General features: G+C 65.8%; 406 protein-coding genes, 8 tRNA genes and 1 pseudogene (1 of these 415 running past the window's edge). 240 read left to right on the top strand and 175 right to left on the bottom strand.

The genetic code is table 11. The features are described from left to right. Positions 1–599, top strand: the 3' portion of a protein-coding gene (locus AC1DCF_RS05080; RefSeq protein ID WP_477210080.1) for a rhomboid family intramembrane serine protease. Its footprint begins 112 nt before the window's first position; the window shows 599 of its 711 coding nt (coding positions 113–711); the start codon falls outside the window, past its left edge; its stop codon occupies positions 597–599. Between the two features lie 163 nt (positions 600–762). Here the strand turns inward: AC1DCF_RS05080 and AC1DCF_RS05085 are convergent, their stop codons facing one another. Next, positions 763–1,008: a cell division protein CrgA gene (locus AC1DCF_RS05085; protein ID WP_441790707.1), complete on the bottom strand. Its 246-nt coding sequence runs from the start codon at positions 1,006–1,008 to the stop codon at positions 763–765. Between the two features lie 85 nt (positions 1,009–1,093). On the opposite strand from AC1DCF_RS05085, the gene AC1DCF_RS05090 reads away from it, so the two are divergent. From AC1DCF_RS05090 to AC1DCF_RS05100, 3 genes are read left to right on the top strand one after another with little or no spacing between them, the layout of a single operon-like run. Beyond that, entirely contained in the window at positions 1,094–1,903 is an 810-nt protein-coding gene (locus tag AC1DCF_RS05090) for a class E sortase (protein WP_477210081.1), read from the top strand. A gap of 9 nt (positions 1,904–1,912) precedes the next feature. Next, positions 1,913–2,074: a hypothetical protein gene (locus AC1DCF_RS05095; RefSeq protein WP_477210082.1), complete on the top strand. Its 162-nt coding sequence runs from the start codon at positions 1,913–1,915 to the stop codon at positions 2,072–2,074. After that, positions 2,071–2,709, top strand: coding sequence for an anthranilate synthase component II (locus AC1DCF_RS05100; protein ID WP_441790710.1), 639 nt, complete (start codon positions 2,071–2,073; stop codon positions 2,707–2,709). Before AC1DCF_RS05095 ends, AC1DCF_RS05100 begins: the two co-directional genes overlap by 4 nt. Before the next feature lie 82 nt (positions 2,710–2,791). On the opposite strand, the gene pknB is transcribed toward AC1DCF_RS05100, so the two are convergent. The 7 genes from pknB to AC1DCF_RS05135 are packed head-to-tail and all read right to left on the bottom strand — an operon-like array spanning position 2,792 to position 11,674. Next, positions 2,792–4,489, bottom strand: a complete 1,698-nt coding sequence (pknB, locus tag AC1DCF_RS05105) for a Stk1 family PASTA domain-containing Ser/Thr kinase (protein WP_477210083.1) — start codon at positions 4,487–4,489, stop codon at positions 2,792–2,794. 42 nt (positions 4,490–4,531) lie between these two features. Beyond that, the gene (locus AC1DCF_RS05110; RefSeq protein WP_477210084.1) at positions 4,532–6,244 is read right to left on the bottom strand and encodes a serine/threonine-protein kinase; all 1,713 of its coding nucleotides are present in this window, start codon (positions 6,242–6,244) and stop codon (positions 4,532–4,534) included. Continuing rightward, complete coding sequence (locus AC1DCF_RS05115; protein WP_477210085.1) at positions 6,241–7,692, bottom strand: peptidoglycan D,D-transpeptidase FtsI family protein; 1,452 nt, start codon at positions 7,690–7,692, stop codon at positions 6,241–6,243. Before AC1DCF_RS05115 ends, AC1DCF_RS05110 begins: the two co-directional genes overlap by 4 nt. Further along, positions 7,693–9,075, bottom strand: a complete 1,383-nt coding sequence (locus tag AC1DCF_RS05120; RefSeq protein WP_477210541.1) for an FtsW/RodA/SpoVE family cell cycle protein — start codon at positions 9,073–9,075, stop codon at positions 7,693–7,695. It lies immediately after the preceding gene. A 13-nt stretch (positions 9,076–9,088) separates the two neighbouring features. Then, on the bottom strand, positions 9,089–10,318 hold the full coding sequence (locus AC1DCF_RS05125; RefSeq protein ID WP_477210086.1) for a PP2C family protein-serine/threonine phosphatase: 1,230 nt from the start codon (positions 10,316–10,318) through the stop codon (positions 9,089–9,091). A 4-nt stretch (positions 10,319–10,322) separates the two neighbouring features. Further along, a complete protein-coding gene (locus AC1DCF_RS05130; RefSeq protein WP_477210087.1) occupies positions 10,323–10,922 on the bottom strand; it encodes an FHA domain-containing protein FhaB/FipA in 600 nt (199 codons plus the stop codon). Positions 10,923–10,924: 2 nt separating this feature from the next. Beyond that, positions 10,925–11,674 carry an FhaA domain-containing protein gene (locus tag AC1DCF_RS05135; RefSeq protein WP_477210088.1) on the bottom strand — a complete coding sequence of 250 codons (750 nt, stop codon included), beginning with the start codon at positions 11,672–11,674 and terminating at the stop codon, positions 10,925–10,927. Positions 11,675–12,014: 340 nt separating this feature from the next. On the opposite strand from AC1DCF_RS05135, the gene AC1DCF_RS05140 reads away from it, so the two are divergent. Continuing rightward, positions 12,015–12,098: transfer RNA gene (locus AC1DCF_RS05140), tRNA-Leu, on the top strand. Positions 12,099–12,170: 72 nt separating this feature from the next. Here AC1DCF_RS05140 and AC1DCF_RS05145 read toward each other — a convergent pair. From AC1DCF_RS05145 to AC1DCF_RS05165, 5 genes are all read right to left on the bottom strand, one after another. Further along, positions 12,171–12,872 carry a DUF4389 domain-containing protein gene (locus tag AC1DCF_RS05145; RefSeq protein ID WP_477210089.1) on the bottom strand — a complete coding sequence of 234 codons (702 nt, stop codon included), beginning with the start codon at positions 12,870–12,872 and terminating at the stop codon, positions 12,171–12,173. After that, positions 12,869–13,453 (bottom strand): hypothetical protein, encoded by a 585-nt coding sequence (locus AC1DCF_RS05150; RefSeq protein WP_477210090.1) that lies wholly within the window; start codon positions 13,451–13,453, stop codon positions 12,869–12,871. The genes AC1DCF_RS05145 and AC1DCF_RS05150 overlap by 4 nt, the downstream gene beginning before the upstream one ends. A 71-nt stretch (positions 13,454–13,524) precedes the next feature. Further along, positions 13,525–13,647 (bottom strand): hypothetical protein, encoded by a 123-nt coding sequence (locus tag AC1DCF_RS05155; RefSeq protein WP_477210091.1) that lies wholly within the window; start codon positions 13,645–13,647, stop codon positions 13,525–13,527. Between the two features lie 103 nt (positions 13,648–13,750). Further along, positions 13,751–14,077 (bottom strand): metal-sensitive transcriptional regulator, encoded by a 327-nt coding sequence (locus tag AC1DCF_RS05160; RefSeq protein WP_477210092.1) that lies wholly within the window; start codon positions 14,075–14,077, stop codon positions 13,751–13,753. Beyond that, positions 14,064–15,773: an FAD-dependent oxidoreductase gene (locus AC1DCF_RS05165; RefSeq protein WP_477210093.1), complete on the bottom strand. Its 1,710-nt coding sequence runs from the start codon at positions 15,771–15,773 to the stop codon at positions 14,064–14,066. The genes AC1DCF_RS05160 and AC1DCF_RS05165 overlap by 14 nt, the downstream gene beginning before the upstream one ends. A 338-nt stretch (positions 15,774–16,111) precedes the next feature. Here AC1DCF_RS05165 and AC1DCF_RS05170 point away from each other — a divergent pair, with 338 nt between their 5' ends. The 4 genes from AC1DCF_RS05170 (at position 16,112) to AC1DCF_RS05185 (ending at position 22,352) form a co-directional block, all read left to right on the top strand. Then, positions 16,112–18,487, top strand: coding sequence for a penicillin-binding protein (locus AC1DCF_RS05170; RefSeq protein WP_477210094.1), 2,376 nt, complete (start codon positions 16,112–16,114; stop codon positions 18,485–18,487). A gap of 115 nt (positions 18,488–18,602) precedes the next feature. Next, on the top strand, positions 18,603–19,652 hold the full coding sequence (locus tag AC1DCF_RS05175; protein ID WP_477210095.1) for an iron ABC transporter substrate-binding protein: 1,050 nt from the start codon (positions 18,603–18,605) through the stop codon (positions 19,650–19,652). Positions 19,653–19,731: 79 nt separating this feature from the next. Beyond that, positions 19,732–21,282 carry an ABC transporter permease gene (locus tag AC1DCF_RS05180; RefSeq protein WP_477210096.1) on the top strand — a complete coding sequence of 517 codons (1,551 nt, stop codon included), beginning with the start codon at positions 19,732–19,734 and terminating at the stop codon, positions 21,280–21,282. Then, positions 21,279–22,352, top strand: coding sequence for an ABC transporter ATP-binding protein (locus AC1DCF_RS05185; RefSeq protein WP_477210097.1), 1,074 nt, complete (start codon positions 21,279–21,281; stop codon positions 22,350–22,352). Before AC1DCF_RS05180 ends, AC1DCF_RS05185 begins: the two co-directional genes overlap by 4 nt. Positions 22,353–22,410: 58 nt before the next feature. On the opposite strand, the gene AC1DCF_RS05190 is transcribed toward AC1DCF_RS05185, so the two are convergent. Then, entirely contained in the window at positions 22,411–23,619 is a 1,209-nt protein-coding gene (locus AC1DCF_RS05190) for an APC family permease (protein ID WP_477210542.1), read from the bottom strand. A gap of 284 nt (positions 23,620–23,903) precedes the next feature. Here AC1DCF_RS05190 and AC1DCF_RS05195 point away from each other — a divergent pair, with 284 nt between their 5' ends. The 4 genes from AC1DCF_RS05195 (at position 23,904) to AC1DCF_RS05210 (ending at position 28,719) form a co-directional block, all read left to right on the top strand. Then, entirely contained in the window at positions 23,904–24,623 is a 720-nt protein-coding gene (locus AC1DCF_RS05195) for a VIT1/CCC1 transporter family protein (protein ID WP_477210098.1), read from the top strand. 353 nt (positions 24,624–24,976) lie between these two features. Next, positions 24,977–26,494 carry an HNH endonuclease signature motif containing protein gene (locus AC1DCF_RS05200; protein ID WP_477210099.1) on the top strand — a complete coding sequence of 506 codons (1,518 nt, stop codon included), beginning with the start codon at positions 24,977–24,979 and terminating at the stop codon, positions 26,492–26,494. Positions 26,495–26,829: 335 nt separating this feature from the next. Beyond that, complete coding sequence (locus tag AC1DCF_RS05205) at positions 26,830–28,275, top strand: LCP family protein (RefSeq protein WP_477210100.1); 1,446 nt, start codon at positions 26,830–26,832, stop codon at positions 28,273–28,275. Positions 28,276–28,320: 45 nt separating this feature from the next. Beyond that, positions 28,321–28,719, top strand: coding sequence for a PPOX class F420-dependent oxidoreductase (locus AC1DCF_RS05210; protein ID WP_441790727.1), 399 nt, complete (start codon positions 28,321–28,323; stop codon positions 28,717–28,719). Here the strand turns inward: AC1DCF_RS05210 and AC1DCF_RS05215 are convergent. Further along, positions 28,716–29,702, bottom strand: coding sequence for an EamA family transporter (locus tag AC1DCF_RS05215; protein WP_477210101.1), 987 nt, complete (start codon positions 29,700–29,702; stop codon positions 28,716–28,718). The two genes, AC1DCF_RS05210 and AC1DCF_RS05215, sit on opposite strands and share 4 nt — an antisense overlap. A 169-nt stretch (positions 29,703–29,871) precedes the next feature. Here AC1DCF_RS05215 and AC1DCF_RS05220 point away from each other — a divergent pair, with 169 nt between their 5' ends. Together AC1DCF_RS05220 and AC1DCF_RS05225 are read left to right on the top strand one after the other, a co-directional pair. Further along, positions 29,872–30,432: a CGNR zinc finger domain-containing protein gene (locus tag AC1DCF_RS05220; protein WP_477210102.1), complete on the top strand. Its 561-nt coding sequence runs from the start codon at positions 29,872–29,874 to the stop codon at positions 30,430–30,432. A gap of 73 nt (positions 30,433–30,505) precedes the next feature. After that, a complete protein-coding gene (locus AC1DCF_RS05225) occupies positions 30,506–31,897 on the top strand; it encodes a pyridoxal phosphate-dependent decarboxylase family protein (RefSeq protein ID WP_477210103.1) in 1,392 nt (463 codons plus the stop codon). Positions 31,898–31,900: 3 nt separating this feature from the next. On the opposite strand, the gene AC1DCF_RS05230 is transcribed toward AC1DCF_RS05225, so the two are convergent. Continuing rightward, positions 31,901–32,821 (bottom strand): LysR family transcriptional regulator, encoded by a 921-nt coding sequence (locus AC1DCF_RS05230; RefSeq protein WP_477210104.1) that lies wholly within the window; start codon positions 32,819–32,821, stop codon positions 31,901–31,903. Positions 32,822–32,891: 70 nt separating this feature from the next. Here AC1DCF_RS05230 and AC1DCF_RS05235 point away from each other — a divergent pair, with 70 nt between their 5' ends. Together AC1DCF_RS05235 and AC1DCF_RS05240 are read left to right on the top strand one after the other, a co-directional pair. Continuing rightward, complete coding sequence (locus AC1DCF_RS05235; protein ID WP_477210105.1) at positions 32,892–33,959, top strand: YeiH family protein; 1,068 nt, start codon at positions 32,892–32,894, stop codon at positions 33,957–33,959. A 34-nt stretch (positions 33,960–33,993) separates the two neighbouring features. Then, a complete protein-coding gene (locus tag AC1DCF_RS05240) occupies positions 33,994–34,680 on the top strand; it encodes a DNA alkylation repair protein (protein ID WP_477210106.1) in 687 nt (228 codons plus the stop codon). A gap of 107 nt (positions 34,681–34,787) precedes the next feature. Here AC1DCF_RS05240 and AC1DCF_RS05245 read toward each other — a convergent pair whose 3' ends face one another. The 7 genes from AC1DCF_RS05245 to AC1DCF_RS05275 form a co-directional block, all read right to left on the bottom strand. Further along, positions 34,788–36,503, bottom strand: coding sequence for a dipeptide ABC transporter ATP-binding protein (locus AC1DCF_RS05245; protein ID WP_477210107.1), 1,716 nt, complete (start codon positions 36,501–36,503; stop codon positions 34,788–34,790). Further along, positions 36,500–37,360 carry an ABC transporter permease gene (locus tag AC1DCF_RS05250; RefSeq protein ID WP_441790735.1) on the bottom strand — a complete coding sequence of 287 codons (861 nt, stop codon included), beginning with the start codon at positions 37,358–37,360 and terminating at the stop codon, positions 36,500–36,502. The genes AC1DCF_RS05245 and AC1DCF_RS05250 overlap by 4 nt, the downstream gene beginning before the upstream one ends. Then, positions 37,357–38,313 carry an ABC transporter permease gene (locus AC1DCF_RS05255; protein ID WP_441790736.1) on the bottom strand — a complete coding sequence of 319 codons (957 nt, stop codon included), beginning with the start codon at positions 38,311–38,313 and terminating at the stop codon, positions 37,357–37,359. The genes AC1DCF_RS05250 and AC1DCF_RS05255 overlap by 4 nt, the downstream gene beginning before the upstream one ends. Positions 38,314–38,358: 45 nt before the next feature. Next, complete coding sequence (locus AC1DCF_RS05260) at positions 38,359–40,023, bottom strand: ABC transporter substrate-binding protein (RefSeq protein ID WP_477210108.1); 1,665 nt, start codon at positions 40,021–40,023, stop codon at positions 38,359–38,361. A 25-nt stretch (positions 40,024–40,048) separates the two neighbouring features. Next, the gene (locus AC1DCF_RS05265; RefSeq protein WP_477210109.1) at positions 40,049–41,710 is read right to left on the bottom strand and encodes an amidohydrolase; all 1,662 of its coding nucleotides are present in this window, start codon (positions 41,708–41,710) and stop codon (positions 40,049–40,051) included. A gap of 173 nt (positions 41,711–41,883) precedes the next feature. Beyond that, positions 41,884–43,548, bottom strand: a complete 1,665-nt coding sequence (locus AC1DCF_RS05270; protein ID WP_477210110.1) for an ABC transporter substrate-binding protein — start codon at positions 43,546–43,548, stop codon at positions 41,884–41,886. A 28-nt stretch (positions 43,549–43,576) separates the two neighbouring features. Then, the gene (locus AC1DCF_RS05275; RefSeq protein WP_477210111.1) at positions 43,577–45,238 is read right to left on the bottom strand and encodes an amidohydrolase; all 1,662 of its coding nucleotides are present in this window, start codon (positions 45,236–45,238) and stop codon (positions 43,577–43,579) included. A gap of 321 nt (positions 45,239–45,559) precedes the next feature. Here AC1DCF_RS05275 and AC1DCF_RS05280 point away from each other — a divergent pair, with 321 nt between their 5' ends. After that, positions 45,560–46,276 carry a TetR/AcrR family transcriptional regulator gene (locus AC1DCF_RS05280; RefSeq protein WP_477210112.1) on the top strand — a complete coding sequence of 239 codons (717 nt, stop codon included), beginning with the start codon at positions 45,560–45,562 and terminating at the stop codon, positions 46,274–46,276. Positions 46,277–46,303: 27 nt separating this feature from the next. On the opposite strand, the gene AC1DCF_RS05285 is transcribed toward AC1DCF_RS05280, so the two are convergent. Both AC1DCF_RS05285 and AC1DCF_RS05290 read right to left on the bottom strand, forming a co-directional pair. Next, positions 46,304–47,335 carry a hypothetical protein gene (locus AC1DCF_RS05285; protein ID WP_477210113.1) on the bottom strand — a complete coding sequence of 344 codons (1,032 nt, stop codon included), beginning with the start codon at positions 47,333–47,335 and terminating at the stop codon, positions 46,304–46,306. Further along, positions 47,332–47,982, bottom strand: coding sequence for a ScbR family autoregulator-binding transcription factor (locus tag AC1DCF_RS05290; RefSeq protein ID WP_477210114.1), 651 nt, complete (start codon positions 47,980–47,982; stop codon positions 47,332–47,334). Before AC1DCF_RS05290 ends, AC1DCF_RS05285 begins: the two co-directional genes overlap by 4 nt. A 331-nt stretch (positions 47,983–48,313) precedes the next feature. Here AC1DCF_RS05290 and AC1DCF_RS05295 point away from each other — a divergent pair, with 331 nt between their 5' ends. The 6 genes from AC1DCF_RS05295 (at position 48,314) to AC1DCF_RS05320 (ending at position 55,107) form a co-directional block, all read left to right on the top strand. Further along, positions 48,314–49,525, top strand: coding sequence for an ROK family transcriptional regulator (locus AC1DCF_RS05295; RefSeq protein ID WP_477210115.1), 1,212 nt, complete (start codon positions 48,314–48,316; stop codon positions 49,523–49,525). Positions 49,526–49,619: 94 nt separating this feature from the next. Then, a complete protein-coding gene (locus AC1DCF_RS05300; RefSeq protein ID WP_477210116.1) occupies positions 49,620–50,963 on the top strand; it encodes an extracellular solute-binding protein in 1,344 nt (447 codons plus the stop codon). A 1-nt stretch (position 50,964) separates the two neighbouring features. Then, positions 50,965–51,960, top strand: a complete 996-nt coding sequence (locus AC1DCF_RS05305; protein WP_477210117.1) for a carbohydrate ABC transporter permease — start codon at positions 50,965–50,967, stop codon at positions 51,958–51,960. Next, positions 51,960–52,787: a carbohydrate ABC transporter permease gene (locus AC1DCF_RS05310; RefSeq protein ID WP_441790747.1), complete on the top strand. Its 828-nt coding sequence runs from the start codon at positions 51,960–51,962 to the stop codon at positions 52,785–52,787. The genes AC1DCF_RS05305 and AC1DCF_RS05310 overlap by 1 nt, the downstream gene beginning before the upstream one ends. A 2-nt stretch (positions 52,788–52,789) precedes the next feature. Beyond that, the gene (locus tag AC1DCF_RS05315; RefSeq protein WP_477210118.1) at positions 52,790–54,064 is read left to right on the top strand and encodes a 6-phospho-beta-glucosidase; all 1,275 of its coding nucleotides are present in this window, start codon (positions 52,790–52,792) and stop codon (positions 54,062–54,064) included. Beyond that, the gene (locus AC1DCF_RS05320) at positions 54,064–55,107 is read left to right on the top strand and encodes an N-acetylglucosamine kinase (RefSeq protein WP_477210119.1); all 1,044 of its coding nucleotides are present in this window, start codon (positions 54,064–54,066) and stop codon (positions 55,105–55,107) included. Before AC1DCF_RS05315 ends, AC1DCF_RS05320 begins: the two co-directional genes overlap by 1 nt. A 402-nt stretch (positions 55,108–55,509) precedes the next feature. On the opposite strand, the gene AC1DCF_RS05325 is transcribed toward AC1DCF_RS05320, so the two are convergent. Continuing rightward, positions 55,510–56,565: a DUF2804 domain-containing protein gene (locus AC1DCF_RS05325; RefSeq protein ID WP_477210120.1), complete on the bottom strand. Its 1,056-nt coding sequence runs from the start codon at positions 56,563–56,565 to the stop codon at positions 55,510–55,512. Positions 56,566–56,729: 164 nt separating this feature from the next. Between AC1DCF_RS05325 and AC1DCF_RS05330 the strand changes: the two genes are divergently transcribed. Continuing rightward, positions 56,730–59,705, top strand: coding sequence for an aminotransferase (locus tag AC1DCF_RS05330; RefSeq protein ID WP_477210121.1), 2,976 nt, complete (start codon positions 56,730–56,732; stop codon positions 59,703–59,705). 47 nt (positions 59,706–59,752) lie between these two features. Here the strand turns inward: AC1DCF_RS05330 and AC1DCF_RS05335 are convergent, their stop codons facing one another. The 5 genes from AC1DCF_RS05335 to AC1DCF_RS05355 all read right to left on the bottom strand — a co-directional run bounded on the left by AC1DCF_RS05335 (position 59,753) and on the right by AC1DCF_RS05355 (position 64,102). After that, a complete protein-coding gene (locus AC1DCF_RS05335) occupies positions 59,753–60,427 on the bottom strand; it encodes an HAD hydrolase-like protein (RefSeq protein WP_441790765.1) in 675 nt (224 codons plus the stop codon). Positions 60,428–60,566: 139 nt separating this feature from the next. Then, complete coding sequence (locus AC1DCF_RS05340) at positions 60,567–60,959, bottom strand: RidA family protein (protein WP_477210122.1); 393 nt, start codon at positions 60,957–60,959, stop codon at positions 60,567–60,569. Next, positions 60,956–61,795 carry an alpha/beta fold hydrolase gene (locus AC1DCF_RS05345; RefSeq protein WP_477210123.1) on the bottom strand — a complete coding sequence of 280 codons (840 nt, stop codon included), beginning with the start codon at positions 61,793–61,795 and terminating at the stop codon, positions 60,956–60,958. The genes AC1DCF_RS05340 and AC1DCF_RS05345 overlap by 4 nt, the downstream gene beginning before the upstream one ends. 179 nt (positions 61,796–61,974) lie before the next feature. Further along, complete coding sequence (gene nucS / locus AC1DCF_RS05350; protein ID WP_441789332.1) at positions 61,975–62,670, bottom strand: endonuclease NucS; 696 nt, start codon at positions 62,668–62,670, stop codon at positions 61,975–61,977. Positions 62,671–62,740: 70 nt separating this feature from the next. Then, positions 62,741–64,102, bottom strand: coding sequence for an MFS transporter (locus tag AC1DCF_RS05355; protein WP_477210124.1), 1,362 nt, complete (start codon positions 64,100–64,102; stop codon positions 62,741–62,743). A 199-nt stretch (positions 64,103–64,301) separates the two neighbouring features. Between AC1DCF_RS05355 and AC1DCF_RS05360 the strand changes: the two genes are divergently transcribed. Beyond that, the gene (locus AC1DCF_RS05360) at positions 64,302–65,363 is read left to right on the top strand and encodes a LacI family DNA-binding transcriptional regulator (protein ID WP_477210125.1); all 1,062 of its coding nucleotides are present in this window, start codon (positions 64,302–64,304) and stop codon (positions 65,361–65,363) included. Positions 65,364–65,481: 118 nt separating this feature from the next. Here AC1DCF_RS05360 and AC1DCF_RS05365 read toward each other — a convergent pair whose 3' ends face one another. From AC1DCF_RS05365 to AC1DCF_RS05380, 4 genes are all read right to left on the bottom strand, one after another. Then, positions 65,482–65,793, bottom strand: a complete 312-nt coding sequence (locus tag AC1DCF_RS05365) for a hypothetical protein (protein WP_477210126.1) — start codon at positions 65,791–65,793, stop codon at positions 65,482–65,484. A gap of 116 nt (positions 65,794–65,909) precedes the next feature. Then, positions 65,910–67,112 carry a serine/threonine-protein kinase gene (locus AC1DCF_RS05370; protein ID WP_477210127.1) on the bottom strand — a complete coding sequence of 401 codons (1,203 nt, stop codon included), beginning with the start codon at positions 67,110–67,112 and terminating at the stop codon, positions 65,910–65,912. Positions 67,113–67,349: 237 nt separating this feature from the next. Further along, complete coding sequence (locus AC1DCF_RS05375) at positions 67,350–68,660, bottom strand: MATE family efflux transporter (RefSeq protein ID WP_477210128.1); 1,311 nt, start codon at positions 68,658–68,660, stop codon at positions 67,350–67,352. Between the two features lie 83 nt (positions 68,661–68,743). Further along, positions 68,744–69,139, bottom strand: coding sequence for a YccF domain-containing protein (locus AC1DCF_RS05380; RefSeq protein WP_477210129.1), 396 nt, complete (start codon positions 69,137–69,139; stop codon positions 68,744–68,746). 144 nt (positions 69,140–69,283) lie between these two features. Between AC1DCF_RS05380 and AC1DCF_RS05385 the strand changes: the two genes are divergently transcribed. The 4 genes from AC1DCF_RS05385 to AC1DCF_RS05400 all read left to right on the top strand — a co-directional run bounded on the left by AC1DCF_RS05385 (position 69,284) and on the right by AC1DCF_RS05400 (position 74,460). Continuing rightward, positions 69,284–70,624, top strand: coding sequence for a TrkH family potassium uptake protein (locus tag AC1DCF_RS05385; RefSeq protein WP_477210543.1), 1,341 nt, complete (start codon positions 69,284–69,286; stop codon positions 70,622–70,624). Next, on the top strand, positions 70,617–71,315 hold the full coding sequence (locus AC1DCF_RS05390) for a potassium channel family protein (protein ID WP_477210130.1): 699 nt from the start codon (positions 70,617–70,619) through the stop codon (positions 71,313–71,315). Before AC1DCF_RS05385 ends, AC1DCF_RS05390 begins: the two co-directional genes overlap by 8 nt. A 166-nt stretch (positions 71,316–71,481) precedes the next feature. Further along, positions 71,482–73,446: a M13 family metallopeptidase gene (locus AC1DCF_RS05395; RefSeq protein ID WP_477210131.1), complete on the top strand. Its 1,965-nt coding sequence runs from the start codon at positions 71,482–71,484 to the stop codon at positions 73,444–73,446. Positions 73,447–73,551: 105 nt separating this feature from the next. Further along, the gene (locus tag AC1DCF_RS05400; protein ID WP_441789340.1) at positions 73,552–74,460 is read left to right on the top strand and encodes a serine hydrolase; all 909 of its coding nucleotides are present in this window, start codon (positions 73,552–73,554) and stop codon (positions 74,458–74,460) included. Positions 74,461–74,543: 83 nt separating this feature from the next. Here the strand turns inward: AC1DCF_RS05400 and AC1DCF_RS05405 are convergent, their stop codons facing one another. Continuing rightward, positions 74,544–74,972 (bottom strand): NUDIX hydrolase, encoded by a 429-nt coding sequence (locus AC1DCF_RS05405; protein ID WP_477210132.1) that lies wholly within the window; start codon positions 74,970–74,972, stop codon positions 74,544–74,546. A gap of 136 nt (positions 74,973–75,108) precedes the next feature. On the opposite strand from AC1DCF_RS05405, the gene AC1DCF_RS05410 reads away from it, so the two are divergent. Continuing rightward, positions 75,109–76,494: a glycine--tRNA ligase gene (locus tag AC1DCF_RS05410; RefSeq protein ID WP_441789342.1), complete on the top strand. Its 1,386-nt coding sequence runs from the start codon at positions 75,109–75,111 to the stop codon at positions 76,492–76,494. An 88-nt stretch (positions 76,495–76,582) separates the two neighbouring features. Here the strand turns inward: AC1DCF_RS05410 and AC1DCF_RS05415 are convergent, their stop codons facing one another. From AC1DCF_RS05415 to hisC, 4 genes are all read right to left on the bottom strand, one after another. Further along, positions 76,583–77,374 carry an ABC transporter ATP-binding protein gene (locus AC1DCF_RS05415; protein ID WP_477210133.1) on the bottom strand — a complete coding sequence of 264 codons (792 nt, stop codon included), beginning with the start codon at positions 77,372–77,374 and terminating at the stop codon, positions 76,583–76,585. A gap of 8 nt (positions 77,375–77,382) precedes the next feature. Next, positions 77,383–78,282: an ABC transporter permease gene (locus AC1DCF_RS05420; RefSeq protein WP_441789344.1), complete on the bottom strand. Its 900-nt coding sequence runs from the start codon at positions 78,280–78,282 to the stop codon at positions 77,383–77,385. Between the two features lie 30 nt (positions 78,283–78,312). Next, positions 78,313–79,323, bottom strand: coding sequence for an ABC transporter substrate-binding protein (locus AC1DCF_RS05425; RefSeq protein WP_441789345.1), 1,011 nt, complete (start codon positions 79,321–79,323; stop codon positions 78,313–78,315). Between the two features lie 125 nt (positions 79,324–79,448). Continuing rightward, entirely contained in the window at positions 79,449–80,501 is a 1,053-nt protein-coding gene (gene hisC / locus AC1DCF_RS05430; RefSeq protein WP_477210134.1) for a histidinol-phosphate transaminase, read from the bottom strand. A gap of 170 nt (positions 80,502–80,671) precedes the next feature. On the opposite strand from hisC, the gene AC1DCF_RS05435 reads away from it, so the two are divergent. After that, positions 80,672–81,190, top strand: a complete 519-nt coding sequence (locus tag AC1DCF_RS05435) for an Lrp/AsnC family transcriptional regulator (protein ID WP_441789347.1) — start codon at positions 80,672–80,674, stop codon at positions 81,188–81,190. 3 nt (positions 81,191–81,193) lie between these two features. On the opposite strand, the gene AC1DCF_RS05440 is transcribed toward AC1DCF_RS05435, so the two are convergent. Beyond that, on the bottom strand, positions 81,194–81,805 hold the full coding sequence (locus AC1DCF_RS05440) for a GNAT family N-acetyltransferase (protein ID WP_477210135.1): 612 nt from the start codon (positions 81,803–81,805) through the stop codon (positions 81,194–81,196). Positions 81,806–81,902: 97 nt separating this feature from the next. On the opposite strand from AC1DCF_RS05440, the gene AC1DCF_RS05445 reads away from it, so the two are divergent. Then, the gene (locus AC1DCF_RS05445; RefSeq protein WP_477210136.1) at positions 81,903–82,982 is read left to right on the top strand and encodes an alanine racemase; all 1,080 of its coding nucleotides are present in this window, start codon (positions 81,903–81,905) and stop codon (positions 82,980–82,982) included. Between the two features lie 39 nt (positions 82,983–83,021). Here AC1DCF_RS05445 and AC1DCF_RS05450 read toward each other — a convergent pair whose 3' ends face one another. Continuing rightward, a complete protein-coding gene (locus AC1DCF_RS05450) occupies positions 83,022–84,383 on the bottom strand; it encodes a glutamyl-tRNA reductase (RefSeq protein WP_477210137.1) in 1,362 nt (453 codons plus the stop codon). A gap of 142 nt (positions 84,384–84,525) precedes the next feature. Here AC1DCF_RS05450 and hemE point away from each other — a divergent pair, with 142 nt between their 5' ends. From hemE to AC1DCF_RS05465, 3 genes are all read left to right on the top strand, one after another. Beyond that, on the top strand, positions 84,526–85,710 hold the full coding sequence (hemE, locus tag AC1DCF_RS05455; protein WP_441789351.1) for a uroporphyrinogen decarboxylase: 1,185 nt from the start codon (positions 84,526–84,528) through the stop codon (positions 85,708–85,710). Positions 85,711–85,721: 11 nt separating this feature from the next. Next, positions 85,722–87,278 carry a protoporphyrinogen/coproporphyrinogen oxidase gene (locus tag AC1DCF_RS05460; RefSeq protein ID WP_477210138.1) on the top strand — a complete coding sequence of 519 codons (1,557 nt, stop codon included), beginning with the start codon at positions 85,722–85,724 and terminating at the stop codon, positions 87,276–87,278. 105 nt (positions 87,279–87,383) lie between these two features. Next, positions 87,384–88,454 (top strand): LacI family DNA-binding transcriptional regulator, encoded by a 1,071-nt coding sequence (locus tag AC1DCF_RS05465; protein WP_477210139.1) that lies wholly within the window; start codon positions 87,384–87,386, stop codon positions 88,452–88,454. A 9-nt stretch (positions 88,455–88,463) separates the two neighbouring features. Here AC1DCF_RS05465 and AC1DCF_RS05470 read toward each other — a convergent pair whose 3' ends face one another. After that, complete coding sequence (locus tag AC1DCF_RS05470; protein WP_477210140.1) at positions 88,464–89,915, bottom strand: hypothetical protein; 1,452 nt, start codon at positions 89,913–89,915, stop codon at positions 88,464–88,466. Further along, positions 89,912–92,059 carry an alpha-galactosidase gene (locus AC1DCF_RS05475; protein WP_477210141.1) on the bottom strand — a complete coding sequence of 716 codons (2,148 nt, stop codon included), beginning with the start codon at positions 92,057–92,059 and terminating at the stop codon, positions 89,912–89,914. The genes AC1DCF_RS05470 and AC1DCF_RS05475 overlap by 4 nt, the downstream gene beginning before the upstream one ends. A 112-nt stretch (positions 92,060–92,171) precedes the next feature. On the opposite strand from AC1DCF_RS05475, the gene AC1DCF_RS05480 reads away from it, so the two are divergent. The 16 genes from AC1DCF_RS05480 to AC1DCF_RS05555 all read left to right on the top strand — a co-directional run bounded on the left by AC1DCF_RS05480 (position 92,172) and on the right by AC1DCF_RS05555 (position 107,233). Next, on the top strand, positions 92,172–93,506 hold the full coding sequence (locus AC1DCF_RS05480) for an ABC transporter substrate-binding protein (protein ID WP_477210142.1): 1,335 nt from the start codon (positions 92,172–92,174) through the stop codon (positions 93,504–93,506). A 57-nt stretch (positions 93,507–93,563) separates the two neighbouring features. After that, positions 93,564–94,496 (top strand): carbohydrate ABC transporter permease, encoded by a 933-nt coding sequence (locus AC1DCF_RS05485; protein ID WP_441789357.1) that lies wholly within the window; start codon positions 93,564–93,566, stop codon positions 94,494–94,496. Further along, positions 94,496–95,341, top strand: a complete 846-nt coding sequence (locus AC1DCF_RS05490) for a carbohydrate ABC transporter permease (RefSeq protein WP_441789358.1) — start codon at positions 94,496–94,498, stop codon at positions 95,339–95,341. Before AC1DCF_RS05485 ends, AC1DCF_RS05490 begins: the two co-directional genes overlap by 1 nt. 9 nt (positions 95,342–95,350) lie before the next feature. Next, positions 95,351–97,084 (top strand): glycoside hydrolase family 36 protein, encoded by a 1,734-nt coding sequence (locus AC1DCF_RS05495; RefSeq protein ID WP_477210143.1) that lies wholly within the window; start codon positions 95,351–95,353, stop codon positions 97,082–97,084. 103 nt (positions 97,085–97,187) lie between these two features. Next, a complete protein-coding gene (locus tag AC1DCF_RS05500) occupies positions 97,188–97,583 on the top strand; it encodes a hypothetical protein (protein ID WP_477210144.1) in 396 nt (131 codons plus the stop codon). A 133-nt stretch (positions 97,584–97,716) separates the two neighbouring features. Continuing rightward, on the top strand, positions 97,717–98,109 hold the full coding sequence (locus AC1DCF_RS05505; protein WP_477210145.1) for a hypothetical protein: 393 nt from the start codon (positions 97,717–97,719) through the stop codon (positions 98,107–98,109). Between the two features lie 28 nt (positions 98,110–98,137). Next, complete coding sequence (locus AC1DCF_RS05510) at positions 98,138–98,644, top strand: phage holin family protein (RefSeq protein ID WP_477210146.1); 507 nt, start codon at positions 98,138–98,140, stop codon at positions 98,642–98,644. Further along, positions 98,634–98,954, top strand: coding sequence for a hypothetical protein (locus tag AC1DCF_RS05515; RefSeq protein WP_477210147.1), 321 nt, complete (start codon positions 98,634–98,636; stop codon positions 98,952–98,954). Before AC1DCF_RS05510 ends, AC1DCF_RS05515 begins: the two co-directional genes overlap by 11 nt. Before the next feature lie 125 nt (positions 98,955–99,079). Beyond that, complete coding sequence (locus AC1DCF_RS05520) at positions 99,080–100,300, top strand: metallophosphoesterase family protein (protein WP_477210148.1); 1,221 nt, start codon at positions 99,080–99,082, stop codon at positions 100,298–100,300. Positions 100,301–100,378: 78 nt separating this feature from the next. Next, complete coding sequence (gene hemQ, locus AC1DCF_RS05525) at positions 100,379–101,137, top strand: hydrogen peroxide-dependent heme synthase (protein WP_441789365.1); 759 nt, start codon at positions 100,379–100,381, stop codon at positions 101,135–101,137. Next, positions 101,137–102,279 carry a ferrochelatase gene (locus AC1DCF_RS05530; RefSeq protein ID WP_477210149.1) on the top strand — a complete coding sequence of 381 codons (1,143 nt, stop codon included), beginning with the start codon at positions 101,137–101,139 and terminating at the stop codon, positions 102,277–102,279. Before hemQ ends, AC1DCF_RS05530 begins: the two co-directional genes overlap by 1 nt. After that, a complete protein-coding gene (gene hemC, locus AC1DCF_RS05535) occupies positions 102,276–103,265 on the top strand; it encodes a hydroxymethylbilane synthase (RefSeq protein ID WP_477210150.1) in 990 nt (329 codons plus the stop codon). Before AC1DCF_RS05530 ends, hemC begins: the two co-directional genes overlap by 4 nt. Next, on the top strand, positions 103,262–104,038 hold the full coding sequence (locus AC1DCF_RS05540) for a uroporphyrinogen-III synthase (RefSeq protein WP_441789368.1): 777 nt from the start codon (positions 103,262–103,264) through the stop codon (positions 104,036–104,038). The genes hemC and AC1DCF_RS05540 overlap by 4 nt, the downstream gene beginning before the upstream one ends. Before the next feature lie 69 nt (positions 104,039–104,107). Continuing rightward, positions 104,108–105,094 (top strand): porphobilinogen synthase, encoded by a 987-nt coding sequence (hemB, locus tag AC1DCF_RS05545; protein ID WP_441789369.1) that lies wholly within the window; start codon positions 104,108–104,110, stop codon positions 105,092–105,094. Between the two features lie 23 nt (positions 105,095–105,117). Further along, positions 105,118–106,485, top strand: coding sequence for a glutamate-1-semialdehyde 2,1-aminomutase (hemL, locus tag AC1DCF_RS05550; RefSeq protein ID WP_477210544.1), 1,368 nt, complete (start codon positions 105,118–105,120; stop codon positions 106,483–106,485). A gap of 187 nt (positions 106,486–106,672) precedes the next feature. Continuing rightward, on the top strand, positions 106,673–107,233 hold the full coding sequence (locus tag AC1DCF_RS05555) for a hypothetical protein (protein ID WP_477210151.1): 561 nt from the start codon (positions 106,673–106,675) through the stop codon (positions 107,231–107,233). 23 nt (positions 107,234–107,256) lie between these two features. Here AC1DCF_RS05555 and AC1DCF_RS05560 read toward each other — a convergent pair whose 3' ends face one another. From AC1DCF_RS05560 to AC1DCF_RS05580, 5 genes are all read right to left on the bottom strand, one after another. Continuing rightward, on the bottom strand, positions 107,257–108,066 hold the full coding sequence (locus AC1DCF_RS05560) for a hypothetical protein (RefSeq protein WP_477210152.1): 810 nt from the start codon (positions 108,064–108,066) through the stop codon (positions 107,257–107,259). Between the two features lie 22 nt (positions 108,067–108,088). Further along, positions 108,089–110,641: a cell wall-binding repeat-containing protein gene (locus AC1DCF_RS05565; protein WP_477210153.1), complete on the bottom strand. Its 2,553-nt coding sequence runs from the start codon at positions 110,639–110,641 to the stop codon at positions 108,089–108,091. Between the two features lie 33 nt (positions 110,642–110,674). Further along, positions 110,675–112,459, bottom strand: a complete 1,785-nt coding sequence (gene glmS / locus AC1DCF_RS05570) for a glutamine--fructose-6-phosphate transaminase (isomerizing) (RefSeq protein ID WP_477210154.1) — start codon at positions 112,457–112,459, stop codon at positions 110,675–110,677. Continuing rightward, complete coding sequence (locus AC1DCF_RS05575; RefSeq protein WP_477210155.1) at positions 112,459–113,478, bottom strand: NAD-dependent epimerase/dehydratase family protein; 1,020 nt, start codon at positions 113,476–113,478, stop codon at positions 112,459–112,461. The genes glmS and AC1DCF_RS05575 overlap by 1 nt, the downstream gene beginning before the upstream one ends. A 64-nt stretch (positions 113,479–113,542) precedes the next feature. Further along, positions 113,543–114,904, bottom strand: a complete 1,362-nt coding sequence (locus AC1DCF_RS05580; protein ID WP_477210156.1) for a nucleotide sugar dehydrogenase — start codon at positions 114,902–114,904, stop codon at positions 113,543–113,545. Between the two features lie 238 nt (positions 114,905–115,142). Here AC1DCF_RS05580 and AC1DCF_RS05585 point away from each other — a divergent pair, with 238 nt between their 5' ends. Continuing rightward, positions 115,143–116,441, top strand: coding sequence for a glycosyltransferase family 2 protein (locus AC1DCF_RS05585; RefSeq protein WP_477210157.1), 1,299 nt, complete (start codon positions 115,143–115,145; stop codon positions 116,439–116,441). A 58-nt stretch (positions 116,442–116,499) separates the two neighbouring features. On the opposite strand, the gene AC1DCF_RS05590 is transcribed toward AC1DCF_RS05585, so the two are convergent. The 3 genes from AC1DCF_RS05590 to AC1DCF_RS05600 form a co-directional block, all read right to left on the bottom strand. Then, positions 116,500–119,181, bottom strand: a complete 2,682-nt coding sequence (locus tag AC1DCF_RS05590; protein WP_477210158.1) for a helix-turn-helix transcriptional regulator — start codon at positions 119,179–119,181, stop codon at positions 116,500–116,502. Positions 119,182–119,467: 286 nt separating this feature from the next. Next, a complete protein-coding gene (locus tag AC1DCF_RS05595) occupies positions 119,468–119,848 on the bottom strand; it encodes a DUF1304 domain-containing protein (protein ID WP_477210159.1) in 381 nt (126 codons plus the stop codon). Positions 119,849–119,902: 54 nt separating this feature from the next. Further along, the gene (locus tag AC1DCF_RS05600; protein ID WP_477210160.1) at positions 119,903–120,919 is read right to left on the bottom strand and encodes an MDR family oxidoreductase; all 1,017 of its coding nucleotides are present in this window, start codon (positions 120,917–120,919) and stop codon (positions 119,903–119,905) included. A gap of 130 nt (positions 120,920–121,049) precedes the next feature. Here AC1DCF_RS05600 and AC1DCF_RS05605 point away from each other — a divergent pair, with 130 nt between their 5' ends. From AC1DCF_RS05605 to AC1DCF_RS05630, 6 genes are all read left to right on the top strand, one after another. Further along, complete coding sequence (locus tag AC1DCF_RS05605) at positions 121,050–122,258, top strand: S1C family serine protease (RefSeq protein ID WP_477210161.1); 1,209 nt, start codon at positions 121,050–121,052, stop codon at positions 122,256–122,258. A gap of 102 nt (positions 122,259–122,360) precedes the next feature. Next, complete coding sequence (locus AC1DCF_RS05610) at positions 122,361–123,029, top strand: response regulator transcription factor (protein WP_477210162.1); 669 nt, start codon at positions 122,361–122,363, stop codon at positions 123,027–123,029. Next, positions 123,026–124,279 (top strand): sensor histidine kinase, encoded by a 1,254-nt coding sequence (locus AC1DCF_RS05615; RefSeq protein WP_477210163.1) that lies wholly within the window; start codon positions 123,026–123,028, stop codon positions 124,277–124,279. The genes AC1DCF_RS05610 and AC1DCF_RS05615 overlap by 4 nt, the downstream gene beginning before the upstream one ends. Before the next feature lie 202 nt (positions 124,280–124,481). Next, positions 124,482–125,891 carry a ferredoxin reductase family protein gene (locus AC1DCF_RS05620; protein WP_477210164.1) on the top strand — a complete coding sequence of 470 codons (1,410 nt, stop codon included), beginning with the start codon at positions 124,482–124,484 and terminating at the stop codon, positions 125,889–125,891. Beyond that, positions 125,888–126,409, top strand: a complete 522-nt coding sequence (locus AC1DCF_RS05625; protein WP_477210165.1) for an FMN-binding protein — start codon at positions 125,888–125,890, stop codon at positions 126,407–126,409. Before AC1DCF_RS05620 ends, AC1DCF_RS05625 begins: the two co-directional genes overlap by 4 nt. Positions 126,410–126,464: 55 nt before the next feature. Next, the gene (locus AC1DCF_RS05630; protein WP_477210166.1) at positions 126,465–127,313 is read left to right on the top strand and encodes an FAD:protein FMN transferase; all 849 of its coding nucleotides are present in this window, start codon (positions 126,465–126,467) and stop codon (positions 127,311–127,313) included. Here the strand turns inward: AC1DCF_RS05630 and AC1DCF_RS05635 are convergent. Then, complete coding sequence (locus tag AC1DCF_RS05635; RefSeq protein ID WP_477210167.1) at positions 127,215–128,051, bottom strand: ABC transporter permease; 837 nt, start codon at positions 128,049–128,051, stop codon at positions 127,215–127,217. The two genes, AC1DCF_RS05630 and AC1DCF_RS05635, sit on opposite strands and share 99 nt — an antisense overlap. Next, the gene (locus AC1DCF_RS05640; RefSeq protein WP_477210168.1) at positions 128,048–128,950 is read right to left on the bottom strand and encodes an ABC transporter ATP-binding protein; all 903 of its coding nucleotides are present in this window, start codon (positions 128,948–128,950) and stop codon (positions 128,048–128,050) included. The genes AC1DCF_RS05635 and AC1DCF_RS05640 overlap by 4 nt, the downstream gene beginning before the upstream one ends. 231 nt (positions 128,951–129,181) lie before the next feature. Here AC1DCF_RS05640 and AC1DCF_RS05645 point away from each other — a divergent pair, with 231 nt between their 5' ends. Then, entirely contained in the window at positions 129,182–130,609 is a 1,428-nt protein-coding gene (locus tag AC1DCF_RS05645) for an LssY C-terminal domain-containing protein (RefSeq protein ID WP_477210169.1), read from the top strand. A 75-nt stretch (positions 130,610–130,684) separates the two neighbouring features. Here AC1DCF_RS05645 and trhO read toward each other — a convergent pair whose 3' ends face one another. Beyond that, complete coding sequence (gene trhO, locus AC1DCF_RS05650) at positions 130,685–131,590, bottom strand: oxygen-dependent tRNA uridine(34) hydroxylase TrhO (protein ID WP_477210170.1); 906 nt, start codon at positions 131,588–131,590, stop codon at positions 130,685–130,687. A 183-nt stretch (positions 131,591–131,773) separates the two neighbouring features. On the opposite strand from trhO, the gene AC1DCF_RS05655 reads away from it, so the two are divergent. Both AC1DCF_RS05655 and AC1DCF_RS05660 read left to right on the top strand, forming a co-directional pair. Further along, a complete protein-coding gene (locus AC1DCF_RS05655; RefSeq protein ID WP_477210171.1) occupies positions 131,774–132,316 on the top strand; it encodes a YbhB/YbcL family Raf kinase inhibitor-like protein in 543 nt (180 codons plus the stop codon). Between the two features lie 93 nt (positions 132,317–132,409). Further along, positions 132,410–133,432 carry an alpha/beta hydrolase gene (locus AC1DCF_RS05660; RefSeq protein WP_477210172.1) on the top strand — a complete coding sequence of 341 codons (1,023 nt, stop codon included), beginning with the start codon at positions 132,410–132,412 and terminating at the stop codon, positions 133,430–133,432. Here the strand turns inward: AC1DCF_RS05660 and AC1DCF_RS05665 are convergent. Further along, on the bottom strand, positions 133,429–134,067 hold the full coding sequence (locus AC1DCF_RS05665) for a LysE family translocator (protein WP_441789391.1): 639 nt from the start codon (positions 134,065–134,067) through the stop codon (positions 133,429–133,431). The genes AC1DCF_RS05660 and AC1DCF_RS05665 overlap by 4 nt on opposite strands. 173 nt (positions 134,068–134,240) lie before the next feature. Here AC1DCF_RS05665 and AC1DCF_RS05670 point away from each other — a divergent pair, with 173 nt between their 5' ends. Beyond that, positions 134,241–135,395 (top strand): bifunctional 2-methylcitrate synthase/citrate synthase, encoded by a 1,155-nt coding sequence (locus tag AC1DCF_RS05670; protein WP_477210173.1) that lies wholly within the window; start codon positions 134,241–134,243, stop codon positions 135,393–135,395. A gap of 127 nt (positions 135,396–135,522) precedes the next feature. On the opposite strand, the gene AC1DCF_RS05675 is transcribed toward AC1DCF_RS05670, so the two are convergent. Then, a complete protein-coding gene (locus AC1DCF_RS05675; RefSeq protein ID WP_477210174.1) occupies positions 135,523–136,845 on the bottom strand; it encodes an HNH endonuclease signature motif containing protein in 1,323 nt (440 codons plus the stop codon). 483 nt (positions 136,846–137,328) lie between these two features. Between AC1DCF_RS05675 and AC1DCF_RS05680 the strand changes: the two genes are divergently transcribed. Continuing rightward, entirely contained in the window at positions 137,329–137,862 is a 534-nt protein-coding gene (locus AC1DCF_RS05680) for a thioesterase family protein (protein ID WP_477210175.1), read from the top strand. Positions 137,863–137,874: 12 nt separating this feature from the next. Here the strand turns inward: AC1DCF_RS05680 and AC1DCF_RS05685 are convergent, their stop codons facing one another. Further along, complete coding sequence (locus AC1DCF_RS05685; RefSeq protein ID WP_477210176.1) at positions 137,875–138,381, bottom strand: SRPBCC domain-containing protein; 507 nt, start codon at positions 138,379–138,381, stop codon at positions 137,875–137,877. A 333-nt stretch (positions 138,382–138,714) separates the two neighbouring features. Between AC1DCF_RS05685 and AC1DCF_RS05690 the strand changes: the two genes are divergently transcribed. Together AC1DCF_RS05690 and AC1DCF_RS05695 are read left to right on the top strand one after the other, a co-directional pair. After that, the gene (locus AC1DCF_RS05690; RefSeq protein ID WP_477210177.1) at positions 138,715–139,584 is read left to right on the top strand and encodes an NAD(P)H-binding protein; all 870 of its coding nucleotides are present in this window, start codon (positions 138,715–138,717) and stop codon (positions 139,582–139,584) included. Beyond that, the gene (locus AC1DCF_RS05695) at positions 139,581–140,441 is read left to right on the top strand and encodes an aminoglycoside phosphotransferase family protein (RefSeq protein ID WP_477210178.1); all 861 of its coding nucleotides are present in this window, start codon (positions 139,581–139,583) and stop codon (positions 140,439–140,441) included. Before AC1DCF_RS05690 ends, AC1DCF_RS05695 begins: the two co-directional genes overlap by 4 nt. A 112-nt stretch (positions 140,442–140,553) precedes the next feature. Here the strand turns inward: AC1DCF_RS05695 and AC1DCF_RS05700 are convergent, their stop codons facing one another. The 3 genes from AC1DCF_RS05700 to AC1DCF_RS05710 form a co-directional block, all read right to left on the bottom strand. Beyond that, complete coding sequence (locus AC1DCF_RS05700; RefSeq protein WP_477210545.1) at positions 140,554–140,847, bottom strand: GNAT family N-acetyltransferase; 294 nt, start codon at positions 140,845–140,847, stop codon at positions 140,554–140,556. Positions 140,848–141,218: 371 nt separating this feature from the next. Beyond that, complete coding sequence (locus tag AC1DCF_RS05705) at positions 141,219–141,605, bottom strand: META domain-containing protein (RefSeq protein ID WP_477210179.1); 387 nt, start codon at positions 141,603–141,605, stop codon at positions 141,219–141,221. 119 nt (positions 141,606–141,724) lie between these two features. Then, the gene (locus tag AC1DCF_RS05710; protein ID WP_477210180.1) at positions 141,725–142,666 is read right to left on the bottom strand and encodes a LysR family transcriptional regulator; all 942 of its coding nucleotides are present in this window, start codon (positions 142,664–142,666) and stop codon (positions 141,725–141,727) included. Positions 142,667–142,875: 209 nt separating this feature from the next. Between AC1DCF_RS05710 and AC1DCF_RS05715 the strand changes: the two genes are divergently transcribed. Further along, entirely contained in the window at positions 142,876–146,586 is a 3,711-nt protein-coding gene (locus tag AC1DCF_RS05715; protein ID WP_477210181.1) for a proline dehydrogenase family protein, read from the top strand. Positions 146,587–146,687: 101 nt separating this feature from the next. Here the strand turns inward: AC1DCF_RS05715 and AC1DCF_RS05720 are convergent, their stop codons facing one another. Both AC1DCF_RS05720 and AC1DCF_RS05725 read right to left on the bottom strand, forming a co-directional pair. After that, on the bottom strand, positions 146,688–147,068 hold the full coding sequence (locus tag AC1DCF_RS05720) for a GntR family transcriptional regulator (protein ID WP_477210182.1): 381 nt from the start codon (positions 147,066–147,068) through the stop codon (positions 146,688–146,690). After that, the gene (locus tag AC1DCF_RS05725; protein WP_477210183.1) at positions 147,065–147,919 is read right to left on the bottom strand and encodes a dienelactone hydrolase family protein; all 855 of its coding nucleotides are present in this window, start codon (positions 147,917–147,919) and stop codon (positions 147,065–147,067) included. Before AC1DCF_RS05725 ends, AC1DCF_RS05720 begins: the two co-directional genes overlap by 4 nt. Before the next feature lie 227 nt (positions 147,920–148,146). On the opposite strand from AC1DCF_RS05725, the gene AC1DCF_RS05730 reads away from it, so the two are divergent. After that, a complete protein-coding gene (locus tag AC1DCF_RS05730) occupies positions 148,147–148,920 on the top strand; it encodes an ABC transporter permease (protein WP_477210184.1) in 774 nt (257 codons plus the stop codon). Positions 148,921–149,149: 229 nt separating this feature from the next. Next, entirely contained in the window at positions 149,150–150,526 is a 1,377-nt protein-coding gene (locus AC1DCF_RS05735) for a purine-cytosine permease family protein (protein ID WP_477210185.1), read from the top strand. A gap of 93 nt (positions 150,527–150,619) precedes the next feature. Here the strand turns inward: AC1DCF_RS05735 and AC1DCF_RS05740 are convergent, their stop codons facing one another. The 6 genes from AC1DCF_RS05740 to AC1DCF_RS05765 all read right to left on the bottom strand — a co-directional run bounded on the left by AC1DCF_RS05740 (position 150,620) and on the right by AC1DCF_RS05765 (position 158,532). Continuing rightward, positions 150,620–151,105, bottom strand: a complete 486-nt coding sequence (locus AC1DCF_RS05740) for a VOC family protein (RefSeq protein WP_441789417.1) — start codon at positions 151,103–151,105, stop codon at positions 150,620–150,622. A gap of 59 nt (positions 151,106–151,164) precedes the next feature. Beyond that, positions 151,165–152,823 carry a thiamine pyrophosphate-binding protein gene (locus tag AC1DCF_RS05745; RefSeq protein WP_477210186.1) on the bottom strand — a complete coding sequence of 553 codons (1,659 nt, stop codon included), beginning with the start codon at positions 152,821–152,823 and terminating at the stop codon, positions 151,165–151,167. A 253-nt stretch (positions 152,824–153,076) separates the two neighbouring features. Then, complete coding sequence (locus tag AC1DCF_RS05750; protein ID WP_477210187.1) at positions 153,077–154,660, bottom strand: phytoene desaturase family protein; 1,584 nt, start codon at positions 154,658–154,660, stop codon at positions 153,077–153,079. Positions 154,661–154,706: 46 nt separating this feature from the next. Then, positions 154,707–156,431 carry a styrene monooxygenase/indole monooxygenase family protein gene (locus AC1DCF_RS05755; protein WP_477210188.1) on the bottom strand — a complete coding sequence of 575 codons (1,725 nt, stop codon included), beginning with the start codon at positions 156,429–156,431 and terminating at the stop codon, positions 154,707–154,709. 28 nt (positions 156,432–156,459) lie between these two features. Then, positions 156,460–157,713: a styrene monooxygenase/indole monooxygenase family protein gene (locus tag AC1DCF_RS05760; protein ID WP_477210189.1), complete on the bottom strand. Its 1,254-nt coding sequence runs from the start codon at positions 157,711–157,713 to the stop codon at positions 156,460–156,462. Between the two features lie 33 nt (positions 157,714–157,746). Beyond that, a complete protein-coding gene (locus AC1DCF_RS05765) occupies positions 157,747–158,532 on the bottom strand; it encodes an SDR family oxidoreductase (protein WP_441789422.1) in 786 nt (261 codons plus the stop codon). A gap of 171 nt (positions 158,533–158,703) precedes the next feature. On the opposite strand from AC1DCF_RS05765, the gene AC1DCF_RS05770 reads away from it, so the two are divergent. Continuing rightward, complete coding sequence (locus AC1DCF_RS05770; protein ID WP_477210190.1) at positions 158,704–159,702, top strand: AraC family transcriptional regulator; 999 nt, start codon at positions 158,704–158,706, stop codon at positions 159,700–159,702. Between the two features lie 23 nt (positions 159,703–159,725). Here AC1DCF_RS05770 and AC1DCF_RS05775 read toward each other — a convergent pair whose 3' ends face one another. Next, the gene (locus tag AC1DCF_RS05775; RefSeq protein WP_477210191.1) at positions 159,726–160,565 is read right to left on the bottom strand and encodes a PaaX family transcriptional regulator; all 840 of its coding nucleotides are present in this window, start codon (positions 160,563–160,565) and stop codon (positions 159,726–159,728) included. Positions 160,566–160,726: 161 nt separating this feature from the next. Here AC1DCF_RS05775 and AC1DCF_RS05780 point away from each other — a divergent pair, with 161 nt between their 5' ends. Continuing rightward, positions 160,727–161,533: a cyclase family protein gene (locus tag AC1DCF_RS05780; RefSeq protein ID WP_477210192.1), complete on the top strand. Its 807-nt coding sequence runs from the start codon at positions 160,727–160,729 to the stop codon at positions 161,531–161,533. Positions 161,534–161,547: 14 nt separating this feature from the next. Here the strand turns inward: AC1DCF_RS05780 and AC1DCF_RS05785 are convergent, their stop codons facing one another. Next, complete coding sequence (locus tag AC1DCF_RS05785; protein ID WP_477210193.1) at positions 161,548–161,985, bottom strand: Lrp/AsnC family transcriptional regulator; 438 nt, start codon at positions 161,983–161,985, stop codon at positions 161,548–161,550. Between the two features lie 216 nt (positions 161,986–162,201). On the opposite strand from AC1DCF_RS05785, the gene ddaH reads away from it, so the two are divergent. Further along, positions 162,202–163,059, top strand: coding sequence for a dimethylargininase (gene ddaH, locus AC1DCF_RS05790; RefSeq protein WP_477210194.1), 858 nt, complete (start codon positions 162,202–162,204; stop codon positions 163,057–163,059). Between the two features lie 220 nt (positions 163,060–163,279). Then, complete coding sequence (locus tag AC1DCF_RS05795) at positions 163,280–164,908, top strand: LLM class flavin-dependent oxidoreductase (protein ID WP_477210195.1); 1,629 nt, start codon at positions 163,280–163,282, stop codon at positions 164,906–164,908. Between the two features lie 167 nt (positions 164,909–165,075). On the opposite strand, the gene AC1DCF_RS05800 is transcribed toward AC1DCF_RS05795, so the two are convergent. The 5 genes and pseudogenes from AC1DCF_RS05800 to AC1DCF_RS05820 all read right to left on the bottom strand — a co-directional run bounded on the left by AC1DCF_RS05800 (position 165,076) and on the right by AC1DCF_RS05820 (position 171,859). Then, entirely contained in the window at positions 165,076–166,590 is a 1,515-nt protein-coding gene (locus AC1DCF_RS05800) for a carboxylesterase/lipase family protein (protein ID WP_477210196.1), read from the bottom strand. Positions 166,591–166,728: 138 nt separating this feature from the next. Beyond that, the gene (locus AC1DCF_RS05805; protein ID WP_477210197.1) at positions 166,729–168,048 is read right to left on the bottom strand and encodes an MFS transporter; all 1,320 of its coding nucleotides are present in this window, start codon (positions 168,046–168,048) and stop codon (positions 166,729–166,731) included. A 111-nt stretch (positions 168,049–168,159) separates the two neighbouring features. Beyond that, positions 168,160–169,410: an ROK family protein gene (locus tag AC1DCF_RS05810; protein ID WP_477210198.1), complete on the bottom strand. Its 1,251-nt coding sequence runs from the start codon at positions 169,408–169,410 to the stop codon at positions 168,160–168,162. A 456-nt stretch (positions 169,411–169,866) separates the two neighbouring features. Then, a pseudogene (locus AC1DCF_RS05815) lies at positions 169,867–171,093 on the bottom strand (alpha-hydroxy acid oxidase); the annotation flags it as partial. Between the two features lie 4 nt (positions 171,094–171,097). After that, positions 171,098–171,859: a FadR/GntR family transcriptional regulator gene (locus tag AC1DCF_RS05820; protein ID WP_477210199.1), complete on the bottom strand. Its 762-nt coding sequence runs from the start codon at positions 171,857–171,859 to the stop codon at positions 171,098–171,100. A gap of 195 nt (positions 171,860–172,054) precedes the next feature. Between AC1DCF_RS05820 and AC1DCF_RS05825 the strand changes: the two genes are divergently transcribed. After that, complete coding sequence (locus AC1DCF_RS05825) at positions 172,055–173,017, top strand: aldo/keto reductase (RefSeq protein ID WP_477210200.1); 963 nt, start codon at positions 172,055–172,057, stop codon at positions 173,015–173,017. Positions 173,018–173,034: 17 nt separating this feature from the next. On the opposite strand, the gene AC1DCF_RS05830 is transcribed toward AC1DCF_RS05825, so the two are convergent. From AC1DCF_RS05830 to AC1DCF_RS05870, 9 genes are all read right to left on the bottom strand, one after another. Further along, on the bottom strand, positions 173,035–173,961 hold the full coding sequence (locus AC1DCF_RS05830) for a 2-hydroxyacid dehydrogenase (RefSeq protein WP_477210201.1): 927 nt from the start codon (positions 173,959–173,961) through the stop codon (positions 173,035–173,037). A 192-nt stretch (positions 173,962–174,153) separates the two neighbouring features. Beyond that, complete coding sequence (locus tag AC1DCF_RS05835; protein WP_477210202.1) at positions 174,154–175,647, bottom strand: rhamnulokinase; 1,494 nt, start codon at positions 175,645–175,647, stop codon at positions 174,154–174,156. A 241-nt stretch (positions 175,648–175,888) separates the two neighbouring features. Beyond that, complete coding sequence (locus tag AC1DCF_RS05840; RefSeq protein ID WP_477210203.1) at positions 175,889–177,952, bottom strand: bifunctional aldolase/short-chain dehydrogenase; 2,064 nt, start codon at positions 177,950–177,952, stop codon at positions 175,889–175,891. A gap of 20 nt (positions 177,953–177,972) precedes the next feature. Next, the gene (gene rhaI, locus AC1DCF_RS05845) at positions 177,973–179,139 is read right to left on the bottom strand and encodes an L-rhamnose isomerase (protein WP_477210204.1); all 1,167 of its coding nucleotides are present in this window, start codon (positions 179,137–179,139) and stop codon (positions 177,973–177,975) included. A 67-nt stretch (positions 179,140–179,206) separates the two neighbouring features. Then, positions 179,207–179,557, bottom strand: a complete 351-nt coding sequence (locus AC1DCF_RS05850) for an L-rhamnose mutarotase (RefSeq protein WP_477210205.1) — start codon at positions 179,555–179,557, stop codon at positions 179,207–179,209. Between the two features lie 168 nt (positions 179,558–179,725). Beyond that, positions 179,726–180,775, bottom strand: a complete 1,050-nt coding sequence (gene rhaS / locus AC1DCF_RS05855; protein ID WP_477210206.1) for a rhamnose ABC transporter substrate-binding protein — start codon at positions 180,773–180,775, stop codon at positions 179,726–179,728. Between the two features lie 58 nt (positions 180,776–180,833). Beyond that, complete coding sequence (locus AC1DCF_RS05860) at positions 180,834–181,901, bottom strand: ABC transporter permease (protein ID WP_477210207.1); 1,068 nt, start codon at positions 181,899–181,901, stop codon at positions 180,834–180,836. Further along, positions 181,894–182,955, bottom strand: a complete 1,062-nt coding sequence (locus tag AC1DCF_RS05865) for an ABC transporter permease (RefSeq protein ID WP_477210208.1) — start codon at positions 182,953–182,955, stop codon at positions 181,894–181,896. Before AC1DCF_RS05865 ends, AC1DCF_RS05860 begins: the two co-directional genes overlap by 8 nt. Further along, positions 182,952–184,475 carry a sugar ABC transporter ATP-binding protein gene (locus AC1DCF_RS05870; protein WP_477210209.1) on the bottom strand — a complete coding sequence of 508 codons (1,524 nt, stop codon included), beginning with the start codon at positions 184,473–184,475 and terminating at the stop codon, positions 182,952–182,954. Before AC1DCF_RS05870 ends, AC1DCF_RS05865 begins: the two co-directional genes overlap by 4 nt. Positions 184,476–184,824: 349 nt before the next feature. Between AC1DCF_RS05870 and AC1DCF_RS05875 the strand changes: the two genes are divergently transcribed. From AC1DCF_RS05875 to AC1DCF_RS05895, 5 genes are all read left to right on the top strand, one after another. After that, positions 184,825–190,140, top strand: a complete 5,316-nt coding sequence (locus AC1DCF_RS05875; RefSeq protein WP_477210210.1) for a family 78 glycoside hydrolase catalytic domain — start codon at positions 184,825–184,827, stop codon at positions 190,138–190,140. A gap of 140 nt (positions 190,141–190,280) precedes the next feature. After that, positions 190,281–197,519 (top strand): family 78 glycoside hydrolase catalytic domain, encoded by a 7,239-nt coding sequence (locus tag AC1DCF_RS05880; RefSeq protein WP_477210211.1) that lies wholly within the window; start codon positions 190,281–190,283, stop codon positions 197,517–197,519. 447 nt (positions 197,520–197,966) lie between these two features. Next, positions 197,967–198,983: a LacI family DNA-binding transcriptional regulator gene (locus AC1DCF_RS05885; protein WP_477210212.1), complete on the top strand. Its 1,017-nt coding sequence runs from the start codon at positions 197,967–197,969 to the stop codon at positions 198,981–198,983. A 47-nt stretch (positions 198,984–199,030) separates the two neighbouring features. After that, a complete protein-coding gene (locus tag AC1DCF_RS05890) occupies positions 199,031–200,497 on the top strand; it encodes a peptide MFS transporter (protein ID WP_477210213.1) in 1,467 nt (488 codons plus the stop codon). A 123-nt stretch (positions 200,498–200,620) separates the two neighbouring features. Next, positions 200,621–201,292 (top strand): GAP family protein, encoded by a 672-nt coding sequence (locus tag AC1DCF_RS05895; RefSeq protein WP_477210214.1) that lies wholly within the window; start codon positions 200,621–200,623, stop codon positions 201,290–201,292. Between the two features lie 14 nt (positions 201,293–201,306). Here AC1DCF_RS05895 and AC1DCF_RS05900 read toward each other — a convergent pair whose 3' ends face one another. Next, a complete protein-coding gene (locus AC1DCF_RS05900; protein WP_477210215.1) occupies positions 201,307–202,722 on the bottom strand; it encodes an MFS transporter in 1,416 nt (471 codons plus the stop codon). Next, positions 202,719–203,177 (bottom strand): MarR family winged helix-turn-helix transcriptional regulator, encoded by a 459-nt coding sequence (locus tag AC1DCF_RS05905; RefSeq protein WP_477210216.1) that lies wholly within the window; start codon positions 203,175–203,177, stop codon positions 202,719–202,721. Before AC1DCF_RS05905 ends, AC1DCF_RS05900 begins: the two co-directional genes overlap by 4 nt. Positions 203,178–203,393: 216 nt before the next feature. Between AC1DCF_RS05905 and AC1DCF_RS05910 the strand changes: the two genes are divergently transcribed. Both AC1DCF_RS05910 and AC1DCF_RS05915 read left to right on the top strand, forming a co-directional pair. Next, entirely contained in the window at positions 203,394–204,425 is a 1,032-nt protein-coding gene (locus tag AC1DCF_RS05910; protein ID WP_477210217.1) for an alpha/beta fold hydrolase, read from the top strand. 129 nt (positions 204,426–204,554) lie between these two features. Then, on the top strand, positions 204,555–205,934 hold the full coding sequence (locus tag AC1DCF_RS05915) for an NAD(P)/FAD-dependent oxidoreductase (protein ID WP_477210218.1): 1,380 nt from the start codon (positions 204,555–204,557) through the stop codon (positions 205,932–205,934). 95 nt (positions 205,935–206,029) lie between these two features. On the opposite strand, the gene AC1DCF_RS05920 is transcribed toward AC1DCF_RS05915, so the two are convergent. After that, positions 206,030–206,614, bottom strand: a complete 585-nt coding sequence (locus AC1DCF_RS05920) for a TetR/AcrR family transcriptional regulator (protein WP_477210219.1) — start codon at positions 206,612–206,614, stop codon at positions 206,030–206,032. 116 nt (positions 206,615–206,730) lie between these two features. Between AC1DCF_RS05920 and AC1DCF_RS05925 the strand changes: the two genes are divergently transcribed. From AC1DCF_RS05925 to AC1DCF_RS05955, 7 genes are all read left to right on the top strand, one after another. Then, entirely contained in the window at positions 206,731–207,462 is a 732-nt protein-coding gene (locus tag AC1DCF_RS05925; protein ID WP_477210220.1) for a phosphatase PAP2 family protein, read from the top strand. Between the two features lie 75 nt (positions 207,463–207,537). Continuing rightward, the gene (locus AC1DCF_RS05930; RefSeq protein WP_477210221.1) at positions 207,538–209,340 is read left to right on the top strand and encodes a glycoside hydrolase family 3 protein; all 1,803 of its coding nucleotides are present in this window, start codon (positions 207,538–207,540) and stop codon (positions 209,338–209,340) included. Positions 209,341–209,662: 322 nt separating this feature from the next. Further along, positions 209,663–210,712, top strand: a complete 1,050-nt coding sequence (locus AC1DCF_RS05935) for a lipoate--protein ligase family protein (protein WP_477210222.1) — start codon at positions 209,663–209,665, stop codon at positions 210,710–210,712. A 97-nt stretch (positions 210,713–210,809) separates the two neighbouring features. Next, entirely contained in the window at positions 210,810–211,832 is a 1,023-nt protein-coding gene (locus AC1DCF_RS05940) for a 3-oxoacyl-ACP synthase III (protein ID WP_477210223.1), read from the top strand. Further along, positions 211,829–214,690, top strand: coding sequence for an alpha/beta fold hydrolase (locus AC1DCF_RS05945; protein WP_477210224.1), 2,862 nt, complete (start codon positions 211,829–211,831; stop codon positions 214,688–214,690). Before AC1DCF_RS05940 ends, AC1DCF_RS05945 begins: the two co-directional genes overlap by 4 nt. Further along, positions 214,687–215,697, top strand: a complete 1,011-nt coding sequence (locus AC1DCF_RS05950) for an NAD-dependent epimerase/dehydratase family protein (protein ID WP_477210225.1) — start codon at positions 214,687–214,689, stop codon at positions 215,695–215,697. The genes AC1DCF_RS05945 and AC1DCF_RS05950 overlap by 4 nt, the downstream gene beginning before the upstream one ends. 52 nt (positions 215,698–215,749) lie before the next feature. Then, on the top strand, positions 215,750–216,016 hold the full coding sequence (locus tag AC1DCF_RS05955; RefSeq protein ID WP_477210226.1) for a hypothetical protein: 267 nt from the start codon (positions 215,750–215,752) through the stop codon (positions 216,014–216,016). Positions 216,017–216,208: 192 nt separating this feature from the next. Here AC1DCF_RS05955 and AC1DCF_RS05960 read toward each other — a convergent pair whose 3' ends face one another. Continuing rightward, complete coding sequence (locus AC1DCF_RS05960) at positions 216,209–216,721, bottom strand: GNAT family N-acetyltransferase (protein WP_477210227.1); 513 nt, start codon at positions 216,719–216,721, stop codon at positions 216,209–216,211. 163 nt (positions 216,722–216,884) lie between these two features. After that, a complete protein-coding gene (locus tag AC1DCF_RS05965) occupies positions 216,885–217,829 on the bottom strand; it encodes a LysR family transcriptional regulator (protein WP_477210228.1) in 945 nt (314 codons plus the stop codon). Positions 217,830–218,002: 173 nt separating this feature from the next. Here AC1DCF_RS05965 and AC1DCF_RS05970 point away from each other — a divergent pair, with 173 nt between their 5' ends. The 4 genes from AC1DCF_RS05970 (at position 218,003) to AC1DCF_RS05985 (ending at position 222,431) form a co-directional block, all read left to right on the top strand. Further along, the gene (locus tag AC1DCF_RS05970) at positions 218,003–219,319 is read left to right on the top strand and encodes an MFS transporter (RefSeq protein ID WP_477210229.1); all 1,317 of its coding nucleotides are present in this window, start codon (positions 218,003–218,005) and stop codon (positions 219,317–219,319) included. 45 nt (positions 219,320–219,364) lie between these two features. Next, entirely contained in the window at positions 219,365–221,044 is a 1,680-nt protein-coding gene (locus AC1DCF_RS05975; RefSeq protein WP_477210230.1) for an amidohydrolase, read from the top strand. Beyond that, the gene (locus AC1DCF_RS05980; protein ID WP_477210231.1) at positions 221,041–221,988 is read left to right on the top strand and encodes a CobW family GTP-binding protein; all 948 of its coding nucleotides are present in this window, start codon (positions 221,041–221,043) and stop codon (positions 221,986–221,988) included. Before AC1DCF_RS05975 ends, AC1DCF_RS05980 begins: the two co-directional genes overlap by 4 nt. A gap of 89 nt (positions 221,989–222,077) precedes the next feature. Next, complete coding sequence (locus tag AC1DCF_RS05985) at positions 222,078–222,431, top strand: iron chaperone (RefSeq protein WP_477210232.1); 354 nt, start codon at positions 222,078–222,080, stop codon at positions 222,429–222,431. On the opposite strand, the gene AC1DCF_RS05990 is transcribed toward AC1DCF_RS05985, so the two are convergent. Both AC1DCF_RS05990 and AC1DCF_RS05995 read right to left on the bottom strand, forming a co-directional pair. Further along, complete coding sequence (locus tag AC1DCF_RS05990; protein WP_477210233.1) at positions 222,428–223,711, bottom strand: amidohydrolase family protein; 1,284 nt, start codon at positions 223,709–223,711, stop codon at positions 222,428–222,430. The genes AC1DCF_RS05985 and AC1DCF_RS05990 overlap by 4 nt on opposite strands. Positions 223,712–223,758: 47 nt before the next feature. Then, positions 223,759–224,088, bottom strand: coding sequence for a GNAT family N-acetyltransferase (locus tag AC1DCF_RS05995; RefSeq protein WP_477210234.1), 330 nt, complete (start codon positions 224,086–224,088; stop codon positions 223,759–223,761). Between the two features lie 130 nt (positions 224,089–224,218). Here AC1DCF_RS05995 and AC1DCF_RS06000 point away from each other — a divergent pair, with 130 nt between their 5' ends. From AC1DCF_RS06000 to AC1DCF_RS06020, 5 genes are all read left to right on the top strand, one after another. Then, positions 224,219–225,211, top strand: a complete 993-nt coding sequence (locus AC1DCF_RS06000; protein ID WP_477210235.1) for a DNA-methyltransferase — start codon at positions 224,219–224,221, stop codon at positions 225,209–225,211. Between the two features lie 128 nt (positions 225,212–225,339). After that, positions 225,340–226,320, top strand: coding sequence for a sugar ABC transporter substrate-binding protein (locus AC1DCF_RS06005; protein WP_477210236.1), 981 nt, complete (start codon positions 225,340–225,342; stop codon positions 226,318–226,320). After that, the gene (locus AC1DCF_RS06010) at positions 226,317–227,354 is read left to right on the top strand and encodes an ABC transporter permease (protein ID WP_477210237.1); all 1,038 of its coding nucleotides are present in this window, start codon (positions 226,317–226,319) and stop codon (positions 227,352–227,354) included. Before AC1DCF_RS06005 ends, AC1DCF_RS06010 begins: the two co-directional genes overlap by 4 nt. Next, entirely contained in the window at positions 227,354–228,205 is an 852-nt protein-coding gene (locus AC1DCF_RS06015) for an ATP-binding cassette domain-containing protein (protein ID WP_477210238.1), read from the top strand. Before AC1DCF_RS06010 ends, AC1DCF_RS06015 begins: the two co-directional genes overlap by 1 nt. Positions 228,206–228,321: 116 nt before the next feature. Then, positions 228,322–229,242: an LLM class F420-dependent oxidoreductase gene (locus AC1DCF_RS06020; protein ID WP_477210239.1), complete on the top strand. Its 921-nt coding sequence runs from the start codon at positions 228,322–228,324 to the stop codon at positions 229,240–229,242. 187 nt (positions 229,243–229,429) lie between these two features. Here AC1DCF_RS06020 and AC1DCF_RS06025 read toward each other — a convergent pair whose 3' ends face one another. The 6 genes from AC1DCF_RS06025 to AC1DCF_RS06050 form a co-directional block, all read right to left on the bottom strand. After that, positions 229,430–230,404, bottom strand: a complete 975-nt coding sequence (locus AC1DCF_RS06025) for a LacI family DNA-binding transcriptional regulator (RefSeq protein ID WP_477210546.1) — start codon at positions 230,402–230,404, stop codon at positions 229,430–229,432. Between the two features lie 98 nt (positions 230,405–230,502). Next, positions 230,503–231,948: a glycoside hydrolase family 1 protein gene (locus AC1DCF_RS06030; RefSeq protein ID WP_477210240.1), complete on the bottom strand. Its 1,446-nt coding sequence runs from the start codon at positions 231,946–231,948 to the stop codon at positions 230,503–230,505. Then, positions 231,948–232,814 (bottom strand): carbohydrate ABC transporter permease, encoded by an 867-nt coding sequence (locus AC1DCF_RS06035; RefSeq protein ID WP_477210241.1) that lies wholly within the window; start codon positions 232,812–232,814, stop codon positions 231,948–231,950. Before AC1DCF_RS06035 ends, AC1DCF_RS06030 begins: the two co-directional genes overlap by 1 nt. Continuing rightward, positions 232,811–233,932, bottom strand: a complete 1,122-nt coding sequence (locus AC1DCF_RS06040) for a carbohydrate ABC transporter permease (protein ID WP_477210242.1) — start codon at positions 233,930–233,932, stop codon at positions 232,811–232,813. The genes AC1DCF_RS06035 and AC1DCF_RS06040 overlap by 4 nt, the downstream gene beginning before the upstream one ends. A gap of 109 nt (positions 233,933–234,041) precedes the next feature. Then, on the bottom strand, positions 234,042–235,361 hold the full coding sequence (locus tag AC1DCF_RS06045; protein WP_477210243.1) for an ABC transporter substrate-binding protein: 1,320 nt from the start codon (positions 235,359–235,361) through the stop codon (positions 234,042–234,044). Between the two features lie 347 nt (positions 235,362–235,708). Further along, positions 235,709–237,484: an MDR family MFS transporter gene (locus AC1DCF_RS06050; RefSeq protein WP_477210547.1), complete on the bottom strand. Its 1,776-nt coding sequence runs from the start codon at positions 237,482–237,484 to the stop codon at positions 235,709–235,711. A gap of 262 nt (positions 237,485–237,746) precedes the next feature. Between AC1DCF_RS06050 and AC1DCF_RS06055 the strand changes: the two genes are divergently transcribed. The 4 genes from AC1DCF_RS06055 to AC1DCF_RS06070 all read left to right on the top strand — a co-directional run bounded on the left by AC1DCF_RS06055 (position 237,747) and on the right by AC1DCF_RS06070 (position 242,042). Beyond that, positions 237,747–238,613 carry a M15 family metallopeptidase gene (locus AC1DCF_RS06055; RefSeq protein WP_477210244.1) on the top strand — a complete coding sequence of 289 codons (867 nt, stop codon included), beginning with the start codon at positions 237,747–237,749 and terminating at the stop codon, positions 238,611–238,613. Next, the gene (locus AC1DCF_RS06060) at positions 238,606–239,865 is read left to right on the top strand and encodes an MFS transporter (RefSeq protein ID WP_477210245.1); all 1,260 of its coding nucleotides are present in this window, start codon (positions 238,606–238,608) and stop codon (positions 239,863–239,865) included. Before AC1DCF_RS06055 ends, AC1DCF_RS06060 begins: the two co-directional genes overlap by 8 nt. A gap of 194 nt (positions 239,866–240,059) precedes the next feature. After that, complete coding sequence (locus AC1DCF_RS06065) at positions 240,060–241,262, top strand: amidase domain-containing protein (RefSeq protein WP_477210246.1); 1,203 nt, start codon at positions 240,060–240,062, stop codon at positions 241,260–241,262. Positions 241,263–241,373: 111 nt separating this feature from the next. Further along, a complete protein-coding gene (locus AC1DCF_RS06070) occupies positions 241,374–242,042 on the top strand; it encodes an amidase domain-containing protein (RefSeq protein WP_477210247.1) in 669 nt (222 codons plus the stop codon). Positions 242,043–242,145: 103 nt separating this feature from the next. Here the strand turns inward: AC1DCF_RS06070 and pgm are convergent, their stop codons facing one another. Further along, positions 242,146–243,762: a phosphoglucomutase (alpha-D-glucose-1,6-bisphosphate-dependent) gene (gene pgm / locus AC1DCF_RS06075; RefSeq protein WP_441789469.1), complete on the bottom strand. Its 1,617-nt coding sequence runs from the start codon at positions 243,760–243,762 to the stop codon at positions 242,146–242,148. A gap of 191 nt (positions 243,763–243,953) precedes the next feature. Between pgm and pheA the strand changes: the two genes are divergently transcribed. Next, entirely contained in the window at positions 243,954–244,901 is a 948-nt protein-coding gene (pheA, locus tag AC1DCF_RS06080) for a prephenate dehydratase (protein WP_477210248.1), read from the top strand. Between the two features lie 341 nt (positions 244,902–245,242). Then, positions 245,243–245,524: a hypothetical protein gene (locus AC1DCF_RS06085; protein ID WP_477210249.1), complete on the top strand. Its 282-nt coding sequence runs from the start codon at positions 245,243–245,245 to the stop codon at positions 245,522–245,524. Between the two features lie 115 nt (positions 245,525–245,639). On the opposite strand, the gene AC1DCF_RS06090 is transcribed toward AC1DCF_RS06085, so the two are convergent. Continuing rightward, positions 245,640–246,659 carry a diacylglycerol/lipid kinase family protein gene (locus tag AC1DCF_RS06090; RefSeq protein WP_477210250.1) on the bottom strand — a complete coding sequence of 340 codons (1,020 nt, stop codon included), beginning with the start codon at positions 246,657–246,659 and terminating at the stop codon, positions 245,640–245,642. A gap of 49 nt (positions 246,660–246,708) precedes the next feature. Between AC1DCF_RS06090 and serS the strand changes: the two genes are divergently transcribed. From serS to AC1DCF_RS06125, 7 genes are all read left to right on the top strand, one after another. After that, positions 246,709–247,974, top strand: a complete 1,266-nt coding sequence (gene serS, locus AC1DCF_RS06095; RefSeq protein ID WP_477210251.1) for a serine--tRNA ligase — start codon at positions 246,709–246,711, stop codon at positions 247,972–247,974. Then, on the top strand, positions 247,971–248,819 hold the full coding sequence (locus AC1DCF_RS06100) for an HAD family hydrolase (RefSeq protein ID WP_477210252.1): 849 nt from the start codon (positions 247,971–247,973) through the stop codon (positions 248,817–248,819). Before serS ends, AC1DCF_RS06100 begins: the two co-directional genes overlap by 4 nt. 68 nt (positions 248,820–248,887) lie before the next feature. Beyond that, entirely contained in the window at positions 248,888–250,201 is a 1,314-nt protein-coding gene (locus AC1DCF_RS06105) for an LCP family protein (protein WP_477210253.1), read from the top strand. A 104-nt stretch (positions 250,202–250,305) separates the two neighbouring features. Further along, a tRNA-Ser gene (locus AC1DCF_RS06110) sits at positions 250,306–250,390 on the top strand. A 42-nt stretch (positions 250,391–250,432) separates the two neighbouring features. Beyond that, the gene (locus AC1DCF_RS06115) at positions 250,433–251,725 is read left to right on the top strand and encodes an LCP family protein (RefSeq protein ID WP_477210254.1); all 1,293 of its coding nucleotides are present in this window, start codon (positions 250,433–250,435) and stop codon (positions 251,723–251,725) included. Positions 251,726–251,828: 103 nt separating this feature from the next. Then, positions 251,829–251,919 (top strand) — tRNA-Ser (locus AC1DCF_RS06120). 828 nt (positions 251,920–252,747) lie between these two features. Continuing rightward, positions 252,748–253,116, top strand: a complete 369-nt coding sequence (locus AC1DCF_RS06125) for a VOC family protein (protein ID WP_477210255.1) — start codon at positions 252,748–252,750, stop codon at positions 253,114–253,116. A 13-nt stretch (positions 253,117–253,129) separates the two neighbouring features. Here AC1DCF_RS06125 and AC1DCF_RS06130 read toward each other — a convergent pair whose 3' ends face one another. Beyond that, positions 253,130–253,810, bottom strand: coding sequence for a TetR/AcrR family transcriptional regulator (locus tag AC1DCF_RS06130; RefSeq protein WP_477210256.1), 681 nt, complete (start codon positions 253,808–253,810; stop codon positions 253,130–253,132). Between the two features lie 101 nt (positions 253,811–253,911). Between AC1DCF_RS06130 and AC1DCF_RS06135 the strand changes: the two genes are divergently transcribed. After that, the gene (locus AC1DCF_RS06135; protein ID WP_477210257.1) at positions 253,912–255,426 is read left to right on the top strand and encodes an MFS transporter; all 1,515 of its coding nucleotides are present in this window, start codon (positions 253,912–253,914) and stop codon (positions 255,424–255,426) included. A gap of 36 nt (positions 255,427–255,462) precedes the next feature. Here the strand turns inward: AC1DCF_RS06135 and AC1DCF_RS06140 are convergent, their stop codons facing one another. Continuing rightward, positions 255,463–258,078, bottom strand: a complete 2,616-nt coding sequence (locus AC1DCF_RS06140; RefSeq protein WP_477210258.1) for a LuxR C-terminal-related transcriptional regulator — start codon at positions 258,076–258,078, stop codon at positions 255,463–255,465. Positions 258,079–258,342: 264 nt separating this feature from the next. Between AC1DCF_RS06140 and AC1DCF_RS06145 the strand changes: the two genes are divergently transcribed. From AC1DCF_RS06145 to AC1DCF_RS06165, 5 genes are all read left to right on the top strand, one after another. Beyond that, positions 258,343–265,224, top strand: coding sequence for a beta strand repeat-containing protein (locus tag AC1DCF_RS06145; RefSeq protein ID WP_477210259.1), 6,882 nt, complete (start codon positions 258,343–258,345; stop codon positions 265,222–265,224). A 180-nt stretch (positions 265,225–265,404) separates the two neighbouring features. Then, positions 265,405–265,734 (top strand): DUF1801 domain-containing protein, encoded by a 330-nt coding sequence (locus AC1DCF_RS06150; RefSeq protein ID WP_477210260.1) that lies wholly within the window; start codon positions 265,405–265,407, stop codon positions 265,732–265,734. Positions 265,735–265,785: 51 nt separating this feature from the next. Then, positions 265,786–266,334: a cysteine hydrolase family protein gene (locus AC1DCF_RS06155; protein WP_477210261.1), complete on the top strand. Its 549-nt coding sequence runs from the start codon at positions 265,786–265,788 to the stop codon at positions 266,332–266,334. Between the two features lie 82 nt (positions 266,335–266,416). After that, on the top strand, positions 266,417–267,046 hold the full coding sequence (locus AC1DCF_RS06160) for a TetR/AcrR family transcriptional regulator (protein ID WP_477210262.1): 630 nt from the start codon (positions 266,417–266,419) through the stop codon (positions 267,044–267,046). A gap of 220 nt (positions 267,047–267,266) precedes the next feature. After that, the gene (locus tag AC1DCF_RS06165; protein ID WP_441789485.1) at positions 267,267–267,662 is read left to right on the top strand and encodes a RidA family protein; all 396 of its coding nucleotides are present in this window, start codon (positions 267,267–267,269) and stop codon (positions 267,660–267,662) included. 148 nt (positions 267,663–267,810) lie between these two features. On the opposite strand, the gene AC1DCF_RS06170 is transcribed toward AC1DCF_RS06165, so the two are convergent. Both AC1DCF_RS06170 and AC1DCF_RS06175 read right to left on the bottom strand, forming a co-directional pair. After that, complete coding sequence (locus tag AC1DCF_RS06170) at positions 267,811–269,394, bottom strand: carboxylesterase/lipase family protein (protein ID WP_477210263.1); 1,584 nt, start codon at positions 269,392–269,394, stop codon at positions 267,811–267,813. 165 nt (positions 269,395–269,559) lie between these two features. Further along, positions 269,560–270,249, bottom strand: a complete 690-nt coding sequence (locus tag AC1DCF_RS06175) for a flavodoxin family protein (RefSeq protein WP_477210548.1) — start codon at positions 270,247–270,249, stop codon at positions 269,560–269,562. Between the two features lie 194 nt (positions 270,250–270,443). Here AC1DCF_RS06175 and AC1DCF_RS06180 point away from each other — a divergent pair, with 194 nt between their 5' ends. The 6 genes from AC1DCF_RS06180 to AC1DCF_RS06205 all read left to right on the top strand — a co-directional run bounded on the left by AC1DCF_RS06180 (position 270,444) and on the right by AC1DCF_RS06205 (position 276,744). Further along, positions 270,444–271,847: an MFS transporter gene (locus tag AC1DCF_RS06180; protein ID WP_477210264.1), complete on the top strand. Its 1,404-nt coding sequence runs from the start codon at positions 270,444–270,446 to the stop codon at positions 271,845–271,847. A gap of 9 nt (positions 271,848–271,856) precedes the next feature. Further along, a complete protein-coding gene (locus AC1DCF_RS06185; protein ID WP_477210265.1) occupies positions 271,857–272,240 on the top strand; it encodes an MmcQ/YjbR family DNA-binding protein in 384 nt (127 codons plus the stop codon). Positions 272,241–272,292: 52 nt separating this feature from the next. Continuing rightward, a tRNA-Arg gene (locus AC1DCF_RS06190) sits at positions 272,293–272,365 on the top strand. A gap of 186 nt (positions 272,366–272,551) precedes the next feature. Continuing rightward, a complete protein-coding gene (locus AC1DCF_RS06195) occupies positions 272,552–274,234 on the top strand; it encodes an MFS transporter (protein ID WP_477210266.1) in 1,683 nt (560 codons plus the stop codon). Positions 274,235–274,387: 153 nt separating this feature from the next. Next, the gene (locus tag AC1DCF_RS06200) at positions 274,388–275,038 is read left to right on the top strand and encodes a GNAT family N-acetyltransferase (RefSeq protein ID WP_477210267.1); all 651 of its coding nucleotides are present in this window, start codon (positions 274,388–274,390) and stop codon (positions 275,036–275,038) included. Positions 275,039–275,088: 50 nt separating this feature from the next. Then, positions 275,089–276,744: an MFS transporter gene (locus AC1DCF_RS06205; RefSeq protein ID WP_477210268.1), complete on the top strand. Its 1,656-nt coding sequence runs from the start codon at positions 275,089–275,091 to the stop codon at positions 276,742–276,744. Positions 276,745–276,788: 44 nt separating this feature from the next. Here AC1DCF_RS06205 and AC1DCF_RS06210 read toward each other — a convergent pair whose 3' ends face one another. Continuing rightward, positions 276,789–276,959 carry a hypothetical protein gene (locus tag AC1DCF_RS06210; RefSeq protein WP_441789493.1) on the bottom strand — a complete coding sequence of 57 codons (171 nt, stop codon included), beginning with the start codon at positions 276,957–276,959 and terminating at the stop codon, positions 276,789–276,791. Positions 276,960–277,117: 158 nt separating this feature from the next. Between AC1DCF_RS06210 and iolC the strand changes: the two genes are divergently transcribed. The 5 genes from iolC (at position 277,118) to AC1DCF_RS06235 (ending at position 282,693) form a co-directional block, all read left to right on the top strand. Beyond that, positions 277,118–278,092 carry a 5-dehydro-2-deoxygluconokinase gene (iolC, locus tag AC1DCF_RS06215; RefSeq protein WP_477210269.1) on the top strand — a complete coding sequence of 325 codons (975 nt, stop codon included), beginning with the start codon at positions 277,118–277,120 and terminating at the stop codon, positions 278,090–278,092. Further along, the gene (locus tag AC1DCF_RS06220) at positions 278,085–279,002 is read left to right on the top strand and encodes a Cgl0159 family (beta/alpha)8-fold protein (protein WP_477210270.1); all 918 of its coding nucleotides are present in this window, start codon (positions 278,085–278,087) and stop codon (positions 279,000–279,002) included. The genes iolC and AC1DCF_RS06220 overlap by 8 nt, the downstream gene beginning before the upstream one ends. Positions 279,003–279,046: 44 nt before the next feature. After that, complete coding sequence (gene iolB, locus AC1DCF_RS06225; protein ID WP_477210271.1) at positions 279,047–279,967, top strand: 5-deoxy-glucuronate isomerase; 921 nt, start codon at positions 279,047–279,049, stop codon at positions 279,965–279,967. Further along, the gene (iolD, locus tag AC1DCF_RS06230; RefSeq protein ID WP_477210272.1) at positions 279,964–281,862 is read left to right on the top strand and encodes a 3D-(3,5/4)-trihydroxycyclohexane-1,2-dione acylhydrolase (decyclizing); all 1,899 of its coding nucleotides are present in this window, start codon (positions 279,964–279,966) and stop codon (positions 281,860–281,862) included. The genes iolB and iolD overlap by 4 nt, the downstream gene beginning before the upstream one ends. 69 nt (positions 281,863–281,931) lie before the next feature. After that, positions 281,932–282,693 carry a GntR family transcriptional regulator gene (locus AC1DCF_RS06235; RefSeq protein ID WP_477210273.1) on the top strand — a complete coding sequence of 254 codons (762 nt, stop codon included), beginning with the start codon at positions 281,932–281,934 and terminating at the stop codon, positions 282,691–282,693. Here AC1DCF_RS06235 and AC1DCF_RS06240 read toward each other — a convergent pair. Genes AC1DCF_RS06240 through AC1DCF_RS06255 form a run of 4 tightly spaced genes read right to left on the bottom strand, consistent with a single transcriptional unit; the run spans position 282,690 to position 286,127 of the window. Further along, positions 282,690–283,532, bottom strand: a complete 843-nt coding sequence (locus tag AC1DCF_RS06240) for an EamA family transporter (protein ID WP_477210274.1) — start codon at positions 283,530–283,532, stop codon at positions 282,690–282,692. The two genes, AC1DCF_RS06235 and AC1DCF_RS06240, sit on opposite strands and share 4 nt — an antisense overlap. A 22-nt stretch (positions 283,533–283,554) precedes the next feature. After that, positions 283,555–284,463 (bottom strand): ROK family protein, encoded by a 909-nt coding sequence (locus AC1DCF_RS06245; RefSeq protein WP_477210275.1) that lies wholly within the window; start codon positions 284,461–284,463, stop codon positions 283,555–283,557. Then, positions 284,460–285,332, bottom strand: coding sequence for a cupin domain-containing protein (locus AC1DCF_RS06250; protein ID WP_477210276.1), 873 nt, complete (start codon positions 285,330–285,332; stop codon positions 284,460–284,462). Before AC1DCF_RS06250 ends, AC1DCF_RS06245 begins: the two co-directional genes overlap by 4 nt. Before the next feature lie 60 nt (positions 285,333–285,392). Next, positions 285,393–286,127, bottom strand: coding sequence for a GntR family transcriptional regulator (locus tag AC1DCF_RS06255; protein ID WP_477210277.1), 735 nt, complete (start codon positions 286,125–286,127; stop codon positions 285,393–285,395). Positions 286,128–286,283: 156 nt separating this feature from the next. Between AC1DCF_RS06255 and AC1DCF_RS06260 the strand changes: the two genes are divergently transcribed. The 7 genes from AC1DCF_RS06260 to AC1DCF_RS06290 all read left to right on the top strand — a co-directional run bounded on the left by AC1DCF_RS06260 (position 286,284) and on the right by AC1DCF_RS06290 (position 293,112). Continuing rightward, positions 286,284–287,645, top strand: coding sequence for an ABC transporter substrate-binding protein (locus AC1DCF_RS06260; protein WP_477210278.1), 1,362 nt, complete (start codon positions 286,284–286,286; stop codon positions 287,643–287,645). A gap of 73 nt (positions 287,646–287,718) precedes the next feature. Further along, positions 287,719–288,597 (top strand): carbohydrate ABC transporter permease, encoded by an 879-nt coding sequence (locus AC1DCF_RS06265; RefSeq protein ID WP_477210279.1) that lies wholly within the window; start codon positions 287,719–287,721, stop codon positions 288,595–288,597. 2 nt (positions 288,598–288,599) lie between these two features. Further along, positions 288,600–289,430 (top strand): carbohydrate ABC transporter permease, encoded by an 831-nt coding sequence (locus AC1DCF_RS06270; protein WP_477210280.1) that lies wholly within the window; start codon positions 288,600–288,602, stop codon positions 289,428–289,430. Positions 289,431–289,433: 3 nt separating this feature from the next. Then, on the top strand, positions 289,434–290,225 hold the full coding sequence (locus AC1DCF_RS06275; protein WP_477210281.1) for a 6-phosphogluconolactonase: 792 nt from the start codon (positions 289,434–289,436) through the stop codon (positions 290,223–290,225). Positions 290,226–290,253: 28 nt separating this feature from the next. After that, complete coding sequence (locus AC1DCF_RS06280) at positions 290,254–291,426, top strand: Gfo/Idh/MocA family protein (protein ID WP_477210282.1); 1,173 nt, start codon at positions 290,254–290,256, stop codon at positions 291,424–291,426. Then, positions 291,423–292,355, top strand: coding sequence for a TIM barrel protein (locus AC1DCF_RS06285; protein ID WP_477210283.1), 933 nt, complete (start codon positions 291,423–291,425; stop codon positions 292,353–292,355). Before AC1DCF_RS06280 ends, AC1DCF_RS06285 begins: the two co-directional genes overlap by 4 nt. Positions 292,356–292,455: 100 nt before the next feature. Then, positions 292,456–293,112, top strand: coding sequence for a histidine phosphatase family protein (locus tag AC1DCF_RS06290; protein WP_477210284.1), 657 nt, complete (start codon positions 292,456–292,458; stop codon positions 293,110–293,112). Positions 293,113–293,253: 141 nt separating this feature from the next. Here AC1DCF_RS06290 and AC1DCF_RS06295 read toward each other — a convergent pair whose 3' ends face one another. The 6 genes from AC1DCF_RS06295 to AC1DCF_RS06320 all read right to left on the bottom strand — a co-directional run bounded on the left by AC1DCF_RS06295 (position 293,254) and on the right by AC1DCF_RS06320 (position 298,639). Next, positions 293,254–294,042 carry a YidC/Oxa1 family membrane protein insertase gene (locus AC1DCF_RS06295; protein ID WP_477210285.1) on the bottom strand — a complete coding sequence of 263 codons (789 nt, stop codon included), beginning with the start codon at positions 294,040–294,042 and terminating at the stop codon, positions 293,254–293,256. Between the two features lie 125 nt (positions 294,043–294,167). Further along, entirely contained in the window at positions 294,168–294,464 is a 297-nt protein-coding gene (locus AC1DCF_RS06300) for a DUF6412 domain-containing protein (RefSeq protein WP_477210286.1), read from the bottom strand. A 166-nt stretch (positions 294,465–294,630) separates the two neighbouring features. Beyond that, positions 294,631–295,698, bottom strand: coding sequence for an ABC transporter ATP-binding protein (locus AC1DCF_RS06305; RefSeq protein ID WP_477210287.1), 1,068 nt, complete (start codon positions 295,696–295,698; stop codon positions 294,631–294,633). After that, complete coding sequence (locus AC1DCF_RS06310) at positions 295,695–296,561, bottom strand: ABC transporter permease (protein ID WP_441789498.1); 867 nt, start codon at positions 296,559–296,561, stop codon at positions 295,695–295,697. The genes AC1DCF_RS06305 and AC1DCF_RS06310 overlap by 4 nt, the downstream gene beginning before the upstream one ends. Continuing rightward, positions 296,558–297,499 (bottom strand): ABC transporter permease, encoded by a 942-nt coding sequence (locus tag AC1DCF_RS06315; RefSeq protein WP_477210288.1) that lies wholly within the window; start codon positions 297,497–297,499, stop codon positions 296,558–296,560. Before AC1DCF_RS06315 ends, AC1DCF_RS06310 begins: the two co-directional genes overlap by 4 nt. A 6-nt stretch (positions 297,500–297,505) precedes the next feature. Beyond that, positions 297,506–298,639, bottom strand: a complete 1,134-nt coding sequence (locus tag AC1DCF_RS06320) for an ABC transporter substrate-binding protein (RefSeq protein ID WP_477210289.1) — start codon at positions 298,637–298,639, stop codon at positions 297,506–297,508. Between the two features lie 243 nt (positions 298,640–298,882). Between AC1DCF_RS06320 and AC1DCF_RS06325 the strand changes: the two genes are divergently transcribed. Beyond that, entirely contained in the window at positions 298,883–299,593 is a 711-nt protein-coding gene (locus AC1DCF_RS06325) for an MgtC/SapB family protein (protein ID WP_477210290.1), read from the top strand. Between the two features lie 112 nt (positions 299,594–299,705). On the opposite strand, the gene AC1DCF_RS06330 is transcribed toward AC1DCF_RS06325, so the two are convergent. Further along, the gene (locus AC1DCF_RS06330; RefSeq protein ID WP_441789502.1) at positions 299,706–300,032 is read right to left on the bottom strand and encodes a DMT family transporter; all 327 of its coding nucleotides are present in this window, start codon (positions 300,030–300,032) and stop codon (positions 299,706–299,708) included. 254 nt (positions 300,033–300,286) lie between these two features. Here AC1DCF_RS06330 and AC1DCF_RS06335 point away from each other — a divergent pair, with 254 nt between their 5' ends. The 7 genes from AC1DCF_RS06335 (at position 300,287) to AC1DCF_RS06365 (ending at position 308,150) form a co-directional block, all read left to right on the top strand. Beyond that, positions 300,287–301,834 carry an amino acid permease gene (locus AC1DCF_RS06335; protein WP_477210291.1) on the top strand — a complete coding sequence of 516 codons (1,548 nt, stop codon included), beginning with the start codon at positions 300,287–300,289 and terminating at the stop codon, positions 301,832–301,834. Between the two features lie 4 nt (positions 301,835–301,838). Continuing rightward, positions 301,839–302,570 (top strand): FadR/GntR family transcriptional regulator, encoded by a 732-nt coding sequence (locus AC1DCF_RS06340; protein WP_477210292.1) that lies wholly within the window; start codon positions 301,839–301,841, stop codon positions 302,568–302,570. Between the two features lie 13 nt (positions 302,571–302,583). Further along, complete coding sequence (locus tag AC1DCF_RS06345; protein ID WP_477210293.1) at positions 302,584–303,963, top strand: glutamine synthetase family protein; 1,380 nt, start codon at positions 302,584–302,586, stop codon at positions 303,961–303,963. Between the two features lie 5 nt (positions 303,964–303,968). Beyond that, positions 303,969–305,378: an aldehyde dehydrogenase family protein gene (locus tag AC1DCF_RS06350; RefSeq protein WP_477210294.1), complete on the top strand. Its 1,410-nt coding sequence runs from the start codon at positions 303,969–303,971 to the stop codon at positions 305,376–305,378. A 67-nt stretch (positions 305,379–305,445) separates the two neighbouring features. After that, a complete protein-coding gene (locus AC1DCF_RS06355) occupies positions 305,446–306,228 on the top strand; it encodes a 3-oxoacyl-ACP reductase (protein WP_441789507.1) in 783 nt (260 codons plus the stop codon). Continuing rightward, positions 306,221–306,961 (top strand): gamma-glutamyl-gamma-aminobutyrate hydrolase family protein, encoded by a 741-nt coding sequence (locus AC1DCF_RS06360; RefSeq protein ID WP_477210295.1) that lies wholly within the window; start codon positions 306,221–306,223, stop codon positions 306,959–306,961. The genes AC1DCF_RS06355 and AC1DCF_RS06360 overlap by 8 nt, the downstream gene beginning before the upstream one ends. 178 nt (positions 306,962–307,139) lie before the next feature. Beyond that, positions 307,140–308,150: a hypothetical protein gene (locus AC1DCF_RS06365; protein ID WP_477210296.1), complete on the top strand. Its 1,011-nt coding sequence runs from the start codon at positions 307,140–307,142 to the stop codon at positions 308,148–308,150. Positions 308,151–308,249: 99 nt separating this feature from the next. On the opposite strand, the gene AC1DCF_RS06370 is transcribed toward AC1DCF_RS06365, so the two are convergent. From AC1DCF_RS06370 to upp, 3 genes are all read right to left on the bottom strand, one after another. Then, complete coding sequence (locus AC1DCF_RS06370) at positions 308,250–308,684, bottom strand: MarR family winged helix-turn-helix transcriptional regulator (protein WP_477210297.1); 435 nt, start codon at positions 308,682–308,684, stop codon at positions 308,250–308,252. Positions 308,685–309,137: 453 nt separating this feature from the next. Further along, entirely contained in the window at positions 309,138–309,866 is a 729-nt protein-coding gene (locus tag AC1DCF_RS06375) for a winged helix-turn-helix domain-containing protein (protein WP_477210298.1), read from the bottom strand. Between the two features lie 793 nt (positions 309,867–310,659). After that, entirely contained in the window at positions 310,660–311,292 is a 633-nt protein-coding gene (gene upp / locus AC1DCF_RS06380; RefSeq protein ID WP_441789512.1) for a uracil phosphoribosyltransferase, read from the bottom strand. A 42-nt stretch (positions 311,293–311,334) separates the two neighbouring features. On the opposite strand from upp, the gene tadA reads away from it, so the two are divergent. Next, a complete protein-coding gene (gene tadA, locus AC1DCF_RS06385; RefSeq protein ID WP_477210299.1) occupies positions 311,335–311,817 on the top strand; it encodes a tRNA adenosine(34) deaminase TadA in 483 nt (160 codons plus the stop codon). Between the two features lie 46 nt (positions 311,818–311,863). Here tadA and AC1DCF_RS06390 read toward each other — a convergent pair whose 3' ends face one another. After that, positions 311,864–312,826, bottom strand: a complete 963-nt coding sequence (locus AC1DCF_RS06390; protein ID WP_441789514.1) for a cation diffusion facilitator family transporter — start codon at positions 312,824–312,826, stop codon at positions 311,864–311,866. A gap of 225 nt (positions 312,827–313,051) precedes the next feature. Between AC1DCF_RS06390 and proC the strand changes: the two genes are divergently transcribed. After that, entirely contained in the window at positions 313,052–313,906 is an 855-nt protein-coding gene (gene proC, locus AC1DCF_RS06395; RefSeq protein ID WP_477210300.1) for a pyrroline-5-carboxylate reductase, read from the top strand. A gap of 35 nt (positions 313,907–313,941) precedes the next feature. After that, entirely contained in the window at positions 313,942–314,484 is a 543-nt protein-coding gene (locus AC1DCF_RS06400; RefSeq protein ID WP_477210301.1) for a hypothetical protein, read from the top strand. Positions 314,485–314,511: 27 nt separating this feature from the next. On the opposite strand, the gene AC1DCF_RS06405 is transcribed toward AC1DCF_RS06400, so the two are convergent. Both AC1DCF_RS06405 and AC1DCF_RS06410 read right to left on the bottom strand, forming a co-directional pair. Beyond that, positions 314,512–315,183 (bottom strand): potassium channel family protein, encoded by a 672-nt coding sequence (locus AC1DCF_RS06405; RefSeq protein ID WP_441789517.1) that lies wholly within the window; start codon positions 315,181–315,183, stop codon positions 314,512–314,514. Beyond that, on the bottom strand, positions 315,176–316,585 hold the full coding sequence (locus AC1DCF_RS06410; RefSeq protein WP_441789638.1) for a TrkH family potassium uptake protein: 1,410 nt from the start codon (positions 316,583–316,585) through the stop codon (positions 315,176–315,178). The genes AC1DCF_RS06405 and AC1DCF_RS06410 overlap by 8 nt, the downstream gene beginning before the upstream one ends. A gap of 108 nt (positions 316,586–316,693) precedes the next feature. Here AC1DCF_RS06410 and AC1DCF_RS06415 point away from each other — a divergent pair, with 108 nt between their 5' ends. The 3 genes from AC1DCF_RS06415 (at position 316,694) to AC1DCF_RS06425 (ending at position 317,594) form a co-directional block, all read left to right on the top strand. Continuing rightward, entirely contained in the window at positions 316,694–317,128 is a 435-nt protein-coding gene (locus tag AC1DCF_RS06415) for an ArsR/SmtB family transcription factor (protein WP_441789518.1), read from the top strand. A gap of 91 nt (positions 317,129–317,219) precedes the next feature. Further along, positions 317,220–317,414 carry a helix-turn-helix domain-containing protein gene (locus AC1DCF_RS06420; protein ID WP_441789639.1) on the top strand — a complete coding sequence of 65 codons (195 nt, stop codon included), beginning with the start codon at positions 317,220–317,222 and terminating at the stop codon, positions 317,412–317,414. A gap of 81 nt (positions 317,415–317,495) precedes the next feature. Then, positions 317,496–317,594, top strand: a complete 99-nt coding sequence (locus tag AC1DCF_RS06425; RefSeq protein WP_003792170.1) for a 30S ribosomal protein bS22 — start codon at positions 317,496–317,498, stop codon at positions 317,592–317,594. Between the two features lie 44 nt (positions 317,595–317,638). On the opposite strand, the gene AC1DCF_RS06430 is transcribed toward AC1DCF_RS06425, so the two are convergent. Further along, positions 317,639–318,457 carry an HAD family hydrolase gene (locus tag AC1DCF_RS06430; RefSeq protein ID WP_477210302.1) on the bottom strand — a complete coding sequence of 273 codons (819 nt, stop codon included), beginning with the start codon at positions 318,455–318,457 and terminating at the stop codon, positions 317,639–317,641. Between the two features lie 51 nt (positions 318,458–318,508). Between AC1DCF_RS06430 and AC1DCF_RS06435 the strand changes: the two genes are divergently transcribed. Next, on the top strand, positions 318,509–318,778 hold the full coding sequence (locus AC1DCF_RS06435; RefSeq protein ID WP_441789520.1) for a glutaredoxin family protein: 270 nt from the start codon (positions 318,509–318,511) through the stop codon (positions 318,776–318,778). Next, entirely contained in the window at positions 318,775–319,074 is a 300-nt protein-coding gene (locus AC1DCF_RS06440; RefSeq protein ID WP_441789521.1) for a Dabb family protein, read from the top strand. The genes AC1DCF_RS06435 and AC1DCF_RS06440 overlap by 4 nt, the downstream gene beginning before the upstream one ends. A gap of 232 nt (positions 319,075–319,306) precedes the next feature. On the opposite strand, the gene aspS is transcribed toward AC1DCF_RS06440, so the two are convergent. Beyond that, positions 319,307–320,635: an aspartate--tRNA(Asn) ligase gene (aspS, locus tag AC1DCF_RS06445; protein ID WP_441789522.1), complete on the bottom strand. Its 1,329-nt coding sequence runs from the start codon at positions 320,633–320,635 to the stop codon at positions 319,307–319,309. 80 nt (positions 320,636–320,715) lie between these two features. Between aspS and AC1DCF_RS06450 the strand changes: the two genes are divergently transcribed. From AC1DCF_RS06450 to ccsB, 5 genes are read left to right on the top strand one after another with little or no spacing between them, the layout of a single operon-like run. Then, on the top strand, positions 320,716–321,360 hold the full coding sequence (locus AC1DCF_RS06450) for a histidine phosphatase family protein (protein WP_477210303.1): 645 nt from the start codon (positions 320,716–320,718) through the stop codon (positions 321,358–321,360). Continuing rightward, positions 321,357–321,974: a TlpA family protein disulfide reductase gene (locus tag AC1DCF_RS06455; RefSeq protein ID WP_477210304.1), complete on the top strand. Its 618-nt coding sequence runs from the start codon at positions 321,357–321,359 to the stop codon at positions 321,972–321,974. The genes AC1DCF_RS06450 and AC1DCF_RS06455 overlap by 4 nt, the downstream gene beginning before the upstream one ends. 2 nt (positions 321,975–321,976) lie before the next feature. Further along, a complete protein-coding gene (locus AC1DCF_RS06460) occupies positions 321,977–322,738 on the top strand; it encodes a cytochrome c biogenesis CcdA family protein (RefSeq protein WP_477210305.1) in 762 nt (253 codons plus the stop codon). Continuing rightward, complete coding sequence (gene resB / locus AC1DCF_RS06465) at positions 322,722–324,395, top strand: cytochrome c biogenesis protein ResB (protein ID WP_477210306.1); 1,674 nt, start codon at positions 322,722–322,724, stop codon at positions 324,393–324,395. The genes AC1DCF_RS06460 and resB overlap by 17 nt, the downstream gene beginning before the upstream one ends. Before the next feature lie 51 nt (positions 324,396–324,446). Beyond that, the gene (gene ccsB / locus AC1DCF_RS06470) at positions 324,447–325,403 is read left to right on the top strand and encodes a c-type cytochrome biogenesis protein CcsB (RefSeq protein WP_441789640.1); all 957 of its coding nucleotides are present in this window, start codon (positions 324,447–324,449) and stop codon (positions 325,401–325,403) included. A 100-nt stretch (positions 325,404–325,503) separates the two neighbouring features. Here the strand turns inward: ccsB and AC1DCF_RS06475 are convergent, their stop codons facing one another. From AC1DCF_RS06475 to AC1DCF_RS06485, 3 genes are all read right to left on the bottom strand, one after another. Then, entirely contained in the window at positions 325,504–326,484 is a 981-nt protein-coding gene (locus tag AC1DCF_RS06475; protein WP_477210307.1) for an o-succinylbenzoate synthase, read from the bottom strand. Positions 326,485–326,589: 105 nt separating this feature from the next. Beyond that, positions 326,590–326,910, bottom strand: a complete 321-nt coding sequence (locus AC1DCF_RS06480) for a DUF7882 family protein (RefSeq protein WP_441789528.1) — start codon at positions 326,908–326,910, stop codon at positions 326,590–326,592. A gap of 70 nt (positions 326,911–326,980) precedes the next feature. After that, complete coding sequence (locus AC1DCF_RS06485) at positions 326,981–328,123, bottom strand: sigma-70 family RNA polymerase sigma factor (protein WP_477210308.1); 1,143 nt, start codon at positions 328,121–328,123, stop codon at positions 326,981–326,983. A 319-nt stretch (positions 328,124–328,442) separates the two neighbouring features. Here AC1DCF_RS06485 and AC1DCF_RS06490 point away from each other — a divergent pair, with 319 nt between their 5' ends. From AC1DCF_RS06490 to AC1DCF_RS06500, 3 genes are all read left to right on the top strand, one after another. Continuing rightward, positions 328,443–329,354: a 1,4-dihydroxy-2-naphthoyl-CoA synthase gene (locus AC1DCF_RS06490; RefSeq protein WP_441789530.1), complete on the top strand. Its 912-nt coding sequence runs from the start codon at positions 328,443–328,445 to the stop codon at positions 329,352–329,354. A gap of 105 nt (positions 329,355–329,459) precedes the next feature. Next, complete coding sequence (locus tag AC1DCF_RS06495) at positions 329,460–330,650, top strand: AMP-binding protein (RefSeq protein WP_477210309.1); 1,191 nt, start codon at positions 329,460–329,462, stop codon at positions 330,648–330,650. Positions 330,651–330,789: 139 nt separating this feature from the next. Then, entirely contained in the window at positions 330,790–331,794 is a 1,005-nt protein-coding gene (locus tag AC1DCF_RS06500; RefSeq protein WP_477210310.1) for a 1,4-dihydroxy-2-naphthoate polyprenyltransferase, read from the top strand. On the opposite strand, the gene AC1DCF_RS06505 is transcribed toward AC1DCF_RS06500, so the two are convergent. Then, complete coding sequence (locus AC1DCF_RS06505) at positions 331,768–332,091, bottom strand: DUF4229 domain-containing protein (protein WP_441789533.1); 324 nt, start codon at positions 332,089–332,091, stop codon at positions 331,768–331,770. The two genes, AC1DCF_RS06500 and AC1DCF_RS06505, sit on opposite strands and share 27 nt — an antisense overlap. Positions 332,092–332,163: 72 nt before the next feature. Between AC1DCF_RS06505 and AC1DCF_RS06510 the strand changes: the two genes are divergently transcribed. Continuing rightward, on the top strand, positions 332,164–332,622 hold the full coding sequence (locus tag AC1DCF_RS06510) for a PLD nuclease N-terminal domain-containing protein (RefSeq protein WP_477210311.1): 459 nt from the start codon (positions 332,164–332,166) through the stop codon (positions 332,620–332,622). Between the two features lie 6 nt (positions 332,623–332,628). Beyond that, complete coding sequence (gene menD / locus AC1DCF_RS06515) at positions 332,629–334,455, top strand: 2-succinyl-5-enolpyruvyl-6-hydroxy-3-cyclohexene-1-carboxylic-acid synthase (RefSeq protein ID WP_477210312.1); 1,827 nt, start codon at positions 332,629–332,631, stop codon at positions 334,453–334,455. A gap of 75 nt (positions 334,456–334,530) precedes the next feature. Here the strand turns inward: menD and AC1DCF_RS06520 are convergent, their stop codons facing one another. From AC1DCF_RS06520 to idi, 7 genes are read right to left on the bottom strand one after another with little or no spacing between them, the layout of a single operon-like run. Further along, positions 334,531–335,430 (bottom strand): prenyltransferase, encoded by a 900-nt coding sequence (locus AC1DCF_RS06520; RefSeq protein WP_477210313.1) that lies wholly within the window; start codon positions 335,428–335,430, stop codon positions 334,531–334,533. Next, positions 335,427–335,741 carry a lycopene cyclase domain-containing protein gene (locus tag AC1DCF_RS06525; protein ID WP_477210314.1) on the bottom strand — a complete coding sequence of 105 codons (315 nt, stop codon included), beginning with the start codon at positions 335,739–335,741 and terminating at the stop codon, positions 335,427–335,429. The genes AC1DCF_RS06520 and AC1DCF_RS06525 overlap by 4 nt, the downstream gene beginning before the upstream one ends. Then, positions 335,738–336,061 carry a lycopene cyclase domain-containing protein gene (locus tag AC1DCF_RS06530; RefSeq protein WP_477210315.1) on the bottom strand — a complete coding sequence of 108 codons (324 nt, stop codon included), beginning with the start codon at positions 336,059–336,061 and terminating at the stop codon, positions 335,738–335,740. The genes AC1DCF_RS06525 and AC1DCF_RS06530 overlap by 4 nt, the downstream gene beginning before the upstream one ends. Next, entirely contained in the window at positions 336,058–337,650 is a 1,593-nt protein-coding gene (gene crtI / locus AC1DCF_RS06535; RefSeq protein ID WP_477210316.1) for a phytoene desaturase family protein, read from the bottom strand. The genes AC1DCF_RS06530 and crtI overlap by 4 nt, the downstream gene beginning before the upstream one ends. Further along, positions 337,647–338,564, bottom strand: a complete 918-nt coding sequence (locus tag AC1DCF_RS06540) for a phytoene/squalene synthase family protein (RefSeq protein WP_477210317.1) — start codon at positions 338,562–338,564, stop codon at positions 337,647–337,649. The genes crtI and AC1DCF_RS06540 overlap by 4 nt, the downstream gene beginning before the upstream one ends. Then, positions 338,561–339,607, bottom strand: a complete 1,047-nt coding sequence (locus AC1DCF_RS06545; protein ID WP_477210318.1) for a polyprenyl synthetase family protein — start codon at positions 339,605–339,607, stop codon at positions 338,561–338,563. The genes AC1DCF_RS06540 and AC1DCF_RS06545 overlap by 4 nt, the downstream gene beginning before the upstream one ends. Further along, positions 339,600–340,139 carry an isopentenyl-diphosphate Delta-isomerase gene (gene idi, locus AC1DCF_RS06550; RefSeq protein WP_477210319.1) on the bottom strand — a complete coding sequence of 180 codons (540 nt, stop codon included), beginning with the start codon at positions 340,137–340,139 and terminating at the stop codon, positions 339,600–339,602. Before idi ends, AC1DCF_RS06545 begins: the two co-directional genes overlap by 8 nt. Before the next feature lie 59 nt (positions 340,140–340,198). Between idi and AC1DCF_RS06555 the strand changes: the two genes are divergently transcribed. The 4 genes from AC1DCF_RS06555 to AC1DCF_RS06570 all read left to right on the top strand — a co-directional run bounded on the left by AC1DCF_RS06555 (position 340,199) and on the right by AC1DCF_RS06570 (position 343,238). Beyond that, positions 340,199–340,756, top strand: a complete 558-nt coding sequence (locus AC1DCF_RS06555) for a MarR family winged helix-turn-helix transcriptional regulator (RefSeq protein WP_477210320.1) — start codon at positions 340,199–340,201, stop codon at positions 340,754–340,756. A gap of 19 nt (positions 340,757–340,775) precedes the next feature. Beyond that, positions 340,776–341,237 carry a pyrimidine dimer DNA glycosylase/endonuclease V gene (locus tag AC1DCF_RS06560; protein WP_477210321.1) on the top strand — a complete coding sequence of 154 codons (462 nt, stop codon included), beginning with the start codon at positions 340,776–340,778 and terminating at the stop codon, positions 341,235–341,237. A 247-nt stretch (positions 341,238–341,484) separates the two neighbouring features. Next, positions 341,485–342,276 carry a PPK2 family polyphosphate kinase gene (locus AC1DCF_RS06565; protein ID WP_477210549.1) on the top strand — a complete coding sequence of 264 codons (792 nt, stop codon included), beginning with the start codon at positions 341,485–341,487 and terminating at the stop codon, positions 342,274–342,276. Between the two features lie 44 nt (positions 342,277–342,320). Further along, positions 342,321–343,238: a hypothetical protein gene (locus AC1DCF_RS06570; RefSeq protein ID WP_477210322.1), complete on the top strand. Its 918-nt coding sequence runs from the start codon at positions 342,321–342,323 to the stop codon at positions 343,236–343,238. Positions 343,239–343,302: 64 nt separating this feature from the next. Here the strand turns inward: AC1DCF_RS06570 and AC1DCF_RS06575 are convergent, their stop codons facing one another. Further along, on the bottom strand, positions 343,303–344,535 hold the full coding sequence (locus tag AC1DCF_RS06575) for an isochorismate synthase (RefSeq protein WP_441789546.1): 1,233 nt from the start codon (positions 344,533–344,535) through the stop codon (positions 343,303–343,305). Positions 344,536–344,652: 117 nt separating this feature from the next. Here AC1DCF_RS06575 and AC1DCF_RS06580 point away from each other — a divergent pair, with 117 nt between their 5' ends. From AC1DCF_RS06580 to AC1DCF_RS06595, 4 genes are all read left to right on the top strand, one after another. Then, positions 344,653–345,342: a class I SAM-dependent methyltransferase gene (locus tag AC1DCF_RS06580; RefSeq protein ID WP_441789642.1), complete on the top strand. Its 690-nt coding sequence runs from the start codon at positions 344,653–344,655 to the stop codon at positions 345,340–345,342. Between the two features lie 30 nt (positions 345,343–345,372). Further along, complete coding sequence (locus AC1DCF_RS06585; RefSeq protein ID WP_441789547.1) at positions 345,373–346,455, top strand: polyprenyl synthetase family protein; 1,083 nt, start codon at positions 345,373–345,375, stop codon at positions 346,453–346,455. Positions 346,456–346,534: 79 nt separating this feature from the next. Then, positions 346,535–347,917, top strand: a complete 1,383-nt coding sequence (locus tag AC1DCF_RS06590) for an FAD-dependent oxidoreductase (RefSeq protein ID WP_477210550.1) — start codon at positions 346,535–346,537, stop codon at positions 347,915–347,917. 136 nt (positions 347,918–348,053) lie between these two features. Then, positions 348,054–349,046 (top strand): alpha/beta hydrolase, encoded by a 993-nt coding sequence (locus tag AC1DCF_RS06595; RefSeq protein WP_477210551.1) that lies wholly within the window; start codon positions 348,054–348,056, stop codon positions 349,044–349,046. A gap of 9 nt (positions 349,047–349,055) precedes the next feature. On the opposite strand, the gene AC1DCF_RS06600 is transcribed toward AC1DCF_RS06595, so the two are convergent. Further along, complete coding sequence (locus AC1DCF_RS06600) at positions 349,056–349,721, bottom strand: GntR family transcriptional regulator (protein ID WP_477210323.1); 666 nt, start codon at positions 349,719–349,721, stop codon at positions 349,056–349,058. Positions 349,722–349,929: 208 nt separating this feature from the next. Here AC1DCF_RS06600 and AC1DCF_RS06605 point away from each other — a divergent pair, with 208 nt between their 5' ends. The 10 genes from AC1DCF_RS06605 (at position 349,930) to AC1DCF_RS06650 (ending at position 359,110) form a co-directional block, all read left to right on the top strand. Continuing rightward, entirely contained in the window at positions 349,930–350,673 is a 744-nt protein-coding gene (locus AC1DCF_RS06605) for an MBL fold metallo-hydrolase (RefSeq protein WP_477210324.1), read from the top strand. Between the two features lie 22 nt (positions 350,674–350,695). Continuing rightward, positions 350,696–351,484, top strand: a complete 789-nt coding sequence (locus AC1DCF_RS06610) for an NAD-dependent epimerase/dehydratase family protein (protein ID WP_477210325.1) — start codon at positions 350,696–350,698, stop codon at positions 351,482–351,484. Then, entirely contained in the window at positions 351,481–352,476 is a 996-nt protein-coding gene (locus AC1DCF_RS06615) for a phosphoglycerate dehydrogenase (protein ID WP_477210326.1), read from the top strand. The genes AC1DCF_RS06610 and AC1DCF_RS06615 overlap by 4 nt, the downstream gene beginning before the upstream one ends. Then, on the top strand, positions 352,473–353,279 hold the full coding sequence (locus AC1DCF_RS06620) for a hydroxypyruvate isomerase family protein (protein ID WP_477210327.1): 807 nt from the start codon (positions 352,473–352,475) through the stop codon (positions 353,277–353,279). The genes AC1DCF_RS06615 and AC1DCF_RS06620 overlap by 4 nt, the downstream gene beginning before the upstream one ends. Then, positions 353,276–353,944, top strand: coding sequence for a hypothetical protein (locus AC1DCF_RS06625; protein WP_477210328.1), 669 nt, complete (start codon positions 353,276–353,278; stop codon positions 353,942–353,944). Before AC1DCF_RS06620 ends, AC1DCF_RS06625 begins: the two co-directional genes overlap by 4 nt. Continuing rightward, complete coding sequence (gene otnK / locus AC1DCF_RS06630) at positions 353,941–355,179, top strand: 3-oxo-tetronate kinase (RefSeq protein ID WP_477210329.1); 1,239 nt, start codon at positions 353,941–353,943, stop codon at positions 355,177–355,179. Before AC1DCF_RS06625 ends, otnK begins: the two co-directional genes overlap by 4 nt. After that, the gene (locus tag AC1DCF_RS06635; protein ID WP_477210330.1) at positions 355,176–355,826 is read left to right on the top strand and encodes a class II aldolase/adducin family protein; all 651 of its coding nucleotides are present in this window, start codon (positions 355,176–355,178) and stop codon (positions 355,824–355,826) included. Before otnK ends, AC1DCF_RS06635 begins: the two co-directional genes overlap by 4 nt. Further along, positions 355,823–356,500 carry a substrate-binding domain-containing protein gene (locus AC1DCF_RS06640; RefSeq protein ID WP_477210331.1) on the top strand — a complete coding sequence of 226 codons (678 nt, stop codon included), beginning with the start codon at positions 355,823–355,825 and terminating at the stop codon, positions 356,498–356,500. Before AC1DCF_RS06635 ends, AC1DCF_RS06640 begins: the two co-directional genes overlap by 4 nt. Before the next feature lie 124 nt (positions 356,501–356,624). Next, positions 356,625–357,614 carry a nucleoside hydrolase gene (locus AC1DCF_RS06645; protein ID WP_477210332.1) on the top strand — a complete coding sequence of 330 codons (990 nt, stop codon included), beginning with the start codon at positions 356,625–356,627 and terminating at the stop codon, positions 357,612–357,614. Positions 357,615–357,790: 176 nt separating this feature from the next. Then, positions 357,791–359,110 (top strand): MFS transporter, encoded by a 1,320-nt coding sequence (locus tag AC1DCF_RS06650; RefSeq protein WP_477210333.1) that lies wholly within the window; start codon positions 357,791–357,793, stop codon positions 359,108–359,110. Positions 359,111–359,197: 87 nt separating this feature from the next. Here AC1DCF_RS06650 and AC1DCF_RS06655 read toward each other — a convergent pair whose 3' ends face one another. Both AC1DCF_RS06655 and AC1DCF_RS06660 read right to left on the bottom strand, forming a co-directional pair. Beyond that, a complete protein-coding gene (locus tag AC1DCF_RS06655; RefSeq protein ID WP_477210334.1) occupies positions 359,198–359,938 on the bottom strand; it encodes a GntR family transcriptional regulator in 741 nt (246 codons plus the stop codon). 199 nt (positions 359,939–360,137) lie between these two features. Further along, positions 360,138–360,974 carry a BtpA/SgcQ family protein gene (locus tag AC1DCF_RS06660; RefSeq protein WP_477210335.1) on the bottom strand — a complete coding sequence of 279 codons (837 nt, stop codon included), beginning with the start codon at positions 360,972–360,974 and terminating at the stop codon, positions 360,138–360,140. A gap of 394 nt (positions 360,975–361,368) precedes the next feature. Here AC1DCF_RS06660 and AC1DCF_RS06665 point away from each other — a divergent pair, with 394 nt between their 5' ends. The 12 genes from AC1DCF_RS06665 to AC1DCF_RS06720 all read left to right on the top strand — a co-directional run bounded on the left by AC1DCF_RS06665 (position 361,369) and on the right by AC1DCF_RS06720 (position 377,072). Further along, positions 361,369–361,971, top strand: a complete 603-nt coding sequence (locus tag AC1DCF_RS06665; protein ID WP_477210336.1) for a hypothetical protein — start codon at positions 361,369–361,371, stop codon at positions 361,969–361,971. After that, positions 361,952–363,814, top strand: a complete 1,863-nt coding sequence (locus AC1DCF_RS06670) for a protein kinase domain-containing protein (protein WP_477210337.1) — start codon at positions 361,952–361,954, stop codon at positions 363,812–363,814. The genes AC1DCF_RS06665 and AC1DCF_RS06670 overlap by 20 nt, the downstream gene beginning before the upstream one ends. A gap of 184 nt (positions 363,815–363,998) precedes the next feature. Continuing rightward, positions 363,999–365,024, top strand: a complete 1,026-nt coding sequence (pstC, locus tag AC1DCF_RS06675) for a phosphate ABC transporter permease subunit PstC (protein WP_477210338.1) — start codon at positions 363,999–364,001, stop codon at positions 365,022–365,024. Continuing rightward, a complete protein-coding gene (gene pstA, locus AC1DCF_RS06680) occupies positions 365,024–366,400 on the top strand; it encodes a phosphate ABC transporter permease PstA (RefSeq protein WP_477210339.1) in 1,377 nt (458 codons plus the stop codon). The genes pstC and pstA overlap by 1 nt, the downstream gene beginning before the upstream one ends. Then, entirely contained in the window at positions 366,397–368,034 is a 1,638-nt protein-coding gene (gene pstS, locus AC1DCF_RS06685; protein ID WP_477210340.1) for a phosphate ABC transporter substrate-binding protein PstS, read from the top strand. The genes pstA and pstS overlap by 4 nt, the downstream gene beginning before the upstream one ends. A 156-nt stretch (positions 368,035–368,190) precedes the next feature. Then, complete coding sequence (locus tag AC1DCF_RS06690; RefSeq protein WP_477210341.1) at positions 368,191–370,725, top strand: hypothetical protein; 2,535 nt, start codon at positions 368,191–368,193, stop codon at positions 370,723–370,725. A gap of 109 nt (positions 370,726–370,834) precedes the next feature. Beyond that, positions 370,835–371,920, top strand: a complete 1,086-nt coding sequence (locus AC1DCF_RS06695) for a hypothetical protein (protein ID WP_477210342.1) — start codon at positions 370,835–370,837, stop codon at positions 371,918–371,920. 37 nt (positions 371,921–371,957) lie between these two features. Next, the gene (locus tag AC1DCF_RS06700; protein ID WP_477210343.1) at positions 371,958–372,986 is read left to right on the top strand and encodes a hypothetical protein; all 1,029 of its coding nucleotides are present in this window, start codon (positions 371,958–371,960) and stop codon (positions 372,984–372,986) included. A 160-nt stretch (positions 372,987–373,146) separates the two neighbouring features. Next, complete coding sequence (locus AC1DCF_RS06705; protein WP_477210344.1) at positions 373,147–374,226, top strand: COG1361 family protein; 1,080 nt, start codon at positions 373,147–373,149, stop codon at positions 374,224–374,226. Then, entirely contained in the window at positions 374,223–375,014 is a 792-nt protein-coding gene (locus AC1DCF_RS06710; RefSeq protein ID WP_477210345.1) for a hypothetical protein, read from the top strand. Before AC1DCF_RS06705 ends, AC1DCF_RS06710 begins: the two co-directional genes overlap by 4 nt. Before the next feature lie 5 nt (positions 375,015–375,019). Further along, entirely contained in the window at positions 375,020–376,114 is a 1,095-nt protein-coding gene (locus AC1DCF_RS06715; RefSeq protein ID WP_477210346.1) for a sortase, read from the top strand. Between the two features lie 25 nt (positions 376,115–376,139). After that, on the top strand, positions 376,140–377,072 hold the full coding sequence (locus AC1DCF_RS06720; RefSeq protein ID WP_477210347.1) for a phosphate ABC transporter ATP-binding protein: 933 nt from the start codon (positions 376,140–376,142) through the stop codon (positions 377,070–377,072). Between the two features lie 210 nt (positions 377,073–377,282). Here AC1DCF_RS06720 and AC1DCF_RS06725 read toward each other — a convergent pair whose 3' ends face one another. Next, on the bottom strand, positions 377,283–377,771 hold the full coding sequence (locus AC1DCF_RS06725) for a YajQ family cyclic di-GMP-binding protein (protein ID WP_345067734.1): 489 nt from the start codon (positions 377,769–377,771) through the stop codon (positions 377,283–377,285). Positions 377,772–377,842: 71 nt separating this feature from the next. Further along, entirely contained in the window at positions 377,843–378,859 is a 1,017-nt protein-coding gene (locus AC1DCF_RS06730; RefSeq protein ID WP_477210348.1) for a LacI family DNA-binding transcriptional regulator, read from the bottom strand. A gap of 181 nt (positions 378,860–379,040) precedes the next feature. Between AC1DCF_RS06730 and AC1DCF_RS06735 the strand changes: the two genes are divergently transcribed. From AC1DCF_RS06735 to AC1DCF_RS06755, 5 genes are all read left to right on the top strand, one after another. Further along, positions 379,041–379,125 (top strand) — tRNA-Tyr (locus AC1DCF_RS06735). A gap of 184 nt (positions 379,126–379,309) precedes the next feature. Beyond that, on the top strand, positions 379,310–380,362 hold the full coding sequence (locus tag AC1DCF_RS06740; protein WP_477210349.1) for a threonine synthase: 1,053 nt from the start codon (positions 379,310–379,312) through the stop codon (positions 380,360–380,362). A gap of 103 nt (positions 380,363–380,465) precedes the next feature. Next, positions 380,466–381,083 (top strand): TetR family transcriptional regulator, encoded by a 618-nt coding sequence (locus tag AC1DCF_RS06745; RefSeq protein WP_477210350.1) that lies wholly within the window; start codon positions 380,466–380,468, stop codon positions 381,081–381,083. A 208-nt stretch (positions 381,084–381,291) separates the two neighbouring features. Beyond that, positions 381,292–382,125, top strand: coding sequence for an inositol monophosphatase family protein (locus AC1DCF_RS06750; RefSeq protein ID WP_477210351.1), 834 nt, complete (start codon positions 381,292–381,294; stop codon positions 382,123–382,125). A gap of 233 nt (positions 382,126–382,358) precedes the next feature. Further along, the gene (locus AC1DCF_RS06755) at positions 382,359–383,597 is read left to right on the top strand and encodes a M23 family metallopeptidase (protein ID WP_477210352.1); all 1,239 of its coding nucleotides are present in this window, start codon (positions 382,359–382,361) and stop codon (positions 383,595–383,597) included. Positions 383,598–383,749: 152 nt separating this feature from the next. On the opposite strand, the gene AC1DCF_RS06760 is transcribed toward AC1DCF_RS06755, so the two are convergent. Beyond that, on the bottom strand, positions 383,750–385,423 hold the full coding sequence (locus AC1DCF_RS06760) for a glycoside hydrolase family 13 protein (RefSeq protein WP_477210353.1): 1,674 nt from the start codon (positions 385,421–385,423) through the stop codon (positions 383,750–383,752). A gap of 174 nt (positions 385,424–385,597) precedes the next feature. Here AC1DCF_RS06760 and AC1DCF_RS06765 point away from each other — a divergent pair, with 174 nt between their 5' ends. The 8 genes from AC1DCF_RS06765 to AC1DCF_RS06800 all read left to right on the top strand — a co-directional run bounded on the left by AC1DCF_RS06765 (position 385,598) and on the right by AC1DCF_RS06800 (position 394,236). Further along, on the top strand, positions 385,598–386,839 hold the full coding sequence (locus AC1DCF_RS06765; RefSeq protein ID WP_477210354.1) for a sugar ABC transporter substrate-binding protein: 1,242 nt from the start codon (positions 385,598–385,600) through the stop codon (positions 386,837–386,839). An 87-nt stretch (positions 386,840–386,926) separates the two neighbouring features. After that, positions 386,927–388,555 carry an ABC transporter permease subunit gene (locus tag AC1DCF_RS06770; RefSeq protein WP_477210355.1) on the top strand — a complete coding sequence of 543 codons (1,629 nt, stop codon included), beginning with the start codon at positions 386,927–386,929 and terminating at the stop codon, positions 388,553–388,555. After that, positions 388,555–389,460 (top strand): sugar ABC transporter permease, encoded by a 906-nt coding sequence (locus tag AC1DCF_RS06775; RefSeq protein ID WP_441789575.1) that lies wholly within the window; start codon positions 388,555–388,557, stop codon positions 389,458–389,460. Before AC1DCF_RS06770 ends, AC1DCF_RS06775 begins: the two co-directional genes overlap by 1 nt. A 10-nt stretch (positions 389,461–389,470) precedes the next feature. Beyond that, positions 389,471–391,372 (top strand): glycoside hydrolase family 13 protein, encoded by a 1,902-nt coding sequence (locus AC1DCF_RS06780; protein ID WP_477210356.1) that lies wholly within the window; start codon positions 389,471–389,473, stop codon positions 391,370–391,372. A gap of 110 nt (positions 391,373–391,482) precedes the next feature. Next, complete coding sequence (locus AC1DCF_RS06785; protein WP_477210357.1) at positions 391,483–393,060, top strand: carboxylesterase/lipase family protein; 1,578 nt, start codon at positions 391,483–391,485, stop codon at positions 393,058–393,060. 184 nt (positions 393,061–393,244) lie between these two features. Continuing rightward, a tRNA-Thr gene (locus AC1DCF_RS06790) sits at positions 393,245–393,316 on the top strand. A gap of 37 nt (positions 393,317–393,353) precedes the next feature. Beyond that, positions 393,354–393,427: transfer RNA gene (locus AC1DCF_RS06795), tRNA-Met, on the top strand. 206 nt (positions 393,428–393,633) lie between these two features. Continuing rightward, positions 393,634–394,236 (top strand): hypothetical protein, encoded by a 603-nt coding sequence (locus tag AC1DCF_RS06800; protein ID WP_477210358.1) that lies wholly within the window; start codon positions 393,634–393,636, stop codon positions 394,234–394,236. A gap of 176 nt (positions 394,237–394,412) precedes the next feature. Here the strand turns inward: AC1DCF_RS06800 and AC1DCF_RS06805 are convergent, their stop codons facing one another. The 4 genes from AC1DCF_RS06805 to AC1DCF_RS06820 all read right to left on the bottom strand — a co-directional run bounded on the left by AC1DCF_RS06805 (position 394,413) and on the right by AC1DCF_RS06820 (position 397,412). Continuing rightward, a complete protein-coding gene (locus AC1DCF_RS06805) occupies positions 394,413–394,799 on the bottom strand; it encodes a DUF2255 family protein (protein WP_477210359.1) in 387 nt (128 codons plus the stop codon). Between the two features lie 99 nt (positions 394,800–394,898). After that, entirely contained in the window at positions 394,899–396,347 is a 1,449-nt protein-coding gene (locus AC1DCF_RS06810) for an MFS transporter (RefSeq protein ID WP_477210360.1), read from the bottom strand. A gap of 154 nt (positions 396,348–396,501) precedes the next feature. Then, on the bottom strand, positions 396,502–397,116 hold the full coding sequence (locus AC1DCF_RS06815) for a hypothetical protein (protein WP_477210361.1): 615 nt from the start codon (positions 397,114–397,116) through the stop codon (positions 396,502–396,504). 110 nt (positions 397,117–397,226) lie between these two features. Next, positions 397,227–397,412 carry a DUF1918 domain-containing protein gene (locus tag AC1DCF_RS06820; protein ID WP_441789582.1) on the bottom strand — a complete coding sequence of 62 codons (186 nt, stop codon included), beginning with the start codon at positions 397,410–397,412 and terminating at the stop codon, positions 397,227–397,229. A 241-nt stretch (positions 397,413–397,653) separates the two neighbouring features. On the opposite strand from AC1DCF_RS06820, the gene AC1DCF_RS06825 reads away from it, so the two are divergent. The 6 genes from AC1DCF_RS06825 to AC1DCF_RS06850 are packed head-to-tail and all read left to right on the top strand — an operon-like array spanning position 397,654 to position 401,712. Then, positions 397,654–398,157: a methylated-DNA--[protein]-cysteine S-methyltransferase gene (locus tag AC1DCF_RS06825; RefSeq protein WP_477210362.1), complete on the top strand. Its 504-nt coding sequence runs from the start codon at positions 397,654–397,656 to the stop codon at positions 398,155–398,157. Between the two features lie 57 nt (positions 398,158–398,214). Continuing rightward, positions 398,215–398,838 (top strand): RNA polymerase sigma factor, encoded by a 624-nt coding sequence (locus tag AC1DCF_RS06830; protein ID WP_477210363.1) that lies wholly within the window; start codon positions 398,215–398,217, stop codon positions 398,836–398,838. A gap of 19 nt (positions 398,839–398,857) precedes the next feature. Beyond that, entirely contained in the window at positions 398,858–399,478 is a 621-nt protein-coding gene (locus tag AC1DCF_RS06835) for a methylated-DNA--[protein]-cysteine S-methyltransferase (protein WP_477210364.1), read from the top strand. Further along, positions 399,475–400,140 (top strand): alpha-ketoglutarate-dependent dioxygenase AlkB family protein, encoded by a 666-nt coding sequence (locus tag AC1DCF_RS06840; RefSeq protein WP_477210365.1) that lies wholly within the window; start codon positions 399,475–399,477, stop codon positions 400,138–400,140. Before AC1DCF_RS06835 ends, AC1DCF_RS06840 begins: the two co-directional genes overlap by 4 nt. Before the next feature lie 31 nt (positions 400,141–400,171). After that, positions 400,172–400,819 (top strand): DNA-3-methyladenine glycosylase I, encoded by a 648-nt coding sequence (locus AC1DCF_RS06845; protein WP_477210366.1) that lies wholly within the window; start codon positions 400,172–400,174, stop codon positions 400,817–400,819. Continuing rightward, a complete protein-coding gene (locus tag AC1DCF_RS06850) occupies positions 400,816–401,712 on the top strand; it encodes a DNA-3-methyladenine glycosylase family protein (RefSeq protein WP_477210367.1) in 897 nt (298 codons plus the stop codon). The genes AC1DCF_RS06845 and AC1DCF_RS06850 overlap by 4 nt, the downstream gene beginning before the upstream one ends. A gap of 68 nt (positions 401,713–401,780) precedes the next feature. On the opposite strand, the gene AC1DCF_RS06855 is transcribed toward AC1DCF_RS06850, so the two are convergent. Together AC1DCF_RS06855 and AC1DCF_RS06860 are read right to left on the bottom strand one after the other, a co-directional pair. Next, positions 401,781–402,734 carry an ornithine cyclodeaminase family protein gene (locus tag AC1DCF_RS06855; protein ID WP_477210368.1) on the bottom strand — a complete coding sequence of 318 codons (954 nt, stop codon included), beginning with the start codon at positions 402,732–402,734 and terminating at the stop codon, positions 401,781–401,783. Next, positions 402,731–403,762, bottom strand: a complete 1,032-nt coding sequence (locus AC1DCF_RS06860; RefSeq protein WP_477210369.1) for a proline racemase family protein — start codon at positions 403,760–403,762, stop codon at positions 402,731–402,733. The genes AC1DCF_RS06855 and AC1DCF_RS06860 overlap by 4 nt, the downstream gene beginning before the upstream one ends. An 81-nt stretch (positions 403,763–403,843) precedes the next feature. Between AC1DCF_RS06860 and AC1DCF_RS06865 the strand changes: the two genes are divergently transcribed. The 14 genes from AC1DCF_RS06865 to AC1DCF_RS06930 all read left to right on the top strand — a co-directional run bounded on the left by AC1DCF_RS06865 (position 403,844) and on the right by AC1DCF_RS06930 (position 420,780). Further along, complete coding sequence (locus AC1DCF_RS06865) at positions 403,844–404,512, top strand: GntR family transcriptional regulator (RefSeq protein ID WP_441789591.1); 669 nt, start codon at positions 403,844–403,846, stop codon at positions 404,510–404,512. 203 nt (positions 404,513–404,715) lie between these two features. Further along, positions 404,716–406,482, top strand: a complete 1,767-nt coding sequence (locus AC1DCF_RS06870; RefSeq protein WP_477210370.1) for an ABC transporter substrate-binding protein — start codon at positions 404,716–404,718, stop codon at positions 406,480–406,482. A gap of 90 nt (positions 406,483–406,572) precedes the next feature. Further along, a complete protein-coding gene (locus tag AC1DCF_RS06875) occupies positions 406,573–408,459 on the top strand; it encodes a dipeptide ABC transporter ATP-binding protein (RefSeq protein WP_477210371.1) in 1,887 nt (628 codons plus the stop codon). After that, on the top strand, positions 408,456–409,403 hold the full coding sequence (locus tag AC1DCF_RS06880; protein ID WP_441789594.1) for an ABC transporter permease: 948 nt from the start codon (positions 408,456–408,458) through the stop codon (positions 409,401–409,403). Before AC1DCF_RS06875 ends, AC1DCF_RS06880 begins: the two co-directional genes overlap by 4 nt. Before the next feature lie 2 nt (positions 409,404–409,405). Next, a complete protein-coding gene (locus AC1DCF_RS06885) occupies positions 409,406–410,368 on the top strand; it encodes an ABC transporter permease (RefSeq protein WP_441789595.1) in 963 nt (320 codons plus the stop codon). Positions 410,369–410,390: 22 nt separating this feature from the next. Continuing rightward, a complete protein-coding gene (locus tag AC1DCF_RS06890) occupies positions 410,391–411,695 on the top strand; it encodes an alpha/beta fold hydrolase (RefSeq protein WP_477210372.1) in 1,305 nt (434 codons plus the stop codon). After that, positions 411,692–413,155, top strand: coding sequence for an aminopeptidase P family protein (locus AC1DCF_RS06895; RefSeq protein ID WP_477210373.1), 1,464 nt, complete (start codon positions 411,692–411,694; stop codon positions 413,153–413,155). The genes AC1DCF_RS06890 and AC1DCF_RS06895 overlap by 4 nt, the downstream gene beginning before the upstream one ends. Before the next feature lie 165 nt (positions 413,156–413,320). Further along, positions 413,321–414,505, top strand: a complete 1,185-nt coding sequence (locus tag AC1DCF_RS06900) for an NAD(P)/FAD-dependent oxidoreductase (RefSeq protein ID WP_477210374.1) — start codon at positions 413,321–413,323, stop codon at positions 414,503–414,505. A gap of 1 nt (position 414,506) precedes the next feature. Continuing rightward, complete coding sequence (locus tag AC1DCF_RS06905) at positions 414,507–416,183, top strand: 2Fe-2S iron-sulfur cluster-binding protein (protein ID WP_477210375.1); 1,677 nt, start codon at positions 414,507–414,509, stop codon at positions 416,181–416,183. A gap of 65 nt (positions 416,184–416,248) precedes the next feature. Beyond that, positions 416,249–417,184: a dihydrodipicolinate synthase family protein gene (locus AC1DCF_RS06910; RefSeq protein WP_441789601.1), complete on the top strand. Its 936-nt coding sequence runs from the start codon at positions 416,249–416,251 to the stop codon at positions 417,182–417,184. Positions 417,185–417,342: 158 nt separating this feature from the next. Next, the gene (locus AC1DCF_RS06915; protein ID WP_477210376.1) at positions 417,343–418,344 is read left to right on the top strand and encodes a proline racemase family protein; all 1,002 of its coding nucleotides are present in this window, start codon (positions 417,343–417,345) and stop codon (positions 418,342–418,344) included. Between the two features lie 44 nt (positions 418,345–418,388). Beyond that, positions 418,389–419,915 carry an aldehyde dehydrogenase (NADP(+)) gene (locus tag AC1DCF_RS06920; RefSeq protein WP_477210377.1) on the top strand — a complete coding sequence of 509 codons (1,527 nt, stop codon included), beginning with the start codon at positions 418,389–418,391 and terminating at the stop codon, positions 419,913–419,915. Between the two features lie 256 nt (positions 419,916–420,171). Further along, the gene (locus AC1DCF_RS06925; protein ID WP_477210378.1) at positions 420,172–420,336 is read left to right on the top strand and encodes a hypothetical protein; all 165 of its coding nucleotides are present in this window, start codon (positions 420,172–420,174) and stop codon (positions 420,334–420,336) included. A 291-nt stretch (positions 420,337–420,627) separates the two neighbouring features. Further along, a complete protein-coding gene (locus tag AC1DCF_RS06930; RefSeq protein ID WP_477210559.1) occupies positions 420,628–420,780 on the top strand; it encodes a hypothetical protein in 153 nt (50 codons plus the stop codon). A gap of 3 nt (positions 420,781–420,783) precedes the next feature. Here AC1DCF_RS06930 and AC1DCF_RS06935 read toward each other — a convergent pair whose 3' ends face one another. Beyond that, the gene (locus AC1DCF_RS06935; protein WP_477210379.1) at positions 420,784–421,539 is read right to left on the bottom strand and encodes an SGNH/GDSL hydrolase family protein; all 756 of its coding nucleotides are present in this window, start codon (positions 421,537–421,539) and stop codon (positions 420,784–420,786) included. Between the two features lie 89 nt (positions 421,540–421,628). Next, a complete protein-coding gene (locus AC1DCF_RS06940; protein ID WP_477210380.1) occupies positions 421,629–422,264 on the bottom strand; it encodes a HEAT repeat domain-containing protein in 636 nt (211 codons plus the stop codon). 168 nt (positions 422,265–422,432) lie between these two features. Here AC1DCF_RS06940 and AC1DCF_RS06945 point away from each other — a divergent pair, with 168 nt between their 5' ends. From AC1DCF_RS06945 to AC1DCF_RS06960, 4 genes are all read left to right on the top strand, one after another. Next, positions 422,433–423,425 carry a methionine ABC transporter ATP-binding protein gene (locus tag AC1DCF_RS06945; protein ID WP_477210381.1) on the top strand — a complete coding sequence of 331 codons (993 nt, stop codon included), beginning with the start codon at positions 422,433–422,435 and terminating at the stop codon, positions 423,423–423,425. After that, positions 423,422–424,192 (top strand): methionine ABC transporter permease, encoded by a 771-nt coding sequence (locus AC1DCF_RS06950; protein ID WP_477210382.1) that lies wholly within the window; start codon positions 423,422–423,424, stop codon positions 424,190–424,192. The genes AC1DCF_RS06945 and AC1DCF_RS06950 overlap by 4 nt, the downstream gene beginning before the upstream one ends. Before the next feature lie 85 nt (positions 424,193–424,277). Continuing rightward, positions 424,278–425,126 carry a MetQ/NlpA family ABC transporter substrate-binding protein gene (locus tag AC1DCF_RS06955; RefSeq protein WP_477210383.1) on the top strand — a complete coding sequence of 283 codons (849 nt, stop codon included), beginning with the start codon at positions 424,278–424,280 and terminating at the stop codon, positions 425,124–425,126. Between the two features lie 23 nt (positions 425,127–425,149). Further along, the gene (locus AC1DCF_RS06960; RefSeq protein ID WP_477210384.1) at positions 425,150–425,281 is read left to right on the top strand and encodes a hypothetical protein; all 132 of its coding nucleotides are present in this window, start codon (positions 425,150–425,152) and stop codon (positions 425,279–425,281) included. On the opposite strand, the gene AC1DCF_RS06965 is transcribed toward AC1DCF_RS06960, so the two are convergent. Further along, the gene (locus AC1DCF_RS06965) at positions 425,278–425,730 is read right to left on the bottom strand and encodes a GNAT family N-acetyltransferase (RefSeq protein ID WP_477210385.1); all 453 of its coding nucleotides are present in this window, start codon (positions 425,728–425,730) and stop codon (positions 425,278–425,280) included. The two genes, AC1DCF_RS06960 and AC1DCF_RS06965, sit on opposite strands and share 4 nt — an antisense overlap. Positions 425,731–425,860: 130 nt before the next feature. On the opposite strand from AC1DCF_RS06965, the gene AC1DCF_RS06970 reads away from it, so the two are divergent. From AC1DCF_RS06970 to AC1DCF_RS06980, 3 genes are read left to right on the top strand one after another with little or no spacing between them, the layout of a single operon-like run. Beyond that, a complete protein-coding gene (locus AC1DCF_RS06970; protein WP_441789611.1) occupies positions 425,861–426,307 on the top strand; it encodes an FAS1-like dehydratase domain-containing protein in 447 nt (148 codons plus the stop codon). Continuing rightward, the gene (locus tag AC1DCF_RS06975; RefSeq protein WP_477210386.1) at positions 426,304–426,732 is read left to right on the top strand and encodes a MaoC family dehydratase; all 429 of its coding nucleotides are present in this window, start codon (positions 426,304–426,306) and stop codon (positions 426,730–426,732) included. The genes AC1DCF_RS06970 and AC1DCF_RS06975 overlap by 4 nt, the downstream gene beginning before the upstream one ends. A 13-nt stretch (positions 426,733–426,745) precedes the next feature. Continuing rightward, positions 426,746–428,014, top strand: coding sequence for a UDP-N-acetylmuramate dehydrogenase (locus tag AC1DCF_RS06980; protein ID WP_477210387.1), 1,269 nt, complete (start codon positions 426,746–426,748; stop codon positions 428,012–428,014). A gap of 140 nt (positions 428,015–428,154) precedes the next feature. On the opposite strand, the gene AC1DCF_RS06985 is transcribed toward AC1DCF_RS06980, so the two are convergent. Then, positions 428,155–428,706, bottom strand: coding sequence for a hypothetical protein (locus AC1DCF_RS06985; protein ID WP_477210388.1), 552 nt, complete (start codon positions 428,704–428,706; stop codon positions 428,155–428,157). Positions 428,707–428,714: 8 nt separating this feature from the next. Beyond that, positions 428,715–430,265: a PspC domain-containing protein gene (locus AC1DCF_RS06990; RefSeq protein ID WP_477210389.1), complete on the bottom strand. Its 1,551-nt coding sequence runs from the start codon at positions 430,263–430,265 to the stop codon at positions 428,715–428,717. A gap of 129 nt (positions 430,266–430,394) precedes the next feature. Between AC1DCF_RS06990 and AC1DCF_RS06995 the strand changes: the two genes are divergently transcribed. Next, on the top strand, positions 430,395–431,813 hold the full coding sequence (locus AC1DCF_RS06995; RefSeq protein ID WP_477210390.1) for an ATP-binding protein: 1,419 nt from the start codon (positions 430,395–430,397) through the stop codon (positions 431,811–431,813). Then, positions 431,810–432,496, top strand: coding sequence for a LuxR C-terminal-related transcriptional regulator (locus AC1DCF_RS07000; RefSeq protein WP_477210391.1), 687 nt, complete (start codon positions 431,810–431,812; stop codon positions 432,494–432,496). Before AC1DCF_RS06995 ends, AC1DCF_RS07000 begins: the two co-directional genes overlap by 4 nt. A gap of 58 nt (positions 432,497–432,554) precedes the next feature. On the opposite strand, the gene AC1DCF_RS07005 is transcribed toward AC1DCF_RS07000, so the two are convergent. The 17 genes from AC1DCF_RS07005 to AC1DCF_RS07085 form a co-directional block, all read right to left on the bottom strand. Next, complete coding sequence (locus AC1DCF_RS07005) at positions 432,555–433,415, bottom strand: HAD-IIB family hydrolase (RefSeq protein ID WP_477210392.1); 861 nt, start codon at positions 433,413–433,415, stop codon at positions 432,555–432,557. Continuing rightward, the gene (locus AC1DCF_RS07010; RefSeq protein WP_477210393.1) at positions 433,412–434,710 is read right to left on the bottom strand and encodes an MFS transporter; all 1,299 of its coding nucleotides are present in this window, start codon (positions 434,708–434,710) and stop codon (positions 433,412–433,414) included. Before AC1DCF_RS07010 ends, AC1DCF_RS07005 begins: the two co-directional genes overlap by 4 nt. Positions 434,711–434,808: 98 nt before the next feature. After that, positions 434,809–435,540: a M24 family metallopeptidase gene (locus tag AC1DCF_RS07015; protein WP_477210394.1), complete on the bottom strand. Its 732-nt coding sequence runs from the start codon at positions 435,538–435,540 to the stop codon at positions 434,809–434,811. A 32-nt stretch (positions 435,541–435,572) separates the two neighbouring features. Then, positions 435,573–436,331: a glutamine amidotransferase gene (locus AC1DCF_RS07020; protein WP_477210395.1), complete on the bottom strand. Its 759-nt coding sequence runs from the start codon at positions 436,329–436,331 to the stop codon at positions 435,573–435,575. Beyond that, positions 436,328–437,368, bottom strand: a complete 1,041-nt coding sequence (locus AC1DCF_RS07025; protein ID WP_477210396.1) for a nucleoside hydrolase — start codon at positions 437,366–437,368, stop codon at positions 436,328–436,330. Before AC1DCF_RS07025 ends, AC1DCF_RS07020 begins: the two co-directional genes overlap by 4 nt. A 54-nt stretch (positions 437,369–437,422) precedes the next feature. Continuing rightward, a complete protein-coding gene (locus tag AC1DCF_RS07030) occupies positions 437,423–438,358 on the bottom strand; it encodes a nucleoside hydrolase (RefSeq protein WP_477210397.1) in 936 nt (311 codons plus the stop codon). After that, entirely contained in the window at positions 438,355–439,155 is an 801-nt protein-coding gene (locus tag AC1DCF_RS07035) for a BtpA/SgcQ family protein (protein ID WP_477210398.1), read from the bottom strand. Before AC1DCF_RS07035 ends, AC1DCF_RS07030 begins: the two co-directional genes overlap by 4 nt. A gap of 55 nt (positions 439,156–439,210) precedes the next feature. After that, a complete protein-coding gene (locus tag AC1DCF_RS07040) occupies positions 439,211–440,005 on the bottom strand; it encodes an energy-coupling factor ABC transporter ATP-binding protein (protein WP_477210399.1) in 795 nt (264 codons plus the stop codon). Continuing rightward, positions 439,995–440,858 (bottom strand): energy-coupling factor ABC transporter ATP-binding protein, encoded by an 864-nt coding sequence (locus AC1DCF_RS07045; protein WP_441789626.1) that lies wholly within the window; start codon positions 440,856–440,858, stop codon positions 439,995–439,997. The genes AC1DCF_RS07040 and AC1DCF_RS07045 overlap by 11 nt, the downstream gene beginning before the upstream one ends. Further along, a complete protein-coding gene (locus tag AC1DCF_RS07050) occupies positions 440,849–441,673 on the bottom strand; it encodes an energy-coupling factor transporter transmembrane component T (RefSeq protein ID WP_477210552.1) in 825 nt (274 codons plus the stop codon). The genes AC1DCF_RS07045 and AC1DCF_RS07050 overlap by 10 nt, the downstream gene beginning before the upstream one ends. Positions 441,674–441,679: 6 nt before the next feature. Beyond that, positions 441,680–442,318, bottom strand: a complete 639-nt coding sequence (locus AC1DCF_RS07055) for an ECF transporter S component (protein ID WP_477210400.1) — start codon at positions 442,316–442,318, stop codon at positions 441,680–441,682. 13 nt (positions 442,319–442,331) lie between these two features. Next, entirely contained in the window at positions 442,332–443,339 is a 1,008-nt protein-coding gene (locus tag AC1DCF_RS07060; RefSeq protein WP_477210401.1) for a carbohydrate kinase family protein, read from the bottom strand. Further along, the gene (locus tag AC1DCF_RS07065; protein WP_477210402.1) at positions 443,336–444,358 is read right to left on the bottom strand and encodes a LacI family DNA-binding transcriptional regulator; all 1,023 of its coding nucleotides are present in this window, start codon (positions 444,356–444,358) and stop codon (positions 443,336–443,338) included. Before AC1DCF_RS07065 ends, AC1DCF_RS07060 begins: the two co-directional genes overlap by 4 nt. A 184-nt stretch (positions 444,359–444,542) precedes the next feature. Next, on the bottom strand, positions 444,543–445,355 hold the full coding sequence (locus AC1DCF_RS07070) for an ABC transporter permease (protein WP_441789630.1): 813 nt from the start codon (positions 445,353–445,355) through the stop codon (positions 444,543–444,545). Further along, positions 445,352–446,401 carry an ABC transporter ATP-binding protein gene (locus tag AC1DCF_RS07075; protein ID WP_477210403.1) on the bottom strand — a complete coding sequence of 350 codons (1,050 nt, stop codon included), beginning with the start codon at positions 446,399–446,401 and terminating at the stop codon, positions 445,352–445,354. Before AC1DCF_RS07075 ends, AC1DCF_RS07070 begins: the two co-directional genes overlap by 4 nt. 179 nt (positions 446,402–446,580) lie before the next feature. Further along, the gene (locus tag AC1DCF_RS07080; RefSeq protein ID WP_477210404.1) at positions 446,581–447,309 is read right to left on the bottom strand and encodes a hypothetical protein; all 729 of its coding nucleotides are present in this window, start codon (positions 447,307–447,309) and stop codon (positions 446,581–446,583) included. Between the two features lie 391 nt (positions 447,310–447,700). Further along, positions 447,701–448,903 (bottom strand): pyridoxal phosphate-dependent aminotransferase, encoded by a 1,203-nt coding sequence (locus AC1DCF_RS07085; RefSeq protein ID WP_441792526.1) that lies wholly within the window; start codon positions 448,901–448,903, stop codon positions 447,701–447,703. A gap of 290 nt (positions 448,904–449,193) precedes the next feature. Between AC1DCF_RS07085 and AC1DCF_RS07090 the strand changes: the two genes are divergently transcribed. The 5 genes from AC1DCF_RS07090 to rplA all read left to right on the top strand — a co-directional run bounded on the left by AC1DCF_RS07090 (position 449,194) and on the right by rplA (position 451,957). Next, a tRNA-Trp gene (locus tag AC1DCF_RS07090) sits at positions 449,194–449,266 on the top strand. A gap of 42 nt (positions 449,267–449,308) precedes the next feature. Continuing rightward, on the top strand, positions 449,309–449,584 hold the full coding sequence (gene secE, locus AC1DCF_RS07095; RefSeq protein WP_441792527.1) for a preprotein translocase subunit SecE: 276 nt from the start codon (positions 449,309–449,311) through the stop codon (positions 449,582–449,584). Positions 449,585–449,691: 107 nt separating this feature from the next. Next, positions 449,692–450,621, top strand: a complete 930-nt coding sequence (nusG, locus tag AC1DCF_RS07100) for a transcription termination/antitermination protein NusG (RefSeq protein ID WP_441792528.1) — start codon at positions 449,692–449,694, stop codon at positions 450,619–450,621. A 106-nt stretch (positions 450,622–450,727) separates the two neighbouring features. Continuing rightward, complete coding sequence (rplK, locus tag AC1DCF_RS07105; protein ID WP_441792529.1) at positions 450,728–451,159, top strand: 50S ribosomal protein L11; 432 nt, start codon at positions 450,728–450,730, stop codon at positions 451,157–451,159. A gap of 108 nt (positions 451,160–451,267) precedes the next feature. Then, entirely contained in the window at positions 451,268–451,957 is a 690-nt protein-coding gene (gene rplA, locus AC1DCF_RS07110; RefSeq protein WP_441792530.1) for a 50S ribosomal protein L1, read from the top strand. A gap of 160 nt (positions 451,958–452,117) precedes the next feature. Here the strand turns inward: rplA and AC1DCF_RS07115 are convergent, their stop codons facing one another. Next, positions 452,118–453,614, bottom strand: a complete 1,497-nt coding sequence (locus AC1DCF_RS07115; protein ID WP_477210405.1) for an APC family permease — start codon at positions 453,612–453,614, stop codon at positions 452,118–452,120. 209 nt (positions 453,615–453,823) lie between these two features. On the opposite strand from AC1DCF_RS07115, the gene AC1DCF_RS07120 reads away from it, so the two are divergent. Continuing rightward, positions 453,824–454,870 (top strand): LLM class F420-dependent oxidoreductase, encoded by a 1,047-nt coding sequence (locus tag AC1DCF_RS07120; protein WP_477210406.1) that lies wholly within the window; start codon positions 453,824–453,826, stop codon positions 454,868–454,870. Positions 454,871–454,918: 48 nt separating this feature from the next. Here AC1DCF_RS07120 and AC1DCF_RS07125 read toward each other — a convergent pair whose 3' ends face one another. From AC1DCF_RS07125 to AC1DCF_RS07140, 4 genes are all read right to left on the bottom strand, one after another. Next, complete coding sequence (locus tag AC1DCF_RS07125) at positions 454,919–455,296, bottom strand: VOC family protein (protein ID WP_477210407.1); 378 nt, start codon at positions 455,294–455,296, stop codon at positions 454,919–454,921. 299 nt (positions 455,297–455,595) lie between these two features. Further along, positions 455,596–456,963 carry an NAD-dependent succinate-semialdehyde dehydrogenase gene (locus AC1DCF_RS07130; protein ID WP_441792534.1) on the bottom strand — a complete coding sequence of 456 codons (1,368 nt, stop codon included), beginning with the start codon at positions 456,961–456,963 and terminating at the stop codon, positions 455,596–455,598. Between the two features lie 85 nt (positions 456,964–457,048). After that, complete coding sequence (locus AC1DCF_RS07135; protein WP_477210408.1) at positions 457,049–457,771, bottom strand: cache domain-containing protein; 723 nt, start codon at positions 457,769–457,771, stop codon at positions 457,049–457,051. Next, positions 457,746–458,522 (bottom strand): FadR/GntR family transcriptional regulator, encoded by a 777-nt coding sequence (locus AC1DCF_RS07140; RefSeq protein WP_477210409.1) that lies wholly within the window; start codon positions 458,520–458,522, stop codon positions 457,746–457,748. The genes AC1DCF_RS07135 and AC1DCF_RS07140 overlap by 26 nt, the downstream gene beginning before the upstream one ends. Positions 458,523–458,637: 115 nt before the next feature. Between AC1DCF_RS07140 and AC1DCF_RS07145 the strand changes: the two genes are divergently transcribed. Together AC1DCF_RS07145 and AC1DCF_RS07150 are read left to right on the top strand one after the other, a co-directional pair. Continuing rightward, positions 458,638–459,960, top strand: coding sequence for a CaiB/BaiF CoA transferase family protein (locus AC1DCF_RS07145; RefSeq protein WP_477210553.1), 1,323 nt, complete (start codon positions 458,638–458,640; stop codon positions 459,958–459,960). An 86-nt stretch (positions 459,961–460,046) separates the two neighbouring features. After that, positions 460,047–461,171 carry an acyl-CoA dehydrogenase family protein gene (locus AC1DCF_RS07150; RefSeq protein WP_477210554.1) on the top strand — a complete coding sequence of 375 codons (1,125 nt, stop codon included), beginning with the start codon at positions 460,047–460,049 and terminating at the stop codon, positions 461,169–461,171. The last annotated feature ends 202 nt before the right edge of the window (positions 461,172–461,373 follow it).

Genomic DNA, 461,373 nt, shown 5'->3' on the forward strand with positions numbered 1-461,373 from the left:
CGGTCTTCGTCTATCTGCTGCAGTTGATACCCGCTTTGGGGGTTACCAGCGCCCTGCAGTATGCCGGCCTGTATTCGTACCCCCAGTTCTTTGAACCGTGGCGCATGCTCACCAGCGTGTTCGTGCACGCGACGGGCGGGTTCCCGTTCCACATTCTGCTCAACATGTACACGCTGTGGATCTTCGGGTCGCTGCTCGAGCGGATGCTCGGACGCTGGCGTTTTCTCGTCGTCTACCTGCTCAGCGGGCTGGCCGGTTCGCTCGGTGTGCTGTTTCTCGCGGATCCGACGATCGCGGTGGTCGGCGCATCCGGAGCCATCTTCGGCGTGATGGGCGCATTCCTCGTCATTCACCAGCGCCTGGGCGCGAACATGACGCAGCTGGTCGTGCTCATCGGACTCAACCTGGTGATCGGGTTCTTCCCCGGATTCAGCATCGCGTGGCAGGCGCACCTCGGCGGACTGATCGGCGGCGCCCTGGTCGGCCTGATCTTTGTGCAGACCCGCAAGCGAAACCAGCAGACTCTTCAGATCGTGCTGTTGGTCGCCCTGACCCTGGTCATGATTCTGCTCAGCCTGAGCAAGTTCATCACAGCCTGAGCCTGTTCGTCTGAGCCTGTTCGTCTGAGCCCGTGCACGTACGTTGGGCCCCCGTGAGCCCTGCTCAGCGGTCTAACCGGCCAAGCAAGTTATCCACAGGACTTTCCACATGGGGATAATTACACCGTTGTAACTAACCGGTAGATGGCCTGTGACCGGGCAATTAACGCCAGCGCGTTGTCATCAGGAAGCCGATGAAGGCGATCCCGAAGCCGACCAGGATGTTCCAGGAGGCGAGGGCAGGAATCGGCAACTGGCCCTGGCTGACGTAGAAGACGATGATCCAGACCAGGCCAAGAAGCATGAACCCGAACATCACTGGCTTGAACCACACCGGGTTGGGTGCTTGTTCGCCGGAGCGGGTAGTTTCGTCGCGCGCGGGCTTGGTGCGGGGATTCGTACGGGCCATGCGAGAGATTCTACCGTCATCGACCTGATGACCCGGTGCTCCCGCCCGGCGAAAGCCCGGGCCTGCCCCGATTAGGATTGTCAGCATGACCGACGACGCCGAGTTCCGCGGAGAAATTCGCGTGCCCGACGCCCGGCACCGGGGAAGAAAGAAGCAAACGCGCCGTCCTGTGACGGTCGTCGGCGTTCTCGGCGAACTGCTGATCACCGCCGGTGCCATCGTTCTTATCTTTCTCGGTTGGCAGCTGTGGTGGAACGACATGATGATGTCGAACTCACAGTCACAGGCATCCACCGACATCAGCCGAGAGTGGATCGAGAAAGCCACGAAAGACCCGGCGGCGATCCCGCCGGTTCCCGCCGACTACGGCGACCCGATCGTTGCGAAAGCCCCGGCAGAAACCGAAGCGCTCGGGGTACTCTACGTGCCGCGCTTTGGCGCCGACTACCACCGCACGATTGCCGAAGGCATCAAGACCAATGTGCTGAACAGCCCGCGAACGGGGATCGGACACTACCCGGGTACGCAGATGCCGGGCGAGGTAGGAAATTTCGCGATTGCAGCGCACCGCAGCGCAAATGGCGGCGGAATGCATTTGATCAATGAGTTCCAGCTCGGCGACGCCATCTACGTGCAGACCGCCGACGGTTACTACACCTACCGATTCCGCGACCTTCAGTATGTTCCCCCGACGGCGGCAACCGTCATTGCCAGCGTTCCGGGCCGGCCCGAGCTGGCCCCAGTCGACCGGATCATCACGTTGACGAGTTGCAACCCGCTGCTGTCAACGGCTGAGCGCATCATTGCGTACGGCGTCTTTGAGTCGTGGCAGCCCTTGACCGCCGGACCGCCGGCCGAACTTGCTCCCCTCATCGACGCACAGGCACAGGGCTAGGAGGCCGACATGTACGCAACAATCTGGCGGGTTCTGCCCGGTCCCGTGTGGCTGCGCATCCTCTTCGTCCTGATCTTGATCGGTGCCGCACTCTTTGCCCTCGCCACTTGGGTATTCCCCTGGGTGGAAATGATCACCACGAATCAGGAAGTGACGGTCGGAGCCCCATGACACGCATCCTTGTCATCGACAACTACGACAGCTTTGTGTACACCCTCAACGGTTACCTGATGGAGCTCGGAGCCGAAACCGATGTCGTGCGCAACGACGACTTCGCTGACGCCGACGTGCCCGCACGCATCGCAGAGTACGACGGTGTTCTGGTTTCTCCCGGCCCGGGAAAGCCTGCCGACGCCGGGATGTCCATCGCCGCCGTGAAAGCGGCCTACGCCTCCGGCCTGCCGCTGTTCGGCGTGTGCCTGGGCCACCAGGCGATCGCCGAAGCATTCGGGGCCACCGTCACCAACGCCGAAGAACTCATGCACGGCAAGACCTCAGTGATCACCCACGACGACAGCCCGTTCTATGACGGGGTGCCGCAGCCGTTCACTGCCACGCGCTATCACTCGCTCGCCGTCGTTGATTCGACGGTTCCCGACGAACTCATCGTCACCTCCCGCACGCAGGGCGGAGTGATCATGGGCTTGCGTCATGCGACCGCACCGATTCTCGGCGTGCAGTTCCACCCTGAGTCTGTGTTGACCGAGGGCGGCTACCTGATGCTCGGCAACTGGCTGGCACTGGCCGGACTGCCCGAGGCACGCGAGACCGCGAAGGGCCTGAACCCGCTACTGCGGCTCGGCTAGCCAATGATCGGGCCTGTCGAGATCACACCGCCCGGTCTCGAGAACGGCCCATTGGGTTCGACAGGCTCGACCAACGGAAAAGCTAGCCGGCGCAGTAGGTGAGCGTGACCTCTGACTTCTGGGGAACCTGTCCGGGTGCCAGCGACTGCTGGGTGACTGGGGAGCCCGGCTTCTCCGAGCAGTCATAATCGGGTTCGGGAACCGGAACCAGGAGCAGGGTAGCGCCGCGCAGCAGGTCTGTCGCAGCGCTCAGGGACTGGCCCCGCAAATCATCTAGGGTGACCATGCCGTTGGAAACGAAGAAGTTCACGGTCGTGCCGAGGGGTTGCTCGCTCGCCCCGGCCGGATCGGTGCTCAGCACCAGATCCGCCGCGACGGTCGGGGAATCCTGCGATGTCACGGTGCCGGGCGTGAACTCGGCGGCGGTGATTGCGGCCTGCGCGGCCTCAATCGGTTGATTGAGAACATCCGGCACAGCGGCCATCTCCGCACCGGTTGAAACATAAACGGTGATGACTTCTTTGGGCACGACGATGGTGCCGGACGGCGGGTCGGTGCGAATGACCTGATCGACAGGGACCGTCGCACTCGATTCCTCAGCCTTCAGAGAGGTCAGATCCAAGTCGAGCAGAGCGCTTTGTGCCTGTTCGTAGGTCTGACCCGCCAGGCTCGGAACCTTGCGGGAGTTGTCGGGAATCTCGGTCGACGGCGACAAGCTGAACACCCAGAACATGACCGCGACGACGATGACGACGACGCTGACGATTCCGGCCCAGATCCAGATCACCGGCGGACGGCGCTGCGTGCGCACCATCGTCTGATCCTCGGATAGCTGCTTCAGGGCCAGTTCAGAGCTGGACACCGCACCGGTCGGGGTGCCGAACAAACCGGCTGCCGAGTCGTCGATCGGACGGTGAACCGGAATCTGGCCGGAACCGGCCACCTCGACGTCGTTGCGAAACTCAACCGCGCTTTGGTACCGGGAGAATCGATCCTTGGCGAGGGCATGAAGCACCACTGCGTCGAGAGCCGGCGACACCTTCGGGTTGATCGAACTGGGTTTGACCGGGGCTTCGCTGACGTGCTGGTAGGCCACGGCGACCGGGGTCTCGCCGCGAAACGGCGGTCGTCCGGCAAGCATCTCGAAGAGCACAACACCGGTGGAGTAGAGGTCGGTACGTGCGTCGACTGACTCGCCTTTTGCCTGCTCCGGTGAGAAATAGGAGGCGGTACCGAGAATTGCAGTGGTCTGCGCGACGGTCGTCGAGGAATCGGAGATGGCCCGGGCGATCCCGAAATCCATCACCTTCACCTGACCGGTGCGGGTGATCATGATGTTGCCGGGCTTGATGTCGCGGTGAACGACGCCCGCGCGGTGCGAATACTCGAGGGCAGTCAGAACACCGTCGATGATGCGCACTGCCTCAGCGCTGTCGAGCGCACCCTCGCTGATAATGTCTTTGAGAAGTCGGCCGTCGACGAACTCCATGATGATGAACGGCAGCTGGGTCTCGTGACCGTTTGCCTCTGTCACCGTCTCTTCGCCGGCGTCGAACACCCGCACAATCGTGGGGTGAGCCATTCGGGCAGCAGCCTGAGCCTCTTGCCGAAACCGGGTGCGAAAAGCGGGGTCGACTGCGAGTGAGGGCTTGAGCAGTTTGATTGCGACAGCGCGGCCGAGGCGTGAGTCTGTGCCAATGTGCACATCAGACATCCCGCCACGACCGATGAGCGCACCGACCCGGTATCGACCCGCCAGAAGACGGCCTTCCTCAATCAATACGCCACTCCCGGCTCGATCCCAACTGTGATCATGTCTGCTCTACCCATTGGGTGTTGTCGTGGGAACGGATGGAATGACGGTAACCGTCGTAGCCGGTGACCACTCTGTTGCAACCGGGCCACAGAAGTAGCGGTAGCTGACGTTGAAGTTCTCGGTTCCGGCGGTGACGCTCACATTGGTGTCCTGGGTCGGGTTCGTCGACGTGATTGTCGCTCCGCCGTCAACCCGGGCCTCATAGCCGGAGAGCGTCTGACCCGACGGGCAGGATGCTGCGCTCCAGGTCACGGACACGCTTGCACCGCCTGCGACTGTGCTGGGTGTCGCGCTGGGGCCGGACGTGGGATTATCCGGCGTGGCGACCGGGCCGTAGACCGTGACGGTGATCGTCTGCTTGAACGGGATCGGACCGGTCGGGTTCACCTTGTAGACAGTGTCAACCTTGTCGCTGCTGGGTGCGGCGTCGCCGGTGACCACATTCGCACCGAGATCCATGGCCACGAGCTTGGCACTTGCTTCGGCGCTCGTCAGACCGACGAATTCCGACTGCGTCACGTTGACCGTGGTCGGTGCCGGCGGCGTTGTCGCCGTTGGCGACGGCTTCGTGGTCTGCTTCGGCGTCGTGACCGGCGCCGAGCTCGAGGGCGGCGCAGTGGGGGTGTTCTGGCTGACCAACGAGATGACGATTCCACCGAGCACGAGCACGAGCAGGGCGATCAGCACGATCAGCGGCCAGGTCCAGGGGCTGCGCTTCTTCTTCTTCTTCTCTTCTTCCTCGGCTGCCGCCGCGGCAGCAGCCGCAGGGGTGCCGGGGATGGCGAGCGGAAGAACCGTGGTTGCGTCGTCGTTTCCGACACCCGGCATCAGCATGGTGGCAGCGTCGGTCGGGGCGTTGCCGCCGAGCACGGCCGGTACGGATGCGGCCGCCGCAGCGACGTCGCCGCGCCGAAGAGCCGTGGCAGCGCGCGCCAGGTGCGCGGCGGAGGCCGGACGTTCGGCAGGGTCTTTCGCGAGGCAGGCGAAGACCAGGTTGCGCACGGGCTCCGAAACGGTCACCGGGAGTTCGGGTGCAGTCTCGTTGATCTGCGCCATCGCGATCGCGACCTGTGATTCGCCGGTGAACGGGCGTCGCCCGGCCAGGCATTCGTAGGCGACGATTCCGAGTGAGTAGATGTCGGTGGTCGGTGAAGCGGGTCGCCCGCTGGCCTGCTCTGGCGAGAGGTACTGCACAGTACCCATTACCTGACCGGTTGCCGTCAGCGGCACCTGGTCGGCGATACGAGCAATGCCGAAGTCGGTGATCTTGACGCGGCCGTCTGGCGTGATCAGCAGGTTGCCTGGCTTGATGTCGCGGTGCACGAGACCTGCGGCGTGGGCAGCGTGAAGCGCGGCAGCCGTCTGGGCGACGATGTCGAGAACCTTGTCGGTGGGCAACACGTGTTCGCGCTCGAGCACAGTGGAGAGTGCCTCACCGGGCACGAGCTCCATCACCAAGAAGGCGCTGCCGTCTTCTTCTCCGTAGTCGAAGACGTTGGCGATGCCTTCGTGGTTGACCAATGCCGCATGGCGAGCCTCGGCGCGGAAACGCTCAAGGAACCCGGGGTCGCCGAGATACTCGTCCTTCAGGATCTTGATGGCGACGGAACGGCCGATGACGAGGTCAGTGGCCTTCCATACCTCGCCCATGCCGCCGATGGCAATCCGTGACGCCAGCTCGTAACGCCCCCCGAAGGTGAGCCCTGTTGTCGGTCTCATTTATTCAGCACCGCCTCTAGTACCTTCTGTGCAATTGGCGCGGCAACAAGATTGCCGTACCCCGTTTGGCCGAGCCCGCCGCCGTCCTCGACGAGAACGGTGATCGCGTACTTTGGATCGTTTGCGGGGGCAAAACCGGTGAACCACAACGTGTACGGATCAGTCTCACCGTTCTCCGCCGTTCCGGTCTTTCCCGCCACTTCAACCCCGTCTATTCTTGCATTGCTCGCCGCTCCGTCATTGACGCCATTGATCATCATTTGAGTCATGGTGGCGGCGGTCTCCGGGGTGATCGCTTGCCCCATGGATTCGGGGTTGAACGTCTCACGCGGGCTGAGGTCGGGGGAGAGGATCTCATCGACAAGATTGGGCTTCAGGAGCATCCCATTGTTGGCGATCGCCGACGAGACCATCGCCATCTGGAGCGCCGTCGACTGCACGTCGCCCTGTCCGAATGCGGACAAAGCGAGCTGCGCATCGTCGAGTCCGCGCGGGTACACGCTCTGGGAGACGGTCAGCGGGATCTCGTAGTCGGTGTTGAAGCCGAATTTCTCGGCCTGCTCCCGGATGGCGGTCTCGCCGAGTTCGAGTCCGAGCTCGGCCATCGGGATGTTGCAGGAGAGTCGCAGGGCCGTGGCGATGGTCGTGGTTTCGCCCGGGCCACAGGTGCCGCCGCCGGAGTTGATCACTACCGAGGTGGATCCGGGAAGTGTGAAGGTTCCCGGGTTGGGGAAGGTGCTCTCCGGGGTGTACTTGCCGGACTCGAGCGCCGCGGCAACGACGACAAGCTTGAACACCGATCCGGGCGGGTTCAGTTCGTTGATGGCACGGTTGATCAACGGCGCGGCGGGATCGTCGATCAGCGCCGCATAGCGCTCGTTGACAAGGTCGGTGTCGTGAACGGCCAATTCGTTTGGGTCAAAGCTCGGCTTGGAGACCATGGCCAGCACGCGGCCGGTCTTCGGCTCGGTGACGACGACTGAGCCCGTGTAATCCCCGAACGCGTCCCAGGCCGCCTGTTGCACGACCGGGTCGATCGTGGTTTCGACCGCGGCGCCCTTTGGCGTCGCTCCGGTCACGATCGCGCTGAGCTGGTCGAAGAATTGCGAGTTCGACGTGCCGCTGAGCTCACGATTGAGGGCGGCTTCCAGACCGGTCGGCGCACCGTTCACCGGGAAGAATCCGGTGACCGGCGCATAGAGCGGACCGTTGCTGTAGGTGCGCTGGAATTTGAAATCGTCGTCGACCGGCACGGACTGCGCGATGGGCTCGCCGTCGACGAGGATCGGACCTCGTTCGACGCCGTAGCTGTTCAGCAGGGTGCGGGTGTTGCGGGAATCCGCGGCCAGGTTCTCCGCCTGAACGGCCTGAATGATCGTCGTCGACGTGAGCAGTGTGAGAAACATCAGCAGCACGACGATGCTGACTCGCTTCAATTCGCGATTCATTTAGACCACCAGCCTGGGTTGATTGCGTACCGTGTCGGAGAGACGCAGCAGCAGCGCGGCGATGATCCAGTTGGCGACCAGCGAGGATCCGCCGGCCGCGAGAAAGGGTGTGGTGAGTCCGGTCAGCGGGATGACGCGCGTGACGCCGCCGATCACGATGAAGCACTGCAGCGCGATGGTGAAGGCGAGACCGACGCTGAGCAGTTTGCCGAAGTCATCCTGGCCGGCAAAGCCGATGCGGAATCCGCGGGCGACGAAGAGCATGTAGAGCGCGAGGATCGCGAAAAGTCCGGCGAGGCCGAGCTCCTCGCCGAGGCTGGCGATGATGTAGTCGCTCTGCGGCACCGGGGTGATGTCGGGGCGCCCCTGGCCGAGGCCGGTTCCGATCAGGCCGCCGTTGGCGAGCCCGAAGATGCCCTGCACCAACTGGTAGCTGCCGCCGTCTGCCGAGTAGACCCCGGGGTTGAACGCGTCGAGCCAGTTGGTGAACCGGCCGTTGACGTAGTCGAGGGTCTGGCTGGCGATCAGGGCGCCGCCGAGGAACAGGCTCATGCCGAGCACCACCCAGCTCAAACGCCCGGTGGCCACGTAGAGCATGACCAGGAACATACCGAAGTACAACAGTGCGGTTCCAAGGTCGCGCTGAAAGACGATGACCGACATCGAGAGCGCCCAGACGACGAGGATCGGACCGAGGTCGCGCAGGCGCGGGAACTGCATCCCGAGGAATCGTTTGCCGACCATGGCGAGACTGTCGCGGTTTTGCACGAGGTAGCCCGCGAAGAAGACGGCCAAGGCAATCTTGGCGATTTCACCGGGCTGGAAGGTGGCGAAGTCGCCGATCCCGATCCAGACTTTGGCTCCGTTCACCTCGTGCCCGAGACCGGGAACCAATGGCAGAAGAAGCAGAACCACGGCCACAAGACCGGCAATGTAGGTGTATCGGAACAAAACCCGGTGGTTGCGGATCACGAGCATCACGGCGATCGCGCAGAGGATGGCGAGGGCGCTCCAGACAATCTGGCGTACGGAGGCGCTCGCCCAGCCCTCTTCATTGTTTGCGATGTCGATGCGGTAGATCATCGCAATGCCGAGGCCGTTCAGAACCGTGACGATCGGCAAGATGAAGGGGTCGGCATCCCTGGCCGTGAATCGCATGACGACATGCAGGGTCAGCACCAGCACCGACAGGCCGGCGCCGAGCAGCACCAGCTGCGTGTCAATGTGGCCGAGGGCGCCGAGCTGAACCAGCACGATGGCGATGGCGTTGATCGCGCAGGCGATCAGCAGCAGAAACAGCTCAAGATTGCGCAGTTTCTGGGGCAGGTGCAGGCGTTTGATGGCACCGGTTTTCGGACCCGTCGCCCGCGGCGACGAATCCATGACGATCGGTTGCTTAGGGGGTGTTGGCATTGTGAAGCCGTTCGACGATGAGTTGCGCGTCCTCCAACGAGGGGGCGCTGATGGTCTGCTCGACCTGCTGCCTGTCGTACATGCGCAGGCTGGATACGGGAAGGTCGGTTTCTTCGTAGACGTGCGAGAGCTTGATCGGGCCGAGGTCTTGCTGCACGCCCTGGAAGATCGCGACGTTGCTGCCCTCCACACCGATGAAGAACCGGGTTTGCGTCCACTGGTAGCCGAGCACCGCTGCTCCGCTAATCGCCAGTACGAGCAGGATGACGCCGGTCAGCCAGGTGTAGCGGCGTCGGCGGGCACGGCGGGCATCTTCTTCGATGAGCTCGGAGAGGTAGTCCTGGGAGTCAGGCTCGAAGTGAGACTCGCGCACCGGGTGCAGGCGTAGGCCGGGCAGACGGAGCGGGCGGTTACGGGTGGGCTCTTCGCCGAAGGCGAGTGGGGCGGCGGCCGAACCGACGACGACGGGCTCTGCGGCGCGCAGCGTGCCCTCACCGATGTCGACAACGACAATTGTGACGTTGTCGGGAGCGCCGGCATCCAAGCTCTCTTTGACCAGGCGGGTCGCAACCGACAGGGGGCTCGCACCGCTGAGCAGGGCGTTGGCGATGGCGGCGGGGGAGACCACGCCGCTCAAGCCGTCGGAACAGATCAACCAACGGTCGCCGGGCAAGGTCGTGAGAATTGACGTGTCGATTTCCGGCGACGACTCGACGTCGCCGAGCACGCGCATGAGCACCGATCGGCGCGGGTGCACCATCGCTTCTTGTTCGGTGATGCGGCCGCTGTCGACGAGTCGCTGTACGAAGGTGTGGTCGATGGTGATCTGGCTGAGTTCACCGTCACGCAGCAGGTAGATGCGTGAGTCTCCGATATGCGCGATGGCGACCTGGTCGTCCAACACGACCATGGCGCTGACGGTGGTGCCCATGCCGGTGAGTTCGGCATGCTCGAAGACGGTCTCGGCCAGTTGTGAATTGGCGGCGATGAGCGCGGCCTGCAGCGCGAACTCGGCATCCTGAGCCGTCGCGTAGTCGATGTCGGCCTGCATGACACGCTTCGTGGCGATCGCCGAGGCGACATCACCGCCAGCGTGACCCCCCATGCCGTCGGCCACTACAAAGAGGGACCGGCCAGCGTAACCCGAGTCCTGGTTGTTGGATCGAACCTTGCCAACATGGGAGACGGCGGCGCTGTGACTCACTGTCGCCATGCACTTACCGCCGAAGCTCGAACGTTGTCGCGCCGATCTTGACGGGAGCGTTCAGTGGAACGGGCGTCGGAACGACGACCCGGGCGCCGGAGAGGAAGGTGCCGTTGGTGGAATCGAGATCTTGGATCATCCATTCCCCGTTCCACAGCATCAGGCGCGCATGGTGGGTCGAGGTGTAGTCGTCGCGAATCACCAGGCTGGAATCGGTGGAGCGACCAATCGTGATCGACTCAGCGGTGAGCGGAAACTCGGTGCCGACCTTCGGGCCGGAGGTGATGACCAGGCGGCTCGCGTTCTGGGTCGTGGCCTTGACCGAATGGCCTGACGACGACGGGGTCGGTGCGTACACCGGTTCGGTGAGCGCGGCGCCGGAGGGCGTCGGGGCCAGCAGCGGCGGCAGTGGGGCGGATGCCGCGACCGGGGCGGGCGAAAAGAGCGGTTCGACGGGCTGTGCGGCGGCCGGGGCCGCAACAGCATCCGGAGTCATCTTGCGCACTCGGCGCCCGAAGAGGTCGCTGCGCAGGGCATAGACGATGCCGAAGATGAACAGCCACAGCACCAGCAAGAAACCCAGTTGCAAGACAAGAAGCGTTAGTTCGCTCACGCTCATGTGGCGGGCCCCCAGAATCCGCCCATGTCGTGGCGTTCGGTGGGGTCTTCGACCCGGCGGTCAGCAAACTGGTCAACGGAGGAGGCCTGCGCGAGAACGCGGAAGACGATGCTGGTGCGGCCGATCGTGACGATCGACTCCGGTTCGAGAATTGCCTGCTTGACCGGGGATCCATTCAGCTGTGAGCCGTTGGTGGAACCGAGGTCGCGCACCTGGGCGCGGCTGCCGTCCCAGAGGATCTCGACGTGACGACGGGACGTGCCCGAATCGTCGACGGTGATGTCGGCGTCGCTGCCGCGCCCGATCACGGTGCGTGACTTGACGAGCGGGTAGCGCTTGCCGTTGATGTCGAGCACCGGGGTCCACGAGACGCCGCCCTGCACGGTGCTGGAATCGACCTGCACCATTCCCTCGGTGAGACCGCGGTCTTCGGCCAGAGAGATGGAGAGGCCGCCGGCGAATTGATAGCGCTGGGATGCGGCGTGCTGCTGCACCAACTGCATGAGTTCGTCGACCAATGCCGGGCCGAGCCCAGTCATCCGTTGAAAGTCGGCCGGCGCCATGCGCACGGTGAAGCGGTTGGGTGCGAGGATGCGGTCGCGTGAAACGACCGCAGCTTTGGTGTCGAGCTCGCGTCGCAGCGCTGAGGTGATCTCCACCGGCTGCAAGCCCGACTTAAAGGTCTTGGCGAAAGCGCCGTTGACGGCGCGTTCCAAGCCTTTTTCAAAGTTATCCAGTATGCCCACAGGTCTCCCGATCCGGTCCGTTTGGCTATGAGCATGTTACTTGTCTCGGGTGTTAACTCGCCGGTAGGGCGGCGAGCACACGAAATGTCATCCTACGGGGGTATGGCATCGCGGCGCTGACCGAGGGGTATGTGGGCGCTGAGAGTGGGCCTCTCGCGCCGCGCGGGTCGGATGCCGCGACGCGGGTTGAGTTCAACCCGCGCGCTGGCGTTCGACCCGCGCCGCGGCATCCGGGGGAGCGTGAACGACCCGCGAATTCGTGCCCGGCGCACCCGCGACACTCCAGGGCGATCGCTCGAATGGCGAAGGGGTAGCCGAAAGTGTTAGCATTTCCAAGTTCGCGCGAGTGGCGGAATTGGCAGACGCGCTGGCTTCAGGTGCCAGTGTTCGAAAGGACGTGGGGGTTCAAGTCCCCCCTCGCGCACGCGAATGAAAAATGAGCTGGAGCCAACCAGACTCACACGAAAGGCCCCCGAGAAATCGGGGGCCTTTTGCGTTAACTCGCGCCGGGTTGATCCGCGGTGCCCGCGACCGCCGGTGGCGGCCCGGCTGTTGGCACCAACTCCGGCTCCGTGGGCCCCTGGTCCAGCCGGAAGGGCGGATACTGATCGGTCATCAGCGAGGTATAGACGATGACCCGATAAACCCAGCGGTTGATTCCAATCACCAGATCGAACAGTGGCCGGGGGTAGAACCCAGTGAAGAGCAGGATGACCGCGGCAACAAACACAAGCAACCCCAGCAACGAGAAGCCGACAGTTTTGCCCACAGATGAGTCCCACTCGGAGGCCTGGAACCACAACCAGGTGCCGCCCGTGAAGATCGAGAGGACCAGCAGCTGCGGGATCACCAGCAGCCACCACTTGACGAGCACCAATCCGTGCGACAGCCGCTCGGGATACGCCACGTCGAAGTCGGCCGGATAGTCGGTGCTGGCCAGGCTGAACGGCGGGTACCGATCGGTTCCGAGTGCCGAGTAGGTGTAGAACGCCACCCGCCAACTCCACCGCAGAACACCGACGTTGAAGTTGAACAAAGCCGACGGGTATCGACCGGTAAAGAGGATGGCGAACCCGGCGATGACCGTACAGACGAAGAACGCGAACCAGAGGAAGAACAGCACGATGAAGTGCGGGATGGCCAGAAGCCATTTGAACAGCCAGATCCAGCGCGAAGGATCGTCGAGGCGAGCGGTCAACCGGGCGGGATAGACCGCCCTTCCGGGCACCGGTTCGGGCCGCTGACCGTTCGAACCCGCCGCGATCGCCCCGCCACGACCAATGCCACGCCGAGGAGGAACACCACCAGCCCGCCCACCAGTAGGGCGATCGCAATGAATCCAAAGAGATCGGAGTGGAATCCGACCCGCATGTCGACAGACACATTCGGTGTCGCGTCGGCGTTCATCACGACAAGCGTCCAATTTCCGCTCCGCAGCTCGGTCACAATCTGCTGGGTTCCCGCGCCTTCTGCAGACGCCACCCAGAAGTCCTGGTCGCCAGGAAGCGCCGGGGTGAAGGTGCCGGGTATGTCGCGGTAGTGAACGCGGGAGGGCGAGAGCGAGACACTCGTCACGAGCGTGCGATGAACATTTGCGAAGTAGCGGTTGACATCGTCCACGTTGGCGATGCCGACGAAAATCTCGTGCGTCGGGTCGGCGGCGGTCGCCGCGATCCTGATGCTGCCGAGGTCGAAGGGCAGGCGGTCGGCCGTGGCATGGTCGCCCGCGATGTCGACAGGCAGCGAGGTGAGCGCGTAGGAATCTGCCGAGAATGTCACTGAGGGCGAATTGAGGTATCCACTGTTTCTCTGCTGTAACCCAACGGAGCCGAAGAGACCCGCTCCGATCATCACCCCAGCCCGAGCAATGCGATGAGACTGCCGACAATCAGCAGCACCACCGCCCCTGTGCGTGCACGGCGCACCGGCTCGGGGCTCGGCTGGCTAGCGGGGGTGGGTGGCGATTCAGTCATGGGGGCACCTGCGACTCTCGTTGCCTTCATCATGACCGAACGGCCGAGAGTCGACCAGGGTCAGTGGTGCACCCACGACGTGGACATTCGCGAGGCGAGGATCCTAGGCGAGCGCGAGAAAGAGCTTCTCCAGTTCGTCGACGGTCAGCGCGGTGCTGGTGTCGGCAGCGTTGGCGCCCGGGTCGTCGGGTGCCAGGCAGTGCCGCATCGCCGAGGAGACGATCGTGAAACCAGCCCGGTCCAGTGCCTTCGAGACGGCGGCCAGCTGCAGCACCACATCGCGGCACTCTGAGCCGGACTCGACGGCGGCAATGACCCCGGCCAACTGGCCCTGAGCTCGCTTGAGCCGGTTCAACACCTTGCGCTGCTGCTCGGCATCCATGTCGCCGGCACGTGATCGCGACTCGGCTGTGGTCTCACTGGGCTGCATAGTCAGGTTCCTTCTCGTCGGTCACGGCCACGATCGGGGCGGCCGCCGTGTTGTCTGCGGGTTGGGTCGAGAAGGCTCCCGCCTCCCAGGTCTTGAATCCGCCGTCGAGGTTCTGCACGTCTTTGCCGAGCTGCGTGAGTAGCCGGGCCGCGGTGTGCCCACGCTGCCCGACCTGGCAGTGCACGATGAGCGGCGCATCCGGCAGCTCTCCCACCCGGTCGCGGATCTCGTCCAACGGCAGGTTGATCGCGCCAGGGATGCCGCCACGATCGAACTCGCCGGCCGAGCGCACATCGACGAGGATCGCTCCTGCAGACCGAGCCTCGGCAAGCTCATGCCACTGGATGTTGCGGGTCGCGCCGGTCGCCAGGTTGTCGGCCACGTAGCCGGCCAGGTTCACCGCATCTTTCGCCGAGCCGTACTGAGGCGCATAGGCGAGTTCGAGCCGAGAGAGGGCAGACGCCGTCAGTCCGCCGGCCATGGCCGTGGCGATCACGTCGATGCGCTTGTCGACGCCGCCGAGTCCGACGATCTGCGCGCCGAGAATCAGGTCGGTTTCGGCGTCGATCAGCAGCTTCACCGCCATCTGCTCGGCGCCGGGGTAGTAGCCGGCGTGAGAGAGCGGATGCGTGTGCACGACGCGGTGAGGTCGGCCGGCATCCAGCAGGCGCCGTTCACTCCACCCGGTCAGGGCGACTGTGAGGTCGAAGACCCCGACGATGGCCGTGCCGAAGGCCGGTGTGCTCGGCAGCTCTGAAACGCCGCAGATCGCATCCGCAGCGCTTCGCCCGTGACGATTCGCCAGGCCGGCCAGGGTGACGAGGGTGGCTGCGCCGCCGATGGCGTCGACTTTCTCCGCCGCGTCGCCGACCGCATAGATAGAGGGATCGTTGGTGCGCTGAAAGGCATCGACGGCGATCCCGCCGGTCGTACCGATGGTGAGACCCGCAGCCGCGGCAAGTCGCGTGTCAGGGCACACCCCGCTCGCGTCGACCACCAGGGTTGCCGCGATCTCGCTGCCGTCGTCGAGACGCACCCCGTGGGGAGTCAGCCCGGTCACCGTGGTTCGGGTGCGCACGTCGACGCCCTGCGTGGTGAGGGTGTCGAGAACCGGAGCTGCCATTTCGGGGTCGAGGGGCGAGAGCGGATGCGCACCCCGGTGCACGAGGGTGACGTTCAGTCCACGCCGCACGAGGTTTTCGACCGCCTCCAGACCGATGAAGCCGCCGCCGATGACCACGACTCGGGCCCCGGGACCGGCGACAGACAGCTTGGCCGTGATGAAGTCAACGTCATCGATTGTGCGGAGGGTGCGCACCGGGATTCCGGTGCCGGAGATGTCGTCGCGCGTCTGCGCGCCGCCGGCCAGGATGAGCGAGTCGTATTCCTCGGTGCGCTCGAGCCCGGTCGTGAGATCGCGAACCACGACACGGCGGTTTTCCCGGTCGATGGAGCGCACGTCGTGATTGGTCTTCACGTCGAGCCGGAAGCGGTCGAACAGGGATTTCGGCGTCTGCAGCAGGAGGCTGTCACGGTTTTCGATCGCACCGCCGACGTAATAGGGCAGCCCGCAATTGGCGAATGAGACATGCTCGCCGCGCTCAAAGACGACGATCTCGGCCGACTCGTCGAGACGCCGCAACCGCGTTGCCGCCGACATGCCTCCGGCGACGCCGCCGACAATGACGACCTTCATAGCGCGCGCCGTCATTTCGAACCGGCGAAGAGACGAGCGAGAAATCCGCCACGGGCGGGGGTCTCATCGGCGTGGCCCGCACAGCGGTCGGATTTCTTCACGCCGCGCATCACCTCGTCAACGTGCTGACCGCAGCCCGCCCAACTCGTCTTCTGGCAGGTCTTGCAGGTCACAGCACGGCACATTGAGGTTCTCCTTCAGGGGTGTTGGGCGAATTCACCATACCCCGGGGGGTATACCGAAGCCTGCAAGGATGCCGTGGACCGGATGCCCCCCCAATCGGGAAGATCAGCCCTACGGAGGGTGTGAATCCGACATGCGTCCCGTAGCCTCGCACGATGGGGAATGGAAAACGAAGCTTCGCGGGTGGGTTCGGAGCGTTTCTGGGTTTGATCGGGATGAGCGCCGTCGCCGGCCTCTTGGTGACCGTTGCGGTCACTCCGGCTCTGACGGTGTCGGGCTTGGCGGCGAGTAGCTCCATCAGTCTTTTCAAGAATCTGCCGAGCTACCTCAACATCGGTGAGCTCGCCGAAGGCTCGAACATCTACGCGACGGCCGCCGATGGATCAACCGTCAAACTGGCCACCTTCTATGAGCAGAATCGCGAAGAAGTGCCTTGGGAGAGCATCTCTCAATTCGCCAAGGATGCAGCGGTGGCCGGCGAGGATCCCCGCTTCTATTCCCATGGCGGTATCGATGTGCAGGGAACAGCCCGGGCAACCGTCAAGCTCCTCCTCAAACAGGCCGGCGGTGGCGGCGGATCGTCACTGACACAGCAGTACGTGAAGAACGTGCTTGTGCAAAACGCCGTGATGAGCGCGAAGACAGAGGAAGAACGCACCGAAGCCATCGAATCCGCCATTCGGCAGGAGCCGGACCGCAAGCTCAAGGAGATGCGCCTGGCCATCGGACTCGAGAAGAAATTCTCGAAGAACGAGATCCTCACCGGCTACCTCAATATCGCCTTCTTCGGTGGGACCGTATACGGCATCGAAGCGGCCAGTAAGTACTATTTCGGCGGGATCAGCGCGAAGGATCTCTCGCTGGAGCAGGCGGCGAGCCTGATCGCCATCGTGAACTATCCAGAGGACTTTCGGCTGGATCGCCCGGACAGTGAAAAAAACGGCGCCGCCGGCGGCTACGCGAGAAACAAAGACCGACGCGACTACATCCTGAAGCAGATGTTGGTCCACAAGAAGATCACGCAGGAGCAGTACGACGCGGCGGTGGCCGTTCCGGTCACCCCGGTGATCACGCCCCCGACATCCGGTTGCAAAACCGCCGGCGGATCTGGCTACTTCTGCGACTACGTCTATTGGACGATCCGCAACGGAGACGCGCTGGGGGCGACGGTCGAAGAGCGCGTCGAGCGGCTCCGCCGCGGCGGACTCGACATCTACACCACCTTGGATCTCGGGCTGCAGGTCGCCTCGGAGGCGGCGGTGAACGAGAACGTCCCGAGCGTGGACCCTCGATTCGATGTGGGGTCGACCGCTGTCACCGTGCAGCCGGCGACCGGTCGCATTCTGGCCATGGCGCAGAACAAGACCTTCAGCAACGACCCAGAGGTTCTCGAGGCCAACGGTCCGGGCTGGACATCCATCAACTACAACACCGACATTGACTACGGCGGATCGAGCGGTTTTCAGCCCGGCTCCACCTACAAGGTCTTCACGCTGGGGGAGTGGGTGAATGCCGGACACTCGTTGCGGGAGACGTTCGATGGCCGCAAGCGCACCTTCACCCGGTTCACTAACAGCTGTGACGGCAACTGGAATGGGTCGTTTCCGCCACGCAATGACGACGGCCGCATCGCCAACAACGCCGTCGACGCGACGAAGTGGTCGGTGAACTCCAGCTTCGTGGCGATGGCCCAGCAGCTCGACCTGTGCAAGATCAAGCAGCTCGCTGAATCGTTCGGTGTGCACCGAGCGAACGGCGACCCGCTTCAGATGTTTCCCTCCGATGTGTTGGGCACCCAGGAGCTCGCGCCGCTGACGATGGCCAGCGCCTTCGGCGGTATCGCGAACAATGGGATCACCTGCTCGCCGATCGCCATCGACCGCATCGTCGATCGGAACGGTGCAGAAATCGCTCCACCCAAGTCCGATTGCAAGCAGTCGGTTCCCGCCAACGTGGCGGCCGCGATGGCCTACGCCATGAAGCAGACGTTCAGTGGCGGCGGCACCGCCGTCGCATCGAACACCGGAACCGGCGTGCCGCACATTGGCAAGACCGGAACGACGGATGGCGCGAAGGACACCTGGATGATCGGCGCCAGCACGAAGGCGGCGACGGCAGTATGGGTGGGCAACGTCGTCGGTGAGGCCAACCTGCGGGACCTGAGATTCGAGAGCGGTGAAGCCGCGACCGCGCGGCACCGGATTTGGCCGCGGATCATGACCGTGGCCGATAACGCCTGGGGCGGTGACGCTTTTCAAGAACCCGACTCGTCGGCATTCCGCGTCATTCAAGCCGATGTTCCGGATGTGCGAGGCAAATCACCGACCGAAGCGCGCAGCATCCTGGAAAAGGCCAGCTTCACTGTTGTCGACGGGGCTCCGCAGAACTCCGACGTTCAGGCAGGTCTGATCGCGGGCTCCAACCCGTCGGGATCGGCGCCGCACGGGGCTTCAATCGAGATCTTTGTGAGCCTCGGACCAGTACCTGTCGCGCCGCCGGCTCCTCCGGTTCCTCCGGCCACCACGCCGTAGAAGCCCGGTGCGTCCGGGGGCGCGGTCGATCTTTCTGAGAGTTTTCTCTGGTGCGGCGACCGGTGGTGAGTGAGTAAGGTTAGGCTTGCCTTCACGCACCTCATCAAGGGATCCAATGAAACGCCTTCGCCCCACGCTTGTCACGCTCGCTGTCGCATCACTCGCTCTGACGGGTTGCTCCGCACCCTCGCCGGCGCCGTCCACCGCGGCATCCGGTGCACCGGAATCACTTGCCGGTAGCTCGATCACCGTCTACAACGCTCAGCACGAAGAGCTCACCCAGGCCTGGGCGGATGCCTTCACCAAGGAGAGCGGCGTCAAGGTCGTTCTCCGCAACGGCTCAGATTCCGAGCTCGGCAACCAGATCATCCAGGAAGGCGCCGCATCGCCCGCCGACGTGTTCTTGACCGAGAACTCCCCGGCCATGTCGCTCGTCGACAACGCCAAGCTGTTCGCCCCGGTTGACGAAGACACGCTCGCTCAGGTGCCGGACGCTTACAAGCCCTCGACCGGAACCTGGACCGGGATCGCCGCGCGTTCCACCGTCTTGGTCTACAACCCGAGCCTGCTGCCGGAAACTGAGCTGCCGACCTCGCTGCTCGACCTGCAGGAGCCGGAGTGGAAGGGCAAGTGGGCCGCCTCGCCGAGTGGCGCCGACTTCCAGGCCATCGTCTCCGCGCTTCTTGAGGAGAAGGGCACCGCCGCCACCGAGACGTGGCTCGCCGGGATGAAGGAGAACTTCTCCGAGTACAAGGGCAACAGCACAGTGATGAAGGCGGTCAATGCCGGTGAAGTGCCGGCCGGCGTCATCTACCACTACTACTGGTTCGGTGATCAGGCGGGAACCGGCGAAAACAGCAACAACACGAAGCTTCACTACTTCAAGAACGAGGACCCGGGTGCATTCGTCAGCGTCTCGGGCGGTGGCGTGCTKAAGACGAGCAAGAACGAAGCCGCAGCGCAGGCCTTCCTGAAATTCATCACCGGCAAGGCCGGCCAGGGCATCCTGCAGACCGGCACCAGCTTCGAGTACCCCGTCGGCAGCGGCGTCGCAGCCAACCCGGCTCTGCCGGCTCTCGATACCCTCGAAGCACCGGTGATCGACCCGTCGACCCTGAACAGCACCGAGGTCACCACCCTGATGACGGCGGCCGGTCTCATCTAAATAGGTTTCACCTCACCGAACCACTTCTCGATGGACCCCACGCAATGATCGCTCTCTCGGCCCAGAACCGGTCGCTTCGGTGACCGTTCCGGGCACGCGGAGGGGCAGGGCCACCGGCCCACGCCCCTCCGCACTTCTCGTCGTCGTCACCGTCGCAATTGCGGTGATCACACTGGTTCCGGTCGGTTTTGTCATCGTCACGATGCTGAACACCGGGTGGGATGTACTCGGCCCGTTGATCTTCCGGCCGAAGGTCGGCGAGCTGCTCGTCAACACTGTTCTGCTTGTCGTGATCGGTGTTCCGCTGTGTGTCGCCCTCGGCGTCGGCGAGGCGTGGCTGGTGGAACGCACCAGTCTGCCGGGCCGTCGCGTCTGGGCGATCCTGTTTGCCGCGCCCCTGGCCATTCCGGCCTTCGTCAGCAGCTATGCCTGGGTGAGTCTCATTCCTTCGATCGGCGGGCTCAGCGGGGGTCTGCTGATCGCTGTCTTGTCGTACTCGCCGTTGGTCTTTCTGCCGGCCGTTGCGACGCTGCGCCGGCTCGACCCGGCGCTGGAAGACTCGGCCCAGTCGCTCGGGATGACCGCACCGAGAGTGTTCACTCGAGTCGTGCTGCCGCAGCTGCGCCTGGCGATCTGGGGCGGCGGACTCGTCGTCGCCCTGCACCTGCTCGCCGAGTACGGGGCGTTCGCTCTGATCCGTTTCGACACCTTCACAACGGCCATCATCGTGCAGTACCAGTCGACTTTCGCCGGCCCGGCGGCCAGCGCCCTCGGCATCGTGCTCACTCTGCTCTGCCTGCTCGTGCTCACCGTCGAATCCACCACCCGGGGACGGGCCCGCTACGCGCGTATCGGTTCCGGCGCCTCGAGCCCGGCCGAACGTCAGCGTCTCGGTCGCGCGTCGATTCCGGCGTTCGCGGCGGCTTCCGTCGTCACTCTTCTCGCAGTCGGTGTTCCACTCGGCAGCATCGCGCGCTGGCTGAGCGTCGGCGACCCCTGGGCACAGCCCGAGATTCTGCAAGCGATCACGCAGACCGTGCTGCTCGCTATCGGCGGTGCGCTGCTGACCATCGTCGTGGCGATGCCGCTGGCCTGGCTGAGCATCAGACATCCGAGCCGCATCAGCAAGGTCGTTGAGGGCTCGACCTATCTGGCGAGCAGTCTGCCGGGCATCATCATTGCCCTGGCCCTCGTGACCGTCACGATCCGGCTGGTGCCGGCGCTTTACCAGACGGCGTTCACCGTGCTCGTGGCCTATCTGATCATGTTTCTGCCCCGTGCCCTGGTGTCGCTTCGCGCCGGACTCGGACAGGCGCCGATCCTGCTCGAAGAGGCAGCGCAGTCGCTCGGCAACTCGCCACTGCGTGCCCGCGCTCGAGTCACTCTGCCGCTTCTTGTGCCGTCGATCCTGGGCGGAGCGGCACTCGTCGCTCTCGGTGTGGCCAACGAACTCACCGCCACCCTGCTGCTTGCGCCGAACGGCACCCGCACGCTGGCTATGCAATTCTGGTCGGCAAGCTCTTCGGTCAACTACTCCGACGCTGCCCCGTATGCTCTACTGCTCGTGATCATCTCGATCCCGACCGTCGCTCTCATGTCACTCCAGTCACGGAATCGAACCACTCAATGACCACACTCCGCGTGCAGGATGTCTCGATCGCGCTTGGGGGAAGCCCGGTTCTCTCCGGCGTCTCCCTGACCATTCCGACGGGGACTCGAACCGCGCTGGTCGGCGCCTCTGGAAGCGGCAAGACGACTCTGCTGCGACTCATCGCCGGGTTCGCCCGCCCGGACAGCGGAACCATCGCGCTCGACGACACCGTGGTGTCTGGACCCCACACTTTTCTGCCGGCACACCGCCGCGGGGTCGGCTACGTGGCACAGGATGGCGCGCTGTTTCCACATCTCACCGTGGAACAGAACATCCGCTTCGGTCTGCCGCGCCGGGAACGTGGTTCGCGTGGTCCGCGGGCGGCGGAGTCGATGGCCCGGATCAGAGAGGTCGCCGAACTCGTGGCGTTGCCCGCGGATCTGCTGCGCCGCTATCCGCATGAGATCTCGGGTGGGCAGCAGCAGCGGGTTTCTGTCGCGCGAGCGCTGGCCCCTGCGCCCAAGATGATCGTGCTCGACGAGCCGTTCAGTGCGCTGGACACGGGGCTGCGTGAGCAATCGCGGGTGGCAGTGATTGCGGCGCTCGAGGCCAGCGACGCGACGGCGGTGTTGGTCACTCACGATCAGGACGAAGCGTTGATGTTCGGCCAGCAGATCGGCATTCTTGCCGGCGGGCGGCTGGAGCAGCATGGTTCTCCACTGTCGGTGTTCGACAACCCGAGCTCGGCCGAGGTCGCCAGTTTTCTGGGGGACGCCGTGTTCGTGACGGGTCATCTGCAGGGAAACTCGGCCGAGACGGCCTTCGGTCAGGTCGCGTTGCGCCATCAGAATACGGCCCAGGGTGTCGGCCCCGGCAGCTCGATCAGAGTGTTGCTGCGGGCGGAACAACTGACGATCGGACAGGACGCGGCGGCTCCGGCGAACGGACAGATCAGTGCTCTCTCGCCGCGCGGAACCCGTCTGCAGGTTGAAATAGAGGCGATCGGGTCGGCCGAGCGGGTCGTCGTCACGGTTGCCGCTGCTGAATCGGGCTACCGGGTGGGCGATGCGGTGACCGTGCTGATCCAGGGCAGTGGGGTGTCGTACTAGCTTCGGCTTCGTTCTGCTGCCCTCTGAGGCGTTCTGCTGCAGAGGAATGAAGGGGTGACTAGCCTTCTGGACCGCCAGAGTTTTCTGGACGAAGCCGGAGCCGCAGCATCCGATAAATCACGCCGACCAGGAGCACAGCCAGTCCGACGGCAGAGCTCGCCAGTGGCAGTGTGATCACGAGAATTCCGCAGGCGACCGCGCCGAGCACCTGCAGCGCCCGGGGGTAGCGGCGTTGCTCTGTGGGCTGGCTGAAGGCAGCGAGGTTCGCGACGAAATAGTAGAGCAGCACGCCGAACGAGGAGAACCCGATCGCGCCGCGTAAGTCGACGGTCAACACGAGAATCACGACGACGCCGGCGAGCACGACCTCTGCCCGGTACGGAACTGCGAACCGCGGATGCACCGCCGCCAGCCAGCGGGGCACGTCGCCCTCTCTGGCCATGGCAAGGGTCGTTCGCCCGATGCCCGCGATCAGTGCGAGCAGGGCTCCGAGCGACGCGGCCGCCGCGCCGAATCGCACGAGGGGCGCGGCCCAGTCCCAGCCGGCCGCTGCGACGGTGTCGAACAGCGGGGTCGCGGAACCGGCGACGCCCGAGGCGCCGAGCGTGCCGAGGATGACCACGGCGATGACGCCGTAGACAACGACCGCCAGCGTCAACGCGAGCAGAATCGCGCGCGGGATGGTGCGTGCCGGGTCCCTGACCTCCTCGCCCATTGTCGCGATGCGGGCGTATCCGGCGAAGGCGAAGAACAGCAGCCCCGCCGATTGCAGGATGCCGTACCAGCCGTGCGCGAGCCATGAGGACGGCTCCAGCGAACCGGTCTCCGGCAGTCCGGTGCTGGATCCCGCCGCGACGACGACGGCCAGACTCAGAAGAACGATCGCCACGATCACCCGGGTCAGTAATGCGGTGCGCGTGACTCCGCGGTAGTTGACTGCGGCCAGGCCCACGACGGCTGCGACTGCGACCGGGCGTTCCCAGCCGGCGGGCGCCGCGTACGCCGCGAAGGTGAGGGCCATCGCCGCGCAACTCGCTGTCTTGCCGATCACGAAACTCCAGCCGGCCAGAAATCCCCACCACGGGCCGAGGCGCTCGCGCCCGTAGAGATAGGTGCCGCCGGACGAGGGATAGACGGCGGCCAGCTGAGCGGATGCGGTGGCGTTGCAGAACGCGACGAGCGCCGCGACGACGAGACCCACCAGCATCCCGGAGCCTGCGGCCTGTGCGGCGGGGGTGAAGGCAGCGAATACCCCGGCACCGATCATCGAGCCGAGCCCAATGAATGTGGCGTCGGCGACCCCCAGGCGTCGGGCCAGACGGGGATGTTCAGCCGTCACTGTTGAACTCCGCGCAGTGGATGGTGTGGCCTCGCGTGCATGGTTCTATCGTTGCCGATCCGACGTAACTCGCTGACGCACCACGCAGTCCGATCTGAAAGCGGAGGTCGGTGGAATCGGCCTATCCTTCGTGGTTGAGTATCGCTATGGCTTCCGAAATGAGACACGATTCCAACTCTGAGCCGATTTCCAACGCAGCGAATAGTGACGCAGTGAATCACGAGGCGTCGCATCCGGACGAGCCGCATCGGCAGGGGCTGGCTCAACGGCTGAACTGGCTGCGGGCCGGCGTGCTTGGCGCCAATGACGGCATCGTCTCGGTAGCGGCGGTTGTCGTCGGTGTGGCAGGGGCAACGCCGGCCTCCGGTGCGATTCTCACTGCGGGTGCAGCCGCGCTGGTCGGTGGCGCGATCTCGATGGCACTCGGGGAATATGTCTCGGTGAGCAGTCAGAGCGACAGCGAGAAGGCGCTCATCGCCAAGGAACGGCGCGAGCTCGAAGAGATGCCGGAGCAGGAGCTGAAGGAACTCGCCGGGATCTACCAAGCGAAAGGGCTTTCGCCGGAGACTGCTCAGCAAGTGGCCGTGGAACTCACCGCTCACGATGCGCTGGCGGCTCACCTGTCGGCTGAGTTGCACCTGGACGCCACCGATGTCGTGAGTCCGTGGCATGCGGCGTTCGCGTCGGCGCTCTCGTTCACCATCGGCGGAATCTTGCCACTTCTGGCGATTCTGCTCACCCCTGAGGCCTGGCGGATAACCTTCACCTTCGTCGTTGTCTTGCTCGCCCTCGCCTTGACCGGCGCCGTGGCCGCGCAGATTGGCGGAAGTTCGCGCATCCGGGCCGTGGTGCGTGTCGTGCTCGGTGGAGCGATCGCCCTGGTGGCGACCTTCCTCGTCGGCATGTTGCTGGGAACGACGGGCGTCGTTTAGGCGTCGAGGCGGCTGCGCCCGGTCGAGGTGACTGCAGACCTCTGGGTTGCTGACCCCGGTGGCCGCGTCTCGAGAACCCGCGGTTGCCTCTGAACGCGACCCTCGGTGATCGAGCCTGTCGAGATCCCGCGAGCCGGCCTCTGAACGCGACCCTCGGCCCCTCGGTGATCGAGCTTGTCGAGATCCAGCGAGCCAGCCTCTGAACGCGACCCTCGGTGATCGAGCCTGTCGAGATCTCGCGAGCCGGCCCCTGAACTCACGGCGCGCTCCTCCATAGAACGTATGTTAGAAAAGTTATCCACCGATTCTGAGAAATGCTCGTATTCCAGTTCTCAATTTGAGAGAATTGAAGCATGGAATCAGAGCCTGTTTCCCTCATCATCACCCCGACCACCGACACTCCGGTGGCCGCGGTCATGGCGCAGGTTCAGGCGATTCTGGTCGACGTGATGGCCGAACTTCAGACCCATTTACTCTCCGACGATGACGTTCTTGGCAGTTTGGGTGCAATGGAGGGCATCGGCCGCCTGGTTGATGCCGGCCGGGTCGCCCTGGCCGCGGATGTCGACGCGCGCTCCGACACGAGAACTCAGAACGAGTCTCTGGCGCGCACGCGGGGCTGTGCGACCGGCACCGACCTGATCACGATGGTCACCCGGGTGTCCGCCCGGGAGGCGAAACGCCGGGTCAGGCTCGGCGCGAAGACCCGGATCACCCAGGTGGTCGGCGCGACCCTGCCACCCCGCTACCCGGCCGTCGCCGACGCCCTGACCGCCGGGACGATCGGCATCGATGCCGCCGAACAGATCGTCACCGGGCTGACCGACCTACCCAGCTTTCTCGCCCCGGACGCCGTCGATGCCGCCGAACGCGGTTTGGTCGCCTCGGCGACCGGCACGGTCACGGCCGAGAACGCGGGCCTGCCGAATGCGGGGTTCGCGTTCCCGGCCGACCTGATCCGCGGGCAAGTGCTGCAGTGGAAGGCACTCCTCGACCCGGACGGCACCGCCCCGGCCGACGGGACCGCAATGGAGGTGCATAGCACCGTCGGCTTCGGGGCTTTCCGTGACGGGCTCTACCCCTTGCGCGGTGGGGTCACCCCGGAGCTCCGCGGGGTGATGAACGGGATCTTCGACACCTACTTGAGCGCTCATTCGCAGCCGGTTCCGGCGGAGCCGGGCCGGTTCCCGACCGCCGACGAACAAGCCCAGGCACAGGCCGAGGAGCAGGCCCGGATCGACGCCGGCGAGGTCATTCCCGGCGCCGACCAGCTGGAGGCGCTTGATACCCGCACGGGCGGCGAGAAACGCGCCGACATCCTCCGCGGCGTCTTCGACGCCGCCGCCCGCGACAAGAACACCCCGACGATGGGCGGGGCGGCGCCGACCGTGATGGTGCACGTGAACGCGAAAGACCTCCTCGACGGCACCGGGGTCGGTTGGGCCGACGGCGTCGAGGCGCCCCTGTCGATCAGCACCGTGCAACGCCTCGTCTGCGCCGGCGGGATGCAGAAGATCGTCTTCGCCGCCAACGGCGAAGTCCTCCAGCTCGACATGACCACGCGGTTCTTCACCCGGGTGCAACGCCGGGCGATCCTCGCCCGCGACGGCGGCTGCGTCATCCCCGGCTGCCTCTCCCCACCCAACTGGGCGGAAATGCACCACGTCCTTCCCTGGTATCGCGGCGGCCCAACCAACATCAACAACGGCGTCGCCCTGTGCTGGTACCACCATCACACGATCGACACCTCCGGCTGGCTCATCCAACTCGTCGACGGCGCCGTGCACGTCAAGGCACCACCCTGGATGGGACTCGGCGGAGACTGGCTCCCCGCCAACCAACACCGCGCCCACACCGCCCTCGGCCGGTAGCGGTCCCGAGACTGGCCCACCGGGTCTCGACAGGCTCGACCACCGCGATGACCGCGTTCCCGAGAGCGGCTCACGAGGCCTCGAGACACGGCCGACTCCGTCGGCTGCTCCTCGACCACCGAGACCGAGGCGGCGCCAAAAGTTATCCACACTGTGCAAACTGCTGTTAATAACTACACTTCTGTAATTCGAACTACAAGAAATTTACGATCCCCGAGATGGGAACTGGAGTTCCCTAGCTATAGCCAGCCTGATCTCTTGAGAGGATGCTGGCCGTCAGCTGGGAAGCATCGAATCTTGCCGCTTTCTGAGTGGTCTGCCTCGTACTCTGAAGTGTGATTGAGCAGCAGATCGAACCCCCGCGTCGTCGGCGACCGTCGCGCGCACGTCTTGCGCTGCGCTGGAGTGCGATCATCGTCGTGATCGCCGTCCTCGTGACGGGCGGCTACGTTTTCTACAACTATCAACGGTTCACCTCGGGCATCAGCCACATCGATGCGATCACGCATTCGAACGCTCCGGCGAAGGATGCCGATGGAACAGACCAGAACATCCTGCTGGTCGGCGACGATCACCGCCCGGCCAACGCGACGGCCGAACAACTGGCTCAACTCGGTACCCAAGACGATGGCGGCGCAACGAACACCGACACCATGATGGTTCTGCACATTCCGGCCGACGGAAGCACGGCGACCCTGATCTCGTTTCCGCGAGACTCGTGGGTCGACATTCCGGGCTACGGAATGAACAAACTCAACGCTGCTTTCAACTTTGGTAGTCAAGACGGGGGAGACGCTGCCGGGGCGCAGTTACTCATCCAGACCATTCAAAACATGTCGGGGCTGACCATCGACCATTTCGTTCGGGTCTCGATGCTTGGTTTCTACAACATCGTTGAAGCACTTGGCCCGGTGCAGGTCTGCCTCAACGAGGCAGTGAATGACCCCTACTCCACCTTGAATCTGCCTGCCGGCGTTTCTACTCTGAACGCACAGCAGGCCCTTGCCTTCGTTCGCCAGCGCCACGAATTGCCGAATGGTGACCTCGACCGGCAGGTGCGGCAGCAATACTTCCTGACCACCGAAGCACGCCAGATGCTCTCGGCCGGAACTTTGCTGAATCCGGTCAAGCTTCAGAACGTGCTTGATGCCGTCAGCTCGTCAATCGAAACCGACCCCGGGCTCGACATCCTCGGCCTCGCCGTTCAGCTGCGCGGGTTGAATGCCAACAACATCACCACGGCGACGATCCCAATCACTGGAACGCCGACCATTGACGTCGACGGCGACGAGGTGGATATCGTCGAGGTCGATACGGCCGCGATGCCCGGCTTCATCGCCCGCGTGATTGGTCCGCCATCCGCCTACGCCAATGCGAAAGCTGCGCCAGTTGGCAGTGTGACCGTGACCGTGCTGAACGGCGGCGAAACCGATGGTGCTGCCGCTGCGGCGACATCCACGCTGAGCGGGCTCGGCTTCGGCACCGGGACCGCTGGGTCGGCCGACAACCGTGTGAGCACGACGATTGAGTACCCGAAGGGGATGGAGGCTCAGGCGAAAGCACTCGCGGCATTCGTGCCCGGGGCGATTGTTGACCTCTCCACAACGGTCAGTGGGGTCACGCTCATTCTCGGAACCGACGGTCTGACCGTGACGCCGCCCAGTACGGGCACCGATGAGGGTGGGTCATCGGGGAGCGATTCGTCTTCTGCGGCCGAGCCGCCGGCATCCGCTCAGGACTCGCCGGCACACAACTTTGCCGCCGGTTCCTGCATCAACTGAGACCTCTCATCATTCGGGCACCGGCACGCTGATAGCTTGAGGATAATGAAGACCCACCTGACGGACGATGCCCTCGAATTCGTGACCGATCGGCACCTGGCCACCCTCTCGACCCTCGCCGCCGACGGAACCATCCATGTTGTGCCGGTCGGTTTCACCTACCTCGACGGCACGATCCGCATCATCACTTCGCGGGGAACCGCCAAGGTGCGGAATGTCGCGCGGAGCGGGCGGGCTTCGATCGGTCAGATCGACGGCGGCCGCTGGATTTCGTTCGAGGGGCCGGCCCGGGTTCTTGAAGATCCGGAGTCTGTCGCGCAGGGCGAGCAGCTCTATGGTGTGCGCTACCGCACCCCGCGCCCGAACCCGGAGCGCGTGGTTATCGCCATCGAGGTGGCGAAGGTGATGGGCTCGGCGGGGATGCGGGAGCACGCGACGGTCTAGATCGGCACCGGGTCTCGGGACTCAACCGGTTCGACCACCGATTCATGCGTTGGCAGGGCAGCGGGTTCCCGCTCGGTTTGAATGCGCACCAGCACAACTCCGGTCAGGATGAGCGCGCCCCCGAGGAACTGGATGGGGGCCGGAAGCTGGCCGAGCAACACCCACGCGATCACGGCAGCAAAGAGTACCTCGGTTAGCCCGACGAATGAGGCGAGGCGGCTGCCCAACCGCGCGCTTCCGGCGATGCCGAGCAGGTAACCGGCGACGGTGGACATCCCGAGGATCACGGCGGCCGGCACGAGCCACGACACGGAGGAACCCAGCAGGTCGACGTCGCCAAACGTGAAGTGGAAGGGAGCGACTCCGGTAATGGCGAGAAGGCCGAGTCCGACCGAGGCGACCACCATCGAGCTGGCGGCCAACACGATCGGCGGAAGGTCGGCATCCGCTCGCGCTGAAATCACGAAGTAGATGCAGGCGCCGAGCGAGGCGAGGAGGGCCCAGGCGACGCCGACGGCGCTGGGGGCGGCGCCGGCCAAGTTCAAAACCAGCACGAGGCCGGTGAGGGCGACGGCCGAGCCGGCGATGGTGAACCAGCCCGGGTGGCGGCGGGTGCGGGCCCAGAAGAACAAGACCAGAAACACCGGTGCCAGATACTCGATGAGAATCGCGACGCCGACCGACATGTGCTCGATGGCGTTGTAGAACGCCAGCTGAGAGCCGAGCACAGCGAAGATTCCATAGGCGAGGATGAGGCCGGCGTTCTGGCGCAGGATTCCCCAGCGGCCGCGCAGGGTGAGAATCGCCGGGATGGCGAGCACAACGGCCGCGCCCGCCGTGCGCCAGAGAACGGCAGCGGTGGGCGACCAGCCGGCGTCGAGGAGCGGGGCGACGAAGGGTCCGCTCATGCCGAAGGATGCCGCGGCCAAGAATGCGATGGCCAGGCCCGAGCCGAGCCGCTTGTTCGTCAGTGGGATGGTCATGGCTGGCTCCTTTCGGGAGGGCGTTCGGAGAGAGTTCGGGTGGGTATCGGGAGGTATTTGGCCGAGCGACTCGGGATCACGGCTGATGGAAGGCACGGGAAAATTCAGCCCGTCATGAGTCAAATGCGTTATACTCATGACACTAATTCAAACGATGTCAGGAGTCAATGTGTTGTTTGCATATGACGTCGAATCAACCTTGATTTCGACGGCCGCGCTCGTGAACACACTGCCCGAGCTCTCGGACTCTGGGCGTGATGAATTGTCGACACCGGCGGAGCTTGACGATTTCATTCGGGCCAATCAATACACCGGTTCGCGAACCCATGACGAGGCCGAGTTGGCCGGAGTGCGGGCCATTCGCGAACCCCTGCGCGAGCTCTGGACGATCGTCGACGAAGAGAGGGTCGTCGACCGGGTGAACGGAATGCTGACTACGGCTCGCGCCCTCCCTCAGATCGTGCGGCATGACGACCTGGGCTGGCACCTGCATGCCACCAGCAGCGAAAGCCCACTGGCCGATCGCATTCTCGTCGAGGCGGCGATGGGGTGGGTTGACGTGATTCGCAATGACGAGCGCGAACGGATGCGCATCTGCGCGGCCGACGACTGCCAGGCTGTTCTCGTCGACTTCTCTCGCAATCGCTCGAAGCGCTATTGCGATGTCGGAAATTGCGGAAACCGGGCGAATGTGGCGGCCTACCGGGCTCGTCGATCCGCCTCAGAGTAGCCCCGGAGTAGCCCCGAAAGTAAGTGGAGCTGCGCCCCTCGGCAGGCGTGAAGAGTGGGTTTAGCATGAGGAAATGTCGACTCAGGCTCAGGATTACACCGACGTTCTCACCCGCGCACGCGCACACGCGCTGACCTGGCTCGAATCGGTCGGCACACGTCACGTGGGCCCACGACTGCGCGCGGACGACCTGCGGGACGGGTTCGCCGCACCGCTTCCCGACGCGCCGACTGACCCGGTTGTGGTCATCGACGAGCTGGCCCGACTCGCCGAACCGGGGCTGATGGCCATGCAGTCCGGCCGCTTCTTCGGCTGGGTGATCGGCGGCACGCTGCCCGCCGCCCTCGCCGCCGATTGGTTGGTCAGTGCCTGGGACCAGAATGCGGCCATGCGATTTTCGACCCCGGCGACCGCTGCAGCCGAAGAGGCCGCCGGTGGCTGGTTGCTCGACCTGCTCGGTCTCCCGCCGGGCGCCGACGTCGGATTCACAACCGGAGCGACGATGGCGAACTTCGTCGGCCTCGCCGCGGCGCGGTACGACGTGTTGAACCGTGCCGGCTGGGATCTGGCGGAGAACGGGCTCTTCGGGGCACCGCGCATCCGTGTGTTCGTCGGCGCCGAGCGGCACGAGGTGATCGATCTGACCCTGCGCTATCTCGGCCTTGGTGCCCCCATCGTCGTCGATGTCGATGAGCAGGGTCGGATGCGCACCGACGCTTTGGCGGCAGCGATGGATGCGACGGGGGAGCCGGGAAGCCCCGCGATCGTCTGCCTGCAGGCGGGAAACCTGCACTCCGGTGCCTTCGACCCGATGCGTGACGCGGTCACCGTGGCTCACGATCGCGGCGCCTGGGCTCACGTCGACGGCGCATTCGGGCTCTGGGCTGCAGCCAGCCCGCGCTACCGCGAGCTGATCAAGGGCGTCGACCTGGCTGATTCCTGGGCGACCGACGCCCACAAGACGCTCAACGTTCCCTATGACTGCGGCCTGGCGATCGTGGCGCGGCCCGAGCCGATGCGCACCACATTCGGCGTGCACACCCACTACCTCATGACAGATCACCTCGGTGTCGGCGACCCCTTTGAGAAGACGCCCGAGCTCTCCCGTCGCGCCCGCGGTGTGCCGGTGTGGGCGGCGCTCCGGTCGCTCGGCCGCTCGGGAACCATCGACCTGGTCGACGGGTTGGCGGGCCACGCGCGTGCCCTGGCCGACGGCCTCGCCCGGATTCCCGGCGCCGAAGTGCTGAATGACGTGGTTTTCACCCAGGTCAGTGTGAGCTTCGGCAGCGACGAGCGCACCCGGCGCGTGACCGAACTGCTGCTGGCCGACGGCACGACCTGGATGTCGGGTAGCCGCTGGCGCGACCGCGATGTCTTGCGGATCTCGGTGAGCAACTGGTCGACGGATGCGGCGGACGTCGAACAATCGTTGGCCGCTGTCGAGCGCGCAGTCGCTGCGGCCTGACCGCTAGGGCCGAGCACGTGCCGACGCAGACGCACCCACCCGCCGGGCGATCTCAATAAGCTCGGCGGCGGCCCCGGTTGGCGGGGCTGAGGCATTCCAGACGGCGTGCATCGTGCGACTCAGGTCGAGCCCCTCGACCAAGATCTCGACGAGATCGCCCGCGTCGAGCCAGGGGCGTACCGCAAGCTCGCTGAGCACCGCCGGCCCGGCACCCGCCGTCACACTCACCCTCACAGCGGCGTTGCTGCTCAGCTCCAGCGTCGGCGGCACCGGCGTGAACTCGCGGAGCGCCTCGTCGAGCGTGGTGCGTGTTCCCGAACCCGGCTCCCTCACCACCAGCGCCGTTGCGGCGAGATCGCCCACGGTGACCGCTCGCTCGCGGGTCGCCCACGGGTGATCAGGGGCTACGACCACGACAAGCCGGTCACACGCAACGGTCACCCTGCCGAGACCGGGCCGCACACGCGGAGACTCGACGAAACCGAGGTCGCAGGAGCCGGCCGCGACCAGATCGAAAACCTCGGTCGAGTTCTGCACCCGCAGCGCGACATCCAGTTCCGGCCGATTGCGCCGGAGCTCCGCCAGCCAAGCGGGAACCAGGTACTCGGCGACGGTCATGCTCGCGGCAATGTCGAGCTGTGCGCTCTGCCCGGCCCGCAGTGCATCGGTCGCCGCCGCGAGTTCTCGCGCCGAGTCGAGCACCCCCCTGGCCCAATCGACGACGATCTCGCCCTCGGCGGTGAGTCGCGACCCACGCGGGCGACGCTCCAGCAGGCTCAGCCCCAGCGAGTGTTCGAAGCGGGCGATCGAGCGGCTGGCGTTCGGTTGGGCGATCTCGACGGCGCGCGCCGCCGCACCCAGACTGCCGTGTTCCGACACGGCGACGAGCAACTCCAGCACGGCGAGATCAGGCCATCGAGACATATCCAAATGATATGCCTCCATGCGTTTTTGCCGTCTACTGACCCACGACGCCGACTGAAAGCATTCGTGTATGACACGCAATGCCTCAAGCGCTTCTCTGATTTCGTCGGACGAAGGCGCGGGTCGATTCACCACGGCGAGACGGATGCTGCCGGGTCTCGCGATCTCGGCCGTTGCGGTCGGTGCCGCCCTCGCGATCAACAACGCGATGCCCACGGTCAGCCCGTTGTTGATCGCGATCGTGCTCGGGGTCGTGCTGCGCAACACGGTGCGAATGCCACAGGCAGTTGAGCCAGGTCTGGCATTCGCCGCCAAGAAACTGCTGCGCGCCGGGATCGTCCTGCTGGGGTTGGATCTGGTGCTCGGCGACATCCTGAGTCTCGGCCCGACACTGATCGTGGTGGTGATCGCCATCGTCACCATCGGCATCCTGACCACCCTGCTCGTCGGCAAATGGCTGGGCATCAGTGCCACCCAGCGACTTCTGATCGCCTGCGGTTTCTCCATCTGCGGCGCCGCAGCGGTGGCCGCCGTCGATGGCGTGATCGAGACCGAGGATGAACAAGAAGTGGTCACGGCTGTTGCTCTCGTGGTGATCTTCGGCACGCTGATGATCCCACTCATTCCGCTGGCTAGTGAGTTTCTCGGATTGACCGCGGAACAGAGCGGACTGTGGGCGGGAGGCTCGATCCACGAGGTCGCCCAGGTCGTCGCGGTCGGCGGAACGCTGGGTGGTGCGGCCCTCGGCGTCGCGGTCGTCGTCAAGCTGGCCCGCGTGCTGATGCTCGCCCCGGTGATGGCGGTGATCAGCCTGCAGCGCCGTCGGGCGCTGAAGAGCCGGTCCGACACCGGAAAGCTCCCGCCCATCATTCCGCTCTTCGTCGTGGGATTCATGCTGATGGTTCTGTTGCGGTCGAGCGGAATCCTGCCGGATCAGGTCATTGCCGGGGCCAAAATGGTGCAAACGGCGCTGCTGACGGCTGCGATGTTCGCGTTAGGAACCGGGGTGCGATTCGCCACCTTCAGTAAGGTCGGCCCGAAGCCGTTCGTGCTCGCCGCGGTGTCGACACTCGTTGTCGCGGCTGTCGCGCTCGGTGGCACGCTGCTGGTGAGCCTCGCCGCCGGTCCCTCGTCGTAGGCTGAATCTGACGCGCCATGATCAGGAGGCTGAAATGACCGAGACAGTGCTGGCCGGAACGACGGTCGCAGAGCTGATGGCCGAGCTTGCCGCACTCGATGATCCACGGGCCCGTGAGGTCAACGCTAGGCACGGCGACGACCACGGGGTCAACCTCGGCAAAATGCGCGCGATCGCCAAACGACTGAAGACGCAGCAGGACCTGGCTCTCGAACTGTGGGACACCGGAGACACCGCCGCCCGCCTGCTGGCCCTTCTGATCTGCCGTCCGAAGGAGTTTGACCGTGACGAACTCGACGCGATGCTTCGCGAGGCACGCACTCCCAAGGTGCAGGACTGGCTCGTGAACTACGTGGTCAAGAAGAGTCCGCACGCCGAAGAGCTGCGCCTGGCCTGGTTCGCGGATGCAGACCCCGTGGTCGCCAGCGCCGGTTGGGCGCTGACCTCGGAACGCGTGGTGAAGAATCCGGAAGGCCTCGACCTCCCGGCTCTTCTCGACATTATCGAGGCCGAGATGAAGGATGCGCCCGAGCGCCTGCAATGGGCGATGAACCACTGTCTGGCCCAGATCGGGATCGAGTTCCCCGAGTATCGCGCCCGCGCTCTCGACATCGGTGAGCGCCTCGAAGTTTTGAAGGATTACCCGACACCGCCGAACTGCACCTCGCCCTTCGCGCCCATCTGGATCACCGAGATGGTGAGTCGTCAGCAGGCGAAGTAAGAGCATGAAAAAGCGCCGAGCTTGACCATTGCGGTCGAGTTTCCCTGGTGTATCGGGGAAACTCGACCGCAGGTGTCAAGCTCGGCGCCGGATGAGGCTGGGCTGGGCTAGGCCGGTGTCGCCGCGTCAGCGAAACGCGGGGTGTCGGCTTCCCATTCCGGGCGCGGAATGGAGTCGAGCAGCAGCTGCGTGTATGCGTGCTGCGGGTTCTCGAGCAGGTCGATCGTCTGACCATGCTCGACGATCTCGCCGCGGCGCATGACCATGGTCGTCTCACAGACCTTGCGCACGACGGCGAGGTCGTGGCTCACGAACAGCAGCGTGAGGCCGCGTTCGCGACGGATCTCATCGACGACCTCGAGCACCTGCGCCTGCACCGACACGTCGAGAGCACTCGTCGCCTCGTCGAGCACGAGCACGTCGGGACCGACGGCGAGGGCGCGCGCGATGGCGACCCGCTGCCGCTGTCCGCCGGACAACGTGCGCGGGCGTGCGTTCGCGTGCTTTTCACCGAGGCCGACCTGATCGAACAGGGAGAGCACTTTGGCACGGGACTCCGCATGGCTGAGTTTGGTGTGCAAACGCAGCGCGTCCTCGACCGCGGCACCGGCGAGGATGCGCGGGTCGAGTGAGAGGTACGGGTCCTGGAACACGATCTGCACGGTGCGAGCGCGTTCCAAACGTTCGGCCTTCGTGCGAGCCGGCGCCGCTCGGGAGACGCCGGCGACGAGGATGTCACCTTCGTCAGCCTGCTCGAGCCCGACAATCATCCGGGCCAGCGTCGACTTGCCAGAGCCGGACTCGCCGACCACAGCAAGAGCATCGCCGCGCGGAACCGAGAGCGACACGTTATTGACAGCGATCAGCGGTTCGTTGCCCTTGACGTAGTAGGTCTTCGACAGCGACTTGCCTTCCAGCATGATCGCCGGCTGCGCCGGAGAACCGACCGAGGTTGCGGCGGCCGCAGCGGCAGCTTCCGCGTGAGCTTCCGCGCTCCGCACGGATGCGGCCGACTGGGCCGCGCTGATCACCGAAACGGCGCGGGTGAACACGCTCGGGGTGGCCGCGACGAGCTGCTGCGTGTACGCGGCCTGCGGGTTGGTGAAGACCTCTTTCACGCCGCCCTTTTCGACGACGACGCCACCGTTGAGCACGTAGATCCGGTCGCAGAGCGCGGAGGCGAGGTTGAGGTCGTGCGTGATGAACAGCATCCCCATTCCGCGCTCGGCCTGCTGTTCGGACAGCACGCCGATGATCTCGGCCTGCGTCGTCACATCCAGCGCCGTCGTCGGCTCATCGCAGATCAACAGGCGCGGTGAGGTCGACAGGGCGCCGGCGATCATCACGCGCTGCAGCATGCCACCGGAGAGTTCGTGCGGAAACTGGTTCAGGTGTGCCTCGGGCCGGGGGAGCCCGACCGAGCGCAGCAGTTCCAGCGCCCGCTGGTAGGCATCGGCCTTGGACCAGCCGTTGCAGAGGATCAGCGACTCGGTGAGGTAGTCGCCGATGCGCCGCAACGGGTTGATGCCCGAGCGCGGGTCCTGGAAGACCATCGATGCGGTCCCGCGGCGGAGCGCCAGCACCTGTGATGAGGTGGCAGTGAGCACGTCGGTGCCGTCGAGGACGACGGACCCGCTGGTCTCGGCCCGTCCCGGCAACAGGCCGAGCACGGCCCGGGCGGTCAGGGATTTGCCGGACCCGGATTCGCCGACCAGGCCGACGGTTTCGCCTTCCTCGACCGACAACGAGATCGCGTCCAGCAGTCGCGCCTTCGACCCAGTGGTGAGGTCGAGGGTGAAATCGGAGATATTCAAGAGGCTCATGATGGGATCTGCCCTCCGATTCGGTCGGAGAATTCTTCTCCGATGATGTTGACGGCGATGACCACCAGAACGACGGCGATCGCGGGAACGAGAGCGGGAAGAACCTGCCCGCTCATCAAAGCGCCGCGGCTCTCGTTGATCATGGCACCCCAGTCGGCGGTCGGTGCTTGCACACCCAGGCCGATGAATGACAGGGCGGCCAGGTCGGCCAAAACGTAACCGAAGTTCAACGTGGACTGGGCGCCGACGGTCGGCATCACGTTCGGCAGCACCCTCCGGGTCGCGATCCAGCCGCCGGAGAAGCCTTGCACCCGGTACGCGGCCACGTAGGGGCGGGTGCGTTCGGTGATGATCAACGACCGCACCAGACGGGCCACGAACGGCGCGTAGGCGATGCTCATCGCGATCACCGGGGCGACGAGACCCTTACCGAACAACGCCACGGCGAGGATCGCCAGCAGCAGTGCCGGGAACGCGAACAGCAGGTCGAACACGCGTGCGAGCACCGCGTCGAGCCAGCCGCCGCGCCACGCGGCGATCAGGCCGAGCAGGATGCCGATGATCGTCGACAGCACGACCACGAGCAGCGGGCCGAGCAGGGAGGACCGGGCGCCGAACATCATCCGGCTGAGGGTGTCCCGACCGAGAGCGTCGGTGCCGAGCCAGTGCGCGCTGGTCGGACCCGACAACACGTTGGCGAGGTCGACGAAGTCCGGGTCGTACGGGGCGAGGAGCGGTGCGAAGACGGCGGAGATCACCATCACCGCCACAACGATCAGGCTGGCCAGGAACAGGGCATTGGTGCGGGGAAGCCAGAGCGACTTCCGCACCGACTTCGCCAGTGCCGGCGCGCTCATCGGGCTGCCGCCCCTGCTGCAACGCGCGGGTCGATCAGCGGCGCGAGCAAGTCGACGACGGTGTTCACGAGCACGAAGATGATCACGATCAGCAGCACGATCGCCTGCACGACCGGGAAGTCGAGCCGGTCGACGGACTGCACCAGCAGCGACCCGATTCCGGCCAGGCCGAACGCCTGCTCCACGATCGAGCTGGCGACGAGCAGACCGGCCACCAGCACACCGCTGACGGTCAAGATCGGTCCGATCGCATTCCGCAAAACGTGGCGGAGGACCACGCGCGAACGGGTCAGTCCTCGGCTTGTTGCAACTTCCACATGCTCCCTTTCGAGCTGGTCAAGCATGGACGACCGGGTGACGCGGGCCACCAGGGCGACGAAGGCGATCGCCAGGGCCAGCGACGGCAGGAACAGGTGATAGATCCCGTCGAGGAACCCTTCCCCGCTGCCGAACGACGGGAACCAGCCCAGCTGCACCGCGAACACGGCGATCAACACGATCGCGCCGACGAACGACGGAATCGCACCGAGGCCGGTCATTGAGATCAGGATCGCCCGGTCGGTCGTCTTGCCGCGATTCAACGCGGCGATGATCCCGGCCGCGAGACCGAAGATCGCGATCATCGTGCCGGCCATCACCACCAGGCCCAGGGTGACGGGCAGGCGGTCGGCGAGCACCACGGATACGTCCTGACGGAACTGCAAGGACCGGCCCAGGTCACCCTGGAACAGGTTGGCGACCCAGTTCACGTACTGCTGCCACATCGGCAGATCCAGTCCGAACTGAGCCGTGACCTCGGCCACCGCCTCCGGGCTGGGTTTGCGGCCACGCAGCAGGAACGCCACTGGATCCCCCGGAACGAGGGCACGGGAGAAGAACACCAGCAGCGACGCGGCAAACACCGTCAACAACAGAGTTCCGAGCTTCTTCGCGACAAGCTTCACGACGTTCACCGGCCGACCTCACTTTCGGTTGACCGGTGAACGCGTGTGCCGCAGTTAGCTTGCGCCAATTGTTGCCGCCCAAGGGTAGTAGAGGTAGTTGATCGAAGGAGCAACACCGGTGATGTTCTTGCCGAGCCAGAGCACGGTCGGTGCGTCGTAGAGCGGCAACCAGGGCAGCTGCTCGTTGACGATGACCTGGGCCTTGGCAGCCTCAGCGGCACGGGCAGCGGGGTCAGAAATGGTGACAGCGTTGTTGATGATCTGATCGAACTCGGGGTCAGACCAGTTGCCGTAGTTACTGAACTCGTCAGTGCGCAGAATTGACAGGCTCTCGAGCGGGTCGGCGGTCGACTGGTACCAGAGCGTGTAGAACAGGTCGACACCTTCACGCGCTGACGGGTCGGAGAACATTGTCGTCCACTTGTTCGGAGTGATCGTCTGGATGGTGGGCTTCAGTCCGATCGCCGTCGCGGCGGCGGCGGTGGCCTGGGCAATCACATCGAACGCAGCAGTGATCGGCGAGGTCGCAATGACGATCTCCTTGCCGGTCGCTCCTGCTTCTTCAACCAGCTTCTTTGCGGCATCCAGGTCATACGGGTACTTCTTCAGATCGCCGAATGCGGTCTGAAGGCTGGCCTCGTCGGCATCGTTCCAGACTGACTCCGTGGTGATCGCATTGGTGACGGTGCCGTACCCCTGCTCGGCGGCCTTCAGCAGACCGTCACGGTCGATCGCCATGGTCAGCGCCTGGCGAACTCGCACATCGCCGAGCGTGCCCTTGAGGTTACTCACGATCATGCTGGCCACTGCGGTGTTGGTGCCGAAGTAGATCTTGCCTGCGGACGATGCCTTCAGCTGGTCGATTCCGTTGGACGGAACCATCCAGCCACCATCGACCTCGCCGGCCTTGAACGCGTTGATGCGGGCGTTCGGGTCGTTCTGGAAGACGAACTTGACTTCCTTCGACTTGGCCATGAGATCTTTGTCCCAGTAGCCGTCGTAGCGCTCGAGTGTGATGCTCTCGCCGCTCTTCCAGCTTCCGAACGAGAAGGGTCCGGTGCAGTTGACGCCGCCGGTCGAGTTGCCATAATCGGCGCCGGTCTCGGCGAGCGTTGCCGCCGATTCGATGACTCCGGGAGCGCCGGACATTCCCTGGTTGAACTGGGAGTCGGGAACCGTCGTGGTGACGGTGACCTGCAGATCGCCGGTCTTTTCGATGGAGGCAACGTTCTGGTACACGGTGTACCACGACGAACCGACCGCGGGGTCGAGGTGGCGGCTCATCGAGGCGACGGCGTCGTCGGCGGTCAGAACGGTGCCATCGTGGAAGGTGACGCCGGGGCGCAGATTGTAGACCCAGGTCGTCGGCGTCGGGTTCTCGTAGGACTCAGCAAGACCGGGAGAGATGGTGAGGTCTGCGTTCCAGCGCAGCAATGATTCGCAGACGTTGGCGAGAACCTGGTTGTCGGGGTAGTCGAACGCGTAGGCATAGTCGAGCGAGTTCGGCTCCGCGTGGGTCGACCAGGTGAAGGAGTCGAGTTCGCCGGTGGGCGCCGGGGTGAGTGCCGTCAGTTCGAAACTGGGTGAACCAGCGCCTGAATCGGCTTTCGGCGCGGAACACGCGCTGAGCGACAGCGCCGCAACGGCGACAACTGCCGACGCCGCAAGCAAGCGGCGCGAGGCGCGACGCGCGCGGGGAGATGGTGCAGGGGTAAACATAAATGTCTCCGGGGATCGGTGAGTATTAGTTGCTGCGGGGATAAACCTGGGCGCCGCGCACCCAGGTTGACGTGACGGTGGAGGTGTAGATCTCACTGGGGTCGAGCTCGAACGGGTTCGGTTCGAGTACGACGAGGTTGGCCAGGTACCCGGGAATGATGGCCCCGGTGTCGTGGTCGCGGTGGTTCACGTAGGCGGATCCCGCCGTGTAGGCGGTGAGTGAGGTGGCGAGGTCAAGCTTCTGAATCGGCTCACCCAGCGGCTTGTCCGTGGAGTCAGGCGCGACCCGAGTGACAGCGATGTGGATGGCGTCGATCGGGCTCGCGCTCGAGACCGGCCAGTCACTGCCCGCGGCCAGGCGCGCACCATTGGAGTGGAGCTCGCCGAAGGGGTAGTGGTGCTCCTCCGAATCGTCGGGAAGGAACGGCAGCGTCAACTCGTCGAGCTGATCCTCGTGGCAACCCCAGAGCGACTGGATGTTTGCGATCGCGTCGAGCGGCGCGAAGCGGGCGGTGTCGGCGGAGTCGACAACCTGCAGGTGAGCCAAATGGTGTCGGTTGTTGCTCGGGCCGTTGGCCTCGCGCGCCACCTCGACGGCATCGAGCGCTTCGCGCACTGCGCGGTCGCCCAGGGCGTGGAAGTGAACCTGGAAGCCGGCGGCATCCAAAGCGGTGACGTATTCCTTCAAGAGCTCGGGGTCGATGAACGAGAGTCCCGAGTTGTCGGTGTCATGTCCGTGTGCGTCGCGGTAGGGCACGTTCATGGCGGCCGTCTGGTTCTCAGCGACGCCGTCGACCATCATCTTGACCGTGCTGAGGTCGAGGTGCTTGTCGGGGTAACGGGCGGCAATTGCGTCGCGACGCGCGATCATCCGCGGAAGCTGTTCGAGGCCGGTGCTGCGTTCCCACCACTGGGCGCCGACAACGTGCGCCAGCAGCGTTCCCTCGTCAAGGGCACGTTCGTAGATGGCCAGCGAATCAGCCATTCCGAGACCGGTGCCGACGAGGGCGTCCTGCCAGCCGGTGACTCCGAGGGCGAAGAGTTCTTCCTGGGCGCGGAGGAGGCCTTTGTAGGCCAGGTCGTCGGTGGTTTCGGGGCGCACGTGGTTGAAGAGCTCTGAGGCGCCTTCCTGCAGGGCGCCGGCGGGGGTGCCATCGCTCTCGCGCTCGATCCGGCCGTCGGCGGGGTCGGCAGTGGCGGCGGTGATACCGGCGATTTCGAAGGCCTTGGTGTTGGCCCACGAGCTGTGGTGGTCACGGCTGGAGAGCAGAACGGGCCGGTCGGAGACGACAGCGTCGATCAGTCCCCGCGTGGGGTTTCCGCCCGGGAAGTGGTCCATTGACCAACCGGCGCCCTGAATCCACTCAATGTCGGGGTTCGCAGCGGCATAGTCGGCGATGCGGGCGACAGCTTCTTCGGCGTTTTCGGTGCCGGTCAGGTCGCACTGCAGCAGCTCGACGCCGCCGGAGACGGGGTGGATGTGGGCATCTTGAAAACCGGGAACGAGAAGTCCGCCGTTCAGGTCGATGACCTGAGTGGATTCGTCGGTGAGTGCCGCAGCCTCTGCCTCGGAAATGACGGCGCTGATCACACCGTCTGTGACCGCCACGGCGAGCTGCTCTGGCGCGTCGGCACGGGCGGTAAAGATCCACCCGCCGGTGTAAATCAGGTCTGCGGGTACAGCCACGGAAACTCCTCGTGTTCGAACGGCGTCGTTGTCGACCGGTTTCAGGAGACTAGCTGGCGCAAAGCCGCCGTGTCAACACTGTTCACAACACTGTTCACAACCTGAAACTTGTCTGAAACACAGTTCACCGGTCGGCCCGACAGGCAGCCGACCGGTGAGCAAGTGCGATGCGGTTAGCTGGCGCCGATGGTGGCCGCCCAGGGGTAGTACATGAAGTTGATCGACGGAGCGACACCGCTGATGTTCTTGCCGAGCCAGAGCATGGTCGGCTGTTCGTAGAGCGGCAGCCAGGGCAGCTGCTCGTTGACGATGGCCTGCGCCTTCGCGCTCTTCTTTGCTCGCTCGTTCGCGTCCATGATTCCCACGGCCTCGTTGACGACCTTGTCGAACTCCGGGTCGGACCAGTTGCCGTAGTTGCTGAACTCGCCGGTGCGCAGGATGCCGAACATCTCGAGCGGGTCAGACGACGACAGGTACCAGTTCGTAAGGAACAGGTCGATTCCCTCGCGTGCCGTCGGGTCGGAGAACAACGTCGTGTACTTGTTCGGCGAGATCGTCTCGATCTTCGGCTTCAGGCCGATCGAGGTTGCAGCGGCGGCGGTGGCCTGGGCGATCACGTCGAAATTGGCCGTGATCGGTGACGTTGCGATGACAACCTCTTGACCGGTAGCCCCGGCTTCGTCGACAAGCTTCTTGGCCGCTGCCACGTCGTAGGGGTACGACTTGAGATCGCCAAAGGCCGAGTCGACGGTGGCCTGATCGGCGCCTTGCCAGACCGACTCGGTGGTGATCGCATTGGTCACCGTGGCGTAGCCTTGCTCGGCTGCCTTCACGAGTCCCTGACGGTCGATGGCCATGGTGAGCGCCTGGCGTACTTTCGCGTCTTTGAGCGCACCGGTGAGGTTGCTCACGATCATGCTGTACACCGCACTGTTCGTGCCGAAATAGACCTTGCCCGATCCGGAGGAGTTCAACTGTTCGACGGCGTTGGAGGGAACCATCCAGCCACCGTCAATCTCGCCGGCCTTCCACGCGTTGATGCGGGCGTTCGGGTCGTTCATGAAGACGAACTCGACCTTTTTCGACTTGGCGACGAGGTCTTTGTCCCAGTAGTCGTCGAAGCGCTTGAGCGTGATGCCTTCACCCGACTTCCAGCCGTCGAAGGAGAAGGGGCCGGTGCAGTTGACGCCACCGGTGGAGTTGCCGTAGTCAGCGCCATCCTTGGCCAGGGTGGCCGCCGACTCGATCACGCCCGGCGCTCCGGACAACGACTGATTGAACTGGCTGTCGGGAATGGTGGTGGTGACGGTGACCTGCAGGTCGCCGGTCTTGTCGATCGAGGCGACGTTCTGGTACGAGGTGGCCCAGAACGAACCGACTGCGGGGTCGAGGTGGCGGCGCATCGACGCGACCGCGTCGTCGGCGGTCATCGTGGTGCCGTCGTGGAACTTCACGTTCGGGCGGAGGTTGTAGACCCAGGTCGTCGGCGTCGGGTTCTCGACCGATTCGGCGAGACCGGGCGACGTGGTGAGATCGGGGTTCCACCGGGTGAGCGAGTCACAGATGTTCGCCAGGATCTGGTTGTCGGCGTAGTCGAATGCGTAGGCGTAGTCGAGCGAGTAGGGCTCGGCATAGGTCGACCAGGTGAACGAGTCGATCTCGCCGGACGGCGCCGGGGTGGTCGCGCTCAGTTCGAAGTTCGGTTTGCCATTGTCTGCCGAGTCGGCCTTCGGTGCGGTGCACGCACTGAGCGCAAGCGCAGCAGTGACAACGAGTGCCGACGTTGCAAGGATTCGGCGGGACGTGGATCTGCGGGACGGCGGTGCCAAGTTGAGCATAATGATCTCTCCGGGGTTCGGTGGGGCACTAATTGCTGCGGGCATAAACCTGGGTGCCGCGCACCCAGGTCGAGGTGACGCGTGCTGTGTAGATTTCGCTCGGATCGAGCTCGAACGGGTTGGGTTCGAGCACAACCAGATTGGCCACGTAGCCGGGAACGATGGCCCCGGTGTCGTGGTCGCGGTGGTTCACGAAGGCGGTTCCCGCCGTGTACGCAGTGAGGGATGTCGGTAGGTCGAGTTTCTGAGTCGGCGGCCCGAGCGGTTCATGGGTCGAACCAGGTGTGGCCCGGTTGACCGCGATGTGGATGGCGTCGATCGGGTTCGCGCTCGAGACCGGCCAGTCGCTGCCTGCGGCCAGGCGGGCGCCGTGGGAACGAAGTTCACCGAACGGGTAGTGGTGCTCTTCTGAATCGTCGGGAAGGAACGGCAGGGTGAGCTCGTCCATCTGCGCCTCGTGAACAGCCCAGAGCGACTGGATGTTTGCCACGGCGTCGAGCGGGGCGAAGCGGGCTGTCTCTGCGGCAGCGACAACCTGCAGATGAGCCAAGTGGTGACGGTTGTCACTCGGGCCATTGGCCGCGCGGGCGGCCTCGACGGCGTCGAGTGCTTCACGCACCGCACGGTCACCGAGCGCGTGGAAGTGCACCTGGAAGCCGGCGGCATCGAGGGCCGTGACGTACTGCTTGAGCAACTCGGGGTCGATGAACGACAGGCCGGCGTTGTCGGTGTCGTGGCCGTGCGAGTCTCGGTAGGGAGCATTCATGGCCGCGGTCTGGTTCTCGGCGACGCCGTCAACCATGATCTTGACGGTGCTGAAGTCGAGTTCTTTTCCCGGGTAACGTGCGGCGACGGCGTCGCGGCGCCGGATCTTTTCTTGTACCTGCTCGATGCCGGCACTGCGATCCCACCACTGTGCACCGACGACGTGAGCGAGCAGGGTGCCGTCGTTGATGGCGCGTTCGTAGATGGGCATCGAATCGGGCATCCCGAACGCAGTGCCGACCGCGGCATCTTGCCAGCCGGTGACTCCGAGCGCGAACAGCTCGGTCTGGGTCCGAAGGAGCCCTTGGTAGCCCTGTTCTGAGTTGATCTCCGGTCGTACTGCGTCAAAGAGCGCGGAGGCGCCCTCTTGCAGGGCGCCGGCTGGAGTTCCATCGGCCTCCCGCTCGATCCGACCGTCGGCGGGGTCGGGGGTCGCGGCGGTGATACCTGCAATCTCGAAGGCCTTTGTGTTGGCCCAGGAGCTGTGGTGATCGCGGCTGGCCACCAGCACCGGGCGATCGGGAACGACAGCGTCGAGCAAGTCTCGGGTCGGGTTTCCGCCCGGGAAGTGGTCCATCGACCAGCCGCCGCCCAGAATCCATTCGACGTCGGGGTTCGCCTGGGCGTACGCGGCGATTCGCGCGACCGCTTCTTCGGCGTTTTCGGTGCCGGACAGATCACACTGCAGTAGCTCGACGCCACCGAAGACCGGGTGGATGTGGGCATCTTGAAACCCGGGAACGAGAAGTCCACCGTTCAGGTTGACGACCTGGGTGGTCTCTCCGGTGAGCGCTGTGGTCTCACTCTCGGGCACGACGGCAGTGATTGCGCCGTCGGTGACGGCCACGGCCATCCGCTCTGGTGCGTTCGAACGGGCTGTGAAGATCCAGCCGCCCGTGTAAATCAGATCTGCAGGTACTGCCACGACACACTCCTCGCGCTCAATGCGGCACCGTTGCCGACCAGATTTCAGGAGACTAGCGGGAGCGTAACTTGGGTGTCAACGGTGTTTACAACACTGTTCACAATCGTGATCTTTTGGTTATTGATTCGGAGCGTTCCGGTGAGGTCGCGGGTTCTTCTCGGCGTGGAATTCAGTGTGAACAGCGTTTACAACACTGTTCACAGTGGTGATCTTGTGGGACACTGCGTGACAAGCTGTAAATCGGGGACTGCTGCAACGCACGAGTCGATGGTCTCCGCCAGGATCGATTGACTGATTCACAGGAAGAAAGCCGAGGGGTCGATGAAAACTGTCGAGGACAATGGTCGGACAACGACAAAGGAGCGGGCGCGCCTCGACGCGGAATCGATCATCGAAGCGGGGCTTCGAATCGCGGCCCAACCGGGAATGGCCACCGTGTCAGTGCGAGACCTCGGCGCAATGCTCGATGCCGCACCGACTGCGATCTACCGTCATTTTCGGAGCAAAGAGGGCCTGATGCAGGCGCTGCTCGACCGGCTGATCGTGATGTGCCTCGAGCGCGTGACGGCCCCGCCCGAGGAATGGAGGCAGCGGCTCGTCGAATTGTGCACGGCAACCCTCGACGTCTTTGTCGCCTATCCCGCCGTCGGTTTGGAAGCAATGGCTTTCAGTACCGAAGGCCCCGGAGAGCTCGACACCATTGAACTCATGCTCGACGCCTATTCCCGGACGGGACTCGAGGGCGACGAACTCGTGCAGCATTATGCAGCGCTTGCGACGTACGTGCTCTCCTTCGCCGCGGGAGTAGCGCGCGCGCATAGCCTCTCCAGCACGATGGAACCACATCAGACATCGCCCTGGTGGCGACGCACGCTCCCGGTGAGCGCCGTGTCGCATCCGCACATCTCGGCTCTGCGCGAGGAAATCACCGCGCTCACAGACCGAGAAATCTATTTTCTGGGCGTCAAGCAGCTGATGGATGCCGCCGAGCGGGCTGGCGCCAGCGCTCGCGAACGGGCCGCCGCGGCACAGGCCTGAGCGACTCCCGTCGCTTCCAATACGGGCTCACCATCGGACTGATGTGAGAATCGTCTTTCCGTTCCAGACCACGGTCGTGGAATCGAGTTCGAGGCGCACGCTTGATCGCTCGAACGTGGCACGCGACACGCAGGCCTTCTGAGTGGATGAGGCGTGGACTGTTTCCGCAGCGTGACGGCCGATCAAACAGAATCCCTTCGACGGAGTTCTCGCGACCCAGATTCGCCAGTCGCTCGCCGTCGTTCCGGCGAACCGACTGGATGCCGAGTCCACTCGCTCGTCCTCGAAGATGATGAAACCGTTGAACACGTCGACCTCGGTTTGGGCGCGGGCGAACCAGGTGTCGGCAGCGGTCACGTTGCCCGGAAATCGGGTGAGCGTCAGCAGGTCGGATGGTGCGCTCAGGATCGCGGCATCCGTGGGCGCCGAGGTGCTGACCGGGTTCTCGAAGCCGACGGCTGAAGCCAGCCCGACGCCGATTCCGATGACGATGCCCGCCGCCAGGGTTGCGATGAGCAGAACTCGTGGGGGAAACGACACGCGTGAAGCCGGGGGAGAAGATGCAGAGGATGCCTGATTGGACGCCTCCGCGCCTGACATTTCCGATGCGTCAGGCGTCTCGACATCGATTGGCTCTGAACGGGTGGGTTCCGGCGGCCCGCCTTCGGTGAGCACGTCTTTCATCCGGTTGAGGGCTGCATAGACGTCGGCACTGCGACGGTGCTCTGCTGCGCTGATGGCAGCGAGGCGTTCGGTGGCGAGTTCGCGCTCTGTGCCCGCGGTCAACGCTGTGGGGCGTCCGTAGGCGAGGTCTCGAAGGTGCCGAAGCTCCGCCGCCTCTGCTCCGGCGATGTCGGATGCTGCGTCAGAGTTGGACTCGGTGTTGGCGTCGGAGGCCACTGCCGTATCGACTCGTGCTTCTGTGGCGACGACTTCGGTCAATGCGGCAAGCGCGTCGCCATCCCCGCGATAGCTCGCAAGGTAGACCCGTCGCACCCCCGGGTCTGTTCCGATCAGCGCGAGGGCTGATGCAGCAGACCAGGGGTGCGGGAGGTTCATTGTTGCTCGCTGACCTCACGACGGGTGCGAGCGAGCAGAGCGCGAATCTGCTCCCACCGGTCAGGGGGAACGGCGCCGGGAAGCAGCAGCAACCACAGCTCCTCCACCCGCTGATAGATATCCTCGCGGTGGGTGAGAACCTCGGAGACCATCTGCACGCCGGTGAAGGCGGGGATGATGAAATGCGCCATCATCGCCGGGCTGACGTCAGCCGTGAGGTCGCCCAGGGCGGCGGCCTCGGCAAGATACCCCTCGATCCAGCCAATCCAATCGAGATACGGCCCAACCACTGGGGTCTGAAAGCTTGATCCTTCGAGGGTCAACCGGATTCCGGCTCGCACGATCGGGTTCTCCCGAAGCTGCCGGGCGACCAAAAACGAGGCAGCCACGGCAGCGGCGATGCCGGTCGTGCCCGACTCGCGGAGGGCGACGCCGATGGTGTGGGCCAGCGCGTGTTGCGCGTCGATCACGGCGCGAGCGATCGCCGCTTTCGAGTCGAAATGAAAGTAGAGGGCGCCCTTGGTGACACCGGATGCCGCGGCAATGTCGGCCAGCGACGCCAGGCCGTAGCCCTGCGACTGGAACACCGTTGCCGCACCCGTGACGATGGATTCTCGGGTGTCGGTGGCACGCTTTTGTTGCGCCATCACGCTCCTCGACTTCAGACTCACGTTCAGCTTAATCGCCGATGCTGTGTCGATGGTCACGCTGCGCGATCGTGGCCGGTCCGGCCGGTACGGCCAGTGAAGTTCCACCGCCCACGATCGCGCTAGTCCGCCCCACTTGTGTCCCCGTCGTCAAAAGATACCAGACGGTATTTTTGTCAGACTGGCAAGTGGCTGAGCAAATGGTCGTCAGTCGGTGGGCCTTCGCGCGAGTGACGATTGCGCAATCATGAACACTTTCCTGACGGGGGGTCTTTCTGTTAAGAAACTTTCCTGATACATTCTCGGCAACGACAACGCGAGGATGCGATTGATGTCAACGAAGACAATTCAAGGAACCCCGGCATGGCTGCGTGCGACGAACGATCGCACCGCGCTGTCGCTGCTACTCACACACGGGCCTTTGACCCGCAACCGAATCGGTGAGCTCTCCGGACTCTCGAAGCCCACCGCCTCGCAGATGGTGCAGCGATTGAATGAGGCCGGCCTCATTCACGCGGTCGGCGAGGTCTCGGCGGGGCGCGGACCCAACGCGGCGAGCTACGGCGTGCGGGTCGACCGGGTGCTTGGCATCGCCGTCGATATCAGTGCCACGGTGATCGCGGCAACACTCGTCGATGCCAGCGGAGCCGTGCACCCGATCGTCGAAATCCCGGTACAGCGCCAAGCCAAGGGGCGGTCGGCAGTCTCGGATGTGCGCACCGCGATCGACGCGGCCTGTGCCGCGAACGGTGCAGACCGTGCGGCCGTGCAGTTCGTGTGCGTGGGCGTTCAGGCCGCGATCGACCCCCGCACTGACGAGCTCAGCTTCACCGACACGCTTCCTGGCTGGCCGCGAATCGGAGTGCGCAAGCTTCTTGAGGACTCCCTCGGCATCGCGGTGACCATCGAGAACGACGTCAATCTCGCCGCCCTGGCCGAGCGCCGAGGCGGTGCGGTGGCCGACGCGAGCGGGTTCGCGCTGCTCTGGATGGGACCCGGCCTCGGTTTGGCCGTCGATCTCGGAGGCACCCTGCACCGCGGCGCCGGCGGGGGCGCCGGCGAGATTGGCTACCTTCCTGTTCCGAAAGCGGCGGCCCAGTTCGATCCGGATGCCGACGACCTCCAAGATCTGATCGGCGGCCCCGCGGTCGTGCGTCTCGCCCGGGACCACGGCCTTCGTGGTCGTGGCTTCTCCTCGCTGATCAAACAGTTCGGCGTCGAACAGGTGGGCAAGGGCGCCGCGCCGGGCCCGCGCGAACACCTGATCGCGGAGCTGGCACCCCGTATCGCCCTCGGCGTGATCCCTGTTCTCGCCGTGCTCGACCCCGAAGTCGTCGTTCTCGGCGGCCCCACCGGCATCGCCGGCGGCGACCAGCTTGCCGAGCGCGTGCAGGCGCATCTGCGACGCACCTCGCGCTGGGCGCCCGTCGTCGTCGCGTCCACCGTCGCCGCTTATCCCGTGCTCACCGGTGCCCGTGCGGTGTTGGTCGCCGAGGTGCGGGAACGCTTGCTGCGTGACGTCGAACGCATCGCAACCCCCTAACTCCATCCACAACCACCCCGGTCATGCCGCGAACCCCGCGATGTAGCGGATTTTCTTTCTTGGTCATGACGCAGAGAAATAGAGGCAGGAAGAAATGAACAAGCGATCAGCCCGGCTCCACCTTCCAGTCATTGCCCTCGCCGCCGCATCTGCCCTCATCTTGAGTGGATGCACCTCCGGAGGCTCAGGAAGCGATTTTGCGACAGAGACCCCGACGGACCTCTCCGGCACCGTGTCGTTCTGGCATTTCTTTTCAGACCGTGAGGCCGACGTCATCCAGTCGGTCGTCGATGATTTCGAGAAAGCCAACCCCCAGGTGAAAGTGACGGTTCACCCGGGCCAAGACGACGAGAAAATGCGCAAGGCGATTTCCACGGGCAGCACCGTCGACCTCGGCCTTTCCTACTCCACCGACATCGTCGGAAACTTCTGTTCGACCGGTGCTTTCCGCGACCTCACCGACGTGATCAAGCGCGACAACGTGGACATGAGCCAGTTCACCGACACCGTGAAGAGCTATACCGAGTTCGACGGAACCCGTTGCAGCATGCCCGTGCTGGCGGATGTCTACGGCCTCTACTACAACAAGGATCTGCTGAGTGCGGCCGGCTTCACCGAACCGCCGAAGACCCTGAGCGAGCTCGAGACGATGGCCGACGCGCTCACCACCTACAACGCAGACGGGTCGATCAAGACCCTCGGCTTCAACCCGACAATGGGCTGGTACGAGAACGCTCCGGCGCACTACGGCCCGGCGGCAGGTGCCGAATGGTTGAACGCCGACGGCAGCTCGGCCATCGGAACTGATCCCGGCTGGCCAGACCTGATCAATTGGCAGACGGCGTATGTGCAGAAGATCGGCTGGGACAAGCTCAACACGTTCACGTCGGGTCTCGGCCAGGAGTTCTCGGCCGACAACGCGTTCCAGACTGGTCAGGTCGCGATGAACATGGACGGCGAGTACCGCACCGCGTTTATCGACGATCAGGCGCCAGAGCTCAACTACGGCACGGCCCCGTTCCCGACCGCCGATGCCCACACCGACCTCTATGGAGGCGGCTACATCACCGGAAATATCGCCGGAATCTCGAAGGGGTCGAAGAACCCGGAACTCGCCTGGGCGCTCATGAAATACCTCACCACCGACACCGCAGCGGTGGTCAAGCTGTCGAACGGGCTGAAGAACGTGCCGACCACCCACGCGGCGCTCACCTCGAGTGACCTCGAAGTGTCGCCGCAATTCCAGACATTCCTCGATATCTCAGAGAATCAGCACACGACGACCACTCCGCCGAGCCCAGTGGGGGCCGGCTACCAGCAGTCCTTCCAGGACTGGTGGAACATCTATCAGACCGACCCGTCAGCCGATCTGACCGCATCGCTGCAAGAAATTGACAAGCAGATCAACGACTCAATCGCGCTTGTGAGCGGTCCGTAACATGACCGCGACCACCGAGACCGTGCCGGGCGTTCTCGGGGTGCAGACGGTGACCGTCGTCCGCACCCCGAGGTACCGCCTGCGTCGCAAGCTGGTCACCCTCGCGCTGCTCACTCCCGCGTTGCTCGGGCTGCTGATCTTCTTCGTCTACCCGCTGGTCGCATCCGTTTACTACTCATTCACTCGCTACGATCTCGTCTCGCCGCCGGAATGGATCGGTCTGCGCAACTACGAGTACCTCTTCACCAAAGACCCGAAGGTCGTCATCTCGGCGATCAACACACTCTGGTTCGTGACGATCATGGTGCCGGTGAAAATCATCTTCGCCCTGATGATTGCCGGATTGCTGGCCAGGGCACGAAAGGCAACAGGGGTCTGGCGCACCCTGTTCTACCTGCCGGCGCTGGTTCCCCCGGTCGCATCGGTCGTCGCGTTCGTCTTTCTGTTCAACCCGGGCACAGGGCCGGTGAATCAGATACTGCGCTTCTTCGGCATTCAGGGGCCGCTCTGGTTCAACGACCCGGCATGGTCGAAGCCATCGCTTCTGTTGCTGGCCATCTGGGTGATGGGCGACATCATGATCATCTTTCTCGCTGCGCTGCTGGATGTCCCGCGCGAGCAGTATGAGGCGGCCTCGCTCGATGGGGCCAACGGTCTCCAGCAGTTGCGCTACGTGACATTTCCGAACATCACCCCGGTGCTCTTGTTCGCCCTGGTCACCGGAATCATCGCCGCGCTGCAATATTTCACTGAGGCAGCGGTCGCGTCGGGGGTGGCCTCGGGCAAGGCCGTGGTCGGTGAGGGAACCGGCAACAACCTCGGCTATCCGGGTAACTCCTTGCTGACGTACACCGAGTGGCTCTACGTGCGCGGGTTCAGTCAATATCAACTCGGCTACGCGTCGGCCCTGGCCGTGCTGCTGTTTGTCGTATCGGCCGTGATTCTGGTGCTGTTGCTGCGCCGATTCAAGGCTTTCACCCCGGAGGGAGCTGCCTGATGAAGACTCGACGCGGCCTCTACTGGGTCAGTGAGCATGCTCTGCTCATCACCCTTGCTGTGCTCTTTATCGCCCCGATCGTCTTTGTCGTGCTCACCTCGCTGATGTCGAGTGAGCAAACCCTGACCGCTTCGCTCTGGCCGAACCCGGTGCAGTGGAGCAACTACTTGAACGTCTTCACCCAGGTGCCGTTGATGCGCTGGTTCGCGAACTCGGCGCTTTACGCAACGTTGGCGACGGCATTCATGCTCGTCGCGAGCGTTCCGGCCGCGTATGCGCTGGCGAAGATCAAATTCCGGGGCTCAAACCTGCTCTTCACCGCGATCATCGTGGCCATGCTGCTCCCGCCGCAGGTGACGGCGATTCCGGTGTACGTGATGTGGTCAGGCGCCGGCCTGACCGGAACCCTGTGGCCGCTGATCCTGCCGAACCTGCTCGGAGACGCCTTTTCGATCTTCCTGCTGCGTCAGTTCTTCCTGACGATTCCGAAGGAGTACGCGGATGCCGCACGGGTCGACGGATGCTCAGAGATTCAGGTGCTCACCCGCGTGGTCATCCCGATGGCCAAGCCGGGAATCGCTGCGACGGCCATCTTCATGTTCTTCCACTCCTGGAACGACTACTTCGGGCCGCTGCTCTACACCTCTGAAAATTCGGACTGGTGGCCGGTCGCCTATGGGCTCGCATCGTTCCGAGGCATCCACGGCACCGACTGGGGTCTGACCATGGCGATGACGGTGCTCGTGATGGTGCCGGTGGTCATCATCTTCTTCTTCGCTCAGCGCGTCTTCGTCGAGGGAATCACAATGACCGGCGTGAAGGGATAACCATGAAACTCGCTGTTGTCGGTGGCGGATCCACCTACACACCCGAACTGATCGACGGCTTCGCAAGATTGTCGGAAACGCTCGCCGTTGAAGAGTTGTGGCTGATCGACACCAACCCCGATCGGCTCGCCCTCGTGGCTGGGATGTCTCAGCGCATGATTCAGGCGGCCGGTCACCCCGGTCGCATCATGGCGACGACCGACCTGGTTGCCGGTGTCTCGGATGCCGACGCCGTGCTGATTCAGTTGCGGGTCGGTGGTCAAACCGCGCGTCACGGCGATGAGACTTTTCCGCACGCCGAATGCTGCATCGGGCAGGAGACCACCGGCCCCGGTGGCTTGGCCAAAGCATTGCGCACGGTTCCGGTGGTTCTGGGCGTCGCCGAGACGGTGCGGAAGCATGCCAAGCCGGATGCCTGGATCATCGACTTCACGAACCCGGTCGGCATCGTGACACGGGCGCTGTTGAACGAGGGCCACCGCGCGGTCGGGCTCTGCAATGTGGCCATTGGCTTTCAACGCCGCTTCGCAGCGCTGCTCGGCGTGGATCACCGCTCCGTCAGCCTCGGGCATGTCGGCTTGAACCATCTCACCTGGGAGCGGGAGGTGTGGGTGGATGACCGGGCGAGAGGGCGTCGCGACGCCCTGCCCGAGCTGCTGGGCACGCACCTCGGCGAGCTTGCCGAAGAGATCGAGCTGCCACGATCCGTAATATCCCTTTTGGGGAATGTGCCGTCGTACTACCTGCGCTACTACTACGCGCACGACGAAGTGCTGCAGGAGCAGCTGGCCGGTCCGAGCCGTGCGGAGGCGGTTCATCAGGTGGAAAATGCGCTCCTTGAGATCTATGCCGATTTGAGCATGAACACCAAGCCAGCGCTCTTGGCGCAGCGCGGGGGAGCCTTCTACTCCGAGGCCGCAGTCGATCTGCTGGCGTCGCTCACCTCGAATCAGGGTGATGTTCAGGTGGTCAATCTGCGAAACGGCGGGGCACTGCCGTTCCTGCCCGACGACCATGTGATCGAAGTTCCGGCCACGGTCGGCACCAACGGGGTCACGGCCCTGCCGATCGCGCCGGTGCCGGAGGACATCCGTGGGTTGATCTCGGCGGTGGCCGGTTACGAACGGCTGGCCCTGGACGCCGCAATTCACGGGGGCCGTGACCGAACGCTGCGGGCGATGCTCGCGCATCCGCTCGTGGGGCAATTCGACAAGGCCGAGAAGTTGACCGACCTGCTGCTCGCCGGCAACGGCCAGTTTCTGGCGTGGGCACGGTGATGGCTGTGCCGGTCGGCACCACTGCCCGAAGCGGCGAGCCCGGCGATGGAATGGTGATCGCCGTCGACGGGGGCGGATCGAAGACCGACGTCTGGGCGATCCGGCTCGACGGTACCGTGCTCGCGCGAGCAACCGGTCCGGGTTCGAACCCCCAACTCCTCGGGGTTGAGCGCGTGGTGGAACTGATCGACGAGCTCGTGCAGGAAGTGACCGCTGGCCCCGCAGCGCTCCCTCTTCTGCGCACGAACATCTACTTGTCGGGGCTCGACCTTCCGGTCGAGATCGAGCAGTTTCGAGAGGTGGTGCAGCGCCGCGCGTGGGCGCGCGGCGTGACGGGCGAGCCGGTCGTCATCGACAACGACTTGCTCGCGCTGCTACGGGCCGGAACCTTGGAGTCCGATGCCGTTGCCCTCATCTGCGGGACGGGGATCAACTGCATCGGTGTGCGCTCCGACGGCGAGGTCGCGCGCTTTTTGGCGCTCGGCATGATCTCCGGTGATTGGGGCGGCGGCTGGCATCTCGGTGAGAGCGCCCTCTGGCACGCGGCACGGGCTCTGGACGGGCGGGGGCCGGCAACGGTGTTGAGCTCTCTGATTCCGGCGACGCTCGGCCGCGAATCCCTGCTCGAGGTCGTGGAGGCGTTGCATCTCGGCGCCATCCCATCGAGCGATCTCGCGCGGCTCTGCCCCAACGTCTTCAGTGCGGCTCTCGCCGGGGATGAGATTGCCGGTGCCCTGGTTGATCGGCTGGCCGAGGAGATCGTTCTGATGGTCTCGGCGGCCCTGACTCGGCTCGATCTATCTGATCGGGATATTCCGGTCGTACTCGGTGGCGGCGTGCTTGCGGCAGCCGATCGGCGCCTGATGGACGGCGTCGAAACCGGTCTGGCCGAGCGGGCGCCACTGGCGCGCGTTCGCCTGGTGACGGCGCCGCCGATCGTCGGGGCCGCAATTTTGGCCCTCGAGAGCGTCGGACGACACGAGGCCGGGCAACGACTCGCCGCAGAACACGCCGCGGCTGGAGTTATCCACAGTGGTGGATGATCTGTGGAGAACTCTGAGCCCTGTGAATTGCCGCAGATTTCGAGTGAAAATCTGGGATCTCGGCGAAAACATTCGAACTACACGGGTGTAGTTATCCACACCCATCCGGCGGGTTATCCACTGGTTAACGGGGGTTTTCGTCGTTTCACACAGCGTTCTCCACAGAGTTATCCACAGGTGGAAAGGTTGTGGGTAACTCGGTGCACAACTCGCAGTGGGCGCGGCGTCCCGGCGCGCCGGGCGTGTCGCCCTGTGGAAACGTGACGGCTCGGCCGCACGAAAGCTGGGAAACTCCCGAAGGCGGTTTCAGCGTCGCCGAACGCTGAAAATCGCACTCGACCAGCACAGACAGCGGCTGGGAGCGGCATTCGAACAGGAATGCGCGGGCCGGCAGTGCGGAATTTACCAGCGGTTCTGCACGTGCTCAGCCCAGCCGACGAGCCCGTCGACACTCACGACAATTGGTTCAACGTCGACGCCGTCCTCGGTGTGTGTGTCGGCGCCGGTGTCGGTCACGGTGACGGTGCCGGAATAGTGCCCGAAGCACTGATGGGTGTTCGAAGAAATGACGTAGGCATTGCTCGACGCGACGCGCTCGTAGAACGGAGTGAAGATCACGTTGACGCCATTGCCCCGAATAGCCCAGGGGGCGAGAAAATCGGTGGGGTCGTAGTCCCACTCGAGATCTTCACTGATTTTGTGCAGGCGCCCGTCGAGAACGATTGCGTTCTCGGTGGAGCCCGTGCCGTCGGTCCACTTTCCACCCAGCTGCAGACCGATCACGTGGCCGTTGACGACCCCGGAGCCGGCGCCCCAGTTCCAGGTCATCCGGTAGGGCCAGCGGCCGCGCCCATGATCGAGAACCCCCCAGGAGTTCGCGTCGGAAATATCGTGGGTGACGCCGTCGACGGTGATGCTGCCGCGCACCTGCAGAGCGACATCCTTCACCGTGTATTGAAACAGGCGGTACGACCAGGGCACGACAACGCCGAGCGCCTCATGCTGTGCGGGGCGCAGGGCGACGAGGTCGACGCTCACCCGGGGACTGACCGCACGGATGCTGGTGCCGCCGTCGACCTCATCGATGTCGATCGTGAGGGTCTTGGTGCGTGCCGTCGCCGGCCCACCGCGGAGCGTGCCGGGAAGCGTCACGGCCCGAGAGAGCGGAGTGATCACGGACTCCTGGATGGGCGTCAGCGTGTTGCGATCGAGAACCCAGAGCTCGTTCACCGAGGCGTAGTCGAGAGCGGAGACCGTGACGCCGATGATGTGCGTCGGGGTGACGATTCCCCAGTATTCCCAGCGCTTGTTGCGCCCCCAGCCGTAAAAGCCCCGGCCGATTCGGTCGGTGTTGTGCCACAGGTGGCGCGACCAACCGATGGCGTGTTTGTTCAGCCGGCCCCCCGGCACGGTGAGGTCGACGGGTGCAATGATTTCGTGTTCGGGCACGGAGGACATCCCTTTACCCTATGCGGGGAGGGGGTACTCGGCCGGGAGGCTGCCCCCCGTGAGGGGCGTGTGGCGCGGTCGGGCGTGCTGGCAGCGGATGCCGCCCGGAAGATAGATTCATTGCAGCCGGCGGCACCGAAGCTGTCGGCGAGTCTTCTACGAAACGAGTTGCCGTGTTCAATTTCTTCGACGGTCCGCCGCTCGTTCGCCCCGCCGCCACTCCGGCCGACGCCGTGCGAATGGCCGCGGAGCTGTTTGGGATCAGCGGCACAGCCGACGAGCTCGGGAGCCAACAGGATCGCAATTTTCGAATCGACGGGGTCGACGAATCGGGCCGCCCGAGCAGCTACCTGCTCAAAGTCGACAACCCTGCCTTCTACGAAAGCGAGCTGGCCTCCCAGGGGGCGGCCATGCAGCACCTGTCCGATCGGGGATTCCGCGTTCCGATTCCGGTGCCGGGGAAGAACGGGCAGACCCGGCAATGGTGGCCGGCTGAAGAAGGGCTGCTTCCGGTGCGGATGTTCTCGTTCTTGCCGGGTGGATCGCTGGTCGATGAGGGACACTTCGACGCGAGCGTGATCGGCGAGTTGGGCCGGATTGCCGCCGTGGTGGCCGACGGCCTGGCAGATTTCAGCGGTGACGGCCTCGATCGAGGGCTGCAATGGGATCTGCGGAACGCCGCGGCCGTCATCGACCACCTGAGCGACCGGATGTCAGACCCGGCGCGTCGGGACCTCGTGCGTCAGGTGTCCGAGCGCGCGGCAGACCGGCTGAACACGGTGGCTCAGGGGCTACGGGTGCAACCGATCCACGGCGATGTGACCGACGACAACGTGGTCTGCCGGCGTCTGGACAACGGCCGGCTGTTCCCCGACGGCGTGATCGACTTCGGTGATCTCGGATCCGGCTGGTTGGTTGCCGAGCTCGCAGTGACGATGTCGTCCGTTCTCCCTCATGTTCCGGGCAATCCCGCCGCGGTCTTCGAAGCAGTGCGTCGTTTCAACGAGGTGGTTCCGCTTCGCGACGACGAGATCTCGGCGATCTGGCCGCTGGTGGTTCTGCGCGGCGCGGTGCTCGTCGTCAGTGGCGAGGATCAGACCCGGCTTGAAGCCGGCAATACCTATGCCGAAGAGCGCATGCACGCCGAATGGCAGGTCTTCGACATCGCACAGCGCATCGGATTCGACGAAGCGGAGGTGGCGATCCGTCAGCTGCTTGGACGGGACTCCGGAGTGCCCGGCGCCGAGCTTGTGGCCGAAGCATCCATGATCGCGGCGATTGGGGCCGGCGACTTCGTCATGCTCGACTTCTCGGTGACGAGTCGGCAGCTGAACGATGGCCGATGGCTGCAGCCGGGCGTCGAGTGGGAGTTGGCGGCCGAAGCGCTGCGCGAGACCGCCGTCGCCGTCGCTCCCTATGGCCAGCACCGGTTGACTCGGAGTCGCCCGCATCGGGCCATGGAGCCCGACAGCTTTTCCGCCGTCACCGAGCTTTATCTGGGGGGATCGACGCGCATCCATGCACCCCTGTCGGCGGTGGTGATACGGGCGACCGAAGACGATCTCGTGCTGCGCATCGACGACGAGGAACTGGTGCTCACGGGCCTCACGGCGGCGGTCCCGGCCGGCACCGTGGTCACGGCCGGGCAGCTCATCGGAACGGTGAACCACCTCGACGACCAGGAGCTGGATGAGGCACGCTCGATCGGGCGCCTCATCGTGCAACGCCGCCGCCGCGGGGTGACGCCACCCCGGTTTGCGACGCCCAGCTGGAGCGAGGCGTGGCGCGTGCTGGCCCCCGATCCCGCACCGCTGCTGGGGCTCCCGCCGCTGCCGGTGATGGACGCCCCGACGCAGGAGACGGCCCGTCGCGAGCGAGTCTTCGCCGCCGCGCAGGAGCGCTATTACGAGCATCCGCCGCAGATCGAGCGCGGCTGGCAGGAGTTTCTGGTGGCGACCGACGGGCGCTGCCATCTCGATATGGTCAACAATGTCTCGGCAATCGGCCACAGCCATCCGCGGCTCAGCGCAGCCGTCTTCGACCAGATGCAGCTGCTCAACACCAACTCGCGTTTTCTCTACCGGGCCTTGGCCGATCTGAGCGAGAGGCTGGTCGAGTTGGCGCCCGACCAGTCACTCGACACGGTGCTCCTGGTCAACAGCGGCAGCGAAGCGGTAGACCTCGCGCTGCGTCTGGCCCAGATCCACACGGGTCGCCGCTCGGTCGTCGCGCTGCGCGAGGCATATCACGGGTGGACGATGGCGTCGGATGGTGTCACGACGTCGGCCTACGACAACCCGTTCGCGTTGGCGAACCGGCCCGACTGGGTCGAGGTGGTCGACGCGCCGAACCCCTATCGGGGCCGGCACCGTGGCGCTCAGGCCGGGGCGGCGTATCTCGCCGACTTCACCGAGCAGATGGATGCGCTGGCCGGCGATGGGCTGGCCGGTGACGGGCCGGGGATCGCGGCGTTCATCTGCGAGCCGATTCTCGGCAATGCCGGGGGAGTGGTGCTGCCGGAGGGCTATCTGGCCGGCGTCTACGCCGACATTCGGGCGCGCGGCGGCCTCTGCATCGCCGACGAGGTGCAGGTCGGCTACGGACGCCTCGGCGACCACTTCTGGGGAGTCCAGCAGCAGGGAGTCGTGCCCGACATCATCTCGGTCGCGAAGGCCATGGGCAACGGTTATCCGCTCGGCGCGGTGATCACCAGGCGGGAGATCGCGGAGTCGCTCGCCCGCGAAGGCAACTTCTTCTCCTCGGCGGGCGGCAGCCCGGTCAGTTCGGTCGCCGGTCTCGCCGTGCTCGACGTGATGCGCGACGAGGGGCTGCAGGAGAACGCCCGGGTGGTCGGCGAACACGTGGTGAGTCGGCTGACGGCGCTCGGCGACAAACACCCGATCATCGGTGCGGTGCACGGGCTGGGGCTCTATCTCGGGGTGGAGCTCGTGCGGGACCGGGTCACACTCGAGCCGGCCGCCGCCGAGACCGCGGCGATCTGCGAACGGATGCGTGAGCTCGGTGTCATCGTGCAGCCGACGTCGGAGCGCCAGAATGTGCTCAAGGTGAAGCCGCCGCTGTGCCTCACAATTGAGAGCGCTGACTACTTCGTGGACATGCTCGACGAGGTGCTGACGCGCGGCTGGTAGGCCCAGCCTGGCCGGGGCAAGCCAGGGCGGGGCCAGCCCCGCCGGCGCTAGCCGAGCAGCAGCTTGGCGAGCTGGTCGGTGGAATGCACGACAGCGGTCGCCGCAGCGGCCTCGGCCGGTGAGCCGTAGCCCCACTCCACCAGGATCGCCGGCACGTTGTTCGCGGCGGCGCCCTCGGCGTCATAGCTGCGATCGCCGACCATGACCGGTGCGCTCAAATCGGCGCCGGCATCCGCCAAACGCACGAGCGCTTCCTTGACGATGTCGGCCTTGGCGCTGCGCACCTCATCTTCGGAGGCGCCGACGATGACGGTGAAGTACTTCGCCAGGTCGAAGTGGTTCAGAATCTTGACGGCGTTCAACTCTGGCTTGCTGGTGGCCAGTGCGAGCGGGATTCCCGCGGCGTGGATGCGCTCCAGCAGGCCGGCGATGCCCGGGTAGATGGCGGTGTCGAGCGACGCCTCGCCCGAGTAGTGCTCGCGGTAGACGACAAGCGCCTCGTCGGCCTCGGTCGCGGTCATCCCGGCGTATTCGCGGAACGCGGCGAGCAGGGGCGGACCCACATAGGCAAGCAGCTCGGAGACGGGCGGGACTGGGCGTCCCAGAAGTTCAAAAGTGTGTGCGAGGGAGCTGGTGATGGCCGGAGCGGAATCGGTGATGGTTCCGTCGAGGTCGAAGAGGATTGCGCTCCAGGTGCGCGTTAAAGTCGGATTCACTCGCATCATCCTAGGTGGCCAGTCTGGGAAACCGCGTGATTCCGGCGCTCTCCTTCCCACCTACACCTCGCGAGTCTGCAGTTGTCGGAGGCTCAGCACGCGTGAGGCTTCGACAACGGCAGTCTCGCGGCCAGGTGACGGGTGATTAATGCGCGAGGCGGGGCACGTAGGCCCAGCACTCCACTTCGAGGTGCGCGCCGAGGGCGAGTCCCGCGGTGCCGAACGCGCTGCGCGAGGGCAGCCGCTCGACGTCGAAATACTCAAGGTAGATCGCGTTGAAGGCTTCCCACCTCGACATGTCGGCCAGCATGATCGTCGCTTTGAAGACATCCGTCATATCGGCCCCGAGCGAGCGGAGTGTCGCGGCGATGTTCTGCATGGTCTGGTGCGCCTGGGCTTCAAAGCCGTCGGCGAGCATTCCGTCGGCGCGGATACCGAGTTCGCCGGAGAGATAGAGCACGTCACCGACGCGCACGGCCTGGGAGAACGGCCGCCCCGAGCCGGACGGGAAGAACTCGATGCCCGCCGACTCGCTCATGCTGCAACCCGCTCGCTCGAACGCTTGAGAAACGCGCCGACGATCTTATTCCACGTGTCGGGATCTTCGAAGTAGGGGGAGTGGCCACGATCGGCCATCTCGATGACCTCTGACCGCGGAAGGAACGCGGCGGCCTCGCGGATGCGTTCCGGCGTCATCAGGTCGTCGAGCTCCCCGGCAATCAGAAGGGCGGGAATCTCGAGACCGGCGAGGGCGTCCGGGTCGAAGGTGTGGCCCGACAGGATGCGGAAGAACTCCGAGTCGGCCGGCCGGTGACCGAACGAGCCGAGTGCTTGATAGAGATAGGCGCGGGCCATGTCGAGGCCCTGCAGCCGGCCGCCGATGGCCGGGTGCTCGCCGAGCGGGCGGGCGGCGCGGTCCGTGGTCGCTGAGCGGGTCACCGACGGCGCCGCCGTCACCGGCGCGTCGGCCTGCGGGCCGAAGCCCACGGGGATGCCGCCGGTCGTGCAGGCCAGAACGATCGAGGCAACGCGATCGGGCGCGGCCAGAGCGGTGCCGAGCGTCACCCAGCCACCCATCGACTGACCGACGAGGTGGGCTTTCTCGACCTCGAAGTGATCCATGATCGCCAACAGGTCCGAGATCGACGACTCGGGGCCGTGCGTGCCCGCCGAGTTGGTCGAGCGGCCGAAGCCGCGGTGATCCCAGGTGATCACCCGGTAGTGCTGCGCGAAAGAGGGCAACTGCTGGTACCAGACCGCAGCATTTCCGCCCAGGCCGTGGGAGAAGATGAGGTCAGGGCCGGTGCCGGCTGATTCGCACCAGATCTGCTCGCCGTCGGCGACGCTCAGAAAGCCCTCGGTGCGTTCGATCATGCGTCCCCCTCGCGCCCACGCCACTCACGCGGTTGGCAGCCAGACTACTGGGGCCGGAGCGCCGGTGGTCGAGCTTGTCGAGACCTCGCGAGTCGATCTCGAGACTCGGTCACCGGATCTCGACAGGCTCGATCACCGAAGGCGCTCGATCACCGAGGGCGCTCGATCGCCCGGGGTCGTTAGAAGAGGCGGGTTTGCGTGTCGTCCAGGCCGCGCATGGCGTCATAGTCGAGCAACAGGCAGCGGATGCCGCGATCCTCGGCCAGCTTCCTGGCCTGCGGCTTGATCTCCTGGGCGGCGAAAACACCGGTGACCGGCGCGATGTGCGGGTCGCGGTTCATCAGCTCGAGGTAGCGGGTGAGCTGCTCGACGCCGTCGATGTCGCCGCGCCGCTTGAGTTCGACGGCGACGGACTTGCCCGAGGCATCCTGAGCCAGGATGTCGACCGGGCCGATCGCCGTCATGTACTCGCGGCGCACCAGGGTGTGGCCCTCGCCGAGCAGGTGGATGTGCTCGGCCAGGAGCTTCTGCAGCTGCGATTCGACGCCGTCCTTGATCAGGCCTGGGTCGATGCCGAGTTCGTGCGCCGAATCGTGGAGCACCTCGTAGAGGTTCACCGTGAGTTCGTCGGCGGTCTTGGCGTGGGTGACCTTCCAGATGGCGGTGATGCCGGCATCCGTCTGATCATCTTCGGGCTGAACCTCGGCCAGGGAGCAGGGCGGGCTCATCCAGTTGAGGGGCTTGTAGGAGCCGCCATCGGAGTGGATGAGCAGGCTGCCATCGGCTTTGAGCATGAGCAGGCGGGTGGCCAACGGCAGGTGCGCGTTGAGGCGCCCGGCGTAGTCGACGGAACACTGGGCTATTACGAGACGCACCCGAAGAGCTTAACCGCTTCGGATGGGAATCGCGTGCGCGGGCGGGCCCCGCACGGACTCACCGACCTCGTTACTTCTTGGCGCGCGCACCCACCCGCTCGCGCACGGCCGGCGCGGCCAGGCCGGCGAGCACCATGAGCACCAGGATCAGGTAGAGGGCGTTCAGGATGCCAACGGCTTCGCCGAGCAGTCCGATCACCGGCGGCCCGACGAGAAACGCGGTGTAGCCGATGATGGCGACGGCGCTCACACGGGCCGCGGCGTGCTTCTGGTCATCGGCCGCCGCCGACATGCCGACCGGGAAGCCGAGCGAGGCGCCGATTCCCCAGAGCACAGTGCCGACGTAGAGCATCCAGTCGGTCGGGGCGAGGATGAAGAGCAGCAGTCCGACGACGCCCATCACGGCGCAGACGCGCAGCACGAGCACGCGCCCGAAGCGATCGATCACGGGGCCGCCGATCACGCGACCGGTCGTCATTGCAACAGCGAACACCCCGAAGACCAGGGCGCCGCTCGTCTTACTCAGATCGTGGCCATCGACGGCGGCCAGGGCGATCCAGTCGTTGGCCGACCCCTCGGCAAAGGACATGCCGAGCATGACGACACCGATCAAGATGAGGCGCATGTCGGCCCAGACCGCCAGGCCCTCGCGGAGCCTCTCGCGCCAGGCCGGAGCCTTCGAGACGGCGGTCGTGTCCGTCGCATCCGTCGCGCCGGTCGTCGTGGGCACATCACCGAGTTCTGGCCGCATCGGAATGAAGCGCACCGAGACGATCGCCCCCACCATGACGAGAACGGCCATGCCGATCAGGTGCCCGGCGACGTCAACGCCGAGAGCGGATGCGCCGGCGCCGATCAGCGCGCCGACCACGGTGCCGAGGCTGAAGCAGGCGTGCATCAGAGGCATCAGGGTCTTGCCGATCTCACGTTCGACGGAGGCGGCCTCGACGTTCATCATCACGTCGACCGAGCCCATGCCGAAGCCGACCAGGGCGAGCCCGACGAAGGCGATCGGGAAGGAGGCGACCAGGCCTGCTCCCAATCCGACGGCGACGAGCCCGACCGCAGTGATCGCGAAGCTCGTGATCATGGCGCGGCGGGCGCCGAGGCGGGCGAGCATCCAGGTGGCGCAGATCAGACCGATGACCGAGCCGGCGGACAGACCGAAAATCAGGATGCCGACTTCGGCGGTGTTGAGGCCGAGGCCGTCACGTACGGCCGGAACCCGCGACACCCAACTCGCCACACAGAGCCCGCTGAGCAGGAAGACCACAAAGACGGCGTTGCGCCACCGGAGCAGGGGGCGCCGGGACAGGGCGGCGGCCGGGGAGTCGGTCGAGGCGAGGGCGCTTGCGCTCGGATCGCGGGGAGCACCGTCGTTGGTCGACCTCGACGAGGCGGCGTTGCCGGGGGCGGGGGTGGACTGCGACATGATGAGATTCCTGAGCTGTGGAGCGAGCGGGGCGTCGTGCGAGTGATCGAACCGAAGCGAGACGATCGACGTCTGGCCGCGGGGTGGACATCCATTCACGGCACGTGGCCGGCACGTGACAGAATAAATTGTCGAATCGATTCGATCGAATCGATTCGACTAAGCTATCGCGAAACGCGTACCACTCGCAAGGACTCCTATGCCCTCTGACTCATCCGCCCGGCCGACTCTGGCCGCCGTCGCCCGGCTGGCCGGTGTGTCGTCGTCGACGGCATCGCTCGCGTTCAGCGGCTCCGGCCCGGTTTCCGACGCGACCAAGGCCCGCGTGCTGGCCGCCGCCGCCGAGCTGGACTATGCCGGTCCTGACCCGCGTGCCCAGTCGCTGCGCCGCGGCCGCTCCGGAATCGTCGGGGTCGTGCTCGAGGAACGGGTGCGCGCCGCCTTTCTCGATCCGGTGAAGATTCAGATGCTCGATGGCCTCTCCGAGGGAATCGCTCCGCTCGGCGCCGGCCTCCTCCTACTGACCGACACGGGCGACGGCGCCGTCAGCGTCGGAAGTGCGCCGGTCGACGCCGTGGCGCTGATCGGCTGCAGCCCGCGGCTCGCACACACCGTCGACGTGTTGCGCCAACGCGGAATCCCGATGGTGGCCATTGAGGGCGATGCCGGTGACGATGTGATCCTGATCTCAATCGACAACGAGGATGCCACCCGCCGCGGGGCCGAACATCTCTACGCACTCGGACACCGCGCTGTCTCGCTGGTGACCCTGCCACTCGACCCCGATCGCAGCCGCGGTCCTTTGACACCGGAGCGCGAGGCCGCGAGCACGTCGGCAACGACGAGCGAACGTATCGCAGGCGCCCGGGCCGTGTTCCCAGAAATCGGCGGAGTGACCGCCGCGGCGAGCGATGTCGAAGAAGGCCGGCTCGCCGGGCTGGCGCTGCTCGGCGACCGGCACACCCGCCCGACCGCCGTAATCGCGCAGAGCGATCTGCTGGCCGCCGGTGTGATCCGGGCGGCCGAAGAGCTCGGCCTGCGTGTTCCTCAGGATGTCAGCGTGCTCGGCTTCGACGGCGTGCGGGTCGATGGCCTCGCGCCCTACGATCTGACGACGCTCGTGCAGCCCTCAGCGGCCAAGGGGCGTGCCGCCGGTGAGGCCCTCGTGCAGATGTTGGCCGGCGGGCATCCGCAGGACACCTGCTTCAGCAGTGTCTTCCATGCCGGTAACACCACGGCGCCGCCGCCCGCGGGGGATTGAGACAGTCTCTTGACTTGGTTCGCGCAGAGCCTCACCGAGAACGACGCAGCTGCGTTACACGGTGCATCTGCGGTAAGCGTGGACTCTCCAGACCGGCACCGCCACCAGAGGGTGGACGCTATTTGTTCTTGCCGTTGCCTTTGCTGCCCTTGTCGCCTTTGTTCCCTTTGTTTCCCTTGTCTTCGCGAGTCGCGGGTTCCGGTTCGGGCGCAGTGGTCGCTGGCACGGCGGTCTCGGGCGTGGTGAGTTCGTTCAGGTCGGCGCGCACCTGGTCGACCGCCTGCTGGATGGCGGCGGCTCGTTCGGTGGAGATGTCGCCCGTGGCGGTTGCTTGATCCAGTTGGCTCTGCAGGGAGTCGAGGGTGGCGAGTGCGCCGGTGGGGTCGCTGGCTGCCGCCTGGTTCGCTGCGGCCAGGACGGTCGACTGCATGAGTACGCTGGTGCCGGAAGTGATCTCCGGCGGGCTCCCGGTGCATCCTCCGAGACCGAGACCGAGACCGAGACCGAGCGCAAGCGCCGTCGCCGTCGCGGCGAATCGTGCGCGCGTCAGGGGGTGACTTCTTCCATCAGGTCCTGCATGTGGGTGTAGACGGGGCCTTCCAGCGTTGGCAAGGCGGGAGCGCCAGCGGGTGTTGGCTCTCCGAACGACGAGATCAGCAGCCCGACGACGACGGCGACCACGACGAGAGCGACGACCGCGGCGATCACCTGCCACCGGCGTATCCGTGAGCGCGGTCTGGAGCCATCGGGAGCAGCGGGGGCCGAGTCGTCGGCTGGTTTCTCGAACCGGATCGTCGGCTGGGTCAGGTCGCTCTCTGGCATCTTTAACGTGCGGGTGGGCGCCGCCTCGGCTGAAATGGGAACCGTGATGCCCGCCGTGGCGGGCGGCGTGCTGGTCATCTCGGGAGCGTCATGTGGCGTCGGGTCGTTCAGACGCGTGGCGGCGACGACGACCTCAAGAGCGGTGGGTCGTTGTGCGGGGTCCCTGGAGGTTGTCGCGGTCAACAGTGTTTTCCACGCATACCCGAGGGTGCCGGGGATGTCCGGGTCGCGGCTCAGCCGGGCGAGAGCGGCCTCGTGGATGCCCGTCTGCGGAAACGCGCGTGTGCCGGTGAGCGCTTCGACCAGAATCAGCCCGAGGGCGTAGATATCTGAGGCGGGCGCCGGCTCCTCACCCTGCACCTGCTCCGGGCTCAGGTACGCCGCGGTCCCGACAAGGGTTCCCGGGGTTGTCAGGCGCGTGGAGTCGATCAGGTAGGCGATCCCGAAGTCAGCGAGCTTCGCCCGGTATACCTCTCCGGGAACGGGTGAGCGGCGAAGCAGCACGTTGGAGGGTTTGATGTCGCGGTGCACGACGCCGGCATCGTGCACGACATGCAGCGCCTCCGCGAGATCTCGTGCCATCGCCGCGACGTCCTCGGGTGCCAGCGGCCCGTCCGAGATCCGCTCGCGGAGCGTGGGACCTTCGACATACTCCATCACGAGATAGTTCACCCGCCCCGCCCCCGTCTGCGCTTCGAAGAGGGTCACCAACGACGGATGGTTCAGTGCAGCAAGAAGTCGGGTCTCCGACGTGGTCCGTGCGGCATCCATGGCGGATTCGCGGAAGATCTTCACCGCGACCGTACGGCCCAGGGTCTCGTCGCGGGCACGGTAGACGACGCCCATCCCCCCTTCTCCGATGCGGGAGTCGAGGAGGTAGCGGCCATCGAGGAGATCGCCGGTCGTCGGCGAGTTCTCAGGCGCCATTCCAGAGATCGTCACGACATTCAGACCGTCGCTGCGAAGGCCGCGGTCGCTCCGATTGAACGGAGCGCGATAGCTGTTCCGAATCCCAAGATGTCCTCTCCGGGGGCGAACGACTCACCTCCGTCGGACACACGCGGATGAAAATCGGTTGATGATCAGTGCCCGGACGTGCCCGTCTGCATTCATGTCTATCATCATTGAGTCCGTCGGGATTCGAGCAGTGATGCGCGCGCGGAGTCAGCGTCGCGCGCCGACGACCATCCAGCGCGACCCGTGAGCCCGCAGACCGAGTGTGAGTGCGCGGGCGCCGAGGTAGCCGAACACGAACGCTGCCATCAGCAGCGCGAGGCCGAGCGCCCCGGGCGGTGCCCAGGCTCGCACCAGTAGCGCAAGGGGCACGAAGGCGGCGAAGTTCAGGATGCCGGTGAGCGCGAGATACCGGGCGTCGCCGGCCCCGATCAGCACGCCATCGAGCACGAACACGATCCCGCAGAGGGGCACCGAGAGTCCCAACACGATCAGGGTCGGCGGGAGTAGCGCGGCAACCTCCGCCGAACTCGTGAACAGAGAGCCGAGGATGCCGCTCACGGCGATCACCACCAGGCCGAGCACCGCGCCGCCCGCGATTCCCCATTCGAGGCAGCGGCGCAGCACCGCGCGCACGCTGTGCACATCGCCGGCGCCGAGGTCGCGCCCGACGAGTGCCTGGGCCGCGATTGCCAGTGCGTCGAGGGCGAACGCGAGGGTGGCGAACAGCGTCATCGCGATCTGAAAGGCGGCCAGATCGGCCGAGCCGAGACCGGTCGCCGTGAACACGGCGAGCAGCATCGCCGCGCGGAGGCTCACCGTGCGCAGGAACAGCCAGCCGCCCGACGCGGCGCCGAGCAGCATTCCGGCGCGATGCGGACGCAGGCTCGCGCCATCGCGCCGGGCATGCTTCACGACGACGGCGAGATAGACGAGCACCATCGCCCACTGCGCGACAACGGTGCCGAGCGCCGAGCCGGCGATGCCGAGCCCGAGGACGTAGATGAACAGAAAGTTGAGCACGATGTTCGCCGCGAAACCGAAACCGGCCACGTAAAGAGGCGTGCGCGTGTCTTGCAGGCCGCGCAGCAGACCGGTCGCCGCGAACACCAGCAACATGGCCGGGATGCCGAACATCGAGATCGACAGATAGCTGGCGGCATCCGCGGTGACAGCCTCATTCGCGCCGAATACCCCGACCAGCAGGGGAGTCGTGAACCAGCCGACGACGCCGAGCACCACGCCGAGGCCGAGGGCGAGCCAGAGCCCGTCGATGCCGACCGAGACGGCTCGGCGCCGATTGCCGGCGCCGAGCCAGCGGGCCACGGCCGGAGTCGTCGTGTACGCGAGGAAGACCATCAGTCCGATGATCGTCTGCAACACCGCGCTGGCCAGGCCGAGGCCGGCGAGCGGCGTCTCGCCCAGGTGGCCGACCATCGCCGAGTCGGCGAGCAAGAAGAGGGGCTCGGCGATCAAGGCGCCGAGCGCGGGGACGGCAAGGCGCAGGATCTCACGATCCATCGGGGCGCGGCGGAGAAGTTTGATGCTTCGATCCTATGAGCAGGTGGGAGGCGCCAACGCCGCCGCAGCCCCGGAAGTCGGGGTTAGACCATCACCGCGCGCGGGTCGTTGACGTCGACGATCTCCTTGCCGAGCGGCATCAGCGCGATCGGCACCATCTTGAAGTTGGCGATGCCGAGCGGAATCCCGATGATGGTGATGCAGAGCGCGATGCCGCTCAGGATGTGCTCGATCGCGATCCAAATTCCGGCCACGATCACCCAGATCACGTTGCCGAGAAACGAGAAGACCCCGGCATCGGGGCGGCTGACCACACGACGCCCGAACGGCCAGAGGGCATAGAAGCCGATGCGGAACGACGCGATGCCGAACGGAATCGTGACGATGAGGATGCAGCAGATGATTCCCGCGAGCATATAGCTGAGAAAGAGCCAGAAGCCCGACAGCACCAACCAGATGACGTTCAAAACGGTGTTCATTGTGTTTCCATCCAAGCACAGCGCGCTCTGAACGACCCGGAGGGCTCTAGAGTAATCGGCGTGACAACACCCGGAGCGCCCCGCGGCACCCGCCGCCGCAGCCTGGGCCGCGACGCCCGGCGCCCGGGCATCACCGGCTGGCTGATGGCCTCGCTGACCGGCTGGCGGCCGCACCCGGCTCAGGCCGTCGTCGGCGGGTTCGCTTCCGCGATCCTGGTCGGCACGGTGTTGCTGTTGCTCCCCATCTCTCAGACCGGCCCGGGCGGCGCGAGCTTCATCGAAGCGCTGTTCACCGCGACCTCGGCCGTGTGCGTGACCGGACTCGCCGTGGTCGACACGCTCACCTACTGGACGCCGTTCGGTCATGTCGTCATCCTGTTGCTCATCCAGGTCGGCGGCCTCGGCATCATGATCTTCGCGTCGTTGATCGGCCTCGTGCTCGCGCGCAAACTCTCGATCCGCGGTCGGATCACCGCGGCGGCCGAAGCCAAGAGCGTGGGACTCGACGACGTGCGCGGACTCGTGCGCGGCATCCTGCGCATCACCTTCACGATCGAGCTCGTGGTCTTTCTGCTGCTCACCCCGCGGTTCTGGCTCGGGTACGGCGAGGACTTCGGCTACGCGGTCTGGCTCGGGCTCTTCCACTCGGTGTCGGCGTTCAACAACGCCGGCTTCGCCCTGTTCAGCGACAACCTGATGGGATTCGCCACCGACCCGTTCATCTCCTTGCCGATTGCCGGGGCGATCATCCTCGGCGGCATCGGTTTTCCGGTGATCATGCAGCTGCGGAAGGAATTCACGAAGCCGCTGCACTGGTCGATGAACACCAAGATCATGCTCGTCGGCACCGGGCTGCTGCTCGCCGGCGGCACCGTGTACATCCTCGTGATCGAGTGGGCCAACCCGGGAACGCTCGGACCGATGGATGCCGGGGGCAAGGTGCTGGCCGCCTTCTTCCAATCGGTGCAGACCCGTACAGCGGGCTTCAACAGCATTGACATCGGCCAGATGCACTCGGCCAGCTGGCTCGGCATGGACGTGCTCATGTTCATCGGTGGCGGGCCGGCCGGAACCGCCGGCGGTATCAAGGTGACGACGTTCGCCGTGCTGTTCTTCATCATGGTCACCGAGCTGCGCGGACAGTCGGCGGTGAACATCTTCGGCAAGCGGCTGTCGCGCGCCGTGCACCGGCAGGCCATCACGATCGTACTTCTGGCCGTCGGCGTCGTCATGGCGGCCACCGTCGTGTTGATGTTGATGACCGATCTCGATCTCGACAAGATCCTGTTCGAGGTGGTCAGCGCCTTCGGCACTGTCGGGCTGTCGACCGGGATTACTCCCACCCTGCCGGCGGCCGCGCAGGTCGTGCTCGTGCTGCTGATGTTCATCGGACGCCTCGGTCCGCTCACGCTCGGCACTGCCATCGCTCTCAAACAGCGCCCGCTGCTCTACGAATACCCCAAGGAAAGGCCAGTCATTGGCTAAGTTCGGTTTCTTCTCAGACGCTCGCTCCAGCCGCATCGCCGAGGCCGACTCGGTCGCCGTGATCGGACTCGGCCGATTCGGAACCTCGCTCGCCCTCGAACTCATGGCCTCGGGCACCGAGGTGCTCGGCATCGATGCCGACGAAGAGATCGTGCAAGGCCTGAACGGCAAGCTCACCCAGGTGGTGCGGGCCGATTCGACGCGCGAGGAGGTGTTGCGCCAGCTGGCCGTGCACGAATTCGACCGCGTGGTCGTCTCGATCGGCAGCGACATTCAGGCCAGCATCCTGACCACCTCGCTGCTCATCCGGTTCGGCATCCCGGTGATCTGGGCCAAGGCGGTGAGCGATCCGCACGGTCAGATTCTTGAGCAGCTCGGTGTGAAGCACGTGATCTATCCCGAGAAAGATATGGGTCGGCGGGTGGCTCACCTCGTGCGCGGCGCCGCCCAGGACTACGTCGAAATCGATGCGAATTACGCCATGGTCAAAATGGAGCCGAACTCGGCGGTGCTCGGCAAGCGCCTGGGCGACACCGGAGTACGGGCGCAGTACGGCGTGACGATCACCGCGTTCAAACGCGGCGACGCCGAATGGGTGAACGCCGACACCGACACGGTGCTGCACCTCGGCGACACCATCCTGGTGGCGGGCCCGACGGCCCGGGCCGAGGAATTCGCGCAACTGCGCTGAGCCGGTGGTTGAGGAGCGCCCGACGGAGTCGGCCGCGTTTCGAAACCGCGCGAGCCGGCCTCCAGACGCAACCCCGTTCAAAGATTGGCTCGCCAGGTTTCGAGACGCTCGCTGGCGCTCGCTCCTCAACCACCGAAAATGGTCGCGCGCCGAATAGGGTGGAGGCATGACTGACGCTCCCCTCGCATCCGGTATCGACAGAGCAGAACTCGACCCGGCGGTTCGCCCGCAAGACGACCTCTTCAGGCACGTCAACGGCAAATGGATCGCCCGCACCGAGATCCCGTCCGACAAGGCGAGGTGGGGGTCGTTCTACCTGCTGGCCGAGGGCGCCGAGAAGGCGGTGCAGGAGATCATCCTCGAGGCACAGAACGCCGAACCGGGCACCGAAGAGCGCAAATTCGGCGACCTCTACGCCAGCTTCATCGACGAAGCCCGCATCGAAGCGCTCGGTGCCACGCCGCTCGCGGCCGACCTCGCCACCGTCGACACGATCACGTCGATCCCCAGCTTCGTCAGCACTCTCGGCCAGCTCGAACGGGCCGGCGTGCCCGGTGCCTTCCAGCTCTACGTCGACAACGACCCGGGAAACCCCGAGCGCTACCTCGTCTTCGTCGAGCAGGGCGGCCTCGGCCTACCCGATGAGTCCTACTTCCGCGACGAGAAATTCGCCGAGGTACGCACGGCCTACCTCACCTTCATCGAGCGGATGTTCACCCTCGCGGGGGTCACCGACGCCGCGGAACGCGCCCAGCGCGTTTTCGATCTCGAGACCGCGCTTGCCGGGCACCACTGGGACAACGTGACCACCCGCGACAGTGAGAAGACCTACAACCTGCGCGACTGGGACCAGATGTCGGCACTCGCCGCCGGCGCCGACCTCGACCTCTGGCTCACGGGCCTCGACGCCCCCACCGGGTCCTTCACCGAGGTCGTCGTGCGCGAGCCGAGCTTCGTCGCCGGATTGGCCGAGTTGCTGACCGAGCCCCGTCTGGAATCGTGGCAGGACTGGCTGCGCTGGCAGGTCATCCGCTCGTCGGCCGCCTACCTGTCGAGCGACTTCGTCGAGACGAACTTCGACTTCTACGGTCGCACCCTCACCGGCACCCCGCAGATCCGTGACCGCTGGAAGCGCGGCGTCTCGCTCGTCGAGGGCGCACTCGGCGAGGCCGTCGGCCGCATCTACGTCGACCGGCACTTCAAGTCCAGCGCCAAGGCCAGCATGGATGTGCTGGTCGACTACCTCGTCGAGGCCTACCGCGAGAGCATCACCACGCTCGATTGGATGACCGCCGAAACGCGCGAGCGCGCCCTCGACAAGCTCGACAAGTTCACGCCGAAGATCGGTTTCCCGGTGAAGTGGCGGGACTACTCGACGCTGTCGATCGACGCCGACAATCTCATCGCGAATGTGCGGGCGGCGAGCGAGTTCGAGTTCCAGCGCGAGCTCGGCAAGATCGGCAAGCCGCTCGACCGCGACGAGTGGTTCATGACCCCGCAGACGATCAACGCCTATTACAACCCCGGCTTCAACGAGATCGTCTTTCCCGCCGCGATCCTGCAGGCGCCGTTCTTCGACGAGGCGCGTGATGCCGCGGCCAACTACGGCGCGATCGGCGCGGTGATCGGGCACGAGATCGGGCACGGCTTCGACGACCAGGGCTCGAAGTATGACGGCGACGGACGCCTCACCGACTGGTGGACCGAAGCCGACCGGGCCGCATTCGAGGAACGCACCGCCTCGCTGATCGCGCAGTTCGACGCGCTCGAGCCGAAGCAGGTTCCGGGCAACCACGTCAACGGCGCCCTCACCATCGGCGAGAACATCGGCGACCTCGGCGGTCTCTCGATCGCGTGGAAGGCCTACCTGCTCTCGCTCGGAGGCGAGGAGCCTCCGGTGATCGACGGCTTCACCGGCGCCGAGCGCTTCTTCCTCTCCTGGGCGCAGGCCTGGCAGATGAAGATGCGCGACGAAGAGGCCGTGCGCCTGCTCGCCATCGACCCGCACTCGCCGAACGAGTTCCGTTGCAACCAGATCGTGCGCAACATCGACGACTTCTACGCGGCGTTCGGAGTCGTCGAGCAGGACGAGCTCTGGCTCGATCCGGCCGAGCGCGTCACCATCTGGTAGCTCGCGCACTCACGCCCCCGCCCGCCCACCCATTCCGTGTGTCGGGGGCGTGAGTTAGTGTGTTCGCGGGGGACTTGCCGCCCGAACGACAAAAGGACCGCCGACATGGCCACGCCAGCCCAAGAATCTGCACGCCGCTCTCGGCACGCGGACGAGCGCCGGGGCAAGCACCAGGGCGCCGATGCCCACGATAATTTTGCGCGCGGATTCCAGGCGCTCGGCGAGCTGGCTCTGAACGGCGTGCAGGTGTCTGCGCGGGCGACCGACCTGGTGTCGGGGCGCGAACTGTTCTCGATCGACGACCATGTCGTCATGCCGAGCGCCGGAATCGGCACCATTCTGCTGCTCGTCGAGGTCGCCGCGAAGCTGCGCGACGCCGACTTCGGCATGTACACCCTGCTCGACCGCACCGCGGCCGACTCGGTGGGTGGCTCGGGGGTCTGGCAGCACCTGCAGGCACCGTCGCTGCCGGTCGCCGACCTCGCCGCCCTGGTCGGGGCATCCAATGACAACCTGGCGACCAATGTTCTGATTCGAGCGGTCGGCCTTGAAGCCGTGCGCGATCGCGCCGAGTCGCTCGGTCTGACCCGCTCGGCCCTGCTCGATCTCGTGCGCGACAAACGCGGACCCGATGACGCCCCGCACCTCTCGGTCGGCTGCGCGAGAGAGCTCACCTGGTTGCTCACCGCCCTCGCGCGCGGCGAAGTCGTTGACGCCGAGGCGAGCGAACGGGTGCTCGGCTGGCTCTCGCTGAACTCCGACCTGTCGATGGTGGCGAGTGCGTTCGGCCTCGACCCGCACGCTCACCGCACCGGCGACCACGGGCTTCTGCTGGTCAACAAGACCGGCGCGGATGCCGGGGTGCGCAGCGAGATCGGCATCCTGCGCGGGCCGCGGGCGGGCGTGACCTATGCGGTCTCACTGACGTACGCCGACACCGGCGTGATCTCCCGGCTGGCCGTGCTCGACGGGATGCGGCAGGTCGGGCTCGATCTGCTGGAGTACGTGCACTGACCGATCGGTGATTGAGCCTGTCGAAATCACGTGACCTGGTCTCTCAAGCCGGTCACCGGGTCTCGACAGGCTCGACCAACGGATTAGTCGATCAGGTTCTGCTCCGCGAGCAAGCGCAAGACCTCGCCACCGGCCGGTGGGCAGCGGAACAGGTCGGCCGTACTCGCCCAGTGCAGGGCGCTGACCTCCGCCGACGGCCGCGGCTCGGCATCCGTCTCTGCGGCAAAGACCTGCATGCGCACCAAACGCCCGTCGGGTTCGCCGTGCGCCTGAATCACCACGGTGAACATCTCGGTCAAGGCAGCGGGATCGAGCTGGAGTTCGACCTCCTCCCACGCCTCGCGCGCCGCCCCCTCCGCCGCGCTCTCGCCGGCGTCGATCTTGCCGCCCGGCATGTAGATCACGTCGCGTCCGCGTGCGGTCACCATCAGCACTCGGCGGTCACGGATGAGCGCGATCGCCGCGACCAGGATGTCGGGCAGTGCGGCGGCGGGGCTGGGCGTTGAAGTCATTCCACCATTCAAGCCGATTCGCTGGCGCAAGCCCGCGCCAGCCAGACGGAGCCGATCAGCGCACGGTCAGGCGGATCGCTAAACTGGTCTGATCCCTGTTTCTGGCTTTAGCCACCTCTCGACCATTGGAGCCACCGTGGCCGCACCCTCCCGTCTCGATTCCGTCATTGCCCTCGCCCGCCACCGCGGGTTCGTCTTCCAGGCTGGTGAAATCTACGGGGGCTCGCGTTCAGCGTGGGACTACGGACCCCTCGGCGTCGAGCTCAAAGAGAACATCAAGAAGCAGTGGTGGCGATTCATGGTCACCTCGCGCGACGACGTCGTCGGCCTGGACTCCTCGGTCATTCTGCCGCGCAAGGTCTGGGAAGCATCCGGCCACGTCGAGGTCTTCAGCGACCCGCTCGTCGAGTGCACCAGCTGCCACAAGCGTTTTCGTGCAGACCACCTGATCGAAGAGTTCGAAGAGAAGAAGGGCCGCACGCCCGAGAACGGCCTCGACGACCTGCCCTGCCCGAACTGCGGAAACCGTCACATCTGGACCGAGCCGCGCGCCTTCTCCGGCCTGCTCAAGACCTTCCTCGGCCCGGTCGATGACGAAGCCGGCATGCACTACCTGCGCCCCGAAACCGCCCAGGGCATCTTCGTGAACTTCGCCAACGTGCTGCAGGCCTCGCGCCAGAAGCCGCCGTTCGGAATCGGTCAGATCGGCAAGAGCTTCCGCAACGAGATCACCCCCGGAAACTTCATCTTCCGCACCCGCGAGTTCGAGCAGATGGAGATGGAATTCTTTGTCGAGCCCGGCACCGACGAGACCTGGCACGAGTACTGGCTCGAGCAGCGCATGGGCTGGTACACCAGCCTCGGCATCAACCCCGAGAACCTGCGCTTCTACGACCACCCGGCCGAGAAGCTCTCGCACTACTCCAAGCGCACCGTCGACATCGAATACCGCTTCGGCTTCCCGGGCAGCGAGTTCGGCGAGCTCGAAGGCGTGGCGAACCGCACCGACTTCGACCTCAAGACGCACTCCGAGGCATCCGGCAAGGATCTCTCCTACTTCGACCAGACGAAGAACGAGCGCTGGATTCCGTACGTGATCGAGCCCGCAGCCGGCCTCACCCGCTCGCTGATGGCCTTCCTGGTCGACGCCTACGACGAAGAGGAAGTGCCGAACGCGAAGGGCGGCGTCGACAAGCGCACCGTGCTGCGCCTCGACCCGCGCCTGGCTCCGGTCAAGGTCGCCATCCTGCCGCTGTCCCGCAACGAGGCCCTCTCGCCGATGGCCCGCGAACTCGCGGCCAGCCTGCGCGAGTCGTGGAACGTCGACTTCGACGACGCCGGCGCGATCGGTCGCCGTTACCGCCGCCAAGACGAGATCGGCACCCCGTTCTGTGTCACCGTCGACTTCGACTCGCTCGAAGACCAGGCCGTCACCGTGCGTGACCGCGACACCATGAAGCAGGAGCGCGTGCCGCTCGCCGACCTCTACGCCTTCCTGGCCGAGCGGCTGCGCGGCGCGTAACCGCTAGCTCCACCAAAAACGGATGCCGACCTGCGATCAGCAGGTCGGCATCCGTTTTCGGTGATTGAGCTTGTCGAAATCCCGTCCGCTACACCAGCAGCGTGCGGTCGTCGAGCGTCGCGCCCTTGATCTTCTCGAACTCGGCGAGCAAGTCCTTCACCGTCAAGGTGCGCTTCAGCGCCTCGTCGGCGTCGAAGATGATGTGGCCGTCGTGCATCATGATCAGGCGGTTTCCCACACGCAGCGCCTGCTCCATGTTGTGCGTGACCATCAGGGTGGTCAGCCGGTCCTTCTCCACGATGCTCTGCGTGAGCCGCGTCACGAGCTCGGCCCGCTGCGGGTCGAGTGCCGCGGTGTGCTCGTCGAGCAGCAGGATGCGCGGCTGCGTGAACGTCGCCATAAGCAGCGAGAGCGCCTGGCGCTGGCCGCCGGAGAGCAGTCCGACCTTCGCCTTCAGACGTTGCTCGAGGCCAAGCTCCAGCGCGAGCAGCTCGGTCGCAAAGTGCTGGCGCTTCTTCTTTGTCACGGCCTGGGCGAGGCCGCGGGTGCGGCCACGAAGCCAGGCGATGGCCAGATTCTGCTCGATCGTGAGATCGGGCGAGGTGCCGGCCATCGGGTCTTGGAAGACGCGCCCGATGTAGGCGGCCCGAGCGTAGTCACGCAGCTTGTTGACGTTCTTGCCGTCAATCGAGATGTCGCCGGTCTCGGGGGTGAGCTTGCCGGCGATGGCGTTCAGCAGCGTCGACTTGCCGGCTCCGTTGCTGCCGATCACCGTGACGAAGTCGCCGGGGGCCAGGTGCAGGGAGACGTCGTTCAGCGCGATGCGCTCGTTGACGGTGCCGGGGAAGAAGGTCTTGGTGATGTGTTCGATCTTCAGCATGACGTTCCCTAACTCGCCCGCACGGCTGCGGTCGTTCGCAGTTGGCGCAGGCTCGGTATCTTCTTCAGGAATCCCCAGCGCGGCAGCAGCAGCGCGGCGATGACGAGCACAGCCGAGATGAGCTTCATGTCGTTCGGGTTCAGGCCGACGCTCAGCGCGAAGAAGATCACCAGGCGGTAGATGACGGCGCCGAGGATGACGGCGATCGTCGAGATGAAGATCGTGCGGCTGCCGAACACGGCCTGGCCGACGATGACCGACGCCAGACCGATCAGGATGAGACCGATGCCCATGCCGACATCCGCGAAGCCCTGGTACTGGGCGACGAGGGCGCCGCAGAGCGCGACCAGCGCGTTCGAGATGCAGAGCGTGAGGATCGTGGTGCGGTCGGTGTTCACACCGAAACTGCGGATCATCTGCTCGTTATTGCCGGTGGCCTGAATCGAGAGACCGAGGTCGGTGTGCAGAAACCAGTCGATCAGCAGTTTGATCGCCACGGCGATGCCGGCGAAGATCAGGATGCCGGACACGGTGCCGAGCATGTTCGCCTCGCGCAGCGGGGTCATCAGGGTGTCTTCACGCAACAGCGGAAGATTCGATTTGCCCATGATCCGCAGGTTGATCGAGTACAGCGCGATCATCGTCAGGATGCCGGCCAGCAGGCCGTCGATCTTGCCCTTGGTGAAGAGGAGGCCGGTGACCGCCCCCGCAGCAGCACCCGCTGCGGCACCCGCGAGGGTGGCCCAGATCGGGGAGATGCCGTCAATGATGAGTTTGGCTGCGACGGCCGCACCAGTCGTGAAACTTCCGTCAACGGTGAGGTCGGGAAAGTTGAGAATCTTGAACGTCAGGTAGACGCCCAGAGCCATAGTTGCGTAAAGCAGGCCGAGTTCGACCGCCGCAGTCATGTTCTTATCCTTCGTTTCTGACGCGGGCCGCTAGTCGATGACCTTGTCGGCCTTGTCAAGAACCGCTGCCGGGATGGTGACGCCCATGCGTTCTGCCGCCCCGGTGTTGATGATCAGCGAGATCTTGTCGAGGGTCTCGACGGGCATGGTCGCGGGGTCGGCGCCGTCCTTGAGGATGCGCACGGCCATCAGGCCGGTCTGGAAGCCCAGGTCGGTGTAGTCGATGCCGTACGTGGCGATAGCGCCGCTTTCGACCTGTCCGCCTTCAGCACCGAACAGCGGGATCTGCTTCGCCTCGGCGAACTGGATGACCGACCCGATGCCCTCGGTGACCTTGTTGTCGGTCGGGATGTAGATGGCGTCGACGTCGCCGAGCGACTCCGCAGCCTGGCTGACCTCGCTGGCGACCGTGACCGTCGCCTCCTTGATGGTCAGGCCCAACTTCTTGGCAGCATCCTTGGCCAGCTCGACCTGCACGTCGGAGTTGACTTCGCCCGAGCTGTAGATGATGCCGACGGTCTTCGCGTCGGGCAGAACATCCTTGATCAGCTGAAGCTGTTCCTTGACCGGGTTCAGGTCGCTGGTGCCGGTGATGTTGGCGCCCGGGGCGTCCCATTCGGCGACGAGGCCGGCTTCCTTCGGCTCGGTGACCGCGGTGAAGAGAACCGGGATGTCGGTGATCGTCTGCGCTGCCGCCTGAGCGGTCGGGGTGGCGATTGCGAGCACCAGGTCGACGTTGTCGTCCTTGAACTTGCCGGCGATCGTCGACGCGGTCGCCTGGTCGCCCTGAGCGTTCTGCTCGTCGTAGGTCACGTCGGTTCCCTCGACGTAGCCGGCCTCGGTGAGGGCCTTCTTGAAGCCGACCAGGGTGGCGTCGAGGGCCGGGTGCGCCACGATCTGGGTGACGCCGATCGTGATCATCTTCTTGGAGCCGGCATCGCCGTCTCCCGAGCCGGTCTCGGCGGTGCTGGCGCAGCCGGCGAGGGTGAGGGCGCTCACGGCGAGCAGACCCAGGGCGGGCAGCAGTTTGCGTCGGTTCATGGTGCGGGATTCTCCTTTGAATACGGTGCAGGGTGGTACGGATGCAGGATGTTCACATGCAGGGAAATACCGAGCGGGCCGCAGGCGCGGCGCTGTTCGGTCAGGGCGGTTCGACCGGGGTCGAACTACCAAGCTTGAGAGGCGGCCTGAAGGAATCGGTCGTTCGCCTCGACGGAGCCGATGGAAACGCGAATTCCCTCGCCGCTGAAGGCGCGGGCCAGGATGCCGTTGGCCACGAACACCGCGTTGACCCGATCGGTGTCGTCGCCGGTGCGGAGCCAGACGAAGTTCGCGTGCGAATCGGCCACGCTCACGCCGAGCGCGCGAAGGCCGAGAAGCACACGCGCCCGCTCGGCGACGATCGTGTCGATGCGCTCGCTGAGCTCGGCTTCGGCGTTCAGTGAGGCGACGGCCGCGCGCTGTGCCAGGTCGGTGACCGCGAACGGCACCGAGACGCGGCGCAGGTTGGCGGCGACGTCGGCCGGTGCGATCGCATAGCCGAGACGCAGACCCGCCAGCCCGTAGGCCTTCGAGAAGGTGTGCAGCACTGCGACGTTCGGGTACTGGTTGAAGAAGTCGATTCCGATGGCCGAATCCGGGTCTGTGTTGAAGTGCACGTAGGCCTCGTCGACGACGACGAGAACCTCGGCCGGCACGCATTCCATGAAGGAGTGAAGTTCGGCGGTGGTGACCGTTGCACCGGTCGGGTTGTTCGGGTTGCAGACGAAGATCAGCCGGGTGCGTGCGGTGATCGCCGCGGCCATGGCCGGCAGGTCGTGGCGCTCGTCAGCGGTCAGCGGAACCGGAACCGGTGTGGCCCCGGCGACCTGCACCAGAATCGGGTACGCCTCGAAGGAACGCCAGGCGAAGATGACCTCGTCGCCGTCACCGGCGCTCGCGTGAATCAGCTGGGAGGCAACCTCGACCGAGCCGGCGCCGAAGGCCAGGTTGTCGGGCTGCACGTCGTACCGCTTCGCGATACGCGCGGTGACTTCCGGCGCAGCCATGCTCGGGTACAGGTGGATGTTTCCCAGCGCGTCGGCCAGGCTCGCCACGACCGAGGGCAGCGGGGAGAACGGGTTCTCGTTGCTGGAAAGCTTGAATGCACCGGAATCGCCGGGCGCAACGCCCTGCTTGTAAGCGGGAAGATTCCCGATCGTCTCGCGTTGGAAAACCATCTGTACAACCTCTGTTAGTGGATACGCCGCTACACAGGAGTGTCAACGGCGACAATGTTGCTGATGCTAGCGAGGCTTCAGATGAGTCAGCAACTTGACTCATTTTGACCCCGCACGCTGTACTGTTTGGGGACAGTTTCTCTTGGTAAACCTTACAGATTGTTAGGGACATGTCCGAAACGAAAGCAGACGCCCTCGACTACGCGATCGTCAAGCTCTACACCGACGAGCCAAACACCAGCGTCGTGGAGGCCGCGCGGAGACTGGGTGTCGCGCGGCCGACCGTGCAGGCGCGGCTCAATCGGATGCACGAGAGCGGTGTCATCCGAAAATTCGAGCCGACGCTCGACGCGTCGGCATTCGGTTATCCGGTGACGGCGATCTGCCACGTCGAGATCGATCAAGACCTCGGGCACACCACGGCCTACGCCTGGCTGCAGCAGATTCCCGAGATCCTCGACATGTACACGACCTCGGGCGACAGCGACATCGTCGTGCGGATCGTGGCCCGGTCGAACGCCGACCTGCAGCGCGTCTTCGACACCATGATGCGCACCAAAGTGGTCAAGCGCACGCGCAGCTCGGTGGTGCTGACGACGCACTTTCAAAACCGCACGCTGCCGCTGCTCGCGATCGCGACGGCTGCACCGGTGGTCGAGCCTGTCGAGACCCGGCGACCCGGCCGCTGAACGCTACGCCTCGTCCGCCCACTCGCGATTCAGAATCGCGTAGATCGCCAGGTCGCCCCAGGCGCCCTTGAAGATCTCGCTCTCCCGAAAATAGGCCTCTTGCCGCATGCCGAGCCGCTGACAGAGGGCGACGGATGCCGTGTTGTGCGGATCGAGGCGGGCGAACACGCGGTGCGCGCCGATCTGGGCGAAGGCGAGGTCGAGCAGCGCCCTGGCCGCTTCTGTCGCGTAGCCCTTGCGCTGATGATCGGGATGAAAGACCCAGCCGATCTCGATCTGGGCGTTGGCGCCGCTGCCGAGAAACACACTGAGATCGCCAATCACCTGGCCGGGCTTGTCGTCGCCCGTGGCGTCGTCGGCCCGGAGCTCCACGCCCAGCACCAGCCGGTCGTTGTCGTCCTTCAGCTGGGTGAAGTGGGAGCGCTCGAGCGTGTGCGCCCGCGATTCCGCACGGTTGCGCACCGGCCAGGGCAGAAACTCAACGACCTCGGGAATCGACTGATAGGCGAAGACATCATCGACGTCGGCCTCGGTGAGGGGGCGCAATAGTAGGCGGTCGGTGCGGATCGGCCGCGGGGTGAACGGCAGGGTCGTCAGGCCGGTGGGGGTTGTCATCGCAGGCACCTCGCTCATTCGTCTGTGTCAGCCTACGAGACCACGCGGGCGGCCCGCATCCTTGCCCTCTGTTGCCGTCGCTGAAAGAGTTGAGTGCATGATGCACCTTCCGGCCGACGCACCAGACACCCCGTTCCTCGCCGTCGACATCGATCTGATGAACCGCAATTTGGAACGCACGGCGACCAACGCGGCCGAGCGCGGGATCGCCCTGCGGCCCCACGCCAAAACGCACAAGGTGATTGAAATCGGGCGGCGTCAGAGTGAGCTGGGGGCTGTGGGATTGACCGTCGCGACGGTGGGCGAGGCCGAGGTGTTCGCCGCCGCCGGCTTCACCGATCTGTTTCTCGCCTACCCGGTCTGGGCCACGCCGTCTCGCTCAGCCCGGCTTCGCGCGGTGGCCGAACGCACGACACTCACCCTCGGGGTCGATTCGATCGACGGTGTGACCGAGCTCGCGTCGGGACTCGCGGGGAGCGGCGTACGGCTGATGGTCGAGGTCGACAGCGGGCACCACCGCAGCGGCGTGCAGCCGGGGGACGCCGGCGGGATCGCCATGGCGGCAGTGCGTGCCGGGTTCGACGTGGCGGGGGTCTTCACCTTTCCGGGGCATGGCTACGCGCTGGAGGGGCGGGCGAAGGCCGCGCGGGAGGAAGCGGACGCGATCGCCGGAGCTGCCGCCTCGATCGAACGCCTCGGCATCGACGTCCCGGTGCGGAGCGGCGGGTCGACCCCGACCATGGCCGACGCCGACCCGAGCGTGCTCACCGAGATGCGTCCGGGCGTCTACGTCTTCAACGACGCCCAGCAGGTCGAGCTCGGCAGCTGCTCCTTTGCCGACGTCGCGCTCACCGCACGCGCGACCGTGGTCAGCGGCTCGGGGCAGAACGCGATCATCGACGCGGGAAGCAAGGTTCTCGGCGCCGACCAGCCGCGCTGGGTCACCGGGGGCGGGCGGTTGCCCGATTACCCGGATGCCCGGATCGTCGCGCTCTCTGAGCACCACGCCACCGTCGCATTCCCGCCTGGGGAGGCTCCGCCGGTGCGCGGAACGGTGCTCAGGGTCGCCCCGAACCATGTCTGCAATGCGGTGAATCTGGCCAACGAGTTGGTGATCGTGTCGAACGAGACGGTGATCGATAGCTGGATCGTCGCCGCGCGCGGCAGAAACAACTAGTTCATCGCGTATCGCCAGCTCGCGCTGCTCGTCGACGAGTTACGCGAGGTCGGACTGGGCCGCGCGGGCCGGCTCCGGCAAGGTGACCTTGAGCCCGAACACGGCGTCGAGGCCGGCCAGGAAGGCATTCTGATCGCCGTTGCGGGCGAGTTCGCGTGAGCGCACCATCGGCTGGTGCAACAGAACTCCGACCAGATGGCGCAACGCCGCCTCGGTTTCGGCGCTGTTCTCATCGCGGCTGCGGGCCCGAGTGATCTCAGCCTCGAGAATCTCGAAAACGTGACTGCGCAGCGCGACGACCGCCGGAGCGAGACTCTGTTCGCTCGTGACGGCTGTAAAGGCACGCGCCGCCTCGGTGACCAGCGCGCGGGCCTCACTCGTGGCGTTGAGCTCCTCAAGCGGTGCGTGGATGCGGATGGTCTCGAGGTCGAGCAGCGCGACACCGGCCAGCTCGGTCACATCCGGGTCGACATTGCGGGGGAGGCCGAGGTCGATGATGAGCTGGTGGAACACGGTGTCGGCCGGTGCCGGTGACGGTGCGATCGGGCAGAGGCGCAACGGCTGATCGTCGGCGGATGCCGCGGCCTGCCCGAGCTGCTGGCGCCCGCGGCCGAGCACCTCGGCGTCGACAACGTGGTGATCGGCCGTGGTGCACGTCACGATGAGGTCGGCCAGCGCGGCTTCCCGGGCGAAGTCGGCGGCGGCGACGGCCTCGATGCCGTGTGAGGCGGCGAACTTCGTCGCGCGGCCCGACGGCGAGTAGACGCGCACGTTCTCGGAGCCGCGATCGCGCAGTGCGGCCAACGAGGCGCCGGCATAGCGACCGGTTCCCACAAGAAGCACGCGGGCGCTTGCCCAGTCACTCACCCGGCTCTCGGCGAGTTCGAGCGAGAGGCGCACGAGGGAACGGCCCGCTGTGCCGATGCCGGTGCGGTTCTTGACGCCGCGCGAGGTCTGTGAGGCGCGCTGGAACAGGCGCTCGAGTTCGGGGCTCGTCGTGCCGTTGGCGCGCGCCTGTTCGAGGGAGCGGCGCACCTGACCGGCGATTTCGCCCTCGCCGACGACAACTGATTCGAGTCCGCTGGTCACAGCGAAGAGGTGTTCTGCGACGCCGTTGCCGTGCACGAGGTCGAGGGTTTCGCGCAGCGTTGACGCCGTGACGCCGGTGCTCTCACTGACCGCATCGATGGCCGCGTGGATGGCCGGAATCGGCGAGACGCCGAACGGTTCGTCGAGGTCGAGGTATGCCTCAAAACGGTTGCAGGTGGCGACGATGATCGCTCCGCTCAGGGGGCCGTGACGTTCGACCATGTTCGAGGCCGATGACCCGGCAGCGACCGACAGCTTTTCGAGCACGTCGAAGGTGGCGTTCTTGTGGCTCGCGGACAGACAGATCAGCACGAAGTGATTCTACGTCGTGTAGTATCCCCAGCCGAATCGGGGCGTAACCTCCGCTCTGCACCCCATCCGGGGGACGGCTTCGAATAATGCATTTTTTCGGCACAGAACCAGACGCCCAGCGTTGTTTGACAGAATCAAGAGCGTGAACCTTGACGCGCAGCATCCTCTTTCCAGCGGTCTCACCGCAGACTCCCGCCTGGTGCGGGCCTACCAGGGCACCCGACCCGACGTGACGCCGGTCTGGTTCATGCGTCAGGCCGGTCGCTCGCTTCCCGAATACCGCGAACTTCGCGTGGGAACCCGAATGCTCGACGCCTGCCTCGACCCGGCGATGGCCAGCGAGATCACGCTGCAGCCGGTGCGCCGCCATGGTGTCGACGCCGGAATCTTCTTCAGCGACATCGTCGTTCCGCTCAAGCTCGTCGGTGTCGACGTGGAGATCGTCGCCGGCAAGGGCCCGGTGCTCGGGACCGCGGTTCGCACCGGTGCGGATGTCGCAGTTCTCACCGCCCTCGACCCCGCCGTGCTCGACACGGCCCTCGCTCCCATCCAGGAGGGTGTCGCCCGCACTGTCGCCGAGATGGGCGCGACCCCGCTGATCGGGTTCGCCGGCGCCCCGTTCACCCTGGCCGCCTACCTCGTCGAGGGCGGGCCGTCGAAGGATCACATCCACGCGCGCACCCTGATGCACTCCGACCCCGCGGCGTGGGCCGCCCTGATGAGCTGGACTGCCGAGGTGACCGGCCGCTTCCTGCGCGCCCAGGTTCTCGCCGGCGCCAGTGCGGCGCAGCTGTTCGACTCGTGGGCCGGCGCCCTCCCGCTCGCCGACTACGCGAAGCATGTGGCGCTGGCCTCCGCCGCGGCGATCAGCCATGTCAAGGATCTCGGCTACGTCGAGCACTCCGCCGACGCGGCGGCTGACCCCGTCGAAGTACGCCGCAGCGTGCCGATCGTCCACTTCGGCGTCGGAACCGGCGAGCTGCTCGCCTCGATGCACTCCATCGGCGCCGATGTGGTCGGAGTCGACTACCGGGTTCCGCTCGACGAGGCGAACCGCCGGCTTGGCGGCGGGGTTCCGTTGCAGGGCAACGTCGACCCGGCATTGCTCGCCGCTCCGTGGCCGGTTCTCGAAGCCCACGTTCTCGACGTGCTCGAGCGCGGGCGCACCGCCCCCTCGCACGTGCTGAACCTCGGCCACGGCGTTCCGCCCGACACCGACCCGGCCGTGTTGACCCGCGTCGTCGAGTTGGTGCACGAGTCGAGTGCTGCCTTCTCCGCAGCATCCGCGGCTGATTCCGCCGCTGCTGCCGCCGCATCCGCCGAATGAGCGAGAGTCGCATGACTGACGTGGTGGTGATCGGCGGCGGCATCGCCGGCCTGGTCGCCGCGCGCGAGTGCGCGCACATCGGGTTGAGCGTCACGGTCGTCGAAGCGACGGATGCCGTTGGCGGGGCCGTCGCCTCCCACGAGGTCGCCGGTTTGGTGCTCGACAGCGGCGCCGAGAGTTTCGCCGTTCGTCAGGGCAGCGTGGCCGACTTCGTCGCCGCCCTCGGCCTGACCGATCAGATCGTTGCCCCGAATCCGGCCGGAGCCTGGCTCTGTTTGCCTGCCGAGGGCCGGGCCGGACGGTCGGCCGGCGCCGCGGGCGTGGTCTCTGTGCCTCTGCCGAAGACCGGTGTGCTCGGTATTCCCGCCTCGCCACTCGCCGACGACGTGCGGCGGGTGATCGGTTGGGGCGGAGCCTGGCGTGCCTATCTCGACCGCGTGATGCCCGTTTTGAAGATCGGACGTGAGCAGAGCCTCGGCGGCATGGTGGAGAAGCGAATGGGACGACGTGTGCTCGAACGTCTCGTTGAGCCTGTCGCCGCCGGGGTCTACTCGGCTCCGGCACGTGATCTCGAGGTCGACGTCGTCGCGCCAGGGCTGAACGCCGCATTGACGGTGACCGGCTCCCTCTCCGGCGCCGTGCTCGCGCTGCGTTCGGCGGCCCCGGCCGGCTCTGCAGTCGGCGGACTCCGCGGCGGGATGTCGGGTCTGGTTACCGCGCTCGTCGCTGATTTGGCGCACTTCGGCGTCGACATCGTCACGAACACGACGGTGACGCAGCTCGTTCAGGGCGACCCGTCGCTGACGTCCGGCTGGACGGTGACCACCATCCCGACCATCGCTCCTGACGACGCGGCCGATGACGGGGCTGCTGCCGCCGACACCACTCTCGACGACGCGGCAACTCCCGCTGCCGCGCCAACCCCCGGCATGCTTCACTCCCGCTTTGTCATCGTGGCGACGCCGGGGGCATCCGCCCTCGAACTGCTGGCGCCGCTCGGCGACGACTTCGCCGCGCTCGGCGCGCTGGACTGGCCGGCCGCAGCCGCCGTCGAACTTGCCACCCTGGTCATCGATGCGCCGGCCCTCGACGCACACCCGCGCGGCACCGGGGTACTCGTCGCCGCGGGCACGACGGGGGTGAGTGCGAAAGCGCTCACCCACGTGAGCGCGAAATGGGATTGGGTTGCCGAGGCTGCCGGACCTGGTCGCCATGTGCTCCGGCTTTCCTACGGCCGGTTCAACGAGGCGAACCCGGCGGACGGACTCAGTGACGCTGAATTTCAAGCGTTGGCCGTGCGCGATGCGTCGATCATCTTGGGCGTCGAACTCGACCCGGCAGCCGTGCTCGGTTTCGCTCGCACCCCGTGGCACAACGCGCTGTCTCCGGCGACGCTCGGAGCTCGCGACCGGGTGCGACAGGTGCGCGAGGCGGTTGAGGCTGTTCCCGGGCTGGAACTGACGGGCGCCTGGCTGGCCGGCACCGGCCTGGCATCGGTGATTCCGGATGCGCTCGCCGCCGGATCCCGCACGCGTCAGGCCTCGCTCGGTCTGGCCGCGGACAGCTGACCGTCCGGCGGCGGCCGCTCGCGGGGGAGGCCGAAATCCGCCATCCGGGGAGCACTTTAGATTTTGTCGGTCGCCGAGCGGCCTTTTCGACCAGAATGGATCGCTATGACTGACGCGAGTGTCTCCAAACTGCCTGAGAGCAGCACGCAGCGCCCCGGGAAGAAGACCCGATCGCCTGCCGGCTCGGCCAAGCTCTCTGAGGTGGCTGCTCTTGCCGGAGTCAGCGAGGCCACGGTCAGTCGCGTGCTCAATCGCAAGTACGGTGTGTCACCGACCACGCGCGAGCAGGTCGAGGAAGCCCTGCGGCAGATCGGCTACGAGCGCCCGCGCAAGGGCGAGATCGTGCTCGTCTTGGTCCCGGGTCTGAAAACGCCGATCTTTGGCGAGTTCTGCAACGCGATCGAGGCCGATCTGAGCCCGCACGGCCTCCGTGCCGTGATCGGCCCGGTTCTGCCGGGATCCGTCTACGAGCGCGACTATGTCGAGGCCTTCGTCGACACCGGGATCGCCGCAGCGATCTTCCTGTCCTCGAGCAACACGCTTCAGAACGCCGACGACTCGGCGCGCGCGCTGCTGGAATCCCGCGGCGTTCCCTATCTCTGCATCAACGGCGGCTTCGCCGAGGGGGAGTCCCCGGTGATCTCCACCGACGACTGGCGCGCCGCCGAACTCGCCGTCGAGCACCTGTACGACCTGGGCCACCGCCGGATCGGCATGTGCGCCGGCCCGCTGGGCAACATTCCGGCCGACCGCCGGGTGGAGGGCTTCCTGAACGCGATGGATGCCCGCGGCATCGAAGACGCTGAGGACCTCGTGGTGAGGCACCACTTCAGCATCGACGGCGGCCGGTATGCGGCCGACGCGTTGCTCGACCTCGATGTGACGGCGATCGTCGCCTCCAGCGATGAGATGGCCCTGGGCGCCATTCGTGCGACAAAGCGGCGTGGGCTGCGGGTGCCCGAAGATGTCTCGGTCATCGGCTACAACGACTCGTACATTCTCGAGTTCACCGACCCGCCGCTGACCAGCGTCAGCCAGCCGGTCGAGCACATCTCCCAGGCGTGCGCCCGCACGCTCGTCACGATGATTCAGAACCGCCCGGTGCGCACCGACGAGATGCTCATGGAGCCGGCGCTGCACACACGGAATTCCACGGCGCCGGTGCGCACGGCCTGAGCGCCGCCGCTACGGGGCGGCTACCGTCCGGCGCTCGCCCGGCTCGAGGGTGACCGCGCCCTCGGGGGAGCCTCGGCGGTCAAGGTGCGGATCCTGGAAACCGGGCTCGGTGTTCCGGGCGATCCGCCAGTGCAGCGGTTTCGTCGTGCCGTTGCGAAGCCAGAGTATGCCGTCCGGTGTGCCGGGCGCAGAGGCACCGACATCGATGGTGCCGTCCCCGAAGGGAACCTCGAACGCCGCGAGCCGGGAAACTCCAGCCGGCAACACGGTGCGGGTGATGACCGAGCACCCCGCGGCATTCGGCTGCAGGCCGAGCAATCCGCCGACAATCTGTGCGACGAGCGTGAAGGACACCTCGGGATAACTGCCGTTCAAGCCTTGTTGGGGCACCTCGTGGGGGTCATTGCGGCGCGCGTAGATCTGCCGCATCCACTGCCAGGCCGTGTCGGCATCGCCGTGACGCAGATACAGATCGGGCACGTAGGTCAGGGCTTCGATATTCGCCGGCGCGCCGACGGGGTCGGCGCAGAGGCGGTCGATCTCGTCGAGCAGCGCGCTCGAGCGCGGGTCGCCGGCGACGAGCCCCTTGAGCGGCATGAAGAACGTCGTCTCCCTGCCCCACGCTGTGGTGGGCTGTCCGTCGACGGTCCAGCCGTTGACGATGGCGTCCTCGGCGCCGCCCGTCCGGCTCCAGGTGCTGCGGAAGTACTCCGCCAGCCGGTGTGCGGTGCGCTCGTAGACCTCCGCCGCCTCGACGTCGCGGCAGGCCCGCTCCAGCGCGGCGGCATGACGGGTGGCCGCGTACTGCGCGCTGAAGGCGTCCCCGGCCTCGCGAAAACGCGCGGTGGGGTGCTCGTTGTAGCTGGCGGCCCCCTCGAAGATGCCCCGGCCGCTGCCCTCGGCGACCCCGTTGGGGCGGTGGGTGTCGTGAGCCTCGACGAAGGCGCCCAGCGTGTTGCGCCAGAACGCCCGGTGCGCCAGGAGCGTCTCGTCGCCGGTCCAGCGGTACAGCACATGCACGAGCTCGACCATCTCGAAGATGGCGGGTACTTCCCGCACGAACTCCTGCGGCCCGCGGTAGTCGATGGCCAGCGGCGTCTGCCCGTCGAAGTTGAGCGCCCAGACCGGCCAGCCGCCGTGCTCGGCGGTGGCGGTGGCCAGCAGAGCACGCAGCATCCCCGTATTGTGCCGTTGCCAGCCGAGCAGCTGGGCGCCCACCGCCTGGTGAGCGAAGTCACGCAGGTAGTAGCCGCTGCGGTGGGCGTAGCCGGCCCGGTAGCTCGCCTGGTACGCGGCCTGCCGATACGGGCCGGGGTGCGCCTCGGAGACATCGAGCGGGCCGGTCTCCGCGTCGGAGACGACCGACTCGGCCGCGGTGCGCGCTGCCCAGGCGAACATTTCCGTCAGCTCGCGGTTGTCGGAATCGATACGGATGCCGCTGCCGCCGACCGTCACGCTCATGCCTCGGTCACCTCGATGAGTGCCGCCTCCTGCGGGCGCAGTGTCGGCATCGGCAAGCCGATCTGCATCAGGCTCGACCCGAGGCAGGTGAACTCTTCGTCCCACCAGGCCGGCTGCGACCGGGTCGAGGTCGGGTCGTCGGCGCCCGCAACCCGCAGGCGGGCGACGCGGTAGCGGCGGTCTGCAGCCAAGCCGGCCAGGCGGAGCGCCGGGCCGGGAATGTGCGGAGGGGAGTCGATCGCCGCGAGGGTGACGATGGCGTGGCGTGCATCACCGGACACGATGCTCTGGGCGATGTGGGCGTCCTCGGTTTCCAGACGGTGCAGCGTTCCACGTTCAATCAGCGGAGAGAGGCGCTTCACCTGCCGGATCCAGGCCGCCAGCTCGTCCAGCTCGGACTCTGATGCCTCGCGGAGGTCCCACTCGATGCCGAAGCTGCCGACGAGTGCGGTGATCGCCCGGAAGCTGAGTGAGCTGTGGCGGCCCGTCACATGCGCCCGGGCGGCACCGACATGGGATCCAAGCAGCTCGGGCGGCATCAACATGCTCGTCCACCGTTGTATGCGCTGCCGTTCCAGCGGGTCGTTCGAGTCTGAGGTCCAGAAACGATCCACACGTTCGACGATGCCGAGATCGATGCGCCCACCGCCGGCCGAGCACGATTCGATCTCCAGCCACGGGCACTCCGCACGGATCTCGTCGATGAGCCGGTAGGTCGCGAGAGTCTGCCGGTGCACGCCGGCGACTCCGGTGGTGCGGTCGACCGGTTCGAGCAGGTCGCGGTTGTGGTCCCACTTGATGTAGTCGATGCGGTGTGCGGTGACGAGCTCGACGATCCGATCCCGCAGGTGCGCGAAGGCGTCGGGATGCGCGGTGTTCAGCACGAGCTGCTGGCGGGCCAGCGGGGCGTCGCGGTGCGGCGGCGAGAGGATCCAATCGGGATGGGCGCGGGCCAGCTCCGAATCCGGGTTGACCATTTCCGGTTCGAACCAGATCCCGAACTGCATGCCGAGTGAGCGCACGTGGTCGACGAGCGGGGTGAGGCCGTTCGGCCAGACGCTGGGGTCGACGAGCCAGTCGCCGAGACCGGCGCGATCATGGCGTCTGCCGAGAAACCAGCCGTCGTCGAGCACGAAACGTTCGACGCCCACGCGTGCGGCGAGATCGGCGAGCTCAATCAGCGGCGGCAGGGAATGGTCGAAGTACACGGCCTCCCAGGTGTTGAGGGTCACCGGCCGGCCGACGGCGGGGTGCGTCGGACGGGCGCGCAGCATCGAATGGATGCGCGCGGATGCCGCGTCGAGGCCGTCCCCGTGGCTGCCGTAGATCCACGGGCTGGTGTATTCCTCACCGGGTCGCAGTGCGAGTTCGCCGGAGTGCAGCAACTCTCCGGCGCCGAGGAAGCTGCGCCCGCCGTTCGTGCGCTCCGCCCACACGCGCTGATTGCCCGACCAGGCGTTGTGGATGGCCCACACTTCGCCGCGTGCGAAGTCGAAGCCGGGAGTGCCTGCGACGAGCAGCGTTGCCGCATCCGGTCCCGTGCGCCCGCGGCGGTTCTCGCGGAGGTGGGTGCCATCGACGAGCTCTCGGCGCTGCGGGCGTCTCTCGCCATTGTGGCGGCCGGAGAGGTCGAGCAGCTCAGTGGCCCGGCCGGGGACGGGCAGGGCTAGATCGAGGCCATCGAGGCGGTAGTCGCCGGTGCCGTTGTTGCGCAGTGTGGCGCGAACGCGCAACAGGCCGCTGGGCAGAAGCTCAATCTCGACCGTCACAGCGAGCAGGCCGGAGACGTCGACTCCGCGGGCGGTGAGACGATGCGAATCCGCTGGCGTCACCGGGGGCGTGTGCAGGGAGACGACGTCACGCACATCGGCGAAAGCGCCCTGTCCATCGCGATGTCCGGCGATTCCAGGGAAGCCCATCCAGCCCTGCTTGGCTTCCGGCAGCAGTCCGATCGGGAGCGGCGCGTCAGGCTCGCTCACCGCGCGATTCGGCCGCGTGTCGGTGAGGATGCGCATCGTGGTTGCGTCATCCAGGGGTCCGAGAGCAGCGCCCCAGTAGGTCACGATGGGCAGCGCCCCTTTTTCTGCGACGACGACAACGCTCACTCCGGCTGTTGTCAGATGTACTACGGACGACTCCATCATTGCTCCTTTGCAATTTTGCAGAAAAGTGCTGCATATATACTTTTACCATGTTATTGTCGGTGAATCGCTCCCCTGCGATCACCAAGAAAGGACCTGAACAATGATGTTCTCGATGACAAAGCCGTGGCGCCGTGTCGCGGCGGCGGCGGTTGCCACAGCCGCAGTGGCGGCCTTGGTCGGCTGCTCGGCTCAGGCTGACAAGCCGCAGACTGACGGAGATATCTCGGGCAAGATCACGGTATGGACGTGGAACGCACCGGGTGAGGGTCTCCGTGCCGCCGTTCCCGCCTTCCAGAAGCTCCACCCCGGTGTCGAGATCGATGTTCAGGATGTCGGCAACCCGGCAATCTGGGAGAAGATCACCACCGGCATGGCTGCCGGAGGCAGCGGTCTGGCCGACGTTCTCAACATCGGAATCGACTACATGGGCAACTATGCAGAGAAGTTCCCGAATCAGCTTGTCGATCTGCGCGATTTCGGAGCAGACGACCTCGCCGCCGAGTTCCCCGCCGGAGCGTGGAAGAGCGGCTCCGGCCCCGGCGGTCAGGTCTTCGGCATCCCCTACGAGGTCAACGCAGCCGGCTTCTTCTTCCGCACCGACCTCTTCGAGCAGGCCGGCCTCGACTACTCCGCCATCACGACCTGGGACGAACTCCTCGACGCCGGTGTGATCCTCAAGGAGAAGACCGGTGCCTCGCTGTTCAGCATGGACAAGGCCGGAACGGTCGGTGACTCCGCCGGGCTCTTCGAACTGCTGATGGGGCTGCAGGGCTCCTTCTACTTCAACGCCGACGGTGAGATCACAATGAACGGCGAAGAGGGCGTGCGCGCTCTCGAGATCATCAAGAAGGCGAACGATCTCGGTCTTGTCGAAGATGTCCCAGGCACCTGGGACAACCTGCTCGTCACCCTGCGCGGTGAGCGCGACGTCGCCACCTCGTCATCCGGCGGATGGTTGAGCGGCGTGATCGAAAGTGAAGCACCGGACATGGCCGGCAAGTGGGGCGTCGCCCCGCCCAAGGCCGTCACCGCCGGTGGCCTGACCGGTGCCGTGAACGGTGGCACCTACCTCTCCGTGCCGAGTTCGAGCAAGAACCAGGCAACGGCGTGGGCATTCATCGACTTCGCGCTCGGAACCCTGGAAGGCCAGCAGCTCACCTATGAAGGCGGCGGAATGTTCCCCGGCTTCAAGCCGATGCTCGAATCGCCGGGCTTCGTCGCCCCCAACGAGTACTTCGGCGGGACCAAGGTGAACCAGATCTTCATCGACGAGCTGAACCAGGACACCCCGGTAGTGAACTACACGAGCGACTACGCCCGGGCGCTGAAGGCCTACGTCGATGTACAGACGCGCGTGCTGCTCAACGGGGCCGACCCGAAGACCGAGCTGGACCAAGCCGCAAACCAGGTCGCGCAGCAGACCGGCCGGACCCTGGCCAGCAAGTAGCTGTCGAATCAGGGTGCGCCGGCCTCGTGCCGGCGCACCCGTGAAAAGGCCATGACGATGACAACCGCATTAGAAGCCCCGGTTACGACAACGGCCCCGAAGATCCCGGCGCCGCGGCGCCGGCGATCCTCGGCCGGGTATCCGAGAATCACCCCATACCTGTTCCTGCTGCCCATGATCCTGCTGTTCGTCGGGTTCAAGCTCTACCCCTACATTTCGGCGTTCTGGATCAGTTTGACCAAGAACGTCGGCGGCGAAATCCAGTTCGCCGGACTGGCCAACTACCAACGACTCCTGCAGGACCCGCTGTTCTACAAGGCGCTCGGCAACACCGGGATCATCCTGCTCGTGCAGGTGCCGATCATGCTCGGGCTTGCGATCGTGCTGGCCGTCGCGTTCAATTCCGTGCTCCTGAAGTGGCGCTCGTTCTGGCGTACCGCCTACTTCGTGCCCATCGTGATGGGTCTGGTCGCCTACGGGATCCTGTTCCGGGCGCTGCTCAACACGAATGAAGGGTTCGTCAACTACCTCATCGGCTTCATCGGCCTGGATCCGATTCCCTGGCTCGGTGACCCGATGTGGGCGAAGGTCTCGATCGTCATCGCAATGACCTGGCACTACACCGGTCAGAACGCGATCATCTACCTCGCCCAGATGCAGTCAATCGGCGGCGAGCTCTACGAGGCGGCGCATGTCGACGGGGCCAGCGCATTCCAGCGCTTCTGGCACGTGACAGTGCCCGGGCTCCGTCCGGCCATCGTGCTCACCGTCATCCTGTCCACGATCGGCACCCTCCAGCTCTTCGACGAGCCCTATGTACTCACCAACGGCGGTCCGGACAACGCAACGCTCACGGTCGGCATGTACCTGTACCAGAACGGTTTCAAGTACTTCGACTTCGGTTACGCGTCGGCCATCGGATACGCCCTGACCATCATCATCGGCGTCATCTCGCTGATCCAACTTCGCTTGTTCAAGGAGAAGTCCTGATGACAGACACCAACATCGTCGCGCCGACGAGTCGCGGTCGCTCGCTGGTGCTGACCACGGCCATTGCGGCGGGCGCCGTGCTGATGATTCTGCCGTTCTACTGGCTGCTGATCGCGACCACCTACCAGGCGAGTGACATCTTCACGACGCCGCCGCATTTCCTGCCCGGCCCGGCATTCTTCGACAACCTCGTCGGGCTGTTCCGGGACACCCTGTTCGGCCGGGCCATGTTCAACTCGGTGCTTGTGTCCGTCACCTACACGGTGTTCGGGCTCGTGGTCTGCACGGCCGCGGGATACGCATTCGCGAAGTTCCGGTTTCGCGGACAGGGCTTTCTCTTCGGCGCGGTGCTGGTCACGCTGGCGCTGCCCTCTCAGGTGACGCTCGTGCCGCTGTTTCAGATCATGGTCTCCCTCGGTTGGCTCGACAGCTACCAGGCGCTCGTGCTTCCGAACCTCGCGCTACCCTTCGGGATCTTCCTGATGCGGCAGACCATGTACGCGATTCCCGATGAGATGATCCAGGCCGCGCGCATCGACGGAGCCAGCGAGTTCCGCGCATTCGCCGGAATCGTGGTCCCGACAATCCGCCCCGCGATCGCCGCCCTGGCGATCTTCCTGTTCCTCGCCCAGTGGAACGACTTCGTGTACCCCCTCGTGGTACTGCGCACCCCCGAGTCCTACACGGTGCCCGTCGCCCTCGCCTCGCTGCAGGGCATCGGAACGACCGACTATGGGCAGTTGTTGATGGGCACCATGCTCTCGATGCTGCCGGTGCTCGTTCTCTTTCTCTTTCTCCAACGTCACTTCGTCGCGGGCATTCTGGCCGGCGCCGTCAAGCAATAAGGATCCATCGTGCTACTTGAAGACCACCAGCTCCTGTCCGTTCACTGGACTGAGCTCTCGCGCGGCATTGCCTTCGGGGTCGGCGGCGGATGCCTCGTCGAGAGCGTCGAGCGCCACGGCCTCGTTGACATCGTCACCGTGAACATCGTCCCGGGCGGACAGATCGTGCTCGAGGCCCCGCTCGGCAACGCCACAGCGTACTGGCACCCCGGCTTCGACCCCGGAGAAAGCTTGCCGGCCGACTGGAAGGGGCGCGAGGGGTTCAGCGCCGTGCGTTCGGCGCCGATCGGGGTGCTCTGCGACGCGGTCGGCCAGAGCGGTTTCGCGTTCGCCTTCGACTGCCTCACCCAGGAGGGCGAGCTGGAGTTCGGCGCCTCGGAGGAAGCGAAGACCTTCGTCGTGCGTCTGGCGATCGCCGACGGTCTGGCCGCCGCGCGCTCCACCGTTCGACTGGCCGTCGTGGCGCCCGAGGTTCGTTACGAGCGGGCAATTCGCGAACTCTCGGTGATCCTGCATGACGGCATCACCGGCAAAGCGGCGGCCGAGATCGCCCTCGAGCCCGTCTACTCCACCTGGTACGCGTACTCACAGCAGATCACGCACGATGTGCTCATGCGGAACGCGTCGGTGGCGCGGGGGATCGGCTGCACGTCGGTCTTCGTCGACGACGGCTGGCAGAAGTTCGGCGACGGCCGTTGGTACGCCGGATGCGGCGACTGGGTGCCGGACACCACGAAATTCCCTGATTTCCGCGGCACTGTCGCCGAGCTGAGCGACGCCGGCCTGCGCACCGTGCTGTGGATCGCTCCCTTCCTCGTCGGTGACCAGAGCGCGGCCTACGCCGACCTGGCCCGCTTCGCGTCGATCTACTCCGAGAACCTGCGCACCTGGGTATTGGACCCCCGCCACCCCGAGGTGCGCGAGCACCTGGTCGGCGTGTGCGCTCGGCTGATGAGCGACTACGCACTCGACGGCCTGAAGATCGACTTCCTGAATAGCGTCATGGTCTACGCGGGAACCCCGTCGACGGGCGACGTCGCCGATGTCGGTGACGCCATGACGCTGGTGCTGCGCGAGATTGCCGCTGCCGTCGAAGGCGTGCGCCCCGGCTCGCTGATCGAGTTCCGCCAGCCTTACATCTCACCGGTTGTCGCTCCATTCGCCGACGTCATCCGCGCCGATGATTGTCCGGCGGATGCCGACCAGAACCGCCGTTCGACGCTCAACCTCCGGTTGCTCGCGATCTCGCAGGTCGTGCACTCCGACCCCGTGATGTGGGATCCGAGCGCCCCGGTCGAGACCGTGTCACGCCAGCTGCTCAACGTGTTCTTCTCGGTGCCGCAGATCTCCATGCCGCTCGACGTGCTGCCGGAGGCGCATCGCGTGCGGACCATGGAGTTGCTCACAGAGTGGCGCTCGCTGCGCGAGGTGCTGCTGGGCGGCGAGCTCAGCGTCGGGCTGCCCAACGAGGGCTACCCTCTCGTCTCGTCGCGCCTCGGTGGGCGGCTCGTCGTCGCCGCCTACCAGCCGCGCCAGCTCGAACTCGACCTGGAGGGGGTCAGCGAGCTCGTGATCCTCAACTCGACGGCTTCCTTCGCCCTGCCGTACACCGTGCGCGACGGGCTGTCCCGGGTCGGCACCGCGCTGGCCGAGGGGTCCACCGCCCGCCCGGTCGAGCTCGGTGAGCGCGGTTTCATCGACGTCGGCGCGTGGGGGATCACGCGCATCACGCTCAACAGCTAGCGATCGCGTGTGTTGCGGGCGCTGAAAGGCGCCCGCAAACACCGCATGCAGCCCTCGGCCGCGCAGAGTGCGGACGACAGCTCCGGTGTGACAGCATTCCCAGGTGGACACTTCAGGGATCTCAACGGGGCCGCGCTGGCTGAGCTCGTATGTCGCGCTTCGTGCCGCCCGCCCGGACTTCTGGCTGGCTCTGGCGCTCGCCGGAGAAATTATCGGGATTGCCTCGGTGTCGAGTCAGGTCGGCATGGTCGCGCCGATCGGATCCGCTCTGCTTTCGATCGTGCTGCTCTGGCCGATACGGCGAGGGGTGCTCTTCGCCTGGCATCTCTTCCTGTTCATGCACTGGGTGCAGCTCGCGCTTGTCGCGGTCTTCTCGCTCCTTGCCGCGATGCTTCCGTGGGGAGAAATCGCGGTCAGTCCGGTCGGCGTTGTCGGGACAGCGCTTGCCCTCTGGGCCGTGTCGGCCAGCTGTGTGCGGCCTGCGCCGCGCCGGGCCTAGCTCAGACCTGGCCTGTCGCAACGCCACTGCAGGCCGGCAGCGACCTGAAAGGTCGCCCGATATCTTCCATCATGTCCCTGCGGCGACAAGGGGGATACGCTGGGGACACCGAACCTGACGGAATGGAGTCACAATGCGGGGAAAGCTTCTCTTCATCACGGGTGGACTGATCGGCTACGTGCTGGGCGCACGCGCCGGCCGCAAGCGCTACGACCAGATCGCCGCTGCGGCGAACAACCTGTGGAATGCGGAGCCCGTGCAGCGCCGGGTGACGATGGCGCGTGACTTCACGCTTGACGCCGTCGGCGACTTGCCCGTCACGCTCTTCAACGCCGGAAAGAAGGTTGTTGAAAACGTGCAGGCCAAGAAGTCGGCAACGGATGCGGCCGGTCCGGCCCAGCCGGCCACGCCGACGACCACGCCGAAGCCAGCCGCGAAGCCGGCGTCGAAGCCAGCCGCGAAACCTGCGGCCACGTCTGCGTCGAAGCCCGCCGCCGACCCGACGTCCGAAAACTCTTCGTTCTAGTCGTTGCACCGCACCGGAAGGCACGCCAGTGAGTACCAGTGAACCAAGCAACAGCGGACCGAACCTGACCGGCCCCGGGAGCACGAGCCCGGGTGACGGTGTCCCGAGTGGCGGCGCACCCTACGGCACCGGGTTCAACCCGAAACGTAAACGGAGCCTGTTCGGGCTGATCAGTGACGTCCCTGGTCAGATCAGCGCCCTCGTGAAAGCAGAGATCGCGGCATTCATGGCCGAGATCAAGGCCAAGGCGATCACCCTCGGTGTGGGCATCGGGATGTTCGTCGTTGCCGGTGCCGTCGCCTTCTTCGCCCTCGGCGTGTTCATCGCGCTGGCCATCATCGCGCTGGCCCTGGTGCTGCCGCTCTGGCTGGCAACCCTGATCGTCGGCGTCGTACTGATTCTGATCGCAGTGATTCTGGTTCTGATCGGAATCAACCGAGTCAAAGTCGCAACGAAGCAGGATCCAGACGGGATCGCCGCCAGCATCCATCACGATGTCGAGGCATTCAAGGGGGTTGGCGACTATGGCCACTGAAAATCGCACTGACAAGACCGCCGTGTCCGGGGCGGCTCCCACGGCACCGGCCCCCGAGAAGCCGAAAAGCCAAGCCGAGCTGCGTGCAGACGCCAAGCGCGCCCGGGCCGAACTCGCGGGCACCCTCGACGCCATCGAGCTGAAACTCAATCTGCCGTATCAGGCCCGGCTTCGGCGGCGTCGATTTCAGACGGGTGTGCGCAAACTCCAAGACGACAACCCGCTCGCCCTCGTCGGGCTCCTCGCCGGCGCCGTCGCGATCGTCAGCGGAACCGTCTGGCTCGGCGTGAAAGGCATTCGCGAGCGCTGACTACCGCGACCCTCGAATAGGGGTCACGCGGCGTTCATGCGCACGTCACTTCCCGGCCCAACGGAGTCTCTAGCGTGGCCTGCGACGCGCCTCGACCGGCGCGCCCAGACGAGGAGACACGCACCGTGACTGACAAATTGCCCCTGGCCCGACGAACGGTTCTCACAGCGGGAGGGCTCGGGGTGCTTGGCGTTCTCGGCGCGGCACTCCCCGCCCACGCACAGCCCGCCAACCCACAGCTCGCGAACCTGCCTCGGATGTCTCCCGACGGCAGTCCACGCGGAAAAGCGCCGAAACTGCGGTTCCGCGAGAACGGCACCTTCAAGGTCGTGCAGTTCAACGACACCCAGGACGACGAGCTCGTCGACCGGCGCACCGTCGAACTGATCGAGAAGATCCTCGACACGGAGAAGCCCGATGTCGTGCTGATCAACGGCGACGTGATCACCGGCGGATGCGAGACCCGGCTCGCCGTGAAACAGGCGATCAACAACGTCGTCTGGCCGATGGAGAGCCGGGGCATTCCGTGGGCGGTCACGTACGGCAACCACGACGAGGACTCACTGCCGCAGTCGGGGGTGGACGAAGCGACGATGCTCGACTTCTATCGCAGCTACGACCACAACCTGAATGCCGAGAACATTGCCGGTCTGACGGGCACCGGCAACACCATCGTCCCGATCCGCGCTGCAAACGGCAAACGAGATGCCTTCAGTCTCTGGCTGCTCGACTCCGGTCGGTACGCACCCGGGACGATCCAAGGCCAGGACTTCGCGGGCTATCCCACCTGGGACTGGTTGAAGATGGACCAGGTGGCCTGGTACCGCAGCGAGTCGCAGCGCCTCGAGAAGCGGGCCGGTCGCAAGGTTCCGAGCCTCATGTTCATTCACATTGCGCTCTGGGAGCACCGCTTCATGTGGTGGGGCGGCGTCGACACTCGCACCGCGGCTGACGCCGCGCGCGGAAGGGCGCGCCACGGCATCGTCGGCGAACGAAACGAAGACGAGTGCCCCGGACCGTTCAACTCCGGCATGTTCAACGCGATCCTCGAACGAGGTGACGTCAAGGGCGTGTTCGTGGGTCACGACCACGTCAACGACTACTACGGCAATTACTACGGGGTGCTCCTCGGCTACGCTCCCGGCACGGGTTTCGGCGCCTATGGGCTGCCCGGCGCCGACCGCAACCGGATGCGCGGGGGTCGCGTCTTCGAGCTCACCGAGACCGGCGATGACGTCGCAATTGCGACACGCGTCGTCTACGCCCGCGATCTCGGCATCGATCTGACCGCCAACGACCAGCCGATGGAACCCACGCCGCTGCCTCCCGCACAGGCGTCTGCCTGACTCTTCGCCTGACCGGCTGTCGGGGGAGTCGTCTCGCTTGTTTTTGGTGCTGGACCGAAAGCGGGGGAGACTAGGAGCATGACTCACCCGGCTGCCGGAGAGGCAGTAAACAGCACCCAGTCCCTCACCTCCACCGATGCGTCCACGGATGCCTCAGAAGCGTCGCCGCAGGGGTTCACCCTGTTCGCCGTTTTGCGCAAAGACCCCGCGAATCCTGACGACCTCGACGGCCGCGACGTTCCGCATGCCGTCAACGAGCTCGACGACGTCATTGCGCTCGTCGAAGCGGAGGGCGTCACGGTGCGCGGCTTCTACGATGTCTCCGGTTTGCGGGCCGACGCCGATGTCATGATCTGGACCCACGCCGCCGAAGCCGAGACCCTGCAGTGGGCACATCGCGAGTTGCGCCGCACCCGCCTGCTCAAGAGCCTGCTGCCCACCTGGAACGCGATGGGCGTGCACCGCGACGCCGAATTCAACAAGAGCCACGTTCCCGGATTCCTCCGTGGAATCGAGCCCAAATCCTGGCTCACGGTCTACCCGTTCGTGCGCAGCTACGAGTGGTACCTGCTCCCCGACGCCGAGCGCAGCAAGATGCTTGCCGACCACGGCCGCCTGGGTGCGTCCTACCGCGGCGCCGTTGCCCACACCGTGTCGGCTTTCGCGCTCGGCGACTATGAGTGGCTGCTGCCGATCGAGAGCGATGAGCTGACCGAGTTGGTCGACCTGATGCGCGGACTGCGCGCGACAGAGGCTCGCCGTCACGTCCGCGAAGAAATCCCGTTCTACACCGGCCGCCGCGTCACCCTCGCCGAACTCGTGGAGGTGCTGCAGTAGTGACCGAGTACGACGCCATTCTGCTCGCGGGATTCGGTGGCCCCGAAGGTCAAGACGACGTCATCCCGTTCCTGCGCAACGTCACGCGCGGCCGCGGCATCCCCGAGGAACGCCTTGAAGAGGTCGCCCACCACTACCGTCATTTCGGTGGGGTGAGCCCGATCAACAACCAGAACCGCGCGCTCAAGGCGGCGCTCGAGGCTGAGCTCGCCTTTCGCGGCATCGACCTGCCGGTGATCTGGGGCAACCGCAACTGGAACCCCTACCTCGCCGAAGTGATTACCGCAGCCCACGACGCCGGCCAAAACCGTCTGATCGCCATCGCGACCAGCGCCTACAGCTCGTACTCGAGTTGCCGCCAGTACCGCGAAGATTTCGCCGCAGCCCTGGCCGACACCGGTCTCGAGGGCACGGTGCAGATCGACAAGGTGCGTCAGTTCTTCGACCACCCCGGCTTCGTGCTGCCGTTCATCGACGGTGTGAAAGAGGGCCTCGCCGAGGTGCAGGCCGCCGTGCCCGGCATCAACGTGCAGACCGAGGTCGAGGTTCTGTTCGCGACGCACTCGATCCCGTCGACGGATGCCGCCAAGAGCGGTCAAGATCTCAGCGACCTGGATGCCGATGGTCAGCCGGTGCGTCGTTACGGTGACGACGGCGCCTATGCCGCGCAGCACCGGGCCGTTGCCGAGGTCGTCATGGCCGCCGCGACGCCCTCTGCCGAGGAACAGCCCGCCTGGCAGCTGGTCTACCAGTCGCGCTCCGGCCCGCCGAGCTTGCCCTGGCTGGAGCCGGACATCAATGACGTCATCAAGGCGCTTCCCGAGCGGGGCATCCGTGCCGTGGTGATCGTGCCGCTCGGTTTCGTCAGCGACCACATGGAGGTGCTCTGGGATCTCGACACCGAGGCCATGGAGACTGCTGAGGAGAACGGCCTGCACGCCGTGCGCGTGCCGACGCCCGGCACCAACCCGGCCTACGTCAGCGGCCTGGTCGACCTGGTCATGGAACGCGTGAACGATGTGCCGGTCGACGAGCGCCCCGCGCTGACCGAATTAGGACCCTGGTACGACGTTTGTCGTCCCGGATGCTGTGAAAATGTGCGCCTGGGATTCAAGCCGGCGCTGGCAGGAATGACACCATGAACGCACCGATCACTCAGACCCCGATTCGCGTCGGCACCCGCGGCAGCGCCCTCGCCATGGCTCAGACCACGGCCATCGCCAACCGCCTCGGCGCGGCGGCCGGCGTGCCGGTGGAGATCATCCCGATCACGACCCACGGTGACACCTCGCGGGAGTCGCTGTCCAGCCTCGGCGGCACCGGCGTCTTCGCCAGCGCGCTGCGCGAGTCACTGCTGGCCGGCGACTGTGACGTGATCGTTCACTCCCTCAAAGACCTGCCGACCGGCGCCCACCCCGGCCTGGTCATCGGCGCCACCCCCAAGCGCGCCGACGCCCGCGACGTGCTCTGCGCCCGCGACGGACTCACCCTGGCCACCCTGCCGGAAGGCGCGAAGGTTGGCACCGGATCGCCGCGACGCGTGGCCCAGCTGCGCCGGCTCCGACCCGATCTGACCGTCGTGGACATCCGGGGCAACGTCGACACCCGCCTGGCCTTCGTCACCGACGGCGAGCTCGACGCCGTGGTGCTCGCGGCTGCCGGTCTCGGTCGGCTCGGTCGCCTCGATGCCGTGGCCACCGACTTCCTCGATCTGTCGGCGTGGCCGACCGCTCCCGGCCAGGGCGCGCTCGCGATCGAGGTGCGTGACGGCAAGCTCGATCGCGCGCTCACCGCGGCGCTAGCCGCCGTGAACCACTCGACCACCCAGGCCGTGACCACCGCCGAACGTCTCGTTCTCGCCGGTCTCGAGGCCGGTTGCGCCGCTCCGATCGGGGCGACGGCCGAGATCGATGACGGGCTGCTGTTTCTCACGGCCACCGTCTACCGCCCCGACGGTACAGAGCAGCTCACCGCCTCGCATGCGGCCACCCCCGAATCGCACGGGCTGGCCGATCTTCTCGAGGCAGCACGGGATGTCGCCGAGCGCGTCGTCGCGGAACTGCTCGCGAAGGGCGCGGCGAACCTTGCACCCCTCGGCACGACGTCGAGCGAGGGCGGCACGTCATGACGAAGCCGGCCGAGACCAAGCCGCTCACCGGTTGGCGCGTGCTCGTGCCCCGGGGAGGCCCCTGGGGCGATCAGGTGTCGGCCAAGCTGCGTGCCCAGGGGGCATCGCCGGTCGTCGCCCCGATGATCAACTTCGCACCGACTGACGACGCCCCGACCCTCGAGGCCGCGCTGCAGAGCCTCGCCGCCGGAGAGTTCGACTGGGTGACCGTGACGAGCGCCACGACCGTTGACGTTCTGTCGTCGCACCGCGTCGTGGTTCCGCCGACCACTCGCGTCGCAGCGGTGGGGGAGACCACCGCCGCCGCGCTGATCGCGGCCGGCTACCAGGTGGACATCGTCCCCTCGGAAGACAATTCGGCCCGAGGGCTGCTCGCCGAATGGGAAGCGGCCACCGACGGCGTGATCCCGCTGCGCATCCTCACCCTGCGCTCCGAAATCGCCAAACCGCTGCTGACCGAGGGCCTGCGTCGCATCGGGCACGATGTGCTCTCCGTCGTCGCCTACCGCACCATCGGCGTGCCGGTGAGCGAACAGGTGGTCGAGGATGTCGCCGCCGGGCGGGTGCAGGCGGTGCTCGTCACCTCCGGCAGTGTGGCCCAGCAGGTGCAGGAACAGCTCGGTCCCATTCCCGAATCCACGCTGGTGGCCTGCATTGGTCCGCGTACCGCGAAGGATGCGGCGGCCGTCGGCCTGCGCGTCGACGTCGTCGCCGACGAGCGCACGGCCGACAGCCTGATCGACGCCGTCGTGAAGGCGGCGCGGGCGTCCTGAGCCACCACAACACGGGTAGCAGTCACGGATGCGTCGGCGGCATTCAGACAGGCGACATAGGCTTGACGGGTGAATAGCCCCGTCATCCGCCCGCGACGACTGCGCGCCACCCCCGCGCTCCGCCGCTTGGCCAGCGAAACCCGTCTCCACCCCGCCGACCTCGTTCTTCCGCTCTTTGTGCGTGAGGGCACCGAACATCCGCTGCCGATCCAGTCCATGCCCGGCGTCGTCCAGCACAGCCTGGACAGCGCCCGTCGCGCCGTGGCTGACGCTGCAGCGGCCGGAATCGGTGGAGTCATGCTGTTCGGCGTTCCGTCGCAGCGCGACGCGACCGGAACCGGGGCGACCGACCCCGACGGTATCCTCAACGTCGCGACGCGCGCTCTCGTCGCCGAGATCGGCGACGCTCTCGTGGTGCAGACCGATCTCTGCCTCGACGAATTCACCGACCACGGCCACTGCGGCGTGCTCGATGCGCACGGGCGCGTGGACAATGACGCGACCCTCGTGCGCTACCGCGAAATGGCGCTCGCCCAGGCCTCGGCCGGCTCGGCCCTGCTCGGACTCAGCGGCATGATGGACGGCCAGGTTGCCGCCGTGCGCGAGACGCTCGACGCCAACGGCTTCGCCGACACCGCGGTGCTCGCCTACTCCGCCAAGTACGCGTCCGCGTTCTACGGCCCGTTCCGTGACGCCGTGGAGTCGACTCTCGACGGCGACCGCCGCAGCTACCAGCTCGACCCCGCCAACCGCCGCGAGGGGGTGCGCGAAGCGCAGCTCGACATCGCCGAGGGCGCCGACGTCGTCATGGTCAAGCCGGCCGGAGGCTACCTCGACGTGCTGGCCGATGTCGCCGCGATGAGCGAGATTCCGGTCTGGGCGTATCAAGTCTCCGGCGAGTACGCCATGATCGAAGCGGCTGCGGCGCACGGCTGGATTGACCGTCGTCGCGCGGTCGAGGAATCGGTTCTGTCGATCCGTCGGGCCGGTGCCGATGCTGTGCTCAGCTACTGGGCTGTCGAACTTGCCACCTGGCTCAACGAGAAGGACGCCTGATGACCGCTGAAACCACTCCCGCCATGAATTCCACCGCCGTGAGTTCCCACGCCGTGATCTCCCACAACGACGAGCTGTTCGAGCGCGCACAGCGGTCGATTCCGGGCGGCGTGAACTCACCGGTGCGCGCCTTCCGCTCGGTCGGTGGCACCCCACTGTTCCTCGTCTCGGCACAGGGGCCCTACGTCACTGACTCTGACGGACGTGAGTATGTCGACCTCGTCTGCTCGTGGGGCCCGGCGATTCTCGGCCACGCGCATCCGGATGTCGTGAAGGCAGTTCAGGATGCCGCAGCGCGCGGTCTCTCTTTCGGAGCCTCGACTCCGGCGGAGACCGAGCTGGCTGAACTCGTCACCTCGCGGGTCGGCGCGGTGGAGAAGCTGCGCCTGGTCTCGACCGGCACTGAGGCCACGATGACGGCGATCCGCCTGGCGCGCGGTTTCACCGGCCGCGACCTGCTCGTCAAGTTCGCCGGTCACTACCACGGCCACTCCGACGGACTCCTGGCCGAGGCCGGCTCTGGCCTGGCGACGCTGGCGATGCCCGGCTCGGCCGGGGTGACCGCCGCGACGGCCGCGCAGACCCTCGTGCTTCCGTACAACGACATTGACGCCGTGCGGGCGGCCTTCGCCGCCCACCCCGGCCAGATTGCCGCGGTCATCTCCGAAGCCGCCGCCGCCAACATGGGCGTCGTCGCTCCGAACCTGGGCTTCAACGCAGCGCTGGCCGACCTCGTTCACGCCGAGGGCGCCCTGCTCATCCTCGACGAAGTGCTCACCGGCTTCCGGGTTGGAGCGGCCGGCTACTGGGGCCTCGAGAACGTCGGCGAGGTGCGCTACACACCCGACCTGCTCACCTTCGGCAAGGTCATCGGCGGCGGCCTCCCGGTCGCAGCACTCGGCGGTCGCGCCGAGGTGATGGACTACCTCGCCCCGGCCGGACCGGTCTACCAGGCCGGAACGCTCTCCGGGAACCCGGTCGCCGTGGCGGCCGGCATCGCCACGCTGCGCGCCGCCGACGAGGCGGTCTACCAGCGCCTCGATGCGACCAGCGTGATCATTTCTGAAGCAGTCTCGGCGGCATTCGATGCCGAAGGTGTCGCGCACCGGGTGCAGCGCGCCGGCAACTTGTTCAGCTTCGTGTTCGGGCCGGATGCTGCGGCGCACGCCCCCCAGAACTACGAGACGGTGAAGCGCCAGGAAGCATTCCGTTATGCGCCGTTCTTCCACGCCATGCAGCAGGGTGGGGTTTCGCTCCCGCCGTCGGTGTTCGAGTCCTGGTTCGTCTCTGCCGCCCACGACGACAGCGCGATCAGCCGTATCTTCGACGCGCTTCCCGCTGCGGCGCGGGCCGCGGCATCCGCCGTCGATCCGGCGGAGGCTGTCGTCTAGGCGTCGACCCGTGTCGTCGCGCTGCGTGCGAGTGTGACATTTTCGGTCGAGATTGCCCGGTCTGCCGGGCAATCTCGACCGGAACACGCAAACTCGGCGTGCGCTGTGATTCGCCCACCACCGAGGCGTTGCGGCTTTGTGAGGTTCAGACACGGCGAATTGCCCGGCGACCGGGCAGACTAGACGCATGACCTCTCTGCGCGTGCACCCCGATCGGCTTGAGATCCACCTGTCGCGCGCCGAGAAGACGATGGCCCTGCGGCGCGAGGACATCGTCGTGCAGCGGGAAAACATCCGTTCGGTCACGATCACCGACGATCCCTGGATCTGGATTCGCGGTATTCGCGCGCCCGGCTTCGAAGTGCCGCTCGTGATCGCGGTCGGAACCTGGAAGTTTCACGGCGGCAAAGATTTCGTCGCGGTCAAGAGCAAGCGTCAGGCGGTCGTGATCGATCTCGTCGACGAGGAGTTCGCACGAGTGATCCTGACCTCACAGCACGCCCCTGACCTGATTGCGTCGCTCAAGCTGCAGGATGTCCCCGCTGCCGTCGACGAGGAATCCGCCGCCCAGCCGGAGGCTCGGCCGGCGACCGAGCTCGACGCGAAGCCGGCTGTGAAGCGCCGGCCGGCGAAGGTCAAGCCGAAGTCAGAGGATCGGCCCGACGACAAACCCGATGAGAAGCCCGTCACGAAGCCTGGCGCAAAGCCACGCGCAACGCCCAAGCCGAAGCTGGCACCCGGCCTGTAAGAGCCGCCAGAGGCCGTGATGCCTCAGCGCACGCCGCTGCGGGTCACGATCGTGAGCCAGGGCCCCGCCGGGACGTCCTTTTCTTCAACGAACCGCCAATTGACTCTGTCGTTCTCGCCGTTCAGGTCGGTGAATCGGAGGCATCCGTTCAGAGCGGGCGAGACATCCATTCCCGCCCCGTTGAATTTGGTGTTGGCCGGACGCGCGTCCCCGGTTCCGAACACGTAGTTGGCATCGTCGTACACCCCGGGGCCGGCATCCTCGATCTGGCCATAGCAGGTCTGCCCGTGTGAGGTGATCTGCACCCACCGGTTCTTCATCAGGCTGGAATTGGGATCGGCGGCGAGGGCCGTGTACGCCGCGTCGTGTGCCCACGGAATGACATCGCTTCGAATTGCCGCCGCATGAGGATCGTTCACGTCGTCGAACGGCAGATCCAGATAGAACGGATTCTGCTGTGGTTTCATCGACGTCGGAAAATAGCCATTGCCCGGGGTCCGAGCCTCGGTCTGACAGGTGCCGGCGACGGTCACGCCGTCGCACCCTCCGTAGCTCTGTAGCCAGAGCGAATCGTAGGTCGAGATGACCTGGCTTCCGTCCGAGGCGTTCGGGTCGAACACCTCGCCGACCCAGAATGTGGTCGCGACGATGTTGGTGTGCCAGGGGTACTGTCCGTTCACGGTGGCGGTCTCCTCAATGGCTCGCGCGGCGAAGAGTGCGCCGGCCGCGATGGCCGCGATCCCGACCAGCACCCCGACGCCGAGGAGAATCCGGCGGCGGGGGGCGCCGTCGGATCCTCCTCGGGGAGCGGCGGAAGACTGCTGCTCCGTCACCGCGGTATTCCCTTCTCTGGCGTTACTGACATTGCACCAAACTTTGGACCGAGCTGTTCAGAACAACCTCACTGCCCAGGAGGACGACCTGCTTCGCCCCGATGCGAGTGAACTCGGCGCTGACAGCGGGAAGGACACAGTTCGATGGCGACAGGTACAAAGGCGCCGACTTCATGCTGGCAAGGGCGCCGCCCCCGAGGGCGTCGGCGAACCCACCGCCGGAGGCGAGGTAGGCAGATCCGCTTGTGCCGAACGCATCCTTATTGATTGCGATGGCCGTTCCGTACCGGTCGCTGCCGGCGAAGCGACCCACCGCGGCGGCACCGAACGCGCTCTTCAGTGAGTTCTCGATACCGCTGCTGACGGCGCTAACCCCGCCCGCAATCTTGACCTTCGTGATGCCGAGGCGTTTCAGGAGGTTGAGGGTGTTCGTATCGAGGGATGCCGCACCCCCAGGGACCAGGATGACGGGTCCGGAGAATTTCGCTGCCGCCGGCGTCGCGGTGAGGGCATCGGGGAAGGCCTGCCCGCTGGCCACGTAAGCCGTCGTGGCGGAAGCGAACGCATTCTGCGTGATCAACCGTGACGTCTCATACCGGTCGGCCCCACCGAGGCGCACGGTCGTGCCGAGGGCCTTCAACTGTGTGAGAACGGAGTCGGACACGACGTTCGGCCCGCCGGCGACGACGATCATTTTGGGCTTCAGTCGCTGGATTTCCGTTTTCACCGATGCCGGCAGCGAACCTGGCTCCGTCAGCAAGACGGGGGATGCAAAGTGGGCTGCAGCCGAGGCCGAGCTCAATCCGTCAGGAAAGTTCAATCCGTTGGCGATATACACCCGGCTGACGCCGGGGGCGAACTGTTGCGACACTTTGACCGCCGTGGCGAATCGGTCGGGTCCGGCCAGACGCGACACGGTGATGGCGGCCGTGCCGGGGATCACAGTGCCGGCCGATGTCGCGGTCGCGGTCGGCGGGGTGAAGCCGATCGCCGTGCCTGTCACCGTGACGGTCAGCGTCGTGCCGGCGTCGGCCGCAGCCACCGTGTAGGTGCCGGCCGTCGCTCCGGTGATCGCCGTGCCGTTACGCAGCCACTGGTAGGTCAGGACCGCAGTGCCGGGACTCCACGCTCCGGGAACGGCGGTGAGGATGCTGCCGACCTGAGCGGTCCCCGTAATCGTCGGGGTTGCCGCGACGACGGGGTTGCCGGTGAAGGGCGGGGCGCCCACAGAATCGTACAGAGCATAGTCATCAGTGACCAGTTGCCCGTTCTGGAACAGGTTGAGCCCGAATGCGATGGCGGTGACATCCGCCGGAATGACCGGGGTGGTCCACTCGGCCTGCGCGTAGACCCCGCTCGCAGGGAAGAACGGACTATCGGTCCAATACGTCCACAAGCCGGCCGCATCGCGCTTTTGCACATTGAACTGGGTCGGCACTGTTGAGTTGTACCAGGCGCGCAGCGAGTACGTATGCCCCGGTGTGACGGTGGGGGCGCACGTGCCGAGGTCCAGGGTCAACATGAGTTTGGAATCCCCGCTGGCATAGTTGGTCATCGTGAGTTTCTCGGCGACCTGTCCGGTGTGGCCCGGGGCAACTGTCGTGTAGGCCGGAGTGTTGGTTCCGAATCCTTGGATCTTGAAACAGGAGGGAACCCCATCGGTGCCGACCGTTTCAAGACTGGGATTCTGAACGCCGTTGACGCCGGGGCCGGGAGCCGGTGTCGTCGTGCCGCCGACGACGGGCTTCACCGCACCGCCGATCACCTGATTGACGGTTTTGACCGTCGTATTGTTCGTGGCCGATCGCGCGGCCAGCCAGGTCGTGAAGGCGGTGAGCGTCGCAGGGGTGACCGACAGCCCGTCAACGTCGCAGGCGGTCGCACAGACATGATGGAAGGTCAGCTCAACCCAGCCGCCGGTGGTCTCCGCGTTGGTGACCGTCGCCTTCAGGTTGTCGAGGGTCCACGTGGTGGCGACTTGATCCGGGGCCTTGATGTAGAACGGGTCGCCCGGCGGAACGGTCTCGGCGAAGCCGCAGCCTGCACACCCGAATGGCGTCTCGATGTCGCCCAGGCCGCGCGCACTGTTGTATCCGCAGGCACTCACCGCCGCTTCGGCTGCCGCGTTGACTCCCGCATAGGGGTAGGCGAAACTCGTCACCGGGAAGCCCCAGCTGGTCAGGGTCGCCCGGTCAGTGCAGACCTGGCGGGATGCCTCTGCTGGTGTCACGGTCGTCAGATCGGTATGGTTCACCGTGTGGCCGCCGATTTCATGTCCAGACGCCGCCATACTCGTCAATTGGGCACGCGTGAGGTAGCCGGCAGCGCCGATGAAGCCTGACGGAACGTAGAAGGTTCCTTTCAACCCCGCCGCATCCAAGATGCTCACCGCCGCCGACTGATCGGCGTTGGCGTCGTCGAACGACAGTGTGACAGCCACGTCTGGGCCCACCGCGGCCTGTGCCGGCGCGACGAATCCCAGAGTGGTCAAGGCGAGGACGGTGCCGGTAAGTGCTGCGAGCCATCGCATCCGCGCTGGCTTGTCGGGGCGAATTCCGTCGGGTCGAGTTTTCATGTCGGACAGCTCCTTGATCGCTGGGTTGTGCGGTTAATCGACCGTGACCGACTTGGCCAGGTTTCGGGGCTTGTCGACGTCGAACCCCAGTTCGGCGGCGAGCGTGAAGGCGAGTAGCTGCAATGGCACAACAGCTTCGAGCGGTCCGCACGGTGACAGGACGCCCAACGGAATGTCGACAACGCTTCCGTGGCGACCGATCGTGACGACGCGTCCTCCGCGCGCCCGGACCTCTGCGATGTTTCCGGCCAGCCGGGGGTCGCCGTTGTCGACGATGATGACCGGAGTGCCGTCTTCGACGAGGGCAAGCGGTCCGTGCTTGAGCTCCCCGGCCGGATACGCCTCGGCCCAGCGGTAGGTGAGTTCCTTCAACTTCAAGGCCCCTTCCATCGCGTAGGGGACGGCGGCTCCGCGTCCGAGAAAGATGAAACCGCCGGCATGGCGCACCTCGTCGACGATGACCGGAACTGTTTCATGGGCGGCGAGTGCCGCTGCGGCAAGCCGATCGGGCATGGAACGCAGCTCGGTGACGAGCTTCTCGGCATCGGCGGAACTGAGCCGACCGAACTCGACAAGGGCAGAAAGGATGAGGCCGGTTCCGACCAGCACCTGACAGACGAAGGTCTTAGTGGCGGCCACGCCGATCTCGACTCCGGCGCTGCATCCGAGAACGGCATCGACGTTGCGGGCCAGAGTCGAATGCAGGTTGTTCACGAGAGCGAGCATCTGGCGGTCGGGGGGCCCTTCCTCGACCGCCCGCAGTACATCGGCGGTTTCGCCCGACTGACTGATCGCGATGGTGAGCGTTCCCGGCTCGACGATCGTCCCGGCCGCTTCGCTGGCCACCACGACGTTGTGAGCGAGACCACCGAACCGACTCACGGCGCTGCCGATCACCAACCCGGCGTTCAGCGAGGTGCCACAGGCGAGCACCCTCAGTCGTTCGAAGGGTGCCAAGTCGAGTGAGCGCCACAGCGCTCCGTTTGCGATGCTGTCACCGATTGTGTCGAGAATTCGGGCCGCAGCCTCCGGCTGTTCGTCGATCTCACTGGCCATGTGATCGTCGCGATCGGTCGGCTGGCTTCCCGACCGTCGCGGGGGGCAGGGAACCGGGTCGGGGGCCAGACCAGGCTCGCCGGCATGCAACCAGACCAGCTCGTCGGCAAGCTCGACGGTGTCTCCATCGCCGAGAATCCGGAACTCGTCGACCCACTCGGCCAGCGCGGAGACGTCACTGGCAAAGAAAGAGCCGGACGGCGATTGGGCCACCAGAAGGGGAGAGCGGTGCGCGGAGGCCACCACGCGTCCGGTCGCGGTGTCCAGCGCCACGAAAGCCCAGGAACCGGCCAGGCGCCGCACGACCCGACTCACGGCATAGCGCAGATCACCGGAGTGCTCCATCGCTTCTTCCAAGAGGTGGGCGATGACCTCGCTGTCGACATCCGAGGCGAAGCCGTGACCGGTCCTGCTCAACTCTGCGCGCAGCGCGTCGGCGTTTTCAATGATCCCGTTATGCACAACGCTCAGCCGCTGGGTGCAATCCTGATGGGGGTGGGCATTGGAGACGCTGACTCCGCCGTGCGTCGCCCAGCGGGTGTGTCCGATACCGGCAGCACCGAGTGCGGCTCCCGGCCAGCTGTTCGTCAGAGCGCGGAGCGCCTCGACACGATTCGTCGTTCTAAACACCGCAGTGCTTCCGTCTTCGACCATCACCGCGATCCCGGCGGAGTCATAGCCGCGGTATTCGAGTCGCTTGAGCCCGGCCATCAGAAAGTCGGCGGCTCCGGCGGTTCCCCGGCAGGCGATGATTCCGCACATCAGCCGACCGCTTCCTGGGACACGGGGTTGGCCAGGGTCATCGCTTCGTTGACATGACCTCCGTGCGATGCCGCACCGGCTACCCGCCGGATGACCTCATCGAGCGGAGTCGACGGGTCGAATCCGATGAGGGCCTGTGCGCGCGAGTTGTCGGGTACGCGTCGACGCATGTCCTCATAGCCTTCGGCGTAGGCGTTCTCGTAGGGGACGAACCTGATGACGCTCCTGCTGTCGAGAACGGAGATCGTGCGACGTGCAAGCTGAAGGATGGATATCTCCTCTGCGCCGCCGAGGTTGACCGCTGTTCCATAGGCTGCGGGCGTCTCGGCCAACCGCACCAGTGCCGGGATGATGTCACCGACGTAGGAGAAGCACCGGGTTTGCAAGCCGTCACCGAAGACGGTCAGCGGCTCTCCGCGTTGGGCTTGGCCGACGAGGTTCGGAACCACCATGCCGTAGCGACCCGTTTGGCGCGGTCCGACGGTGTTGAAGAGGCGCACAATTGCGACGTTGAGGCCGTGCTCCGACCAGTAGGCATGGGCGAATGCCTCGTCGATTCCTTTGGCTGCGGCATAGGTCCAGCGGGATTTGAGGGCCGATCCGAGGATTCGATCCGCGTCTTCTGAGAGTCGATCCGCCGTATTCTTGCCGTAGATCTCGCTGGTCGAAGCAAGCACGAGGGTGGCCCCGGCCGAGTGGGTTGCCTCCAAGACGTTCTCGGTGCCGTGGATATTGGTGCGCAGGCTGGTCAGCGGCTCCTCGACGATGATCTTGACTCCGACCGCTGCGGCCAAGTGGTACACCTGGTCGGCGCCGTCGATCACGCTGTCGACGAGGGCGCGATCGAGAATCGTTCCTTCAATGAATGTGAGTCGGGGATTGCCGAGTGCCGTCTCCAGGTTGAACAGTGTTCCGGTTGACAGGTCATCGAGCACCACGACGTCGTCGCCGCGGTGAAGAAGGCGGTCCACCAGGTGGCTGCCGATGAAGCCGGCCCCGCCGGTGATGACACTTTTCATGATTTCCTCCTGCGTGGTCAACCGGGGGTCGACGGGCTGCTGTCTGCTGAATGGTCCACCGCTACTAGAGCAGTTCCCGATCGGGGAGATCGACCCTGCGGTAGGTGGCGTCGAGCACTGTCGTTCCGGCGGGAATCCAGCTGAGATCCGATCCGGAGTGATTCGTGTGCACCAGCACGAGGTCGGCGTCGAAGGCCGACGGAATGACAGTTCCGTCGAGTTCGATGCCGTCGGTCAGCATGATCGACTCGAAGTTGGGGTCGTGGTAGGCGATCTCGGCACCCAATGCGTAAAGCAGAGAGAGGATCTCCAGCGCCGGCGACTCTCGGAGGTCGGCGACATCCGGCTTGTAGGCGACTCCGATGAGGAGAATGCGTGACCCGCCGATCGATTTGCTTTGGTCGGAAAGAATCTGGCGAATCCGCTCGACCACCCGACGTGGGCGTCCGGCGATCTCGGACATCGCTTGCTCGATCACCGGCAGCGTGATGTGTGATTTGCGCAATTGCCAGAGTAGGTAGTGCGGGTCGCACGGGATGCAGTGCCCACCGACACCGGGACCGGGAACGAACGGCATGAACCCATACGGTTTCGTCGCCGCGGCGTTGATGACTTCCATGACCGGAATATCGAGGACGCGGCAGGCTTCGGCAAACTCATTGGCCAGAGCGATGTTGACGGCTCGAAACGTGTTCTCGAGCAGTTTTGTCATCTCGGCGGCTTCCATCGATCCGACGGGGTGCACGCTGTGGGCATAGCGACCGAGCAGAGCGACCGCCAGGCTCAGGCAGGCCTCCGTTGCCCCTCCGATGACGCGGGGAACGTCTTCGTGAGCGAAACCGGCATTGCCCGGGTCGATGCGTTCCGGGCTGAATGCGACGAAGATGTCCCGCCCGACGCTGAGTCCCCGCATTTGCAATGGCCGCAGCAGGAGGTCGCGGGTGCAGCCGGCGTAGGTCGTCGACGTCAGCAGGAGAAGCTGCCCGCCGATGGCGGCGTCGACCACCATCGAGCAGGCGGCACGAAGGATGGTCAGGTCGGGGGTCAGGTGCTCGTCGAGCGGGGTCGGAACGCAAATGATCACTGCCGCGGCATCACTTAACCGATAGGTGTCGCTGGAGATCTGAAAATCGTCTCCGGGGAGCGCGACTTCCAGGCGTTCGCGGTCGGACTCCAAAAGGTCGGCCTCGCCATTGCGGATCGAGTCGAGCCGTCGCTCGCTGAGGTCGAGGCCGAGCACACGCGCGCCGGAGGCATGCAGAGACAGCGCGGTCGGAAGACCGACGTAGCCGAGGCCGACGACGGCGACGTCGAATTCGAATTGGGTGCGGGGGATGACGGGGATCGGGTCGATTTCCGGCTGAAGCTCGGCTGAAGTCCGGCGCAGCCGGGGTGTTTGAGTTGCGCGTGCCGTTTCGAGTGACATTCCACTCCTCAGTTCTGACTGGGTGATGCGGGGGTAAGTTGCTCCTCAGTGTCTGCGGATCGGAAGTGCCCGTCAGGGTTTTTGGCTCAAAGTGTGGTTTCGCGCAGACATCCCGCAGTGCTGTGTGGTTAACCGTGGCGGTGAGGCTCCCGGTCGGGATTAACTCGGTGTTATGGTGTCGCGGCGTGTGCCGCTACCTCGTCGAACCGTCACCGAAATCGAGCCTGGAGCCCCGAAAATGTCAGCATTCCTCATCGCGATGATTGTGGTGCTGGGAGTGAACACGGTGCTGTGGACCATGGTGGGGCTGTGCCGCGCGGTCGGCTTGCGATTCACCCGCCACCGCCGGTTGCCGAACCAAGGCAGCCGTATCGGGGCCGGTTCCGTCGCCGTCTTGATCGCGGCGCACAATGAGGAACTCATCATCGCCAGAACCATTCGCTCGGCCCGCGCCCTCGTGCCGCACGGCAACGTCTTCGTCGTGTCCGATGGTTCGACCGACAACACCGTCAAGGTGGCAGCCGAGGCCGGGGCGCGAGTGATGGATCTCTCTCGCAACCGGGGAAAGGCCGGCGCGCTGACCGTGGGAATCGACCATTTCGCTCTGGCCGATTCGTTTGACGTTGTGATGCTTCTCGACGCGGATACCCTCCTGGCCGCCGACTACCTCGAAACCGGATTGCCCTTCTTCGACGACCCGAGCGTCGTTGCCGTCGCCGGTCGGGCGACCACGCTCATTGAGCCGGCGCCCCGCACGCACAGGGGCCGGTTCCTCGTCGCGTACCGGGAACGGTTCTACGTGGTCATTCAATATCTCTTCAAGTACGGGCAGGCCGCGCGCCCGATCAACGTGGTGTCCATCGTTCCCGGCTTCGCGAGCATGTATCGCGCGCGCATCCTGGGCGATATCGATATTGCCGCTCCCGGGTTGGCGATCGAAGACTTCAATATGACCTTCGAGGTGCATGCGAAACGGCTCGGCCGGATTGCCTTTCGACCACAGGCCTCCATCGCGTACACGCAGGATCCCGACACTTTCACTGACTACCGAAAGCAACTTCATCGCTGGACGCTCGGATTCTGGCAGACGGTGCTCCGCCACGGATTCCACTGGGGAAAGTTCTGGGCGGCGCTTGGCCTGTACATCGTCGAACTTGTCTTCAGCAGCACGGTGATTCTGATGCTTGTTCCGCTCTTTCTGGTGTCCTGCGTGGGGACGCTCTGGGTCTCTGTGACAGGGAGCGAGCTGGCGGGCGCCGGCCAGGTCGCCGAAGCGTTTCCGCCGGCGGCCGTGGCACTCGGCGTGCTGGTCCCCGACTACCTGCTCACCATCTTCACGGTCTGTGTCACTCGCCGACCCCGCTATCTCATTCTGGGGCTCGGCTTTCCGGTGATGCGGGTTGTCGATGCAACGCTCTGTATGCGCTCGCTCGCGCAAGCCCTTCTGTCGACGAACGTGCCGGCTGCCGGAACCTGGAAGAGCCCGGAGCGGAGACCATCGGCGACGGCCGTTGCCGGTGCGAGACGCCCGCTCTGAAAACTCGAACTGTGCTGACGCTCCTGCTGTGCTGACACGCCAACAGTGCGGGGATGTATCAGCGCGGCAGGATCGCCCGGCGATGCTCGCCATCGTCGGTCGAGAGCATGGCGGAGAGATGCGAGCGCGAACGTGCACCGAGCTTCTGATAAATGTGGGTGAGTCGCACTTCGACGGTGCGCAGCGACACAAAGAGCTCGGCCGCGATCTCCTTGTTGCGCAGCCCGCGGCAGACGAGAAGAGCGACGGCCTGCTCGTCGGGGGCGAGCGAATGAAGCAGTGGATGACCGGACGGGCGGTCGTATCCTCGCCCCGCGGCATCCGCTCTTCTCGCCCACGAAATCGCGCCGAGTTGGGTCAGGATCATGCGAGCCGACGTGAACTGCTCCCTGCTCTCTGACGCGTGCCCGAGAGCGTCAAGTCGTGCGGCATAACTCAGGAGGGTGCGGCCGAGCTCGAACTGCGAGTCGCCGGTGCGCCAGAGCCTGAGCGCGCTCTGAAAGGCGAGAAGCGAGGGCTCTCCTGGCGTGATGAGAGCTCGGGCCCTGGCGGTGGACAGGGTGATCCAACGGGAGCGGTAGGGTAAAGATCTGGCATGGAATTCCTGAAACTGGGCAACCGCTTCAGGCAGTTGGCCGGCCATCGAGTACGCCTCAATCAGGTCGACCTCGTGACGCAGCAGCGCGGGGTTCCTGAACCCGGCACCGATCGTCGACGCGGTGCGGAGGAAGGCGATCGCGTCGTCGAAACGGGAGTCCATCAGGGCAAAACTCCCTTGGTCGGCTAAGAGCCGAGCGGTCAGGGCCGGATTGTCGGTTGCCGCGAACCGACGGGTGCATTCGGCGATCGCAGCTTCGGCCTCCTCCCGATTTCCGGAGGTCTGCCAGTACCAGGCCATCAGGAGGGCGTGCAGATTGCGGTGCAGCTGCCCTGTGGAGTTGGAGCCGTTGAGGCGACTGATGATCTCGAGCGCCTCATTGTGATGGCCAGACAAGATGTCGTTCTCGGCCAGAAAGTAGCGCGCATCGGCCAGCCAGATCGGGTCGGGGGCAGGCTCCAAGGCGAGAAGTGCAATGAAGATTCGACGGGCCTCGGCAAAACGGTCGGCGTAGGTGAGACTCCGCCCGAGGAGGGACAGGGCCTGCGGGGACGATCTCCCTGCGCCGTCGTGGCGGGTGACCCGTTCGTACATTCTGGTCGCCGGCCCTGGATCACCCTCCAAAGCGGAATGAAGCATGGCGACAAGGTCATACTGTTCGACCGCGTACGTGGAGGAATGCGCCAGAAGTCGGCCGGCACGCTCGATCAGCGCTCCGGCTGCCTCGGTTTCCCATCGTTCGGCGTGGCACTGGGCGACGACGAGTTGCACCCTCGCCGCGGCATCAGCGTCGTCGCCGGGGCGTGCACTGGTCCAACGATCCGTCTCGGCGGTGAGAAGCTGCCGGGTCGAGAGGAATTCGATGCGGGTGCGGAGTACCGCGAGCCTCGGGGCGACCTCGCTGCGTTCGGACAAACGTTGCCCGCGACGCGCATATCGCTCGGCGTAGTCAAGCTCCCCCTGAAGCAGAAGCTCGGTTGAGAGATCGGCGAGGGCCAGGGACAGGTCGGCCCCGGTCGGGGCCAGGGTGAGGGCGCGCTCGGCCAGTTCGAGCGCTTGCACCGTGCGCCCCTGGCGGGTGAGCAGCGCCGCTGCGCTCAGCAGCTCTTCCGGCTTGACGGTGGCGGGGTTCAGCCAGCTGCGGTGCCAGGTGGCCAGTTCGGCCTCGTGACCCGCCTCGGCACGCAGCGCTGCAGCGTGGTGGTTCAATCGTTCCGTGGCGCTTTGCGACCAGTAGATCTGCGATCGAAGCAACGGGTTCTCGATGCGAAGATAGCTCCCCTCCCGCGCCACGATGCCGGACGCAACGAGTTCCTCAAGTGCCATGGGAACGCGCAGAGAACCTTGAAGCACGGCGCTCTCGCTGCTGAGGAACGCTGACGACAGCCGCTGAAGCAGCCCCCGCATTTCGGTTGCGATCGGGCCGGAATCGTCGTCCACCGATGTGGTGATGTGCGGCCCGCGAAGCGGGAGGATCAGAGCTTCCGCGTGCAGTCGTTGGCGTTCGGTGAGCGAATGCACGATGTGTGCGAGTGCCCGGGGGTTTCCGGCCGACGACGAGACAACGATTCGTGACACTGCCGCATCGATATGCGGGCCGACGAGCGCCGTGATGAGTGCGAGAGCCTCGGAAGCGTTGAGTGGCGCAAGCGTCAGGCGGGTCAGCGAGGCGAGCGGCCCGGCACTCGGGTCGGACGACATGGTGCCGACCAGACGAAGCCCGCTTCCGTTCAGACGCCCGGCAACCATCGCAAAAACGATCTGGCTGGGGGAATCCATCAGGTCAACGTCGTCGACGAGAAGAAGAGTCGGGGTGCGGGTGGCCGTGTGAATGAAATCGAGAATCTCCGCGGTCACCGTCTGAATCTGACCGCCCCAGCCCGGGGACTGCAGGAGGCGCCGCGACAGCCCCGTCGCCGCCGGGTGGGAGAACGAGGTGACGATGGTCGACAGGCCCGACAGCGGAATGCTCGACTCGGCCGGGTTGATTCGAACCCGGAACACCGCGGAGTTGATTTGTGCCGCAGCGTTGGCGAGAACGGTGCTCTTTCCCGTTCCCGGCCCGCCGACGATCAGCAGGGCATCCTCCGGCGCGGTTTCGGCGAGGTCCTTGATTCGGGCAACTGCATCCGCCCGGATCATCGGTCGGACCCGGCGATCGGCAGGCGCGAACTGGCCGGCGAGCGTGGGGTGTTCGGGGAGTTCCGGCTGGGTATTCGCCGGTTCTCAGAATGCGCATTCATGTTGTGCCACGATTCGGGTCGCGGTGACGGGTTCCCTCTCGCCAGAGAGGGGTGTTCGATGTCGCAAGTGACACAGGATGCCGCTCGCGGCGTTTCGCTGACTCGGGTGAAGCCAGTAAAAGCGAGAGCCGATGCCAACCTATTCCGAAACTCGAAAAACTATGCCCCCAATTTGGGGGGTGTCGTCAAACGAACAGAAAAAGCACGAAGCCGATCAGCGGAAACGTGCCCTGAATGAGCGCCGCCCGCAGATAGCGGCGACCAGTGGTGGTCAGAACGAGCGCCGCCAGCACCATTGAGCCGGTCGAAAAGAACACGAGTGCGGCACCAGCCTGCGGTTGGTTGGTGAGCCAGAGGAGCAGGCCGAGCGCTGCGCCGGCCGCGAGGAACAGGTTGTAAAAGCCCTGGTTGTACGCCATCGGACGTGTCGTGTCGGCATCCGCTTGGCTGGCCAGACCGAATCGCTTCCAGATGCTCGGACGCGTCCACCAGATGCTTTCCATCATGAAGATGTAGACGTGCAGCACAGCTGCAAGGGCGACGAACACGGTGGCGACGATGATCATGCCAGAAGTGTACGACCTGGCCGCGTCGTCGGGCAGGCGGATGCCCCGGTCGACTCAGGCGTTCACGTCGACGACCGTGCGACCGTGCACGTCTCCGGAGAGAATGCGCCGAGCCGCGCCGAAGGCCGCGTCGAGCGGGATCACGTGTGTGATCTCCTCGAGCCGGGTGACGTCGATTTCCTCCGCCAACAGCTCCCACGCTTCTGCGCGAAGCGCCGTCGGGGCGTCGACGGAATTGATTCCGGCGAGGATCACCGCTCGCAGGATGAACGGCAGCACGGTGGTCGGTAAATCGGCACCCTGCGCCAGCCCGCAGGCGGCAACGACCCCGCCGTAGTTGGTCTGCGCCAGGGCGTTGGCGAGAGTTGCGCTGCCGACCGAATCGACAACCGCCGCCCAGCGCTGCGTCTGCAGCGGTTTGCCGGCCTCGGCGAGATCGGCCCGGTCAACGAGCTGGGTTGCCCCGAGCCCGTGCAGAGAGGCGCCGAGTTCAGCACCGCGACCGGTTGACGCGTGTACCTCGAAGCCACGCCCGGCGAGCAGTGAGATCGCGACAGAGCCGACCCCTCCGGCCGCACCCGTTACCAGCACCGGGCCGGACTCCGGCGTCACTCCCTGCCGTTGAAGGGCCATCACCGCGAGCATGGCCGTGAATCCTGCCGTTCCGATCGCCGCCGCCCGCAACGCGGTGAGACCTTCCGGGAGACGAACCAGAGCGGTCCCATCGACGCGGGCGCGCGCGGCCAAACCACCGTGCAGGCGCTCGCCGAGTCCCGCCCCATTCTGGATGACGGTGTCGCCGACTTTCCACTCCGGGTGTGCGCTGTCGGTGACGACGCCGACGATGTCGATACCGGCGATCAACGGCCACGTGCGCACGACGCCCGGCTTGCCGCAGAGAGCAAGGCCGTCTTTGTAGTTGATGCTCGAGAACTGAACGTCGATGGTCACGTCGCCCGGTGCGAGAAAGCCGTCATCGACCAGTCGGAGCTCAGCCGTCTGCCGGGTGACGCCACCGGCATCCGTCTCGGTGTCAACAACAAGGGCCCTGAACTGTGACGTCGAACTCATGCGCTCAGCCTAGGTGGAGCGTGGGTCGCAGGCACGAGTGCGCCTCGCCGCCGTCGCAGCAAACGTGACGTGACCTGGCGGCTCCCCATAGACTCCGCTGAAGGGAACGCATCACATAGACGGGGAACAGATGGACCAGCTGCCAGGGGAATACCCTCAAAATTCGGCCGAATCAGTGCCACCGGTGGGGCCGCCGACAGCGACCCCGGAGTCTACGCCGGCGGCGACCGACACCAAGCCTTTCTTCTCGCGGCCGGGAGCGATTCTGGGCGGCGCGCTCGTCGTCGGCCTCGTCGGCGGATTTCTGGGAGGGTATCTCGGCCAGCTGGCCGGTGGGAACGGAACTCCGACCTCGTCGGGAACCTCGGTCGGAAACCCTGGCGGCTCCACCGTCACCGGTTTCTGTGACGCTGAGGCGGTGGCAGCCAAGGTTCTTCCGGCGATTGTCACGATCAACGTGGTCAGCGAGGCCGGCGGTGGGGTGGGCACGGGCTCGATCATCCGCGACGATGGCTACATCCTGACGAACAATCACGTCATTGCGGATGCCGCGAACGGCGCCACAATCATCGTCACGTTCAGCAACGGCCAGCAGGTGCCCGCCACCTTGGTCGGACGCTCACCGCAGGCCGACATCGCTGTCGTGAAGGTCGACGTCGGCACGAAGCTCCCGGCCGTTGTCGCCGGCGACTCGGACACGCTCAATGTCGGGCAGCCGGTTGTCGCCCTCGGGGCTCCGCTTGGATTGTCAAGCACGGTCACCGCCGGAATCGTGAGCGCACTCGGCCGCGATGTGCCGGTGCCGAACGATGAAGGAGGCACTGCGCTTCTCGCCGGAGCGATCCAGACTGACGCAGCCATCAACCCGGGCAACTCGGGCGGTGCGCTGGTCGACTGCGACGGCGCACAGATCGGCGTGAACTCCGCAATCGCGACTGTTCCGAACGCCGCAGGGCAAGCGGGTGGCGGAAGCGTCGGCATCGGCTTCGCGGTTCCGGTCAACCTGGCGATGTCGCTGGCCACCCAGATGATCGAAACCGGAAAGGTGTCGTACCCCTACTTCGGCATGCAGGTCGTCGCGATCCCTGCCGATGTCGCAGCGAAGTTCAACACCGAGCCCGGGCTCTTCGTCGAAGGGGTCACCCCCGGTGGCCCGGCGGAACAAGCGGGCATCCAGACGGGCGACATCATCACCTCGATTGACGGCCAGTCCGTCTCCGACGCCGCGGTACTGACGCGGGTGAAACTGACGAAGCAGGTCGGGGACACCGTCGAGGTCACGTACCTGCGCGGCACCGAGCAGGGCACCACGACGGTCACGCTCGGCGCGACGCCGTAGCGGCAGCACGAGCGTTCAGGGGTCGGGGCCGAATGGTCCCGGCCCGGTCGTCATTGTCGCGCGGCATCCGCTTCACAAAGCACACGAACCTATACTTCGACCATGTCCCCGCCACCGCGCGTCCTTGTCGCCGAAGACGACATTCGGCTTGCGCAAATGTTGCGGAACCTCTTGGCCGGGGAGGGTTACGCCGTGACCGTCGCACACGACGGCCAGCGGGCGCTCCACGAGGGCCTCACCAACGAGTTCGATGTGCTGCTGCTCGATCGCGGCCTGCCGGCGATTGAGGGTCTTGACGTTCTGGCCAAACTACGCGCGAGCGGAGTGGTGACCCCGGTGCTGATCTTGTCGGCGCTCGGAAACTCGGCCGACCGCGTGGAGGGCCTCGACCGAGGCGCCGAAGACTATTTGTCGAAACCGTTCGACATCGACGAGTTGCTTGCCCGGTTGCGGGTTCTTCGCCGCCGGCTCGCTTCGACGGTGCCGGTGCTCAAGATTCCCGGCGGAACTCTGGACACCGGCAGCAGATCGGTCACGCGCCGCGACGGACAGATCGTCGCTCTCTCTGAACGCGAAGGGGATTTGCTCGAGCGGCTGGCTCGCCGTTCCGAGCAAGTTTTCACAAGGGAAGACCTGCTCGTCACGGTCTTCGCCGACGCCGACGATGCGGGAGTCGTCGATACCTATGTGCACTATCTGCGCAAGAAACTCGGGCGCGACATCATCGACACCGTGCGCGGTGTCGGCTATCGGCTAGGCCGGTCGGCATGAGCTCCCGTGACCTGGCCGAGTCCCAGCGTGCCGCTCGTCGGCTCGCCGTTCAATTCGCTGCCCTCATCGTCATTCTCTTCACCATCCTGGGCGTCGTCGTCTTCGCCATCGTCAGTGCGAGCCAGGCGGAGGCAACACAGCGCAGCCTGGTCGGCGCGTCGCTCATCGACTCGCCCCGCGATGCGCCGCCCGGAGTGTTCGTTGTGATCGTGAGCGACCGAGGGGTGCTGGCCTCCCCAGATCTGCCGCCCGGGCTACCCGACGAGGCAGCCATCCGCACCGTGCACAGCTCCGGTGGTGAGGTGCAGAGCACACAGGTCTTGAACGGTCAAAGCTATGCGATCCGAACTTCAGAGGGCGCGCGCGGCACGGTGCAGGTGGCAGTCAGCCTGCACGAAAGCCAAGAGGAACTTGCGCGGCTCGGCTGGGCCTTGGCCATCTCCGGGGTTCTTGCAGCGATCGCTGCGGTGTTCATCGCAGCGTGGATGGCGCGGCGGGCGATGCGCCCGTTGGCCGATGCGCTTGCTCTCCAGCGTCGCTTCGTGATGGACGCGAGCCACGAGCTCCGAACGCCTCTCACGTTGTTGAGCACCCGTGCTCAACTGCTGCGACGAGCGTTGCAGCAGGCATCCGGTGACGACGTTTCCTCGCCAACCGCGCCGGTCTCGTCCGCGTCGGCCGACGAGATCGCCGAGGCGGTGGAGGAGATCGTGCAGGATTCCCGGATTCTCACCGAGATTCTCGAGGACCTTCTCATCGCGGCAGACCCGCGTGAGGTCGCACCGACATCCCGGCTCGACCTCTGTGCCCTCGCCGACAACGCGGTGGAGTTGCAGAGCCTCGAGGCGAGCCGGCGCGGCCTCGTGCTCGTGCGTGGCGGGTCAGCCGAGCCGGTCATGATTCACGCGGCGGGGGCCTCGATCCAGCGCCTTTTCACCGCGCTCATCGCGAACGCGATCGATCATGCCAAGTCAGAGGTGCACGTTGAGGTGAGTCGCGCCGGCGGGAATGCCGTGGTTCGAGTGAGCGATGACGGTCCCGGTTTTCCGGCGGGGATGGATGCTGCGGCGTTCGAACGATTCGCGTCGTCGCGCCCGGTGTCCGATTCGCCCGGTCGTGAGCGGCACTATGGCCTCGGGCTGGCTCTCGTCGCCGAAGTGGCGTCCCGCCACGGTGGCAGCGTCACGATCGAGCCGTCCACCGGTGAACGTGGTGCCGTGGTGAAGGTGTTGCTGCGGGTCGGTTCGTAGGCGGAGTCTCCTCGCGGCGTGCGCGCTTCGCCGAGCAATGCGATGGCGTCGAGCAGTGCAATGGCGTCGAGCAGTGCAGATGGCGTCGAGCAGTGCAGATCCATAGCCAACGCCCCGAGTTCTCCCAGCCCGTCTAAGAAAGTTGGAAGAAACCTGCCGGAGTGTGGTCTCTAGAGCACGCAGAATCCGACAGGGGAGTGTCATGACCACGCACGTGATAAGCCATCGACGTCGTGAGAGCGTGAGCCCGGTCGTCACTCCTCGGCGCCTCCGCGTGCGTGGCCTCAGCGCCCCGGCCCTGCATCGTCGGGCGCTGGTGGTTCGAGCCGTGCTCACCGTCGGCCTCTGTGTCGTGCTGTTCATGTGGTGGACCAACGCCAGCCCGAATTTCGCCGCAACACCGGCGAATCTCACCACCACGATCGGCGAGTTGAGCGGCATGATCGGCGGATATCTGGTCTGCGCCCAGGTGCTGCTCATCGCCCGGATTCCCTGGTTCGAAACGTCGGTGGGCATGGACAAGCTTGTGCTCTGGCACCGTACGCTCGGCACGGCCGTTCTCCTGCTCATCGCCACGCACGTCGGATTCATGATCCTCGGCGGGATGCTTCTCGACAATTCCACGCCATGGGCCGAAGTCGTCACCATCCTCACCAACTACCCTGACATGCTGACCGCTCTCATCGGCACGATCGCCTTCTTCGCGGTGGGGCTCAGCAGTGCGCGGCTGCTGCGGAATCGCCTGTCGTACGAAGCCTGGTACTGGCTGCACCTGACGACCTACGTCGCCATCTATTTGACCTTCCTGCACCAGATCAGCGCTGGCGTGCACTTTGTGGGTAACCCGCAGAATCGCGCAGTCTGGATCCTGCTCTACCTCGGCACGGCGGCCGCGATCCTCACCTGGCGCGTCGTTCTTCCGGCCGTCGCGGCCTGGCGTCAGCGGCTGCGCGTCGACCGCGTCGTGATCGAGAACTCGGGGACGACGAGCGTGTGGTTCAGCGGAAAACGAGTCGATGAGCTCGGCATCCGTGCAGGAAACTTCATGCTCTTCCGGTTCCTCTCCTGGGGACACCTGCTCACCGCACACCCCTACTCCATCTCGCGCATTCCGCAGGCCGGGGTGCTGCGCATCACCGTCGGCGCGCTGGGCGATCACTCGCGACGCATCCGTGAACTGCGCCCGGGAACGCTCGTCTTCGCCGAAGGGCCGTTCGGGCACTTCACGGCCGATCGCGCCGGCCGCACGAAGATTCTGCTCATCGCGGGTGGTGCGGGAATCGGCCCGATCTGCGCGCTGGCCGAGGAATTGACCGCCCGCGGCCACGCGGTGATCGTGGTCTACCGTGCTCATTCGGTCGAGCACCTCGCGTTGTTGCCCGAACTCGCGCTGATGCCCGGTCTGCGAGTTGTTCCCGTGCTCGGCCGACGGAGCCAACTGGGCTACGACCCGCTCTCCGCCCCGGCGCTCGCGGGGCTCGTTCCCGACATGAGGGAGCGGGAGGTCTTCATCTGCGGGCCCGCCGGGCTCGCAATGCAGATGGAATCGGTGCTTCGCACCCTCAAGGTTCCGCGGCGTTTCATTCATCGAGAGGAGCTGAGCCTGTCATGAGACTGAAGAAGTGGCGCGGCACCCTGCTGTTTGCCGTGATCCTGACCACGATGGGACTCACCATCGGCCTGAAGCTCTACGGTGCGGCCGACCTGGCGGGGGCATCGGCTCCGGGCACGACGACGTCGGCAGGCGTTGGAGTGCCGGCGACCCCGCAGCCGGCGACCGGTCCGGCGAGCGGTCCGGCCAGCGTAGCGGTACCGAGTGCGGAGGCTGCGGCACCGACGCCGGCGGCCCCCTCCGGTGTGACCACAACGATCGACGGACAGGTGAAGCAGACCGCATACGGCCCCCTCCAGGTCTCGGTCACCTTCGTCGACGGCACCATCACCGCGGTGACCGAGCTGCAAGCTCCGAATGACCGAGGGCGCAGCGTGGAGATCAACCAGCAGGCCGCGCCGATCCTCGAGCAGGAAGTTCTCACTGCGCAGTCGGCGAATATCGACACCGTGTCTGGCGCGACCTACACCTCGGAGGGCTATGCCCAGTCGGTTCAGTCGGCGATCGACCAGCTGTGAGTCCTATCCGGTATGGAGAGACGAGTACGACAAAACGAGCGTGGAGGGACCAGCCATGAGACACCTCGAAACCGTGATGGGCATCCCGATGTCGGTCGACATCCGCGATGCCGGTGGCCACTTCGTGGCCGTACGCGCCGCGTTCGACCTGCTCGCGGCCGCCGACCGGCGGTTCAGCTCGTATCGCAACGACAGCGAGGTGAGCGCCGTCAACCGCGGCCGCCTCACACCCGATCACTACAGCGACGAGTTGCGCGAGGTGCTCGCGCTGGGCGCACGGGCTCAGCGCGCCACACACGGCGCCTTCTCGCTGCGTCTGCCGGGCCAGAAGCTCGATACCGACGGCGTTGTCAAAGGGTGGGCCGTGCAGAATGCGGCAGACCTGTTGAGCGAGGCAGGCATCCGCGACTTCTGCTTCAACGCGGGTGGCGACATTGTCGTGCGAGGAGCTCCGGAAATCGGCGCGCTGTGGACGGTGGGAGTGCGCTCGCCGTGGAAAGCCGAGACGATGCTGACGACGCTGGCCGTCACTGACTGCGCGGTCGCGACATCCGGCACCTATGAGCGCGGCAACCACATCACCGACGGGCGCACCGGTTTGATCGCGCATGAGTTGGTCAGTGCCACGGTGATCTGCGCCGACCTCTGCACCGCGGACATCCTGGCCACCGCGGTCTGTGCGCTCGGCGTCGATGGCGTCGCCTGGGCTGTCGCAAATGGGGCGGATGCGGTCGTCGCGGTCACCCTCGATGGTCGCGTTCTGCAGGCGGGTGCGGTGCCGTTCGCAGCCTCGCGGGAAGAACGCCTAGGTGACGTCCTTCTTCCAGCTGGAGAAGTAACCGGCGATGCCGGCCGCCGCCGCATACGCCAACAGCACGAGCCCGCCCTGCCACCACTCGAGTGACGCGGCCGAGCTGGGCGCGCTCGCGACGGAGAAGAAGCTGGCGCCGACCAAGGCATCGGATGCGGCACCCGGCAGGTACTGGCCGATGCCGGCGGTGACCTCGGTGAACGAGGAGGCCAGCCGCAAGAGCGGTTCGACGAATTGGGTGAAGGCGAGCACGATCACGATCGTCGCGACCTGGTTGGGCACAAGAACGCCGAGCCCGACGCCGATCGTCGCCCAGAGCGCCATCGCCAGCACGGAGCGGCCGACGAGCGCCCAGGTCGCACTGTCGGCGAGTTGCGGGTCGATGCCGAAGCCATTCATCACGAGTGCGCCGATGCCGACGGATGCCGCCAGGGCGATCGCCCCGTAGACGGCGCCGACGACGAACATGCTCGTGCCCTTCGCGCCCAACACTCCGAGCCGCCGTGGGGTGGCCAAGAATGTGGGGGTGAGGGTCTGGTGCCGGAACTCACCCGTCGTGGCAAGCGCCCCGATCAAGACCGGGAACACATAGCCGACCGACGAGGCGAAGCTGTAGATGAGCGGGGGCAAGCTGTCGACGGGCGGGGCTCCACCGGGGGAGCCGGCCGCTCCGGGACCGATGGCCCCGGTGTTGATGCCGCCGAAGAGCGCGGCGAGACCGCCGGCGAGCAGCGCAATGTAGAAGAAGAGAACGAGCGCGAGGATCCACCACATCCGCGTGGTCAGGATCTTGGCGAATTCGGCGGAAATGGAGCGCAAAAAGACGATCACAGCGAGTCACCTCCGCCGACGAGTGCAAGGAACGAGTCTTCGAGACCCGATTTCTGCCGATGCAGAATATTGAGTTCGACCCCCGCCGCGAAGGCGAGATGGCCGATTCTGCCCGGATTGGCTTCGGCGACGAGCAGGCCGGTTCGACCGAGCGCGAAGGTGAGTCCGGCGGCGGAGAGGGCGGCGCCCAGAGCGTCGCGGTCGGGGGAGTCGACGATCACCTGCGGGGCGACCTCCGAGTCGAGACTCGAGAGCGTGCCCCGATGCACCAGGTGCCCCTTGGCAATGATCACGACGTCATCAACGCTCTGCTGAACCTCGGAAAGCAGGTGCGAGCTGACCAACACCGTGCGCCCTTCGGCGGCCATGGCGCGCAGGAACCCGCGGATCCACTTGATGCCTTCCGGGTCAAGGCCGTTGATCGGCTCGTCGAGCACCAGAACGCCCGGGTCGCCGAGCAGCGCGTAGGCAAGGCCGAGGCGCTGGCGCATTCCCAGCGAGTAGCCGCCGACGCGGCGGTGGGCGTAGTCGCCGAGCCCGACCAGGTGGAGCACCTCGGTCACCCGCAAGGAGGGAAGCCCGGCGGCGATGGCGTAGATGTTGAGGTGGTTGAAAGCCGTACGGCCCGGGTGAAAACTGGCCGCCTCGAGGGCCGCACCCACCGTGGCGAGAGGTTGGGGCAGGTCACGGTAGCGGATGCCGCCGAAGGTGGCAGTTCCGCTCGTGGGAGCGACGAGGCCGAGCAGAATGCGCAGCGTCGTCGTCTTGCCCGCCCCATTCGGGCCGAGAAATCCGGTGACCTTGCCGGGCTCGACGGTGAACGACAGATCGTTGACTGCGGCGACAGTGCCGAACTTCTTGGTGATGTTGCTGAACTCGATGACAGCGCCCGTCGGCATCCGTTTCCCCCTCGATCGTTGACACCACCCTAAGGGCGGCGGACGCGGGAGCACGGGAGGCGGGGCGGGGGTGCAGGCGAACGGATGCGCGCGGCGGAGTTCGGCTTGAGGTGCGCGGCGCGGGTCGAAAACCGCGACGCCGGTTGAATCCGACCCGCGTGGCGGTTTTCAACGCGCGTGGCGTCGCGGCTACGCCTTGGGGGCGACCGCTCGTGGAACTAGCATGGCGCTATGCCAGACGAGCGGGGAGTCGCCAGCGAAACTCCGGCGAGGAGCGAAACTCCGGCGAGGCAGCCGGTGCCGGAGGAGCTGCCGCCGGAGGAGCTGCCGCCGGAGGAGCTGCAGCCGGAGGAGCTGCCGCTGCGCGAGCCCGCCAAGGTTCAGGCCGGTGGGGGGCGCTCTGCGACGAGCTCAAGGCTCGACACATTCTTCTTCATCTTTGCCGGGGCTGCCTCGGTCTGGCTGGCGGTGCTCGTGTTCGAGGAGAGCTTCTCCTGGGGCTGGGGTGTGATCTGGGTCATTGTCATCTTCTGGGTGCTCAGCGCCTACCTGGTGTTGCCGCGCCTGCACCGCATCCTCACGCGCATCTACCTGCCCGACTACTTCATCGGGCGTGCCCGAACGAGCGACGGGCTGCTCGGCGACCCGGTCAACCTCGCGCTCACCGGCGCCGAAGATCAGCTGCATCAGATTCTGGCCGAGGCCGGGTGGACCCGCGCCGACGACATCACCGCCGCCTCGACCCGACGCATCATCACATCGACACTCACCCGCCGCAGTTATGACGAAGCCCCGGTGAGCCCCCTGTTGCTCTTCGATCGCCAGCAGGATTTCGCATACCAGCAGGAGGTGGCCGGAAACCCGGCGAAGCGGCACCACGTGCGGTTCTGGCGCTGCCCGGAAGGCTGGGCGCTGCCCGGAGGCGGCCGCGTCGATTGGCTCGCCGCCGGAACCTTCGACAAGAGCGTCGGGTTTTCGCTGTTCACCCTGCAGGTCACCCACAAGATCGATGAGAACACCGACATCGAGCGTGACCACATCGTGGCCAGCCTGAGCGCGGCGGATCCTGCGGTGAGCGTCGATGTGATCCGCGACTTCTCGACCGGCTACCACTCACGCAATGGCGGCGGCGACACAATCCAGACGGATGGCGACCTGCCCGTGATCAACCTGCGCGACGTCGTGGTGACGAATCCTTCGGTGCCAGTGCCGGCATCCGCTGCACGAAAGAAGCCACAGGCCATCGTCGTCGGTGCGGCGCTGATGGGCGCCCGGGTGCTCGCCGGGCTGCTCTTCATCGGCGTGACCAGCCTGAACTGGCGGCAAGTCGCCGATTCGCTCGAGGTCGACCTCAGCCAGTCGGGGGTCACGGGCACTGCCGCACAGGATCTGGTGCTTGCGAGCGTGCTCATCGTCTACGGGGTCGCCCTGCTGGTGGAGCTCACAGTGGCCTGGTTTGTGTTCATCGGACACAACTGGGCCAGGGTGGCGGCCATGGCGATGTCGACGATCAGTATCGTGATCCAACTCGCTAGCTCGATGACCGACGGGGTGGCGATCACGCTGCGCACGACCCTACCCAGCCTGGCGATCGACATCCTGATTCTGTTGGCCCTCTCGAGCACGGCCGCGCGAACCTACGCGCGTACCCGTCGCTAGCCCGTGCCCGTACCCGTGCCCGTACCCGTGCCCGTACCGCGAGAGAGATACCTCGAGAGACCTCGCGAAAGAGATCTAGATTGCGATGGCGTGCGTGGCGCACGCAGGAGGAGACGCCTCGACACACGTGGAGCAGACCACGAGCTGCTCGCGGCAGGAGAGATCGCGGCAGTTGAGCATATTCTTGGTGGGCTGCGCACACACCGCACAGCGGCCGATGACCTCGGTGTTGTCGCTGAAATCGACAGACATCCGCTGGTCGAAGACGTAGAGCGAGCCGTCCCAGAGGCCGCCGTCGCCGTAGGCCTCGCCGTAACGCACGATTCCGCCGTCGAGTTGGTAGACCTCGTCGAATCCGCGGGCCTTCATCAGCCCGCTGAGCACCTCGCAGCGGATGCCGCCGGTGCAGTAGGTGACGACGGGCTTGTCTTTGAGGTGGTCGTATTTGCCGCTGTCGAGTTCGGCTACGAAGTCGCGCGTGGTGGCGACATCCGGAACCACCGCGTTCTTGAACTTGCCGATCTCGGCCTCGAACGCGTTGCGACCGTCGAAGAAGACCACGTCGTCGCCGCGCTCGGCGACGAGTTCGTGCAATTCGGCGGGGGCCAGCTTCGTGCCGCCGCCGCGCACGCCCGTCTCATCGACCTGTAACTCGCCGGGAGCGCCGAAACTGACGATCTCATCGCGGACTTTGACGACCAGACGCGGAAAGTCGAGGCTGAGTCCGGCCTCGTCGAGCCCCGTGCCTTCGCTCCACTTGAAATCGATGTTCTTGAATGCCGGATAGTCGCGGGTCTTGCGCACATAGCGCTTGAGCGCGGGCAAGTCGCCGCCGAGGGTTCCGTTCAGGCCATCCTTCGAGATCAGGATGCGTCCGCGGAGGCCCAGTCCCTCACAGAGGTCGCGCTGCCAGAGTCGCACGGCGTCGGGGTCGGCGAGGGGTGCGAACACGTAATAGAGCAGAATCTTCGGGATGGCCACCCCGTCATTTTACGCGGCGCTGTCTGGGTGCCGGCGGGACGCATCCTCTCTCTCGTTCGTGCCTTGTTCGGCCCGCGAGTTGGCAGAGATGGCCCGTTCACGTGTGCGGAAGGGGCTATCTCCGGCAACTCGCGACCTGGCGGAGGTTCTGGCCTAGGCTGCTGGCTAAGTAGGAGGTTGACAATGACCGATGCAGACCCGCTCGCCCGATTCGGCGTGGTGCCACTCTTCAGTCTCACGAGCAGCGACCTGACCGACGGGCAACCGTTGGCGACCGCTCAGTACGGCGCGGGGTCCGGTGGAGAGGATCGATCCCCGGAGTTGAGTTGGTCGGGGTTCCCGGCGGCCACGAAGAGCTTCGCGCTCACCGCCTATGACCCGGATGCGCCGACCGGGTCGGGATTCTGGCACTGGGCGGTTTTCAACATTCCAGTCTCGGTGACGGCGCTGGCCGCCGGCGCCGGCAGCCCGAGAAGCCGGCTGTTGCCCGCCGAGGCGACGACCCTCCCGAACGAGACGCGACAGAGCAGCTTCGTCGGGGCCGGCCCGCCGGAGGGAACTGGGGTGCACGGCTACCAGTTCATCGTGCATGCGGTGGATGTGCCCCGCCTTCGGATCGATCCGGAGTCGACGCCCGCCGTCTTGGGGTTCAATCTGCACTTTCATACGCTTGCACGTGCGGTGCTGACCGGAACCGGGGAATTCAGTCCGGGCCGCGGTCGCTGAACCGCGCTGACCCTCGCCGGTCGCCGCCCGTTCCCAGCTTCAGCGGGGTCTCCTCTCAGCGCCTGCACGGATGCGAGTCGTATTGTTGAGGGAATGTCAGAAATGCTTCTCGCCCCACTCCTTGCTCCCGCAGCACCCCGCACTCCGTCAAAGTGGACGGGTTTGTCACGGGTTCCGGTGTGGGCGTGGAAGGCGCTGATGCTGCGGCTTGAGCCCGGAGAACTGCACAAGTTCAACGCGGAGCCGATCGACACCGTCGACTACCACTTCGACATCGACTACGTGGGTGACGGCATCCGTGATCACAAGCTTGACGTTCTGGTTCCGCACGATCTGACCGAGCCGCTTCCCGTCTACATCTACTTTCACGGCGGTGGCTGGACGTCGGGCGACAAGGCCCCGCTCACCAAGTACGCCGCCAGTCAGGCGCAGGACGGCATGGTCGTCGTCAACGTCAACTACCGCATGGCCGGCCGCTTTCACTTCAAGCACATGCTCGAGGACGGAAACTCGGTGCTCGACTGGGTGGCGCGCAACATCGCCGAGTTCGGTGGGGACGCCACGCGCATCATCCTTGGCGGAGACTCGGCCGGCGGGCACATTGCCGCGCTCCTGACCGCGACGGCCTTCGACGACGACCTCGCCGCTCACTACGATATCCGCCCTCAGGTCGACAAGCAGCACCTGCGCGGACTCGTGCAGCACTGCAGCATGGCCGACTTCTCGGTGATCTTCGACCGCGGCTTCATCCTCAGTCGCAATTTCTTGCGGATGCTGATTCCAGGCGGCGGTCGCGGACAGTCGCTGAAGGCGGCCTCCCGGTTCTTGTCCCCGATCGAATGGCTCGACAAGGGATTCCCTCCCGTGTTCCTGACCACATCGGAACGAGACTTCTTCTACCAGTCGAACATGAACTTCGTCGAGGCGATGCGCCGGCGTGCGCTTCCCATCGACACCTTGATCTACTCGCGCGACCGGGTGAATGCCAAGCACACCTGGCAGCAGGATTCGAAGCATCCTGAATCGCAGGAGGTCTACCGGCGTCTCGGCGTCTTCGTGCGTCGTGTGGCCGCCGGCCCTTCAGCTGCGTTGTCGACCGCCGCGCAGCCGGCCTAGGACTTCGCGCCGGTAACGGCCAGCACGCCACCGAGGCCGATCATCATGACGCCGCCGGTCGCCGAGAGGCCTTCCATGCGCTTCGGTGATTTGGCGAACCAGTCGCGTGCGGAGCCGGCGGCCAGCGCCCAGACGCTGTCGCCCAGCAGGGCGAGCACGACGAAGACGAGCCCCAGCGTTGCAAGCTGCATCGGCACGGCGCCGGCCTGGTAGTCGACGAACTGCGGCAGCACGGCCACGAAGAACACCAGTGACTTGGGGTTGGTCACGCCGACCACGAACCCTTCGGCGAGCAGACGCCACTTCGACTTGCGGGTCACGCTGACCCCGATATCGGTGGCGGCCGTGCGTCGGTGGCGGATGGCCTGCACTCCGAGGTAGACGATGTAGGCGGCACCGGCGAACTTGATGATCGTGAAGAGCACGATCGATTGGGTGACGATCACGCCGAGGCCGAGCGCAACGGCAGCGACAGCGGGCAGCAGGCCGAGCGCGTTGCCGAGCACACTGAGAAAGCCGCCGATGCGGCCGAGAGCCAACGAGCGCCCGATCACGAAGAGCACTGACGGGCCGGGAAGTGCGATGAGCGCGATGGATGCCAGTGAAAAGGCCAGAAGGTTGGTCAAGGGAACCATGGCAGAACGTTACTCCACCTTCGGATTCTCGTCACGCATCCGCTCCGCTCGGGACCTTCTCAGAAATCGAGCATCGCCAAGTCGCGCCGGAACTGCTTGACTGGCGTTTCGAGTACCGCTGTCATTGACGCAGTCGTCAGTGGCGATGATCGTCTCGAGAGTGAGGGGAGATCATGACCAACGTCACGACCGACGACGCCGCCCAGCCGGTGATCTACAAAGGGTTGGCCGGTGTTCCGGTTGACTACACCGCGATCTCCAAGGTGAATTCCGAGACGAATTCGCTGCTCTACCGTGGCTACGCCGTGCAGGATCTCGCGGCGAACTGCAGTTTCGAGGAGGTGGCCTACCTGCTCTGGCAGGGGGAACTGCCCGATGAGCGGCAGCTGGCCGAGTTCGAGACCCGTGAGCGAACGCTCCGGCACCTGGACCACGTGGTGCGCCGGGTGATCGACGAACTTCCGACGACCGCGCATCCGATGGACGTCTTGCGCACCGCGGTCAGCGTGATCGGCGCGCGTGACCCCTCTGCGGCGGATGCTTCGCCCGAGGCCAACCTGGACAAGGCGATGCGTCTCTACGCCCAGTTGCCGTCCATCGTGGCCTACGACCAACGGCGTCGTCATGGCCTGGATCTGGTCGAGCCGCGTGATGACCTCAGCTATTCGGCGAATTTTCTGTTCATGGTCTTCGGTGAAGTCGCCGATCTCGAGGTGGTGAACGCCTTCGATGTGTCGATGATTCTCTATGCCGAGCACTCGTTCAACGCCTCCACCTTCACCGCCCGGGTGATCACCTCGACACTGTCCGACCTCTACTCAGCCGTGACCGGTGCGATCGGTGCGCTCAAGGGCCCCCTGCACGGTGGCGCGAACGAGGCGGTCATGCACACCTTCGAGGAGATCAAGACTGCCGACCGGGTGAGCGCCTGGCTCGACGACGCCCTCGCGAACAAGCACAAGATCATGGGCTTCGGCCACCGGGTGTACAAGCACGGTGACTCTCGAGTGCCGACCATGCGCGCCTCGATGGAGTCGATGCTCGTGCACTTCGACCGACCCGATCTGCTCGATCTTTATGTCGAGTTGGAGGCCGAAATGGGCGCGCGCAAGAACATCCAGCCCAATCTTGACTACCCGGCAGGCCCGACCTATCACGTGATGGGATTCGACACTCTGACCTTCACCCCGCTCTTCGTCGCGAGCCGGGTGGTCGGCTGGACCGCGCACGTGATCGAGCAATTGGCCGCCAACGCGTTGATTCGCCCACTGTCGGTCTACAACGGGGTGCCGCAGCGGGAGTTGCCGGCGCGGGAACGGCAGGAGTAGCTCGGGAACGGCAGGAGTAGTCAGGCCGGACCGGTGATCGAGAACGTGCGGTGATTGAGCGCGCTTATTGGTGGAGGAGCGTGCGGCAGCGAGCGACTCGAGACCGCCGCACGGGTTACCGGCTCAGTTAGAACGGCGGGGTTCCGTCGTCGGGGAGCGTGCTGGGCCCGATGCGGTGTTCGGGTTCGGTCGTGTAGAGGTGGCCGGTCGGTGAGGTCCAGGTGATGGTGCCGGTGTCGTCTTGCACGTAGGTCCAGCCGATTTCGTGTTTGTCGCGGTGGTTCTTCGGGCAGAGTGAGGCCAGGTTGGTGAGGTTCGTTTCGCCGCGGTGGCCGTTCTCCCAAAACGGGATCGAGTGGTCGATGTCGCAGTCCGCGGCGGCCCGGCTGCACCCGGGTGACCGGCAGGTCGCGTCCCGGAGCCGCAGTGCCGCCCGCAGGTCGGCCGGTGGGGTGTAGCGGTCGCGGCCGACGGAGAGGAACGCCCCGGTTTCGGGGTTGGTGAGCACCCGCAGCCAGCCGGGTGCGCTGCCGGCAAGTTCCCGGGCGGTGTCGAGGTCGATCGGCCCGTACCCTTCGAGCACCGGGGGTTCGTCGCTGCGGCCGAGCAGGGTCAACGCGGGGACCAGGATCACGACGTCCGCCTTGATGCCGCGGCGACGCTTCCGGCGGCTCCGGCCGGTGCCGGTTGCCGCCGCGTCATCCCCGGCGCCGTCGTCGTCGGTTTCGTTCCCGTCATCGCCATCGTCGGCCGTGTCCCGGTCGAGGATCAGGTCGGCGAGCACATCCGCCTTCAACTGGGTGAGGGTGCGCGGTTCGTCCGCCCGTTGCAAGCCGCGGGCGGTGTTGGTCAGCCGGGTGCAGATTGCCTGCGCCTGCCCGGCGGGCAGGAACGCGTTGAGGTAGGCCATTCCGTCGGCGGCCGGTTCGAAGAACACCGCCCGGTCCGCGACACTTTTCTGATGCCGGGCCGTGATCGATTCCGGGTCCAACCGCTCCCGGGCCTTGCGGGTCTTCTGCGCGAACCGGGACACGATCAGGTTCCCGGCACCGGGCAACACCGCCTTCTCCAGCGCGGCCCGGTCCTCCGGACTGAGCGTGAACGTCTGGTCGGCCAGCACGGTGGCGTGCCGGTAACTGATCTGCCCGGCCTGCAACGCGGCGAACGTATCCGGCAGCGAGTGAATGAGCGCCTGGCCGATCGCGATCTGCGTCTCCATCGTGCGTTCCGGCACCCGCAACGCGCAGGCGAGTTCGGTCACGAGTACTCGCCGGTTCGCCCAGCGCTGCCGCAGGGTCGACTCGGTCACCGGGAGGGTGGTCAGGTTCTCGCTCATAAGCCGTGCCCGGTCGATGGCGACGGCGGTCTCGGCGGCCAGCACGGCCTGCCTGCGGTGCAGTTCGGCGACGAGATCGACCTGTTCGCCGAGACGATCCAACAACGGGTTCATACCCTGAAGTCTTCCAGGCACCACCGACATCGCACCGACACGAAAGGCCTGTTGACCGGGGGTTGTGGACAACTTTCAGAACCGGCGCCTGTGGAGGACGGGTCGACGAGAGGGCCGAGTCTGAAGGCCGGGTCACGGGGTCTCGACAGGCTCGACCACCGTCGCGGCACGTGCCCGCGAAGCCAGCGCGGGCTATCCCGCTGGGCGCGCAGTAGACACCGCGCCCACGGGGATACCCCGCGCCCAGATCGGGTAACGGCTTCAAGGTCAACTCACGCGGTCTCGACAGGCTCGACCACCGAGCTCGACCACCGAGAGGGGAGCACTGGCGCGTCAGCCCGAGGGCCGCCGCCGTTGTCGAGACCCTGCAATTTCGTGGGCGACGCACGGCGGATGTCTGTGGCAGACGGCAAGAGACGTGCCGTCTGCGAGCGCTGGCCCTAGCATCGCAGAGTGCATATGTTCTTCCGAACCCTCCTTCACATGTTCCTCTCGCGATTCGGCCCGCGCCTGGGCCGCTATGACGTGGCCCGCACCAAGTTCGTCACCCTGCCCACCGACCAGGACATCCTGCGCCACATGAACAACGGCGTGTACCTGTCGATCATGGACGTCGCCCGCTTCGACATGCTGATGCGCAACGGCGTCTGGGATATCTTCAAGCAGCGCGGCTGGTACCCGGTCGTGGTCAGCGAGACGATCAGTTTTCGGAAGTCCTTGCAGATGTGGCAGAAGTTCACCATCGAGTCGCGCATCCTCGGCTACGACGCGAAGGCCGTCTACGTCGAGCATCGATTCGTGCGCCCGGATGCCGACGGCAAGCCCGAGATCTATGCGCAGGGTTTCATCCGTGGCCGGTTTCTGAAGCGCGGCGGCGGAGTCGTCACGATCGACGAACTTCTCGATGCGGTCGGTGAGCCACCCGAGTCGGTGACGGTTCCGGAATGGCTGCTCGAATGGAGCGATGATGTCACATTGCCTCCGACGCGTGCCGCGGCGCCGAGCGTCTGGAACTAGGCCCGTCTGAAACTAGGCCGACTTGCTCGGAACGATGAGTTCCTTGTAGTACTGCGCATGGGCCGGGTAGTAGTGCTCCCACTCGGGCAGCGGTGCACCGGCCCTGGCCGCAATAAGCCGGTCGAGGTAGTAGTCCCAGCCCGGTCCGACCGTCGCGGCCTCCGCTGGGGTGCGCAGTCGCTGACCGAGGGTCAGGGTGGTCATATGGGCACCTTCGACCAGGTGCACCAGCAGCCGCCAGGCGTCATCCCCGGTGCCGAAGTCGCACGAGAAACGGTGCGGCGCGTCGCACTCCAGAATGCTCACGTACTCCCAGGCGGCATCGTCTTCGGCCGTCATCAAGAATTTGACGGCCCCGGTGATCGGGGAGCCCGTGTACGTTCCGATCCACTTCTCGAGCTCAGCCGGATGGGTCACGCTCCACCAGACATCCTCGATCGGTGCCTGAAACAACCGGTCGAGCATGAGATAGAGCCCATCGGGGCGGTGGGACAGGCGTCCGGTTGGCTTGGTTGACATTGCGACCTCCACAGTGAGCGGAACACGAGTCGACTCTGCGGTCGACTACTTCGAGGCTAAGCCTCTTTGCCCTGCGGGGCCAGAGAAATCGCCCGTGTGCGGTGAGCCGTCAGGAGCGAATCGCGGCCAGTCGCATCCGCAAGCCGGCGACGAAGCACGAGCGAGGGCTGTGGGATTGCCATTTTTTGCTCATGAACTTCAGAGTCATATGAGCCTGAAGTTCATTAGCGAAAAAGGCACCCCTCCGCGACGCGAGGCTGTTCATTCGACGAGATCAGGAATCTTCCGGGCCGCCAGGCGTTGGGTGTGATGATCCCCTTCGAAAGGAACCCCATGACAGTTGTCGTCACCGGAGCCACAGGCCAGCTCGGTCGTCTCATCGTCAAATCGCTTCTCGCCCGTGGAGCAGAGCCGACAAGCATCGTGGCGGCCGGACGCCAGGCCGACAAGCTTGCCGCACTGGCCGAACTCGGGGTCGCGACGGCGAGCATCGACTACTCTGACGAGGCGAGTTTGGCCGCAGCATTCGCCGGTGCCGACACCGTGATGCTGGTCTCCGGCAGCGAGCTGGGTCAGCGCGTCGCTCAGCACGCCGCGGTGATCGCTGCAGCGGAGGTGGCCGGAGTCAGCCGCATCGTCTACACGAGCGCCCCGCGGGCCGACACCTCCACCCTCGTCCTGGCCCCTGAGCACAAGGCGACCGAAGCACTGATTCGAGCCTCGGGTCTCGACTTCACCATCTTGCGAAACGGTTGGTATTCCGAAAACTACCTCGGCATGCTCGACCAGTCCGACGCCAGCGGTGAGATCTCCGTGAGCGTTGGTGACGGCCGGGTCGCCAGCGCCAGCCGGGCGGATTATGCGGATGCTGCGGCGGTTGTGCTTCTCGGCGAGGGCCACTACGGCGCCGTCTACGAGCTCTCGGGAGACGTGGCCTGGAACTTCAGCGACCTCGCCGCCGCATTCAGCGACATTCTCGGGCGCGACATTCCGTTTCGAGCGATCAGCACGGACGAGCACATCGAGGAGATGACGGCCGCCGGTCTGCCGCCAGAAGCCGTGCAGTTCATCGCGGTTCTCGACGCCAACATCCGTGACGGCGTGCTTGCCGAGACCTCGGGTGACCTCGCCCGGCTGATCGGTCGACCGACGACACCGCTCCTGCAGGGACTGCGCACGGCCAGAGGCATACTGGTCGGATGAGCCCTGCCGCAGTCCCGTCTGGCCTGAGTCTTCTCGATCCCGCGTTCGAACGCTGGGATCTGACGCCAGACGGGACGCCGTTCACGACGCCCAGCAGCCTGCTTGCGCCGGTGCGCCGTGCCGACGGCACCCCGGCCATGCTCAAGCGGGCACTCGTGGCGGAGGAGGAGCGCGGCAATCGGGTGATGGTGTGGTGGAGCGGTGCGGGTTCCGCTGCAGCTGCGGTGTTCGAACACGACGATTCGACGATTCTGCTTGAGCGGGCGACGGGGCGGCGATCGCTGGCGGCGATGGCCGAGGGCGACGACGATGCGGCCACCCGCATCCTGTGCCAGACCATTGCTCGACTTCACTCGACGTCGATTCCGGCGCAGCTCCCGGGCTCGCCGCGTGTGACGAGTGGGTTGCCGACGCTCACCGAATGGTTCGCCGATCTGCTCAATCACGGCGAGCAGCGCGGTGGCGTCGTTGCTCGGGCGGCGGCCGACGCGCGCGTGTTGCTGGCGGATCAGCGCCGAACCGTCGTGCTTCACGGTGACGTGCATCATGGCAACGTGCTCGACTTCGGCGCTGCCGGGTGGTTGGCGATCGATCCGAAAGGCATCGTCGGCGACCCGGTCTTCGACTATCTCAACTTGTTCTGCAACCCGACGCCAGAACTGGCGGTGCGGCCCGGACGGGTGGCCGGGCAACTGCCAGCGGTGGCGGATGCGGCGGGGTGCGACCCCGAGACGCTGTTGCGCTGGTTGCGCGCCTGGTGTGCGCTCTCGGCGACCTGGAGTGAACTCGACGGGCTTCCCGCCGATCACGTGCTCGCGGTGGGCGCCGAAGCGGAGCGCTTGCTTGGTAACCGGTGATCGAGCCTGTCGAGATCTGGTGAGCCGATCTTCAACCGATACCCGGCTTCAGAGGTCGGCCTGCATGGTCTCGACAAGCTCGACCAACGGGAAGGCTCGACCAACGGGAACGCTAGACCGCCGCGTCAGTTCGAATGCCGAAGAGCGGATGCGCCGGCGTGCTTGAGGCCAGCTCCGTGAAGCCGAGCCGGCGGTAGAACGCAATCGCCGCGACGTTGGTCGGTGCGACTCCGAGGTGCACCGCCCCGACGCCGCGCTCGCGCAGCGCGGCGAGAATTGTTCGGATCAGCTCCCGGCCGAAGCCCTGCCCCTGCAGCGAAGGCATCAGGTTGATGTGCAGGTGGGCCGGAAACTCGTCGAGCTCGGCGATGAGCATGTTCTCGGGGCGATAGCCGCGGTCGGTCATCTCCTCGGCGACGCTCAGCACGGAGCCCGTCGGTTCGGTGCCCTGCTGGTCGGTGCCCGACTGCCCAGCCGCCGCCGGGCGCGCGTGACGTTCGGCAAATCCCGGCAGCCATTCGGCGCGGTAGCGCTCGATGAACCGTCGGGTATCGGCGGTGGCAACCACGTAGCCCTCGACCCTGCGGTCGGTGTCGACGACGAACGACAGCTCCGGTTCAAGTGCGAGGTACGGCCCGACGTAGATCTCGGCGACGACCGTGTCGTCGAGGTACAGACCGGTGGCGTCGGTGCCGGCATTGCCGGTGAGCAGGCAGACGCGGTAGGCATCCGCCCGATCCTCAGCACGGGCGAGACGGATGCGGCCGGCTGGCCGGGTCAGTGAGGTGACGACTGCTCGCTGCGTTCGAGGGTGCCGATTGTGTTGTCGTCGGCGTCGTGGAGCGTCATCGTTGACCCGTTCACCGTGCCGGTGGTGGCGAGGTTCAACCAGGTGTCGACGCCTTCGCACGCCATCATGGTCGAGGCGAGTTCGCTGAACTCGACGGTGTCGCCGTCTTGAGTCCAGGTGCCCATCAGGCGGTTGCAGCCGTCGGTGCCACTCAGCGCGCCGCCCTCGGCCAGGTCGAGCGACGGCTCGCCCTGCACGTCGACCTTGCCCCAGGAACCCGTCGCATCGTCACCGGCGCCGCCGGCGTTCGTGGCGCAGCCGCTCAGCGCGAAGGCGAGGGCGGCGATGGCGGTCAAGCTCAAAACTTTGCGCATGTGAAGGATCCCCAATCGAAGTGACGCCTTGCCGTGCTGATCATCCGCAACGGCTCACAGTCAGACCTGTTCGTTGTAACTTACACCGGGCATCCGGCCGATGTCTCGTGGCGCGACGCCTACGCGCCGGCGACGGCCGGTGCGGCCACCCGGGCCACCGCATCCGCCAACGCCGCACGCACGGCGAGAACGCCGGGGCGGTCCGCGCTCGAACGCCGCGCCGAGGTGAAGACCGTGCGCTCCGGGCGACCCGGCAGATCGACGAGGTGCACGCTCGGCCGGGCACCGGCCCAGACGAGGTCGGGCAGGATGCCGACGGCATTGCCCGATTCGATCAGCCGGATGTGAGCGATCAGGTCGGCGGTCTCGAAGCGCACGTCGGGCTCGAAGCCGGCCGACCGGCACAGCTGCATCGCCCAGTGCCTGGAGGCGGTGTCGGCCGGCTCCATCACCCAGGGAAGAGTCGCCGCGTCGGTGAGGGAGGTGACCGGGCGGGACGTGTGAGCGGGCGTCTCCGGCCGAGTCGCCGCGGGCGAGACGGCGAGCCGGAGCGCATCCGTCGCCAGTGGAACGCGGTCGAGATCGGGCCGAAGCTGACGGGTGGTGCCGGGGTATTGCTCGGCGATGACCAGGTCGAAGTCGCGGGCCGAGACCTCGAACAGGCCCAGCTCCGGCTCTCGCTCAGTGATTTCGACGCGCAGATCGGGGTAATCGGTGGCGAGCAGGGTGAGTGCCTGCGGGATGACGGCGTGCGCGGCCGACTGGAAGACGGCGACGCGTACGGTTCCCGACACGGTGGTGAGGGACGCCGTCACCTCGGCCTCGGCGAGTTCGAGTCGCTCGAGCACGAGCGCGGTGTGCGCCACGAGGATCTCGGCCTGCGGAGTGAGCTGCACGCGCCGACCGACCTTCTGCAACAGCGGAACGCCGACCTCTTTCTCGAGCAGGGCGAGCTGCTGCGAGACGGCCGAGGGGCTGTAGGCGAGGGCGTCGGCGACGCCGGCGAGCGTGCCCCGGATCTTGAGTTCGCGCAGCAGGCGCAACCGTCGCACATCAAGCATCGTCGCTCGCTTTCTTGCCGCACGGGGCGCGGCCTCCTGGTCGGATGCGACGCTGTGACCAGCGCCGTGACATCCATCAATTCTGCTAACCATTATCGTTCAGAAAGATTCGCTTTTGCTTCATGAATGAGGGCGTCAGACTGAGATCAGCACCGCCCTACCCGCTGCCTCAGAGCAGACTCAGCGAACGAAAGACTAACCTCGTGACCATGACCAATCCCACTGTCCCCGCCCAGAAAGACCTTGCTACCGAGGTCGTTGCCCTGGTGCAGAAGTGGCTCGCTGAGAGCGCTGAGATTCCCGCCGACGCCTCGGCCGAGCGGCTGGCCGGCGTGCTCAAAGACCCGAACGGCCTCGACTTCACGGTCGGCTTCGTCGACGGTGTGATGCGCCCCGAAGACGTGATGGTCGCGGGCTACAACCTGCAGCAGGTGGCGAAGAAGGCTCCCGCCTTCCTTCCCTCCTATATGCGCGGAGCCATTGGCCTCGGCGGAGTGATGGGTCCCGTGCTGCCCTGGGTGGTCATCCCCGCCGCACGCACCGTGCTGCGCCAGATGGTCGGTCACCTCGTCGTCGACGCCACCCCCGACAAGCTCGGCCCCGCGATCGCGAAGCTGCGCGAGGGCGGCAACCGTCTGAACATCAACCTGCTCGGCGAAGCCGTGCTCGGCGAGAAAGAGGCTCTGCGACGCCTCGAAGGCACCCGCGCCCTGCTCGCCCGCAACGACGTCGACTACGTCTCGATCAAGGTCTCGTCCATCGCCAGCCAGCTGTCGATGTGGTCATTCGACGAGGCCGTCGACCGCGTCGTCGAGCGGTTGACCCCGCTCTACCGCCTGGCTGCCGCGGCATCGACGCCCAAGTTCATCAACCTCGACATGGAGGAGTACCGCGACCTCGACCTCACCATCGCGGTGTTCGAGCGCATCCTCGACCAGGACGGCCTCGCCGGCCTTGAGGCCGGCATCGTGCTGCAGGCCTACCTGCCCGACGCCCTCGGCGCCCTGCAGGGCCTCACCGAGTGGGCGAAGAAGCGTCGTGCAGCCGGTGGAGCGCCGATCAAGGTGCGCATTGTCAAGGGCGCGAACCTCGCCATGGAGCACGTCGACTCGGCCGTTCACGACTGGCCGCTGGCGACCTACTCGACCAAGCAAGATAGCGACACCAACTACAAGCGCGTGCTCAACTGGGCGTTCACCCCCGAGAACACGGATGCCGTCAAAATCGGCGTCGCCGGCCACAACCTCTTCGACGTGGCCTACGCCCACCTGCTCTCCGTGCGCCGCGGCGTGGCCGACCGGGTCGAGTTCGAGATGCTGCTCGGCATGGCGACCAGTCAGGCCGAAGCGGTGCGCCGCGACGTCGGACGCCTGCTGCTCTACACGCCGGTCGTCAACCCGGCCGAGTTCGATGTGGCGATCAGCTACCTGATTCGTCGTCTCGAAGAGAACGCGAGCCAAGAGAACTTCATGTCGGCCGTGTTCGAGCTGACCAGCACGCCGGCCCTGTTCCAGCGCGAGAAGAAGCGCTTCCTGGCTTCGCTCGAGGATCTGGACGCCGACACCATCACCGTTCCCGTCGCGCACCGCACCCAGAACCGGGCGCTGGAAACCGAGCTCGAGCGGGCGGCGCGGGCCGAGGCCGCTGAATCGGGCCGGGCGACGGACGCCGCTGCCATTTCCGCAGCGGACGACGCGCTCTCCTTCACGCAGCCACGTGCCCGTGAGGAAGACCCGCAGCTCACCAACGCCGTGCTCGGGCTGACCCGCGGGTCGCTCGGATCCGGAGCGCTCGACGCTGAAGCAGTGGCCGCCGGTTCGCCAGCCGCCGGGGCCGCAGAAGCCGACGCCGCCGCTCACACATCCGGGTTCCACAACGCACCGGACACCGACCCGTCGCTGCCGGCGAACCGGGCCTGGGGGCGCGCCATCCTGGCTCGCGTCGAGAAAAGCACGCTGGGGCTGGACACCATCGCCGCCGCGCGTATCGATGAGGCAGCCCACCTCGATGCGGTGATTGCCACCGTCGTCACCGCCGGAACCGCCTGGGGCCAGAAGAGCGGCGCCGAGCGGGCCCGCGTGCTGCACCGCGCCGGCGAGGCGCTCGCGCGCAACCGCGACCGGTTGATCGAAGTGATGGCCGCCGAGACCGGCAAGACCATCGCCGAAGCCGACCCTGAGATCAGCGAAGCCATCGACTTCGCGCACTACTACGCCGAGCGGGCCAAGGACCTCGACGCGGTGCAGGGTGCCATCTTCGTTCCGTCGACGCTGACCGTCGTCACGCCGCCCTGGAACTTCCCGGTCGCCATCCCCGCCGGTTCGGTGCTGTCGGCGCTCGCCGCGGGCTCCGGTGTCGTCATCAAGCCGGCCAAGCTCGCGCAGCGGTCCGGTGCGATCATGGTCGAGGCGCTCTGGGAGGCGGGAGTTCCGCGCGAGCTGCTCGCCCTCGTCGACCTCGGCAACCGCGATCTCGGCACCCAGTTGATCTCGCACCCCGCCGTCGACCGCGTCATCCTGACCGGTGGCTACGAGACGGCCCAGCTGTTCCGCTCCTTCCGCAACGACTTGCCGCTCCTGGCCGAGACCAGCGGTAAGAACGCCATCATCGTCACGCCGAGCGCCGACCTCGACCTCGCCGCCGCCGATGTGATCAAGAGCGCGTTCGGTCACGCCGGCCAGAAGTGCTCGGCCGCCAGCCTCGTGATTCTGGTCGGTTCGGTCGCGAAGTCCGAGCGGTTCGTTCGTCAGCTGGTGGATGCCGCGACCTCGATGCACGTCGGCTACCCGTCCGACCCGGCGACCCAGATGGGTCCGATCATTGAGCCGGCGAACGGTAAGCTGCTGCACGCGCTCACCTCGCTGGGCGTCGACGAGAAGTGGCTCGTCGAGCCGCGCCAGCTCGATGACAGCGGCAAGCTCTGGTCGCCCGGCATCCGCACCGGTGTCGCTCCCGGCTCGTACTTTCACCTCACCGAGTTCTTCGGCCCCGTGCTCGGCATCATGCACGCGAAGACGCTCGAGGAAGCCATCCGTTTTCAGAACGCTGTCGACTACGGGCTGACCGCCGGGCTGCAGTCGCTCGACTCCGACGAGCTCGCCGAATGGCTCGACACCGTCGAGGCCGGAAACCTCTACATCAACCGCGGCATCACTGGCGCCATCGTGGAGCGCCAGCCGTTCGGCGGCTGGAAGCGCTCCTCGGTCGGTGCCGGCACGAAGGCCGGCGGGCCGAACTACCTCTTCGGTCTCGGTAGCTGGGTCACCGACCCCGGCAAGAACAGTTCGACGCTGCACCTGCGCGGACTTGAGCAGCGCGTGACCGACGTGATCGAGGCCTCGCAGAGCTCCCTCGACTACACCGACTTCGACATCCTGCGCCGTTCAGCCCTGAGCGACGCGATCGCCTGGCGCAACGAGTTCAGCACCATTAAGGATGTCTCGGCGGTCGGCCTCGAGCGCAACCTGTTCCGCTACCTGCCGCTGCCCGTGACGGTGCGCCTCGCGGAGGACGGCTCACTCGGCGAACTGCTGCGCGTGATTGCCGCGGCCACGCTCTCGCAGTCGAAGTTCGTGGTGTCGAGCGCAGTAGAGATTCCGGCGAAGGTGCGCAACCTGCTCGATGGCCGGGACGTTCCGGTGCGCGTCGAAAGCGACGCCGACTGGCTGAAGCGTGCCGCGCGCGGCGGCATCACCACCAGCCGGGTGCGCCTCGTCGGTGGCGACCAGCTCGACGGCGCTGCGGCAGCGGCCACCGCGCTGCTCACGGCCCTCGGCGGCAGCCCCGACATCGCGGTCTACTCGCACCCGGTCACGCAGGCCGGACGGGTCGAGGTGCTGCCGTTCCTGCGCGAGCAGGCGATCTCGATCACCGCTCACCGTTTCGGAAACCCGAGCACGCTCTCCGAGGGTGTGATCTAGCCCGACACCCTCCGCGAGTTGCCACAGCTGGCCCCTTGAATCGAATTCATGGGGCCACGTGTGGCAACTCGCGAGCAGAAACAGCGCTCGGTTCGGGCGAGCTAGCGGATGCCGAGAGCGGCCGCGGCCAGGGCGAGTGCCTCGGCCGGGTCGACGCCGAGCGTCCTGATGCGGTCGGCGTACGCGGCCGCGGCCAGCTGCGCCTGCCGGTGCGTCGAATCACCGCTGGCCGAGACGAACGACCCGTTGCGGCCGCGCGTCTCGATCACTTCGTCTTGCTCGAGCGCGCGGTAGGCCTTGGCCACGGTGTTCGCGGCGAGCCCGAGGTGCTCGGCCAGGCCGCGCACTGTGGGCAGCTTGTCACCGGCGGCCAGCCGCCCTGATTGCACCCCGGCCAGGATCTGGGTGCGCAATTGCTCGGAGGCAGGGGTCGTCGACTGCGGATCGAACGTGACGAAAGAGGCATCCATCGTGGTGATCATTCTGCAACGACGCTGATGCGTTCCTTGAGAAACTCCACCACGCGATCGCGGGCGGCGATCGTCGGGTGGCCGGGCACCTCGCGCACCTCGTTGGTGAGCAGCGAGTGCGCCCCGGCCCCGAAGCCGGCCGCGTTGCCGGGGGAGGAGTCGAGTTCGATGACCTCGAAGGCGTCGCCGAGCCGCGCGCGCAAGGTGTCGAAGCGCGCGCGCGGGGAGTTGGCATCGTCGCTGAAACGCAGTCCGAGCACGCACAGATTGTCGTTCTTCACGCGGTCGGCGATGCGGTTGAGTTCGGCTTCGCTGACCCCGGGATCGGATTTGCGGGCCCGGCCGAGCGGGAGCGGGACCGACGGCTGGCTGACCACGGGAGCCAGCACGACGTCATCCACTGCCGTCGCCAATGCGAAGCCGCCGGTGAAGCACATGCCGATCACGCCGACGCCGGGCCCGGGAGTGCGGGCGGCGAGATCGGTGGCGACGGCACGCAGGTAGGCCGTGATCGGGCGCTCGGCGTTCATCGCAAAGGCGCGGAACTCGGCCGAGACGCAGAGGCGGGTGATCACCTGGGTGATGTAGCCGGGGGTGCCGAGTTTGCCGGGAGTGCCGAACGGGGAGGGGACGACGACCGTGAAACCGTTGGCGATGAGGTGCTCGGCGAGGGCGAGTACTTCGGGGGTGATCCCCGGGATCTCCGGAATGAGAACAACTCCCGGCCCGCTGCCCTTTTCGAAGCAGTCATGGGTGAGGCCAGCCGCGGTGAACGGCGCGCGGCTCCAGCCGGTGAGATCAGACCGGGGAGGCGTGCCGCCCGGTGCGCTCTGATCGGTGGCGGATGCGGCGCTGTCTGTCATGGGAGTCCTGTCGGGTGTCGTGAAACAGCAATGTCGTGAACAGCAAGATCTCGAATTCACCAGTGTTGCAGCGAATGCGCTCCATCGGGAGTGATCGCACCGAAACCGAGGCCCCCCGTTCGGGCCGCGCCGAACTGAGAGTTGATGTGGGTGTGAGCGGTCTCGAACCCACAAAAACTCTCAGTTCGGCGGAGAGAGTGGGGCGTATTGCTGAGTAGTCTCAACCTATGACCTGGCCGGCCGAACTGTTCGCGGAGCTCGTCGCGCTCCTGCCGACCCTGCTCGGGCTGGTGCTCCTCGTCGCCATCACCGTTTCGGTGCTGCGCGGCTATCGCACGCCGAACCCGTTCGCGCCGGCTTGGGCGCTCGTCCGCGGCATCCTGCAGCTCGGCGCGATCAGCCTGATCCTGACCGGCGTGATTTCCAGCCCGCTCTGGGTGGCGGTCGGCTTGGTCGTGATGTTCGCGGCGGCGGTCGGCACCGTCACCCGGCGCATCGGATGGTCCTGGCCGCACCTCGGTGGTGTCGCCGCCGCGATGGGGCTCGGAATCGCCGTCACCCTGACGATTGTGTTCGCCACCGGGGCGATCGACTTCACCCCGCGCTACGTGCTGGCCTACGGCGGAATCGTGATCGGCAACGCCATGTCGATCGCGACTATCGCCGGGCGCCGCTTCGGCGAATCGGTCGGTGAGCAGTGGGACGAGGTCGAGGGCTGGCTCGCGCTCGGCGCGACCCCGCGCCAGTCGACGCGCCTGCTGGCATCGAGAGCCATCCACTTCGCGATGATCCCATCGACCGATCAGACGAAGACCACCGGCCTGGTCACTTTGCCCGGGGCTTTCGTCGGGGCGATTTTCGGTGGGGCTTCGCCGCTCGAAGCCGGACGGTTTCAGATTGTCGTGCTCGCCGGCATCCTGTGTGCCGGGTCGATTGCGGCCGTCGCCCTGATCCACGTTCTGTCACCGGTCGCGCAGAAGCCGGTCGCGGTCGCGAACTGACGGCTGGGTATTGCGTAATCGTTACGCTCGAAAAATATGCGTGACAAAGCCTACGTTCACTGCTAGCTTGCAGCCGAAGGATAGATCGATATCCACTACAGATTTCAATGGCGAAAGGTAGACAATGGCTGGCAGTTCATCCGCACCGGGAGGTTCCTTCTCCGCGAGCGTCGAAGATCACGCGCTCACACCCGTTCCGCTTTCCGAGCGAAAATCAGGCTGGGGGCTGATGACAAACACAGCCGGCATCGCCTCGACTCTTGTTCAGATCGCAATCGCTGCGGCAGTGACGATGATCGCCGGCGTCGGCTGGGGCATCCTGGCTGGTGTCATCGTCGCAGTCTTCGGTGGCACGCTGGGCTGGTTCGTCGGACATGTGGCCTACGTGTCCGGCACCTCGAGCACCGTCACGGCGCGACACTACGGGCTCGGCCGTCGAGGGTCCGTGCTCGCTTCGCTCGTCTTCGCGTTCATGATCCTCGGCTTCCTGGCGCTGGAGAACGCACTCCTCTACTACGGCACGCTTTTCATGTTCGGCTGGGAGCCGACGCTGTGGAACGCGGTGCTGATCTACGGCGTTCTCACCGTCGGCTGGATCGTGCTGACGATCTACGGGATGAAGGCAGTGCAGCGCACGTCAACAATTCTGCTGATCGGCTTCGTTGCTCTCACCGTCGCCATGGCTGTCTTCGCCGTGATCGGATCGCCGATGTCTCTCGGCGACATCTTCAGCGCCGGGCCGCTTGACCCGACCGGCGACCCGGTGGCCAACTTCGGCCTGGTGATCTCGATGCTGGCCGGCAGCGCCGGAGCCCTGGCGCTCGTTGATGCCGACTACGCACGCTACGCGCGGTCCACGAAGGATGTCGGGATTCTCGCGATCGGCGGCTCGATCATGATTGACGTCGTCGTCGTCATCCTCGGTGCGGTCATCGTTCACGCCAGCAGCAATTCAGTGACGGCCTTCCTCACCGACAACCCCGCCGCAGCGCAATCGCAGGTCGGCGACACCATTCAGGACAAGATCTCCTGGATGATCGCCAACAACACCGGCGCCTACTTCATCATCCTGTTCGGTGTTCTCGGGTTCATCCTCATGTACGTCGCGCAGGTCAAGGCTCAGGTTCTGAACACCTACTCCGGCTCGCTGTCACTCTCGAACCTCTTCGAAAGCGTCACGGGCAAGAACCCGGGCCGGCTCTCGATGGTGATCCTCGGAAACGTGATCGCGTTGCTCATGATCGCCGGGAACATTCTGGGCTTCCTCGGAAGCTTCCTCGGCATCCTCGGTGTGACGACGACGGCGCTCGCCACCGTGATCATCGCCGACTTCTTCATCGTCAGGAAGCGGCGCCCCGCCGTCGCCTCCGAGATGGAATCGGTCAACTGGGCCGGTGTGATCTCCGTCATCGTCGGTTCAGTGGCGGGGTCTGTGCTCTCCGAGACCGGCGTCACACCGCTCGGCTTCGTGGTCAGCCTGGTCATCGTTCTCGTGCTCTACCCGCTGCTTCGCATGACGGTCCTTCCCCCGCGGCGCTCGGCGGTCCAGGCGGATGCCGGCGACCGCCAGTCGGCAGCTGAGCGGGTTCCAGAACCCCGCGGCTAAACCACAAATACGGCCGAGAGGAGTTCTCCTCTCGGCCGTATTTTTTTTGGCAACCGGGATGCGTGTCGCCCCGGCCGGCGCTCACCTCAGCTGCTATCCGGCCCACATCTGCGAATACGGGTGTGAGCACAGTTCGATGACTGTTCCCCACGGGTCTTCACAATAAACAACGGAGTACCCGCGGTCGGCGTTGATGATGACCGGCTCAGAACGTTGCCGACCGCCCTTCTCAACAATGCGCGCAATGGTCTCGGCGAAGGCAGGTGCTGTCAGCGCGAGGTGATAGATCCCGGTTTTCCAAAACTCGAAGTTGTTCTCTCGCGCAGAGGTTTCCGGTGAGGCGAAGGTGAAGAGTTCCAGACCCATGCCGTCCGGCCAGGTGAGGTGGGCGAAGGAGAAGCTCGTGAAGCCCACGCCGTAGATCGCCGACGCAGCACGGCCCAGAGGGCTGTCATCCTCGAGAACCTCGATCGGCCCGGCCACGAGGTACATGCCGAAGGTGTCCTGATACCAGGACACAGCCTTGTCGAGATCGGGAACCGTCACCCCGACATGGGAGAACGCTGTGGGATGGATCACGGAATGTTCCTTTCGCGGTGCGTACTGGTGGTGAGGTTCGATGCTGTGTGGGAGTGGGCTCAGTGGCCGGCAAACGCTTCGGCCAGCCACCAGGCGCCGCCGTCGCTGGCGATTTTTGCGTCGATCACGAGCGGAGCCGAGGGGGAGGAGCGCAGCCACGCTTCGACCTCAGACAGGTCTTCGATGCCGCGCACCGTGATGCCGGCGGCGCCGAAACCGCGGGCGATCGCCGCGATGTCGACATCCGGAAAACTGACAGTGTCGAGGTCGACGCTGTTGTCGCCCTGGTCGAAGTGGTGCACCTCGGCGCCGTACGCCGCATCGTTGTAAACGATCACCACGAGCGGAAGGCCGAGGCGCACCGCGGTTTCGAGCTCCGAGATCCCCATCAGAAATCCGCCATCGCCGGTGCCGAGAACCGGCAGTCGATCGGGTCGGGCCAGTGCCGCACCGATCGCCGTGTGAAGTCCGAGCCCGATCGATTGGAACGCCTGGGTGAAGCAGAAGCCGAACTCATCCGGAACCGACAGGTGGGTCGCCGGATAACCCATGAAGTTGCCGGAATCGACCGAGACGATGCGCTCGGCCGGCAGGATGCGATCGAGTTCGATCGTGAGTAGTCGGGGATCGATCGAGTGAGGAGTGGACAGATCATCGACGGGTACATCCCGCCACCGGGAGGATTCGGCAATGAGCGCTGAGACCGCGGGGGTGCGGAACTTGGCAGTGGGGGTCGCCTCGAGCGCACGGACCGCCGCGAGCATCTCTCGGGCCGTGGCGCCGGTGTCTCCGCGCACGCCCAGGTCGATTGCGCGGTTGGCGCCGAGGGCATCGTCGTCAAGATCAACCTGAACGAGAACGGTGTCGGCCCCGATGAGCTTGCCGTGCCGCATCGTCCACATATTGAGTGTGCAGCCCCAGCCGATGATGAGGTCGGCCTCGCTGATCAAAGCGGCTGTCGTCGGAGAGGAGAACCCTCCCGAGATGCCCAGGGAGAACTCGTCATCGACGAACAGTCCACTGGCGACGGCGGATGTTGCCACCAGGGCTCCGGTCTGCGCGGCCAGTTCCTGGAGTTGCGCCCCCGCATGGCGTGCGCCTCGCCCGGCAACGAAAACGGGCTTCTGGGAGTCCCGGAGGAGGAGGGTCAGCGCGTGAACCGCTTCGTCGGTGGGGCGCATCAGCTGCGCGGCCGGCAGCGGCGTGACCGCGGCGGGAGTTTCCGTCGGAGCGGGCCGCGCCTGGATATCAATGGGAAGGCTCAGTACCACGGTCTGCCTGTCGTTGACAGCCCGACGGTAGGCGCGCACCGTATCGGCGACCGCACTCTCCGCGGAGTGAACGCGTTCGACAGCGGCACCCACGCTGCGTGCCAAGGCATCCTGGTCGATTCGAAAATTCGCTCGAACCGCGGCGGCCGGCGAGTCGGCGGTGAGCACGATCATCGGCGTGCGACTCTTCGCTGCCTCGGCGATCCCGGTGATGGCATTGGACAGGCCGCAACCCTGGTGGGTGCTGACAATGCTGAGTCGACCTGACATTCGGGAGTAGGCGTCGGCCATTGTGGCGGCGCCACCCTCATGCCGGGCCGCGGTGTAGGGAACGCCGTGCTGACGCAGGGTATTCGTGACAGTGAAGTTCCCGCTTCCCACAACCCCGAAGACGTGTCCCACGCCAAGCTGCGCGAGAGTGCGCCCCACAAGTTCTGCAACGTTCATGCTCGTTCCACCTTCATCTCATGCATGAATCGACCCCGTCGACAAGAACGTTGGCGACCTGGTTGGTGCGCACAAGCACCCCGCCAGACATCCCCACCTCGCCGGTCGGCGTGCGGAGACACGGGCGATTCGTGCCGTAACGAGAAACTGAGTCGTCGATGAGTGCGATCCCAACAATTTCTAATATATAGACTCTGTGACGTTCGTCAAGGTTCTGTCACAAATTGGTGTGAACCTCGGTGAGAGGGCGAGCTCAGCGGGCACGCGAACGCACGAGCGACTGGGCGACGAGGTGGCCGGAGCCGGCACCGAGCCCGGGGCCGGGGTGGGTGGATGACCCGATATGCCACAGTCCCGCAACCGAGGTGCGGTGCCGAGCGGCGCTCCGCAGCGGGCGCCAGAGGAGGTTCTGATCGAGCTCCGCCGAACCGCCGTAGGGGTCGCCCTCAACCGCGTTCGGGTTCGCCGCCTCCAGATCGACCGGGGAGATCACGTCGATGCCGAGCACGCTCGCACGCAGTCCGGGGGCGAACTGCTCAAGCCGCGCCAGAGCGCGCTCTGCATAGGCGCGGGCAAGCTCCGGCGTCCAGCCGCCGGTGGTGTCGAGTGTGCCTCCGGCATCACCGACCGGCGTGTATGGCACTTCCTGGAGCTGGAGCCAGAGCGTTGCCGCTCCCTCAGGTGCGCGCGCCGGGTCGAGCAGGTACTGCTGGCCGACGACGATCGTCGGAGCGCTGGGCAGGAGGCCGGCCTCGGCCTGGGCGCATGCAATCCCCGTACTCGACGCCCCGTCGCTGACGTGAATCAGCGGGACCTCGCCCAGGCGGGCGTCAGTCCACGCCGGCGGGCGGTCCAGGGCGACGTGAATCTGCATTGCACCTCGGCCGTAGCGATACCGCTGAGCCTGGTCACGCACGTCCGGCTTCACCGCGGTGTCGGGCAGGAGGGTGTCGTACAGCGCTTGCGGAGTGACGCTGGCAATGACCGCCTGTGAAGCAAGAACCACTTCACCTCCCACGCGCACACCGACGGCTTTTCCGTTCCTCACGATGATCTGATCGACTGCCGCTCCGAGCCGGGTCTGCACGCCGTGTTCGGCGAACAGCCGGGAGAACGCACCGATGAAGTTAGCGGCACCACCCTGCACAACGGGGAGCCCAAAGTTGTGCATAGTCATGGCCATGACCGGAAACATGAGCCCGCCGCTGGCGTGATCGGGGCTGAGCCCGGCGTGCAGCAGCCACGGCGACCACAACTGGTCGGCCTCGCGTCCGATAAAGGCGCCGCGGACATAGGATCGGCCACTCGTCACTGCATCGCGCACGAACGCTTCGCTGCCGGAGATCTTCTCCCGTCGCAGCAGTTTCAGGCCGAGTTTCACCAGCGCCGCAGAGCGCAGTTCGGCGCCGAGGGCCCCGAAGACGACATCCGCTCGCCCGCCGAGTTCGGCCAGCATTTTTCGGTAGGCCACCTTGTCAGCATCGTGCTCAAACCCGGCGACGGTGCGCTCGACATCTCGATAGGCGATCGACACCTGGCCCCCGTCGAAGATGCTTGCCGTCACCGCGTCGTCGGTGTTGCAGTACTCAAGTCCGTGACGGTGCAGCTCCGCGCCGAGCACGCCGTAGCCGGCGCTGGCGACGAAAAGCGGATGCCACGAGGAATAGGTGTCATGGATGTAGCCGGGAACGGTGCGCTCGCCCGACGCGATGAAGCCGCCGATGCTCTCGTTCCGCTCGATCACCATCACCGAGCGTCCGGCCAGGGCGAGCTCCGCCGCTGCGACGAGTCCGTTGACCCCCGATCCGATAATGACAAATTCAACAGTGCTCGACATGACGTTTCCTCCTTGAAACCGTTCTCACCGGCGCGCGCCCACTCACTCAGAAGTCGGGGTGGGTTGCCGTTGCATGATACGCGCCGCCGTGAAAGACGAGCGGATCCCCGCCGGGGGCGGCGTAGGATTCGACCTCGCCAATGTAGATCTCGTGGTCCCCCGAGGTGTATCGGGCAACCGTGCGGCACTCGAAAGTTGCGACGGTTCCCTCCAGGATGGGTATCCCGCCGATTCCATTCCTCGTGAGCACGCCGGCAAATTTGTCGTCCGAGGGCGTGGCGAACTGTCGCGAGAGCACATGCTGCCCTGACGAGAGGAGGTTCACCGCGAAATGGGTCGATTCGGCGAAGGCACCCAGGCTCGGTGCCCGACTGCTGGGGCACCACAACACCAGCGGCGGGTCCATCGACACCGAGGTGAAGGAATTCGCGGTGATCCCCACTTTGCGCCCATCGGCTCCCCGCGTCGTCACCACGGTGACGCCGGTTGCGAACTGGCCGAGTGCGCTTCGGAAGTCGCGCAGGTCGAACGTGGAGGTGTCCTCAGCCGCCATCTGCTCGGTGAACTCTGCTGCCTCTGCCGCGTCGTACCACCAGGGAAAGAGCGTGCGTGGATCGTCGAAACCGCTGGCGATGGCGCCCGCCAGAGCCGGATGATGCTCGGCTGCCCGCAGGAGGTTGATTTGGTGTTCCTTCAGCGGCTTGAGCATTGAGTTGGTCCAGGTGACTGACCATTGCGCCCACCCCCGCCAGAATTCGTCGAAGGTGCGCTTCATCCATTCCTGGTCGAATGGCTTGTCACCCTGCCTGACAATTGCGTCATGGTAGTAGCGGGCGGCCATCGTCGCATTGTTGGAGCCTTGCCCCGTGAGCGGGTCATTGAGCACCACCGCATCCCCGAGGCCGAAGATATGGCGACCGGACGGCAGGGTTCCGACGGCGTGCCGCACCGTCGGTGTGATCCATCCGCGTAGCGTTCCTCCGTCATCGGTGAGCTGCGCACGAGTGAATCGCGCCGCCTCCTCCGGAAAGTGCTCCGCGAGGATCTCCAGGGACTTCTGCAGGTGTTCCGCCGGGGAAGCCACGCCGGTCCAGCAGTCCATCGGCCCGTCGGGAACCCCTTCGAAGACCATCATCTGGCAGAGCCCGCTCGTCGTGATGCCGGGGAAGGTGAAGAATTCGCCGACGCCCGGCTTGATGGTCATCCGGATGCCGGGCTCGGCATCCGGTTCCACCCCGGTGACGTAGGTCAGTGCGAGAGCGCGCTGCGGTTTGTCGAAGGGAGATCGCGACCGATCGGTGGTGAAGATCTGGCCAAGCTCGCCCTTGCCCGTTGAGACAACGACCAAATCGTGCACGCGGGTGAGTTCTTCCAACCTCCCCACCGTCACTTTTTCGATGAGGAGGGTGCCGCCTTCGGAAACGAAGTCGGTGATCCACACACTGCATTTCACTCGTTGATCGACCGACCGCGCCGGCGAGTCCAGAGGGGAGGACCACGCCAGTGGCTCCGCGCCAGCGACGGTCAGCGAGATGCGTTCCAGCTGCACCTCCGGGCTGCCCGGATCGACCGGGGTGACTGAGGAGATCTCCAGGGGCGCCTGAACCGCCAACGCTCCCGAGAAGACGCACTGGCTCGACATGACGTTGCCGGTGAGGATCTCGGCTGGATCGCGGTCTGAAATCAAGGTCACCGCGTAGCCGTTCCGGTGAAGCTCGAGGGCAAGCTGCACCCCGGATTCCCCAGCACCCACAATTGCGATCGTGTGCATTGCGTTTCTACTCTCGATCGGCGGGACGCTAAGACGTCACGGGCGTGAATGCGGCTTCTGCCGCAACCCGCTCCAGGTACGCCGTGCCCTTGTTCTGGTCAAGGAACCACTCTTCGAAGTCGGGCGGGGAGTTGAAGCCATTGGCGAAACGGTGAGCGATTTCAGGGAAGACCCCGGCGGCTCCGAGCAGGTTGACAGCGAATTCAGCGGGTGGGGCGAGCATGGTGTTCGTCCAGCGCGTGACCGGTCCTGCATACGTCCAGAATGTTTCGAACGCCTGTTGCATGAATGCGCGGTCGAATTCTCTGTCGCCGTGAGCGATGATGCTCTCGAGGTACGAAGCCGCACAGTGACTTGCGTTGTTTGACCCCTGGCCGGTAATCGGATCATTGACGACGACGACATCGGCCAGACCGAGCACGAGCGCTCCGGAGGGAAGCTGCGCGACAGGGTGGCGCACCGTGGGGGCGAACCGTCCCTGGAGCACCCCGAGATCGTCGGTGAGCGCGACATCTGCTGCGCGGTCGGCCTCCCACGGGAGGAAGGTCTTCAGGATGTGTAGCGAGTTCTGCAGGTGCTGCTCGGGAGTAAGACCCTGCCAGGAGTCCATCGGACCGCCTGGAACACCCTCAAAAACCATGATCTCGCAGGGCCCGGTGGTGGTGAGGGCGGGGAAGACGAAGTACTCGCCGACGCCGGGGATGAGGTTGAACGACACAGCGCTGAACTCGTCGCGCGGTGTGAGCCCGTTCACGTAGGTGAGAGCGAGGGCCCGCTGTGGCGCGTCGTAGACACTTCGCGCGTCGTCTCGTTCGAACAGGCGAGCGATCTCACCCTTTCCGGCCGCCACGATGACCAGGTCGGCCCGACTCGTCTCCCTCTCCAGCTCAGCGACTCCGGCGTCTTCGTAGAGGATGCGACCGCCTCGCTGTTCGAACGCTTCCATGAACGCCGGCATCTTGACCCGCTGGTCAATCGACTGCGCGGGGCTGTCCAGGCGAGATGCCCAGCTCATTGCCTTCTCGCCCGGGAGCTCCGGGTGCGGGATCGTGAATGAGATACCGTTCACGCTCGGGGCGTCTGGCCAGAAATCTGCGTCGATGTCTCGCTCATGCTGGATGGCCTTGTCGAACATGCACTGGCTGGAGGAGACCCGGCCATTCGCGATCTCTTCTGGTGTTCTGTTCGAGATGATGGTGACGTCGTATCCGGCACCAAGCAGCCCAAGGCCGAGCTGTAGACCGGACTGACCGGCTCCGATGATGGTGATGCTCCTGGTCATGAGAACGCCTTTCGTGTGTGTGGATCGAGGGGATTAATTGGCAGCGAGGAGTGCGATTGCCTCAGACGCCTGTTCGGGGCCGAGTGCGGAGTATCCACCATCGACAGCCCAGTCGGCGCCCGTGACGAAACTCGCCCGGTCTGAGACGAGAAAAGCGACGACGGCCCCGACCTCGGTCGGCAACCCGACGCGGCCGAGAATGTGAAATGGCGCTGCGACCTGGTTGGTCTTCTCCAGATTTCCTTGCGAAAGGTCATCCATGATCTTCGACCAGGTCCAGCCAGGACTCACCGAGTTCACCCTGATGCCCGATGACACGTAGTCGGTTGCCATGCTGCGGGTGAGCTGCACGAGCGCTGCCTTGCTTGCGGGATAGAGCCAACGCCCGGTCTGCGCAACGCTGCTGGAGATCGAGGTGAAGTTGACGATGGCGCCGTGCCCGCTCGCCTCGAGCATCGGCCGCGCCGCGTGTGCCAGCACTGCCGCGCTGACCAGGTTGACGTTCAACGCGGCGAGCCAGTCGGTTCGTCCGGAGTCTGGCCCCGCGTCCAAGTACGTTGCAGCGAGATTGACGAGGATGTCGAGGCGACCATGCGTCGTCCCGACATGGTCAAGTAATGCGGCGATCGCCGCATCGTCGGTGATGTCGGTCTTGACGAAAGAGATTCCGTCACCTGCCGCCGCAGCTTCTCCGCCCACGTCGTCAATGTCCGCGATGATCACTGTCGCGCCCGCGTCTCGGAGACACTCAACGACCCCGCGGCCGATCAACGTGGCACCTCCGGTGACAACAGCGACTCGTCCCAACAGCTCGCTCATGCCCATCCTTTCCTCAGGTTCGATGCGAGACACCGGAATGGGAGTGGTGAAGCAACCCCTGGCATCGTCGACAGTGGCACGCTATTCCGCGCCGGAGTCCGTCGGCTATCCATGACGCGCACGTCTTATCCGCATCGCGACAAAAGATGTCACTTGTGCGACGATCGTCACATGGGCACTGTCGCCGCAACGCCATTCCAGGCGGAAACCATTTTGGACACCCTCCAGACGGTGATGACGCACGATCCGGAGTCCGCGAGAGACACGATCAGCAGGCTCTTCGTGCCACACGACCTTCAGCCGCTCGAGCGACCACGCCGGCTCGCTTTCGAGCTGCGTTCGGCGCAGCAGGATGATGTCGGGCTCAACCTGCTCGACTATGGAACAGCAGTGCGAATCTCTGCCGAGCCGTTGTCGAGCTTCGTGCTTGTGCAGATCCCCCTCTCTGGGCATGCCGAGCTGGAGGTGGGCGGGCGCACCCATTGCACGACACGTGGACAGGCGTCGATCCCGCCAGTCGATGCGCCATTTCGATTGACATGGCACGGGCAAACGCCGCACCTCATCGTCTACATGGGAGTCGCCGCGCTGGACCGCGTCGCCACCGCGATGTTCCCGGATCACGCGGGAGGGCGCTCCCCGCTTCCGACGTCGCTTGACCTGACGACCCCGGCCGGAGCGGCCTTCGCTGGGATCGTCGCGGCGATGCACGAGGACGTGAACAGCGGAAGCAACGCTGCGGCAAATCCATTCGCCAGGACCCTGGTACAGGAGGCGATCATGATGCGCTTTCTCCTGGCGGCGACGGAACGAGCCCCTGAGCAGGCCGCCCTGTCTGGCTACCAGAAGAGCCGCCTCGTGCGCCGGCTGCTCGCCGTACTCGATGCGCGGAGCGCCGAGCCGTTGACACCGACGAGCATCGCGCAGGAACTCGGGGTTCCCCTGCGTTCGCTGCAGATCGCAACACAGCAGGAGTTGGGTTCGACCGTGACGACGTTGCTGCTGGAGGCTCGGCTCACGCTGGTCAGAGCTCGTTTGGCCTCCGGCGACCCGACGCGGCAGAGCGTGACCGAAATCGCCCTGAGTTGCGGATTCACGCACCTCGGCCGGTTCTCCAGCCGCTATCGGGCCGCCTATGGCGAGAGTCCGTCCTCGACGCTCAGGCGCTAGCTGGCACATTCAAGGCGCTGAACTCAGCGCCGAATGATGCTCCGCGCGTGCTCGCGGGCGAGCGGTCCGATGAGTTCGGCGAGTTCGGCGACCAGTTGCTCTGCCACCTGTCCACTCCACTTCTTCGGCAGGAACTCAAGCGGGAGTCCCGGATCCAGGTAGGGGAGCCGGCGCCATTGGGTGAACATCGGCACATAGTCGACGAAGGCGTCACGTGCGGCGGAGGGATCAGCATCGATTCCGACCCGTTCTGCCCACTTCTCCCGCAGAGGAGCGTAGCGATCGATGAAGTCGAGGTAGAGCGCGCTCAAGCTGTCCACGTCCCACCACTCTGCAACGAGTGCGGCGCCAGATTCCAAGGACAGCGAGTCAGCGCTGAAGAATCTCACATACTCGTCGAGGTGAAGACGAGAAATCTGATGCTCTGTCTGCTCCCGAACGGTAATCGGTGCGATCCACACTCCGGATGTCACCGAGCCGAATCCCAGGCGGGTGAGTGCTGTGCGGAGCAGGTGGCGCTTGTTGCGGTGGTCCTCCGGGACCGAGAACACCGCGAGGAGCCAGGGGTCCTCGGCTAGGGCTCGGACGGGCGCGTAGATGCGGGCATCGCCATCGATGAACAACTGCATGCCATCCGGGGAGATCGAATAGGCGGCATTTCCGTGTTCTCGGGTGCTCTGCAGAATTTCGCGATGTTTGAGCCTGGATACCGACGAGCGAACCCCGGGGGCATCGACACCCAAATCGCCTAGAAGGTGCACCAGGCCGGCAACGGGAAGCGACGAACCTTCCTCCCGGGCATAGAGACCGTAAATTGTGAGGATCAGCTGCTGGCTCCGGAGAGCAGGGGCTTGACCTGTCATACGTGGTATCCATCCCATTGGCTGCACTGCAGGTGGCTCTGAATGTCGAATATGCGTATTTCGTTGCGTTCGTCGCAAAAATGAAACATTATGACTCTATTCATCCCTCGCATCGACCCTAGATGATCGATACAGGTAGCCCTCCCACAAAGGACGAGACAATGACGACTTCATCCGTGAGTACTGACGCCACCGTTCTGGTCGACCTGGTCGCCGGAATCGCCAGCGGTGACCTTGACGTTGTCGATCTGACGAATCCGTTGAGCAGCACCACCCCGGCACTTCGTCTGCCCGCGCCTTTCGCCAACCTCATCGATTTCAGCCTGGAGGAGGTCAGCGCCTACAACGAGCCCGGCCCGTTCTGGCGGCACAACAACATCCACACCGGCGAGCACATCGGCACTCACATCGACGCGCCGGTGCACTGGATCAGTGGCCGCGACGGACACGACGTCTCGCAGATCCCCCTCCCTCGACTCATCGGAACGGCGTCCGTCATCGATGTCAGTGCAGAGGTGGAGCAGAACCCTGACTTCCTTCTCGAGATCGAACATGTCAAGGCATGGGAACGGGAGAACGGCGAGCTGACCGCGGGCACCTGGCTGCTTCTCCGTACGGGGTGGGACCGCTTCGCGAACAACCAGGAGCAGTTCCTCAATGTCGACGAAAACGGCTCGCACACGCCAGGAGTCTCCGCCGAGTGTGCCAAATGGCTGGCGGAAGAGACTCCGATTTCAGGCTTCGGCTCGGAGACCGTCGGTATCGATGCCGGCAACGCGGGCGCATTCGACCCACCGTTCCCGATGCACTACCACCTGCTTGGTCACGACAAGTATGGGATCACGTCGCTTCAAAATCTCGACAAGCTCCCGGCGACCGGAAGCGTTCTCATCGTGAGCCCCCTGCCGATCGTCGGCGGCACCGGCAGCCCCGCACGAGTGATTGCGCTGGTCGACCGCCGCCAGTAGTCCGAGCGGTGGCGCTAGTCGAGGCTGCGGTGGATGAGGCGGGAGAGCACGATCGCACTGCGGGTGTGGTCGACGTTCGGCGCCATCCGCACCTTCTCGAGCGCCGCCTCAAGGCCGGGGATGTCGCGCGCCCTGATGTGCACGATCGCATCGGCGCTGCCGGTGACCGTGCCGGCATCGACGACCTCGGGCACACCGGAGAGGATGCGCAGCAATTCGTCGGGGGCGACGGTGCCGCGGCAGAACAGTTCGACGTAGGCTTCGGTGGCCATCCCGTCGACCGCCGGATCGACCTGGATCGTGAATCCACGGATGACACCGTCGGCAACCAAGCGGTCAACCCGCCGTTTCACGGCCGACGCCGACAGCCCGACTTCCCCACCGATGTCGCCGTATCCGGCCCGCGCATTTTGGCGAAGCAGGTCGAGGATGCTGCGGTCGAGGTTATCCATGGGACAAGTCTAGCTAGATCGTTGCGCGATCGCGGTGTATTGCGCGGATTATCTGCGCGAATTAGCGGGAAACGTCGAATCGTGTCGTGTGAGACTGGTTCTGGCGTCTCGACGCGGCCGGGAATCGGACGCGACGAGCTCTCGTGAGTGACCTGGTCCGCCATCAAGTGAAGTTCGTAAGCGCGTGCGCTGCCGAACGCCGATGAAGGAGTCACTATGTCAATCGATCTCGACGAAGCCACGGTTTCAGCCGTGCCGACGCGCACGCCCATCACCCGGTCGGTGTTGATGTGCAAGCCGGAGTTCTTCACCGTTGTCTACCGGATCAACCCCTACATGGACCCGGCGCTGCCCACCGACACCTCGCTCGCCGTCGCCCAGTGGCAGACCCTGTATGACACCTACGTCGGCCTCGGCTTCGACGTGCACCTCATCGACCCGATCGAGGGCCTGCCCGACATGGTCTACGCGGCAAACGGTGGGTTCGTCATCGACAACATCGCCTACGGCGCCAAGTTCACCTATGCCGAGCGCCAGCCGGAGGGGCCCGCCTACATGGACTGGTTCCGCGAGGCCGACTTCGACGTGCGCGAGCCAGTCGAGATCAACGAGGGTGAGGGCGACTTCTTGCTCGTCGGCGACGTCATCCTGGCCGGCACGGGCTTTCGCACCGCGTCGAACAGCCACGTCGAACTCGCCGAGATCTACGGCCGCGACGTCATCACGCTGAACCTGATCAACCCGAGCTTCTACCACCTCGATACCGCCATCGCGGTGCTCGACCCGGGCGCCGCCGACGGCAACATCGCCTACCTGCCGAGCGCATTCGACGAGCCGAGCCTGCAGATTCTGCGCACGCGCTACCCGGATGCCGTCATCGTCACCGAAGAGGATGCCGCGATCCTCGGTCTCAACTCCTTCTCCGACGGCTACAACGTGGTCATCGCCTCCCGCGCCACGGACTTCGAGCGTCAGCTGCGCGAGCGCGGCTACAACCCGATCGGCGTCGACCTGTCCGAGCTGCTGCTCGGCGGTGGCGGAGTGAAGTGCTGCACGCTGGAGTTGCGGCGCTGAGTTCTGATCCGCTGATCGAGCCGATCCGCTGATCGAGCCGATCCGCTGATCGAGCCGATCCGGTGGTCGAGCTTGTCGAGATCCCGCGAGCCGATCCCTGAACGTTCGTCGCGTCTCGGGATCGGCCGCCTGGGGTCTCGACAAGCTCGACCATCGGTCTCGGCGCGTAGCGGTTTCGACAGACTCGACCACCGGCTGCGCGCCTGCGTAGGCTGAGCGCATGACCGACTACGGGCACGATCTGCTTTTCGGCACCTTCACGACGCCCACGGCAGCGAACGCTGAAAACGTCGTCGCGCTCGCTCAGTTGGCCGACCGGGCCGGGCTCGACCTCGTCACATTCCAGGATCATCCGTATCAGCCGGCGTTCCTCGACGCCTGGACGTTGCTGTCGTATCTCGCGGCCCGCACCGAGCGCATCCACCTGGTGCCCAATGTGCTGAACCTGCCGCTGCGGCAGCCCGTCGTGATCGCCCGCAGCGCCGCGAGTCTCGACATCCTGAGCGGCGGCAGAGTGGAACTCGGAATGGGCACCGGTGCGTTCTGGGACGCCATCGAAGCCTCGGGCGGCCGCCGGCTGACGCCCGGCCAAGGAGTCAGCGCACTGGCCGAGGCGATCGAGATCGTGCGCGAGATCTGGGCCGTCGATCGGCCCGGCGGCGTGCACCAGCGCGGCGCCTGGTACTCGGCCGACGGCGCGAAACGCGGGCCGGCGCCGGTGCACTCGATCGGCATCTGGCTCGGCGCCTACAAGCCGCGGATGCTGCGCCTCACCGGCAGCGCCGCCGACGGTTGGCTGCCGTCACTCGGCTATCTGAAGGGTGGCCCGAGTGATCTGATCAACCTGAATGCCCAGATCGACGCCGGTGCCGAGGAGGCGGGGCGTGACCCGCAGGCCGTGCGTCGCCTGCTCAATATCGGCGGCACCTTCGCGCCAGTCGCGCGCGGTCTGCTGAACGGCCCGGCCAGCCACTGGGCCGAAGACCTCGCCGAGATCAGCCTCGAGTACGGCGTGAGCGGCTACATTCTGGCGGCCGACGACGGAGCGACCATCCAGCGCTATGCCGAGGACGTGGCGCCGGCCGTGCGCGAGCTTGTCGCCGCGGAACGGGAGCGGCGCGCGCAGACGGCCGTCACGGCGGCAGATGTGGCGATGGAAGAACTCGAGCGGGAGTTCGTGGCTGCTGCCGCCGGTGAGCGGGGCGACGCCGGCCCGCCCGCAGCCCCCGCACTCGCACCGGGACTCGGCCTGGTGCCGACGCCGGATGACGGCATCCGTTTGAGCGACGAACGTCTCTTCGAGGAGGACACTCGTCCGCTCGCGCCCGCGTCGCCGGCCGGCGTGATCTATACCGACACCGGGCGCGCGGTCGGCGCCCATCTGATCGAGGTGCACGATCACCTCCGGCAGGAGCTCGCCCAGGTGCGCGAGATCATCGTGCAGGTGCGGCAGGGCGCGATGGAGGTCGGCGACGCACGATCCACCATCAACGACATGACGATGCGGCAGAACGAATGGACCCTGGGCGCCTATTGCGCGTCATATTGCCGGGTCGTCACCGGGCATCACTCGCTCGAAGACGAGGCGATCTTTCCGCACCTTCGCGCCAGCGACGAGGGCCTGGCGCCGGTGATCGACCGGCTCGAGGATGAGCACCTGATCATTCACGAGGTGCTCGAGGGGGTGGATGCGGCGCTGGTGCGGTTCATCCTGCAGCCCGACGATTTCAGCGAGCTGCAGGAGGCCGTCGACGTGCTCACCGACACGCTGCTCTCGCACCTGAGCTACGAGGAGCGCGAGCTGGTCGAACCGCTCGCGCGGTTTGGCTTTTACGGCAATCAGGTGTGACGGTGGTCGGTGGTCGAGCCTGTCGAGACCTCCGACGGCCGATCTTCGGACGCTGGTTGCGTTCAGAGGTCGGCTCGCGGGATCTCGACAAGCTCGATCAACGGGACCGCTCGATCGACGGGACCGCTCATCGACAGGACCGCACGATCAACGGGTGGGAAAGGGCATTAGCCCACGCGCACCGGAACCAACGAGCGTGCGTCACCGTAGCCGTCGGCGATGATCGACGTCGGCACGTTGTAGGCCCGTACCGCGCGGTCAGTGTTGTCGTAGGCGGCCCAGCCCGGCTGGCCCGTCGCGATGAAGGCGACGCTGCTGCCGTGGATGTCGTCGGCGAGAGCCTGAGGGGCCTCTGCGCCGGCGATGGCCGGCACGTGCGAGTCGGCGAGGACATCCCACATGAACGGAACGTCGATGCAGTGGCAAGCACCGAGGTGAGCGCCCCACGAGAAACGGTAGACCCAGGTCGGGGCGTCGATCGACGCGCGGATCTCGGCGAGGTCGAGCGTCGGAGCCCGGAACATCCGGTCGGTGATGTACTGACCGACGAGGGCGGCGGTGCCGAGTCCTTCGTGATCGGCGACATAGGCCCCGATCGTGGCCGGCTCGACGCCGATTCCAGCGAGCACAGCGGCGGCCGGGATGGCATCCATCGAGTCGCCGGCGCCGGCGAGCATCATCGCGAACTCGTCGTCGGTGGTGCCAAGAATCAGGTGCTTGTCAGCGCCGATTCCCGAAGCCAGGGCGTCGGCCGTTCCCTGAGGGATCAAATCGCCGTCGACGACCGGGCCCAGAACGAGTCCAGCGTTGAGGAATCCCGCGATGCCGGCCAGCGGGTCGGCGGGGGCAGTGCCGTCGACGGTCACGTCACCGCCGAGCGAGGAGACCTGGCCCTGCAGTTCGAGCACGCGCTCCTCGGGCAGTGATGACAGGCCGGCCACGGTCGGAGCGACCCCGCCGAGCTCGGCCAGGGTGCGACCGAGGGCTTCTGATGCCTCGAGCGTGGCACTGGTGGGCGGGCCCGACAGCGAGATCACGCTATTGAACAGCGACTGCGCACGGGGCATGCCGAGCAGGGTCAGCACAGAACCGCCTCCGGCGGACTGGCCGGAAATGGTGACCCGCGAGGGGTCGCCACCGAACGACGCGATGTTGTCACGCACCCATTCGAGGGCGAGCAGCCAGTCGAGCACGCCGCGGTTCTGCGGAGCATCCTCAATCCAGCCGAAGCCGTCGAAGCCGAGGCGGTAGGAGACACTCACGGTGACGACGCCGTCGCGGTTGAACGCGGCACCGTCGTACCAGGGGCTGGCGGGGGAGCCGGCCACGTAGCCGCCGCCGTGGATCCAGACCAGAACCGGCAGGCCCGCATCCGTCGGCGTGGTCGGGCTCGGCGTGAACACGTTCACATTGAGCGTTGACAGTCCGGCGATCGATGGCTCGGGGATCAGGGTGATCTCGGCGAGCGTCTTGCGCTGCGGCGTTGCGCCGTACTCGAGGGCGTCGCGCACGCCGTCCCACGAGCCGTGCGCGACGGGCGCCGCGAAACGCAGGTCGCCGATGGGCGGCTCAGCGAACGGAATGCCGAGGAACGCGGCGGATCCGTCGCGCCAGGCGCCGCGCACGACGCCGGCGGTGGTGGTGACTTCGGGGTGACCCGAGGTAGATGCGTGTGCTGACATTGCGATGCTTCCTTACTACGAGCTGATTTTTTTTGGCGTACTTAGGCTGACGCATGTGCCGCCCGGCGGATGCGCCGACGAAGAGAAGCGTGACCGATGCATCCGTCAGCCGACGAAGCCGTCGGCTGACGGGTGCGTCTAGCGAACGCTCTTGATGGGGATGAGCACGACGGCGGCGATGATCACCGAGATCATGCCGAAGACGAACAGGCTGGGAAAGCCACCCATCGTGCCGATGATGAGAGCAGCGACCGCAGGGCTCATCGCCTGCGGGATGTTGGTGGCCACGTTCAGGATGCCGAGGTCCTTGCCTGCTGCGACGCCGCCGCCGGGCAGCACCTCGGTCATCAGGGCGGTGTCGCACGCCATGTAGAGACCGAAGCCGAGGCCGTTGATGGCGCTCATGATGAGCATTCCGGTGAGGTTGGGCATGAAGAGCGGCATGGTGAGGCCAATCACCATCAACACGGATGCGGCGTAGATGAAGATCTTGCGGCGCCCGATTTTGTCACTCCAGAATCCGGCCAGAATGATCGAGATCAGGGTGGGGACCATGCCGACAATGGCGAGCAGGCCGGCGTTCAACGCTGCGTCTTGCAGGGAGAGGCCGATGTAGTCGGTGAGGATGTAGAGGTTGTACGCCGCGATGACGAAGTAGCCGAGGATGAAGAAGAATCGTGCGGCGAACGCCCAGGCGAAGTCGGGGTTCGCCTTCGGGTCGATCCAGAATCCGGAGAGGAACTGCTTCCAGCTGAAGGGTTCGACGACGAGGGCCTTGCTGGATCCGTCGCGGTTGAACAGCACGAAAAGCACGGTGACGACGAGAACTCCGACGCCGAAGACGGTGTATCCGATGCCGACATTGCTGGCGAACTGGCCGGCGGCAACGGTACCGACGGTTGCACCGATCATCATTCCCATCCCGACCATGGCCGAGGCGGCGCCACGCTTAGAGCGCGGGAAGCGGTCGGGCACGATAGCCGACAGCGGGCCCTGGAGCGCGTTCAAGGCGACCTGGATGACGACCCAGAAAATGGTGATCCAGAGCACATTGGTCATGCCGCCGAGGCCGAGCAGGAAGATGGCGGCGACCGACGAACCGATGAGCATCCAGGGGGCGCGACGGCCGAGCTTCGAGCGGGTGCGGTCACTGAACGCACCGACGATGGGCTGGGCGAACAGGGTGAAGACGAACGAGACGGTGGTCACGATCGCCAGGTTCTGAATCTTGTCATCCGCGTTGATCAGCGCAACCTGGATCGGAAGCAGAATTCCGGTGAGTGCCGCGTAGGTGGCGAACAGGAAGACCGACGTGACGGCCATCCAGGGGAGGAGCGCCTTCTTGGCCGGCGGGCTGACCGGCAGATTGTCAGTTCCGATTGCGCCGGTGTAGACGTCGTCGAACTGGGCGGGCGGCCGAGCGATTGACTCTCCGGTGCCGGAAGTTGAATTGGACACGATTCTCCTCGTCATTGAGTGACCTACAGGGGTGCCTGCTCGAGGGCAGAGCGGTGCGTAGACGAGTATGCCGCTAAACGGCACATAATTCAAGCGTTGAACTAATTCGAACTAGGGGACGAGTTGCAGCGGATCCTGTAGTAGTCGATCGCGGGCGCTCCAAATCGCGCCGAGTAGTGCGGCGTCAGCGCCGAGCGTTCCGCCCTGGGTGGCGGACTGCTCGAGAAGCACGGCGCCGGGAATGCTCGGCCGCAGGGCGGCAACTTTTGCGGCAACCGAGTCGGCCAGCGCCGCCCAGTAGCCGCCGAGCACGACCACCTCGGGGTCGAGCGCCATCACCAGCATCTGCACGGTGTGTGCGATCCAATTCGAGGCGGCATCCCAGGCGGCGGATGCGCGGGGTTCGCCCTCCAGGATGCGCCGGGTGAGCTCGTCGAGCGCGGCAGTCAAGCCGTCGGAGGCGAGCAAGTCGCTTAAGCCCACTTCCTCGAGAAGAAAGTCGGGGCCGGCGACGGTGTCGAGGCATCCGTGTTGGCCGCACCCGCAGAGTCGGCCGCCGGGAACGACGGCGAGGTGCCCGAGCGCGCCGGCGAAACCGTGCGCGCCGGTGACGGGGGAGCCATCGACGATGATCGCTCCGCCGATGCCCGAGTTGCTCTTCAGATACAGCATGGTGCGCACATCAGTGAGCTGGCTGCGTTCGGCCACCGCCGCCAGTGTGGAGTCGGCGGTCAGGCGCGCGAAATCGGGCAGGCGTGGCTCTCTGCTGCGCAGTCCGCCCACGACATCGACAGAGCCCCAGCCGAGGTCAGTGTCGGCGATCACCAATTCTGGATCGCCACCGACCGGGGCGAACACGACGATCGTAACGTCGGCCAGACGGCGGCCGCGCAACTCGTCAGAGTCGAGCGCGCGACCCAGTACGTCGGCGAACCGGTCGAGGATAAGGTCAGGCTGTCCCATCGGCCGGCCGTGGTGCTCACTGATCCGCAGGAGTGGCACGCCCGTGATCGTGGTGACGAGAGCGGTGACCTCGTCGGCATCCAGTTGCAACGCGAGAAGCGCGACCCCGTCGGCCGCAAGGCTGAGCAGAGTGAGCGGGCGGCCCTTGCCGCCGGACTCGAGAGGAGCCGCCTCACTGATCACCTGTGCGTCGAGCAGGGCAGCGGTGAGCGCGGTGACCGAGCCGCGCGTGAGGCCGGTGCCATCGGCGATCTGGCTGCGGGAACTCGGCCCATTCTCGACCAAGTAACGCGCGACGATGCCGAGGTTGTGCAGACGCACGTCGCTGCTGATCAGCGTTGCGGCAGGCTCGATGCTGTTCGCTGCGGTGCTGTGCGCGAAGGTGCCCTGACGTGCCATGGATCGAGCCTAAGCCACTGGCCAGGGCCGCACTTCACTCGCCTGGCACGGGGGCCGGCATCGAGTTTGAGTGTTGCGGTCGAGTTTGCCCGGCGGAACAGGGCAACTCGACCGCAACGCTCAAGCTCGGCGACGGTCGGTGTGGAGTTACTCCGCGATGTCGGTCTTCGCGGGCGGAGTCGAGACCTTCTTTGCGGCCGGCTTTTTCTTCGGGGCAGCGGTGGTCGCGCTGGTTATTACCTCCGCCGCAGCGGCCTTCGCCGGAGCCTTCGCGGCTAATGGCTTCTTCGTGGCCGGGGCCTTCGTCGCTGGCACCTTCGCGGCCGATGCCTTCTTTGCGGCCGGCACCTTCGGCTTCGCAGCGGTCGAGGTGGTCGACGCGACTGCAGCCGGAGCCTTCTTGACTGGCGACTTCCGTGCCGGAACAGCAGCGACAGCATCCGCCATGGGCTGAACCATCGGCATCAGGCGAGCCAGCTGGGTGACGTGACCCGGCTCGAGCTCATCGAGCGAGGCGACGCCGAGCAGCTTCATGGTGCGGCGGATCTCCTCGGAGAGGATGGCGATCGTGCGGTCGACGCCCGGACGGCCGCCGGCCATCAGGCCGTAGAGGTAGGCGCGGCCGATGAGGGTGAAGCGGGCGCCGAGGGCAACGGATGCGACGATGTCGGCGCCGTTCATGATGCCCGTGTCGAGGTGTACTTCGGTCTCGGTTCCGACCTCGCGCACCACGCTCGGCAGCAGGTGGAAGGGAATCGGGGCGCGGTCGAGCTGGCGTCCGCCGTGGTTCGAGAGCACGATCGCGTCGGCGCCGAGCTCGACGGCCAGGCGCGCGTCGGCGACCGACTGGATGCCCTTGACGACGAGCTTGCCCTTCCACTTGTCGCGGATGTAGCTCACCTCTTCGGGGCCGACGGTCGGGTCGAACATAGTGTCGATGAGCGCGGCGACGGTGCCAGACCAGCGGTCGAGGCTCGCGAAGGCGAGGGGCTCGGTGGTCAGGAAGTTGATCCACCAGGCGGGGCGGGGGAGCGCGTTCAGCACGGTCTTCGGGGTGAGGGCCGGCGGGATCGAGAAGCCGTTCTTCACATCGCGGAGGCGCGCGCCGCCGACGGGGGTGTCGACGGTGACCATCAGGGTGTCGTAGCCGGCCGCGGCCGCGCGGTCGACCAGGGCGAGCGAACGCTCACGGTCGGCCCACATGTAGAGCTGGAACCAGTTGCGTCCGTTCGGGGCCGCGGCAGCGACATCCTCGATCGAGGTGGTGCCCATGGTCGACAGTGAGAACGGGATGCCCGCGGCCTCGGCAGCGGTCGAGCCGGCGCGCTCGCCTTCGGTCTGCATCATGCGGGTGAAGCCGGTCGGGGCGATGCCGAACGGCATCGCGCTGACCTGGCCGAGCACCTCGCGGCTCGTGTCGACGTTCGACACGTCACGCAGCACCGACGGGTGGAATTCGATGTCCTGGAACGCCTGACGCGCCCGCGACAGCGAAATCTCGCCCTCGGCCGCGCCATCCGTGTAGTCGAACGGCGCCTTCGGGGTGACGCGCTTGGCGATCGTGCGCAGATCGGCGATGCTCGTCGCGCTCGCGAGACGGCGGGTGCGCGCGTTGAACTCGGGCTTCTTGAACTGCATCAGCGGCATGAGGTCGCGGGGCTTCGGGAACTGTCTCTTCACCATTGGATTACTTTCCTTCGGGGCTGGCGGTCAGGTGGGAAGTGGTCAAGTGGGTTTCCGCGTAGTAGCGGGTGATGTGGGACTGCATCGCCGTGCGGGCAAGCACGGGGTCGGCGGCGGCGATCGCGGCCAGAATTTCGCGGTGCTCGTGCATCAGGCGGGCGGATGTCACGGGCCAGGAGGTCAGGCTCGGCACGCCCGCCCGGGCATAGCCTTCGATCGCGCTGCGGAGCCCGGCCATGGTGGCAGTGATGACCTGGTTGCCCGATGCCTCGGCCAGCGACAGGTGGAATTGCGCGTCGAGGGCGAGGAACTCGGCTTCGCTGAGTCCGGGGGCTTCCATGGCGTCGAGGAGTTGGGCGGAATCGGCAAGGGCGGGGGCGGTGGGCGCGGGATCGGCTGCGGCCGCTGCTGCAGCCTCGGCCAGTTCGGTCACGATCGATGCTTCGAGCACCAGGCGGGTCTTCACGACATCGGCGACCGCAAATCCTTGCGCGGCGACCTGCAAGCGCATGAGTGCCGACATCCCGCCGCCCGGCAGCGCCACGATGATGGCGCCGGCGTTCGGGCCGGAGCCGGTCGCGGTGCGGATGAGCCCGAGCACCTCGAGCACGCGGATGGCCTCGCGCACGCTCGAGCGCCCGACACCGAGGTCGGTCGCGAGTGTGCGCTCGCCGGGCAGGCGGTCGCCGGGGCGCAGGCGGCCTTCGAGGAGGTCGCGTTCAATGCTCTCGAGCACGATTTCCCAGGCGCGGCGGTCGTCGGTCATGTGCGCCTCCTTCGCTGATGTGAGTTTGTGCTGAATTCGTGTGTGGTCGGACCACAGTGGTCAGACCACACACTCTACTGAATATGACGCCCGTGTGCACGACATTGTTGGCCACGGGAATCTTCTCGGCCAGGCTTGGTTGTTGATGATGCGCTGGTGTCAGCGGCAGTCCCTCACCGACGAAGGAGAAAAGTCATGGCAGAAACTTCAGTCAGCACGAATCGGGCCCGAATCGGCGACTCCGATCTGGAGGTGTTCCCGCTGGTGCTCGGCGGCAACGTCTTCGGCTGGACGGCCGACGAGCGGGCGTCCGTCGAGATTCTCGACTCCTTTGTCGCGGCCGGAGCAAACTTCATCGACACCGCCGACGGCTATTCGGCGTGGGAGCCCGGTCACACCGGCGGTGAGAGCGAGACGATCATCGGCAACTGGGTGTCGGCCCGCGGCAACCGCGATGACGTTGTGATTGCAAGCAAAGTCAGTACCCACCCGCAGTTCGCCGGGTTGGCGGCCGACAACATCCGTGCGGCCGCCGATGCTTCGCTCGCTCGTCTGCGGACCGACCACATTGACCTCTACTACGCCCACTTCGACGACGAGTCGGTGCCGCTCGAAGAGACGATCGGCGCGCTGTCGCAGCTCGTCGATGCCGGGAAGGTGCGCTACATCGGAATCTCGAATTACACGCCCGAGCGCATCGACGAGTGGTTCGACGTGACGGCGGCGAACGGATTCCACCGGGCCGTCGCCCTGCAGCCGCACTACAACCTGGTGGAGCGCGACTTCGAGCAGGGCCTTCGGGAGCGTGCTGCGCGCGAGAACATCGCGGTTTTCCCCTACTTCGCGCTGGCCAGCGGGTTTCTCACCGGCAAATACCGGGATGTAGCGGAGTCGGTCACCGACGGCCCGCGCGCCGAAGACGCCCGCCCCTACTTCGACGAGCGCGGTCGCCGTGTGCTCGGTGTGCTCGACGCCGTCGCCGCTGCACGCGACGTCTCGGTCGCAACAGTCTCGTTGGCCTGGTTGCGTCAGCAGCCGACGGTGGTGGCCCCGATCGCCAGCGCCCGCACTATGGAGCAGCTGCCGGACCTGCTCGCGTCGGTTGTGCTCACCCTGACGGATGCCGAACTCGGGTCGCTCGACGAGGCATCCGCCTAGCGCGCCCTCGCGTCGCGTTAGCTGCGTACAACCACGTTGGCCGGCGGCTCGCCGGCCAGCATCAGGTCGATCTGCCGACGGAGGAGGCGCGCCATCCGCGGCATCATCGCGGTGGAGGCGCCCCCCACGTGCGGGCTGATCAGCACGTTCGGCAGTGCGAAGAGCGGATGCCCGGTGGGCAGCGGCTCGGGATCGGTCACGTCGAGGGCGAGACGCAGGCGGCCGGATGTCGCGTGCGTGAGCAGGGCATCCGTGTCGGCGACCGCGCCACGTGCGATGTTCACCAGCAGGGCGCCGTCGGGCATCAACGCGAGGAACGCGTCGTCGACAAGGTGCCGCGTCGACTCGGTGAGTGGAACCCCGACGACCACGATGTCGGCCTGCGGCAGCAACTCGGGCAGTTCGTCGAAGCCGTGGATCGGGCCGCCCACATCGGTGCGCGCCGTGCGGGCAACCCGGACGACATTCGTCTCGAAGGGCAGCAGGCGCGCCTCGATGGCCTGGCCGACTCCGCCGTAACCGAGCAGCAGCACCGTGCGGTCGGCCAGGCTCTCGTGGCGGGCCGGAGCCCAGCGGCCCTCGTCCGCGGCGCGCACGAAGTCAGGGATTCCGCGCTGCGACGCCAAGATGAGCGCGAGGGTGAGCTCGGCGGTCGAGGTCTCGTGCACGCTCGCGGCATTGGCGAAAACGTGTCCGGCGGGAAGTACGGCCCCGACGCCGTCGAACCCGATCGACTGACTCTGCACGAGCCGCGTCGTCACGCCGTCGAGCTGCACGAGCCGATTCGTCGCTCCCATGTACGGCTGCACGACGATGTCGATCGCCGCGGCCGGGGCCGGCCCCGTCATGTCCCATTCGATGAGGTCGACGCCGTCGGGCACCTCGCCGAGGGCTTGGCGCAGGGCGCGTCCGGGGAGGCTGACGAGAAGACGGTTCGCGTTCATGCTCCGAGCCTAAACGGATGCGGGGTGACCGGGCGTAAGAGAGCGTCGACCTCAGGTGCTTGCGCGCCCGCATCCGCGGGCGGCAGTTGTCACCGGATGACGCAACGGTCACCGGATGACGCACAATCTGTGCGCCGTTCGGTGACACCTGCGCAATCCTTGCGTCTTATGCTGACGCCCGGGGGCGACCGGTTAGCGGGGCGAAGTCGCCGCAACGCGCGGTTGATACCGCACGGGCGCGAAGGTGCGCGCGACCAGGGCCCGCATCGACTCGAGATCTCCGGTGACCAGACCCTGCGCGCGCGCCTGAACGAGAACGTTGCCGATCGCCGTCGCCTCGACCGGGCCGGCCAGCACCGGCATTCCGAGGTGGTCGGCCGTGAGCTGGCAGAGCAGCTCGTTCTGCGACCCGCCACCGACAATGTGTACGACGTCAACGGGCCGGCCGGCGAGTTCGGCGGCGGTGCGTACAGCGGAGGCGAAGGCATCCGCCAGGCTTTCGATGATGCTCCGCACAAACTCGGCCCGACTCTGCGGAACCGGCAATGCGTGCTCGACGCAGTAGTCGGCAATGCGCGACGGCATATCGCCGGGTGCCAGAAATCGGGGGTCGTCGGCGTCGAAAACTGCGACGGGGGTGGTCACGGCGGCTGCCGCTGCGAGCACGTCGGGCAGGCTGATCGTCTCGCCGCCGCGCTCCCAACTGCGCACCGATTCGCTGAGCAGCCAGAGGCCCATCACGTTGTGCAAGAAGCGCACGCGTCCGTCGACGCCGCCCTCGTTGGTGAAGTTCGCGGCCCGGCTGGCCTCGGTCAGCACGGGGTGCTCGAGCTCCAGCCCGACCAGCCCCCAGGTGCCGCAGGAGATGTAGGCCGAGTTCTCGGACTGCATCGGAATCGCGACGACGGCGGATGCCGTGTCGTGCGACCCGACGGCGACCACGTCGAGCGGGCGGCGCGCTCCGATCTCGAAGGCGACCGCGGGCAGCAGAGTGCCGACCGTTGACCCGGCGTCGATGAGCGTCGGGAAGATGTTGCGGGGGAGGTCGAGGCGTTTGACGAGGTCGTCGTCCCACTGGCCGGCCGCGCCGGCAGCGGTTGCTCCGACACGCAATAGCCCGGTGGTTGAGGCGTTGGTGCGCTCGGCCGCCTGGGTTCCGGTGAGCCAGTAGTTCAGCAGATCGGGGATGAGCAGCATCGTGTCTGCACCGTCGAGGCCACTGCCGAGGCGCTCGGCCGTGAGCTGATAGAGCGTGTTGAACGGAAGAAACTGCAGGCCGTTGGCGGCGTAGAGCTGTGCCGGGTCGACGACAGAGTGGGCAACAGTGACACCGGCGGCCGAGCGCTCGTCGCGGTAGTGAAACGGGTTGCCGAGCATCCGGGAACCGCGCATCAGCGCGTAGTCGACGGCCCAGGAATCGACGCCGATGCTGACGATTCCGGGCTCATCGCGCAGGGCGCTGGCCAGACCGGCCACCGCATTGCGGTACAGCTCGAGCACATTCCAGTGCAGTCCGTCGATGGTGCGCACCGGATTGTTGGCGAAGCGAGCGACCTGGCGCAGGTGCAGTTCGTTGTGGCCGACGTGGCCGAGCATGACGCGTCCGCTCGTGGCGCCCAGGTCGATCGCGGCGACCGAGCCAGACGCGCTGCCGGTGCCGCGGTTGTCCGTGCTTTTGCCGCTCATGCCGCGCCGCCGCATCCGTCGCCGATGGCTTCCTCAGCGCGAACCGCGTCGAGTTTGACCGTTCCGGTCGAGTTCGCCCGGCATACCGGGGTGTCTCGACCGCAACGGTCAAACTCGGCGGAAGCGCGGGCGACCGTGCCGAGTGTGAGTGGTTCGGTAGTCGTGCCGTGTGCCGCGGAACCTGTACCGAATCGCTCACACTCGGCGCCGAATGCCCGCGCCGACTGGGGAAGCAGCGAGATCATCGGAGGAAAGCCGCCGCAACGCCGGCGTCAACCGGAATGTGCAGACCCGTCGTGTGCGACAGATCGCTGGAGCAGAGCGCGAACACGGCGTTCGCCACGTTCTCCGGCAGCACCTCGCGCTTGAGCAGCGTGCGCTGCGCGTAGTAGGCGCCCAACTCTTCTTCAGGCACCCCGTAGACCGCGGCGCGCTTGGCGCCCCAGCCGCTCGAGAAGATGCCGGAACCGCGCACCACTCCGTCGGGGTTGATGCCGTTGACCTTGACACCGTGCTCGCCGAGCTCGGCCGCGAGCAGTCGCACCTGGTGCGCCTGATCGGCCTTGGTCGCCGAGTAGGCGATGTTGTTCGGGCCGGCGAAGACCGAGTTCTTCGAGGAGATGTACACGATGTCCCCGCCGAGCTTCTGGTCGATGAGCACGCGCGCCGCGGCCCGGGAGACGAGGAACGAGCCCTTGGCCATCACGTTGTGCTGCAGGTCCCAGTCGGCGACGGTGGTCTCCAGCAGTGACTTCGAGAGCGAGAGCCCCGCGTTGTTCACGACGAGGTCAAGTCCGCCGAAGGCGAGAACTGCGGCGTCGACGGATGCCTGCACCTGGTCTTCATCGGTGACGTTCGCCTGCACGCCGATCGCGACATCGGTGCCGCCGATCTCGGCCGCAGCGGCCTGGGCGTTCTCGAGGTTGAGGTCGGCGATGACGACGCAGGCGCCTTCGGCGGCCAGGCGGGTGGCGATGGCCTTGCCGATACCGGATGCAGCACCGGTCACGAGTGCGACGCGGCTCGCGAGTGGCTTGGGCTTCGGCATGCGCGCGAGCTTGGCCTCTTCGAGAGCCCAGTACTCGATGCGGAACTTCTCGGCCTCATCGATCGGGGCGTAGGTCGAGAGGCCCTCTGCACCGCGCATGACGTTGATGGCATTGACGTAGAACTCGCCGGCCACGCGAGCGGTCTGCTTGTTCGCTCCGTAGCTGAACATGCCAACACCGGGGATCAGCACGATGAGCGGGTCGGCGCCGCGGATGGCCGGAGATGCGGCATCCGCGTTGCGGTCGTAGTAGGCCTGGTAGTCGGCGCGGTACTGCTCGTGCAGCTCCTGCAGCCGCACGATCGATTCCTCAACGGAGGCGTCGGCGGGCAGGTCGAGCAGCAGCGGGGTGACCTTGGTGCGCAAGAAGTGGTCGGGGCAGCTGGTGCCGAGCGCGCCGAGGCGCGGGTGCTCAGTGCTGGCCAGAAAGTCGAGCACCACGGCGTCGTCGGTGAAGTGGCCGACCTGCGCGCGGTCCGTCGAGACCAGGCCACGGATGGTCGGGGCCAGGGCCACGGCCTTCGCGCGACGTTCTGCCTCGGGCAGGGCGCCGTAGCCGGGCAGGGCCGGGCCGAAGGGCTCTGCCTTCGAGTTCGCCGCGATGTAGGCGGCGGCGGTGTCGATGATGTGCAGCGAATTCGCCTCAGCCTCGGCCGAGGTGTCACCCCAGGCGGTGATGCCGTGGCCGCCGAGGATGCAGCCGATGGCCTGCGGGTTCGCCTCTTTGATCGCCGCGATGTCGAGACCGAGCTGGAATCCCGGGCGACGCCACGGAACCCAGACCACTGCGTCACCGTAGATCGTCGCGGTGAGCGCTTCGCCGTCGGCGGCGGTTGCAATGGCGATGCCGGAGTCGGGGTGCAGGTGGTCGACGTGGGCCGCGTTGACGAGGCCGTGCATCGCGGTGTCGATGGAGGGCACAGCGCCACCCTTGCCATGCAGCGTGTAGTCGAAGGCCGCCACCATCTCGTCTTCGCGGTCGAGACCGGGGTAGACGTTGACGAGCGAGCGCATGCGGTCGAGGCGCAGCACCGCCAGCCCACTTTCGGTGAGCGTGCCGAGGTCTCCGCCGGAGCCCTTGACCCAGAGCAGCTCGACCGCTTCACCGGTGACGGGGTCGATCTCGGTGCCCTTGGCCGAGGTGTTGCCGCCGGCGTAGTTGGTGTTCTTGGGGTCGGCGCCGAGGCGGTTCGACCGGGCGATCAGCTCGGCCGCGGTCGGGTTCACCGCGTGCTTCAGACGTGTGGTGTCAGTCATCGTGGTGTCATTCATGAAAGCTACGCTCCCCAACTTGCCTGCTGGCCGCCCACGCGAGCGGCGGCGATTTCTTGCTGGTACCCGGATGCAGCGTAGGCCGCCAGGGGGTCGGCCGGCAGCCCCCGCGACTCACGCCACGCGGCGAGGTCGGGACGCACATCCGTGTAGAAGGCATCCATCAGGATGCCGTTGGCACCGAGAACGTCGCCGGCGTCCTGTGCTGCGGTGAGCGCAACGGTGTCGACGAGCAGCACGCGGGCCGTCATCTCCTGCACGTTCAGCACCGAGCGAATCTGGCCGGGGATCTTGTCTTCGACGTTGTGGCACTGGTCGAGCATGAACGCGACCGGGCTGTCGGCGTCGAAGCCGCGGCCGCGGTTCACCTCGTAGAGGATGCGGAACAGCTGGAACGGGTCGGCCGCACCGACGATGAGGTCGTCATCGGCGTAGAAGCGCGAGTTGAAGTCGAACGAGCCGAGCTTGCCGAGGCGCAGCAGCTGCATCACGATGAACTCGATGTTGGTGCCAGGAGCGTGGTGACCAGTGTCGAGGCAGACCATGGCCTTGTCGCCGAGCGCGGCGACCTGGGCGTAGGAGGTTCCCCAGTCGGGAACATCGGTGTGATAAAAAGCCGGCTCGAAGAACTTGTACTCGAGCACCATGCGCTGGTCGTCGCCGAGGCGGGCGTAGATCTGCTCGAGAGAGTCGGCGAGGCGGTCCTGGCGGCCGCGCAGGTCGCCCTGACCCGGGTAGTTGGTGCCGTCGGCGAGCCAGATCTTGAGGTCTTGTGAGCCCGTGGCATCCATCACGTCGATGCACTCGAAGTGGTGGTCGATGGCCTGCTGGCGAATTGCCTGATCGGTGTGGGTCAGGCTGCCGAACTTGTAGGCGTCGTTTTGAAAGGTGTTCGAGTTGACTGTGCCGATCTCGACGCCGAGGTCAGCCGCAACACCGCGGAGAGCTTCGTAGTCGTCGACCTTGTCCCAGGGGATATGCAGCGCCACCTTGGGCGCCAGCGCGGTGAGTTCGTTCACCTTCGCGGCGTCAGCGAGCTTCTCCTGAATGGTGCGCGGGGTTCCCGGGGTCGCAAAAACCTTGAAGCGGGTGCCCGAGTTGCCAAAAGCCCAGGAAGGAAGCTCGATGGCCTGCGCCTCAAGCTGAGGGGCGATGGAGGTGAAGCTGGTCATATGCGTTGTCACTTTTCTAGACGTGTCGAGGTGTGAATGAATCGTTTCAATTGGCAGTGGGGAAACACTATCCCGCGGAATGCGCCGCGTCAATCTGGTCTTCGAGGTGAAAGATCTCGTCGAGAACGAGAAAGCCTTCATCGGGCGTGGCAGCGCCCAGATCTTCGAAATACTCGGCCATCTCTGCTTGCCAACGGGCATTGACATCCGTGGCATTCATGCCGGCTTGAGCGGCGGCGAGAGAGGGGGTTTCGAAGTATCCGATGAGAAGGCCGTCTGCCCGCAGGAAGAGCGAGTAGTTGTGCCAGCCGGTGGTTTTGAGCGCGGCGAGCATCTCGGGCCAGACTGCCGCGTGACGCTCGCGGTAGGCCTCCAGGCGATCAGTTCTGACCTGCAGTTGAAAGCACACGCGCTGCATGAGGTTGATCCTTTGAACGGTGGTGTGGTGGTGGCGAAGCGGGTGGTTCAGGTGAAGCGGATGCTGCTGGTGGTGGTTGGTGACGCTGGATGAGCAACACCGTGGAGAGAAACGCGAGGGTCCGGCCGACGGACCACCTCCGCCGGCCGGACGTTCTCCATCGGTGACTTAGAAGTCGAAGTCCGCGATGTTGTCCTTGTTGAACTCGTACGGGTCGCCGAGGAGCACTACGCCGTCCTTGCCGACGGTGTACGAGCCGAGCTTGCCGGCTTCGAAGGTGTCGCCATCCTTGCCGGTGATGTCACCGACGATGAGAGCCTTGGCAGCGAACGCAGCGAGGTAGCCGAGGTCTGCCGGGTTCCACAGTGCGAACGAGGTCATGGTGCCGTCGGTGACGTAGTCGCGCAGCTGGTTCGGCGTGCCGAGACCGGTCAGAGCAACCTTGCCCTTGAAGTCAGAGGTCTGCAGGTAGCGAGCTGCTGCAGCGATTCCGACGGTCGTGGGGGAGACGATGCCCTTGAGGTTCGGGTGCGTCTGCAACAGTGCTGCCGTCTTGTCGAACGAGGTCTGGTCGTCGTCGTCGCCGTAGACGGTCTCCACGAGCGTGATGTTCGGGTGGTTCTCGGCGAGGTCGGTCTTCATGAGCTCGATCCAGGCGTTCTGGTTCGTGGCGTTGGCGCTGGCGGAGAGGATGGCGATCTCGCCGGCGTCACCGATCTGCTTGGCGATCATGTCAACCTGCACCTTGGCGATGCCGGCGGAGTCAGCCTGGTTGATGAAGACGTCGCGGTACTTGGTCTCGGTGTCGGAGTCGTAGGTGACTACCTTCACACCGGCGTCGCGCGCTTCGTTCAGTGCGTCGCCGATGGCCTTGGGGTCGTTGGCCGAGACCACGATGGCGCCGACACCCTGCTGGGTGAGGGTGTTGATGTAGCTGACCTGTGCGTCGGGGCTGGCTTCAGCCGGGCCGACCTGTGCGAAGGTTCCGCCGAACTCCTTGATGGCCGTCTCGCCGCCCTTGTCAGAGGTGTCGAAGTACGGGTTACCGAGGTTCTTCGGCAGGAAGGTGATGGCCAGGTTGGCGTCGCCGGAGCCGTCGCCCGAGCCTTCAGCGGCGGGGTTGGCTGCACAGCCGGAGGCGACGAGGGCGAAGGTCACGGCGAGAGCTGCGACAGCACCGACACGGGACTTGCCCGAGAGGCGTTTGTGAAACAACATCGTTGTTCTTCCTTTCATAGTGTGAAGCCGATGTGTGATTGCATCGACAAAAGGTGGATTACGCCTTGGCTGCGCGTCTCCGACCCCGTTTGATTCCCCCGGGTCCCTGCCGCTTTTTCTGCAGCCAGGCCAGGAAGCTTGCTGACACCACCGACAGCACCAAGAGCACTCCGGTGATGATGTTGATGACGTCGGAGGTGACGTTGGCCAGGCGCAAGGCGCTGGCGAGCACTCCGATCAGAAGCACGCCGGCGATCACGCCATGCAGTGCCCCACGGCCACCGAAAATTGAGACTCCGCCGAGCAGTACCGCGGCGATGACCTGCAGCTCCAGCCCCGTGGCGTTGTCACCACGGGCGCTGCCGAAACGCAGTGTGTAGTAGATGCCGGCGAACGCCGAGACGACGCCGGTGAGCATGAACAAGATCATCTTGGTGCGGTTCACGTTGACACCGGAGAAGGTCGCCGCATCCGGGCTCAACCCGATCGAGAAGATCCCGCGACCGAACGGGGTGAAGTGCAGCACGAGCGCGAAGATGATCGCCAGAATCACGAACGGGATCATGATCGACGGGATGCCCGTTGCACCGATCTTCGACTTGGCCAGCGTCGTCCAGAACTCATCGAAGTCGGTGACCGCTGTCGTGCCGAGGAGGCCGACGGCGAGCCCGCGGTACAGCGCGAGCGTTCCGATGGTCACCGCGAGAGACGGCAGTCCGACGACGGTGATCAGGAAACCGTTGAACGCGCCGCCGATGACGCCGACGACCAGGGCGATGAGGCCGGCAGCCGCGAGGGGGAGTCCGGCCTGGTGAAGCGTTCCAACCAGAACGCTGCTGAGGCCCACCATGCTCGCTACCGACAGGTCGATCTCACCGGTGATGATCACCAGCGTCATCGGCAGGGCGATCAGCAGAATGGGGGCCACATCGAGCAGCAGGTAGGTCATGGTGATCGGGCTGCCGAAGTTGCGCACGCTCAGCGTGGCAACGAGGATCACGATCAGCAAGAGGCCGATGACAGCGGTTTCCCGCGTGAAGAGGATGCGACGCCAGGCCGGCTGGCCATAGTCGCGGTAGACGCGGGGTGCGACCACCGGAGCCTGAATAGTTGCGGTGCTAGACATTGGAGTCGTCCCTCTCTTCCAGGAGCTTGCGGGTTTGTCGGAGCGAGAGCACGCGGTCGAGAACGATGGCGCCGATGATCAGTACGCCGACGACGGCACGCTGCCAGAAGTCGGGAACGCCGAGGATGGGGAGTGCGCGGTTGATGGTGAGCAGGAGAACGGCGCCGAGCGCGGCGCCCCAGACGGTGCCGCTGCCACCGAAGATGGCGACGCCGCCGATGACCGCCGCAGCGACGGCATCCATTTCGAAGCCGCTGCCGGCCTGCGAGTTGATGGTGCCGTAGCGGGCCGCATAGAGCACGCCGGCCAGTCCGGCCAGAGCGCCACAGGCGACGAAGGCGATCAGGATGCGCTTGGTCACGCGCAGGCCGTACAGCTCGGCTGCGGCTGGCTCAGAACCGATCGCGTAGAACTCGCGTCCGCCGCGGGTATTGCGCATGTACCAGCCGGCCGCGACGAGCACGATCAAAGCGAGGATGGTCAAGAGCGGGATCGACAGCACCGAGCTGGTGCCGAGGGCCAGGAAGTCCTTGGGCATGTCCGACGCGTTGATGCGATCGCTGCCGGCCCAGAGCACGTTGATGCCACGGTAGGCATAGAGCGTGCCGAGGGTGATCACCAGCGCCGGCACCTTCGCGAAAGCGACGAGCGCGCCGTTGATCAGGCCGAGCAGGCCGCCGAAGACGATGCCGGCGGCGAACACGACGATGATCGGGATGCCCGGGATGTCGATGAACAGTCGGCCGGTCAAGTACGCGGTGAGTCCGAGGATTGAGCCGACCGAGAGGTCGATGCTGCGGGTGATGATCACGATCGCCATGCCGACGGCCACGAGAATCAGGATCGACGGGGTGAGCAGCAGGTCGCGCCAGCCGTCGGGACTGAACAGGAAGTTGGGGTTCTTCGCCGTGGTCACCACGATCACGAGGATCAGGGCGAGCAGGATGCTCGTCTCCCTGGCGCGCAGGAACGAGTACAGGCCGAGCGTGAACCCGTTCTGTGTGCGCGCCTGGGGTGGCGTGGGGGCCGGTGTGGGGGTCAGCGTCGTGGTCACGAGTGGTGCTCCGTTGCGTGCGTCGCGGCGTACATAACTGTTTCTGAGGTGGCTTCGGCCCGGCTCAGTTCGGCGGTGAGGCGGCCTTCGCGCATGACGAGCACGCGGTCGGCCATTCCGAGAACTTCGGGGAGCTCCGACGAGATCATCAAGATAGCGAGGCCCTTGCCGGCGAGCTCGGAGAGCAGGCGGTGAACCTCCGACTTGGTTCCCACGTCGATGCCGCGGGTCGGTTCGTCGATGATCAGCACGCGCGGGTTCGTGGCGAGCCATTTCGCGAGAACGACCTTCTGCTGGTTTCCACCGCTCAAGGTGCCCACCACGGTGTCGAGCGCGTTGGTCTTCACTTCGAGGCGGCTCGCCCAGATGCGTGCCGCGGCGTTCTCGGCACGCGCGGTGAGCAGGCCGAACTTTGTCAGCTGTTTCTGGATGGCCATGGTCGTGCTGCGGGCGACGGTCGAGTCGATCACCAGGCCCTGCTTGCGACGGTCTTCGGGCACCAGTGCCAGACCGAGGCTCATCGCCGCGGCCGGGTTGCGCCGGGGGACCGGAGTGCCATTGATGCGCACCGATCCGGAGTCGTAGCTGTCGACGCCGAAGACGGCGCGGGCTATTTCGCTGCGGCCGGCTCCGACCAGGCCGGCCAGGCCGACGATCTCTCCGGCGCGCACGGTGAAGTTCACGTCGTGAAAGACGCCGGCCGAGTTCAGGCCGCTGACCTCGAGCACGGGCTCGCCGATCTCGGCCGGCTGCTTCGGAAAGAGGTCTGCGACGTCGCGTCCGACCATCCGTCGCACGATTTCGGAAACGGATGTCGACTCGATGGCATCGGTCGAGATGTACTCGCCGTCGCGCATGACGGTGATGGTGTCGCAGAGTGCGAAGACCTCGTCGAAGCGGTGTGAGATGAAGACGAGGGCGCGGCCTTCGTCGCGGAGGCTGCGGGCGACGGCGAAGAGGCGGTCGACTTCGACTCCGCTGAGTGCGGCCGTCGGTTCGTCCATGATGAGCACGCGAGCGTCGAGGGAGATGGCCTTGGCGATCTCGATGATCTGCTGGTCGGCGATGGAGAGTCCCTCGGCCGGCCGGTCAGGGTTGATGCGCACGTCGAGGCGGGCGAACAGGCCCTGCACCTCGGTACGCATCCGCTTGCGATCGATCTTGCCGAAGCGGTTGGTCGGCTGGCGTCCCATGAAGATGTTCTCGGTGACCGAAAGATCGGGAAACAGCGTCGGCTCTTGGTAGATGACGGCAATGCCGGCCGCCTTCGATTCGGCGGTCGACGTGAAGTCGACGCTGTCGCCGCGCAGCAAGAAGTCGCCGCTGTCGCGGCGGTAGAGGCCGGCGACGATCTTGACGAGGGTTGACTTGCCGGCGCCGTTTTCTCCGACCAGCGCATGGATGGAATTCATCTGCACGGTGAGGCTGGCGGACTTCAGGGCGACGACGGCACCAAATGATTTGGCAACGTTTCGAAGCTCCAGGGCAGCTGGGCCGGTGGTACTGGGGCTAATCGACATTGACGGACCTAACCTCCACATTGAGGAGTGATTGAATCGTTTTAATAATTACGAACGTCAGCAATCTACGTGGGTCGTGCGGCTCTGTCAAATTGTTGTTGGATGGCCGTCGATCCGGTGCGGCGACGCAAGTGCGAGCGCTGCGCCGGCTGCGTTCTGCGGTGCTCCCCGTCAATTGAAACCTTTCATTGACATCGGATGAATCGTTCCAATAGTGTCAAGGCACCACCACGCCCACTTCTCATCGTCGAGATCATTCGGAGACCATTCAGTGTTGATTGCCCCACGTGTCGTGTCGCTACCTCCTGTTCCCCCGCCCCGCCGACTACACCGCGGTCTCGCTGCCGGCGTGACGGCATTCGCGCTTCTTGCCGGTGGCTTCGCCGCTGGCGGCATTCCCGCATTCGCCGCGGAGAGCGCGACGATGTCGGTGTCAGACCTCCGGGCGAATGGCCTGGTCGACCCGCTGGGAACCACCGGAGAAAGCCCGGTTTTCAGCTGGAAGAACTCCTCATCCGGTCGCGGCGTCCTTCAAGACGCCTATGAGGTTCGCGTCGCGAAGAGCGAGGGCGAACTCGGATCCGCTGATATCTGGTCGACGGGCAAGGTCACCTCGGCCGAACAGCTCAACGTCGCCTACGCGGGTCCCGCGCTCGAATCGCAGACCCGCTATGTCTGGCAGGTGCGTACCTGGAACGACGGTGGCGCCGCCTCCGACTGGAGCACCGCCGCTTCGTTTGAGACCGCCATCCTGAACAACAGCGAGTGGACGGCGGACTGGATCAGCGGCGCCGGCCCCGCGAAGCAGCTCGCCCGGTGGACCGACTACACGGCATCCGTCGATTTCACCATGGACAGCCTGGTGATGGGCCTCTACGCTCGAGCTTCCGACCTGAACAACGCCTACATGTGGCAGCTCAGCGTCTCCGACGGGACGCCCCGCTTCCGTCCGCACAAGAAGGTCAACGGCGGTTTCTCGCTTCTGGAGAACAAAGACATCTCGTCGTTCATCAGCCTCGACGAACTGAAGAAGGGAACCCACAACTTCACCGTTCAATTCGCAGGCTCGACGATCATCTCGACGCTCGACGGCATTGAGATCGACCGCCGCATCGACACCAGCCTGAAGAACGGCTACGTGGGCTTCCGCCAGTCGACGGCCGTTGAGGGCCCCGAGAACGCCACCATCCACAACGTCAACGTCACCTCGTCGACCGGTGAGGTGCTGTTGAACACCGACTTCAGCAACGGAACCAACCCGTTCTCCGGCGGCACGGTGACCGATCGCGGCCTGGAGCTGAAGTCGCCAACCGAGGTCATCTTCACAGCGGTAAACCCTGACCCACTGCTGCGCAAAGAGTTCTCAGTCGGCAAGACAGTGACCAGCGCGCGCATTTACGCGTCGGCTCGCGGCACCTACGAACTGAGCCTGAACGGCGAGAAGGTCAGCGACCAGCTGATGGCGCCCGGCTGGACCAACTACAACAAGCGCATCAAGTTCCAGACCTACGACGTCACCAATATGGTCAACGCCGGCGAGAACGTGTTCGGCGCCATGCTCGCCGATGGCTGGTACTCCGGTCACATCGCCAGCTTCGGGCCGAACCAGTACGGCAACGCCACCTCGCTCATCGCTCAACTGCGACTCGACTATTCCGACGGCACCCACGAGTGGGTCAACAGCGACACCAGCTGGAAGGCTGAGGCGGGTCCGCTCGTCGAGTCCGACATGATCATGGGCGAGACCTATGACGCACGCCTGGCGCAGGACGGCTGGAACAACGTCGGCTTCGACGACTCCACCTGGACTCCCGCCTTTGTCGCCGGTACCTCGGCGACCGACAAGCTGGAGCCGCAGACCGACCAGCCCGTTCGCGTCACGGAAGTGCGCACGCCGATCGAACGCACGGAACCCACCCCGGGAACCTGGATCTACGACATGGGCCAGAACATGGTCGGTGTCGCGGAGCTGAAGCTCGACGGCATCGCCGGCTCGACCGCCACCATCCGCTACGGCGAGATGCTGAACCCCGACAAGACCCTCTACACCGCGAACCTGCGCAGCGCGAAGGCGACGGACTACTACACCTTCGCGGCCACGGGCGTCGCGACGTACACTCCGAAGTTCACCTTCCACGGCTTCCGTTACCTGGAGATCACCGGCGTTCCCACCCCGCCGACGCTGGAACAAGTCACCGGTCATGTCTGGGGCAGCGACCTGCCCGTGACGGGCAAACTCGACTCGTCGAGCAGCATGCTGAACCAGTTGCAGAGCAACATCACCTGGGGCCAGCGCGGCAACTTCTTGTCGATCCCCACCGACACCCCGGCACGCGATGAGCGTCTCGGCTGGACCGGTGACATCAACGTGTTCGCACCGACCGCCAGTTACAACCAGGACACCCTGAACTTTCTTGGCAAGTGGCTCGGTGACCTGCGCGACAGCCAGAACGACAACGGTGACATCCCCGGAATCTCACCGACGCCGGGCTGCTGCGGTGGCGGAACCGGCTGGTCAGACGCTGCCATCACGGTTCCGTACACGCTGTGGAGCACCTACGGCGACACCAAGGTCGTCGCCGACAACTACGACATGATGTCGAAGTTCATGGCCTACGTCGAAAAATCGGCCGGCGCCGGCCTCATCCGTGACACGGGTGGATACGGCGACTGGCTTCACCTCGACGATCCGACCAGCCACGCCGTTCTGGGCACCGCCTACTACTCTTTCATTTCACGTCAGATGAGCGAGATGGCGGCCGCCATCGGCAAGAGCGCGGATGCCGAGCGCTATGCCACGCTGTCGGCCGACGTTCGCAACGCATTCGTGTCGCGCTTCGTCGCCGCAGACGGCACGGTTCAGGGCAACAGCATGACCGGCTATGCCATCGCCATCGGCATGGACATGATTCCGGCCGACCAGCTCTCGGCAGTCGGCGACAAGTACGTCGCGAAGCTGGCGTCGAAGGACTTCCACCTCTCGACAGGCTTCTTGGGCACGCCCTGGCTGCTTCCGGCGCTGACAAAGACAGGTCACCAAGACTTGGCCTATCGCGTGTTGAACAACGACACCTTCCCGTCGTGGGGATACGAAGTCGTGTCCGGCGCCACCACGATGTGGGAGCGCTGGGACTCGCTGAAGCCCGACGGCACGTTCGGTGACGTGGGAATGAACTCGTTCAACCACTACGCCTATGGCGCGGTCGGCGACTGGATGTACCAGAACATCGGTGGCATCAAACCGACGGCGGCCGGCTACAAGTCGTTCGAGATCGCCCCGTCGATTGGTGGCGGGCTCACGCACGGAAGCGGCTCGTTCGCCTCGGTGTACGGCGACATCACGTCGGCGTGGACAAGCACCGACACCGGAATGACGCTGGACGTCTCGGTTCCTGTGAACACCACGGCGACCGTGCGCATCCCCGCGCTCGACAGCCACGCCGTCCTCGAGGGTGGATCGGCTCTGGCCCAAGCGGCCGGAGTGAAGGTTGTCTCCGAGGCCAACGGCCAGGTTGTTCTCGCTGTCGGTTCTGGCGATTACTCCTTCTCGAGCGACCCCGCGAACAGCGGCCTGGTCGTCGACGTGGTCGGCGCTGTCGACGCGCTGCCCGGCACCCCGGTGAAGGGCGTCGTTCGCGTCACCAACACCGGTTCCACAGTGGTCAAGGGACTCACGGCGGGCCTCACGGTCTCGGGCAACCTCGAGATCGACCCGACGTTGGTTTCGCAGCCGACTCTTGCCGTGGGCGCGACCGTCGAACTGCCGTTCGCGATCACGGTACCGGTGACGACTCCTGCCGGTCCGATCTCCGTGACGGCGGATGTCAGCGCAATCGTCGGCGGGGAGGCTCGCCAATTCCAGATTGTCAAGGCCGTCGGCACGGTGCTGCCGGCGATCAGGTTCGACCAGGTCACCACGGTTCTGAGCGAGGGAGACCCCCTTGAGGTGGCGACCGTGACGTCTGCGGTGTCGAACGCCGCGGCATCCGCGGTCACGGGACGCTTCGTGGTCGATGTACCGGCCGGTTGGTCGACTCCTGCGCCGTCGCGCACGGTGACGGTCAAGCCCGGAAAGTCGGTGACCGCCGACGTGGTGGTCGCGATTCCGCTCGCGGTGACGGCGGGCGACAACGCGCTCTCTGTTCGATTCGTTCACGATTCGAACGTGCTGGCGGCCTCGAGCACCGCGGTCACCGTCGCGCTTGCGACGCCGCCCGCTGCGTTCACGGATCACGTCGACTTCGGTGATGGTCCGTCGGAGTCGGCACACGCGGTGAAGACGTCGGGAGACGGCGGAACCACGGTCGAAGCCGGCCTCACCCGCCGCTACTCGGGCCTCGGCAAGGTGGGTTCGTGGTTCTCGGCCGACCTCAAGGTCACGCCGGGCGAGCCATTCCTGGTGCGCGGCATCGAAACCTACGACTCGGCACAGCTGAAGTCGTACGACATTCTCGTCAACGGCGAGCAGATTGACGAGCGTCTCTACCAGCGCACCGCTGGTGGAAACGGTCTCGTCACCTTCCAGCTGCTCGTCGATGCGACGTATGCGGCGAGCGACACCGCCACGGTGCAGTTCCGATTCAACGGCAAGGGGTCGCATGACCCGTCGCTGGCGGATGTCTGGACGATGCCGGTTCCGGCCGACAGCATCGCGCCGTCGGTCGATGTCGAGGTGTCGAACCTCGGCGTGACCGGTTGGTACCTGGCCGGTGCCACTGCAACGCTCACCTCCAGCGACGCTCGTAGTGCGGTCGCGTTGGTTGAGTACCGTTTGAACTCGAAGGCTGCCTGGACGGTGTACTCCGCACCGGTCGTGCTCGCCGACGGGATCCACGAGTTCAGCTACCGCGCCACCGACACGGCCGGCAATGTGAGCACGGTGCGCACCGAGTCGCTCAAGGTCGACGGCACGGCTCCGTCTGTCTGGGGTTGGCTCGGCGAGAACGGCCGCATCATCGCGCTCGGCCAGGACGGCGGGTCGGGTGTTGATCACCTGGAGTACTCCGTCGACGGCTCCAGCTGGGTGCGTTCGCTCTCTGGCCTGCTTGGTGTGAGCACGATGAACGATTCGGTTCAGGTGCGCACAGTGGACAAGGCCGGCAACATCGGAATTGTCTCCGTGTTGAAGGCCAGCACGTTGCCGCCGAAGTTGACGATCACGCCCGGTCAGCACACGGCGGTCGAGGCCAGCGGGTTCAAGCCCGGCCAGAAGGTGACGATCGAGTTGCACTCCGAGCCGTTCGCGCTCGGCACGGCTGTGGCCGATTCGCTCGGTGTCGTCACGGTGGCGAACACAATTCCGGCCGACTTCGAGCAGGGGTCGCATGACCTCGTCTTCACCGTGGCGCCGGTTGACCCCGGCACCGACCCTGGCACCGACCCTGGCACCGATCCCGGAACCGATCCGGGGACCGACCCCGAGACCGATCCGGGAACTAATCCGGGAACCGATCCCGGCAACGGCAACGGCAACGGCAACGGCGGCGCAAGCAAGCCCGACCTCAGCATCCCGGCCGAGGTTCTGGCTTCCACCGGTACCGAGCTCAGCCCCTGGCTGCTGCTCACCGTGTTGCTGATTGCAGCTGGCGGCACCTTGGTGTTCGTTCGCAACCGGCGCACGCGGTTGGCTGCGACACCGAATGAGGCACGTCACACCGACGCCTAGCCCGCAGCGTGACCCGCGCGACTCTCGGCCGACGTTTTTCGGCCGGCCGGGAGTCGTGCTCCACCTCTTTCTCTTCCTCTCTTCTCCGTTCACACCACCACTCCCTGTTGCACCCCCTCGCTCCATCGATTGGAACTCCTGTGTCAGACCTCTCCAGTTCGCGTAGATCGTGGCGATCACGACTGCACTCCGTCATCGCGCTCGCCCTCGGCGTGGGCCTCGTCGCCAGCGGCGCCGCGCTCGGCACGCTGCCGGCCGCCGCGGCCGAACCCTCAACGGGCATCAGCCTCGCCGACCTCAAGGTCGAGAATCGCGTCGAACCGCTGGGCATCGACAGCGCCAAGCCCCGGTTCTCCTGGGTGACCTCATCGACGATGCGTGATGTGCAGCAAGGCTCCTACCGTCTGCGCGTTGCGGACTCGGCCGCCGCACTCGCCACCGGCAATGTCTGGGACAGCGGAACCGTCGACTCGACCGAATCGGCGAGCATCGAGTACGGCGGGGATTCCCTCAAGGCGGCAACCACGTACTTCTGGTCGGTGGATGTGCAGACCACCGCGGGCGCGGCATCCGCTTCATCGACGTTCGCGACCGGCCTGCTCGCCGACGCCGACTGGGGCAGCAGTGCCTGGATCGGACGCGACCGGGTGCAGCAGAGCGCCGAGGGGCTGACGATGAACCTCGACGGAGCCTCCTGGATCCACCCGCCCTATGCCGGTGGGAACACTCCGCCCGGCTACTTCCGGCAGGGCTTCATGCTTCCGACCGACAAGACCATCGAACGCGCCGAGTTCGTGATGGCCGGCGACCGCGGCTTCACGGCCCACCTCAACGGAAACCAGATCGCGACGGGCAAGTCTGTCGACGACGCCTGGAAGACGGCGACCCGGGTTCAGGTCTTCCCGAACCCCGGCGCAAACCTCCTGGCCGTGTACCTCAGCAACACCGCGAAGGCCTACGGCGCCGTCGTCGGCAAACTGACCGTGCGTTTCACTGACGGCACGACGCAGGATGTCGTCACCGACGGAACCTGGCTGAGCAACAAGACCGCGAACACCGGCTGGCAGTCCAACGGCTACGACACCACCGGCTGGATTCCCGCCACCGCGCGCGCTGTCTACGGCGGCAGCCCGTGGGGCGCCCAGGTCACCGTGCCCGTTGCCGCAACGGCCGACAGCCGGCTGAGCTTCGACACCGCATCCTGGATCATTCCGGCTCCCGCCACCGTCGGCGACCCGATTCCCTCGGCCGTGTTCCGCAAATCGCTCAGCATCTCCGGCACGAAAGAGGTCGCCTGGGCGCAGCTCGCCGTCACTGGCGACCAGATCTTCACTGCATATTGGAACGGGCAGAAGGTCGCCTTCAACACCGGCGCCAATAACGAATGGCAGACCGCGCGGGTCACCAACCTCGACGCCGTGGCCGGCGAGAACGTGCTCGGCCTGGTGCTGAAGACTCCCGGCAACAGCCAGAACGGCGGAGTGCTCGCCACCGTGCGCGTCGGCTACACCGACGGCACCAGCGAACAGCTCATCACCAATAGCGGGTTCAAAGCGCTGGTCACCGCTGAAGATGCGGCTCCGGCCGGCTGGAACGCCGCCGGTTTCACTGAATCCGCCGCCTGGACGAACGCCAAGGCCAACTTCCTTTACCGCAACGGAATCTACGGCTCCCAGGTCAGCATCCCCGAACTCTCGGTCGGTGCCGACGCGCTTACCTTCGCCAACTCCGACTGGATCTGGACACCAGAGGCCGGCGCCCCCGTCGCTCCCGGCGAGGACCGCGCCTTCCGTAAGACCCTCGACACACCCGCGGGCACGCAGGCGACGAAGGCAGAGATCTTCATCACCGCCGACGACTCCTATCGTCTCTGGGTCAACGGGCGTCTGATCGCCCGCACCGAGGGGGCCAGCAATGAATGGCAGGGCTCCAAGCGCTACGTCGTCGATCTCGAGGGCGCGCAGAACGTCATCGCCGTGCGCACCACCAACGGTGCCGGGTCACCGGCAGGCCTACTGATGGTGGGCCGGGTCACTTACGACGACCTCTCGAACACCGTGTTCACCACGGATGCGAGCTGGAAGGCATCCAAAACCATCACCGACGGATTCGAAAAACCCGGCTTCAACGACTCCGGCTGGGCCCCCGCCGCCGTGCAGGCGCGCTACGGCGCAGGACCGTGGGGCAACGGCGTGCGTCTGCCCGTCGCCGCCCCGGCGGCAGCCCCGCTGATGCGCAAGGAGTTCAGCGTCGATCAGCAGGTCACGTCGGCGAAGATCTACGTCGCGGCCGGTGGCTACGCCAATGTGAGCCTCAACGGCGCACCGATCAACGACGAGCTGCTCTCACCCGGCTACACCGACTACGACGACCACGCGCAGTACACCGTGACCGACATAACAAACCAGCTCACACCGGGCAACAATGCGCTCGGCATTGAGCTCGGCCGTGGCTTCTACGGGTTGACCAACGGCAACGTCTGGAACTGGGAGAAGGCCCCCTGGCACGATGAGCCGGTTGCCAGGGCGGTGCTGCGCATCGAGTACGCCGACGGCTCCTCGAAGGATGTCGTCACCGACGGCAGCTGGGCCCTGCACGACGGGCCGACGGTGCTCGATGATCTCTACGGAGGCGAGACCTACAACGCGTCTCTGGAGCAGACCGGCTTCGACACCGCCGGATTCGCTGCCGCATCCTGGGACAGGGCGGCCGTCGTGGCCGGCCCGAAGGGTGTGCTCGTCAACCAGAGCCAGCAACCGATCCGCATCACCGAAGAACTGCCCGCCAGCTCGGTCACCGAGGTCATCCCCGGCACCTACGTGGTGAAGTTTCCGCGCGTGCTCGCCGGAAACGTGAAGATCACGGCCGAAGGAGACGCCGGATCGACGGTGCGCTTTCAGTACGCCGAGAAACTCCGGACCAACGGCCGGCTGAACGCCGACAACAACGGCGGCTTCCAGAACGGCTTCCAGACCGACAGGTTCATCCTGGCCGGCACCGGGGCTCCGGAGACCTGGGCTGCGAAGTTCTCGTACAAGGGTTTCCAATACATCGAGGTGTCTGGCTGGCCAGAAGGCAGCACGCCGACCGCGGCGAACTTCACCGCGCAGGCCATGCACACCGACACGGAAGAGACCGGATCGTTCGAGAGTGCGAACAGCACGATGAACGCCACTCACCGCGCCGTGGTCGACACCCTGCTCAACAACCTGCACGGCATCCCCACCGACACCCCGATGTTCGAGAAGAACGGCTGGACCGGTGACGCCGCCGTCGGCGCCGAGATGTTCCTGATGAACCTCGACTCGCAGAACCTGTTCGCCAAGTGGATCGGTGACATCAACGACAGCCGCGACCCGGTCACCGGGGCGCCCTATGTCATCGCACCGAGCTCGGCGAACTGGGGCGACTGGGGCACCAATCCGTCGTGGCACGCCGCCTACATCCAGGTGCCGTGGGCGCTTTACCAGTACGGCGGGGACATCCGTGTCTTGCAGCAGTACTACGACGGAATGAAGCAGTACACCGACGCTGAGTTCGCGCGCTCGCCGGGCGGCATCGCCGATGCCCGCCTGGGCGACTGGGTGAGCCCGGAGGCCAGCCCGGCCGGCGGCAACGCGCCTGAAGACGTGCACGTCAGTGCCACGGCGTTCCTCTACACAATGCTGAACACGATGGAGAAGACGGCGAAACTGCTCGGCAAGCCGGGCGACGCCGAACACTTCGCCGACCAGGCCGGCACGGTGAAGGATGCCTTCAATGCGACATTCCTTGACACCGCGCGCGGGTTCTACCGAGGCGCCGGCGACAACGGCTACCGCCAGACCCACAACGTGCTCGCCCTCGCCTTCGGAATGACTCCCGATGCGGAGACGGCGAAGCGGGTTGCCGCCAGTCTGGCCGCCGATGTCGTGGCCAAGGGCGACAAGCTCAACACCGGAACCCTTGGCACCAAGTACCTGCTGCCGATGCTCACCAAGTACGGCTACGCAGAACTGGCCTACAAGGTTGCGGTGCAGAAGGAGTATCCGAGCTGGGGCTACATGATCGAGAACGGCGCCACCTCCATGTGGGAGCATTGGTCGCTGGAATCACGCTCGCTGGGTCACTACTTCCTTGGCACCGTCGATGACTGGTTCTATCACGACGTCGCCGGCATCCGCAGTTCGGAAACCACCGGTTACCGTGACGTGTCAATCGCCCCGCTGGTGACCGACCAGCTCGACTGGGCGAAGGCGACAACCCAGACGCCATTCGGCCCGGTGAGTGTGGACTGGAAGAAGGCCAATGGCTCGCTCAGCCTGAAGACGCACGTTCCCGTCGGTTCGACGGCCACGGTGAAGCTCCCGGCGGCGAACAGCTGGGCGGTCACCGAGGGTGGCGTCGCGCTATCTGACGTCGCCGGGGTGCGCAACATTGCCGAGGATGCCGGAACCGTGCTCGTCACGGTCGGCTCGGGTGACTACGCGTTCGAGGTTGATGCCGAGGCCGGTGCCGTGGGGACCGTGCTGCAGAGCATCGACGCGCTGACCACAGAGATCGACGCGCAGCACACCGCGGGAGAGTTGAACAACTCCCAGGCGTCGACCGTGGCCGGCCTCGTGGTGACCTCACGGGCGCACGCCGCGGAGGCACTGACTCACCTCGCGCAGAACGACGCGGCTGCGGCTGCCCGCTCGCTCGCGCAGGCGGTCGGCTCGCTCGACGCCGTCGACACCTGGATCGCCGCAGAACCGCTCAATGAGGCAACCCGCTCGGCTCTCGGGGCGGCGGCGCAAGCCGTTCGCGGGGCGGCCGGCACCACGGTGTCTGCGCTGCTCGGCGTGACCGCATCGGCAACGCTGGTGAGTCCGGCCTCCAAACCGGGAGAACAGGGAACCGTCACGGCGACGGTCGCCAACTCCGGAACCGCCGCCATCTCGGCCGTCACTGCACGTATCCGCGGTGTGGATGCGGGATGGTCGGTCTCTGAAACTCCGGTTTCGGTTGCCGAGCCCCTGGCCGGGGGTGACACGAGGTCTGCAGCACTGGGCTTCGCGGTTCCGCTCGACCAGGTTCCGGGTGAAGTTCCGGCGACCATCGGGTTCAGCTACCGATTCGGTGGCCAGAGCATCGAGCTCCAACGCCCACTCGCGCTGGTGGTCGATTCGGCCGTCACCATCTCGAGCGCCGTCTTCGACCCGTCGACCGTGGCGCCCGGGCAGGCGAGCCGGCTCACCGTGACAGTGAGCAACACCGGCTCGCAGGCGGCGGCAGGTCACCTCGAACTGAGCGTGCCGGCCGGCTGGACCACGCCGTTGCCCACGGGTGACGTGCGCATTCCGGCGGGTTCGGATGCGGTTCTCACGGTGCCCGTCTTCGTGCCGGTTGGCGCGGACCGGGCGTCACTGGCGGCATCCGTCACGGCGCGCTTCGTCTACGACGGGGTCACGTTCGCGGAGGCGACGGCGGAACTCACCGTGGCGCTGGCACCGGTCACGACGCCGCCGGTCGGCTACGACCACGTCGACCTCGGAGACAAGCCTTCTGAAGATGCGCACGGGCTCACCGCCTCGGCATCGTCGGGAACCAACACCGAAGCGGGGCTGACGCGCCGCTACGCCGGACACCTCACCGACAACTCGTTCTTCGAGTTCAACGCGCAGGTCGTGGCGGGCCAACCGTTTGTGATTCGCGGGATCGAGACCTACGACAAGCCGCAGACCAAGAAGTACAAGGTCTTCGTCGATGGCACCGAGGTCGCTGAGCGTCTGTTCAGTCACACCGGCGGCCTGGGCACGGAAACCTTCGAGTTCCCAGTCGATGCGGCGCTCGCCGCGTCGGGCACGGTGCGGATCAAATTCCAGAACCTGACCGATCACGGGTTCTACGACCCGTCGATCGCCGACGTGTGGACCCTGCCGCTGGCGGCCGACACGATCGCCCCGCAGGTGACCGCGACGGCTGATCCGTCTGTACCGAACCGCGCGAGTGGCTGGTACCTGCAGGCTCCGGTCGGGCTCACCCTGCAGGCTCAGGACGATCGTGCCGGCGACGTGCGCATCGAGTACGCGCTCGGCGACGGTGCGATGGCCGACTACTCGACGGCGATTTCACTCGCCGACGAGGGGGAGCATGCTCTGACCTACCGGGCGAGTGATGGGGCGGGCAACTCCAGCGGCATCCGGAGCCTGAACGTGAAAATCGACACTGTCGCTCCGGTGACCACTGCCACGCGTGGTGCTGGGTTCGACGGGGAGACGGCGACCACCTCGGGCACGATCGGCTTCGCGGCCGAGGACGCCACCTCCGGTGTCGCCTCGACGAGCTACCGGGTGAACAACGGAGAGTGGATGCTCGGCGACGCGGCCGTTGTCACGGCAGAAGGCGCATTCACGCTCGACTTCCGGTCGACTGACGTCGCCGGCAACGTTGAAAAGGCGCAGTCGATCACGGGAACGATTGTCATTCCCGATGTGACGGCGCCGACGGTCGGGGTTGCCATCTCCAACGCCGGCAACAACGGCTGGCACGTCGCGGGAGCGGCGGGCACGCTCACGGCGACCGACGACAAAAGCGGAGTGCGCTCGATCGAGTACCGCCTGAACGACGGCGGCTGGGTGGCCTACACCGCGCCGGTCACGCTGCCGGAGGGCACGACGACGTTCTCGTATCGGGCTACCGACAACGCGGGCAACGTAAGTGCGCCCGCTTCGACTACGGTCAAGGTCGATGCGACGGCGCCGCTGGTCTGGGGCTGGCTGTCGAAGGCGGGACGCGGGAGCGTGATCGGCTCCGATGTGGCCTCCGGTGTCGATCACCTCGAGTACTCGCTCGACGGACACACCTGGGTGAGCGGTTTGACCCAGTTGATTGCTGAAGCAGCGAAGCCGACCTCGGTGCAGGTGCGTGCGATTGACCGGGCGGGCAACGTGGGAGAGGCGCTGCAGCTTGAACGCTCTGCGAAGCCGACGAAGCTCGAGTTTGCTGCCGGTTCGCGCGTGCTCGTTGAATCGAGCGGTTTCGCGGCGGGCGAGCAGGTTCGGATCGAGCTGCACTCCACGCCGACCGTGCTCGCGGTGGCCACCGCCGATGCCCGTGGCGTGATCTCCGCGCAGGGAACGGTTCCGGCCGACTTCCCGGGCGGGGCTCACGACCTGGTGCTGGTTGTCGTTGACTCCGGTACGGGCGGCCCGGGCGAGCCTGGTGAACCCGGCCAGCCGGGCACCGGGAACGGGAACGGAAATGGCTCGGGCGGTTCAGTCACGATTCCCACCGATGTCATCGCGTCAACGGGAGTCACCCTGGTGCCGGCGGCCCTGATCGCGGGCCTGTTGTTGCTGGCGGGGGCCGGGCTCGTCCTGCTGCGTCAGCGTCGGGGTCGCCGGCTGATCGGCTAGTCGTTCGCTCGCCCCGGTTCTACCGGGGCGCGAAGGCCGGGCAGGAGATCCCTCAGGGGATCGCCGCCCGGCCTTTCTGTGTGCCCTTTCTGTGTGCCCCTCTCTGTGCGCTGTGCACGCTTCGGTGGTCGAGCGCGTCGAGATCGCGCGCGCCACTCCCTGAACCCGGCGGGAGCATCCGGGGACGCGCCCGGGGTCGCATCCGCAAGCATCGGTCGCTGCGCGGGTTGAAAACCGCCGCGCCGGTTCAACTCAACGCGCGTAGCGGTTTTCAACCCGCGCGGTGTCGGTGACAGGAGCTGGCCTGCCCCTCACCGCCCAATCTCGGCCGACTCGCGTCGATGTGCCCTGGACGCGGGGTCGAATTGATACGTTTTACTGCGTAGGGTCAGACCGGCTGTGATTACTGAACGACTGTCGCATCCGCCATAGCTGAAAGGGACCACCGTGTCAGTAAATGTTCGGGATGTTGCTGCGCTCGCCGCAGTCTCCGTCGGAACCGTCTCGAACGTGATGAATCACCCAGACAAGGTTTCACCGATCACCGTTTCTCGGGTTCAAGACGCCATCAAGGCACTCGGATTTGTACGCAACGACGCCGCCCGCCAACTGCGCGCCGGCCACAGCAAGAGCCTCGGACTCGTCGTTCTCGACGCCGGCAACCCGTTCTTCGCCGAACTGGCCAAAGGTGCGGAGAACCGGGCGATGGAGGAGGGCTTCACTGTGCTCGTCGGCAACAGCGACGAGAAGCCGGAGCGCGAAGCCCTCTATCTCGACCTGTTCGAAGAACAGCGTGTTCACGGCGTGCTGATCACGCCGTTCGGCGACGCGATTCCGCGTTTGGAGCAGCTCAAGGCGCGCGGTACGCCCGCGGTTCTCGTTGACCGCGAAGTGGATCATCCGGGCTTCTCGTCGGTATCGGTTGACGACGAGGCCGGTGGCTATCTGGCTGCAGAGCACCTTCTGTCGATCGGTCGGCGTCGGCTGGCTTTCGTCGGCGGCCCGGTGCAGCTGCGGCAGGTCGCCGACCGTCTGGCCGGGGCACAGCGCGCTGTTGCCGAGGTTGCGGGGGCCTCGATCGAGGTTGTCGAGACCGATTCGCTGACCGTGCGCGCCGGACGGCAGGCCGGTGAGGGTATGAGAAACCGAGCGGCGGCGGATCGCCCCGATGCCGTCTTCGGCGCCAACGACCTTTTGGCGATGGGGGTGCTCCAGGCGCTGATGAAGGATGGCGCGGTCGCTGTTCCCCAGGATGTCGCACTGATCGGCTATGACGACATCGGATTCGCCGAAGCCGCGGTCGTTCCGTTGTCATCCATACGCCAGCCGAGCCAATTGATTGGCTACACCGCCGTGCAGCTGCTGCTGCGTGAAGCCGAAGGCGGCGCTGATTTCGTGCACGAACACGTGCTTTTCCAGCCTGAACTTGTCGTGCGCGAGTCAACTGGTGGCCGCGCGGCCTGACCAGTTGTCCCTCGTGCAGGGGGCACCCCGGAGGTAGGCTCGTTTCCATGAGTACGACGGAGCAATCCCAGGCGGAACGCGACAACCATAGTTTCTTCGGCCAACCTCGATCGCTCGCCAACGTCGCGGGCGTCGAGCTCTGGGAGCGGTTCTCCTTCTACGGCATGCAGGGCATCCTGTTGCTCTACCTGTACTACTCGGTGGAAGACGGCGGCCTCGGCATGTCGAAGGTCACCGCCGCAGGAATCGTCGGCGCGTACGGCGGCGCCGTCTACCTCTCCACGATCCTCGGCGCCTGGGTCGCCGACCGCCTGCTCGGTTCCGAGCGCGTGCTGTTCTACAGCGCAATGGTGATCATGGCCGGCCACCTTGCCCTGGCGCTGTTGCCGGGCGGAATCGGCGTGACCGTGGGCCTGATCCTGGTCGCGTTCGGTAGCGGCGGGCTGAAAGCCAACGCGACATCCGTTGTCGGGATGCTGTACAAGCCGGAAGACCCGCGTCGCGACGCCGGTTTCTCGATCTTCTACCTCGGAATCAACCTCGGCGCGTTCCTGGGCCCGCTGCTGACCGGCCTGCTGCAGACCACGGTCGGCTTCCACTGGGGCTTCGGCCTCGCCGCGGTCGGAATGGGAATCGGGCTGCTGCAGTACTCCTTCGGCCGCAAGCGCCTGCCCGAACGCTCGCGCATCGTGCCCGACCCGCTGCCGCGGTCACGGTGGACGTTCTACGGGCTCATCGGCCTCGCCGGCGTCGCCCTGGTCGTCGTTCTGGTGATGACCGGGGTGATCACGGCCGAGAGCCTCTCGACTGTCGTGATCGTTCTCGTGATCGTGTCGACGATCTCGTACTTCACCGTCATCCTCACGAGCAAGCAGATCACGACCGTGGAGCGCAAGCGCGTCTACGCCTTCATCCCGCTCTTCATCGCCAGCGCGGCGTTCTGGTCGCTCTACCAGCAGCAGTTCACCGTCGTCACGATCTACTCAGACGAGCGACTGAACCGGGATCTGTTCGGTTGGACGATGCCGGTGTCGTGGGTGCAGTCGATCAACCCGGTGTTCATCATCATCCTGTCCGGCGTCTTCGCCGCAATCTGGACCAAGTGGGGCGCCAAGCAGCCGTCGACCCCGATCAAGTTCGCGGCCGGCACGGCGATCATGGGTCTCGCATTCTGGTTGTTCTTGCCGTTTGCCGGCGGCGGACCCAACTCGACCCCCCTGCTCGCGATGTTCGGCATCCTGCTCGCCTTCACCGTTGCCGAGCTGCTGCTCTCGCCGGTCGGCCTGTCGGTGTCGACCAAACTGGCGCCCGCGGCGTTCACGACCCAGATGGTGGCCTTGTTCTTCCTCTCCGTGTCGCTCGGAACTGCTATCTCCGGGCGGCTCGCCGAGCTGTACACGGCCGTGCCGGAGAACGTCTACTTCGGCGTGCTGGGTGCCATCGCCATCGTGATCGGTATCGCACTGGCGCTGGCCGCGCGCCCGGTGCTGCGTCTCATGGGCGGGGTGCGCTGACGCTTCGAGGCATCGTCGCCTACGCCGCTGCTGGTGCAGCGGCGTAGGCAGCGGTATCCGCAGGGTGCGGGGCCCGGTCGTCAGGCTCCCCTAGAATTTGGGAGCTTCCGGTGAAAGGCTCCCATGCTCGAAATGTTCGGCGAGATCCTTCCTCTCGCGGTCGGTGTGGCGCTCAGCCCGCTCCCGATCATTGCGGTGCTGCTGTTGAACTCGCCGCAGACGCCGGCTTCGCCGCCGGCTTTTCTCGCCGGCCGGCTGCTCAGCGTGATCGTCATCGTCGCTTTCTGCGCCGTCGTCATCGATGTCGCGGTGGAGGAGGGCGAGACCGCTCCGTTCGTCTCGGTCATCCGCATTCTGGTCGGCATCGCCCTCGTCGTGCTTGCGGCGACAAAATGGCGCAAGCGGCCGGGAAAGAACGCGGATGTCGAATTGCCACGCTGGATGGCGATGGTCGACGGGGCCGGACCGGCCCGGAGTTTCGGCCTCGCGCTGTTGCTCTCGGTGACGAACCTCAAGGAACTCTTGTTCGCCATCGGTGCCGGTGTGACGATCGGAGCGGCGAACCTCGGGCTCGGGGCCGATCTGGTCGCCGCCGCATTCTTCGGCCTGATCGCATGTGCCACCGTGGCGATTCCGGTCGTCGCGCTGCTCATCGCACCCGAGCGGATGCGCCCGCGGCTTGAGCTCACGCGCGACTGGCTGGTGCGTAACAACGGCGTGATCATCGGAGCGGTGTTGCTTTTGATCGGGGCCTCGTTGATCGGTGGCGGGATTGCCGAGCTCGGCGAACTCTGACCCGCTTCGGCGCACTAGCGAGGTGTCGTCGCCTCGATCACGGCGATCTCTCGAGTGGCGGTCTCCTGGTCGTCGCCGAGCGTCGTGCCATCGGCATCCGCCCCCGCGGCAATCGCATCGGCATCCGCCTCGGCCAGGGCGACAGCGACGGATGCCGTCGCCGGGAGCCCGTCGCCGGCGTAACGCACCCGGGAACGCTGGTTGCCGCGCAGGCGCAGGCGCACCTTGAGGTCCCGGTACTTCACCATCCAGATCAGCACGACCACGGCGGCGAGAATGCCGGATGCCGCGGCGACGCCGACTGCCCAGCGCGGGCCGAACTCGTCGGCGACCCAGCCGACGAGCGGGGCACCGAGCGGAGTGCCTCCCGCGAAGATCGCCATGTAGAGCGCCATCACCCGACCGCGCATGGCGGGTTCGGTCGTCGTCTGCACGTAGGCGTTGGCCGTGGTCATCAGAGTGAGCGAGGCGAATCCGACGAAGACCAGGGTCACCGCGAAGAGTCCGTAGGTCGGCATGAAGGCGGCCACCCCGCAGGCCACACCGAATCCCGCGGCGCCGATCAGCACGAGGCGCAGCCGGGCCTCGGCCCGTCGGGCGGCCATCAGCGCTCCCGCGACAGAGCCGATCGCCATGATCGAACTCAGAAAGCCGAACTCGCTCGCCCCGAGGCCGAATGTGACGGTGGTCATGGTCGAGGTGAAGATGGCGAAGTTGAAGCCAAAGGTGCCGACCAGAAACACCACGATGAGCACGACGATGATGTCGGGCCGGCCTCGCACATACCGGAACCCAGCCATGAGCTGTCCGCGTTCGCGCGAGGCGCGCGCCTGCGGGCGCAGCAGGGATTTGCGGAGCAGGAACATCGCCAGCACGGTGAAGCCGAAGGTCACCGCGTTGATCATGAACACCCAGCCGGCCCCGACGATGGCGGTGAGCACGCCGGCGACGGCGGGGCCGATCATGCGGGCTCCGTTGAACGAGGCCGAGTTGAGCGCGACCGCGTTCGACATGTTCTCGTGGGTGACCAGTTCGCCGACGAAGGTCTGCCGGGCCGGCGCATCGATGGCCGAGACCACGCCGAGCGCCAGGGCAAAGAGGTAGACCTGCCAGAGTTCGACAACGCCGAACACCGTGATGATGCCGAGTCCGAGGGCGAGCGCCCCCATCAGCGACTGCGTCAGGATGAGCAGTTTGCGCCGGTCGAATCGGTCGGCGATGAGGCCGCTCCACGGCATCAACAGAAGCTGTGGCCCGAATTGCAGGGCCATCACAATGCCGACGGCCGCGGCATTGTGGTTCGTCAACTGGGTCAGAACGATCCAGTCCTGGGCAGTGCGCTGCATCCAGGTTCCGATGTTGGACACCAGCGCTCCGCTGAACCAAATTCGGTAGTTGACGCCGCTCAGGGAGCGGAACATGGCACTCAACTGTCGGCAAGCTCCTTCATGATCAGTGTCGCCTCGGCCAGCACCTGCTGCTGCTCGGGCGAGAGCTTCATCACGCGTTGGGCGATCCACGCGTCGCGGCGCTCCCGGGTTTCCCGAACGAGGGCGTTGCCCGCAGCACTCGGGGCCAGCATGACCTTGCGGCCGTCATCCGCGGCGTTCTCGCGTTGAACCAACTCGGCCTCGACGAGGGCATTGACTGTGCGGTTCATCGACGGCGGGGTGACACGTTCGTGCTCGCTGAGTTCACTGAGTGTGAGCGGGCCGTCGGAGAAGAGGGTGCAGAGCGCCGAGAACTGGCCGGCGGTCAGCTCGTCGTTCGCCCGCTGCTGACGAAGTCGCCGGGTCAGGCGAGCGTTGGCCAGACGAAAGTCGTGGCTGAGCTCGGCCACGCGGTCGTGCGGCAGCGTGGCAGGGGTGGGTGACTCGGCGTTCATAACTAGTTAGCATAACAAATTAGCTTTGCTAAGCAATACCCCGGACGCAATCAATTGCATCCGTCGCGCATCCGTCACCGAAAACCGCACCTGTCACCGAACGCCGCACAATCTGTGCGGCAATCGACGACAATTGCGCAATTTCGACGCATCCTGCGGCCCGCGATCGCCGTCGCGCTTGGCCGAGATTGAGTCGCTGAGGTGCAGAATGGCAACGTGCCCACATTCACCGACGCCCACGGGATCGAGATCACCTACTACGTCTGGCCGGTTGACGAACCGCGCGCGGTGGTGCAAATCACCCACGGCGTCGGGGAGCACGCCCAGCGCTATGTCGAGCTCGCCGCCGCGTTGAATGCGGCCGGCTACACGGTCTATGCGGATGACCACCGCGGGCATGGGCAGACCGGGCTCAAGCAGCACAACGGAAACCTGGCGATGATGGGCAAGCTCGGCCCCGGCGGGCTGCGTGCCGCCGTCGCGGCGGTTCACCAGTTCAGCGGCGTCATCCGGTCCGATAACCCGGGCCTGCCGCTCGTGCTGTTCGGCCACAGCTGGGGCTCGTTCATGGTGCAGATGATCGTCAACGAGCATGCCGCCGAGTACGACGCGGTCGTGCTGTCGGGCACGGCATATCGGTGGCCCGGTTCGCTCGACACGGGCGACCTCAACCGCAAACACAAGCACCTGGGAACGACGGGGGCAGAGTGGCTGAGCCGCGACCCGGCCGTCGCCCAGGCGTTCGTGGCCGACCCGCTGACGACGCTGTCGCCGATTGCGAAACTGTTCGGGATCCGCGACGGTGTGCGGCTGTTCGGCCGCCCGGCGAAGAATCTGCCGGAGCACCTCCCGCTACTCGTGCAGGTCGGCAGCGACGACACCGTCGGCGGGGAGAAGAGTGCGCTCCGCCTGGTGCAGGCCTATGCGTCGCGCTCTGGCCTGCGGGACATCCTGCTGATCGTGTACCCCGGCGCCCGCCACGAGATCTACAACGAGACGAACCGCGACGAAGTGACGCGCGATCTGGTGAGTTGGCTCGACGAGCGCTTTCCGGCGTCGGCGTCGGCATCCGGTTCCGTGCCGGCGACTGCATCCACGGATGCGCCGGCAACGGCTGCGCCCGCACCCGCTGCGCCCGCACCCGCTGCGCCCGCACCCGCTGAGCCCGCCTCCGAGCTGTCCGATTCCGCAGTGAAAGCCCCCGATATCCCCTCCGACTCCACCCGCAGCAGCCCCGAGCCTCGCTGAGGGGTCGCAGATCGACCTTCGATGGTTCGATGAAGGTCGATCTGCGCCCCCTCACGGGCAACGGAGCAACCGCCCGCCCGACACCCCAGACTCCGCGCGACGACGCGCGACACGACACAAGGAGCATCCGTGACAACGACGACCGGCCGCGTCTCTTTTTGGTACGACGCCACAGGGCTTCCGGCCCAGCGGCCCCCGCTGAACGGTGACATCGACGCCGATGTGTGTATTGTCGGCGCCGGCTACACCGGCCTCTGGACGGCGTACTACCTCAAGAAGGCGGCCCCGTTGCTGCGCGTCGTGATCGTGGAGGAGCGCTTCGCCGGTTACGGCGCCTCGGGGCGCAACGGCGGATGGCTGACGAACTCGGTGACCGGCGGGCGCGAGCAGTACGTGAAGTCGCACGGCCGGGCCGCGGCGGTCGCCATGCAGCAGGCGATGAACGACACCGTCGACGAAGTGATCAGGGTTGCCGATGTCGAAGGAATCGACGCCGACATCCTGAAGGGCGGCGAACTCACGGTCGCGAACAACGCGGCTCAGCTGAACCGGATGCAGAGCTTCGCGGCTTCGGAGCGGAGCTGGCGAGACGCCGTCGACTTTGAGGTGCTCTCAGCGCAGGAGATGGCGGCCCGAGTGAACGTGGATGGCGCGCTCGGCGGGGTGTTTCAGCCGCAATGCGCGCGCATCCAGCCGGCCAAGCTCGCTCGCGGCCTGGCCGAGGCCGTCGAGAAACTCGGCGTGACGATCTACGAGGGAACCCGGGTGAGCGAGATTTCCACGCAGCGGGCGGTCACCGCTCGCGGCACTGTGTCGGCCCGATTCATCGTGCGGGCCACCGAGGGGTTCACCGCCGGCCTCGCCGGATTACACCGCAAATGGTTGCCGATGAACTCCTCGCTCATCGTGACCGAGCCGCTGGATGCCGCCACCTGGCAGTCGATCGGCTGGGAGGGTCGCGAGACACTCGGTGACTTCGCGCACGTCTACATGTATGCCCAGCGCACCGCCGACGACCGGATCGCCTTCGGCGGGCGCGGTGTGCCCTACCGTTTCGGTTCCGGCGTCGACGCCGACGGCGCGACTCCCGACAGCACGGTCACCTCACTGCGCGCCCTGCTGGGTCGCTTCTTCCCGGCCACCACGGGTGCCGCGATCGACCACGCCTGGTCGGGAGTGCTCGGCGTTCCCCGGGACTGGGCGGCGACGGTCGGCCTCGACCCGACATCCGGACTGGCCTGGGCCGGCGGCTATGTCGGAACCGGCGTGACCGCAACCAACCTGGCCGGGCGCACGCTCGCCGACCTGCTGCTCGGCGCCGACACCGCGCTCACCCGCCTGCCGTGGGTCAACCACCAGGTGCGTAACTGGGAGATCGAACCGCTGCGCTGGGTCGCGGTCAAGGGCTTGTATGCCGCGTATCACGCGGCCGATCGCGCCGAGGATCGGGGTCGCACCTCCACTTCGCCGATCGCATCGATGGCGAATGTGGTGGCCGGGCGGCACTAGCGCGACCGGTGATCGAGCCTGTCGAGATCTGGCGACCGAGTTTCGAGATCGGCTCGCGGGGTCTCGACAGGCTCGACCAGCGAGGGGGAGGGGCGCTACGCGACCGGGGCCTGCCCCGTGAGCGTTGACCAGAGAAAGTCGATGTGGTCAGCCATGTCGATGCTCGGGTCCAGCATCCACTGCACCTGGATCCCGTCGGCGAGGGCGATCATTGACGCGGCGAGTTTGTCGGCGTCGAGTGACGCCGGCACCGTGCCGTCTGCCTGACGGCCGCGGATGTCCTCGGCGAACTGGGCGCGAAAGGACGCGTAGCGCTCGACGAAATACTCATGCGCCGGATGCTCGGGGTCGCTGGCCGCGGCGGAGAGCGTCGCGTAGAGCTGAACGAGGCCGGGTACCTCGGCATTGTGCCGCATGACGGCCGCCAGTGCGGCGAGCGGCGCGTCGTGCCGGCGGTAGGTGTCCTCGTCGCGTTCATCGCGCTTCTTGAGAATCGCGGCGAGCAGATCCTCTTTCGAATCGAAGTAGTGCATCAGGCCGGGCAGGCTGAGCCCGCTCGCCCGCGCGACCTCCCGCAGCGACGTTCCGCGGTACCCCTCCCGGGAGAACACCTCCAGCGCCGTGCGCAGGATTTCTTCACGCTTGGCCACGCCTTTGGCGTATGACCCTCTCTCTGACATGCCTCTGATCGTACGACACCTCTGAGCCGACCGATCGGCCTTGCGACGGAAAACCGAACGTTGTATTGTTTTGGTCACTGCGCCAGAGAAGACGCACTCACGAGAGGCTTCACCCTATGACGACGACGTCGCCCGCCGCCAAAGAAACCCCCCAGCGCCCTCCGGCCGACAACGGCCGCCGTCGCTGGCACTGGGTGGCCGCAGCCAGTGCCGCCGCCTTTATCGTGTTGATGACGCTCACCCTGCTTCCTGCACCGGAGACGCCGTTCTACCAGGGCCTGGATGTGTGGTGGCACTCGATCACCGCAGGCCCCGCCGGCGGTGAAGTGACTGGACTCGTCGCGTTTCTCAACGCATTCGGCGGACCGGCCAGCCTGATCGTGATGCTGGTCGTTCTGATCGTTCTGGCCATCATGCGTCGCTGGTGGGCGATGTTGTTCGCGTTCCTCACTTACCTCGTGCCGTCGCTCTTCGCCCAGCTGTTGAAGAACATCGTCGACCGGCCGCGCCCCGGCGATGCGCTCGTCATGGTCGACCACGGCTCGTTCCCGTCGGGTCACGTTGTGACGACGGTGGCGTTCGTCATCATGATCGCCGTGCTGTTGCCCGCTGCGGCCCGCCGCATCTGGTGGCCGATCGGCATCGCCTTCGTGCTCGTGATGATGTGGAGCCGCACTTACCTCAGCGCCCACTGGGTCACCGACACCCTGGCCGGAGCCGTTGTCGGGGCCGGCGTCACGCTGATGCTCTGGTGGCTCTTCGCTCCGCTGCTCGCCCGTGATGACGCTCGTCGCGCCCGCCGCAAGCAGAAGCGCGCGGAGCTGCACTCCGGTGCAGCCTCCTACTAGGCGTCTCTCCAACGCAGCCCGGCGCATCCACCCCGATTTCGACATCCGCAACTCAAACTGAAAGAGGAATCTCCGATGAGTGAGACCCCATCCACCCCCGTCGACCCGACCTACCGCGACGCGACGCTGCCCGTCGCCGACCGGGTTGAGAACCTGCTCGGCCAGATGACACTGGAAGAAAAGGCCGGCCTCTTCTTTCAGACGATGATCAGCATGAGCCAGGACGGCGGGCTCGCCCCGGCCGACCCGGTGTTCGGGCTGCCGTCCAACGAGGAATACGTCATCGGCAAGGGAATGACCCACTTCAACGTGCTGGGTTCAGCGCCCACCGCCGAGCTGATGGCTGAGTGGCACAACTCGCTGCAGGAGCTCGCGGCCTCCACGCGCCTCGGCATCCCCGTGACGATCTCGACCGACCCGCGCCACTCCTTCAGCGACAACCCGCTCGCGGGCATGATGGCCGGCCCATTCTCGAGCTGGCCCGAATCGATCGGCCTCGCCGCCATCCGCGACGAAGCCGTTGTCGAGCAGTTCGGCGACATCGCCCGTCAGGAATACCTGGCCGTCGGCATGCGCGTGGCCCTGCACCCGCAGATCGACCTGGCCACCGAGCCGCGTTGGGGCCGCCAGGTCGCCACGTTCGGTGAAGACCCCGAGCTCACCGGCGTGCTCGGTGCCGCCTACATCCGTGGGTTCCAGGGTGAGACGCTCGGCGCTGACTCCGTCGCCACGATGACGAAGCACTTTCCGGGCGGCGGCCCGCAGATGGATGGCGAGGACGCCCACTTCGCCTACGGCCGCGAGCAGGTCTACCCCGGTGGCCAGTTCGAGCTCCACCTCAAGCCCTTCGAAGCCGCCTTCGAGGCCGGAACCAGTCAGATCATGCCGTACTACGGCATGCCGGTCGGCACCGAATACGAAGAGGTCGGCTTCGGCTTCAACAAGAGCGTCATCACCGGGCTGCTGCGCGAACGCTACGGCTTCGACGGCATCGTCTGCACCGACTGGGGACTGATCTCCAACGACGACGAGATCATGGGCGAGCCCTTCCCGGCCCGCGCCTGGGGCGTCGAGCACCTCACCCCGCGCGAGCGCATGGTCAAGATCCTCGAGGCCGGCGCCGACCAGTTCGGTGGCGAAGCCATCCCCGATCTGCTGATCGAGCTCGTGCAGAGCGGCGACGTCACCGAGGACCGCCTCGACGCATCAGCTCGTCGCCTCCTGCGCGAGAAGTTCGTGCTCGGACTCTTCGACGCACCGCTCGTCGACGCGAAGAAGGCCGGCGTCATCGTCGGTTCCGACGCGTTCCGCGCCGCCGGTGAGGCCGCCCAGCGCGCCTCGATCACGGTGCTGACGAACACTGCAACGGATGCCGGCACGCCGGCGCTTCCGCTGGCCACGGGCCAGAAGATCTACGTTGAGGGCATCGAGCCCGATGTTGCGGGGGAGTACGGCACCGTCGTGGCGACCCCGGCCGAGGCCGACCTGGCGATCGTCCGCATCCAGGCGCCGTTCGAGGTGCGCAGCACGATGTTCGAGAACTTCTTCCACCAGGGTTCGCTCGACTTCACCGACGAGACCATCGCACACCTGCGCGAGGTCGCTGCTGCGGTTCCGACCGTCATCGACGTGCACCTGGACCGCCCGGCCATTCTCACGCCGATCGTCGAGGCGCCGATTGCGCCCGTCGCGATCGTCGCGAACTACGGCGCGAACGCCCGAGCACTGCTCGACGTGCTCACCGGCGCAGCCCAGCCGAAGGGCAAGCTGCCGTTCGACCTGCCATCGAGCATGGCTGCGGTCGAGGCGAGCCGCGAGGATGTGCCGTTCGACACGAAGGACCCGCTGTTCCGCTTCGGTCACGGCCTGGCGTACTAGAACGCCGGGTGGTCAGGTGGCGTGACGCGGTCGCGTCGCCTGATCCGCTTCATCCGGTTCATCCTCGCCGACTGTGAGGCTTCCGGTCGAGTTGCCCTGGTACGCCTGGCAAATTCGACCGCACTTGGCAAGCTCGGCGAGGAATGTCGCGCGCCGACATCCGTCGTCGCCCACCTCGTGCGCCCGGCGTCCCCCATTCGACGGAGATATTGCCTGGTTCGCGCCGATTCAGCCCGAAACAGGCCCTGGATGCAAAAATCTCCGTCGAATGGGCGGGTGACCGCGACCGCCAGGGCGGTACACCGACGATTAGGCTTGCTGCATGCACGGTGAATATAAGGTTCCAGGCGGCAAGCTCGTGGTCGTCGATCTCGAGCTGGTCGACGCGAAGATCGCGAACTTCCGGCTTGCCGGTGATTTCTTTCTCGAGCCGGACGAGGCGCTCGAGAACATCAACGCCGCCGTGAACGGCTTGCCGGCCGACAGCGACGCCGCGAGCATCGCCGCCGCCGTGCGCGCCGGGCTCCCCGAGAACGCCACCCTGCTCGGTTTCTCCCCGGAGGCGGTGGCCGTCGCCATCCGTCGCTCGCTGTCGAAGGCGACGAGCTGGAAGGACTACGACTGGGAGATCGTTCACTCGCCGGCGGTGTCGCCGCGGATGCACCTGGCCCTCGACGAGGTGCTGGCCGCGGAGGTCGGCGAGGGACACCGCAAGCCGACCCTGCGCATCTGGGAGTGGAATGAGTCGGCCGTCGTGATCGGCAGCTTCCAGTCGCTGAAGAACGAGGTCGACCCCGACGGTGCCGCCAAGTACGGCTACGACGTCGTGCGCCGCATCTCCGGCGGCGGCGCGATGATGATGGAGAAGGGCGCCGTCATCACCTACTCGCTCTACGTTCCGGCCGAACTCGTGCAGGGCATGAGCTTCGCCGACTCCTACGCCTTCCTCGACGAATGGGTGCTCGAGGCGCTCAAATCACTCGGCATCGACGCGAGCTACAAGCCACTCAACGACATCACGAGCCCGACGGGAAAGATCGGCGGCGCTGCCCAGAAGCGCCTCGGCAGCGGCGCTGTGCTTCACCACGTCACGATGAGCTACGACATGGATGGCGAGGTGATGGCCCAGGTTTTGCGCATCGGTCGCGAAAAACTCAGCGACAAGGGAATCGCGAGCGCCGCCAAGCGTGTCGACCCGCTGCGCAGCCAGACCGGACTCAGTCGTGCCGAGATCATCGAACGGATGAAGCAGACCTTCACGACGATGTACGCCGCAACCCCCGGCGATATCTCGCCGGAGGAATACGCCAAGGCGGAGCGCCTCGTTGAGGAGAAGTTCGCCACCGAGGCATGGCTGACCCGGGTGCCCTGACGCACGCGCAGGGCGTTCGTACAACTCCCAGCTTCGCGGGGAGGATAATTGCCGCGGGACGACCGTACAGTCCCGCGAAATTCGACAGGGAGCTCCGTTGAACGGAAACGCAACGACGATGTATCAGAACGTCGCCCTGCTGTCGGTGGCGAGCACGATCGCCCCGCGGATCACGACCTCAGACGAGATCGACCACCGCTTGGCGCCTGCCCTCAAGCGACTGCGCCTTCCGAAGGGTCTGCTGCAGCGCGTCGCCGGTGTGCACGAGCGCCGCAACTGGGGCGAGGGCCAGAAGTTCGATGACGCCGCCGTGTCGGCCGGCCAGCGCGCCCTCCAGGCGGCAGGCATCGAGCCGGGCCAGGTCGGGCTCCTGATCAACACCTCGGTGACACGCAAGCACCTTGAGCCGTCCGTCGCTGTGCGCATCCACCATGGGCTCGGCCTGCCGTCGTCGGCGACCAACTTCGACATTGCCAACGCTTGTCTCGGCTTCGTCAATGGCATGAGCCTGGCCGGGCAGCTCATCGACGCGGGGCAGATCGACTACGCGGTCGTCATCGACGGCGAAGATGCCGACGATATCCAGACCAACACGATCGAGCGCCTCAGCACGCCTGAGATCGGTCGCAAAGACTTCATGAGCGAGTTCGCGAGCCTCACCCTGGGCTCCGGCGCGGCCGCCGCTGTGCTCGGGCGGGCGGATGCGCATCCGTCAGGCCACCGGATGCTCGGCGGCGTCAGCCGCGCAGCCACCCAGTTCAACGACCTCTGCGTCGGCAGTGTCGATGGCATGTTCACTGACGCCAAGGCGTTGCTCAAGGGCGGGATGGAGCTCGTCGTCTCCGCCTGGACCGAAGCAAAACGCGACTGGAACTGGTCAGGCATGAACCGCTACATCCTGCACCAGGTCTCCGATGTGCACACCGACGCCATTCTCAAGGCCACCGGCATCGACCGCTCGAAGGTGCCGCTCACTTACCCGAAATTCGGCAATGTCGGACCGGCGTCGATTCCGATCACGCTCGCGGCCGAAGCTGAGACGCTCCGGCCCGGTGACCGAGTGCTGCTGATGGGCGTCGGTTCCGGTCTCAACACGGCGATGATGGAACTCGTCTGGTGACTCCCCGGCTGCCACGCTCCGCGTCGATCCCTGCCCCGGCATCCCACCCGCCCGCCGGACTCCCGGGACTCGACCCGGCGTTCTCGCGCCTGATCGACGTGCCAGAGCGCGATGCGGATCGGCAGCTCACAAGCATCACCCGACGCTGGCATGTTCTCGACAATGCGGCGGAGCTTGACCGCCTCGGCGTGCAGCCGGTCGGCACCGTGCTCTGTGTGCACGGCAACCCGACCTGGTCGTATCTCTGGCGGCGTCTGGTCACTGAGGCCACGGCGGCGGCCACGGATGCTGCGACTCGGGGCGATGACGCCTGGCGTGTGATCGCGGTCGACCAGTTGGAGATGGGATTCTCCGAGCGCACCGGCCAAGCACGCACGCTTGAGCAGCGGGTGCGCGATCTCGCCGACTTCACCGCCGCCATTGAGCTCGACGGCCCGGTCGTCACCCTCGGGCATGACTGGGGCGGTGTCGTCTCGATGGGCTGGGCGGTCGACCATCCCGAGTCGCTCGCCGGCGTCATGCTGCTGAACACCGCCATCCATCAGCCGGAAGGAACGCCGATCCCCGCGCCGCTGCGCCTGGCCTTGCGCCAGGGGATACTCGGCCAGGCCACGGTCAGCACGCCGGCATTCTTGGAGACGACGCTCGCCCTCGCGCATCCGCCGTTGTCTGCCGAAGTGAAGCGCGGCTATCGAGCTCCCTATCGCGGCGCGTCGCGCCGGGGCGGAATCGGCGCGTTCGTCGCCGACATCCCGGCCGACGACACGCATGTCAGCACCGCCGAACTCGACCGGATCGCCGAGGGCGTGCGCCACCTCGGCGTGCCCGCGCTGATGCTGTGGGGTCCGCGCGACCCGATCTTCAGCGACCGCTACCTCGACGACCTCATCGACCGGATGCCGCAGGCCGACGTGCACCGTTTCGAGGGTGCTGGGCACCTCATCGCCGAGGACGTCGACTATGCGTCGGCAGCCCTGGCCTGGTTGGGTCACCACCGCCCGGCGGCGCGCTCGTTGGTCGAGCCTGTCGAGACCTCCGACGGCCGGTCCTCGAACTCAGCCCGCGTTCAGGGGTCGGCTCACGTGATTTCGACAGGCTCAATCACCGAACCGGCCGACACCGAGTTCCGCCCGCTCTGGCATTACCTCGACGAGCTGAGCCAGAGCGACGAAACCGCGCTGATCGAGATGGTGCCCTCCTCGGGCACCGCCCCGCGCGTGGTCAGCTGGAGACTGCTCTCCACCCGCGTGAGGGAGATCGCTGCCGGGCTTGCCCGCATCGGCGTGCAGAAGGGCGACCGGGTCTCCTTGCTCGTGCAGCCGGGAGCCGATCTCACCGCGGTGCTCTACGCCTGCGTGCGCATCGGCGCGATCGTCGTCGTCGCCGACGCGGGTCTTGGCCTTCGCGGCCTGACACGGGCCGTGCGTGGTGCTCGCCCCGACCATGTCATCGGTGCGCTCCCCGGCCTTGTCGCCGCCCGCACGCTCGGCTGGCCGGGCCAGAAAATCTCGACCGTGCGCCTTCCGGGCCCCGTTGCCCGTGCGCTCGGCATCGCGTTCGTGCTCGCGGATGTCGCCGCGCTCGGCAGGGACGCCATCGGCCTGCCCGGTGCCGCCGCGATTCCCGCACCGCCGTCGCCCGACGACACGGCCGCCATCCTCTTCACCTCGGGTTCAACCGGTCCGGCGAAGGGGGTCGTCTACACCCACGCGCAGCTCTCGGCCGTGCGCGATGCGCTCGCCGCGCAGTACGGCGTGGGCGTCGGCACCGGACTGGTTGCCGGATTCGCCCCGTTCGCACTCCTCGGCCCGGCACTCGGCGCCCGCTCGGTGACTCCCGACATGGACGTGACGAGCCCGAAGACCCTCACCGCCTCAGCCGTCGCCGCGGCGGTGGCCGCCGTCGACGCGACCGTGGTCTTTCTCTCGCCGGCCGCGATCACGAACGTTGTGGCCACATCCGACGCGCTCACCCCGGACGACCGGAGCGCCCTGGAAGGCGTGCGCACCTTCCTCTCGGCCGGTGCGCCCGTGTCGGAGCAGCTGCTCAGCGCGGCGTCACGGCTGATGCCGGGCGCGACCGCGCACACGCCGTACGGGATGACCGAAGGTCTGCTGATGACGGATATCTCGCTCGACGGGATCCGTGTGGCGTCCGCGTACGCAGAGTCCGGCGATACTGCCGAGGCGGGCGATGCCGTGGGTGAGTCCTCCTCGGGCAACCCAGCGGGCGGCGTCTGCGTCGGGCTGCCCGCCGCCACGACCCTCGTGCGGATCAGTGCGCTCGACGAGCACGGTGCAGCCACCGGGGAACCCGCAGAACTGCCCGGTGTGACCGGTGAGATCGTCATCTCCGCCCCGCACCTCAAAGACCACTACGACCGGCTTTGGCTGACTAACCGGGCGTCCGCGCTCGGCACGACGAGCGGACAGATGAGTGGTCGACGCTGGCATCGCACCGGCGACGTCGGCCACCTCGACTCCGTGGGGCGGCTCTGGGTCGAAGGGCGCCTGCCGCACGTCATCACGACGGCGGAAGGCGTGCTCACCCCGGTCGGCCCCGAGCAACGCATGGAAACCGTGCCCCACGTCGCGCGCGCGGCCGCCGTCGGCGTCGGCCCGGCCGGGGTTCAGCAGCTCGTCGCGATCGTCGAAACCGAGCCCGCCGCGCGCCGCGTCAGTCTGGCCTCGCCCACACTGGCCGCCGCCGTTCGAGGCGCGGCGGGGGAGCCCGTTGCCGCGGTGCTGGTCGTGCCGAGGCTGCCCACCGACATCCGTCACAACTCGAAAATCGACCGTTCGCGGCTCGCTCGCTGGGCCGAGGGCATTCTCTCCGGCAAACGGATGACGCGGCCGTGAAGGTGCTCGTCACCGGAGCCAGCGGCCTGCTCGGTCGTGCGGTCGCAACGGCAACGCTGGCCGCCGGGCACGAGGTGCGCACGTTTCAGCGGCGGCCGTCCGGTGTGCTCGGGGCCAGTGATGCGCTCGGTTCGGTGACCGATGCCGAAGCGGTCGCTCGCGCGGTCGACGGCATGGACGCGGTCGTACACCTCGCCGCGAAGGTCTCACTGGCCGGCGACCCGGCCGAATTCGACACTGTGAACGTCGGTGGCACGCGCGCTCTGATCGCTGCCCTGAACGACGCCGCAGTGAATGACCCCTCGGTGAACGACTCCGCGACGGATACCGGCGCCCGGCGCCTGGTCTACGTGTCGTCGCCGTCGGTGGCGCACGCCGGCGCATCCATCGTGGGCGACCCGGCGAGGCCGGCCGCCCCGGACCGGGCCCGAGGCGACTACGCGCGCACGAAGGCCCAAGCCGAACTGCTCGCGCTGGCCGCCGATTCGCCGCAGTTGCGGGTCGTCGCCGTGCGCCCGCACCTGGTGTGGGGGCCGGGAGACACCCAACTCGTCGCGCGCATCGTCGAACGCGCCCGGTCCGGCCGTCTTCCGCTGCTCGGTCACGGCGCCGCACTGATTGACACGACCTACATCGACAACGCGGCCTCCGCGATCGTGGCCGCGCTCGAACGGGCAGATGACGTGCACGGGCGGAGCTACGTGATCACCAACGGCGAGCCGCGCCCGGTGGCCGAACTGCTGGCCGGAATCTGCGCGGCAGCCGGCGTGCGCGCCCCAGCGTGGCGGGTGCCGGCCGGGCTGGCGCGAACCGCCGGATCCGTGATCGAAGCAGCCTGGCGCATCCGCCCGGGTGTCGACGAGCCGCCCATGACGAGATTCCTGGCCGAACAGCTCTCGACGGCGCACTGGTTCGACCAGCGCCAGACCCGTGCCGACCTGCACTGGCAGCCCGCCGTTTCTCTCGATGAGGGATTCCGTCGGCTCGCCGCCTCGTATTCGGCCTGACCCGTATTCGCGCTCGCGAGCCCGCACCGGGCTATCAGGTTACGCTTGACCCATGAACTGGTGGTTTCTGATCGGACTGGCCGGGGTGATCCTGCTCGGATACCTCGCGAACCGCCTCGGCTGGATCGACCTTTCCAACAAGAACACCCGCCCCGGCGGAGGCGGAAGCCTACTCACCATCGGCGACGAGGTCTTCGCTCCGAGCCGTCACGAAGCGGCGATCGAGCTCGACCGGCAGAGCAGCCTGCCGGCGCCTGCGCCGGTCGCCGGCGACCGCGATCTCGGCATCTACGACGGACGCATCCGCATCGAGCTCTAGGACACCCACCTCAAGCAATTGACGCCCGGTCATCGGGCTTAATGTTGGGACAGTCAAACCGGCAGCGTCGCAATCCGGTGTGGTCAGAGCCGCGAGTTTTCTAGGGGGAGTGTCCCGTAGATGGCCCGCTTGCGGCGTTCGCTCACTCACTCATCTGCTGTACGGCGTACATCAGCAGGAACGATGCGCACGTCATTTGACTCGGTATTTGAAGCCTATGTGCGACCCAGTGAAGCCCAGGCGCTCGTAGAACCGGTGCGCGTCGCGCCGTGCGACGTCGGATGTCAATTGCACAAGGCTCGAACCAAGTTCGCGCGCTGCGACATCCGTTACCCACCGCATCATGGCGCCGCCGATGCCGCTTGAACGTTGATCGCTCCTGACTCGCACCGCCTCCACCAGAAGGCGCGTTGATCCCCTCCTGGCCATTCCCGGGATGCGGGTCAGTTGCATTGTGCCGACCAAAGTGTCAGAGGCGTCGACGGTCACGATGAGGGCGTTCGCCGGGTCCGAGACAATTGCGAGGAGCGCCGCGAGGTACGCAGGTCGGTCGTGTGCATCGCCGACATCACCGCGTTTGGCACTGATCGGGTCGTCGGCCAACAACTGCATGAGGGCGTCGAGGTCCCTTTCGGTGGCATTGCGAAGCGTGACCGGGCCATTCCCTGTCGCGAGAGAAGTCGGCAGCGAGAGATCCTTGAGCATCTCACCAGTCTGACGCACACCGGAACAGCGACGACCAACGGATGCCCGTACGCGGCCCGAAGAGCGCTTCGCTTACATCGCGCTCGGCTCCGCCGAACCGCATCCAGGTAGTCCAGCTTCTGCTTCTGGCTCACGAGCTCGCTCGGTGGCGCTCAGGCGGCCATTAACCCGTGCCGACCGCCGACCCCGTGGAAGCGGCAAACTGCTCCACCACCGTGCCGATGACCTCGATCAGGCGTGCCGTTCGTGCCGGGGGCTGGTCCCAGGTCGCGGTCACCGCGCAGAGCCGAGACGGGGGGACGTCCTCCTCGATCCGTAATGGGACCAGTCTTCGGCCGCAGTGCGTCTGGCCTGTCAGGTGTTCGTGGTGCAGCAGGGAGTACCCGAGTCCGGAGGCGACGTAGGAACGGATCACCTCGTAGTTCGGCGAGGTGTACTTGATGTTCGGCGCAATGTTCAACATTCGGAAGTAGCTCATGTAGCGCTTGAACGAATGCGGGATCGAGAGGAACGCTGCTGGTTCATCCGCCAGCTCATGCAGTGAGACGGACGTGCGCCCCGCCTGAACGAGCCGGTGGTCCTCGGCGACCACGACGTGGGGTGCGATGGTACGCAGCGCGGAGATCCCGAATTCCGGGGTCAGCTCGTCGGTATACATCAGTGCCACGTCGAGCTGCCTTCGGCGCAATGACTCGGGAAGCTCGTCCAGGTTCCCCTCGGTCATGGTGAGCGTGACCCCCGGCATGAGGCGCTCCGCCTCAAGCTGAATCGTGGGGGAGTAAAAGGGGGCAATCGGGGAGTAGATTCCCACGCTCAGTTCGCCCTTCAGCGGATCGTCGGTACCTCGGGCGATCGATCCCAAGCGACCGACCGAATCCAGCAGCGGCTCCACTGCCGACAACAGCCGGCGGCCCGCGAGCGTCGGCTCGACGCCCTTGCGCGGGATGCGCGCGAGCAACTGGACACGATACTGCCGCTCCAGGCGGGCGATCGCCGACGATAACGTCGGCTGGGTGACGCTCAATGCCTCCGCCGCGCGGGTCAGGCTGCCCAATCGGACCACCGTGCGAAAGTACTCCAACTGGACGATCGTTGCCTCATCGAGCACGGACGATTCTCCTTTGAATTGATTTTGACAATGCTAGAGCGAAAAAGCATTGATTCGACACGCCATACGGAATCGGCCCAGACTGCACAGCAAGATACTGAGATTCCTTGGAGGCTTTAGTGGGTCAATCACCCTCACCGCGTGGCGATACCCGGACAGCGCGGTCCGGATCGATGCAAAAGCGGGTTCTGGCAGGCGGTGCCGTCGGCCAGTTCATCGAGTTCTACGATTTCAGCTTGTACGGGCTCAGCGCCCTGATCCTGGCGACGCATTTCTTCCCTGCAGGATCGACGTTCACCGCGATGCTCGCCACCTTCGCCACCTTCGGTGTGGCCTTCCTGATCCGCCCGCTCGGGGGGTTGTTTTTCGGCTCCCTGGGCGACCGTATCGGCCGGCGGCCGGTTCTGTTCATCACTCTGATGGGCATCGGCCTGGCGACTGTTGGCATTGGCCTCCTGCCCTCGTACGCGGCCATCGGGTTTGCCGCACCGGTCCTGCTGGTGTTGTTCCGACTCATCCAGGGCTTTTCGGCCGGCGGGGAATCCGTTGGGGCGCCGGCGTTCGTGCTGGAGCACGCGCCCCTGGAACGACGCGGACTGTGGCTGTGCATCACCATTGCCGCCACTGCGCTTCCCGGCGTCTTCGCCGGCGGGCTGATCCTGGGGCTGAACGTGGTGTTCGGCCCCGAAGGGTATGAGGAGTGGGCCTGGCGCATTCCGTTCCTGCTGGCATTGCCGCTGTCGGTATTCGGGTTCTGGATCCGAAGCCGAACTGAGGAGTCGCCGGAATTCCAGAAGGTGCTCAAATCTGCCGCAGCCAAGGAATACAGCCCGATCCGGGAGGCGTTCCGCACCAACGGAGTGCGCATGGTCCAGGTGGCGCTTGTCTGCGGTCTGACGGCACTGTCGTTCTACTTCCTGGCCGGCTATTTCGTCTCCTTTCTGCAGACGGTCGGCGGCCTGAGCCGACCCCAATCGCTGGGACTCAACGCGGTGATCATGGCGATCATGGCACTGGCCACCCCGTTCGCCGGGCATCTCAGCGACAAGGTAGGACGCCGGCCGATGCTGCTGGTGGGCTCGGCCGGCGTGGTGATCCTGGTCATTCCCGCGTTCCTGCTGATCACCAGCGGCAACGTCTGGGTCGCGATGCTCGGCCAACTGGTTTACATCCTGCCGCTGCTGATCTACAGCGCCGGAAGCGCCACGATCTTCGTGGAAATCTTCCAGACCAAGACCCGGTTCACCTCCGCCGCCGTGAGCTACAACGTCGGCTACGCGTTGCTGGGTGGCACCGCCCCGCTGGTCGGCACGTGGCTGGTCGAAACAACCGGCTCGGCGATCTCTCCCGGCGTGTATCTGGCCATCTATGCCGCGATCGTGTTCCTCGTGGTTCGCTTCGGTGGTGTTCCGGAGACCCATCCGCTGCTGAGCAAGGTCAGCACGCAAAAAGCAGAACTCGTCAGCCTGCAATCGAACCACGCATCCTGATTTCCCGCACCACGTTCAGAATCAACGAAAGGCCACTGCTCTTCCATGGAACCCACCATCGTCTACCCCGCCCGCATGATCCGCACAATGGACCCATCGCGACCGACCGCGGAGGCAATCGCGGTGCGCGGCGAACGGATCCGCGCGCTGGGCACCGTGAATGAACTTATGGCGTACCCGGATGCGGTTCGTGATGACCGCTATGCAGACGCTGTCTTGGTTCCGGGTTTCGTTGAATCCCACAGCCACGCAGGCTCGGGAAACATGTGGAATGACATCTACGTGGGATTGGTGGATCGCACCGATCCCGACGGAAAGCGCTGGTCCGGTTGCCGGACAATCGAAGATGTCCTCGCGCGGCTGATGGAAGCCGACGGTGAGTTGCAGGATCCCGGTGCCCCCTTATTGGCGTGGGGACTCGATCCCATCTACTTCCCGGGGAAAACGCTCTCGGCGAAAGAGCTGGACACGGTCTCGACCACTCGTCCCATCCTCGTCGCGCATACCAGTGGACATGCGAATTCGGTGAACTCCGTGGTGCTGGATGCCAATGGAATCGATGCGAGCACAAACGTCATTGGCGTCGTGAAAGACGCGAGTGGCAAGCCGACGGGTGAACTGCAGGAAATGGTGGCCATGGCCCTGGTGGCCCCCCTGGCCGAAGGGCGGGGCATCATGGCGGTCAACCCCGCCGCGTTGCGCGCCCTGGCCCAAGACGGCGTGAACACGGGCACAACAACACTGACCGACCTGGGTTCGCAGGTGCTCATGGATGACGACGGAGTGGATCTTTACCATTCCGCGGTTGATGACGACTTTCCGGCTCGGCTCAACGTGTTCCACTTCGGCTTGGGTGTCGGGAAAGTGGCGTTGTCATTTGAGGATGCGGCGAAGCGGCTGGTGCACTTGCGTGGACTCTCCAACAGCAAATTGCGATTCGGCAATGTGAAGCTCATGCTGGATGGCACAGTCCAAGGCTTTACAGCGCGACTCCAGGAACCGGGCTATTACGGCGGACAGCCCAACGGGATTTGGGCTGTCAACCCGGAGGAGTACTACGAGGCGTTCGAAGCATTCCACCGTGCAGGCATCCTGATCCATGTTCACTGCAATGGTGACCAAGCAACCCAGCTGTTCATTGAGACGTTGGAAACGATCCTCGCCGAGTACCCGAGGCCGGATCACCGCCATACGTGCACTCATTCACAGCTCACCACCAGCGCACAGTACCGCCGCCTGGCCGCGTTGGGTGCCTGCGCAAACATCTTTGCCAACCACATTTGGGCCTGGGGCGACCAGCATATCGATCTCACGGTCGGCCCCGACCGGGCGGCACGAATGAATGCGGCGGCCACGGCGCTGCGTCATGGGGTTCCGATTTCATTGCACTCTGACACGCCCGTAACACCGTTGGGTCCACTGCACACGATGAAGCACGCTGCCACCCGGTTGACGGTCTCCGGGCGGGTCATGGGGGAACAGGAACGAATCAGTGCCCAGAACGCATTGGAAGCGGTCACCTTGGGAGGCGCGTACATGTTGAAGATGGATCATGAGATCGGGTCTCTTCAGGCGGGAAAATTCGCCGATATTGCGGTTCTGGCCGAGGACCCACTCGAGGTGCCAGACACCCTGATCGGTGACATCCATGTGTACGGCACTGTGGTCGGCGGCCGCCACCATGCCAGCAACGTTTCTTCACCGGTCAGGGCAAGCTCGCGGTGACTCCCCGTCTGGGTGTGATCGGCGGCTACCTGGGTTCGGGAAAGACGACCTTGGTCAATCGGCTGCTTTCCGGGGCCTTGCCGGGTCGCACGGCCGTGGTCGTCAATGACTTCGGCAGTGTGAATATTGACGCGGACCTCATCGTTTCGGCGCAAGGCGACACGATTGAGCTGAGCAATGGGTGCATTTGTTGCCAGCTCAGTGACGACGTGTCGCGCACCATGAAGGCGCTGGCTGAACGTGACGATCTGGACAATGTGATTTGCGAAGTTAGCGGGGTAGGTGACCCCGGTGAGCTGGCTGCCTGGCGAAGCTACCCGGGGTTCAGCCCGGGCCCTATTGTCGTCTGTGCTGATTCGACAGCCGTCGTGCGTTTGTCGCGCGATGAGTACGTGGCCGATACGGTTCGACGGCAGCTGGGGTCGGCAGAGTTCGTTCTCGTTACGAAGACGGACCTGGCAACCCCGGGAGATGTCGCCGCGACACATGCCGCTTGTGAATCAGCTGCCCCACAAGCGGATGTGGTGCAGCAAGACACGCTGAACCCGCAACTCACCGCGGCTCGGATCTTTAATTCCGATGTGCGTCCCTCCACGGCACCCAATTCGGTGACGGCCGATGCACATACCGACGTCCATTCCACCTGCACGATTGCGGTGCCCGGCCCAGTCGATGTCGATTCACTGCATCGGGCCCTGTCGGCCCACTCAGAAAGGCTGGTTCGTGCCAAAGGCATTGTTCAAGATGCAGACCACCGTTGGCATGAGGTGCATCTGGCGGCCGGTCGGGTTGAGGTCAGTGAACGAGCGCCGGGTGCGCCGGTGCCCGACTGCGCCCGATTAGTCTTGATCGCAGCGGGGGCCGATCGAACGGCTGCCTTGGAGAAAGCCCGGACCGAGTTGGCCGGTGTGGTGGGCGTCGTCCCAATGATTCCCGGTAGATAGCGGCGACGGATGCATGCGCCTCGACCTCTGAGACACCCGCGTCGCGTGACCGACGCGTTCGTGTGTGACGGCGGGCGTACGATCACATCATGGGTGAAGTCGGCGAGTATCTCAGCACGTTCGAGGGTGACGATCGCGCCGCGCTCGAACGGGTCTACGTGATCGCTCGCGCAATCGTGCCCGAGGCCGAGGAAGGCACGAGCTACGGCATGGCCGCGCTCCTCTATCGGGGGAAGGGTCTCGTCGCCGCAGTGCGGACAAAGAACTTCCTGTCGCTGTACCCCTTCAGCGGATCGGTTGTGGCAGACAACCTCGACGCGCTGGCCGATTTCGAAACGACGAGCGGAAGCATCCACTTTTCTGCGGAACATCAACTCTCTGACATCGCCCTGCGACGCATCGTGCAGGCACGGCGAACCGAGATCGACGCAAAAACCCGTTAGATCGCGGTCGGCCGCCTCGGGTTGACGTGAGACCTGCGTTCGCGCACGGCCGCCACGACCTGGGCAACCTGGGCGTCGAAAGCGTCAAGCTGCAGAGCTTCGGCACCGCTCGCGACGAAGGCGCGGCGGTCGCACGCGCTGCCTGCGCGCCAGATCCGCTCAATCGCCCGCGTTGCGGTGATGTCCGTCAACGGGTCACCGGATACGAGAACGAGGTCCGCGCGCTGCCCGACCGCGACACGTCCTCGGTCGGCGAGGCCGAACACTCGTGCTGGTTCGCTTGTGGCGGCGGCGAGAGCCTGCGCCGGGCTCAGACCGCACCGAACCAGCAGCTCCAATTCCCGGTGCAGGCTTGCTCCGAACACTGTCCCCGGGTTCGGAGCGTCGGTACCCGCCAGCAGAGTGACCCCCGCCTCGGCCAGTCGCCGCACGTTGCCCTCTGCCCGTGAGTAGGGCGGCATCTTCCGGCCAAACAATCCAGCGGTACCTGAGTCACCCGAGGTCAACCGGCGTACCCAGGCGTCCCCGAGCGCCTCCGCGAGCCGCGGGTCGCCGACCACTGCCGCGCCACCCGGTTCGCCCAGGGTGTTCTCGATGGTGGCCAGCGTCGGACCGACCGCGATGCCGGCCGCGGCCATCCGTTCGACCAGAGCCGTGTCCAGCTCGACGTCCGCGGGGACGTGGGCCACCACGTCGACACCGGCTGACACGACCTCCTCGAGACCCACCGCCGAGCTCACGTGTGCGACCACGACCAAGCCCCTCGCGTGCGCGGCGGTGACCAGCGCCGTGATGGTTTCGGAGTCCAGCGACGGCCAGAGACCCCCGGCGCCGGAGATGATTTTCAGATAGTCCGAGCCCTCCGCGATCCGTTCCGCGACGAACTGCTCGGCCTGGTCAGCGGCGGTCAACGTCGGGAACGGGGCGTACATCATCGACGGGTGCCCGCCCGGCGCGGTGGCACCGACACCCGAGGACCGCACATCGGCAACGTCCGCAGACGAGCCGGCCTGTTCCTTGGCCCCGGCCACCATGTCGGGTTTGCTGAACATGTCGAGAATGGTGGTCACGCCGAAGGTCAACGATTGGGCGAGGGCGCCGGGAACGAGGTGCACGTGCGCGTCGATGAGACCGGGAAACACCATGCCGCCGCCCGCGTCGATCACGTCGTCGCCTTCGCGGGCGGCCGAGGCTTTCGAACACTCGGTGATCAGGCCGTCGGCGAACCGGACCGACGTCCAGTCCCGCGACTTCGCTCCGTCGAACACCCTGGCGTTCACAATCGTCGTTGCAGCGGCCCGCCCGCGCCCCTCCGATAAATGCACTCCTAGCGCCCGCGCGTCAGCAGATCTTGATACTCGGCGTGCTGGTGAATCCACTTGCGCACGTACGGGCACTGGGCAACGACCCGGAGGTCAGTGCGTTCCCGCACATCGTCAAGCGCGAACTCGACCAGGATGCTCGCCAAGCCTTCCTGGCGATAAGCCGGGTTGACCTCGGTGTGGGTGAACTTCACCTCGTGCCCGCTGATCGCGTAGTCGGTGAGCCCAACGTGCTCGCCATCACGCCAGATTGTGTAGCGGGCCAGCGCCGGCTCGTGCCGCACCTCGATGACCGGAGCGGGATCAGAGGCAGCACCGGCCGCCGCTTCGGTCACGGGGCCAGCGCCCGGTTCGAGAGGGGGGTCTCCCGCCGTATCGCCAAAGCCGGAGGAAGTTTGCACAGATGAGCCGTTCGCCGATGCGGGAATCATCGTTTCAGCCTACGGCTGCTGACAGAATGAGGGAATGCCAATCGCGTGGTCTCAGACCTCTCCCAGTTCTGTGTTTCACGCCGACAATTTGAGCGTGCTGCCCGAGCTGCCCGACGAGTCCTTCACGCTGATTTACCTCGACCCGCCGTTCAACACCGGGCGCACCCAGAAACGCCAGTCGACGACATCCGTTCGGTCAAAACTAGAGGGTTCGGCCAGCGCGGTCGGCACCATCACCGGCTTCAAAGGCCAAAGGTACGAACGCATCAAGGGCGATCTGCTCGGCTACGACGACCAGTTCGAGGACTACTGGGCGTTTCTCGAACCCCGCCTGATCGAAGCCTGGCGCTTGCTCGCCGACGACGGCACCCTCTATCTGCACCTCGACTACCGCGAAGCCCACTACGCGAAGGTGCTGCTCGACGCACTGTTCGGCCGCGACTGCTTTCTCAACGAGCTGATCTGGGCCTACGACTACGGCGCGAAATCGAAGAACCGCTGGCCGACGAAGCACGACACGATCCTCGTCTACGTGAAGAATCCGGCGAGCTACTACTTCGACTCGAGCACCGTCGACCGTGAGCCCTATATGGCACCGGGTCTCGTCACGCCTGAAAAGGTGGCGCTCGGCAAGCTGCCGACGGATGTCTGGTGGCACACGATCGTGTCACCGACGGGCAAGGAGAAGACCGGGTATCCCACCCAGAAGCCGGTCGGCATCCTGCGGCGCATGATTCAGGCGTCGAGCCGTGAGGGCGACTGGGTGCTCGACTTCTTCGCCGGCAGCGGCACGACCGGCGCGGTGGCGGCGGCGCTCGGACGCAAGTTCGTGCTCGTCGACCAGAACCCGGAGTCGCTCGCTGTGATGCACGCCCGTTTCGCCGCGGTGCCCGACGTCGAATTTGTTGAGCCGCCGGCCGCGCCCAAGGCGCGCAAGGCGGCCAAGCCCACGGTGCCGAAGCCGACGGCACCGAAGCCCACTGCCGCGAAAGCCAAATCGCCGAAGCAGCCGTTCAACACAAACTGACCCAATTTTGTTCCCGGCGGAATGTAACTGATGCCCGCCGAGTTCATGACTGGGGCGGCGCACCCGCAGAATTGCTCTGCGGGTGCGTTTTCAGCGCCGATCACAGCTACCCACCTAAGGACTCACAGATGAAACACACCAAACGCTGGCTGGCTGCGCTCGCCGTCGTGCCGTTCGCTCTCGCTGTCGCGGGATGCACGGCCCCGAACAGCAACGTCGAGACGTCGAAGACGACGTCGGCATCCGGCGACAAGATCACGATCGCCCTGGTCACGCACGGCAATGCCGGCGATGCGTTCTGGGATGTCGTCAAGAGCGGTGCCGAGCAGGCCGGCAAAGATCAGGGCGTCACCATCACCTATCAGAGCGACGGTGACCCGGTGAAGCAGAGTCAGCTCATCGACGCCGCCGTCGCCACCAAGCCCGACGGACTGATCGTGTCGATGGCGAACCCGGCCGGCGTCAAGGGCGCGGTCGAGGCCGCCGTCGCCGCGGGCATCCCTGTCATCACGATCAACTCGGGGCTCGAGGAGTCGAAGTCGTTCGGCGCCGAGACCCACGTCGGGCAGAGTGAGCTCATCGCTGGTGAGCGATCGGGTGAGCAACTGGCCAAGGCCGGCGTGAAGAACGTGATCTGCGTCATCCACGAGGCAGGCAACGCCGGTCTCGAAGACCGCTGTGCCGGCGCGAAAAGCACGCTTGGCGGCACCGTGAACAACGTGCAGGTCGATATCGCCAACCTGGCGGATGCCCAGAACACCATCACGAGCAAGCTGTTGGCCGACCCGTCGATCGACGGCATTTTGACGCTCAACAGCGGCGTCGCTGTGGCGGCAAGTCAGGCGCTGACCGAGGCGAACAGCACCGCGAAGCTGGCGACCTTCGACGTGTCAGCCGACGTCACGAAGCTCATCCAGGACGACAAGATCCTGTTCGCGGTCGACCAGCAGCCGTACTCGCAGGGATACCTGCCGGTCGTTCTGCTCACCCTGCAGAAGCGCAACGGCGACGTGGTCGGCGGCGGACAGCCGATCTACTCCGGCCCCGGTTTCGTCACCAAAGACAACGCCGCCGAGGTCGAGAAGTTTGCGAGGAACGGCACCCGATGACCCTCGCTGCACGCGCGGCGACCGATGAGCGGGTCGCGAGGGCTCACCCTGCCCTCGCGCTGTTGCGCCGACCCGAGGTCGGCGCAGCAGTCGCCGCGCTTGCAGTCTTCGTTTTCTTCTCGGTCTCGACCGAGGCGTTTCTGACCCCGGCGGGCGTGTCGACCTGGCTGTACTCGGCCTCCCTGTTCGGCATCATGGCCGTCGCTGTCGCCCTGCTCATGATCGGCGGCGAATTCGACCTCTCCGCCGGTGCCATGACGGGCACCACCGGCCTGATCGTCGGCGTGATCACAACCGAGTGGGGAATGAACATCTGGCTGGCGATGCTCATCGCCTTGGTCGCTGCGCTCTCGATCGGCGCCGCAAACGCCTACGTCGTGATGAGGACCGGCGTGCCGAGTTTCATTGTGACGCTGGCAACCTTCTTCATCCTGCAGGGCGTCAACCTCGCCGTCACCAAACTGATCACCGGCACCGTCGCGATTCAGGGCATGAGCGAGGTCGCTGGTTTCGAGCAGGTCAAGGTCTTCTTCGGCTCCTCCTTCCCCTTCCTCGGGATGAACGTGAAGGTCTCGATCGTGTGGTGGATCGCGGTGACCCTGATCGCCACGTGGGTGCTCCTGCGCACCCGCTCCGGAAATTGGATTTTCGCCGTCGGCGGTCAGGTGACCAGCTCCCGCCAGGTCGGCCTGCCGGTGATGAAGGTCAAGCTCGGCCTGTTCATGACCACGGCCGGTGCCGGCTGGCTCGTTGGAATGCTGCAACTCTTCGACGTGTCGACCGTGCAGGCGACGACCGGCATCGGCCAGGAGTTCATCTACATCATCTGTGCGGTGGTCGGCGGATGCCTGCTCACCGGCGGGTACGGATCGGCCGTCGGCGCCGCGCTCGGCGCCTTGATCTACGGGATGACGTTGCAGGGCATCGTCTTTGCCCAGTGGGACAACAACTGGCTGAAGGCCTTTCTCGGCGTGATGCTGCTGCTGGCCGTGCTGGTCAACCGGTCGGTGCGCAGGCAGGCGGGAATCCGTTGATGACCCACGACGACACATCCGTCGCCCCACCCATTCTTGAGGTGCGCGATCTCGGCAAGAGCTACGGAGCATTCCGCGCGCTGCACGGCGTCTCGACCTCGGTCGGCGCCGGCGAGGTGCTCTGCGTGCTCGGCGACAATGGCGCCGGCAAGTCCACATTCATCAAGATCCTCTCCGGCGCGCACCGGCATTCCGAAGGGGAGTTGCTCGCCAACGGCGTTCCGCGCAGCTTCACCAGCCCCCGCGATGCTCTGGATCTCGGCATCGCGACGGTCTACCAAGACCTTGCCGTCGTTCCGTTGATGCCCGTCTGGCGCAACTTCTTTCTCGGCGCCGAGCTCACCCGCGGCGTCGGGCCGTTCCGGCGCCTCGCGGTGCAGGACATGCGTGCAATCACGCAGCAGCAGCTCGCCACGATGGGCATCGACCTGGCGGATGTCGATCAACCGATCGGCACGCTGTCCGGCGGTGAGCGGCAGTCGGTCGCCATCGCGCGCGCCATCTACTTCGGGGCAAAGGTCGTCATCCTCGACGAGCCGACGTCGTCGCTCGGCGTGAAACAGGCCGGCGTGGTGCTCAAGTACATCGCCCACGCGCGCGATCGCGGCCTCGGAGTGGTGTTCATCACCCACAACCCGCACCACGCCTACCTGGTCGGCGACCGTTTTCTGCTGCTCAAACGCGGCGCGAGCCTCGGCAACTTCGCCCGACGCGAGATCACGATCGACGAGATGACCCGGCTGATGGCCGGCGGTGCTGAGCTCGAAGCGCTCGCTCATGAGATGGAACGCGCCGAGCATCCGGAGCACCCGGAGCACCCGGAGCACCCGGAGAACCCTCGCCGAGCTTGACACTTCCGGTCGAGACACCCCGGCACACCGGGGTACCTCGACCGCAATGGTCAAGCTCGGCGAGAAGCGTGAGTAGAACCACTTGGCCGACCCGTGCGAACTGAAAGACTGAACCCATGAGATTCCGCATTTTCACCGAGCCGCAGCAGGGTGCCAGCTACGACGACATCCTCGCCGTTGCGCAGGCCACAGAGAAGCTCGGCTTCGACGCTTTCTTCCGCTCCGACCACTACCTCTCGATGGGCGGCGACGGCTACCCCGGCCCGACCGATGCCTGGACCACGCTGGCCGGCCTGGCCCGCGAAACCGAGCGCATCCGCCTCGGCACCCTCGTCTCGTCAGTGACCTACCGGCCGCCCGGAATTCTTGCGATTCAGGTCGCCCAGGTCGACCAGATGTCGGGCGGGCGCGTGGAACTCGGCCTCGGCACCGGTTGGTTCGCCGAGGAGCACGCGGCCTACGGAATCCCGTTTCCGGCCAAGCGCTTCGGCATGCTCGAAGAGCAGCTCGAAATCGTGACCGGACTCTGGGAGACCCCGCTCGGTGACCGCTACAGCTACGCCGGCGAGCACTACGAACTCGTCGACTCCCCGGCCCTGCCGAAGCCCGTGCAAGACCGCATCCCGGTGATCGTCGGCGGTGGCGGCGCCACACGCACCCCGGCCATGGCCGCCCGCTTCGCCACCGAGTTCAACCTGCCGTTCCCCGAATTCGCGGATGTCCCGGCCAAGTTCGCCGGCGTGCGCGCGGCCTGTGAGGCGATCGGTCGCAACCCCGACGAGCTGGTCTACTCAGCGGCATTCGTCGCAGCGGGAGGCGCGACCGAGGCCGACGTCATTCGTCGTGCCGCCGCGATCGGGCGCGAGCCGGCCGAGCTCCGCGAGCACGGCCTGGCCGGCACCACCGCGGAGATCGTCGACCGACTCGGCGCGCTTGAGGCCGACGGCGTGGAATGCGTCTACCTGCAGATGCTCGACCTCAGCGATCTCGATCACCTCGACTACTTCGCGCGCGAGGTCGTGCCGCAGCTCGCCTAGCGGCGAGCCCGCCTCGCGCATCTCGCACCTCGCCGAGTTTGACACTTGCGGTCGAAACTCCCCGGCACACCGGGGAAAGTCGACCGCAACGGTCAAGTTCGGCGAGGGAGGCGAAGAGGGAGGCGAAGAGGGAGGCGAAGAGGGAGGCGGCGAGGGAGGCGAAGGGGGAGGCGACGAGGATGCGCCGCTACGCCGAGTCCCGCTCCACGAGTTCAGTCGCCAGCCGTGTCACCCGTTCCACCGGCGTGCCCTCGATCAGCTTGATGAGCACCTCGGCGATCGTCGTACCCATCTCAACCGCGGGCTGGTGCACCGTCGTCAGCGCCGGAGTGGCCGTCGCGCCGAAATAGTCATCGTCGAAGCCGACCACCGCGATGTCGTCGGGGATGCTCAGCCCGCGTTCGCGGATTGCCGCATACGCCCCGGCCGCCATCTGGTCGTTCGCCGCAAACAGCGCGTCGATCGGCGCCCCACGGTCGAGTAGGCGACGCATCGCGGCAGTGCCGGATTCGGGGGAGAAGTCGCCCACCTCGACCAGAGAGTCATCGAGGCCGGCGGCCAGAACCGAGTCGCGCCATCCGGCCAGCCGGTCGACACCCGGCGTCATGTCCTGCGGGCCGGCAATCATGGCGATGTTGCGCCGCCCCAGCCCGATCAGGTGCCGGGTCGCGGTCGCCGCTCCCGCCGCATTGTCGACATCGACGTAGTAGCTGTCGTCGGCCCCGGTCAGCGGTCGTCCACCGAACACGATCGGCAGGGCCTGGCCGAGATGCGCATAGGAGTGGTCGCCGCTGTGATGCGAGACCACGATCGCCCCGTCGACGTTGCCGCCCAGCAGGTAGCGCCGCGTTTTCTCCGAGCGCGCCTCGGAGGCGATGATCATGTTCAGGGTGAAATCGGTCTCGGCCAGACTGAGCGCGATGCCCTGCACCACCGACGCGAAGAATGGGTCGGCGAAGACCCTAGCCGTCGACTCCGGCACCACGAGCGCTACGGCCTGGCTGCGCCGGCTGACCAGCGACCGTGCAGCACGGTTCGGCACATAGTTGAGCGTCGCGATCGCCTCGTTCACGGCCGTGCGGATGTCTGGCGTCACCTTGGGCGACGCGTTGACGACGCGGGACACGGTCGCGCGGGAAACTCCGGCCAGAGCCGCGACCATTTCCAAGGTGGGAACCGACCGGTTCCGGCCCGAGCCTGTCTCCACGAGTGTCTCCGTCACGAGGTAGCGGTCAGATATCTTTCCCTCAGAGTACGGGGTCAGAGGGCGGGCACGACCTCAGCCGAACGAACCGATCTGATCAGTGCCGCATAGTCGAGGCCGCTGTCTTTGATCGTGCGTTCGAAGGTCGACTCGTCGACCCGGATGATGCCGAATCGTTTGCCATACCCCCACGACCATTCGAAGTTGTCGAGCAGCGACCAGACGAAGTACCCGCGCACGTCGGCGCCGGCCTCGATCGCCTGCCCGATCGCCGCAACATGATCCAGAATGTAGCGACTGCGTTCCGGATCGTGCACCTGGCCGTCGGCACTCGGCTCATCGTCAAACGCCGCCCCGTTCTCGGTCACGTAGAGCGGGGGGAGAGTGGGGTACTCCGCGGTGAGTCGCACGAGCAGGTGGCGCAGCCCATCGGGATTGACCTCCCAGTCCATCGCCGTGCGCGGCAGTCCCCGGGTCGGGAAGGTGAGATCCTCGGCCCCGATCCAGGGCGACGCGGTCGCGCGTTCGGCCCCTCCTGAGTGCCCGTCGGCGCTTCCACCGGCATCCGGAGAGACCGGATGCCCGCTCACCGAATCATCGTGATAGTGATTCACCCCGAGAAAGTCGATCGGCGCCGAGATGATCTCCAGGTCGCCGGATTCAATCACCTCGCTGAGCCCGAACGGTTCGAGATCGCGCAGGGTGTCGGCCGGGTAGGAGCCCAGCAGGATCGGCTCGAGGAAGATCCGGTTCTGCAGCGAATCGAAGCGGCGGGCCGCCTCGAGGTCGACGGGATCGCTCGGGTCGCGCGGGATCGCCGTGCTGAGGTTGAGGGTGATGCCGAGGTTCTCGGCACCGAGCTCGCGGAGCGCGGTGACGGCGAGACCGTGGGCCAGATGCTGGTGGTGCACGGCGGCGAGGGCGGCGCGCGGTTCCTGGCGGCCCGGTGCGTGCACACCGGAGGCGTAGCCGAGCAGCGAGGAGCAGAACGGCTCATTGAAGGTGGTCCAGTGGGCGACCCTGTCGCCGAGCGCGGCGTAGACATCCGTCGCGTACTCGACGAAGCGATAGGCGGTGTCCCGGTTGGCCCAGCCGCCCTTCTCCTCGAGCGCCTGCGGCAGATCCCAGTGGTAGAGCGTCAGCCAGGGCAGGATGCCGGCGCCGAGCAGCTCGTCGACGAGGCGGGAGTAGAAGTCGAGTCCGAGCGGGTTGGCCGCCCGGTCGCCGGGGCGCACGCGCGCCCAGCTCGTCGAGAACCGGTAGGAGTCGAGACCGAGCTCGCTCATCAGCCGCACGTCGCCGGGCATCCGATGGTAGTGATCGACGCCCTTCTCGAGCGTGTCGCCGTTGGCGATCGCGCCGGGAACGCGGGCGAAGGCATCCCAGACCGAGTCTTCTTTGCCGTCTTCGCGTCCGGCGCCCTCCACCTGGGCCGCGGCGGTCGCCGACCCCCAGATGAATCCGGGCGGCCAGCTCATTGAGTTCAGATTCGTCGCTGTCATTAGCCCTTCACCGCTCCTTGCATGATGCCCGAGATGAGTTGTTTGCCCGCAATGATGAAGAGAATGAGAAGCGGGATCGTGGCGAGGATCGCACCGGTCAGCACGACGGAGAAATCGACGTAGCGCGCCGACTGCAACTGCGAGAGCGCCGTCTGCAGGGTCGGATTCGAGGAATTCAGCACCAGTAACGGCCACAGGAAGTCGGTCCAGGCCATCATAAAGGTGAACAAGCCGAGGATGGCCATGGCCGGCCGGGCCGCCGGAAGCGCCACGTGCCAGAAGGTGCCGATCATGCTCGCGCCGTCGACGCGGGCGGCCTCGATGAGCTCGTCGGGGATGACATCCACCAGATACTGACGCATGAAGAAGACGCCGAACGCCGTCACCAGGGTGGGCACGATGACCGCGCCGATCTCCCCGGTCCAGCCCCACTGCCGCATGAGCATGAAGAGGGGGATGATGCCGAGCTGGGTCGGGATGGCCATGGTCGCGACGACGCCGACCATCAGCACGGTGTTGCCGCGAAAGCGCAGCTTCGCGAAGGAGTAGCCGGCCAAGGTCGAAAAGAACACGACCGAGACGGTGATGATGCTCGAGATGATGATGCTGTTGCCGAGGGCCAGCCAGAACGGAACGCTGTCGAGCACCTCGCCGACGTTGATCCAGAAGCGACCTCCCGGCAGCAGCGGCGGCCAGGTCTCGCCGCGCGCCGAGTTCTCGCTGGAGCCCATCACGAACGACCACCAGAGCGGATACGCCGAGGAGAGCAGCACCGCGATGAGCAGGCCGTAGACCAGGAAGCCGGGGCGGCGGTCGATTCCCATCGCTCGGCGCCGTCGACGCAGGGGGGAGGGGGCCGTGGTCATGATCGGTTCTCCTGTGCGGTCGGGGGCGTGGCTTCGAGAGGGGTGGTGCTGGCCGTGGCCGTGATCGGCGCGGCCCCGGCGGCGGACGCGGCCATGCGCATCCGTTCGAGCTTCCGTCGGGACCGGCGTCGGGAGTTGCGCACTTCGGCCGAGGCGATCCGGCGGGAGAGCAAGAAGTTCAGCGCGCCGATCACGACGATGATCAAGAACAGCAGCCAGGCGATCGCCGAGGCTTCGCCGAAGTTCTGCCTGAAGAAGGCCATCTCCCAGAGGTAGAGCACCGTGGTCTGAAACTGACGAGCGCTGCCGCCGGCCGTGATCGGGTCGAACAGGCGGGGCTCCGTGAAGATCTGCAGGCCGCCGATCGTGGCGGTGATGATCACGAAGATCATGGTCGGGCGGATGCTCGGCAGCGTCATGCTGAAGAAGCGGCGGATTGAGCCGGCGCCGTCGAGCGCCGCCGACTCGTGGATGTCGCGCGGCACCGCCTGCATGGCGGCCAGAAGAATGAGCGCGTTGTAGCCGGTCCAGCGCCAGTTGACCATCGTCGCGATCGCGATGTGGCTCGGCAGCGTCTCGRTTTTCCACATCACGGGATCGAGTCCGACGGCGCCCAGAATGTTGTTGATCAGCCCGTACTGCTCGTTGAACATGTTCGTGAAAATCAGCGACACGGCGACCGGCGTGACGATGTAGGGCAGCAGCACGCTCATGCGCCAGAACGTCTTGGCGCGCAGGTTCTGGTCGAGAACGGCGGCGATCACGGTGGCCATGACGAGCTGCGGGATGCTCGACAGCAGAAAGATGCTGAAGGTGTTGAACAGCGAGTTCCAGAAGAACCGGTCCTGCAGCACAGCGGCGAAGTTGTCGAGGCCGACGAACGGGCCCTGGCCCTTCAATAGATCCCAGTCATAGAGCGAGACCACGAAGGTGTAGATGAGGGGGAACAGACCGATCAGCCCGAACAGCACGAAGAACGGTGCGATGTAGAGGTAGGGCGAGGCCTTGACGTCGAGGCGGCTCAGTCGTTGACGCCGTTCCGAGCGCACGGGCCGGGCAGTCGCCTCGGGCAGGGGTGGCGCCTCACGGATGTCCGGGGGGCTGAGGGTGACAGACATGGGGCTTCCTTCATTCGTCTGTGCGGCGATCGGGAGAGTTGCAACCCCGCGAGGGTGACCGGCGGGGCGGATGCCGGTGGCCGGGTCAGTAGACCCGGCCACCGGGTTATTACTGACCGACGAGTTCGTCGGTCAGGGTGAGCGCTTCGGCCCACCCGGTTTCGGCGTTGAGCTCGCCCGATTCGACGCGGTCGAGCACGGCCTGGAACACGTTCTCCTGAATCACCGAGTCATCCGGACCCTTGAACTGGGCGACGACTCCCTGAGCGCGGGAGGCGAGGATGGCGCCAACCGGGGCTCCCTGGAAGAACTCATTCGGAGTGGCCTCGTCGGCCAGCGTGGTCTGAGCGTCCGTCGTGCTCGGGAAGGTGCCGGCTGCCTCGAACTGCGCAACCTGCTGCTCTGGTTCGGTCAGCCAAGCCGAGAGCTCGGCTGCTTCCTTCTGGTGCTTCGACGTGGTCGGAACGGTCAAGAACGCACCGCCCCAGTTAGAGGCTCCGCCGGGGTTGACGTCGGCGAAGTCCCAGCCGGTTGAGGCGTCGCCGCCGCCGGATTCCGTGTTGCCCTGCACAACGCCGAGCATCCAGCCCGGGCAGACGAAGGTGGCGAAGCTGCCATCAACGAAGCCCTTGCCGCCGCCCCAGTCCCAGCGAGCCTGCTTGGCCGAGAGGCCGTCGGCAATGCTCTGGGTGATCCAGCCCCAGCGCTCTTCGAGTTCGGGGTTGCCTTCGACATTGAGTTCGCCGTCGGCGGTGTAGTAGCCCTCGTCGAGCTGGTTCACCATTGAGTTCCAGACGAAGGCCGACTGGTCATACCAGGCCTTGCCCGTCTTGGCTTTGTACTCATTGCCGAGCTTGAAGTACTGGTCCCAGGTGGCGTCGGCGCCGCCGAACAGTTCGGCGACCGCTTCGCGGTCCTTCGGCAGGCCCGCCGCTTCGAAGAGTGCACCGTTGTAGCAGAGACCCTGTGGGCCGATGTCGGTGCCGTAGCCGATGAGGCGGCCATTGGCATCCGTGCCTTGAGCCAGCTTCCAGTCGACCCAGCGGCTGCTGATGTCCTTGCCGCCGAAGTCGTTGAGGTCGACGAACTGGTCGGAGACCTCCATCACCGAGCCGAGCCAGCCTTCTTCGACGGCGACGACATCGGTGAGGCCGGAACCGGCCGCGAGCTTGGTGAACATATCGGTGCGGGCGTTTCCGCCGGTGTCGATGTTCGTGGCCTTGATTGTGATGCCGGGGTGTTCGGCTTCGTAGGTCTTGTAGAGGTCGTCGTAGCCGAACGTGCCGAACGTGGTCACGGTGAGCTCGATCGGGTTGTCCGAGCTGGCGGGTTCGTCGCCCGTGGATGCCGTACATCCGCTGGCGATGAGGGCGAATGCTGCTGCACCGGCAACGGCTGCAACGGCCTGTGTGCGTCGTGAAAGCTTCACGGTCACTCCTTTGTGTGCGTGGTGGGTCGAGCTGAAAGTGGTGGATCAGTAGCGAAGACTGCTCTCGCGCCGATCGGTGGTGATTGACCTGGCCGAGGCCGGCCGGGGAACGCTCTCGATGCGTGAGAGCGCTCTCACGGTGGCGTAGATGAGCTAAGCGCACCTGCGCAGTGTTGTCAAGAGAGCGCTCTCACGAAAATGGATTTGCGTTCACGAGCGTGCGCTCAACGACACCGACTTTGAGCGTTGCGGTCGAGTTTGAGCGGCGCAACAGGGCAACTCGACCGCAACGGTCAAGCTCGGCGGTGTGCAACGCGGGTCGAAGGCGCGCGGATGCGGCGCGCGAGTCAGGCGGGCAGCGGCGGCGGCGAGCCCGACGGTTCAGGCGGTCCCTCCGAGGTGCCGGGCGGAGGCGCCGCCGTCGACGGCACCTGAACCGGCGTCGACCCCGTCCCGGGCTCCACCAGGGCACCCATCCGGTCGCCGGCGGTCTGCGCCTGCCTGGCCAGTTCGTTCTCGTCGGCCACCTCTTGCAGCGCCGAGGTCTTGCGCAGCGGGGGAGTCCTGAAGAAGAAGCTCAGCACAAACGCGAAGGCCAGCACGAAGAAACTGACCCAGAACACCGTGACCGCCGCCTCGTTGAAGGCGTCGAGGAACGGCGCGGCAAGCTGCGGGTCAGAGGTGTTCAGAAACGAGGTATCCCCGTCGAGTGCTCCGGCGAGAGCGCTCGGGTCTTGCAGCAGCTTCAGAATCTGCTCATTGGCCGGGTTGGACTGCACGGCCGGGTCAGCTGCGGCGGTCTTCAGGGCGGCGATAGTGACGGGGTCGCTGAAAATCGCGGTCAGGTCGATCGGGATGCGCGTGAACAGCACCGAGAACAGCACAGCGGTGCCCAGCGTGCCGCCGATCTGCCGGAAGAAGGTGGCCGAGGAGGTCGCCACCCCGATGTCGCGGGCGCCGACCGAGTTCTGGCTGGCGATCGTGAGTGTCTGCATCAGCTGGCCGAGACCGAGGCCGACCAGCAGCATCCCGACCATCATGAACGTGACGGGCTTGTCGGCGGTGGCGAAGGTGAACCAGAAGAAGCCGGCCGACATGAAGAAGGTGCCGAGGATCGGGAAGATGCGGTACTTGCCGGTGCGGGCGATGAGTTGGCCGCTCGCGATCGACGCGATCATCAGGCCGAGGATGAGCGGCAGCATGAGAAAGCCGCTCTCGGTCGGGGTTGCACCGTTGACCAGCTGCAGGTAGAGCGGGAGGGTCATCAGCGCGCCGAACATGCCGAATCCGACGAGCACGCCGAGGACGGTGGCCATCGAGAATGTCGCCGATCTGAACAGTTTGAGCGGAATGAGCGCGTCGTCGCCCATCACCTTCTCGATCAGGATGAAGGCGATAGTGCCGAGCGCGCCGACCAGGTAGCAGGCCCAGGCCGACACGGATCCCCAGCCCCAGATGCGCCCTTGCTCGGCCACGAGCAGCAGGGGGACCGTCGCGATGATGACCGTCGCCGCGCCCCACCAGTCGATGCGGGCCGGCCGCTTGAAGTGCGGGATGTGCAGAAAGCGCAGCACAATGGCGAGAGCGACCAGGCCGATCGGGATATTGATCAAGAAGACCCAGCGCCAGCCGGTGATGCCGAGAATCTCGGGGGTGCCGGCAAGCAGCCCGCCGAGCAAGGGGCCGATGACGCTCGAGATTCCGAAGACGGCCAAGAAATAGCCTTGGTACTTTGCTCGTTCGCGCGGGGCGAGGATGTCGCCCATGATCGTCAAGGGCAGGGCCATCAGTCCGCCGGCGCCGAGACCCTGCACTGCTCGGGCGATCGCCAAGCCGTACATCGAGGTGGCCAGTCCCGACAAAAGCGATCCGATCATGAAGATCGAGATCGCGATGATGAACAGCGGCCGCCGCCCGAAAATGTCGCTCAGCTTGCCGTAGATCGGGGTACTGATCGTCGAGACGATCAGGTAGGCGGTGGTCACCCAGGCCTGCAGGGCGAGTCCGTCGAGATCGTCGGCGATGGTGCGCATCGAGGTGCCGACGACCGTCTGATCGAGCGCCGAAAGAAACATGCCGGCCATGAGGCCGAAGATCACGAACAGAATCTGCCGGTGCGTCATCAGCGGGTTCGACGCTGACGGGGCATCGATGCCGGACGGACCGGATGGGCCGGACGCGCCGGATGCGCCGCCGCCCGACCCGCCTGCGCCGGATGACGCGGCTGATGAACCCGGGATCGCCGCGTTCGTCGGATCGGGGGGAGGCACTGCGGAAGGGTCCGAAGGCGTCATCGCGAGCAAAGTTACTCCGTGACATTCGCCGCAGCAAGAAAAATCTCGCGGCCCGCGAATCGGGGTCAGCGGTCGCGGCTAAACTCAAGAGGTGTCAGAAGATCGTCCGCGCACGCGGGATTCGCAGCAGGTGCGCCGGAGGCGATTCGTACTGATCGTTGTCGCCGGCGTGGTGCTCTCCGTGCTGGCTCTGGGGGCCGGTGCCGTCTCCGGACGCGCATCGAGTCCCAACGCCGCGATGCCGTCGCCGGTCGTCACCGACACGCCGACACCGACTCAGACCCCGGTTCCGACCTTCACTGCGCGGCCGGTGCCGGCGCAGACCGCCGCCCCGATGCCGGTGCCGACGTTCAACCGCGCGAAGTTCTCCATCGACGACCCGGCGAGCATCTGGGTCGTCGTGAACAAGCTCCGGCCGCTGAACCCGGTTGACTTCGTTCCGCCCGACCTCGTCGCCGTTCCCGTGCCGCACACCAATGCGCCCGAGCTTCGCCAGGAGGCGTCGAACGCCGTCGTCTCGATGTTCGCCGCAGCATCCGCCGAGGCCGGCCTGACCCTCGCTTCGAACAGCGCCTACCGCAGCTATGAGACGCAGGTGCGGGTCTACGGCAACGATGTGGCCGACAACGGCCAGGCTTTCGCCGACACGAGCACCGCTCGCCCTGGCACGAGCGAACACCAAACCGGACTCACCATCGACATCGGCGCAGATTCCGGAAATTGCTCGCTCAACACCTGTTTCGCCGACACTCCTGAGGGTCAGTGGATGGCCGCCAACGCCTGGCGGTTCGGTTTCATTCTGCGCTACCCCGCCGACAAGGTCGCGGTCACCGGGTACGCGTTCGAGCCGTGGCACTTTCGCTATGTCGGAGTTGAGCTCTCCACCGAAATGCACCGCACGGGCGTGACCACGCTTGAGGAATTCTTCGGCCTTCCCGCAGCCCCGAACTATGGCTGAGCCGGCCGCCCCGCTGGCCGTGGCCGCCGTGCGCCAGCGCCTCTCCCGACGCACCGGGTGGATGCCGCTGGCCCTGTTGATCGTGAATCAGCTGCTGGCCGGGGTGGGCGTCGCGTCAGGCATCGCGGTCGGCGGCCTGCTCGCCGAGCAACTCACCGGCACCGTGACCATGGCCGGATTCGCGCAAACCTCCAGCGTCTTGGGTGCCGCGCTCGTCGCGATTCCGCTGGCCAGGCTCGCCACCCGGGCCGGCCGGCACGTGGCGCTTGCGGTCGGCTACGGCCTGGCATTGGTCGGAACCCTCCTCATTTTCGCGGCGTCGGCATCCGGCAGCGTCGTGGTGCTGTTCATCGGGCTCGCCGCATTCGGCGCCGCCAGCGCGGCCGGTTTGCAGTCGCGCTTCGCCGCCACCGAGGTGGCGTCGAGAGGGTATGAGGCCCGGTCGATGTCCATTGTGCTCTGGGCGACGACGCTCGGCTCGGTGGCCGGGCCCAACCTCTCGCAGCTCGGCAGCGACCTCGGACGAAACCTCGGCATCGAGCCGCTCGCCGGCCCCTATCTCTTCTCCGGGGCGGCATTCGCCCTGTCGACGCTGCTGGCCGCTTTTTTGCTGCGCACCCCACCGGCCGGCCAACTTGCCGGGGATGCGGCACCGGTCGCCGCCCTCGGCCTGCGCGCGGCGCTCCGCAGCGCCCTCGGTCAACCGAAAGCCGTGTTCGCGATGGTCGCCATCGTCTGCTCCCAAACGATCATGGTCGGCGTGATGGTGATGACCCCGGTGCACATGCACCACCAAGGCCTCTCGCTCGGTCTCGTCGGCCTCGTGCTGAGCGTGCACATTCTGGGCATGTATGGCGCGAGCCCGCTGATGGGCTGGCTCGCCGACCGCATCGGGCCGAGCCGGGTCATCTTTGTCGGCGTGATCGTGTTCGCGGCAGCTCTCGCCCTCGGTGCTGTCCTCGCCCCCGACGACATGATCCGCCTGCCGATCGCCCTCGGTCTGCTCGGACTCGGCTGGTCGGCCGGCATGATCGGCGGTTCGACGTTGCTGACCCGCACCGTCGAACAGCGCATTCGGGTGCCACTGCAGGGGGCGACGGATGCCGCGATGAACCTCGGTGCCGCCATCGCCGCCGCCGCGTCTGGGCTGCTTCTCGGCTGGGGTGGGTTCACCGCGGTCAACGGCTTTGCGGCGTTGGTGCTCGTTCCGGTCGTCTTTTTTGGGTTGCGCGCCGGGTTTCCGCGCCGCTGACGTCGAGGTGTGGGCGCAGGGCCGCCGATCGCCCTGAGGGCACGGATCTGCCCACACGCGGCATTCGCTCACCACCCACTCAAACGACGTCGGCAGACCATGCGTTCGCATGGGATATGGATGCTTTGCACAGCACCTTGCCAAAGATGAGTGTTTCTCTGGAAAGTCCCCCTTTCCTGATCAGAAACGATTGTGTGCGCCCCGCCTTCACCAGAGTTACTCGTCATGTCCTTGAAACCTTCACCCCCAGCCGCGGCAAGCACCGCGCTGAATCGCTGCAGAATGATCGCCGACTCGTACTCGGCGCCAGCGTCGTCGCCGGTTGCACCGCGATCGCCATCTCCTTGAGCGTCGCCACCGGAGCCGGCGCCATCGGCGCATCCGCCGATGACTCGGCCGTCTCGGCGGTCGCCGCCATCGACCGGCCCGTCGCCGGGCCAGACCCCATCGTGCGCAGCAGCATCATCGCCTCCGACGGAGCGTCGGCCGGACCTGTGACCGGCGGAACCGTCGTCACCGTCACCGGCGAAGACCTGAGCAAGGTGGCCGCCGTCAGCTTCGGCGGCACCCCCGGAGCCGTCACCTCGGCCACCACCGACACCGTGACGATCACCACCCCGCCGGCGAAAGACCTCGCGACCGGCACCGTCGCCGTTGAACTCTTCGACATCGCGGGCAAAGCGGTGAAGGTCGACGACACGTCGCTGGCCAAGACCGATGCGACTGCCGCGGCCGACACGGCCCCAGCGTCAGCGGCAGCGGCCCCGGCGGCATCGCTCGCTTCGCCGTCGTCGCTGACTCCGGCGCTTCGCGTCGCGGCGGCCGCTCCGCTCACCTTCAACTACATTCCTGACCCGCAGCTTGCCGCTGCCGCCCAGGCTGCCGCTGCCGCCCAGGCCGCTGCCGAAGCTGCCGCCGCAGCCCAGGCTGCCGCAGTCGCGGCACAGACCGACTACGTGCTGGCCCACTGGCAGAACTACAACACGCTGCAGTACGGCTCAATCGCAGGAAACGACTGCGTGAACTTCACCAGCCAGTCGCTCATCGCGCGCGGCTGGACCATGGATTCCGAGTGGTCGTACAACGGCACCAGCGGCGGATACAGCGCAGCCTGGTCAAGTTCGACCGCCTTCGCCAACTACCTCAGCAACCACCCCGAGCGCGCCACGCCACTGAGCGACGCCCAGCGCGACCAGGTGAAGGTCGGCGACATCGCGCAGTTCGACTGGGACAACTCAGGTGACCGCGACCACACCGCAATCGTCACGCGCGTCGACAAGACGGCGTCGGGCACGCAGATCTTCTACGGCGGCCACACCAATGACACCGACTTCAAGTCGGTCGATGAGTCGGTGTCGGGCACCGGCGGATCCGTCTCGTACTGGAGCGTCGCGTAACCTGGAACCACACCCGTTTGGGGGTCAGCGTTCAGGATCCATGTGCAGCATGGGACCGAGCACCTGAAAGACTAGCTTTCCCCAACTCGTACCCGACGAATTGAGAAGATCGTGGCGTTTTCCCGAACCGCCCGCCGAGGCATCACCACTGTTCTGATCGGCGGTCTTGTCGTCGGCGGCGCAGTTTTTGCGATGCAATTCGCGGATGGCGCGGACTACTTCGGCCTGGGTGGCGGCGGACAGAGCGATACGGGCACCCCGGGATCCTCCGGCGGCAGCGCGAGCGACGCGCAGCCCCAGGATGCAGCGGTTGAGGCCCAGTTGGCCTACGTGCTCAAGTACTGGAAGCACTACAACACCGCTGAATACGGCGTGGTCCCCGACAACGACTGTGTCGACTTCGCCAGCCAATCGCTGATCGTGCGGGGCTGGACGATGGACGACGACTGGTGGACAGAGGGAACCGGCGACGATTTCGATTTCTCCTCAGCCTGGGTGAGCTCGACGGCGTTCAGGGACTATCTCGAGGAGAGCGGGCGGGCAACCGCGCTGAGTGACTCCGAGCGCGATCAGGTCAAGCTCGGCGACATCGCGCAGTTCGATTGGGACAACTCGGGCGACCGCGACCACACCGCCGTTGTCACCCGCATCGAAGGCACGGGCGACAACATCAAGATCTACTATGCGGGGCACACCGACGACACGGACTATCGTTCGGTGGACTGGGCGATCACGACGAATCACCCGGGGGCCTCGGTCTACTACTGGAGCATTCCGTAGCAAACGGTGGTCGAGCCTGTCGAGACCCGGTGGGCCGGACTCGAGACCCGGTCACCGGATCTCGACAAGCTCGATCACCGGTTCCGCTCGATCACCGGTCCGGCTATGCGATCGCCGCGTCGACGATCGCCTTGGCCTCGCGCTGCACCTCGGCCAGGTGCTCTGCACCCTTGAACGACTCGGCGTAGATCTTGTAGACGTCTTCGGTTCCGCTCGGGCGCGCGGCGAACCAGGCGTTCTCCGTGACGACCTTGAGGCCGCCAATCGCCGCACCGTTTCCGGGGGAGTGGCTGAGCTTCGCGATGATCTCCTCACCCGCGAGCGTGGTGGCCGCGACATCGCTGCCGCTGAGCTTGCCGAGCGCAGCCTTCTGCGCGGGCGTCGCCGCGGCATCCACGCGGGCGTAGGCCGGCGCGCCGAACTGCTCGGCCAACTCCGCGTACCGCTGGCTGGGGGTCTTGCCGGTGACCGCGAGAATCTCTGCGGCGAGCAGCGCGAGCAGGATGCCGTCTTTGTCGGTGGTCCACACAGATCCGTCGAAGCGCACGAAGCTGGCGCCCGCGCTCTCTTCGCCGCCGAACGCGACCGAGCCGTCGAGCAGACCGGGCACGAACCATTTGAAGCCGACCGGAACCTCCCAGAGCGGCCGCCCGAGCGCCGCGGCGACCCGGTCGATCATGCTCGAGGAGACGAGCGTCTTGCCGATCTCGGCATCCGCCGGCCACTGCTCGCGGTGGCTGTAGAGGTAGTCGATCGCGACGGCCAAGAAGTGATTGGGGTTCATCAGCCCGGCGTCGGGGGTGACGATGCCGTGGCGGTCGGCGTCGGCGTCGTTACCGGTCAGGATGTCGTAGTCGTGCTGGTGCGCCAGAACGGATGCCATGGCCGACGGGCTCGACGGATCCATCCGGATCTTTCCGTCCCAGTCGAGCGTCATGAACCTCCAGGTCGCGTCGACCTTCGGGTTCACCACGGTCAGGTTGAGTTCATAGCGGTCGCGAATCGCGCCCCAGTAGCCCACGCTGGCGCCGCCGAGCGGATCGGCCCCGATGCGGATGCCGCTGGACTGGATCGCCTTCATATCGATGATGTTCTCGAGGTCGTCGACGTAGGCGCCCCGAAAGTCGTACGCCTCGACGGCGCTCGGCTCGCTCATTTTCACGTCACGCATGCCGTGGGCGATGAGGTCGTTGGCGCGGGCGGCGATCCAGCTGGTCGCGTCGCCGTCGGCCGGGCCGCCGTGCGGCGGGTTGTACTTGAAACCGCCGTCCATCGGCGGGTTGTGGCTCGGCGTGACGACGATGCCGTCGGCCTCATCGCCATGACCGGCACGGTTGTAGGCGAGGATCGCGTGAGACAGGGCCGGCGTCGGCACGTAGTCGTCGAACTCGTCGACGAGAACCCGCACATTGTTGGCGACGAGCACTTCGAGCGCTGTCGTGTAGGCCGGCGCGCTCAACGCGTGGGTGTCCGCACCGATGAAGAGCGGGCCGGTGATGCCCTGCTCCGCCCGGTACTCGACGATGGCCTGCGTCGTCGCGGCGATGTGATTCTCGTTGAATGCGGTGTTCAGCGAACTGCCCCGGTGCCCCGACGTGCCGAAGGCCACGCGTTGGGCGGGGATGGCGACATCCGGTTTCAACGCGTAGTAGGCGGCAACCAAAGCGGTGACGTCGATCAGATCTGATTCCTGGGCCGGGGTTCCTGCGCGCTCACTCATGCCCCCAGTCTGGCACCGCTTCGCGTCGCCTGGTCGGGCGAACTGCTGCGTTGTCATCGTCGGTCGTACAACACCGGTACGACCTCCTCTTCCGCCTTGCATTTCACCAGACCAGACGCCGCTCGTGTCTGGGCACTTGACCAGGCGCGCGCTCCCGGCTTCGAGGCGGCACTCCAACTAGGCTTGCAGCCATGCCAGAGACCTCACCTGCCCCCGACAATTACAGCTTCCTCGGACCGGCCGGCACGTTTACTGAGGCGGCATTGGCCCAGGTGCCCGAGGCAGCAGGCAAGACCTGGCGCGCGGTCAGCAACGTGGGCGAGGCACTGGCCGACGTCGTCGCCGGGCGCAGCGTTGCGGCGATGATCGCCATCGAAAATTCCGTCGACGGAGGGGTGACCGCCACCCAGGATGCCCTCGCCAATGTTCCGAACCTGCGCATCATCGGCGAATACCTCGTGCCGGTCAGCTTCGACCTGGTCGCGCGCCACGGAACGACCCTCGCCGAGGTGCACACCGTCAACGCGCATCCGGTGGCCTACGCCCAGTGCCGCGCCTGGCTCGAAAAAGCGGTGCCCGGACACGGCCACATTCCCGCGTCGAGCAATGTCGCGGCCGCCGCCGCGCTGCTCGAGAACGGTCACGCGGATGCCGCGATCGCGCCGCCCGGAATCGTCAAGCACCACGATCTGGCCGTTCTCGCCACGAATATCGGCGACAACCCCAACGCCGTCACCCGTTTCGTGCTCGTTGCGAGCACCAGCGAGCTTCCGGCTCCGACCGGTGCCGACAAGACGAGCCTGCTCGTCGAGTTGCCGGAGGATCACTCGGGCGCCCTGCTCGAGATGCTCGAGCAGTTCGCCACCCGGGGGGTCAACTTGAGTTTGATCCAGTCCCGACCGATCGGCGACGAGCTCGGGCGCTACCGTTTCGTCATCGACGCGGATGGCCACATTCTCGACGAACGGATGGCCGACGCGCTGCTCGGCCTGCGCCGGTTCAGCCCCAACGTGACATTTCTCGGCTCCTACCCCCGTGCCGACAAACGGACGATCGAGTTCACCGATCGCTACGACGATGGCATCTTCATCGAGGCCCGCGATTGGCTGCGCGGGATCATCGGGCAGGAACCGGCATGACCTCCGGCGCTGACGCAGACGGTCAGCCGCGGTTCGATCCGCGGCACGACCCCATGTTTCAGCGCGGCTTTCGGCCGGGTGAGCACTCCGCTGCTCGTTCCTCTGGTGGGAAGCGGTCTCGTGCGGATGCGACCTCTCGTGCCGAGGCATCCACGCGAGCGGATGCCGCGCCTCACGTCGCATCCGTCACTCCCGTCGCACCCGCCTCACCCGTTTCCTCCCAACCCGTCGCCCCTTCGCCGAACCGTGTCAAATCACCGATTTCCGACCCGGAAAGTGGTCATTTGACACGGTTCGGCGAGAGTAATGGCCGGGATGAGGATGACGGGTATGACGGGTGGGTGAGGGATGCGCGGCCACCTCGCAACCCGTTCCTCACTGCCCTCGGGGTGATCGGAGTCGCTCTGATCGTCGGCGGGCTCTGGCTGGTCTGGCGAGCCATGTTGAATCAGAATCGGAACTACAGCTATGACGGCACGGGGGACGTGCCCATCGAGATGATTCTGCAGCAGCTGACCTGGTCGCTCTCACCAGCCATGATCTCGACGGGATTGCTGGTGCTCGTCGGACTGATCTTCGAGCGCGCAATTCGGTGGCAGCGCGAGCGTCGCGCGGCATCCTGACCGTCGAACCCTCACCGCGTGCAGCGCGAGGGGTCGCACATCGACCTTGAACCGGCCGACGAAGGTCGATCTGCGACCCCTCACGGCCAGGCCGCCCCGTCAACGGGCTCCGACGCTATGAGGACGCCGCCGGCACCTTCACGATCAACGCCTGCGGATCGGCCCGCACGAACAGCGCCCGCACCGACCCGAACTCGTCACCGTCGATCTCGAACGGCTGCGGGTTGTCCACGGTAATCCGGATGTCCGCCGACTGCAGCGTCATCATCGTGCGTTCGTTGTTCTCCTCGGTCGCCTCGATCAGCTTGCGGCCGGTCTTCGAGCGGCGCAGCACGCCGTTCTCCCAACTGACCCGGCGCCAGATCTTCAGCCAGCCGAAGAGGCCCTTCGGTTGCAGCATGGCAATGTCGAGAATCCCGTCGTCGACCTGCGCCTCGGGAAGAAATTGCAGGTTGCCGGGCAATGTTCCGCAATTGGCGATCAGGATCGTGCTGATGTGCGCCGAGCGGTCGGCCCGCCCGGCCACGCTGTAGCGGATGCGAAACGGCACGGCCTTCGGAATCACCCGCATGCCGGCGTCGATGTAGGCCAGCCAGCCCACCTGCTTCTTGAGATCGGGGCGTGTCGCCGCAATCATCTCGGCGTCGAGGCCGAGGCCGGCCATCACCAAGAACACGTGATCGTCGGTGTCGCCGGTCACCCCGGTCACGCTGGCCACGCCGAGGTCGATCGCCCGGTCCTCGCCGCCGAACGCGATCGCCGCCGCGTCGTCGATGCTGCCGAGCGGCAGCTGCAGGTTGCGGGCCAGCAAGTTTCCGGTGCCCGACGGCACGATCGCCAGCGGAATCTCCGAGTCGCGCAGGGTTTCGGCCACGGCGCGCACCGTGCCATCGCCGCCCGCTGCGATCACCATCGCGATGCCCTGTCGTATCGCGCGACGGGTGGCCTGCTGACCGGCATCCTTCTCGCTCGTCGGAAACCAGAGGGTATCGGCCCAGCCGGCCGATCGCGCGGCCGCATTCACACTCGCGCGCAGCTTCTTCAGGTCGACTTTGATCGGGTTGTAGATGACCGCCGCATGCTGAGCGACGACAGACGCCTGGCGATGAGGGTCGGTCACGCCGGGGGCAGCCACCCAGCCAGGCTATCGGGTTGCCCCGGCTGGCGCTTGTAGACTGGCCAGCGTGATTGATCCGGTGCTGCTTCGCGAAAATCCTGACCTCCTCAAGCGTTCACAGGAGGCCCGTGGCGCCTCCGTGGAGGCCGTCGACCAGGCGCTCGCCGCCGACGCCGAACGTCGCACGACGATCGCGGAGTTTGAAGCCCTGCGCGCCGAGCAGAACCAGTTCGGCAAGCTCGTCGCCGCCGCGCCCAAAGACGAGAAGAAGGCCCTCGTCGCCCAGGCCCAGGAGCTCGCTGCCCGGGTCAAGGCTGCCAGCGCCAGTGCGACGGATGCCGAGGCTCGCTTCCACCAGATCGTGCGCACGATCGCGAACCCCATCATCGACGGCGTTCCGGCCGGCGGCGAAGACAACTTCATCACCCTGCGCACGCACGGCACGACCCCCGAATTCGACTTCGAGGCGCGCGACCACCTGGAGCTCGGCGAGATGCTCGGCGCGATCGACATGAGCCGCGGCGCCAAGGTGTCGGGTTCGCGCTTCTACTTCTTGAAGGGCATCGGCGCCCGCCTCGAGATCGCCCTGATGAACATGGCACTTGACCGCGCCCTCGACGCCGGCTTCACGCCGCTGATCACGCCGACGCTCGTGCGCCCCGAGATCATGGACGGCACCGGCTTCCTCGGCGAGCACGCAGACGAGATCTACTACCTGCCCGCCGACGACCTCTACCTGACCGGCACCAGCGAGGTCGCGCTCGCCGGCTACCACGCCGACGAGATCCTCGACCTCTCGGTCGAACCGCTCCGCTACGCCGGCTGGTCCACCTGCTACCGCCGCGAAGCCGGCTCCGGCGGAAAAGACACCCGGGGCATCATCCGGGTGCACCAGTTCAACAAACTTGAGATGTTCGCCTACGTGCTGCCCGAAAACGCGGAGGCCGAGCACGACCGCCTCGTCGCGCTGCAGGAGGGCATGCTGCAGTCGCTCGGCCTGAGCTACCGCGTGATCGACGTCGCCGCCGGCGACCTCGGCTCCAGCGCCGCCCGCAAGTTCGACATCGAGGCGTGGGTTCCCACGCAGGGTGCCTACCGCGAGCTCACCAGCACGAGCAACTGCACCACCTACCAGTCGCGCCGTCTCGACATCCGTTACCGCACCGAGTCGGGCAAGACCACGCCCGTCGCGACGCTGAACGGCACCCTGGCCACGACCCGCTGGATCGTCGCGATTCTTGAAACGCACCAGCAGGCGGATGGCTCGGTGCGCGTTCCCGAAGCGCTGCGCCCGTACCTCCGCGGCCTCGAAGTGATCGAGCCGATCCGGTGACCGACTCCAGCCGCTCGACCGAGCTCGTGGGCGCCCCCGACCCGGCCGACACCCCGTGGCTCGTCGCCCTCGACATTGATGGCACGACCATGCACGAAGACGGCACGATCAGCGACGCTGTGCTGGCCGAGGTCGACCGCCTCGACCGGGCCGGGCACGAGGTCATGCTGGCCACCGGCCGCTCGGCCGCCGCGACCCTGCCGGTGCTCACCCGCCTCGGCATCACGCCGCGCTTCCTCGTCTGCTCGAATGGGGCTGTCACGCTGGCGCACGATCCATCCGAGCCGTCGGGATACCGCCGCGAATGGATCGAATCCTTCGACCCGTCCGACGTGCTCACCACCATGCGCTCGCACCTCGACAACGCCCGCTTCGCCGTCGAAGACGAGCAGGGTCACTACCGCTTCACCGAGGTCTTTCCCGACGACACCATCGGTGACGACAGCGAACGAGTCGACTTCGACGAGCTGCTGGCGTACCCGGCAACCCGCGTCGTCGTGATCTCGCCCGACCACCAGATGGAAGAGTTTCTCGCCGTCGTCGATCGGATGGGTCTGCACCGTGTCAGCTATGCCATCGGCTGGACCGCGTGGCTCGACATCGCCCCAGACGGCGTGAACAAATCCACAGCGTTGGAGCGCGTGCGCACCGAACTCGACATCCCGCGCAGCCGCATTCTCGCCGTCGGTGACGGCCGCAATGACATTGACATGCTGCTCTGGGCCGGCCAGGAAGGCCGCGGCGTGGCCATGGGTCAATCACCCGACGACGTGATCGCCGTTGCCACCGAAACCACGGCTTCGGTGCTGGGTGACGGCCTGGCGCACGTGCTCGCCACGCTCTAGGCACTCCACCACTCTGAGCGTTTTCGAAGCCTCAGAGCGACAGCAGCACCGCGGTGTAGGGTCTCCGCATGATCACCAGATCAGCGGCAGATCCGCCTGGACCGCGCGGCGAGGCCCGCCTCGCGACGCCGGCTCCCGCGCCGATCGCTCGGCACGGCCGATTGCCCGTGCAACCGGTGTCGATCACCCTGCTCAAGGGTTTCGCCGTGGCGGTCGCCGTCGTGCTGGTGAGTGCGGCGACGGTGACCGGAATTGCCATCGGCGACGTGACATCCAGCCTCAAGGCACCCGTCGCGCTGCCGGCCGACACCAACGGTCCGGTTCCTGAGATCGGGGCGATCGCAGGCGGGGTCAACCTGCTGCTCGTCGGCAGCGACAGCGGCCAGGGTGATCCACGGTTCGGCCCGCGTGGTGAGCACCTGGGCGACGTGACGGTGTTGCTGCACATTTCACAGGATCACACCGCGGCCACCGTCATCAGCTTTCCGCGTGACCTGCAGGTCGACATCCCGGCCTGCCCGGCATCGCCCGACGAAAGCGCGCCGGGTACCGACGGCGGCTTCACCGACAAGTTGAACGCTGCGCTTTCCTACGGCGGGTTGGGCTGCACGGTCGCGGTGGTGCAGCAGCTCAGCGGGCTCACGATCCCGTTTGCGGCGGAGATCGAGTTCAACGGCGTGATCGAGATGTCGAACGCTGTCGGGGGAGTGCCGGTCTGTGTGGCCGAGCCGATCCAGGATGAGTACACGGGCACGTTCCTGACGGCCGGTGAACACGTGCTCTCGGGCTGGGACGCCCTACAGTTTCTGCGCACCCGCCACGGTCTCTCGACCGGCAGCGACCTGGCTCGAATCGGCAACCAGCAGGCGTTCCTGGCCTCGCTGATGCGCACCATCACCAGCGAGGGAACCCTGAATAACCCGCTGACGCTCTACAGCCTGGCCAAGGCGGCGGCCAGCAATATGCGTCTCTCCACCAGTCTGCAAAGCCTCGACTCGATGGTGTCGATCGCGAAAGCGCTGCAAGACGTCACCCTCGAGAAGATGGTGTTCGTGCAATACCCGGTCGACGAAACGCCGGATGGCCTCATGGGGCGCACCGATGACGCGGCTGCCCTGTTCGCGGCGCTGGCCGCCGACCAGCCCATCCAGTTGGGCGGCCAGCTGGGGCCGGCCAACGAGCAGGTGCCGCCGGAGTCGCCGGCGCCCACCGCATCCCCAGCACCGTCATCGCCGGACACGATCGCGCCCACCGGCACCCCGTCGTCGACGCTTCCGGCGCCTTCGCCGACCAACCCGGCCGTGGTTCTCCCGCCGAGCATCACCGGGCAAACCGCGGCGGATCGCACCTGTACGGTGGGGCGTTCTCTCAGCGATCAGTAGGCGACGCGGGGGCCGAGCGGGTCCGTCCAGCATGTTTACAGGATGTCCTGTCAGTCTGATGAGGCTGTCATCGGATAGGATCGTTGCTTGTTCGTTCGCGAACTGGAGGGCTGTCCGAGCGGCCGATGGAGCCAGTCTTGAAAACTGGTGGGCAGAAATGTCTCGTGGGTTCGAATCCCACGCCCTCCGCACTATGACGTGTCAGGGCCCACATCTGATGAAAGGACCTGAGTGAGCGACAAAATGCGCCCGCGATCCAATCGAGCGCAACCGCTCACAGCGATTCGGCACGGCCGGCTGAAGAAGTCGAACCCATTCGGCACCCTGGCCAAGTTCACCTCCGCGGCGCTCGCCGTGCTGCTCGTGAGCGGGGCATCCGTTGCGGCAATCGCCGCGCTCGACGTTGCCAACAGCGTCAAGCCCAGCGTTCACCTGGCCAATGAAAAAAAGCTCGGCGACACCGTGAAGCAGATCGCCTCGATCGACGGCGGCGTCAATCTGCTGCTCATCGGCAGCGATAGCCGGGCCGGTCAGGACCCGATGTTCGGCGGTCCCGACGAGACCGGTGACCTCAACGATGTGACGATGCTGCTGCACATCTCGCAGGATCACAAGAACGCCTCGGTCATCAGCTTTCCGCGCGACATGTTCGTTCCGATCCCCGAGTGCCCGTTGCCCGATGGCGACACCTCGGATGCGATGAGCCGACAGAAGATCAACACCACGCTCAGCTACGGCGGCATGGCCTGCACCGTTCTCACGGTTGAGGCGCTCACCGGGCTGAGCATCCCGTTCGCGGCCGAGGTGCAGTTCAGTGGCGTGATGGCCCTGTCCACCGCCGTCGGCGGCGTTCCGGTCTGTGTGGCCGAGCGCATCGAAGACGAATACACCGGCGTCTTCCTCGACCCCGGCATGCACGAGCTGCAGGGCGTCGACGCGCTCCAGTTCTTGCGCACCCGGCACGGCATCGGCGATGGCAGCGACCTGACCCGCATCAATAACCAGCAGGTGTTCCTGTCGTCGCTCGTGCGCACGGTGAAGAGCGCCGACACCCTGTCCGACCCGCTCAAGGTCTATTCGCTGGCCAAGGCCGCAACCGGAAACATGACGCTCTCGGCAAGCCTGAACGATGTCGGAACCATCGCCTCCATCGCGATGGCGCTGAAGGACATCCCGCTCGAGGACATCGTCTTCGTGCAGGTGCCGACCGGCGGTACCGAGGGCGGGGTCGTTCCCTCGCAGCCTGACTTCGATGACATGTTCGCGGCGATCGCCGCCGACCAGCCGCTGAAGCTCAGCGGTGCGATGGGCCGTGGCGCAACTCTCGATCCGAACGCCCCGGCACCGGTCGCCGACGTGCCTGCGGCGGATGCCCCGGCTGTCGATCCTGCGGCACCGGTCGACGGTGCGCCGGTTGACCCGGCCGCTGATCCCTCTGGCGGGGTGGTTCTGTCAGATCGGGCCACCGGTCAGACCGCCGGCGAACTCACCTGTTCGGTCGGGCGCACGCTCGACGACCAGTAACCAGTCGGGGGCATCCGATCAGACCCGCGCCTCGGCGATGGTCGAAAGGGTGCCTCGGATTCGGTTATGATTACAAGCGTGTGTTCGCTCCGGCGAGCACCCAGGAACCGTCGCATAGTTCGGCCTAGTGCACCACCCTGCTAAGGTGGAGTACCCTTTACAGGGTACCGTGGGTTCAAATCCCACCGGTTCCGCACAAGATGTAGCCTCGTGAATCCCAGTGATTCCGGGGCTATTCGTCTTTTTCGGTGGTCGAGCTTCTCGAGACCCCGAGACCCAATCTCCTGGCCCCGGCCATCCCGGTGATCGACCCTGTCGAGATCCCGCGCGCCGACCTCTGCAATCGGCCATCCCGGTGATCGAGCCTGTCGAGATCCAGCGAGCCAGCCTCCACACCTTGTGGTGTGCGGGTGCGACTCGACCGCTCCGAGCACGAAAACATCAGGTTCAAGGATGAGTGACTCGAATCTTGATGTTTTGGTGTCAAGCGCGCAATCTGTGATGCTTTGGCGTTTGCCATTCAAAGTACATCCCAGAGCATATGCTTCTCGGTACTCATTCTCTGATCGGAGTGTGCATGAGTGTGGAGCACGGTAGGCGGAGCAGGCGGCCAAGGTTGATGCGTCGGTATCTCGTCGACGCCTGGAGGGGAATCTGGGAGTCAGAAATCGGGATGGGGGCCTTTCTCCTTGTTGCACTTTTCGGCTGCATTCTCGTTTCGATCGCACTGACCGGTTCGGTTTCGAACTGGTATCTCGTCGCTACGGCCGGCATAACGCTCGCAATTATTGTCAGCTTGGTCATCTGGCGCCACCGCCAGTAGTGCGCGGTAACTCACGAGACACAGGGGCGATGCGGGTTAGATCCGGCGCGCGATATCCCGCTGGGCGTGCGCCATTTCGCACGCCCAGCGGGATTCCCCACGCCGATCGCGGGCGGCCGTCACTCCTGCCCGGCGCCCAGCGCGTCTGCCATGCTGGAGTCACCAGTCCCCGCCCGAAAGAGATGTACAGGTGGCCCCGATGCTGCGCGCGACATATGTGGAGATTCCGGTGCAGAATATGGACCGAGCAGAGGCCTTCTACATTGCTGTGTTCGGCTGCACGACCCGCCGTGCCGTTGTCGACGGCCATCCCGCCTGCCTGCTTGACGAGGCCGCTGATACCGACGCGGGGGGCGCGGCAATCGCCCTGATGGCGGGGGACAGCTACGTTCCTTCGCTCGACGGCACAAGGATCTACATCACGGTCGACAGTGTTCCCGATGCCCTGCACCGGGCGCTCGCCAACGGCGGTATCGAGCTCTATCCGCCGACACTGGTCGGCGATGGGCTGACTGTTGCGGAGTTCGCCGACAGCGAAGGAAATCGCATCGCCCTGAGCGATCGGTAGGTCAGCTACTCAGCTACCGGGCATCCTTCGACTGGTTGCCCAGACCGACGGCCGGCAGCACGACACCGTCGATGAGAGAGACGAGAAACTCGCGGTCGACGGGCTTGCGCAAGATCAACACACGGTAGGCGGCCATCGACGGAGCGATCAGTGAGATCGCCTCGACGTCGCATCCGGCCGAGATCTCGCCGCGGTCGATCGCCCGCTGCATGAACACGCGGTTGACCGCCGCACGCGGCTCGACGATCGCTGCGTTCGCCGCCTCAGCGAGTTCGGGTGCGCGGGACAGCATCGAGACCAGCCCGCCCATAATCTGCAGCTTCTTCTCGCCGTCTTCGATCGAGTGCGGCTTGATCATCGCGAGGAGGTCGCCGCGCAGGGTCCCGGTGTCGGGAAGGTGCGCCGGGTCGAGGTCGATCTTCTTCATGCAGGCCACGGCGTCGATGACGAGCTCGGCTTTGGAGGCCCACCGGCGATAGACGGTGGCCTTGCCTGCCTTCGCCCGGGCGGCCACCATGTCGACGGTCATGCCGTCGTATCCGACCTCCGCCAGCACGTCGAGTGCGGCATCCAGAATCTCAGGATCGCGAGTGTGGTCACGTTTTCGACCAAGTTTCGCGGGCAGCTCAGCTGTCTCCGTTGTCTCGACAGTCTCGTCGGTGAGGCTGTCGTCCGTGAGATTCGGTTGCGTCATTGCTCCCATCTCCATCTCTGTGAATTGTGCGAGTGAGTCTGTACGAATATTCAGGAACTATTAAGATCCGGAACTCCACAGTATCGTATAGTCTCGGGTTTATGCCTCAGACTTCAACAGTTTCTTTAGACGCGCCCGCCGCCGTGGCCGCGTCAACCCGGCGCTGGTGGACGCTCTCCGTCGTCGCACTCGCCCAGTTGATGGTCGTTCTCGACTCGACGGTCGTCAACATCGCATTGCCCTCAGCCCAGGCCGAGCTCGGCTTCACAAACGGCGAACGACAGTGGATCGTGACCGCCTATTCACTCGCGTTCGGCAGCCTGCTGTTGTTCGGCGGCCGTCTCTCCGACCTTGTCGGCCGCAAACGGATGTTCATCATCGGTCTGATCGGATTTGCCGCGGCCTCGGCCCTGGGCGGCGCGGCCGGAAGCTTCGGCGTTCTGGTCGGAGCGCGGGCCCTGCAGGGTGCATTCGGCGCGATGCTCGCGCCGACGGCGCTGGCGGTGCTGACGACGACATTCACCATTCCGAAGGAGCGCGCTCGCGCGTTCGGCGTCTTCGGTGCGATCGCCGGAGCCGGCGGCGCCGTCGGCCTCCTGCTCGGCGGCTTCCTGACCGAGTACTACGACTGGCGCTGGAACCTCTACATCAACGTCTTCATCGCGATCTTCGGCATCATCGGCGCCCTGATCTTCGTGAGCAACGCGAAGCGGGTCGGCCCGCGCCCGAAGCTCGACGTGCCAGGCACTCTGCTCGTATCCGGCGCTCTCTTCGGGCTGGTCTTCGGCTTCTCGAACGCCGAGACCGAGGGCTGGGACTCCCCGTGGTGCTGGGGGATGCTGGCGGGCGCCGTCGTGCTGCTCGTCGCGTTCGTGCTCTGGCAGCGTCGGGCGAAGCATCCGTTGCTGCCGCTCGCCATTGTGCTCGACCGCAATCGCGGCGCCGCGTATCTCTCGGTGCTGATCGCCGGTGCCGGCATGTTCGGGATCTTCCTCTTCGTCACCTACTACCTGCAGACCTCTCTGCACTACACGCCGATGCAGACCGGTCTCGCCTTCTTGCCGATGATCGCGATGCTGGTGCTCGCCGCGCAACTGTCGACGAATATCTTCGTGCCGCGGTTCGGCCCGAAGGTGATGGTGCCGTTCGGGATGGTGCTCGGTGCGACCGGAATGGTCTACCTGACCCACCTCGGGCTCGACAGCACCTACGTCGCCGACATCCTGCCGCCGCTGCTGATTCTCGGCTTCGGTATGGGGTCGATCATGCCCGCGTCGATGCAGACGGCCACCCTCGGGGTCGACCGCCACTTCGCCGGGGTCGCCTCCGCGATGGTCAACACCAGTCAGCAGGTCGGTGGCTCGATCGGCACGGCTCTGCTGAACACGCTCGCCGCGACTGCGGCCGCCGACTATATCGCGTCGCACCTTCCGCCCACCGCCGCAGTCGCCGAGCAGGCAGCGATTCACAGCTATGCCACCGCCTACTGGTGGGGCGCCGGGTTCTTCGCGGCCGGTGCGGTGATGGCGGCGCTGCTCTTCCGTCGGATCGGCCACGGCATCTCGCTTCGCAACCCCGCGCCTGACCGGGACCACGAGTCCGCTCCGGTTCAGTAGCAAAGCGGCGGGGACTGAACCCGCCGTGTCGACCGGTCAGTCCTCGAGGAGCCCGCTCTGTCGCCCGGCGCGTACCGCGGCCTCGCGCGTTGTCACTCCGAGCTTGCGGTAGATGCTCTTGAGCTGCGTCTTGACGGTATTCGTCGAGACAAAGAGCCGTTGGGCGACCTTGTCGAGACTGCCGGCTGACGCGAGTTCAGAGAGCACCAACCGCTCTCGTTTTGTCAGCGCCGCCGGTGCCAGAACCGATCGAAACGGATCGGGTCGGCCATCGAACAAGGAGAGGAAATCGGGCAGACGGGCGCTGACGAGACTGTGAAGTTCAGCGCGGGGAACCAGACTCAGGGGGAGACGCAGCCCGAGTTTCTCCATGAGCACGAGTGCACGGCGAGCGAAGTGCTCTGCCTCATTCGGCAGTCCGAGCCGGAGTTCGGTGATCGCCAGGAGCAGGAGGGCTTCGGCCTGCTGCCGAGGGGTCGTGCGCTCGGCCCGGAGAAGTGCGCTCACCCCGACCTTTGCCGCCTCCACATCGTTGGCGGCGAGTTGGAGGCGCGCGCGCGCGAGCGCCACGGGAATGGCAGTCGGCGATCGCTGATCAAGGATGTGGAGGGCCTTCTTCGGCTCACCGGCCGCGAGATACAGATCGCTCTGGAGCGCCCCGAGCAGATCGAGGGCGAAAGGGCTCGCGGATCGTGAGCGATTTGCGCGCACAGCCACGGCAAGTTCATCGACGCCAATTTCGGGAGTGCTGGCGGACAGTCGGGCAAGACCCTTAGCCCACAGGATGAATGGCCAGTGCTCCAAATGGGACACGCGTGAGTCGAGGGTTGAGATGACCTCAATGGCACCGTGCGGGTCGTTTCCCTCGATTCGGAGGATCGTCTCGGCGATGTACCAGCCGGTCGCAGGAATCGTCGCGCGCCAGTGCGCCGCGCGCGTCTGCGTGATGGCCCGGCTGAATTGTGCGGCTTCGACCATGTCGCCGCGCATCGACTGGATATAGGCCAACAGGCTGAGTCGGTGTTGGCCACGGCCGGGGTGCGGGTCGTGGGCAAGCTGATGCGCAAGCACGATCGCCTCGTCGAGCCGACCGACGAGGATGTCGGTGATGATGATCTGAATGGATCCGGCTGCACGTGCACTTCCGATGCGGGAGCGCTCAGCGGGAGACAATCGGCCGACGTGGTCGAGCAGATCCTCCCCGGCGCTCGCCGCTTCCCAGTAGCGCCGGGCCGCTCTCAGCCCGGCGAAACGCGCGAGGAGCGTCCAGAACAGCTCGACCGGATCGACCTCGTTGCGGCGGGGCTCCAGTTGTTCGAGCGCCGTGTCGACCAACTGGCGCAGGTACGCCGAGGGAAGCGATTCTTCCTCACCGAGCACGATCGCCAGGGAAATTGCCAGTGTTCCCTCCTCGCGAAGCGCGCCAGGAGGAATGGTCCCGATGATCTCCTTGAGGTCGGCCTGATGATGCGTGATCAGCTCAGAGAAATACTGTGCGACAACCGGCCATATCGCGCGAGTGTCGCCAACCTTCGCAAAAAGCCGGAGCGCCCCGAGCGGGTTGCGGTTCGCCGCGAAGTATCGCGCGGCAGTTCGCCGCAATCGATCGAGTTCGTGCTGATCAAAAGTCTGCTCGGCCTCCCATTCGAGCGCCGCGCCGACAAGCGAATGGAACGAGAAAACTACAGTGTCGTCCTTCCCGCTGAACTCTCCGTAGCCGTCGCGCTCGAACTCGCGGAGCACCTGTTCGACATCGGGTCTGCCGCTCAGCTCACGGGCAAGGGTCAGTTCGGCCGAAGAGGCGAGAGCGACACGAAGCGCCACGTCGCGCCGCGCGGCATCAGTGAAGGTCGGCAACAGATCGTGCGCTGCATGCGTGGCGATCCGCGCGACAACCGTGACGCGGCTGAGCGCGTCAGGTTCACCGGGCTCGGAGAGAAGCGTCGCGATGGCGACGCGCGTGGCGAGCGGATGCCCGTGCGTCGCACCAAAAATAGTGACCGCATCCTGGGCGGCAAGAAAGCCCTCGGAGCTTTCGATCAACGCCTCGGTCTCAGCAAGGTCAAAGTTCAACTGTGCGCCGGTGACGATCGTCGGTTCCAGCCGCACGGCCACGCGGGGCTCTTCGAGAAGACCCCGTCGACGTGTCGTCACGAGAACCTGGAGGAACTGAGATTTCTCAAGAAGCCAAATCACGTCTTCCACGCTGCTGGCATCGACGACGTGAAAGTCGTCGAGAATCACGCGGAGGGGAGTATCTGCCTTCGACAGTTCCTCGAGAACGAGAGAGGGAACGCTATCGAGGTCGACATAACCCGACAGGATGTCGCCCAGCGGCCCATCCGCCGTCGCCGCCTGTGCAGCGACCAGGGCGCCGACAAAGCGGCGCCAGAATCCCGCTCGTGATGAGGCACTCCGGTCAAGGGCGATCCAGACCACACGGTGGCTGTCGTCCGGTCGCTGTCGTAACCAATCGACCAGGAGGGTGGTTTTCCCTGTTCCGCCCGGTGCTCGCAGCACGATGAGCCGCCCTGATGCCCCGCTGTCGAGGGTTTCCAGCAGTCGCTCGCGGGAGAGAAAGTGGTGAAGAGTCCGCGGGATTCCCCGAAGCCCGGTGTCGCTCAGGGTCAGGGCATCCAGTTCAAGCGTCATGTGCGGGCTGACCTGTGCGACACGACCCTGCTTTCTCTGAGGTGATCTTGTTCCGGCAGAATTCGACGACGAAACGAGTCCCAACCTATCTGTTATCCACCCCCGTTGCAGGGGGATTAGAAAGGGGGTGACCTTTCCGGGTGAAACCCGTCCTCCTGCGCGCTTTTGGGCCGGAGCCAGGAGAATGCGCCCATACTCTGGCGAGTAGTGTGCCCGAACAGCGATCGGCTGCGGGTGCCTCACAAACTGGGGGAAATCTCACACATGGCTGCACGGCACGCTCGTCACTCTTCGGCCGCCCGTCGACGGGGCCGCACCGGCCTCGCCCTCCTCCTCTCCGTACTCGTCTCCATCGGGATCGTCGTCCCGGTGACGGTTGCGCAGGCCGCAGGTACCGCCCAGCTCTCGGTGAACATCGAGCCGGTCGATTCGAGCGGCAATCCGCAGACCACCGCCGGGATGGTCGGCAGCGTGAGTACGGGCCTCGGCTACCGAGTGTCTTACTCCTGCAACATTTCGGACTGCACCGGCGCAACGATCGTGCTGTCAGGGACCCCGTTCGACCCGAACTACAACGCCTACCAGCCGCTCTACTACTCAAACTGGACAGCACCTTTCGTGGGAGCAACGATCGCGCCGGCATCAGGGTCGGGACCTCAGACAGTGACCTTGGGTGACGTTGCGGTCGGTGATGGCGGCAGCTTTGTTGTGAACTACATCTGGGTCACCAATGGCTCGGTTTCGATCAATACGCCGACGGCCGCATCGTTCTTCCCCGCGGGCTTCCAGATCATCATGACGGCAACGGGAAACGCGACCAGTGCGTCGGCTCCGATGACCCTCCCTGCTGCGCCGGTCACCTGGGCAGCAACTGTTCCGACGCCGACGCTCGCTGTCGCCGTACCGTCAGCCGCCGGAGGAACAGCGGAGACCGGCACCAACTACAGCTACACCCTGCGAATGGCCAGCAACTGTCTCACTGTGCAGGCGAGCGCTCCAAAGGGCGACGCACGCTTCACCTGTGCGAAGAGTTTCAAGCTCACCGATCACCTTCCGGCTGAGGCCGAGTTCGTCAGTTCGAGCCCCGACGGCGCCTATGACCCGGTGACCCACACCGTGGTCTGGACCGAGTCGCCGAGAAGCGGCCCCGTTCCCGCCGTCGGATGGCACCGCCCCGGTTCGCCAAGCATCTGGCTTCCCCGCACGGTCACAGTCAAGTTCCCGGCTGCCGCCTTCTCGCCCAGCGGGACGGATGCGAACTTCTGCGACTTCACCAGGTCGGTGACAAACACCGTCGACCTGTCGATGACGTTCCTCGGCACCACCCCCGGCGACGACAGCAGCATTAAGACCGATTCGAAATCCGCAACCCACGACGTCACCTGTGTCAGACCGTTCGCGAAGGGATCATTCGACGCGAAGCAGTCGACCTTTGCCGGCCCGAACAGGTTCGATGGCAACACCGTCTCACCGGTTGTCGTGCAGCCGGATGCCGCGCCGAGCCAGTATTACTGGCTCCTGTCCGCCGCCAACCAGGCGAATGTGCCGGGAATCGCCGTCATCGCCGACGACAACCTCGATCTGCAGGGCACGAAGGTGACAAAGATCTCGGCGCTCGCCGCAAACCAGACAGCTCAAGCGGGGGCGAGCATCGACTGGACCCTCAACGACGGTGCAACGGGGACCACCAACGGGCCGGTCGCGACCGCCCCGACAGGAAAATGGTTCGTCAGGGCGGTGGTGCGGTCTGCCCCGCTGGCCGGACCCAACGTGCTCCAGAGCCAGACGGGGAAAACGCTGTTCCATGCCCGGTTCGATTACACGGTCACGGGAAATGCTCCCATCGGAGAACGACGGACGAACACGGCGACCGCGAAGATGCAGTATCCGGCCACCGGACTTGCCGATCTCGACCTGGGCTCGCTGAGCCACAAACTTGAGTTCGAAGCGCCCTTCGGACGCGGGACGTCGAAAAAGGACTCCACCGAGACTCGGATTGTCGCCGGCAAGGACTACATCACCGTCCCGGCGACAGGGTCGGTGAATCATTCGTGGATGGTGGATGCGTACAACACCGGCAACGTGCCCGGTGTCGCAGTCATCACCGACTCCGGCCTGGGCGCCGGTCCGGCGAAGGTGACCTCGGTCAACCATCAGGTGAGCGGAAACAACACGGCGGCCGGGGCGACGCTGCGCTACACGCTCAACAGCGGGGCGACGGGCACGACGACGATCCCGTTCACCGCGCCGGCGGGCACCTGGATCACCGCCGTCACGGTGACGTCGCCGGTGCTCCAGCCGATCGTCGCACTCCAGAGCCAGGCCACCGCAACGTCCTGGTACCGGTTGCTTCTCAACTTCGCCGTTCCGTCAACCACTCCGGTCGGTGACTGGAACAACACCGCATCCGTCTCGATGACCTACCCGAACATGGGAGTCGCCGACGTCAACCTGGGAAATCCGGCTCACACCATTCGCTTCGAATCGCCCGCAGCCGCCCTGCCCGCGATCACCGCGCAGTTCGTCGGAGTTCCAATTGTCGACGGCGGCGGCTCAGCCGTTCCGGGCCGCAACGTGAACTACACCGTGCGAGCGGTCAGCTCGGACATTCCGGCGGCAGGGACCTTCTCTCCCCAGTACGTCTTCCTCGCTCCGCAGAATTGGACCGTCGTGGACGGTTCGGCTTCCTTCGCGCCAGGTAGCGTTCCTGCGGGCGTCAGTTTCAGCTATCGCACGGTCGCCGTCGATGGTGTCAACCGATCCGTCGTCGTCGCAACCTGGCCGGCCGGTGTCAGTTTCGGGGCCAACGCGACGTGGCCGAGTATGACCGTCGACGCTCAGCCCGGGTTTGCCGCGGCCTCCGGAACGACCGGGATCGCGGCCGCCTGGATGGGCGAGGCCAGCAACAACTGGACCGTCGCAGACGCGAAGTTCGCGTCTCCGGTTGCCGACGCCCCCGACATCGACGGTGATGGAAACACCACGGAGGGATACTCCCGAGCGAACGCGACGGGTATCACGGTCGGTTCCGCAAGCCAGATCTCGGTGATCAAGGAGATCTGCCAGCCCGACGCGTCAGCTGCAGACGGCTGCAACTGGGTGTCAAAGCCGGACGTCCTCGTGAGTGTTGACACCGCCGCGACGGACATCGACTACCGCATCCGCCTCGTGAACACCGGAAACACCCTTCTCAGCAACCTGGTCGCATACGACGTCTTGCCCCACATCGGCGATACCGGGACCAGCGGCGACACCGCCTCGGTGCCGCGCGGGAGCACATTCAACGAAACGCTGAGCAGCGTGCGCAAGCTCAGCGGCGTCACACTGAGCTATTCCACATCGACGAACCCCTGCCGCGCCGAGGTCTACCCCGGTCAGCCGGCCGGTTGCAGCTCGAGCTGGGCCGCGCCCCTCGCCGGGGCCACGGCCATCAAGATCACCGCACCGGCGAGCATCGCCCCGGGCGCCAGCGTCTCCTTCGAGTACCGCGCGGCGATTGTCGGGGGCGCGGCGGCCGACGCCGTCGCCTGCAACTCGGTTGCCGTCAAGGCGACCCAGATCGGCACTCCGATCGAACCGCGCGCGGTCTGCGCGACAGCGCAGGAAGCCGACCTCGAACTCACCGTTCCCGATCATCTGCCGCTTCAGGCCGACCGCCCCGGCGTCGTGCCGTTCACCGTTGTGAACCACGGAGGGTCGGAGAGCGTCCCGGCGACGGTGACGGTCTCCATCCCCGACAACGTGCGCGTGACCGATCTCACGCCAAGCGGGTGGGATTGTGTCGCGTCGTCGACGCTGCCGAACGGCTCGATCGTCGGCCCCGTCACCCTGACCTGCTCGTCGGTCGCACCAGACGGAACGAGAAGGGCACTCCAACGGGAGACGCCGGAGACCATCGCCATCCCGGTCGTGCCGCTGGTGGCACAAAGCCTGTGTGTTCCGGCCGTCGTGTCGGCGCTGATTACCGACCCGGTGCCGACCAACAACGATGCCTCCGCGTGCTTCAGCGTCAAGGAAGCAACGCCGGGCATCACCCTGACGAAAACTGACGGACTGACGGCGGTCGCTCCCGGCCAGGAGTTCACCTACACCCTGGCCGTGCAGAACATGCTCGTCGGCGAGGCGCTCTCGGGCGCCACGATTATCGACACGCTCCCCGCGGGAGTGAGTTTCGTGAGCGCCAGCAACGGCGGAACCCATTCCGGTGACACGGTGACCTGGCAGCTCGGCGCACTCGGGGCCGCCGGCGTCGCGACCGGCGATGGTGACGGCGTGACAGGCGGTGCCGGCAGCGGCGCGACGGTCACCGTGACCGTGAAGTCGGGCCTGAAAGGGACCGCCGACATCACGAACTCGGCGACCGTGACGGCACCGGATCCGCACGCGCCGCTCGGGATTCTGAGTGCGACGGCCACCGACACGGATGGTATGAGGGCTCAGTCGATCACGAAGACCTCGAACGCTCCAGCCATCGGCATGACCGTCGGCGACACCGTCACCTATACGGTCACCACGAAGAACACGGGATCGGCGGACTTCACAACGGCTGATCCCGCTCGAATCGTCGACGACCTGTCCGGCGTGCTCAGCAAGGCCACGTTTGTGCCCGGATCCGCGAAGGTGAAGATCGGAGGCGCAGCTGCCGTCGCGCTCGGCGATCCGTCAGCGGGAATCCTGGCCTGGTCCGGGGCATTGGCCGTGGACACCACCGCCACCGTGACCTACCAGGTGACGATCACCTCGGGTGTGACCCCACTCGTCAACACGGCGTACACGACGACTCCGTCCTCCTGCGTCAACGGGGCGGATGTGAGCGAGCTTCCTTGCGCCGCTCTGACGATTCCGTTCGCGCCCGTGCTGTCGATCGTGAAGACCGCGCAGCTGAACGACCTGAACGCCAACGGAACCGCCGATGTCGGAGAATCGATCTCCTACTCGTTCGTCGTGACGAACAGCGGTGGAACTGACGCCAAGGATGTCAGGGTCGTCGACCCGAAGGTCTCCACCCTCGCCCCGACCAGCGTGGTGATCGCGGCCGGCGCCTCACAGACGTTCACAGCCGACGCCTACACGGTCACACTCGCCGATGTGAACGCGGGCGGCACCGTGTCGAACACCGCGAAGGCAGCGGGCAAGACGATCGCGGGTGATCCGATTCCTGACTCGGCCACGTCGACGGCGACCGTGCCGATCACGACCGCCGCACCTGCCGTGACAATTCAGAAGTCGGGAGAGCTGGACGACGCCAACGGCAACGGGAAGGTCGACGTCGGCGAGAAGATCAGCTATCACTTCGTCGTCACGAACACCGGAAATGTGACGCTGCACAGCCTGAACATCACCGACGCGATGGTCAACAACCTGCGTCCGGCGAACGTGGCACTGGCCCCGGGTGAACAGAAGGTCTTCACCGCCGACGACTACGTCGGAACTCAGGCCGACGTCGACAACGGCGGAAACGTGATGAACACGGCGACCGTCGCAGGACTCGACCCGAAGAACACCGTGATCACCGGTGCGCCGTCGACGGCCACGACACCACTCCCCACTCCGCTGCCGTCGCTGTCCGTCCTGAAGACAGCAGCACTCGGTGACACGAACGGCAATGGCGTCGCTGATGCCGGCGAGAAGATCTCGTACCGGTTCGATGTCACCAACACCGGCAACGTCACCCAGCGGTCGGTGACGATCGATGATGCGAAGGTCACCGGCATCCGCCCGGCGACGGCGACCCTGTACCCCGGGGAGAAGAAAACCTTCACATCCGACGACTACACGGTCAGCCAGGCCGACGTGGATGCCGGGACCGACGTCGTGAACACGGCGACGGCGAAGGGAACCGACCCGAAGGGGCAACCAACAGTCAGCGCCCCGTCCGCAACGGCGACTCCGGTTGTCGCAGCGGTCACCGGATTGTCGATAGTGAAGACCGGAAAACTGGGCGACACCAACGGCAACGGCACGGCGGATGCAGGGGAGCGCATCGGCTACAGCTTCGTCGTGACCAACACCGGAAACGTGACGCTGAGCGGGGCAACCGTCATCGACCCGAAGGTGGTGAACATCAGCCCCGCGCCGGTGACACTGGCCCCCGGTGAATCACAGACCTTCACCGCTGATTCCTACGCTGTCACCCAGGCCGACCTCGATTCCGGTGCTGACCTTGTCAATACGGCGACAGCATCCGGGGTCGACCCGTCCGGCGGCACCCTGTCGAGCGATCCCTCGACGGCGACTACTCCCGTCAGCCCGGCCCGACCGGGACTCTCGATCGTGAAGTCAGGCCTGCTCACCGACCCGAACGGCGACGGAAAGGTTGACGTGGGCGAGACAATCGCCTACTCGTTCATCGTGGAGAACACCGGCAACGTGACGGTGCACGGGATCGGCGTGATCGACGTGAAGGTCACGGGCCTCACGCCGAGCGATGTGACGTTGGCACCGGGGGAGCAGCAGCTCTTCACCGCCGATAGCTATGTCGGCACGCAGGCCGACGTCGACAACGGCGGAAAGGTGACGAACACGGCCACGGTTGACGGGATGGATCCGCGCAACGTGGAACTGCCGCCGACCGCCCCGTCAACCGTCACCCTGCCGCTTGCCGATCCGAAACCCGCGGTGTCCATCGTGAAAACCGGCACCCTGAACGACACGAATGGCAATGGCCTGGCCGATGCCGGCGAGACGATCGGCTACTCCTTCGTCGTGACGAACACCGGGAACGTGACGGTGACCGATACCGTCGTGAACGACAAGAAGGTGACCGGCATTGCGCCGGAATCGGCTGCCAGATTGCTGCCGGGCGAGAAGGCCGCGTTCACGGCCGAGGACTACATCGTGACTGCGAACGATGTGACGAATGGAAAGGTAACCAACACCGCCACCGCCTCGGCAACAAGTCCTGACCAGACGCAGGTCACCTCGGCGAAGTCGACCGTCGTGACGCGCACGGGGGCTCAGCCCATCGACCCGGTTACACCCGTCGACCCCGGTGCACAGCCGGGCCCGGCGAACCCGGGGGGTCTTGGCACATTGAGCGAGACAGGGGCCGAAGTCCTTCCGATCGCGCTGATCGGGCTGCTGCTAGCGGGGCTCGGAATTCTGGCCCTGGTCGTGCGTCGTCGCCGGTCTATGTCCACTCGGTGACAGAGGGAGGCCCACGCTCTGCAGGTTGACGGGGGAACGCTGCGCGACTGGCACCTGATCAGTCGCGCAGCGCGGCGTGTATGCGGCATCCATGCGCTACGCTGACTCTCGTTTCTGGCACCACCTCTCCGAACCGATCCGCATTGCTTGAGCCGCACCGCAGCGACTGGAAGGACCACCATGCCGACCCTCGACGAGTTCATTGCCGACCTTGATGCTCCGCATCGCGAGACGGCCGAGAAGCTCCGCGCGCTCATCGACACTGCAGTGCCGGGTGCCACGGGGCAAGTCTGGCACGGGCATCCGGTCTGGTTGTCGGGCAAAGACCCGGTCGCTGGATTCAAGCCGTATCCGCGCTACGTCACCTTCATGATCTGGAACGCTGCGCCGATCGACGACAGCTCCGGCGTGCTGGTTCCCGGCCCCCGGATGTCGACGGTCAAGTACGAATCAGCCGATCAGGTTGACCCGGCCCAGGTCGCCGGCTGGCTCGCCCAGGCGACGGCCTAGCGGCTTTCTCACCAACCCTCCTGCGCCACCTCATCCGAACGGAAACTCACAATGACGCGAGCTCTGGTCATCATCGACATTCAGCAGGACTACTTTCCGGGCGGTGCCAACCCGCTGGTCGATCCGGAGGCGGCGGCAGAGGCGGCGGCCACGCTGCTCGGGCATTTTCGCGCCGCCGGGGAGCCGGTCGTCCACATCCAGCACATCTGGGATGCACCCGACGCGACCTTCATGCGACCCGGCACCCCCGGCTTCGAGATTCACCCCCTGGTCGCGCCGCTGCCGGGCGAGCCTCTCGTGCAGAAAGAGGCGCCCAACGCGTTCCTCGGCACGGGTCTCGAAAAGCAGCTGCGGGATGCCGGCTGGGACGACCTCGTGATCGTCGGCATGATGAGCAGCATGTGTGTCGACGCCACTGTCCGCGCCGCAGCTGACCTCGGTTTCAGTGTCACGGTCGCCCACGACGCCTGCGCGGCCCCCAACCTCGAATTCGAGGGAACCGCGCTTCCCGGTGAACTCGTACATGCCTCGTTCATGGCGGCATTGGCCGACGGCTACGCCCGGGTCGTTGGCAGCAGCGAACTCATCGAGCTCGGCTGACCTTGTCAACTGTGCGCGACAGGCGACATTCGCCGAAACATTCGCATGGGGACCCATAAGGGGGGCGCTATTATTGCCACCAATGTCGACTCCACCCCTTGCGCCGAACGCCACTTCTCGCCGCGGCCGCCCGATCGACGTCGCTCTCGGTGAGCGTGTGTTCCGAGCCGTACTCGAGCAGCTGAGTACAGTCGGATATCCGCGTCTCGAGATCGAGACGATTGCCGCGGAGGCCGGCTGCTCGAAGACCACCATCTACCGGCGGTGGGGGACAAAACCGCATTTGGTGGCCGTCGCGATCGCCTCCGAATATCCGGGGTCCGTCAACATCGACAACGGAAACCTGCTCGACGATCTGGTCGAACATGTGCGCGTCGGACCCTCATTTTTGAAATTCGGACGGCTCGCCCCGGTCGCCTGGACGGCGATGCTTGAGCCTGAGGTTGCGGAGTTCTTGCGCGAAGAAGTGCTGAACGGGCGGGACGCGGCAGCTGATCTGCTTTTTGCGCGCGCGATTGAACGCGGTGAGCTGCCGGCCGACACCGACACGCGCACCATTCTGCACACAGCGCTCGGCCTCGGTCTCTACGAACGTTATTTGGCCGGCTCGGCGCTCAGCGAGGGCACGCTGCGGCAGGTTCTCGCGGCCTTGATCGCCGCTCCGCCGCGCCTGCCCGCTCCTCCCGCCGCACCCGCTGCCGACGCCACGTAGTTCACCAGCTGGCCGGGTTGCCAAAATTAGGAGCGGAGGTGTGTCGGCCACGACGCACCCGCGGAGCACTCAGCCCGCGATCGCCGCGACACGCCTCCACTCCTTACTTTGGGTAGCCGCTCGCGGTGCACTTTGGGCAGCCGCTCGCGGTGCGCGGCGCCGGGAGCATCGCGCATCCGTCAGAATTGACGCACTCGACCGACCATTTGCAAGGAGCACCGTGACCTCGTCTACCCGTCAGAACATTTCATCTGGATCCGCCTACGAGCCACTCCTCGGCTATTCGCGCGCCGTGCGCGTGGGCAACCAGGTCTTCGTCTCCGGAACAACGGCCGGCTCTCCCGACGGCCCGGTCGGCGGGGCGGATGCCGCAGCGCAGGCCCGCGAGGTCTTCGCACGGATCGAGACGGCACTCTCCGCCGCCGGCGCGACGTTCGCCGATGTGGTGCGCACCCGTGTCTACCTGACCGACATCGCCGACTTCGACGCCGTCGGCGCTGTGCACGGCGAGATCTTCGGTGAGATCCGCCCATCGATCGTCATCCTTGCGGTGGCCGCGCTCGCCGCCGACGATCTGCTGGTCGAGATCGAACTCGACGCGATCCTCGGCGCCTAGCGGGTCCGGTGCTGCCGGCCATTTCGTTGGTTGAGGAGCAGCCGACGTGTTTCGAGACGCGGCCTCCTGCGTCGGCTGCTCCTCAACAACCGACGGCCGCGTCTCGAAACCAACGAGATGGTGATGTTCGTTCAACCACTCCGACGGCCTAGATATCGGGCAGGAACGCCTTCCAGGCCCGCCGCCGCTCGCCGCGCGGATCCGACTCCACCCGGTCGACGGCGTCGATGATCAGGGTCAGCCGGGCGTCCTCGGTGTAGACCGGCCAACTCGCGTCGACGATGCCCGTGCACGCGAAGCGCAGCCAATACCGTCGCATCCGTGCCCCGGCCTGCAGAAACGGCTCGCGCCCGCCGAGCACCGTCATGGTGCGCGAGGCCGCCGATGCCGCCCGGTCGAACAGCGCGAACATTTCAATTCCGTGGGTGGCGTCAAATCCGAGCAGCCGCATCAGGCGCGGGGCGACGTCGAACCGATAGGCATGCACCGGCGCGAAGCGTGAGTGGTAGTCGCAGACGGTGACGCTCGGAAACCAGAACGCTGAATCTCCGGCGAAGTCCGCCGACGTCCGAGGGGCGGGCAGCCCGGGATACGCGTCGCGGAGCGCCGGGCGAGACGCGGGAGGACCCTGCTGAAGTAGTGGGCGGATGCGCCCCGGCTTGCTCGGAAGAATCTCGACACGACCGCGAAATGCCGACCCCTCACGCGCGTTGGTGCCGATGATCAGCGGCACCCGGTGTGCGCGGCCGGCCCGAAAGGCGGCGAGCGGCCGCTCGGGTAGAAAGACCCCATCCACAACGGGGGCAAGACAAAACGTGCCGGGGTAGTCATCGGGAACCCGCATTTGCAGGGCGAGCGAGGCGGCCAGCAGGTCCTCGACACTCGCCGCCAGCAACAGCTCGCCGTCAGAGAGCTCGATGCTCGACGTCGTGGCCGGTGCGCTGGCCGCCAGCCGGCCGGCAATCAGCCGGCCCGGAAGCGTGGTCGGGACCGGCGCGGGTGCTGCGATCTTCGCCCGCAATAGGGTGAGAAATTCCGCGGCCCAGGAGTAGGTCAGCTCGCGTGAGTAGACCGCATTCGACGGGGGGCTCTGCGCGATGCCGCGGGCGAACAGGCCGGCGGCGGTCGGGGTCGCCATCAGCGTGGTGACGGCGTTTCCGCCCGCCGACTCACCGAAGATCGTCACATTGTTCGGGTCTCCGCCGAACGCACGGATGTTGTCACGCACCCACTGCAGCGCGGCAACCTGGTCGCGCAGGCCCAGGTTGCTCTCAATGGGGTGTTCCGGGGTCGAGTAGCGGTCGAAATGCAGGTAGCCGAGCGGGCCGAGCCGGTAGTTGAAACTGACATAGACGACCCGCCCGCTTGAGACGAAACTGACGCCCTGGCCCGAGAAATCCTGGGACGAGCCGGTGCTGTAGCCGCCGCCGTGAATGTTGACCATCACCGGCAACCCGAGGCGTTTGCGCCGACCGGTGACCACAGCCGACAACACGTTGATGGTCAGGCAGTCCTCCCCGGAAGGCACCCGGGGGTCGACACCCTTGAACTGGCCGCGGTGCAACTGGGCTGCGACGTTGCCGTAGCGGGACGCGTTGCGCACGCCCTCCCACGGAATCGCTGGCTGAGGGGCGCGAAAGCGTAGCGGGCCGACCGGAGGCGCCGCATAGGGAATGCCGCGCCAGGCGAGCACTCCGCCCTCGCGCACGCCGTGCACGATTCCTTCGCGCACCCGTACGTCGAGTGGATGTTTTGCCGAGGGGCCTGCGGATGTCGTCGGCGGTGTCGGAGGCTCGTGCGTCAGCACCGCTGAGGGCGCTGTCGAAGGCCCTGTCAAAGGCGCAGGCGAATGCGTGGTCGGGGGTGCGGTCGGGTCGAGTGTCACGGTGTGCCTGCGCTACCGGTACTCCGGGTTCGGTTCGAAGCCGAAGCGCTCGCCGGTGTCCCACTCCCGCCGGAGGTTTCCGTAGGCGGGAACGCCCCCGTTGGTTTTCAGGAGCGAGGCCAGGTGCATGAGGTTCCAGGTCATGAAAGTAGTGTTGCGGTTGGTGAAGTCGCTCTCGGGGCCGCCGGAACCCGGGTCGAGGTAGCTCGGTCCAGGTCCAATCGCTCCGATCCAGCCGGCGTCGGCGGCGGGCGGAATCGTGTAGCCGATGTGCTGCAGGCTGTAGAGCAGATTCGAGGCGCAGTGCTTGACCCCGTCTTCGTTGCCGGTGATGATCGCCCCGCCGACCTTGCCGTAGTAGATGTACTGACCGGCGTCGTTGAACATGCCCGACATCGCGTACAGGCGCTCGACAATTCGTTTGGTCACCGAACTGTTGTCGCCGAGCCAGATCGGTCCGGCCAGCACCAGGATGTCGGCGGCTTGCACCGTTTCGAACAGTGTCGGCCACTCATCCGTCGCCCAACCGTGTTCGGTCATATCCGGGTAGACGCCGGTCGCGATGTCGTGATCGATGGCACGGATCACGTCGACCTGCACGCCCTGAGTTTGCATCAGGGCTGCACTCAGATTGATGATGCCCTGGGTGTTGCTGATCTCGGGAGTGCGTTTGAGCGTGCAATTGATGAAGACGGCGCGCATTCCCGAATAGTCGAAATTGCCCGGGTCGAAGCTGTGCGGGTTGAATTCGTTCGGGGTGGGGCCGGCGGTGCTCATGACGCAAGCTAAGCACCGGCGCCGAACACTGGCTAGAGGCTTGATCGACCGGGCATTTCTGGGGAAGGCTCCCCTCGGTGGCTCTTCTGCTCAGTCGGGCGGGAGAGTTAACTAGGCGGGTGACTCCTCTCCAGCGTCGGATACTGACCGTCGCCATCCTCGCCTCGTTTGTTGCCTTCCTCGACGCATCGATCATCAACGTCGCCCTGCCGGCGATCGAAGATGAATTGGGCGGCGGCCTGCCGTTGCAGCAGTGGGTAGTCGACGGCTATTTGCTCAGCTTGAGTGCGCTCATCCTGATCGCGGGCTCGCTCTCCGACACCTTCGGGCGGGTACGGGTGATGCGGGCCGGACTGATTTGGTTCGGCATCATGTCGCTGGCCTGTGCGCTGGCGCCGACGGGCGTTGTGCTCGTGATCGCCCGCATCCTGCAGGGAGTGGCGGCGGCGCTGCTTGTGCCGAGTTCACTCGCCCTGATCACGTCGAACTTCACCGGGGTCGCCCGCGGCAAGGCGATCGGGGCTTGGACGGCCCTGACCGGCATCGCGGGAATCGCCGGGCCACTGCTCGGCGGGATACTCGTCGACACCCTCAGTTGGCGTTGGATTTTCGCGATCAACGTACTGCCGATCGCTGTGACCCTGATCCTCCTGGCCAAAATCACCGATCCAGTGCGCACGACGCCGGCCCCACCGATCGACGTGTTGGGCGCGTGCCTGGCGGTGGTCGGACTGGGCGGCCCGGTCTACGCGTTGATCGAGCAGGGACGGTACGGCTGGGACAGCCCGCAGGTGTATCTGCCCCTGGTGATCGGGCTGATTTCGTTTGCGGTGTTCCTCTGGTGGGAGGCTCGCGCGGCGCATCCGATGATGCCGCTCGGGCTCTTTCGGGTGCGCAACTTCTGGGTGGGAAACCTGGCGACCGTCGGCATCTATGCCGCGCTCAGCCTCGGCCCGTTCGTGCTCGTGCTCTACCTGCAGGAGGTTGGCGGCTACTCCGCCACCGCTGCGGGGCTCGCGAGCATTCCGGCCACCATCATGATGCTGATCTTCGCCACAGTGTTCGGGTCGTTGGCCGCCAAACATGGCCCCCGCCTGTTCATGACCATCGGCCCGTTCGTCGCCGGAGCTGGGTTTCTCCTCCTGACCACCGCTGTGCCGCCGATCGATTTCTGGCTGCAGGTCGTGCCCGGAAATGTGTTGCTCGGGATGGGGCTGGCCATCACCGTCGCTCCGCTGACCGCCGCCGTGCTGAGCGCGATCAGTTCGAGCCAGGCCGGCATCGGATCGGCCATCAACAACGCCGTCGCGCGTGTCGCCGGTTTGATTGCCATCGCCATGACCGGAACCATCATCGGCGAGACGCTCGACGTCGCCGGTTTCCAACGGGCGATGGGTGTCGTTGCCCTTCTCATGTTTGCCGGCGGCGTCGTGTCGTGGGCCGGCATCCGCACACCGCGCGCGAAGACGGATGCCGCGGCGCCCGACGCGCTCACGCCTCCCGTCGATCCGGTGTCGAGTTAGGATTCCGACATGGAGCATCCGGAGGTCTTCGAACCCGGCGACCCGATCGTGCAGCGGGTGCGCGAGATCTGTCTGCGTTTTCCGGAGGCCGTCGAACTGCCGTCCTGGGGTCGGCCCTCCTTCCGGGTCGGAAAGATTTTCGCTGTGATCGGCACGAGCCCGGAGCGGTGGCACTCCCTCGTTTTCAAGTCTGATCCGGAGGAGCGACGCGCCCTGATCGAAGATGCACGTTTTTTCATCCCGCCCTATGCCGGAGCCAGTGGATGGCTCGCGATCGGCATAGATCCGCCGAAAACGGACTGGGTTGAGCTCGCCGAATTGGTCGAAACGTCGTATCGACAGGTCGCTCTGAAGCGCCAGGTGGCACTCCTTGGCACGAGGTCCTCCAGATAACTGGTATAGTTTTCGAGTTGCCTCCGAGCGTTCCGAACGGAGAAGCAATACTGCGCCCGTAGCTCAACGGATAGAGCATCTGACTACGGATCAGAAGGTTGGGGGTTCGAATCCCTCCGGGCGCACAGTAGAAAAGCCTCGTCAATGACGAGGCTTTTCTGTTTTAATCGCGAGCTTGTGGCCTGTTCATTGTCCAGGGGCCTGGGCCGACGCGTGGTGTCGAGGATCGGCCAAAATCTCGCCTCAAACTTTCGGGCGATGTAGTCTCCACCGCCGTCGGCAAAACTCTCCTTGATAGAGAGGCGGCCCTGATGAGCACTGGCACAATCGATTTGCAGGAATCCGCACGACCAACCCGCGGCGACTGGCTCGGTCTGGCCGCTCTGTCCACTGCGCTCGGAATGATTGTTCTCGACGGCACGATCGTCAGTGTCGCGCTGCCGGCCATCATCCGTGACCTGAAGCTCAGCTTGACTGACGCGCAGTGGGTCAACAGTCTCTACGCGGTCGTGCTCGCTGCACTGCTGCTCTCGGCGGGACACCTGGCCGATCGCTGGGGGCGGCGACGGATGCTGCTGGCGGGCCTGGTCATCTTCATCGGTGGAAGCATCTTCGCGGCGATGGCGGTGACTGCCGCACCGCTCATCGCGGCGCGCGTCGTGCAGGCGGTCGGTGCTGCGCTGATCCTGCCCGGAACTCTGTCGAGCGTGAACGCAACCTTCCGTGGGAAGTATCGGGCCGCCGCGTTCGGCGTGTGGGGCGCGGTGATCTCGGGGGCGGCCGCGATCGGGCCGCTCGCCGGCGGCGCACTCACGCAGTACGCATCGTGGCAATGGATCTTTCTCGTCAACGTGCCGCTCGGCATCACCGTCGTCGTCGCAACACTCCTGTGGGTGCGAGAGACGAAAGGCGGCGACCACCGACCGGGTGCCGACGTCGACGGTGCGCTGCTCAGCGGAATCGGTTTCGGCGCGCTCGTCTTTGCCGTCATCGAAGGGCCGGATCTCGGCTGGTGGATGCCGAAGAAAGACTTTGAGCTCTTCGGACTGACCTGGCCGGAGAGCGCGCCGATCTCCATCATTCCGGTGCTGCTGCTGATCTCAATCGTGGCGCTGACGCTTTTCATCCTGTGGGAGCGGCACCGGGGGCGCAACGGCCGCTCGGCGCTCCTCGACCTCAGGCTCTTCCGTCTGCCGACCTTCGCCTGGGGCAACGTGACCGCTGCGACCGTGGCCATGGGAGAGTTCGCGATCATCTTTGCGCTGCCGCTCTACCTGGTCAATGTGCTCGGGCTCGATGTGATGAGCGCCGGCCTGATCTTGGCGGCGATGGCCATCGGTGCATTCGTTTCCGGCGCATCCGCTCGGCATCTTGCTGCGCGACTTGGTGCGCCGGGCGTTGTGCTCCTCGGGTTGTCCGTCGAGTTGGTCGGCGCGATCGTGCTGGTCTTGTTCGTCTCATCGACGAGCTCGGGATGGGTACTCGCTGCGATTCTCGCGCTTTACGGCCTCGGGCTGGGGCTGGCCTCGGCGCAACTGACCAGCACCGTGTTGCGGGATGTCCCGCGAGAGCAATCGGGTCAGGGGTCGGCGACGCAGAGCACGGTGCGACAGGTGGGAACCGCGCTGGGAACCGCTTTTTCGGGCGCCGCCCTCTCCATCGCGCTGGCGGTGACGCTGCCGAACGCGCTCGCTCGAAACGGCCTGAGTGGCGAGGCCGTCGACCGCCTCGCATCGGAGACACGGCAGAGCGCAGGGTCAACGATCGAGATCCTGCGTCAGCAAGGTTCCGCAAGCCCGTTCGGCGCCGACACCGGTCGGGCGGTGCAGGCGTTGGCCGAGGGGTTCAGCGATGGCACCCGGGCCGCCATGCTCGTGGCGGTGGTGTTCCTGGCGCTCGGTCTGCTCGGCGCCTGGAGGGTCTGGGCAGTGGCGCGGGCCGAAACGCCGGTCCCCGTCGCGGTGCCGGCGCCAGCGGTAGGCGCTCGCGGCTGACGGTGCTTCCGTGCGCGAAACCGTCGTGCGAGCTGCAGCCCGGTCGTGATGCGCATACGGTACGTTTCTTCATCGTGAGGTAGAAGTCGGTGCTGGCGGCGCTGCACTTCCCAACGGCCTTTCACAAACTGCAACGAAGGAGTTCCAGTGCGCGTGACCGCTCTCACCCCCTCCCGCCTGCACGAGGCAGCGACGGTGCTCGCGGCGGCTTTTGCCGGCGATTCGATCGTGGCGCAGATGATCCCGCTCGATGCGCGCAATCGCGCTGCGCGAATCGCTGGATTCTTTCGGTGGAGCCTCCGCTACACGGGCCTCGAGAACGTCGATGTCGCGCTTTCAGACGATGACGGGTCAGTGCTCGGCGTCGCTATCTGGGAACCGCCGACGCACCGGGCGCATCCGGTCAGGGCCTCCATCGAACTGCCGCAGGTGTGGCTGCGGATGGGGCGGCGGGGATTGCGCGCGGTTCACGGCTACGAGGCAGCTGTGGCCCCACATCATCCGGCAGCACCGCACTGGCACCTGGTCGATATCGGCATTGATCCCGCTGCGCAGGGCCGCGGCGTCGGTAGCGCGCTGTTGGAACACCGCCTGGCGACGGTCGACGAACGGGGCGATCTTGCCTCGCTCTCCGCAACATCGCCGGGGAGCCGCCGGTTGTATGAGCGCTACGGCTTCGAAGCCGACTACGAGATTCACGAGGGTATCGCCGCCGGACTGACGGTGATGTCGCGCGTGCCGCGTGCCTCAACTGCGGCCCCAGCCCCCACGACGCAACGCGACAGTCAAACTTTCGGGGGGTGACGTGGGCCTGTGCCCGAGGCCAGACTTGGTTGAGACAGAGGGGTAATCACATGACGAGCGCCGAGACCGAATCGGACGAAACAGCACCACCCACCCGGCGCGCATGGCTCGGCCTCGCCGCACTGTCCACCGCACTCGGCATGATCGTGCTCGATGGCACGATCGTCGGTGTCGCGCTGCCGACAATCATCCGTGACCTCAACCTCGACCTCACCGATGCACAGTGGGTCAACAGCATCTACGCGGTGGTTCTGGCCGCCTTGCTGCTCTCGTCCGGCCGCCTCTCCGATCGCCTGGGGCGGCGACGGATGCTGCTGCTCGGCCTCGCCATCTTCCTGGTTGGAAGCATCCTGGCGGCACTCTCGGTGGCAGCCGCACCGCTGATCTGGGCGCGCGTCGTGCAAGCAGTCGGGGCCGCGCTGATCATGCCGGCAACCCTGTCCACCGTGAACGCTACCTTCCGCGGACGGTATCGGGCCGCAGCGTTCGGCGTGTGGGGCGCCGTGATCTCGGGGGCGGCCGCGGTCGGCCCACTCGCCGGTGGCGCGCTGACGCAATACGCATCGTGGCAGTGGATCTTCCTCGTCAACATCCCGATCGGCATCGTCGTCATCATCGCAACGCTGATGTGGGTCGAGGAAACGCGCGGCGGTGACAACCGACCAGGGCTCGACGTCGACGGCGCCCTGCTCAGCGGCCTCGGATTCGGCGCGTTGGTCTTCGGCATCATTGAGGGGCCGAACCTGGGCTGGTGGACGCCCACGATGGACTTCACGGTCGCCGGCGTGACCTGGCCGCAGAGCGCGCCGATCTCTATCGTGCCGGTCTCGCTGCTGCTCGGTATCGTCTTGCTGACCCTCTTCATTTTGTGGGAGCGCCACCGGGGTCGGAATGGCCGCTCGGCCATCCTGGACCTGACCTTGTTCCGTCTGCCGACCTTCTCCTGGGGCAACCTGACCGCCGGAACGGTGGCCGTCGGCGAGTTCGCGATCATCTTTGTGCTGCCGCTCTACCTGATGAACGTTCTCGGCCTCGACGTGATGGCTGCCGGCCTCATCCTGGCGGCGATGGCCATCGGCGCCTTCCTGTCCGGCGCATCCGCGCGCCATCTCGCGGCACGCTTCGGCGCGCCGGGGGTCGTGCTGCTCGGGCTCTTCCTCGAGATGGCCGGAATCATCATCCTGGTGTTCGTCATCTCGGCCTCGAGTTCGCCGTGGCTGCTCGCGGCGATCCTCGTGATCTACGGCCTCGGGCTGGGCCTCGCCTCGGCGCAACTGACCAGTACGGTGCTGCGGGATGTCCCGCCGAAGCAGTCGGGCCAGGGGTCGGCCACGCAGAGCACCGTGCGCCAGCTCGGCAGCGCTCTCGGCACCGCCTTTTCGGGGGCAGCACTCTCTGTTGCGTTGGCCGTGACGCTGCCGAATGCGCTTGCACAGAGCGGCTTGACCGGGACGGCAGCCGACAAGGTCGCCGCGGAGACCCGGCAGAGTGCAGGCACCACGATCGAGATCCTGCGTCAGCAGGGTTCGGCAAGCCCGTTCGGCGCTGACACCGACCACGTCGTACAGGCGCTCGCCGATGGATTCAGCGATGGGACCCGGGCCGCAATGCTCGTCGCCGTCGTATTCCTGGCGCTCGGGCTCCTCGGCGCCTGGCGGGTCTGGGCCGTTGCCCGCGAGACCGCGCCGGCCAACGCCGAGAACTGACACGGTCTCGGAGCTCGGAGCTCGGAGCCGGTGCTCCTCGGGTTCTAGGTCTTGCCGCGCTCGGCATCCGCCGGTCGGTCGGCTTGGGAGCTGCGCGCGAACGTGCGCAAGGCCGACAGAACTGCCGACCTGATCACGAGCCAGGAAACCCAGAAGCCGAGGGCTGCCACGATGAGCCAAAACAGGGCAATGAGCAGAATCGATGGGCTGGACATGGCCGCAGCCTAGTCTCACCCAGGGTTCACCTCGGTGTGCCACGGTGGAACACATACAACGGAGCGCCTTGCCTGATGTGAATATGTCCTGACAAAGTAAGCTGTTTCGTGTATCGTGGCATTCACTATCCGTTGGGAAGAAAGCGATACAGCGAAGTATGACCGGACCCACCCCTGCAGGCCCCCTCGATGTGCTCACCATCGGCCGGGTCGGAGTCGACATCTACCCGCTTCAGAGCGGCGTCGGCCTCGAAGACGTCGAGACCTTCGGCAAGTTCCTCGGCGGCAGTGCCACGAACGTGGCGATTGCGGCCGCGAGGCACGACCTGCATACAGCGGTCATCACGCGCACCGGCAACGACCCGTTCGGCCGTTTCGTGCACAAGGAACTTCGCCGCCTCGGCGTCGACGACAGTTTCGTCAGCCCCGTCGCCGGTTTGAGCACGCCGGTGACCTTCTGTGAGCTTTTTCCGCCCGATGACTTTCCGCTCTACTTCTATCGCGCCCCAATCGCCCCGGATCTCGTGATCAACGCCGACGAGCTCGACTTCGACGCCATCCGGGAGGCACATATCTTCTGGTCGACCGTCACCGGTCTGTCCCAGGAGCCGAGTCGGTCGGCACACCACGCAGCGTGGGCTGCACGCGGACGCACACCGCTCACGGTGCTCGACCTGGACTACCGTCCGATGTTCTGGGAATCACCGGAGCTTGCCAGCGCCGAAGTCGACCGTGCGCTCAGCCAGGTCACGGTAGCAGTGGGCAACCGAGACGAATGCGAGATCGCCGTCGGTGAAGTCGACCCGCACCGCGCCGCCGACGCGCTGCTCGATCGGGGAATCGAGCTGGCCGTCGTGAAGCAGGGGCCACGCGGTGTGCTCGCGAAGACGCGACATGAGTCTGTCGAAGTCGCGCCATATCCAGTCGACGTCGTGAACGGACTGGGTGCCGGAGATGGGTTCGGGGGAGCGCTCTGCTATGGCTTGCTCAACGATTGGCCGCTTGAGCGAACCATCCGTTTCGCAAACGTCGCCGGAGCGATCGTTGCCTCTCGACTTGAATGCTCGACGGCGATGCCTTCGACCGAGGAGGTCAGCGACGCGCTGGCGGCACAAGCGGGTGCTCATGTCTGAGATCATCCTGACGCAGCCCGGCACTGAGCTGTCCGAGGCAGACTTCGCTCGCCTTCGCCTCATGCGGGCGAACGAGCCCGAGTCGATCGCCGAGATTCTCGCTTCGCGCCGCCGCCGGTCGCTCCGCGGCGGCGATGGACGACTCTTCATCATCGCCGCAGACCATCCGGCCCGCGGCGCGCTCGGTGTGCGCGGTGACGCGATGGCGATGGCCAGCCGGTACGACCTGTTGCAGCGGTTGGCCACCGCGCTGTCGCGTCCGGGCGTTGACGGAGTTCTGGGAACCCCCGACATCATCGACGACTTGGCCGCTCTCGGGCTACTCGAAGGCAAAATCGCGGTCGGTTCGATGAACCGTGGTGGCCTGAGTGGCGCGACCTTCGAGATGGATGACCGCTACACAGCGTACGGAGTCGACTCGATCCTTCGGTCGCGGCTGGACTTCGGCAAGCTCCTCCTTCGAATCAATCTCAGCGATCCGGCGACCTCGCGCACAGTCGAGGCCACCGCGCGCGTGGTGACAGAAGCTGCCGGGGCCCAATTGCCGCTCATGATCGAGCCGTTCATGAGCGACTGGGTCGACGGTCGCATCCGCAACGACCTGAGCACGGATGCGGTGATCAACTCGATCGCCATCGTCGCAGGTCTGGGTGCCAGCTCGGCTTACTCGTGGCTAAAACTTCCGGTGGTGAAAGACATGGAGCGCGTCATGCAGGCCACGACGCTGCCGACGCTGCTTTTGGGAGGCGACCCGGCAGGCAGCCCCGACGAGGTCTACGCAGCCTGGGAGCACGCCCTCGCGCTGCCCGGCGTGCAGGGCCTCGTCGTCGGACGGACCCTGCTCTACCCAACGGACGGCGACGTCGCCGCGGCCGTTGACACGGCCGCAAGCCTCGTTCACCCGGCCTAAGCCACAATTCCAATTCACAAACGACGTAGAAAAGCTGGGTACCGATGCAGCGCGCCAACGAGTGGTTCTTTGCCCGGGGTTCCCTGGAGCAGCCGGGATGGGAATCCGTTGTCGACGCGGGCATCGACGAATGGCGGCACACCGGCATCCGCGTGGGCGCATTGGAGCACGGCGACGAGCTGACCCTTGAAGCGGGCGACATCGAACGAGTGTTTGTCCCGCTCTCCGGCTCATTTCAGGTGGAGTCAATCGCAGCGGGCGATGAGCCAGTCTTCGTCGACCTGGCCGGTCGTTCATCCGTGTTTGACGGGCCGACGGATGTGTACTACCTCGGTGCGGGTTCGTCGGCGACCGTGCGCGGCACCGGTCGTATCGCCATCGCCTCTGCGCCGACCGAGATCCGCCGGCCAGCGCAAAAAATTGAGCGTGGAGCCGTCCCGGTCGAATTGCGCGGCGCCGGACGCTCAAGTCGCCAGGTGCATAACTTCGGAATCCCGGGCACCCTCGATGCGGCCAAACTCATCGTCTGTGAGGTGATCACTCCGGCCGAGAACTGGTCGTCCTACCCGGCGCACAAGCATGACACCCACGTCGACGGCGAAGAGTCGCGCCTGGAAGAAATCTACTATTTCGAGGCTTCCGTCACGCGAGGCCGAGAGGCGCCGGCCGTTGCCGATCCATTCGGACTGTTCAGTACGTACAGCTCGGATGCAGGGGCCATCGACACCAACGCAATCGTCCGAACCGGAGACATCGCGCTCGTGCCGTTCGGCTACCACGGTCCGGCAGTCGCAGCGCCTGGATACGATCTGTACTACCTCAACGTGATGGCGGGTCCCGACGAGGAACGCGTCTGGAATATCACCGATGATCCAGCACACTCTTGGATCCGTGAGAGCTGGGCTGACCAGCAACTCGACCCACGTCTTCCTTACACTCCATCGCCGAAAGGACACCGTCGATGACGACGCGCAGAATGACAGTTGGCCAGGCACTCGTCGAGTTCCTCGCCCACCAATGGACCGTCGACGGGGATATTCGCGAGCGCACGATCCCTGGCATGTTCGGGATTTTCGGGCACGGAAACGTCGCCGGCGTCGGTCAGGCGCTCAAGCAGGCTTCCCTCGAAGATCCGCTCCTCATGCCCTATCACCAGGCGCGGAATGAGCAGGCCATGGTGCATGAGGCCGTTGGGTTTGCTCGTATGCACCGGCGCCGCGCCACATACGCCTGCACCGCTTCGGTCGGGCCCGGCGCGACAAACATGCTCACCGGAGCCGCCTTGGCGACCACGAACCGTCTCCCGGTGCTCCTGCTGCCCTCCGACACTTTTGCAACGCGCGTGAGCGATCCCGTTCTGCAGCAACTTGAGTTGCCGCATGACGGAAGCATGTCGGTTAACGACGCGTTCAAGCCACTCTCACGCTTCTTCGATCGGGTCAACCGTCCGGAGCAGCTCTACTCGGCTGCGTTGTCGGCAATGCGCGTGCTCACCGACCCCGTCGAATCCGGGGCAGTCACACTGTCGCTCCCCGAAGACGTGCAGGCCGAGGCGATTGATGTGCCCGTCGAGTTCCTGGCCGACCGTGAGTGGCACATCCGTCGGCCCGTGCCGGAACGCCTGGTTCTCGCCCGGGCCGCTGAGGCGATTCGTCGGTCCCGGCGCCCGATGATTGTCGCCGGCGGTGGCGTCATTTATTCGGATGCCGCTGCCGCGCTCGCGCGGTTCGTTGAGCAGACCGGCATTGCCGTCGGGACCTCGCAGGCGGGTGTCGGGTCGCTTCCGTGGGATCACGACTTCTCCCTCGGCGCGGTCGGCTCCACCGGCACGACGGTGGCAAACCGGTTCGCTGCCGAGGCGGACCTGATCATCGGGATCGGTACCCGATACAGCGACTTCACGACCGCCTCACGCAGTGCATTCCAAGACCCCGACGTGACGTTCATCAACATCAATATCGCCTCCTTCGACGCGGTGAAACACGGCGCAACGGTCGCCATGGTGGCTGACGCGCGGGAGGCCCTTGACGCGCTGGCGAGCGCGGTCGGCGACTTTCGCACCTCAGCGGAGTACGAAGCTCGCGTCGCGCGCGGCAAAGCAGAATGGAACGGCATCGTCGATGCGGCGTTCCGCCCGAGCGGGCGACCGCTGCCGGCACAGTCCGAGATCATCGGCGCGGTCAACGAGGCATCTGATCCCCGGGATGTCGTCGTGTGCGCAGCGGGTTCGCTGCCGGGCGACCTGCACAAGCTGTGGCGGGTTCGGGACGACCTCGGCTACCACGTCGAGTACGCCTACTCCTGCATGGGCTACGAGATCGCGGGGGGCCTCGGTGTGCGCCGTGGCGCCCCCGATCGTGATGTCATCGTCATGGTCGGCGACGGCTCCTACCTCATGATGCACACCGAACTCGTGACGGCCGTTGCCGAGCAGATCAAGCTCATCGTCGTGCTCATCCAGAACCACGGATTCGCATCGATCGGCGCGCTCAGTGACACCGTCGGTTCCCAGCGATACGGCACAAAGTACCGATTCCGTGATGAGGAACGCAACGGATTCGAGCGAGGCGAACCGCTTCCGGTTGACCTCGCCCTGAACGCCGAGAGCCTGGGGGTCAGCGTGATCCGGGTCGAGCCCTCGATAGGCGTCATCGCTGAGCTGTCGACAGCTGTGGCTCGAGCCAAAGCGTCAGACGGTCCTACCCTCATCCATATCAATAGCGACCCTCTCCTTTTCGCCCCGTCGGGCAACGGCTGGTGGGACGTGCCGATCGCCGAAGTGTCGACGATGGAATCGACCCAGCGAGCGAGGGCCGAGTATGAGGACAAGCGCACGGCGCAGCGGCCATTGCTGGGCTGAGGCGCTCGAAAATGCTAATGTCAACACATATGGCGACGACGCCGACGTATCGGATGTAGGAGCAGACCAATGGGTCAAGGCGAGAGAACCCTTCCGTCAGAACTTTTCATGGATATTGATCGTTCAGGTCCGATTCCTCTCTACTACCAGGTGGCCACCCGGATTGAGGATGCGATCCGGAATGGAACTCTTCCTGCCGGTTCGCGGCTGGAGAACGAGGTCGCGCTCGGCGAGCGGCTGGGGCTTTCTAGACCCACTATTCGGCGAGCGATTCAAGATGTGGTCGACAAGGGACTCTTGGTGCGCCGGCGCGGCATCGGCACTCAGGTCGTGCATGGAGAGGTCGCGCGTCAGGTCGAACTCACGAGTCTGCACGAAGACTTGGCGCGCTTGGGGCGGCATCCCTCGACCGCCCTGCTCCTCTCGGAGGTCGTGCCAGCGGATGCGACGATGGCCGAACGTCTGTCAATTGCTGAAGGCTCGCCGCTGCTACACCTGCGCCGGTTGCGCAGCTCCGACGACATGCCCCTCGCTGTGCTCGAAAACTACCTCCCGGGTGATTTCATTGATCTCAGCACGAGCGAGCTCACCCAGTTCGGTCTCTATCAGGTGCTCCGCGCCCGTGGCACGACGATGAGAGTGGCCCGTGAACGCATCGGCGCCCGCACCGCAACCGCCGAGGAGAGCGAGCTGCTCGACATCAATCCGTCGGGGCCGGTTCTCACGATGGAGCGCACGGCCTATGACAATTCGGGGCGTGCGGTTGAGTTCGGGCAGCACTGCTACCGCCCGGATCTCTACTCGTTCGTGGTGACCCTGGTCGATCGCTAGCTCGCGACGACTGCGGCGATGCCAGCGAACACGGCAGCGACGCCCCACCATTGCACCGGCTTCAAGCGTTCGTGGTGAATCTGGCGAGCAAGCAGAACCGTCACCACGGGATACAGCGACGCCAGCACCGAGACGACCACGATCTCGCCGAAGCTCGAGGCCGTCGCAAATAGCCAGTTCGCACCGACGCTGAGAAGGCCGACGGCAATCGCGCCGATGAGGATGCGCCCCCTCAGCACGAGGCGAGTTCTCCGAACCAGGGCGATTCCGATGAACAATGCGCATGAAACAGCATTGCTGATGAGCAGGGTGCCCGGAACGGACGCAGCGCTACCCCTGGCCAGGGCAAGGATCGCAAGACCAAAAGCGACCGCGGCGACAACCGACAGAATGACCGCAGTGCGACCGTCCCGGGAACCCTGGCGACCGCTTCCTTCTGGCCCAGCCGCCAGCACGGTGCCCACGATCAGCACGGCAAGGCCGAGGCCCGCGACGATTCCGACCGTTTCACCGGCAAGGAGGCCGGCCAGCACCGGCACGACGACACTCGCCGCAGAGATGGGTGCGACCACGCCCATCGTGCCGCGGGCCAGCGCTGTGTAGAGCGCCGATAAGGCAATGGCATTGGCAACACCAGCCGTGATGCCCCACAGCAAGGCATCCAGTGGGATCTGCTGGGACACCGCACTCACCCCGCTCGGAAGCAGGGCGATTGTCGCCACCACCTGCGCGACAAGCAGCACACGAAAGGCGCTGACGCTGCGGCTCAGAGTGCCCCCAATGAAGTCCGAGAGTCCGAAGAAGACACTGGAGAGGAGGGCGAGCCCGATGGTCAGCATCGTGCTCCGCCTGCTGTGGCGCTCACCGGTCGAGCATCCCGGTCGAGAGCGCAGCGCCAAGCAGCCCAGAATGAATGCCGAGCTCACCCCGCGCGATCGCTGGAGCATCCGGACGCGTGGACTCCGCGGTGGCGTACCCCGACTCGGCGCGCGCACGCAGCGTTGAGTCTGATACGCCGATACCCCCGCCGAAGACGATGACGTCGGGGTCAAGCAATGCCGTCGTCCAAGACAGCGCCTCGCCGAGTGCCCGTGCGGCGGTGTCGAGCACGTCGGCGGCCACTGGGTCACCGGCTTCGGCCAGGGCGAGCACCTCTCGGGTCTCCTCGACGGTGTTGCCTGAGCGCTCCGAGTAACGCATGGCAATGCCCTTGCCCGACGCGAACTTCTCCAAGTTCGCCGTCCAGGTGGGGTCGATGCGGGCTGAAACTCCGAATTCACCGAAGCCGATCGCCTCGCCTCGACGGCCGGCGACTGCAACGCCGCGTTCCACAAGAGACCAGGACAATCCAGTTCCCCACGACACATAGGCGACTCGGTCGAACCCGCGACCGGCGCCGAGAACGGCCTCGGCCACGGCGCCGCAACGCACGTCCGATTCAATCGTGACGGGCACAGACACGGCGAGGAGTTCAGCGAAGAGGCCGGCCGGTTGCTGGTCCCAGGCGAGGACATCCCGGCTGCGGATCAGCCCGCCGCTCACATACTCGGGAAAACCGGCGCCGACGGCGAGCACCGTGACGTCTCGGTCTGTTGCGGCCCTGACCAATTCTTCGGTCACCGTGCGCACCGTGCGGAGCCCGGGATCGATGGATCCGGGAGCGCCACCGGTAGAGCGCTCGATTGTGCACAGCACCTCGCCCGCCGGAGTGATCAGCCCGCCAAGCGCCTTCGTGCCTCCGATGTCGAGGGCGAGGACGGCAGCGGTCATGGGGTCCAGCCTTCGGGCATGAGCGGGCCAGCGCCAAGGAAGTATTCGGCAGGCTCGCTGTCGCGGACCATCATGCGTGCCCGGCAGCCGGCCGGGAGATACGCGACGTCTCCGACATTGAGTGTGCCGACAGTGAAGGTCTCACCGGCCTCATCGCAGATGTCGACCCAGAGCCGGCCGGCGGTGCAATAGAGGGCGCTCTCGTTCTCGACGGGTCGGAAGCTCTCAAGTCCGCCCGGGTTGACCGTGCCACGCACTACACGCAGGTATGGAGTGTCGGCCAGTGTGCCGACGAGGTGGCTGACCGAGTCTTCGGCGAACGACCACAGATAGTCTCTCTCGGTGATCGGAAGCAGAGTGCGAGCGGCCTGCTGCGCCTCACGCTGCTCCGGCCACCGACCGGCCCAACGGTCATCGCTGTAGCGCGAGGTTTCGAGGTACGGCTGAACGCGGGCATAGTCGGAGGCCGTGCCGCGCGAGGGTGGGGGCGACAGAAACTCGAGCACTCGCACGCTCTCGGTGGGCGACGGGTTGAAGCCGTGGTGCCAGGTGTCGCGGCGGAAGAGCACCGCTTCGCCGGTCGCCAACGGAAGTACCTCGCCGGTTTCCGGGTTGGTCAGGACAAGACGGCCCTCGACGACGATGTAGACCACGTCGGCAGCGAAGACTGTCGGATTCAGCGGGCTGTGCCGAAATGAATTGCCGGGTGCCAGCTGATACTCGAGAACGTGGAGAGAATCGGTCGAGAGAAAGACACGGTCGCTGACGGACCCGGCTTCGGGGTCGCCCCAGAAGTGATGACGGGCTTCGGCGTTTCTGATGAACGCGGGCGCGCGGTTATAACTCGGACGAGGGGTGGATCTGCGCACGAACTGTGCTCCTTTGAAAGGTCGATGGTCAGATGTGGAAGTCGGGCTGAGGCGGAGGGGTCAGGCCAATGGGGTGAAGAGGTCGGCTTGGAAACGGTAGGCATCGCCGCGGTAGATCGTGGTGCCGGTTGAGATCGCCGAGCCGTCGAGGGCAAATGTTGTTTCTTGGCCAGAGAGAACCGGGGAGCCTTCTGCGATATCGAGCAGCCCGACCAGCTCGCCGGACGCGGCGATGGCCTGAACGGTGTACGCGCACCGAGCCACGGTGATCCCGCACACCTCTTTCAGGGTTTCGTACAGCGACGCGTTGGTGAAATCGATGGCGCCGAGTTCGTCAACGCCGATCGCGATGATGTTCGTGTCCACGCACACTGGTACGTCGCCGAGGCTGCGACGCCGCCGGAGCTCAAGAACCCGGGAAGACGGCGCAATCCCCAGGCGGGCGGCCTCTTCGAAGGTCGAAGGGCGCACGAGCTGACTGAGGACGTCGGTGATCGGATTGAGCCCGCGGGCCCGCGCCATTTCAGTGAAGCTCTGGAGAACGCTGGGTGGTTCACTCAGCATCCGAGACGTGACGAACCAACCGCGCTGCGCCGACGACTGAACGACGCCGTCGTCGGCGAGCTGAACAAGAGCATGCCGCAGCGTGGTTCGGCTGACGCCGACCTGGGCCGCGAGTTCTCGTTCACCGGGAAGGCGAGACGACGGAGGGTAGACGCCGCGTCGGATGGCTTCGGCCAACGAGTGGCGGGCAAGCGCGACGGCGGGGCTGCTCGAACTGTCTTCAATGGTCACGGGATGAACATACCACTTAGACCAAAGCAACGTGCAATAAACCAGAATGTCGCTACTGGTTTATAGGATCGCTCCACTGGATCAACTGATCTATGCTAGCTTGTCAGGACATATAAACTCGCCGATGTGCGAACACCTCTTGGAAGGTCAGCAAAGATGCAGATCCTAAAGCGCAAGAAGAACTGGGCCGTTGCCGCCGCCGCACTTGGCGTCACCGCGCTCTTGGCCGGTTGTACCCCGCCCGGTGGTGCGGCCGGTGACGCTCCCGCAGCGAACATCGTGACCATCGATGCTCCGGTGACCCCGGCCGAGGTAGCAAAACTCGGTGACGTCACCCTGAAGCTGTGGGCGGATTCCGGTGAGGAGGCAACCCTCGCGGACTTCGTTCCTCAGTTTGAGAAGAAGTACCCGAACGTCACGGTCAAGGTCACCATCAAGAGCTTTGACGACCTGGTGAAGACGGTCGTCAATGCCATGAACTCCAACGATGCCCCCGACCTCGCCCAGGGGAACCAGGGATACGCGGTCGACGGCATGCTTGTTCAGGCCAAACTGATCCGCCCGCTTGACGACGTTGCCGCGGCCTACGGCTGGGACAAGACCTACTCGAAGTACTCCCTCGACCAGTTCCGTTGGAACGATGAGGGAACCAAGTGGGGAGCAGGCACGCTCTACGCAAACTCGCCGGTCACTCAGTACATCGGTGTCTTTGAGAACAAGGATCTGCTCGCCCAGGCCGGGGTCGCCGTCCCGACCAGCTTTGAGGAGATGGCCGCCAGCCTCCCCGTGCTGAAGGCTGCCGGAGTCACCCCGATCGTTTTCGGCAATTCGGACAAGCAGGCCGCCATGCACCTGATGGGGTCCCTCGCCGGCCGCTGCCAGGCTGCCAGCGATGTGAACGACTGGGTTGCCGGCGTGAGCGGAACGACATTCGCCAACGACTGCAACACCCAAGCCGCTCAGACGCTTGTCGATTGGGCGAACGCGGGTTATATCGCAGAAGGGTTCAACGGCGTATCGATGGATGACGCGGCGAACCGTTTCGCCCAGGGCGGTGGCGCCTACTTTATCGGTGGCGACTGGCTGGCTCAGCAGATCTCCGCCACCAACGGCAACTTCGGGTTCAGCAACCTGACCGGTGACACCGGCAAGCTCGTGAGCACCGGAGCCTCGGGAATGGGCTGGCACGTCAGCTCCAAGTCGGCCGCTTCGCTCGCGGCCATCGCCTTCGTCGGGGACTTGCACGCGCAGGACTACGGACAGTCGCTCGCCGACCAGAACCGTGTCCCGATCGCCAACCCAGCCGCGACGTCGACGAACCCTCTGATGAATGACGACTTCAAGGCTGCCGGCAAGTTGCTGGGCGAAAACGGCCAGACCGCATTCCTCGACTGGGCGACGGACGATATGTACGACGTTTTCGGCTCCGGATTGCAGGAACTGATGGCCGGTCAGAAGACCCCGGAGCAGTTCGTCACGGCGATCCAGGACAACTGGGCCGCTTTCCAGGCCAAGTAGCCGCACACCTGCTCGATCGGCGGTGGGCGGCCTCGGCCGCCCACCGCAACCTAACCCTGGTGAGGACAACTCGATGCGCATTAGACAACATCTGCGCCGCTACACATGGGCCTATCTCTTCATAGCGCCTGCCTTCGCTTTCTATAGCGTCTTCGTGCTCTCACCTCTGGTGAAGACGGTGCAGATCTCGTTCTACGACTGGAACGGTGTCACTGCGGCGCAGCTCGTCGGACTCGACAACTATGTCAGGGCCCTCACCGACCCGAAGATCCTTCAGGCGCTCGGCCACTCGCTCGTCTTTTTCTTCTTCTATGCCCTCCTTCCGATCTTCATTGGCCTCCTGTTCGCCGGCATCTTCGCCCGCACACAGGTCTGGGGGCTCACCTTCTTCAGAGCGGCACTGTTCGTGCCGCAGATCCTCTCCACGGTCGTCGTCGCCGTCGCCTGGCGCTGGATCTACGATCTGAACGGCCCGCTCAACTCGATCCTCACGATGCTCGGCTTCGGCGACCTGGCCAGGGCCTGGCTCGGCGACTTCCAGACCGCGCTTCCCGCGGTCGGCCTCATCGGCACCTGGGTGATGTACGGGCTGTGCATGGTGCTCTTCATCGCCGGCGTGCAGAAGATCTCGCGAGAAACCTATGAGGCAGCCCGCATCGACGGCGCCGGCCCCATCCGCGAGTTCTTCGCGGTCACGTTGCCGGCCCTCCGTGGCGAGATCATGTTCGCGATGATCTTCACGGTCACCGTGGCGCTGCGTAATTTCGACATCGTCTGGAACACCACGTCGGGCGGGCCGGGCGATAGCACCAAAGTGCCGAGCGTTTTCATCTATCAGGCGGCTTTCGTGACGCGAGAGATCGGATACTCCGCGGCGATCGGCGTGCTGCTCACGCTGTTGATTCTCGGCGTCACCGGAATCGTCGTCGCGACGATGCGGGAAAGGGACTAATCGTGGTTGAACGATCGCGCGAGAAATGGCTCGCCTACGTGGTTCTCATTGTGGGAACGCTCATCGCCCTCTATCCGTTTCTCTCGATTCTGAGCCTTGCGCTGAGCGAACCGGGAAACCGGCCGACGGGGTTCAGTATCCCGACCAGTTTCAATTTCGGAAACTTCACGAAAGCCTGGACAGACGGTCACTTCTCGACGGCCCTCGGATCAAGCGCAGTCGTCTCGATCGCGGTCGTGGTCGGAACGATCGTCCTGGCAATCCCGGCCGCCTACGCGTTCGCGAACTCGAAGGGCTTGATCTTCGGTGTACTCGCTGCGGTCATGCTCGTCGGCCTGGTCATGCCCTACGAAGCGATGATCGTTCCGCTCTATGAGATGTTCAAAGACTGGAACCTGCTGAACAGCTGGGTCGCCCTGATCCTGCCGCAGATCGGGTTGTCACTCTCGCTGGCGATTCTGTGGCTCCGCACCGCGTTTGCCTCCGCACCGCCCTCGCTCGCTGAGGCCGCTGCGATCGACGGGGCGGGTCGTATCCGCACCATGACGTCAATCACGGTTCCGCTGATCATGCCGGCCATCATGACGCTGGCGACGCTTCTCTTTCTCTTCACCTGGAACGAGTTCCTCCTCGCCCTCGTGTTGATCCCCGACAACGCTGACGCCCAGACCGCGCCGCTCGCCCTGTCTTTCTTTGCCGGCAATCGCCGCACCAACGATCCGGCGGTGACGGCCGCTGCGGCAGTTCTCGTCGCACTTCCCGTGCTCATCGCGTACATATTTTTCCAACGTCGGTTCATCAGCGGAATGCTGAGCGGCGGAGTCAAGGAGTAACCCATGCAGAACCCTCCCCTTCTCATCGATAACGCGGATGCGCTCGGTCGCACGTTGGCGCTCGAGATTGCCGATGGCATTCAGGATGCGCGTGACAACGGCCGTCGCTATGTGCTCGGCTGCCCGGGCGGCCGCACACCGCGTCCTGTCTACAACGCCCTGGCCGAAGTAATCGCAGAACGCGGCCTCGAACTCGACCACGTCGTGATCGCCATGATGGACGAGTACGCGGTAGACACCGCAGACGGCTTTGCCGCCGTCGAGTCCGACCTGCACAACAGCTGCGTGCGTTTCGGCCGGATCGAGATCCTCGGGGTTCTGAACGCTTCAGCACCCGCCAGCCAGATACCCGCCGAGAACCTCTGGGTTCCGAGCCCGGCCGAACCCGAGACCTACGAGGCACGGCTGACCGAGGCTGGCGGAATCGACCTTTTCATCCTGGCCACCGGCGAATCCGACGGCCACGTTGCGTTCAACCCTCCCGGCAGCGCCGAGGAATCGCGCACCCGAGTGGTCAAGCTTCCCGACACGACGCGACACGACAACCTGGGTACTTTCCCCCAGTTCGCCTCGATCGAGGAGGTTCCCCTCTACGGCGTGACCGTCGGCATCCGCACCATTGCGGAGCAATCCCGCCGCATGGTCATGCTCATCCTCGGTGAGCACAAGGCTGTCGCGTTCCAACGAATCACCGCGGCCAACGGGTACGACGAGACTTGGCCGGCGACTGTCGTCGTGCTCGGTACGAACTCAAGTATCTACGCAGACCATCTCGCCGCCGGCACCCAGCAGTAACGAACCACACCTCTCGAAAGGCACGACAGTGACAGAAACTCCCCGCGTCCGGCTCGGCGTCATCGGCCTCGGCTTGATCGCCCAGGCCGTGCACCTGCAGAACCTGAACACGCTCCGCGAACTGTTCGATGTGACCCACCTGTGCGACCTCTCGCCCAGCTTGGCCGCGACGGTCGGAGCAGAGTGGGGTCTCAGTAACGGCGTCGCCCCGCGCCTCTCCAGCGACACAGCGGAATTATTCGCCGACCCCAACGTCGATGCCGTCCTCATCCTCACGCCGGGCACCCATGCGTTCCTCACTCGGCAGGCACTCGCGGCAGGCAAGCATGTGCTCGCTGAGAAGCCGTTCTCGCACACCATCGCAGAAACCGTTGAGCTGACCGCGCTGGCCGAAGCCAACGAGCGGGTTCTGCAGGTCGCGTACATGAAGTTCTTCGACCCGATCATGGCGCGGGCGCGGGCCGAGATCGAGCGCATCGGCACCGTCCGGCTCGTGCGCGTCACCGTGATGCACCCCGACGACGACCCCCAGTACGCCCACCAGCGGTACCAGCGATTCGCCGATGCCGACATCTCGAAGATCGCCGATGCGATCGCCTATGAAGACGAGCGACTGACCGACGCCGTCGGCGAGGTAGAGGAACCCTTCCGCTCCATCTACAGCGATGTCTTCCAAGGTTCTACCGTGCATGAGATGGCGGTATTGCGTGCGCTCTTCGGAGAGCCGGAGTTCGCCATCGACTACGCACAACTCGGCGAGGTGACCCTGGGTCAGAAGCTTACCGCGCCCCCGCAGATGCAGGCCATCGGAACGCTCGGCGACACCCAGCTCATCGTCTCGTGGAACTGGCTGCCCGACTACCCCGAATACGGCGAGGAGATCACGATCCTCGGCTCTGCCGGACGCATCACGCTGCGGATGCCTGGCCCCTACCTGCGCGATGCCCGTGCCGAGCTCGTCGTCGAGAGCAACTCGGGTGACGAGCGATCCACGAACCGCATTGTGAGCGAGTTCCGTACCGGTTTCGTGCACGAACTGATCGCATTCCACGACTCGATCACGACCGGTGCACCTGTGTTGTCGACCGCAGCGGGAGCGGGCTGGGACAATGCCGGACTGCAGGCCATCACGGCCGCACTAGCAGCTCGCTACGGCGCGACCATTGGCGGCGAAGCCGCAGAGGGCGGCACGGGACGATGACGCCGCGCACCGTTGACGAGGTCAAGTCCACGCTCGCTACCCGCATCGCCGCTGCTCCGATCAGCTTCGGAGTCTTCGGTGACATCCGCCTCGAGGTGACCCCGGCCGAGCTCGTCGCGGTCATCGCGGAGACCGGGCACCACGGAAGCGAGCTCGGGCCTCCCGGATTCTTCGGCCCGCTCGACGGGATCGACCCGATGTTCGCCGCCGCCGCAGTGCAGCCACTTGCGGCCTACGTGCCGCTACACCTGGCCGAGACGGAAGAGGTTTTCGAACGCGACCTCGACCAGCTTCGGGCCACCCTCGCAGAACTCGTCGCCTCCGGCAACCCGAACACCCTGGCGGTCCTGGCCGACGAGGGTGATGAGAGCCTTATCGCGAACCCGTTCCGGGGGCCCGAGCCGCGTCTCGATGACGTCGCGTGGGAGCTCGCGGTGACACGGTTGAACATCGCCGCGGGCCTGGCCGAAGCGGCGGGAGTCGGCGTCACATTCCACCCGCATTTCGGGACCTATGTCGAAAAGGCATCGGAGATCGACCGTTTGCTCGCCACGACGGACCTGTCGCTCTGTCTCGACACCGGCCATTTTCAGATCGGTGGAGCGGAGCCGCTCGAATATCTGCGCGCGCATGGTTCGCGGGTCAATCACGTTCACGTTAAGGACGTCACACTGTCGGTCTTTGACGACGCACAGGCCAACGGTTTGTCGGCGGACCACCCCTGGTGGAACGAGCTGGCCTGTCGGCTCGGTGACGGCGACGTCGATCTCGACGGCTTTCTGGCCGAGTTGGTGGCGCAGGGCTATGACGGCTGGCTCGTGATCGAACAAGATCGCGCGGCAGTCACGCCGGAGACCTGGGCAGAAGCGGTTGCTGACCAGCGGCACAACGTGTCGTGGCTGTCGGGCGCCCTCGCGCGCGTTTCCTGACAATCACCCTCAGGAGGGCGTCCCCATCGGGGACGCCCTCCTTTTTGTCTCATCAGCTTGCCGTGCCACGCTGGGAAGGAATACAACGAAGGAGCACCGCATGAGGTTGTTGTTGATCCGACACGGGCAGACCCCCTCGAACGTTCTCGGCGCGCTCGACACGCTGGTGCCGGGCCCCGGGCTCACCGAACTGGGGCTCGAACAAGCCGCCGCGATCCCGGCCGCCCTCGCCGACGAGAACATCGGCGTGCTGTTCGCGTCGGTGCAGACCCGGGCGCAACTCACCGCGGCGCCGCTCGCGGCATCCCTCGGACTGCCGGTGCAGGTGCGGGAGGGGCTGCGCGAGATCGCCGCCGGCGACCTCGAGATGGCAACGGATGCCGCCTCAATTCGGATCTATCACGAGGTCGCGTTCGGCTGGGCCGCCGGCGATCTCGAACGCCGCATGCCGGGCGGGGACACCGGCGTCGAAACGTTCGGACGATTTGACCGAGTGATCGACGAGGCGGCGGCGAGCGGGCACGGCACGGTCGCCTGTGTCGCGCACGGGCAGATCATCCGGGCGTGGACGGCGGGCCAGGCACTCAATCTGGATGCCGACACCGCCTCCCGGCACGTGCTGCACAACACCGGAGTGGTCACCCTCGAGGGTTCACCGGCCGACGGCTGGACCGTGCTCTCCTGGACCGGCACCGCCCTCGGCGGCCCGCGACTCGACGAGGGGATGGCGACCGGCCCCGGCGGGTTGCCCGACTGAGCAGGCGGCATCCACTCGCACTGATCTCCCACGCTGTTCCCGTTCGACGGAGATTCTCCCGATTCGGCCCGGATTCGAGCCGAATCGAGCTGTTTTCTGAAGAATCTCCGTCGAATGGGGAGCCGCACGCGCGATGCGGGGTCAGCTGGGCAGCGGCACCGGATCGGCTTCGCCACCCGCACCCACGATCCGGCGCAGGATCAGGCGCTCGCCAAGACTCCAGCTCACCGTGACGAGCAGGTAAACGCCGGCCGCGAGCGGCACGAACGCGGCAATCACCGCCGTCATGAACGGGAGAAAACCCAGGATACGGGTGAGCCCGGACAGATCCGGCATCCCGGGTGCTGCCGGTGCGGTAGCGGGCGTCGCGATTGGCTGGGGGAGTAGCCTGCGGGACAGCTGAGCGACCCCGGCGATCACCGCGATCAGCACCGCGAACACCGCGAAGGCGGGCCAGGTCAGGGATCCCGTCGAGATCAGATGAGCGAAGTTCGAGCCGAGCGGAATGCCGAACAACGTGTCGCTCAGCAGGCTGTTCGGATGCCCGTTGATCGTGGGCAGGATGAACAACGCATAAATCGTCGACACGACCGGAATCTGCAGGAGCAGCGGCAGACATCCGGCCAACGGCGACGCCTTCTCGTCGGCGTATAGCTTCATCGTGGCGCGTTGTAGCGCCTCCCTGTCTTTTCCGTGCCGACGCTGCAGTTCGGCCAGGTGCGGGGCGAGGCGGGTGCGCTGCTGGGCGGCACGCGCCTGAGACAGGCCGACGGGAATCAGAAGTGCGCGAACGAGAAGAGTGATGAGCACGATCGTTAGCGCAGAGCTGGAGGCGCCGAGCAACGGGTGAAGCGCGGCCGCGAGGCCGGTGATGAGCGAGTAGGCGGCGTCGAGAACTGTCGCGACGGGCCCAAAGGTATAGAGGTCCATTGAAGTGTCCTTCTGGGGTCATACGGAATGGGAACCGGATGGCCGCGCAGAATCACAGCGCGTACGAAACGCACCCCAAGCGAGCGCCGCGAGGGCGCCGAGAGAGCGAAGCGAAGTGAGCTGGGTTACGCGACCGAGGGGTCGCATCCCGGGGCTCGAGGGCGCGGTCGGCCCGCCGCATTCGGATCGCTCTGCGAGAGGAGCCGAGACCGGTCGACGGTTTGCAAGTAGCCGCGCGCGATGACGGATGACGCCCGGTCGCCGAGCGACACGGCCAGAAGCACGACACAGAGCGCGATTGCGGCGGCGGTCACACCGACGGCACCGACGACGGCAAGGGCAGTGATCGGGCCGTAGCCGGCCCAGACCAGCTCAAGGCTGGCGACGAAATAGCGCAGGAGGAGTGCGATGAAATCGAGCATGATCCTCCTTCGTCGTATCGTCGGGCTGGTGGCGCACTCTGAGGTGTAGCACCGACGCTACCAGGGCACGATCTGAGTGTCTCCCTGCCGAGTTTGAGCGTTGCGGTCGAGTTTGACCGGCGGAACAGGGATTCTCGACCGGAACGGTCAAGCTCGACGAGGGAACCTACGCAGGCCCGACCGCGACCGGCGTGCCGTGCAGCGTGAGGTACACGACCGCGCCCGGCTCGGGATTCTCGCGCACCCCGTGCTGCACATTGATCAGCGTGTCGTCGGCCAGGCGCACCCGGGTGCGACGCAGCGAACCCAGAAAACTTGACGACACCACCGTCGCGGCGATCCCCGCCGCGGCCAGGTTGATGTCTTCCGGACGCAACAGCACCAGCACCGGCCCGTTCGCGGTTTCAGGATGCAGAAGCGGCAGCCGCTGGCCAAGCACCTCGACGCCGCCGGCGGAGACGATGCCCGGAATCCGGTTGCTCAACCCGATGAACTCGGCCACGAACGGCGTCGTCGGGCTCCGGTACAGCTCCTCCGGCGTGCCGATCTGCTCGATGTTTCCGGCCTGCATCACGGCGACACGGTCGGCGACGGCGAGTGCTTCCTCTTGGTCATGCGTCACGAACAACGTGGTGATGCCGAGTTCGGTCTGGATCCGGCGGATTTCCTCCCGCAGTTGCACCCGCACCTTCGCGTCGAGTGCCGACAGAGGCTCATCGAGCAGAAGAACGCGCGGTTCGGTGACCAGCGCGCGGGCAAGCGCCACGCGTTGCTGCTGCCCGCCGCTGAGCTCATGCGCATACCGATTGAGGTGGCTGTCGAGGCCGACCATCGACAGTGCTGCGGCCGCGCGGGCACGCCGGTCTGACGCGTTCACCTTGCGCATCCGCAACCCGAATTCGACGTTCTCGCCCGCTGTCATATGCGGAAACAGCGAGTAGGACTGAAAAACCATTCCCATGTCGCGCTTGTTCGTCGGCTGCTCGGTCACGTCTTCGCCGTTGATCAGGATGGTGCCGGAATCGATGGTCTCCAGGCCCGCGAGGGCGCGCAAGGCCGTGGTCTTGCCGCATCCGCTCGGCCCGAGCAGCGCCACGAACTCGCCGGGTTTCACCGACAGTGACAGGTCGTTCAGCGCGTGCTGAGCGCCATACGTTTTCGTGATGCGGGAGAGCTCGACGGCGACGCCCTGCACTGAACTCAACAGCGAGGTGGTCGGCGGTAGTGACGTCACGATGGGGTCTCCTTCTTGGCGCGCTCAGAGCGCTTGGTGTGCTTCGACCCGCTCGTCGACCCGGTCACGGCGCCGAAACGGCCGATGATCAGCAACAGCAGGAAGACAAACAAGAGCGCCAGCAGCGCAATGATGACCGCGACGTACGGGTCGCTCTGCGACATCAGCAGAATCGCGGTCTGCAGGTTCTGTCGGCTGAGCAGCGACGCAATGGTGAACTCGCCGAGCACCACGGCCACCGAGATGAACGAGGCAGCCAGGATGCCGCGGCGCAGGTTGGGGATCAGCACCCGCCAGAACACGCTTCCCCAGCCGGCACCCAGCGACCGGGCGGCTTCACTGAGGGTGTTCACGTCGATGGCGCCCAGGTTCGACTGGATCGTGCGGTAGGCATACGGCAGCACCGTGATGCCGTAGGCGAATGACAGTGTCCAGACCGAACTGCCAAAGATCGACGCCACGACCGAATACACCGGTGCGAGCCCGACGACGAGAACAATCGCCGGAACCGTGATCGGGATGATGCAGATGAATTCGAGCACCCGGCGCAGCGCCGGAAACTTCAGCTGCACCAACACCATGGTCGGCAGCAGAACGAGCAAGACGATGGCGACAGTGACAACGGCCAATATGAGCGAATTGACCAGGCCGACGTAGAGCACCTGATATTGCGCGGCGTTGGCGGGGTCGAACAGGCCCGTCCAATGGCTGAGGGTGTAGCCACCGGCTAGGCCTTTGCGCAGGGTGAACTCGATCATCGAGAGAATCGGGATCGCGAAGATCGCCCCGATGATGCCGAGGATCAGACGCCGCACCAGGGGGCTCGGCGCGATTCCGACCCGCTGCGCTGGGCGGCGGCTCACTTCTGCCACCTCGTCGTACGCGCCTGCAGGAAGGAGTACGCGGTCATCACGACGACCATCACGATGATCATGCCAAGCGCAAGTGCGCCGGCCATGTTCTCACGCCCGAGAATCGTCTCGCTCACGAGTGCCGCCCGAATTTGCAACGGCACGATCTGCGAGCCCTGACTGATCAGCGCGGCGGCGGTGGCATAGGCCGAGAAAGCGTTGGCGAAGAGCAGCAGCAGGCTGCCGAAGAAGGCCGGGGCGAGGATCGGGGCGGCGATGCGCAGCCAGTAGGTGAGCCGGCTGCCGCCGAGCGTGGCGTTGGCCTCCGCCCACTGCGGTTTCAACCCGTCCAGTGCGGGAAGGAAGGTGATCACCATGAGCGGTACCTGAAAGTAGATGTAGGGCAGGATCAGCCCGGGAACCGTGTAGAGCCAGACTCCGTCGGCGTAGATGCTGAAGTGGAACGTCGACTCCAGCCACACCGTGACCAGGCCCTGCACTCCGATGGTCGCGATGAACGCGAAGGCAAGCATGACGCCACCGAACTGGGCGAGCACGCTCGACGCCGACTCGATCATCAGCCGCAGCCGCCCGTCGGGGCGGGTGCCGAGCAAGGCGTAGCAAATGAGCGCACCGACAATCGCACCGACGACCGCCGTCAGCGCCGACACCCAGAACGACGCAAAGAAGGTGTTCAGGATGACTGGATCGAACAGCGCGGCGATGTTGCCGAACGTGAAGTTGCCGTCGTTGTCGAAGAGCGCCGTTCCGAGGGCGATGATCGTCGGCACGGCGAGAAAGATCAGCACGTAGAAGGCGAACGGGGTCAGCCCGAGAATCGAGAGGCCGCGCTTCGCACGGCGGATGGGCGCGGGCCCGGTGAGATCGTGACGCCGGGGCGGGGCCCCGGCGTCACTGCTCTCGCTGGCTGGCGCAGCAGCGACAGTCATGGTCTGCTACTGGCCGATGGCCGCAGCCCAATTCTTCGCCAGCAATGCGTTGGCTGCATCCGTCTGCTCCGTGGTGGGCGTGACACGGTTCGCCGGCAGCTCGCCGACCGTGTCGAGGGCCTTCTGGTCCACAGTTCCGGCGGCGGTCATCGCGTCAATGGTGACCGGGTAGGCGCCGGCGGCGAGGAACAGGTTCTGTGCCTCGGGGCTGAAGATGAACTCCTGCCAGAGGCGGGCGGCCGCCGGGTGCGGGGCATCCTTGTTGATCGCCTGGTTGTAGTAGCTGATGTAGGCGGTGCCCGGGAGGGTCGTCACCTTCCAGCCGTCGACCGTTGCTGCGGCAGCAAGGTTGGTGTAGCTCCAGTCGAAGACCACGCCGGTCTCACCCGAGGCGATTGTCGCGGGGGTCGGGTTCACGGTGAGGAAGTTGCCGGCGGTGTTGAGCTTGCCGAAGAAGTCGATTCCCGGCTGGAAATTGTCGAGTGTTCCACCGCTCTGCACCGTGGCCAGACCGACAGCGGCAAAGGCCGCGCCCGACTGGGTCGGGTCGCCGTTGATGGCGACGGCACCCTTGTAGTCGGCCTTCAGCAGATCATCGAGGCTGGCCGGCTTCGGGTACTTGTTCGAGTTGTAGCCGACCGACATGGCGCCGGTGTAGTCGTTGACCCAGAGGCCCGTGGCTTCCTTGTTGTCGGTCGGGATGTCGCCCCAGTTCGCCACCTGGTACGGCGCGAACATGTCGGTGTTGGCCAGGGCGACGGCGGCGCCGAGGTCGAAGACGTCGGGCGCGGTGTCCTGACCCTTGTTGTCTTGGGCGGCCTTGATCTCGTCGGCGCTCGATCCCTCGGGGTTGGCCGAGTTGACGGTGAGGCCGTACTTCTCTTTGAAGGCCGCGATGATCTTGCCGTAGTTGGCCCAGGTGTCGGGGAGGGCGATGACGTTGAGCGTGCCCTCCTTCTTGGCCGCGTCGACCAGCTGGTCAAGACCACCGAAGTCGGCGGCGCTTGTCGCGGTTGCCGCGTCGACGGCCGAACCGCTGGAGGTGCTTTCGCTGGTTCCGCCGGTACTGCATCCGCTGAGTGTGAGAGCTGCAACTGTGGCAACCGCGAGGAAGGCGGTGGCCGTTCGAGTCTTGAACATTGTTCCTCCGTGGACCAACTTCAGGCCGTCCGTGCTGTGACGGACAGTTGGGTGCCGGCTGCTGGCTACCGCTCGTCATGCTAGCGCAGCAACGAGGTGGAATGGGGGTTACGATTTGGTTAACGCGCGGTTCTTTGGTATAGATGCGCTGAGGCGCGACGGGCATGGCCTAGGGTGAAAGTTCGCGTCGATTTTCGGCCGGTCGAGGCGCCCTTCGACGCGGCCTTGCTATCAAGGGGGCACATGCTGCGTATCGATTTCTTCACAGACTCCACGCTGACCGAGGTGGTTCTGCTGCTGCTGGCGTTCGTTTTGTCGGCCGTCGTCGGCATCGAGCGGCAGCGCAAACTGAAGAGCGCCGGCCTGCGCACCCACACGCTCGTTGGGCTGGGCGCCGCAGTGTTCACCCTGATCTCGGCCTACGGGTTCAGCGCCGTGACCGGTCCGGATGTCGTCCTTGACCCCTCGCGCATCGCGGCGCAGGTCGTGTCGGGCATCGGCTTTCTGGGGGCCGGCGTCATCTTTGTGCGTCAGAACGTGGTCAATGGGCTCACCACCGCAGCGACGGTCTGGATGGCTGCCGCCATCGGCATGGCCTGCGGAGCGGGGATGCCGGTCATCGCGGTGATCGCGACGGGCTTGCACCTGGTGGCCGTCACCCTGCTGCCCCTGATCGGCCGCCGCATCCCGTCGATCGACAAGGATCAGGTTTTCGTCGTCTCCTACAAGGAGGGCCGAGGAGTGCTGCGCGATATTCTCACCCGCGCCACCGAGCTCGGCTACGAGGCATCCCTCGCCAAGACCCGTCGCATCGAAGTCGCCGGAAAGGTGCCGCGCGTCGAGGCCGACATGCGCTTTCGGCACGGCAAAGGCCCGCTCGAAGACCTCGTCGAGGGTCTGTCGGAGATTCGTGGAGTGATCTCTGTGCAGGTCACCAAAGACGAGAACGAGTAGCTCGTCTCGCACCGGCCCGGTGATTGAGCCTGTCGAAATCACGCAACCGGGTCTCGAGACTGGCCCACCGGGTCTCGACAAGCTCGACCACCGATTAGGGCTCGACCACCGATTAGTGCTTGCCGCCGAGCTCGAGAAGGCCGACGCCGCCGATCACAAGCACGAGGCCGACGATCTGCATCCAGGTCAGCGACTCCTTGAAGAAGACCCAGCTGACCAGCACGATGCAGACCACACCGATGGCCGACCAGATCGCGTAGGCGATGCCGAGCGGCACGCCACGGCTGAGCGACTGCGAAAGCGCGGTGAACGAAGCCACATACCCGACGACCACGACGACATACGCCCACCACTTCGGGTTTTCGCCGGCGGTGTACTTGAGAAAAGTCGTCGCAATGACCTCGGCGACGATGGCCAAGGCCAGAAAAAGATAGCCCAAGATGCGGTGGTCCTTACGGTTCGGCGTCAGGTTTCGACAGGGTTTTCGACACAGTTTCGGCGGGGCCTCGGCAGGTAACTACGGGGTCTCGGCGATGTCTCGGCGGGAAAAGGGCGGGCGCTCGGTCGGGCAGATCCCCCGATTGGGGGCGTTTAATGTCTAACGTCAGGCCATTGACATCATCATGGAGCCCGCGCCACAATCAGTCAACATCGTCAACTGTGTCATCTCTAACAGATAGGCAGTGAACATTAATGAGTGAAAAAACGACAACGGCGTCGGATGCCCAAAATCTCGCAGATGCGGATGCGGCTGAACTCGCCAAACTTGGCTACAAACAAGAACTTCACCGCGGGATGTCGGGCTTCTCCAACTTCGCGGTCTCATTCTCGATCATCTCGATCCTCGCCGGCTGCATCACCTCGTATGCGATCGCACTGAAATCGGGCGGTCCGGCCGCCATCAACCTCGGCTGGCCGATCGTCGGACTCTTCGTGCTCTGCGTCGCCCTGGCAATGGCCGAAGTGTGTTCGCGATACCCCACCGCCGGCGGCCTCTATTTCTGGGCCGGGCGCCTCGCCAAACGCAACAAGCGGGCCTGGGCCTGGTACGTCGGCTGGTTCAACTTCCTCGGTGAGGTTGCCGTCACCGCAGCCATCGACTTCGGGGCCGCCACCACGATGATGGCGTTCGCGTCGCTCACCTTCGGTGTCGAGCCGACCGCGGCGAACACGTTCGGCCTGTTCATCGTCCTCATCGTCATCCACGGTCTGCTGAACACCTTCGGCGTGAATCTGGTCGGCCTGCTCTCGAACGTTTCGGCGTGGTGGCACATCGTCGGTGTGCTCTTCATCGTCGGTGTGCTCTGGGTCATGCCGACCAGCCACCAGTCGTTCAGCTGGACGATGACGGCCTGGCACAACGAGACCGGTTGGTCGTTCGCGCCCTACGTGTTCCTGATGGGTCTGCTGATGGCCCAGTACACGTACACCGGCTACGACGCATCCGCTCACGTGGCAGAAGAGACTAAGAACGCCGCGATCGCCGCCCCGAAGGGCATCGTGATGAGCGTGCTCATCTCGATCATCGGTGGGTGGATCCTGCTGTTCTCGATCACCGCCGCGATTCAGGATGGCTCGTCTGACGGTTTGAACAAACTGCTCGGCTCAGAGACCGGTCTGCCGCCCGCGCAGATCTTCCTCGACGCGCTGAACAACCCGACGATGGCGAAGTTCTTGCTGTTCATCGTCTGTGGGGCGCAGTTCTTCTGTGGCATGGCATCCGTCACGGCCAACTCGCGGATGAGCTACGCGTTCTCCCGCGACAACGCGATCCCCGGTTCGAAGATCTGGGCCAAGGTCAACCCGCGCACCAAAACCCCGACAAACTCGATCTGGCTCTGTGTCGCCGCCGCGATCGTGCTCGTTGTTCCCGCGCTGTTCAACACCACCGCCTACCTGGCGGTGACCAGTGTCGCGGTGATCGGTCTATACATCGCCTATGTGACACCGGTCTTCCTACGTCGTCGGAACAAGGACTTCACGCCCGGCCCGTGGCACTTGGGCAAGTGGAGCCCGTTCATCGGCTGGGTCGCCGTGGTCTGGGTGGTCTTCATTTGCATCCTGTTCGTGCTGCCGCCGGTGTTCCCGATTAACATCGACACCTTCAACTACGCGCCGATCGCCGTCGCGGTCGTGGTGATCTTCGCGACCATCCTCTGGTTCGCGAAGGGCAAGAAACACTTCATGACCCGAGATGAGGCCGAACACCTCACCATCGACGCCGACAAGCTGCTCGAGTAGTCGCATGGACCTCCCCGGCGCGACCTCGCCACTGATCGATGCAATCCTCCGTCCGGTGCGCGGGCACATGGCTTTCGAGTCGTGTGTCGAACAGCTCGGATCGGCGATTCAGCTCGGCATCTTCGAGTCAGGCTCGAAGCTGCCCCCTGAGCGAATCCTGGCGGAGAAGCTCGACGTGTCGCGGGCGACGCTGCGGGAGGCGATCAGCGCCTTGCGCGCCGCCGGTTTGGTCTCCACCACGCGAGGCCGAACCGGCGGCACGATCGTCGGGCTGGTTGAAAACGCCCGGCTCCCCGATCAGACCCCGAACAGCGACCGGCAGGAAGAGATCGACGACATCCTGATCTTTCGCCGGGTGATCGAACCGGGCGCCTGCTTCAGCGCCGCATCCACCGCCCTGACCGAGGCCGACCGGAAGCTGCTGGCCGACAGCCTCCAGGCGGTGGAGGGAGCACCGACTCCGGCCGACTACCGACAGGCGGATGCGCGTCTGCACTTGGCGATCGCCGCGGTCTGTGGTTCGCGCGAACTCACCAAATCAAGCAGCCACATCCAGGCCAAAGTGCATCAGTTTCTCGGCGAGATCCCGTTCTTGCAGAAGAACATCACAAATTCGAATCACCAACACCGAAAGATCGTGCGCGCCATTCTCGACGGGGATGCCGACATCGCACGTTTCGTCATGGAGGAACACTGTGACGGAACTGCCGCACTTCTGAAGGGACTACTGAAATGAGCGGTTGGAAGCAATGACGAAGAACTCTCACCCCCGCAATGACCGCATGCTCACTGTTGAGACGTTGAAAAGCGTGATCGGCAGCGGCGAAATCGACACTGTGGTGCTGGCCTTCACCGATATGCAGGGGCGATTGCAGGGCAAATTCCTGCACGCGGCATTTTTTCTGGAATCGACTCTGGAACACGGGACGGAGGGCTGCAACTACCTGCTCGCCGTCGACGTGGAGATGAACACCGTCGACGGCTACGACAGCACCTCGTGGGAGAAGGGCTACGGCGACATGCTCTTCGTGATGGACTTCGACACCATCCGTCGTCTGCCGCACCGTGCAGGAACCGTGATGATCCAGTGCGACCTCAGCCTGATCGACGGAAGCCCGGTGCCGATGTCGCCGCGCACCATGTTGCGGAAGCAGGTCGAGAAGGCCGCCGGCCACGGTTGGAAGGCGCTGTCGGGCACCGAGCTCGAGTTCATGATCTACGAGAACACGTTCGAGGATGCCTGGAACAAGCGCTACCTCGAACTCACCCCCGCGAACCAGTACAACGTCGACTACTCGATCCTCGGCTCCAGCCGGGTCGAACCGTTGCTCCGCACCATCCGCAACACGATGTACGAGGCCGGGATGACCGTGGAGTCGGCCAAGGGGGAGTGCAACTTCGGCCAGCACGAGATCGCTTTCAAGTACGACGAGGTGATCACCACCGCCGACAACCACGCCGTCTACAAGACGGCGGCCAAAGACATCGCCCACCTGCAGGGCAAGTCGATGACGTTCATGGCCAAGCCGAATGCGCGCGACGGCAGCTCCTGCCACGTGCACATGTCGCTGCGCGGTCTGGATGGCGAACTGGTCTTCTGCGATGAAGAAAAGGGGGAGCGCACCGCGCTCTACGACCACTTCATCGCCGGCGTGCTGCACACCATGCGCGAGTTCACCCTCTTCTATGCGCCCAACATCAACTCGTACAAAAGGTTCGTGAAGGGGTCGTTCGCACCGACCGCCGTCGCCTGGGGTCTCGACAACCGCACCTGCTCTGTACGCCTGGTCGGGCACGGCCAGAGCGCCCGGATGGAGAACCGGCTGCCGGGCGGCGACGTCAACCCCTACCTGGCGCTCACCGCCATGCTCGCCGGCGGTCTCTACGGCATTGAACACGAGCTCGAGCTCGAACCCGTCACCACGGGCAGCGGCTACACCTCCGGCGCCCCGACCGTGCCGACGACGATGCACGAGGCACGTGACCTCTTCGCGAACTCGACGATCGCCAAGGAGGTGTTCGGCGCGGATGTCGTCAAGCACTACGTCAACTACGCGGATGTCGAGATCGCTGCATTCGATTCCGCCATCACCGACTGGGAACTCCGCCGCGGGTTCGAAAGGCTCTAACTCTCATGGCTGCGCTCGACCTGACTTTTCCTTCTTCGGTTTTCTCGGCCGGAGGCACCTTCGAGGTGATCAACCCGGCCACGGCCCGGGTGCTCACCTCAGTGCACCAAGCCGATCTACGCGAGACGGATGCCGCCATCGAGCGTGCCCATCGCGCTTTCACCGGCTGGCGGGCCGTGGCGCCGGGGGAGCGCGCCCGGTTGCTGCGCTCGTTCGCGAACGTCGTTGAAGCCCACATCGAGGAGCTCGCCTGGCTCGAAGTGGCGAACTCCGGGCACACGATCGGCAACGCCCGGTGGGAAGCCGGAAACGTGCGCGACGTGCTCAACTACTACTCGGCCGCGCCCGAGCGTCACTTCGGTCGGCAGATTCCTGTCGCCGGCGGCCTCGACGTGACATTCCACGAACCGCTCGGCGTCGTCGGCATCATCGTGCCGTGGAACTTTCCGATGCCGATCGCCGGCTGGGGGTTCGCCCCGGCGCTTGCCGCGGGCAACACGGTCGTGCTGAAGCCCGCAGAGATCACCCCGCTGACCGCGCTGCGGCTGGCCGAACTCGCACTCGAAGCCGGGCTGCCGGAGGGCGTGTTCACCGTGATTCCCGGCAAGGGGTCGGTCGTCGGCGCGCGGTTCGTCACGCATCCGCTCGTGCGCAAGGTGGCCTTCACCGGCTCCACCGAGGTGGGCAAGGGAATCATGCGCGGCTGCGCCGACCAGGTCAAGCGGCTCACCCTCGAACTCGGTGGCAAGAGCGCGAACATCATCTTCGCCGACGCCGACCTGGAGAAGGCCGCAGCCGCGGCACCGGGCGGCGCCTTCGATAACGCGGGCCAGGACTGCTGCGCGCGCTCCCGCATCCTGGTGCAGGAGAGCGTCTACGAGAAGTTTCTCGCCCTGCTCGAACCGGCGGTGAAACGCTTCTCGGTGAGCGACCCGTCGCTGGAGACCGCACAGATGGGGCCGATGGTGTCGGCCCGGCAGCGGGATGCGGTCTCGGCGTACATCGACGCGGCCGACGTGGCCTATACAGGCGAAACCGTGACCGGAAGCGAGGGCTTCTGGCTGCCGCCGACGGTCGTGCTGCCACGCAGCGCCGCCGACCCGGTCTGGCGCGAGGAGCTCTTCGGCCCGGTCGTCGCGGTGATGCCGTTTCGCGATGAGGCGGATGCACTCAAAAAGGCCAACGACACCGAGTACGGCCTGTCCGGCTCGATTTTCACGGCCGACGTCGGCCGGGCGCTGCGTGTGGCCCGCGGGGTCGACAGCGGCAACCTGTCGATCAACTCGCACTCGTCGGTGCGCTACTGGACACCATTCGGTGGTTTCAAGCAGTCCGGCCTCGGCCGGGAGCTCGGCCCCGATGCTCCCGACTCGTTCTCGGAGGTGAAGAACGTGTTCATCTCAACGGAACCCTAAACATCCACTTATCAATTCATTGCAGCACCGTCAGCGTACAGAACAGAAGAGAACGGACACATCACCCATGAGCGGAAAACTCGAAGGAAAAGTCGGCGTCATCACCGGAGGCTGCTCCGGAATCGGGTTGGCCACCGCGCGCAAGTTTGTGGCTGAGGGCGCGAAGGTCGTCATCGGTGACCTCGATGAGGTGAACGGTCCGCGCATCGCGGCCGAGCTCGGCGGCTCCTTCATTAAGACCAACGTCACCGACGAGGCGGAGGTCGAGGCGCTCTTCGCCCACGCCAAGGCCACGTACGGCAGCGTCGATATTGCGTTCAACAACGCTGGGATCTCACCGCCCGACGACGACTCCATTTTGAAGACCGGCATCGACGCCTGGCGCAAAGTGCAGGAGGTCAACCTGACCAGCGTCTACCTCTGCTGCAAGGCAGCGCTGCCGTACATGCTCGAGCAGGGCAAGGGCTCGATCATCAACACGGCCTCGTTCGTGGCGATCATGGGGGCCGCGACGTCGCAGATCTCCTACACCGCCTCGAAGGGCGGCGTGCTGGCGATGACCCGCGAGCTCGGGGTGCAGTTCGCGCGCAAGGGCATCCGGGTGAACTCGCTCTGCCCCGGCCCGGTCAACACCCCGCTGCTGCAGGAGCTGTTCGCGAGCGATCCGGATCGGGCCGCCCGTCGCCTGGTCCACGTGCCGATGGGCCGGTTCGCCGAGCCGGAGGAGATCGCCAACGCGGTCGCGTTCCTTGCCAGCGACGAATCGAGCTTCATCACCGCGACCGATTTCTTGGTCGACGGAGGTCTCTCGAACGCCTACGTGACTCCGCTGGATTCCGACTTTGACTGAGCATCCGCTCGCTGCGCGCTCATCATCGGACCTGCCGCTGATCGGGATCAGCACCTACCGGCAGCCCGCCGATTGGGGCACCTGGCAACGGGTGAGCGCCGACCTGCTGCCGGCGTCCTACGCGCAGTCGGTCGCCGCGGCCGGTGGCGTGCCGCTGCTGATTCCGCCGCTGGAGTCGGCGGATGCCGCGCGCGCGGTGATCGCCCGGCTCGACGGGTTGATCATCGCGGGGGGCGCCGATCTCAACCCGGCGCTCTATGGGCAACCAGCGGATGCGAGCGTGACCGCCTGGTACGACGACCGCGACGCCTCGGAAATGTGGCTGCTCGATGCCGCCGCCGAACGGAAGCTGCCCCTTCTCGGCATCTGTCGCGGGATGCAGCTGATGGCGGTTCGGGCTGGTGGCGCGCTGATTCAGCACGTTCCCGATGCGGTCGGGCACGATCTGCACTCGGGCAGCCCGAGCGGGTATACCGAGGTCGAGGTGAGCATTCTCCCCGGTCATCGGATATCGAGACTGCTCGCTGGTTCCTCGCTCGCGGTTCCGTGCCATCACCATCAGTCGGTCGGCAGCCACCCGGGTTTCGTCGCCACCGCCTACGCGGGTGACGGGATCATCGAGGCGATGGAATCCGGCGGCGACCGGTTTGAGGTGGCCGTGCAGTGGCATCCAGAGACCGACGCCGACACGGGGCTCTTTGACGGGTTGGTGAGCGCGGCGACGCGACCGTGACCGGCCGGCCACCGGCATCCTGCCCCGTTTGCGGGGCTGTTGGTGCGTGCGGAGGGCCGATACTGTGGGCTGTCAATGCTGTGCGCGGGGTGTGCGCAGATCGATGGACCAGCACGTGCGGGAGCCCAAGGGGCGCCAGAGGGCGTTGCGATGGTCATCACCGAAAGGCCCTGACGGTATGGAGTCCCAACTCCACCAGACCGATTCAACTCGCGAAACTGCGGCGGCTGCGCCGGCGCGCATCGCCAAGCGCCGGCGATGGGGGAAGGATCAACCGAGAGAGCTGAGCCCCGAAGCGATCGAACGTCTCTGGGACGATCGCGCTCAGACCCACGTCGAAGTGGCCGGCCTCTGCGCCGCGCGCCGGATCCGTCTCTTGGCGGCCTGCGGGCCGGTCATGCGGCACTTCGGGTTCGCCTCGCCGACGGTGATCGCCACCGCGTCAGTTCTCGTCGATCCCTCGTCGACAACCCACCTGGTCGAGGAACTCGCCCTCAACGGCTGGGTGGTCGATGAAGCGGATGGTGCACGCCTTTTGCCGCGCACGAGCGTGACGTTGCGGCATCCCAGTAAGACCTGCCTGCTCAACGTGTACTACCTGATGCCCGGCTCCCGGGCTGATCCGGAAGAGGCGTTCGACATGTTGTGGGAGCGCCGCGTTGCGGTCCCCGTCGGCGAGGCGATGATACCCAGCCTCGACCGCACTCTGGTGGTGCTCCTGATGGCGCTCGCGTTGTCTGGCCAGCTTCCTGGTTCGTCCCGTGCCGTGGTCGGCGCGGATGCCGCTCTCGTTCAGCTCAAGGGGATCTTCACACCGGTGGAGGTCGACGAGGTCGTCACGACGGCCTGGACACTCCACGGAACCACGGCGTTGCACGGGCTGCTGTCCGCCTGGGATCGCACCTTCGAGTATGTGCCGCTGCTCCCCGAGCGCTACGCAGTCTGGCGGCTCAAAGTCGACAGCGCCGACCGGGTGACCCGGGCGCTGCTCGGGATCGTTGAGGCGCCGAAAGGGCTGCGTCGCACTGTCGCGAGAGCGTCACTTCACCACCTCGACCGCTTTCCCGGCCCGCTGACGGTTCTGCGTTCGATGCGCATCGTCGTGACGGCCAAGTCGCGCCTGCAGGATGCGACCCCCGCTGACCCCCGCGGCAGCGGATGGACGGCTGCTGACGTTCCTGCGGCGTAGGCCTCGGTCGGCTCCTGCGAGGGGGAGCTTCGGGCTGGGGCGCTGCCGTCGCCGTGGTCGCTGCTTTCGACGACGTTGGTGGGTGAGCTGTCGGGTTGGTTAATTGTCGTCGCGCAGACGGTCGCAGAGCGCCGTCAGCTGTGCGAGTTCCTCTTCGTTCAGAATGTCGCCGACACGCTTGGTGATCGAGTCCATGTGCAACAGGGCCACGCGACGAAAAAGCTCGAAACCGACGGGCGTCAACTCGACAATCGTGCCGCGACCATCGGTGGGGTCCGTATCTTTTGTGAGAAAGCCGCGTGAGACGAGACGGTCGACCATGCGGCTCACGCTCGGCTGGGTGAGCAGCACGTGGCGGTTGAGGTCGCGCAGACGGATGCGCCGGCCGGGTTCGCGAGACACGGTGAAGAGCACGTCGTACTCGTTGAGCGAGATCTCCTTCGACGGAAACTCGGCCGCCAAGGTTCGCATCACCGAGACCTGCGCGCGAAAAAGCGACTCCCAGGCGGCTACCGCGACCGCCTGCCTCGTCACTCGTGCTCCTTCATCCCACCAGACTAGGAGACTCGTCGGACTGGGGCGACCACCTCGCAGAATCCGCCGCAGAATCTTTTCTGAAAAATAACGATCAGATAACTAGCTTCCGTTATCGGTTCGTTATATATTCATAGAGCGTCAACCGTTTGCTGTGGCGGGAGACGTAAATGTGATTGCAGGACACTCTTGGTGCAAAGGGAAGAGGGTCGGTCGTTAGCCTCTACGACCGGCCCTCAATCACGTTAACCGGCCCGTTAGTCGGACGGTTGGGCCGGGCGTGCTGGATCCTGATCGCGGGCGCTGAGTCGTCCATCGCCGACTGGGCGGTGCATCCGTCGACCATCCGTCGACTGTCCGCCGAGTTTGCCACGTGCGGTCGACTTTGCCTGGCGTATCAGGGCAACTCGACCGCACTACTCAAGCTCGGCACTGCCAAGAAGTGAGGCCGGCCTAGAAGAAGTCGGGGCTCGGGGTGGATGCCTGGCGAATCGACACGTCAGCGTGACGGTCGAAGCGGTAGCCGACTCCACGAACGGTGCGCACGATGTCCTCGTAGCGGCCGAGCTTGGAGCGCAGACGGCGAACGTGCACGTCGATCGTGCGCTCGTTCGGTGCCTCTTCTTCGCTGGAGGCATCCCAGAGCGACGCGATGAGCTCGGTGCGCTCGATGGTGCGACCCTCGCGCAGCACGAGGTACTGCAGCAACTCGAACTCCTTGTAGGTGAGGGCAGCGGTCTCGTGGTCGAGGATGACGCGCTTGCGAGAGATGTCGATGACGACTCCGCCCGGCGCGCGGTCGGGGTCTTCCGGCTCGGTGCGGCGCTTGGCGAGGGCGGCAGGGTCCTGCAGGGCGAGGCGCACGACGTCGACGTCACGGCCGCCGGCACCCTCGGGGGCCAGGGCTACTGCGGCGTAGGTCTCGGCCGACGGGGCGATGTCGGAGGCGAGCAGCTTGAGGGCTTCGACGATGCGGTGCAGGCTCGTCCCTGCTGCGGCGGCCTTGGCCTCGTCGATGCCGACGTAGAGCACGAAGCCGCGAGCTTCGGTTCCTTCGGGAACGGCGCGGATGCGCGGTGCCGCTGCGACGGGGGCCGGGGCGGCCACAGGCGCCGGAGCGAGAGAAAGTCCCGGGCGGGAGAAGTGAGCGGAGCGGGCGGTGTCGATGTGTGCGAGTGACATGGGCGGAGTCCTTTAGCGTGATGAGGAGGTGAACCCAGCGTCAGAAGCGCCTCGATTGGGTTCGGCAAGCGGCGGCCCGATGGGCCTGTGTGCGGCTGAGTTGTCTCAGTCGGGGAGTCTCAACCTGCCGCAAGAGGCGGTGGGAGACTCGGCGAATGGTGCGCTGCTAGCGGCACATTCGACAACACATGACGGCGCTGATGCCGGGCATCATCATCCCGGCATCCCTGGGGGCCTCGAAGGAGGTCAGGGGGCGTGCTTTCGTCGTCATAGGAGCGAGTAAATCCCACTATGACGAGATGTGTCAATTCAATGACAGCGAATGACGCTGTGTGACGCGAATCAGGTTCGCGGGAGTGTCGGAGAAACGGAGGATCAAGCGACAATCGCGATTTGATCAAAGAATCTGTGACGAATATCTAATTCATCAAAGTTTTGTGAATTATTGCGCGACAAGCGTGTCGTGGGTCGAATCTTCTGCGCAGCCGGAGTGCCCGCGGAGCGCGGCAGGCCGGCGCCCGACGGATGCCCTTTGCCGACGCTCGACTCCGACGCCCCACGCACACGCGAGTGCCGTTCTCACGCGTGCGCTCAGACTGTCGCCTCAAGCGGAGACACACGACGTTTTGAGCGCACCCGCGAGATTGCGAGAGCGGATGCGCACGGGTGGGCTTCACGCGTGCGCTCAAACCGTCGCCTTGAGGCGGAGGCACGCGACGTTTTGAGCGCACCCGCGCGAAACGGCACGCGCAAGAACGAGGACGAGCGCGCACGCAAAGCGCGCGTGAAGCGTCTAGACCAGGCCGTAGAGACGGTCGCCGGCGTCGCCGAGACCGGGGATGATGTAGCCGTGCTCGTTCAGGTGGTCGTCGACGGCACCGAGCACGATGTTGACCTCGCGCCCCGCCAGAGCCTTCTCAACTGCGGCGAGACCTTCGGGAGCGGCGAGGATACAGATGGCAGTGACATCCACTGCGCCGCGGTCGAAGAGAAACTCGATCGCAGCGATCAACGAGCCGCCGGTGGCCAGCATCGGGTCGAGCACGAAGCACTGACGGTCGGACAGGTCGTCGGGAAGTCGCTCGGCGTAGGTGGTGGGCTCGAGTGTCTCTTCATTGCGGGCCATGCCGAGAAAACCGACTTCGGCCGACGGGAGGAGCTTGACCATTCCCTCGAGCATGCCGAGTCCGGCGCGCAGGATCGGCACGATCAGCGGCTTCGGGTCGCTGATCTTCACCCCGTGCGCGACGGCGACGGGGGTTTCAACGGTGACCTCTTCGACACGCACGCCGCGAGTGCCCTCATAGGCGAGAAGCGTCATCAGCTCCTCAACGAGTGCGCGAAACATCGGCGACGACGTGTTCTTGTCGCGGAGCACCGTGAGCTTGTGTGTGATGAGCGGGTGGTCGGCTACGTGAACTCGCATAGGCTCAATACTACGAGCTGGGAGGGTCGTGGCGTGAGGAACATGGACAATCCGCGAGGCGGTCGGCACCGCGAGTGGATGCGCCTGGCGCTGAATGAGGCCCGCGCCGCCCTCGTCACCGACGATGTGCCGGTCGGGGCCGTCATCCTGGATGCTGCCGGCACGGTGATCGGACGCGGCCGCAATGAACGCGAACTGAATCAGGATCCGACCGCGCACGCGGAGATCGTGGCGATCCGCGAGGCCGCGGCGGCCACCCAAGACTGGCACCTCACCGATTGCACCCTCGTCGTCACCCTGGAGCCGTGCGTGATGTGTGCCGGCGCGATTCTCGCCGCGCGACTTCCTGTGGTCGTCTTCGGCGCCTGGGATGACAAGGCCGGCGCCTCAGGCTCTGTCTACGACGTGCTGCGTGACCGACGGTTGAACCACCGGGTCGAGGTCTACGCCGGAGTCGACGAAGACGAGTGCGGGGCATTGCTCAGAGACTTCTTCGAAGACCCGGCCCGGCGCGCCATGCGCTGAACATCGGCGCCGCCCAAACGAAACGCCGGACCCCAGCCGGAGCCTTCTACTCGAGCCCCTTGATCACAATCGCGTCGGTCGGCGGCGCAGCCAGTGTGGGGTCGACATAGATGTCGGGCTCGATGTAGATCACCCGGGCCAGCGGCACTGCCTTGCGGATGCGGCTCTCCACCTGGTTGATTCCGGAAGCGACGTCGGCGAACCGGCTGGAGGAGTCGAACGCGAGCTTGGCGCCGACCATGATCTCGTCGGGGCCGAGGTAAAGCGTCTTCAGGTGGATGATGCGCTTGGTCTCCGGGCCGTCCATGATGGCCGCTTCGATCGCCGCGACATCCGCCGCTGTGGCGCCTTCGCCGACGAGCAGACTCTTCGTCTCGATGCCGAGCACGACGGCGACGAGCACGAGCAACAGACCGATCAGGATGGTGCCGATGGCGTCCCACATGGGGTCGCCGGTGATCACCGTCAGGCCGACGCCGAACAGGGCGAAGACCAGACCGATCAATGCCGCGACATCCTCGAGCAGCACGACCGGGAGCTCCGGCGCCTTCGCGTGGCGCACGAACTTCACCCAGGACTGGCCGCCACGCAAGTGGTTTGACTCTTTCACTGCCGTGCGCAGCGAGAACGATTCCAGACCGATCGCAATCAGCAGCACCAGAATCGGCAGCCACGCATCGGTGAGTTCGTGCGGGTGCTGCAGCTTGTCGATGCCTTCGTAGAGCGAGAAAACGCCACCGACGGAGAAGAGGATGATCGACACGACGAACGCGTAGACGTAGCGCTCACGGCCGTAGCCGAACGGATGCTCGGTGTCGGCAGCCTTCCTGGCCTTGCGTCCGCCGAGCAGCAGCAGGAGCTGGTTGCCGGCGTCAGCGGTGGAGTGCACGCCTTCCGCGAGCATCGAAGACGAACCCGAAATCGCCGCAGCAATGAACTTCGTGACTGCAATTCCGAGGTTTGCCCCGAATGCGGCCAGGATTGCCTTTGTTCCACCGGATGCGCTCATGCAGCAATCCTAGATTGCCGACCTTGCCGCTCGCCGCGCGTGACGGGGCTGGTCGTCGAAACCGTCTGGTTTGCGCATCTGTCACGAAATGCCGCACAAAATGTGCGGCAGGCGGTGCCGCCTGCGGTTGCTGCAGACGGATGCAGCGCGCCAGGTCGGCGACTACGCACCAGCCGGATCCGCTCGACCTGGTTCGGCACTTGCGGCCATACGTAGACTTGATGCATGACACCAACTGCCGCCGTCACGCTGCCCACGATTGCATTTCTCGGCGGCGGATCGATGGCACGGGCCATTCTGGCCGGCCTGCTGGCGCCGAGTGTCAGCGTCGAGGGCGGCATCCGCGTCACCAATCGTTCCAGCGCCAAAGCCGCAGACTTCGACGGTGTCGCCGGGGTGAGCGCTGCGGCGACCGAGGTCGACCCGAACGCCAACCGTGCCGCCGTCGCCGGTGCGCGTGTCGTCGTGGTCGCGGTCAAGCCGGCGATGGTTCCCGACTTGCTCCGCGAGATCGCCGACGCCCTCGAGCCGGGAACACTCATCATCAGCGTCGCCGCCGGGGTCACGATCGCCACATTTGAGGCGCTGTTGCCCGATTCGGTTGCGGTGATTCGTTCGATGCCGAACACCCCGGCCATCGTCGGCAAAGCCGTCACCGGAATCAGCGCCGGCACTCGCTCGAGCGAGGCCGACCTCGATCTCGCCACCGCGCTGTTCGAGACGGTCGGCACGACGCTCGTCGTTCCGGAAGGCAAACTCGACGCGCTGAGCACCATCTCGGGCTCGGGGCCCGCCTACGTCTTCTACCTGATCGAGCAGTTCACTCAGGCGGCAATCGACAAGGGATTCACCCCCGACGAAGCCGCACTGCTGGTGGAAGGCACCTTCCTCGGCGCGAGCATGTTGCTCGCCTCATCTGATCTCGGCCCCGCTGCCCTTCGCAAACAGGTCACCAGCCCCAACGGCACCACCGAGCGTGCCGTCTGGGAGCTCGAGAAGGTCGACCTCAAGGGCCTCTTCGACACGGCAACGGATGCCGCGCTCGCCCGCGCTCGCGAGTTGGCAGCCCCGGCGGTGTAACGATGCGCGGCCGGGCGGTGTCAGTAGCAGCGATCGTGGGGATTGCTGCTTCCCTGCTGCTGGTCGGCTGCGGGACCGGTGCCCCCGGGCCGTCGCCGGTGACCCCGTCGGCCACGCCGTCATCGCCGGCATCCGCTTCAGTGGGCACCCCGGCTCCGGCGCCGGTGCTCGGCCCGCCGGGTGCTGCCGGTTGTGCGCCCGCCTCGCCCACGGCACTCGAACCCGTCTCGGGCATGACCGAGGTGCAAGGAACCGCGCCGGACGCCAACAGCATCTACGGCCTCATCATGGCGCCGTTCCCGCTGGCCGCGAGCAACACCACCTCGAAATTCGTCTGGCGGATCACCGGAAGCGGCGATCTCGCGGTGACGGTGAAGAAGCCGGACGGTTCGACCGGGCAGCTCGCCTGGGGGCCCGACGACCATGAGGACAGCACCTACGACCGGCCGGGAGACGAGTGGGGGACCGGGATCATTCTGAACGCCCCCGGATGCTGGGAGTTGAACTTCGACCGCGGTGGAGCGAAGTTCACCGTCTACCTCCTGGTCGGCCCCGAAGTGCCGCTGCCGACCGGTTGAAGACCGGTGGGATCGGTGAGGTGAAAACTACGGGCCGAGCGCCGCGAACTTCTCGATGTCGCCCTCGGTGCCAGACACAATGATCAGGTCGTGGTTCGAGACGACCGTCTCGGCAGTGGCATACGTGAACGGCTTGCCGGGGCTTTTCACGCCGACGACCGTGATCCGGTGTTTGGTGCGCACGCCCGATTCGGCGAGCGGGAGGCCGCGGATCACCTTCGGCGGGTACATCTTGACGAGCGCGAAGTCATCGTCGAACTCGATGAAGTCCAGCATCCGCCCCGACACCAGGTGGGCGACGCGTTCGCCGGCCTCAGCCTCCGGATAGATCACGTGGTTGGCGCCGATGCGCTCGAGAATCTTGCCGTGCGACTGCGAGATGGCTTTGGCCCAGATCTGGGGAACCTTGAGGTCGACCAGGTTCGCCACGATCAGCACGCTGGCTTCGACCGAGGACCCGACGGCGCAGACGGCGATCTGAAAGTCTTGGGCACCGATCTGACGCAGCGCGTCGATCGACTTGGCATCGGCCTGCACCGCGTGTGTGACGCGCTCCGACCACTTTTGCACGAGCGCTTCGCTGGAGTCGACGACCAGCACCTCGCGCCCGAGCCGGTCGAGTTTGCCCGCCGTTGCCGCACCGAATCGGCCGAGGCCGATCACAAGTACAGGAGCGTCGTGCTTGATCCGATCAACCAACGATTGGCCTTTCTTCGGGGCGTTTGAAAAGTTGCCTGCTCTGGTTGGCGGCCAGCGCTGCGGCGAGTGTCACTGTACCAACCCGCCCCATGAACATGGTGGCAGCGAGCACGTAGACGCCCTCCGGCGGTAGCTCCTGGGTGAGGCCGGTCGACAGGCCGCAGGTGGCGAACGCCGAGATCACATCGAAGAGCACCATGTCGAGCGGCGCCTTCGTGATCTGCAGGATGAGGATGCTGGAGACCGCGACGGTCGTCGCTCCCCAGAGCACGACTGCCACCGCCAGGCGCAGCATGTCGCGCGGGATGCGACGTCCGAACGCCTCCATGCTCTCGCGTCCTCTGGCCTCCGCAAATGCGGCGAGGAAGAGCACGGCCAGCGTGGTGACCTTGATGCCGCCGGCGGTGGAAGCCGAACCGCCACCGATGAACATGAGCATGCCGCTGACAAGCAGACTCGAGCCATGCAATTCGTTGATGTCGATCGTCGCGAAACCGCCCGAGCGTGTCATCACCGACATGAACAGCGATTGGAACATCGTGTCCCCGGCGCCGAGCCCGCCGAACGTCTCCGGGTTATCGAATTCGAGAATGATGTAGAGCAGCATCCCGGCGAACATCAGGATGATCGTGGTCATCAGGGTCATCTTCACGTGCACCGACCAGCGGCGCGGTTTGCGCCAGCCGCGGGCGAACGCGTAAATCACCGGGAATCCGAGGCTGCCGAGAAACACTCCGAGCATGAGGGCGCCGAGAAACCAGTAGTCGTTGGCGAACGGGGCCAAGCCGGCCGGGTTCGGGCTGAAACCGGTGTTCGTGAACGCCATCGCTGAGTAATAGAGGCTCTGCCAGAGCGCTTCACCGAAGGCGACGCCGTCGATCAGCATCCGTGGAAAGAGCAGTGCCGCGATGACGCCCTCGATGACGAGGGCGCTGATGGCGACGGTGAGCAGCAGGTTGCCGACCTCGCCGAGGCGCACCGCCTGGCCCTCGTTGACCGGGCCGACGTGGATGCGCGAGGGGTTCGTGTCACTCGCCGCCAGCAGCTTGGCGCGGAGGCCCAGCCGGCGGGAGATCACCATGCCCATGATCGAGGCCAGGGTGAGCACGCCGACGCCACCGATGTTCACGCCGATGTAGACGAGGGCGTTTCCGAACGGCGACCAATGCGTCGCCATGTCGACGGTCGACAGGCCGGTGACGCAAATGACCGACACGGCGGTGAAGACGGCGTCGTGCAGGGCGGTCATCGTGCCGGTGGCCGAGGCGATCGGCAGGGAGAACAGCAGGGTGAAGAGAAGGATCAACGACGCGAACACCAGGATCGCAAACCGTGACGGCGACGATCTGACCAGTCCGTCGATAATGTCGCGGATGCGCAGGTACCAGGGAGTCTGGTGCACCGGGGCGAGCGCCCCAGAGGCTTTCCTCTGCACTGAAACCCTCGTTTTCCCTGCGATCGTCGACGACTTGTCATGGTACTACCGTTCGGGAATGAGTAGCCTGGTGCAATGGCAGACATCTTTGACGTGGTAGCGGACTCGACCCGGCGGGACATCCTGCGTATTCTCCTCGAACGCTACAACCAGTCAACGGATGCAGGGGAACTCAGCGTGTCTGACATCGTCGGCGCGCTCGGCCTCAGCCAGCCCACGGTGTCGAAGCACCTCAAGGTGCTGCGCGAAGCCGGACTGGTCGCCGTGCGTGAAGAGGGCCAGCACCGGTACTACCACCTCGACTACTCCCCGCTTGAAGTGATTGAGGACTGGTTGATCCCGTTCCTCAGCGTTGATTTCGATCAGAACGCCGACCTGGTCACCGATGAGAGCGAAGCGGGCCTGAAAGACGAGCAGCGTGCCTTCGCCGCCGCGATCGGCAAGGCATTCGCCGACACGACCCATGTCGTCAAGGATGCAACATCGAAAAAGTGGCGCAAGAACGACTAGACGACCTGCGGAGTTGCGTTTAGAGTAGCGAACTAACACCCGGCCAGAGCGGTCGAGCTGTGTTGTCCAACTACCCGAGGGGCACTCAGTGATGGAAAGTGATCTGCACGATGTGCGCTTCCTCACTGTGGCCGAAGTCGCCGAGATGATGCGGGTTTCGAAGATGACCGTCTACCGGATGGTTCACTCAGGCGAGCTGCCGGCGATCAGGTTCGGCCGGTCATTTCGGGTGCCGGAGTCGGCCGTCACAGCGGTTATCGAGCGGCCCATCGGGGAGAGTGCGTAGGAGGCACCTCATTCTTCGGTTAGAATGGGGTTTTCGTGCCAGTCGTGAGTTTAGCGATTCAACCAAATCTTGTGAGGTCTTGTGGGTTCTGTAATTAAGAAGCGACGCAAGCGCATGGCGAAGAAGAAGCACCGCAAGCTGCTTCGGAAGACTCGTCACCAGCGTCGCAACAAGAAGTAGATCGGTCTCGACCGTCTTCTGGCGTGAGCGCTAGGCCCTTGGGTCTAGCGCTTTTTGCTTTCTCCAGGCGAAACCGGTGAAGAAACCGGGGAGGAAGCCGGCGAAGAAGTCGGTGAAGTAGCCGGCGACGGGGTCGGTGACGGAACCGTGCGGGCCGCGCGGGCCGCAGCCTTGATGCTCGCCGGCTTCAGACGCATTGCCGGCCAGCCGCGCGCCTCGGCATACCGGCCGAGCGTCGCATCCGGATTCACAACCACCGGATGGCCGACCAGGTTCAGCAACGGAATGTCATTGTGCGAATCGGAGTAGGCCCAGCAATCGGCCAGATCGGCGCCACTGCGTGCCGCCTGCTCCTTCGCCGCCTCCGCCTTGCGCTCGCCGTGCATCACCGGGCCGGAGAACGAGCCGGTGAAGACTCCCTCCACCGATTCGAGCACGGTGCCGAGCGCTCCGGTGAAACCGAGCCGAGCCGCGATGACGTCGGCCACTTCCTGAGCCGTCGCCGAGATCAGCCAGACCTCGCGTCCAGCGGCCAGGTGCTCGTGGGCCACGGCAACGGTCTCCGGCCAGAGGCGCTGCACCAGGCGCGTGTCGAAAATCTCTTGGCTGAGCCGGATCAGCTCATCACGACGGTGCCCTACGACGACCTCGAGAGCTCGTTCGCGCACGCTGTCGAGGTGCGCCCGGTTCTCGCCGACCGCCATGAACCTGGCCTGCTTCCAGCCGAACGACAGGATGTCGCGCACGGTGATGAAGCGCCATCGCCAGGCGCCGACCCCCACGTAGTACAGGCTGGCGCCACGCATCAACGTGTTATCGACGTCGAAGAACGCGATGGCTGGGGAGGAGGCTGGAGCGGGCATGTGCGAACGATTCTATTGGGCGCTCAGCGGCGACGCACCTAGGCTTGAAGGATGCCTACCGCGAATCTCACCCTGATCGGCAAGCCCGGCTGCCACCTCTGCGACGACGCGCGTGACGTGATCACGAGCGTGGTCGCGAAATTGGCTGATACCCCGAACGCTCCTGACGTGCAACTCGACGAACTCTCGATTCTCGACGACGCGGCGCTGATGGAGCAGTACGTTGAAGACATCCCGGTCTTGCTGATCAACGGCAAGGTCCACAACTACTGGCGCATCGACCCCCTGCGGTTGCGTGCGGCACTTTTGGAGGTTCGATGACCATCCGCCACGTTGTTTCCTGGCAGCTCGCCAGCACCGACCCTGCCGAGAAGGTTGAGCAGTCCGCTCGCATCGCCGAGAGCCTCGAGGCGCTCGTCGGTCGGATCGAGGGGCTTCAGTCGCTCCGGGTCGGCGCGGATGTCGTCGGTGGCGGCAACTGGGACGTCGTTTTGGTTGCCGACTTCGACGACGTAGAGTCGATCGACCGCTACCAGGTGCACCCCGAGCATGTGACCGCGGCGGGGTACATCCGCTCGGTGGTGGCGCAACGTTCCTGCGTGGACTTCGCCCTCTAGCAGGTCCCGGTGATTGAGGAGCGCCCGACTGAGTCGGCCGCGTCTCGAAATCCCGCGAGCCGACCTCTGAACCTGGGTTGAGTCTGAGAATTGGCTCACGAGGTCACTTCGACAAGCTCAGTACATCGCTCGAGACGCGTGCTCGCAAGCTCGCGCGCTCCTCGACCAACGCAGAACCGCCCGCCCCGTCAGTGACGGAGCGGGCGGTTTGTGTAGTGCGAGGTGTGAGACCTTACGGCAGCAGGCGGGTCGGGCCGCGGAAGAGGTAGGTGACCTCGCGGATCGACGTCTGGTGCAGCATCAGCATCAGCACGCGGGCCAAGCCCATGCCGAATCCACCGTGCGAGGGCACGCCGTAACGGAAGAAGTCGAGGTAGAACTCGAGTTCGTCCGGCTCCATGCCCTTGTCGAGGGCCTGCTCGGTCAGCACATCGATGCGGTGCTCGCGCTGGGCGCCGGTCGAGATCTCGACACCGTTGAAGATCAGGTCGTAGCTGTTGGTGAGGCTCGCGTCACCCTCGTGACGCATGTGGTAGAACGGGCGGATGCTCGAGGCGTAGTCGGTCAAGAAGACGAACTCGTGGTCGAAGGTCTCCTTGACGTAGGCCGCGATCTGGCGTTCGCCTTCCGGGTCCATGTCATCGTCTTCGCGCGGCACTTCATAGCCACGTGACTTGACGATCTCCTTGGCCTCGGCCAGCGGGATGCGCGGGAACGGCTGGGTCGGAACGGTGATCTCGACGTCGAACAGCGCCTTGATCTCGTCGCCGTGCTTCTCTTTCACCGCGGTGAACCCGGCGACCATCAGGTCTTCGTGCAGCTGCATGACGTCTTCGTGGCTGTCGATCCAGCTGATCTCGGCGTCGATGCTGGTGAACTCGGTGGAGTGGCGGCTCGTGAACGAGGGGTCGGCGCGGAAGGCCGGGCCGATCTCGAAGACCTTGCCGAAGCCGGCGGCCTGCGACATCTGCTTGAAGAACTGCGGGCTCTGCGCGAGGTAGGCCTTCGTGTCGAAGTAATCGACCTCGAACAGCTCGGCACGCGACTCGCTGGCCGACGCCATGAGCTTGGGGGTGTGGATCTCGATGAAGTCGTTGTTCACCCAGTAGGTGCGCAGCGCGTGCTCGAAGGTGGTCTGGATGCGGAAGATCAGGTTCTGCTTCGGGTGGCGCAGGTCGAGGAAGCGCCAGTCCATGCGCTTGTCGAGGCTCGAGTCCGCGGCGATCGGGGTCTCGGGGATAGCGTGCGAGAGCACCTCGACGCTGGCGAGCTTGACCTCGATGCCGCCGAGCTTGACGCGCTCGTCGTGCTTCAGCTCACCGGTGACGGTGATGAAGCTGCCCTGAGACAGGCCGGAAATCGTGGTGGCCGGCTCATCGGCGACGACGACGCCCTCGGCATCCGTCGTGCGCGGGTTCACCAGCTGCACGGCACCCGACTCATCGCGGAGAACGACGAACTGCACCTTCTTCTGGTCACGCACGGTGTCGACCCAGCCGGACACCGAAACGGGTCCATCTTCTAGGGCGGCCAGGTTCTTGATCAATACGCGCTCAGTCACACGGGCAAGTTTAGCTGTCTGCTTGGAACCCGCGTTCCTATCGGCAAATTCAAAGCTCTACGCTACGTAGACTGGATGGCGTGGTAGCTAGCCAGGTGCATCTTGTCCGTCATGGTGAGGTGTTCAACCCAGAACGCGTTCTTTATGGACGCTTGCCGAACTACCGACTCTCTGAACTCGGCATGAAAATGGCTGAAGCCGCGGCTCTCGACCTGCAGATGCGCGGTCGCCCCGTGCGCCGCCTCATTGCCTCCCCGTTGCAGCGTGCCCAGGAATCGGCTCAGCCGTTCGCTGCCGTGTTCAACCTGCCGATCGACACCGATGAACGCATCATCGAGCCGACCAACCACTTCGAGGGCACACGGATGCGCGGCCCCGGCGGCGCACTCCGCAAGCCCCGCAACTGGCCGTACCTGGTCAACCCGATGCGGCCGAGCTGGGGCGAGCCCTTTCAGCAGGTGGCCGACCGGATGCTCGCGGCCATCGACGACGCCTGGGCATCGGTCGACGACGGCGACGTCGTGCTGGTCAGCCACCAGCTTCCGATCTGGATGGTGCACCGCGCGCTGGCCGGGGAACGGCTCGCCCACGACCCGCGCAAGCGCCGCTGCGACCTGTCGAGCATCACCACCCTGGAGCGCCGGGGCGATCGCTTCGTTGAGACCGGCTACGCCAACCCGGCCGCGCCGCTGCAGCTGAACGCCACCGACGTGGGGGCAGTGTGAGCGCCGCCCGACCGCGCACGCGCGGCACCATTGCCCGGGCTGCCGTCGGCTTGCTCGCTCTCGGCCTGCTGCTGACCGGCTGCGCAACCGACCCGCTGGCCGAGCAGTACCGCGAGGGAAGCAACAAGGGCTACGTCGCCGGCGACGGCAGCGTCACCGAAATCGCGAAATCCGACCGGGGCGAGCCCATCACCTTCTCCGGCACGACCGAGCACGGCGCAGAGGTGTCGAGCGCCGACTATGCCGGCCAGGTCGTCGTCGTGAACTTCTGGTACGCCGGCTGCGCTCCGTGCCGCGCGGAAGCCCCGGACCTGCAGAAACTGAACGACAAGTTTTCCGGTCAGGGTGCGAGCTTCCTCGGCGTGAACGTGCGCGACCAGGCCGCCAACGCGATCGCCTTCAACGACACCTACAAGATCACCTACCCCTCGGTGATCGACGTGGACGACGGCAGCATGCAGCTGGCCTTCAGCGACCGGATCCCGCCAAACGCCGTGCCGACGACACTCGTGCTCGACAAGGAAGGCCGCGTCGCCGCACGCATCCTCGGGGCGGTCACCTCGCCCTCGATTCTGTCCACCCTCATCAGCGACACGATCGCAGAAGGAAACTAGGCGTGGGCAACCCCTTCGGCGAGATCGTTTTCAGTGGACAGCTCTACCTGGCGATCCCCGTTGCGCTTCTCGCCGGTCTCGTCTCGTTCGCGTCACCGTGCATCCTGCCGCTCGTCCCCGGCTACCTCGCCTACATCGGCGGCTTCACTGACGGGCGCTCAAGCGCCCGGCTCGGCGACCGGGCGGGCAAGAACCGGCTCTTGCTCGGCGTAGCCCTCTTCATCCTCGGCTTCACCCTCGTCTTCGTGCTGACCGGAGTCGTCTTCGGCTTCGCCGGATTCTGGCTGAACCAATACCGCGACCTGATCACCCGCATCGCGGGGGTCATCGTGATTCTGATGGGCCTGGTCTTCGTCGGCCAGTTCGGCTTCGCGCAGCGCAACGTGAAATCGACCTGGCGCCCCCGGATGGGACTGGCCGGTGCACCGGTGCTCGGCGCAGTCTTCGCCGTCGGGTGGACGCCCTGCACCGGGCCGACGCTGACCGCGATCAACTCCCTCAGCCTGACCACGGGTTCGCCCTGGCAGGGTGGGCTGCTGGCCCTGTTCTACGCACTCGGCCTCGGCATCCCGTTTCTGCTGATCGCCCTCGGCCTCAACTGGATGACCGGCGCCGTCGCATTCCTCAAGCGGCATATACGTGCGGTCAACCTCATCGGTGGCCTCTTTCTCATCGTTATCGGTGTGCTCATGGTGAGCGGCGTCTGGAATGCCTGGCTCCTCGACTTGCAAGGAGTGATTGGCAGCTATGTCCCGGCCATCTGACCACTACGACTCGAAGCCGGCGTCGGCTAGCGACCCGATCAACCAGCCGAAACTCGGTTTCGTCGGCTGGCTGCGCTGGTTCTGGCGTCAGCTGACGAGCATGCGCACCGCGCTGTTCCTGCTGCTGCTGCTCGCGATTGCCGCGGTTCCCGGTTCGCTCGTGCCGCAGCGCAGTTCCGACCCGAACGGGGTCACCCAGTACTTCGCTGACAATCCCGACCTCGCGCCGGCGCTCGACAAGATTCAGGCGTTCGACGTCTACTCTTCGGCCTGGTTCTCGGCCATCTACCTGTTGCTATTCATCTCGCTGATCGGTTGCGTCATCCCGCGCACCAAGCACCACCTGCAGGCGCTGCGGGCCAAGCCGCCGAAGACCCCGGTGCGCCTGTCGCGCCTGGCCGGTTTCACCACGCGTGAGGCCCCGGCCGGCACGGAGGCCTCGGCCGCGATCGACTCGGCACAGGCGCTCTTGAAATCCAGCGGCTACCGCGTCGCCCGATTCGACACCGGCGCCGAGGCCTCGGTCTCGGCCGAGCGCGGCTACCTGCGCGAGACCGGCAACCTGGTCTTTCACTCGGCTCTTGTCGGAATTCTGATCACCGTCGGCTTTGGCAGCGGCTTCGGTTTCGCCGGTCAGCGGGTGCTGGTCGAGGGCCAGTCCTTCGTGAACACCGTCAGCGCCTTCGATTCGTTCAACCCCGGTCGGTTCTTCGACGAGGGCACCCTCGAACCGTTCAAGCTGAAGCTCGACGACTTCTCGGTCGACTACGAGATGCAGAATCTGCGCGCGTATGGCCAGCCGATCGACTTCGAAGCCCAGGTCTCAGTGACGCACAAGGGCCAGGAGACGGAGCAGGGCTCGGTCAAGGTCAACCACCCGCTGCGCACCGGCGGAAGCGACATCTACCTGCTCGGCAATGGCTACGCCCCGACGATCACGGTGAAGGACCCGGCCGGAAAGGTCGTGTTCACCGACTCGATCCCGTTCCTGCCGCAAGACGCGAACCTGACCTCGGTCGGTGTGGTCAAGGTTCCCGACGGCCTGGCGAAGCAGCTCGGCATGATCGGCTTTTTCTACCCGACCCAGGACAAGTCATCGACCGGCGCGTACTACTCATCGTTCCCCGGGCTCGAGTACCCGATGCTCACCCTCAACGTCTACTCGGGTGACCTCGGTCTCGACGGCGGTGTTCCGACATCCGTCTACACGCTCGACACCGACAAGCTCACCCAGCTGACCGGCGGTAAGACCGGGGTCGACTCGATCGAGCTCAAGCCCGGCGAGTCGCAGCAACTGCCGAACGGACTCGGCTCGGTCACCCTCGAAAACGAGAGCCCGAACGCCAAGGCCGGCGACTTCTCCGGCACGGTGCTGCGCTTCGCCTCGTTCGACATTCACCGCGACCCGACCCAGGGCTGGGTGTTGCTCTTCGCCATCCTCGTGCTCGCCGGGCTGCTCACCTCCCTCTTCGTGCCGCGTCGGCGTGTCTGGGTGAAGGCGATCCCGAACGAGGACGGCACGCTGCGCCTCGAGTACGCGGGCCTGGCTCGCGGGGAGGATCCGACCCTCGAGGGGGCCGTCGCCTCGCTCGCCGACAAGCACAGCGCCCAGCTTTCTGCCACAACTCCGCTCGCCACCGCATCCGATCAGACTTAGGCTTACTTCGTGAATCTCAACGATCTCTCTGTGCTCTGCCTCTACTCGGCCATGGCCGTGTACGCGATGGCCTTCATCGCATTTGCGATCGACCTCGCCCGGCGCGGGTCGGCGGTGGATGCGGCCGAGGCCGCGGCAGCGTCAACCGCCTCAGGCACAGCGTCGGCGCAGGCCTCCGCAGCAGGCGGCGTCGCGACTCTGACCCGACTGAGCGCACGCATGGAGAACGACGCGTCGACGCCGTACGCCCGTTCGAAGAGCCTGCGGATCGGTGTCTCGCTCACCGTGCTCGCCTGGTTGCTGCACCTCGCCGCCACCGTGATGCGCGGAATCGCGGCCGAGCGTGTTCCGTGGGCCAACATGTACGAGTTCGCGATGACCGGCACGCTCATCATCATGGGCGTCTTCCTGCTTGTCTTGACCCGGGTCGACCTGCGCTTTCTCGGCACCTTCGTCACCGGTCTGGTGCTCGTGCTCCTCGGGATCGCGTCGCTGAATTACTATGTTGAGATCGCGCCGCTGCCGCCGGCGCTGCAGTCGGCGTGGCTCGTGATCCATGTGTTCGTGGCCACACTCGGGACCGGATTCTTCGCGCTCGGTTTTGCGCTGTCGGTCGTGCAGCTGCTGCAGTCCCGTCGTGAGGCCCGGCTTGCCGAGGCCAAGCCGGCCGGCCTGAAGTTCCTCTCGACGCTGCCGTCGGCGACGACGCTGGAGAATCTCTCCTACCGCACGAACATCGTCGGCTTCATCCTCTGGACGTTCACCCTGATGGCCGGCTCGATCTGGGCCGAAGCGGCCTGGGGCCGGTACTGGGGTTGGGACACCAAGGAAGTCTGGACCTTCATCATCTGGGTCATCTATGCCGGTTACATCCACGCCAGGGCCACCCGCGGCTGGCGCGGCTCGCGGTCGGCATGGCTGGCCATCATCGGTTTCTCGGCGGTGATGTTCAACTTCGGTATCGTGAACGTCTTCTTCAAGGGCCTGCACGCGTACTCGGGGCTGTAGAAAGCCCGTTGATCGAGCCTGTCGAGATCGGGGGACCTGGTCTCGAGATCGACTCACTGGGTCTCGACAAGCTCGACCACCGAAACGGGCTCGACCTCCTCTAGTCGGCGACGACCTCGTAGACCCGGGTCAGCCGCTCCAACCACCAGTCACGACGCTCAGCGGATGCCGCATGGCGGTCGAGCAGCGCCGCATCCGGCACCACGCGCTGCACCGGAATACCGCCGTCCACCGGCACCAACGGTGATGCGGTGACGTCGGCGGCCAGCAGCGAGGCGGTACCGAGCCCGCAGTCGAACTCAAGTTCGGGCAACGCCGCGGCCAGGTAGGCGCCCATCGCGATGCCGACCGAGGTGTCGAGCGCGCTGGACACGACGATGGGAAGCCCGGTCTGTTGGCTGACCGACAGTGCGGCGCGGATGCCTCCCTGCGGCTGAGCCTTCAGCACCAGGATGTCGGCGGCGCCCGCCCGAGCAACAGCTAACGGGTCGTCGCTTCGACGCACGCTCTCGTCGGCGGCGATCGGCACGGTCAGGTAGTGGGTGCGGCGGCGAATTTCGGCGAGTTCGTCGATGCTTGCGCACGGCTGCTCGACATACTCGAGGTCAAACTCGGCCAGCGCATGGATCGCATGTTCGGCCTCGTCGAGATTCCAGAGTCCATTGGCGTCGATCCGGATGCGCCCTTCCGGGCCGAGTACCGTGCGCACCTCCCGCACCCGCGCCACGTCCTCCACCAGAGTCTGCCCGGGGCTGGCGACCTTCACCTTCGCGGTGCGGCATCCCGGAAAGCGGGCGAGCACGCCGGCAACCGCCGCCGGTTCGACGGCCGGCACCGTGGCGTTGACCAGAATGCGGTCGCGCCGGGCGGCCGGGGTCGGCTGCCAGCCGAATTCGATCGCCGCCCACAGCCAGGCGGCGGACTCGGCGTCGTCGTATTCGACGAAGGGCGAGAACTCGGTCCAGCCCTCTGGTCCTTCGAGCAGCAGCGCCTCCCGGGTATCGATCCCGCGGAAGCGGGTCACCAGCGGCAGAGAGACGACGCGTGCGGTGCCGAGCAGATCGTTCAGAGAGGGCAGCATGCTTTCAGTCTGGCACCGCAGGTGACCGGGCAGGCGGGCAATATTCTGCAGTTCGCCAGCTCAGTGCCTGGAGGCAGGTCGGCAGCGACAGCCCAGCGGCCGCTCTCAGCCCTTGCTGTCGCCGTTGTGGTTCGGCGGCTCCGGCACAATCTGCAACCCACCCGAAGAGTTCGCTGTCACCATCAGCGCCTCGATCCAGGTGCGGTTGAGCGACGGTGCCCGCCCGCCGAAGTACTTGAAGGCGAGCGGAATGCCCGGATTCAGCCAGACGGTGCTGCGGCCTTCCCCGGACTGGGGCTCGTCGCGCCAGCTGAAGTAGAACGACTCGCCCCGGCGTAATTTTGCGCCGATGACGACCTGGATATGGGCCAGCACTCGGTCGTCGAAATCAGCGGTCAGCGTGGAATCATAGGTGAGTTTTCCCATTGAGTCACTCCATCGATACGGGTAGCTGAGACCCTACGCCGTATCGAAGCCAATACGCGAGCAAAAAGTGTTAATCCCTCAAGTAACGCTCGAGCCTTGGTACGTGGAGGAGGGCAAGCGCCCGCTTTTCGATCTGCCGCACGCGCTCGCGGGTGACGCCTTCGACGAGGGCGATCTGGTCGAGGGTGTGCGGCTCGTCGCCGTCGAGACCGAACCGGGCTCGCAGGATGGACCGTTCCCGAGCGGGGAGCGCCTCGAGATAGAACGCGATGTCTGCCGCTCGCAGTGTGATCGTCGCATACTCATCGGGCTGAGGCAGGTCATCGTCGATGATCAGCTCGGCGATGTCGCCAACCCCGTCGCCCACGGGGGCATGCAGCGAGATGGGTTCATTGTCGTAGAGCAGCAGCCGGGCGACTTCGCGCGGCGGTATCTGCGCCGCTTCGGCGATCTCCTTCTCGGTCGGCTCCCGGTCGAGTGCGCTGGTCAGGTCGCGGCGGATGCGCTTGATCTTGTTGAGTTTCTCCGCCGTGTGCACGGGAATGCGAATCATGCGCGACTTGTCGGCCATGCCGCGATGAATGGCCTGGCGGATCCACCAGGTGGCGTAGGTCGAGAACTTGAACCCGGTCATGAAGTCGTACTTCTCGACAGCGCGAACGAGTCCGATGTTGCCGTCTTGCACGAGATCCATGATGGGCACCCCGCGACCGGAGTAGTGCTTGGCAATACTCACGACAAGGCGCAGGTTCGACTCGATGAAGTCGTTCTTTGCCCGCTCGCCGTCGTGCGCGAGCCAGGCCAGCTCGCGTGCCTGCTCCGGGGCGATCACGTCGGGGGCCTTGGCCAGGCGTTCGGCGGCAAACAAACCGACCTCAATGCGTCGGGCGAGTTCGACCTCTTCTTCGGCTGAGAGCAGATGCCCCTTGCCGATCCGGCGCAGGTAGTCGCCGAATGCATCGGTTGACGCGCGCGTGTAGTGGGGGCCAGACGACGTGGATGTCTGACGGGTCGAGGTCGTCGCAGCGGGTGCTCGAGTTGTCGGGGATGCCGCTCGTGCTGGTGCGGGCGGAGCGGCCTGAGTTGCGGTGGCAGTGGCGGATGCGGCCTGAGTTGCCTGTGCTGAGCGGTGCGGGGCCGCTGGCTGCTTGACCGCCGTTGCTGTCGCCGTTGAGGGCAGCGTGCGGTTCGGAGTCTGAGTGACGGTCGTCATCCGTTCATCGCCTCGCTGGGGAAGCTCCCCGTCATGGTGCCGAAAGTGTTCAGTGTGAACGATTTATGACGTTCGAAATGAAGACCCGACTGAGTGATGTGATGCACGGCGACCTCCCCAAATAAACCGGAGATTCAAGTACAGCCGCGACTGATTTTCCCGACAAGGGGGTTGACTTGACCCCCGTTCGGGTGGTTTCAGAATGACAATTCTGAGCCGCCCCTGCGTCGCTCCGCTGGACGGTCGCTGTGCCGATGGGGTGTTCGCCTTCCCGGCGGTGGCCGCCGGCCACGCCCCTGCGCCCGCGTAGGCTTGCAGCATGACTGAGCGGGTTTCTGACATCTTCGATCCAGAGCAATGGAATGACGTCGCGGGGTTCGAAAACCTCACCGACGTGACCTATCACCACGACCTGTCGGGGCGCATCGCCCGCGTCGCGTTCAACCGCCCGGAGGTGCGCAACGCGTTTCGCCCGCACACCGTCGACGAGCTGTATGCCGCGCTCGAGAACGCCCGCACCAACCCGCGCATCGGCGTGGTGCTGCTGACCGGAAACGGGCCGAGCCAGAAAGACGGCGGCTGGGCGTTCTGCTCGGGTGGCGATCAGCGCATCCGTGGCCGCGACGGCTACAAATATGCGGAGGGCGCAGAGGCGACGGGCATCGACGCCGGTCGCGGCGGGCGCCTGCACATTCTTGAGGTGCAGCGCCTCATCCGGTTCATGCCCAAGGTCGTCATGGCCGTCATCCCCGGTTGGGCGGCCGGCGGCGGGCACTCCCTGCACGTGGTCTGCGACCTCAGCATCGCCAGCGCGGAGCACGGCAAATTCAAGCAGACGGATGCCGACGTCGGTTCCTTCGACGCCGGTTACGGCAGCGCTTACTTCGCTCGCCAGATCGGTCAGAAGTTCGCCCGCGAGATCTTCTTCCTCGCCCGGGAATACTCCGCGCAGCGCGCGTATGAGATGGGGGCGGTCAACGCCGTCGTTCCGCACGCCGAGCTGGAGGCCACCGCGCTGGACTGGGCCAGGGAGATCCTGACCAAGTCGCCCACCGCCATCCGCATGCTCAAATTCGCGTTCAACGCCGTCGACGACGGGATGGTCGGTCAGCAGGTGTTCGCCGGAGAGGCGACGCGCCTGGCCTATGGCACCGATGAGGCCGTCGAGGGGCGTGACGCTTTTCTCGAGAAGCGTGACCCCGACTGGGCGCCGTACCCCTGGCAGTACTGAGGTGAGATTCTTGCCCGCGAAACTGCAGTTGTCGGAGCCTCAGAGCGCGGGAAGCTCTAACAATTGCAGTTTCGCGCGAGACACTGGCGCGGGGATGTGGGCACGATGACACGGGCGCTCGGTGCGGTGTCGGCGGAGTCGCCGGACGAGGTTCTTGCCGCAGTGTTGGCTGCGCTCTCCGGCACCGGTCCCGCCGTGTTGCCCCTGGCGAAGGGTGCTGAAGCGCTGACCGACGACGCGGGCACGAGCGGGCTCGGCGAGGTGCCCCGCGCCGTCGCCGTGGTGATCGAAACGTCGGGGTCAACGGCCGCGCCCAAGCGAGTGATCCTCACGACCGACGCCTTGCTGGCCAGCGCCGCGGCGACCAGCGTGGCGCTCGGCGGCGACGGGCAATGGCTGCTGGCCATTCCCGCTCACTACGTGGCCGGTGTGCAGGTGCTCGTGCGGTCGATCGCGGCCGGCACGACACCAGTCGTTCTGCCGAGTGGACACTTCGACCCCGAGGTCTTCGCCGACTTCGCCGAGCAGTTGACCGCGCCGCTTCGGTTCACCTCTCTCGTTCCGGTGCAATTCGCCCGGCTGCTCAGCGCCGCCCAGACGAACTTCCGCCTTCTCACCGTGCTGCGTCGGTTCACCGGCATCCTGGTCGGCGGTCAGGCGATCCGGCCCGAACTGATCGAGCTGGCCGATCTTCTCGACCTGCGCTTGGTGCGCACCTACGGATCGTCGGAGACGGCGGGCGGATGCGTGTACAACGGGTATCCGATTGGCAATACGACGGTGCGGGTAGTGGGTGGCGAACTGGAGATCAGCGGCGCGGTGCTCGCGCACGGCTACCTGGGTGATGCGTCGCGCACGGCCGAACGGTTCGTGGAGGAGCGCGGCGTGCGCTGGTATCGCACGGGCGATCTCGGCGAGATCGACCCAGAGACGGGCCTCGTGCGGGTGCTCGGCCGCGCCGACAATGTGATCATTTCCGGCGGCGAGAAAGTGTCGCTCGATGCCGTTGAACGCCTGGTGCGCACAGTTCCCGGCTTCGAGGACGCCGTTGTGCTGGCTGCCGACGATGCCGAGTGGGGTCAGGTGCCGGTGGTGGTGGTCGCGGCAGCGCTGAATGCTGCGGCGCCTCGGGCGCAACCTGGGGAGTCCGCCGTGCCCCTCGCGCGCATCCGTGAACTCGTCGGCGAGAAACTCGGACGGGCGGCCCGCCCGGCCCGGCTGCTCACGGTGCCGCAGATCCCGCTGCTTTCCTCCGGCAAGCCCGACCGGCAGGCGCTCGCCGAGCTCATCCGCTGAGTTTGACACTTCCGGTCGAGTTTCCCTGGCACAACAGGGAGTCTCGACCGGAAGTGTCAAGCTCGGCGAGAGGATGCGCTCGGCGCAGTTGCGCGCTCGGCAGCCGGTTCTGAGCAGGTGCGGCCACTAACATGAGTGCGTGGCACATCGATCAGGGTCTGCACGGCCCCACACTCAGCACTCGAACTCCGCCAAGCGAAACGGCAGGTCGGGGCATCCCGGGCGCCGGAGCGGTGCTCCCGGCGGCAACCCGGCCAAGGTCGCCCCCGCCACCTTCGGCGACTGGGTCTCTGGAGCCCGTCTGCGCACCCTGCCCCTGGCCATCGCACCCGTTGCGATCGGAACCGGCGCAGCCATCGTGGCCAGCGAACCCGGTGTCTATCACCCGGTGCGCGCGGTGCTCGCGCTGCTCGTCGCCCTGTTCTTGCAGATCGGCGTCAACTACGCCAACGACTATTCCGACGGCATCCGCGGCACTGACGCGTATCGCATCGGTCCGGCCCGGCTGACGGGTTCGGGGGCGGCTGATCCGAAGACCGTCTTGAAAGTGGCACTCGCCTTCTTCGGGCTGGCGGCCATTGCCGGTCTGACTCTCGTCATTCTCAGCCAGCTGTGGTGGCTGCTCGCCGTCGGCGCTGTCGCCATCGCCGCCGCCTGGTTCTACACCGGCGGCAAGAAGCCCTATGGCTACTACGGTCTCGGCGAGTTGTTCGTCTTCGTCTTCTTCGGCCTCGTCGCCACGCTCGGCACGACTCTCGTACAGGTCGGCAGCGTCAACATCGAGAGCTTGATCGGTGGCGTCGGCATCGGCCTGATCGCCTGTGCCGTGTTGATGGTGAACAACCTGCGCGATCTGACTCCCGACAAGGCAGCGGGCAAGCGCACACTCGCCGTACTGATCGGCGACCGTGCCTCGCGCATCAGTTTCTGCGTGCTGCTGTTGCTGCCGTACGTGGGCGTCGCGTTCTTCTCGCTGTTCTACCCGCTCGCGTTCTTCACGTACTTCACGCTGCTGCTGGCGCTTCCGGCTTGCCTGATCACCGTGATGGCGAAGACATCCCAGGAGCTGATCCTGGCCCTCAAGCTGACCAGTTTCACCGCCTTGGGGTATGGGCTGCTACTCGGAGCGGCTTTCGCGCTCTGACGAGTGCTCGGTGTCGGCTGACGCGGTGTTGGCCGACGCGCGGTCGACAGCGGCGTCTTCCGACGCATCATCCGTCGCCACCGTGGCCTTGTCCCGGTGGCGCGCCTCATAGAGTTCGCGGGACATGTTCTCGCGTGACTTGCGCAGGAAGATGTACGACAGGCAGAACCCGATCAGGGCGGCGACGAGCGCGGCAATCCACCACTTGATCTGCATCGACAGCAGAACACCAAGCGGTACGGCGAACATCAGCACGCGCAAAACGGAGTAGTACACCCAGACGGGAACAGACTTCATGCATCCAGCTTAGGTTGCCCAGCTGTGCAGACGATCACCGCGCTCGGGCCCGACCCGGCCTAGACTCAGAGTATGGCTCGCGTCTGGTTCATCCTAGGTTTGATGGTTGTGATCCTGACCGTCTACACGGTTGTGGATTGCGCCATGTTCGATCGCTCCCGCGTGCGCGGATTGCCGCGTTGGGTGTGGATCTTCGTCATCCTCTTCATCCCGGTGATCGGCCCGCTGCTCTGGCTCATTGTCGGCCGCGGCCGACGGTCCGCCGCCGGCAGCCGGCCGACGCGGTCGATGGCGCCGGATGACGACCCCGACTTTCTGAAGGGTCTCGCCGCGCAGGCGACGCAGGAACAGCGCATCCGTCAGATGGAGCAGGAGCTTGCCGATCTCGACAAGCCTGATCCGAACGACGACGGCACGCCGAAGGGTGGGTCCGCTTCGAACGGATCGGCCGGATCCGCCGGTGCCGCCGGAATTCCTCCGAAGACCACCGACCCGGGCGACGGCGAACAGCCGGGTCGCCGCGACGCCTAAGCGCCGGTGAATCAGACAACACCGGGCGTGAGCCCGGCCACGATCTTCAGCGTGGCTCTGCTTCGCGAATTCGTGCGCCTCGGCGTGCAGGATGTCGTGCTCAGCCCCGGATCCCGGTCGCAGGCGCTCGCGCTCGCTGCTGCCGAATTCGAGCGCGTCGGGCAGGTGCGGCTGCACGTGCGCGTCGACGAACGCGGCGCCGGCTTTCTCGGGCTCGGCCTCGCGGTCGAGAGCAGGCGACCGGTGCTTGTGGTCACGACGTCGGGCACCGCGGTGGCGAATCTGCATCCGGCCGTGCTCGAGGCACACCATTCCGGCGTGCCGCTCATCGTGCTGACTGCCGATCGACCGGCCGAGCTCCGCGGCATCCGCTCAAACCAGACGACGCACCAGCCCGGCATCTTCGGCGTGGCGACGCGGCTGGCCGAAGATGTAGCCGCGCCGGAGACCGGCGCCGGCGATGCGGATCCAGCGGCACAGGCTGTCGAGGTTACTGCGCTCGTGCAGCGGGCGATGGATGCCGCGACCGGCGTTCGCGGCGCCGGCCCCGGCCCGGTGCAGCTCAACCTCGCCTTTCGGGAGCCGCTGTCGTCGGCGTTCACGCTCGATGCGGTGGATGCTGCCGGCACACCTGACGCGCCGAATGCGACCGACGGCGCCGGCCGGACTGAGCCGGCGGGTGCACTGCCGGAGTCAACGTTCGACCCGCTGACCGCTCTCCTGGCCAAAGTGGTGGATGAGCAACTCGCCGCACTGGCGACCGAGCCCCCGCTGCAGATCTCTCCGGGCCTCCGCACCGTCGTCATCGCCGGTCATGGCGCGGGCGAGGAAGCCGAGCAGTTCGCCCGCTCGGGCGGCTGGCCGTTGCTGGCCGAGGTCTCGAGTGGCGCCCGATTCGGTCCGAACCTCATCGTCGCCTACCGCGAACTGCTGCAGAGTCCGGATTTCGGTGGGCTCGTCGAACGTGCGATCGTGTTCGGGCACCCCACCCTGAGCCGGGAGATTCCGACGCTGATTCAGCGCGATGGCGTCGAAACCATCGTCGTCTCGGCAGCTGAAGACGAGTGGTACAACCCCGGTCACCGCGTCTCCCGGCGGGTGGGTTCCGTCGTCGCTGACGAGGCATCCGTCGCAGACACCGCGACCCGCGCCGCCCGCGAGTGGCTCGGCCGCTGGGTGATGACCAGCCGGCACGTGCTGGTCGCCGAGGCTGAGCAGGATGCCACCCCCCTCGGCGAACGCGGAATCACCAAGGCCGAACTGGCCGCGATGCGCGCCCCGGTGACCCGGGCGATGCTGGCCGACGCGATCTGGCGTGCCTCCTGGCCGCACGACCGTCTGGTGTTCGGTGCTTCCCGCCTGATTAGGGAAGCCGACAAACGGGTACTGGGCAAAAAGATTTCGGTGCACGCCAATCGAGGGCTGGCCGGTATCGACGGCACCATCGCCACCGCGCTCGGCATCGCGCGGGCGAGTCAGGGCGGGCCGGAACCGCGCTCGAGCGGAACAACTCGGCTGCTGCTCGGGGACCTCGCCTTTCTCCATGACGTCGGCTCGCTGCTTCTCGCACCGGGGGAGCCGCGCCCGCGGATTCAGGTCGTGGTCGGCAACGACGGCGGCGGCACCATTTTCGACGGCCTCGAGGTCGCCGAGAGTGCCGACCCGGCGAGTATCGATCGCGTGCTGTTCACCCCGCACCAGGTCGATCTCGGCGCGCTCGCCGCGGCCTACGGCTGGAGCTACAGCACAGCGGCAACCCGCAGCGACCTGGAACGCGAGCTGACGACGCCGCCAGCTGGGCCGAGCATCCTCGAAGTGCCGCTCGCGCGTTAGCCAGTTCCTTTCCGCGAAACTGCAGTTGTCGGAGCCTCAGCGCGTGGGAAGCTCCGACAACGGCAGATTCGCGGGTCAGGAGAGTGCGATCAGCAGCAGGGTCACCACGAACCCACTGAAGTAGTTGAGCCAGAGAAACCGCTTCCAGCCGCGGTTCGCGTCGGCGGAGCGCTCGTCGCTCACCCTGCGCCACGGGAACGCCGTCACGATGTAGGGCACCGCGAGGAGCGCGGCGAGTGGCCCTGGCCAGGCGGTGAGCAGCATCAGCAGGCCGGCTAGCGTCCAGAGCAGCATCGCGAATTGCACGGTGCGCGCTGCTCCGAGAGCCGTTGCGATCGAACCGATCCCGGCCTCCCGATCGGGGCAGACATCCTGAACCGCACCGAAGGCGTGGCTGGCCATTCCCCAGAAGAAGAAGGCCACCAGCACGGCGACAAGTGAGGGTGTGACTGCGGCGCCCGCCAACGCCAGGCCGAACACCGCCGGGCTCACAAAATGCGTGCTCGACGTGACCGAGTCAAGAAACGGCACCTCCTTGAACCGCAAACCCGGAACCGAGTAGGCGACGACCGCGAACAGGCTCACTCCAAGCACCAACCAGGCGAACGGATGCTGCCAGCCGGCCAGTACCACCATGGCCACCAGGAACGGAATGGCGCTGATCACGCCGGAACGCAACACCAGGCGGTGCAGCCGCGGGTCGAGCAACGCTCCTTCTGCGCCGCCCTTGCGCGGGTTGCGCAGGTCTGACTCGTAGTCGAACACGTCGTTGATGCCGTACATCAGCAGGTTGTAGGGGATTAGAAAGAAGACTGTTCCGACGAGAAGGAGCGCGTCGACGTGCCCGATGGTCAGCAGATAGGCGGCAGCGAAGGGGAAGGCGGTGTTGATCCAACTCACCGGTCGTGACGACAGCAGCACCTGCCGGGTCGACCATCCGGCGGTTGCGAGTGTGCTCCGCTTCAGCTCGGTCATTGCAGCACCTCGTCGCGGGGTGCGAAAAGTGCCCAGAGTGACGGGAGCAGAAGCACTGCGGCGAGCGGGTACCCGAAATCTTCGACGGGAGCGAGGCCGATCAGGAGGCCGGTGGTGTGCGCCGGCGCGTAGCCGAACAGGCCGACGGCGATCATGACATTGTCGAACACCGCGGTGAGCACCACGACGATGACCAGGGTCGCGCCCATCGTGGGCAGCGACGACCGCGTCAACCGACCGGAGGCGAAGGCGACAACGGCGACGGCGAGGGCAACGGCGAGAAAGACCGAGTTCAGAAGCAGGTACGTCATGATCGCCCCCTGACGTTGTGTAGCTGGGAGAGCCCGCCGATCAGATTCATTGTGAGGTAGCAGAGGAAGCTCAGAAAGAGCAGTTCCTCAAGCGGCAGTTCCGGGGCGAGAAGCACGCCGGTCATCACGGCCGTCTCACCACGGTGGAAGATTCCGAGGCAGATACCCACGAGATCCCAGGCGAGAAAGAACGCGAGTCCGATGCCGAGCACAGTGGCTGCACGGCCGGGGCTTCTCCAGAAGAACAGCCGAAACCGCCAGTCGAGCACAATCATTCCGCCGAGCGAGAGGAGGAGAGCGACCAGGTAGAGGATGCTCATTGTGGCTCCGGGAGAGGAAAGGGACTGGTGTCTGACCGCAGGCGTTTGAGGAGGATCTCGGCGCTGATCAGGCACATCGGCAGTCCGATTCCTGGAATCGTGCTGCCGCCGGCGTAGTAGAGCCCGTCGACTTTCGCCGACTTGTTCGACCCGCGCAGGAAGGCGCTTTGGCGCAGCGTGTGCGCCGGGCCGAGTGCTCCGCCCTTCCACGAGTTCAGGGTGCCGGCGAAATCGGCGGGGCCGATCGTGCGCCGCACAACAATGCGATCGACAAGGTCGGGAATTCCGGCCCACTCGGACAGTTGCGCGATGGCCCGATCGGCGATCGCTTCGATCGTCGGGGCGCCCCCGCCATCGATGCCGCCATGGCCGAGTTCGGGATCGGCCGGGACGGGAACAAGAAGAAACAGGTTGGAATCACCGGGCGGTGCCAGGGTCGGGTCGGTCGTGCTCGGCATGCAGGCGTAGAAGGATGCGGGATTCGGCACGGACGGATGGCGGCCGAAGATGCGTGTGAAGTTCTTCTTCCAATCCGAGGTGAAGAACAGGGTGTGGTGCAGCAGTTGCGGCAGCTCGCCCCGCACGCCGAGCATCACCAGCACCGCTCCGGGGCCGGAGACGCGTCGCCGCCACCATCGCTCCGGATACGTGCGCTGTGCGGCCGGAACAAGCTCGGTTTCGGTGTGATGCAGATCTGCGCAGGAGATGACATTGTCGGCAGCGAGTCGCACGACGCTCCCGGCGTCATCGAGATAACTGACCCCGGTGGCTACCGCGGCCTGATGCGCGGAGGTGCGCGTCAGAACGGCCGTGACCCGGGCGCCGGTGACAATCGTGACGCCCTCGGCTCGGGCGAGCCCGGCGATGCTGTCGATGACTTTTCCGAATCCGCCCTGCGGATAGAGAACCCCGTCGGCCAGGTCGAGGTGGCTCATCAGATGGTACAGAGCCGGAGTCCGGTCGGGCGACGAGCCCAGAAAGACGGCCGGATAGCCCAGAATCTGACGCAACCGCGGATCGTTGACGTGCCCGGCGATGAACCGGTCGAGGGGCTGCACCAGCAGGCGACTGAGTCGGCCCGCCTGACGCAGAATCGCGCGCGAGGCGAATTGACTCATCGATTCGAAGCTTGAATAGAGAAAGCGGTCGACCGCGGTGCGGTAGGTATCTGCCGCGGAGTCGAGGTAGCGGTCGAGTGCCGCTCCCGCGCCGGGCTCGATCTGTTCGAACAGAGCGATGTTGCGTGCACGGTCCGCTGCGATGTCGACCGGAGCCACGTCCGACTCGAAATAGACCCGGTAGCCGGGGTCCAGTCTGGTCAGGTGCAGTTGGGCCGCGGCGTTGGTACCCAGCAGCTTGTAGAAATGGTCGAAGACCTCTGGCATGAGATACCAGGATGGCCCGGTGTCGAACCGAAAGCCGTCAGACTCCCAGACTCCCGCGCGGCCGCCGAGCGTGTTCTGCGCTTCGAGGAGGGTGACGTCATGTCCTTCCCTGGCGAGCAGAGCGGCGCTGGCAAGCCCGGCGATGCCGCCGCCGATCACGATGGCGCGCTGACGCGGGGGTGTCGCTGCCGGCTTCCTGGTCATTTGATTCTCGTCCCGCGGCCGAGGAGCACGCCGGCGGCGAGCAGCAGCTTCTCGCCGTCTGGAACCCGCACCCGCGTCGTGCAGAGCTCGGTGCAGGGCGTGTTGCGCAGTTTTCGGGCCAGGCGTGCGAACAGATCGTGGGCGGCGCGCACCGCGCCGCGGCATCCGGTCGGAAGCAGCGGCAACGCGAGCGCGGCCGCGGCCAGGTCGGCATCGATGTCGTCGAGGATCCGAGTCTTGTCGGCCTCGCTCATCGCTGACGGGTCGATGCCCGGAAAGTAGCTGCGCCCGAGTGTTTCGTAGTCCTCGGCGAGATCGCGCAGAAAATTGATCTTCTGGAACGCTGCACCGAGGCGGCGTGCTCCCGTCTCGAGGCACGCCATCTCGGCTGTGCTCAGACTGGTCTCCTGCAGAAACGAGCGCAGACACATCAGCCCGACGACCTCGGCGGAGCCGTAGATGTAGCTCGCGAGCGTCTCGCTCGTGAAGGGGATGATGTCGAGGTCGCGGCGCATCGAGGCGAAGAACGGCTGAACCAGACTCGCGTCGATGCCGGTCTCCCGTGCGGTCACGGCAAAGGAATGAACGACCAGGTTCGTGCTGAAGCCGCGTCCGATGGCAGCGAGCGTTTCCGTCTCCAGGTCGTCGAGCAACTCCCGTTGGGCGTCGACGTCGAGGCCGGCACCGGCGGCGGCGCCGTCGACGAGCTCGTCGGCGATCCGGACGAGCGCATAGATGGCGCGCACCTGGCCGCGCATCCTCGGTTCGAGCAGTCGGGCGGCAAGTCCGAACGACGTCGAGTATTCGCTGATGATCACAGCGGAGCTGGCCTGCGCCGCGGCGTTATAGGTCGAGAGACTCGTCGTCTGCTGCTGGCGGGCATCTGTCTGCCCGATGGTGCGTTGCTTGGTCATCGTTGTCGATCCGTTGCGCTCTCAGTCAGGCCGATCAAGGTCTCGCGCAGTGCCGACGGTATGTCGGGGGAGTCGAGCACATCGATGGCCCGTCGAAGGTGGTCGTAGGCGAGCTCATCGACGGCCTGCACCGCTCCGCAGGCACGCAGGTGGGCGCGCACCAGCTCGGCTTCCTCGTCGGTCGTCGTGCCGGTGCCGATGAAGGGGGAGATCGCCGGCCAGGCAGCGGTCGTCTGGGCGTAGGCGATCAAGGCCGTGAGTTTGCCCTCGCGCAGGTCGGAGAGCGCGCTTTTTCCGGTGACGGTGGGGTCGCCGAACACTCCGAGAACGTCGTCGGCGAGCTGGAAGGCGACACCGATGAGGCGACCGAATTGGCCGAGCACGTCGAGTGCGCTGGGCGGGGCCCCGGCGAGAAGAGCTCCCGCCTGAAGCGGCGCCTCGAACGAATACAACGCCGTCTTGCGTTCGAGGGTGGTGAGCACGTCGGTCAGCGTGACCGGAGCCCGCTGGGCGGTGTTCGTGACATCCGCCAGTTCTCCGGCGGCGGTGACGAAGACGGCCCGATCGAGCAGGTCGAGCAGGCGACCACGGATGCGCGGGGCGACCGGCAAGGTGGCAACAGCCCGATGAGCCTCGCTGAGCGCCAGGTCGCCGGCGAGAATTGCGGCGGTGGTCGCCCACACCCCGGCCTGATCGGCTGTGGCGCCGTGGTGGAGGGCGCGCAGGGTGAATTCGCCGGCGACGTTCGGCGATCCCCGTCGGGTGAGGTCCCGGTCGATCACGTCGTCGTGGATGATGAATGCCGTGTGCAGCAGTTCGAAGCTGACGGCAACCGGCAGGGCCAATTGGAGATCGCTCCCGCCGAAGCCGGAATAGGCGGCGAGCACGAGTGCCGGGCGTCCGCGTTTGCCTCCGCTCGACGCCCGGGCGAGGGCATCCCAGAGGGCAACGTAGTGCTCGCCGTAGTCGCTTGCCCGCAGGCGAGCCGTGGCGAGGTAGCGCTGGATTTCAGTTTCGACGCCGGCCGTGATGAGCTCAGTCATTCTGGGCCTCCATCTCGCGCAGCTGCAGGACCATCCACGGGCTGAACGCCCAGGGGGCATCCTGCACGGCCCGGTGCAGTGCGTTCGAGTCCACCCAGGCGAACTCCATCACCTCATCCGGGTTCGGCAGGGGTGAAGCGGTCGTCGTGGCGCGGTAGACCGGGCACAGCTCGTTCTCGACGATGCCGCTGGCGTCGGTGGCCCGGTATCGGAACCGCGGCAGCACCACTTCCAGTTGGTCAATGTCGAGCCCGAGTTCGAGCTGTGCCCGGCGCCTGACCGCCTCCTCGGGATCTTCTTCGGGGCGCGGATGCCCGCAGAGCGAGTTGGTCCAGACGCCCGGCCAGGTTGCCTTCGACAAGGCGCGGCGGGTGATCAGCACTTCTCCACGCGGATTGAAGACATAGCAGGAGAAGGCGAGATGCAGCGGGGTGTCGACGGTGTGGACGGTGTTCTTCTCGGTGACACCGACCGGGCGGCCCCCGTCGTCGACGAGGATCACGAGGTCGTGCTGCAGGGTCGCGAGGCTCATGTCTTCCTCCTTCCAAAACTATCTAACCAAGTTAGCTAACTAAACGTTAGCATGGTGGCATGACGCAACGGGAGACTCCACACACATCGGGGTCGTATTGGTTTGAGGACGACACCGACGACGTGTCGCGGGCCATTCTTGTTTTGCAGTCACTGCGCCGATTCAAAGCAGCCGACACCGCGATGCGGCACCGCACGCAGTCGGAGATGGACATGAACGAGACCGATCTGCTGGCTCTGCGCTACCTGATCTCAGCCGAAGGCCGCGGGGACACCGTCGGACCGAAAGAGCTCGCGGTTGCGCTCGAAATCTCAACCGCGGCAACGGCAAAACTGCTTGCCCGGCTGGTGAAATCCGGGCACATCCGTCGTGAATCGCATCCGACTGACCGCCGCGCCCAACTTCTCTTTGCCACCCCCGATGCCCAAGACGAAGTGCGCAAGACCCTCGGAGCCATGCACGAACGGATGCTCAGCGTTGCCCAGGATTTTTCGCCCGGCGAGCAGCACGCCATCATCAGGTTTCTCGATGCCATGTGTTCGTCAGTGCAGGTGCCGGACGATGGGCCGAAAGCGACCCGGCGCCCGGTGCTCCGCCGCCATCGGATCGTGCAGTGATGTCGGAGGGCGCGTTGCGATGAGGCTCTGGTCGGTGCACCCGCGGTACTTCGACCGGCAAGCCCTGACCGCCGCGTGGCGGGAGGCACTGCTGGCGCAGGCCGTGCTGGGAGCTCCGGGCCGCGGCTACAGCAATCATCCGCAGCTCGAGCGCTTTCGCGAGCAGCCGGTGCCGATCGATGCGATCGCCGGCTTCTTGACCGGGATCGTGGATGAAGCCGATTCCCGCGGCTACCACTTCGCTCGCGAAAAGATCACCGGAACGGCGACCGCGGGCTCGCACAGCGGCCCGGGTGGCGCCGGGGCGCTCGTCGTCACCACCGGTCAGCTGGCCTACGAATGGGCGCACCTTCTGGCCAAGCTCGAGAGGCGCAGTCCCGAGGTGGCAGAACGGTGGGCCGGCCTTGACGCCCCACAGCCGCATCCGCTCTTCCGAGTCGTTGACGGACCGATCGCGTCGTGGGAACGCGTCGCCCCATAGGCCTACGGCGCCGGTGACCCCTGGTGCGGGGCGGCACCAACCGGCAGAATGACCTGCAACGAAAAGAGGCGCTGTGTCGAAGCAGAGTAAGTCGAAGCAGAGTAAGAAGTCGCCGTCGTCGAAGCAGTCGCTGAACAAGAAACCGGCGAAGCACGAGAAGTCGGCGAAGTCGGAGCAGCCGACGACGCCGGGCGAGACGTTCTGGGGCGAGGACCCGCTGAATGCACTCCGCATCGGGCCGGGATTCATGCTCGCGAGCCAGCGGACCGACGCAACGCCCGGCTTCGCCGGCGACAAGAAGGCTGCAGCGGCGGCGCTCGCCGAGGGGGCGACCGTGCTCTCCGAGCTGCAGGAGAAATTCTTCGCCAACAGCCGATCGGGTGACACGCGCAAACTCTTGCTCGTGTTGCAAGCCATGGACACGGCCGGCAAGGGCGGCATCGTGCGGCATGTCGTCGGTGCCGTTGACCCTCAGGGCATCGGCCTCGTCGCGTTCAAGGCGCCGACGCGCGCCGAACTCACTCACGACTTTCTCTGGCGCATCCGCAAGCGCGTGCCAGGGGCCGGTCTGATTGGCGTCTTCGACCGGTCGCACTACGAGGATGTTCTCATCGGCCGCGTTCGTCAGCTCGCCCCGCCTGCTGAGATCGACCAGCGGTACGAACAGATCAACGAGTTCGAGCAGGAGCTCGTAGACGACGACACGACGGTGATCAAGGTGATGCTTCACCTCGGTTTCGATGAGCAGAAGGTGCGCCTCGCCAAGCGGCTGGATCGGGCCGACAAGCACTGGAAGTACAACCCCGGCGATGTCGACGAACGGATGCTCTGGCCGGACTACCAGGAGGCCTACCAGGTCGTGTTCGAGCGCACGCACACCGACGCCGCGCCCTGGTTCGTGATCCCGGCCGACAAGAAGTGGTACGCGCGCCTCGCCGTGCAGCACCTGCTCATTGACACTCTGACTCGCATGAACCTGGACTGGCCGGCCGCGACCTACGACGTCGAGGTCGAGAAGGCTCGACTCGCGGCATCCTGACCCTCACCTGGGGCCCGGCCGAGCCCCACCGATAGGCTGCAAGCATGTCGCAGACAGGTCAGTCCGAGTTCCCCCAGCCGCCATACCCCGCTCAGCCACCGGCTCAGTTCGGATCCCAGCCGCCGCATCCCGCGGCGAAACCGCCGGTCGGCGGTCTGGCCATCGCCGCGCTCGTCGTCGGTGGCACCGCATTTCTGCTGGGCTGGCTCGTCGGTCTTGGCCTACTGCTGGGCTTGGCCGGAATCGTGCTCGGCATCCTGGCGATCCGCACGAAAACGGGTCGCACGTTCGGGGTGATCGGCCTGGTTCTCTCGGCGATCGCCACCATGACGAACATCGTGGCGATCCTTGTTTTCGGCTTCTTTGTCAGTGGTTCCGCGTCGCAATTCGCCGCAGGGCTGAACGCGGGGCTCGACCGTGGGGCCGTTGCTCTCGGGGCGCAGACCGTGGAAACGCCCTGCTATAGCTTCGAGGTCCCGGCCAGCTACCTCAACGACCTGCCCGAAACGGATGTTGCCGCCTGCGCCAGCCGCCTCGAGGTCTGGGGTGAACTCACCCCCGACGGCGAGGTGCTGAGCACCGGCACCGGCGCCATTTTCGGCACCATCGAGGTCGAGCCACTCCGCATCGAAACGTCGGACGCGATGGCACCCGACGACACCGTCGAGGGGATGGTTCAGGAGTTGAGTCTCGACTACCTGCCCTCGATGGGTGTTGTTGAGTCGTTGCTTGAGCCGATCATGCTCGATGGGGTTCCCGCGAACCTCACCCGGCTCGACAGCGACACCGAGTTCACCGACCTTGAAGCGGTGATCACTGCGCGGGCGCCGGATGTCTACCAAAGCGCCAACGGCCCGGTGCAGTACTTTGTGGTCACGGTGGTGCTCCCCGACGAAGCCGGCGAGACCGTCGACGACGACCTGATCCTCGCTCAGCTGATCTCGAGCTGGACCTGGAACTAACCCGCAGCATCCCGTGCATCCCGGCCATACCGTGAGGCCGAGAGGCGAGAGGCCGAGGTGCTCGTTAGCCGAACGCCTCAACGATCGGACGGAACTTCATGCGGGTCTCGGCGAGCTCACGCTCCGGGTCGGAGTCGAGCACGATGCCGCAACCGGCATAGGCGGTGACATCGCCGGTAGGGCTGACCTGGGCGCAGCGCAGTGCGATGGCCCACTCACCGTCGCCATCGGCGCCGACCCAGCCGACCGGTCCGGCGTAGCGGCCGCGGTCGAACGGCTCGACCTCGCGAATCAGGGCAAGTGCCTTGTCGGTCGGCGTTCCCGCGACGGCGGCGGTCGGGTGCAGCGCCGCGATCAGGTCGAGCGAGTTCGACCCGTCGCTCAGCGTGCCCTCGACATCCGTCGCCAGATGCCACAGGTTCGGCAGCTTGAGGGTGAACGGAATCTCGCTCGTGGTGATGTGCGAGGTGTGCGGGCGCAGCGAGGCCAGCACACTCTGCACGGCGAACTCGTGCTCGTCGCCGTCTTTGGGGGAGGTGGCCAGCGCGAGGGCGGCGGCGGTGTCGGCGGCGGCATCGGTTCCGCGAGACATCGTTCCGGCCAGCACGCGGGCGTTGACCTCGCCGTGGTCGGCGCGAATCAGGGTTTCGGGACTTGAGCCGACGAGTCCGTCGACGGCGTAGGTCCAGCAGTCGGGGTAGCCGAGGGCCAGCTCCGAGATCGAGCGGCGCACATCGGATTCGGCAGGCAAACGCCCGACCAGATCACGTGCGACGACCACCTTGCTGAGGTCATGGGCGGCAATGCGACGAATGCCCTCTGACACGGCCTCGCGGTAGCCGGCGGGGGTGAGCGCGCCCGGCAACAGCGACAGCCGGTATTCCGGGCCGAGCGGATGCAGCTCCAACGGGATCTCCGGCGGCGTTTCGCCGGTCGCCCAGATGCGGGTGACCCAGCACTGGCCGTCTTCCCGACCGACGATCACCGATGGCACGATCAGCACACTCTTCTCGGCGGACGACGCGTCGAAGGCGAACGCACCGAAGGCGAGCAGGCCGGTTCCGGTGCGCGCCAACGGGTCGGTCACGGTCGCCGCGGCGACGACGTCGCGCCAGGCGACGGCTGCGTCGGTCATGCGCGTGGCCCCGGAGAACTCGAGCCGGAGTGCGGTACCGATGCCGGCCAACCCCTGGCCGCGGCGCATCCAGAGCAACGGCTCGTGCCGGTCTAAGAGAAGAATGAGTTGGCTGATGTCGGAGATGGGGGTGGTTTCAACCGTCAGGGCCTGCACATTCACCCGTTCAGCCTACGCCTCGGGTCGCTTTACCCTCGTTCTGCCAGTCGCGCCCCGCCCAATTAGACTGGGGGAGTGAACAGAGCAGACCTGGGCAAGCAACCGGCAGAAGTCGCCGCCATGTTCGATGAGGTCTCCACGAACTACGACCGCACGAACACAGTGCTCTCGATGGGCAACGCGGCGCTCTGGCGCATCTCGACGACGAAGGCTGTTGCGCCCCGCGCGGGTCAGCGAATTCTCGATATCGCAGCCGGAACCGGTACGGCGAGTGCGGCGCTGGCGAAGTCGGGTGCGCACATCGTGGCCGCCGATTTTTCCGAAGGCATGATTGCGGTTGGCCGCGCGCGTCACGCAGACAACCCGAACATCGAGTTCGTGCAGGCGGATGCGACGGCGCTGCCGTTCGAGGACGGCGAGTTCGACGCCGTCACGATTTCATTCGGCCTGCGCAACGTGGTCGAACCGAAAAAGGCGCTGGCCGAGTTCTACCGGGTGACCAAGCCCGGCGGACGCGTGGTCATTTGCGAGTTCTCGACACCGCCGCTGAAACCGATCCGCCTGGCCTACTTCGCCTACCTCGAGCACGTGATGCCGAAGATCGTGAAGCTTGCCTCGTCGAATGCCGTCGCCTACGACTACCTCGGCGAGTCCATTGAGGCTTGGCCGAACCAGCCCACGTTGAGTGCATGGTTGCGGGAAGCGGGTTACAGCAATGTGGCCTACCGCAATCTGACGCTCGGCATCGTGGCACTGCATCGCGGTGTCAAGCCGGTCGCCGCCCCGAGCACACCCGACCAGGCATCCTGAACCTTTTCAGTTCCAACCGTTAGGCAGACAGTGAAACCGAGCGCCCCCGTCGTCCGTCGCAGCTCCTCGGTGGCTTCGCAGTTGGGTCTGAGCGACCGCATCTTCTCGACCGCGGCCGACCGCGGCCTCGCCGCGGCCATCGACACCGGGCTCGACCAGGTCGAGGCGAGCCTTCTCGCCGAGGTCGTTTTCGCCGATGAGATTGCGAACGTCACCGGCCGCTACCTGCTGAATGCGGGTGGCAAGCGCGTGCGCCCGATGCTCGCCCTGCTCACCGCTCACCTCGGCAGTGGGTCGGTGCCCGAGGTCGTGACCGCCGCCGCCGCGATCGAGGTCACCCACCTGGCCTCGCTCTACCACGATGACGTGATGGACGACGCCGACAAGCGCCGCGGTGTGCCGAGCGCACAGACCGTGTGGGGTAACTCAGTCGCGATTCTTACCGGCGACCTGCTGTTCGCGCGAGCAAGTCAGCTGATGGCCCGTCTCGGGGAGCGCGCCATCCGTCTGCAGGCCGACACGTTCGAGCGTCTCGTGATGGGTCAGCTGCACGAGACCGTCGGCCCCCGCGCGGGCGAAGACCCGGTGCAGCACTACATTCAGGTGCTCTCCGACAAGACCGGCTCGCTGATCGCCGCCGCGGCGCAGGCCGGCATTGTGTTTTCGGATGCGCCCGACGAATTCGAGGGGCCCGTTGTCGAGTTCGGCGAGAAGATCGGCGTCGCCTTCCAGCTCATCGACGATGTGATCGACCTGTCGCCGCAACCGGAAGAGACCGGCAAGGTGCCCGGCACCGATTTGCGGGCCGGCGTCTCGACGCTGCCTCTGCTGCGCCTCCGGGAACGACAGGCCACGGATGCTTCGGCCGCCGAGTTGCTCGAGCGTCTCGAACGCGACGTGATGGCCCCGTCGACCACCGCACCCGGCGAGCCGACCCCGGTCGCCGACGCCGCCATCGCGGCGCTGCGCGACCACGATGTCACCCACCAGACCCTGGCGGAAGCGCACCAGTGGGCGCGGGAAGCCGTCGAGGCTCTCGAGCCGCTGCCCCGCGGTTCAGTCAAGAAGGCACTCACCAAGTTCGCCGAGACAATCGTCGAGCGTTCAAGCTGATCCCGGCAGGAACACGATGACTATTCTAGAAATCGACCAGGAGCTCGACCCGGTGGTCGACCCTGCAAGGAAGGTTCCCATGACCAAGTTGCGATTGGCCATTGTCGGAGCAGGCCCGGCCGGCATCTACGCCGCCGACATCCTGCTCAAGGCGGAACGAAACTTCGACGTCTCGATCGACCTGTTCGACCACCTGCCGGCCCCGTACGGCCTGGTGCGTTACGGCGTTGCGCCGGACCACCCCCGCATCAAGGGCATCATCAACGCGCTGCGCGACGTGCTCGACCGTGGCGACATCCGTCTCTTCGGCAATGTGCACTACGGCACCGACATCACGCTCGACGACCTCAAGCGGCACTACAACGCGGTGATCTTCGCCACCGGCGCGGTGCGCGACGCCGACCTGAACATCCCCGGCATCGAACTGGAGGGCTCCTACGGCGCCGCCGAGTTCGTCAGCTGGTTCGACGGGCACCCCGACTTTCCGCGCACCTGGCCGCTGGAGGCGAAAGAGGTGGCGGTCATCGGCAACGGCAACGTGGCACTGGATGTCGCGCGCATCCTGGCCAAGCACGCCGAGGACCTGCTGGTCACCGAGATCCCGGCCAATGTTTACGCGGGCCTCAAGGCATCCCCGGTCACCGATGTGCACATCTTCGGTCGCCGCGGCCCGACGTCGGTGAAGTTCACCCCACTCGAATTGCGCGAGCTCGGCGAGCTGCGCGATGTCGACATGATCGTCTATGACGAGGATTTCGAGTACGACGACGCGGCCCGTGCCGCGGTGTCGAGCAATAAGCAGGTCTTCGTGATGGACAAGGTGCTGAACCAGTGGCGCCAGCGCGAGACCGGCGAGGCCAGCCGTCGACTTCACCTGCACTTCTTCTCCAAGCCCCTCGAGATCGTCGATGACGGCAACGGCCACGTGGGCGCGATCCGGTTCGAGCGCACCGCGCCCGACGGCGAAGGGGGAGTCGTCGGAACCGGCGAGATTCGTGAGCTGCCGATCCAGGCCGTCTACCGGGCCGTCGGCTACTTCGGTTCGCCGCTGCTGGACATCCCCTTCGACAAGAAGCGGGGCGTCATCCCGAACCGCGAGGGCCAGGTGCTGCACAAGGGCGACCCGAGCTCTGGCTCGGTCGGAGCCAACGAGCAGATGTACGGCGTCTACGCGACCGGCTGGATCAAGCGCGGACCGGTCGGTCTGATCGGGCACACGAAGTCTGACGCGATGGAGACCGTGCGTCACCTGATCAACGATCTCGGCAATTGGTGGACCCCGGAATCTCCGTCTGAAGAGAGCGTGACGGCGATGCTCGACGAGCGCGGCATCGCGTACACGAACCTCGACGGCTGGCACAATCTCGACCAGCACGAGCTGGCGCTGGGCGAGGCAGAGGGCCGCACGCGCATCAAGGTCGTGCCGCGTGACGAAATGGTGAGTGTCTCCCGCAAGGAGTAGTTTTTGCAGGCGCCGAGCCGTGGCGAATCACCATTTTCGTTCGCGAAAACTCGTCATTCGAGACGGTTTGGCGACCGTGACGGGCACGCAAGATGTTCGGCTAGACGGATGCGATAGCCTCACGAGCATGCACACTCTGGCCGCTGAATGGGTTCCCGATGTTCTGGGCGATCGATTCGAACAGCTCACTCTCCCGCTGCGACCGGATGCCGAGGGCGAGGTCGTCGCCACCCTGGTGCGCCCGGTGTCACGCTTTCGCCTCGAACTCGTGCGCCCGGTCGCGGCCGGCGTCGACGTGCTCTACGTGCACGGCTGGTCCGACTACTTCTTCCAGACCGAGCTGGCCGAGTACTGGCAGGATGCCGGGGCGCGGTTTCATGCGCTCGACCTGCGCAAATACGGACGCAGCCTGCGCCCGGGCCAGACCCCCGGTTACATCACCGATCTGAATGACTACGACGAAGACATCGAGGCGGCGCTCAGCGCGATCGGGCACGGCCGGCACCACGAGCCGAAACGGCCGCTGATCATGATGGGTCATTCAACCGGCGGCCTGGTCTTCAGCCTCTGGGTTGCGCGCAATCCCGGTCGTGTCGCCGCTCTGGTGCTCAACAGCCCGTGGCTGGAGTTTCAAGCAACAGGCATCGGCCGGGCGGCCATCCAGCCGATCGTCGAGATTCAGGCCAAGGTCGACCCGAGGGCACCGCTGCCCCAAGTGGATCTCGGCTTCTACACGCGCTCGGTGTCGGCCACGATGGATGGCGCCTGGGACTACAACTTCGACTGGCGGCCCCCGCGCGGCTTCACCGCCCATCCCGGCTGGCTACGCGCGATCCTTGCGGGACATGCGCGTGTCGCATCCGGCCTGTCGATCGCCGCTCCGGTGTTCACGATGATCTCGGCTCGCTCGATGCTCATTCCCAAGTGGACGCCCGAGATGATGAGCACGGATGTCGTGCTGCGGGTCGACGACATCGCGGTGCGGTCGACGCGGCTCGGCTCCCTCGTCACCATCGCCCGGATCGAGGGCGCACTGCACGACGTGTTCCTCTCGACACCGGTGGTGCGCGAAGAGGCCTATCGGCAGCTGACGCGCTGGCTGCGCAGTTACCTGCGCAACGACGCCTAGCGCCGGGAGTTACGCCCCGAGCAGCCGTTCGGTCGAGCCGATCACGTGCACGCGCATCGCCTCGGCCGCGGCCGGGCCGTCGCCGGCAACGATGGCGTCGAAGATGGCACTGTGCTCCGGTGCCGCGTGGAGCGCCCCGGTTCGTCCGAGTTTGGAGAAGAGCCGGTAGCGCTGGATCTGACCGCCGAGCGCCGTGTAGGCCATTTCCAGGAACCGGTTGCCCGACTGCGCGGCGATGGCCATGTGAAACCGGTCGTCTGAGCGCCAGTACAGGTCGAAACCCTCGGCTTCGACGTCGGCGACGGCTGCGGACTGGTGAAAATCCTCGACCGTCTTGCGCAGCTCTGCGATGAACTCGTCGGTCTTGCGCAGTGCCGCCTGCTCCGCCAGCGTCGGTTCCAGAACCAGACGTGCTTCCATCAGCTGCTGCACCTCGACTCGCGTCATCATGGGCGCGACGCGGTATCCGCGGAGCGCTTCACGCTCAACCAGCCCGGTGTGCTCGAGCCGGGCCAGCGCCTCACGCAGAGGGGTCTGGCTCACGTCAAGCTCGCGCGAGAGCGCGCCAATGTTCAGTACTTCGCCCGCCCCACGATCGCCCGACATGAACTGCTGAAGCAGAACGTCGTACATCTGATCGGCAATAGGCCTTTTCGTCTCTGTGTGCTCGATCATCCCCTCAGCTTAGGCTCAAGCCGGCTCCGGCCAGTTGATACGACGCGCGCGCCGCGGTCGCGTCGGGATGAGCGGCACCGACACGTTGTGAGCCCGACGCCGAACTGGGACGGGAGGTGTCGAAGTGAATGAGAACGGCTATACTATAGCGACAGGAACTAGTGGAGGCGATGATGCACAAGAGCACGTCGATGGCGGTGACGCCGTCATGAACTCGTACACGGCCCACCCCCTCGTGGAGGGATTCCCCGGAAAGTCCTCGTCGCACGGTGCATTCGGCTGGAGCAGCTTGTGGCTGCTCGATGACGGTGAGCGACGGGTTCTCGTCGATGCCGGCCAGCCGGCATACATCCCACTGATTCACGACGGCCTCGCCCGACTGGGCCTGACCACCGACGACGTGACCGACGTGCTGCTCACTCACATGCACTGGGATCATGTGGCGAACTTCACCATGTTCGCCAACGCGACGACGTGGGTGGGGGAGAAAGAGCTCGCCTGGGCGGCCGAACAGCCGGCCGGCACGAAGTTCATCCCCGATCTACACGTGCAGGAGCTTCTTCGGCGCACCGACGGTGTCGAGCGGATGTCCGCCGGACAGGAGATCCTGCCCGGGATCCACACGATCGCGAGTCCGGGGCACACGCCCCATCACCTCGCTTTCTTCGCGGAGAACAGCGCTGACCGCATGGTCTTCGCCGGTGATTCGGTGAAGAACATCTACGAACTTGCCACCCTCCGTGTCGACTCGAGCATGGATGACACCGAAAGCGTGTCGACGATCGACCGCCTGCGCTCGCTCCTCACTGACACCTCGGGCATCTTGGTGCCCGGCCATGACGTCGGACTGACGCTCGTCGACGGCGAAGTGCAGCGAGTGCGCCCGCAGCACGCGGCCATCGGCTACTTCGCCGACGCGACCGGTGGCGAGCAGGACCGCAGCATTGGCTGAGGCCACTGCCAACGAAAGGACGATGATGACGACAGTGCTCTACACCGGTGGGACCGGCCGAATGGGCCGGGTGATCCGGGAGGGTCTCGCGGGTCGCTACGACCGCGTCGTGCTCTACGCACGAAGTGCACCCGATGAGCCTCTGCTTCCCGGCGAAGAGATCGTCGTGGGCGACCTGGCCGATCTGGACCGTCTCGCCGAGGCCGCGGCGGGCGTCGACGTCATCGTGCATCTCGGCGGTGTCGCCGACGAGGCATCGTACGAGGAAATCCGCAGCGCAAACATCGACGGGACCTATCACGTCTACGAGGCGGCACGTCGCGCCGGGGTGCGTCGCGTCATCTATGCCAGCTCGAACCACATCGTCGGGTTCCACCCGGCCAGCGAGATTCTGGACGAGACCGCACCGCTGCGTCCTGACACCTTTTACGGCGTCTCCAAGGCGTTCGGCGAGGCGATGGCCAGCCTGTACCACGACAAGTGGGGAATCGAGTCGGTGCTCCTGCGCATCGGCACCTTCCGTCCCGCGCCAGAGGACCAGCGCCAGCTCGGGCTCTGGCTGAGCTGGCCCGACGGCGTCGAGCTGTTGCGCTGTTCGATCGAAAGCGGCCCGGTGGGCTGCCAGGTCGTCTACGGCTGCTCGGCGAACACCGATCGCTGGTGGAACGCCGACGCCGGCTGGGCCGCGATCGGCTTCGTTCCGAAAGACAACGCGGCCAACTATGCCGACGGCGTCGACCTCACCGCCCCTGCGCCGCGCTACCACGGCGGGGCATTCACCGCTTCTGAGTACAAGGGAGGAATCTGGTGACCGACACCACTGATTTCACAGATGTTCTGATCACCACCGCCTTTCTCCAGCCGTGGGATGACGTCGACCGGATGCTGCGTGCCGCGGGTCTGAGCACCCGCCACGAACCGAACCTCGCCGCGTTGCCCGCGGCCGAACGGGCACGGCTGCTGTCTGAGTCGCGAGCGATCATCGCCGGGACCATGCCTCTCACCGCTGACGACCTGGCCCTGGCCGAGCGCCTCGAGATTATCGTGCGCACCGGCGTCGGCTACGACAGCGTCGACGTCGCTGCGGCGACCGAACGCGGCATCCCCGTCTGCATCACCGCCGGCGCCAACCGGCAGGCCGTCGCCGAGCATGTGTTCGCGCTGATGTTGGCGGTGGCCCGTCGTGTGCCGGAGAACATCCGAAACCTGGCGGATGGCACGTGGCAGCAGCTGACCGGCCGCGAGCTGCGCGGGGCGACCCTCGGCATCCTCGGCCTCGGCTCGATCGGCAAGGCCGTCGCCGGCATTGCCGCCGGATTCGGCATGGACGTTATCGCCTACGACCCCTACTTCGACGAAGAGTTCGCGACAGCGCACGGGATCCGGCGGGCCGAGCTCGACGAGGTTCTGGCACAGGCCGACTTCGTGACGCTGCACCTGTTCCTCGATGAGTCCACGCTCAATCTGATCAACGCCGATCGCCTGCGCACAATGAAGTCCGACGCGATTCTGGTCAACACCGCGCGCGGCGGCATCGTCGACGAAGATGCCCTCGTCGACGCGGTGCGCGATGGCGTGATCGGCGGAGCCGCACTGGATGTGTTCGCCACGGAGCCGCTGCCCCAGGACAGCCTGTTGCTGCACACGCCCGGAATCCTTGCGACCACACACGTCGCCGGCGCCACGCGGGAGGCCCGTGGCGAGTCGGGCCGGATGGCCGCGGCCAACGTCATCGGGGTGCTCGGCGGCGCGGGCGCTCCCCAGTTCGTTGTGAACCCCGGCTACGAGGGAGTGCTCGCATGATCGTCGAGACGGCGTCGGGATCGGTGCGGCTCGCGGCGAATCTCAAGTGGATGTACACGGAGGTTCCCTTCGAGCAGCGCTTCGACGCGGCTGCCGCATCGGGGTTCACCGGAGTGGAATTCGCTTCGCCCTACGACCTTCCCGCCGAGCAGATTCGCCGGATGCTGGACCAGGCCGGGCTTGAGCAGGCACTGATCAACACACCGGCGGGTCCCGCCGGTTCGGCGACTGTCATGGGCGCGGCCTACGTGCCGGGCGCGCGTGACGAGTTCCGTGCCGGCGTGCACTCCGCACTGGAGTACGCGACGGTTCTCGGCGCCCCGGTGATCCACGTGATGGCCGGGTTGCGGCCCGCCGACGCCGACGCCGACCTCGCCTTTGCGACCTACGTCACGAACATCGGCTGGGCAGCGGAGCAGGCGCGCGGCGCAGGGATTCGCATCGTGCTCGAAGCGATCAACAAGCGCGACCAGCCGAACTACGGACTGCGGGCGATGGAGACGGCCGCCGCAGTCGCGGAGGCCGTCGATCCCACCACGGTCGGGGTGCTCTTCGACGTCTACCACGCCCAGGTCGACCGGGGGAATGTGATCGAGCGCTTCGAGCGTCTCCTCCCGCTCGTCGGGCACATCCAGATCGCCGACAATCCCGGTCGCGGCGAACCCGGTACGGGGGAGATCGCGTACGACCGGGTGCTCGCGCGGATCGCGGCCAGCGACTACTCGGGCTGGATCGGATGCGAGTACGCACCGGTTGCCGGCACCGACGAAGGTCTGGGCTGGACCGAGAGGATCACGAAATGAGCAACGCCAGAATCGCCCTCATCAGCGCCACGCCGTTGGCGATCGGACCGGCCGCGGCGGCAATCAGCGCCGCGTTCCCGAACGGCACTGTCTGGAACCTGCTCGACGATCGCCTGCTCGCCGACGCCCAGCTCGAGGGCGGAATCACCGAGACCCTCGCCGCGCGCATGGATCAACTGATCGATTTCGCGCTCGCCGGAGGTGCCGACGGCGTGCTGCTGACCTGCTCGCAGTACGGCGCACGCGCCGATGTTCGTGACGCCGACGCCGACGGGGTGGCCGTGCTGTCTGCGGATGGACCGCTCTTCGCCGAGACCGTGGCGCATCGCCCCTCCCGCGTTCTGCTCGTCGCCTCCCTGGAATCCGCCGCGACGGACAGCTCCGAGCGACTCTCCGCCGCCTTCGCCGCGTCGGGCGTCGCGACCGCGATTCGCCCGCTCGTCGTTCCGGCCGCGGCAAAGCCATTGGCGGAGGCCCAACTCACCGAGGCCCTCGCGGAAGCGGTGGCCGGGGTCGATGCCGACTACGACGTCATCGTGCTCGCCCAGTTCTCGCTGGCACCCGCCGCGGGCGCCCTGGCCGCTCGGTTCGGCGTGCCCGTGCTCGACGGGCCACGTGCCGCCGCGCTGCGGCTGGCCGCCGACATCGACGGGCGCACACGATGATCGGAGTCATCGCCGACGACGTGACAGGGGCAACCGATGTCGCAGCGGCCCTGAGTCGCTCGGGACTTCGCACCCTGCTCTCGCTGACCGCCGATATCGGCGACCAGGCAACCGACACCGCCGCAGACGTCGACGCGATCGTGATCGGGCTGAAGACCCGGTCGATCGCGGTACCGGATGCGGTCGCCGAAAGTCTCGCAGCCCTCGCGGCGCTGCAGCGGCTCGGTGCCGATCGGTTCTACCTCAAGTACTGCTCGACGTTCGACTCGACCGCGGAGGGCAACATCGGACCGGTGACCGAGGCGCTTGCGGCCCAGCTCGGCGTGGGCATTGTCGTGACAACGCCCGCAGCGCCGGTGCACGGGCGCACGGTCTACCGTGGCCACCTGTTCGTTGGCGACGCCCTGCTGCACGAGACCCATATGCGCGAGCACCCGGTCACGCCCATGCGCGACTCCTCGGTGCCGCGACTCCTCGCCCCGCAGGTTAATGGAACGGTGGGAAGTCTGCCGCTCGAGATCGTGCGTGACGGAGCGGATGCGATCCGCGACGCGATCGCCGCCGCCGAGACATCCGGCAACACCCATCTCGTCGCCGATTCGGTCACCGAAACCGACCTGGCCTCGGTTGCCGAGGCCCTCGACGACGCCCCCCTCGTGGCGGGCTCTGCCGGACTCATCGAGGCGATCGCACGTCGTCGCCGAGCTCCTGACCGAGTGATGACTGGTCCACCGGCCGGGCGCACGGCGATCCTCGCCGGAAGCTGTTCGCGCCGCACGCTCGAGCAGATCAACCGGTTCCGCGAGAGCGGGGGAGCCGCCTACCAGCTTGTCGCCGAGCCGGGCGAGACCGCCGACGACCTGGCCGAACGCTCACTCGCGTGGTGGGACGACCTGACAGACGACGCGTCGGCGCTGATCTACTCCTCGAGTCCCGCCGAGGAGCGAGATGCACGTATCCCGGATGCCGGTGCGCTGTACGAGCGGGCGGCCGGGCTGATCGCGACGCAGCTCGCGGAACGTGGCCTGCGCCGGATGCTCATCGCCGGCGGCGAGACCTCCGGCGAGGTGGTCAAGGCGCTCGGCACACGAACCGCGGTGGTGGGCGAAGAGGCAGCGGTCGGCGCGCCCTGGATCCATGACGCCCGCCGTGATCTTCATCTTGTCTTGAAGTCGGGCAATTTCGGCGAACCTGATTTGTTCGTCGACGTGGCACGAAGTGGGGAGTCGCGGTGACCATCGAAAGCGCGGGAGCGCAGATCGAGCGCGTCGCGCACTCCATCCACCGACGCGGACTCACCCATGGTCGCACCGGAAACCTCGCGATCCGCGACGGCGAGCGCATCCTGGTGACACCGACGGGCGTGAACCTCGGCGAGATCGAGGCCGGCACGCTGTCCGTGCTCGACGCCTCCGGACGTCACGTGAGCGGTCCGAAGCCGACGAAGGAAGCATTTCTGCACGTGGCGATGCTGCGCACCCGTCCCGAGCTGAACGCCGTCGTGCACACCCACTCCCTCTACTCTGCGGCGCTGTCCTGCCTCGACGGGCTTGATCCGGAGTGTCCGCTCCCGCCCCTGACGGCGTACTACGGCATGCGGGTCGGCACGCTGCGACTGCTGCCGTATTTCGCGCCGGGCGATCCCGCCGCCACCGCCGCGGTCGAGGAAGCCGCTCGCCGGGGTCATGCGTTGCTTCTTCGCAACCACGGGCCCGTCGTGGCCGGGGTGGATCTCGACTCGGCGCTCGACGCACTCGAAGAGCTCGAGCACACCGCACAGGTGTTCTTCGTCACTCGGGGGCATCCCACTGCTCCGCTCACGAAGGAGAGGCTGGCCGCGCTGACCACTCCCACCACTGTCGAAAGGACACCTCTCGCATGATCACTCTGTACAGCGGACTCGTCGTCAAACAACCGCTTCAGGAATCACTCATTCCCGCCTTCGAGGCCGCGACCGGCATCCGGGTCGAGGCGACTTTCGAGCCGACGTCCGTACTGTTGGAGCGCATCGAAGCCGGTGCTCGTCCTGACCTGGTTCTGGGGGTCGCGGCGTCGGTGCGCGACCTGGCGGAGCAGGGAATCCTCGACGGTGACACGGTGACCGAGATCGCCGTCTCGGCGGTCGGATTCGCTCGTCTCCCGGAGACAGCGGGGCCGGCCGATCCTTCCGCGCGGGCGTTTTTGGATTACCTGGTCGGCGCCCAGGCGGTTGCCTACTCGTTGTCGGGCGCGAGCGGTCTTCACTTCATCGAGGTGATGCGACAGCACGGCCTGCTTGACCGCATCGACGAGCGCGCGATCCGGTATCCCGCGGGGCTGACGGCGGAAGCGGTCATCGACGGGCGAGCGGATATCTCAATTCAGCAGGTCAGCGAGCTGCGTTCGGTGGCCGGCCCGCACCTCGTCGAGCCGATCCCGCACGAACTGCAGGCGTACGCGCGGTTCGCGATCGGGGTGAGGGCCGGTGCTCCGGAGGCGGCCCGGACGTTTGCTTCAAGTCTGACGGGGGAACGCGCGAGCACGGCGTTCGCCGCAGTGGGGTTGAGCGCACCATGACCGTCCCGGCACCGTCACGATCAACCGTGGCGGACGCCGGGCACAGACCAAGGCCCGCACCGGGCCGAAAGAAGTAGAAACCGCGCATCAGCACGACGCGCGGTGAGAGAACAAAGGGAATGTGATGAAGAGAAAAGTTGTAGTTGACACCGACACCGGTGTGGACGACGCGCTGGCGCTGATGCTGTTGGCGGCCGACCCGGACGTCGAAATCCTGGCCGTGCTGAGCGTATTCGGCAATTGCCACGGCGATCGCGCGGCCGACAACGCGCGCTTCGTGCTCGACACGTGCGGGCGCCAGGACGTCCCGGTCTACCGGGGATGCGATGTGCCCTTGAAGCAGGAGCTGAAACTGTCGTCGGGCGTGCACGGCGACGACGGGTTCGGCAACACCGGCTTCCGCCCCGCCACCTCGGTGCCGAAAGAACCGAACGGCATCCCGATTCTGCTCGACCTTGTCAACAAGCACGAAGGGGAGATCGACTACCTCGCCCTCGGACCGCAGACCAACCTGGCCACGGCCCTGCGCACCGATCCGCTGCTGCTTGAACGTCTGGCCAGCACGACGATCGTCGGAACCCTCGGGCCGGCGCTCTACCAGGACACCGAGCCGTGGGCTGACCGCCGATTCCGCGTTTCCCGAGACCCCAACGTCTCCTTCGACATCGACGCCGCGCAAGAGGTGGCGAGTCGTCCGGGCAACGTGACCTGGTGCGGACCGTACGTGACGCGCCAGGCGATGGTGCCGGAGGACTTCTTCATTGAGATCGCCAGGTCGACCGGCTACGCGCCGGCCAAGCTGATCACCGATATCAGCCGCGACTACGCCAGCTTCTATTCGCGGTCGTACGGTCGCTCGGAGGATGCCCGCATCATGGGGATCAACGACAGCCTCGCCGTGGCGACACTGCTCCGCCCCGATCTGGTCGCGGGCGCCGTTCAGCGACCGCTGCAGACGTTCGAAGATCCCGAGACGGGCGATCGTTTCCTCGCCGGCGTGCACCCGGTGAAGGGGGAGACCCGGCCGCTTCACCGCGTCATTTTCGACATGGACTTCGACGGCGTGCTGGACATGATCGACGGAGTCTTGCGCCGCCCACTTCCCTGGAATTGAGCGGAGGGGCCCGGTTTCCGGGCCCCCGCCTCCGGCGCTCTCGGCGCCACATGAACGCTCTTCATTCCACGAATACTGACGATTCGTGTGAAGCTTTAGCCCATCAAAATGCATATACTATAGCGAGGATCTCACCGCGAGCCCGCGAAGATCCACGAGCAAAGGAGCTCTCTCCCATGTCACAACTTCAAGACCCCGTGCTCACCACACGTGCCGAGGCCTCGCCCGCACTGAAGAAGAGCCAAGCGAAAATGCTCTTCGCGCTCAGCGCCGGCCACGCGCTGGAGTGGTACGACTGGGCGATGTTCGGGCTCCTGTCCGTGTACCTCGGCCAGGCGTTCTTCCCTGCGGACAGCGTTGTCGCGGCGACGCTGAACTCGCTCGCCGTGTTCGCCGTCGGCTTCGTCGTGCGACCGGTCGGTGGGGTCTTGCTTGGCCTCGTCGCCGACCGGGTGGGCCGCAAGCCCGTCATGATCGGCGCGGTCGGAGCCACGGCGGGCGCGAGCCTGATCATCGGCCTGACGCCGACCCACGAGACACTCGGCATCTGGGCGGGAGTGATCGTGCTGCTCTGCCGCATTCTGCAGGGCTTCTCGACCGGCATCGAGGGCTCGCTCGGGGCGGCATACGGCGTCGAGCTGGTTCCGGATCGCCCCGGATACGTCGCCGGATTCATGGCAACCTTCAACAATCTCGGCAACATGCTGGCCCCGCTCACCGCGCTCGTCACAAGTTCGCTGCTCGGGCCGGTGGGCATGGCGGAGTGGGGATTCCGCGTTCCCTTCATTCTCGGTGGGCTCCTTGGCTTCGTCGTGCTGTGGCTGCGCCGCACGCTTCCTGAGACCCTCGAAACCGCCTCTGTCGCGACGCCGAATGTCGTTCGCACCTCGACGGTCGACGTCTGGCGCGGCGTGCGGCGCTACTGGCTCAGCGTTCTCGCCGTGGTGTTCATCGTCGGTGCGGTGCAGGCGTACAACTACACCTGGCTCTCGGGATTGCCGTCGATGGCGACGGGCTCCTACGGGGAAGATCCGACCGGTGTTTTCGCCGTGTCGACCACGCTCGGGGCCATCCTCACCGTCGGCGCCCTGGTTCTCAGCCGGGTACTCGACAAGTGGAACCTGTCGCGGGCGTTCGTAATCGGACGCATCCTGGCGATTCCGACGATCTTCCTCGTGCTCCTTTACACGGGCGACGGTGTCGGCCAGCTCGCGAGCGTGATGCTGGGTGGTTCGCTCGTGCTGCTGCTCAACCTCACCATTTTCAGCACTGTCGCCAACCTGATGATCCCGCAGCAGTTCCGCGGCACAGCGGTCGGACTCGGCTACGGGATCGGCGTCGCTCTGTTCGGCGGCACCGCATCGTTCCTGTTCGTCTACCTGCGCAGCATCGATATGGGCAACATCTTCCCGTTCTACGTGGCCACGCTGTGTGCGATCAGCCTCGTGCTCTACCTCGTCGCAAAGCGTCGCAACGGAGTCTTCGCAGGCAAGTAACCGGCTCACCGTTTGCACCACAAGGAGCCCCTCCTTCCCTTGAATCACAGGGAAAGGAGGGGCTCCTTTTTCGCTCTCGCGCGGGTGTCAGCGCGACGAGCGCCGCGAGGTCGTTCGTTCAGCAGGTTCAGCCTCGCTCACCGCGCGCTCATCGGCGAGTGTGCGCTGCCGCGCCGACTCGATGTGGGACCGCATGAGCTCGGCAGCGGCGGCCTCATCGCCGCCACGGATCGCCTCGTAGATTGCTCGGTGCTCCTGTGCAGCCTCCAACGCGTGCGTTCGGCCGGCCTTTCCGCTCAGCCGGAACCGCTGGAGTTGGCTGCCCAGCGCGGCGAACGCCTGGTGCACGAATGGGTTGCCGGTCGCGTCGCTGATCAGCGTGTGGAATGCCTCGTCGGCGAGCCAGCTCTCTTTGAGCGCTTCAGGGTCGGTCACCTCGCCGGAGCGCTCCATCGAATCGATCGTGTCGACGAGCTGCTCCAGAAGCGCAGGACTGGAATGGGCCGCAGCTTCTGCGGCGAACGCCGGCTCGAACAGCAAACGCGCATCCATCAATTGCACGATCTCGGTGGGCGACAGCAGGGGAGCGACTTCGTAGCCGCGCAGGGGATGCCGTCGTACGAAGCCCGTCGGTTCGAGGCGGGCGAGGGCTTCTCTGATCGGTGTCGCCGAGAGGTTCATCTCGCGCGAGAGGGCATTGATGTTCAGCCAGTCGCCCGGCGGGCGTCGACCGCTGATGACCTCGAGGAGGAGCTCCTCATAGGCACGGTCGGCGAGGGGCACCCGGGTGGAACGCCGCCTCGATGGTGGGACGTGGTTCTCAGTCACTCGGACTCCTTCAAATCATGGGCGGCGCCGTCGCGCTCATGCTGCCTGGCCCAGTCGTCCGCGTTGCGATACAGGATGAAACTATCGCTTCGGTGAGGACCGTGTTTGCAGAATTGCCGAGATCGCCGGAAACGGCCGGCGTCGTCAGGCACGACGGAGGGCCCGCGCCACACGGCGCGGGCCCTCACAATTTCAGAAGCTAGGCAGCCTTCTGCTCCTTGCCCGAGCGCCACAGGCTCACGAACTCGCGAGCCAGTTCGCCGCTGGCGGGCAGGTCCATGTTGCGGTCGGGCTTCGATCCGTAGCCGAACACGGCGCCGTCGGCGACCTCGGCGTACGTAGCAGCGTGTGCCGCGGTCATGCCGGAGCCCAGGATGACCGGGGCGTCGGGGATGGCATCCTTCACCTGACGCAGGCGATCGAGGCTCGGCGGCATGCTCGTGTCGTCGCCGGCGAGGATGATGGCGTCTGCCCCACCGCGGTGCAGCATGTCCGCGGCGATGACGCCGACCGGACGGTCGACGAGCGGGCGGGCGTGCTTGGTGAGGAGGTCAGCCAGGGTGAGGATGTGCTCGCCGCCGATGCTCTTCTTGTAGCGGGCGACGAGGTGCGCCTCGCTGTTGATGATTCCCTGGTCGGTCACCGAGGCATCCGTGAGGATGTTGAGGCGGATGAACTGGGCGTCCACTGCAGCGGCGATGCCGAGCGAGGCCTTCCAGGAGTTGCGGAGGATGTTGATGCCGAGGGGGAGATTCGTCTGGCGTGCGACCTCGTGGGCGACGACGGCCGCAGCGGCGACCGTTTCCGGCTCAATGGTGACGGGGTAGAAAGGGTAGTCATGGAAGTTCTCGACGAGGAGGGCGTCAACGCCACCCTCCTGCAGGGTTACCGCGTCCTGCACTGCACGGTCGATGACGTCGTTGAGGTTGCCCGAGTATCCGGGGGCGCCCGGCAGCGCGTACATGTGGACCATGCCGATGACGGGGGCTTTTCCGGCGAACACGCTGTTGAAGCGCTGGAGGTAAGGGTTGCTCATGGGGATTTCTCCTCGAATTGTTAGTTGGAGCATCGCGCGGCCGTCGTTGACCGCAAACATCTGCTTTGACGTTCTGTCGTGCCCTGAATCGGATACATCAGGCTTCGCCGCTGGGTCGGTTTGGACGAGTGAAACTCGGAACCAATCCGGCGACACTTCAAATAATATTCGATTCTGACACTGTGTCAAGGTCGCGATGGAATCGCGGAAATGGCACCGCCGTCACGCGACAGCCACGGGGAATCCACGCCCTGTTCAGATTGCGAGCTCCCTTTCTTCACCTCAGCGTTCGATGGTGGGACCAGGAGCGCTGAACCTCGGCTATGAACGAGCTGGGAATCACCCTGGAATAGGGGGGAGCGCGACTCTGCCGTCGTCAGCCTTTGGAGCCGCCATGCCTGCCCAGCCCCGCATCGCATTCTCGTCGTTTCCCTCATCGAGCGATCTGCAATATGGCGTCTGGGAGCGCGTGAATTCCCGCATCCTCGGCGATTCATCGACCAAACGGGTGGCGTCGAGCTCGACCGGTGTGACCCGCCACGCGTTGACCGCTCCCGCGCTCGCCACATCGGTGCTCGTCAAGCCGGTGCTGGCCAAACCGGTGCTGAGCGACCGGCTGCCGGGTGCTGCTCCGCGCGGTGTCTGGCAATTGCTCGCGGCAAACAACCGAGAACTCGGTCGAAGCGCGCGTGCCTACCCCAGCTTTCGGGAGGCGCTCAGTCACGTTGCCGAGATACGCGAGGCGGCCGCCCAGCTGGCCCTCCGCGTTGATCGGCATCAACACCTGGGTACCTGGTTTTGGATCGCAGAGTACGGAGACGAACCAGTGATCACCTCGGCACGGTTCTTCGGTTCCGCAGCCGAAGCGGCGAAAACCGCGACGGGGGCAGTGCTGGCCATTGCGATCGCGGCGGTCGATGAGCTGCCGCGATCCCGGCCGGCGCGTCGTTGTCAGGGAGACCCGGCCAGGGAGAACAGTGACACAGCGCCCTGGTAGCGCGGGCGACGATGGGAACGCCGAGGGGGAGGGAAACTCGCTGATCTCTTCTCGCTTCGTGCTTGGTGAACTGCTCGGCAGCGGCGGATCGGCGTCGGTTTTCGAAGCGACGGATGTGGCGACGGGAGCCGGTATCGCCCTCAAAGTTCTGCACCCGCGACTGTCAGAGAGCGAGGCGACGCGCGAGTCATTCTTCCGGCAGGCGCGGGCTGCCTCGGCGATCCGGCACTCGAATGTTGCCGGCGTCGTAGCCCTCGGCACCGACCGGACCCAGTCGCCGCCGGTCGCCTGGATCGCGTTTGAACGTGCGGCGGGAGTGAGCCTGGCGGAGCTCGTTGACGAACGGGGGCCGCTCGAGATCGCAAACGTTGTGGCGGTAGCGGAGGGGATGCTGCGCGGAATCGCCGCCGCACACGCCGTCGGCGTCATCCACCGCGATCTGTCGCCGGGAAACGTCATGGTTCCGCGGGAGTCGTCGATCGCACCGGGGGCGGTGCGAGTGATCGACTTCGGTCTGGCGGATGCCGCGGGTCGACCGGTGATCGGCGTGGATGTCGTGCGGACGGTCGCGCCGCCGGGCACCGATCTGACCGGCGCCGGATCGCCCATCCCGGCCGAGCCCGGGGTGCTCGGCACCGTTCACTTTCTCTCGCCGGAGCAGGCGAGTGGCGAGGCCGTCGACGAGCGGGCCGACCTCTATCAGCTCTCCGCGGTTCTCTTTTTCGCCCTGACCGGGCAGCCCCCCTATCCGCGGGGCTCGGCCGAAGAGACGATCAACGCTCATCTGAATGCCCCGCCACCCGTGCCCTCCTCGCTGCGTTCTGGCGTGCCCCGGGAACTGGACCGCCTCGTGGTCAAGGGCATGCTCAAGGCGCGGCAGAGCCGATTCGCTTCCGCCGAGGAGATGCTGACGGCGGTGCTGAGCGTGCCGGCGCAGCTGCCGCCGGCGTCCGGGCCGTTCCGCTCCCCGCAGCCCGCGCCCGGGCTGGCGAAAACGGATGACACCCCGCCGCGCGCCCGGACCGTCTCACCGACGCGGATCCTGCCGAACCCGTCAACAGCAGCGACCCAGGTTCTGCGCGCTCAGAACTCCGCGCGAGGCCACACGAGAACCCCCGGCGGCTCGGGAGACCGCCCGCGGATGCGCCCGCGTGCGGGCTGGCTGGTGGGAATCAGCGGCGCGCTCCTCGTCGTTGTCGTCGGAGGATTCATCGCCGCGTCGGGAAGCACTCGTGCCCCCGCAGCGATTGCCACGCCGTCGAGCCAGCCGAGCGAAGCGGCCGCCGTTCCCAGCGCGGCTCCCGAGCCGGCGACCGTCGACGAGGTGGCGGTGCCGGCGGTGATGCGGCTTGCACTCGCTGACGCACGATCGGCCCTCGCCGAGGCCGGCCTCAGCGTCGGCACGGTCGGCGTCCAGGATTCCGCCGAGCCAGAGGGAACGGTCATCGGATCAAGCCGAGCGGCGGGGGAGTGGGCCGAGGCAGGGTGGAGCGTCGACCTCGTCGTGGCGTCGGGGTGGAACGCGGTGCCGGCGGTGGTCGGCCACACCGAGTCTGACGCGTCAGCGGCACTGGGCGCTGCAGGATTCACAGTGACCGTCGCCGCAGCGGGAAGCACGGCGGGGAACCCCGGCAACGGGAGAACCGGTTCAGAAAAGGTGCTCTCGGCAGAGCCTGCCGGAGGAACGCGGGTTCAGCTGGGCCGAAGCATCCTGATCGCCGTCGCGGACGCGGCCATCGCCCCCTCCGCGCCCGAACCCAGCGCGACGCCCACTCCAACGCCGACAGCGGCGCCGACAGCGGCGCCGCCCGTATCGCCACCCACTGCGAGGCCCAGCCCGTGAGCAGCAGAAATATCTTCGTTTCAACAGGTATCGTCCACGTCTTCTTCATCGCCCCGAACCCAACGGTTCACCTCGGCCATCGATCGTGTGATGTCGGGTTGTGGCCATGCCGCTCGGCGCCGAAATTTCAGCGCCGAGTTCCGATCCGACAGAAGGGTCACTGGTGGATGTTGGTGGTGTCGAGATGAGCGTCACCGCGTCGGCGACCCCGCCGACCACAGCGCCCGAGGCAGAAGCGAGTACGCGCCGCACGCTGCGTTCCCGGCCGACGGGTTCTGACGCGCTTTTTCGAACGTTCGCGTTCTCGGCCGGCATCACGACCGTTGCGATCATGCTCGCCGTCGGGCTCTTTCTCACTCTGCGTGCGGCCAATGCCCTCGGTGTCGCGGGCTTCTCGTTTCTCACCGAGCAGTCGTGGTCACCGGAGTCGGGGGTCTTTGGCATCGCAGCCGTGCTCTTCGGCACCGTCACCATAGCCGCCGTCGCGCTCTGCGTCTCGTTTCCGCTGGCATTCGGCACCGCGCTGCTGATCTCCGAGATCGTGCCACCCAAGCTGAAATCCGCGCTGACCACGATGGTCGACTTGATGGCTGCGGTGCCGAGCGTGGTCTTCGGTCTCTGGGGCGTCTTCTTCTTGCAGGGAAACATCATCCCGGTCGCGCAATGGATCTCGACCTACTTCGGCTGGATCCCGATTCTGCGTGTCGACGGCACGGAACCCGGCAGCCTGCCCGATGCGAGCGCATTCACCTCGTCGGCGTTCATCGCCGGTGTCGTCGTGGCGCTGATGGTGGTGCCGACGCAGACATCCGTCATGCGCGAGGCCTTCTCGCAGGCGCCACAGGGTGAACGCGAGGGTGCGTACGCCCTCGGCTCGACGCGGTGGGGGATGATCCGTTCAGTTGTGCTGCCGTTCGGTCGCGGCGGCATCATCGGCGGCACCATGCTCGGCCTCGGCCGGGCACTCGGCGAGACGATCGCCGTGTACATGATCATTTCGCCGATCTTCACCATCAACTGGCATCTTCTGAAGACCGGCACCAACTCGGTGTCTTCCCTGATCGCCTTGCGTTACGGCGAGGCCAGCGAGTTCGGTCTCTCGGCGCTGATGGCGGCCGGACTCGTTCTGTTTCTGATGACGCTCATCGTGAACTTCACGGCCTCCTCCATCGTCGCCCGATCGCGTTCCGGCGCAGAGAGCGACGGCTGATGTCCCGCGATCTCCTGGTCGAACCACTCACCGACCGCCCCTCTGATCTCACCGCGCCTGATCTCACCGAGCCGCACGCCGCAGAACAGCACACGCACCAGGCCGCCGAGCGAAGTACCACCACCCGCACGGTGATTCCTGATGTCGACGGCATCGTTCCGGCGAAACGTCGAGTGTTGCGCCGGGTCACCCTCGACGACACGTTCGCCATCGTCGGGTCGTTGGCCGCCGCGGCCGCGCTCAGCACGCTGCTTTTCGGCTGGTTCGCGCCCCTGAGCGGAGCAATCGGCTGGGTGGTCGTGACCTACCTGGCCTTTCTTGTGTTCTACACAGTGGTGGTCAGCCTCACCGGCAGCCGCGAGACGGTCACTGACAAGCTCATCACCGTGCTGCTCTACAGTGCCGGGCTGGCCCTCGTCGCGGCGTTGAGCTTCGTCGTCATCTACACGCTCTTTCGCGGGCGGGAAGCGCTGTTCTTCCACCCGAACTTCTTCACTGAGACGATGGAACTGGCCGGACCGCTCGACCCTCTCGACGTCGGCGGTATCCTGCACGCCATTGTCGGAACGCTCATCCAGATCTCGATCGCGCTGGCGATCACCGTGCCGCTCGGCATCGTCACCGCGGTGTTCCTCAATGAGTTTCCCGGCCGATTCGCGCGTTTTGTGCGCACCGTCTCCGACGCGATGACCGCGCTGCCGTCGATCGTGGCCGGCCTGTTCATCTATGCCGCGGTCATCCTGCTCTTCACCCACCAGCGGTCGGGGTTCGCCGCCGCCCTCGCGATCAGCGTGATGATGCTGCCGATCATGATCCGGGCGTCGGATGTCGTGCTGCGGCTGGTGGCCGGTAACCTGCGTGAAGCGTCGTACGCGCTGGGCGCCCCGCGGTGGCGCACCGTCTGGCATGTGGTCTTGCCGACCGCGAAGTCGGGGCTCGTCAACGCCGTCATCCTGGGTACCGCGCGTGGCATCGGCGAAACCTCGCCGGTGCTGCTCACCTCAGGAGCCACCGCCGTGCTCGCGCTCAACCCGTTCTCCGGGCCGATGATCTCCCTGCCGTTGCAAGTGTTCGAGCTGGTGAAGTCGCCGGAGCCGAACATGATCGCTCGCGGTTTCGGAACGGCCGCTGTGCTGATCCTCCTCGTGCTCGTGCTGTTCACCCTCGCCCGAGCGTTCGGCGGCCGCGGCCCCGGCCAGCTGAGCGATCGTCAGCGGAAGGCCGCACTGGAGTCGTCGCTGAGAGACCTGCGCCGATTCGAGAAACGGGATGCGGCATCCGCTGCCTCGAACCCGGCCCACTTATCTACTGCCTTCTCAAGCACCGCTGTCTCAAGCGCCGACGCCTCATCCCCCCGCGAAGAGAGAACCCCATGACTGTCAGATTCAGATTTCTTCGTGCCGGCGCCGGCGCGGCCGTGGTGCTGCTGACCGCCCTGCTTGCCGCCGGCACGGGGGCGACTGCTGCCCAGGCCGACACCTATTACCCGATCACCGGAACCGGGTCGACCTGGTCGCAGAACGCCCTCGACCAGTGGCGCACGAACGTGCGGGCGAACTACGGCATGACCGTGAACTACACCGGCTCCGGCTCATCGGCCGGCCGTACGGACTTCATCAACCAGGCGGTCGACTTCGCCGTGAGTGAGATCCCGTTCCAAACCACGCCAGAAGACAACTCGGCTCCCGAGAAACCGGCCACCGGCTACGCCTACATGCCGATCGTGGCCGGCGGTACCTCATTCATGTACAACTTGCGCATCGGCGGGAAGAAGGTCACCAACCTGCGCCTGGGCGGCGAGACGGTGACGAAGATCTTCACCGGGGCGATCACCAAGTGGAACGACCCGCAGATCGCCACCGACAATCCGGGTCTGGCGATGCCCGACAAAGCCATCACTCCCGTCGTGCGCTCGGATGGTTCGGGGTCGACCGCGCAGTTCACCCTGTGGATGTCGAAGCAGCACCCCGATCTGTGGAACGCCTTTTGCGCGTCGATCGGGCGCACGACTCCGTGCGGGTTGACCTCGCAGTACCCTGTTTTCGGTGCGGCCAAGGCCCAGAGCGGTTCGCTCGGCGTCGCCGGTTATGTCGGCCAGGACTACGCCGAAGGCGCCATCACCTACGTCGAGTACTCGTACGCCCTGAAGTCGGGCTTTCCCGTCGCGAAGGTGCTGAACTCCAGCGGCTACTACGTGGAACCCACGGCGTCCTCTGTTGCGGTCGCACTCATGCAGGCGCAGATCAACACCGACACCAGCGATCCGGCGACGTACCTCACCCAGATTCTCGACGGCGTCTACAACAGCAGCGATACGCGCACCTATCCGCTGTCGAGCTACTCGTACATGATCGTTCCGACCCAGGTGAACAAAACCTTCACCGAGGCCAAGGGGCCGACGCTCGGGGCTTTCGCCCAGTACATGCTCTGCGAGGGGCAGCAGCAGGCCGGCGCACTCGGTTATTCACCGCTGCCGATGAACCTCGTGCTCGCCGGATTCGATCAGATCAAGCGCATTCCCGGAGCGGGCAGCGTGAGCGTCGACGTCAACGCTTGCAACAACCCGACCTTTAAGGCCGGCGACTCGCCCTCGAACAACCAGCTCGCGGCTTCTGCCCCGCAGCCGGCCGAGTGCGACAAAGTGGGGCCGAACCAGTGCACCACCGGCACTGCGGGTGCTCTCGAAGACACCTCGGTGAGCGGATCGGGAACCGGCGGCAGTGCTGCCGGCGGAGCGGCGGGCGGCGATGCCGCCGCGGCTGGCGCGGGATCGGCCGGTGCGTCGGGTGCCGGGGGCGCGGCCGTCTACGACGAGAACGGCGCTCTGGTCTCCGGCGGTGGCGGTGGCACAGCGGTGGCCAAACCGTTCGCCCTCGCGACCACCGGCTGGCAAACCGAAAACTCGGTCATGCTGTTCGCCGTCGCGCTGCTTCTGGCCGCCATCCTGCTTCCGCCGTTTCTCTCGCGAAAGCTGAAGCGCGGTCGCGGCACCATGAATCCGCCCGCGTAACTCGCATAACCCGTCTAACCCGAAGAAATCGGGCTACGCAAGCTTGTGGTGACGCGGTGTTCGTGCGGCGTTCACCCCACGTCACTCTCCCGACATGGTGGCTTCTTACGGTGAGATTTGCCCGCAGTAGTCGGCACCGTCGTCGAGGAGACACCCGTGCGTTCAACCCGAAATTCCCGTGCTCACGACCGCACCTTCGTGCGGGCTGTCGCGACCGGGCTTGTCGTCGGCCTGGCGACGACCGTGTTGCTTGGCTTCGGCAGCGCACACTTCGCGCCGGCCCAGGCGGCCGACACGGCAAGCTCTGCGGTCACGGTCACGGCGAAAGATCAAGATGCGGATGCGAAGAACGCGCCATTTCCCGATCTCGCGGTGACCGTGTCGCAAACCGACAACCTGATGTCGCAGGGGATCCTGGTCAGCTGGACCGGCGGCATCCACTCGACGGTGCCGAGCGGCGATTCAAACGGCGGAGCCAACTTTCTGCAGATCGCGCAGTGCTGGGGCGACGACCCGGAGAACCCCGGGCAGCCCGACCGCACCACCTGCCAGTACGGCGCCTTCAGGTCAGCTGGTGCTGCGCGCGACAACTTCGTCAGTAGTGATGCAGTGGTCGCGCCGGAGGATCAGCAATTCACGTCGCCGGAGTCTGGCCCATTCAGCCCGACCTACACTTCGATTCCGTTCAGGTCGTCTACCGGAAAAACGATCTCGTCGATCGGTGAGAACCACGAGAAGCTCGACGTCGACGTCAACACCAACGAGTTCTTCACCCAGTACACCTCGAACGAAGTGAAGTGGGCGGGGTCCGGCTCGGCCGGAACCGGTGCCACCCGATTCGAGGTGCAGACCGCCGTTCAATCGCCCGGGCTCGGCTGTGGCGCACCCGTCGCCGAGGCCGACGGCACGACGAAACCGCAATCTTGCTGGCTCGTGGTCATCCCACGTGGCACAGCCGATCCTGGGGTGAGCAGCATCACCAAATCAGGGCTTTTCTGGAACAGCTGGAAGCACCGCATCGCCGTCAAGCTCGACTTCAAGCCCCTCGGTCTGACCTGCCCGATCGGTGCGGCCGAACGTCAGGTGACCGGCAGCGAATTGGTCGCCGGCGCCGTTGCATCCTGGCAACCGACGCTCTGCGGATCGACCGGAGGGGCCGTCTACACGATCAGCACGGGCGCAGAGTCGGATGCGTTGCAGACGTCACTCACGCAGCAGTCGGCACCGCTCGCCCTGACGACGCGGGCATCGACTTCGGAACTGACCGACTCGTTGGCCTATGCGCCGATCGCCCTCACCGGGGTCTCGATCGGCTTCGCCATTGACCGTCAGCCTGACTCTGACGCGGACACTCCCGCAGAGATTCGGGAGCTCACCGGTACAGCATTCTCCGAGATCAAGCTGACACCGCGACTGATCGCCAAGCTTCTCACCAACTCGTACCTCGATTCGCTCCCGACATTTGCCGACAAAGCCCACCTCGGTTTCGTGAGCAACGAGAATCCGGGCAAGAATGCGCGCAACCTTGTGCTCGACCCCGATTTTCGCGCAATCAACGACCCGGAGTGGGACTACGAGAGCCTGATCAGCCCATCGCTGGCCGACCTTTTGGTTCCGCAGGGCCGGTCGGACACCGCCTGGCAGCTCTGGCGCTACGTCTTGTCAGACCCGGAAGCCGTCGATTTCCTCGCCGGCAAGAAAGACGAATGGGGCATGGTGGTGAATCCGTGGACGACGACGGATGCCGCAACCAACTTGAGCAAGGCGGCCTTCGTGCTGCCGCGCGAAGATTTTCCGAAGGCCGATCCCACCGAACAAGCCGGGGGTAACGACCACAGTCTGCCGATCAACGTCGTCAGCTGGCGCCCGTACACCAACAACCTCGACCAGGCCGGCTATCTCACGCTGCGCGGTGACGGCCAGGTGCTCGGGCTCTGGGATCCAACGTCGAGTCCGGCCAAGTATTCAAAGTCGCCGCGCAACCTCCCCGGCCAGCAGCGTGTCTTGTCGCTCACCGACACGGCCTCGGCGGCCCGGTACCAGGTAATTTCGGCGTCTCTGAGGAACGCGAGTGGCTCGTTCGTGGCACCGACGACGGATTCGCTCACCGCTGCAGCTGCGGCGATGACGCCGGCGGCCGGTCAGGCGCAGGTGTACGAATACAACCCCGAGAGTTCGGCGGCGGCCGCTGCGCCGACGGCGTATCCACTGGCCATGCCGGTGTACGCCGCGGCCAACCCGCGCTCGACCGACGCCGCCGCTCGCGCCGACTATGCCACCTTTATCCGCTACGCCGTCACCGATGGGCAGAAGCCGGGCACCGATGCCGGAACGCTTCCGGACGGCTATGCGCCCATTCCGCCGGGATGGCGCGACCAGGCGCTCGCGGCAGCCAACGTCATTCAGACCGGTGCCGTGACGGCCCCGACGCCACCGAAGCCTGCGGCGGCTCCGTCATCGGGGCAGTCGGTCTCGCGCACCGCGAGCGTCACGCCGCCCGCTGCGGTTCCCGCCGCCTCACCCACCGACCCCAACGCAACGGGCGCGGGAGCCGCGGTGCTGGGCAAGGAAACCCCTGTAGACCCTGACACCGGCGGACTCGCTGCAGCGATCCCCGTCGGCGGCATGACCGGGCTGGCCGCTGCGGCGGCGGTTCCGCTTCTCTCCCGCATCAGGCGTAAGAGTCTCTGATGCCCACATTCTTGGCACCACCGGGGGCGTCGGTTCTCGACACATATCCGGTCAAGTCGATGCGAACGCGTCCGCGCTCGCACGGATCAACTCCTCGAAAGGAACTGAAGTGAAGTCAAGAAAAGCGCTGGCGCTGTGCGCCGTCGTCGGTGTCACCATTGCCGGTCTTGCTCTCTCCGCCCCCGCCAACGCCGACCCGGTGTCGAACAGCTACGTGCTTGTCGGTTCTGACACGCTCCAGGATGCGGGCAACGCACTGGCCAACGGCACGAACGTGACCGGCGCGCGGGTGCGTTCGGTCGCCACTGATGGAACGAGCATCGGATCGTTCGATGCATTCGGATCCGCCGCCATCCAGACTAAGTCGAGCGGGGTCTACTTCGCCCGCCCGGCCGGCTCCGGAGACGGAGTGAAGGCGCTCAGCCGCTCCATCGACGGCACTGCCTTCAGCGTCGCCGGTAACACCACGCCGGCGATCTCGATCACGGGACAGGTTGACATCGCACGTTCCTCGAGCGGCCCCTCGTCCACTGCCATCGACGTGAACGGTCTTCTGGGCTACGTTCCATTTGGCCGCGACGCGTTGTCGTACGCCTACAACGGCACCGGCCTCGACCAGCTCACTGGCGCCCAGCTGAAGAGCATCTACGAATGCACGCTGACCGTCGTGAACGGTGTCACCGTCACCCCCGTTCTTCCGCAGTCTGGTTCCGGCACCGCCAAGTTCTTCCTCGGCGCCATCGGAAGCCCGACGCTCGGCTCCTGCGTCGTTTCGAACGTCGCGGAGAACGACGGAACCGTGCTGAACGCACCCGGCAAGATCGTTCCGTTCTCCGTCGCGAGCTGGGTGGCACAGAAGAACGGCGCAGCTCAGAACCGTACCGGAACCGGAACGCTTCTCGGCAGCACTCAGGGTGCAACGGCACCCTTCACCGGATCGGGCAGCAACCTCGTTCCGAACTCGGCCTACTACGCGAACTCCACCTGGGGTCGCGACACCTATGTGGTCGTCGAATACGCACGAATCGTCGCCGGTACGAAGTTCGACGCCGGTCTCGCCGCACTCGTTGACCGAACGAAGACTCAGAGCCTGACGAACTTCGGCTCGTTCGCCACCTCTTCCGGCGCGGTCAAGACCAAGTTCGGCTTCCTCGCTCCCTCCGACACGACCATCATCCGGGCGAAGCTGTCCTAGCGGCGGCCTGGCTTACAGACAAGAAAAGGAACCTGAGATGTTCAAACACAACATTGCGCGCTTTGCCGCCGTCGGTCTGGTGACGGTCTCTCTTGCCTCAATCGGCGCCACATCGGCGAATGCCGCTTCGGCCCCGTCCGACGGCCCTGCCTACATATTCGATGCAGGAACCGGCTTGCCGATTTCTGACGCTGGGCATGTCTTCGATTGGAACGACGAGATCGTCGGCGGCCCCGATGCCATCGATCCGATGGTGCCATTCCACTGTTCAGCGGATGCCACTGATTCGTACGCTTTCCTCGCCCCGCAGGGACAAGAACGCACCCGCTCCGCCTGGCAGGCGTACTCGACCTCCGGCTTCATGGCGCCGGGGTCGAAAGATGTGCTGCTCTACGCTGTTTCGCCGTACAAGCAGACGAACGGCAATCAAGGAGTCGTGAAGGCGGCAGGCGGCAAATGGAGCATCGGACTTGCCTGCATGAAGGACAACGGCGTGAACTTCGCCGATTCTGGCGCCTGGTGGATTCCTGTCACCATCGAGGCAGTTACCGGAAAGTTCACGGTGGATCCTCTCGGCGATCCCGTCGCCGGCTCGCCGGCGAGCATCGACCTCGAAGCGACGACAGTCGCCTCGACGCCCGATGTCGACGGACCGCTCAGTCTCAACGTTCCGGCCGGCGCCAAGGCGACGCTCGGCACGGCGACACTCGTCAACGGACTGTCGACCTCGACCGGAAAACTGGGCGAGTTCACCGTCACGGATGAGCGTGCGATCGCGAAGAAGGGCTGGACACTGACCTCGTCGGTGGCCGACTTCGTCAACGGCACGAACACCATCGACAAGAAGCAGCTCGGCATCAAGCCGATCGTTGTTTCGGGAACCGGTGTCGCCGGTGCCGAGCAGACCGCCGGCAGTGCTGCGGGCAGCGCGCCGTTCGCGTCGCTCGCTGCCGGTGTCGCTGTCGGCACGACAAAGCTCAACGCTGACCTCACCTTCGTTGCCCCGAAGGATTCGGTTGTCGGCACCTATACCTCGAAGCTCACGCTGACGCTCGCTTCGAAGTAGCACGCACCACGTTTGACGAGAGAGGGGTCGCGTTCACGCGGCCCCTCTTTCTGCGCACTCAGCGCGGGGCCGAGTCATCCGCACGCAGCACTCGCTCACCGTTCATATCTCGTTCAACCGACAGAAGGGCCACGGACACCCGTCCGTGGGCGAATGTACTGTGCCCACAACCTCTGCGGATTCCCGCCGTTTCTTGCGCCTGATCGCCACCGCCCTGCTTGCGCTGGTCGCCTTCATGGTCTTCGCGCCGGCCCCGGCGTTTGCCGACGACTCCGACGGGATTTCGGGCACGCCCGCCGATGCGAACGGCCCCGACGGTCGATCGAGGTTGAGCTACCAGGCGGCGCCCGGCCAGCACCTCGACGATTTCTACACCGTGCGCAACACCGGGACGACGAGCCAGAGCTTCACGGTGTTCGCCACCGACGCGTTCAACACCGACGACGGCGCTTACGGCCTGCTCGACACCGATGCGACCCCGACGGATGCGGGCAACTGGGTCGCGTTCGAAGGCGGGGCCACCCAGCTGAGTGTTCCGCTTGAGCCGGGAGCCTCCGCGACCGTCCCATTCACCGTCGACGTGCCGGCCGATGCCCGCCCCGGCGACCACGCGGCCGGTATCGTCATCTCCTCCGTCTCACCCGTCGGCGAGATTCTCGTCGACAAGCGGGTGGCCACGCGCCTCTACGTGCGCGTGCCGGGCGATCTGCAGCCGAACCTCACGATCAGTGCCATCAGCGCCGCCTATGCCGGGGAGCTGAACCCGTTCGCCGGTTCCGTCGACGTCACGTTCACCGTGGCCAACAATGGCAATGTCGCGCTGGCCGCGCGCACCCTCGTCGGAGCCAACGCACTCTTCGGCATCGGGGCCGGCGAGAGTGTGTCGGGCGAGATCGCCGAGTTGCTCCCCGGCGCCCACCGCACGATGACAGTGACGGTGCCCGACGTCGGCCAATGGGGATACCTGAACGCCGTGGTCAAGCTCGCTCCCACCGTCGACGCTGACGCTTTGAACCCCGGACCGCTGCGCGAGGTGAGCCGGGACAGTGTGGTCATCGCCGTGCCCTGGATTCTGCTGGCGCTGTTGGTGCTCGCCGGGCTGGTCATGCTGGCGCTCAAGCTGCGCGGCAAACGTGATGAGAAGAATGCACGGCTCTGGTTGGAGTACACGGAGGCGGAGGCTCGCCGCCGCGCTGCAGAAGAAGTTGCCGCCACGCGGCTCGAGGAGGCAACGAAATGACCAGCATCCGACGCGCGAGCCGAGTTCCGGCGCGAACAGTTCAGGTTGTGCTCGCGGCAGCACTCGCCTTCGGCGGACTCGGGGCGGCCGGCGCCGCGTCAGCGACAACGGACGACACCGGAGCCGGCGGGGCAAAAAATGGCTACGAGCTCTCCGTCACCGTGACCTCGCCGACGCCCGCCCCCAGTTCCGCACCTCCCCGCACCCCGGGCGGTGCTGTCGCCAGTGGACACGGCGCATCCGGATCGGGTTCTCCACAGCGCACCACCACAACCGTTGACACTGCAAAGACAACATCGCCTCTCGCGACGGTTCCGACCTCGAACCAGGTCAGCCTGGGCGGCAAACTCTTTCTCGACGGAGTGCAGAGTTCGTACCAGCCGAGCGTGAATCCCTTCGATGGCACGGTGAACATCGAGTTCACCGTGAAGAACGTTTCAAATGAAACGGTGGATGCCGCCGCCCGATTCTGGGCGACCGGTCCTTTCGGTAACGACCTCGGCTCTGTTGAGGCAGTGCCGGTCGAGAAACTGGCGCCGGGTGAGAGCCGGATCGTGTCGGCCGAACTCCCCGGGGTCGGACAGTGGGTGTTCGTCAATGCCGGGTACACCTTTACTCCACCTGAGACGATCGATGGCGTCGCCACGACGCCGATCACTCGTACCGCCGCGCTTCTGATTTTTCCGTGGGCTGTCGCAGTGCTGGCGCTCCTCGGGGTCAGTGTCGTGGTCGCGGCCAGATTTCTCCTCACCCGTGAACGAGTGAATGTTGCCCCGGTGACCGTATGACAGCGGTGACGACGACATCTCCGGAGACCGAGGCGATCGAGTCGATCGAGGCGATCGAGTCGATCGAGGCGATCGAGGCGATCGAGGCGATCGAGGAGTTCGAGGAGATCGACGAGTTCGGTGGCTCTTCGCGGCGCGCGACCCGCGCACAGCGGCCGGCTCGTCCTCCGAAACCACCGAAAACTCCGAAGCTGCCACGAATTCCGCGGCCACCGAAGCGGCTGCCCCGGTCGATGCTGCCACCGCTTCCGCTGACGAAGCGGCAGCTGCTGCTGCGGAGCATCTCGGCAATGCTCGCTGCGGTGTTGCTCTGCTTCGTGCTCAACGTGCTGGTGCTCAGTCACCTGCAGCACCTCGTCGCCCAGCAGCAGCTCACCGACACGTTCAAGCTCGAACTTGCCGAGGCTGTTGCCCCGGTCAGCGAAGGCACCGTCGACGACGTGCTCGTCGCCGACGGCGCGCCCGTCGCGCTGATCACAATCCCGTCGATCGGCGTGAACGAGGTCATCGTCGAGGGCACCTCGTCAGGAACGCTTCAGGCGGGACCCGGCCATCGGCGTGACACGGTGTTGCCCGGACAGGCCGGCATCAGCGTGGTGATGGGACGGGCGGCGGCCTATGGCGGTCCGTTCTCCCGCATCGATGAGTTGGCGCCCGGCGAGACTTTCGCGGTGACGACCGGGCAGGGTGAGCAGATTTTCGAGGTGATCGGACTCCGATACGCGGGGGACCCAGCGCCGGCGGCTCCTGCCAGCGGGCAGAGTCGGTTGATTCTCGAGACGGCTCGCGGTGCCGCCTACATTCCGACCGGTGTGGCCCGTGTTGACGCCCAGCTGGTCGGAACAGCCGAGCCGTCGGGCCGACGTCAAACCACCTATGTGTCGCTTCCGCCGAGCAACACCTCGCTGGCAACCGACACCTCGACGGTGTGGGCGCTGGCCTTCGCGCTGCAGTTTCTGATCGTCATCGAGCTGGCTGCCGTGTGGTCATTCGGCCGGTTCGGCCCCCAACGCACCTGGCTTCTCGGCATTCCCCTCGTTCTGCTCGCCGCACTCCTGGCCGCCGACCAGATCACCCGCTTGCTGCCCAACCTGCTCTAACCGAATCTTGCGAAACGAGTCAGCCATGACGGATACCACCACTCAGACCGACGTCACCGATGTCCTGCCGCGCCTGCCGAGAGGCGGCCTGAAGCGGCGGTTCACCCGGCCGGCGTCGCGACCGGATGCCTCGGCATCCTTCTCGCCGTCTGGTCTCGTTTTGCCCGAGCCGGTGATCGAGCCCCTCGCGCAGTTGGAGGCGCGCAACATTTCGGCCTGGTTCGGTGACCACGAGGTGCTTGACCGGGTTTCGTTGACGATGCCCGCCGGCGCGGTCACCGCGTTGATCGGGCCGTCCGGCTGCGGTAAATCAACGTTTCTGCGCATCCTCAACCGCATGCACGAGCTGATTCCGTCGGCCAGTCTGGCCGGTGAGGTGTTGCTCGACGGCGATGACATCTACGACGTCAGCCGCAAGCTCACCGACGCGCGCCGGCACATCGGCATGGTCTTTCAGAAGCCCAACCCGTTTCCGGCGATGTCGATCTACGACAATGTGATCGCCGGGCTGACGCTCACCGGCACCAAGACCGACCGCGACCGCCGCGACTTTCTCGTCGAGTCGAGCCTGACCAAGGCGGGCCTCTGGAAAGAGGTCAAAGACCGACTGCGTGCTCCGGGCGGCGGGCTCTCCGGTGGCCAGCAGCAACGGCTCTGCATCGCCCGCTCGCTGGCGGTGCAGCCCCAGGTGCTACTGATGGACGAGCCCTGCTCGGCCCTCGACCCCACCTCGACCCGGGTGATCGAAGAGACCATGCTCGAGCTGGTCCACGAAGTCACCATCGTCATCGTCACGCACAATATGCAGCAGGCTCAGCGGGTGTCCACTCAGTGCGCGTTCTTTCTCGCCGGGCAGGGGCAGTCGGGCGGCATCGTCGAACACGGCGACACCGACGCGATGTTCAACAGCCCGATCGACGAGCGCACCTTCAACTATGTGAATGGCCGGTTCGGCTAGCTGCAACTCGTCCGGCCCGGGACCGAAATCAGGAGTGGAGGCGTGTCGCGGCGGGGGAGCCCAGACTGCTCCGGGGCCGCCGAGCGGCCGACACACCTCCACTCCTTCTTTTGGAGCGCCCCGACCGAGGTCGACGCGTGCTTAAACGACGGATGCCGAGGCATCCAGCACGAGTTGTCGCGCGGATGCCTCGGCATCGAAAACTGAGATCTAGCGGAAGTTCACAAACTGCAGGGCGACATCGAGGTCTTTGCCCTTCAGCAGCGCCATCGTCTCCTGCAGGTCGTCACGGCTCTTCGAGCTGACGCGCAGCTCGTCGCCCTGGATCTGGCTCTTGACGCTCTTCGGCGCCTCGTCGCGGATGATCTTGTTGATCTTCTTCGCGTTCTCCTGGTCGATGCCCGCCTTCAGCGTCGACTCAATGCGGTATTCCTTGCCAGAGGGGTAGGGGTCGCCGGCATCGATGCTGCGCAGTGAGATGCCGCGCTTGATCAGCTTGGCTTCGTAGACCTCGAGGATCGCCTTGACGCGCTCCTCGCTGGAGGCCTTCATGAGCACCTTCTCGCCGCTCTGCTCGATTGACGCACCCACATTCTTGAAGTCGTAGCGCTGCGCGACCTCTTTCTGTGCCTGGTGGAGTGCGTTGTCGGCCTCCATCTGGTCAACTTTGCTGACGATGTCGAACGTTGAATCTGCCATACCTGCCATGCTACCGAGTTCCACCCGAGGCGGGGCCGGTCGCGCAGCCCACGGCGTCGGGAGCGTGCGATCTACTCTGCGGGGCGGGCCGTGCTTGAACGCACGATCAATTTGACCGGGAGCGGGGTGTTGAGCTCCGACTGATCGTGTTGCCCGGGATGCAGCCGATCGAGCAGAATCTCGACGGCCTTCTCACCTTGCCCCTGTGGGTATTGGGCGATGGTGCTCAGGCCGAAGAACTCGGCGAGTTCGTGGTCGTCGATGCCAACGATCGACACATCACGGGGCACAGAGAGCCCGAGATCGCGGGCGGCCAGGATGCTGCCGATCGCCATCTCGTCTGAGGCGGCGAAGATCGCCGTCGGCCGGCCGTGCGGGCGGCCCAGAAGCTGTTTCGTGGCGTGGTATCCGCCTTGAATCGTGAAGTCGGCGTCTTCGACCAACTCGTCGTCAAGCGGGATACCGGCGGCAGTGAGTGCCGCCTCGTAGCCGAAACGTCGGTTCGTCGGCAGGTGAAAGTCGAGGTCGTAGTGCTGGTTTCCGCCGATATGGGCGATGCGGGTGTGCCCGAGGCTCAGCAGATGCTCGGTTGCGAGGCGGGCCACGGCGACATCGTCGATCGCCAAGGTGCGCACGCCCTCGAGCGGGCCGCCGACGCCGACGAGCGGCTTGTTCAGAGCGTGCAGCCTGAAGATCTCATCTGCGGTGAGCTCGAGGGAGATCGCGATCACGGCATCCACTCGTTGGCGCAGCAGAAAATGTTCGAAGACACTCTGTCGCTCAACGCCACCGCCAGTGAGGTTATAGAGGGTCAGGTCGTAGCCGTTGCGCAGGAGGGCGCGTTGGGCGCCTTCGACGACGCTGGTGAAGTACCACCGGTTCAGAAACGGAACGACAACGCCGATGTTCTTCATTCGACCGGATGCGAGGCTCGACGCCGTCGACGAGACGACGTAGCCGAGTTCGCGCGCAGCAGTCTCGACCTTGAGCTTGGTGCTCGGTGAGACGTGGCCGTTTCCACTCAGCGCACGCGATACGGTGGCGGTGGAGACGCCGGCGTACCGGGCAACCTCGGCGATGCCGATCATGGTTTTCCTTACCGGAAGAGGAGGGGAGATTGTAGGAATCATATCGAGGTGTGGCTTCAGATCGTGCGTAGATCAGGCGGTGGCGAATCGCCGTGAATTCCTGATTTCCTCAAATGCCCTGTGGCTTGTATCCTTGTCAACGCGTCTCCGGTCCGTGATTACACGAGGTCGGGTGCGCATTGGCGAGTTACCCAAGCGGCCAAAGGGATCTGACTGTAAATCAGACTGCTCAGCATTCGGGGGTTCGAATCCCTCACTCGCCACCACGACAAAAACCCCGGAATCACTGCGATTCCGGGGTTTTTCGTTTGTCGGTCGTAGGCTCCAGTCGTGACAGAAAAGCAGAGACCGGAGGATCGCATGCCCGGGGGTCCGTTCGTGTTCGACCGGAGCGGACGACGATATCCCCTCACCGAACCACGGTGGCGTGGTGATGACGGGAGCCCATTGATGCCGTCGGAGTTGCCCGGCATCCGCCCCGAACAGATCGACCGCTCCGAGCGATCGCAGTGGCGCTACCGTGCAGCGCTCCCGCAACCCCTCCCGCGCGAAATCTCCCTCGGAGAAGGTTGCACTCCTCTCCTCACCGTGGGGACCTCATTCGGTGAGGTGCGCGTGAAGGCTGAGTGGTTCAATCCGAGCGGGAGCTTCAAGGACCGCGGGATGTCAGTGCTCATCTCCACTCTCGCGGCGCTGGGCATCGACGATTTTCTGGAAGACAGCTCCGGAAACGGAGGATCCTCCGCGGCGGCGTACGCGGCGGCGGCCGGGATGCACGCGCACATTCTCGTACCGCGCGGCACCTCGGCGGCCAAGCAGCAGCAGAGCCTGCTGTACGGAGCCACGGTCGAAGAAATCGATGGCACGCGCACCGAGACAGCGGCCGAGGCCGAGCGCCGGGCCCTCTCTGTCTTCTACGCCAGTCACAACTGGCATCCTGCCTTTCTGCAGGGCGTCAAGCTGATGAGCTACGAGATCTGGGAGGACCTCGGTTTCGTCGCTCCAGACAGTGTCGTCGTTCCTGCGGGTGCCGGCAGCCTCGTTCTGGGGCTGTCGCTCGGCTTTGGGGAACTGCTCCGCGCCGGTTCTATCGAACGGATGCCGCGGATCTTCGCCGCGCAACCGGCGAACTGTGCGCCCCTGGTCGAGGCGTTCGAGCGCGGGGCGGCTGGCGTGGAGAGCGGGCGGCTTGACCGCTGGTCGCCGACGATCGCCGAGGGCGCCTCGATCGGCGCCCCGGTGCGCGACCGGGAGGTGCTTGCCGCGATCCGGGCGTCCGGCGGCGGGATGCACGCGGTGGCGGAGAGCGACATCGTCGCTGCGCTGCGCCACCTGCTGACACGAGGTCTCTTCACCGAACCGACGGGAGCCCTCGGATTCGCCGCGGCACTGCACTGTCTCGACACGGGGCTGATCACCGCAGGGGAGACGACCGTCGTCGTGCTCACCGGATCCGGGCTCAAGGCCGCGCAGGCCATGTCGCAGTTGATCGGCCAGCAATGAATCCGCCGACCGTCCGCTGAGAGTGCGCCTGTCCTGCACTGGCTGCTGCCGCGCTGCGCGTAATGTTTCTTCCCAACCATTCGCGTAGTTTCTGGAGGCAACCGTGTCGACACCGGGCGCCCGCTCCAGTGAGACGCGCGAACGCATCCTCGCCACCGCGGCCATCGAATTCGCCGAACGCGGCTACGCCGGCACCTCGATCGGCGACATCGCCGAGAAATCGGGAACCGGCAAGGGTCTGGTTCAGTACTACTTCAAGGCCAAGTCTGACCTCGCTGTGGCAATTGTGCAGAGCGCGTTCTCGCAAGCGCCGTTCGCCAATGTGCAGGGCGAGGTGCCTGTGAGCGGAATCGCCGCGATTGTCGCCTCGATCCGCAGCGTTGCCGCGGCGTTCCGTGATGACGTGCGGGTGCGGGCGGCGGTGCGGCTGGTGCGGGAGTTCGAACTGATTCCCGTCACCTTCCCCACCCCGTATGTCGGATGGATGGCGAAGATGGCTGAGCTGCTGCGCGAAGCGACCGCAGCGGGTGAGATTCCGCCCGGCCTCGACTTCGACCGCGAGGGCTGGCACCTCGTCGCAACGTTCACCGGCGTGCAGGAGACATCGCAACGGCTGACCGGCCGGGACGACCTCCCGGAACGCATCGAGGAGATGCTCGCTCGCGTGCTGCCGATCGTGGGCGTTGCCGACGTTGACACGTACCTCGACCGCCGCGTGTGACGCCGGACTCGGCACGAATTCTCGCATTACCCACCCCATGTAGTACGGTCGTACTAAGGGGTTCGATGTGGGGGAAGCATCGAATTCGGCGCAGCGGCCGGGGGGCCGCTTGCGCCGTCCCCGAGCACCGGATGGTGCGCCCGGGTCGATCGGATCCCGGCTGCTCCCGGCTTGGCCGGCTCGCATCATTGCGCGCTAGCGTGGGTGGATGACGACACCTCCAGCAGCTGCGCTTCTGAACCTCGCCCGTGACACCGCCCTCGCGGCGGGAGATCTCGTGCGCACCCGGCGTGCCGAAGGCGTTGACATCGCCGCCTCGAAATCGTCGCCGGAGGACATCGTCACCCATGCCGACCGGGAGAGCGAAGTGCTCATCCGCCGGTTGCTGGCTGAGGCGCGACCGAACGATGGTTTCTTCGGCGAGGAATCGGATGCCACGGCGGGCTCGAGCGGTCTGACCTGGGTCGTCGACCCGATCGACGGCACGGTCAACTACCTCTACGGCATTCCTTCCTACGCGGTGAGCATTGCCGTCGTCGAGGGCGACGCGGACCCGGCGACCTGGACCACGCTCGCCGGCGCCGTGCTCAACCCGGCCACCGGCGAACTGTTCACCGCCTCGGCGGGCGGCGGATCCTTCCTGGGTGACCGTGCGTTGCAGGTCAGGGCGGGAGTCGAGCTGCCGCTGGCCCTGGTGGGCACCGGGTTCGGGTATTCGGCGCCCCGTCGCGTGCGGCAGGCGCAGGTCGTGGCCGGACTGATCGGCGAGGTGCGGGACATCCGTCGGATGGGGGCGGCGGCCCTCGATCTGTGCTCGGTGGCCGCCTCGCGGCTGGATGTTTATTACGAACGCGGACTCAGCCCATGGGACCACGCCGCTGGAGCGTTGGTGGCGCGCGAAGCGGGAGCACGGGTCGGTGCCTTCGGCGACGATCGGGAGGGCAACGATCTCGTGATCGCGGCGGCCCCCGACCTCTACGCTCGCTTCGAACCCCGCCTGTCGCAACTTTTCACAGAATTTATGGATGAGAGCCTGAGTTAGTTTCTGCACCCGTCGTCGGCCCCGGGATTCCGGGGCGAGCCGTGGGGTGCCCCTCGAACGCGGGACGAATCCGACTGGCCCGTACCCCCTCTTCCGGGGTGATTTGGTGCCGCTCGGTTGGAATTCTCAGGTTTCGCGGGATAGCCTCGTCAGGTTCCGTTATTTTTCGTTACTTTTGGCGTTGGCCAGAAGACGCGCTTCATACGTCAACCAACTCTGAGAGATTCCCCGTTTTGACACGTCATTCCACTGAGCCAGACACCCTCGTGTCGGCCCTGGATGACCTCAAAACAGCAGAGAATCCTCCCCTGACTCGCCGCGAGCTTCGCGAGCGCGAACGTCAGATGCTTCCCGTGCTTCAGCCCGAGACCGCCGAGCTGACAACGTCGACGGCCGTGATCGCCGTGATCGACAGTTCGGCAAACACTCACACGACCGAGATCCCGCTTCCGGTTGCGTCGACGCTCCCGGCGACCGAACGACTGGCCCCCCGGTCGGAATCGGTGCCCGAAGAGCGCGTCTCTGAGCGACGTTCCGCACGCCGAGCCGCAACGGCTCAGCCGACCAGCAAGCCGGCAAGTAAGACCGCCGGCAAGCCGACCCGCGCCGCTGCCGCGGCGCCCGGCTCGTCACGCCGAGCGCACCGCACCTCCCACTCCACCTCCGCACGGGCCGAGTCTGCTCGCCCCGCCGCACCGGCCTGGACCCCCACTCGTTCGATCGCCCCGGCCTCCCGGCCGCCGCGTTCAACCGCTGGGCGTGTCAAAGGACTGGCCGCCAAGGGCGCCAGCATGGCTGTGCTCGCCGTCGTCGCCTTGATGACCGTCTCCACCTCGCTTCCGGCTGAAGCGCTGTTATCGTCGGCAGACGTGCAGACCGCGGCCCTCGCAATGAAGGCGCCGACGTCAGTCGAAGGCCAGAAGATCAATGTCGCCGCTGGCGCCGGCACGCTCACCGTACAGCGTGACGGCTACGAGTCGAAGTCGATCGCCGAGGTCGCAGCCGCCAGCGGCATCCGCTTGGAAGCCACCTTCACCAACAACCCGAACGGCACGATTCAGTGGCCGTTCGCTGTCGGTGTGCACGTCGGCGACCATTTCGGCTTCCGCGACTGCGCCGGCTGCTCGTCCAATCACGGTGGACAGGACTTCAACCCCGGAATCGGCGCTCCGATCCAGGCCATCGCCGACGGCGTTGTGAGCCTTGCCGAAGACGGCGAAGGCAGCCTCGGCGTGCACATGATGATCGACCACGTCATCGACGGTAAGACGGTCACCAGCGTCTACGCGCACATGATCCACGGCTCGATGCTGTTCAACACCGGTGACGTCGTCAAGGTCGGTCAGGTGATCGGCAAGACCGGCAACACCGGCATGTCGACCGGTCCCCACCTGCACTTCGAAATCCGTCTCGGCGGCATCAACGGAACCAAGACAGACCCGCTGGTCTGGCTGCGCGAGAACACCAACTAGCAGCACCCGCTCTGACTGCTCCCGGCCCGCCCTGTGCGGGCCTTTTTGTGCCTTTTGTGCCTTCGTGCCTTCGCGCCTTCGGCTCCACGCGGGCGACGAAAAGACCTCCCCGGCCTGGCCGGGGAGGTCTTCAGCGTGATGCGTGACGACGGCTAGGCGCGCAGCCAGGCCGTCGTGTCGCCGGGAAGTGTGCGACCGGTGAGCGCCTCGCTCGAGAGCAACAGCTCGCCCTCCGGTAGCTCGACGGATGTCGTTCCCGTGTTCGCCACAACGATCACGGTGCCGTTCTGAAAGGCCACGACCTCGTCGGCGAACCCGGGCAGCCAGTCGACCGAACCGGTGGCAAGCAGCGACGCCCGACGCAGACGGAGCGCGAGCCGGTACAGCTCGAGCGTTGAGCCGGGTACATCAACCTGCACGTCGCGGGCGAGAAGCGCCCACTCCTTCGGCTGTGGCAACCAGCTCGCCGCTGTCGGGCCGAATCCATACGAGGCGCCGTCGGCCGTCCACGGGATCGGCACGCGGCATCCGTCACGTCCGTAGCGTTCACCGTTCGTGCGAAACCACGTGGGGTCTTGGCGGGCGGCGTCGGGGAGATCGATGACCTCGGGGAGCCCGAGTTCCTCACCCTGATAGAGATAGCTGGAGCCAGGCAGCGCCAGCATCAGTGCGGTCGCGGCGCGCGCCCGGCGGAGGCCGAGTGCCGGGTCGGGCAGGCCAGGGGTCTTCGGCCCGATTCCGTGCCCCTGCAGGTTCTCTGCAGTCAGCGCAAGCCGGGAGGCGTGGCGCACCACGTCGTGGTTGGAAAGAACCCAGGTGCTCGGGGCTCCGACCGCGCCGAATGCCTCAAGCGACTCGTCGACCACATGGCGCAGTGCCGGCGCATTCCACGGGGTCTCGAGGTAGGCGAAGTTGAAGGCCTGGTGCATTTCGTCGGGCCGCACCCACTTGGCAACCTCGGAGAGCGGGTCGACCCAGGCTTCGGCGGCGAGCACCCGGTCGCCCGGGTACTCGGCAAGAAGCTGGTGCCAGTCGCGGTAAATCTCGTGCACGCCGTCTTGAGCCCAGTAGGGGGCGGGTGCCGGCGGCTCGGCGCTGATCTCGGGTTCCAGCGTGGCGCTGCCACCACCCATGCTGCCGCCTTCGGCCGGCGGCGTGTAGTCGGGGAGGCCATCGGCCTTGATCATGCCGTGAGCCACATCGACGCGGAATCCGTCGACGCCGCGATCGAGCCAGAAGCGCAGGATGTCGCGGAACTGCTCGCGCACCCAGGGGTTGTTCCAGTCGAGATCGGGCTGAGTGGTGTCGAACAGGTGCAGATACCACTGCCCCGGCGTGCCATCCGCCTCGGTCACGCGGGTCCAGGCTTCGCCGCCGAAGACCGACTCCCAGTTGTTCGGTGGGAGTTCGCCGTTTTCGCCGGTGCCGTCACGGAAGAGGTAGCGCCCGCGTTCCTCGCTGCCGGGCCCTGCGGCGAGGGCGGCCTGGAACCAGGCGTGCTCGCTGGAGGTGTGGTTCGGAACGAGGTCGACGATCACACGGATGCCGAGGGCGTGCGCCCCGGTGAGCATCATGTCGAAGTCGGCGAGCGTGCCAAAGAGCGGGTCGACATCGCAGTAGTCGGCGACGTCGTATCCGGCGTCGCGCTGGGGCGAGGTGTAGAACGGCGAGAGCCAGATCGCGTCGATGCCCAGCTGAGCCAGCGCCGGAAGTCGATGGGTGATGCCGGCCAAGTCTCCCATGCCGTCGCCGTTGGCGTCGGCAAACGAGCGCGGATAGATCTGATAAATAACGGCGGTTCTCCACCACTCTGTGTTGCCTGTCATGAGGGACACACTACGGCATCCACTCAGCAATGGAAGCGTTTGCACTAGTTCGCATACGAGGAATTGTCACGAACTGATCTCGATCTCTATTCCTTGCTTTGTCAAGGCTGAACTGAGAGGCTATAAATGTAATCGCTTGCAGTTTTGCGGCAATCTCTACGAAAGGCAACACCAATGACGGTGAAAAAGATGGGCTTGCGTGCTGCTGGTGCAGTTGCGGTCGTCGCCTCCCTGGCCCTGGCCGGATGCTCAGCTAGTACAGCGGGGGCGGGTGCTGGAGACGGCGCTGCAGCATCCTCGAGCACCCTGACCGTCTGGGTTGACGCCGAGCGCGTCGACGCATTGAAGGACGCGGCAGCGGCATACCAGAAGAAGACCGGCGTCGAGGTGAACCTCGTTTCCAAAGACGTCGCCAAGATCAAGGATGACTTCATCCAGCAGGCTCCGACCGGTAAGGGCCCCGACGTCGTCATGGGCGCTCACGACTGGCTCGGCGAGCTCGTCACCAACGGCGTCGTCTCGCCGATCGAACTCGGCGACAAGGCCGCAGACTTTCTGCCCGTCGCCATCAACGCCGCGACCTACGACGGCAAGGTCTACCAGCTGCCGTACGCGGTCGAGAACCTGGCGCTGCTGCGCAATGCCGACCTCGCCGCAACCGCACCGGCCAGCTATGACGAGATGATCGCAGAAGGCACCGCGGCAGGTGTCACCTACCCGTTCGTCGTCGAGCAGGGCACCGACGGCAACCCGTACCACCTCTACCCGTTCCAGACCGGCTTCGGCGCTCCCGTCTTCGGCACCGACGCATCCGGCGGCTACGACGCCACGAAGCTCGAGCTCGGTAACGCCGGCGGCGAGGCATTCGCGACCTGGCTCGGCGGCCAGGGCAAGAACGGAACCGGCGTTTTCAACACCGAGATCACCGGTGACATCGCGAAGGAAGCCTTCACGAGCGGCAAGGCGGCATTCTGGCTGACCGGCCCGTGGAACGTCGGCGCTGCGACGGATGCCGGCATCAACGTGGCCGTTGACGCCATCCCGAGCCCCGGCCCCGAGACGGCACAGCCGTTCGCCGGTGTGAAGGGCTTCTTCATCAACGAGCAGAGCAAGAACAAGGTTGCCGCCAACGACTTCCTCGTCAACTACATCGCAACTAAAGATGTGCAGCTCTCCCTCTTCAAGTCAGGCAACGTTCTCCCGGCACTGACCGCAGCGGCCGAAACGGCTTCTGAAGACCCGATCGTCGCAGGATTCGCGGCAGCGGGCGCCAACGCGGTTCCGATGCCGGCCATCCCGGCAATGGGCCAGGTCTGGCAGTACTGGGGCATCGCAGAGGCAGCCATCATCAACGGTGCCGACCCGGTCGCCACCTGGCAGAAGCTGGCTGCCGACGTGCAGGCAGCAATCGGCTAACAGCAACACCTGAAGCCCCCGGGTCGCCGGTACACGGCAGCCCGGGGGCTTTTCTCCGCCAGAACAAGACTTGGGAAAGTACGAACCATGAGCACCACCCTTGAAGAAGAGGAAGCCGTCGCCGCCGGCCCCGTGAAACCGCCGACCACACAGCAGAAGCGGGCTGCACGCATCGCGGACTCGGCATCCGTCGGCATCACAACCCTGCTGATCAAGATCGTGTCCCTCGGCCTGGTCGACGCCATTGCCGTCTATGCCCTCTTCATTCTGTTCGCGCAGAAGGAGTGGCTGATCGGCGCGCTGGTGGCCGTCGTGACCGTCCTGGTCAACTGGATCTACTTCTCCAAGCGCAAATTGCCGGCCAAGTACTTGACGCCCGGCGTGATCTTCCTCGTCATCTTTCAGATCTTCGTCATCGGGTACACCGGTTATATCGGCTTCACCAACTACAGCACCGGCCACAACTCGGACAAAGACCAGGCCGTCTCCGCCTTGATGAACTCGGCACTCGAGCGGGTTCCCGACTCGCCGACCTACGCGGTCACCGTGCTCGACCGGGCCGGTCAGCTCAACCTGCTCGTGACCGATCCCGACGGAGAGGTGAGTGTCGGGAACGCCGAGACGCCCCTTGAGCCCGTGGACGACGCCACGATGGAGGGCGGCACGGCCGTCGCGCTCGACGGCTACACCACGTTGAACTTCGCTGAGGTGCTCCAACGCACCGATGAACTCACCGCGATGTCGGTGCCATTTTCCAGCGATCCCAACGATGGCGCGCTCCGCACGCCTGACGGCAGCAGCGCCTACGTCTACAGTTCGACGCTCGAATACGATGCCACGGCAGACACCATGACGGATGTCACCACCGGCACGGTCTACACGGACACCGGTGAAGGCGCCTTCGCGGCACCCGACGGCACCCAGCTGCTTCCGGGCTGGAAGGTCAATGTCGGATTCGACAACTTCGTTCGGGCGTTCACCGAGGAGAGCATCCGTGGTCCGCTGATCAGCGTCACGATCTGGACGTTCGTCTTCGCGCTCGTCTCGGTGGCCTCGACCTTCTTCCTCGGCCTCTTCTTGGCGATCGTGTTCAACGACAAGCGGATGCGCGGGCGCAAGTTCTATCGCGTCGCGATGATCCTGCCCTACGCCTTTCCCGCCTTTCTCTCCGCCCTGGTCTGGGCCGGCATGTTGAGCGAGAGCTTCGGCTTCGTCAACCAGGTCTTGCTCGGGGGCGCTTCCATCCCGTGGCTGACTGACCCCACGCTGGCGAAGTTCAGCGTCTTGTTCGTCAATCTGTGGCTCGGCTTCCCCTACATGTTCCTGGTTTGCACGGGGGCGCTGCAGTCGATCCCCGAGGAGCTTGAAGAGGCGGCCACCGTCGACGGCGCCAGACCGTGGGCCGTGTTCCGGCTGATCAAACTGCCGCTGCTGCTTGTGACCGTTGCGCCGCTTCTGATCGCGTCGTTCGCCTTCAACTTCAACAACTTCAACCTCATCTATATGTTGACGGGCGGCGGGCCACGTGACGCGGCGGCGAGCGTCAACGTCGGATCCACCGACATCCTGATCTCGATGGTCTACAAGGTCGCTTTCACCGGTCAAACCCGTGATTACGGCCTGGCGAGCGCGTTCTCGATCATCATCTTCATCCTGGTCGCCGTCATCGCGATCGTCAGCTTCAGAAAAACGAAGGCGTTGGAGGAACTGAACTAATGCCCGTCATCACCACAGAGTCAGGGGAGTCCGTCTCCACCCGGCGTCCGTTCAACTTCAGCCGCTGGTTCCGGGCGACGGGGTGGCGTCACCTCATCGGCGTCATCATGGTCGTGTTCTCCGTGTTCCCGTTGCTCTACGTGCTCTCCGCGTCGCTCAACCCGGCCGGAACGCTCACCGGGTCGAACGCGCTCTTCTCCACGATCGGCTTGGGCGCGTACGAGCGACTGCTGAACAATCCGGATCAGCCGTTCGCCGCCTGGTTCGTCAACACGTTGATCATTGCCGGCATCACGGCCCTCGCCACGGTCTTTCTGGGCGCCCTCGCCGCGTACTCCTTCTCGCGGATGCGCTTCACCGGGCGCCGCACCGGGCTGTTGACGATCGTGCTCGTGCAGATGTTTCCGCAGCTTCTGGCGGTCGTGGCGATCTTCTTGGTGATGAGCAAGATCAGTGACATCTTTCCGGCGATCGGGCTGAACACCCACATCGGGTTGATCATGGTCTACCTGGGTGGAGCCCTCGGGGTGAACACCTATCTGATGTACGGCTTCTTCAACACCGTGCCGTCGTCGATCGACGAGGCGGCGAAGATCGATGGTGCGGGGCACGCCCGCATCTTCTTCACGATCATCCTGCGGCTGGTCGGCCCGATTCTCTCCGTCGTCGCGCTGCTCTCGTTCATCGGCACCACCAACGAGTTCGTCGTGGCCAGCGTGCTGCTCATCGACCCGGAGAAGCAGACCCTCGCGGTCGGCCTCTACAAGCTCGTCTCGAACCCCAACTATGCAGACTGGAGCGCGTTCTCGGCCGGTGCCGTCATCGCGGCACTCCCGGTGATGGCCCTGTTCTTGTTCCTGCAGAAGTACATTGTCGGTGGCCTGACGGCCGGATCAGTCAAGTAAGGTTCCACCCATGTTGCAGCCTCACCACGATGGATCGCCGGTGTACGTGTCGACGCAGGAGCCCGCGCTCGGCGACCTGGTGCGAGTGCGGGTGCGCATCCCGCACTCGTTCGGGCCGGTGGCCTGGGTGCGCACGCGATCGAACCCGAATCGGGAGCCCCGCTACGCCGCGGCATCCGTCGTGGCCACACAGGACGGCTGGGACTGGTGGGAAGCCGAGGTCGAGGTAGAGAACCCGGTGCACGGCTACCGGTTCGTGATCGAACTCGGCGACGGCGCCCGGTGGTGGCTGAACGCATCGGGGCTGCACGACATCGAAACCCTTGATTCGGACGACTTCAAGCTCGTGGTCGGTGCCGCGGCACCCGAGTGGGCGGCCTCGAGCGTGATGTACCAGATCTTCCCCGACCGGTTCGGGCGGTCTGCCGCCGCCGACGACAGGGAGTTGCCCGAGTGGGCCATCCCGTCGGCATGGGGCGACCCGGTCGATGAGAACCTGACGACCAGGGGGCAGCAGTTCTACGGTGGCGACCTCGACGGCATCCGGGCGCACCTTGACCACCTGCAGCGCCTCGGCGTCACCCTGATCTACCTCACCCCGGTGTTTCCCGGTGGGTCGAATCACCGCTACGACGCGTCGAGTTTCGACGAGGTCGACCCGCTGCTCGGCGGCGACGACGCCTACGTCCGCCTGATCGAGGCCGCGCACGAGCGCGGGTTCAAGGTGATCGGCGATCTGACCAGCAACCATTCCGGGGACCGCCACGAGTGGTTCGTTGCCGCCCATGGGCATCCGGATGCTGCGGAGAGCGACTTCTACTACTGGCGCGACGCCGAGAACGAGGGTTACGAATCGTGGCTGGGTGTGTCCAGCCTGCCGAAGTTCAACTGGAACTCGGAGGAGCTCCGCCGCCGGTTCATCGAGGGGCCCGACTCGGTGGTCGCCCGCTGGCTCGGCGCCCCCTTTCATCTCGACGGCTGGCGCATCGACGTGGCGAACATGACCGGCCGGCTCCGCAACGAAGACCTGAACGCCGAGGTGCGTCAGACAATTCGGCGCACCATGCTCGAGGTGAACCCCGACACGATTCTGCTCGGCGAGTCGACGAACGACGCGTCGGGTGATTTTCAGGGCGACGCCTGGCACGGCGCAATGACCTACGCCCCGTTCACCCGGCCGCTCTGGAGCTGGCTCAGTGAGCCGGGCAGCCCCGCCGAGGGCGGTATCGGCTTCGTCGACGGCCGGGTGCCCGAGTACACCGGCGAGCAGTTCTGGCGCGCACATGTGCGTTTTGCCGCCGGGTTCCCCTGGCGCACACGCCTGGCCACCATGAACGCCCTCGACACCCATGACACCCCGCGGTTTCGCACGAGCGCCCGGCCGGGAACCGTGCCGGTTGCCCTCGGTCTCTCCGTCACGCTGCCCGGTATCCCGGTGGTCTTCGCGGGCGACGAGTTCGGTCTGGTCGGCTTCGACGGTGAGCAGTCGCGCACCCCGATTCCCTGGGACACGGTTGCCGACCCCGACGTGGCGGCGACGATTGAGCTCTACTCCTCGCTCATCCGGCTGCGCACTCAGCACCCGGCTGCCCGAGCCGCGCTGAACGGCGGCGGTATGCGCTGGCTGCACGTTGGCGACGACGCGGTGGCCTTTGTGCGCGAATCGGCCGAGGGTTCGGTACTGGTGTTCGCCGCCCGGGCGGGGGCGACGGTGACGCTGTCGGGGCAGGCAATCGGGGGAGCGGACGTGGCCGAGGCGCTCGTCGGCGGGGCCGAATTGACGGTGTCGGCCGACGGCATCCGCCTCACCGCCGGTGGTCCGTCGTTCACCGCGTGGGCGCTGCCTGGCATCAATGTGTCGACGTCGCAGCAGTCGGCTGTGAACGACGTTCACTCTGTATCAAGCTCGTAACAATGTGGATTCCTCGCAACATAGTGAAAACCGATCAATGCACCGGTTAGTAACGTGTCGGGAAGTGTCGGAAATCACGACAGTTCACTACGAGGAAGTAGAAATCAGCAATGCCATCAGAGATGAAACGCAGGATCGCGACGGTGGCGAGTGTCGCTGCTGTGGCAGCGCTCCTCCTCAGCGGATGCGCCACCGCCGATCCGGCTCAGGGCAGCAAGCCGGCCGCCGGGGCGACGATCAAAATCGAACAGGGTTCGTTGACCGGCGCTGCCGCGACGGGCACGATCGAATACCTCGGCATTCCCTATGCCAAGCCTCCGGTCGGCGACCTTCGGTGGCACGAACCCGAGGCACCCGAACCGTGGGCGGGCGTCCTCGACGCAACGAAGCCCGGTCCGGATTGCCCGCAGACGGTGAACGGCGACTCCGACGGATCACTGAGCGAGAACTGTCTTTACCTGAACGTGTACTCGCCGGACAAGCCGAAGAACAAGAAGCTGCCCGTCGTGGTGTTCTTGCATGGTGGCGGCTACACCGGCGGCACCCCGAACATTTATGATGGTCGCAACTTTGCGGCGACCGGCGATGCTGTCGCGGTCATCCCCGCCTACCGGGTCGGACTGTTCGGCTTCTTCGCCTCGCCGGCCACGGCTGCCGAGAGCGAATTCGGAGCTCAAGGAAACTGGGGAATGCTTGACCAGCAGCAGGCGCTGCGCTGGGTGCAGGACAACATCAACGCTTTTGGCGGCGACCCCGACAACGTCACCATCGTGGGTGAATCCGCCGGCGGAGGGTCGGTCTGCTTCCAGCTCGCTTCACCGACTGCGAAGGGGCTTTTCGACAAGGCCGTGATTCAGTCGATGGCGTGTGGTCTCGGCGACACTCCCGCCGACACGACCGCCTATGCAGCCCAGTGGGGCTGTGCGGTGGATGACGCGGCCTGCCTGCGCGCGGTTCCCGCATCGACAGTCGTCGGATCAGCGTCGGGATTCGGGTTCGCACAGCCGGTCAGCGGCGGGCCCGACCAGCCGGTTGATGTGCTTGCGGCCGCCGCCGCCGGCACCCTGGCCGATGTTCCGCTCATCGTCGGTGTCACCCGCGACGAATGGATCGGTTTCGAGTCGGGCAGCTACCCGCTGGCGCCCGCCGACTACGAAGCCCGTATCGCCGGAGAATTCGGCCCGCTTGCTCCGAAGGTCTTGGAACGTTACCCCGCCGACGCCGGTGAAGACCCGATCTTCCCGCTGGGGTGGGTGCACGGCGACGCCGGGTTCGCCTGCCCGACGGTCGTCGGCGCCGACACCTTCGCGAAGGCCGGCAACTCGGTGCACTTCTATGAGTTCGCTGATCGCACCGTTCCGGGATGGCGCTCGCTGGGAGACCCCTTCCCGCCGTCGACGCTGGAGCTCGGAGCGACCCACACTACTGAACTGCAGGGTCTGTTCAACTACACCGCCGCGCAGCGTTCGCTGAACGATGAGCAGCGTGCCCTCGGCGACCAGATGGTCTCCCTCTGGCTGTCGTTCATGAAGACCGGCGAGCCGACGCTCAAGGGCGCACCCGAATGGAAGGAATTCGGGGACAAGCGTCAGATTCTCGAACTCAAGACGAAATCGGCCGGTGGCCTGAAGATGATCACCTCGTTCGAGAAGTCGCACAACTGCGATCTCTGGAACAACCTCGGCTAGTTCGACGGAGGAGTGAACGGGGGTGGCGATCGTGATCGCCATCCCCGTTTTCTCATCTCCGTCACGCTGCCGGGCATCAATTTGCCCGAGTTCGGCCCAGAAGGCGCCGAACGGTCATTTGAGGGTGCGAAGTGATGATAATCTCTATGGGTTGCCGAAATTCGGGCGCAGTTCTTTGAACTCTGCCCCCTTAGCTCATTGGTAGAGCACTTCCTTGGTAAGGAAGAGGTAGTGGGTCCGATTCCCACAGGGGGCTCAGGCTGGATGCAGGTTTAGGCTTGGGTCATAGTCACGGCGGGGTAGCTCAGTTGGTTAGAGCACACGGCTCATAATCGTGGTGTCGCGGGTTCAATTCCCGCTCCCGCTACACATAAAGACCCTTTGACCAGGATTTCTCTCGGTCACAGGGTCTTTCTTTTTTTGCTCGGGGATTACCAAGCTCCGCTCTATCGAGGCGTAGGCGATGCCGTCTTTTTCCCCTATCGCGCTGCGTAAAAGCGGGGCTATGCTATGTCCCGTTCGGTCAGCAGAGGTTCTCTCTCAAGCCGGACCCATTCAGGCGGGGGGGCTGGAATGTGGGCGGAATCCGCTGACGGCGCGCGGCTGCGGAGAAACAGCCGCGTGCAGGGTCGGTTGTTCCTCGCCATTACCGTGGTTGTGGCTGGAGGAGCATTCGTTCTTCTGAGCATCTCCAGCGGTGCCGGCTTGTACATCCCGCCGAGGATCGCCCAGTTGGGGATCGGCACCTTCGACGGCATCAACATGCTCTTTCTCATCATGTGGGCGTGGATGTTCCATCTCCTGAGCGTCAATGACGGGCTCCAGTACCAGCTCACATTGGGCAAGGCGCGGATGCTGCGGAGCAGGGCGTCGGACGTATGGGGCTTCATCGTCTTCACGCTGGTCGCGATCCTGTGGGGCGTCCTCGGTGTCCACACCGTGTTCGCTGGCCGTGCCGTGGATCCGACGTACGTGAACCGGCTGCCCTTCGGTGTGCCGGCCAGCTCATTGCAGCACGGCGTCGTTGAGGTGACGACCACGTACTTCGTCCTCGTGGGACTCGTGCTCGTGCTCATCGTGGTCACGCGCTTGTTCAATCCGATCGACTTCGACGAATACGAGCGCTACCTCCGCAGGGTCCTGCGCCAGCCGCCGCCTCGAACGCCCGTCCAGTAACCTCTCTCTTCGAAAGCCCCGGCATCCTGCATAGACGCCGGGGCTTTCGTCATTTCTCCTGCCGCGTGTCAGTACCCGTTGATCGAGCCTGTCGAGATCTGGTGAGCAATCTCTGAACGCGGGATGCGTCCGAACATCGACTCACGCGGTCTCGACAAGCTCGAGCACGGATATGGTCAGGAACGGGGAACCAGCCGCAGCGTCGTCGCCATCACCTGCGGACCGACGACGGTGCCGACGATCGCCGGCCCATGGCGGTCGTACTTGGCGTGATACGCGGCGTCGATGGCCGCGTGCGTGTCGGCATCCGCGGCATCCGTTTCCCGAAACGCGACATCACGCTCGACGCCACCCGCACGGATGCGCCCGGTTCCGCTGGCCTGCGCCCGAACGAACCACGGGTTGTCTGGCCCATAGGCCGAGCGAACATAAATGTCGTCGCCGACCCGTGCAACCCAAATCGTCACGAACGGGCGCAGGGTGCCGTCGGCTCGGCGAGAGGCGACCCGCAACTCTTCGGCTTCGCCGATGCGCGTGAGCTCGTCGGGAGTCCAAGCGGTCATGGGGAGGCCTTTCGGTGAGCGTGTGAGCGAGCGAACGCGACGGATGCCGCACGTCGCGAGTCGACGTGATGTGCGGCACGGTAGCACGCCGGGCATCGATTAACCCGCGTGCACCAGCGCGGTCGCGTCGCCCTGCGGCAGCAGCTCCGTCTTCGTGCCACGGATGAACGTGGCAGCGATGATTGAGGCCAGAACCATGCCGACGGCAGCGGCGAGGAACGCTGCGGAGTATCCGTTGGTGAACGCCTCGAGCAGTGGCTGGCCGGTCAGTTCAGTAGTCGGCCCGGCCGTCGCCGCGTACAGCGCGGTGAAGATCGAGAGACCGATCGAGCCGCCGATCTGCATGGCGGAATTGGCGGTGGCCGACGCGGCGCCGGCATCATGCGGGGCGACACCGCTGAGCGCGAGGTTCTGCAGGGGCACGAAGACAAAGCCCATGCCGAGTCCCATGACGATCAGCGCGGGCAGCACCTGAACGAAATAGTTGCCGTCGGCCGTGATCTGGCTGAGGTAGACGAGCCCGGCGGCCACGACCAGCGGCCCGCCGATCATCATCGGGCGCGGTCCGATCGCCGGCAGAAGCTTCGTGGCGATCGGCGCGGTGATCATGATCGCAATCGTCATGGGCAAGCTCGCCAGGCCGGATGCGAAGGGGGCCATGCCCATCACGATCTGCAGGTGGAACGCCAGGTAGAGCAGCGCTCCGATCATCACGCTTCCGGTGACGGCCTGGATCAAGAACGCCCCGCCGCGCACCTTGTTCGCCACGATGCCAAGCGGAAGCAGGGGCTGGGCGACCCGTGACTCGATCCAGACGAACAGCGCGAGAAGCAGGGCGCCGAGAGCGAGGAAGCCGATGGTGTCGACGGATCCCCAGCCGCCCTCGGCGAGGCTGAAGCCATAGACGAGCGAGCCGAGGCCGAGCGTGACCGTGATCGCGCCCCACACGTCGTACCGGTTGTCGCCGTCGGCCTTGCTCTCGCTGACGAAGAGTACGCCGCCGATGAAGCCGACAATCACAAAGAACACGTTCACCAGCAAGCACCAGCGCCAGTCGGCGAACTCGGTGAGCAGGCCACCGAGCAGCAACCCGATCGCCGCACCGGTTCCGGCAACCGTGCCGAACACGGCGAACGCGGTCGCGCGGTCCTTGCCGTGCGCAAACGTCACGGTGAGCAGGGCGAGCGCTGCCGGCGCCAGCATCGCGGCGAAGAGGCCTTGCAGGCCACGCGCGGCGATGAGCTCTGTTCCGTTCTGCGCGAGACCACCGAAGACGGATGCCGCGCCGAAGCCGACCATGCCGACCAAGTAGGTGCGCTTGCGGCCCCAGTAGTCGGCGATTCTGCCGCCGAGAAGCAGCAGCGCGCCGAAGGCCAAGGCATACGCGGTAACTACCCACTGCCGCTCGACGTCGGAGAGTCCGAGTTCGGACTGGGCCTGGGGGAGGGCGATGTTCACGATGGTGCCGTCAAGAACGACGACGAGCTGCGTGAGCGAGAGCACGGCCAAGGCCCACCAGCGATTGGGCGTGCGACGAGGAGTGGACATGGAGAAACCTCCGGGTATCGAAAAGGATGCCGGAGGTTTCAAGCCTCGGACCGACGACGCTTGCGCGTGTGCCGACCACTTTGGCCACGTGGCCAAACAGGCCGTCAGTTTATCGCGTCTTCTGGGGTGACGGGGAAGAGTGCTCGCCGCGAACTCAGACCAGCACCGGATAGGTCGCCAGAATCACCGCGCCGAAGACGGCGACGAATGCGGCCAAACTGAGCAGAAACCACCCCGCCCAGAGCAGTTTGTTGCGCCCCGACATCGCAGTGAAGAAGAGGACGAGGGCGAACAACACGGTGAGAATCGCATAGTTGTCCCCACGTTGATTGCTTTGCAGCGCCGTCTCGAACTTATGATCGGCCAGCTTCGAAAGCTTCGCTGATTCCACCCGTCCATCCGGTACATAGCTCGGCTCATTGAACGGCGACTTCGTGTTCTCGCCCGCGATCTGCCAACTCGCGAACGCCACGGCAAACGCGGGGGTGAACCGGGCACTGACATAGTCGGCAAATGCTTGATCGCCGCGGGCCTTCGCATCCACCCACTGCGTGTAGAGCGCTAGATCGGTCGACTCCGCAGCGCGCGCTACGTTCGCGTAATCAAGCGATTGAACGCGAGCGCTCGACGCCTGCGAGAACTCGATCGACATCTCGCCGCTCCACTTCGACGACTCGAACCCGCACCAGGCCGTCAGGATCGCCGTCACCGACAGCAGGAACACTGCGATGATCTCGCGCACCTCAATCGATCGTTCCTCGCGACTCATGTGCGGCGCGTGAGGCGCTCGTGGGGGAGACGGCAGAGGAGACGCCGAAGGTGATTGGCTGGGCGCCTCGGCGAGCTCCTCCGAGTCGGGAGGAGGGGAATTCTCAGTCATCAGGCCTGATGTTCGACCACGAAGTCAGAGCCGGGGAACACGACTGTTTCGTGTCCGTTCTCGAATTTCACCAGGTAGGGCGGCCCACCATTCTCGCCGCGCACCTCGACGATCTCGCCGTGCCGGTCGGGCGTTTCAACGGTCTTGCCGCGGATCACAATCCGATCGCCTGCAGTTGCTTGCATTTCAGCTCACCTCCGTACCGTCAGGTTACGCCGCCCGGCCCCGTCTGCCCAGTGTCGCGTTCGGCGCTGAGCTGCAGATCTTCGGCGATCTTCGGTGAAGGAGCGAGAACTTCGGATGTCGCATCTCACGTTTGGTGTCCGGTCAACGTCTTCAAGGTAGAACAGCGTCACATTCGAGAGAATGGGGGCGGAAGCATGACTGGTTGAACCACAGCTGATCCACGATCGACGGGAGCGAAGCATGGGCGTCTCACACAGCGTTATCGACTCACCGCTCGGTGAGCTCACCGTGGTGTCCGCGGAGAGCGGCGCCCTGGCCGCGGTGTACTTTTCCGAGCACAAGCATCGCCCGGATGCAGGCACCTTCGGCCCGCGCGACGACGGTGCCTTCGGCGCCGTGACCACGCAGCTCGGCGAATACTTCGCCGGAGAGCGCACGACGTTCGACCTGCCGCTGGAGCCGGCCGGCAATGACTTTCAGCTCAAGGTCTGGGCGCTCCTCCGCGAGATTCCGTATGGGGAGACACGCAGCTATGGGCAGCTGGCCATCGAGCTCGGCGACCGCAATCTGTCACAGGCGGTTGGCGCGGCGAACGGTAAGAACCCGATCAGCATCATCGTGCCTTGCCACCGAGTGGTCGGCGCCGACGGCAATCTCGTCGGCTACGCCGGCGGACTCGACAGCAAACGGTTTCTGCTCGCGCTGGAAGAACCCGCCGAGGCGAGCCTTGACCGACTGTTCTGATGCGCAGCAAAACCGCGCCGGCGCATCCGCGGCACCGATCAGAGGCGTGAGCTGAGCATGCAGCCCTTTGAACGAGTGGTCGCCGAGCACGGTGCGACGGTGTTGCGTGTCTGTCGCGCCGTGCTCGGGCCCGTCGACGCAGACGACGCCTGGTCCGAGACTTTTCTGGCCGCGCTCCGGGCGTACCCAGCGCTCGCCGAGGGCGCGAACGTCGAGGCCTGGCTCGTGACGATTGCCCACCGCAAGGCCATCGACGTGACCAGGGCACGGGCGCGACTGCCGATTCCGGTCGACGCGCTGCCCGAGCGGGCCGCGACCCGCGGAAATCCCGAGTCGACCGATCACGACCTCTGGGCCGCGCTGGCGCTCTTGCCCGCAACGCAACGGCAGGCCGTCGCCTATCACCACGTCGTCGGGCTTCCCTATAAAGAGGTAGCCGAGATTCTCGGTGGCACGACGGATGCCGCGCGCCGGGCCGCCGCCGACGGCATCAAGACCCTGCGGAGGCGGCTCGCGGAGACCCATCCGCTGGTTGGGGAGCGAGCGCCAGCGAGCGTCTCGAAACCCCGCGATCCGACCTCCAGACTCGACCACAGTTCAGAGATCGGCTCGCCAGGTTTCGAGACGCGCGCTCCTTCATCGCGAGCTCCTCAACCACCGGAACGGACGTCTCTCGCGTGACCTCGAAAGGACTGCACCCATGACTACTGCTCACGACACCGCCACGACCGAATTGCTCGCACCGCTGCACGCCGCCGACCCGGCCGATCTCGACCGGCTGCATGCCGCGTTCGTCGCGGCGGCATCCGCCGAAGGTGACCTCGACGTGGCGTACCGCACCGTCGATTCGCCCGTCGGCGTGCTGCTCCTCGCCGCGACCGAAGCGGGACTCGTGCGCGTCGCATTCCAGCGCGAAGACCACGATGCCGTGCTCGAGCGACTCGCGACGGCGATCAGCCCCCGCATCCTGCGGGCGCCGGCCCGGCTCGACACCGTGGCCCGCGAACTCGACGAGTACTTCGCCGGCACCCGCCAACGCTTCGACCTGCCCCTCGACCATCAGCTCTCGAAGGGATTCAGGCGGAGCGTCTTGGCCCACCTGCCCGAGATCGGCTACGGCCAGACCGAAAGCTATGCGCAGGTGGCGCTCGCCGCGGGGAGCCCCCGCGCGGTGCGGGCGGTCGGCACGGCCTGCGCGACAAACCCGCTTCCACTCATCGTGCCGTGCCACCGGGTGGTGCGCTCCGACGGCTCGTTCGGCGGCTATCTCGGCGGCACGGAGGCCAAGCAACTGCTGCTTCACCTCGAGGGAGCGGCATGACCGACGCACTCTTCCCCGCCGAACGCCGCGAGATCGCGCCCGGCGCCGTGCACGTTCCCGGCTGGCTCTCGCTTGACGAGCAGCAGGCGATCGTTGCCCAGTTCATGCAGTGGGCGCGCGGCCCGGTGCCGATCCGCGCCGCGAAACTCCCCGGCGGCCACGAGATGTCGGTGCGCACCGTCTGCCTCGGCTGGCACTGGCAGCCCTACCGGTACACGCGGGAGGCCGGCGACGTGAACGGGGTGCGCGTGCTCGAGTTTCCGGACTGGCTGGCCGATCTGGGTCGGCGCGCGGTCGCCGAAGCGTGGCAGAACCCGCGGGCCGGAGCCGACTATCATCCTGATGCGGCACTCGTGAACTACTACGACGACACCGCGAAGATGGGAATGCATCAGGACAAGGACGAGATCTCCGACGCCCCGGTCGTCTCGCTCAGCATCGGCGACAGCTGCAAATTCCGTTTTGGGAATACGACAGATCGCGGCAAACCGTACACCGATCTCGACCTTGAGTCCGGTGACCTGTTCGTGTTCGGCGGCCCGAGCCGGTTCGCCTTTCACGGCGTGCCCAAGGTCTATCCCGACACCGGAAGCCGCGCGACTGGCCTCGCACGCGGCAGAATTAACATCACGATGCGCGTAACAGGATTGCCCGCTGAATGAACATCAAACAAGTGACGGGACTGTCAGGCCAATGACCACGATGAACGAGGATGCCCCGGCACCGGTGTCGACTCCGGCCGGCGTGGTGCGCGGTGACGACGGACTCCTCCGCCCGACCTGGGCCGCGACCGACCCGCTGATGCGCGACTACTACGACACCGAGTGGGGCGTGCCGGTGCGTGACGAACATGGGATGTACGAGCGGATCAGCCTGGAGGCATTCCAGGCCGGTTTGTCGTGGGCGACGATCCTGAAGAAGCGGCCGGCCTTCCGCGCTGCATTCGCCGACTTCGACCCCGACCGGGTGGCCACCTTCACCGACTCCGACGTCGAACGGCTGATGAATGACGCAGGCATCGTGCGCAACCGCCTGAAGATCGCCGCGGCGATCACCAACGCCCGGGCGACCATCGCGCTCCGCGCCGAGGGCGGACTCGTCGACTTCGTCTGGTCGTTTCAGCCGGCCGAGACTCCGGTTCCGGTCACCTACGCGGATGTCCCCACCCAGTCGGTCGAGTCAGTCGCCCTCTCGAAGGGGCTGCGGGCGAAGGGCTTCGCGTTCGTCGGTCCGACCACGATGTTCGCCCTGATGGAAGCCATCGGCATTGTGGACACCCATTTGGTCGACAGCCATCGCCGTGGAAGCTCCGGGGTCTGGAACTCGGCCGACCGATCGTGAACACTCACGTCCGCCTGCCGGTCGACGAACCTCTCGACGCCGCGTCGATGATCGGATCACTGGCGTTGCACGCGATTCCCGGGGTCGAGGTCGCCGACCGCGCAGCGGGCACCCACCGCCGGTTGTTGCCGACGGAGCACGGGCCGCGCGCGGTGACGGTGACGATCAGCGCACATGCGGTGCTGGTCGACATCGACGATCAGGGCCATAGCGACAACGGCGACCCCGCCGAGCTCATCCGATTCGTACGCCGCTGGCTCGACCTTGACGCCGATCTGGCCGCCGTACGCACCGTGCTCGGCGACGATTCAGTGATCGGTCCGCTGCTCGGGGCGCGACCGGGCCTGCGGATCATCGGCTACCCCGACGGCTTCGAAGCCGCGGTGATGACGGTGCTCGGCCAGCAGGTGTCGCTCGCCGCCTGCCGCACTTTCGGCGGTCGGGTGGCCGAGGCCAGGGGGAGTGACGGCCCCGGCGGGCTGCGGCTCTTCCCCGATCCCGAGCGGCTGGCCGCGCTCACTCCCGACGAGCTGCAGCAAGGAATCCGGGTGACCGGCGCCCGGGCGCGCACGGTTCAGGCACTGGCCGAGGCCTGCGCCGACGGCTTGCAGATCGCTCCAGAGAACGACCACACCGACATCCGTCGCCGGCTGCTCGCTCTGCCGGGAATCGGCCCGTGGACGGCCGACTATCTGGCGGTGCGCGCGCTCGGCGACCGCAACGCGTTCACGCCGGGTGATCTGGTCTTGCGCCGTGCTCTCGGCGGCATCTCGGCGAAGGATGCCGCCGCGCGCGCCGAATCGTGGTCGCCCTACCGTGCCTACGCGCTCTGCCATCTCTGGGCGTCGGACCCGTTGCTGGCCGCGTTGCCCGTCGCCGAGCGCCGAGTTTGACACTTGCGGTCGAGTTGCCCGGGTAGAACAGGGCAACTCGACCGGAACGCTCAAACTCGGCGACGTCTCTAGCCGGCGCGGAACACCTCCGCCGCGATGACGAGGTCTTCCCACGACATTCCCGAGCTCTTGAAGACGCGCGGCCGGCTGTGGTCGACCGCCACCGATTCGGTGACGATGTCGCGCATCGGTACCAGGGCGTCGGCGGCGATCACACCTTCGCCGATCGGGATGATCAGGTCGCCCGCCTCGCGCAGCGCGACGGCGATGTCCTCCACCACGAGCTGCGCACGGTCGACCAGAGCCGAGGGCAGCTCGCGGGCGTCGGGCTCGTGGGATCCGACGGCGACGGTGCACGAGTCATCCGGCACGAGTGTTCCGTCGAACACGGGCGTGCGGGCCGTCGTCGCGCAGACGATCAGCTGGGCGTCGCGCACCGAATCCGCCGTGCCGACGGTGGCAGTGAGGCCGCTGGCACGCACGCGATCGGCCAGCGCCGCAGCGCGCTCCTGATTGCGTGCGACGATCGAGACCCGACCGATTGAACGGATGCCGCGCATCGCCTCGATATGACCCCAAGCCTGCGGCCCGGATCCGAAGACGACGAGGTGTTCGACGGTTGCCGGGGCGAGCAGGTCGGCCGCCGCGGCCGAGACCGCCGGCGTGCGGAGCGTCGTCAGTGCCGTGCCGTCGATCAGCGCGATCGGGCTGAGTGTCGCGGCCTCCATCAGTAGGTACACGCCCTGAATGCGCTCGAGACCGAGGTCCGGATTCCCCGGCGCGACCGTGGCCACCTTCACCCCGACGAATTCACTCGACTGGGTGGGCATCAGCAGCAGCTGGCCGGCCGCAACGTCGAGGATGCCGCGGCTGAAGTCGGTCGCCGGGTCGAGCCCGGCACGGAGGTCCCGCTGAATCGCTCGCGCGGCTCGCTCGAAATCGACACGGGCGAAGACCTCCTCGGCAGAGATCCAGGGCAGCGGCGAGGGGAAGGTGGGGAGTGCGGGGGCAGCGGAGGTCACAGGATGAATCCTGTCGCAACCGGGTCGTTCGCATCCAGGATGAAGGTGTGTTCGCCCGTCTTGTAGGCCATTCCCTCGACGGTCGGAACCACGGAGCCGTGAATCTCATTCTCGGGGGCGCCGTTGTGGACGGCGCGCGCGCGGCCGATGAACCGGCTGCCCACGATCGAGTCGTGCGTGAGCGCCTGATCGGGTGCGAGCCGGCCGGAGTCCGCGAGAAGGGCGATCCGGGTGGCCGTGCCCGAGCCGCAGGGGGAGCGGTCGACGCGCCCGTCGGCGAAGACGGTGACGTTGCGCTGGTGCGGGCCGTCGGCGGTGTCGCCGAGGTCATCGAAGATGATGGTTCCGTAGATGCCGCTCAGGCGGTCATCGGCAGGATGCTCGGCGAACGGGCTGTCATTCAGCGTCCACTTGATCTCGCGCCCGATGGCGAGCAGTTCCTCATAGTTGTCCTGGGTCACGGTCAGGCCGAGCGACGACGCTTCAACGCAGGCGTAGAGCGCCCCGCCGAAACCGATGTCGGCCTGCACGCGGCCGCGTGACGTCTCCACATCGACGGCTCGGGCGACCGGGTAGGAGACCACGTTCTCGAACACCACACTGGTGACGATCCCCGCGGTCTGACGCACGTGAGCGACCACGCGCCCCGACGGCACATCAATGGTCACCGGGGTCACCCCGTCGGGTTCCGCGGCGACGAGGCCGCTCTGCACTGCCCACACGCCGAGTGCGATCGTGCCGTGACCGCAAGCCGTTGAGAAGCCGTCGTTGTGCCAGAACAGCACGCCGAAGTCGGCGCCGTCGTCGTCGGGCGGAACGATGAAGCAGCCGTACATGTCGGCGTGACCGCGCGGCTCACGGCAGAGCAGTTGTCGCACGGCGTCGATCTCCGCCGAGTTCTGAGCCACAACCCGCCGTTCGGCTACGGTTGCGCCGCTGATTTCGGGAGCGCCGTCCAGTACTATTCGAAAAGGTTCACCGGCGGTGTGGTAATCGATGGTCCGAACCGGCTTTGTAATATGGCACATATCATGATGCTAGTGAGTAGCTTTCCATCCCGCGAGTAGCGCGGGCAAAATTTCAGCAGACAATGCGAGGGAGAGGATCCCATGGCTCCTTCAGCCATTCACAAAGTGGAGCAGGTCTCGAGCCTGCGTGACCGCATCGGCGAGTCGCTCTCGGCCGCCATCATCTCCGGTGAGCTCGCGCCCGGCACGCTCGTCTCGGTTCCGAGCCTCGCAGTGCAGTTCGCCGTCTCGGCGACCCCGGTGCGCGAGGCGATGCTGGATCTGGAGCAACGCGGCTTCGTCACCTCTGTGCGCAACAAGGGTTTCCGCGTCACCGAGGTGAGCGAGGGCGACCTGCGCGAGATCATCGAGCTGCGCCAGCTGCTCGAGGCGCCGGTCATGCGCTCCCTCGCCGCGGACTTCCCGCTCGACACAATGCCGCACTGGCGTTCGCTCGCCGCCGAGATCTCGACGCACGCCGAGCAGGCGAACCTCTCCGGCTTCATCGAGCGGGACCGCGACTTTCACCTGGGCCTGCTCGCCCTGCACGGCAACGAGCGTTTGGTGAGCGCGGTTCGCGAACTGCGACTGCAGACCCGCATGGTGAACCTGGCGAAAATGACCCAGAGTCACGAGCTGCCCGAATCGGCGAAGGAACACCACCTCATGCTCGATTTGCTGGAGAGCGGAGATGGCGCTGCGCTCGAGGAGCTCACCATCGACCACCTTGAGCACATCATCGGGTGGTGGGCTGTAGCCGGCGACGCCTGATCGGTCGCACGGCCCGTCGCGCGGCCCATGATTCGGCTCTTTTTCCGACTCAACGCGCGACCCAACGCCCGGCTCCTCGTTCGGCTTTTCGCGCCCAGCACGAAATACCGATTGTGGTACGGCATTAATAATATGTAGTATGTCACCCACTACAGGCTCCCTTCGTAGCGTCCAAGTACAGCGAAGTATTGATTGGGTGACACATGAAAACGAAACGTTCCACCACACAAGCGGTGGCACTGATTGCAGCGGCGGTCCTTTTGGGCACGACGGCGTGCAGCACCGCAACGAGCAGCACCTCCTCCGACAAGCCGGCTACCGCAGGCGGCACCCTCAAGGTGCTCGGTGCCGGCGACGTCGACCACCTCGATCCCGCACTCGCGGCCTACGTGCCGACCACGAGCGTGATGCGTGCGGTGAGCCGACAGCTGATCAGCTACAAGACAGTCGATGACGCCACCGAGCGCATCGCCCCGCAGGCCGACCTTGCAACCGAGGTACCCCAGCCCACCAACAACGGCCTGACCTACACGTTCACCATTCGCGACGGTGCGAAGTGGGACGCCCCTGACGGCGCGCGTCAGATCGTGTCGGACGACTTCGCCCGCGGGCTCAAGCGTCTCTGCAACCCGCTGCAGTCCAGCCCGATGTTGACCTACTTCAACGAGGCGATCGAGGGGATGAAACCCTTCTGTGAGGGGTTCGCATCCGTTCCCACCGATGCCCCCTCGATGAAGAAATACATCGAGGACACCCCGGTATCCGGCATCAAGGCGATCGACGACAAGACTCTCGAAATCGACCTGGTGAGCCCCGCCGGCGACTTCCTGTACATGCTGTCGCTGAACAACGCGTCGCCCGCCCCGGTCGAGGTTCTCGACTATGAGCCGGATTCCCCCGACTACCGCTCCAACTTCATCTCCAGCGGCCCGTACACGGTCGACAGCTACACGCCCGACAAGGAGCTGAAGCTCAAGCGCAACCCGGCCTGGGATGCGAAGTCCGACCCGCTGCGCGCGGCCAACGTCGACGCCATCGACGTGACGTTCGGCCTCACCGCGGATGCCATCACGCAGCAGTTGCAGGCGGGCTCCGCCGACATGTCATTCGACATCACGCTGTCGCCGGCGCTGATTCAGCAGTTGAAGGCTGCCAACGACGAGAAGCTGGTCAGCGTGGCGAGCGGCGCGGTCAACCCATTCATTTGGATCAACACCAAGACCAGCAACAACGACAGTGCACTGCAGAACCTCAAGGTGCGTCAGGCACTGCAGTACGCCGTCGACAAGGCGGCCGTCGTGCAGACGCTCGGTGGCCCGGATGTCGCCGCAGTGCAGAACGGCATCTTCGGACAGGGTGTGCTCGGCCAGCACGACTTCGACCTGTACCCGAGCAAGGACTCCAAGGGTGACCCGGAGAAGGCGAAATCGCTTCTCGCCGAAGCCGGCTACCCGAACGGCCTCGCACTCAAGATGCCGTACCGCACCAAGGACCAGGAACCGCAGATTGCCCAGACGATCCAGGCCAGCCTCGAAAAGGCCGGCTTCACCGTTGAACTCGTGCCGGTGAACCCGAGCGACTACTACTCGAAGTTCCTGACCAACCCGGAGAACACCGCAGCCGGCATGTGGGACATCGCCCCGGTCGGTTGGACTCCCGACTGGCAGGGCGGCGCGGCACGCTCGGTCTTCCAGCCGCAGTTCACCTTCACTGGAACGCCGCAGACCTACAACTACGTCGACTACAACAACGACGAGGCGAACGCTCTGGCCGCCCAGGCCATCCAGTCCACCGATCCCGCCGAGATCGCGAAGCTCTGGGGTCAGGTCGACGAGAAGGTGATGGCGGATGCGATCGTGATCCCGATCGCCTCGCCCCGGGCGAACATCTACCACAGCGACCGCGTGCAGAACTTCATCCCCTACGCGCTGAGCGTGCAGGGCGACTGGACGAACGTCTCGCTGAAGTAGCGGTCTGATCCGGCGGTGGCCGGCGCCCAGTGGGGCCGGCCACCGCCATCCGTTCATCCCGATGCAGCTCTGCGAGTGAAAGAGGCTCCAATGCCAGTTCTTGACGTGCGCCATTTGAATGTGCGCATCCCCACGGAGGACGGCGTCATCCACGCCGTGCGCGACGTGTCGTTCTCCGTCGAAGCCGGTGACTTCTTCGGCATCGTCGGCGAATCGGGCTCCGGCAAGAGTGTGATGGTGCAGGCGATCATGGGGCTCGTGCCGGGCGCCGAGATCACGGGGGAGGCCTACTTCAACGGGCGCGACCTGCTGCTGATGAAGCCGGAGGAGCTGCGTCAGATCCGCGGCAAATCGATCAGCATGATCTTCCAAGACCCGCTCAGCAGCCTGCATCCCCAGTTCACCATCGGCTGGCAGATCACCGAACAGATTCACACCCACACCCGCATCAGCCGCGCCGACGCGAAGGCGCGCGCGATCGAGATTCTCGGCAAGGTCGGCATCCCCGACCCCGCGGTGCGCTTTGACGCCTACCCGCATCAATTCTCCGGCGGCATGCGGCAGCGGGTCATGATCGCGATGGCGCTCGTGTTGAACCCGGCACTGATCATCGCCGATGAGCCGACCACCGCCCTCGATTCCACGGTGCAGGCCCAGATCCTCGAACTGCTGCACGAGATGCAGCTCGAATTCGACACCACCATCCTGATGATCACCCACGACCTCAGCGTGCTCGCCAGTGTCGCGAACCGGATGATGGTCATGTATGCCGGTCACCGCCTGGAAATGGGTCCGGCCCGCGAGGTGTTCTCCGCCCCCGCGCATCCGTACAGCGCCGGTTTGCTGCGCTCGTCGCCCGCAAACTCGCAGCCCGGTGTCGCGCTGGTTCCGATCGCCGGTCGTCCGCCCAGCCTGCTCGACCCGGTGCAGGGCTGCGTCTTCGCAGCGCGCTGCCCCGATGTGATGTCGCAGTGTTGGAGTGAACGACCGCCGCTCCGCCACTACGACAACGGCCTCGAGGCCAGTTGCTGGCTCACCGAGGCGCCGTCGGAACCGACGCTCAATTCCTCGTTCGATCTGCCGGACGACCTTCCGATCGAGTCGCTCGATCCGAACACCACCGAGCTCGCCACCCCGATCGTGCAGGCGAGCGGAGTCGAACTCTTCTTCCGTAATAAGAGCACCCGCACCCAGGTGCAGGTGCTCAACGGAATCGATCTGACGATGTATCGCGGTGAGACGCTCGGCCTGGTCGGTGAGAGCGGATGCGGCAAGTCGACACTCGCCCGCGTCATCGCCGGTCTCATCCCGGCAACGTCCGGCACCGTCACGCTGGCCGGGCATGACCTGTCCACGGTCAACCACGACCAGTGGCGCCAGCTGCGCCGCGAAATTCAACTCGTCTTTCAGGACCCGTTCGGATCGCTCAACCCGCGTCGGCGGGTCGGCTCGATCATTGGGGATCCATTCCGGATCCACAAGATCTCCTCCGGCGCGAAGCGCAAAGCCAGCGTGCAACAGCTGATGGAACTCGTCGGGCTCAACCCGGAGCACTACAACCGTTTTCCGTCCCAGTTCTCGGGCGGTCAGCGGCAACGCATCGGCATCGCCCGCGCCCTGGCCCTGAACCCGTCGATCATCATCTTCGACGAGCCGGTTTCCGCCCTCGACGTGTCGATTCAAGCCCAGGTGTTGAACCTGATGAGCGACCTGCAGAAGGAATTCAATCTCACCTATCTGTTCATCTCGCACGACCTCGCGGTGGTGCGGCATGTCTGCGACCGGATCGCGGTGATGGACCACGGCCAGATCGTGGAACTCGCCTCGGCCGAGGCGCTCTATTCGAATCCGCAGCACGACTTCACGAAGCAACTGCTGGCCGCCTCCGCTCCCGCGCCGCAGCCCAGTGCGCGTGCGCCGCGGGCGCTTCTCGGGTCGGCCACCGGTGATGACACCCTGATCGGAAGCCGCTCATGAGCATCCTCAAGACTCCGAAAAAGGCAGCGGAGGCGGCGAACCTCGCGCCCGTCACCGTTGTGCAGCGCGGTTCGCTTGCGCTCACCTTTCGCCGACTGCGCCGCGACCCCGGCAGTGTGATCGCCTTCATCTTCATCGTGATTCTGGTGCTGTTCGCCGTCGGCGCTCCGGTGATCGCCGCGCTCACCGGGCACGGTCCCAACGAGCAATTCCGGGAGACGGGCCTCACCCCGGCCGGCATCCCGGTCGGGCCGGGAGACGAGTTTCTCTTCGGCACGGACCAGCTCGGTCGGGACGTGCTGGTGCGGCTGGCCTACGGCGCCCGGATCTCCCTGGTCGTCGGCGTTGTCGCCTCGATCGCCGCCGCGACGATCGGTGTCGTCGTCGGGCTGCTGGCGGGCTACTTCGGCAACCGCACCGACACGGTGCTCTCCCGAATCATGGACCTCGTGATGAGCGTTCCGTTTCTGCTCGCAGCCATCGCACTGGTTTCGGTACTCGGCCCCAGCCTCGCGCTCAGCATCAGCGTGATCGTCTTCTTCACCTGGACTCCCATTGCCCGGGTGATCCGGGGCCAGGTTCTCGCGCTCAAGCAACGCGAATTCGTCGAAGCGGCGCGTTCCCTCGGTGCCGGACATGTCTCAATCATGTTCCGTGACATCCTGCCCAACCTGATGGTGCCCATTATCATCTACTCGACGCTGATGATCCCCAGCGCCATTGTCTTCGAGGCGACGCTGTCATTCCTCGGCATGGGCGTGGTGCCGCCGACCGCGAGCTGGGGCGGAATGCTCTCCGAGGCCGCCGGCAACTCGATCTACCTGGCTGCACCCTGGCTCGTGATCATCCCCGGCTTGGCGCTGCTGTTCACCACTCTCGCATTCAACATCCTGGGCGACGGCCTGCGCGATGCCCTCGATCCCCGAGCCGCAAGGAAGGCCTGACGATGTGGCGTTATCTGCTCTCTCGAGTCGGATTCGGAGTGCTGGTTCTCTTTGTTCTCAGCATCTTCGTCTTCGCGCTCTTCTACATCGCGCCGGGTGATCCGGCGCGGGTTCTGGCCGGCGATAAGGCGACCGAGGAGGCGCTCGCGCAAATCCGCGCGAACCTCGGCCTCGACCAACCCATCTACGTGCAGTACTGGACGTTCATCACGAACCTGCTGCAGGGCAACCTCGGCTTCTCCTATCGCAGCCAGCTGCCGGTGGCCGAGATCATCATGGACCGGATCCCTGCGACGGTGTCGCTCGTCTTCGGCGGCGTCGTGATCTGGCTGTGCGTCGGAATCCCGATCGGCGTGATGTCGGCCAAGGCGCCCGGCAGCCTGCGCGACCGGTTCGGCCAGTCCTTCGCGCTCATCGGGATCAGCTTCCCGAGTTTCGTGCTCGGAATGATGGCCCTCTACCTGCTCTACTTCCTGCCGGCCAAAGCCGGAATTCATCTCTTCCCGCCGAGCGGATACGTTCCCTTCACCGAAGACCCCGGTCAGTGGTTCTGGCACCTGATCTTGCCCTGGCTGACCCTGGCCTTCGTCTCGGCCGCGATCTATGCGCGACTGATGCGTGGCCAGATGCTCGAAGTACTCGGTGAGGACTACATCCGCACCGCCCGGGCGAAGGGCTTGACCGAACGCCGCGTCGTCTACCGGCACGCCATGCGGAGTGCCATCCCTCCGCTGGTCACCCAGCTGGGAACGGACATCGGGCTCATGCTCGGCGGCGTGATCGTGATCGAGCAGGTCTTCGGCCTTCTCGGAGTGGGTAGCCTTGCCGTGAGTTCGGTGAACAACCAGGACCGCCCGGTCGTCATTGGCGTTGTTCTGCTCGGAGGGCTGTTCGTCGTCATCGTGAACATCATCGTTGACACCCTGTATGCCTTCCTGGACTCCCGAATCAGAACTGCCGCCTGACGCGGAAAGAAAGCGACGAACCATGTCTTCACCGCAGTACACCATCCCCGGAATGCACATCACGGACCACGTGGTGACGGTGCCGCTTCGCTGGGGCGATCCCTCCGATTCACGCACCATCACGATCTTCGCCCGCGAGGTCGTCGACCCGCGCAAGAAGAACGAGCAGCTCCCGCTCCTCGTCTTTCTGCAGGGTGGGCCGGGCGGTAAGTCTCCGCGCCCGATGCCGGGGGAGGGCTGGATCGCGTCGGTGCTCGAGACGCACCGCGTCGTGCTCGTCGACCAGCGGGGGACCGGACGAAGCACCCGCGTGCAATCAGGCACCGTCGCGCAATTCGACCGGGTGCAGGATGCCCGCGACTACCTGCTCTGCTTCCGTGCCGATTCGATCGTGGCGGACCTCGAATTCATCCGCACCACGGTCTATGGCGGAGTGAAGTGGCAAAGCCTCGGCCAGAGCTACGGCGGGTTCATCACCCTCAGCTATCTGTCGCTCGCTCCGGAGGGACTCTCGGCCTGCTACGTGGCCGGCGGGCTGACCAGTGTGTCGCCGTCGGCCGAGGAGGTGTACCGGCGCACTTACCCGCGGGTGGCCGACAAGACCCGGCGGTTCTACGAACGCTTCCCACTCGAACGCGAACGGGTCGGCGCGGTCGCCGATCTCCTGGCCGACGGCGACGTTCTGCTTCCCGATGGCGACGTGCTGACGGTGCGCCGGTTGCAGACCCTCGGTCTCGACCTCGGCATGGGCCCCGGCCTCGACCGCGTGCACTGGTTGTTCGACGATGCGTTCGCCGACGAGTCGCGCCGCGCGGGCTCGCTCTCCGACAGCTTCCTGGCCCAGGTTGCCGCGAAGACCAGCTACGACGACAACCCCCTCTTCGCCGTGTTGCAGGAGAGCATCTATGGTTCGGGTCCCGGAGCAACCGGCTGGGCGGCCGACCGGATCGGTCAGCAGCACCCGGAATTCGACGCGGCGAATCGGCCGCTGGTCTTCACCGGCGAAATGATGTACCCCTGGATGTTCGACGAGATTCGGTCGCTCCGCCCCTTCAAGGCGGCGGCCGAAGCGCTCGCCGAGTTCGAGGACTACACGGTGCTCTACGACCTCGACCGGCTCGCCGCCAACGAGGTTCCGGTGGCGTCGGTCTCCTACTTTGACGATATGTACGTCGACGTGGGAATCTCAACGGAGACCAAAGACCTGGTCGGCAACCTGCAGTTCTGGGTGACAAACGAGTACGAACACGACGGAATTCGCCAGGACACGCGGGTGACCCAGCGCCTGATTTCCCTGGTTTCAGAGATGGGTGGACCCCTCACATGACCGACACGCAGCAGGCCACTGGCACGCAGCACGCATCCATGCCCGCGCCGACCGCGCCCGATCCCCGGCTTCCCCGCTTGGCCGGGCTGCCCGGCTTCGTCGACTACATGGGCACCGGCTGGGGCACACCCGACCGCACCGCTCCCGTCGAGCCGGGCGCGGCATCCGCTGCCCAGGCGCACCGCGAACGCCTGAGCGCCCTGCTGGCCGGCCGCACTCTCATTGTGCGGGGCGGGCGAGCGCCGATCCGGAGCAACGACACCTATTACGGCTTTCGGCCAGACAGCAACTTCTACTGGTTGACCGGATGCGACGCGGAGGATGCCGTCATCGTGCTGTCCCCGACGTCGGGCTCACACGACGCGACCGTGTACCTGCCCGCCCCGGCCTACCCGGGAGAGCCGGGATTCTTCGCCGATCCGGCGCACGGGGAACTCTGGGTCGGCTCGGCCCCTGGCATGACCGACTGGTCGGCGGCGCTGGGACTGACCGTGAAACCGCTCAGTACCCTGGAGTCCGACCTGCGCCGGGTGAACGACCCGATGGTGGCCGGTGCCGCGGCGCGGTCCGGCGAGGTGCTCGGGGACGTCCCCTCCTCCGTTGAACTCGCCCGCACACTCGCCGAACTCCGGATGGTGAAAGACGAGTGGGAGATCACCGAGCTCCGTCGCGCGGTCGACTCCACCGTCGACGGTTTCGCCAGTGTGGTGCGCGAGATTCCGACCGCCATCGCCGGGGGCGGTGAGCGCTGGTTGCAAGGAACATTCGACCGGCACGCTCGCACCTATGGCAACGGCCCCGGCTACTCGACGATCGTCGGCAGTGGCGCTCATGCGCCGACCCTGCACTGGGTGCGCTGCGACGGTCCGGTGCTGGAAGACAAGGTGCTCTTGCTCGATATGGGCGTCGAGAACCGCACGTTCTACACCGCGGATGTGACCCGCACCTTTCCGGCATCCGGCACCTTCAGCCCGGTTCAGCGGCAGGTGCACGACCTGGTGGAGAAGTCGCACCGGGCCGGCCTCGCCGAGGTGCGCCCCGGTCGCGACTTCTCCGACTTCCACCGCGCCGCGATGGAGGTCATCGCGAACGGGCTTCACGACTGGGGCCTGCTCCCCGTCTCGGTGGACGAGGCGCTGAACGAGACCGGTCAGCACCACCGGCGCTACCTCGTCTGCGGCATCGGGCATCACCTCGGCCTCGACGTGCACGACTGCGCCCAGTCGAGCTATGAGTCCTACCAGGGCGGAGTGATGACTCCCGGCATGGTGCTCACCGTCGAACCCGGGCTGTACTTCCACGCCAACGACGAGACGGTTCCCCCGGAATTGCGTGGGATCGGCGTGCGCCTCGAAGACGACATCCTGGTCACCGAGACCGGGTCAGACGTGTTGTCGGATGCCCTGCCGATCGATGCGAGCGGCATCGAGAACTGGATGAGCGCCGCGCTTCGCGGCTAGCCGGGCGAACGGCTGCGCGAGCGGCCGGGCGCACAGCAGGGCGGGTAGTGGGGTGTCGGCCGGATTCCGCGGGAATCCGGCCGGGGTCTTCCCTCGGGACTCAATAGTATGTAATATATTACTCAACGAGATGAAGCCCAGTGGCGGGCGAAAAGGGAGGGCGACGTGGCCGACGATGTGATCATCATCGGTGCCGGAATCATCGGCGCCGCGTGCGCCCGTGCCCTCGCCGTCGCCGGCTACGCCGTGACTGTCATCGATCGCGGCACCGTCGCCGGGGGCACCTCGTCGGCCTGCGAGGGAAACCTGCTGGTCTCCGACAAGGGTCCCGGCCACGAGTTGGTGCTCGCCCAGTTCGCGTCGACGCTCTGGAAGCAGACGGTCGCCGACCTCGCCGAGCAGCTCGGTGACGGTTTTCCCTCGGTCGAGTACGACCAGAAGGGCGGCCTTGTCGTCGCCACGACACCGGCCGGCGCTGGCCCGCTGCTCGCTTTCGCGGAGAGTCAGCGCGCCGCCGGAGTCGACGCCCGGGTGATCAGCGTCGCCGACGCGCACGAGCTCGAACCCGACCTCGCGCCCTGGATCGAAGCCGCCGTGCACTACCCGGAAGACGCCCAAGTGCAGCCGACCATCGCGACGGATGCGCTGATGAGCTCGGCCCGGCTGTTCGGAGCCCGGGTTCTCGAGAACACGACGGTGCTCGGCCCCATTTTCGACTCGGCCGGCGCGCTGACCGGCCTCGTCACGAGCGCGGGCGAGCTGCGCGCCGACCGCATTCTGGTGGCGGCCGGTCCCTGGTCCGGCGAGGTGGCGGCTCTGCTCGGCCAGCACCTTCCGGTGCGTCCGCGCCGCGGCGACGTGCTGGTCACGAGCCGGATGCGGCACCGCATCTTTCACAAGGTCTACGACGCCGACTACGTGGGAGCCGTCGGTTCCGACGACAGCGCATTGCAGACCTCCAGCGTGGTCGAGTCCACGGCATCCGGCACGGTTCTGATCGGCTCGTCCCGCCAGCAAGTCGGCTTCGACGCCCGCCTCCGGGTCGACGCGCTCCACGAGATCGCCGCCAAGGCGTTGCGCCTGTTCCCGTTTCTCGCCGACGCCGCGATCATGCGCAGCTACGGCGGATTCCGCCCGTTCATGCCCGACCATCTGCCGGTCATCGGCGAAGATCCGCGGATGCCCGGCCTCTGGTACGCGACAGGTCACGAGGGCGCGGGCATCGGGCTCAGCCTCGCCACCGCCGACCTCCTCGTCGACCTGATGCGGGGCGTCCCGCCGAAACTCGACCCCTCGCCGTTCTCCCTCACCCGTGCCTCGCTCGCCTCTCATCTGATGGAGGTGGTCTGAGATGGCGCCCTTCCTGCTGCCGTTCGGCAACGACAAAATTCGCCCGGTCCCGCCGATCCCGGTCACGATCAGCCTGGACGGTGTTCCGGCCACCGGTGTCGTCGGGCAGAGCCTGGCCGGCGTCATCCTGGCCAGCGGAACCCTCGGCTTCCGCACCACATCCGCCGCGGGCAAGCCGCGCGGCGTCTTCTGCGGAATCGGTGTCTGCTTCGACTGCCTGGTCGAAGTGAACGGCCAGCGTGACGTGCGCGCCTGCCAGCGCCGGGCATCCGCCGGCGATGTCGTCATCAGCCAGCACGATGAGCTRCCGACTCCGGTGGTCGAGCTTGTCGAGACCCCGGGTCTCGACAAGCTCCAATTGGGCGGCCAGTTCTGGCGCCACCTGCCCGACTCCCGGCCCGCTGCCGCCGAACGCCTGCTGCACCACGGCTGGGACACCTTCCAGACGCTGCGCCACACGCTCGAGGGCGACGACGGATGCCGCATCATCCGTGGTGCACAGGTCTGGTCTCTCGAACTGCGCGAAAACGCGCCCGGAACCGTGCACGTCGTCGTCGGCGAACCCGATGGCGTCGGCCGTGACCGCATTCTGTTGCACCCCGACGCGATCGTGCTGGCCACCGGTGCGCACGACCGCACGCTGCCGTTTCCCGGCTGGGATCTCCCCGGTGTGTTCACCGGCGGCGCCGCCCAGGCGCTGGCCAAGGGGGAGCGCCTCGCCGTGGGCCGGCGCGTCGTCGTCGCCGGTGCCGGGCCGTTCCTGCTGCCCGTCGCCGCCTCACTGGCGGCCACCGGGTCGCGGGTGATCGGGGTCTTCGAGGCCAACCGCCTCCCGGCTCTGCTGCGCGGCTGGCTGCCCCGGTTCTGGCAACTGTTTCCGGCCGCGCACAAGGGGGCGGAACTTGCCGGCTATGCCGCCGGGCAGCTGCGTCACCGCATCCCCTACCGTCTGGGCCAGGCGGTCATCGCCGCACACGGAACCGACCGGGTCGAAGCGGTGACCATCGCCTCACTCGATGCCGATTGGGCGCCGATCAGCGGCACCGAGAAACGCATCCCGGTCGACGCGGTCTGTGTCAGCCACGGCTTCACCCCCCGACTCGAACTGGCCATCGCGGCCGGCTGCCAGCTCACCCCCGAACGATTCGTGCGGGTTGACAACGGTCAGCGCACGAGCGTTCCCGGGGTCTTCGCCGCGGGCGAGATCACCGGCATCGGCGGCGTCGACCTGGCGCTGGCCGAGGGCGAGATCGCCGGACACGTGGCCGCCGGCGGGGTGTCCCGGGCCGACGAATTGCGCTCAAGCCGACGCCGGCGCCGCATCTTCTGGGGCTTCGCCGCCCGGATCGAGGCCGCTCACGGCATCCGTGCGGGATGGCCGAAAATGCTCACCGACGACACCCTCGTCTGCCGGTGCGAAGAGGTCAGCTTCGGTTCGCTCTGCCGTTCCGTCGAGAACACTCACTCGCGCTCGCTGCGCGCGTTGAAGCTCAGCACGCGGGCGGGCCTCGGCATCTGCCAGGGCCGCGTCTGCGGGCCCACGGTCGAGACGTTGATCGCCGCTCAAATCGGCGGTCTCGGCGACGACGTGAGCACCGACCGCCGGCCGATCGCCGCCCCGATCCGGCTCGGAGAACTCGCCGCCGCGGTGACCCCGCCGCCCCACTCCACCCTGTGACCACCCGGCCACCCCTGAATTTCATCGACACGACCGATCCACGCATGCACCCTGAAAGGACCACCATGACAACGAAGAACTTCGACCTGGGCGGCGTCATTGTCGCCACCACCCTTGCGTTCAAGGAAGACGCATCGGCACCGGCCGGCCTCGCAGTCGACTACGACAAGTTCGCCGCGCACTGCGACTGGCTGATCAGCAACGGATGCCGCGGCGTCGGCCCGAACGGATCGCTCGGCGAGTACTCCTCGCTCACCGACGAGGAGCGCCGCAAGGTCGTTCAGGTTGCCGTCGAGGCCGTCGGCGGGCGCGGACTCGTCGTCGCGGGCGTGCACGGCGTGGGCTGGCACCAGGCCAAGAAGTGGGCGGAGTACGCCAAGGAAGACGGCGCCGACGGCGTGCTGTTGCTGCCGCCGACCCTCTACCGGGCTAACGAGGCCGAGGTCATCGAGCACTACCAGCGCGTGGCCGAGGTCGGCCTGCCGATCATGGCCTACAACAACCCGTACGACACCAAGGTCGACCTGACCCCGAGCCTGGTCGCCAAGCTGGCCCAGATTCCCGAGGTCGTCGCGGTGAAGGAGTTCTCCGCCGACATCCGCCGGGTGCTCGAGATCAAGGAACGCTGCGACATCGACGTCATCGCCGGCGCCGACGACCTGCTGTTCGAATCGCTTGTCGCCGGGGCGACGGGCTGGTTTGCGGGCTACCCGAACGCGTTCCCGCGTGAGGCCGTCGAGATCTACACGCTGGTCAAGGACGGCAGAATCGCGGAGGCGCTCGAGCTCTACACGCAGCTGGTCGCCGTGTTCCGCTGGGACTCCAAGACCGAGTTCGTGCAGGCCATCAAGCTTTCGATCGACATGGCCGGTGGCAGCTACGGCGGACCGACCCGTCCGCCGCGCGGACCGCTCAGCCCCGAGCACGAGGCCGGGGTGCGCGCCGACACACAGAAGGCTCTCGACTACCTCGCGACGCGCGCAGCTCGCGCCGCCGCGTAGCCGACGAGCGCGCCTGACCGCGCCTGACCGGTTGCGCGGTCGCGCCGGTTTCGGCGCCGCGCGGGTCGAACGCCGCTGCGCGGGTCGGATGCGACCCGCGCAGCGGCGTTCAACCCGCGTCGCTCGACAAGCCCCACTTTCGACGAGAGGATTTCCCCATGCGATCCAAGCGGATGTTCACCGCGGTTGACTCCCACACCGAGGGGATGCCCACCCGGGTCATCACCGGCGGTGTCGGCGTGATTCCGGGGGCGACGATGAACGACAAGCGACTTCATTTCATGGAGCAGATGGACGACATCCGTCTCTTCCTGATGAACGAGCCACGGGGACATGCGGCGATGAGCGGCGCCATCCTGCAGCCGTCGACCCGGCCGGATGCCGACTGGGGGGTCATCTACATCGAGGTGTCCGGATGCCTGCCGATGTGCGGCCACGGCACCATCGGTGTGGCGACGGTGCTGGTCGAGACCGGCATGGTCGAGGTCGTCGAGCCGGTCACCACCATCCGGCTGGACACCCCGGCCGGCCTCGTCATCGCCCGGGTCGCGGTCAGCGACGGGCATGCCGACTCGGTCACTCTCGAGAACGTGCCGTCGTACAGCGTGCGCCTCGACGACATCGTCGATGTGCCCGGCTACGGCCCGATCGAATACAGCCTCGCCTTCGGCGGAAACTTCTACGCCATGGTCGACCTCGATGCGGTGAACCTGCCCTTCGACCGCGCCAATCAGCAGGAGATCCTGACGGCCGGTCTCGCCATCATGGGGGCGATCAACGCCACCAATCCGCCGAAGCATCCCGAAATCGAAGGGCTCGACCACTGCCATCACGTCGAGTTCATCGCGCCGGGCTCGACCGCCGAATACTCCCGGCACGCCATGGCGATCTACCCGGGCTGGTTCGACCGCTCGCCCTGTGGCACCGGCACCTCGGCGCGCATGGCCGAACTCTGGGCACGCGGCGAACTCGCCCTCGACACGGATTTCGTCAACGAATCGTTCATCGGCTCGAAATTCACCGGTCGCCTGATTCGCGAGACGACGATCGCCGGCATCCCGGCCGTCATCCCCACCATCACCGGGCGGGCCTGGGTCACCGGGATCGGGCAGTATGTGCTCGACCCGGCTGACCCGTTCCCGACCGGATTTCAATTTTGACCGGATTCACCCTGACCGGATTTCACCCTGAGGAGTGCACAGCGATGACCACCGCAACGACAGCCACGACCACCACGGCCACCAGCCCCGACCAGCTCGACGCGATTGCGCAGCGTGCGGCCGACATCGCCCCCGTCTGGGCTGCCACCGCTCCCCGCGAGCGGGCACGTGCCCTGGTCGCGGCAGCGGATGCCTTGGGCGCGGCCAGCGCGGAGTTGGTCGCGATCGCCATGGCGGAGACCGGCCTGACGGAGGCGCGTCTCACCGGTGAAGTGACCCGCACGGCCGTGCAGTTGCGCCTGTTCGCTGAAACCGTCGTCGACGGTTCCTACCTCGATGTGCGCATTGACGAGGTGGACTCGGCCTTCGCGCTCGGCGTGCGACCGGATCTCCGCCGCTACCGTATTCCGGTCGGTCCGGTGCTGAACTTCGCGGCGAGCAACTTTCCGTTCGCGTTCTCCGTGGCCGGCGGCGACACCGCCGCAGCCCTCGCGGCCGGGTGCCCGGTGATCGTGAAGGCGCACTCCGGGCATCCGTTGCTCTCGGTGCGCACCGCGGAGATCGTGGCCGGCGCCCTCGAATCGGCGGGTGCGCCCGCCGGCATCCTCCAGCTGATCAGCGGCCAGGCCGCGGGCGTCGCAATGCTGAACGACCCGCGCATCGCAGCCGGCAGCTTCACCGGCTCGATCCGGGCCGGTCGCATCCTGGCCGACGTCGCCGCCGCGCGCCCGGCACCGATCCCGTTCTACGGCGAGCTCGGCAGCGTCAACCCCGTCTTCGTTACCCGGGCCGCCCTTGACGAGCGGTCCGACGCGATCGCCGACGGCTATCTGACCAGCGTGGCCGGTTCTGCCGGTCAGCTCTGCACCAAGCCCGGGTTTCTCTTCGTGCCGACCGGTCACGCGCTGGGGGACCGCCTCACCGCCCAAGCCGCGGCAATCGGCGAACACCGGCTGCTGAACCCGGGCATCGCCGCCGGGTATCGCGACCGCCGCGACGCCGTGCTCGCCGCACCGGGCGTCACCCCGATCGTCGAAGGCTCACTGCGTTTCGACGAGCACGGCCAGGGTTGGGCGACGCCGACGATTGTCACGGTCTCCCTCGACGGCCTGCAGCTGCAGCGGGAGGCGCTGCTCGATGAGTCATTCGGGCCGCTGTCGGTCGTCGTCGAATACGACGACGAGAGCACGCTGGCCGCGCACTGTGACGACCTCTTCGAGGGCAATCTGACCGGAACCGTGCACGCGGGCGCCGGTGAAGACAGCGCTGCGCTCCGTGCGGTGATCGACTGGATCTCAGGGCATGCCGGACGGGTGCTGTTCGGCGGCTGGCCGACCGGCGTCGCGGTGACGCCGGCGCAGCAGCACGGCGGACCGTGGCCGGCGACGAGCAACGACAGCAGCACGTCGGTGGGCAGCGCCGCGATCGGACGCTTCCTGCGCCCGGTCGCCTACCAGAGCGTGCCGCACGCGCTCTTGCCGGTGCCGCTGCGCGACGACAACCCGTGGAACGTTCCGCAGCGTCGCACCGCGGCGGGCGAGTCGCAGTCGTGGGGGGAATCCGCGCGCTGACGAAATCGCGCTGACTAAATCGCGCTGACTAAATCGCGCTGACTAAATCGCGCTGACGAAATGCGTGCGGGCTCGCCGACATCCTGTTCGCCGAGCCCTGTTCGCCGGGCCCCATTCCCCGAGTTTGAGGGTTGCGGTCGAGTTTGTCCGGCAGAACAGGCAAGGTCGACCGCACGGCTCAAGCTCGACGGGAAGAGCCGACCACGACTATGCTCCCCTGCACAGAGAGTCTCCGCTGCCGAGGAATGGGTTACTCATGAACGCGCTGCTCATCATCATCGTCGTTGTCGCCGTCATTTTGTTGTTCACCGGCGGGCTCGTGAATTCACTGCAGTTCCTGCTCTGGGTAGGCTTCGTGCTCATCCTCATTGCGTTGGTGATGTTCATCGTGCGTGCCTTTTCAGGGCGCAAGGGCGCCTGAGCCGGACCAGCCGGACCGCGCTTGGATCAACTCCGATCCATCTGTCGCCGCGTGCAAGGCCGTGCTGACTGAGCTCGGCCGGTAGTGCTTCGCCGAGCCTCAACCAGGCCCGCAGCATCATGTTCGACAACGAAATCTCGCGACGTTTCTCTGCGGCGTCGCGGGGGTCGCGGAGCGGTTTCGGAGGGCTTCCAGCGGCCGTTCCGGTTTGACTTCGGCCCTCACCCCACCGATAGGCTCGAAAGGTTGGAGAAATTCTCTCCACCACGAGAAGGGATAAAAATGAACCTGTTGGCTCTCATTATCATCATCGTCGCCATCCTTCTGGCCATCACCGGGGGGCTCGTACAGTCCCTGCAATTTCTGCTTTGGGTCGGGATCGCGCTTGCGATCGTTGCAGTCATCATGTTCCTGCTCCGGTCAATCTCCGGGCGCAAGAGCTAACGTTCAGCCCAGATCGACGGGTTGGAGGGTCGGCCGCTTCGGCGGCCGGCCATCGCCCGACGAACGCCCGGACAAACGACGACCAATCCACGGCAAGACATACTCCCGGTAGTACGCGGCTGTTCCTTGCGCGCGTACCTCTTCACTTGTCAGCGCAACGTCAGTCCACTCGGCTGGGACCGGCACCTCGAGAGCGCGCAGAACGTTGCCCGCGACCCGCGTGTGACCCAGCGCGTTCATGTGCAGTTTGTCGACCGACCAGTACTTCTTCTGCTCAAGTTCGGTGTCTGCCCAGTTGTCGACGAGCGTGACCCCCGGCCGCACGAACGCGGCGCGCGCGGCATCCGCCAGCCGATCGCCCCGCTTCTGCATGAGCGAACCGAGCGGCAGATGCCGTGACGGGTTCGCGCCGCTCAGCATGACCACCCGAGCTCCGGTGGCCTGGGCGCTCTCGACGACCTGCTCGAGCAGATCGATGACGTAGGAGATCTCAACCTTGGGCCGCATGATGTCATTGCCGCCGCCGACGATCGTCAACAGGTCAGGTTTCAGCGCGAGGGCAGGCTGCAACTGCTCGGCAACGATCGGGCCGAGCAGCTTGCCGCGAATGGCAAAGTTCGCGTACCCCACCGGTTCGGGAGTGGCCGCGGCCAGCCCGAGCGCGACGAGGTCGGCCCATCCACGCGGCTGGCCGTCGGCGCGTTCATCACCGAGTCCCTCGGTGAAGCTGTCTCCCATTGCCACGTAGCGCAGATACATGAAATCTCCCGGTGCGATTCGTCGCCGAGGCGACCTCTCTCGCACCGGCTGGGAGAGCCTACTCCGCCGGCCTGAGGGTGTGCGTGTTGTTACTCGGCTGAGTCGGCTGATTCGGCTGCGTCAGTCGACTCCGCTGCATCGACGGCCGGAGCGGCGTCGCGTGACGGAATCGTCTCGCCCGCCGCCACGAGGCGTGCGGTGAGCGTCTCGCGAGCGGCACGTGCGGTGCGGCGCACCTCTTTGTCGGGGTCGCGCAAACGCTCGGCGATGGTGTCGAGGTGCTCGACGGTTCCTTGCGCGGCGAGAGCGGTGAGCGCTGCGGAACGCACGCGCGGAACCTCATCAGTCGTCAGACGCACCAGCTTCGGGGCGACCTGCAACTCGCGCAGCATGACAACACGGGCGCACATTTCACGGATGCGCCAGGCCTGGTTGGTCAGGCCGACGACCACGTAGGGCGCTGCCGAGTCGTTCCAGACATAGAGGAGCGTGCGCGCGCCCCAGAGCTCAGGCCAGTACAGGGCCGGAGCGCCTTCGAGGATGCCGAGAGCGTGGCGACCACCGGCGTAGAGCAGGAAATCTTTGCCCGCGTTCTTGGCGCGCAACAGCGTGACAGCGTTCGCACTCACGACGTCTTCGCCGTAGTGGGCGACGGCCGCCTGAATGCGCTCAGCGGTCGGAAGGTCGAGGGGGATATCGGGGTGCGTTTCAAGTTTGTTTGCCATGGCGGGTTCAGTTTATCTGCCGCACCTGGTCAACCGCCGGAAACGCGGTTTGTCACGTGTGACGTCACAATGCGAAACGGCGATTTGGCGGATGCCGCGGCGGCTGGCCACACTGGAGCAGACAGCTGTAATGTATGCCGCTCTATTGAACTCCGGGTGATTCTCTCAGTGATTTCCGTACGACACGTCTCGAAGACCTTTGGGTCGGGCGGATCCACCACTTTTGCATTGAACGATGTCAGCCTCGAGGTCGCGCCCGGCGAGATTTACGGAGTCATCGGCCAGAGCGGCGCCGGCAAGAGCACCCTGATTCGGGCGATCAACCTGCTTGAGCGCCCCGACTCCGGCACCGTCTCGGTCGACGGCGACGAACTGACCGCCCTGAACCCCGCCGGCCTTCGTGCGGCTCGCCGCAAGATCGGCATGGTCTTTCAGCACTTCAACCTGCTCGCCGGGCGCACCGTGCTGGGCAACGTCGAGCTCGGCCTCGAGATCATCGGCGTCGACGGGGCCGAGCGGCGTCGACGCTCGCTCGAAATCCTCGACCTCGTCGGCCTGGTCAACAAGCGCGACTCCTACCCGGCCGAGCTGTCGGGTGGCCAGAAGCAGCGCGTCGGCATCGCCCGCGCCCTCGCCGGCAACCCCAAGGTGCTGCTTTCCGATGAGGCGACATCCGCTCTTGACCCCGAAACCACCCGCTCGATTCTCGATCTGATCAAGACGATCAACGTTGAGCTGGGTCTCACCGTGCTGTTGATCACGCATGAGATGGATGTCGTCAAGCGGGTCTGCGACTCGGCCGCGCTGATCGAGGGCGGTCGCATCGTCGAGTCCGGGCCGATCGTGTCGTTGATCTCGACACCGGGGTCCCGGCTGGCGCACGACCTGTTCCCGCTCGGCGCGCTGCCGCCCCGCGACGGAAACACCATTGTCGAGATCACCTTCAGCGGCGGCACCGCCGACCGCCCGGTCATCTCGCAGCTGGCCCGCGCCTACGGACTCGACATCAGCATCCTGGGCGCCGCGATCGAGACGATCGGCGGCAGCCAGGCCGGGCGCACCCGGCTGCAGCTTCCGGGCAGCGTTGCCGCGAATGCCGCGCCGATCAAGGAGCTGCGCGACCAAGGCCTGCTCGTCGAGATCGTTGGAGATGCGTCATGATCGACCCCACTGACCCCGGCTTCTGGCCCGGCCTCTTCGAGGTGCTGCTGGTCGGCACCGGGCAGACCCTCTATATGGTGGGTGTCTCGCTGCTGCTGACCGTGATCATCGGGCTGCCGCTCGGCGTCATCCTGGTCGGCACCGAAGCCGGCGGCCTGTTCGAGAAGCCGTTCGGTTCGCGTGCGCTCGGCCGGGTCGTCAACCGGGTGCTCGAGTTTCTGGTGAACCTCGGCCGCTCCGTGCCGTTCATCATCTTGATGGTCGCCTTGATCCCGTTCACCCGCGCCGTGGTCGGCACCTTCATCGGGCCGACGGCCGCAATTGTTCCGCTGACCATCGTCGCGGTGCCGTTCTTCGCCCGGATGGTCGAAATCGCGATCAAGGAGGTCGACACCGGCCTCGTTGAAGCGGCCGAGTCGCTCGGCGCCACCCGTTGGCAGATCGTCTCGAAGGTGCTCGTACCGGAGGCCATCTCGCCGATGATCCTGGGGCTGTCGACGACCGTCACGTCGATCATCAACTTCTCGGCGATGGTCGGCACGGTGGCCGGCGGCGGGCTCGGCGACGTCGCGGTGCGCTACGGATACCAGCGCTACAGCACGATCCACATGGTGGCCGTGATCATTGTGATCTTCGTGATCGTGATGATTCTGCAGGCCATTGCCACCCGGCTCGCACGCCGGTTCTCGCACCGCTCGCGCCCCTCAGCCGGCCGCGGGGCGCTGGCGGATGTCCGGTCGGAACCAGCCGTCACCCTCGCTGCGTAGCGCAGCCCGTCTCACCCACTTCGTATCCCTGCTGTTCTGGCGGGCCAACCGGTCACGCTGACGTTTCTGTCGAAAGAGTTCACTGATGAAGTTCACCGCACGCACTACCCGCAGCACCCGCATCCTCGGTGCGGCCGTGGCCGTCACCGCTCTGCTCGGTCTGTCCGCCTGCGCCGCACCGGCCGAGAAGCCGGCTGCAACGGGGGCCGCTGCCTCGGGCGATCTCGGCACGATCACCGTCGGCGCGCTGGCCACGCCGGCCGGCGACATCCTGAAATTCGTGCAGGACAATCTCGCCGCCGACGCCGGCCTGACGATCAAGTTTCAGGAATTCACCGACTACAACACCCCGAACGTCGCGCTGACCGACGGCGACGTTGACGCGAACCTGTTCCAGAACGCCACCTTCCTGGCGAACTTCAACGAGCAGACCGGCGGCGAGCTGACCAGCCTCGGCAGCATCTACCTGCCGAGCGCTGCGTTCTACAGCGACAAGGTGACCTCGCTCGACGGCCTCAAGAAGGGCGCGAAGATCGCGATCCCGAACGACCCGACGAACGAGGGTCGCGCGCTCAAGATCCTCGCGGCCGAGGGCTTGATCGAGACCACCGACGAGCCGTCCACCGTCGCCGATGTGACCAAGAACCCGAAGGACTTCCAGTTCGTCGAGATCGAGAACGCCACTCTGCCGCAGGCGGTTCCGGATGTCGACGCCGCGTTCGTGACGATCTCGTTCGCCCTCCCGGCCGGCCTCACCGCCAAGCAGGCGATCCTGATCGAGGGCGCCGACAGCCCCTACTCCAACGTGCTCGCCACCACCCCGGAACTTGAGAATGACCCGCGTGTGCAGAAGCTCAAGGAGCTGCTGCTCGACCCCGCGACGCAGAAGTTCATGAAGGACACCTGGGACGGCCTGGTCATTCCGACCGCGTAGTTTCCCTTCTTCCTGAAATGCGGATGCCCGACCAGAGTGTGGTCGGGCATCCGTCGTTTCCGGGGGTTGGCGGTGAGCCGGTGCGTCAGGCGTCGGTGAGCGTGCGTTCGAAGCCAGTGGCGGTTTCCCCGATGGTGCTGGTGGCCGGTGCCTAGCTGTTCGTCAGCGTGCGTTCGAAGCCCGTTGCGGTCGCATAGTGGCCGTAGGCGTCGATCTGCACGAAACCGAGGCTCGGGTAGAGGGCCAGCGCTTCGGGTTGGGCATCGCCGGTCTCGAGGCGCATGCGCAGGTAACCCATCTCGCGGGCGATCGACTCCAGCTCGGCGAGCACCGCTTTCGCGTGCCCCTGGCGGCGGTAGCCGGCGTGGGTCCACATGCGCTTGACCTCGCAGGTCTCGGCGTCGTAACGACGGAGGCCGCCCCCGGCGACGGTCACGTCGCCATCCATCAGAACCAGAAAAGTGCCCATCGGCGGGTCGAACTCGACGGCCGGCACGTCGTCGGCGGCGTCGCCGGGGCCGTAGCGCACCTCATACTCGTGGCGAAGACCGGACAGAAGCTGCTCGGCCCGCGGGTCGAGGAGGCGTACACGTGCGAATTCCATTGATCTATTCTTCCTGATCGAAACGGGAGGCCGTTCCTCCGTGAGGGGTCGCATATCGACCTTCGTTGACCGTGCGAAGGTCGATATGCGACCCCTCACGGTCAGGAACACTGCCCCGTAGACTGGGCGGGTGTCAGTAAACCCCGAACTTCAGGGCCGGGTCTTCCCGCCCGCACCGCCCTACCTGGTCGGCCGCGAGAAAGTGCGCGAGTTCTCGCGTGCCGTCTTCGCGACCAACCCGATCAACCACGATCCTGAGGCCGCGCGTGCCGCGGGCCACTCCGACGTCGTCGCGCCGCCGACCTTCGCCGTGGTGGTGCAGGAGCTCACGCTCGCGCAGCTGCTCGCCGAGCCCGACGCCGGGATCGACTTCAGCCGGGTCGTGCACGGCAACCAGCAGTTCACCTACAGCCGCCCCATCGTGGCCGGCGACCTGCTGACCGCCACCCTCACCGTGGCCAGCGTCAAGACGCTCGGCGGCCACTCGATGGTCACCGCCGAATCGGCGATCACCGACGCGGATGGCGCCCACGTCGTCACCGCGACATCCACCCTTGTCGTCAGGGGAGACGAATGAACGCCGCACCAGCCCTCGACACTCTGACCGTTGGCGACGTGGTTGCCGGCGCGAGCTACACCCTGACCCGAGATTCCCTCGTGCGCTACGCCGGGGCATCCGGTGACTTCAACCCGATCCACTACCGCGACGACGTGGCGCAGTCGGTCGGCCTGCCCGGCGTTCTTGCCCACGGCATGCTCACAATGGGCCTGGCTGTGCAGCCGGTCGTCGACTGGGCCGGCGACCCGGCCCGCGTGATCGACTACCAGGTGCGGTTCACCCGCCCGGTTCCGGTCGACGCGACCGACGGTGCGCTGGTCACCGTTGTCGCCAAGGTCGGCGCTATCGACCCGGATGCCGCCGTGGCCCGCATCGATCTCACCGTCAGCTTCAACGAGCAGACGGTTCTCGGCAAGGCGCAGGCCCGCGTCAGCCTGGCGTAACCCGGTGGACTTGATGACTCCCGACTCCGCTCTGTCGCGCTTCGCGACGACCCCGATTGCACTTCGCGACCTGACCACTCTGCGGGTCGGCGGGGTTCCGCTCGCCATGGTTGCCCCGGCGACCGAAGAGGATCTCGTCACCGCCGCCCGGGAGATCTGGGCAGAGGGCGATGAATGGATGCTGCTGGCGGGCGGGTCGAACACCGTCGCAGCAGATGAGGGTTTCGAGGGCACGGTCATCCGTATCCTGACCCGGGGCATCGAAGTCATTCCAGAAACGGAATATAGCGGGAGCGTGCTCGGCGGGACTGTTGACCTCTCCCACGGCGAAGCAGGCGAGGTGGGCGACGCGCCCAGCGAGACCGACAGCGCGACCGGCAGCGATGCAGCCCGCGTGCGACTGCGCGTGCAGGCCGGCGAATCCTGGGACGAACTCGTCGCCTACACCGTCGCTCAGGGCTGGGCCGGAATCGAAGCGCTCTCCGGAATCCCCGGTTCGGTCGGTGCCGCCCCCGTGCAGAACATCGGCGCGTACGGCCAAGAGGTCGCATCGTGCCTCGTCGCGGTCGACTTTCTCGACTTCGACAGCGGTGACGTGCAGCGGATCGAAGTGGCAGATCTGAAACTCGACTACCGCACCTCGGCCTTCAAACAGGGCCGAGCCGGCATTGTGCTCGCCGTCGAGCTGGAGTTTCACGACACGCGCGCCGAAGCAGCGGTGCTCGGCAGCCACCTCGGACGCCCGATCGCCTACGCGCAGCTCGCCGGTGCACTCGGCGTGCAGCAGGGCGACCGCGTCGCGCTCAATATCGTGCGGTCGACGGTCATCGCGTTGCGGGCCTCGAAGGGCATGGTTCTCGATGCCGGCGACCCTGACACGGCCAGCGCCGGTTCATTCTTCACCAACCCGATTGTCACCGAGAGCTTTGCCCGGGAGCTTCCCGACGATGCGCCCCGCTGGTCGCAGCAGAGCGTGATTCCCGACCGAGTCATTCCGCTCGAGGAATATGCCGGAGTCGGCCCGGTTCCGGGCGTCGAGGCGGTGCGGCTGACGAAGCTCAGCGCGGCCTGGCTGATCGAACAGGCCGGCATCGCCAAGGGGTTCCGCCTGCCGGGGTCCCGGGCCGCAATCTCCAGCAAACACACCCTCGCCCTGACGAACACGGGCGGGGCGACGGCCGATGAGATCGCGCAGCTGGCGCGCTTCGTGCAGGGCAGGGTCGCGGCGGAATTCGGTGTGATTCTGCAGCCGGAGCCGGTGCTGATCGGGGTTTCGCTCTAGCGCGAGGTTCCTGCGTGTGGGCGTGCGCTCCGGCATCTGCTCGTGATTGTCGAGATTCGCGCATGCGCCCAGATCGTCGCCTCGCGGAGAGCAATGGCGACGATGTGGGCGCACGCGCGCTTCAACCAGGCCGGGGCTGGCTAGCCGGCCCGACGCGACGCCGCGGCGATACCGGCGGCGACCAGCGCGACTCCGATCGCGATGACCGCGCCGAGTAGGAGCAGGATCGGGTCGGGGGCCACGGGCAGCACCGTCACGGCCACCATGAAGCCGGCGAAGACGAGGAGCAGCACGCCCCAGAGAATCGTTGCGAACCGCGGCCGGTTGCGTCGAGGGGCGGATGCCGAGCTCGGCGCACTGGGGGCGGGCTGTGCCGTCGGGGCCCAGGCATCCGTGTTCAGCGGAACCGTCGGCTGTTGCGAGGTGTCGGGGTACGCGCCAGTGGGGAAGGCGCTGGTCGCGTTCGGATCGGCGTCGGCGGCGGGGGGAGGGGTGCTGGCCGGTGTCGGTGCCGAAGCCGATGCCGAAGCCGATTCGACGGTCGGCGGCGCAGCTTCGGGCACAGAACTTTCGGGCGACGCGCTGGAGTCGGCTGGCGTTGAGACCTCAGACCCAAGGCGCGCCTGCTCGGTCGTTGTCGGGTCGGACTCAGGCGTCGAATCGGGAAGGGGAGCGGTGGGCAAGTCGGACATGAGAGCTCCTAGTGGGCGTCGACGACGGTGACCTGGCCGATGAAGGTCCAGACACGGATGTGGGCAACGGCCAGCGTTTCGGAACCGTTGAATGTGCGTGAGTCGTGCAGGAGGATGCCGCCGCGTTCGGTGTTCGACTGGTTGCTGCTCGACGCGTCAGAGTAGTCGAGCCCGCCGATGAACGAGTTGACCTCGACGTTCACCGGGCGGTCATTCGGAAGCACCAGTTCGGTTTGACCGAAGCCGAGCCAGACATCGATCGTGCGGTCGTCGGCGGCCCGGGCGTTGTCGAGCGCAGTGAGATCGACCGTCGCCACACCGGCGCCGAGGGCGTAGCCGGGAACCGCGTTGACCGGCGACGCGCTGACCGACCAGGTCGGTGCGCCGACCACGGCAAACTGCGTGCCCTGCGGTAGTACACCGAGCAGGAGCAGCCCTGTCGCGGCGAGAAACGCGAAACCGCCCATGGCGCCGCTGGTGCGTCCGCGAATTCCGGCGATGACGATGCCGAGGGCAAGAACGCCGAGGGTGAAGGCGAGGCCGACGAGCAGTGCGGCGTCCGACCAGACGCCCCCGTCGAACGCGATCGAGTAGAGAACGGATGCTGCGGCGCCAATGGTCAGACCGAGGCCGAGCATGATCGCGGTGAAGCCGGCACCGGGGTGGCGGTTCGTGTGGGTGTGGTGAGAAGTCTGGCCGTGATGGGCGGAAGCAGCCCGGTCCGTCTTCGAGCCCAGGGTTCCGTACGTCTGATCGACGACGGCATCCCACGCGCTACGGGTCGGGGGCGTGGCCGCCGTCGCGGCTCCGACGAAGGCAGCAGTCGAAGCAACGGAGGGTGCTCCGTCAGCCGACCCGGGCCCGGTGGCCGCGGTATCCGCTGTCACCGGGGCCTCCATTGTGCTGGTCGGTGTGCTCACGAAGCTCGACGACGTGCCCTGCGGGGGCGCCGTGGAGGGTCCGGTTGAGGCAGGCGTCGGCGCCGTGAACGAGGCCGATGCTGCCGCGGGCGAGTACCCAGAAGCAGGTGGCCCAGACGGCGCGGAGGGCGGCGAGCGAAACGCGCTGTCCGGCGCCGGAACCCGGCGCAGCAAGTAGACGACAAGCCAGATGATGCCGATGATGACCGCGATCGTCCAGCCGACGGTGAGTGTGGTGGACAGCCAGTTCGGCATGCCCCAGGCGAGCGGCGGGCCTTCCCACCAGAGTCCGCGACTGAACGGAATGATTGTGAACAGAATGAGCGCCCCGATGGCGATCATCGCCGGTTCGAAGACACCGCGGAATGCCTGCTCGGCATGAATGCGACCCGACTGGTTGGGGAGCAGAGCCCAACCGATCGCATACGCGAGCAGCACCGGTGCACCGAGAATCGCGAGCACGATGGCGATGCCGCGCACGATCAGCGGGTCGAGACCGGTGCGGTGGGCGATGCCGCCGCAGACGCCGGCGAACCAGCGGTCGTGTCCGCGGTCGATACCGGTGGCGCGCACCCAGTCGAAGAAACGGGTGACGTTCGGTGAGGGTGAGGTCCCCTGGGTGTGCGGTGCTTCGTTCATGCTTCGAGTCTGGCGGGGCTGCGGGGGCGCTGCCATGGGGGTTTACCCTGATTCGACCCTGACTTCGCAGCCCAGGGGCTTCTCGGGGTTCCCCAACGTGCTTTGATCGTGAGTGTGAATACACCGCGGATGATCAGGCCCAGGCTGCGCCTGATCGGTGGCGTCTGTGCGGGTTTTGCCGAGCACACCGGGCTGCCCATCAGTGCCGTGCGCACAGCCGCCGTGATTCTCGCCTTCTGCGGCGGGGCGGGCGTGCTGCTCTACGCCTGGCTCTGGGTGACCACGCCCACTGCCTCGGCGGTATCGGGCGCCCTGCCGAAAGCCAGTCTGGCTCGCCCGGCCGCGACGCAGACGGCGGCAGTGGATGCCGCGGCGCCCGACCCCCGGTCGGCCCCGGTCACCGAGATTCTGCTCGGCATCGCGCTGCTCGCCGCGGGTGTGGCGCTCGTGGCCAGTCGCCTGGGTGCCGACATCCCACTGGCGGTCGTGATTCCGGCGATCGTCGTGCTCGCGGGTGTCGCGCTCGCGTGGCGCCAGTTCGCCGATATCCGAAGCGGCGCGGCCCAGCGGTCCTCGGCGTTGATGGTGCGCACGCTCGGCGCTCTCGTGCTCGTGGCCGTCGGCATCCTGCTGTTCTTCGTCACCGGTGAGAGTCCCAACATTTGGACCGTCGTCGTGGCCGCCGTTTCGGTGCTGCTCGGGGTCGGAGTGGTCATCGCGCCCTGGTTGATCCGGCTGTCGGATGATCTCGCCGAGGAGCGGGCGGCCCGCGTGCGTGAGGCAGAACGGGCGGAGATCGCCGCGCACCTGCACGACTCGGTGCTGCAGACCCTCGCGCTGATTCAGCAGAAGGCGGGCCCGCACAGCGACGCGGCCCGGCTGGCGCGTGCGCAGGAACGGGAGCTGCGCGAGTGGCTGTTCACCGGATCCGACACCACGACCGTCGATCTCGCCACCGAACTGCGACGCATCGCCGGCGTGATCGAAGAGGACTTCCCGGTGCGCTTCGAGGTGGTCACGGCCGGAACGAGCCCCGACGATGTTCCCGACGCGCTGGTCGCCGCTGCCCGCGAGGCCATGCTGAACGCGGCCCGGCACGCCGGCGGATCGGTTTCGGTCTACCTCGAGACCGGCCAGACGGGCCTCGAGCTGAGCATCACCGACCGGGGCCCCGGTTTCAGTATTGACGACATCCCCGACGACCGGCTTGGCGTCAAGGAGTCGATTCTCGGGCGGATGCGCCGGGTCGGGGGCAGCGCCACGGTGCGCCGCGGTCCGGGTGGCGCCGGCACGGAGATCCTGCTGGTCTTGCCGACGGTGACGGCCGCGGGGGCTCCGCCGGTCGGGTCCTCTCCGGGCGAGGCTCAGGTCGAGTCCCCGGTGGTCGAGTCCCCGGTGGTCGAGCCTGTCGAGACCTCCGGCGGCCGCCCTCCGACCGCGTCGACCGGACCCGCCCCGTTGGTTGAGGAGCGAGCGCCAGCGAGCGTCTCGAAACCTCGCGAGCCAGCGAAATCCACCACGTCCCCCTCACGAACGGACACCCCGTGACCGACCCCGCCTCCGCTGCGCCCGCCGCATCCGCCGCCCTCCCCGTCGTGATCGTCGACGACCACTCGATCTTCCGCTCCGGACTGCGAGCCGACCTCGACGCGGGCATTCAGGTGCTCGGCGAGGCGGCGACGGTCGATGAGGCGATCGCCCTCGTCGTCGCCCTGCAGCCGCGGGTCGTACTGCTCGATGTGCACCTGCCCGGCGGCCGCGGCGGCGGCGGCGCCGAAGTGATTCGAGACGCCGCGAGCCGCGCCCCGCAGACCCTCTTTCTGGCGCTCAGCGTGTCGGATGCCGCCGATGATGTGGTCAGCGTGATCCGAGCCGGAGCACGCGGGTACATCACCAAGAGCGCGTCGGGGGCCGAAGTGTCGGATGCCGCCCGCCGCGTCTCAGAGGGCGACGCCGTGTTCTCGCCCAAGCTCGCCGGATTCGTGCTCGACGCCTTCGGAGCCGTCGCCGGCGAGGTGGCCGAACGCCTCGACGAGCTCGACCGGCTCTCCGCCCGCGAGCAGGAGGTCATGCGCTTGATCGCCCGCGGCTACACCTACAAAGAAGTGGCCGGCACGCTCTTCATCTCGACGAAGACCGTCGAAACCCATGTCTCGGCGGTGCTCCGCAAGCTGCAGCTCTCGTCGCGGCACGAGCTCACCGCGTGGGCCCTGGAGCGCAAGCTCCTCTGACCGTGAGGTGCCACCTTGTGTTAGCTAAACGCGCGCCGAACCAGCGAAAGTTGGCCCCTCACGGGCGTGCCACGCGACGCGAGGCGGGGTGCAGCGCAACGAGGTGGAGGGCGACGGCATCGTCGTCGCTCGCGCCGATGACCGCGGATGCCGCGGCTCGCACCGTCTCATTGGCCAGCGCCGTCGCGTAGCTGGCGTCCGCCACCGCGAACATGGGCAGATCGTTGTTGTTGTCGCCGAAACAGACGAGGCGCTCGGCACCGGCGTAGCGCTGCAGCGCGACCGCGGCGACGGCCTTGTTCGCCTCGGCCGCGCTGATCTCGAGCCAGTACTCATCGGGATAGTAGTTGTCGCGCTGAACGACGAGGTTGGCGAGACCGGCAAGTTGTGCGGCCAGCACATCAGCGGCGCCGGTGATCGCCTCCCGCCCACCGATGATGGTCAGGTAGAAGACGCCGTCGTGGGGGAGACCCTCCCACGAATCGACAGGCCGCATCCGTCGGTCGCCGCGCCGTGTCGCCGTGTAATTTCGGGTGCCGGGGCTCTCGTCGGCCTGGTTCCAGCTCACCCAGTCACGCCCGTCGCGAAACTCGTAGACGATCGGCGGCAGGTCTCTCGCCCGGCACTCGGCGAGCACCAGCGACACCACCGCCGAATCCAAGCCGTACCGGGTCAGCACCTCTCCGGTCGTCCCGTCGACGATGAGCGCGCCACCATAGACGGCCACCGGCATCCGCACCTGAAGGCCGGCCAGCACGACGCTCGCCGACGCGAACGAGCGCGCCGTGGCGTAACTGAACAGCAGGCCGTCGTCAGCGATCAGGCGGTTGATTGTGGTGCGAGTAAGTGTGCTGAGCGTTCCGTTCGAGGCGAGAAGCGTGCCGTCGAGGTCGCTGAGAAAGAGCGTTGTCTCTGTCATGCCGTGGTCTCCGAATGAGGCGCCATCGCCGGCGCGGTCGTGGGGTGGACGATCGCCGCGGCCGGCAGCAGCGTTGCCCGCCGCAGCCAGGCGACCCCGGCAATGAGCAGACCGATGAGCACGGCCCCGAGCAGGGCCGGCGCCGCATCGAACTTCGAATAGAGGGGGCCCGCGATCCCCTGGCCGAGGCCGAGACCGAGCGTGACCGCGGTGACGACCCAGGCGAAGGCCTCACCGGATGCCGCCGCCGGGGCCACCCGATCGACCAAGAGAGAGTGCACCGTGGCCTGGGGCGTGATCAGCGTGCCGGCGACCATCAGGGCAATGACGAAGCCGACAAAGCTGTGCGGAAGCGCCATCAGCCCGATCAACACCGCGAAGGCGGCGAGAAGGAACGGCGTGCGCCGGTGCAGCGCTTGTGGCCACGGCCGGATGCCGTAGAGGAGTCCGAACACCACCGAGGTGAGCGACCACGCGCCGATGAGCGCGCCGCCGAGCGCGAGATGGCCGGCATCCACCGCCACCGCCGGGGCCACCACCTCGACGGTTCCGAGGAGTATTCCGAAACCGACGGCGATGAGAACCAGGGTGTGCATCCCGGGGTTCCGCAGGAGTTCGCGCGAGAGCCGTTTGCTCTCGAGCCGCTCCAGCCGTCGTGCCTCGCCGCGTGACTCGCTCCTGCCGGCCTGCCCGACGAGGGGCGTCGCGAGAAAAGCCAGTGACCCGCCGATGAGCAGCACAACCGTGACGAGCAGTCCGGTTCCCGCCCAGGGCAGCGCGGCCAGGATTCCGGCCAGCGCCGGTCCCAGGATGAAAAAAACCTCGAGGCTGATCGCCTCATAGGTGAGCGCGGCCTCCAGCACCCTGCCGCTCGGCACCTCCTTCACCCAGACCGCTCGGGAAGCGGGTGACACGGAGGGCTGCGTCAGCCCGAAGAGAAAAGCGGAGGCCGCGAGCACGGCAACGGGAGCGTGTGTCTCGACGGCCCAGAAATTCGCCGTTGCCACGAGGGTGAACACGACGAGCACGGGGGCCAGCGCGCGTCGCATCCCGAATGTGTCGATCAGGCGACCCTGTAGAACGGTTCCGCAGGCGACCCCGAGAAGCACGCTGCCGCTGACCAGCCCGGAGTCCGCAAAAGTTCCGGTCATCCGTTGCACGTAGAGCAGGAATGCGATGCTGGCCATCGCGATCGGTAGGCGCGCGACCGCCGAGGTCACCATGAAGAGTGGCACCCCCGGCAGCCGCAGCATCGCGGCATAGTGGATGCGCCGGGTTCCGTGCGTCTCGCTCATTGCATCCTCTCGTGTCGCTCGGTCTCGCTCGGTGTCGCTCGTCTCGCTCGTGTCGCCGGTGTCGCTCGCGACGACAAGGCCGGATGTGACCGGCCGGGCTAGGCGATGACGGTGCAGCGCGTCGGCCCGAACCAGACCACGTCTTCGCGCTTGACCCCGTAGAGGTGGTTGCCGATGAACGGCTCGACGGCCCAGGCCCCTGTCATCACGGTCTCGTTCCATGCGTCGATGTAGCCCTCGTCGTAAGACGAGTTCTGCACGAGCGAGTGGCCGATGTTCGAGAGCCGGTCGAGCAGCACGAATTCGGTCTTGTCGAGCTCCTCCTTGAAGACGCCGAACCAGTCGCAGGCGCGCATCCCCGGCTTGGCCGCCGCGAGCACGGTGGCATGGATGCGCTCGATCGTCGCCAGCGCCTGCGCCTGGGCGATGCTGTCGCCAACCTGGAAAGAGCGCGTGCAGTCACCCCACCAGCCGTCGGGGGTCACCGGGTGAACGTCGACCATGCCGAGATCGAGATTCCAGAGCACCCGCTCGCTCGGCACATCCGTCGGAAAGCAGCTCAGGGTTCCGATGCCGAAGCCCACCGTCGTCGGGGTCCACACGCCGGTGCCGCCGGCTGCCACGACCTGGGCGTCGATGCGGTCGCGCACCTCCCGCTCCGTCTCGCCGGGCCGGGCCTCGGCACAGGCGGCCTCGGCGATGCGAATCGCGAGGCGCTGCGCCTCGACCAGGCCGGCGGGCGGTTCGTCGCTCACGATCGCGTTGCTCGGGGCCACGTCGCTCGGGGCCACCGCGTTCAGAGTCGCGTTACTGAGGGTCACATCATTCATCGCTTCGTCTTCCTCTGCTTCTACTACTACGTCTACTTCGCGGCGTTGCCGGACGCGGCAAGCCAGTCGGTCAGTTGCGGCCAGAGCGCGGCGAAGCCGTCCCAGGCAAGAAACTCGCTCGGCAACCAATGCGGACCCATGTCGCTCGCAAACGCGGCAACCCGGCCGGTGCCCACCTCGTCGACGACGAGCATCGGGCGATCGTTGGTCGTCGCCAGTACCTGCGCGCCGGGCTTGGCGACGAGGCGGTGGAACCCGAGCAGGTGCGGCCACTCCGCATCCATGCCGCGGGTGACTTCGTGCTCGGCGGTCAAGACGGTCACGGCGCCCTCCGGGCACTCCTCGCGGTCGTCGCCGATCTCCATTTCGACCGGCAGCACCGCGGCCAGCGCCGTGCCCCGGTAGTTGGCCTTGGCCTCGATGCCCTGAAAGCTCAGATAGCCGCCGACCATGAGCAGCGCCCCGCCGCCCCGCACCCAGTCAGCGAGAACCTGCAGCCGGTTGGGCATCCGTTGACTCTTCTGAAAAACGGATGCGGGCAGCAACAGGGTGTTCGAGCCGATGTCGCTGAGCACGACGACGTCGAACTCGTCGAGTTCGGCAGCGGTGGTCGGAAAACGGTCAGCGGCCACATGGTTGGGCTGAAAGACGACCTCGTGCCCGGCCGCCTCGAGGGCCGCGATGAAGTAACCGGCGCCCTCCTCGTAGTGAGTGGTGGTGAAGGTGTCAAAGCCCTTCGAGTGGATGGATGTCGTTGACCACGACTCTCCGGCCAGCAGGATGCGGCTCATACTGAAGCTCCTTGGATCTCACGGGCGAAACGCCCTACTCGTTCGACGAATTCGTCGAGAAAAACCCGGGGATGGGTGGCTGTGGCGATGTCGACGTTGTGCTCCCGGCCCCAGTGGCCGCGGAAATCGGCGACCGTCGTGCCCCGCGTCAGCGATCCGGCCAGTTCAACGTCGACGGTGGCCGAGCGATATTCGGCCAACTCCGGCCGGATGGCGAGGGCCGCGGCGAACGGGTCGTGCATGTGGGCGCTGTAGCCGTCGCCGTTGACCTGCTGATTCTCAACGTAGAAGCGCACAGCATCGGAGAGGTGCCGCACGATGTCATTCGACGCGGTCGAGCGCGTGCCGCGCGGTTGCTCGGGAAGAAGCAGCTCGGCCGGGCTGCTCTCGGCGATCTCGGCGATCCGCGTGACATCTTCCGGCAGCAGGTCGATCTGCTCGGTGATGTCGAGGCCACAGACGATCGGGCGGCGTTCCGGGGGAAGCACCGAGAACGCGTCGAAGACGATCTTGGCCGCGTCCGGGTCGACGGCGATGTTCCACTCGCTCGTCGGGGTGGTGTTGCCGATGTAGTTGAATGAGCCGCCCATGATGACGAGGCGCTTGAGCAGCAGGGGCAGCTCCGGCTCGATGCGCAGCGCGAGGGCGAGGTTGGTGAGCGGGCCGGTGACGAGACCAATGACCTCGCCCGGTCGGCTGCGCGCGATGTCCGCCCACACTTCGGTGGCGTGACGGGTCGACAACGGCGTGGTCGGCTCCGGCAATTCGGCGTAGCCCATGCCCTGCGGGCCGTGGGTGACCTCCGAGGTTTCGAGCGGCTGCAGGAGCGGTACCTCAGACCCGAGCGCGACCTCGATGTGGCTCGCCCCGCAGAGCTCGAGCAGGGCCAGATTGTTGCGCGCCACGTGATGCGCGGGCACGTTGCCGGCCGTGCAGGTGATGGCGAGGATCTCGGCTTCCGGGCTCGCCAGCAGGTAGAACAGGGCGAGCGCGTCGTCGACGCCGGTGTCGACATCCATGATGATGGCTTGTTTCACGAGAGAGTCATCCCTTTCGAATCGGTGCTGAAAGAATCGGTGCTGAAAAGCGGGCTAGGCCGCGAGGGTGGAGCGCAACAGGTCGAAGAACTTCGCCGAATCGGCGCCGAGCGCGACGGAGGCGTTGGGCGCCGTGCCGCCGATGCCGGTGAGGTCGATCAGGGTGCGGCCGTAGGTGTGAAAACCGACGGTGTCGACCCCGACGTGCAGCCGGGCGGTCTCGATGACCGAGGGGTCGAGCAGGTACGCGATGCAGAGCGCATCATGTACCGCGGCGCTCCCGAGAGCCTTGTCGCTGTTTCCCCGGATGTAGTAGTCGAGGATCTGGGCTGTTGCCGTCGCTCCCGGCGTGCCGAGCGCCTCGAGCTCCCGGCATTGCGCCGCAGAAACGCGCGCTTTGCGGGTGGCGTCGAGGGTCACGAGCGTCAATCGGTCGAATCCGGCGTTCATCACCACGTGCGCGGCCACCGGGTCCTCGAAGATGTTGAACTCCGCCTGCGAGGTCTCGTTGCCGTGTGACGCGCTGCCGCCCATGATCACGATCTCGTCGACGGCATCCACGATCTCCGGCGCAAGCGTGACAGCAGCTGCGATGTTGGTGAGCGGGCCGACCGGCACGAGAGTGATCTTCTCTGTGGCGTTGCGCAGCGTCTCAACCAGCCATTCGACGGCTGTGTGCGGCTGAACTCCGACCGGTGACGGTAGAAGTTCGAGCTCCTCCTGGTGCACCGGAGTCGCCGAGCTGACGAAGTCGGCCGGAGTGGGAAACGGATGCGGCGCGAACGGGGAAGCGAGCCCGCGGAACACCGGCACATCGCTCCGGCCGATGTGGTGCAGCACCCGCAGCGTGTTCTCGGTGGTGTTCGCGACCGGCAGGTTGCCGGCGACGGTGGTGCAGCCGAGCAGCGTGATCTCCGGGTGCAACCCGGCCATCATGATCGCTACAGCGTCGTCATTGCCGGTGTCGACATCCAGAATGATCCGTCTCACGCGGATGCCCCGCTGGCGACCGACGCCCCGCTGCGAACGGATGCATCGCTGTTCCCGGGTGCAGACAACGCACGGATCGCACCGACGAACTCGCGCACGTGCGCTTCGTCGACATCGCCGGTGTCCTGATAGGTGTCCTTGAGGTAGCTGCCCACGATGACGGCGTTGGCTTCCTCAAGCTGCTCGGCGCAATTCGCGACCGTGACGCCGGCCCCGACGACGAGCGGGTAGTCGGCGCCGACGATGCGGCGGAACTCGTTCGTCTTCGACAGCGGGGTCACTTTGCCCGTTCCTTCGCCCGTCACCACGATGGCGTCGGCGCGCGCCGCGCCGAGCAGCAAGTCTTCCTCGAGCGAACGGCCCGAGAGTACGGGCTGGTATTTGAAGCGCACGCCGCCGAGCACGAAGGCGTCAGAGGCGGCACGTTCCTCGGCCAGGCGTGCGGCGAACTCGGCGTCCTCCGCCAGCTCGAGGTGGCCGGCTACCGAGTCGAGCTGGAGGAACCGTGCTCCATACTCGTTGGCCAACTCGAAGGCGCGCCAGTCGTCGTTCAGCACGTTGATGCCGAAGACGACCTCGGGTGCGCTCGAGCGCAGGTAGTCGCAGACGAGAACGACCTCGTCGACCGAGCCGTAGTAGTTCTCGACGATGACGGCGTCGACGCCGCCCGCCCAGAGGGTCTCGATCTCGCGCTTGGCGATCTCCAGTTTCGCCGCCGTGCCCTCGCCCTTGAGGTGGAGCATCGCGAAGACTGGGTTGAGCGAAGCGAAGGAAGCGAGAAGGTTGTTCGAGGTCATGTCAGTACCATTTCTTGCCCTCACGGGCAGCAGTAGAAAAGAAGAGAGTTCGCGGTTAGGCGATGAGGGGAAGGACTTCGCCGAGGCGCAGTGCCGTCTGGCTGAGTCCGAGATCACGGGCAAGCTGTGCCACCTCCGGCCGCTTGAGCCGGGCCTCGGCCAGGATGGCGTCGTTGGCGAAGACCTCGGTGGCCGTGCCGTCGGCGATGACCGTGCGATGGGCCATCACGACGACCCGGTCGAATGACTCCACGACGAAGCGCATGTCATGCGTGATGGTGATGACCGAGACTCCGTCTGCTTCCAGCTGGTCGATCATCCGGTTGAGCAGCGCGAGGCCGTGACTGTCGAGACCGGCCGTCGGCTCGTCGAGGATGACGTATTTGCATTCGCCGACGAGGATGGCCCCGATCGCGACGAACTTCTTGATCGCGAACGGCAGGTCGTTGGGGTTGATCTCGAAATACTGGGCGATGCCGGTGAGGTCGGCGGCGCGGGCGACACGCTCCTCCCGTTTCGCCTCATCCCACTTGTGATATCGCGGCATGTATTCGAGCTCGCCACGCACATTGCTGCCGAAGATCTGGTCGTCGGGGTTCTGAAAGACGTAGCCGACCGTCTTCGCGGTTGTCGCCGTTGTACGTGAGCTCGTGAGCTCGCCGTTGACCGAGACGGTTCCGGTCGTTGGCCGGAGCAACCCGTTCATCATCTTGACGGTTGTGGTCTTGCCGGCGCCGTTCTGACCGACGATGGCCACCCGTTCGCCGTCATTGATGGTGAGGTTCACCGACTCGACGGCGACGGAGCCGTCGGGGTAGGTGAATGAGGCGTTGGTCAGTTCAATGGGCACGGGCGAGTCCTTCCATGCGTTCGCGCACGAGCAGCTTCGCCTCGGCGCGGGTGATCGGGATGGCAGAGAGGGGTCGCCCCTCGCGCTCGAGGGCGAGAGCGAGTTCGGTCACCTCCGGCCGGGGCACCTGGGCATCCGCGAGGGCGGGGGAGGTGAGCACATCGCGCACCTCGCCCTCCATCACGATCCGGCCCTCCTTCATCACGATGATGCGATCGGCGTACTCGGCCATCAGATCAATCTTGTGCTCGACGAGGATGATCGATTTGCCGCGTTCCTTGAGATCGCGGATGATTCCGAACACCGCCTCGGAGGCATCCGGGTCAAGCTGCGAGGTGGGCTCGTCGATCACAATGAAGTCGGCGTCCATGGCGATGATCGACGCGAAGGCGACTTTCTGGCGTTGTCCGCCGGAAAGCTCGTTCGGGTTCTTCTCGATCAACGCCTCGATGCCGAGCTGAGCGACGACCTCACTCACGCGGGAGATCATCTGTTCCCGCGGCACACCGAGGTTCTCCAGGCCGAGCGCGATCTCCTCGAAGACCGTGTCTTTGACCCCGCTGATTTGGGTGAACGGGTTCTGAAAGACATAACCGATCTGGCGCGAGAGCTCCGCCGAATCCCAGTCGGTGAGATTGGTGCCGAGAATCTCGACGGTGCCGGTCAACTCGCCCTCATGGAAGTGCGGGATGAGGCCACGGATGAGGCTGCACAGGGTGCTCTTGCCGCTCGCGTTCAGCCCGACGACGCCGTAGAGCAGGCCGGGTTGAATCTCGAGCGAGACGTCGGTGAGCGCCGGCTCCTCGGCGTAGGCATAGGTGAAGCCCACATTCTTGATCGAAACTAGTACCACGTCAGCAGAGCTCCCACGATTGAGGCGGCGGCCAGGGCGAGGGCGGCGCACAGCACGACAACGTCGCGGGTGCGGATCCCATGCAGGCTCACCAGATGGCTGTGCGGCTGGCGCGAGTTGAAAGCGCGGGCGTCGAGTGCGAGCGCCCGCTCCTCCGTCTCGTTCATCGCGGCCAGAAACACGGGGGCGAGAATCGGGACGAAAGCGCGAACGCGCTGGGCGATCGACCCCTCCGTCTCGATCCCGCGGGACTTCTGGGCATCCATCACAACCTTGGCGTTCTTGCCGAGGTCGATGATCGACTGGAAGGAGGCGAGGATCACGTAGGTCGCTCGCGGCGTCATTCCCTTCAGCTCAAGCGCGAGCATGAGGTATTTCATCGGGATGAGCGAGAAGAACAGAGTGACCGCCCCGCACATGGCCATGACGACCAGGGCGAAGCGGGCGCCGTCGATGACACCCTCCATGCTCACGGCGATGGGTCCCACCGTGAACAGAATCTGCTCGCCCGGAATGAACGCGGCGCGCAGAACGAACAGGATGAGGCCGACGATCGCGAACAACTTGGCGTAGTTCGCGGCGAAGCTCGGGCCGATGCCGGCGAAGAATGCAATCGCGACGTAGCCGGCACAAATGAGGGTCGGAGCAAGCAGACCCGGGATGGCGATGGCGATCACCACCAGCGACACGAGGGCCACGAGAACCGTAATCGGGTTCAGATCGCGGATACCGTTTCCCTGTGTCGCTGGCCGGCGAAAGCCATCAATGAATTCGCTAGAAATGTCACGCCTCCAAAGATGTAGTGCGGAACTGATGGTGCGTTAGCTGTGCGCGGCAACCTTGATGGCTGCCGGCGACTTCTTGAGGTAGATGTAGCCGAGCGGGAGTTTGGCGTAGAGCCGCTTGGGGATGCGCAGCAGGATCAGGTAGACGATCATCACGGTGGGCACCTTGTCGAGAATGTCCATCGGGATCTGGGCGACGAAGTTCGCCGTGTTGATGTCCATGCCGGAGGCAACGAGTGCGCCGACGATGAGTGCGCCGCCGCCGCCGCCGAGGCCGCCGAAGATCCAGATGGTCATGAGCGCGCCGAGCACGCCGCCGATGAAGGCGAACAGAACCGAGCTGAGAAGCGTCTTCCACCAGCTGGTGAACACGCCGCGCTTGGCGAGCCAGCCGGCGAGGAGCCCGAACATGATGTTCAGGAGCGCATACGGCAGGTTCGTCGGTGACGTGATCGAGTTGAGCAGGTTCGAGATAAGGCCGACCAAGGCCCCGGGAAGGCTTCCACAGGTGGCACCGACGAGAATCGTGCCGATGCTGTCGAGGTAAACCGGAAGTTTGAGCAGGAGGGCGATCTGCCCGCCCACGAAGTTGATGGCGATTCCAATCGGAATCATGAAGATCGTCAAACGGCCGTAGCTCTTCATTAAGCGTGCGAATCCGGATGAGTTGGTCATTGCGTCACCTTTTCTACATTGATCGGTGTTGGGGGGATGGAGTGGTGAGTTCAAGCCGTTCGCCTTGCTCCGCAATGAATGCGCGGACAGTGGCTGCCTCGGTTCGGCCGGCGCGGCCTCCGACCTTGCCGATGGAGAGCGCGGCCGCCGCATTGGCGAACCGCGCCGCAGCAGCGAGGTCATTCGTCGTTGAATAGGCATAGAGGAACGAGCTTGAGAAGGTGTCGCCTGCACCTGTCACATCGATGGGCTCCACGGGGTAGCCGGGAATGCTTTCGATGCCGTCGCGAGTGTACAAATCGCACCCCTCGCTGTCTTTCGTGACGATGATCGCGGTGGTTCTGTTGTTCAGAAGCCGCTGCACATCGTTTCCGCATTCTGTGAACCGCTGGAATCCCAGCGAATTCATGAACAGAATGTCGCAGTACTCGATGAGCCCCGAAGGGTGGTTCTCGAGGTGGTACACGTCGAGATCGATCACGATCTTGACTCCGCGATCGCACAGATCGCGGAAGATTTCTTGTGCGCCCTTCGCCCCCATTCTGAACGGCATGCTGTCGGTCTGGCTGGTGAAGAGAAACTCGGCGTTGGCCATATGCTCGAACGCCTCAGGGGTGATCTCGGTGTGCGAAATACCGAGATTCGGGATGATGACGATGTGCTGGTCTCCGGAAAGCAGGATGATGCACTTCGAGTCAGGAACACTCTCATCGAAGATGACGTGTTTCGTGCTGATACCGGAGTCGGTCAGGTCCTTCAGCAGCCGCTGGGTGAGCAAACCGGAGTTGAGCTGCGACATGAACGAGGTCGGGATGCCGTAGTTGGCGAAGATCGACGCGGCGTTGGCGCACATCCCGCCGAATTCCTCGGGGATCGTCTCGACGCTGACCTTGTCGCCGCCGACCGGAAAGTAGGGAGCGACGTAGTACTCGTCGATGGCGACGTCGCCGAAGAAGACGGAGTAGCCGCGCGCGGGGGCGCTCTCGCTGGCCATTGCTCGGCCGGGGTTGTTCACGCTCACTGCTTTCCTTCGTTTCGTGCCGGTGCGAACCGCACCGCTGACTCGCGTTCGATCAGTTCGACGGGCAGCACGATGTGCTGTGTCTCCGTCGTGATTCCCTCCAGCTCATCGATGAGCATCGTGACCGCGCGACCGCCGAGGCCGAGCACGTCTTGGCGCACCGTGGTCAATGCGGGACTGGCGTAACGGGCATCCGTGCTGTCATCGAAGCCGACGAAGGAGACGTCGCGAGGCACGGTGAGTCCCTGCTCCCGCAGCACTTCGATGGCGCCGAGGGCCATCAGGTCGCTGCCGGCGAAGACGGCGCTGAACTCACCGTTTCGGATGCGCTCGACGTAGGGGGCGATGCATTCCCGGCCGCTCTCGGCGGTCACCGAGCCCAGGGTGTGCTCGAGGGGGTCGCCGCCGCCGGCCGTCCAGGCGGCGCGGAAGCCGGCCGCACGCCGGGTGCCGACGACGCCGGTGACGCCGAGAACGAGCACGGAACGGTGGCCGAGGGCCAGCAGGTGTTCCGCGGCGAGTTTGCCGCCGTGCTCGTTGTCGGAGACGACCGAGGCAAGCTCGGCGCCTTCGATCTCCTCGTCGACGAGCACCGTGGGCATGCCGCCGAGCACGCGGGACAGCTCGGCCTCCGTTGGCGGCTCACCGGCCGTGTAGATCACGCCGTCGACGGCGCGGGAGTGGATCATCTCGAGGTACTGCACCTCGCGGGCGTTGTCGTAGCCGGTGCCGCAGACGAGGATGTTGTAGCCGCGTGCGATCGCAGCGGCCTCAGCCCCTTTGGCCAGCTGCGCGAAGTATCCGTTGCCGATGTCGGGCACGAGCACGGCCAGGATGCGGGTCATGCCGAGGGCGAGGTTCTGGGCGGAACGGCTGGGCACGTAGTCGAGTGCGGCCATGGCCGCCTCGACGCGCTGCTTCACGGCGTCGCTCACTTTGCGCTTGCCGCTGAGCGCGTGGGAGACCGTCGTCTGGCTCACACCCGCCTTCTCGGCGACGTCGGCAATCGACACCATCATGTACCGTCCTCGCTACATCAGGCCAAAGTATTCGCATCGTTGCAAAGCGCTTTGGCAAACCGCTTTGGCAAAACAATACGCAACTCCGTCGCGCGAATCAAGACCTGATTCGAAAGTGGTGGTGGGCCCTCCGCCCGGCCGGTGGGGGGAGGGGGCGACGGAGGCGCGCCCGGGTGGGCGAGGGCTAGGTGTCCTTTCGGATCCAGCGGAATGTGACGAGGCTCAGCGCCAGCCCGACGACCAACCAGATGCCGAGATTCAGTGCGACGAGGCCCAGATCCCAGGAGCCCGACGGCTCCAGCGCCTGAAAGCTTTCAGGAAGGAACACGCTGCGCATCCCCTGCGCCATCCACTTGAGCGGAAACAGGCTGGCAAGGTTCTGCATCCAGGTCGGCAGCAGGTAGAACTGCAGGTAGACGCCCGAGATGAACTGCAGCAACAGCACGGTCGGAATGACCACCGCCGTCGCGCTCTTGCCCGAACGGGGAACCGACGAGAGGGCGATCCCGAGCAGAGCGGATGTGATCGTGCCGAACACGAACACCCACGCGAAGGTGTACCAGCTGGAGGCCTCCTGCGGCAGTGCCACTCCGAACACGAAATGGGCGACGAACAGCAGTAGTGCGGCCTGCAGGATGCCGGTGGCGAAGACCTGTCCGATTTTTCCGATGAAATAGCTGTTCGGGGAGAGCGGGGTGCCGCCGAGCCGCTTGAGCGTGCCGTCGCCCTTCTCCGTGGCGATGTCGACGGCCAGGTTCTGCAGACCCGAGAGCAGCATGCCGGCGGCGATCATCCCGGGGAGATAGTACGCGCCGACACTGATTCCGCCGGTTCCGTCGGGAGCCGTGCCGACGTTGCCGGCCGAGCCGAAGGCGGTGGTGAAGATCCCGAGCATGACGACCGGAAAGAAGAACGTGAAGAAGAGGGTGTCCGGCGAGCGAAAGTAGACCTTCGTCTCGTAGCCGACCCGGGCGGCGCCGAGGGTGAGGGTGTTCATGCGCGGGGTTCCTTCGAGCTGGCAGCGGTCGGTGACGGCGAGTTGTCGGGCGGTGTGTTGGGCGGTGTGTCGGCAGTCGCCGGTGCTGGAGTCGCTTCCGTTGATGCCGTCGAAACGTTTGAGCGTGCTGTCGGCGTCGTAGTCGTTGGCGTTGCCGCAGTCGCTGTCGCTGTCGGCGTTGCCGCATCCGCCGTATCGGCCGTGCGCACCAGATCGAGATACACGTCTTCGAGACTTGGCCGCACGACCTCGAGCTCGGCCGGCTCCCCGCCGAGCGCGGCGACGAGCTCGGCGACAACGTGGCCGGGATTCTCGGTGCGCCGTTCCTGCCGCGCGCCCGTCGCATCCCGCCACCGCACCGACGGAATGCGAGCGGCGGCGCCGCCGATCTCGTCGATTCTGCCGATGTCGATGAGGCGTCCACCGGCGATGACGCCGGCCCGATCGCCAAGCTGAGCCGCTTCGTCGAGGTAATGGGTGGTGAGCAGAATCGTCGTTCCCTCCGCCTTCAGCGAGCGGATGAGCCCCCAAAACCGGTGCCGCGCCTCAGGGTCGAAGCCGGTGGTCGGTTCGTCGAGAAAGAGAAGTTCGGGACGTCCGATGATGCCGAGCGCGACATCCACTCGTCGGCGCTGTCCGCCCGACAGCTTGCTGATGCGAGTCTTTGCCTTCTCGCCGAGGCCGACCGCGTCGATGACCTCGGCGACACTGCGCGGATGCGGGTAGAAGCCCGCGAAGTGAGTCAACTGTTCGGTCACCGTGACGTTTCCGCTCTCGCCGGTGGACTGCAATACGATTCCGAGGCGCGATTTCCAGCTGCGGCCGCCGTGCCGCGGATCGATGCCGAGCACCGACACCTCGCCGCCGGAGCGATCCCGGTACCCCTCGAGAATCTCGATCGTTGTGCTTTTGCCGGCGCCGTTCGGGCCGAGCAGGGCGAAGGTCTCGCCGAGGTGAATGTCGAAGCTGATCCCGCGCACCGCCTCCACGTCGCCGTAGCGTTTCTGAAGATCGCGCACGTGAACAACCGGTTCGTTCTGAGTCATGCACCCAGAATCCCAGTCGCCGCCGCATTCCGATAGCCGTCGCCCGCCGAATCCCCTGCCGGTCGACCCACATCGGGCGGTGTCGGTGCCTGTGAGGGGGCGTAAAACGGCCTTCCTCGGTGCCACGAAGGTCGATATGCGACCCCTCAGGAGAGTCGACCGGAAGGGCGGATTCTGATCTAGAGAGTGTGGAGTGCGGGGAACAGCTCGAGGCTGTCCCTGATCAGTTGCAGCAGCATCCGACGGTCAGTGAGTTCATCGGCGGCGATCTCGATGACGTGCCATCCGGCGGCCGCGAGCCGAGCGAGCCGGGTGCGGTCCTTCCTCCAGCGCAGAATCTCCGTGCGGGGGTAGTCGCCTTGATACTCAAAGATCACCCGGTGGGCAGGAAAACAGAGGTCGGCTCGAGCAAAGATGGTGCCTCGTGCATCGGCAATGGGGTAGTTGGGCACGAGGCCCCGGATGCCGGCCTTGATGACTGTGACGCGCACAATCGACTCGGGTGGCGAATCGGCATTGTCGACAAGCAAGTCGAGCGCTTCGATGAGGCGCGCCCGACCTCGGCGGCCGGGGTGGCGGGCGGCAGCCTCTCGGAGGTCTGTGATGCTGGAGAGCGGATGCCGATGATGCACGATGTGGTCGCCGGCCGCGACAAGGTCCTCCAGGTTGAGAACAGTCGCTAGATCGCACCACGTGCGGGCGGCGGTCGTGACACGAAGCCCGCTGCAGTCACACAGATCGTCGACGCCGATTTGGAGCTTGTGGCCGGCGGTGCCCGAGCTTCGCGGCGCACGCTGAGGGGAGGGCATCCCAACGTGAAGCGCGGAACGCGCGTCGAGGCGGATTGGCACGGGAATCCGCAGAATTTGCGTGGCAGTGATGCTGCAGAAGAATCCGGCGTCAGGCATCCGTCGTTGATAGGCGCGCGCGCGATCGGAGACTGAACGGGCAGGTGCCGACACACGAATTCCGTGAAACGGTCGTCCCAGATCGCCGCCACGCAGGCGCCCCTCGCGGATGCCGCACAGCGCGGCCTCGTGCGTGGTGAACACTCTGCCGAGTGAGGGCGGGAGCGGAATCCGGGAGGTCACGCGACTTAGCGTGCCGGAATGCGCCCCCGTCCCGCGCGACTTATCCACACCGCGAAGGTTCACCTGGCGTGAGGGGTCGCATATCGACGTTCGATCGGTGAACGAAGGTCGATATGCGACCCCTCACAGGTGGAAACGCTCGTGAGACACGTCCGGCCGGCCCCGAGGAGGGACCGGCCGGCGATGAAGAGGGTTGCGCGAATTGGTGCTACGCGAACAGGCGCTGCAAGCGCTGGATGCCCTCCAGCAGTGGCGCGTCGCCGAGCGCGTACGAGAAGCGCAGGTAACCACTCGGGCCGAATGCCTCGCCGGGCACGGCGGCCACCTCGGCCTGGTCGAGGATCAGGTCGGCCAGCTCCAGCGACGTGGTCGGCGTGACGCCGCCCCAGGTGCGACCGAGCAGACCCGAGACATCCGGGTACACGTAGAACGCGCCCTGCGGTGTCGGTGTGATCATGCCGGGAATCTTGTTGAGCTCGCCGACGATCAGCTTGCGGCGGCGGTCGAAGGCATCTCGCATCGCGAGCGCGGCATCCTGAGGCCCGTTCAATGCGGCGATCGCCGCACGCTGCGAGATGTTCGACACGTTCGACGAGAGGTGCGACTGCAGGTTCGAGGCGGCCTTGATGGCATCGGCCGGGCCGACCATCCAGCCCAGGCGCCAGCCGGTCATGGCGTAGGTCTTCGCGACACCGTTGACCAGGATGGTGCGGTCGGCGAGTGCCGGAACAGCCTCGACGATCGAGACCGCGCGCACGCCGTCATAGGTGAGGTTCTGATAAATCTCGTCGGAGATGACCCAGAGGCCGTGCTCCTCGGCCCATTCGCCGATCGCCTTCGTCTGCTCCGGGGAGTAGACCGAGCCGGTCGGGTTCGACGGCGAGACGAAGAGCAGCACCTTGCTGCGCGGGGTGCGCGCGGCCTCCAGCTGCTCGACGGTGACCAGGTAGTTCTGGTCGCTGCCGGCGAAGACATCGACCTGCACGCCGCCGGCGAGTTTGATGGCCTCCGGATAGGTGGTCCAGTACGGCGTCGGAACCAGAACCTCGTCGCCCGGGTCGAGCAGCGTGGCGAAGGCCTGGTACACGGCCTGCTTGCCACCGTTGGTCACGACGACCTGGCTGGGGGAGACCTCCAGGCCGCTATCGCGCAGCGTCTTCGCGGCGATGGCCTCGCGCAGCTCGGGAAGGCCGGCCGCCGGGGTGTAGCGGTGGTTCTTCGGGTCAACCACCGCGGCCAGCGCGGCGTCGATGATGTGCTGCGGCGTCGGGAAGTCAGGCTCCCCGGCCGCGAAGCTGATCACCGGACGACCGGCAGCCTGCAGTGCTTTCGCTTTACCGTCGACTTTGAGGGTTGCCGACTCTGCAATGGAGCCGACGCGGGTAGAAATTCGCTTGAGTTCGTGTGTCACGGTACGAGCATACGGGGGCGTGCGGCTCTCCCATAGAGCGGTTACGATAGAAGCTGCACCGTGCGTATGGCTCCCCGAAGAATATTTCGGATCGGGAGTGATCCGCCGGGGTTCAGGTGTAACAACAGCCACGGATGCCCGGGGCTGGGTGACCTGGCCGGCGGCTCAGCTTTACAGAGCCGGCTGAGTAACCTACACTTGACCGAGGTAGTTGAAATCGACCATGCTTTTTTGCGCCCTTTTTGACCTCGTCAAGAATGCGCAGAACGACATACTGGTTTCTCCTCCATAGGGTGGTGGCTCAATTGGTAGAGCAGCGGTCTCCAAAACCGCAGGTTGCAGGTTCGAGTCCTGTCCGCCCTGCAAGTCGGTGGTCTTTCTACCGGCCCATGAAAGGTGTAATAGGTGGCCCGCAAAGTTATCGACGAACCCAGTGAGGAAATCGTCGCCAACGCGAAGACGGCCCGCGACTCCAAACGCGGCCCCTTCGGGCGGTTCTCCGTGTTCATCAAGCAGGTTATGGCTGAACTCCGCAAGGTAGTGACGCCGACTCGCAAAGAACTCCTGAGCTACACCGGCGTTGTGCTGGTCTTCGTGACCATCGTGATGGCCCTGGTCTACGCAATGGACTGGGTGTTCGCGCTTGCCGTGACATGGGTGTTCGGAACTCCGGGCGGTTAACCAACCGCTGCCTGCGGCGGCTTGCGAATGATCGTCAACCGTAGTCATGGCAACGCTGTTCGGGACACGCATTCGTGCCCTGTGCAATAGAGAAGAATTGAGATTTTGTGTCTGAGACGAATCACGACGACGTTGACTGGGCCACTGCTGCTGAGCAGTCCGCCGAGGACGACGAAGCGCAAGAGGGCAACATCCTTGCGGCCGACGAGAAGTCTGTAGAGGCCGCCGAGCAGGTCGCCGTGCACATCATCGACGAGAGCGAAGACGGCCTGGACGGCCTCGACGCCGCGCTTGACGCACTCGCCGGGTCAGCAGATCCCGAAGCCGACGCCATCGTCAACGATGCGCTCGACATCGACTCCCTCGACGAGGCGAACGCCGCCGTCGAAGCCGTCGAAGACGAAGACGAAGTTTCCGACGACCCCTACGACGAGTTCCGCAAGGAGCTGCGCTTCGCACCGGGCAAGTGGTACGTGATTCACTCCTACGCCGGCTTCGAACGCCGCGTGAAGTCGAACATCGAGAACCGCAAGCAGTCGATGGCCATGGAAGATTACATCTACCAGGTCGAGGTCCCGATGGAAGATGTCGTCGAGATCAAGAACGGCCAGCGCAAGATGGTCACCCGTGTGCGCATCCCCGGATACGTGCTCGTTCGCATGGACCTGAACGAAGACAGCTGGTCTGTTGTTCGTCACACGCCCGGTGTCACCGGCTTCGTGGGCAACGCCCACAACCCGACGCCGCTGCGTTTCGAAGAGGCCTTCGGCATGCTGAAGAGCCTGGTTGAGATCAAGGATGTCCCGTCGGCCAAGGGTGGAAGCGCTCAGGGCGGCAAAGCTCCGGTTCGCGTCATCGCAGCCGAGATCGACTTCGAAATTGGCGAGACGATCACCATCAAGGAAGGCTCCTTTGCGGGCCTGCCCGGTTCGATCAGCGAAATCAAGCCGGAGAGCGGCAAGCTCATCGTGCTCGTGTCGCTCTTCGAGCGTGAGACCCCGGTCGAGCTCAGCTTCGACCAGGTCACCAAGCTCTAGTACCGCAGGGGCTCATGCCCCACTCGGTTTCTGAACCACCGGGGCCCATCCGGGTACCGGGAGAGCGGTCCTTGTGGCCACTCGAACATCAAAAGAAGGAAGAACAATGGCACCGAAGAAGAAGGTTACTGGTCTGATCAAACTTCAGATCAAGGCCGGCGCCGCCAACCCCGCACCGCCCATTGGTCCGGCGCTCGGTCAGCACGGCGTCAACATCATGGAGTTCTGCAAGGCGTACAACGCAGCGACCGAATCACAGCGCGGCAATGTTGTCCCCGTTGAGATCACCGTCTACGAAGACCGCTCGTTCACGTTCGTTCTGAAGACCCCGCCCGCAGCGGAGCTCATCAAGAAGGCCGCCGGCGTCGCCAAGGGCAGCGGAACCCCGCACACCGTCAAGGTTGCCAAGCTCACGCAGGCTCAGGTCCGCGAAATCGCCGAGGCCAAGATGGTTGACCTCAACGCCAACGACCTCGACGCTGCGTCGAAGATCATCGCCGGCACCGCCCGTTCCATGGGCATCACGGTCGAGGGCTAACCCCTCCACCTCCACCAGCATTCCGCCGACCGGCATTTCGCCGACAGGCACGTGGAAGAGCCAGCCAGGCTCGCACCACACTCTCAAGTTCCATTACAGGAGATTCAAATGGCACAGAAGTCAAAGGCCTACCGGGCCGCGGCCGAGAAGATCGAAGCCGACAAGTTCTACACCCCGTCTGCTGCAGTCGCTCTCGCCAAAGAGACCGGCTCAGCTAAGTTCAACTCGACCGTTGAGGTTGCCCTCAAGCTCGGTGTCGACCCGCGCAAGGCAGACCAGATGGTCCGCGGCACCGTGATTCTTCCTCACGGTACCGGTAAGACCGCCCGCGTCATCGTCTTCGCAACCGGCCCGGCCGCTGAAGCTGCAATCGCAGCCGGCGCCGACGAGGTTGGTGGCGACGAGCTCATCGAGAAGGTTGCCGCCGGTTACACCGCGTTCGACTCCGCCGTCTCGACCCCCGAGCTCATGGGTAAGGTCGGCCGTTTGGGTAAGGTTCTTGGTCCGCGTGGCCTCATGCCGAACCCGAAGACCGGCACCGTGACGCCCGACGTCGCGAAGGCCGTTTCTGACATCAAGGGTGGAAAGATCGAGTTCCGCGTCGACAAGCACTCCAACGTGCACTTCGTCGTGGGCAAGGCATCCTTCTCCGCCGAGCAGCTGGACGAGAACATCTCGGCAGCACTCGAAGAGATCGTGCGTTTGAAGCCGAGCTCCTCCAAGGGCCGCTACATCATGAAGGGTGCAGTCTCGACCACGTTCGGTCCTGGCATCCCGCTCGATGTGAACAGCATCTAAGTAGTCGCATTACAGTTCGAAGGGCCCGTCGCGAGACGGGCCCTTCGTCGTTAACGCCGCTGATTCAACGCCGCTGATTCAACGCCGCTGATTCAACGCCAGTGGTTCAACGCGACCGGATGCGTGCAGTCACGTGGACGGTCGCGTGCGCGTTGCGCGCTCAGTCGGCCAGCGCCCGCAATTTCTCGGCCACGAGGATGGCGTCGCCCTCCGGCGCATCCGACTTCTTGTCGGGCCGGGCGAGGAACAGATAGAGCAGGCCGGTTCCGGCCACGATGCCGAGTCCGATCAACACGACATAGTCGGTGAAGAAGTCGCCGGTGCTTCCGGGGACTGCCAACAGGATCATCGCGAAGATGCCGTAGGCCAGGGCAAGCACGTTCACGATGATTCCCCAGCGGCCGAGCGAGAACGGCCCGGCCGGCTTCCAGCCCTTGAACCGTTGGCGCAGCGCGCCGAGCACGACCATCTGGAACGCGACGTAGATGCCCAGCACCGCGAACGAGGTCACGGGAACAAGCAGGTCGTTGTTGACCCAGATGAGCACGCAGATGAGGGCGGGCACGGTGCAGGCGACGATGAGCGCGTTCCGCGGCACCTTGCTCGTCGGCGACACCTTGGCGAGCCAACGGTGGCCCGGAATCATTCCGTCGCGGGCGAACGAGAAGAGCAGGCGGCTCGCCGCGGCCTGCAAGCTCAGCACGCAGGAGAGGAACGCGGTGATGGCGATGACCAGGAACAGTTTCGCCCCCACCGGCCCGAGGCTCGCCTCGAGGATGCCGGGGATGGGGTCGGTGTCGGTGCCGTTGACGATCGATGCCAGATCGGGCGCCGCCATCACGTAGCCGCCGAAGGCGAGCAGGCCGGAGACCCCGCCGACGAGGATCGTCATCATCATCGCGACCGGAATGCGACGGGCCGGATTCTCGACCTCCTCTGCGACGTCGCCGCAGGCCTCGAAGCCGTAGAACAGGAACAGGCCGGCGAGGGCGGCGCCGAGGAAGGCGGGAAGATAGCTCCCGTCGCCCTGCACCCCCATCGGGTCGAAGAAGACGCTGAACTCCTGCTTGCGCTGGAAGATGAGCAGGTAGAGCCCGACGCCGATCACACCAATGAGCTCGGCGGCGAGGCCGATGCGGGCGACCCGGGCGAGTGACTTGGTGCCGGTGAAGTTGATGGCCAGCGCGACGAGGAGAAACCCGAGCGTGATGAAGAGGGTCGTCTCGTTCGTGTGCTCGATGCCGAAGAGGCTCGCGGCGAACCCCGAACCGAACTCGGCCACGGCGGTGATCGTCACGATCATGGCCCAGATGTAAACCCAGGCGGCCATCCACGCGTACCGCCGACCCCACAGGCGCCGTGTCCACGGGTAGATCCCGCCGTGGATCGGATATTGCGAGACGACCTCCCCGAAGACGAGGGAGACGAGCAGCTGCCCGGCTCCGACGATGACGAGCCACCAGATCGAGGGCGGGCCGCCGATCGAGAGTGCCACGGCGAAGAGCGAGTACACGCCGACCAGCGGCGACAGATAGGTGAAACCGAGGGCGAAATTCGACCAGAGAGTCATGGAACGGTTGAAGGAATCGTCGTATCCGAGAACCTTGAGGTGCTCGCTGTCGCCGAGTCCTTCCTGGGCTGGCACTTTCACTGACATGGTGACCTTTCGGTTCAAGCCGCAAGGTGCTGCTGCCGAAAATGCCGGCGACACCTCATTGTGTGTGCCAAACATACTGCCCGTACAGCTCGCAAAGCTATAGAACCGGATGATTGGATTCCTCGGTGGTGTTCCTGCTCGTCGAAAATGCGGCCTCACAGGGCCGCGGCCGGACCGTAGACTCGGGAACGACAACGCAAAGGAGCGAGATGCGCATCGGAATGGCGATCAATTACTCCAGCGGCTTCCGTGAGGCGGCGGCTGAAGTGGCCGAACTCGAGAAGGCCGGACTCGACCAGATCTCGGTGCCGGAGGCGTATTCCTTCGATGCGGTGAGCCAACTGGGCTATCTCGCGGCGGTCACGGACACCATCACCATCGCCTCGGGCATCGTGCAGATCTTTACCCGCACGCCCACGTTGACGGCGATGACCGCGGCCGGCCTCGACTATGTGTCTGACGGCCGCTTCGCGCTCGGCCTCGGGGCATCCGGACCACAGGTCGTCGAAGGATTCCACGGCGTTCCCTACGACGCCCCGGTGTCACGCATTCGCGAGATCGTCGAGATCTGCCGGATGGTGTGGCGTCGGGAAAAGGTCGAATATCACGGCGAGCATTACACGATTCCACTGCCGGCGGGCCAGGGCACGGGGCTCGGCAAGCCGCTCAAACTGATCAACCAGCCGGTGCGGGAACGCATCCCGGTCATCATCGCGGCGCTCGGGCCGAAAAGCGTCGCCCAGGCGGCCGAGATCGCCGAGGGCTGGCAGCCGCTGTTCTTCCACCCGGAGAAGGCGCAGTCCGTCTGGGGTGCGTCGCTCGCCGCCGGCGCGGCGAAGCGGGATGCCGCGTTGCCGCCACTGGACATCCATGCCAGCCCGGCACTCTTGATCGGCGAGCACACCGAGGCGCTGCTGGCGGCGCAGAAGCCGCAGCTGGCGCTCTACATCGGCGGAATGGGCGCACGGGGCAAGAACTTCTACAACGACCTCGTGCGCTCGTACGGCTATGAGGCGGAGGCCGAGGTGATCCAGGATCTCTATCTCGCCGGGCGCCGCGAGGAGGCGGCAGCCGCCGTGCCCGACGAACTGGTCAGAGCAATCTCGCTGATCGGACCGCAGAGTTTCGTCGCAGAGCGGCTGGCCGCGTTCGCCGGGGCCGGGGTGACCACCCTCAACGTCGCGCCACTCGCTCCGGATGCCGCGGGTCGGCTGCAGCAGATCTCCCTGCTCAAGGAGCTGACGGGCGCGCTGTAGCTCATCACTGATCGAGACGCGTCTGTCGGTCATGCGCGCTCACGCCGGTCAGGGGTCGTGCCGCGGCTCGTGACTGACCAGGCCGACGGTATTGCCTTCGCTGTCGCGGATGAACGCCATCCACTCATCGGTGCCGACCGGCCCGAGTGAGTCGTCGGTGTGGCTGAAAATGACGTGCGGGGCGTCGACGATCTCCACCCCGCGAGCGCGCAGCGCGTCGGTGGTGGCGCGCACATCGTCGACCTGCAGGTAGATCAGCGCTGAGGCTGCTGCCTTCTCGAGCAGCAGCCGGGAGCGACCCACGTTGAAGAAGAGCAGCCCTGGTGGGTCGAATCGTGCGGCGGGCGGGCCGCCGAGCAGGGCTTCGTAGAACGCGGCGGCGCGGTCGAGATCGTCGGCGTGCTGGGCGACCTGCAGAATCTCCATGGTGACCTCCCTCGAGTCGTCACCCTGATCATCCGCCTCGATGGTGCTGTGTGTCGAGGTCTGCCGGTTGCAGGGACCACCATCTCGTTGGTTGTGTTTCGACAGGCTCAACAACCGAACCGCGCCCGACGGAGTCGGCCTCGTCTCGAAACCAGGCGAGCCGATCTCAGAAGTTGGGTTGGGTTTGAGGGTTGGCTCGCGAGGTTTCGAGACGCTCGCTGGCGCGAGCTCCTCAACCAACGAAAGAGCCCGCCCTCTCCGCACGGGGCGGGGAAGACGGGCTCATTTCTGATTCGGTGTTAGCCGATACGGATCATCTTCTTGTTCACGAACTCGTCGGCGCCGAAACGGCCGAGCTCGCGGCCCGAACCGGACCGCTTGACGCCACCGAACGGAAGCTCGGCGCCGTCGGCGCCGACCAGGTTGATGAAGACCATGCCGGCCTCAATGCCGTCGGCGACACGCAATGCCTGCTCGGGATCGGTCGTGAAGACGTACGATCCGAGGCCGAACGGGGTGTCGTTGGCCAGAGCGATGGCCGCGGCCTCGTCGGCGACACGGAACACCTGGGCGACCGGGCCGAAGAACTCCTCATGGAAGGCGTCGGAGCCCGGCTGAACGTCGGTGAGCACGGTGCCGGCGTAGTAGTTGCCGTCGGCGGTTCCGCCGGTGACCAGGGTGGCGCCCTGGGCGACGGCGCGCTGGACCTGCTCGACGAGCGTGGCGGTGGCCTTCGACGAGGAGAGCGGGCCGAGAACGGTGCCGTCCTTGCTCGGGTCGCCCAACTCGGCGCCGGCGATCGCCGCGGTGAACTTCTCGAGGAACGGTTCGTACAGCTCCTCGACGACGATGAAGCGCTTGGCGGCGTTGCAGGCCTGGCCGTTGTTGTCGAGGCGGGCGAAGGCAGCGGCGCCGACGGTGGCGTCGAGGTCGTCGGTCGACAACAGGATGAACGGGTCAGAGCCGCCGAGCTCCAGCACGACCTTCTTCAGGTTGCGGCCGGCGATTTCGGCGATGGCCGCACCGGCGCGCTCCGAGCCGGTGAGTGAGACACCCTGGACGCGCTTGTCGGCGATGATCGTGGCGATCTGCTCGTGCGACGCGTAGATGTTCGTGTACGCCCCGGCGGGGAAGCCGGCATCGTGCATGATCTGGCCGATCGCAGCGGCCGATTCGGGGCACTGCTCGGCGTGCTTGAGCAGGATGGTGTTGCCGATGATCAGGTTCGGTCCGGCGAAACGGGCGACCTGGTAGTACGGGAAGTTCCACGGCATGATGCCGAGCAACACACCGAGCGAGCTGCGACGGATCAAGGCCGAGCCTTCGCCGGCGAGCAGGTTGATGGCTTCGTCCTTCAAGAGGTCTGCCGCGTTGTCGGCGTAGTAGGCGTAGATGTCGGCGCTGAAGTCGACCTCGCCCAAGGCCTGCTCGAGCGGCTTGCCCATTTCACGCACGATGATCTCGGCGAGCTCCTGACGGCGCTCCAGGTGCAGTTCGCTGACCCGGCGGATGAGCGCTGCGCGCTCCTCAATGGTCGTGCTGCGCGACCAGGTGCGGTGCGCCTCATCGGCTGCCGCAATCGCGGCGTCGAGCTCGACATCCGTGATCGTCGGGTATGTCTTGACGGTCTCTCCGGTGGCCGGGTTGATGACAGCGTAGTCACTCATAGGCTTCTCCTTCTCAGGTCTGTGCGCCCGAGGGAACTGGCGCCGGTGCAAAACTCTCCTGCGTCAAAGATATATCAACGGATGATTAAACTCGCGACTGTGACGCAGGGCTGAGAATAACCCGAAAGGGAACGCCCGAACAGGCCACCGCGCCGCCGTGACGCGGGGCCAGCTGGCCGGCCTGCACCGTTGGTTCGGTTGAGATCACTACCCGGTCGACCGCGTTCACGAGGGCGAGCGGGTGCTCAGCCGCGAGAAAAAGCGGAAGCAGGGCGGTTTCGATGCGGCGCACCGAGACATCCGCCCCGACGACGCCGATCATGTCGTTGCCGACCCGCACCGGCATGGTCAGCGTGAAGATGTAGTCACAGGTGCAGAGGTGGTCGACGTAAGGGCCGGTGACGTGGCGTTGGTGCGTCGATTCCGGGATCGAATACCATTCCAGAGCCCGAAAATCACGCAGGTAATCGGTGTAGACCCGAGCCCCGAGGTCGAGGCGCGTCGGCACCGTCGTGATGCCGAGCAACGGATTCGATTCGAGCGGGCCGAGCCACCAGGAGAAGTGCACATCGCGCCCCTGCACGAACTCCGGCGCGGCGATAAACCCCGCGCCGATCAGGATCGGATTCGGCAGGAGGAGGGACGGAACGACGAGGGCCTCGACCAGCGCATCGAGCGCTGAGGAGCGTGCGGACGGCCCGGTGCGGGCGATCTCCTCGCGCCAGGACTCCAGATCGCGAAAAATTCCGTCGAACAGGTCGCTCACCGCGGCCGCGCACTGTTCAGTCGTCGACGATGGATGCGTCATCCAGCAGGCCTCCTCGCTCAATATGCGCCTTCGCGGCAAGCAACCACTCCGATAAAGCCTGCACCTGGTCACCGACCAGGCGGCGCGCGAGTGCGCTGTCGCCGGCCTCGAGTGCGGGGGCTACCAAACCGAATCCGTCCGCGACGCGCGCACGAAGCGCCGGATCGCCCATGCCCAGAAAGAGAAGGGGTCCGAACTCGGCCTGCACCCGAATCTGCTCGCGCACGAGGCGGGCCGACTGGGTGAGCACGGCCAGTTCGAGAAAGAAGCCGCCGGCATTCGAACGGGCTCCCGCGGTCGACGCGAAATCCGCGTTCTGCAACCAGGTGGCCAGGCGTTCGGCATCGAGCGGCGAAGTGTGCAGGGCGGCCCGCGCAGCGCATCCCTCCGCGATCACGCCGAAATACACCGCAATGTCAGAGAGCTCAACCTGAGCGAGCCCGTGGATCCGGGCGCGGAGCAGCGTGCTGTGGGGGGCATCCGCGGCAATCACGAAGCTGCCGCCCTCCCGGCCGCGCCGGGTCTCGACCAGGCCGGTGTCGCGCAGGATTACGAGCCCCTCGCGCACGGTGATCAGGGCGACGCCGAAGCGTCGGGCGAGTTCCGGCTCGCTCGGCAGCCGTTCGCCCGGCGACAGCACGCCGAGAATGATGGCGTCGGTGAGCCGTTGGGTCACCTGTTCGGCGCGCCCGGCGTCATTGAGCTGAGCGAAGACTGCTTCGCGTGCTCCGGGTCGTCGGTCTGCCGCCATGAGGACAATCTACTGGGCGCGCAAAGATTCGGTATAGGATCTATCCCACGCGCCGGGTGAGATGTGTGATCCTGGGCGCAGTGCACGACACGGTTGGCCAATGGTGGAGGACTCGATGCAGGAGAACGCGACGGGCGCCGACGCCGCGCGTGCTGACCTCCGCGGGCCGCTCGCCGGCATCCGCGTCGCCGATTTCTCTCGCGTGCTGGCCGGGCCCTACGCCACCATGATGCTCGCCGACTTCGGGGCCGACGTGATCAAGATCGAGAGCCCAGCCGGCGACGACACCCGGCACTGGCGTCCGCCGGTCGATGCACAGGGCGATTCCACCTATTTCGGCAGCGTCAACCGCAACAAGCGCGGGGTCGTCTGTGACTTCGGGGCCGAGGCCGGGCTGGCCGAGGCCCGCCGGCTGGCCGCATCTTCCGACGTGGTGATCGAGAACTTCAGACCGGGTGTGATGGCGAAGTTCGGGCTCGACTACGACAGCGTGCGCGCGCTGAACCCGGGCGTGATCTATTGCAGTGTCACCGGGTTCGGCTCCGGCGCGGGTGCCGCGCTGCCCGGCTACGACTTGCTCGTGCAGGCGGTCGGTGGGCTGATGAGTGTGACCGGCCAGGCCGATTCCGAGCCGAGCAAGGTGGGTGTGGCCCTCGTTGACGTGCTCACTGGGCAGAACGCGCTCGCCGGCATTCTGATCGCGCTGCGCGATCGCGACGGCTCGGCCGATGGCGCCGGGCGCCTGGTCGAGATCAACCTGCTGACCACGCTGCTCTCCGCGCTCACGAACCAGGCGGCCGGCACCCTGGCCACGGGAATCGCCCCGGCGCGCCTCGGCAACGCGCACCCGAGCATTGCACCCTATGAGCTGTTTCAGGCGGCCGACCGTGAGCTGGTCATCGCCGTCGGCAACGATCGACAGTTTCGTACGCTGATGCGGCTGCTCGGAGCTCCCGATCAGGCCGATGACGAGCGGTTCGCGTCGAACAGCTCCCGCGTCGCGCACCGGCTGGAGCTACGCGAGAACATCACACGTCTGCTGGCCGCTCAGGGTGCAGCGCAGTGGGCTGACATTCTGACGGATGCCGGCGTGCCGGCTGGTCTGGTCAACTCGGTCGACGAGGCGTTCGCGTTTGCCGCTCAGCTGGGGCTGGACGCGGTCGTTGAGATGCAGACCGGTGATGCCGATGCCGATGCCGATGCCGATGCCGATGCCGCTGCAGCTGGCGCTTCCGCTACCGCTTCCGCCGATACTCGTCGGCTCCGGACCAGCCGTCAGGTCGCCAACCCCATTCATCTCGCCGGGCTCCCCGCCGCCTATCGCCTCCTGCCGCCTCGGCTGGGCGAGCATGCCGGTGCAGACTGGCTCGATCGACCTACCACCAACACTGCACCCGCCACCGCCACCGCGCCCCCGAAGAACGAAGGAACACCGTGACCACAGCTGCCGCTCAAACGACGTCGAACACCCCGAACCGGCCTGCCCCGGCACCGCTTGTCGACGCTGTCTTCGACCTCGCTGCCCTGCTCAGCGACGAGGAACGCGACTGGCAACTGAAGGCGCGTGAGTTCGCGACAGCGCGCATCCTGCCGACGATTGAACAGGATTTCGAGGACAAGTACTTTCGCCGTGAGCTCGTCGCCGAACTCGGCGCGGCCGGTTTTCTGGGCATGCACCTCACCGGTTACGGCTGCGCGGGCGCCGGGGCCGTCAGCTACGGGCTCGTCTGCCTCGAACTCGAGGCGGCGGACAGCGGCTGGCGCACCTTCGTGTCGGTGCAGGGTTCGCTGGCGATGTCGGCGATCCACAAGTACGGCTCCGAGGAGCAGAAGCAGCGCTGGCTGCCGGGCATGGCCGCCGGCGAGGTGATCGGCTGCTTCGCCTTGACCGAGCCGAGCGGCGGCAGCGACCCGGCCGGGATGCTCACGACGGCCAGGCACGACGGTGACGGCTGGGTGATCGACGGCTCCAAGCGCTGGATCGGCCTGGCCAGCATCGCCGATGTCGCGGTGGTCTGGGCGAAGACCGACGAGGGTGTGCGCGGCTTTCTGGTGCCGACCGACACAGCGGGCTTCACCGCGACCCCGATTGACACGAAACTCTCGATGCGCGCGTCGATCCAATGTGACGTGGTGCTCGACGGCGTGCGGGTGCCGGGCGACGCGATGTTGCCGGGCGCGCGCGGCCTGTCCGGACCATTCGGTTGCCTGAACGAGGCCCGGTTCGGCATCGTCTGGGGCGCGATGGGGGCGGCCCGCAGCTGCCTCGACGCGGCGATCGGCCGGTCGACCTCGCGCACTGTGTTCGGCAAGCCGATCGGAGCGATGCAGCTGATCCAGGCCAAGCTGGCCGACATGTTCGTCGAGTACGAGAAGGGCGTGCTGCTGGCGCTGCACCTCGGCCGGCTGAAGGAACGCGGTGCGCTCACCCCCGCGCAGATCAGCGTGGGCAAACTCAACAGCGTGCGGGAGGCCATCCGGATCGCGGGGGAGGCCCGCGGCATCCTCGGTGGCGACGGCATCACGAGCGAGTTCCCGGTGATGCGGCACCTCGCCAACCTCGAATCGGTGCGCACCTATGAGGGAACCGACGAGATTCACCAGCTGGTGCTCGGTCGGGCGCTGACGGGTCTGAACGCGTTCGCATAGGCAGCCCCTCTCCATACTTTCCCGCCGCTGCGACGATTGACAGCCTGCGTGTGTGGCTAACTCCGGTAATCGCCGGGACGGGCGGCAGAGTTGCTTGATTTTCCGGGGTGGCAGAATCTGGCAGAGCAGGATTGCCGGAGTTAGCAACCGACAGCCGGGGAGAATGCACGGGCGCGTGCGCGATAATTCTCGGATGGAGACA

It is taken from the genome of Leifsonia sp. 10L418, assembly GCF_056395445.1.

Coding starts and splice junctions, on each gene's coding strand:
- AC1DCF_RS06345 (WP_477210293.1), top strand. CDS start 302,584: ATGACGAAGAACTCTCACCCCCGCAATGACCGCATGCTCACTGTTGAG.
- AC1DCF_RS06260 (WP_477210278.1), top strand. CDS start 286,284: ATGCAGATCCTAAAGCGCAAGAAGAACTGGGCCGTTGCCGCCGCCGCA.
- AC1DCF_RS05825 (WP_477210200.1), top strand. CDS start 172,055: ATGGCAGAAACTTCAGTCAGCACGAATCGGGCCCGAATCGGCGACTCC.
- AC1DCF_RS06220 (WP_477210270.1), top strand. CDS start 278,085: ATGTCTGAGATCATCCTGACGCAGCCCGGCACTGAGCTGTCCGAGGCA.
- AC1DCF_RS06430 (WP_477210302.1), bottom strand. CDS start 318,457: ATGCCCGCTCCAGCCTCCTCCCCAGCCATCGCGTTCTTCGACGTCGAT.
- AC1DCF_RS05655 (WP_477210171.1), top strand. CDS start 131,774: ATGACCGATGCAGACCCGCTCGCCCGATTCGGCGTGGTGCCACTCTTC.
- AC1DCF_RS06035 (WP_477210241.1), bottom strand. CDS start 232,814: ATGACCACGGCCCCCTCCCCCCTGCGTCGACGGCGCCGAGCGATGGGA.
- AC1DCF_RS05380 (WP_477210129.1), bottom strand. CDS start 69,139: ATGAACACCGTTTTGAACGTCATCTGGTTGGTGCTGTCGGGCTTCTGG.
- AC1DCF_RS06750 (WP_477210351.1), top strand. CDS start 381,292: ATGACGACACCTCCAGCAGCTGCGCTTCTGAACCTCGCCCGTGACACC.
- AC1DCF_RS06995 (WP_477210390.1), top strand. CDS start 430,395: ATGATCAGGCCCAGGCTGCGCCTGATCGGTGGCGTCTGTGCGGGTTTT.
- AC1DCF_RS05345 (WP_477210123.1), bottom strand. CDS start 61,795: ATGATCGAACGCACCGAGGGCTTTCTGAGCGTCGCCGACGGCGAGCAG.
- AC1DCF_RS06020 (WP_477210239.1), top strand. CDS start 228,322: ATGAGATTCCGCATTTTCACCGAGCCGCAGCAGGGTGCCAGCTACGAC.
- AC1DCF_RS05185 (WP_477210097.1), top strand. CDS start 21,279: ATGACCACACTCCGCGTGCAGGATGTCTCGATCGCGCTTGGGGGAAGC.
- AC1DCF_RS05505 (WP_477210145.1), top strand. CDS start 97,717: ATGCGGGGAAAGCTTCTCTTCATCACGGGTGGACTGATCGGCTACGTG.
- AC1DCF_RS06980 (WP_477210387.1), top strand. CDS start 426,746: ATGACTCCCGACTCCGCTCTGTCGCGCTTCGCGACGACCCCGATTGCA.
- AC1DCF_RS06145 (WP_477210259.1), top strand. CDS start 258,343: ATGGCTGCACGGCACGCTCGTCACTCTTCGGCCGCCCGTCGACGGGGC.
- AC1DCF_RS06060 (WP_477210245.1), top strand. CDS start 238,606: ATGGCTGAGCCGGCCGCCCCGCTGGCCGTGGCCGCCGTGCGCCAGCGC.
- AC1DCF_RS05670 (WP_477210173.1), top strand. CDS start 134,241: ATGACCAACGTCACGACCGACGACGCCGCCCAGCCGGTGATCTACAAA.
- AC1DCF_RS06700 (WP_477210343.1), top strand. CDS start 371,958: ATGTTCAAACACAACATTGCGCGCTTTGCCGCCGTCGGTCTGGTGACG.
- AC1DCF_RS05555 (WP_477210151.1), top strand. CDS start 106,673: ATGACCTCTCTGCGCGTGCACCCCGATCGGCTTGAGATCCACCTGTCG.
- AC1DCF_RS05355 (WP_477210124.1), bottom strand. CDS start 64,102: ATGTCGCAGTCCACCCCCGCCCCCGGCAACGCCGCCTCGTCGAGGTCG.
- AC1DCF_RS07145 (WP_477210553.1), top strand. CDS start 458,638: ATGCAGGAGAACGCGACGGGCGCCGACGCCGCGCGTGCTGACCTCCGC.
- AC1DCF_RS05610 (WP_477210162.1), top strand. CDS start 122,361: ATGTCCCCGCCACCGCGCGTCCTTGTCGCCGAAGACGACATTCGGCTT.
- AC1DCF_RS07125 (WP_477210407.1), bottom strand. CDS start 455,296: ATGGAGATTCTGCAGGTCGCCCAGCACGCCGACGATCTCGACCGCGCC.
- iolC (WP_477210269.1), top strand. CDS start 277,118: ATGACCGGACCCACCCCTGCAGGCCCCCTCGATGTGCTCACCATCGGC.
- upp (WP_441789512.1), bottom strand. CDS start 311,292: ATGCGAGTTCACGTAGCCGACCACCCGCTCATCACACACAAGCTCACG.
- AC1DCF_RS06520 (WP_477210313.1), bottom strand. CDS start 335,430: ATGACCGAGCTGAAGCGGAGCACACTCGCAACCGCCGGATGGTCGACC.
- AC1DCF_RS05735 (WP_477210185.1), top strand. CDS start 149,150: ATGACAAACACAGCCGGCATCGCCTCGACTCTTGTTCAGATCGCAATC.
- AC1DCF_RS05565 (WP_477210153.1), bottom strand. CDS start 110,641: ATGAAAACTCGACCCGACGGAATTCGCCCCGACAAGCCAGCGCGGATG.
- AC1DCF_RS07035 (WP_477210398.1), bottom strand. CDS start 439,155: ATGACCTCGAACAACCTTCTCGCTTCCTTCGCTTCGCTCAACCCAGTC.
- AC1DCF_RS05400 (WP_441789340.1), top strand. CDS start 73,552: ATGGCCACGCCAGCCCAAGAATCTGCACGCCGCTCTCGGCACGCGGAC.
- AC1DCF_RS05685 (WP_477210176.1), bottom strand. CDS start 138,381: ATGTCAACCAAGCCAACCGGACGCCTGTCCCACCGCCCCGATGGGCTC.
- AC1DCF_RS06940 (WP_477210380.1), bottom strand. CDS start 422,264: ATGGCAAACAAACTTGAAACGCACCCCGATATCCCCCTCGACCTTCCG.
- AC1DCF_RS05720 (WP_477210182.1), bottom strand. CDS start 147,068: ATGATCACCACGATGGATGCCTCTTTCGTCACGTTCGATCCGCAGTCG.
- AC1DCF_RS06130 (WP_477210256.1), bottom strand. CDS start 253,810: ATGACGCAACCGAATCTCACGGACGACAGCCTCACCGACGAGACTGTC.
- AC1DCF_RS06000 (WP_477210235.1), top strand. CDS start 224,219: ATGCCAATCGCGTGGTCTCAGACCTCTCCCAGTTCTGTGTTTCACGCC.
- AC1DCF_RS06010 (WP_477210237.1), top strand. CDS start 226,317: ATGACCCTCGCTGCACGCGCGGCGACCGATGAGCGGGTCGCGAGGGCT.
- AC1DCF_RS06150 (WP_477210260.1), top strand. CDS start 265,405: ATGCCGACCCTCGACGAGTTCATTGCCGACCTTGATGCTCCGCATCGC.
- AC1DCF_RS05270 (WP_477210110.1), bottom strand. CDS start 43,548: ATGCTCAACTTGGCACCGCCGTCCCGCAGATCCACGTCCCGCCGAATC.
- AC1DCF_RS05095 (WP_477210082.1), top strand. CDS start 1,913: ATGTACGCAACAATCTGGCGGGTTCTGCCCGGTCCCGTGTGGCTGCGC.
- AC1DCF_RS06875 (WP_477210371.1), top strand. CDS start 406,573: ATGCCAGTTCTTGACGTGCGCCATTTGAATGTGCGCATCCCCACGGAG.
- AC1DCF_RS05975 (WP_477210230.1), top strand. CDS start 219,365: ATGGAACCCACCATCGTCTACCCCGCCCGCATGATCCGCACAATGGAC.
- glmS (WP_477210154.1), bottom strand. CDS start 112,459: ATGTGCGGAATCATCGCCTGCCGGGGAACCGCCGGAGCCGCCGACTTT.
- AC1DCF_RS06485 (WP_477210308.1), bottom strand. CDS start 328,123: ATGACGACCGTCACTCAGACTCCGAACCGCACGCTGCCCTCAACGGCG.
- AC1DCF_RS06015 (WP_477210238.1), top strand. CDS start 227,354: ATGACCCACGACGACACATCCGTCGCCCCACCCATTCTTGAGGTGCGC.
- AC1DCF_RS06605 (WP_477210324.1), top strand. CDS start 349,930: ATGAACTCGTACACGGCCCACCCCCTCGTGGAGGGATTCCCCGGAAAG.
- AC1DCF_RS07015 (WP_477210394.1), bottom strand. CDS start 435,540: ATGAATGATGTGACCCTCAGTAACGCGACTCTGAACGCGGTGGCCCCG.
- AC1DCF_RS07130 (WP_441792534.1), bottom strand. CDS start 456,963: ATGAGTGACTACGCTGTCATCAACCCGGCCACCGGAGAGACCGTCAAG.
- AC1DCF_RS06390 (WP_441789514.1), bottom strand. CDS start 312,826: ATGAGCGCATCCGGTGGAACAAAGGCAATCCTGGCCGCATTCGGGGCA.
- AC1DCF_RS05360 (WP_477210125.1), top strand. CDS start 64,302: ATGCCCTCTGACTCATCCGCCCGGCCGACTCTGGCCGCCGTCGCCCGG.
- AC1DCF_RS06335 (WP_477210291.1), top strand. CDS start 300,287: ATGAGTGAAAAAACGACAACGGCGTCGGATGCCCAAAATCTCGCAGAT.
- ccsB (WP_441789640.1), top strand. CDS start 324,447: ATGGCCGTGTACGCGATGGCCTTCATCGCATTTGCGATCGACCTCGCC.
- AC1DCF_RS06815 (WP_477210361.1), bottom strand. CDS start 397,116: ATGAGTCGCGAGGAACGATCGATTGAGGTGCGCGAGATCATCGCAGTG.
- AC1DCF_RS05240 (WP_477210106.1), top strand. CDS start 33,994: ATGACCGAGACAGTGCTGGCCGGAACGACGGTCGCAGAGCTGATGGCC.
- AC1DCF_RS06525 (WP_477210314.1), bottom strand. CDS start 335,741: ATGACGTACCTGCTTCTGAACTCGGTCTTTCTCGCCGTTGCCCTCGCC.
- AC1DCF_RS05625 (WP_477210165.1), top strand. CDS start 125,888: ATGAGACTGAAGAAGTGGCGCGGCACCCTGCTGTTTGCCGTGATCCTG.
- AC1DCF_RS05745 (WP_477210186.1), bottom strand. CDS start 152,823: ATGAACGTTGCAGAACTTGTGGGGCGCACTCTCGCGCAGCTTGGCGTG.
- AC1DCF_RS06365 (WP_477210296.1), top strand. CDS start 307,140: ATGGAGTCCCAACTCCACCAGACCGATTCAACTCGCGAAACTGCGGCG.
- AC1DCF_RS06350 (WP_477210294.1), top strand. CDS start 303,969: ATGGCTGCGCTCGACCTGACTTTTCCTTCTTCGGTTTTCTCGGCCGGA.
- AC1DCF_RS05470 (WP_477210140.1), bottom strand. CDS start 89,915: ATGAGCGTGACGGTCGGCGGCAGCGGCATCCGTATCGATTCCGACAAC.
- AC1DCF_RS06870 (WP_477210370.1), top strand. CDS start 404,716: ATGAAAACGAAACGTTCCACCACACAAGCGGTGGCACTGATTGCAGCG.
- AC1DCF_RS05580 (WP_477210156.1), bottom strand. CDS start 114,904: ATGTCACTCGAAACGGCACGCGCAACTCAAACACCCCGGCTGCGCCGG.
- AC1DCF_RS05115 (WP_477210085.1), bottom strand. CDS start 7,692: ATGAATCGCGAATTGAAGCGAGTCAGCATCGTCGTGCTGCTGATGTTT.
- AC1DCF_RS05905 (WP_477210216.1), bottom strand. CDS start 203,177: ATGAACGCCGAGTCACCCACCCCTGCCACGCTGCCGCACGACCGCGTG.
- AC1DCF_RS06915 (WP_477210376.1), top strand. CDS start 417,343: ATGCGATCCAAGCGGATGTTCACCGCGGTTGACTCCCACACCGAGGGG.
- rplA (WP_441792530.1), top strand. CDS start 451,268: ATGGCACAGAAGTCAAAGGCCTACCGGGCCGCGGCCGAGAAGATCGAA.
- AC1DCF_RS05660 (WP_477210172.1), top strand. CDS start 132,410: ATGTCAGAAATGCTTCTCGCCCCACTCCTTGCTCCCGCAGCACCCCGC.
- AC1DCF_RS06865 (WP_441789591.1), top strand. CDS start 403,844: ATGGCTCCTTCAGCCATTCACAAAGTGGAGCAGGTCTCGAGCCTGCGT.
- AC1DCF_RS05710 (WP_477210180.1), bottom strand. CDS start 142,666: ATGCTTGATGTGCGACGGTTGCGCCTGCTGCGCGAACTCAAGATCCGG.
- AC1DCF_RS05420 (WP_441789344.1), bottom strand. CDS start 78,282: ATGACTGCGGCGGTCGAACTCGGCCTGCTTTACGCAACTATGGCTCTG.
- AC1DCF_RS05590 (WP_477210158.1), bottom strand. CDS start 119,181: ATGATCCGGGCGGATGCAGTTGCCCGAATCAAGGACCTCGCCGAAACC.
- AC1DCF_RS06710 (WP_477210345.1), top strand. CDS start 374,223: ATGACCAGCATCCGACGCGCGAGCCGAGTTCCGGCGCGAACAGTTCAG.
- AC1DCF_RS06770 (WP_477210355.1), top strand. CDS start 386,927: ATGAGCACCACCCTTGAAGAAGAGGAAGCCGTCGCCGCCGGCCCCGTG.
- AC1DCF_RS05405 (WP_477210132.1), bottom strand. CDS start 74,972: ATGACTTCAACGCCCAGCCCCGCCGCCGCACTGCCCGACATCCTGGTC.
- AC1DCF_RS06620 (WP_477210327.1), top strand. CDS start 352,473: ATGATCGTCGAGACGGCGTCGGGATCGGTGCGGCTCGCGGCGAATCTC.
- AC1DCF_RS05230 (WP_477210104.1), bottom strand. CDS start 32,821: ATGTCTCGATGGCCTGATCTCGCCGTGCTGGAGTTGCTCGTCGCCGTG.
- AC1DCF_RS05425 (WP_441789345.1), bottom strand. CDS start 79,323: ATGAACCGACGCAAACTGCTGCCCGCCCTGGGTCTGCTCGCCGTGAGC.
- AC1DCF_RS06490 (WP_441789530.1), top strand. CDS start 328,443: ATGACTGAGCGGGTTTCTGACATCTTCGATCCAGAGCAATGGAATGAC.
- AC1DCF_RS05165 (WP_477210093.1), bottom strand. CDS start 15,773: ATGAAGGTCGTCATTGTCGGCGGCGTCGCCGGAGGCATGTCGGCGGCA.
- AC1DCF_RS06185 (WP_477210265.1), top strand. CDS start 271,857: ATGGAGCATCCGGAGGTCTTCGAACCCGGCGACCCGATCGTGCAGCGG.
- AC1DCF_RS06135 (WP_477210257.1), top strand. CDS start 253,912: ATGCCTCAGACTTCAACAGTTTCTTTAGACGCGCCCGCCGCCGTGGCC.
- AC1DCF_RS05465 (WP_477210139.1), top strand. CDS start 87,384: ATGACTGACGCGAGTGTCTCCAAACTGCCTGAGAGCAGCACGCAGCGC.
- AC1DCF_RS06320 (WP_477210289.1), bottom strand. CDS start 298,639: ATGTTCAAGACTCGAACGGCCACCGCCTTCCTCGCGGTTGCCACAGTT.
- AC1DCF_RS06265 (WP_477210279.1), top strand. CDS start 287,719: ATGCGCATTAGACAACATCTGCGCCGCTACACATGGGCCTATCTCTTC.
- AC1DCF_RS05775 (WP_477210191.1), bottom strand. CDS start 160,565: ATGACAGGTCAAGCCCCTGCTCTCCGGAGCCAGCAGCTGATCCTCACA.
- AC1DCF_RS06845 (WP_477210366.1), top strand. CDS start 400,172: ATGACCACGATGAACGAGGATGCCCCGGCACCGGTGTCGACTCCGGCC.
- AC1DCF_RS05435 (WP_441789347.1), top strand. CDS start 80,672: ATGTCCGAAACGAAAGCAGACGCCCTCGACTACGCGATCGTCAAGCTC.
- iolB (WP_477210271.1), top strand. CDS start 279,047: ATGCAGCGCGCCAACGAGTGGTTCTTTGCCCGGGGTTCCCTGGAGCAG.
- AC1DCF_RS05295 (WP_477210115.1), top strand. CDS start 48,314: ATGTCAACGAAGACAATTCAAGGAACCCCGGCATGGCTGCGTGCGACG.
- otnK (WP_477210329.1), top strand. CDS start 353,941: ATGATCGGAGTCATCGCCGACGACGTGACAGGGGCAACCGATGTCGCA.
- AC1DCF_RS06950 (WP_477210382.1), top strand. CDS start 423,422: ATGATCGACCCCACTGACCCCGGCTTCTGGCCCGGCCTCTTCGAGGTG.
- AC1DCF_RS05490 (WP_441789358.1), top strand. CDS start 94,496: ATGACAGACACCAACATCGTCGCGCCGACGAGTCGCGGTCGCTCGCTG.
- AC1DCF_RS05170 (WP_477210094.1), top strand. CDS start 16,112: ATGGGGAATGGAAAACGAAGCTTCGCGGGTGGGTTCGGAGCGTTTCTG.
- AC1DCF_RS06880 (WP_441789594.1), top strand. CDS start 408,456: ATGAGCATCCTCAAGACTCCGAAAAAGGCAGCGGAGGCGGCGAACCTC.
- AC1DCF_RS05755 (WP_477210188.1), bottom strand. CDS start 156,431: ATGCACACGATCGCAATTGTGGGTGCTGGGGAATCCGGGGTGCAGCTT.
- AC1DCF_RS06540 (WP_477210317.1), bottom strand. CDS start 338,564: ATGACCAAGCAACGCACCATCGGGCAGACAGATGCCCGCCAGCAGCAG.
- AC1DCF_RS05760 (WP_477210189.1), bottom strand. CDS start 157,713: ATGACCAGGAGCATCACCATCATCGGAGCCGGTCAGTCCGGTCTACAG.
- pstC (WP_477210338.1), top strand. CDS start 363,999: ATGAGCGTCACCGCGTCGGCGACCCCGCCGACCACAGCGCCCGAGGCA.
- AC1DCF_RS06005 (WP_477210236.1), top strand. CDS start 225,340: ATGAAACACACCAAACGCTGGCTGGCTGCGCTCGCCGTCGTGCCGTTC.
- AC1DCF_RS06565 (WP_477210549.1), top strand. CDS start 341,485: ATGCTCGCGAGCCAGCGGACCGACGCAACGCCCGGCTTCGCCGGCGAC.
- AC1DCF_RS05800 (WP_477210196.1), bottom strand. CDS start 166,590: ATGTCAGCACACGCATCTACCTCGGGTCACCCCGAAGTCACCACCACC.
- AC1DCF_RS06830 (WP_477210363.1), top strand. CDS start 398,215: ATGCAGCCCTTTGAACGAGTGGTCGCCGAGCACGGTGCGACGGTGTTG.
- AC1DCF_RS06105 (WP_477210253.1), top strand. CDS start 248,888: ATGATCACCAGATCAGCGGCAGATCCGCCTGGACCGCGCGGCGAGGCC.
- AC1DCF_RS05785 (WP_477210193.1), bottom strand. CDS start 161,985: ATGGATAACCTCGACCGCAGCATCCTCGACCTGCTTCGCCAAAATGCG.
- AC1DCF_RS06530 (WP_477210315.1), bottom strand. CDS start 336,061: ATGAGCATCCTCTACCTGGTCGCTCTCCTCCTCTCGCTCGGCGGAATG.
- AC1DCF_RS06235 (WP_477210273.1), top strand. CDS start 281,932: ATGGGTCAAGGCGAGAGAACCCTTCCGTCAGAACTTTTCATGGATATT.
- AC1DCF_RS06545 (WP_477210318.1), bottom strand. CDS start 339,607: ATGACTGAGCTCATCACGGCCGGCGTCGAAACTGAAATCCAGCGCTAC.
- AC1DCF_RS06805 (WP_477210359.1), bottom strand. CDS start 394,799: ATGACCGCTTGGACTCCCGACGAGCTCACGCGCATCGGCGAAGCCGAA.
- AC1DCF_RS07010 (WP_477210393.1), bottom strand. CDS start 434,710: ATGAGCGAGACGCACGGAACCCGGCGCATCCACTATGCCGCGATGCTG.
- AC1DCF_RS05100 (WP_441790710.1), top strand. CDS start 2,071: ATGACACGCATCCTTGTCATCGACAACTACGACAGCTTTGTGTACACC.
- AC1DCF_RS05210 (WP_441790727.1), top strand. CDS start 28,321: ATGAAGACCCACCTGACGGACGATGCCCTCGAATTCGTGACCGATCGG.
- AC1DCF_RS05285 (WP_477210113.1), bottom strand. CDS start 47,335: ATGAACCTCCCGCACCCCTGGTCTGCTGCATCAGCCCTCGCGCTGATC.
- AC1DCF_RS06730 (WP_477210348.1), bottom strand. CDS start 378,859: ATGATCGGCATCGCCGAGGTTGCCCGGTACGCCGGCGTCTCCACCGCC.
- AC1DCF_RS06590 (WP_477210550.1), top strand. CDS start 346,535: ATGACCAAGTTGCGATTGGCCATTGTCGGAGCAGGCCCGGCCGGCATC.
- AC1DCF_RS05890 (WP_477210213.1), top strand. CDS start 199,031: ATGAGTACGACGGAGCAATCCCAGGCGGAACGCGACAACCATAGTTTC.
- AC1DCF_RS05620 (WP_477210164.1), top strand. CDS start 124,482: ATGACCACGCACGTGATAAGCCATCGACGTCGTGAGAGCGTGAGCCCG.
- AC1DCF_RS05640 (WP_477210168.1), bottom strand. CDS start 128,950: ATGCCGACGGGCGCTGTCATCGAGTTCAGCAACATCACCAAGAAGTTC.
- AC1DCF_RS07120 (WP_477210406.1), top strand. CDS start 453,824: ATGCGCATCGGAATGGCGATCAATTACTCCAGCGGCTTCCGTGAGGCG.
- AC1DCF_RS07115 (WP_477210405.1), bottom strand. CDS start 453,614: ATGTCAGTGAAAGTGCCAGCCCAGGAAGGACTCGGCGACAGCGAGCAC.
- AC1DCF_RS05970 (WP_477210229.1), top strand. CDS start 218,003: ATGCAAAAGCGGGTTCTGGCAGGCGGTGCCGTCGGCCAGTTCATCGAG.
- AC1DCF_RS07070 (WP_441789630.1), bottom strand. CDS start 445,355: ATGAACACCCTCACCCTCGGCGCCGCCCGGGTCGGCTACGAGACGAAG.
- AC1DCF_RS06440 (WP_441789521.1), top strand. CDS start 318,775: ATGACCATCCGCCACGTTGTTTCCTGGCAGCTCGCCAGCACCGACCCT.
- AC1DCF_RS05385 (WP_477210543.1), top strand. CDS start 69,284: ATGGCCTCGCTGACCGGCTGGCGGCCGCACCCGGCTCAGGCCGTCGTC.
- AC1DCF_RS05810 (WP_477210198.1), bottom strand. CDS start 169,410: ATGGCACGTCAGGGCACCTTCGCGCACAGCACCGCAGCGAACAGCATC.
- AC1DCF_RS06570 (WP_477210322.1), top strand. CDS start 342,321: ATGTCGCAGACAGGTCAGTCCGAGTTCCCCCAGCCGCCATACCCCGCT.
- AC1DCF_RS05870 (WP_477210209.1), bottom strand. CDS start 184,475: ATGTCGATTAGCCCCAGTACCACCGGCCCAGCTGCCCTGGAGCTTCGA.
- AC1DCF_RS05835 (WP_477210202.1), bottom strand. CDS start 175,647: ATGAGCGGCAAAAGCACGGACAACCGCGGCACCGGCAGCGCGTCTGGC.
- AC1DCF_RS06175 (WP_477210548.1), bottom strand. CDS start 270,249: ATGCGCGCCGTCTTCATCAATTGCACGCTCAAACGCACTCCCGAGATC.
- AC1DCF_RS05260 (WP_477210108.1), bottom strand. CDS start 40,023: ATGTTTACCCCTGCACCATCTCCCCGCGCGCGTCGCGCCTCGCGCCGC.
- AC1DCF_RS06835 (WP_477210364.1), top strand. CDS start 398,858: ATGACTACTGCTCACGACACCGCCACGACCGAATTGCTCGCACCGCTG.
- AC1DCF_RS06660 (WP_477210335.1), bottom strand. CDS start 360,974: ATGAGCAACCCTTACCTCCAGCGCTTCAACAGCGTGTTCGCCGGAAAA.
- AC1DCF_RS05600 (WP_477210160.1), bottom strand. CDS start 120,919: ATGAGTTCGACGTCACAGTTCAGGGCCCTTGTTGTTGACACCGAGACG.
- hemL (WP_477210544.1), top strand. CDS start 105,118: ATGAATTCCACCGCCGTGAGTTCCCACGCCGTGATCTCCCACAACGAC.
- AC1DCF_RS05615 (WP_477210163.1), top strand. CDS start 123,026: ATGAGCTCCCGTGACCTGGCCGAGTCCCAGCGTGCCGCTCGTCGGCTC.
- AC1DCF_RS06920 (WP_477210377.1), top strand. CDS start 418,389: ATGACCACCGCAACGACAGCCACGACCACCACGGCCACCAGCCCCGAC.
- AC1DCF_RS05235 (WP_477210105.1), top strand. CDS start 32,892: ATGACACGCAATGCCTCAAGCGCTTCTCTGATTTCGTCGGACGAAGGC.
- AC1DCF_RS05475 (WP_477210141.1), bottom strand. CDS start 92,059: ATGATGGAGTCGTCCGTAGTACATCTGACAACAGCCGGAGTGAGCGTT.
- AC1DCF_RS06205 (WP_477210268.1), top strand. CDS start 275,089: ATGACGAGCGCCGAGACCGAATCGGACGAAACAGCACCACCCACCCGG.
- AC1DCF_RS05320 (WP_477210119.1), top strand. CDS start 54,064: ATGGCTGTGCCGGTCGGCACCACTGCCCGAAGCGGCGAGCCCGGCGAT.
- AC1DCF_RS05985 (WP_477210232.1), top strand. CDS start 222,078: ATGGGTGAAGTCGGCGAGTATCTCAGCACGTTCGAGGGTGACGATCGC.
- AC1DCF_RS06610 (WP_477210325.1), top strand. CDS start 350,696: ATGATGACGACAGTGCTCTACACCGGTGGGACCGGCCGAATGGGCCGG.
- AC1DCF_RS06140 (WP_477210258.1), bottom strand. CDS start 258,078: ATGACGCTTGAACTGGATGCCCTGACCCTGAGCGACACCGGGCTTCGG.
- AC1DCF_RS06990 (WP_477210389.1), bottom strand. CDS start 430,265: ATGAACGAAGCACCGCACACCCAGGGGACCTCACCCTCACCGAACGTC.
- AC1DCF_RS06495 (WP_477210309.1), top strand. CDS start 329,460: ATGACACGGGCGCTCGGTGCGGTGTCGGCGGAGTCGCCGGACGAGGTT.
- AC1DCF_RS07140 (WP_477210409.1), bottom strand. CDS start 458,522: ATGGCGGCAGACCGACGACCCGGAGCACGCGAAGCAGTCTTCGCTCAG.
- AC1DCF_RS06375 (WP_477210298.1), bottom strand. CDS start 309,866: ATGTCACTCGCACACATCGACACCGCCCGCTCCGCTCACTTCTCCCGC.
- AC1DCF_RS07135 (WP_477210408.1), bottom strand. CDS start 457,771: ATGACGCATCCATCGTCGACGACTGAACAGTGCGCGGCCGCGGTGAGC.
- AC1DCF_RS05585 (WP_477210157.1), top strand. CDS start 115,143: ATGTCAGCATTCCTCATCGCGATGATTGTGGTGCTGGGAGTGAACACG.
- AC1DCF_RS06765 (WP_477210354.1), top strand. CDS start 385,598: ATGACGGTGAAAAAGATGGGCTTGCGTGCTGCTGGTGCAGTTGCGGTC.
- AC1DCF_RS06125 (WP_477210255.1), top strand. CDS start 252,748: ATGCTGCGCGCGACATATGTGGAGATTCCGGTGCAGAATATGGACCGA.
- AC1DCF_RS06960 (WP_477210384.1), top strand. CDS start 425,150: ATGCCCGACCAGAGTGTGGTCGGGCATCCGTCGTTTCCGGGGGTTGGC.
- AC1DCF_RS05480 (WP_477210142.1), top strand. CDS start 92,172: ATGACAAAGCCGTGGCGCCGTGTCGCGGCGGCGGCGGTTGCCACAGCC.
- AC1DCF_RS06820 (WP_441789582.1), bottom strand. CDS start 397,412: ATGCAAGCAACTGCAGGCGATCGGATTGTGATCCGCGGCAAGACCGTT.
- AC1DCF_RS06975 (WP_477210386.1), top strand. CDS start 426,304: ATGAACGCCGCACCAGCCCTCGACACTCTGACCGTTGGCGACGTGGTT.
- AC1DCF_RS05925 (WP_477210220.1), top strand. CDS start 206,731: ATGACGACGACGTCGCCCGCCGCCAAAGAAACCCCCCAGCGCCCTCCG.
- AC1DCF_RS06510 (WP_477210311.1), top strand. CDS start 332,164: ATGGCTCGCGTCTGGTTCATCCTAGGTTTGATGGTTGTGATCCTGACC.
- AC1DCF_RS06890 (WP_477210372.1), top strand. CDS start 410,391: ATGTCTTCACCGCAGTACACCATCCCCGGAATGCACATCACGGACCAC.
- AC1DCF_RS06285 (WP_477210283.1), top strand. CDS start 291,423: ATGACGCCGCGCACCGTTGACGAGGTCAAGTCCACGCTCGCTACCCGC.
- AC1DCF_RS05485 (WP_441789357.1), top strand. CDS start 93,564: ATGACAACCGCATTAGAAGCCCCGGTTACGACAACGGCCCCGAAGATC.
- AC1DCF_RS05315 (WP_477210118.1), top strand. CDS start 52,790: ATGAAACTCGCTGTTGTCGGTGGCGGATCCACCTACACACCCGAACTG.
- AC1DCF_RS05750 (WP_477210187.1), bottom strand. CDS start 154,660: ATGTCGAGCACTGTTGAATTTGTCATTATCGGATCGGGGGTCAACGGA.
- AC1DCF_RS06195 (WP_477210266.1), top strand. CDS start 272,552: ATGAGCACTGGCACAATCGATTTGCAGGAATCCGCACGACCAACCCGC.
- AC1DCF_RS05715 (WP_477210181.1), top strand. CDS start 142,876: ATGACCAATCCCACTGTCCCCGCCCAGAAAGACCTTGCTACCGAGGTC.
- AC1DCF_RS05305 (WP_477210117.1), top strand. CDS start 50,965: ATGACCGCGACCACCGAGACCGTGCCGGGCGTTCTCGGGGTGCAGACG.
- hemC (WP_477210150.1), top strand. CDS start 102,276: ATGAACGCACCGATCACTCAGACCCCGATTCGCGTCGGCACCCGCGGC.
- AC1DCF_RS05895 (WP_477210214.1), top strand. CDS start 200,621: ATGCTCGAAATGTTCGGCGAGATCCTTCCTCTCGCGGTCGGTGTGGCG.
- AC1DCF_RS05820 (WP_477210199.1), bottom strand. CDS start 171,859: ATGACCGACGACCGCCGCGCCTGGGAAATCGTGCTCGAGAGCATTGAA.
- AC1DCF_RS05960 (WP_477210227.1), bottom strand. CDS start 216,721: ATGCTCAAGGATCTCTCGCTGCCGACTTCTCTCGCGACAGGGAATGGC.
- AC1DCF_RS06030 (WP_477210240.1), bottom strand. CDS start 231,948: ATGACAGCGACGAATCTGAACTCAATGAGCTGGCCGCCCGGATTCATC.
- AC1DCF_RS05085 (WP_441790707.1), bottom strand. CDS start 1,008: ATGGCCCGTACGAATCCCCGCACCAAGCCCGCGCGCGACGAAACTACC.
- AC1DCF_RS05770 (WP_477210190.1), top strand. CDS start 158,704: ATGGGCACTGTCGCCGCAACGCCATTCCAGGCGGAAACCATTTTGGAC.
- AC1DCF_RS06985 (WP_477210388.1), bottom strand. CDS start 428,706: ATGTCCGACTTGCCCACCGCTCCCCTTCCCGATTCGACGCCTGAGTCC.
- resB (WP_477210306.1), top strand. CDS start 322,722: ATGTCCCGGCCATCTGACCACTACGACTCGAAGCCGGCGTCGGCTAGC.
- AC1DCF_RS05930 (WP_477210221.1), top strand. CDS start 207,538: ATGAGTGAGACCCCATCCACCCCCGTCGACCCGACCTACCGCGACGCG.
- AC1DCF_RS06640 (WP_477210331.1), top strand. CDS start 355,823: ATGATCACTCTGTACAGCGGACTCGTCGTCAAACAACCGCTTCAGGAA.
- AC1DCF_RS05850 (WP_477210205.1), bottom strand. CDS start 179,557: ATGCAGCGCGTGTGCTTTCAACTGCAGGTCAGAACTGATCGCCTGGAG.
- AC1DCF_RS06340 (WP_477210292.1), top strand. CDS start 301,839: ATGGACCTCCCCGGCGCGACCTCGCCACTGATCGATGCAATCCTCCGT.
- AC1DCF_RS06810 (WP_477210360.1), bottom strand. CDS start 396,347: ATGTCCACTCCTCGTCGCACGCCCAATCGCTGGTGGGCCTTGGCCGTG.
- proC (WP_477210300.1), top strand. CDS start 313,052: ATGACACCAACTGCCGCCGTCACGCTGCCCACGATTGCATTTCTCGGC.
- rplK (WP_441792529.1), top strand. CDS start 450,728: ATGGCACCGAAGAAGAAGGTTACTGGTCTGATCAAACTTCAGATCAAG.
- AC1DCF_RS06650 (WP_477210333.1), top strand. CDS start 357,791: ATGTCACAACTTCAAGACCCCGTGCTCACCACACGTGCCGAGGCCTCG.
- AC1DCF_RS05645 (WP_477210169.1), top strand. CDS start 129,182: ATGCCAGACGAGCGGGGAGTCGCCAGCGAAACTCCGGCGAGGAGCGAA.
- AC1DCF_RS05695 (WP_477210178.1), top strand. CDS start 139,581: ATGAGCCCTGCCGCAGTCCCGTCTGGCCTGAGTCTTCTCGATCCCGCG.
- crtI (WP_477210316.1), bottom strand. CDS start 337,650: ATGACCAGGAAGCCGGCAGCGACACCCCCGCGTCAGCGCGCCATCGTG.
- AC1DCF_RS06050 (WP_477210547.1), bottom strand. CDS start 237,484: ATGACGCACCGGCAGATTCTGTTCGTGATCTTCGGCCTCATGGCCGGC.
- AC1DCF_RS06560 (WP_477210321.1), top strand. CDS start 340,776: ATGAGGCTCTGGTCGGTGCACCCGCGGTACTTCGACCGGCAAGCCCTG.
- AC1DCF_RS05440 (WP_477210135.1), bottom strand. CDS start 81,805: ATGACAACCCCCACCGGCCTGACGACCCTGCCGTTCACCCCGCGGCCG.
- rhaI (WP_477210204.1), bottom strand. CDS start 179,139: ATGACCAGCTTCACCTCCATCGCCCCTCAGCTTGAGGCGCAGGCCATC.
- AC1DCF_RS05780 (WP_477210192.1), top strand. CDS start 160,727: ATGACGACTTCATCCGTGAGTACTGACGCCACCGTTCTGGTCGACCTG.
- AC1DCF_RS05675 (WP_477210174.1), bottom strand. CDS start 136,845: ATGAACCCGTTGTTGGATCGTCTCGGCGAACAGGTCGATCTCGTCGCC.
- AC1DCF_RS05765 (WP_441789422.1), bottom strand. CDS start 158,532: ATGAGCGAGCTGTTGGGACGAGTCGCTGTTGTCACCGGAGGTGCCACG.
- AC1DCF_RS06480 (WP_441789528.1), bottom strand. CDS start 326,910: ATGGGAAAACTCACCTATGATTCCACGCTGACCGCTGATTTCGACGAC.
- AC1DCF_RS06625 (WP_477210328.1), top strand. CDS start 353,276: ATGAGCAACGCCAGAATCGCCCTCATCAGCGCCACGCCGTTGGCGATC.
- AC1DCF_RS06955 (WP_477210383.1), top strand. CDS start 424,278: ATGAAGTTCACCGCACGCACTACCCGCAGCACCCGCATCCTCGGTGCG.
- AC1DCF_RS05280 (WP_477210112.1), top strand. CDS start 45,560: ATGAAAACTGTCGAGGACAATGGTCGGACAACGACAAAGGAGCGGGCG.
- AC1DCF_RS05860 (WP_477210207.1), bottom strand. CDS start 181,901: ATGTCTAGCACCGCAACTATTCAGGCTCCGGTGGTCGCACCCCGCGTC.
- AC1DCF_RS06785 (WP_477210357.1), top strand. CDS start 391,483: ATGCCATCAGAGATGAAACGCAGGATCGCGACGGTGGCGAGTGTCGCT.
- AC1DCF_RS06800 (WP_477210358.1), top strand. CDS start 393,634: ATGTGGGCGGAATCCGCTGACGGCGCGCGGCTGCGGAGAAACAGCCGC.
- AC1DCF_RS05690 (WP_477210177.1), top strand. CDS start 138,715: ATGACAGTTGTCGTCACCGGAGCCACAGGCCAGCTCGGTCGTCTCATC.
- AC1DCF_RS05630 (WP_477210166.1), top strand. CDS start 126,465: ATGAGACACCTCGAAACCGTGATGGGCATCCCGATGTCGGTCGACATC.
- AC1DCF_RS05460 (WP_477210138.1), top strand. CDS start 85,722: ATGACTGACGTGGTGGTGATCGGCGGCGGCATCGCCGGCCTGGTCGCC.
- AC1DCF_RS06160 (WP_477210262.1), top strand. CDS start 266,417: ATGTCGACTCCACCCCTTGCGCCGAACGCCACTTCTCGCCGCGGCCGC.
- pgm (WP_441789469.1), bottom strand. CDS start 243,762: ATGAGTGAGCGCGCAGGAACCCCGGCCCAGGAATCAGATCTGATCGAC.
- AC1DCF_RS07075 (WP_477210403.1), bottom strand. CDS start 446,401: ATGACTCAGAACGAACCGGTTGTTCACGTGCGCGATCTTCAGAAACGC.
- AC1DCF_RS05395 (WP_477210131.1), top strand. CDS start 71,482: ATGACTGACGCTCCCCTCGCATCCGGTATCGACAGAGCAGAACTCGAC.
- AC1DCF_RS06505 (WP_441789533.1), bottom strand. CDS start 332,091: ATGAAGTCTGTTCCCGTCTGGGTGTACTACTCCGTTTTGCGCGTGCTG.
- AC1DCF_RS06775 (WP_441789575.1), top strand. CDS start 388,555: ATGCCCGTCATCACCACAGAGTCAGGGGAGTCCGTCTCCACCCGGCGT.
- AC1DCF_RS07020 (WP_477210395.1), bottom strand. CDS start 436,331: ATGAGCCGCATCCTGCTGGCCGGAGAGTCGTGGTCAACGACATCCATC.
- AC1DCF_RS05700 (WP_477210545.1), bottom strand. CDS start 140,847: ATGACCGACCGCGGCTATCGCCCCGAGAACATGCTCATCGCCGAGCTC.
- AC1DCF_RS05605 (WP_477210161.1), top strand. CDS start 121,050: ATGGACCAGCTGCCAGGGGAATACCCTCAAAATTCGGCCGAATCAGTG.
- AC1DCF_RS05250 (WP_441790735.1), bottom strand. CDS start 37,360: ATGAGCGCGCCGGCACTGGCGAAGTCGGTGCGGAAGTCGCTCTGGCTT.
- AC1DCF_RS06935 (WP_477210379.1), bottom strand. CDS start 421,539: ATGTATCTGCGCTACGTGGCAATGGGAGACAGCTTCACCGAGGGACTC.
- AC1DCF_RS06780 (WP_477210356.1), top strand. CDS start 389,471: ATGTTGCAGCCTCACCACGATGGATCGCCGGTGTACGTGTCGACGCAG.
- AC1DCF_RS05955 (WP_477210226.1), top strand. CDS start 215,750: ATGAACTGGTGGTTTCTGATCGGACTGGCCGGGGTGATCCTGCTCGGA.
- AC1DCF_RS06025 (WP_477210546.1), bottom strand. CDS start 230,404: ATGGTCGCGGCTCTGGCCGGAGTTTCCCGCGCGACCGTGTCCCGCGTC.
- AC1DCF_RS05190 (WP_477210542.1), bottom strand. CDS start 23,619: ATGATCGGTGCCGGGGTATTCGCTGCCTTCACCCCCGCCGCACAGGCC.
- idi (WP_477210319.1), bottom strand. CDS start 340,139: ATGAGCCTCGCGACCCTGCAGCACGACCTCGTGATCCTCGTCGACGAC.
- AC1DCF_RS06580 (WP_441789642.1), top strand. CDS start 344,653: ATGTTCGATGAGGTCTCCACGAACTACGACCGCACGAACACAGTGCTC.
- AC1DCF_RS05935 (WP_477210222.1), top strand. CDS start 209,663: ATGCACGGTGAATATAAGGTTCCAGGCGGCAAGCTCGTGGTCGTCGAT.
- AC1DCF_RS06295 (WP_477210285.1), bottom strand. CDS start 294,042: ATGGACCTCTATACCTTTGGGCCCGTCGCGACAGTTCTCGACGCCGCC.
- AC1DCF_RS05200 (WP_477210099.1), top strand. CDS start 24,977: ATGGAATCAGAGCCTGTTTCCCTCATCATCACCCCGACCACCGACACT.
- AC1DCF_RS05415 (WP_477210133.1), bottom strand. CDS start 77,374: ATGCTGAAGATCGAACACATCACCAAGACCTTCTTCCCCGGCACCGTC.
- AC1DCF_RS05830 (WP_477210201.1), bottom strand. CDS start 173,961: ATGAACGCGAACCGTCTTCTCGTCAGCCTCCCCGGACGCGCCCTGCGC.
- AC1DCF_RS06555 (WP_477210320.1), top strand. CDS start 340,199: ATGACGCAACGGGAGACTCCACACACATCGGGGTCGTATTGGTTTGAG.
- AC1DCF_RS06240 (WP_477210274.1), bottom strand. CDS start 283,532: ATGCTGACCATCGGGCTCGCCCTCCTCTCCAGTGTCTTCTTCGGACTC.
- AC1DCF_RS05155 (WP_477210091.1), bottom strand. CDS start 13,647: ATGACTGAATCGCCACCCACCCCCGCTAGCCAGCCGAGCCCCGAGCCG.
- AC1DCF_RS05515 (WP_477210147.1), top strand. CDS start 98,634: ATGGCCACTGAAAATCGCACTGACAAGACCGCCGTGTCCGGGGCGGCT.
- AC1DCF_RS05725 (WP_477210183.1), bottom strand. CDS start 147,919: ATGACAGACAGCGCCGCATCCGCCACCGATCAGAGCGCACCGGGCGGC.
- AC1DCF_RS05290 (WP_477210114.1), bottom strand. CDS start 47,982: ATGGCGCAACAAAAGCGTGCCACCGACACCCGAGAATCCATCGTCACG.
- AC1DCF_RS06720 (WP_477210347.1), top strand. CDS start 376,140: ATGACGGATACCACCACTCAGACCGACGTCACCGATGTCCTGCCGCGC.
- AC1DCF_RS05665 (WP_441789391.1), bottom strand. CDS start 134,067: ATGGTTCCCTTGACCAACCTTCTGGCCTTTTCACTGGCATCCATCGCG.
- AC1DCF_RS07065 (WP_477210402.1), bottom strand. CDS start 444,358: ATGATGGTGTCGATTGCCGACGTCGCCGAGAAGGCGGGTGTGAGCCAG.
- AC1DCF_RS05090 (WP_477210081.1), top strand. CDS start 1,094: ATGACCGACGACGCCGAGTTCCGCGGAGAAATTCGCGTGCCCGACGCC.
- AC1DCF_RS05540 (WP_441789368.1), top strand. CDS start 103,262: ATGACGAAGCCGGCCGAGACCAAGCCGCTCACCGGTTGGCGCGTGCTC.
- AC1DCF_RS05920 (WP_477210219.1), bottom strand. CDS start 206,614: ATGTCAGAGAGAGGGTCATACGCCAAAGGCGTGGCCAAGCGTGAAGAA.
- pheA (WP_477210248.1), top strand. CDS start 243,954: ATGCCAGAGACCTCACCTGCCCCCGACAATTACAGCTTCCTCGGACCG.
- hemQ (WP_441789365.1), top strand. CDS start 100,379: ATGACTCACCCGGCTGCCGGAGAGGCAGTAAACAGCACCCAGTCCCTC.
- AC1DCF_RS06155 (WP_477210261.1), top strand. CDS start 265,786: ATGACGCGAGCTCTGGTCATCATCGACATTCAGCAGGACTACTTTCCG.
- AC1DCF_RS06860 (WP_477210369.1), bottom strand. CDS start 403,762: ATGTGCCATATTACAAAGCCGGTTCGGACCATCGATTACCACACCGCC.
- AC1DCF_RS06965 (WP_477210385.1), bottom strand. CDS start 425,730: ATGGAATTCGCACGTGTACGCCTCCTCGACCCGCGGGCCGAGCAGCTT.
- AC1DCF_RS06645 (WP_477210332.1), top strand. CDS start 356,625: ATGAAGAGAAAAGTTGTAGTTGACACCGACACCGGTGTGGACGACGCG.
- AC1DCF_RS05325 (WP_477210120.1), bottom strand. CDS start 56,565: ATGTCCTCCGTGCCCGAACACGAAATCATTGCACCCGTCGACCTCACC.
- ddaH (WP_477210194.1), top strand. CDS start 162,202: ATGTCAATCGATCTCGACGAAGCCACGGTTTCAGCCGTGCCGACGCGC.
- AC1DCF_RS05110 (WP_477210084.1), bottom strand. CDS start 6,244: ATGAGACCGACAACAGGGCTCACCTTCGGGGGGCGTTACGAGCTGGCG.
- AC1DCF_RS05225 (WP_477210103.1), top strand. CDS start 30,506: ATGTCGACTCAGGCTCAGGATTACACCGACGTTCTCACCCGCGCACGC.
- AC1DCF_RS05310 (WP_441790747.1), top strand. CDS start 51,960: ATGAAGACTCGACGCGGCCTCTACTGGGTCAGTGAGCATGCTCTGCTC.
- AC1DCF_RS05595 (WP_477210159.1), bottom strand. CDS start 119,848: ATGATCATCGTCGCCACCGTGTTCGTCGCCCTTGCAGCTGTGCTGCAC.
- pstS (WP_477210340.1), top strand. CDS start 366,397: ATGACTGTCAGATTCAGATTTCTTCGTGCCGGCGCCGGCGCGGCCGTG.
- hisC (WP_477210134.1), bottom strand. CDS start 80,501: ATGGTTTTCCAACGCGAGACGATCGGGAATCTTCCCGCTTACAAGCAG.
- AC1DCF_RS06885 (WP_441789595.1), top strand. CDS start 409,406: ATGTGGCGTTATCTGCTCTCTCGAGTCGGATTCGGAGTGCTGGTTCTC.
- AC1DCF_RS06415 (WP_441789518.1), top strand. CDS start 316,694: ATGGCAGACATCTTTGACGTGGTAGCGGACTCGACCCGGCGGGACATC.
- AC1DCF_RS06665 (WP_477210336.1), top strand. CDS start 361,369: ATGCCTGCCCAGCCCCGCATCGCATTCTCGTCGTTTCCCTCATCGAGC.
- AC1DCF_RS06325 (WP_477210290.1), top strand. CDS start 298,883: ATGCTGCGTATCGATTTCTTCACAGACTCCACGCTGACCGAGGTGGTT.
- AC1DCF_RS06420 (WP_441789639.1), top strand. CDS start 317,220: ATGGAAAGTGATCTGCACGATGTGCGCTTCCTCACTGTGGCCGAAGTC.
- AC1DCF_RS06910 (WP_441789601.1), top strand. CDS start 416,249: ATGACAACGAAGAACTTCGACCTGGGCGGCGTCATTGTCGCCACCACC.
- AC1DCF_RS05795 (WP_477210195.1), top strand. CDS start 163,280: ATGACCGACTACGGGCACGATCTGCTTTTCGGCACCTTCACGACGCCC.
- AC1DCF_RS06760 (WP_477210353.1), bottom strand. CDS start 385,423: ATGACAGGCAACACAGAGTGGTGGAGAACCGCCGTTATTTATCAGATC.
- AC1DCF_RS05245 (WP_477210107.1), bottom strand. CDS start 36,503: ATGAGCCTCTTGAATATCTCCGATTTCACCCTCGACCTCACCACTGGG.
- AC1DCF_RS05375 (WP_477210128.1), bottom strand. CDS start 68,660: ATGGATCGTGAGATCCTGCGCCTTGCCGTCCCCGCGCTCGGCGCCTTG.
- AC1DCF_RS06925 (WP_477210378.1), top strand. CDS start 420,172: ATGAACGCGCTGCTCATCATCATCGTCGTTGTCGCCGTCATTTTGTTG.
- AC1DCF_RS06435 (WP_441789520.1), top strand. CDS start 318,509: ATGCCTACCGCGAATCTCACCCTGATCGGCAAGCCCGGCTGCCACCTC.
- AC1DCF_RS07055 (WP_477210400.1), bottom strand. CDS start 442,318: ATGACCAACTCATCCGGATTCGCACGCTTAATGAAGAGCTACGGCCGT.
- AC1DCF_RS05705 (WP_477210179.1), bottom strand. CDS start 141,605: ATGCGCAAAGTTTTGAGCTTGACCGCCATCGCCGCCCTCGCCTTCGCG.
- AC1DCF_RS05160 (WP_477210092.1), bottom strand. CDS start 14,077: ATGCAGCCCAGTGAGACCACAGCCGAGTCGCGATCACGTGCCGGCGAC.
- AC1DCF_RS06210 (WP_441789493.1), bottom strand. CDS start 276,959: ATGTCCAGCCCATCGATTCTGCTCATTGCCCTGTTTTGGCTCATCGTG.
- AC1DCF_RS05125 (WP_477210086.1), bottom strand. CDS start 10,318: ATGGCGACAGTGAGTCACAGCGCCGCCGTCTCCCATGTTGGCAAGGTT.
- AC1DCF_RS06600 (WP_477210323.1), bottom strand. CDS start 349,721: ATGATCGAGCACACAGAGACGAAAAGGCCTATTGCCGATCAGATGTAC.
- AC1DCF_RS05215 (WP_477210101.1), bottom strand. CDS start 29,702: ATGACCATCCCACTGACGAACAAGCGGCTCGGCTCGGGCCTGGCCATC.
- AC1DCF_RS05575 (WP_477210155.1), bottom strand. CDS start 113,478: ATGAAAAGTGTCATCACCGGCGGGGCCGGCTTCATCGGCAGCCACCTG.
- iolD (WP_477210272.1), top strand. CDS start 279,964: ATGACGACGCGCAGAATGACAGTTGGCCAGGCACTCGTCGAGTTCCTC.
- AC1DCF_RS05370 (WP_477210127.1), bottom strand. CDS start 67,112: ATGGCGCCTGAGAACTCGCCGACGACCGGCGATCTCCTCGATGGCCGC.
- AC1DCF_RS07080 (WP_477210404.1), bottom strand. CDS start 447,309: ATGCCTGACGCCGGATTCTTCTGCAGCATCACTGCCACGCAAATTCTG.
- AC1DCF_RS06725 (WP_345067734.1), bottom strand. CDS start 377,771: ATGGCAGATTCAACGTTCGACATCGTCAGCAAAGTTGACCAGATGGAG.
- AC1DCF_RS05730 (WP_477210184.1), top strand. CDS start 148,147: ATGACCTGGCCGGCCGAACTGTTCGCGGAGCTCGTCGCGCTCCTGCCG.
- AC1DCF_RS06895 (WP_477210373.1), top strand. CDS start 411,692: ATGACCGACACGCAGCAGGCCACTGGCACGCAGCACGCATCCATGCCC.
- pstA (WP_477210339.1), top strand. CDS start 365,024: ATGTCCCGCGATCTCCTGGTCGAACCACTCACCGACCGCCCCTCTGAT.
- AC1DCF_RS06475 (WP_477210307.1), bottom strand. CDS start 326,484: ATGCTGCCCTCTCTGAACGATCTGCTCGGCACCGCACGCGTCGTCTCT.
- AC1DCF_RS07005 (WP_477210392.1), bottom strand. CDS start 433,415: ATGACAGAGACAACGCTCTTTCTCAGCGACCTCGACGGCACGCTTCTC.
- tadA (WP_477210299.1), top strand. CDS start 311,335: ATGGACAATCCGCGAGGCGGTCGGCACCGCGAGTGGATGCGCCTGGCG.
- AC1DCF_RS06275 (WP_477210281.1), top strand. CDS start 289,434: ATGCAGAACCCTCCCCTTCTCATCGATAACGCGGATGCGCTCGGTCGC.
- AC1DCF_RS06825 (WP_477210362.1), top strand. CDS start 397,654: ATGGGCGTCTCACACAGCGTTATCGACTCACCGCTCGGTGAGCTCACC.
- AC1DCF_RS05680 (WP_477210175.1), top strand. CDS start 137,329: ATGTTCCTCTCGCGATTCGGCCCGCGCCTGGGCCGCTATGACGTGGCC.
- AC1DCF_RS06290 (WP_477210284.1), top strand. CDS start 292,456: ATGAGGTTGTTGTTGATCCGACACGGGCAGACCCCCTCGAACGTTCTC.
- AC1DCF_RS06355 (WP_441789507.1), top strand. CDS start 305,446: ATGAGCGGAAAACTCGAAGGAAAAGTCGGCGTCATCACCGGAGGCTGC.
- AC1DCF_RS05300 (WP_477210116.1), top strand. CDS start 49,620: ATGAACAAGCGATCAGCCCGGCTCCACCTTCCAGTCATTGCCCTCGCC.
- AC1DCF_RS05840 (WP_477210203.1), bottom strand. CDS start 177,952: ATGACTGACACCACACGTCTGAAGCACGCGGTGAACCCGACCGCGGCC.
- AC1DCF_RS06740 (WP_477210349.1), top strand. CDS start 379,310: ATGCCGTCGGAGTTGCCCGGCATCCGCCCCGAACAGATCGACCGCTCC.
- AC1DCF_RS05120 (WP_477210541.1), bottom strand. CDS start 9,075: ATGGATTCGTCGCCGCGGGCGACGGGTCCGAAAACCGGTGCCATCAAA.
- AC1DCF_RS06840 (WP_477210365.1), top strand. CDS start 399,475: ATGACCGACGCACTCTTCCCCGCCGAACGCCGCGAGATCGCGCCCGGC.
- rhaS (WP_477210206.1), bottom strand. CDS start 180,775: ATGTTGTTTCACAAACGCCTCTCGGGCAAGTCCCGTGTCGGTGCTGTC.
- AC1DCF_RS05365 (WP_477210126.1), bottom strand. CDS start 65,793: ATGCAGTCGACCGTCCTGGCCGCAGCGAACCAGGCGGCAGCCAGCGAC.
- AC1DCF_RS06245 (WP_477210275.1), bottom strand. CDS start 284,463: ATGACCGCTGCCGTCCTCGCCCTCGACATCGGAGGCACGAAGGCGCTT.
- AC1DCF_RS05335 (WP_441790765.1), bottom strand. CDS start 60,427: ATGCGAGTGAATCCGACTTTAACGCGCACCTGGAGCGCAATCCTCTTC.
- AC1DCF_RS06315 (WP_477210288.1), bottom strand. CDS start 297,499: ATGACTGTCGCTGCTGCGCCAGCCAGCGAGAGCAGTGACGCCGGGGCC.
- AC1DCF_RS05445 (WP_477210136.1), top strand. CDS start 81,903: ATGATGCACCTTCCGGCCGACGCACCAGACACCCCGTTCCTCGCCGTC.
- AC1DCF_RS05340 (WP_477210122.1), bottom strand. CDS start 60,959: ATGAGCGAGTCGGCGGGCATCGAGTTCTTCCCGTCCGGCTCGGGGCGG.
- AC1DCF_RS06300 (WP_477210286.1), bottom strand. CDS start 294,464: ATGCTCGATTTCATCGCACTCCTCCTGCGCTATTTCGTCGCCAGCCTT.